The organism is Ralstonia sp. 110700041-2 (genome assembly GCF_056280165.1).
Window position 1 is genome coordinate 1 of the sequence record NZ_JBSFAI010000005.1, and the last position, 332055, is coordinate 332055.

301 protein-coding genes, 11 tRNA genes and 4 pseudogenes are annotated in these 332055 nt (G+C 63.3%); 127 read left to right on the forward strand and 189 right to left on the reverse strand.

What is annotated here, in order from left to right; all coding sequences use genetic code 11:
- A pseudogene (locus ACUXH0_RS08410) lies at window positions 1-508 on the forward strand (hypothetical protein); the annotation flags it as partial.
- Between the two features lie 69 nt (window positions 509-577).
- On the opposite strand, the gene ACUXH0_RS08415 reads toward ACUXH0_RS08410, so the two are convergent.
- From ACUXH0_RS08415 to ACUXH0_RS08440, 6 genes are all read right to left on the reverse strand, one after another.
- Window positions 578-1297 carry an ABC transporter ATP-binding protein gene (locus ACUXH0_RS08415; RefSeq protein WP_182593889.1) on the reverse strand — a complete coding sequence of 240 codons (720 nt, stop codon included), beginning with the start codon at window positions 1295-1297 and terminating at the stop codon, window positions 578-580.
- On the reverse strand, window positions 1297-2097 hold the full coding sequence (locus tag ACUXH0_RS08420; protein ID WP_004626953.1) for an ABC transporter ATP-binding protein: 801 nt from the start codon (window positions 2095-2097) through the stop codon (window positions 1297-1299). The genes ACUXH0_RS08415 and ACUXH0_RS08420 overlap by 1 nt, the downstream gene beginning before the upstream one ends.
- Window positions 2094-3428 carry a branched-chain amino acid ABC transporter permease gene (locus ACUXH0_RS08425; RefSeq protein ID WP_012435576.1) on the reverse strand — a complete coding sequence of 445 codons (1335 nt, stop codon included), beginning with the start codon at window positions 3426-3428 and terminating at the stop codon, window positions 2094-2096. Before ACUXH0_RS08425 ends, ACUXH0_RS08420 begins: the two co-directional genes overlap by 4 nt.
- Window positions 3429-4376 (reverse strand): branched-chain amino acid ABC transporter permease, encoded by a 948-nt coding sequence (locus tag ACUXH0_RS08430; protein WP_024541690.1) that lies wholly within the window; start codon window positions 4374-4376, stop codon window positions 3429-3431.
- Window positions 4377-4502: 126 nt separating this feature from the next.
- A complete protein-coding gene (locus tag ACUXH0_RS08435; protein WP_004626959.1) occupies window positions 4503-5759 on the reverse strand; it encodes a branched-chain amino acid ABC transporter substrate-binding protein in 1257 nt (418 codons plus the stop codon).
- A 219-nt stretch (window positions 5760-5978) separates the two neighbouring features.
- Window positions 5979-7607 carry a 3-(methylthio)propionyl-CoA ligase gene (locus ACUXH0_RS08440; protein ID WP_004626960.1) on the reverse strand — a complete coding sequence of 543 codons (1629 nt, stop codon included), beginning with the start codon at window positions 7605-7607 and terminating at the stop codon, window positions 5979-5981.
- A gap of 344 nt (window positions 7608-7951) precedes the next feature.
- Between ACUXH0_RS08440 and ACUXH0_RS08445 the strand changes: the two genes are divergently transcribed.
- The 9 genes from ACUXH0_RS08445 (at window position 7952) to ACUXH0_RS08485 (ending at window position 16170) form a co-directional block, all read left to right on the forward strand.
- Window positions 7952-9541, forward strand: coding sequence for a protein adenylyltransferase SelO (locus ACUXH0_RS08445; protein WP_024972677.1), 1590 nt, complete (start codon window positions 7952-7954; stop codon window positions 9539-9541).
- 157 nt (window positions 9542-9698) lie between these two features.
- Entirely contained in the window at window positions 9699-10085 is a 387-nt protein-coding gene (gene msrB, locus ACUXH0_RS08450) for a peptide-methionine (R)-S-oxide reductase MsrB (RefSeq protein WP_004626963.1), read from the forward strand.
- 48 nt (window positions 10086-10133) lie between these two features.
- Window positions 10134-10706, forward strand: coding sequence for a septation protein A (locus ACUXH0_RS08455; RefSeq protein WP_004626965.1), 573 nt, complete (start codon window positions 10134-10136; stop codon window positions 10704-10706).
- On the forward strand, window positions 10706-10978 hold the full coding sequence (locus ACUXH0_RS08460; RefSeq protein ID WP_004626967.1) for a BolA family protein: 273 nt from the start codon (window positions 10706-10708) through the stop codon (window positions 10976-10978). Before ACUXH0_RS08455 ends, ACUXH0_RS08460 begins: the two co-directional genes overlap by 1 nt.
- A 42-nt stretch (window positions 10979-11020) precedes the next feature.
- Window positions 11021-11818, forward strand: coding sequence for a peptidylprolyl isomerase (locus tag ACUXH0_RS08465; protein ID WP_004626968.1), 798 nt, complete (start codon window positions 11021-11023; stop codon window positions 11816-11818).
- A 291-nt stretch (window positions 11819-12109) separates the two neighbouring features.
- Entirely contained in the window at window positions 12110-13090 is a 981-nt protein-coding gene (locus tag ACUXH0_RS08470) for an ABC transporter substrate-binding protein (protein WP_004626970.1), read from the forward strand.
- A 175-nt stretch (window positions 13091-13265) separates the two neighbouring features.
- On the forward strand, window positions 13266-14174 hold the full coding sequence (locus ACUXH0_RS08475; RefSeq protein WP_004626972.1) for an ABC transporter permease: 909 nt from the start codon (window positions 13266-13268) through the stop codon (window positions 14172-14174).
- 1 nt (window position 14175) lies between these two features.
- Entirely contained in the window at window positions 14176-14970 is a 795-nt protein-coding gene (locus tag ACUXH0_RS08480; RefSeq protein WP_012435579.1) for an ABC transporter ATP-binding protein, read from the forward strand.
- 99 nt (window positions 14971-15069) lie between these two features.
- Window positions 15070-16170, forward strand: a complete 1101-nt coding sequence (locus tag ACUXH0_RS08485) for a J domain-containing protein (RefSeq protein ID WP_182593890.1) — start codon at window positions 15070-15072, stop codon at window positions 16168-16170.
- 77 nt (window positions 16171-16247) lie between these two features.
- Here ACUXH0_RS08485 and ACUXH0_RS08490 read toward each other — a convergent pair.
- Window positions 16248-16790 (reverse strand): annotated as a pseudogene (locus ACUXH0_RS08490) (porin); the annotation flags it as partial.
- On the opposite strand from ACUXH0_RS08490, the pseudogene ACUXH0_RS08495 reads away from it, so the two are divergent.
- From ACUXH0_RS08495 to ACUXH0_RS08515, 5 genes and pseudogenes are all read left to right on the forward strand, one after another.
- Window positions 16766-18147 (forward strand): annotated as a pseudogene (locus ACUXH0_RS08495) (sensor histidine kinase). The pseudogenes ACUXH0_RS08490 and ACUXH0_RS08495 overlap by 25 nt on opposite strands.
- Before the next feature lie 521 nt (window positions 18148-18668).
- Complete coding sequence (locus tag ACUXH0_RS08500) at window positions 18669-19757, forward strand: ABC transporter ATP-binding protein (protein ID WP_024972676.1); 1089 nt, start codon at window positions 18669-18671, stop codon at window positions 19755-19757.
- Window positions 19758-19828: 71 nt separating this feature from the next.
- Window positions 19829-20869 (forward strand): ABC transporter substrate-binding protein, encoded by a 1041-nt coding sequence (locus ACUXH0_RS08505; protein ID WP_012435582.1) that lies wholly within the window; start codon window positions 19829-19831, stop codon window positions 20867-20869.
- Between the two features lie 103 nt (window positions 20870-20972).
- Window positions 20973-22241 carry an ABC transporter permease gene (locus ACUXH0_RS08510; protein WP_012435583.1) on the forward strand — a complete coding sequence of 423 codons (1269 nt, stop codon included), beginning with the start codon at window positions 20973-20975 and terminating at the stop codon, window positions 22239-22241.
- Window positions 22242-22257: 16 nt separating this feature from the next.
- Window positions 22258-23094 carry an ABC transporter permease gene (locus ACUXH0_RS08515; RefSeq protein WP_009238074.1) on the forward strand — a complete coding sequence of 279 codons (837 nt, stop codon included), beginning with the start codon at window positions 22258-22260 and terminating at the stop codon, window positions 23092-23094.
- Window positions 23095-23334: 240 nt separating this feature from the next.
- On the opposite strand, the gene ACUXH0_RS08520 is transcribed toward ACUXH0_RS08515, so the two are convergent.
- Window positions 23335-24099: an SDR family NAD(P)-dependent oxidoreductase gene (locus tag ACUXH0_RS08520; protein ID WP_182593891.1), complete on the reverse strand. Its 765-nt coding sequence runs from the start codon at window positions 24097-24099 to the stop codon at window positions 23335-23337.
- Between the two features lie 130 nt (window positions 24100-24229).
- Between ACUXH0_RS08520 and ACUXH0_RS08525 the strand changes: the two genes are divergently transcribed.
- Complete coding sequence (locus ACUXH0_RS08525; RefSeq protein WP_182593892.1) at window positions 24230-25156, forward strand: LysR family transcriptional regulator; 927 nt, start codon at window positions 24230-24232, stop codon at window positions 25154-25156.
- A gap of 9 nt (window positions 25157-25165) precedes the next feature.
- Here the strand turns inward: ACUXH0_RS08525 and ACUXH0_RS08530 are convergent, their stop codons facing one another.
- From ACUXH0_RS08530 to ACUXH0_RS08545, 4 genes and pseudogenes are all read right to left on the reverse strand, one after another.
- The gene (locus ACUXH0_RS08530) at window positions 25166-26059 is read right to left on the reverse strand and encodes a transporter substrate-binding domain-containing protein (RefSeq protein WP_182593893.1); all 894 of its coding nucleotides are present in this window, start codon (window positions 26057-26059) and stop codon (window positions 25166-25168) included.
- A 209-nt stretch (window positions 26060-26268) separates the two neighbouring features.
- A pseudogene (locus ACUXH0_RS08535) lies at window positions 26269-30076 on the reverse strand (autotransporter domain-containing protein).
- 295 nt (window positions 30077-30371) lie between these two features.
- Entirely contained in the window at window positions 30372-34478 is a 4107-nt protein-coding gene (purL, locus tag ACUXH0_RS08540; protein ID WP_182593894.1) for a phosphoribosylformylglycinamidine synthase, read from the reverse strand.
- 147 nt (window positions 34479-34625) lie between these two features.
- Window positions 34626-35195, reverse strand: coding sequence for a winged helix DNA-binding protein (locus ACUXH0_RS08545; protein ID WP_004626997.1), 570 nt, complete (start codon window positions 35193-35195; stop codon window positions 34626-34628).
- 85 nt (window positions 35196-35280) lie between these two features.
- Between ACUXH0_RS08545 and ACUXH0_RS08550 the strand changes: the two genes are divergently transcribed.
- Together ACUXH0_RS08550 and pgi are read left to right on the forward strand one after the other, a co-directional pair.
- Window positions 35281-36876, forward strand: a complete 1596-nt coding sequence (locus ACUXH0_RS08550) for an NAD(P)H-hydrate dehydratase (RefSeq protein WP_182593895.1) — start codon at window positions 35281-35283, stop codon at window positions 36874-36876.
- 71 nt (window positions 36877-36947) lie between these two features.
- Window positions 36948-38567 (forward strand): glucose-6-phosphate isomerase, encoded by a 1620-nt coding sequence (gene pgi, locus ACUXH0_RS08555; RefSeq protein WP_182593896.1) that lies wholly within the window; start codon window positions 36948-36950, stop codon window positions 38565-38567.
- A 9-nt stretch (window positions 38568-38576) separates the two neighbouring features.
- Here pgi and ACUXH0_RS08560 read toward each other — a convergent pair whose 3' ends face one another.
- Window positions 38577-39287 carry an ABC transporter ATP-binding protein gene (locus tag ACUXH0_RS08560; protein ID WP_182593897.1) on the reverse strand — a complete coding sequence of 237 codons (711 nt, stop codon included), beginning with the start codon at window positions 39285-39287 and terminating at the stop codon, window positions 38577-38579.
- Window positions 39288-39351: 64 nt separating this feature from the next.
- Between ACUXH0_RS08560 and ACUXH0_RS08565 the strand changes: the two genes are divergently transcribed.
- Window positions 39352-39969 carry an arylesterase gene (locus tag ACUXH0_RS08565; protein WP_182593898.1) on the forward strand — a complete coding sequence of 206 codons (618 nt, stop codon included), beginning with the start codon at window positions 39352-39354 and terminating at the stop codon, window positions 39967-39969.
- A gap of 84 nt (window positions 39970-40053) precedes the next feature.
- Window positions 40054-40746, forward strand: coding sequence for a signal peptidase I (lepB, locus tag ACUXH0_RS08570; protein WP_182593899.1), 693 nt, complete (start codon window positions 40054-40056; stop codon window positions 40744-40746).
- Between the two features lie 84 nt (window positions 40747-40830).
- Here lepB and ACUXH0_RS08575 read toward each other — a convergent pair whose 3' ends face one another.
- The 15 genes from ACUXH0_RS08575 to cyoA all read right to left on the reverse strand — a co-directional run bounded on the left by ACUXH0_RS08575 (window position 40831) and on the right by cyoA (window position 57359).
- On the reverse strand, window positions 40831-42771 hold the full coding sequence (locus tag ACUXH0_RS08575) for a SurA N-terminal domain-containing protein (protein WP_012435850.1): 1941 nt from the start codon (window positions 42769-42771) through the stop codon (window positions 40831-40833).
- Window positions 42772-42929: 158 nt separating this feature from the next.
- Window positions 42930-43006 (reverse strand) — tRNA-Asp (locus ACUXH0_RS08580).
- 44 nt (window positions 43007-43050) lie between these two features.
- A tRNA-Val gene (locus tag ACUXH0_RS08585) sits at window positions 43051-43126 on the reverse strand.
- A gap of 67 nt (window positions 43127-43193) precedes the next feature.
- Window positions 43194-43553, reverse strand: a complete 360-nt coding sequence (locus ACUXH0_RS08590) for an HU family DNA-binding protein (protein ID WP_404944688.1) — start codon at window positions 43551-43553, stop codon at window positions 43194-43196.
- A 70-nt stretch (window positions 43554-43623) separates the two neighbouring features.
- Window positions 43624-46038, reverse strand: a complete 2415-nt coding sequence (lon, locus tag ACUXH0_RS08595) for an endopeptidase La (RefSeq protein WP_004627012.1) — start codon at window positions 46036-46038, stop codon at window positions 43624-43626.
- Between the two features lie 170 nt (window positions 46039-46208).
- Complete coding sequence (clpX, locus tag ACUXH0_RS08600) at window positions 46209-47483, reverse strand: ATP-dependent Clp protease ATP-binding subunit ClpX (protein ID WP_009238059.1); 1275 nt, start codon at window positions 47481-47483, stop codon at window positions 46209-46211.
- Window positions 47484-47680: 197 nt separating this feature from the next.
- Complete coding sequence (gene clpP / locus ACUXH0_RS08605; protein ID WP_004627017.1) at window positions 47681-48328, reverse strand: ATP-dependent Clp endopeptidase proteolytic subunit ClpP; 648 nt, start codon at window positions 48326-48328, stop codon at window positions 47681-47683.
- Between the two features lie 41 nt (window positions 48329-48369).
- Window positions 48370-49713 carry a trigger factor gene (gene tig, locus ACUXH0_RS08610; protein ID WP_012435852.1) on the reverse strand — a complete coding sequence of 448 codons (1344 nt, stop codon included), beginning with the start codon at window positions 49711-49713 and terminating at the stop codon, window positions 48370-48372.
- Between the two features lie 245 nt (window positions 49714-49958).
- On the reverse strand, window positions 49959-51977 hold the full coding sequence (gene mnmC, locus ACUXH0_RS08615; RefSeq protein WP_182593986.1) for a bifunctional tRNA (5-methylaminomethyl-2-thiouridine)(34)-methyltransferase MnmC2/FAD-dependent 5-carboxymethylaminomethyl-2-thiouridine(34) oxidoreductase MnmC1: 2019 nt from the start codon (window positions 51975-51977) through the stop codon (window positions 49959-49961).
- Between the two features lie 294 nt (window positions 51978-52271).
- Entirely contained in the window at window positions 52272-52466 is a 195-nt protein-coding gene (locus ACUXH0_RS08620; RefSeq protein WP_012435854.1) for a hypothetical protein, read from the reverse strand.
- Between the two features lie 217 nt (window positions 52467-52683).
- Entirely contained in the window at window positions 52684-53109 is a 426-nt protein-coding gene (locus tag ACUXH0_RS08625; protein WP_182593900.1) for a GNAT family N-acetyltransferase, read from the reverse strand.
- Between the two features lie 7 nt (window positions 53110-53116).
- Window positions 53117-53545: a cytochrome o ubiquinol oxidase subunit IV gene (cyoD, locus tag ACUXH0_RS08630; protein ID WP_012435856.1), complete on the reverse strand. Its 429-nt coding sequence runs from the start codon at window positions 53543-53545 to the stop codon at window positions 53117-53119.
- Window positions 53542-54207 carry a cytochrome o ubiquinol oxidase subunit III gene (gene cyoC / locus ACUXH0_RS08635; RefSeq protein ID WP_182593901.1) on the reverse strand — a complete coding sequence of 222 codons (666 nt, stop codon included), beginning with the start codon at window positions 54205-54207 and terminating at the stop codon, window positions 53542-53544. The genes cyoD and cyoC overlap by 4 nt, the downstream gene beginning before the upstream one ends.
- On the reverse strand, window positions 54200-56203 hold the full coding sequence (gene cyoB / locus ACUXH0_RS08640) for a cytochrome o ubiquinol oxidase subunit I (RefSeq protein WP_182593902.1): 2004 nt from the start codon (window positions 56201-56203) through the stop codon (window positions 54200-54202). Before cyoB ends, cyoC begins: the two co-directional genes overlap by 8 nt.
- A 103-nt stretch (window positions 56204-56306) precedes the next feature.
- Window positions 56307-57359, reverse strand: coding sequence for a ubiquinol oxidase subunit II (gene cyoA / locus ACUXH0_RS08645; RefSeq protein WP_012435858.1), 1053 nt, complete (start codon window positions 57357-57359; stop codon window positions 56307-56309).
- Between the two features lie 156 nt (window positions 57360-57515).
- Here cyoA and ACUXH0_RS08650 point away from each other — a divergent pair, with 156 nt between their 5' ends.
- Together ACUXH0_RS08650 and ACUXH0_RS08655 are read left to right on the forward strand one after the other, a co-directional pair.
- Window positions 57516-58835 (forward strand): MFS transporter, encoded by a 1320-nt coding sequence (locus tag ACUXH0_RS08650; RefSeq protein WP_004627026.1) that lies wholly within the window; start codon window positions 57516-57518, stop codon window positions 58833-58835.
- 83 nt (window positions 58836-58918) lie between these two features.
- The gene (locus tag ACUXH0_RS08655; RefSeq protein WP_004627028.1) at window positions 58919-59107 is read left to right on the forward strand and encodes a CsbD family protein; all 189 of its coding nucleotides are present in this window, start codon (window positions 58919-58921) and stop codon (window positions 59105-59107) included.
- A gap of 137 nt (window positions 59108-59244) precedes the next feature.
- Here the strand turns inward: ACUXH0_RS08655 and ACUXH0_RS08660 are convergent, their stop codons facing one another.
- The 3 genes from ACUXH0_RS08660 to ACUXH0_RS08670 all read right to left on the reverse strand — a co-directional run bounded on the left by ACUXH0_RS08660 (window position 59245) and on the right by ACUXH0_RS08670 (window position 62042).
- Window positions 59245-59688: a VOC family protein gene (locus tag ACUXH0_RS08660; protein WP_404944689.1), complete on the reverse strand. Its 444-nt coding sequence runs from the start codon at window positions 59686-59688 to the stop codon at window positions 59245-59247.
- A 255-nt stretch (window positions 59689-59943) separates the two neighbouring features.
- Window positions 59944-60696: a maleate cis-trans isomerase family protein gene (locus tag ACUXH0_RS08665; protein WP_004627030.1), complete on the reverse strand. Its 753-nt coding sequence runs from the start codon at window positions 60694-60696 to the stop codon at window positions 59944-59946.
- 26 nt (window positions 60697-60722) lie between these two features.
- The gene (locus ACUXH0_RS08670) at window positions 60723-62042 is read right to left on the reverse strand and encodes an MFS transporter (protein ID WP_004627032.1); all 1320 of its coding nucleotides are present in this window, start codon (window positions 62040-62042) and stop codon (window positions 60723-60725) included.
- A gap of 213 nt (window positions 62043-62255) precedes the next feature.
- On the opposite strand from ACUXH0_RS08670, the gene ACUXH0_RS08675 reads away from it, so the two are divergent.
- Both ACUXH0_RS08675 and ACUXH0_RS08680 read left to right on the forward strand, forming a co-directional pair.
- Window positions 62256-63185 carry a LysR family transcriptional regulator gene (locus tag ACUXH0_RS08675; RefSeq protein ID WP_182593903.1) on the forward strand — a complete coding sequence of 310 codons (930 nt, stop codon included), beginning with the start codon at window positions 62256-62258 and terminating at the stop codon, window positions 63183-63185.
- A gap of 34 nt (window positions 63186-63219) precedes the next feature.
- On the forward strand, window positions 63220-63534 hold the full coding sequence (locus ACUXH0_RS08680) for a hypothetical protein (RefSeq protein WP_259393675.1): 315 nt from the start codon (window positions 63220-63222) through the stop codon (window positions 63532-63534).
- Between the two features lie 107 nt (window positions 63535-63641).
- On the opposite strand, the gene ACUXH0_RS08685 is transcribed toward ACUXH0_RS08680, so the two are convergent.
- The 6 genes from ACUXH0_RS08685 to ACUXH0_RS08710 form a co-directional block, all read right to left on the reverse strand.
- Entirely contained in the window at window positions 63642-64109 is a 468-nt protein-coding gene (locus ACUXH0_RS08685; RefSeq protein ID WP_182593904.1) for a hypothetical protein, read from the reverse strand.
- A 17-nt stretch (window positions 64110-64126) separates the two neighbouring features.
- Window positions 64127-64876 (reverse strand): FAD:protein FMN transferase, encoded by a 750-nt coding sequence (locus ACUXH0_RS08690; protein WP_259393676.1) that lies wholly within the window; start codon window positions 64874-64876, stop codon window positions 64127-64129.
- 29 nt (window positions 64877-64905) lie between these two features.
- A complete protein-coding gene (locus ACUXH0_RS08695) occupies window positions 64906-65466 on the reverse strand; it encodes an FMN-binding protein (protein WP_012435863.1) in 561 nt (186 codons plus the stop codon).
- A 35-nt stretch (window positions 65467-65501) separates the two neighbouring features.
- Entirely contained in the window at window positions 65502-66878 is a 1377-nt protein-coding gene (locus ACUXH0_RS08700; RefSeq protein ID WP_004627043.1) for a porin, read from the reverse strand.
- 37 nt (window positions 66879-66915) lie between these two features.
- On the reverse strand, window positions 66916-68322 hold the full coding sequence (locus ACUXH0_RS08705; RefSeq protein WP_182593906.1) for a cytochrome-c peroxidase: 1407 nt from the start codon (window positions 68320-68322) through the stop codon (window positions 66916-66918).
- Window positions 68323-68927: 605 nt separating this feature from the next.
- Window positions 68928-69065 carry a hypothetical protein gene (locus ACUXH0_RS08710; protein ID WP_004627049.1) on the reverse strand — a complete coding sequence of 46 codons (138 nt, stop codon included), beginning with the start codon at window positions 69063-69065 and terminating at the stop codon, window positions 68928-68930.
- On the opposite strand from ACUXH0_RS08710, the gene ACUXH0_RS08715 reads away from it, so the two are divergent.
- Window positions 69064-69249, forward strand: coding sequence for an integrase (locus tag ACUXH0_RS08715; RefSeq protein ID WP_257019871.1), 186 nt, complete (start codon window positions 69064-69066; stop codon window positions 69247-69249). The genes ACUXH0_RS08710 and ACUXH0_RS08715 overlap by 2 nt on opposite strands.
- 23 nt (window positions 69250-69272) lie before the next feature.
- On the opposite strand, the gene ACUXH0_RS08720 is transcribed toward ACUXH0_RS08715, so the two are convergent.
- The 3 genes from ACUXH0_RS08720 to ACUXH0_RS08730 form a co-directional block, all read right to left on the reverse strand.
- Window positions 69273-69359 (reverse strand) — tRNA-Leu (locus tag ACUXH0_RS08720).
- A gap of 150 nt (window positions 69360-69509) precedes the next feature.
- Window positions 69510-72629 (reverse strand): efflux RND transporter permease subunit, encoded by a 3120-nt coding sequence (locus ACUXH0_RS08725; RefSeq protein WP_004627051.1) that lies wholly within the window; start codon window positions 72627-72629, stop codon window positions 69510-69512.
- Between the two features lie 42 nt (window positions 72630-72671).
- Window positions 72672-73880 carry an efflux RND transporter periplasmic adaptor subunit gene (locus tag ACUXH0_RS08730; protein ID WP_182593907.1) on the reverse strand — a complete coding sequence of 403 codons (1209 nt, stop codon included), beginning with the start codon at window positions 73878-73880 and terminating at the stop codon, window positions 72672-72674.
- 185 nt (window positions 73881-74065) lie between these two features.
- Here ACUXH0_RS08730 and hpnD point away from each other — a divergent pair, with 185 nt between their 5' ends.
- Window positions 74066-74899: a presqualene diphosphate synthase HpnD gene (gene hpnD / locus ACUXH0_RS08735; protein WP_182593908.1), complete on the forward strand. Its 834-nt coding sequence runs from the start codon at window positions 74066-74068 to the stop codon at window positions 74897-74899.
- On the opposite strand, the gene ACUXH0_RS08740 is transcribed toward hpnD, so the two are convergent.
- The 3 genes from ACUXH0_RS08740 to ACUXH0_RS08750 all read right to left on the reverse strand — a co-directional run bounded on the left by ACUXH0_RS08740 (window position 74900) and on the right by ACUXH0_RS08750 (window position 78252).
- Window positions 74900-76084: a DUF1501 domain-containing protein gene (locus ACUXH0_RS08740; protein WP_004627057.1), complete on the reverse strand. Its 1185-nt coding sequence runs from the start codon at window positions 76082-76084 to the stop codon at window positions 74900-74902.
- 25 nt (window positions 76085-76109) lie between these two features.
- Window positions 76110-77735 (reverse strand): DUF1800 domain-containing protein, encoded by a 1626-nt coding sequence (locus ACUXH0_RS08745; RefSeq protein ID WP_182593909.1) that lies wholly within the window; start codon window positions 77733-77735, stop codon window positions 76110-76112.
- 70 nt (window positions 77736-77805) lie between these two features.
- On the reverse strand, window positions 77806-78252 hold the full coding sequence (locus tag ACUXH0_RS08750) for a hypothetical protein (protein WP_012435871.1): 447 nt from the start codon (window positions 78250-78252) through the stop codon (window positions 77806-77808).
- Between the two features lie 190 nt (window positions 78253-78442).
- On the opposite strand from ACUXH0_RS08750, the gene ompR reads away from it, so the two are divergent.
- The 4 genes from ompR (at window position 78443) to ACUXH0_RS08770 (ending at window position 81994) form a co-directional block, all read left to right on the forward strand.
- Window positions 78443-79165 (forward strand): osmolarity response regulator transcription factor OmpR, encoded by a 723-nt coding sequence (ompR, locus tag ACUXH0_RS08755; RefSeq protein WP_004627064.1) that lies wholly within the window; start codon window positions 78443-78445, stop codon window positions 79163-79165.
- A 33-nt stretch (window positions 79166-79198) separates the two neighbouring features.
- The gene (locus ACUXH0_RS08760) at window positions 79199-80560 is read left to right on the forward strand and encodes an ATP-binding protein (RefSeq protein WP_004627065.1); all 1362 of its coding nucleotides are present in this window, start codon (window positions 79199-79201) and stop codon (window positions 80558-80560) included.
- A gap of 283 nt (window positions 80561-80843) precedes the next feature.
- Complete coding sequence (locus ACUXH0_RS08765; RefSeq protein ID WP_004627068.1) at window positions 80844-81392, forward strand: peroxiredoxin; 549 nt, start codon at window positions 80844-80846, stop codon at window positions 81390-81392.
- Between the two features lie 80 nt (window positions 81393-81472).
- A complete protein-coding gene (locus ACUXH0_RS08770; RefSeq protein ID WP_012435873.1) occupies window positions 81473-81994 on the forward strand; it encodes a carboxymuconolactone decarboxylase family protein in 522 nt (173 codons plus the stop codon).
- An 81-nt stretch (window positions 81995-82075) separates the two neighbouring features.
- Here ACUXH0_RS08770 and ispF read toward each other — a convergent pair whose 3' ends face one another.
- A complete protein-coding gene (gene ispF / locus ACUXH0_RS08775) occupies window positions 82076-82582 on the reverse strand; it encodes a 2-C-methyl-D-erythritol 2,4-cyclodiphosphate synthase (protein WP_182593910.1) in 507 nt (168 codons plus the stop codon).
- Window positions 82579-83337 (reverse strand): 2-C-methyl-D-erythritol 4-phosphate cytidylyltransferase, encoded by a 759-nt coding sequence (ispD, locus tag ACUXH0_RS08780; protein ID WP_182593911.1) that lies wholly within the window; start codon window positions 83335-83337, stop codon window positions 82579-82581. Before ispD ends, ispF begins: the two co-directional genes overlap by 4 nt.
- Before the next feature lie 171 nt (window positions 83338-83508).
- On the opposite strand from ispD, the gene mfd reads away from it, so the two are divergent.
- The 4 genes from mfd (at window position 83509) to ACUXH0_RS08800 (ending at window position 90209) form a co-directional block, all read left to right on the forward strand.
- Window positions 83509-86940 (forward strand): transcription-repair coupling factor, encoded by a 3432-nt coding sequence (gene mfd / locus ACUXH0_RS08785; protein ID WP_024972650.1) that lies wholly within the window; start codon window positions 83509-83511, stop codon window positions 86938-86940.
- A 37-nt stretch (window positions 86941-86977) separates the two neighbouring features.
- A complete protein-coding gene (gene argE / locus ACUXH0_RS08790; protein ID WP_182593912.1) occupies window positions 86978-88171 on the forward strand; it encodes an acetylornithine deacetylase in 1194 nt (397 codons plus the stop codon).
- A 112-nt stretch (window positions 88172-88283) separates the two neighbouring features.
- Complete coding sequence (gene serB, locus ACUXH0_RS08795) at window positions 88284-89141, forward strand: phosphoserine phosphatase SerB (RefSeq protein ID WP_024541694.1); 858 nt, start codon at window positions 88284-88286, stop codon at window positions 89139-89141.
- A gap of 6 nt (window positions 89142-89147) precedes the next feature.
- Window positions 89148-90209 (forward strand): PDDEXK nuclease domain-containing protein, encoded by a 1062-nt coding sequence (locus ACUXH0_RS08800; RefSeq protein WP_182593913.1) that lies wholly within the window; start codon window positions 89148-89150, stop codon window positions 90207-90209.
- Between the two features lie 74 nt (window positions 90210-90283).
- Here the strand turns inward: ACUXH0_RS08800 and ACUXH0_RS08805 are convergent, their stop codons facing one another.
- The 9 genes from ACUXH0_RS08805 to phaC form a co-directional block, all read right to left on the reverse strand.
- Entirely contained in the window at window positions 90284-91495 is a 1212-nt protein-coding gene (locus tag ACUXH0_RS08805) for a cystathionine beta-lyase (protein ID WP_182593914.1), read from the reverse strand.
- A 41-nt stretch (window positions 91496-91536) separates the two neighbouring features.
- Complete coding sequence (locus tag ACUXH0_RS08810; RefSeq protein ID WP_182593915.1) at window positions 91537-92280, reverse strand: hypothetical protein; 744 nt, start codon at window positions 92278-92280, stop codon at window positions 91537-91539.
- A complete protein-coding gene (gene bktB / locus ACUXH0_RS08815; RefSeq protein WP_012435881.1) occupies window positions 92255-93439 on the reverse strand; it encodes a beta-ketothiolase BktB in 1185 nt (394 codons plus the stop codon). Before bktB ends, ACUXH0_RS08810 begins: the two co-directional genes overlap by 26 nt.
- Window positions 93440-93526: 87 nt before the next feature.
- On the reverse strand, window positions 93527-94888 hold the full coding sequence (rimO, locus tag ACUXH0_RS08820; RefSeq protein WP_004627092.1) for a 30S ribosomal protein S12 methylthiotransferase RimO: 1362 nt from the start codon (window positions 94886-94888) through the stop codon (window positions 93527-93529).
- Between the two features lie 66 nt (window positions 94889-94954).
- Window positions 94955-95935, reverse strand: coding sequence for a tRNA dihydrouridine synthase (locus ACUXH0_RS08825; protein WP_182593916.1), 981 nt, complete (start codon window positions 95933-95935; stop codon window positions 94955-94957).
- A 198-nt stretch (window positions 95936-96133) separates the two neighbouring features.
- Window positions 96134-96688 (reverse strand): polyhydroxyalkanoate synthesis repressor PhaR, encoded by a 555-nt coding sequence (gene phaR / locus ACUXH0_RS08830; RefSeq protein WP_004627096.1) that lies wholly within the window; start codon window positions 96686-96688, stop codon window positions 96134-96136.
- A gap of 405 nt (window positions 96689-97093) precedes the next feature.
- Window positions 97094-97834, reverse strand: coding sequence for a 3-ketoacyl-ACP reductase (locus ACUXH0_RS08835; protein ID WP_004627097.1), 741 nt, complete (start codon window positions 97832-97834; stop codon window positions 97094-97096).
- A gap of 122 nt (window positions 97835-97956) precedes the next feature.
- The gene (locus tag ACUXH0_RS08840; protein WP_004627100.1) at window positions 97957-99138 is read right to left on the reverse strand and encodes an acetyl-CoA C-acetyltransferase; all 1182 of its coding nucleotides are present in this window, start codon (window positions 99136-99138) and stop codon (window positions 97957-97959) included.
- A gap of 89 nt (window positions 99139-99227) precedes the next feature.
- Window positions 99228-101021 (reverse strand): class I poly(R)-hydroxyalkanoic acid synthase, encoded by a 1794-nt coding sequence (gene phaC / locus ACUXH0_RS08845; protein ID WP_012435884.1) that lies wholly within the window; start codon window positions 101019-101021, stop codon window positions 99228-99230.
- A gap of 270 nt (window positions 101022-101291) precedes the next feature.
- Between phaC and ACUXH0_RS08850 the strand changes: the two genes are divergently transcribed.
- Complete coding sequence (locus ACUXH0_RS08850) at window positions 101292-101528, forward strand: hypothetical protein (RefSeq protein ID WP_012435885.1); 237 nt, start codon at window positions 101292-101294, stop codon at window positions 101526-101528.
- Window positions 101529-101532: 4 nt separating this feature from the next.
- Here the strand turns inward: ACUXH0_RS08850 and pgeF are convergent, their stop codons facing one another.
- Together pgeF and ACUXH0_RS08860 are read right to left on the reverse strand one after the other, a co-directional pair.
- Entirely contained in the window at window positions 101533-102342 is an 810-nt protein-coding gene (pgeF, locus tag ACUXH0_RS08855) for a peptidoglycan editing factor PgeF (RefSeq protein ID WP_012435886.1), read from the reverse strand.
- Entirely contained in the window at window positions 102326-103438 is a 1113-nt protein-coding gene (locus ACUXH0_RS08860; protein ID WP_009240763.1) for an RluA family pseudouridine synthase, read from the reverse strand. The genes pgeF and ACUXH0_RS08860 overlap by 17 nt, the downstream gene beginning before the upstream one ends.
- A gap of 15 nt (window positions 103439-103453) precedes the next feature.
- Here ACUXH0_RS08860 and ACUXH0_RS08865 point away from each other — a divergent pair, with 15 nt between their 5' ends.
- Window positions 103454-104311: an outer membrane protein assembly factor BamD gene (locus ACUXH0_RS08865; RefSeq protein ID WP_024541696.1), complete on the forward strand. Its 858-nt coding sequence runs from the start codon at window positions 103454-103456 to the stop codon at window positions 104309-104311.
- Between the two features lie 66 nt (window positions 104312-104377).
- On the opposite strand, the gene ACUXH0_RS08870 is transcribed toward ACUXH0_RS08865, so the two are convergent.
- From ACUXH0_RS08870 to ACUXH0_RS08880, 3 genes are all read right to left on the reverse strand, one after another.
- Complete coding sequence (locus ACUXH0_RS08870) at window positions 104378-106519, reverse strand: DNA repair helicase YoaA (RefSeq protein WP_024541697.1); 2142 nt, start codon at window positions 106517-106519, stop codon at window positions 104378-104380.
- An 84-nt stretch (window positions 106520-106603) separates the two neighbouring features.
- Window positions 106604-106807 (reverse strand): DUF465 domain-containing protein, encoded by a 204-nt coding sequence (locus tag ACUXH0_RS08875; protein WP_004627116.1) that lies wholly within the window; start codon window positions 106805-106807, stop codon window positions 106604-106606.
- A 34-nt stretch (window positions 106808-106841) separates the two neighbouring features.
- On the reverse strand, window positions 106842-107606 hold the full coding sequence (locus ACUXH0_RS08880; RefSeq protein ID WP_012435888.1) for a hypothetical protein: 765 nt from the start codon (window positions 107604-107606) through the stop codon (window positions 106842-106844).
- Here ACUXH0_RS08880 and ACUXH0_RS08885 point away from each other — a divergent pair.
- From ACUXH0_RS08885 to ACUXH0_RS08895, 3 genes are all read left to right on the forward strand, one after another.
- Entirely contained in the window at window positions 107596-107724 is a 129-nt protein-coding gene (locus ACUXH0_RS08885; protein ID WP_259393685.1) for a hypothetical protein, read from the forward strand. The genes ACUXH0_RS08880 and ACUXH0_RS08885 overlap by 11 nt on opposite strands.
- Window positions 107717-110050 (forward strand): Tex family protein, encoded by a 2334-nt coding sequence (locus ACUXH0_RS08890; protein WP_012435889.1) that lies wholly within the window; start codon window positions 107717-107719, stop codon window positions 110048-110050. The genes ACUXH0_RS08885 and ACUXH0_RS08890 overlap by 8 nt, the downstream gene beginning before the upstream one ends.
- A 186-nt stretch (window positions 110051-110236) precedes the next feature.
- On the forward strand, window positions 110237-110677 hold the full coding sequence (locus tag ACUXH0_RS08895; protein WP_012435890.1) for a hypothetical protein: 441 nt from the start codon (window positions 110237-110239) through the stop codon (window positions 110675-110677).
- A gap of 79 nt (window positions 110678-110756) precedes the next feature.
- Here ACUXH0_RS08895 and ACUXH0_RS08900 read toward each other — a convergent pair whose 3' ends face one another.
- Entirely contained in the window at window positions 110757-112658 is a 1902-nt protein-coding gene (locus ACUXH0_RS08900; RefSeq protein WP_012435891.1) for a potassium transporter Kup, read from the reverse strand.
- Window positions 112659-113048: 390 nt separating this feature from the next.
- Between ACUXH0_RS08900 and ACUXH0_RS08905 the strand changes: the two genes are divergently transcribed.
- Complete coding sequence (locus tag ACUXH0_RS08905) at window positions 113049-113288, forward strand: hypothetical protein (RefSeq protein WP_004627127.1); 240 nt, start codon at window positions 113049-113051, stop codon at window positions 113286-113288.
- A gap of 16 nt (window positions 113289-113304) precedes the next feature.
- On the opposite strand, the gene ACUXH0_RS08910 is transcribed toward ACUXH0_RS08905, so the two are convergent.
- Window positions 113305-114339, reverse strand: a complete 1035-nt coding sequence (locus ACUXH0_RS08910) for a quinone-dependent dihydroorotate dehydrogenase (protein ID WP_024541698.1) — start codon at window positions 114337-114339, stop codon at window positions 113305-113307.
- A 230-nt stretch (window positions 114340-114569) separates the two neighbouring features.
- On the opposite strand from ACUXH0_RS08910, the gene ACUXH0_RS08915 reads away from it, so the two are divergent.
- The 5 genes from ACUXH0_RS08915 to ACUXH0_RS08935 all read left to right on the forward strand — a co-directional run bounded on the left by ACUXH0_RS08915 (window position 114570) and on the right by ACUXH0_RS08935 (window position 117057).
- Window positions 114570-114646, forward strand: a tRNA-Met gene (locus ACUXH0_RS08915).
- Between the two features lie 28 nt (window positions 114647-114674).
- Window positions 114675-114751, forward strand: a tRNA-Met gene (locus tag ACUXH0_RS08920).
- A 193-nt stretch (window positions 114752-114944) separates the two neighbouring features.
- Window positions 114945-115532 carry an NUDIX hydrolase gene (locus tag ACUXH0_RS08925; protein ID WP_012435893.1) on the forward strand — a complete coding sequence of 196 codons (588 nt, stop codon included), beginning with the start codon at window positions 114945-114947 and terminating at the stop codon, window positions 115530-115532.
- Between the two features lie 24 nt (window positions 115533-115556).
- Window positions 115557-116303 carry a leucyl/phenylalanyl-tRNA--protein transferase gene (gene aat, locus ACUXH0_RS08930; protein ID WP_004627134.1) on the forward strand — a complete coding sequence of 249 codons (747 nt, stop codon included), beginning with the start codon at window positions 115557-115559 and terminating at the stop codon, window positions 116301-116303.
- Entirely contained in the window at window positions 116290-117057 is a 768-nt protein-coding gene (locus ACUXH0_RS08935; protein WP_012435894.1) for an arginyltransferase, read from the forward strand. Before aat ends, ACUXH0_RS08935 begins: the two co-directional genes overlap by 14 nt.
- On the opposite strand, the gene ACUXH0_RS08940 is transcribed toward ACUXH0_RS08935, so the two are convergent.
- The 5 genes from ACUXH0_RS08940 to ACUXH0_RS08960 form a co-directional block, all read right to left on the reverse strand.
- Window positions 117058-117225, reverse strand: a complete 168-nt coding sequence (locus ACUXH0_RS08940; protein WP_170816385.1) for a hypothetical protein — start codon at window positions 117223-117225, stop codon at window positions 117058-117060. It abuts the gene before it with no gap.
- A gap of 14 nt (window positions 117226-117239) precedes the next feature.
- A complete protein-coding gene (locus tag ACUXH0_RS08945) occupies window positions 117240-117554 on the reverse strand; it encodes a TM2 domain-containing protein (RefSeq protein WP_012435895.1) in 315 nt (104 codons plus the stop codon).
- 69 nt (window positions 117555-117623) lie between these two features.
- The gene (locus ACUXH0_RS08950) at window positions 117624-117905 is read right to left on the reverse strand and encodes a hypothetical protein (RefSeq protein WP_012435896.1); all 282 of its coding nucleotides are present in this window, start codon (window positions 117903-117905) and stop codon (window positions 117624-117626) included.
- Window positions 117902-119311, reverse strand: coding sequence for a LutB/LldF family L-lactate oxidation iron-sulfur protein (locus ACUXH0_RS08955; RefSeq protein WP_004627143.1), 1410 nt, complete (start codon window positions 119309-119311; stop codon window positions 117902-117904). Before ACUXH0_RS08955 ends, ACUXH0_RS08950 begins: the two co-directional genes overlap by 4 nt.
- Before the next feature lie 35 nt (window positions 119312-119346).
- A complete protein-coding gene (locus tag ACUXH0_RS08960; RefSeq protein ID WP_012435897.1) occupies window positions 119347-120072 on the reverse strand; it encodes a (Fe-S)-binding protein in 726 nt (241 codons plus the stop codon).
- 240 nt (window positions 120073-120312) lie between these two features.
- Between ACUXH0_RS08960 and ACUXH0_RS08965 the strand changes: the two genes are divergently transcribed.
- On the forward strand, window positions 120313-121110 hold the full coding sequence (locus ACUXH0_RS08965) for an IclR family transcriptional regulator (RefSeq protein ID WP_004627146.1): 798 nt from the start codon (window positions 120313-120315) through the stop codon (window positions 121108-121110).
- A 67-nt stretch (window positions 121111-121177) separates the two neighbouring features.
- On the opposite strand, the gene pbpG is transcribed toward ACUXH0_RS08965, so the two are convergent.
- From pbpG to ACUXH0_RS08990, 5 genes are all read right to left on the reverse strand, one after another.
- Window positions 121178-122368 carry a D-alanyl-D-alanine endopeptidase gene (gene pbpG, locus ACUXH0_RS08970; protein ID WP_012435898.1) on the reverse strand — a complete coding sequence of 397 codons (1191 nt, stop codon included), beginning with the start codon at window positions 122366-122368 and terminating at the stop codon, window positions 121178-121180.
- A gap of 436 nt (window positions 122369-122804) precedes the next feature.
- Entirely contained in the window at window positions 122805-123512 is a 708-nt protein-coding gene (locus ACUXH0_RS08975) for a nitroreductase (protein WP_012435899.1), read from the reverse strand.
- Window positions 123513-123527: 15 nt separating this feature from the next.
- Window positions 123528-123971: an acyl-CoA thioesterase gene (locus ACUXH0_RS08980; protein ID WP_004635933.1), complete on the reverse strand. Its 444-nt coding sequence runs from the start codon at window positions 123969-123971 to the stop codon at window positions 123528-123530.
- Between the two features lie 58 nt (window positions 123972-124029).
- Window positions 124030-124947: a DMT family transporter gene (locus ACUXH0_RS08985; RefSeq protein ID WP_012435900.1), complete on the reverse strand. Its 918-nt coding sequence runs from the start codon at window positions 124945-124947 to the stop codon at window positions 124030-124032.
- Window positions 124944-125948, reverse strand: coding sequence for a histone deacetylase family protein (locus ACUXH0_RS08990; RefSeq protein WP_004635937.1), 1005 nt, complete (start codon window positions 125946-125948; stop codon window positions 124944-124946). Before ACUXH0_RS08990 ends, ACUXH0_RS08985 begins: the two co-directional genes overlap by 4 nt.
- Before the next feature lie 355 nt (window positions 125949-126303).
- On the opposite strand from ACUXH0_RS08990, the gene ACUXH0_RS08995 reads away from it, so the two are divergent.
- Window positions 126304-126885 (forward strand): phasin family protein, encoded by a 582-nt coding sequence (locus ACUXH0_RS08995; protein ID WP_009240786.1) that lies wholly within the window; start codon window positions 126304-126306, stop codon window positions 126883-126885.
- A 340-nt stretch (window positions 126886-127225) separates the two neighbouring features.
- Window positions 127226-127786, forward strand: a complete 561-nt coding sequence (locus ACUXH0_RS09000) for a hypothetical protein (protein ID WP_024541700.1) — start codon at window positions 127226-127228, stop codon at window positions 127784-127786.
- 104 nt (window positions 127787-127890) lie between these two features.
- Here the strand turns inward: ACUXH0_RS09000 and lpdA are convergent, their stop codons facing one another.
- The 4 genes from lpdA to aceE form a co-directional block, all read right to left on the reverse strand.
- Window positions 127891-129672 (reverse strand): dihydrolipoyl dehydrogenase, encoded by a 1782-nt coding sequence (gene lpdA, locus ACUXH0_RS09005; protein WP_012435902.1) that lies wholly within the window; start codon window positions 129670-129672, stop codon window positions 127891-127893.
- A 58-nt stretch (window positions 129673-129730) separates the two neighbouring features.
- Window positions 129731-130303 (reverse strand): Ntn hydrolase family protein, encoded by a 573-nt coding sequence (locus ACUXH0_RS09010; protein ID WP_004635945.1) that lies wholly within the window; start codon window positions 130301-130303, stop codon window positions 129731-129733.
- Window positions 130304-130408: 105 nt separating this feature from the next.
- Window positions 130409-132082, reverse strand: a complete 1674-nt coding sequence (aceF, locus tag ACUXH0_RS09015) for a dihydrolipoyllysine-residue acetyltransferase (RefSeq protein WP_182593917.1) — start codon at window positions 132080-132082, stop codon at window positions 130409-130411.
- A gap of 152 nt (window positions 132083-132234) precedes the next feature.
- A complete protein-coding gene (gene aceE / locus ACUXH0_RS09020; protein ID WP_004635948.1) occupies window positions 132235-134925 on the reverse strand; it encodes a pyruvate dehydrogenase (acetyl-transferring), homodimeric type in 2691 nt (896 codons plus the stop codon).
- A 313-nt stretch (window positions 134926-135238) separates the two neighbouring features.
- Here aceE and ACUXH0_RS09025 point away from each other — a divergent pair, with 313 nt between their 5' ends.
- The 6 genes from ACUXH0_RS09025 (at window position 135239) to hpaR (ending at window position 143102) form a co-directional block, all read left to right on the forward strand.
- Window positions 135239-137815: a PAS domain-containing sensor histidine kinase gene (locus ACUXH0_RS09025; RefSeq protein WP_012435904.1), complete on the forward strand. Its 2577-nt coding sequence runs from the start codon at window positions 135239-135241 to the stop codon at window positions 137813-137815.
- A 40-nt stretch (window positions 137816-137855) separates the two neighbouring features.
- Window positions 137856-138491 (forward strand): response regulator transcription factor, encoded by a 636-nt coding sequence (locus ACUXH0_RS09030; protein ID WP_004635952.1) that lies wholly within the window; start codon window positions 137856-137858, stop codon window positions 138489-138491.
- A 95-nt stretch (window positions 138492-138586) separates the two neighbouring features.
- Complete coding sequence (gene folD / locus ACUXH0_RS09035; protein ID WP_004635954.1) at window positions 138587-139456, forward strand: bifunctional methylenetetrahydrofolate dehydrogenase/methenyltetrahydrofolate cyclohydrolase FolD; 870 nt, start codon at window positions 138587-138589, stop codon at window positions 139454-139456.
- Window positions 139457-139550: 94 nt separating this feature from the next.
- The gene (locus ACUXH0_RS09040; protein WP_012435905.1) at window positions 139551-141665 is read left to right on the forward strand and encodes a M3 family metallopeptidase; all 2115 of its coding nucleotides are present in this window, start codon (window positions 139551-139553) and stop codon (window positions 141663-141665) included.
- 150 nt (window positions 141666-141815) lie between these two features.
- Window positions 141816-142625 (forward strand): exodeoxyribonuclease III, encoded by an 810-nt coding sequence (gene xth / locus ACUXH0_RS09045; RefSeq protein WP_004635959.1) that lies wholly within the window; start codon window positions 141816-141818, stop codon window positions 142623-142625.
- A 12-nt stretch (window positions 142626-142637) separates the two neighbouring features.
- Window positions 142638-143102, forward strand: coding sequence for a homoprotocatechuate degradation operon regulator HpaR (gene hpaR / locus ACUXH0_RS09050; RefSeq protein ID WP_004635961.1), 465 nt, complete (start codon window positions 142638-142640; stop codon window positions 143100-143102).
- Between the two features lie 6 nt (window positions 143103-143108).
- Here the strand turns inward: hpaR and hpaI are convergent, their stop codons facing one another.
- The 11 genes from hpaI to ACUXH0_RS09105 form a co-directional block, all read right to left on the reverse strand.
- Entirely contained in the window at window positions 143109-143915 is an 807-nt protein-coding gene (gene hpaI / locus ACUXH0_RS09055; RefSeq protein WP_012435906.1) for a 4-hydroxy-2-oxoheptanedioate aldolase, read from the reverse strand.
- Between the two features lie 29 nt (window positions 143916-143944).
- On the reverse strand, window positions 143945-144748 hold the full coding sequence (hpaH, locus tag ACUXH0_RS09060) for a 2-oxo-hept-4-ene-1,7-dioate hydratase (RefSeq protein ID WP_012435907.1): 804 nt from the start codon (window positions 144746-144748) through the stop codon (window positions 143945-143947).
- Between the two features lie 3 nt (window positions 144749-144751).
- Window positions 144752-145141, reverse strand: a complete 390-nt coding sequence (locus tag ACUXH0_RS09065; protein ID WP_012435908.1) for a 5-carboxymethyl-2-hydroxymuconate Delta-isomerase — start codon at window positions 145139-145141, stop codon at window positions 144752-144754.
- A gap of 10 nt (window positions 145142-145151) precedes the next feature.
- The gene (gene hpaD / locus ACUXH0_RS09070) at window positions 145152-146021 is read right to left on the reverse strand and encodes a 3,4-dihydroxyphenylacetate 2,3-dioxygenase (protein ID WP_012435909.1); all 870 of its coding nucleotides are present in this window, start codon (window positions 146019-146021) and stop codon (window positions 145152-145154) included.
- Between the two features lie 41 nt (window positions 146022-146062).
- Window positions 146063-147544, reverse strand: coding sequence for a 5-carboxymethyl-2-hydroxymuconate semialdehyde dehydrogenase (gene hpaE / locus ACUXH0_RS09075; RefSeq protein WP_012435910.1), 1482 nt, complete (start codon window positions 147542-147544; stop codon window positions 146063-146065).
- Entirely contained in the window at window positions 147541-148311 is a 771-nt protein-coding gene (locus ACUXH0_RS09080) for a fumarylacetoacetate hydrolase family protein (RefSeq protein ID WP_012435911.1), read from the reverse strand. The genes hpaE and ACUXH0_RS09080 overlap by 4 nt, the downstream gene beginning before the upstream one ends.
- Window positions 148308-149060 carry a fumarylacetoacetate hydrolase family protein gene (locus ACUXH0_RS09085; protein ID WP_012435912.1) on the reverse strand — a complete coding sequence of 251 codons (753 nt, stop codon included), beginning with the start codon at window positions 149058-149060 and terminating at the stop codon, window positions 148308-148310. Before ACUXH0_RS09085 ends, ACUXH0_RS09080 begins: the two co-directional genes overlap by 4 nt.
- 187 nt (window positions 149061-149247) lie before the next feature.
- Complete coding sequence (locus tag ACUXH0_RS09090; protein ID WP_004635971.1) at window positions 149248-149538, reverse strand: DUF1488 family protein; 291 nt, start codon at window positions 149536-149538, stop codon at window positions 149248-149250.
- A gap of 530 nt (window positions 149539-150068) precedes the next feature.
- Entirely contained in the window at window positions 150069-151499 is a 1431-nt protein-coding gene (locus tag ACUXH0_RS09095) for an amino acid permease (protein ID WP_004635973.1), read from the reverse strand.
- A 189-nt stretch (window positions 151500-151688) separates the two neighbouring features.
- Window positions 151689-152762, reverse strand: a complete 1074-nt coding sequence (gene dinB / locus ACUXH0_RS09100; protein WP_012435913.1) for a DNA polymerase IV — start codon at window positions 152760-152762, stop codon at window positions 151689-151691.
- Window positions 152763-152932: 170 nt separating this feature from the next.
- Window positions 152933-153310 (reverse strand): hypothetical protein, encoded by a 378-nt coding sequence (locus ACUXH0_RS09105; protein ID WP_004635976.1) that lies wholly within the window; start codon window positions 153308-153310, stop codon window positions 152933-152935.
- Between the two features lie 314 nt (window positions 153311-153624).
- Here ACUXH0_RS09105 and ACUXH0_RS09110 point away from each other — a divergent pair, with 314 nt between their 5' ends.
- Entirely contained in the window at window positions 153625-154563 is a 939-nt protein-coding gene (locus ACUXH0_RS09110; RefSeq protein ID WP_012435914.1) for an aldose epimerase family protein, read from the forward strand.
- 9 nt (window positions 154564-154572) lie between these two features.
- Here ACUXH0_RS09110 and ACUXH0_RS09115 read toward each other — a convergent pair whose 3' ends face one another.
- Complete coding sequence (locus tag ACUXH0_RS09115) at window positions 154573-154908, reverse strand: carboxymuconolactone decarboxylase family protein (protein WP_012435915.1); 336 nt, start codon at window positions 154906-154908, stop codon at window positions 154573-154575.
- A gap of 115 nt (window positions 154909-155023) precedes the next feature.
- On the opposite strand from ACUXH0_RS09115, the gene ACUXH0_RS09120 reads away from it, so the two are divergent.
- On the forward strand, window positions 155024-155938 hold the full coding sequence (locus tag ACUXH0_RS09120; RefSeq protein ID WP_012435916.1) for a cupin domain-containing protein: 915 nt from the start codon (window positions 155024-155026) through the stop codon (window positions 155936-155938).
- Window positions 155939-155963: 25 nt separating this feature from the next.
- Here ACUXH0_RS09120 and ACUXH0_RS09125 read toward each other — a convergent pair whose 3' ends face one another.
- Both ACUXH0_RS09125 and ACUXH0_RS09130 read right to left on the reverse strand, forming a co-directional pair.
- Entirely contained in the window at window positions 155964-156419 is a 456-nt protein-coding gene (locus ACUXH0_RS09125) for a MerR family transcriptional regulator (protein ID WP_012435917.1), read from the reverse strand.
- Window positions 156412-156837 (reverse strand): nuclear transport factor 2 family protein, encoded by a 426-nt coding sequence (locus ACUXH0_RS09130; protein WP_012435918.1) that lies wholly within the window; start codon window positions 156835-156837, stop codon window positions 156412-156414. Before ACUXH0_RS09130 ends, ACUXH0_RS09125 begins: the two co-directional genes overlap by 8 nt.
- Before the next feature lie 164 nt (window positions 156838-157001).
- On the opposite strand from ACUXH0_RS09130, the gene ACUXH0_RS09135 reads away from it, so the two are divergent.
- Window positions 157002-157078: transfer RNA gene (locus ACUXH0_RS09135), tRNA-Pro, on the forward strand.
- A gap of 79 nt (window positions 157079-157157) precedes the next feature.
- Here ACUXH0_RS09135 and ACUXH0_RS09140 read toward each other — a convergent pair.
- From ACUXH0_RS09140 to ACUXH0_RS09210, 15 genes are all read right to left on the reverse strand, one after another.
- A complete protein-coding gene (locus ACUXH0_RS09140; RefSeq protein WP_012435919.1) occupies window positions 157158-157589 on the reverse strand; it encodes a MerR family transcriptional regulator in 432 nt (143 codons plus the stop codon).
- A gap of 74 nt (window positions 157590-157663) precedes the next feature.
- Window positions 157664-158080, reverse strand: coding sequence for an integration host factor subunit alpha (locus tag ACUXH0_RS09145; RefSeq protein WP_004635994.1), 417 nt, complete (start codon window positions 158078-158080; stop codon window positions 157664-157666).
- A 78-nt stretch (window positions 158081-158158) separates the two neighbouring features.
- Complete coding sequence (gene pheT, locus ACUXH0_RS09150; protein ID WP_182593918.1) at window positions 158159-160588, reverse strand: phenylalanine--tRNA ligase subunit beta; 2430 nt, start codon at window positions 160586-160588, stop codon at window positions 158159-158161.
- A gap of 63 nt (window positions 160589-160651) precedes the next feature.
- Window positions 160652-161680, reverse strand: a complete 1029-nt coding sequence (gene pheS, locus ACUXH0_RS09155) for a phenylalanine--tRNA ligase subunit alpha (protein WP_024541701.1) — start codon at window positions 161678-161680, stop codon at window positions 160652-160654.
- Window positions 161681-161827: 147 nt separating this feature from the next.
- A complete protein-coding gene (rplT, locus tag ACUXH0_RS09160; protein WP_004636001.1) occupies window positions 161828-162184 on the reverse strand; it encodes a 50S ribosomal protein L20 in 357 nt (118 codons plus the stop codon).
- A gap of 28 nt (window positions 162185-162212) precedes the next feature.
- Window positions 162213-162410 (reverse strand): 50S ribosomal protein L35, encoded by a 198-nt coding sequence (gene rpmI / locus ACUXH0_RS09165; protein WP_004636003.1) that lies wholly within the window; start codon window positions 162408-162410, stop codon window positions 162213-162215.
- A gap of 167 nt (window positions 162411-162577) precedes the next feature.
- Window positions 162578-163099: a translation initiation factor IF-3 gene (gene infC, locus ACUXH0_RS09170; protein WP_012435921.1), complete on the reverse strand. Its 522-nt coding sequence runs from the start codon at window positions 163097-163099 to the stop codon at window positions 162578-162580.
- A gap of 42 nt (window positions 163100-163141) precedes the next feature.
- Window positions 163142-165049: a threonine--tRNA ligase gene (thrS, locus tag ACUXH0_RS09175; protein ID WP_182593919.1), complete on the reverse strand. Its 1908-nt coding sequence runs from the start codon at window positions 165047-165049 to the stop codon at window positions 163142-163144.
- A gap of 382 nt (window positions 165050-165431) precedes the next feature.
- Window positions 165432-165508: transfer RNA gene (locus ACUXH0_RS09180), tRNA-Val, on the reverse strand.
- Window positions 165509-165530: 22 nt separating this feature from the next.
- Window positions 165531-167756 carry a RelA/SpoT family protein gene (locus ACUXH0_RS09185; protein WP_182593920.1) on the reverse strand — a complete coding sequence of 742 codons (2226 nt, stop codon included), beginning with the start codon at window positions 167754-167756 and terminating at the stop codon, window positions 165531-165533.
- A 38-nt stretch (window positions 167757-167794) separates the two neighbouring features.
- The gene (locus ACUXH0_RS09190; protein WP_182593921.1) at window positions 167795-168163 is read right to left on the reverse strand and encodes a RidA family protein; all 369 of its coding nucleotides are present in this window, start codon (window positions 168161-168163) and stop codon (window positions 167795-167797) included.
- A gap of 30 nt (window positions 168164-168193) precedes the next feature.
- Window positions 168194-169063 carry an alpha/beta fold hydrolase gene (locus tag ACUXH0_RS09195; RefSeq protein WP_012435925.1) on the reverse strand — a complete coding sequence of 290 codons (870 nt, stop codon included), beginning with the start codon at window positions 169061-169063 and terminating at the stop codon, window positions 168194-168196.
- A gap of 143 nt (window positions 169064-169206) precedes the next feature.
- Window positions 169207-169986 (reverse strand): 3-hydroxybutyrate dehydrogenase, encoded by a 780-nt coding sequence (locus ACUXH0_RS09200; protein WP_004636015.1) that lies wholly within the window; start codon window positions 169984-169986, stop codon window positions 169207-169209.
- 22 nt (window positions 169987-170008) lie between these two features.
- Window positions 170009-170644, reverse strand: a complete 636-nt coding sequence (locus ACUXH0_RS09205; protein ID WP_004636018.1) for a 3-oxoacid CoA-transferase subunit B — start codon at window positions 170642-170644, stop codon at window positions 170009-170011.
- 10 nt (window positions 170645-170654) lie between these two features.
- On the reverse strand, window positions 170655-171356 hold the full coding sequence (locus ACUXH0_RS09210; protein ID WP_012435926.1) for a CoA transferase subunit A: 702 nt from the start codon (window positions 171354-171356) through the stop codon (window positions 170655-170657).
- 153 nt (window positions 171357-171509) lie between these two features.
- On the opposite strand from ACUXH0_RS09210, the gene ACUXH0_RS09215 reads away from it, so the two are divergent.
- Window positions 171510-172055 (forward strand): LuxR C-terminal-related transcriptional regulator, encoded by a 546-nt coding sequence (locus ACUXH0_RS09215; protein ID WP_004636022.1) that lies wholly within the window; start codon window positions 171510-171512, stop codon window positions 172053-172055.
- A 13-nt stretch (window positions 172056-172068) separates the two neighbouring features.
- Here the strand turns inward: ACUXH0_RS09215 and ACUXH0_RS09220 are convergent, their stop codons facing one another.
- Window positions 172069-172854, reverse strand: coding sequence for an SDR family oxidoreductase (locus tag ACUXH0_RS09220; RefSeq protein ID WP_004636023.1), 786 nt, complete (start codon window positions 172852-172854; stop codon window positions 172069-172071).
- 210 nt (window positions 172855-173064) lie between these two features.
- Between ACUXH0_RS09220 and ACUXH0_RS09225 the strand changes: the two genes are divergently transcribed.
- Window positions 173065-174750 carry an electron transfer flavoprotein-ubiquinone oxidoreductase gene (locus tag ACUXH0_RS09225; RefSeq protein ID WP_004636026.1) on the forward strand — a complete coding sequence of 562 codons (1686 nt, stop codon included), beginning with the start codon at window positions 173065-173067 and terminating at the stop codon, window positions 174748-174750.
- Window positions 174751-174818: 68 nt separating this feature from the next.
- Here ACUXH0_RS09225 and aroC read toward each other — a convergent pair whose 3' ends face one another.
- The 4 genes from aroC to ACUXH0_RS09245 form a co-directional block, all read right to left on the reverse strand.
- Window positions 174819-175919 (reverse strand): chorismate synthase, encoded by a 1101-nt coding sequence (gene aroC, locus ACUXH0_RS09230; protein ID WP_004634170.1) that lies wholly within the window; start codon window positions 175917-175919, stop codon window positions 174819-174821.
- Window positions 175920-176004: 85 nt separating this feature from the next.
- Window positions 176005-176418 carry an FKBP-type peptidyl-prolyl cis-trans isomerase gene (locus tag ACUXH0_RS09235; protein WP_004634173.1) on the reverse strand — a complete coding sequence of 138 codons (414 nt, stop codon included), beginning with the start codon at window positions 176416-176418 and terminating at the stop codon, window positions 176005-176007.
- A gap of 95 nt (window positions 176419-176513) precedes the next feature.
- Window positions 176514-178421 carry an MFS transporter gene (locus tag ACUXH0_RS09240; protein WP_182593922.1) on the reverse strand — a complete coding sequence of 636 codons (1908 nt, stop codon included), beginning with the start codon at window positions 178419-178421 and terminating at the stop codon, window positions 176514-176516.
- Between the two features lie 82 nt (window positions 178422-178503).
- Window positions 178504-178959 carry a CBS domain-containing protein gene (locus ACUXH0_RS09245; protein ID WP_004634176.1) on the reverse strand — a complete coding sequence of 152 codons (456 nt, stop codon included), beginning with the start codon at window positions 178957-178959 and terminating at the stop codon, window positions 178504-178506.
- 239 nt (window positions 178960-179198) lie between these two features.
- On the opposite strand from ACUXH0_RS09245, the gene ACUXH0_RS09250 reads away from it, so the two are divergent.
- The 3 genes from ACUXH0_RS09250 to ACUXH0_RS09260 are packed head-to-tail and all read left to right on the forward strand — an operon-like array spanning window position 179199 to window position 181696.
- Window positions 179199-180533 carry an O-acetylhomoserine aminocarboxypropyltransferase gene (locus tag ACUXH0_RS09250; RefSeq protein WP_037044732.1) on the forward strand — a complete coding sequence of 445 codons (1335 nt, stop codon included), beginning with the start codon at window positions 179199-179201 and terminating at the stop codon, window positions 180531-180533.
- The gene (locus ACUXH0_RS09255; protein WP_182593923.1) at window positions 180533-181357 is read left to right on the forward strand and encodes an alpha/beta fold hydrolase; all 825 of its coding nucleotides are present in this window, start codon (window positions 180533-180535) and stop codon (window positions 181355-181357) included. The genes ACUXH0_RS09250 and ACUXH0_RS09255 overlap by 1 nt, the downstream gene beginning before the upstream one ends.
- A gap of 21 nt (window positions 181358-181378) precedes the next feature.
- Window positions 181379-181696, forward strand: coding sequence for an Mpo1-like protein (locus ACUXH0_RS09260; RefSeq protein ID WP_024972582.1), 318 nt, complete (start codon window positions 181379-181381; stop codon window positions 181694-181696).
- Window positions 181697-181700: 4 nt separating this feature from the next.
- Here the strand turns inward: ACUXH0_RS09260 and ACUXH0_RS09265 are convergent, their stop codons facing one another.
- Window positions 181701-183032, reverse strand: coding sequence for a YihY family inner membrane protein (locus ACUXH0_RS09265; protein WP_024972581.1), 1332 nt, complete (start codon window positions 183030-183032; stop codon window positions 181701-181703).
- Between the two features lie 68 nt (window positions 183033-183100).
- Here ACUXH0_RS09265 and wrbA point away from each other — a divergent pair, with 68 nt between their 5' ends.
- The 3 genes from wrbA to ACUXH0_RS09280 are packed head-to-tail and all read left to right on the forward strand — an operon-like array spanning window position 183101 to window position 185502.
- Entirely contained in the window at window positions 183101-183694 is a 594-nt protein-coding gene (wrbA, locus tag ACUXH0_RS09270; protein ID WP_182593924.1) for an NAD(P)H:quinone oxidoreductase, read from the forward strand.
- Entirely contained in the window at window positions 183691-184083 is a 393-nt protein-coding gene (locus ACUXH0_RS09275) for a DUF2069 domain-containing protein (protein ID WP_004634188.1), read from the forward strand. Before wrbA ends, ACUXH0_RS09275 begins: the two co-directional genes overlap by 4 nt.
- A 6-nt stretch (window positions 184084-184089) precedes the next feature.
- On the forward strand, window positions 184090-185502 hold the full coding sequence (locus tag ACUXH0_RS09280) for an FAD-binding oxidoreductase (RefSeq protein WP_182593925.1): 1413 nt from the start codon (window positions 184090-184092) through the stop codon (window positions 185500-185502).
- A gap of 17 nt (window positions 185503-185519) precedes the next feature.
- Here ACUXH0_RS09280 and ACUXH0_RS09285 read toward each other — a convergent pair whose 3' ends face one another.
- A complete protein-coding gene (locus ACUXH0_RS09285) occupies window positions 185520-185723 on the reverse strand; it encodes a hypothetical protein (RefSeq protein ID WP_004634192.1) in 204 nt (67 codons plus the stop codon).
- 369 nt (window positions 185724-186092) lie between these two features.
- Here ACUXH0_RS09285 and ACUXH0_RS09290 point away from each other — a divergent pair, with 369 nt between their 5' ends.
- Together ACUXH0_RS09290 and ACUXH0_RS09295 are read left to right on the forward strand one after the other, a co-directional pair.
- Window positions 186093-186290, forward strand: coding sequence for a hypothetical protein (locus ACUXH0_RS09290; RefSeq protein WP_081311268.1), 198 nt, complete (start codon window positions 186093-186095; stop codon window positions 186288-186290).
- 96 nt (window positions 186291-186386) lie between these two features.
- A tRNA-Arg gene (locus ACUXH0_RS09295) sits at window positions 186387-186463 on the forward strand.
- 171 nt (window positions 186464-186634) lie between these two features.
- Here ACUXH0_RS09295 and ACUXH0_RS09300 read toward each other — a convergent pair.
- Window positions 186635-187810 (reverse strand): OmpA family protein, encoded by a 1176-nt coding sequence (locus ACUXH0_RS09300; RefSeq protein WP_220668944.1) that lies wholly within the window; start codon window positions 187808-187810, stop codon window positions 186635-186637.
- A gap of 21 nt (window positions 187811-187831) precedes the next feature.
- On the opposite strand from ACUXH0_RS09300, the gene ACUXH0_RS09305 reads away from it, so the two are divergent.
- Both ACUXH0_RS09305 and ACUXH0_RS09310 read left to right on the forward strand, forming a co-directional pair.
- A complete protein-coding gene (locus ACUXH0_RS09305; protein WP_259393677.1) occupies window positions 187832-188773 on the forward strand; it encodes a type VI secretion system accessory protein TagJ in 942 nt (313 codons plus the stop codon).
- The gene (locus ACUXH0_RS09310) at window positions 188655-189437 is read left to right on the forward strand and encodes a type VI secretion system protein TssA (RefSeq protein ID WP_310735957.1); all 783 of its coding nucleotides are present in this window, start codon (window positions 188655-188657) and stop codon (window positions 189435-189437) included. The genes ACUXH0_RS09305 and ACUXH0_RS09310 overlap by 119 nt, the downstream gene beginning before the upstream one ends.
- A 55-nt stretch (window positions 189438-189492) precedes the next feature.
- Here the strand turns inward: ACUXH0_RS09310 and ACUXH0_RS09315 are convergent, their stop codons facing one another.
- On the reverse strand, window positions 189493-189963 hold the full coding sequence (locus ACUXH0_RS09315; protein ID WP_012435937.1) for an Lrp/AsnC family transcriptional regulator: 471 nt from the start codon (window positions 189961-189963) through the stop codon (window positions 189493-189495).
- Between the two features lie 145 nt (window positions 189964-190108).
- Here ACUXH0_RS09315 and ACUXH0_RS09320 point away from each other — a divergent pair, with 145 nt between their 5' ends.
- A complete protein-coding gene (locus ACUXH0_RS09320) occupies window positions 190109-191587 on the forward strand; it encodes an aminotransferase class V-fold PLP-dependent enzyme (RefSeq protein WP_182593927.1) in 1479 nt (492 codons plus the stop codon).
- A gap of 27 nt (window positions 191588-191614) precedes the next feature.
- Here the strand turns inward: ACUXH0_RS09320 and ACUXH0_RS09325 are convergent, their stop codons facing one another.
- On the reverse strand, window positions 191615-192136 hold the full coding sequence (locus ACUXH0_RS09325; protein ID WP_182593928.1) for an Lrp/AsnC family transcriptional regulator: 522 nt from the start codon (window positions 192134-192136) through the stop codon (window positions 191615-191617).
- A gap of 148 nt (window positions 192137-192284) precedes the next feature.
- Here ACUXH0_RS09325 and ACUXH0_RS09330 point away from each other — a divergent pair, with 148 nt between their 5' ends.
- A complete protein-coding gene (locus ACUXH0_RS09330; protein ID WP_182593929.1) occupies window positions 192285-193301 on the forward strand; it encodes a 1-aminocyclopropane-1-carboxylate deaminase in 1017 nt (338 codons plus the stop codon).
- 547 nt (window positions 193302-193848) lie between these two features.
- Entirely contained in the window at window positions 193849-194268 is a 420-nt protein-coding gene (locus tag ACUXH0_RS09335; protein ID WP_004634211.1) for a hypothetical protein, read from the forward strand.
- 4 nt (window positions 194269-194272) lie between these two features.
- Here ACUXH0_RS09335 and ACUXH0_RS09340 read toward each other — a convergent pair whose 3' ends face one another.
- Window positions 194273-195106 carry an aldo/keto reductase gene (locus ACUXH0_RS09340; RefSeq protein WP_024972570.1) on the reverse strand — a complete coding sequence of 278 codons (834 nt, stop codon included), beginning with the start codon at window positions 195104-195106 and terminating at the stop codon, window positions 194273-194275.
- 91 nt (window positions 195107-195197) lie between these two features.
- Entirely contained in the window at window positions 195198-196433 is a 1236-nt protein-coding gene (locus ACUXH0_RS09345; RefSeq protein ID WP_182593930.1) for an NADH:flavin oxidoreductase/NADH oxidase family protein, read from the reverse strand.
- 88 nt (window positions 196434-196521) lie between these two features.
- On the opposite strand from ACUXH0_RS09345, the gene ACUXH0_RS09350 reads away from it, so the two are divergent.
- Together ACUXH0_RS09350 and ACUXH0_RS09355 are read left to right on the forward strand one after the other, a co-directional pair.
- Window positions 196522-196980, forward strand: coding sequence for a MerR family transcriptional regulator (locus ACUXH0_RS09350; RefSeq protein ID WP_012435942.1), 459 nt, complete (start codon window positions 196522-196524; stop codon window positions 196978-196980).
- A gap of 118 nt (window positions 196981-197098) precedes the next feature.
- On the forward strand, window positions 197099-197422 hold the full coding sequence (locus ACUXH0_RS09355) for a hypothetical protein (RefSeq protein ID WP_259393678.1): 324 nt from the start codon (window positions 197099-197101) through the stop codon (window positions 197420-197422).
- On the opposite strand, the gene ACUXH0_RS09360 is transcribed toward ACUXH0_RS09355, so the two are convergent.
- Window positions 197408-198049: a LysE/ArgO family amino acid transporter gene (locus tag ACUXH0_RS09360; RefSeq protein WP_182593931.1), complete on the reverse strand. Its 642-nt coding sequence runs from the start codon at window positions 198047-198049 to the stop codon at window positions 197408-197410. The two genes, ACUXH0_RS09355 and ACUXH0_RS09360, sit on opposite strands and share 15 nt — an antisense overlap.
- 74 nt (window positions 198050-198123) lie before the next feature.
- On the opposite strand from ACUXH0_RS09360, the gene ACUXH0_RS09365 reads away from it, so the two are divergent.
- Window positions 198124-199020 carry a LysR family transcriptional regulator ArgP gene (locus tag ACUXH0_RS09365; protein ID WP_012435945.1) on the forward strand — a complete coding sequence of 299 codons (897 nt, stop codon included), beginning with the start codon at window positions 198124-198126 and terminating at the stop codon, window positions 199018-199020.
- A 4-nt stretch (window positions 199021-199024) separates the two neighbouring features.
- On the opposite strand, the gene ACUXH0_RS09370 is transcribed toward ACUXH0_RS09365, so the two are convergent.
- Window positions 199025-199885, reverse strand: a complete 861-nt coding sequence (locus ACUXH0_RS09370) for an MBL fold metallo-hydrolase (RefSeq protein ID WP_182593932.1) — start codon at window positions 199883-199885, stop codon at window positions 199025-199027.
- A 101-nt stretch (window positions 199886-199986) separates the two neighbouring features.
- Here ACUXH0_RS09370 and ACUXH0_RS09375 point away from each other — a divergent pair, with 101 nt between their 5' ends.
- The 5 genes from ACUXH0_RS09375 (at window position 199987) to ACUXH0_RS09395 (ending at window position 202860) form a co-directional block, all read left to right on the forward strand.
- Window positions 199987-200352 carry an ArsR/SmtB family transcription factor gene (locus ACUXH0_RS09375; protein ID WP_012435947.1) on the forward strand — a complete coding sequence of 122 codons (366 nt, stop codon included), beginning with the start codon at window positions 199987-199989 and terminating at the stop codon, window positions 200350-200352.
- Between the two features lie 2 nt (window positions 200353-200354).
- Window positions 200355-201176 carry a sulfite exporter TauE/SafE family protein gene (locus ACUXH0_RS09380; protein WP_182593933.1) on the forward strand — a complete coding sequence of 274 codons (822 nt, stop codon included), beginning with the start codon at window positions 200355-200357 and terminating at the stop codon, window positions 201174-201176.
- Between the two features lie 35 nt (window positions 201177-201211).
- Window positions 201212-201288: transfer RNA gene (locus ACUXH0_RS09385), tRNA-Pro, on the forward strand.
- A 137-nt stretch (window positions 201289-201425) separates the two neighbouring features.
- Window positions 201426-201899, forward strand: a complete 474-nt coding sequence (gene sixA / locus ACUXH0_RS09390; RefSeq protein ID WP_004634229.1) for a phosphohistidine phosphatase SixA — start codon at window positions 201426-201428, stop codon at window positions 201897-201899.
- Window positions 201900-202026: 127 nt separating this feature from the next.
- Complete coding sequence (locus tag ACUXH0_RS09395; RefSeq protein WP_004634231.1) at window positions 202027-202860, forward strand: GNAT family N-acetyltransferase; 834 nt, start codon at window positions 202027-202029, stop codon at window positions 202858-202860.
- Between the two features lie 80 nt (window positions 202861-202940).
- Here the strand turns inward: ACUXH0_RS09395 and ppx are convergent, their stop codons facing one another.
- Complete coding sequence (gene ppx / locus ACUXH0_RS09400; protein ID WP_004634233.1) at window positions 202941-204479, reverse strand: exopolyphosphatase; 1539 nt, start codon at window positions 204477-204479, stop codon at window positions 202941-202943.
- Window positions 204480-204648: 169 nt separating this feature from the next.
- Here ppx and ppk1 point away from each other — a divergent pair, with 169 nt between their 5' ends.
- Window positions 204649-206820 (forward strand): polyphosphate kinase 1, encoded by a 2172-nt coding sequence (gene ppk1 / locus ACUXH0_RS09405; protein WP_004634234.1) that lies wholly within the window; start codon window positions 204649-204651, stop codon window positions 206818-206820.
- A gap of 82 nt (window positions 206821-206902) precedes the next feature.
- On the opposite strand, the gene phoR is transcribed toward ppk1, so the two are convergent.
- The 11 genes from phoR to ACUXH0_RS09460 form a co-directional block, all read right to left on the reverse strand.
- Complete coding sequence (phoR, locus tag ACUXH0_RS09410; RefSeq protein WP_182593934.1) at window positions 206903-208231, reverse strand: phosphate regulon sensor histidine kinase PhoR; 1329 nt, start codon at window positions 208229-208231, stop codon at window positions 206903-206905.
- A gap of 94 nt (window positions 208232-208325) precedes the next feature.
- Window positions 208326-209039 (reverse strand): phosphate regulon transcriptional regulator PhoB, encoded by a 714-nt coding sequence (phoB, locus tag ACUXH0_RS09415; RefSeq protein ID WP_004634238.1) that lies wholly within the window; start codon window positions 209037-209039, stop codon window positions 208326-208328.
- 24 nt (window positions 209040-209063) lie between these two features.
- Complete coding sequence (gene phoU / locus ACUXH0_RS09420; protein ID WP_004634240.1) at window positions 209064-209777, reverse strand: phosphate signaling complex protein PhoU; 714 nt, start codon at window positions 209775-209777, stop codon at window positions 209064-209066.
- Between the two features lie 40 nt (window positions 209778-209817).
- Window positions 209818-210609, reverse strand: a complete 792-nt coding sequence (pstB, locus tag ACUXH0_RS09425; protein ID WP_004634243.1) for a phosphate ABC transporter ATP-binding protein PstB — start codon at window positions 210607-210609, stop codon at window positions 209818-209820.
- The gene (gene pstA / locus ACUXH0_RS09430) at window positions 210606-211490 is read right to left on the reverse strand and encodes a phosphate ABC transporter permease PstA (protein WP_182593935.1); all 885 of its coding nucleotides are present in this window, start codon (window positions 211488-211490) and stop codon (window positions 210606-210608) included. Before pstA ends, pstB begins: the two co-directional genes overlap by 4 nt.
- A 38-nt stretch (window positions 211491-211528) precedes the next feature.
- On the reverse strand, window positions 211529-212503 hold the full coding sequence (gene pstC, locus ACUXH0_RS09435; protein ID WP_004634247.1) for a phosphate ABC transporter permease PstC: 975 nt from the start codon (window positions 212501-212503) through the stop codon (window positions 211529-211531).
- 120 nt (window positions 212504-212623) lie between these two features.
- Complete coding sequence (gene pstS, locus ACUXH0_RS09440) at window positions 212624-213655, reverse strand: phosphate ABC transporter substrate-binding protein PstS (RefSeq protein ID WP_004634249.1); 1032 nt, start codon at window positions 213653-213655, stop codon at window positions 212624-212626.
- 191 nt (window positions 213656-213846) lie between these two features.
- Window positions 213847-215190, reverse strand: a complete 1344-nt coding sequence (glmM, locus tag ACUXH0_RS09445; RefSeq protein ID WP_004634251.1) for a phosphoglucosamine mutase — start codon at window positions 215188-215190, stop codon at window positions 213847-213849.
- Window positions 215191-215299: 109 nt separating this feature from the next.
- Window positions 215300-216163 (reverse strand): dihydropteroate synthase, encoded by an 864-nt coding sequence (gene folP, locus ACUXH0_RS09450; RefSeq protein ID WP_152545557.1) that lies wholly within the window; start codon window positions 216161-216163, stop codon window positions 215300-215302.
- Window positions 216164-216316: 153 nt separating this feature from the next.
- On the reverse strand, window positions 216317-218203 hold the full coding sequence (gene ftsH, locus ACUXH0_RS09455) for an ATP-dependent zinc metalloprotease FtsH (RefSeq protein WP_004634256.1): 1887 nt from the start codon (window positions 218201-218203) through the stop codon (window positions 216317-216319).
- Between the two features lie 132 nt (window positions 218204-218335).
- Window positions 218336-219001 carry an RlmE family RNA methyltransferase gene (locus ACUXH0_RS09460; RefSeq protein WP_012435950.1) on the reverse strand — a complete coding sequence of 222 codons (666 nt, stop codon included), beginning with the start codon at window positions 218999-219001 and terminating at the stop codon, window positions 218336-218338.
- 108 nt (window positions 219002-219109) lie between these two features.
- On the opposite strand from ACUXH0_RS09460, the gene ACUXH0_RS09465 reads away from it, so the two are divergent.
- Window positions 219110-219610 carry a YhbY family RNA-binding protein gene (locus ACUXH0_RS09465; RefSeq protein ID WP_004634261.1) on the forward strand — a complete coding sequence of 167 codons (501 nt, stop codon included), beginning with the start codon at window positions 219110-219112 and terminating at the stop codon, window positions 219608-219610.
- Window positions 219611-219667: 57 nt separating this feature from the next.
- On the opposite strand, the gene ACUXH0_RS09470 is transcribed toward ACUXH0_RS09465, so the two are convergent.
- The 8 genes from ACUXH0_RS09470 to gloB form a co-directional block, all read right to left on the reverse strand.
- Complete coding sequence (locus ACUXH0_RS09470) at window positions 219668-220135, reverse strand: DUF4149 domain-containing protein (RefSeq protein ID WP_012435951.1); 468 nt, start codon at window positions 220133-220135, stop codon at window positions 219668-219670.
- A 20-nt stretch (window positions 220136-220155) separates the two neighbouring features.
- Window positions 220156-220632, reverse strand: coding sequence for a transcription elongation factor GreA (gene greA / locus ACUXH0_RS09475; protein ID WP_004634264.1), 477 nt, complete (start codon window positions 220630-220632; stop codon window positions 220156-220158).
- A 199-nt stretch (window positions 220633-220831) separates the two neighbouring features.
- A complete protein-coding gene (gene carB / locus ACUXH0_RS09480) occupies window positions 220832-224077 on the reverse strand; it encodes a carbamoyl-phosphate synthase large subunit (protein WP_004634266.1) in 3246 nt (1081 codons plus the stop codon).
- A gap of 16 nt (window positions 224078-224093) precedes the next feature.
- The gene (gene leuE, locus ACUXH0_RS09485; protein ID WP_012435952.1) at window positions 224094-224768 is read right to left on the reverse strand and encodes a leucine efflux protein LeuE; all 675 of its coding nucleotides are present in this window, start codon (window positions 224766-224768) and stop codon (window positions 224094-224096) included.
- A 21-nt stretch (window positions 224769-224789) separates the two neighbouring features.
- Window positions 224790-225926, reverse strand: a complete 1137-nt coding sequence (gene carA, locus ACUXH0_RS09490) for a glutamine-hydrolyzing carbamoyl-phosphate synthase small subunit (RefSeq protein ID WP_012435953.1) — start codon at window positions 225924-225926, stop codon at window positions 224790-224792.
- A 345-nt stretch (window positions 225927-226271) separates the two neighbouring features.
- Window positions 226272-228173 carry a propionate--CoA ligase gene (gene prpE / locus ACUXH0_RS09495; RefSeq protein WP_012435954.1) on the reverse strand — a complete coding sequence of 634 codons (1902 nt, stop codon included), beginning with the start codon at window positions 228171-228173 and terminating at the stop codon, window positions 226272-226274.
- Between the two features lie 144 nt (window positions 228174-228317).
- Window positions 228318-229868 (reverse strand): transglycosylase SLT domain-containing protein, encoded by a 1551-nt coding sequence (locus ACUXH0_RS09500; RefSeq protein ID WP_012435955.1) that lies wholly within the window; start codon window positions 229866-229868, stop codon window positions 228318-228320.
- 138 nt (window positions 229869-230006) lie between these two features.
- The gene (gene gloB, locus ACUXH0_RS09505; RefSeq protein WP_012435956.1) at window positions 230007-230846 is read right to left on the reverse strand and encodes a hydroxyacylglutathione hydrolase; all 840 of its coding nucleotides are present in this window, start codon (window positions 230844-230846) and stop codon (window positions 230007-230009) included.
- Here gloB and ACUXH0_RS09510 point away from each other — a divergent pair.
- Window positions 230845-231750 carry a class I SAM-dependent methyltransferase gene (locus ACUXH0_RS09510; RefSeq protein WP_170816377.1) on the forward strand — a complete coding sequence of 302 codons (906 nt, stop codon included), beginning with the start codon at window positions 230845-230847 and terminating at the stop codon, window positions 231748-231750. The two genes, gloB and ACUXH0_RS09510, sit on opposite strands and share 2 nt — an antisense overlap.
- Before the next feature lie 39 nt (window positions 231751-231789).
- Window positions 231790-232236, forward strand: coding sequence for a ribonuclease HI (gene rnhA / locus ACUXH0_RS09515; protein ID WP_004634278.1), 447 nt, complete (start codon window positions 231790-231792; stop codon window positions 232234-232236).
- A gap of 17 nt (window positions 232237-232253) precedes the next feature.
- Here the strand turns inward: rnhA and ACUXH0_RS09520 are convergent, their stop codons facing one another.
- The 4 genes from ACUXH0_RS09520 to ACUXH0_RS09535 all read right to left on the reverse strand — a co-directional run bounded on the left by ACUXH0_RS09520 (window position 232254) and on the right by ACUXH0_RS09535 (window position 234777).
- On the reverse strand, window positions 232254-232763 hold the full coding sequence (locus ACUXH0_RS09520; protein WP_012435957.1) for a hypothetical protein: 510 nt from the start codon (window positions 232761-232763) through the stop codon (window positions 232254-232256).
- Between the two features lie 41 nt (window positions 232764-232804).
- Complete coding sequence (locus tag ACUXH0_RS09525) at window positions 232805-233257, reverse strand: lysozyme (protein WP_004634281.1); 453 nt, start codon at window positions 233255-233257, stop codon at window positions 232805-232807.
- A complete protein-coding gene (locus ACUXH0_RS09530; RefSeq protein WP_024972555.1) occupies window positions 233247-233999 on the reverse strand; it encodes a DUF2589 domain-containing protein in 753 nt (250 codons plus the stop codon). Before ACUXH0_RS09530 ends, ACUXH0_RS09525 begins: the two co-directional genes overlap by 11 nt.
- A 109-nt stretch (window positions 234000-234108) precedes the next feature.
- Window positions 234109-234777, reverse strand: a complete 669-nt coding sequence (locus ACUXH0_RS09535; protein WP_004634285.1) for a DUF2589 domain-containing protein — start codon at window positions 234775-234777, stop codon at window positions 234109-234111.
- A gap of 248 nt (window positions 234778-235025) precedes the next feature.
- Between ACUXH0_RS09535 and ACUXH0_RS09540 the strand changes: the two genes are divergently transcribed.
- Both ACUXH0_RS09540 and ACUXH0_RS09545 read left to right on the forward strand, forming a co-directional pair.
- Window positions 235026-235685, forward strand: a complete 660-nt coding sequence (locus tag ACUXH0_RS09540; protein ID WP_004634286.1) for a response regulator transcription factor — start codon at window positions 235026-235028, stop codon at window positions 235683-235685.
- Between the two features lie 172 nt (window positions 235686-235857).
- Window positions 235858-236136: a DUF1488 family protein gene (locus ACUXH0_RS09545; RefSeq protein ID WP_012435959.1), complete on the forward strand. Its 279-nt coding sequence runs from the start codon at window positions 235858-235860 to the stop codon at window positions 236134-236136.
- Between the two features lie 90 nt (window positions 236137-236226).
- On the opposite strand, the gene ACUXH0_RS09550 is transcribed toward ACUXH0_RS09545, so the two are convergent.
- The 4 genes from ACUXH0_RS09550 to ACUXH0_RS09565 form a co-directional block, all read right to left on the reverse strand.
- Window positions 236227-237735 carry a SpoVR family protein gene (locus ACUXH0_RS09550; protein ID WP_004634291.1) on the reverse strand — a complete coding sequence of 503 codons (1509 nt, stop codon included), beginning with the start codon at window positions 237733-237735 and terminating at the stop codon, window positions 236227-236229.
- A 117-nt stretch (window positions 237736-237852) separates the two neighbouring features.
- Window positions 237853-239115, reverse strand: coding sequence for a YeaH/YhbH family protein (locus ACUXH0_RS09555; protein ID WP_012435960.1), 1263 nt, complete (start codon window positions 239113-239115; stop codon window positions 237853-237855).
- Between the two features lie 55 nt (window positions 239116-239170).
- The gene (locus ACUXH0_RS09560; RefSeq protein WP_004634293.1) at window positions 239171-241093 is read right to left on the reverse strand and encodes a PrkA family serine protein kinase; all 1923 of its coding nucleotides are present in this window, start codon (window positions 241091-241093) and stop codon (window positions 239171-239173) included.
- 868 nt (window positions 241094-241961) lie between these two features.
- The gene (locus tag ACUXH0_RS09565) at window positions 241962-242864 is read right to left on the reverse strand and encodes a LysR family transcriptional regulator (protein ID WP_004634294.1); all 903 of its coding nucleotides are present in this window, start codon (window positions 242862-242864) and stop codon (window positions 241962-241964) included.
- A gap of 278 nt (window positions 242865-243142) precedes the next feature.
- Here ACUXH0_RS09565 and ACUXH0_RS09570 point away from each other — a divergent pair, with 278 nt between their 5' ends.
- The 6 genes from ACUXH0_RS09570 to ACUXH0_RS09595 all read left to right on the forward strand — a co-directional run bounded on the left by ACUXH0_RS09570 (window position 243143) and on the right by ACUXH0_RS09595 (window position 251401).
- Window positions 243143-246178, forward strand: coding sequence for a xanthine dehydrogenase family protein molybdopterin-binding subunit (locus ACUXH0_RS09570; protein ID WP_182593936.1), 3036 nt, complete (start codon window positions 243143-243145; stop codon window positions 246176-246178).
- On the forward strand, window positions 246175-246990 hold the full coding sequence (locus tag ACUXH0_RS09575; protein WP_182593937.1) for an FAD binding domain-containing protein: 816 nt from the start codon (window positions 246175-246177) through the stop codon (window positions 246988-246990). The genes ACUXH0_RS09570 and ACUXH0_RS09575 overlap by 4 nt, the downstream gene beginning before the upstream one ends.
- A complete protein-coding gene (locus ACUXH0_RS09580) occupies window positions 246987-247562 on the forward strand; it encodes a (2Fe-2S)-binding protein (RefSeq protein ID WP_182593938.1) in 576 nt (191 codons plus the stop codon). The genes ACUXH0_RS09575 and ACUXH0_RS09580 overlap by 4 nt, the downstream gene beginning before the upstream one ends.
- Window positions 247555-249108 carry an AMP-binding protein gene (locus ACUXH0_RS09585; protein ID WP_182593939.1) on the forward strand — a complete coding sequence of 518 codons (1554 nt, stop codon included), beginning with the start codon at window positions 247555-247557 and terminating at the stop codon, window positions 249106-249108. The genes ACUXH0_RS09580 and ACUXH0_RS09585 overlap by 8 nt, the downstream gene beginning before the upstream one ends.
- 10 nt (window positions 249109-249118) lie before the next feature.
- Window positions 249119-249934 (forward strand): enoyl-CoA hydratase/isomerase family protein, encoded by an 816-nt coding sequence (locus tag ACUXH0_RS09590; RefSeq protein ID WP_171013294.1) that lies wholly within the window; start codon window positions 249119-249121, stop codon window positions 249932-249934.
- Window positions 249935-250048: 114 nt separating this feature from the next.
- Window positions 250049-251401 carry an MFS transporter gene (locus ACUXH0_RS09595; RefSeq protein ID WP_024972548.1) on the forward strand — a complete coding sequence of 451 codons (1353 nt, stop codon included), beginning with the start codon at window positions 250049-250051 and terminating at the stop codon, window positions 251399-251401.
- Between the two features lie 770 nt (window positions 251402-252171).
- Here the strand turns inward: ACUXH0_RS09595 and ACUXH0_RS09600 are convergent.
- The 4 genes from ACUXH0_RS09600 to ACUXH0_RS09615 form a co-directional block, all read right to left on the reverse strand.
- Window positions 252172-252246 (reverse strand) — tRNA-Val (locus tag ACUXH0_RS09600).
- 71 nt (window positions 252247-252317) lie between these two features.
- The gene (dnaQ, locus tag ACUXH0_RS09605; RefSeq protein WP_004634302.1) at window positions 252318-253046 is read right to left on the reverse strand and encodes a DNA polymerase III subunit epsilon; all 729 of its coding nucleotides are present in this window, start codon (window positions 253044-253046) and stop codon (window positions 252318-252320) included.
- Window positions 253047-253071: 25 nt separating this feature from the next.
- On the reverse strand, window positions 253072-253938 hold the full coding sequence (gene purU, locus ACUXH0_RS09610; RefSeq protein WP_004634303.1) for a formyltetrahydrofolate deformylase: 867 nt from the start codon (window positions 253936-253938) through the stop codon (window positions 253072-253074).
- An 8-nt stretch (window positions 253939-253946) separates the two neighbouring features.
- Window positions 253947-254801: an NUDIX hydrolase gene (locus ACUXH0_RS09615; RefSeq protein WP_182593940.1), complete on the reverse strand. Its 855-nt coding sequence runs from the start codon at window positions 254799-254801 to the stop codon at window positions 253947-253949.
- Window positions 254802-254905: 104 nt separating this feature from the next.
- Between ACUXH0_RS09615 and ACUXH0_RS09620 the strand changes: the two genes are divergently transcribed.
- Window positions 254906-255301 carry a hypothetical protein gene (locus tag ACUXH0_RS09620; protein WP_004634308.1) on the forward strand — a complete coding sequence of 132 codons (396 nt, stop codon included), beginning with the start codon at window positions 254906-254908 and terminating at the stop codon, window positions 255299-255301.
- 26 nt (window positions 255302-255327) lie between these two features.
- On the opposite strand, the gene ACUXH0_RS09625 is transcribed toward ACUXH0_RS09620, so the two are convergent.
- Window positions 255328-255888 carry a hypothetical protein gene (locus tag ACUXH0_RS09625; RefSeq protein WP_182593941.1) on the reverse strand — a complete coding sequence of 187 codons (561 nt, stop codon included), beginning with the start codon at window positions 255886-255888 and terminating at the stop codon, window positions 255328-255330.
- A 260-nt stretch (window positions 255889-256148) separates the two neighbouring features.
- On the opposite strand from ACUXH0_RS09625, the gene lpxO reads away from it, so the two are divergent.
- The 12 genes from lpxO to ACUXH0_RS09685 all read left to right on the forward strand — a co-directional run bounded on the left by lpxO (window position 256149) and on the right by ACUXH0_RS09685 (window position 269975).
- Window positions 256149-257051 (forward strand): lipid A hydroxylase LpxO, encoded by a 903-nt coding sequence (gene lpxO / locus ACUXH0_RS09630; RefSeq protein ID WP_012435984.1) that lies wholly within the window; start codon window positions 256149-256151, stop codon window positions 257049-257051.
- A 311-nt stretch (window positions 257052-257362) separates the two neighbouring features.
- Complete coding sequence (locus ACUXH0_RS09635; protein ID WP_012435985.1) at window positions 257363-257980, forward strand: BPSL1445 family SYLF domain-containing lipoprotein; 618 nt, start codon at window positions 257363-257365, stop codon at window positions 257978-257980.
- A gap of 213 nt (window positions 257981-258193) precedes the next feature.
- Window positions 258194-259345 (forward strand): ABC transporter substrate-binding protein, encoded by a 1152-nt coding sequence (locus tag ACUXH0_RS09640; protein WP_182593942.1) that lies wholly within the window; start codon window positions 258194-258196, stop codon window positions 259343-259345.
- Window positions 259346-259507: 162 nt separating this feature from the next.
- Window positions 259508-260482 carry a LysR family transcriptional regulator gene (locus tag ACUXH0_RS09645; RefSeq protein WP_004634317.1) on the forward strand — a complete coding sequence of 325 codons (975 nt, stop codon included), beginning with the start codon at window positions 259508-259510 and terminating at the stop codon, window positions 260480-260482.
- A complete protein-coding gene (locus tag ACUXH0_RS09650; protein ID WP_182593943.1) occupies window positions 260479-261978 on the forward strand; it encodes a flavin-containing monooxygenase in 1500 nt (499 codons plus the stop codon). Before ACUXH0_RS09645 ends, ACUXH0_RS09650 begins: the two co-directional genes overlap by 4 nt.
- On the forward strand, window positions 261975-262958 hold the full coding sequence (locus ACUXH0_RS09655) for an ABC transporter permease (protein WP_012435988.1): 984 nt from the start codon (window positions 261975-261977) through the stop codon (window positions 262956-262958). Before ACUXH0_RS09650 ends, ACUXH0_RS09655 begins: the two co-directional genes overlap by 4 nt.
- Window positions 262955-263884 carry an ABC transporter permease gene (locus ACUXH0_RS09660; RefSeq protein ID WP_012435989.1) on the forward strand — a complete coding sequence of 310 codons (930 nt, stop codon included), beginning with the start codon at window positions 262955-262957 and terminating at the stop codon, window positions 263882-263884. The genes ACUXH0_RS09655 and ACUXH0_RS09660 overlap by 4 nt, the downstream gene beginning before the upstream one ends.
- On the forward strand, window positions 263881-264885 hold the full coding sequence (locus ACUXH0_RS09665) for an ABC transporter ATP-binding protein (RefSeq protein WP_012435990.1): 1005 nt from the start codon (window positions 263881-263883) through the stop codon (window positions 264883-264885). The genes ACUXH0_RS09660 and ACUXH0_RS09665 overlap by 4 nt, the downstream gene beginning before the upstream one ends.
- Complete coding sequence (locus ACUXH0_RS09670; RefSeq protein WP_004634326.1) at window positions 264882-265883, forward strand: ABC transporter ATP-binding protein; 1002 nt, start codon at window positions 264882-264884, stop codon at window positions 265881-265883. The genes ACUXH0_RS09665 and ACUXH0_RS09670 overlap by 4 nt, the downstream gene beginning before the upstream one ends.
- 50 nt (window positions 265884-265933) lie before the next feature.
- Window positions 265934-267502, forward strand: coding sequence for an ABC transporter substrate-binding protein (locus ACUXH0_RS09675; protein ID WP_004634329.1), 1569 nt, complete (start codon window positions 265934-265936; stop codon window positions 267500-267502).
- Window positions 267503-267507: 5 nt separating this feature from the next.
- Window positions 267508-269388 (forward strand): bile acid-CoA:amino acid N-acyltransferase, encoded by a 1881-nt coding sequence (locus ACUXH0_RS09680; RefSeq protein ID WP_012435991.1) that lies wholly within the window; start codon window positions 267508-267510, stop codon window positions 269386-269388.
- Window positions 269385-269975: a peroxidase-related enzyme gene (locus tag ACUXH0_RS09685; protein ID WP_012435992.1), complete on the forward strand. Its 591-nt coding sequence runs from the start codon at window positions 269385-269387 to the stop codon at window positions 269973-269975. The genes ACUXH0_RS09680 and ACUXH0_RS09685 overlap by 4 nt, the downstream gene beginning before the upstream one ends.
- A 72-nt stretch (window positions 269976-270047) precedes the next feature.
- On the opposite strand, the gene ACUXH0_RS09690 is transcribed toward ACUXH0_RS09685, so the two are convergent.
- The 4 genes from ACUXH0_RS09690 to ACUXH0_RS09705 form a co-directional block, all read right to left on the reverse strand.
- Window positions 270048-272345, reverse strand: coding sequence for a xanthine dehydrogenase family protein molybdopterin-binding subunit (locus ACUXH0_RS09690; protein ID WP_012435993.1), 2298 nt, complete (start codon window positions 272343-272345; stop codon window positions 270048-270050).
- Complete coding sequence (locus ACUXH0_RS09695) at window positions 272342-272809, reverse strand: (2Fe-2S)-binding protein (RefSeq protein ID WP_012435994.1); 468 nt, start codon at window positions 272807-272809, stop codon at window positions 272342-272344. The genes ACUXH0_RS09690 and ACUXH0_RS09695 overlap by 4 nt, the downstream gene beginning before the upstream one ends.
- A 150-nt stretch (window positions 272810-272959) precedes the next feature.
- A tRNA-Ser gene (locus ACUXH0_RS09700) sits at window positions 272960-273050 on the reverse strand.
- 132 nt (window positions 273051-273182) lie between these two features.
- A complete protein-coding gene (locus ACUXH0_RS09705) occupies window positions 273183-273464 on the reverse strand; it encodes a DUF7696 family protein (RefSeq protein ID WP_004634341.1) in 282 nt (93 codons plus the stop codon).
- 527 nt (window positions 273465-273991) lie between these two features.
- Here ACUXH0_RS09705 and ACUXH0_RS09710 point away from each other — a divergent pair.
- The 5 genes from ACUXH0_RS09710 to ACUXH0_RS09730 all read left to right on the forward strand — a co-directional run bounded on the left by ACUXH0_RS09710 (window position 273992) and on the right by ACUXH0_RS09730 (window position 280239).
- Entirely contained in the window at window positions 273992-275998 is a 2007-nt protein-coding gene (locus ACUXH0_RS09710) for a CocE/NonD family hydrolase (protein ID WP_012435995.1), read from the forward strand.
- 217 nt (window positions 275999-276215) lie between these two features.
- On the forward strand, window positions 276216-276383 hold the full coding sequence (locus ACUXH0_RS09715) for a hypothetical protein (protein WP_012435996.1): 168 nt from the start codon (window positions 276216-276218) through the stop codon (window positions 276381-276383).
- A gap of 140 nt (window positions 276384-276523) precedes the next feature.
- Window positions 276524-278086 carry a methyl-accepting chemotaxis protein gene (locus tag ACUXH0_RS09720; RefSeq protein ID WP_012435997.1) on the forward strand — a complete coding sequence of 521 codons (1563 nt, stop codon included), beginning with the start codon at window positions 276524-276526 and terminating at the stop codon, window positions 278084-278086.
- Between the two features lie 316 nt (window positions 278087-278402).
- Entirely contained in the window at window positions 278403-279431 is a 1029-nt protein-coding gene (locus ACUXH0_RS09725) for a hypothetical protein (protein ID WP_012435998.1), read from the forward strand.
- Window positions 279432-279435: 4 nt separating this feature from the next.
- On the forward strand, window positions 279436-280239 hold the full coding sequence (locus tag ACUXH0_RS09730) for a bestrophin-like domain (RefSeq protein WP_182594923.1): 804 nt from the start codon (window positions 279436-279438) through the stop codon (window positions 280237-280239).
- 121 nt (window positions 280240-280360) lie between these two features.
- On the opposite strand, the gene ACUXH0_RS09735 is transcribed toward ACUXH0_RS09730, so the two are convergent.
- Both ACUXH0_RS09735 and acs read right to left on the reverse strand, forming a co-directional pair.
- Window positions 280361-282424 carry a sodium:solute symporter family protein gene (locus ACUXH0_RS09735; RefSeq protein WP_012436000.1) on the reverse strand — a complete coding sequence of 688 codons (2064 nt, stop codon included), beginning with the start codon at window positions 282422-282424 and terminating at the stop codon, window positions 280361-280363.
- 22 nt (window positions 282425-282446) lie between these two features.
- The gene (gene acs / locus ACUXH0_RS09740) at window positions 282447-284429 is read right to left on the reverse strand and encodes an acetate--CoA ligase (RefSeq protein WP_004634351.1); all 1983 of its coding nucleotides are present in this window, start codon (window positions 284427-284429) and stop codon (window positions 282447-282449) included.
- Between the two features lie 203 nt (window positions 284430-284632).
- On the opposite strand from acs, the gene ACUXH0_RS09745 reads away from it, so the two are divergent.
- The 4 genes from ACUXH0_RS09745 to murI all read left to right on the forward strand — a co-directional run bounded on the left by ACUXH0_RS09745 (window position 284633) and on the right by murI (window position 288815).
- Window positions 284633-285604, forward strand: a complete 972-nt coding sequence (locus ACUXH0_RS09745; protein ID WP_182594922.1) for a DMT family transporter — start codon at window positions 284633-284635, stop codon at window positions 285602-285604.
- Between the two features lie 89 nt (window positions 285605-285693).
- Window positions 285694-286233 carry a TIGR00645 family protein gene (locus tag ACUXH0_RS09750; RefSeq protein ID WP_012436002.1) on the forward strand — a complete coding sequence of 180 codons (540 nt, stop codon included), beginning with the start codon at window positions 285694-285696 and terminating at the stop codon, window positions 286231-286233.
- A 189-nt stretch (window positions 286234-286422) separates the two neighbouring features.
- The gene (locus ACUXH0_RS09755) at window positions 286423-287946 is read left to right on the forward strand and encodes a fumarate hydratase (RefSeq protein WP_004634356.1); all 1524 of its coding nucleotides are present in this window, start codon (window positions 286423-286425) and stop codon (window positions 287944-287946) included.
- A gap of 20 nt (window positions 287947-287966) precedes the next feature.
- Entirely contained in the window at window positions 287967-288815 is an 849-nt protein-coding gene (gene murI / locus ACUXH0_RS09760) for a glutamate racemase (RefSeq protein ID WP_012436003.1), read from the forward strand.
- Between the two features lie 60 nt (window positions 288816-288875).
- Here murI and ACUXH0_RS09765 read toward each other — a convergent pair whose 3' ends face one another.
- The gene (locus ACUXH0_RS09765; protein WP_012436004.1) at window positions 288876-290153 is read right to left on the reverse strand and encodes a dicarboxylate/amino acid:cation symporter; all 1278 of its coding nucleotides are present in this window, start codon (window positions 290151-290153) and stop codon (window positions 288876-288878) included.
- Window positions 290154-290521: 368 nt separating this feature from the next.
- On the opposite strand from ACUXH0_RS09765, the gene ACUXH0_RS09770 reads away from it, so the two are divergent.
- From ACUXH0_RS09770 to ACUXH0_RS09790, 5 genes are all read left to right on the forward strand, one after another.
- Window positions 290522-290863 carry a DHCW motif cupin fold protein gene (locus ACUXH0_RS09770; protein ID WP_012436005.1) on the forward strand — a complete coding sequence of 114 codons (342 nt, stop codon included), beginning with the start codon at window positions 290522-290524 and terminating at the stop codon, window positions 290861-290863.
- Between the two features lie 136 nt (window positions 290864-290999).
- Window positions 291000-293063: a ribonucleoside triphosphate reductase gene (locus ACUXH0_RS09775; RefSeq protein ID WP_012436006.1), complete on the forward strand. Its 2064-nt coding sequence runs from the start codon at window positions 291000-291002 to the stop codon at window positions 293061-293063.
- Complete coding sequence (nrdD, locus tag ACUXH0_RS09780) at window positions 293060-293236, forward strand: anaerobic ribonucleoside-triphosphate reductase (RefSeq protein WP_004634363.1); 177 nt, start codon at window positions 293060-293062, stop codon at window positions 293234-293236. The genes ACUXH0_RS09775 and nrdD overlap by 4 nt, the downstream gene beginning before the upstream one ends.
- The gene (locus tag ACUXH0_RS09785; RefSeq protein WP_012436007.1) at window positions 293199-293912 is read left to right on the forward strand and encodes an anaerobic ribonucleoside-triphosphate reductase activating protein; all 714 of its coding nucleotides are present in this window, start codon (window positions 293199-293201) and stop codon (window positions 293910-293912) included. The genes nrdD and ACUXH0_RS09785 overlap by 38 nt, the downstream gene beginning before the upstream one ends.
- Before the next feature lie 4 nt (window positions 293913-293916).
- Complete coding sequence (locus tag ACUXH0_RS09790; protein WP_012436008.1) at window positions 293917-294594, forward strand: Crp/Fnr family transcriptional regulator; 678 nt, start codon at window positions 293917-293919, stop codon at window positions 294592-294594.
- A 20-nt stretch (window positions 294595-294614) separates the two neighbouring features.
- On the opposite strand, the gene ACUXH0_RS09795 is transcribed toward ACUXH0_RS09790, so the two are convergent.
- The 6 genes from ACUXH0_RS09795 to ACUXH0_RS09820 all read right to left on the reverse strand — a co-directional run bounded on the left by ACUXH0_RS09795 (window position 294615) and on the right by ACUXH0_RS09820 (window position 301074).
- On the reverse strand, window positions 294615-295004 hold the full coding sequence (locus ACUXH0_RS09795; protein WP_004634366.1) for a putative zinc-binding protein: 390 nt from the start codon (window positions 295002-295004) through the stop codon (window positions 294615-294617).
- 13 nt (window positions 295005-295017) lie between these two features.
- The gene (ubiT, locus tag ACUXH0_RS09800) at window positions 295018-295443 is read right to left on the reverse strand and encodes a ubiquinone anaerobic biosynthesis accessory factor UbiT (protein ID WP_004634367.1); all 426 of its coding nucleotides are present in this window, start codon (window positions 295441-295443) and stop codon (window positions 295018-295020) included.
- Window positions 295440-296324, reverse strand: a complete 885-nt coding sequence (locus tag ACUXH0_RS09805) for a U32 family peptidase (protein WP_012436009.1) — start codon at window positions 296322-296324, stop codon at window positions 295440-295442. The genes ubiT and ACUXH0_RS09805 overlap by 4 nt, the downstream gene beginning before the upstream one ends.
- Window positions 296325-296334: 10 nt before the next feature.
- Complete coding sequence (ubiU, locus tag ACUXH0_RS09810; RefSeq protein WP_004634371.1) at window positions 296335-297351, reverse strand: ubiquinone anaerobic biosynthesis protein UbiU; 1017 nt, start codon at window positions 297349-297351, stop codon at window positions 296335-296337.
- 45 nt (window positions 297352-297396) lie between these two features.
- Window positions 297397-298677 carry a hypothetical protein gene (locus ACUXH0_RS09815; RefSeq protein WP_012436010.1) on the reverse strand — a complete coding sequence of 427 codons (1281 nt, stop codon included), beginning with the start codon at window positions 298675-298677 and terminating at the stop codon, window positions 297397-297399.
- Between the two features lie 75 nt (window positions 298678-298752).
- Window positions 298753-301074 carry an AAA family ATPase gene (locus tag ACUXH0_RS09820; protein ID WP_004634374.1) on the reverse strand — a complete coding sequence of 774 codons (2322 nt, stop codon included), beginning with the start codon at window positions 301072-301074 and terminating at the stop codon, window positions 298753-298755.
- Between the two features lie 515 nt (window positions 301075-301589).
- Between ACUXH0_RS09820 and ACUXH0_RS09825 the strand changes: the two genes are divergently transcribed.
- The 4 genes from ACUXH0_RS09825 (at window position 301590) to hemP (ending at window position 303973) form a co-directional block, all read left to right on the forward strand.
- Window positions 301590-302246, forward strand: a complete 657-nt coding sequence (locus tag ACUXH0_RS09825; RefSeq protein ID WP_024972525.1) for an energy transducer TonB — start codon at window positions 301590-301592, stop codon at window positions 302244-302246.
- Between the two features lie 49 nt (window positions 302247-302295).
- Entirely contained in the window at window positions 302296-303024 is a 729-nt protein-coding gene (locus ACUXH0_RS09830; protein WP_004634378.1) for a MotA/TolQ/ExbB proton channel family protein, read from the forward strand.
- Window positions 303025-303033: 9 nt separating this feature from the next.
- Complete coding sequence (locus ACUXH0_RS09835; protein WP_004634380.1) at window positions 303034-303444, forward strand: ExbD/TolR family protein; 411 nt, start codon at window positions 303034-303036, stop codon at window positions 303442-303444.
- Window positions 303445-303691: 247 nt separating this feature from the next.
- A complete protein-coding gene (gene hemP, locus ACUXH0_RS09840; RefSeq protein WP_024542459.1) occupies window positions 303692-303973 on the forward strand; it encodes a hemin uptake protein HemP in 282 nt (93 codons plus the stop codon).
- A gap of 257 nt (window positions 303974-304230) precedes the next feature.
- On the opposite strand, the gene ACUXH0_RS09845 is transcribed toward hemP, so the two are convergent.
- The 5 genes from ACUXH0_RS09845 to ACUXH0_RS09865 form a co-directional block, all read right to left on the reverse strand.
- Window positions 304231-304644: a GlcG/HbpS family heme-binding protein gene (locus ACUXH0_RS09845; RefSeq protein WP_024972523.1), complete on the reverse strand. Its 414-nt coding sequence runs from the start codon at window positions 304642-304644 to the stop codon at window positions 304231-304233.
- Window positions 304645-304953: 309 nt separating this feature from the next.
- Window positions 304954-305205, reverse strand: coding sequence for a hypothetical protein (locus tag ACUXH0_RS09850; protein ID WP_004634389.1), 252 nt, complete (start codon window positions 305203-305205; stop codon window positions 304954-304956).
- A 248-nt stretch (window positions 305206-305453) separates the two neighbouring features.
- Window positions 305454-305789 carry a hypothetical protein gene (locus ACUXH0_RS09855; RefSeq protein ID WP_024542460.1) on the reverse strand — a complete coding sequence of 112 codons (336 nt, stop codon included), beginning with the start codon at window positions 305787-305789 and terminating at the stop codon, window positions 305454-305456.
- Window positions 305790-305935: 146 nt separating this feature from the next.
- Complete coding sequence (locus ACUXH0_RS09860; RefSeq protein ID WP_004634394.1) at window positions 305936-306175, reverse strand: hypothetical protein; 240 nt, start codon at window positions 306173-306175, stop codon at window positions 305936-305938.
- Window positions 306176-306435: 260 nt separating this feature from the next.
- Window positions 306436-306945, reverse strand: coding sequence for a phasin family protein (locus ACUXH0_RS09865; protein ID WP_012436015.1), 510 nt, complete (start codon window positions 306943-306945; stop codon window positions 306436-306438).
- A gap of 189 nt (window positions 306946-307134) precedes the next feature.
- Here ACUXH0_RS09865 and ACUXH0_RS09870 point away from each other — a divergent pair, with 189 nt between their 5' ends.
- From ACUXH0_RS09870 to ACUXH0_RS09885, 4 genes are all read left to right on the forward strand, one after another.
- A complete protein-coding gene (locus tag ACUXH0_RS09870) occupies window positions 307135-307545 on the forward strand; it encodes a PRC-barrel domain-containing protein (protein ID WP_012436016.1) in 411 nt (136 codons plus the stop codon).
- A 139-nt stretch (window positions 307546-307684) separates the two neighbouring features.
- On the forward strand, window positions 307685-307885 hold the full coding sequence (locus ACUXH0_RS09875; protein WP_004634401.1) for a glycine zipper 2TM domain-containing protein: 201 nt from the start codon (window positions 307685-307687) through the stop codon (window positions 307883-307885).
- A gap of 159 nt (window positions 307886-308044) precedes the next feature.
- Window positions 308045-309007: a nodulation factor ABC transporter ATP-binding protein NodI gene (nodI, locus tag ACUXH0_RS09880; RefSeq protein WP_012436017.1), complete on the forward strand. Its 963-nt coding sequence runs from the start codon at window positions 308045-308047 to the stop codon at window positions 309005-309007.
- 11 nt (window positions 309008-309018) lie between these two features.
- The gene (locus tag ACUXH0_RS09885; protein WP_012436018.1) at window positions 309019-309840 is read left to right on the forward strand and encodes an ABC transporter permease; all 822 of its coding nucleotides are present in this window, start codon (window positions 309019-309021) and stop codon (window positions 309838-309840) included.
- 66 nt (window positions 309841-309906) lie between these two features.
- Here ACUXH0_RS09885 and purF read toward each other — a convergent pair whose 3' ends face one another.
- From purF to sdhA, 20 genes are all read right to left on the reverse strand, one after another.
- Window positions 309907-311442, reverse strand: coding sequence for an amidophosphoribosyltransferase (gene purF / locus ACUXH0_RS09890; protein WP_004634404.1), 1536 nt, complete (start codon window positions 311440-311442; stop codon window positions 309907-309909).
- 98 nt (window positions 311443-311540) lie between these two features.
- Window positions 311541-312038 carry a CvpA family protein gene (locus tag ACUXH0_RS09895; protein ID WP_004634405.1) on the reverse strand — a complete coding sequence of 166 codons (498 nt, stop codon included), beginning with the start codon at window positions 312036-312038 and terminating at the stop codon, window positions 311541-311543.
- A 90-nt stretch (window positions 312039-312128) separates the two neighbouring features.
- Window positions 312129-312989, reverse strand: coding sequence for an SPOR domain-containing protein (locus ACUXH0_RS09900; RefSeq protein WP_012436019.1), 861 nt, complete (start codon window positions 312987-312989; stop codon window positions 312129-312131).
- Window positions 312990-313002: 13 nt separating this feature from the next.
- Window positions 313003-314301: a bifunctional tetrahydrofolate synthase/dihydrofolate synthase gene (gene folC / locus ACUXH0_RS09905; protein ID WP_004634409.1), complete on the reverse strand. Its 1299-nt coding sequence runs from the start codon at window positions 314299-314301 to the stop codon at window positions 313003-313005.
- Window positions 314302-314394: 93 nt separating this feature from the next.
- Window positions 314395-315267 carry an acetyl-CoA carboxylase, carboxyltransferase subunit beta gene (gene accD, locus ACUXH0_RS09910; protein WP_004634411.1) on the reverse strand — a complete coding sequence of 291 codons (873 nt, stop codon included), beginning with the start codon at window positions 315265-315267 and terminating at the stop codon, window positions 314395-314397.
- 30 nt (window positions 315268-315297) lie between these two features.
- Window positions 315298-316095 (reverse strand): tryptophan synthase subunit alpha, encoded by a 798-nt coding sequence (gene trpA / locus ACUXH0_RS09915; RefSeq protein ID WP_012436020.1) that lies wholly within the window; start codon window positions 316093-316095, stop codon window positions 315298-315300.
- 14 nt (window positions 316096-316109) lie between these two features.
- Entirely contained in the window at window positions 316110-316931 is an 822-nt protein-coding gene (locus ACUXH0_RS09920) for a DNA-methyltransferase (RefSeq protein WP_004634416.1), read from the reverse strand.
- A 16-nt stretch (window positions 316932-316947) separates the two neighbouring features.
- Window positions 316948-318141, reverse strand: coding sequence for a tryptophan synthase subunit beta (gene trpB / locus ACUXH0_RS09925; RefSeq protein ID WP_004634417.1), 1194 nt, complete (start codon window positions 318139-318141; stop codon window positions 316948-316950).
- A 96-nt stretch (window positions 318142-318237) separates the two neighbouring features.
- Window positions 318238-318939, reverse strand: coding sequence for a phosphoribosylanthranilate isomerase (locus ACUXH0_RS09930; RefSeq protein WP_182594931.1), 702 nt, complete (start codon window positions 318937-318939; stop codon window positions 318238-318240).
- Between the two features lie 14 nt (window positions 318940-318953).
- Window positions 318954-319778: a tRNA pseudouridine(38-40) synthase TruA gene (gene truA, locus ACUXH0_RS09935; protein WP_012436023.1), complete on the reverse strand. Its 825-nt coding sequence runs from the start codon at window positions 319776-319778 to the stop codon at window positions 318954-318956.
- Window positions 319779-319861: 83 nt separating this feature from the next.
- Window positions 319862-322768: a FimV/HubP family polar landmark-like protein TapV gene (gene tapV, locus ACUXH0_RS09940; protein ID WP_182594921.1), complete on the reverse strand. Its 2907-nt coding sequence runs from the start codon at window positions 322766-322768 to the stop codon at window positions 319862-319864.
- 387 nt (window positions 322769-323155) lie between these two features.
- Complete coding sequence (gene asd, locus ACUXH0_RS09945) at window positions 323156-324259, reverse strand: aspartate-semialdehyde dehydrogenase (RefSeq protein ID WP_004634424.1); 1104 nt, start codon at window positions 324257-324259, stop codon at window positions 323156-323158.
- Window positions 324260-324341: 82 nt separating this feature from the next.
- Window positions 324342-324518, reverse strand: a complete 177-nt coding sequence (locus tag ACUXH0_RS09950) for a hypothetical protein (RefSeq protein ID WP_157042471.1) — start codon at window positions 324516-324518, stop codon at window positions 324342-324344.
- Window positions 324519-324599: 81 nt separating this feature from the next.
- A complete protein-coding gene (gene leuB, locus ACUXH0_RS09955) occupies window positions 324600-325670 on the reverse strand; it encodes a 3-isopropylmalate dehydrogenase (RefSeq protein ID WP_004634428.1) in 1071 nt (356 codons plus the stop codon).
- A gap of 29 nt (window positions 325671-325699) precedes the next feature.
- Window positions 325700-326350, reverse strand: a complete 651-nt coding sequence (leuD, locus tag ACUXH0_RS09960; protein WP_004634429.1) for a 3-isopropylmalate dehydratase small subunit — start codon at window positions 326348-326350, stop codon at window positions 325700-325702.
- 23 nt (window positions 326351-326373) lie between these two features.
- Window positions 326374-327783 (reverse strand): 3-isopropylmalate dehydratase large subunit, encoded by a 1410-nt coding sequence (gene leuC / locus ACUXH0_RS09965; protein ID WP_182594920.1) that lies wholly within the window; start codon window positions 327781-327783, stop codon window positions 326374-326376.
- Between the two features lie 224 nt (window positions 327784-328007).
- The gene (gene gltA / locus ACUXH0_RS09970; RefSeq protein WP_004634431.1) at window positions 328008-329309 is read right to left on the reverse strand and encodes a citrate synthase; all 1302 of its coding nucleotides are present in this window, start codon (window positions 329307-329309) and stop codon (window positions 328008-328010) included.
- A 121-nt stretch (window positions 329310-329430) separates the two neighbouring features.
- Entirely contained in the window at window positions 329431-329718 is a 288-nt protein-coding gene (locus ACUXH0_RS09975; protein WP_009241006.1) for an FAD assembly factor SdhE, read from the reverse strand.
- Window positions 329719-329789: 71 nt separating this feature from the next.
- Complete coding sequence (locus ACUXH0_RS09980) at window positions 329790-330491, reverse strand: succinate dehydrogenase iron-sulfur subunit (protein ID WP_009241007.1); 702 nt, start codon at window positions 330489-330491, stop codon at window positions 329790-329792.
- Window positions 330492-330513: 22 nt separating this feature from the next.
- On the reverse strand, window positions 330514-332055 hold a 1542-nt coding region (gene sdhA, locus ACUXH0_RS09985), incomplete at its 5' end, for a succinate dehydrogenase flavoprotein subunit (protein ID WP_476196436.1).

A 332055-nucleotide genomic window follows, 5' to 3' on the forward strand; every position in this document is an offset into this window, starting at 1 on the left:
TAATCTGTTCTTCGGTGAATCGCTTCTTCATGACCGTTCCTCTCTTGGGAACGGACTCTACATCGTCAACGTACTAATCGCGGGGAGCAGGTCACAGGTGGTCTACCTGTGGCTGCTGAATACATCTGCGGTGACATGCTTCATCGCCTGGTTCGGCATTGCGCTGGCGCACTACCGGTTCCGCAAGGGGTTCACGAGCCAGGGCCATTCAGTGGAGCAACTGGCGTATCGGTCGCCGTTCTTCCCATTCGGGCCGATCATGGTGGCGATCCTGTGCGCGGTGATCATCCTTGGGCAGAACACCAAGGCACTGTTTGCACCGGTGGACAACTTCGGCGCCTTCATCGCAACGTACTGCGGTGTGATTCTGTTCGTGGCGATCTGGCTGGCTTACCGCTGGAAATTCAAGACGCGATTCGTGAAGTACACCGAGATGCAGTTCAGCCCGGCGCATCTGCAACAACCCGAACCTACCAACGCCACTGCGACGGGCGTGGTTGCCAACTAGGCAAATCAAAAAAGGCCCGCACAGTTGTCCATGCGGGCCATCTTTTCAGTGTGGTTAAACGTCCGGCCTTTACACCTCCAGCCACTCCTGCCGGACTTTCGCATCGGCCTTCAACTGCTGGGGCGTTCCTTCAAACACGATCTGCCCGTGACCCATCACATACACCCGCTGTGAAATGTCGAGGGCAATGGCGAGTTTCTGCTCCACCAGCAGCACGGAGATCCCCCGCTCCTTGAGCGTCTTCAGATACTCGCCCACGAGCGTCACGACCAGCGGCGCAAGGCCCTCGGTCGGCTCGTCGATGATGATGAAGTCGGGATCGCCCATCAGCGTGCGGCACAGCGTCAGCATCTGCTGCTCGCCACCCGACAGCACACCGGCGGCGGTGTTCTCGCGCTCCTTCAGGCGCGGGAACATCTGGTACATGTCTTCGACCTGCCAGCGCAGCTTGGGCTGACTGGGATTGCGTTTCTCGCCAAGCAACAGGTTCTGCCGCACCGTCAGCGTGGGGAAAATATCCCGGTTCTCGGGCACATAGCCGATGCCTTTGTGCGCGACTTCGAAGGTTCGCAGGCCACTCACGTTCTTGCCGCGCAGCAGGATTTCGCCTTCGTGCCGCACCATGCCCATGATGGACTTGGCCAGGGTCGAACGCCCCACGCCGTTGCGGCCGAGCAGCGCAACGATCTCGCCCTCGCCCACATGCATGTCGACGCCGTGCAGGATGTGGCTCTTGCCGTAGTACGCGTGCAGGTCGCGCACCTCCAACATCGGAGTATTCGTTGCCATCAATGCGCTCCTGCAGATTCGGTTTCATTCGCGTCCAGCGTGGTGCCGAGGTAGGCTTCCTTCACGCGCCGGTTGTTGCGAATGGCTTCGGGTGTGTCGGTGGCGATCACTTCGCCATAGACGAGTACCGAGATGCGGTCGGCGAGGCCAAACACCACGCTCATGTCGTGCTCGACCATCACCAGCGTCTTGCCCACAGTGACCTTGCGGATAAGCTCGACCGCATGGTCGGATTCGGAGCGGCTCATGCCGGCCGTGGGTTCATCCAGCAAAATCACATCGGCGCCGCCCGCGATGGTGATGCCGATTTCCAGCGCCCGTTGCTCGGCGTACGTCAGCAGGCCTGCGGCGGCGTCACGCCGATGTGTCATGCCGATCTGCTCGAGCACTTCTTCCGCGCGCTCGCGTGCGTCGCGCAGTTCGGCCAGCTTGTGCCAGAACGAATACTTGTAGCCAAGCGACCAGAGCACCGCGCAGCGCAGGTTCTCGAACACCGACAAGCGATGAAAGATGTTGGTGATCTGGAAGCTGCGCGACAGGCCCTTGCGGTTGATCTCGAAGGGCGCCAGGCCGCTGATCTCTTCGCCGTTCAGGCGCACGCTGCCCGAGCTGGCCGGGAAGCGGCCCGAGATCAGGTTGAACGTGGTCGATTTGCCGGCGCCGTTCGGGCCGATGAGCGCATGGCGCTCGCCCTTGCCGATGGTGAGGTTGACCCCTCGAATGATTTCGGTCGCGCCAAAGCGCTTGCGAACGTCGCGCAACTCGAGCGCGGCGGTCGGCCCGGATGTCAGTTGGCTCATGGTTGCGGCTCCTGCAATGCGTTGTCCCAAGCGGCGCGCAGCTTGCCCGCTGCAGCACGCAGGCCGAAGGCGCCCACCAGCCACAGCGCGGCGGTGACAATCCATGGCTTGAGGGTATTCGGTTCGACAGACAGGCCGAACAGCGTGGCCACGCCACCCGAGGCGTCGTCCTGCACGGCGTAGATCATTTCCACGGTGGAAATCAACGCGACCAGCAGGATGACCGCCGGCACAATCGCCAAACCGTAAGCTGGCAGGAGCGTCTTCAGCTTGCCGCGTCGCAGGATCGGCAGATGTATGACCAAGAGGCTGGCGATGCCACCCGGCGCGTACATGACCATCAGCACAAAGAACAACCCCAGGTACAGCAGCCACGCCTTGGTGATGCCCGACAGCGCCACGGTGAAGAACACCGTGAGCACCGCGCCGATGATCGGCCCGAAGAAGCTGCCCATGCCGCCAATGAACGCCGCCAGCAGCACGGAGCCCGAGCGCACTGCCGACACGTTCTCGGCCGTCACGATCTCAAAGTTGATGCACGACAGCGCGCCGGCAATGCCAGCGAAGAACGCCGACAGAATTACTACCAGGAAGCGCACGCGCTGCGTGTTGTAGCCGATGAACTCCACGCGCTCAGGGTTGTCGCGCACCGCGTTGGCGATGCGGCCCAGCGGCGTCTGCGTCCAGGCGTACATCAGCGCCATTGAAATCAGGCACCACGCGGCGATCAGGTAATACACCTGGCGTGCCGGGCCGAAGGTGATGCCGGCCAGGGCATCGCCGATGCTGCGGTTCGTGGAGACACCGCCCTCGCCGCCAAAGAAGTCCGGAAACATCAACGCGCTGGCAAACACCATCTCGCCGATACCCAGCGTGATCATGGCGAACGTCGTGCCGGACTTCTTGGTGGTGACGTAGCCGAAGATCACGCCGAATAGCGCACCGCCCAGGCCGCCGGCAATCGGCAACAGCGCAACGGCGAGCGGCCCGCCGATGCCCAGCGCCTGCACGGCGCCGATCTTGTTGAGCAGGTGCACGGCCATGAAGGCGCCCAGGCCGGCATACACCGCGTGCCCGAACGACAGCATGCCGGACTGCCCCAGCAGCATGTTGTACGACAGCGCGAAGATGATCATGATGCCCATCTGCGAAAGCAGCGTGATGGCAAAACCCTGCGGCCAGATGAGCGGCAGCACGATCATCACCAGCGCAGTGGTGCCCCAGAGCATCCAGCGGGCAAGATTGACAGGCTTGAACTTCATCGTCCGCGCTCGATCGTTGGCCGGCAGCGCGGCTTGTTGTTGCGCTTGTTGGTGCATGGTGCGTTCCATTTAGCTCTCCCGCGTACCCATCAGCCCACGCGGGCGGAAGATCAGCATCAGCACCAGCAGCAGATACGGCAGCACCGGTGCGACTTGCGCAATCGTCAGGTTCCAGACCGAGATGAGCGGCACGTCGGGGTTGAGCGTGACACCGATCTTCCCGAGCACGCTGGTCACCGAAATATCAAGCGTGACGGCAAAGGTCTGGATGCAACCGATCAGCAGCGACGCAACGAACGCGCCCACAAGAGACCCCATGCCGCCCACGACCGCCACCACGAAGACGATGGAGCCGACCGCTGCCGCCATCGATGGCTCGGTCACGAACGCGTTGCCGCCAATCACGCCCGCCAACCCGGCCAGCGCGCAGCCGCCGCCGAACACCAGCATGAACACGCGCGGTACGTTGTGACCCAGCGCTTCGACCATGTCCGGATGCGTAAGCGCAGCTTGAATGACGAGCCCGATACGCGTGCGCGTGAGCAGCAGAAAAATGCCAACCAGCATCAGCAGCGACACCAGCATCATGAAGGCGCGGTACTTGGGAAACGACGACGTGAACAGCGTGAACAACGGGCCATCCAGCGCGTCCGGCACGCGGTACGGCACGGCGGGCAGGCCCCACACCAGCTTCACGCCTTCTTCAATCAGATAGGCCAGTCCGAAGGTAAACAGCAGTTCGGCCACGTGGCCATAGCGGTGCACCGTGCGCAGGCCGAAGCGCTCGACAACTGCGCCCAGCGCGCCCACCAGCAGCGGCGCCACGATCAACGCGGTCCAGAAGCCCAGATAGCCGCTGACGACATAGGCGAAATACGCGCCCAGCATGTAGAAGCTGGCGTGTGCAAAATTGAGCACGCCCATCATGCTGAAGATCAGCGTCAGGCCCGAAGACAACATGAACAGCAGCAGCCCGTAGCTGATGCCGTTCAAGAGATTGATGACTAGAAATTCCACGCTGCAGCCCTTCCAGCAGATTCGGCGGAGCACGGGCGAGCGCATCAATGCGCTGGCCCATGGACTCCGTTTAAAACATCGCCGCACGATAGCATCGGACGGCCCTTCGGCACACCACCCGCCGCCTTACTGTGGACGCTTCATCTGGCAGGAAGTCGGCTGCGACGCGACGTACTGGTCGAGCACCGCATCGGTCTTCCAGCCGTAGCCGGTGTTTTCCTGGTCGAACTTGACGTTCTTGCCGTTGGTTTTTTCCCAGGTGGCGATGTAGAGCGGCTGCTGGCCCTGGTGGTCAGACGCGCGCATCTCGAAAGTGCCGTTCAGGCTGTCGACCTTCATGCCTTCGAAGGCCTTGGCCACCTTGGCAGGCTCGGCCGACTTCGTCTGCTTGATGGCCTTGGCCAGCATGGCGATGCCGGTGTACGACGCCATGAGGTAGTAATCGTCGTTGTACTTCTTCTTGTAGCCCTCGACGATATCGGCGCCCTTGTAGCCGTCGTTGTTGACGTTCCAGTAGCCCACGTATTTCACATGATCTGCCCCTGCGGAGCCCATCGCTGTCGGAACGCCCGTGGTCGAGGCGTAGTACGTATAGAAGTTCGCGTTCAGGCCTGCATCCTTGCCGGCTTTGATGAGCAGTGCCAGGTCGCTGCCCCAGTTGCCGGTGATGACGGTGTCGGCACCCGACGACTTGATCTTCGAGACGTACGGCGAGAAGTCCTTCACCTGCGCCAGCGGGTGCAGGTCTTCACCCACGATCTCGATGTCTGGACGCTTGCGCTTGAGGTATTCCTTGGCCGCACGCGCGACCTGATGGCCGAACGAATAGTTCTGGTTGATCAGGTAGACCTTCTTGACCTTCGGATCTTTCGCCAGGAAGCTGGTCAGCGCTTCCATCTTCATGTCGGAGTTGGCGTCCAGGCGGAAGTGCCAGTAATTGCACTTGCTGTTCGTCATGTCCGGATCCACCGCAGCGTAGTTCAGGTAGACGATTTCCTTACCCGGATTACGCTCGTTGTACTTGGCCACGGCGTCTTCCAGCGCCATGCCCACGCTCGAGCCGTTGCCCTGCACGATGTAGTGGATGCCCTGATCAGCCACCTGCTTGAGCGCCGTCAGGCTTTCCTGCGGCGAGAGCTTGTTGTCGAAGCCCACCACTTCGAACTTCGTGCCGTCGCCGGCCCAGTTCTTCTGCGTGGCGAGATCGGCAATGTACTGCCAGCTGCGCAACTGGTTCTGACCCAGCGCGCCCATCAGGCCGGACAACGGATCGATCCAGGCGATCTTCACGGTTTCGGCGGCGGACGCTGCAGTGGGCAGAGCTGCCCCACCGATTGCCGCAACACATGCAACAGCCACAACCAACGGACGGAACTTCGTCATGCGTGTCTCCTTCATGTGGTGGAGCCGCCGGCGAGTCACTCTCCGCATGCCTCTGGTGGGCGTGCGGCTGCTTGCGTCTCCAGGTTGCAACGCGCCCGGGCTTCATCCCGCTGCGTCGACGTGTCCGTCGCGCGGCGGCCGGCCCTGATCCGGTTGTCTTACGTCCGCCGTCCTCGTGCCGGGGTGACCCCGTGCACGGGCGGCGGTTTCTATATGTAGCTAAGCCTGTACAGCGGGGAACTGATAATCCTTGAACTGCTCGCGCAGCTTCAGCTTCTGCATCTTGCCGGTGGCCGTGAGCGGAATTTCGGTGACAAACACCACGTCATCCGGAATCCACCATTTGGCAACCTTGCCTTCGAAGAACTTGAGCATCTCCTCACGCGTGAGTTCCACACCTGGCTTCTTCATCACCACCAGCAACGGGCGCTCGTCCCACTTCGGGTGGTGGCACGAGATGCATGCGGCCATGTGCACGCCGGGGTGCGCAGCGGCCACGTTTTCCACATCGATGGACGAAATCCACTCACCGCCCGACTTGATCACGTCCTTGCTCCGATCTGTGATCTGCATGTAGCCATCGGCATCGATATTGGCCACGTCCCCCGTCGGGAACCAGCCATCAACCAGCGGCGACACTTCGTTGCGGTAATAGCTCTGAATGGTCCAAGGCCCGCGCACGTAGAGATCGCCGAAAGCCTTGCCGTCCCACGGCAGTTCGTGGCCCTCGGCATCGACGATCTTCATCTCGACGCCGTAGATGGCGCGGCCCTGACGTTCGAGCACATGCTGCTTGGCCTCGTCCGGCAGGTCGGCATGCTTGCCCATCAGCTTGCACGTGGTGCCCAGCGGGGACATTTCCGTCATGCCCCACGCGTGGATGACTTCGACGTCCAGTTCTTTGAGCGTACGGATCATGGCCGGCGGCGCAGCCGAGCCGCCAATCACGGTCTTGCGGAACGTCGAGAATTTCAGCTTGTTGGCCTGCACGTGTTGCAGCAGGCCCAGCCATACCGTCGGCACGCCGGCGGAGAACGTGACCTTCTCCTGCTCGAACAGTTCGAACAGCGAAGCGCCATCCAGTTTCGGCCCCGGGAAGACGAGCTTGGCGCCCACCAGCGGCACCGAATACGGCAGCCCCCACGCGTTGACGTGGAACATCGGCACCACCGGCAGAATCACGTCCTGCGCCGAGCACCCGAGCGCATCGGGCAATGCAGACGCATACGAATGCAGCACTGTGGATCGATGCGAGTACAACGCGCCCTTCGGGTTGCCCGTAGTGCCCGACGTGTAGCACAGGCCTGCTGCGGTGTTCTCGTCGAACTGCGGCCAGGTGTAGTCGGCGCTCTGCGCGTCCAGCAGCTCTTCGTAGCAGAGCATCGGCACGCTGGAAGTGGGCATGTGCGCGCGATCGGTCATCGCCACCCAGCCCTTCACGTTCGGGCAGTGCGGGGCGATGCCCTCGATGAGCGGCACGAACGTCAGGTCGAAGAAAACGTACTGATCGTCTGCGTGATTGACGATGTAGGCGATCTGGTCAGGAAACAGCCGCGGGTTGATGGTGTGGCACACCGAGCCCGAACCGGAGACGCCGTAATAGATTTCAAGATGGCGATAGCCGTTCCAGGCCAGCGTACCGACGCGTTCGCCGGGCTGCACGCCCAGTGCGGCCAGCGCATTCGCCAGTTGCTTGGAACGGTCTCGCACGTGCCGGTACGTGGTGCGATGGATATCGCCCTCGACACGGCGCGACACGACTTCAGTCGAACCGGAATTGCGCGCTGCATGTTCGATGATGGTCGAGATGAGCAACGGAGCGCTCATCATTTGTCCCATCAGGGCCATGGTGTCTCCTAGAAAAAACTGAACAACCGTTCTATTTTTTGGCCGATTGTTCCCGTGATCGTCAAGCACGTCAACGGGATATTGTTGTGCGCTGCCACATCGGCCCCCATGTTTACCCGGCCATCTGAAAAATCCTGCGAATCGTTGTGGTGCAAGGGTTCGCAGGCTGCAGCTTTTTTTACTCGCAAGTACAATACGCGATAGCGTTGCTGCGTCTCAACATGGCGTTTTCCCCTACGCAGAGCGCATTTTGCTGCGCTGCAAAGCGCACAACATTTGAGGATTCGGCACTGTTTTTGCGCCGTTTCCTGTGTTATCCGCCCCCTGCCCGGCCGCCCCATCCCATGACTGCCTCCCCCGCCGCCTTGCCTGACGATTCCCTTGCGAGCCCCTTCGACTGGCCTGGCCGCCCCGCAGCAGCCCCCGGTTTCTCGGCACTGGGCGAACGCTTTCTTACACGCCTGCCCCCGATGCCCATGCCTTCGGGAGCGATTGGCGAACCGTATCTGGTCGGGTTCTCGCCAGATGCCGCAGCGTCGCTCGGCATCACGCGCGCCGAACTCGACACCGCTGCGGGGCTGGCCGTATTCACCGGTAACGCCGTCGCCACCTGGAGCGACCCGCTCGCCACTGTCTACTCAGGCCACCAGTTCGGCGTGTGGGCAGGCCAGTTGGGCGATGGCCGTGCGCTGCTGCTGGCGGAATTCCAGACCGCCGACGGCCCCTACGAAGTCCAGCTCAAAGGTGCCGGCCGTACGCCGTATTCGCGCATGGGCGACGGGCGCGCCGTGCTGCGATCGTCCATTCGGGAATTCCTCTGCTCGGAAGCCATGGCAGGCCTCGGCATTCCGACCACGCGCGCCCTGTGCGTGACCGGCGCTGACGCCCCCGTGCGCCGCGAAGAGATCGAAACCGCTGCCGTCGTTACGCGCCTCGCGCCGTCGTTCGTGCGCTTCGGTCATTTCGAACACTTTGCGGCCAGCGAACAGCTGCCCCAGCTTCGTGCACTCGCCGATTACGTCATCGACCGCTTCTACCCCGCCAGCCGCAGCGAGCCGCAACCGTATCTCGCGCTGCTGCGCGAACTCGCCCGCCGCACCGCTGAACTGATGGCCGACTGGCAAGCCGTTGGCTTCTGCCACGGCGTGATGAACACAGACAACATGTCGATTCTTGGCCTCACGCTCGACTACGGCCCGTTCGGCTTCCTGGACGGCTTTGACGCCAACCACATCTGCAACCACTCGGACACCGGCGGCCGTTACGCCTATGCGCAGCAGCCGCAGATCGGCTACTGGAACCTGTTCTGCCTCGCGCAGGCGTTGCTGCCGTTGTTCGGCGAAGATCCCGACGTTTTCGTCAATTTGAGCGACGAAGCGCAGGCTCAACCCGCCATCGATGCCGCGCAAAACGTATTACTGACCTACCGCGACGTCTACGGCGCGGCGTTCTACGCACGTTATCGCGCCAAGCTCGGCCTCTCCACCGCACAGGACGCAGACGAGGCGCTCTTCGGCGATCTGTTCAAGCTCCTGCACAACCAGCGTGCCGATTACACGTTGTTCTTCCGCCACCTCGCCGACGTACGCCGCGACGACACGCCGGCTGCGGCAGAAGCGCGCACCGTGCGCGATTTCTTCTTCGACCGTGCAGCCGCAGACGTATGGCTTGCCGCTTATCGGCAGCGCTTGCAGGCCGAACCGCAATCCGACGACGAACGCGCAGCCGCCATGCAGCGCGTCAACCCGAAATACGTGCTGCGTAACCACCTGGCTGAAATCGCCATCCGCCGCGCCAAGGAAAAGGATTTCTCCGAAGTCGAAAACCTGCGCGCCGTGCTGGCCCGCCCGTTTGACGACCACCCCGGCTTCGAGCACTACGCGCAGCCCGCGCCGGACTGGGCATCGTCATTGGAAGTGAGCTGCTCGTCGTGAGCCGGCATGCCGACATGCGGGGCGCGTGATGCACCGGAACTGACGCCGTGCTCTAATCCGCGCCTGTCAGGATTGCCGCTGCCGCACGACAAAACAACGTCAGCCGCTCGATCGCTCCATCCCGCGGTTGCCGAATCCAACAAGGAGTCTCATCACCATGACCGTCAAGAAATCCGACGCCGAATGGCGCGACCAACTCTCCGACATCGAATACCGTGTCACCCGGGAAGCGGCCACTGAGCGCCCCTTCACCGGCAAGTACTGGGACCACTGGGATCGCGGCGTCTACAACTGCGTCTGCTGCGGCACGCCGCTGTTTGAATCGTCGACCAAGTTCGATGCGGGCTGCGGCTGGCCGAGCTATTTCCAGCCCATCAACGGCGAGGTGATCGACGAGAAGACGGACCGCTCGCACGGCATGCTGCGCATCGAAGTGCAGTGCAAGAATTGTGGCGCGCACCTCGGCCACGTGTTCGAGGATGGCCCCGCGCCCACTGGCCTGCGGTATTGCATCAACTCGGCTGCGCTAAAATTCGGCGATTGATCTTTCCCTAATCATCGTCCGTATAGGCCCGCACAAGCGCGTTCCCGCATGAAATTCCTGTTCGATCTGTTCCCGGTCATCCTGTTCTTTGCTGCCTTCAAGGTCGCCGGTATTTATGTGGCGACCACCGTCGCGATGGTCGCCACCGTGCTGCAGATCGCCTGGGTGTGGTTCAAGCACCGCAAGGTCGACGCCATGCAGTGGCTGTCGCTGCTCATCATCGGGGTGTTTGGCGGCGCAACGCTTATCTTCCACAACGAAACCTTCATCAAGTGGAAGCCGACGGTGCTCTATTGGCTGTTTGGCGTTGTGCTGTTGGGCAGCGTGGTGGTCGTTCGCAAGAACCTCATCCGCGCCATGATGGAGCAGCAGGTATCGCTGCCCGAAACGATGTGGGGCCGCCTGAACCTGGTGTGGGCGCTGTTCTTCCTGGTCATGGGCTGCCTGAACCTTTATGTGGCCTACAACTTCGACACCGACGTGTGGGTCAACTTCAAGCTGTTCGGATCGATGGGCCTGATGGTGGTATTCATCCTTGCGCAGAGTGTCTGGCTGGCGCGCCACATGCAGGAGCGCCCGGCCAACGCGGCCAACGATGCCAACATCGGAGACGACCGCTGATGGCCGCAGATCCGCAAGAAATTGAACGCCTCCTGCGCGAGGCCTTCCAGCCTGTCCAACTGGTCGTTGAAGACGACAGCGCCAAGCACGCCGGGCACGCCGGCGCAGCCTCCGGCGGCGGGCATTACAACGTCGAAATCGTTAGCGCGGCCTTTGCCGGCAAGAACCGTTTGGCCCGTCATCGCATGGTGTATGATGCGCTGCACACGCTGTGGCCGGCGGCAATCCATGCGCTGGCGATCCGCGCGGTCACTCCCGAAGAAAACACGTAAGCGCATTCCACGCTCACTCGTCCTTCCCTCGAACGCAATCCCATGAAGATTTCCAGCCTCACTGCCAGCCTGCTGGCTGCTGCCCTTGCTGCGACCGTTGCTCCCGCGATGGCGCAAAACGCCGCGGTGGTCAACGGCAAAGCCATCCCGAGCGCCAAGGTGGACGCGCTGATCAAGAAGTCGGGCCAGCCCGAATCGCCCGAGCTGCGCGCCAGGGCCCGCGACATGCTGGTCGACCGTGAACTGATCGAGCAGGACGCGGCCAAACGCGGTCTGCTGGAGCGTGACGACATTCAGGAACAACTCGCTGCTGCGCGCCTGAATGTGCTCGTGGCCGCCGAGTTCGAAGACTACGTCAAGAACAGCCCTGCCACCGAAGACGAACTGCACAAGCAGTACGACAAGATCAAGGCGCAGTTCGGCAACGGCAAGGAATACCACGCCCACCACATCCTGGTGGACAAGGAAGCCGACGCGAAGGCCATCATCGCCAAGCTCAAGGCCGGCGCCAAGTTTGAAGACATCGCCAAGGCGCAATCGAAGGACAAGGGATCGGGCGCCAACGGCGGCGATCTGGACTGGGCGAACCCGGGCACCTACGTGCCGGAATTCTCGGCCGCTCTCACCGGCCTGAAGAAGGGGCAGATCACCCAGACGCCGGTCAAGACGCAATTCGGCTGGCACGTGATCCGCCTGGACGACACGCGCGACGCCAAGATCCCGTCGTACGAAGAGGTCAAGCCGCAACTGCTCGAGATGATGATGGGCGACCAGAACTGGCAACGCAGCAAGTTCCAGGCGATGCTGAAAGACCTGCGCGAAAAAGCGAAGATCCAGTAAGCAGAGCAGCCCGTTGGGGCAGTGAAAAAAGGGGCCGCGTGCCCCTTTTTGATTTGATGGCGACGTTGCATCGCACGCAATCGGAATCCCCTCCCTGCCCCAGGTTTTCTTTTGAAGTGTTTGCTGAAAAGCATTGCGATTTGGCCGATAATGTGCGCCCACGCGCGCCGGCATTGCACTGCTTCGGTGCGCTCAAGAATCAAGACAGTCTTACAAAACCAACCACGCCGGCACGGGCATATCCCGCCCGCCGCCAGAGCGAAACCACCCAAAAGGAAACAGGAGATCCTTATGTCCACGTTCAAGCACGCCTTCCGCATTGCCGCGCTTGCCGCCATTCCGATGGCACTGCTGCAAGCCGCACCGGCACTGGCCCAGGCCACCAAGTCGGTCGAAGTGCTGGCCATCGTTGAGCACCCGGCGCTCGACGCCATCCGCGATGGCGCCAAGGAACAACTCAAGGCCGAAGGCTTTGACGCAGGCAAGAACCTGAAGTGGGAATACCAGAGCGCACAAGGCAGCACGGCCACCGCCGCGCAGATTGCCCGCAAGTTCATCGGCGACAAGCCGGACGCCATCGTCGCCATCGCTACCCCGTCGGCGCAGGCCGTTGTGGCTGCCACCAAGTCGATCCCCGTCGTGTATTCGGGCGTGACCGATCCGGTTGCCGCACAACTGGTCAAGAGCTGGGCGCCGACCGGCACCAACGTGACCGGCGTGTCTGACAAGCTGCCGCTGGACAAGCAGATCGCCCTGATCAAGCGTGTGGTGCCCAATGCCAAGCGCGTGGGCATGGTCTACAACCCGGGCGAAGCCAACTCGGTCGTGGTCGTCACCGAGCTGAAGAAGCTGCTGTCGGCGCAAGGCATGACGCTCGTCGAGTCGGCAGCTCCGCGTACGGTGGATATCGCGCCGGCCGCCAAGAACCTGATCGGCAAGGTCGACGTGATCTACACGAACACCGACAACAACGTGGTGTCGGCGTACGAATCGCTGGTGAAGGTGGCCAACGAAGCGAAGATCCCGCTGGTGGCCGGCGATACCGACAGCGTCAAGCGTGGCGCCATCGCTGCACTGGGCATCAACTACTACAAGCTGGGCCAGCAGACCGGCAAGGTCGTCGCCCGCATCCTGAAGGGTGAGAAGCCGGGCGCGATTGCGTCGGCCGGCAGCTCCGACCTGGAGCTGTTCGTGAACGAAGGCGCAGCCAAGAAGCAAGGCGCCACCCTGTCGGCGGACCTGCTGAAGGACGCCAAGGAAGTCATCAAGTAACTCGCAAGGCGCCGGGCCGGCCTCCGCCCGACGGAGCCGGCCCGGCGCGGGTCTGCCTGCCCGAGCCCCAACGCGGCTATCCGCCGCATAATGGCCGGGCGCTTACGCTCCTACCCATAAGCGTCCCCGTTCATTGCACACAGGCCGGTGCCCAATCACCGTGCCCTACTCTGTCATGTCACTGTTTTCATTGCTCGGCGCCCTGGAGATCGGTCTGATCTTCAGCCTCGTGGCGCTCGGGGTGCTGATCTCCTTCCGCATCCTCAACTTCCCTGACCTCACTGTCGACGGCAGCTTCCCGATGGGCGGCGCTGTGGCGGCCACGCTCATCGCTGGCGGACACGATCCGTTCATGTCGACGCTGGGTGGCACGCTGGCCGGCGCAGTTGCCGGCTTCATTACGGGCTGGCTCAACGTACGCCTGAAAATCATGGACCTGCTCGCCAGTATCCTGATGATGATCGCGCTGTACTCGGTCAACCTGCGCATCATGGGCAAGCCGAACGTGCCGCTCATCTCGGAGCCGACGATCTTCTCGCTGCTGCAGCCGGAGTGGATGCCCGACTACGTGTTCCGACCCGTACTGCTGGGTGTTGTCGTGGTCGTCGTCAAGCTGCTGGTGGACTGGTTCTTCTCGACGCAGATCGGCCTGTCGCTGCGCGCGACCGGTGCCAACCCGCGCATGGCACGCGCGCAGGGCGTCGCCACCGGCGCGGCCACGTTGGCCGGCATGGCGCTGTCCAACGCACTGGTGGCGCTTGCTGGTGCGCTCTACGCGCAAACGCAGGGCGGCGCCGACGTGTCGATGGGTATCGGCACCATCGTCATCGGCCTGGCTGCCGTCATCATCGGCGAGACCGTGCTGCCGGCACGCCGCCTGGTGCTGACCACGCTGGCCGTGGTGGTGGGCGCGATCCTGTATCGCTTCTTCATCGCCCTGGCGCTCAACAGCGATTTCATCGGCCTGCAGGCGCAGGATCTGAACATGGTGACCGCCGCGCTAGTGGTGATCGCGCTCGTGCTTCCCGGTGTGCGCCGCAAGGTGTTCGGCAAGCTCGCCAAGAACGGTACCAAGGGGAACTGACATGCTGAGCGCACAAGGACTCACCCTCACCTTCAACCCGGGCACGCCGATTGAGACGCGCGCGCTGCGCGGCCTGTCGCTGGAGATCCCGTCGGGCCAGTTCGTGTCCGTGATCGGCTCGAACGGGGCCGGCAAATCGACGTTCCTGAACTCCATCAGCGGCGACCAGCTGGTCGACTCGGGCCGCATCACCATCGACGGTGAAGACGTCACGCGCAAGACCGCGTGGCAACGCGCCGACAAGGTCGCCCGCGTGTTCCAGGACCCGATGGCCGGCACCTGCGAAAACCTGACCATCGAAGAGAACATGTCGCTGGCCATGTGCCGCGGGCAGCGTCGCGGTTTCAAGTTCGCGACCAACCGCAAGTGGCGCGAGATCTTCCGCGAGCAACTGCGCCGGCTCGACCTAGGCCTGGAAAACCGCCTGACCGATCGCATCGGCCTGCTCTCCGGCGGGCAGCGCCAGGCCGTGAGCCTGCTGATGGCCTCGCTGCAGTCGTCGCGCATCCTGCTGCTGGATGAGCACACCGCCGCGCTCGACCCGAAAACGGCCGCCTTCGTGCTGGAGCTGACCGCCAAGATCGTCTCGGAGAGCAAGCTGACGACGATGATGGTGACGCACTCCATGCGCCAGGCGCTCGACTACGGCGACCGCACGGTGATGCTGCACCAGGGCAACGTGATCCTCGACGTGCAAGGCGAGGAACGCCGTGGCCTGGACGTGCCGCACCTGCTGCAGAAGTTCGAGGAAACGCGCGGTGCCAAGGTGGACGACGACGCGCTGTTGCTGGGCTGATCCCGCTCCTGGGCGTCAAGACGACGCTCAGGGCCGGCACCGCCGCCACATCACACACAGATCGGGCTCCCTTAGCGGAGCCCGCGACATTTCCGCTCCATGACCAAGGCCCGCCGCCCTGCCATCAGCATCGCGCCCAATCAGCACGCGGACGACTCGCCAACGCTGTCAAAAGGCCAGCGAGCATTCAACGCGCTGATCAAGCAGATCGAGAATCGGCGCAAGCGGCTGGCGGATTGGGAGGCGGTCACCGTTCAGTTCCAGCGCCGATATGCCGGCGAGTTCTTGCCGCTGGAGCGCAGCCGCATCGCATTGCAGATCCGCTTTGTGCGCAGCCTGGACCAGGTCTACGAGCACGATGCCTTCACCAAGGCAGAGCGCCGCAAGATCTGCGCGCTCATCATCGATCTTGCACGAGACCTGATCGATGAAGACGCGAGCCTGAAGGCGCTCTACAACAAGTACAGCGGCACAGACTTTGACCGGGAAGCCGCGATGCAAGCCGCGGAGATGAAGGCAAGGCTGGAGGCCGCACTCGGCGTCGGCCTGGGCGACGACGCGGATGTGCATTCGGAAGAGGCGCTACTGCAACGCGCCCGCGAGCACCTCGCACAACGGGCTGAGAAAAAGGCCGCCGCCACAACCAAGCGTGAAGCCCGCCGGGCCGCGCGGAAGAAATCTTCGAAGCAACTTGCGGCAGAAGCACAGGAGGCAGACGAACAGGCGCAGATCAGCCTGTCCATCCGCGAGGTCTATCGCAAGCTCGCCAGCGCCCTGCACCCCGACCGTGAAACCGATCCGCAGGAGCGGGACCGCAAGACCGGCCTCATGCAGCGCGTCAACGAGGCGTATGACAAGAACAACCTCCTGCAACTGCTGGAATTGCAGCTGGAGCTTGAGCACATCGACCAGCACTCGATCAACCGGATCAGCGAAGCGCGGCTGACGCACTACAACCAGATCCTGAAAGACCAGGTGCGGGAGCTTGACCGGCAAATCCATCGCGTCGAGACGACGTTTCGATACACGTACGGGTATCAGCGGTTCGAAGCGCTGCCGCCGGACGCCGTCTTGCAAAAACTCGACCTCGACATCGCAGCGCTGCGCCAACAGGTGTGCAATATCGAGCAGGACCTTGCCGCCTTCGACGATTTCCGCGACGTGCGGCGCATGCTGAAATCCCGCTCGACGCTCGACTGACGGCCTGCTGGGCCGCACGCCGATCCAGCAAAAACGGGCACCCGAAGGTGCCCGTGTCCGATACAGCGATCGGTCGATCAGAAGCGGTGCTGCAGGCCTACCGTCACGCCAACCTGGTTGTTGCCATAACCCGCCACGTCGCGCGACAGGCTCACGTTCTGGCCGTTCTTGGCCTTGGCGTAACCGGCAGACAGGTACGCCGTGGTGCGCTTGGACAGCGCGTACTGGCCGCGCACGGAGAACAGGATCGGATCGGCATCCGTACCGTCCTTGATGTTCTGCTTGTACACCGCGCCATACAGCGTGAAGGCCGGCGTCACGTCGTAGCTGGCGCCCGCCCAATACATATCGCTGCGCTGGCTTGCGGCAGCCGTCGTGAACGCGCGCTTGTAGTTGCGATAGCCTGCGAAGAGCTTCAGTGCACCAAAGTCGTAGCTGGCACCGGCGTGAATGCTCTGGATGTAATCGGTCGTGTCTGCCGGCGTGGTGCTCGTGCCTGCGCCGTTCTGGCGATCCCACGTGAGGGCTGCCGAGAAGCCGCCCACGCTGTAGCCGACGCCCAGGTCGTACTTGGAGCTGCTCTTGAAGTTGCCGGCTGCCTCGCCAAAGCCCACGGTGGCTGCTCGCGCTCGATGCGTGGCTGACGTATTCGCGCGCCATGACTGCGGCCAACGCCGCGTTTGACCGCACGCTCGAAGCGTCGCTCAAAGCCATGCGCGAAGGCGTGCGACTGCGCAACAAGCAATTCGCCATCGACCTGCCCTACCTCGCGCTGGAAATTCTGGAGTCGGAAACGGGCAGCAGCATCTTCTACCGGATTGTCGATACCGGGGGCGGCACACTCACTGGCTACGACGATCTACCCATGCCGAGCGGTCGGCACCCCACGGCATATCGCACCGTCTTCTACGACACGCTCTTTCGCGGCAGGCAGGTACGGATTGCCGCGCAGCTGTTGCCGGTGCGCGATGCCCTGTCGGCCGAAACGCATGTCATCTGGCTGCTGGCGGGAGAAACGTTGGAGCCGCGCGAGGCGCTAGCCCACGAAATCTTGGCGGGCCCATTGCAGCAGGAGGTGCTGCTCGTGGTGCTGGCCGTCTGCATCGTCTGGTGGGGCGTGCGGCGCGGCCTTCGACCGCTGCGGCAGTTGAGCGAAACCGTGGCCGGTCGCGGCACCGATGAGCTTGCCCGCTGCCGCAGCAGGGCCTGCCGGCAGAAGTCACCCCGCTGGTCGAGGCCATCAATCAGTATGTGGCGCGCCTGCTGCGCATGGTGCAGGCCCGCAAGCGCTTCTTTGCCGATGCCGCACATCAATTGAAGACGCCGCTGGCCGTGATCCAGGCGCAATCCGAACTCGCCCTGCGCGAGCCCGACGGTGACCGCATCCGCCGCCACCTTGAGCCGCTGCACGGCACCGTGCGCCAGGCCGCGAGGGGCGTGCAGCAACTGCTCTCGCTCTCGCGCCTGGAAACCGACAGCGGCTACGCACCGCAACTCCAGCCGCTGCGCCTCGACACACTGGCCGGCGATGTCGCGCTGGAACTGGCATCCGTTGCACGCAGATCCGGCGTCGACCTCGGTTTTGAAGGCGAACCGGTGACAGTGGCCGGCGAGTCGCAGTGGCTGCGGGAGCTGATCGGCAACCTGCTCGACAACGCCATCCTCTATGCCGGAAACGGGGCGCGCGTCACGCTGCGGGTCAAGCGGCAGGCGATGGCGATGCTGGGCGAGGGGGCGGTGCTGCAAGTGGAAGACGATGGCCCCGGCATTGCCGTGCCCGAGCGCGACGCGGTATTCGGCCGTTTCTATCGCGGCGCGGCATCGGAAGGCCACGACGGCAGCGGGCTGGGTCTGGCGATCGTGCGTGAGATCGCCCGCCTGCATGGCGGCACGGTCGCGCTGTCGGAAACACCCGGCGGAGGCTTGACCGTAAGCGTCTGCCTGGCGCTTGCATTGGCCGAAGAGCATCCTGCCTGAACGCCGGTTGCTGCACGACAACATTGTTTTCGTAGCGCTCGCGCGTTCCACCGAACACCGTGCACTGTTTGTGTACCGACGCGGCGCACCATTTTCACGCCGATTGAGCGGCCCTCTGTTCCGGCCAAATTGGTTCCATCCGCGCTCTGTTATGCCCGCCGCACGTGTGCTGGCATACGACCTAAACTCAGACACATCGGCACCACCACACGATCGACCGCCGAGCTTGCTCGGGCAAGGCATCCGGGGTTTTCCCTATTGTGGTGCCACGGGCCCGCGCGCCCGTGGGACGTGCCTGAGCGGCTGCCAAAAATGGCTCCATCAAATAACCGGGATTGGGTCCACTTGGCAGAACAATGAGCCGCTATAGTCCATCAACAATTCGTCACAAAACAGCATGTGGACCGAGGCAGATGGATCGGGAAACAGCACAACGGGCTGCATGAGCGCAAGCCAGCGAATGCAGTCTGCAGCCGACAGGGCTCAGGCTGGATGACCGACATGGTATGGAGGAAGCAGCAATGAAGACCGACGACGTGATCGTCAGCTTTCGCGGTGTACGCAAGACGTATGACGGCGAGACCCTCGTGGTCAAGCACCTGGACCTGGACATCTACCAGGGCGAGTTCCTCACCCTGCTCGGCCCCTCCGGCTCGGGCAAGACCACGTGCCTGATGATGCTGGCCGGGTTCGAATTCCCGACCGGCGGCGAAATCCGCCTCGAAGGTGCGCTGCTCAACAACGTGCCGCCGCACAAGCGCAACATCGGCATGGTGTTCCAGAACTACGCGCTGTTCCCGCACCTGACGGTGGCGCAGAACGTGGAATACCCGCTGACGGTGCGCAAGATCCCCGCCAGCGAGCGTGCAGACCGCGTGCACAAGGCCCTGCAGATGGTCCGCATGGAAGGCTTTGCCAAGCGCTACCCCGCCCAGCTCTCCGGCGGCCAGCAGCAGCGCATTGCCCTGGCCCGCGCGCTGGTGTTCGAGCCCAAGCTCGTGCTGATGGACGAGCCGCTCGGCGCGCTCGACAAGCAACTGCGCGAACACATGCAGTACGAGCTGAAGTCGCTGCACGAAAAGCTCGGCGTGACCTTCGTCTACGTGACGCACGACCAGGGCGAGGCGCTCACCATGTCCGACCGCGTGGCCGTGTTCGACAAGGGCATCGTGCAGCAGCTCGACACGGTGGACAGCCTCTACGAACGCCCCTGCAACGAGTTCGTCGCCAACTTCATCGGCGACAGCAACACGCTGCGCGGCACCGTCACCCGTGTCGACGGCGACTACTGCGAACTGCAACTGAACGACGGCGCCCGCATCATGGGCCGCAATATCGCCGGCGCCAATGTGGGGGCCGCCGCCACCGGCTGCATCCGCCCGGAGCGCATGCGCCTGGCCGAAGGCGCCTCCGCCGCCGGCAATGCGCTGATGGGCCAGACGCGCGGCCTCGTCTACTTTGGCGACCACGTGCGCATGCGCTGCGCCCTGCCCGATCAGCCCGAATGTTTTGTGAAGGTGCCGCTGGGCACGCGCGCGCTCGAAGGCTTCGCGCCGGGCGCGCCCATCCAGCTTGAGTTCGCGCCTGAACATCTGCGCGTTTTTGCATGACGCACGCGGGCAGCCCTGCCCGCATGCCTCGACCACACGTTGTACCCACACGCCAATAAGAGGAGCCAGGAATGAAACACATCACAAAGACGCGTCTGTCCGTGCTTGCCGGCGCATTCGCCATTGCATTCGGCGCGCACGCTGCGGAAATCACCGTTGTGAACTTCGGCGGCGCCAATGGTGACGCGCAGAAGGCCGCCTTCAACAAGCCGTTCGAGGCGCAGACCGGTAACAAGGTCACCGTGGTCGAGTACAACGGCGAGCAGGCCAAGATCAAGGCCATGGTGGAAGCCAAGCACGTCAACTGGGACGTAGTGGAAGTCGAATCGGGCGACATCGGCCGCGGGTGTGACGAAGGCCTGTTCGAGAAGCTCGACTGGAGCAAGATCGCCAAGAAGAGCGATCTGATCCCAGAGTCGCCGAGCACTTGCGGCGTGGGCTTCTTCGTGTGGTCGACCGCGATGGCGTACAACGCCGACAAGCTCAAGACTGCCCCGACCGGCTGGGCCGATTTCTGGGACGTGAAGAAATTCCCGGGCAAGCGCGGCATGCGCAAGGGTGCGCGCGGCAACCTGGAATTCGCGTTGATGGCCGACGGCGTGCCGGTCAAGGACGTCTACAAGGTGCTCGCCACCAAGGACGGCCAGAACCGCGCGTTCAAGAAGCTCGATCAGCTCAAGCCGAACATCCAGTGGTGGGAAGCCGGCGCACAGCCGCCGCAGTTCCTGGTGGCGGGTGACGTGGTGATGTCCACCGCGTTCAACGGCCGCATCGACGCCGCGCAGCGCGAAGGCAAGAACCTGAAGGTGGTCTGGAACGGCAGCATCTACGACCTGGACTACTGGGCCATCCCCAAGGGCACGCCCAACAAGGCGCTGGCCGAGCAGTACATCGCCTACACGCTGTCGCAGAAGCCGCAGCAGGAATACGCCAAGCACATCGCGTACGGCCCGGCCAACGTGGCGGCGATCAAGGCGCTCGACGCCAAGACGCAGGCCAACATGCCGAACTCCCCGGAGAACGCCAAGAACGCCGTGCTGCAGAACCTGCAGTTCTGGACCGACCACGGCGACGAGCTGGAACAGCGCTTCGCCTCGTGGGCGTCGAAGTAACCGCATAGCGGTGTAACGCAGTGACCGCGCGGATGCCTTGCAGGTTTGGCAAGGCATCCGCCGGACGAATTCCCGTAGCGATGGCGAGGCAGCATTGAACACCATGACGATCGCGGCTGAATCGGTTCCGGAATCGACGGCCAAACTCAAACGCGAATTGAAGAGCGCTGAGGCGCGCAGGCGTGCGATGGCGCTGGCGCTGGTGGCGCCGCTCGCCATCTTCCTGCTGCTGATCTTTGTCGTGCCGATCGGCGCCCTGCTCACGCGCGCCGTGCAAAACCCCGAGGTGGCCGACGCGCTGCCCAAGACAGTCATCGCCCTGAAAGACTGGGACCGCAAGAGCCCGCCGGCCGACGCCGCCTACGCCGCGCTCGCCGCAGACCTCACCATCGTGAGCGAAGGCGAAGCGATGGGCGCACTGGCCCGCCGCCTCAACACCGAAATCCCGGGCTTCCGCTCGCTGGTTGCAAAGACCGCGCGCGCCATGCCGCTGGCCGATGATCAGGGCAAGGCATTGACGCTGACACCCGGCCATATCCGCGCCAAACTCCTCGAAGTCGACGAGCGCTGGGGCGATGTCACGTATTGGCAGGCCATCGCCAAGAACAGCAGCCGCACGTCGCCGTTCTATCTGCTGGCCGCGCTGGACCACCGGCAGGATGCCTTCGGCCAGATCGAAGCGACCGACCCCGACGAGCAGATCTACGTGACGGTGTTCATCCGCACCTTCGTCATCAGCGCGATGGTGACGTTGTTCGCGCTGCTGCTGGGTTATCCGCTCTCGTACTGGATTGCCTCGCTGCCGGAGCGCCGCGCCAATCTCGTCATGGTGATGGTGCTGATCCCGTTCTGGACGTCCATCCTCGTGCGCGTGGCGGCGTGGATCGTGCTGCTGCAGACCGAGGGCCTGATCAACCACGGCCTGATGGACCTCGGCATCATCAAGGAGCCGCTGGCGCTGCTGTTCAACCGCGTGGGCGTGTACATCTCGATGACGCACATCCTGCTGCCGTTCATGATCCTGCCGCTGTACAGCGTGATGAAGTCGATCCCGCCCACGTACCAGCGCGCGGCAGTGTCGCTGGGCAGCCATCCGTTTGCCGCCTTCTGGCGCGTGTATGTGCCGCAGACGTATCCGGGCATCGGCGCCGGCGCGCTGCTGGTGTTCATTCTCGCGCTGGGCTACTACATCACCCCCGCACTGCTGGGCGGGCCGAACGACCAGATGGTCAGCTACTACGTGGCCTACTTCACCAACGTCACGATCAACTGGGGCATGGCCTGCGCGCTGGGTGCGCTGCTGTTGCTGGCGACGCTGGTGCTGTATGCCGTGTATGGACGCTTCACGCGGCCCAAGGTTCGCGTTGGTTGAACGGAGCCCATCGAAAATGAAACTCACCAAACCGATGTTCGCCCCGCACACCTCGCTCATCGAGCGCATTTGGTACTTCGCGCTGCGCGGCCTGGCCGTGCTGACGCTGCTCTACCTTGTGCTGCCGGTGCTGGTGATCGTGCCGCTGTCGTTCTCGTCGAGCACGTTCCTCTCGTACCCGATTCCGAGCTATTCGCTGCGCTGGTATCAGAACCTCGTCACGTCGGACGAATGGCGCATGGCCGCCAAGAACAGCTTCATCGTCGCGCCTGCCGCCACGATCGTGGCAACGGTACTGGGCACGCTGGCCGCCATCGGGCTGAACAAGGCCGACTTCCGTGGCAAGGGCCTGCTGATGGCGGTGCTGGTGTCGCCGATGATCGTGCCGGTGGTGGTCGTGGGCGTTGGCATGTATCTGTTCTTTGCCCCGCTGGGCCTGGCGAATACGTATATCGGGCTGATCCTCGCGCATGCGGCGCTGGGCGTGCCGTTTGTGGTGACGACCGTGCTGGCGACGCTGCAGGGCTTCAATCACAACCTCGTGCGGGCAAGCCTTTCGCTGGGTGCCAACCCGGTCGTGACGTTCTTCCGCATCACCCTGCCCGTGATCGCACCGGGCGTGATTTCCGGCGCGCTGTTTGCGTTTGCCACCTCATTTGATGAGGTGGTGGTGACGCTCTTCCTGGCGGGTGCCGATCAGGTGACGCTGCCACGCCAGATGTTCACAGGCATTCGCGAGAACATTTCGCCGACGATTGCGGCGCTGGCGACGATCTTGATTGTGTTTTCGACTTGCCTGCTGCTGACGTTTGAGTGGCTGCGGGGGCGGGCTGCGGCTAAGGCGGTGGCGTAAGCGGTTTGGGTTTTGGTTGTTTTCTGTGGTTCATTCCCTGTTTCAGCCCCGGCAGGGGGTGAAACAGGGAATGCGCTGCTGTCCCAAGCATCAAGCCCCAAGTTCCCACACCTCGGAACTCAACACGCGGGGCTTTTTGCTGGGCACTTCCAGTTCAGAACTCGACACGCGAAGCTCTTCGCACGGCGCTCAGAGCTCGGCAGTTGGCGTTCTGAACGCCATGCCCTTGGACGGGCGTGCTTAGAGGAACATCCCGCCCGAAGCTTCAATACGCTGCGCATTGATCCACCGGTTGTCCGGCGACAGCAGCGAGGCCACCACGCCGCCAATATCGTCCGGCACACCAGCGCGTCCCAGCGCCGTATTGGCCGCCACCATGGCATTGAGGCCCGCGTTGTCGCGCACCGCACCGCCACCAAAGTCCGTCTCGATGGCGCCCGGCGCCACCACGTTCACGGCAATGCCGCGCGGGCCGAGTTCCTTCGCCAGATACCGCGTCAGCACCTCCACCGCGCCCTTCATTGCCGCATACGCGCCGTAGCCCGGCAGCGCAAAACGCGCCAGCCCCGACGAGATATTGACGATGCGCCCGCCGTCAGCCATGAGCGGCAGCAGGATCTGCGTGAGGAAGAACACGCCCTTGAAGTGCACGTTCATCAGTTCGTCGAACTGGGCTTCGGTGGTTTCGGCTACAGCGGCATGCACGCCTACGCCGGCGTTGTTGACGAGGTAATCGAAGCGCTCGGCCTGCCACTGCGCCAGCACACTGCGCACGGCATCGGCAAAAGCAGGGAACGTGGCGATCTTGCCGGTGTCGAGCTGCAAGGCGGCGGCACGGCGGCCCTGGGCTGTCAGTTCGGCGACGAGGGCATCGGCTTCAGCGCGGTTAGTGCGGTAGGTGAAAATCACGTCGGTGCCGCGCTGGGCCAGCTTCTGCACCATGTTCTTGCCAAGGCCGCGGCTGCCGCCGGTGATGATCGCGATGGGGGTATGGGTCTGCGTCATGGTTGCTCTCCGGTTGGGTTTGGGATGGGTGTTGAACACCGTGAGAGCATGGTATTGAGCGATAAATAAAGAATAAATCTCGCTTATCCTATCTCTGTGTTTGCTCACAGATAACAATCAACGGCCCGCCATGTCCACCAACCGACTCGAAGCCATGCAGATCTTTGTGCGCGTGGCCGAACTTGCCAGCTTCACGCGTGCGGCAGAAGCGCTGAGCATTCCCAAACCGGCCGCCTCGGTGGCGGTGCAGCAGCTGGAAACGATGCTCGGCACGCGCCTGCTGCACCGGACCACCCGCAAGGTGCAGCTTACGCAGGACGGCCAGACGTTCTATGAGCGCTGCCAGGATCTGCTGGCCGACATGGACGAGCTGCAAACGATGTTCCGCCAGAGCCCGCAAGCCCTGCGCGGCCGCCTGCGTGTCGACATGCCGGTGGGCGTTGCGCGCCGCATCGTCATCCCCGCCCTGCCCGCGCTGCTCGATGCGCATCCCGAGCTGGAAATCGAACTCTCCAGCACCGACCGCCGCGTTGACCCTGTACGCGAAGGCTTCGACTGCGTATTGCGCTTCGGCGCGCTGACCGACAGCAGCCTGATCGCCCGCCCGCTCGGTCAACTGCATCAGGTCAACTGCGCGAGCCCCGCCTACATCGCGCGCTATGGCATGCCGAGAACGCTCGACGACCTCGACCGCCATCGCATCGTCCACTACGTGCAGACGCTGGGGACGAAATCGCCTGGATGGGAATACACGGTGGACGGCCGCTCCGCATTCCGGCCGATGAAAGGCGCGGTGACAGTCAGCTCGGCCGAGAGCTACGACGCTGCGTGCCGCGCGGGGCTGGGGATGATCCAGGCGCCGGTGTACGCGGGGCTGTCGTCGGCGATTGCGGACGGCACGCTCATCGACGTCATGCCCGACTTCCGGCCCCCGCCGATGCCGGTGTCGCTGGTGTACCCGAACCGGCGGAATCTGCCGGTTCGGGTGCAAGTATTCATGAACTGGATGGCAAACCTGTTGGCGACGCACCTGGAGACGGCATCGAGCGGGCGATAGTGAGCGAGGTCACTGCGCCGGCTTATCGCTGCGCTTTTTCAGGTTGGCGCGCAGTGCATCGCTCATCGGCATGTCGAGGTTTGCACCGGCCGGCGGGATGGGCGACTCGAACCATTTCTTGTACAGCGCGGTGAATTCGCCGGATTTCATGAGCCGTGTGATGGTCGCATCCACGAGCCGCTTGAAGGCGGGGTCGTCCTTGCGAACCATGCAGGCGTACGGCTCGACCTGCAGGGTTTCCGCCACGACTTCCAGCGCAGCGGAATTTGCAGAATTGGCACGCAGGCCGTACAGCAGTACGTCATCGAGCGCCAATGCCGTCGCTCGGCCGGTTTCGACGAGCTTCAACGCGTCTGCGTAGTCCTTGCCGGAAATGATCTGGACGTCGATGTTGTGTTCTACAGCAAACTTCTTGAGCACCTTTTCGTTCGTGCTGCCTGCCGTGCTCGCGACGGTCTTGCCGGCCAGGTCCGGGTAGTTTTTGATGCCCGAATCGCGCTTGGTCAAGAGGCGCGTTCCCGCGTAGAAGAAATTGATCGAGAAGGCCACGTCCTTGCCGCGCGCGCTGGTGTTGGTGGTCGATCCGCATTCGAGGTCGTAGGTGCCGTTCACCAGCAGCGGGATCCGATTCGTGCCGGTCACCGGAATCGCGTCGACCTGCAGAGACGGCTTCTTCAGCCGGGCGCGCACATCGTCGACGATGGCTTGCGTCAGGTCGACGGAAAATCCGACCGCCTTGTTCGGGGCCAGCAAGTAGCTGAACGGAACCGCCGCTTCACGGTAACCAACCGTGATCTTGCCTGCCGCAGCGACCTTTTCCAGCGTCTGGGCGTGGATGCCCTGCGCCGCCACCGTTAGACCCGCCACGACAAGCGTGGAAGCGAGTGTGTGTCTCGTGTTCATTTGCGTCTCCATGGATGCGTCCCGCACTCTGTAGGCTTTTGGCAGCTACAGCGCCCTCCCTACGGAATCTAGGCGCAACCCCGTTCTTGCCATTGATGCAGGTCAACATGCCGGACCCGTGTGGCTCAGCATGAAAAAAAAAGCGCCGAGTTGCCCCGGCGCGTTGTTCATCGTTCTGTCCAGCGTGCGCATTGGCACGCCCTATTCCGTCAGAACCTGTGATTGACCCGCACATACGCGGACTGCGTAGACACGTGGCTCGTGTTGAGGGTCGCATCCACGCCCAACGACACCGTGGTTGCCTTGGTTGCCTGAAGCGTGACGCTGGCACCGGTCGTCAGGAACGAACGCGGCAGATCGGTGCCCGGGGCGGTGAACGCGGTGCCGTCCTGGCTCTGGACCTGGACGACGCGCCCCGCGTTCATCAGCTCGTGCGCATAGCCCGCGCGAAGCTGCACGTTGAGCGGGCGCACATCACCGAAGGCCTTGTCGAGCGTGACGCCCACATACGGCTGGAGACTGCGCGCGCTGTTCGGACCGACTTGCAGGTTCTGGCCGTTTGCGCCGTTCTCGCCGAAGCCGCTGCCGCGCACATAGGCATAACGCATGCCGACGTGTGGCGCGAGCCGGATGCCGCCCATCTCCAGGGGCAAGCTGGCCTGCGTGGCGGCGGTGAATTCGTGCGCCAGATGGTCGCCCTCAGCGGTACCCACACTGCCAAACGGCCGCTTCTGCGAGAGGAAATCGAGCCCATAGCCCACGGTTGCCGATAGATCGACGGCGCCCATCGGCTGCGCGCCGTAAAGCGCCACGCGCAACGTGTCGATGGTGCCCGATGCGCCGGTGGTGTCTTCGCCGAGCGTGGTGTGCGTGTAGCCGCCCGCTACGCCAACGGTGGCGGCACCCACGCGGCCCTCCGCGCCCGCGAGGAACCCATAGGCATGCGTGAGGAAGCCCGGCGCATTGCCCGACCCACCCACCTTCGTGCTGGAGCCGCTGGCCGTGACCCACACATCTTTGGAACCAGCCAGGGCATCCTGCGGCCCCGACACCCGACCGAGCAGCGCCGCGTTGGCGCCCTGTGCCTGCAGCAGCGCTGTCGTGCCCTGCGCCGTGTAGATGGTGGTCTTTGTCGGCGCCACGACGGTCGGACTGCCTGGGTTGCCGGGCGCTGTTGCTTCAGCAAGCAGCACGTCGACCGCATTCCTTCCGTAGTCCACCGATGTCTGTAACGTGCCGAGGTTGGCTCCGGCCGTTGCTGTGTTGACGTTTGCGAAGCGCCCCGTCACGCCACTGGCTGCGCTCAGCACGGTGTAGCGGCGGGCGGTATAGGTGCCTGGATCGAACACGATGGCCAGCGAGCCGCCGAGCGCTGCCGCACCGCCCACGCGCAGTTGCGCTGCGTCCGTGGGGCTGACTTCGATGGCGAGCATCCCCGTCGAGCCTTGCGTGTAATTGCCGCCCACGGAAAGCGTTCCGATGGAGCCGCCCGGCGCGACCACCCCGCTGCTGCTCACATCGCCGGAAACCGTGCCATGGCCGCGCAGGGTGCCCAGCGCGTTCACCAGGACATTGCCGCCAAGCACAGCACCGGCGTTCGCTGCATCGCCAACGGCCAGGGTGCCGCCCGCTACCGTGGTCGACCCCGAGAAGCCGCTGCTGACACCGTTGAGCGTGAGCGTGCCCGTGCCCTGCTTGATCAACGCGCCGTTGCCGCTCAGGCTGCCGCTGAAGGTTTGGGAGGAATCGTCGGCCAGCGTAAGCGCGCTGCCGTTCAGCACCACGCGGCTACCAGCTACGCCGGAGAGATACGCCACCGTCTGGTTGCCGCCAGCAGACAGATCGAGTGACGAACTGGCCCCCGTGAGCGTGACGCGCGTAGCCGAAGCCAGGCGGCCGGCACCCGACAGCGCCAGCGTGCCGGCGTTGATGGTCGTTGCCCCGCTATAGGTGTTCACGCCGGACAGTGTTTGCATGCCGCCATTCAGCGTGAGGCCACCCGTACCGCCGATCGCGCCGCTAAACGCGCCGCCTGCATTGGCCAGCGTGAGTGTCCGGCTGCCCAGGGCGACCGCGCCCGAGCCGCTCAACGCGTTGATGGTGGCGCCGGCGGTCGTCCCGGAAATATCGAACGAGCCGTTGTTGACCACGCCGCTCGAGGCCGCAATGCTGCCTCCCCCGGTCAACGCCAGTGTGCCGGCGTTGATCGTCGTCGCGCCGGTAAAGCCGTTCGCACCCGACAGCGTTTGCGCGCCATTGGCGACCGTGAGGCCGCCCGTACCGCCAATCGCGCCGCTGAACGTGCCGGCTGCGTTGGCCAGCGTGAGTGTCCGGCTGCCCAGGGCAACTGCGCCCGTGCCGGTCAATGCGTTGATGGTGGCGCCGGAGGTCGTCCCCGAAATATCGAACGTGCCGTTGTTCACCACACCGCTCGAAGCGGCGATACTGCCCGCGCCGGACAACGCGAGCGTGCCCGCATTGATGGTCGTGCTGCCGGCATAGCCCGCCGTGCCCGAGATGGTCAACGTGCCAGCCCCCGTTTGCACCACATTGCCCGACCCGCTGATGGTGCCTGCGTACGTCACTGCATCGCTGCGGTTGAAAGCCAGCGTGCCGTTGTTGACGATATTGCCCGCCACCGAGCCGGTGGTCGCACCGTTGCCGATCTGCAGCGTGCCGGTGGTGATGGTAGTCGCGCCCGTGTAGGTGTTGCCGCCCGTCAGCGTGATCGTTCGACTGCCGGTGACGCCCACGCTGCCCGCGCCCGATATGACGCCTGAAACAACGAGATTCGTCGTGGTCGAATCGAGCGTGACACGCGACGTGGCGTCGCCCAGCGTGACGTTGTTGGACAGCGAGAGGCCTGCACTGCCGGCCGTGATCTTGGCGGCTGCGCCCGCCGCCACGTCGAGGTTGCCGATGATGTTGGAACCCGTCAGCAGTTGCAGCGTGTTGTTCGTCCCATTGAACTGGATGGCAGCCGCCCGCGTGACACCGTCGCTGTACAGGCCGCCGCTAATGGTGCCGCCATTGACGATGACGTCACCGTTGGTAATGACACCCACGCCCGCGGCACCGCCATTGCCCGCACCGCCGGTGATCGTGCCAACGTTGGAAAGCACGTTGAACCCGGCAGCCAGATTGACGCCCGCGCCGCTGGCGCCGGCCGTGCTGCCGCCGCCACCACTGGCACCGCCTACACCGCCCACGATCGACCCAATGTTGGTCACCTGGGTACCGGAGCCCAAGGTCAGCAACCCGTCGCCGCCACCGCCGCCGCCGCCCGGGTTCCCGGCAGTACCTCCGTTGCCGCCGTTGCCGCCGATCAGCGTGCCCTGGTTGTTCACGTCGGCTGCCGGCGTCACCATGACGAACGCTGCGCCGCCACCGCCGCCGCCACCGCCGTTGGAGGCCGGCCCCGCCATTTCCGCCCGCGCCGCCCTGCACGGTCACCCCGCCGTTGACTGTGACGCTGGTGCCAGTGGAATACACGCCCGCACCGCCGCCGCCCGCGCCGCCTGCAAAAGTGAATCCGTCGAACGCTTGGCCAGACCCGCCCTGCGCGTTTGCATTGACCACGGCATCGCCAGCGAGCACGACTGCGGGCGCGCCGCCCGGGCCGCCCTGCCCGCTGTCGTTCGTGGCACCGGTGCCGCCCGTCCCGCCGGAAGTCGGCCCGCCCGGGACCTGAACGGTGGCCGAGCCTCCGCCCAGCGTCGACGAACCACCGCCCCCGCCATTGCCGCTGCCGCCATTACCGCTGCGGTTCGGGATGCCATTGCCGCCAGCAGCGCTGCAGGCTGCGATCGTGCTCGACGAGCAGGTCGCGGCCCAGCTCGGGAGTGCCGCGCCGGCCAGACCGAGTGATACGCCAATCGAAAGGATGGATGCGCGCCGACGCGCATGGGTCGTGTCGCCGCTGGCGTCAACGCCCCCGCGCGATGCCTTTGTCAGTTCCGATACCACTTGCGGAGCACGCAAGGTGCGGCTCCAGACCAGCCGATAGACCCGGTTCATGTTGATCCCCTCATCGCGTAGTCCCATGGGTCGGGCGCTGATCATTGAGAGGCTGGACCGTGGCGCGAGTGACCCGCTTTTTTGTCTTGTCGTTCTCTGGCGCGCCGGCTGCGGGAACTGCGTTTTCGGCTCATCGGCCGGGGCGCATGCGCGCGAAATATAACATTTGCCTAGGAAACATTGCCCGGGCTGTCGGTAAGGGTTGATGTCCAGCCTCGTCGTCCCAACGGAGGGCGAAAAAAAAACGCGCCGAGTCGCCCCGGCGCGTTCTTCGTTTTGCTGCTGAGCGGACTGCTTACGCCATCCACTTCCGCGCGTTGCGGAACATCCGCATCCACGGGCTGCTGCCGTCGCCGGCGGCTTCCCACTCCTTCGGATGCCAGCTCATCTGCACGGCGCGGAACACGCGTTCCGGGTGCGGCATCAGTGCGGTGAAGCGGCCGTCGTGCGTCGTCACCGAGGCAATGCCCTTAGGCGAGCCGTTCGGGTTCAGCGGGTACGTCTGCGTGACTTCGCCGCGGTTGTCGACGTAGCGCAGGCCAACAGCCACCTTGTCGATGTCGCCTTGCTGCGAGAAGTCGGCATAGCCTTCGCCGTGCGCTACGACGATGGGAATGCGGCTGCCTTCCATGCCCGCGTAGAAGATCGACGGCGATGCTTCGACCTGCACGGTCACCAGACGCCCTTCGTACTGCTCCGACTGGTTGCGCGTGAACTTCGGCCATGCACCGGCGCCCGGGATGATCGGGGCGAGGTTCGCCATCATCTGGCAGCCGTTGCACACGCCCAGCGCGATCGAATCGGTGCGGTTGAAGAAAGCCGCGAACTGCTCGGCGAGCATGCTGTTGAAGAGGATCGTCTTCGCCCAGCCTTCGCCCGCGCCCAGCACGTCGCCGTAGCTGAAACCGCCGCAGGCGACGAAGCCCTTGAAGCTGGCGAGGTTCGTGCGGCCCGCCAGCAGGTCGCTCATGTGCACGTCGTAGGTATCGAAGCCGGCCTTGTCCATCGCGTAAGCCATTTCGATCTGCGAGTTCACGCCCTGCTCGCGCAGGATCGCCATGCGCGGGCGGGCACCCGTGGCGATGAACGGTGCAGCCACGTCATCAGCCAAGTCGAACGTGAGCTTGGGTGAGATGCCCGGGTCTTCAGCGTCGAGGATGCGGTCGTATTCGCTCTGCGTGCACTCGGGGTTGTCGCGCAGGCTGGCGATGCGCCAGGAGACATCCGTCCAGGTGCGTTGCAGTTCGATGCGCGACGCGCTGAACACCTTCTTGGCGTCGCGCCAGACTTCAATGTGGTCGTTGGCGTTGGGCGCGCCGATCACGTGGCTGCAACCGGCCAGGCCGTGCTCGCGCAGCACCGCAAAGACGGCGTCGCGCTGGGCCAGCGGCACCTGGATGACGGCACCGAGTTCTTCGGCAAACAGCGCACGCAGCGTCAGATCGGCGCGGCGACCGGAGACTTGCTGCGCCCAGTTCTTGGCGTCGCCGTAGTCGGATTCATGCGCGCCGTCGAGCGTGAGCATGTCGACGTTGATCGACACGCCGCAGTGGCCGGCGAAGGCCATTTCGCAGACGGTCGCCCACAAGCCACCGTCGGAGCGGTCGTGATAGGCCAGCAGCGAGCCGCTGGCATTCAGTTGCTGGATGGCGGCGAAGAAGCGCTTGAGGTCTTCGGCGTCATCTACGTCCGGCACGCTGTTGCCGATCTGCTCCGTGACTTGCGCCAGGATGCTGCCGCCCATGCGGTTCTTGCCGCGGCCCAGGTCAATCAGGATCAGCGTGCTGTCCGCCGGCGCGTTGGCTGATTCGACTTGCTTGAGCTGCGGCGTGAGCGTCTTGCGCACGTCCGTCACCGGCGCAAACGCCGAGACGATGAGCGAGACCGGCGCGACCACTTCCTTCGCCGCGCCTTCGTCTTCCCACTTCGTGCGCATCGACAGCGAATCCTTGCCCACCGGAATGCTGATGCCCAGTGCCGGGCACAGCTCCATGCCGACCGCTTTGACGGTGTCGTACAGGCGCGCGTCTTCACCATTCACGCCGCAGGCGGCCATCCAGTTGGCCGACAGCTTCAGTTGAGTGAGGGAGTCGATCGGGGCGGCGGCGATGTTGGTGATGGACTCGCCGATAGCCATGCGGCCCGAAGCCGGTGCGTTGATGACGGCCAGCGGCGTGCGCTCGCCCATCGTCATCGCTTCACCGGCGTAGCCCTTGTAGTCCAGCGTGGTGACGGCCACGTCGGCCACCGGCACCTGCCAAGGGCCGACCATCTGGTCGCGCGTGTTCAAGCCGCCAACGGTGCGGTCCCCAATGGTGATGAGGAACGACTTGCTGGCCACCGTCGGATGACGCAGCACGTCGCGTGCGACGACTTCCAGGTCCAGACCGGTGACATCGACTTCCGGCAGTTCCTGCGCGACGCGGCGCACGTCACGGTGCATGCGCGGCGGCTTGCCGAGCAGCACGTCCATCGGCATGTTGACCGGGAAGTGTTCGGGCAGGTCGGCTGCGGTGTCGCTGTCGACCACTTGCAGTTGCTGTTCATCCGTGGCGAAGCCGACCACCGAGAACGGGGCGCGCTCGCGCTCGCACATGGCCTGGAAGCGCGGGAAATCGCCGGGGGCAATCGCGAGCGTGTAACGCTCTTGCGATTCGTTGCACCAGATTTCTGCAGGGCTCAAGCCCGACTCTTCCAGATGCACCTGACGCAGATCGAAGCGCGCGCCCTTTCCGGCGCCGTCCACGATTTCCGGGAAGGCGTTGGAGATGCCGCCCGCGCCCACGTCGTGGATCGACAGGATCGGGTTGTCTTCGCCCAGCGCCCAGCACGCGTTGATGACTTCCTGCGCGCGGCGCTGCATTTCGGGGTTGCCGCGCTGGACGGAATCGAAGTCCAGGTCGGCGGTATTGGTGCCGGTAGCCATCGAGCTGGCAGCACCGCCGCCCATGCCGATGCGCATGCCGGGTCCGCCCAGCTGGATCAGCAGCGTACCGGCCGGCAGGCCGTGCTTGTGCGTATGACCTGCGTCGATATTGCCGATACCGCCCGCGATCATGATCGGTTTGTGATAACCGCGCACAGTGCCGCCGACGTTCTGCTCGTAGACGCGGAAGTAGCCGCCGAGGTTGGGCCGGCCAAATTCGTTGTTGAACGCAGCGCCGCCGATCGGGCCTTCGATCATGATCTGCAGCGGCGAGGCGATGCGGTCCGGCTTGCCGACCGGGCCCGGTGCAGCTTCATCCGGGTTGCGGTGCGCCACCGGCTGGGCGGTATCGCGCGCGTTTTCCCACGATTGCACGGCTTCCGGCAGCAGCAGGTTCGACACGGTAAAGCCAGTCAGGCCCGCCTTGGGCTTGGCGCCGCGGCCGGTTGCGCCTTCGTCTCGGATTTCACCGCCGGCGCCGGTCGACGCACCCGGGAACGGCGAAATGGCCGTCGGGTGGTTGTGCGTCTCCACCTTCATCAGCGTGTGCGTGAGGGCTTCGCGGCGGCCATATTGCGGCACGCCTGTCTCGCCTTCCGTGCCAGCGTGCGCAAACCAGCGCTCGGCCATGCCGCCTTCCATCACGGCGGCGTTGTCGGAATACGCGACGATCGTGCCCTGCGGCGCCAACTGGTGCGTGTTGCGGATCATCGCGAAGAGCGACTTGTCTTGCGTCTGGCCGTCGATGGTCCAGTCTGCGTTGAAGATCTTGTGCCGGCAGTGCTCGCTGTTGGCCTGCGCAAACATCATCAGCTCGACGTCGGTCGGGTTGCGTTCGAGCTTGCGGTAGGCGTCGACCAGGTAGTCGATTTCATCGTCAGACAGGGCGAGGCCCATCTCGACGTTGGCGGCTTCCAAGGCACGACGACCAGCATCCTGGCCACCGGCGATATCGACAAAGCGCAGTGCCTTGGCGGGCAGCACGTCGAACAGGCCATAGCCGGCTTCGCGCGAGTCGATGACGGTTTCGGTCATGCGGTCGTGCAGATGCTCGGCGACGGCGGCGCGGGTGGCGTCGTCCAGGTGCTTGGCAGCACCGGTCAGGCTGCGAATGAGGCCCTTCTTGCATGTGACGGTGAATTCCACGCCGCGCTCGATGCGATGGATTTGCGGCAGTGCGCAGTGGCGGGCGATTTCCGTCGCCTTGCTGGCCCATGGCGAGATCGTGCCGAAGCGCGGGATGACCACAAAACGGTCGCCCTCGACATCGGCCGGCGCGGGCGAACCGTAGGTCAGCAGCGCTTGCACACGGGCGGCTTCATCGGCCGACAGGGGCGTGTCGGCGGCCACGAAATGCAGATATTGGGCACTGACGCCATCGATGTCCGGATCGATGCGCTTGAGGGTGGAAAGCAGGCGTTGCTGGCGGAAGGCGGACAGCGCGAGAGCGCCGGGAAAGCACGAGAAATGCGCCATGGTGGGCAAGGCAGGCAGTAGCTGGAAGAGGAGGTTCCCGGCGTGCGCGGGGAAACCGCCATTGTACCTTGCCCCGTCCTTGTTACCGACCCTCAAATCGGCCCGAAATGCGCCTGCCTCGGCCGGAACGGGTCAAAAACGCCCGTTTTACAGCGACGTAGCGGACCGTGCCGCCTGCTCGTAAAGACCCGTCAGCACGCGCAGCAGGCGCGCCAGTTCGCCAATTTCGGCATTTTCCTCGCCGCTGGGCGAAATATTGCTGGTCAGGCACTGCTCGCGGATCTCGCGGTAGCGGGCGCAGGCCTTTTCGCCGGCTTCGGTGGTGGTGTAGGTGACTTCCTTGCCGTTGCGCGTGCCCTCCACCAGGTCCATCCCCTGCAGTTTCTTGAGGGAATACGTGACAAGGTGGGTGTCTTCCACGTTCAGCACGAAACAGATGTCGGCCAGGCGCTTGGCGCGGCCGCGGTGGTTGACGTGATGCACCACCAGCACATCGAGGAAGGTCAGGTCGCGCACGCCGGCGGCGGCCATGCAGCGCACGCACCAGCGGTTGTAGGCGTTGTAGGCGGTGTTGAGCGCGAACTCGAACTCCGACAACTCGGGGCTGCGCGCCGACACCAGGTGTGACGAAGACACGATCGGCCCGCCCTTGCCTGCGTCCTCATTGGCTGCGGATTGCGGCAGATCAGCTTTCGGGGTGGTCGGCGATTTGGACATTGCAACAGGCTGGGAAAGGACCGTAAACGCGGGCTATTGTAAGAGAATAGATCGTCATGTCTGCACTGTTGAAAGCGTAGTTGCCATGTCCTCACACCCTAGCTGGCGCGAAATCCTGATCGACGGCGCACTGGCCGCACACCACGGCGCCGACCTCCTCTTCGGCACAGCGGGCATCCGCGCGCTGGAAGCAGCTGCGTACCGAACCCTCGAACCATTCACCTTGATGGCCAGGGCGGGCGAAGCCGCCGCCGACTGGCTGCAGACGCGCGCGCCACACGGGCATGTCCTGCTCGTTGCCGGCCCAGGCAACAACGGTGGCGATGCGCTCGTTGCGGCGACGGTGCTGCATCTGGCAGGGCGCGCCGTCACGGTGTGGCTTGCCGCAGACCCGGCCAAGCTGCCTGATGACGCGCGCCGCGCCTGGACGGAGGCTTGTGCCGCGAATGTCCCCATTGAACCTCTGCACACGGCCGTTTCGGTGCCGGCGGCTGCCTCCGTCATCGTCGACGGCCTCTTTGGTATCGGACTCGCCCGGCCGCTGACGGGGTTGCATGCCGCACTGGTCGACACCATCAACGCCAGCGGCTTGCCGGTGTTTGCGCTGGACATTCCCTCGGGGCTGAACGGCGATACGGGCCAGCCGCCCGCCCCAGATTCGCCCGTCATTCAGGCACGCGCCACTATCACGTTTCTCGCCGTCAAACCGGGGGTGCTGACCGGCGATGGCCGCGACGCCACCGGCGACATCGCGCTGGCCGACTTGCAGGCTGCGCAAGCGGCTTATGACGGCGTGATTGAAGCGGACGCCTTTGTCAACACGCCGTCACGCTGGCTTGCGCACGTGCCGCGCCGGCGGCATAACGGCCACAAGGGCACATATGGCAGTGCGGCAATCGTGGGCGGTGCGGCAGGCATGGTCGGAGCGCCGCTGCTGTCGGCGCGCGGAGCGCTCTATCTGGGCGCGGGCAAGGTGCACGTGGTCTCGCTTGCCGCCGATGCACCGCGCGTCGACCCCGCGCAACCTGAATTGATGCTGCACAGCTGGAGCACCCTTGATCTGGGTGGCATGCAGGCGCTGGCCGTGGGGCCCGGCATGGGCACCGGCAAGGAGTCGGAAATCGCGCTCGAGCATCTGCTGGACCGCATGCTGGCAGCGCACACGCCCGCCGTGTTCGACGCCGATGCACTGAACCTCCTTGCGAAAACGCCGGCGCTGCTCGCACGGCTCACGCAGTTGGCCGGAAGCGGTGTGCCGTTGGTGCTGACGCCGCATCCGCTGGAAGCCGCGCGACTGCTGCATACCGATGCGCTCGCCGTGCAGCACGATCGGCTGTCCGCCGCCAAGGCGCTTGTCAATCGGACGGGCGCGGTGGTCGTGCTCAAAGGCTCGGGCACAGTCATCGCGGCGCCTGGCATCCCGCCGGCCATCAACCCAACCGGCAACGGCGGGCTCGCCACCGGCGGCACGGGCGATGTACTGACCGGCATGATCGGCGCACTGCTTGCGCAAGGCATGGGCGCGCGCGAAGCTGCACTTGCGGCTGTCTGGCTGCATGGTCGTGCGGCCGACGACCTTGTCCACGCGGGTATCGGCCCCATCGGGATGCACGCAAGCGAGCTTTGCGTGCCGGCACGACGTGCGCTGAACGCCCTGCTGGCGTCGGACGTTCGCCGATAGAAAGCCGTCATACAGCGCCGTTATACTGCGCATTCGCTTTCCCGCCCCAACCTCACGCCACATCACGCCGTATGCCTACAGCCCTACCCGCCTGGCAGTCCCTGACGCAACATGCAGAATCGATCCGCGCGACACATATGCGCGACTGGTTTGCCGCGCCGGACGCCGAAGAACGGGTACGTGCCTTCACGCTGGAGGCCGCTGGCCTGACGGTCGATTACTCAAAAAACCGCATCACCCCCGACACGCTTTCCCAACTGCTGCAACTTGCTGAGGAAGCCGGCGTGCTCACCCTGCGCGACGCCATGCTGCGTGGCGAACGCATCAACAACACCGAGCACCGCGCCGTTTTGCACGTGGCCCTGCGTGGCCGCGCTGAAGACGACTATCGTGCCGACGGCGAGCCCGTCATGCCCGAAGTGCTGCGCGTGCGCGCGCAGATGCGCGACTTTGCCAACCGTGTGCACAGCGGTGCATGGACAGGCCACTCCGGCCAGCGCATCACGGACGTGGTGAACATTGGCATCGGCGGATCGGACCTCGGCCCGCGCATGGTATGCCGCGCGCTCGACCACCTTGCCGTGCCGCAGGTGCGCGTGCATTTCGTCTCCAACGTCGACGGCACGGACCTGGCGGAAACGCTCGACCATCTGAACCCCGACACCACGCTCGCCATCGTCTGTTCCAAGACGTTCACCACGCTGGAAACGATGGCCAACGCGCACAGCATGCGCCGGTGGTTTGTCGACCACGGCGTCGCGGAAAGCCAGCTCAAGCACCACTTCGTCGCTGTCTCCACCAACCGCGAGGCCGTCGTGCAGTTCGGCATCGACCCGGACAACATGTTCACGTTCTGGGATTGGGTTGGCGGGCGGTTCTCGCTGTGGTCGGCCGTGGGCCTGTCGATCGTGCTGGCGATCGGGCCGCAGCAGTTTGAAGCGATGCTCGACGGCGCGCGTGCGATGGACCGCCACTTTGCGACGGCCGCGCCGCGCGAGAACCTCCCGCTCATTCTCGGGATGCTGTCGGTCTGGTATCGCGGCTTCTTCGATGCGGCGAGCGCATGCACCGTGCCCTACTGCGCGCCGCTGGAACTGCTGACCGACTTCATGCAACAGCTGGAGATGGAGAGCAACGGCAAATCGGTCCAGCGCAACGGCGCGGCCATCGATACCGACACCGGCCCCATCGTCTGGGGCACGGCCGGCACCAACGGGCAGCATGCGTATTTCCAGTTGATCCACCAGGGCTCGCAGATCGTGCCGGTGGATTTCATCACCACGCTCGAGCCGGTGCGCAACCTGCCTGGCCACCATGCCAAGCTGCTCGCCAACTGCTTCGCGCAGGGCGAGGCACTGCTGCTGGGGCGCACCGCCGAGGAGGTCCGCGCGGGCGGCGTCACCGACGAAGCGCTGGTGCCGCATATGGTGTTCGAAGGCAATCGCCCGAGCACGACCATCCTGATGGAGCGGCTGGACGCTGCCTCACTCGGCGCGCTCATCGCCTGCGCCGAGCACCGCACCTTCGTGCAGGGCGCGGTCTGGAACATCAACTCGTTCGATCAGTGGGGCGTGGAGCTTGGCAAGAAACTCGCCAAGCCAATCCAGGCGGAACTGGAAGGTGCGCCGGCCTCTGTGGCGCATGATGCGTCGACGGTGGCGTTGATTCGCCGCGCCAAAGCCGCGCTCTGACGCAAACGTTCAGAGTTCGGTGACAGCCTCGTCACCGACGAGATGCCCTGCTTCGATGGTAAGAATGCGGCCGCAACGTGCCGCAACGGAGCGGTCGTGCGTCACCAGCACCAGCGTGGAGCCGGCACTGCGGTTGAGTTCAAACATCAGTGCGATCACGGCTTCGCCGGTGGCGGTGTCGAGACTGCCGGTGGGTTCATCAGCAAAGAGAATGTCGGGCTCGGTCACGAACGCACGTGCCAGGGCTACGCGCTGCTGCTCGCCGCCCGACAGTGTCTTCGGATAGTGCGACAGCCGCGCACCCAGGCCGACGCGCTCCAGCAGGACCGTTGCGCGCCGACGCATTTCGGCGGCGCTCACATCGCCCTGCAACTCCAGCGGCAGCATCACGTTCTCAAGCGCCGTCAGGTGGGGCAACAGCTGGAACGATTGGAAGACAAAGCCCACGTGGCTGCCGCGCACGGCCGCACGGCCATCCTCGTCCAACCGGAACAGGTCGTTGCCGAGCAACTTGACGGACCCCGATGTCGGCAAATCCAGGCCTGCGAGCAACCCAAGCAGCGTCGATTTGCCCGAGCCGGAAGCGCCAACAATGGCCAGTGTCTCGCCCCTTTCCACACGGAAGGCAACATCGCTCAGAATAGGCAACTCACCGGTGGCATCGCGCACGGTCTTGTGCAGCGAATCGACTTCAATCACCCAGGTAGCGGAAGACGACATGATTGGACTGGTAGGTAGTAGAAGGCGCAGTGTGAAGTCACTAGCAGCGGCACTAGGCTTCGCCATGTTCAGCATGCTGCCGCTCGCACAGGCCGCTGCAGCAGAAGGCGCGCCGGCATCGCATCGTGTGGTGGTGCTGGGTGACAGCCTGTCGGCGGGATACGGCCTGGCGCAAGGCACAGGCTGGGTCGCGTTGCTCGACAGGCGCCTCAAAGAACGGAAGCCCGATTATAGCGTCGCCAATGCAAGCATCAGCGGCGACACCACGGCCGGCGGCCGCTCGCGCTTGCCCGCCGTGCTGGCCCGCGAAAAGCCCTCTGTCGTGATTCTCGAACTGGGCGGTAACGACGCGCTGCGCGGCCTGTCGCTCGCCTCCAGCGAGGGCAACATGAAGGCGATGATCGAAGCATCGCAAGCGGCTGGCGCGAAGGTGCTGCTGGTGGGCATGCGCATCCCGCCGAACTACGGCCCGGATTACAGCGAGCGCTTCTTCGCCATGTTCGGCAAGCTGGCGCAGCAGTACAAGCTGCCGCTGGTGCCGTTCCTGCTCGAAGGCGTTGCGCAACGGCCAGACTGGTTCCAGGAAGATCGCATCCACCCCATTGCCGCAGCGCAGCCGACGATGCTCGATAACGTGTGGCCCAAACTGGAACCTCTTCTCAAAGCGCGGGTCCGTAGATGACGGCTCCACCACGCCGATCTGCACCGTCAGACGCATCGACGTCCACAGTCGGGCGAGGTGGCCACATCTCATCGGGCTAAAACCATGAAGCTTCTGGCAAGCGGGTTGCGCGCAGCGCGCGATAACAAACGGTTCCTGGTCGGCATGTCGTTGCTCTTTGCCTTCCGCGCCTGCATTGCCGACTGGGCGGTCGTGCCCAGCGGCTCAATGAACCCCACTCTCATCGAGGGCGACTACATTCTGATGAACCGGTTGGCTTACGGTGTGCGCATTCCGGCCACCACCGTCTGGCTCAAACGCGGCAGCGAACCGCGACGTGGCGATGTCGTTGTCTTCTCCTCGCCCGAAGACGGCACGAAGCTGGTCAAGCGACTGATCGGTCTGCCTGGCGATGTGCTTGAAATGCGCGGCGAGGCGCTGTACATCAATCACCGGCGCATCACCTATACCCCGCTGCCCGACGTCGCGCCCGGCGCGTTGCCCCAAGCGACGGCAACGCTGCCGCACGAACTCTGGTCGGAAGCGCTACCGGGCCGGGAGCACACCGTGATGGTCTTGCCGGAGGTGCGTGCCCTGCGCAGTTTCGGTCCCATCACCGTCCCGCAAGACCACTACCTCATGCTGGGTGACAACCGCGACAACAGCCGCGACTCCCGCTACTTCGGCCTCGTACCGCGCAAGAATCTGATCGCCCGCGCTTCCCATGTGGCCCTATCGTTCGATCCAGACCACTTGTACATGCCGCGCCTCGCACGCATGGGCAAGCCGCTGGACTAGCGCAACGCCAAAAAGTACGCAAAGAAAAAGCCCCCTCGTTATTGAGGGGGCTTTTTCGTCAGGCTACGTGCTCTGCACGCCGTATCAGTCCTCTGCCGTATTGGCTGGCTTGCTGCTGTCGACCGCGCTGCTGTTGATCTTCACCTTCGAGCGCGCCTTCAGTGCTTCATAGTAGGCGTTGAACTCGGTCTGACCAGCGGCCTGAGCCAGTTGTTGTGCATCGGCAGCACGGCGCGTCTCGTCCACATTGGCCGGCGGCAGCACCTTGTTGATGCGATACAGCGCGTAGCCCTGGGGACCCAGGTCGACACCAATGGTGGTCGGCAGCTTGGTCGCATCCGCGCGCAGGATGGCTGTCAGTGCAGCCGGCGGCGTGCCCTGCGCCTGCTGGCGCGAGACCGTCTGTGCAGCACCGAAGCCATCGGCGCTGTTGCTCTGCTTCACGGCGGCAAGCTTCTCTTCGCCAGCCTTCTTGGCCAGCGCAGCCGCTTGCTCGGCGATCACCTTGGCCTTGACCTGTTCACGCACGTCGGCCAGCTTCTTCACCGTGGCCGGGCGGTACTCCGCCGCGCGCGCTGCAACCAGCGTGGTCGGGCCCACTTGGATGGCGGCCGTATTGCGGTGATTCTTGATCACGTCGTCAGCGAACAGCGCCTTGAGCACCTTGTCGTTGCCGATGGGGCTGCCGGACTGCGCCGGGCTCGGGGTGCGGGTTACGTTGTCGGTCGTCTGGATCTGCAGCTTGAGCTTGTCAGCCACCGGCTTCAGGCTGTCGGACTGATCTTCCACCGTGTTGGAGAACGCATCGGCCAGCTCCGAGTACTTCTTGTTCGCGAGTTGCGTACGCAGTTCGCGTTCAAGCTCAGGCTTCACGGCTTCCAAGGGCTGCACGCCGCCGCCCTTCACTTCTTCCAGCTTGATGATGTGGAAACCAAAATCGCTTTGGACCACGTCACTGATGTCGCCCGGCTGCTTGAGCGCAAACAGCGCGTTCTCGAACGGCGGCACAGTCGCGCCCTTGCCGAGGAAGCCCAGCTCGCCACCCTGCGCGGCCGAGCCTGGATCACCCGAGTACTTCTTGGCAAGCTCGGCAAAGCTCGCGGGATTCTTGCGCACCTCGGCCAAGACTTCTTCGGCCTTCTTCTTGGCGGCTTCCTTGTCAGCAGGCTTGGCGTTATCCGGCAGCTTGATCAGGATGTGAGCGGCGCGGCGTTCTTCCTGTGTCTTGAAGCGCGCAGCGTTCTGATCGTAGTACTCCTTGATCTGCTCGGGCGTGACCGGAATCTGCTTCATCATCTCTTCGCCCGAGAACACGACATACTCGGCCTTGACTTGCTCCGGCACGGAGAATTCCTGCTGGTGGGCGTCGTAGTAAGCCTGGATGGCCTTGTCGTCCGCATTGACCTTTGCAGCGTAGTCGGCCGGCTTGAACAGCAGCGTCTGAACTTCGCGTTGCTGATCGCGTACCTGGATGAGGCGCTCCACCAGCGACTTCGGCACAAACGCCGACGACACGATCGATTGCGGAATCTGTTGCTGCGAGAGCTCGAAGCGCAGATTGCCTTCCAACTGCTCGGGCGTCATGTTCTGCGCAGACAGCAGCCTTACGTAGGCTTCCTGATCGAAGGAGCCATCCGGCTTGCGCAGCGCCGCCACGGCCGGAATCTGCAGGATCGTGTCGCGAATCTTCTCGTTCGAGATGGTCAGGTTCGCACGCACGACTTCATTGGCCAGCACGCGTTGCTGGATGATGCCGTCGAGCACGTCGCGGCGCATCTGTGGACCTTCGAACTGGCGCGGATCATATTGCGCGCCAAGCATCTGGCGCAGGCGCTCGGTCTGCTCGCGCACGCGCGCGTCGACTTCGTTGGTTGAGATGACCTTGCCGTCGACCTTGGCGGCGTCATGCGAGCTGTCCATGAAGCTCGAATAGCTCTGCACGCCGAAGAACACGAACGACGGGAACACCAGAATCAGCAGCACCAGAAACATCAAGCGCCGATGCGTACGTACGAAATCAAGCATGCTGGACCGGAGGTGAATGGAAGATGGAAAATCCGGCGATTCTATCAGGTGCCGCCGACATTCCGGACAATCGCGGCACAGCGTCCCGGCATGACCTGCAAAGCATTCGCCGCTGAAAAGACAAAGGCCCGAACGAATCGGGCCTTTGTACAGAAATCTGGCGGAGCGGACGGGACTCGAACCCGCGACCCCCGGCGTGACAGGCCGGTATTCTAACCGACTGAACTACCGCTCCAGATTGGGTCGGACCACCCGACACGTGAGCGGCAATACGAACGATGGTGGGTGCTGAGAGGCTCGAACTCCCGACCCGCGCCTTGTAAGGGCGCTGCTCTACCAACTGAGCTAAGCACCCGTTCGTACTGCCGGCGTGAGCCGGACTGTCCGGCGCCCGCGTCGTCACCCACGAGCACCAAAGCCCGTTAGTTTAGCGCATCTTTCAGCGCTTTGCCAGGTTTGAATTTCGCAACCTTACCGCCTTCGATTGTGATGGCGGCCCCCGTGCGCGGGTTGCGTCCATTACGCGAAGATCGCTTGCCGACCAAGAATGTCCCGAAGCCGACCAGCGTGACCGACCCGCCCTCGCACAACGCATCCTTGATGCCGTCGATCAGTGCGTCGATGGCGCGACCCGCTGCGGCTTTTGACATGTCAGTTTGCGTCGCCACATGGTCGATGAGATCTGTTTTGTTCATCGTGCCACCTCCCCGAACACCCGCTAGTGTGGATTCATTAAAGTGGCCGTCAATCGACGTGTCAAGGCGAAGAACTGTGTGCCACATGTCGCAGCCAGCGCAAAGAAAAAGGGCCCGAACATGTCGGGCCCTTCTTCAACCTCGGCAGGCTACGGTGTCAGTGATGCACCATTTCCTGCGACTTGCCGTCATCGCCCTGGGCGGGCGCCGGCTTGGCTTCTTCCTCCGGAAGAGGCTCCGGCTTGCGCACCAGCGCGAGTTCCAGCACCTTGTCGATCCAGCGCACCGGCTGAATCTCGATGCTGTTCTTCACGTTGTCCGGAATGTCCGCCAAGTCCTTGACGTTCTCCTCCGGAATCAGCGCCAGCTTGATGCCGCCGCGGTGTGCAGCCAGTAGCTTTTCCTTCAAGCCGCCGATCGGCAGCACTTCGCCGCGCAGGGTGATTTCGCCGGTCATCGCCACGTCAGCGCGCACCGGAATACCGGTCAGCACCGACACCAGCGCCGTCGTCATCGCAATACCTGCCGACGGGCCGTCCTTGGGCGTCGCACCTTCGGGCACGTGGATGTGGATGTCGCGCTTCTCGAACATCTCATCCTTGATACCCAGCCGTGCCGAACGCGAACGCACCACCGACCGCGCAGCCTCAACCGACTCCTTCATCACGTCGCCCAACGAACCGGTGCGGGTGATGTTGCCCTTGCCCGGCATCAGCGCTGCCTCGATGGTCAGCAGATCGCCGCCCACTTCGGTCCATGCCAAACCAGTCACCTGGCCCACCTGGTCTTCCTTGCCGGCCAGACCGAAGTCGAAACGACGCACGCCAAGGAATTTGTCCAGGTTCTCCGAATCGACCTTCACGGACGTATTGGCTTCCTTCTTCAGCAGCAGTTGCTTGACGACCTTGCGGCAGATCTTCGAGACCTCGCGTTCCAGGGAACGCACACCAGCTTCCCGCGTGTAGTAGCGGATGATGTCGCGCAGCGCGGCTTCGGTCACCTCGATCTCGCCCTCTTTCAGACCATTGTTCTTGATCTGCTTGGGCAGCAAGTAGCGACGGGCGATGTTGACCTTTTCGTCTTCCGTGTAGCCCGACAGACGAATCACTTCCATCCGGTCCAGCAGCGGCGCCGGAATGTTCAGCGAGTTCGACGTCGCTACGAACATCACATCCGACAGGTCGAAGTCCACTTCGATGTAGTGGTCCTGGAACGTGTGGTTCTGTTCCGGGTCCAGCACTTCGAGCAGGGCCGACGAGGGATCGCCGCGGAAATCCGCACCCATCTTGTCGATCTCGTCCAGCAGGAACAACGGATTGCGCACGCCGACCTTCGTCAGGCTCTGCAGGATCTTGCCCGGCATCGACCCGATGTACGTACGGCGGTGACCGCGAATCTCGGCCTCGTCACGCACGCCGCCAAGCGCCATGCGCACGAACTTGCGGTTCGTTGCACGCGCCACCGACTGCCCGAGCGACGTCTTGCCAACCCCCGGCGGCCCCACGAGGCACAGGATCGGCGCCTTCAGTTTGTCGACGCGCTGTTGCACCGCGAGGTATTCAAGGATGCGTTCCTTGACCTTCTCCAAACCATAGTGGTCCTGATCCAGCACCTGCTCGGCGTTCGACAGATCGTTGTTGACCTTGCTCTTCTTGCGCCACGGCAGACCAACCAACGTGTCGATGTAGTTGCGCACGACCGTCGCCTCGGCCGACATCGGCGACATCAGCTTGAGCTTCTTGAACTCGGACTCGGCCTTCTTCTTGGCCTCCTTCGGCATGCGGGCGGCCTTGATCTTCTTGTCCAGCTCTTCGAGATCGGCGCCTTCCTCGCCTTCGCCCAGCTCCTTCTGGATGGCCTTGACCTGCTCGTTCAGGTAGTACTCGCGCTGGCTCTTCTCCATCTGGCGCTTGACGCGGCCACGGATGCGCTTTTCCACCTGCAGGATGTCGATCTCGCCTTCCAACTGCGAAAGCAGGCTCTCCAGACGTTCGGTTACATTGAACATCTCGAGAATCTTCTGCTTCTGCTCGAGCTTAATCGGCAGATGCGCAGCAATGGTGTCGGCCAGACGACCCGGCTCGTCGATGCCCGACAACGAAGTCAGGATTTCAGGCGGGATCTTCTTGTTCAGCTTCACGTACTGATCGAACTGCGACACGATGGCGCGACGCAGCGCCTCGGTCTCAGCCGATTCAGTGGGTTCCGGGCCGACGGGCACAGCTTCGCAGAAGAAGTGCGATTCGTCGTCGGTGACGGACAGGATATTGGCGCGCTGCGTGCCCTCGACCAGCACCTTCACGGTGCCGTCCGGCAGCTTCAGCATCTGCAGAATGTTGGCGATACAGCCGACCTCATACAGATCCTTATCGGTCGGCTCGTCCTTGGCGGCAGTCTTTTGCGCCACGAGCATGATGCTCTTGCCCGCCTCCATCGCGGCTTCCAGCGCCTTGATGGATTTGGGGCGCCCCACGAACAGCGGAATCACCATGTGCGGAAACACCACGACGTCACGCAGCGGCAACAGCGGCAGGCGAATCTGCTCAGCGGGTAAAAGTTGGGTTCCGGACATTATTTTCCCCAGAAAGTCATGTAAGGGCTAAATTGGGCACAGCGGCGGTTTTACAAGACCGCTGCCGCAAGTCGCATGCCGACCCGGTTTCCCGAAGCAAAAAAAGCCGCTCGCGAGCGAACGGCTTCCTGCAGGGGATGCATACGGCGCATCCCGGCCGGGCATTCGCGTCAGTTGGAACCTGCAACCTTGGGTTGCTCTTCGTAAATCAGCAAGGGCTTGCCTTCGTCGGAGATCGTACTTTCATCGATCACCACCTTTTGCACACCCTTGTGGTTGGGGAGGTCATACATCACATCCATCAAAGCGTGCTCAACGATGGAACGCAGACCGCGCGCTCCCGTCTTGCGCTTGATCGCCTTGCGGGCAATTGCCGTCAGCGCGCTCGGACGAATCTCCAGCTCCACCCCTTCCATTGCCAGCAGCTTCTGGTACTGCTTGACGATTGCGTTCTTGGGTTCGACCAGGATTTCCATCAAGGCAGCCTCGTCGAGCTTGGCCAGCGTCGCCACCACGGGCAGACGGCCGATCAACTCGGGAATCAGACCGAACTTGATGAGATCTTCCGGCTCCACTTGCGGCAGAACTTCGCTGACGTCGCGCTCTTCCTTGCTCTGCACCTCCGCGCCGAAGCCGATACCGGTCTTGTCGGAGCGCTGCATGATGATCTTTTCCAGACCATCGAACGCGCCGCCGCAGATGAACAAGATGTTGGTCGTATCAACTTGCAGGAAGTCCTGGTTTGGATGCTTGCGGCCACCTTGCGGCGGCACCGACGCCATCGTCCCTTCCACCAGCTTCAGCAGCGCCTGCTGCACGCCTTCGCCAGAAACGTCCCGGGTGATGGAAGGGTTGTCAGACTTGCGCGAAATCTTGTCGATCTCGTCGATGTAGACGATGCCGCGTTGGGCTTTGTCCACCTCGTAATTGCAGTTCTGCAGCAACTTCTGAATGATGTTTTCGACATCCTCGCCCACATAGCCTGCTTCGGTCAGCGTGGTAGCGTCGGCGATGACAAACGGCACGTTCAACAGACGCGCCAGCGTTTGAGCAAGCAGGGTCTTGCCCGAGCCAGTTGGCCCGATGAGCAGGATATTGCTCTTCGACAGCTCGACATCGTCCTTCTTGCCGAGGTGCTTCAAACGCTTGTAATGGTTGTAGACCGCGACCGCCAGGATCTTCTTGGCCTGCTCCTGACCGATCACATATTGGTCCAGGCTTTGGCGGATTTCATGCGGTGTGGGCAGATCGGACTTGACCGCCAGACCACCTTCCTTTTCGGAGATAGCGGCTTCGTCCCGGATGATCTCGTTGCACAGGTCGATACATTCATCGCAGATGAAGACCGAGGGGCCGGCAATCAGTTTTTTGACCTCATGCTGGCTCTTGCCGCAAAACGAGCAGTACAGCAGCTTTTCGCCAGTCGAGCCTTTCTTGTCCGCCATAACGATTACCAGTAGTTCTTGGCAGCATCATACGCCAAATTATCTGGCGACGATCCGCAGGTGTTGTTCGAAGCAAAAACGAGGCGCGAGGCCTCGTTTTTGACACCGCTTGACATGTTTCGTGCGGTTAACCGGGGTGCCGTAGAATGCACCGGCAACCTAGCCTACCGCGCACATCGGCGCACGACTTCGACACTTCAACGCTTGGCGATGACCTGGTCGATCAGGCCGTACTCCTTGGCCTGCTCGCTACTCATGAAGTTGTCGCGATCCGTATCGCGGGCGATCTTGTCGACGGGCTGACCCGTTACCTCCGAAAGCACCGTGTTCAGGCGCTCGCGCAGATACAGAATCTCGCGCGCCTGGATCTCGATATCCGAGGCCTGGCCCCGAGCACCGCCCAGCGGCTGGTGAATCATGATGCGCGAGTTCGGCAGCGCCAGACGCTTGCCCTTGGCACCGGCCGCGAGCAGGAACGCGCCCATGCTGGCCGCCATGCCCATGCACAGCGTCGACACGTCGGGCTTGATGAACTGCATCGTGTCGTACATCGCCAGGCCGGACGAAACCGAACCACCCGGGGAATTGATGTACAGCGAGATGTCCTTGTCCGGATTCTCGCTTTCCAAAAACAGCAACTGTGCCACCACGAGGTTGGCAGTCTGGTCGTTGACCTCGCCCACCATGAAGATCACCCGCTCCTTGAGCAGGCGCGAGTAGATATCGTAGGCGCGCTCGCCGCGGCCCGACTGCTCGACCACCATCGGCACCAGACCGAGCCCCTGCGTTTCTAACGCGGAAGCCTGGGTACGGGCAAGTTGGTCGATCAGTTCATTGCGGATCATGCGGTTCTCCGGTGCTTATTTCGGGAGCTATATCGATCGAATTAGCCTTGCGCCGGCGTGGCAGTCAGCTCTTCGAACGACACGGCCTTGTCAGTGACTTTGGCCTTGTCGCACACAAAATTTACCACGTTGTTTTCGAGCACGTAGGCTTCCATCTCGGCCAGGCGCTGTTGGTCGCCGTAGTACCAGCGGATGACTTCCTTCGGATCTTCGTAGCTCTTGGCGAACTCTTCGATCTCGGCCTTGATCTGCTCCGGCTTGGCTTCCAGGCCGTTGGCCTTCACGACTTCGGCCAGCACCAGGCCCAGCTTCACGCGGCGCTCAGCTTGCTGCGTGAACATCTCGGCCGGGATCGGCATGTTCTTGGCGTTCGGCATGCCGCGCGATTCGAGGTCACGGCGAGCCATTTCAACCAGGCGCTCTTGGTCTTGCTCGACCAGCGACTTCGGCACATCCAGCTCTGCCACCTTCAGCAGCGCTTCCATGACCTGGTCCTTGAGCAGCGCGTGCGTGCGGCGCTTGACTTCACGCTCGAGGTTCTCGCGGATATCGGCGCGCATCTTGTCCAGGTTGCCGTCGGCGATGCCCAGCGATTGGGCAAACGCTTCGTTGACTTCCGGCAGGTGCGCCCACTCGACTTGCTTGAGCGTGACGGTGAATTCAGCCGTCTTACCCGCGACATCCTTGCCGTGGTAGTCCTCGGGGAATGCCAGCGGGAATTTCTTCGACTCGCCTTGCTTCAGGCCCAGCGTGGCTTGCTCGAACTCGGGCAACATGCGGCCTTCGCCCAGCACGAAGCTGAAACCTTCAGCCTTGCCACCGGCAAATTCCACACCGTCAATCGTGCCGACGAAATCGACCGTCACGCGGTCGCCGTCCTGGGCAACGGCTGCACCGCCGTCACCATGCTCGCCGGCTTCGCCGCGCGGGTGGTAGTGCACGCGTTGCTTGCGCAGGATGTCGAGGGTCTTGTCGATCTCGGCATCGGTGATTTCGGTCTTGGTGCGGGTCAGTTCCGCGCTGGCCAGATCGCCGAGCTTGACTTCCGGATACACCTCGAAGGTGGCGTCGAACGCGACCTGGTCATCGGCCACGCCTTCGGTCTTCAGCTCGAAGCGCGGTTGGCCGGCAACCTTCACGCCTTGTTCGTTGGTGATGTCAAAGAACTGACGGGCGGCCTTGTCGTAGCGCACCTCGAATTCGACCTGTTGGCCGTATTGCTTCTCGACCATCTTCATCGGGACCTTGCCCGGGCGGAAGCCGGACATCTTGACGGTCTTGGACAGACGCGCCAGACGGCTTTGCTTCTCTTGCTCCACTTCGGCCTTCGGGACAGCCAGGGTCACTTTGCGATCAAGCTTGCCGAGGTTTTCGATAGTCGACATGGTCGTAATTCCAGATTCAGAAGATGGTTGCGTCGAACGGCGCAGCGCCAGCAGCAGCCGTGGTTCAAAGTTCTTGGTCTTGCCGGGCTTGCAGGAATGCGGCGCGAAGGCTGCACTGATTGCACAATGCACGGCACAACGGACGCGTTCAGGCTGGCAAACGCAAAACGCATATTATGGCATGGAACGTTCGCCGGCCCTGTTTTTTTGGGTCGGAACGCTTGGAAAACCCTTCAAACGGCGCGTTAATCCAGAGGTTCCGCAGCTTCGCTTTCCGCGGGTGCGGCGCCCTGCTCCTGCGTGCGTCGATGCTGCAATGCGCGCAGGATGAAGCGGCCGGGATCAAGCGCTGCAGCCAGGTCCGATTCAAGCGGCAGCGGACCACCGTCGATCTGGGCCGCCAGCAACTCCGCACCCAGTACCGACCAGGTGAGGCCCCGCGAGCCATACGCAAGTGCGGCATACAGCCCGGCGAGGCGAGGCAGCTGCGCATGCGGACCGCGCAAACGAAAGCCCGGCGCAAAGGCCGCCGCCTCATCCACCAGCGGGCCGATCAACGGCAGCCGATTGGCTGACACGCACCGCACACCGACGTAGCCCTGCAGTTGCGCAGGGTCCAGCTTCGCCAGTGCGCCCGATTGCTGAGGCTGCAACCCAGACAGTCGCCGGAGATTGCCGGCGTGATCGGCCACGCGCTCGGTCAGATCGGCTTCACCGGGCTGGAACGACGAGCCCGTGCGCACCGTTTTCGCGCCCGGCTCGGTGGGCAGCAAGTAGCCATCGCCGCAGACGACGGCCTTCGGCCACGCGGCGCCCGCTTCCAAACTGGTGATGGGCACGTCGGTGAGTTGACCGCGAACGGGCTTGAGCGACGCGGATGTCAGCGCAGCCAGGCGCGTAGCGCCAAGACCGTTGGCGAGGATGACGACCGGCGCGCTCGCGATCACATCGCCCTGCGCATCGAGGACCTGCCATTGATCCCCGTCTTGGCTCAGCGATTCGACGTGCGTACCCCAACGTGTGTCGATTGCAGCGCCTGCAGCGGCCAGATTGGCACGGCAAACATCAGGCGGCGCAACCCAGCCCGCTTGCGCAAACCACCAGCCGCCCTGCGGCACGCTGGCACCGACGCGCTGGGCGGCGGCGTCCACATTGAGCCAATCGATGTAGTCAACCGGGTAGCCGAGCGCCCGCACGATGCGTTGCTGTTCAGTGGCGTCGCCCACGTTTTCGGCGAGTTGGAGCACGCCGGTGGGCTGGAAACCTGTGGCGAAGCCGGCGCGATCGAGAGCATCCCAATGGCGGCGTGCGAGCAGGTTGCCGGCGCGCGATAGGCGCGAGAGCACGCTGTCGTCGATGGATACATGCGGATGCATGGCCGCAGCACGGTGCGCCGACGTGCCGTGTGCGGGGCCATCGTTTGCGTCGATGAGCGTGATGCGCCAGCCGCGCGACGCGAGCCGTTCCGCAACGGAGCAGCCCGCGAGCCCGGCGCCGAGCACGATGGCGTGACGCTGGCTCCAGACAGGCGCTTCAGCCGGCCCACGCCGTGTGCGCCAATGGGTCGGAAATTGCGCGACGGTCATGTCGCGCTTGGTTCCGAAACCGGGCGCCTTGTGCGCCTCGAAGCCGGCCTCCTGCAAGCCGCGCCGCACGAATCCTGCGGCGGTGTACGTGGCCAATGTCGCGCCGGCGCGAGCGACCCGCGCGAGCTGCCTGAACACGCGCGGCTGCCACAGATCGGGGTTCTTGGCGGGAGAAAAACCGTCGAGATAGAACGCGTCGGCAGCGCACGACAGTCGCGGCAGCATCTCCATCGCATCACCGAAAAACAGCGTCAGCGTAACGCGGCCGCCGTCGAACGCCAGTCGATGCACGCCGGGCACCGGCAACGGCCATGATTGACGGAGCGTCTCGGCCAGCGGAGCCAGCGCACCGATTGTCGGATGCACGATCGACAAGCCTGCGCGATCGAACGGATGCTTCTCGATCGAGACGAAATCGAGCCGTGCACAACGCTGTGGATCGTCGCGCCATGCAGCCCAGGTGGCCAGGAAATTCAAGCCCTGGCCGAAGCCGGTTTCGACAATGGTGAAGGTGCGTTTGCCTTGCCACGCGCCCGGCAAGCGGTTACCGCCCAGGAAAACGTGAATCGCCTGGGCCAGACCGCCTTCGGAGCTGTGATAGACGTCGTCGTATTGCGCGGAGAACGGCGTGCCGTCCGACGTGAGCTGAGGCGTGGCGAGAACGAGGCCGCGTGGCATGGAACACCCTGGGAAGAAGCGGCGAATTGTAACGCCGCCCTTCCCCTGCGCTTTGATCTGAAGCAGTCCGCCTGCCGTCTTCAGGCTGGATGCCGGACCGACCCGACTGTCCATGCGCACGGTCATCGAATGCTCGGTAATCGTGGCCGGATAACCGCGCGGCTCGTCCAATCCATCCCGTCTTTACGGCGTCGCGGTACACGCGTGAGGGTGTCGGTCAACACCACTGCCGCATCTTATGAATGGGAATTCAGAATGGAGCGCCAAGAATGGGCGGGGCGCAGCCAGACGGCCTCAAGCCACATCATCTGCAGACCGGCGCCGCCAAGCCATGAGTGCAACCGCCAGCGCCGCCACTGACAGGCCGATTGCCAGCCCAGTCAGCCGCCCCGCGCGACGGGCCTCATCAGCTTGCTGGCGCGCCTCGATGGCCTGGCGCACGGTTTCCCAGAAGGCCTCGCGGTGCTCGTTTTCGTCGAAGATGGACATGGCATGCCTCCCCGTTATGCATGACTTGTCTTGCCATCGTAGGGAACGTGCGCCAGATGTGCCACCGCGCGTTGCGCGTAGGACACGGGGTTCCATACGCTGAAGAAGGCTCGTGCTGTCATTACGACGCACGGGCGATACAGAGGCGGTCGCCAGCCGCTTTCTGGAATACCTCGAAGCCGCTGCGCAGGAGAACGTGAAACCTTGACGGCTTAACTCACAGCGCTTTACTGAGGAAGATCCGGCTCGTACCGGGCGGATCGCAGGGTACCTCTCCGAACCGCACCCAGCCGTTGCGTTCGTAAAACCATGGCGCCTGAAAGCTGATCGTATAGACCACCGCCGAGCGACAACCGCGTCGGCGCCCTTCTTCTTCAAACCTGCGCAACACCTCGGTGCCAATACCCATGCCGCGTAACGTCTTGGGCAGATGGAACAGATCAAGAAACAGCAGCCCCAGCGATGTTCGTCCGCTTGCGCCGCCAACCACGTCGCCGCTCTGCGGATCGCGGGCCAGCACCGCAAGCGGTTGCCGGTCGCGGTAGCCGACGTGCTGATCGTTAAAGTGATTCAGTCCGTTGCCGATGATCTGGACCGATTCGTCATCCGCTTCGTCGGTGACGATGATTTCTGGGGCTTCCATGCAGGCCCTACTGTGTTCGGGCCGGCAGGATGGCGGGAGCGGACTGCGGGGGCGGCCGCATGTGCGGCATCATGTTCGTATTCAGGTGGTACATCACCCAGAGCGAACCGCTGAGCGTGATGACCACCAGCACCAGTGTGAACATCAACGACAGCATGTTCCAGCCGCCTTCGGATTTGGCGTTCATGTGCAGGAAGTAAATCATGTGCACTACGATCTGCACCGCGCCGATGAGCAGGATCGTCACCGCCGTGGTCGATGATCTGTCGAAGACGTTCGCCATCACCAGCCAGAACGGAATCGCCGTCAGGAAGACGGACAGCACGAAACCCGTCAGGTAACCGCCCAGCGTGGCGTGCGGTCCGATCTCTTCTTCGTGGTGATGCCCATCGTGGGCATCGCCGTGGCCGGCCATCGTTTGATCTTGCGCGCTCATGGCAGCGTTCCCATCAGGTAGACGAAGGTAAAGACGCCGATCCAGACAACGTCCAGAAAGTGCCAGAACATCGACAGGCACATCAGGCGACGCTTGTTGGCCGTAATCAAACCGTGCTTCGACACCTGCACCATCAGCACGATCAGCCAGATCAGGCCAAACGTCACGTGCAGCCCGTGCGTGCCGACCAGTGAGAAGAACGAAGTCAGGAATGCACTCCGTGTGGGCCCGGCACCCTCGTGGATCAGATGCGCGAATTCATAGAGTTCCACCGCCAGGAATGCGGCACCGAAGACCCACGTGATGGCCAGCCAGATCTGCATGGCCGAGACCTTGTTCTGCTGCAACTGCAGCATCGCAAAGCCGTATGTGATGGACGACAGCAGCAGGAACGATGTGTTCAACGCCACCAGCGGCAGCTCGAAGAGTTCCGCCCCCGTGGGGCCGCCTGCGTATTCGCGGCCCAGCACGCCATAGGCGGCAAACAGGCACGCGAAGATCAGGCAATCGCTCATCAGGTACAGCCAGAACCCGAGCAGCGTGCCGTTTGGCACGTGCGGTTCTTCGGTGACGTGGAACTGGTAGCCGCCCGGCGGTACGTCATCCGCCGAGGTAGTACCCGTGGGGCCGGTCACATGCAGGGATGCGGTCGTTTCAGCCATGGCCTGCCATCAGTTGCGTGCGCGATGCTTCGGTGCGGATCACCTCTTCCGCCGGAATGTAGTAGTCGCGCTTGTAGTTGAAGGTATGAATGATCGCCGAGAGGATCGTGGCCGCGAACGACACGATGGCCAGCCACCAGATATGCCAGATCAGCGCAAAGCCGCACAGCGTCGAGAGCCCCGCCAGCACGATGCCGGCAGCGGTGCCCTTGGGCATGTGAATCGGCTTGAAGCCTTCCTGCGGCCGCCGGTAGCCGTACTGCTTCATCTGCCACCAGGCGTCGGCGTCATGTACGAGCGGCGTCATTGCGAAGTTGTACTGCGGCGGCGGCGACGAAGTGGACCATTCCAACGTGCGGCCGTTCCACGGGTCGCCGGTCGTGTCGCGCAGTTCTTCCCGACGGAGGAAGCTGACCACCAGCTGGATCAGGAAGCAGGCAATGCCGATGGCGATCAGCAAGGCGCCCAATGCGGCAATCTGGAACCAGATCTGCAAGGACGGATCGTCGAAATGGTTCATGCGGCGTGTGACCCCAAGCATGCCCAGCCAGTACAACGGCATGAACGCGATGTAGAAGCCGACAAACCAGAACCAGAACGACGCCTTGCCCCACGACGACACGAGGCGGTAGCCAAACGCCTTGGGGAACCAGTACGTAATGCCGGCCATGAGGCCAAACAACACGCCGCCGATGATCACGTTATGAAAATGCGCGATCAGGAACAGGCTGTTGTGCAGCGAGAAATCCGCCGGCGGCACCGCCAACAACACGCCTGTCATGCCGCCAATGACAAAAGTCACCATGAACCCGATCGTCCACAGCATGGGCGGCTCGAAGCGGATCTTGCCGTGGTACATCGTGAACAGCCAATTGAAGATCTTGGCGCCTGTCGGGATCGAGATGATCATCGTCGTGATCCCGAAGAACGAGTTGACGCTGGCGCCGGAGCCCATGGTGAAGAAGTGGTGGAGCCAGACGAGGTACGACAGCACGGTAATCACGACCGTGGCGTACACCATCGATGCGTAGCCGAACAGGCGCTTGCGTGAATACGTGGCCACCACTTCCGAGAAGATGCCGAACGCGGGCAGCACCAGGATGTAGACCTCGGGGTGGCCCCAGATCCAGATCAGGTTCACATACATCATCGCGCTACCGCCCTGCTCGACCGTAAAGAAATGGGTGCCAAGGTAACGGTCCAGGGCAAGCAGCGTCACTGCGGCCGTCAACACCGGAAAGGCGGCAACGATCAGCGTGTTCGTGCACAACGCTGTCCAGGTGAAGATCGGCATGCGCATCAACGTCATGCCGGGCGCGCGCATCTTGACGATGGTGACCAGCAGGTTGATGCCCGATAGCACGGTCCCGACACCCGCTATCTGTAGCGCCCAAATGTAGTAATCGACACCCACATCGGGGCTGGCAAGAATGCCTGACAGCGGCGGATAGGCCAGCCAACCGGTGCGTGCGAATTCGCCCACGAACAGAGACATCATCACCAGGACGGCGCCGCCGGTGGTCATCCAGAAGCTGAAGTTGTTGAGGAAGGGGAACGCCACGTCGCGGGCGCCAATCTGCAGCGGCATGACAAAGTTCATGAGCCCCGTCACCAGCGGCATGGCGACGAAGAAGATCATGATCACGCCGTGCGCGGTGAAGATCTGGTCGTAGTGGTGCGGCGGCAGGTAGCCCAGGTTGTCGCCAAAGGCCACCGCCTGCTGTATCCGCATCATGACGGCATCGGCAAAGCCGCGCAGCAACATCACGATGCCCAGCACGACGTACATGATGCCGATCTTCTTGTGGTCGATGCTGGTGAACCATTCACGCCAGAGGTAGCCCCAGAGGCGGAAGTACGTCAGCGCACCGACCAGCACGAGGCCGACCAGCGCGACGACCGCAAAGGTGGCGAGCAGGATCGGCTCGTGATAAGGAATGGCCTCCCACGTCAGGCGGCCAAAAATCATGTTGGCGAGTTCAGAACGCTCGGGCATGGATGTCACCTGTGCCTGTATTGACCAATTCTGGCCGATCAATGTTGGCGAACAACATCAACGGGGCGGAAAGAGCTGAAAAGCCGAACGGGCAAGGCCCGGCCTACCGCAACAACCTTCGACCGTCGTTGATGGCCGCATCCGGCGCAAACATGGGCATGGCATCGGCCGTATTGCTGGCGGTACAGATTTCCGCCGACGGGTCGAAGCGCCTCACGTTGCGGTTGCTCGCCATGGTGTCGGCCAGGCATGCCTGGCCATCCACACAGCGGTTCAGGATGCGGTCATAGAGGTCCGGCGCCACGCTGGCGTAACGCTGCACCGGTTCGCTCTCGCTGGGCTTGGCCAGCTTCAGATAGGTGTCCTTCGACAGCGACGTGCCCGACGACTTGACCTGCTGGACCCACCGGTCGAACTCGTCGTTCGACAGTCCGTGGAATTTGAACCGCATGTGCGAGAAGCCCGCGCCGCTGTAGTTGGAAGAGAGCCCGTCATAGACGCCAGGCCGGTTGATCACCGCATGAAGCTTGGTTTCCATGCCCGGCATGGCATAGACCATGCCCGCCAGAGAAGGCACGAAGAACGCGTTCATGACCGTGGTCGCTGTGATCCGGAACGCGATGGGCCGGTCGACCGGGGCGGCCAGCTCGTTGACGGTGGCAATGCCCTGCTCGGGATAGACGAACAGCCACTTCCAGTCCATTGCCACCACCTCAACGGTAAGCGGCTTGGTCTCGGCGGGCACCGGACGGTCCTGATCCAGCCGCGTCAGCGGCCGATACGGATCGAGTTGATGGGTGCTGACCCAGGTGACGGCGCCCAGCGTGATGATGATCAGGAGCGGCGCGGCCCAGATGGCCAGCTCCAGCACGGTGGAATGATCCCAATCGGGGTTGTAGTGCGCGTTCTCAGCGCTCTCCCGATACCGCCATGCAAACAACAGGGTCAGAACGATCACCGGGACGATGATCAGCAACATCAGACATGTCGCGATGATGATCAAGTCCCGCTGTCGCACCGCCATGTCGCCAGCCGGCGACAGCAGCACGGCATTGCTACAGCCTGCAAGGGTCACCAACAAGGCAATTGCTGCACCTCGCCAAAGCGACCTTCCCGTAATTCCAAGGGGTGTCACTACTGCATTGAAGCGTGGCATGGGTCTCGGAAGTGGCGTTTGGTTAACGTCGCGCTGGGATGGCCCAACGATCTTTCAACTTGTCGTTGCAGTTTAGGCGCTATTCTGGTCTTGTGATGACGGACTTTTGATCGCCGTACGACATCCCCTCCCCCGAATCCCGATGGAGACTCAACGATGGCAAGTCTGACCCACCAGCATCGCGCGTCGCCTACTGCACCTCCCGCACCAGGTCACCATGAAGTTGCCCCGGCAGAGATTGCCATAGGCGTCGTGATCGGGCGCGCGTCGGAGTACTTCGATTTTTTCGTCTACGGCATCGCGTCGGTGCTGGTGTTCCCTTCGGTCTACTTTCCGTTTGCCAGTGAATTGGCCGGTCTGCTGTTCAGCTTCACGGTCTTCTCGTTCGCCTTTATCGGGCGCCCGTTCGGCACGGCGCTGTTCATGCGCATCCAGCGCCGATGGGGGCGCAGTACCAAGCTGACGGCATCGTTGTTCCTGCTCGGCACAGCTACGGTGGGCATTGCGTTCTTACCGTCGTACGCATCGATCGGCCATTCGGCAATCTATCTGCTGGCGCTCTTCCGCTTCATGCAGGGCATCGCGTTTGGCGGCTCGTGGGATGGCCTGCCGTCGCTGCTGGCCTTGAACGCGCCCGAAAACAAGCGCGGCTGGTACGCCATGGTGGGGCAACTGGGCGCGCCCACCGGCTTCATCATTGCCGGAGCGCTGTTCCTCTTCCTCTATACCAGCCTGACGTTTCAGGAATTCATCGAATGGGGCTGGCGCTATCCGTTCTACGTCGCCTTTGCCATCAACGTGGTGGCGCTGTTTGCGCGGCTGCGGCTGGTGGTCACGCACGAATACACGCAACTGCTTGAGGAAGAAGAGCTGGAACCGATCAGCACCCTGCAGATGGTCAACGCGCAGGGGTTCAACATCTTCCTGGGGGCCTTTGCCGCGCTGGCCAGCTATGCGCTGTTCCACCTGGTCACCGTGTTTCCGCTGTCATGGGTGTCGCTGCGCAAGACACAGAGCGTGCCTGCCGTGCTGACCGTCCAGATCATCGGCGCTGCGATTGCGTTCGTGGGTACGCTGGTTTCCGGCCTGATTGCAGACCGGTTTGGTCGGCGCACCACCTTGGCGGCCATGGCCGTGCTGATTGGCATCTTCAGCCTGGCCGCACCTTGGCTGCTCGATGGCGGTGTTGCGGGCCAGGACATTTTCATCCTGGTCGGCTTCGGTCTGCTGGGGCTGTCCTATGGCCAGGCGGCCGGCGTGGTGACGTCCAACTTTGAGAGCCGATTCCGCTATACCGGTGCCGCCCTGACGACCGATTTCGGCTGGCTGTTCGGTGCGGCATTCGCACCGCTCGTGGCGCTAGGCTTGTCGTCGCTGTTCGGACTTGGCGCGGTCAGCCTGTACCTCCTCTCAGGGGTGGTTGGGACGCTGGTGGCGCTGCGGATCAATAAGGCGCTTGGGACACCGGATTCCTAATACCGTTGCCCGGGAAGCTCCGTAGGCACGCGAACTGCTAGGAACCCGCAGTGCGCAAGAGCGCTTTTTCAAAGGAGCAGACCATGAACAAGGATCAAGTGAAAGGTACTGTCGAGAAGATGAAGGGCAAGGTCAACGAGGCCCTGGGCAAAGCGACCAATAATCCTGCACGCGAGCTGAAGGGCGACCTCCAGCAGGCCGGCGGCCAAGCGCGCAAGGACGCGGGAGACGTCAAGGAAGCAGCGAAGGACATTGCAAAGAAGTCCCGCTGATTGGCGCGCGCATGGCTTCGGCACCGCGGTGCTGACGCGCATGGCTAGAAGGGGGGCGACCGGGCGGTCGCCCTTTTTTTCGCCCATAGCGGAGCAGGCATGCTGCCTTCGCAACGTGCAGCGGCCCAGAGTCGCGCTCAAGAAACGGTTTGCCCGATGGCCAGAAGATTGCCTTCATTGTCTCGGAACCACGCCCCCTTTTCCGCCGCCCCAGCCTTGGACGGGTAATTTCCTTCAATGCATGCAACGCTGTTGACGGTCTTCAGCCCAGGAAGGTCGTATTCCTCAAACGTCACCCCGCGCTGCCGCAGCTCGCGAACCCGCCTCGATGTCAGAGGCTTCCCTGCCCATTTGCGTATGGGCCCGGAGGCACCTCCGGCGGACTGGAACAGCGTGAAATAGCCATTCCCGCATTTGTAATGCAGACCGCCGGGCCGCTCCTCAACCAGCTCAAGACCGAGCTTCGACTGTCGCGCGCGTGCGAGATCCTGCGCCAGAATCCGGGTGGTACGTCGCCGGCGAGCGGGGGTGATAGCCGCCGTTGGTTTTCCATTCGCGTCGACAACTCTGCTCGATGACACCGATGGCCTCGTTACGTCAAGTTGCGCAGGAAGGACGTGCGCTCGCACATCGCGCGAATCACATCAATCGCGCAGTCGCTCGACGGTGAAGTCTTCATCGTCGACGTGGTCGCCAAAGACGACGATCTCCGCCCTCCCCTTCACGGGCGACTAGTCGGCCACCGTGCGGGCGGTGCCCTGGCGGTCATCCAGGATGGCAACCATTTTTACAGAGGTCGTCGTCATGGCATCTTCAATCAGTCCGGTTTGCTCGATTCAGAATGCTCCGGACAGCAGATAACCTGCATTCGGAACCTTCGCCTTCAGCCCAAGCGTCTTCAGCATCTGGTAGACCGTAGAAGTCGCCGCCGAGAACACAGGCCGATCAAGCCGGTCTTCGACCACCTGAATTGATGGCAGCGACGGCATCTGCACGCACGCCGACAGCACGACCGCATCGGCGCCGCTGATGTTGAGGCGATCCGCATGGCCGACAAGGTTTGCCGGATCGAGCCGACCCACGGCAAGATTGTCCGACACTTCCAGGCTGATTGAATCGGTGACTTCGATACCGGAATCCTCGATGTAGTCGATCACCGTTTGCGTGAGCGGCTTCATGTATGGCGTGATGATTGCTACCTTCTTGTAGCCCTGTACATGGATGGCGTCTATCAGGGCACCGGCGGAACTGAGTACAGGCGTAGGGGCATTGTTCTGCTCGGTAATCCTGGCCAGACGTTCCTGCGAAACACGGTGATAGCCACGGCCCTGGCTCATGATGGCGACCAGGCAAGCATATGCCATGACATCGCAGCGGGCATCACTCAATTCAAGCGCGCAGCGGTCGCTTGCTACGTCCATGTTTTTCAGTTCCTCTGGCGTGACATGCATCATGCGCATGCGGGCTGAGTGGAACGTGAAACGTTCATCGGGAAACTCGGCGTAGCGGGAGGTCAGCATCGCCGGGATTTCGGTCTCCATCGTGGTATTGGAGCTGGGGACAATTTGCCCAATGCGGAAATTCTTCATGATCAGAGGCTTCCTTCGAGAAGAGATTAGTTGTCGCTGGTGAGACGCACGCCCTTGGTTTCCTGAAGCAGGAACACCATGGCCGAAGCAATGAGGTAGGACACCGATGCCAGCGAAATCGTCGCAGTGAATCCGATCAGCGGTATCAGGATCGGCACCAGCTTGATACCGAGGATGGCGCCCACGCGGCCAAAGTTGAAACAGAAGCCCGCCGCCGTGGAACGAATGCTGGTGGGGAACAGCTCGGAATACCAGGCGCCGAAGCCGCTGAAGTAGCCGGTAAAGAAACCGAGCAGTGCCGCAAGGACGCCAATGGCGACGATGTTGCGGGTTGTGAATGCTAGTTTTCCGTCCGTCAGTGGCATCAATGTCGCGCCGTATGCGAACACCGGCACCATGATCGCCATGCCCAGGAAGAACAGCGCAAACGACTTGCGGCGACCAATCAATTCGGCAAGCTGGCCGTAGACGAGATAGCCTATCGTGGCACCGATGCCGGTCCAAATCAGGAACACCGGAGCCTGGTCCACACGCACATGCAGGATGCTCTGCAGATAGGTCGGGGTAAAGGTCGTGATGATCCAGTACCCGTACATGCCGAAGATCGAAATCGACAGGCCCAGCAGGGTCATCTTCAGGTAGGCGGGGCGGAATATCTCGAACAGGCTCGACTTCTTCGCGTGTTTCGCCTTGTAGGTTCGGTTAGCAAGCCAGACCGGCGACTCCTTCACGAACAGCAGGATGAATACAAACGTGACGTATGCAGGAATCGATGCGTAGATGAAGAGCTTGCGCCAGGAATCGGGGTTCGAGGGGTCGAGTAGCGTCCATGCGAAGCATGCCGCCAGGAGTCCGCCGCCTGACCAACCGGTTTGCATGAACGCGATGGCCTTGGCGCGGCCCTCCGGGGCCCAGATCTCAGACACCAGTGCCGATGCAGCGGACCACAGGCCACCCACGGCCACACCGACGCAGAATCGGTAGACATTCAGCTCGAGCACGCTCGATGCGAAGCCACACAGCAGCGTTCCGGTGCCATAGATGAACACGGACGCGAGAATGGTCTTCTTGCGTCCGATCCGGTCCGCGATATTGCCGAGAAACAGCCCACCGATCCCTGTTGCGAGCAGAAACCATGCGACAGTGGAGACGACATCCCTCAGGCCAACGGAAAAGGTATTCGCAATCGCAAGCATCACGAAACCGAAGATGGTCGCGTCCAGCGCATCGAACAGCCATGCAGCCCAGGAACCACCGAGCGTCACATAGCGCTGTACGGTAGACGAAAGAGCAGGCTGCCGGAACGCCCCGGTGCTTGCCGCGTCTGGCGATGAGTTGATAGTCAATTTGGTCTCCGTTCGTTATTGCCAGGTCTTGTCCGCTTGTGGGAAGAGGCCGACAGATCTTCGAGCTTGCGGCTACACTTGCGTCACGCGACTAACTCTGGGCGGATGAATGTTAGAAGCCCAACCAATGTTGGTACATCAATCATTCGCGAGCTCACCATCGCAGATTGCGATGGTGCTTCAGCAGCCAGGGCCACTGGATCACGCACGCCAATGAAACTGGATCCGCAATCACTTCGCCTGTTTATCAGCGTGCTTGAGGAAGGCACCATTGCGGCTGCCTCGCAGCGCGAACACATTGCCGCGGCCGCCGTGAGTCGCCGGCTCAGCGAGCTGGAGTCGCTTCTGGGATCGCAACTCCTGATTCGCAGCAATAAGGGCATCGAACCTACGGAAGCCGGAACGGCGCTGATGTACATGGCGCGCGGTGTCCTGAACGACCTCAGCGGCATCGTCTCGGAGATGCGGGAGTACTCGCATGGCAAGCGGGGATCGGTTCGCCTGCTCGCCAATATTTCCGCGATTACCCAGTTTTTGCCCGCACTCCTGAAATCGTTCATGGAAAAGCACCCGAATATCCGGGTGACCCTTGAACAGATGGAGAGCCTCGCGATCACGCGGAGCGTCGCCGAAAGCCGTGCCGATATTGGGCTCTTTACGCGCATGCCGCATGAGGCCAGCGTCGAGATCCACCCCTTTCGCACCGACGAACTCGTGGTCTTGCTTCAAGCGGATCACCCGCTTGCGGACCGCGCCAGCGTTTGCTTCGATGAAGTACTTGATTTCGACGTTGTGTCCCTGCACGGCGGGACACACCTGCACTACCAGATGCTGCAGGCCGCAAACGAATCCGGCCGCACATTCTCGCCGCGGATGGAGGTATCCAGTTACGATGCGCTCTGTTTAATGGTGCAGACCGGCATGGGCATCGGCATATTGCCAAAGGGCAGTACCAGCGCGTATAGCATGCCGGAAATGAAGATCGTGCGCCTGGATGAACCGTGGGCCCAGCGAGAACTATCGATGTGCGTGCGCAACGTGGAAACACTGACACCGGCGGCACGGCTCCTGTTCGATCACCTTCAGCGCGAGCAATCTGCTGAAATACCGGCAGTGAATGGCACCGCGGCGACGTCCTCCTAGATGAAGCCGCCGTGCAAGCTGTCCGGTCAATGGCGTGCGCGCCTTTCAAAGACCCGAAGACCGGTCAACCAATGCACACACCCTTCTCCAGACTGTTCGCATTCGGCCTAGACCGCACCGTGCCGCCGCCCGCACACCCGCCGACGTCGAGCGCGCGCTGCAACTGCTCAACAAACACCTCTACCAGGCAGACCGCTACACCGGCATGCTCATCGTCCTGCAGCACGACGACGCCAAAGAGCCCGCTGTCATCTCCGCCGACACCTATCGGCACGAGCGCGCCCGCGCGCTGACTGATTTTGCGCGGGCGTCGGTGCAGATTTCGGAGTTGATTGAGGCGGGGGTGTAGACGCCAAACTGCGGGACGCATCGCTGGAGGCTTCGGCCATGCGATGCGGCGGCCAGAGTGGGACTTAAAGCAGGCGAGCGCGTGTGCTAAAGACAGCCAGCCAAGCTTTACATGGCCACCTTGCGTTTGCGGCGTCCGACCGCGATGTGTACCCACAGGGCGACACACGACAAAAGACCCGCAGACCAGTGAAGATATTCTGCACTTTGGCGCAACAACTGGCCATTCACGTAGTACAGCGCATAGCCCGTGACGACCAGCATCAATGCGAGGGAGCCGAGCAACGCTCCGGCTGCGCGATTACGTTTTCGCATCCATGCGTTACGGATATGCGGCCCCCACAGCATTCCAAACAGGTAAAGCACTGCCATGGCGGCCGCGCCGTGCAGCTTCATGCTCCAAGCGAGTACCAGGGTTCCGCCTTCGCTGCCGTCGTCTAGAAAATGCAGGACCAGCCAGGCGAGCCCCGTAACCAGCAGGGCAGCAAATACCCCATAGACCAGCCAGCGCCGTCGCGGACTAAGGCGAAAAGCGCTTTCGCGCAGATGGAGGGAGAAGCGTGGTGGAACGGACATGGAGTACTGTCGGCCGGCTAAGCTGGCGAGTATACGACCACAGCCCCGCCGTACCGTCTCAACAGCGGATGCGCTGCATCGCCAGTGGCAAGCACGACTTTGGTCAGCGCGTCGGCCAGCATGCAGGTGGGTGCCTGCACCGTTGCACCGGCAAGCGGTGGCAGCAACCTGCCGCGAGCATCGCGGATGCGGGATGCACTTTCGGCGACTGCGCCAAAACCGGCAGCCGTCGAACTCGCCAGTGCCGCGTTGTCGAGCAGCACAGACGTTGCAACACGGGCAGCGTTTTGCGGGTCACGCACCTGCACCGACATCGGCCAGGCGCCGTGGTGGCGCAAGTCGCCGCCGGCATTCACGATCGCGCGCTCGACCGCGAAGGTGCGCAACACCTCGATCGCACAATCCACCGCAAAACCCTTGGCGATGCCTCCAAGATCCATGTATGCGCAGGTTTCTTTGACGACGATGTCACCGTCGAAGGAAATGGGAAACCGCCTGTCTGCGAGCAAGTCGAGGGGGCCGACACGGCAATCGAATGCGCGCTCCGACACGATATGCAGTTCAGCCGCAAGGCGCAGAACGGCAAGGGTCCGAGGATCTGCAATGAGCCTCTCACCCGGCGCCGCGCGATTGATGGCCTGCAGTTCACTGTCCTTCGCATGAAAAGTGAGCAATGCGTGCACAGCGGCCATCTCGTCGAACGCGGCCGCCACGGCGGCTTCCGCCTCCGGCCCTTCAGCCTGCACGTCGACCAGGGTGCCGAGCAACGGGCGCGCGCGCCGGCAAGTCGCGCGCATCAGCGCTGGACGAGCGCCAACTGCGCCATCACCGCAATGCGCCGGATGCCATCGGTGAGATGCGTGCACGACAACGTTGCTCCGCTGATGTTGTTGATGTCATCGCCCACACGCAGCGCCGACTTGGCCGACTTGCCCAGAAACTGTGCGCGCCACGGCTTGTTGCGGACTTCGTAGCCGTGGCTTTCTCGGTAGGTAAGGATTTCCACGCCACTGATCTCGCCGGCGGTGTTCAGGGCCACGGCGTAGTTGATGAGCTCGAATTTGCCGATGACGGCGTCGGTCACGAAGTAGCCGAGCGTCTTATCACCTTGCTTGGCTTGCCATGCGCGCCACGCACCCGGCTTGGCCGGGCCGCCCGCACGCTCGGCCAACTGCTTGAGCTGGTCGGCTGAGAGCGTGAGCGACACCGGCTCAAAGCCTGTGGCGCCGGGAAACATTGCCTTCTGGGCCTCGGCAGCGGACAGGTAGTCCGCCGCAAACGCCTTGGTGACAATCATGCCCGGCGCCCCCACGGCGGCGGCACAGACAAGAACAATGGGCACTGGCTGGTAACGCATGGCTTGCACCTCCTTGGATTTGCCGCTCCCGCGGCTTAGAACGACACGCCCAGGCCCAGATCCACACGCGAGAAATCGCGGTTCTGCTTGAAGCGCTGGTAGTCCACCTTGAAGACCACGTTCGGGTTCAGATAGAAGTTCGCGCCGATGGTGTACACGGTGTCCGACAGCGAGGGCCAACCGGCAGGCATCGTGAAGCCCGGAGCCAGACCTTCGTACTTCTCGGCCATGTTGTAGCGTTCATAGCGGACGAACGGCGCGAAGCGGTAGTCGCCCTTCTGCCACAGGTTGTAGGCCGCCTGTGCATACCAGCCGTAGAACGCCGCCGGCATCGGGTTGGCGGCACCCGGGTTCAGCTGATTGGCGGCAGCGGTGTTGCTGAACGTACCGCGTGCATACAGGGCAGACAGATCCCACTTGCCCGGTGTCCAGCGCGCGTGCGCTTCGTACAGCGTGGCGCGCTGTTCAGGCAGTACGGCTTCCGTGCTCGACCGGCTGCTCTTGCCCGTGAAGACCGAGCCGCCCAGCGTTACGCCCGAAATACCGGTGTAGTTCAGCGCCACATACTGCGACAGGTTCTTGGCGTTGGCCAGCCCCAGTTCCTGGTGCGAGGTCTGCATCGGGGCGATGGCGTTGTTCTGCATCTCCAGCGCGGACTTAAACAGCGGGTTCTCCGGGTTGAAGTTCCACTTGGCCAGGTCCAGCCCGGTAGTCAGACCCACATTCCAGTTCAGGCCGAAATCGGTATCGCCGTACAGCGAGAGACCGCCCTCACGCCACGTGCTCGGGATGATCAGCGTCTCGACAAAGTTGCGATGCACGCCGTAGTAGTTGGTCGGCTCATGGTTGCGGTTGATGAACCCCGCTGGGATCAGGAACAGGCCTGCATTCAGGCCGATCTTGTCGGTCAGCTTGTGGTCGATGTAGAACTGCTCGACTTCGAATTCACCCGAGTCGGTGGCCGACGTGATGGCGTGCTCGATCTCGAATTCGGAGTTGAAGCGCGTCTTGTCGTCGAACTTGTAGCCGATACCGAACACTGCGCGCGCGAGATCGAACTTGGTGTCTTCGGAACGGCGCGTCGGGCGGCTGTAGTTGGCTTCGCCGTAGCCCCACAGCGTGAGGTTGTCCAGCGGCGACGGCCTGGTCGAGGCGAGCTGTGCCGTCTGCACGGTCTGCTGCACGTCTTGCAGGGCCGCGGTTTGCTGTGCCTGTGCCTTCGCCTGCGTCTGCTGCTGCGTGGCGAGCGTCGCGTTCTGCGCCTTCACCTCTTTCAGTTCGGCCTTGAGCGCTTCAATCTGCGCGGCCATGGCGTCGAGTTTCTGTTCGAGTTGCGCGGTGGTGGCGGCATTGGCTGCGCCGGCCCCCATCAGCGCAATGGCGGCGGCTACCGACAAGGCGGTTCGTTTCATGCTGTGACGCTCCCTGGTCTTGAAATTTTGAATTGGCTTACTTGCTTGTTGCCGTCTTGCTCTGCGTGGCTCCGCTGGCAGAGACGGTCTGGATACGGGCGGCACCCACGCTGGCTGCGGTGGAACTGCATTGCGCTGGCACGCGATAGGCCGACGGGTTGGCCGGATCAAATCCGTCGGTGAGCGTGCACAGGAAATGCACGAGATCGCTCATCTCCTGGTTCGTCAGCGACGGCGCGGTGCCGGGGTTGTATGGCACTTCGGCCACGTTCACGTTGGCATCGAAGGCGGCCGGCAGATCGTTGTATGGCACATCGGGTGTGCCGTCGGCCTTGACGTACCAGCGGCCGGGGTCGGTATCGCGCGTGATGTACCACGCCACCACCTGATCCAGCGTCTGGAACACGCCGTTGTGGAAATACGGTGGCGTCAGCGCGATGTTACGTAGCGTCGGCACTTTGAACTTGCCGCATGTCGAGCCACCTACGCGGAAGTCGGTACGCAGCGGCCCGCAGATGCCGAGGTCGTAATAGCTGTAGTTCGGATTGCCCAGCGCCAGGCCGTTCTTCGGCACGTACGGCAGCGTGGTGCCTTCCTGGTTGGCGGCGATGCTCCAGTTGCGCGGGATACCGACGTTGTCGTACGTGAAATCGGTAAACAACGCCGGCGTGCTGCCCTTGCCTGTGGAGATATGGCAAGCGTTGCAGTTGCCCTTGGTCGGGTTGTTGAACAGCAGCAGGCCGCGCGTCTCGGCATCCGTCAGGTTTGTCTTGCCGGCGAGGTAGGCGTCGAACTTGCTGTCGAAGGTGTGGAAGCTCGGGTCTTCAGATTGGAAGGCCGCCAGCGCACGGCCAATGCTCTGCATCGCGTTCGCGCTGTCCTGGATGCCGGCGGGGGTGAACACGGCCTTGAACTGTTCTAGGTAAGGGCGCGTCAACAGCGTTTTGAAAACATCGTCGGCCGAGGGGTTGGCCATCTCAAACGCGTTGGTGAACGGCTGCTGCGCCTGATCCGCCAAGGATGCCGAACGACCATCGCGGAAGAAACCGCCGGAAGCCTTGCCGGTACTGTCGATCTTGAAGTTCGGCGTGAACGAAGCGTAATTTAGCGACGGGGTGTTTCGCAGGCCGGGCAAATCGGAATTCGGCCCGCCGATCGATACGGCCAGATTGTTCGGATCAGTGAAACCGCGCGCCGGGTCATGGCACGACGCGCAAGACTGTTTGCCCGAGGCCGAGAGCGTCTGATCGAAAAAGATTTGCTTGCCGACCTGCGCCATGGGCGACAGGCCATCTGTTGCCGCGGGGGATGACGTGCTAGCGCTATCTCCACCACCGCCGCATCCCGACACCAGCGCGGCGGACGCCGCAGCCGACAGCACCAAGCGAGCCGCACGCCACAGTCGGGCTTGTGCGCTGCTTCCTCCACATTTCTCTGCTTTCATTTCCCTGACGCGGCAAGCTCTTTAGCCTACTAAGGCGGCTCAATTAATGGTAATAGGAACAATTCGCGTTCGCATTCTATGCGAATGTCCAAAGGAAATCACCTGCATTTTTTTCGAGAGGTCGCCCGAGCGCGGCCCACGCACGTTCGTTTCGTGGGCGCCGCCCACCTTGCACCCACAATTTGCGCCTCACTGGCACCTGTGGAACGCAAACTCCGGCTGCAGCAAGCGCCCCTCCCTCCCCTGCAGATACCTCAGTTTCTCCACATCCCGCTGGCCACAAGCGCCACGATGTCAATGGCTGTGAGCACGTCGTTTTGGCTGATCGTCATTCTTTGCGGCCTCCCATCCAGCGTTGGGCCGCCTGCTGCAACCACGCGCAGCAGTGCGCCCCAACCCGTTTGCTCTGCCATTCATGCGCCCACTGCTTGTTTGGCGACTGCCCAGCGCGCGGGGTGGCTCTGCGCCCTCCATGGACAGGCGAGCGCAGGCGGCGAGGCTGCAGCCTTGCTGAAGGATTGTTGGTTCATGGCGTGGAAATGAAAAAACCCGCTGGGTGGCGGGCTGTTTGGATGCGGCCGCAATTGCGAACGCGCGGGGTCTCGTTACTTGGGCTGCGCCGGAATGACCAGGTTGGTCGCCTTGGCCGCCTTCTTGGCTTTGCTCTGCCCGGCTTTGGCCTTGCCACTGTCAGGCAGGCACACCCATGCGTTGACGATGCTCTCTGCCGGCGAACACCCCATGTGGGTCGCAAAGCAGATGGGCCACGCGGACTGGACGATGATCGCGCGCGTCTACGGCCGGTGGATGCCATCAGCGGATGCCGAGGCCGGTTCCAGGGCGGTGGAAAAGTTCGCCGGAAATGCTGGCAAATCGGACGCCAAACTGGCAAAAAGCGGCTGGATTTTCGCCAACCCGAAAAATTAAACCGTTGATTTTAAAGGGATTTTTGGTGCGAGGGAGGGGACTCGAACCCCTACACCATTGCTGGCGTCAGGACCTAAACCTGGTGCGTCTACCAATTTCGCCACCCTCGCCGGATGGATCGCGGCGCCCCTGAGCAGGGGCGCCGGAAAGGAAGCCCGCGATTATATCGCAGTCGTTCGGGGGTTTCCATCCCTACCCGATTTGACGTGGTGTAGGGGGTCGACTCCCCCTCCCTCGCACCGGCTGCCGGGGCGCAAACGTCAGACCGTCGGGGCGACCGCTTGCGCATCGGGCCGCTTAACGCGGAACCACGCCGCATACAGCGCCGGCAGGAACAGCAACGTCAAGACCGTGGCGATGATCAGGCCACCCATGATGGCGGCGGCCATCGGGCCCCAGAACACGCTGCGAGACAGCGGAATCATTGCCAGCACCGCCGCCGCCGCAGTCAGGATGATCGGCCGGAAACGACGCACGGCCGCCTCGACGATGGCATTCCACGTCGGCACGCCGGCCGCCACATCCTGCTCGATCTGGTCCACCAGAATGACCGAGTTGCGGATGATCATCCCGATCAGCGCAGTAATGCCAAGTTGCGCGACAAAGCCCATCGGGGCGCGCAGCAGCAGCAACGTGGCTGCCGCGCCAATCAACCCCAGCGGCCCGGTCAGGAACACCATCACCGAGCGCGAGAAGCTGTGCAGCTGCAGCATCAGCAGCGTGAAGATGATGAAAATGCACAGCGGCATCTGCGCAGCGATGGACGCACCCGCGTTGGCACTCTCCTCTTCCGCACCGGCAATCTTGATCTGATAGTCCGGCGGCAAGTCCGCGCGAATCTTGTCGAGCAACGGGTTGATCTGCGCGGTCACGGTCGGGCCCTGCACGCCGTCCACCACGTCGGATTGCACGGTGATGCCGTAGTCGCGGTTCTCACGCCAGATCACGCCGGGTTCCCACGCAAAACCAACTCGCGCCACCTGCGTCAGGGGCACCGTACGGCCACTGCTGGTCGGGACTTGCACGCGCTGCAGCGCGTCGAGCGTGTTGCGCTCGTCTTCCTGCGGACGCATCACGATGTCGAGCAGCTTGTCGCCGTCGCGGTATTGGGCGATGGGCGCGCCGGACATCACCGTCTGCGTCACCTGCGAGATGGAACCGGTCGACACACCCAGCGCACGCGCCTTGTCCTGGTCGATGTCCAGGCGCAGCACCTTGACGTTCTCGTTCCAGTTGTCGTTCACGCCGACGGTGTTCGGATTGGCGCTCATGATGGCCTTGACCTGATCGGCAATCTTGCGCACCCCGCCAATGTCCGGGCCCATCACGCGGAACTGCACCGGATACGGCACTGGCGGCCCGTTCGGCAGCAGTTTCACGCGGCCGCGCAACTGCGGGAATTGCGACTTGAGCAACCCGATGACGTGTTGCCGAACTCCCTCGCGCGCCTCCAGCGAAGTGGGCATCACGATGGCCTGCGCCACGTTGGTCTGCGGAAGGATCTGGTCCAGCGGCAGGTAGAAGCGCGGCGCGCCGGAGCCGATGAACAGCGTCACGCTGTCGACGTTCTGCTCCTTGCGCATCAGGGCTTCAAAGCGTTTGGCTTCGGTTTCGGTCTGGTTGAAGCTGGAGCCTTCGGGCAACCACAGCTCGACCATCAGCTCTGGGCGGCTGGAATCGGGGAAGAACTGCTTCTCGACATACTTGAAGCCGAACACGCCAAGCCCAAACGCCACCAGCGTGATGACGATCACCGTCTTGCGGTACTCCACGCACCAGTTCACCCAGCCGCGGAATCGGTTGTAGAACGGCGTGTCGAACAGCTCGTGGTGCACACCGCCATCCACATGTGATTGGGTCCGCAGCAGCAGGAAGCCCAGATACGGCACAAACACCACCGCTGCAAACCACGACAGCACCAGCGCCAATGCCGTCACCGCAAAGATGCCGAACGTGTATTCGCCCACCGTCGAACGCGCCAGCCCCACGGGCAGGAACCCCGTGGCAGTGATGAGCGTGCCGGTCAGCATCGGCATGGCGGTCGAGGTGTATGCGAAGGTGGCGGCCTCCATCTTGGAGAAGCCCTCTTCCAGCTTGCGCACCATCATTTCGACCGCGATGATCGCGTCGTCCACCAGCAGACCCAGCGCGATGATCAGCGCACCGAGCGAAATCTTGTGCAGGCCGATGTCGAAGATGTTCATGAACAGGAACGTCACCGCCAGCACCAGCGGGATCGTCAGGCCCACCACCAGCCCCGGCCACACATCAATGCGCAGCTTGGGCTTGGTGTGCAAGCCGAGCGAGAGAAAGCTCACGCCCAGCACAATCACCACCGCCTCGATCAGCACGTGCACGAACTCGCCCACCGAACTCTGCACCGATTTCGGCTGGTTCTGCACCTGCTGCATCTCGATGCCCATCGGCAGCTTGGCGCGGATCTTGTCAACCGTGGCACGCAAGTCCTTGCCGAGCTGGATGATGTCGCCGCCCTTGGTCATCGAGATGCCCAGGCCGATCACCTCCTTGCCGTTGAAGCGCATCTTGGCGTGCGGCGGGTCCACGTAGCCGTGCTTGACCGTGGCGATGTCGCCGAGGCGGATATTGGTCGTGCCGCCGGGGCCGCGCAGCGTCAGGTTCTCCAGATCGCGGATGTCCGAGAACTGGCCTGACAGGCGAATCTGCACGTTGTCGGTCGGCGTCACCAGCACGCCGCTGGGGCCGATGTTGTTCTGCTGGCCGATCTGCGTGGCGATGCTGTTGATGTCGAGCCCCATCTGCGACAGCTTCGCCTGCTGGAACTCGATGTAGATCTTTTCGTCCTGGTCGCCGAGCAATTCGACCTTGGCGACGTTGCGCACGCGCAGCAATTGCTGGCGGATCGCATCGGCGTAGTCGTTGAGCTGGCGGTAGGTGAAGCCATCGGCGGACAGCGCATAGATGGAGCCATACACGTCGCCGAAATCATCATTGAAGTACGGCCCGCGCACGCCTTGCGGCAACGTCGGCGCGATATCGCCCACCTTCTTGCGCACGGTGTACCAAAGCTGCTGCGTTTCCTTGGCGGGCGACGTGTCGGCCAGTTGGAAGGTGACGAGCGTTTCGCCGGGCTTGGAGTAGCTGCGGATCTTCCAGGCGTACGGCACTTCCTGCAGCGCCTTCTCGATCTTGTCGGTCACCTGGCGCGACATCTGCTCGGCCGTGGCGCCGGGCCAGAAGGCCTGCACGACCATCGCCCGGAAGGTGAAGGGCGGATCTTCATCCTGCCCCAGCTTGGAATACGCAAAGATGCCGCCGAGTAACAGCGCCACCAGCAAGAAGCGCGTGAGCGGTTGATGTTCAAGCGCCCAGCGTGACAGGTTGAAACGGGAATGTTCCATACGCGCGAAGGTTGGCGTGTTGGGGCGGGAGCCGGATGCGGCTTACCGGCGCGGCGTGATGGCGGACTGCGCCGACGGCTGATCGGCCGGCGCCATCGGCATCACCTTCTGGCCTGCCTTGAGCAAGTGCACGCCAGCGGTCACGATCGTCTGGCCGGGCTGCAGGCCGCTCGTCACCAGTAGCACGTTGTCGCGCGGCGCGCCCACCGTCACCGGCACGGGCTTCACCGTTTGCGATGCGGCGTCGTACAGCCAGACCACGTTTTTGCCTTGATCCTGGAGCAGCGCGCTCATCGGCACCCGCACGCCCATGCCGCCGCTATCGCCACCGCCGCCGGGCCGCACAAAGGTGGCCGCTGCGGTCATGCCAAGCTTGAGTTCCGGCGGTGGATTCGGTACCGAAATCTTGACGGTGTACGTGCGTGTGACCGGGTCGGCTGCCGGCGCAATCTCGCGCACCTTGGCCGGAATGCTGCGCGACTGATCGGCCCACAGCTTCACGCTCACCTCGGGCGATTTGCGCAGCGTGTCCACCTGATCCTCAGGAATGCCGACCACGACTTCCTTCTCTGCCGTTTGCGCCACGCGCACCACCGGTTGGCCTGCGGACACCACCTGTCCGACTTCGGCGTCGACGCCCGTCACCACGCCATCGGCGTCGGCTTCGAGCGTGGCATAGCCGGCTTGATTCACCTGGTTGCGATAGCCAGCTCCGGCCTGCTCGTAGCGGGCTTGTGCGGCGTCATAGTTGGCTTGATGGCGTTGCTGCTCCGCCGCGCTGATAAAGCCCTTGGCGAACAGTTCGGAGTAGCGCTTGAGATCGGCGGCGGCCAGATCGCGGTCGGTCTTGGCCGCCGATAACTGCGCCTGGGCCGATTGCTGGGCGAGGGCCAGATCCGTGGGGTCCAACCTCGCCAGCACCTGGCCTTTCTTGACCGTGGCACCGACGTCCACCAGCCGGGCAACGATCTTGCCGGGCACGCGGAAGCCCAGGCGAGATTCAATGCGTGGGCGGACGTCGCCGGAGAACTCCGCCGTGCCGGCACCCTGCTCGCTGCTCACCGTCATGGTGCGCACGGGGCGTACGTCGACCGCCTTGGGCGGCTCCTTGCTGCAGCCGGCCAGCAGCGCCGCGCCGATCAGCAAGGCCGCCGATGCCGCCATCGGCAATGAACGCCAGCGCGGCCGAGATCGCGTGTCGGAGAAACCGGTGAAGTCGGAATGCGGGTACGGCAAACGCAACGCTGGCATGACACGCTCTCAGTAAATAACTGACCGGTCAGTAATATACCCACGGCAATGCGCAGGGTCAACGACACGGCCGCGTCTGATTGACTTTTCTTGGCAGATGCCCAGGCAAGGCTTCACGGCATGCTGCACCGCAACGCGCTGTAGAATGGCCGCCCTGCTTCAAACCTCACCAGAACGGCCTCCCCGTGACCCCCGACGATTACTGCGCCGACAAAGCGGCACCGCCCGGCAGCGACGTGTACTACAGCGTATTGTTTCTGGCGCCCGAACGCCGCCGCGCGACCATCGCGCTGGAAGCCGTGCGCCGTGAGCTGGAAGACGCCGTACGCGACGCGAGCGATCCGGCGGTCGTGCAATCGAAGCTGCAGTGGTGGCGGCAGGAGCTTGCGCGGCTGTTCGAGGGCGGCCCTGAGCACCCCGCGGCGAAGGCATTGCAGCCGCATCTGGCCCGCTACGATATCGGCGCCGTGCATCTGGGCGAATTATTGGCCGGCGTCGAGGCTGACGCCATGCAAAACCGCTATCTGGATTGGCCCAACCTGCGCCGCCACGGCGATCAGGTGGCGGGCGTGGCAGGCCGGCTGACGGCTCGCATTGCCGGACAGACGCATGCGCGCACGCTGGAATTCGCGCGGCTGATGGCACTCGCCGAGCAGCTCGTTCATTTCGTCAGGAACCTGGGCGAAGACGTGCGCCATAACCGCGTCTACATCCCCGTGGACGAGCTGCAGCGGTTCAACGTACCCGCCGCCGATCTGTTCAATCGCCGGTATGCAGAGGGCTTTAAGCCGTTGATGGCATTTCAGGCCGAGCGTGCCCGCGCGACCTACAAGGAAGCACTTGCCGCGCTGCCGGCAGAAGATCGCCGCGCGCAGCGTTCAGCGCTGATTCGCGGCGTGCTGGCCATGCGCCTGCTCGACGAGGTGGAAGCCGACGGCTTCCAGGTGCTCACGCAGCGTACGGACCTGACGCCGCTGCGCAAGCTCTGGCTGGCCTGGAAGACGCAGATCCGCGGTTGATCAGGCTTTGATCAGATCCAGCGGCGCAAACCGCCCTGCCAGCACCGGCTGCGAATCCATCCCCCACCAGCGCTCCAGCACCGTGGCATAAAGCGAGCGGAAATCGACCGACGGGTCGAGATTGCCGCCGCCGTCCAGGCGTTCCAGCACCGGCCCCTGCCCGGCCAGCCCGCCCTTGACGCGGCCACCGGCCACGAAATGCGCGGCAGCCGTGCCGTGATCCGTACCGTTGTTCATGTTTTCGCGCGGGCGGCGGCCAAACTCCGAATACGTGACGATCAGCGTGTCGTTCCAGCGGCCCAACTCGGTCAACGCGCTCTTGAGCGAAGCGATGCCCTCGCCCAACTGCCGCAGCAGGTTCGCCTGCGTGCCTTGCTGATTGGTATGCGTATCAAAGCTACCGAGCGACAGGCACACCACGGCGACGTCTGCGCCGCCATGGCCCGGTGCTGCCACCACCTGCATCGCCGCCTTGATCGAGTTACCGAACCCGCCGTCCGGAAAATGCGTCTGGAACGCGAACTTGCCGGACTTCGGACGCAGTCCGTCGGCCGCCTTGACGATATCAGCCTCGACCTTCAGCACGTGCGCGAGTGTGGCGTTGCCCATCGCGTGCGAAGGCATCGCCAGCTTGGCTTCGTTGAGGAACGCATCGGGATTGGCGAGCGCTACGGCACGTGCGCCGCCGTCGAGCGGGCCAAGATCGGCGCTGCCAATGATTACGCCATCTGCACCGAACGATGGCGGCACCGGCTGTGCGGCAAACGCACGCGTCAACCAGCCTTCGCGCAGGTATTGGTCGGAGCGCGACGCCGTGTCCCAGATCTCGATCGAGCGGAAGTGCGAAAGATTCGGCTGCGGATATGACAGCCCCTGCACCACCGACAATTCCCCCGCCTGCCACAGCGGCATCATCGCCTGCAAAGACGGATGCAGACCGTAGCGGTCATCCAGTTGCAGCACCTGCTCCCGCTTGATGGCGATGCGCGGGCGCAGCGCATAGTACTGTGCGCTCGTGTAGGGCACCACGGTGTTCAGCCCGTCATTGCCGCCCTTGAGTTCGATGAGGATGAGCAGGTTGCCGTAGCCCTTGCGCTTGTCTTGCCCTTGCGCAAAGACAATCCCCGGGACCGCGCCACCCATGCCGAGCATGGCGCCGGCCTTCAGAAAATTGCGACGTTCCATGATGTGTGCTCCTGCGGCGGTGGCGTTACTTCAACTGGTAAGCCGGGTCCATCATCAGCGTGCGCAGGTACGCCGTACCGGCCAGCTTGACGGGAATCGGCGCAGTCGGCTCGATGGGCAACACGGCACGCTGGATCGAAATGCGCGGCGCCAGTTGCGGCGGATCATCGCCATCCGCTCCGAACTGCGCCAGCCACTTGGCCGAGTTGAACGACACCATCGTCTGCGACTGCGCAAGCTTGAAGCGCCCCTCCTGCCCCATGCCCTTGAGCGCCTGGCCCAGGCCCTGCACGGTGCCACCCTGCTTCAGATCTTCGCGCATGGCAGCCATCATCACGCCGGCCTTTTGTTGCTGGGCCTGCTGTTGCGCTGACGGTGCCTTCATCTCCGTCGAGCGGAAGAGTTGATCGAGAAACTGCTTGCGCCCCAGCAGCGTGGTTGAGTTGATCCACGCATCGCCGCCGGGCCAGCCCTTCACGTTGGGCGGGGCCAGCAGGTTCTGCCCCAGCTGCGCAGACTTGATCGCAAATGGCGTCGGGTCGGTGTACTGCACGTTGAACTGCTTGAGCGTGCCGACAATCATTTCCACCGGGGACTTCACGAGCGTCGCGTGCGATTGCGGCGCCCAGAACGCCGGCGTCAGGAACACCCCGCGCAACGCCACCTTGATGTCATAGCCACTTGCCCGGAACGCATCGGCCACGCGCAGCGCCTGGGCCGCGTCCACGTCAGGCGAAACAAACTCGCGCCAGAGCTTGGTGACGATGAAGTTTGCCGTCTCTGGGCGAGACAGCAGGATGTCGAGCATCTGGTCGCCGTCGTAATCGCCGCTCTGGCCGAATACCGTCTTCACGCCCGTGTCGTGAATCTGCGGCCGCCAGACGTAGGCGAAATCGTGCTCGCGATCGATGCTCCAGCCCGTGTAGGTGCGCGCAGCTTCCTTGATGTCCTGCTCGGTGTAATGCCCCTCGCCGAGCGTGAACAGCTCCATCACCTCGCGTGCGAAATTCTCATTCGGCTTGCCCTTGCGGCTCTCGGCGCCATCCAGATAGATCAGCATCGCCGGGTCTTTGCCGATGGCGTGCAGCATCGTGCCGAAGTTGCCCACCGCGTTCTGGCGCAGCAGCACGTTCTGCCGATACATCAATTGCGCGAACGGCACCTTCTGCGAACTGGAAACGAAATGGTTGTGCCAGAACAGCGTCATGCGCTCTGTCAGCGGCGACGGCGTCTTGATCATCTCGCCCATCCACCAGGCACGCAATTCCAGCTCGTGCGCGGCATTCTTCTGGCGCGCCGCCTTGCGGGCGTCTTCGTCGGGTAGCTTGTTGTAGGGGACGATCGGCTCGTTCACCCACGCTGGGGGCGCTTGCGTGGCAACGGTGCCCGTCTGGGCAAGGACGCGGTCGACGGCTTCGCGGTGTGTGAGTCCGGCGTAGGCGTCGAGTTCGCTCTCGGAAGGCGCAAAGCCGATGCGGGTGAGGAAATAGCGTGCATCGTCGCGGTCCAGGCGCTGCTCGTCGGCGGCTGGCGCCTTGGCTTGCGCGGTGTGGCGATGCGGCTTGTCCTGCGTTGCCGCATGCGCGGTCTGCAGTGAAAGCGCGCCGGCGGCTGCCAGCGCCAAGAAGATCGTGGTGCTACGGATTCGCATGTCGGCCCCCCGAAACGACCCTACTGCTTTGCCGGGGCAGCGACTCGTGCGCCGTTCCTCGGCCCCCTACCTAGCCGCCACGGTGGTAGATATCCCGCGTGACGTCATAGATGTTCTGACGCAATTGCTTGCGTTCCTCGGGAGACAGCTTGCGTTGCGCAGACCCACGATCGGCATTCTCTCCACGGCGGTTCTCCATCGCTGCGGCGCGGCGGCTGCGTTCCTCGCCACCTCGGCCGTGCGCCGAACCCTGCCCGCCCTTTTTCTCCTGCGCGCCGGTCTGCATTGCATGTCCGCCGCCGAAAAAACCGCCGAATCCGCCAAAGCCACCGCGTTCACTGCGCGCGTGCGCCTGCGAGCCGGCCGCACAGAGGGCAAGAACACAGGTCAACAGCGCCGCGCGCCGCCGAAACATCACCGAGCGATTCGAAAAAGGAAGTTGAGAAGCCACGTCTTTGTTGCTGGAAACCGATGCGCCATGCATCATTGCGCGACAATCGATAACAGGCAACCGCATTGCACGCCAGTCCCCTCCGCAGGGGGAAACAGACCCCAAACCGTTGCGAGGAACTGCCAAGGCAGTGTAGCTGCGCGTCCTACAGACTGTTCGCGCGACTCGGTAAATAATGTAACCGTCTGTTTCAATTGGGCTTTTACTGCCTCCTGTTGTCGATTGGGCCCATGTTTTTGTCGTTACCATAAGCGCCATGGAAAATTCCGGTCAAAAGATTCTCGTCGTCGACGACGACCCCCGCCTGCGCGACCTGCTGCGCCGCTACCTGGGGGAACAGGGCTTCACCGTGCTGGTGGCGGAAAACGCCACGGCCATGAACAAACTCTGGCTGCGCGAGCGCTTCGACCTGCTGGTGCTCGACCTGATGATGCCCGGTGAAGACGGCCTGTCGATCTGCCGTCGCCTGCGCGGCGCGAACGATCAGACGCCGATCATCATGCTCACCGCCAAGGGCGAAGACGTCGACCGCATTGTCGGCCTTGAAATGGGCGCGGACGATTACCTCCCCAAACCGTTCAACCCCCGCGAACTGATTGCGCGCATCCACGCCGTGCTGCGCCGCCGCGGCCCCGCCGAAATCCCGGGTGCGCCGTCCGAGACGCCGGAAACGTTCGCTTTTGGCGATTTCGTTCTCAACCTGGCCACGCGCACGCTCAAGAAAAACGACGAAGAGATCACGCTCACGACGGGTGAATTCTCGGTGCTCAAGGTGTTTGCACGCCATCCGCGCCAACCCCTATCGCGCGAAAAGCTCATGGAAATGGCGCGCGGCCGCGAATACGAAGTGTTCGATCGCAGCCTTGATGTGCAGATTTCGCGTCTGCGCAAGCTGATTGAACCTGACGCCAGCAACCCGCGCTTCATTCAGACCGTGTGGGGCCTGGGCTACGTGTTCATTCCCGACGGCGCCAAGTAAGCACCCGAGCAACCTTTCTCTTCCGCATCCGACTTGCGCATCCCGCGTCCGGCCGCGTTGCGGCATCTGCTGATCAGTGTGTTTGGTTCGCTGTTCTGGCGAACCTTCATGCTGATCGCATTGCTCATCGCGATTTCTCTGGGCGTGTGGTTCCAGAGCTTCCGTATTTTCGAGCGTGAACCGCGCGCGCAGCAGATCGCCATGCAGGTGGTCAGCGTGGTCAAGCTCACGCGGGCGGCGCTGCTGTATTCGGATCCGTCGAGACGCCGCTTCCTGCTGCTCGATCTCGTGCAGAACGAGGGCATCAAGGTCTACCCGCGCGAGAAGGAAGACGAATACCGGGAGCCGCACACCAACCCTTACCTGACGCAGCTTGTCCAGCAGGAGATCCGCAACCGGCTCGGGGCCGACGCGGTGATCGCCACGGCCGTCAACGACATCCCGGGCGTGTGGGTGAGCTTCCAGATCGAGGGCGACGACTACTGGGTCGCCATCAGCCCGGACCGTTTCGAGCACGTGCCGGGGTTGCAATGGCTGTGGTGGTCGATGGCGGCGTTGGTGCTGTCGGTGCTGGGCGCGGCGTTCATTACGTCACGCGTGAACCAGCCGCTCAAGCGCCTGGCCGATACAGCGCGCGCCATCAGCGCCGGGGAGGACCCGAAGGCATTGCCCGAAGGCGGCGGCACCGAAGTGGCGCAGGCGAATCACAGCTTCAACCAGATGGTGCGCGACCTCAAGCAGCTCGAGGCCGATCGCGCCGTCATGCTGGCCGGCATCTCGCACGACCTGCGCACGCCCCTTACGCGCCTGCGCCTGGAAACCGAGATGAGCCCCGTAGACGAGCAGACACGCGAACTGATGGTGGCCGACATCGAACAGATGGACGCGATCATCGGCCAGTTCCTGGACTACGCGCGCCCCAGCGGGGAGATGCTCGAGGACGTGGACCTGACCGAACTCGTGCGCGACACGGCGCCCGTCTACTCTGCGCATGACGATATCGACCTGACACTCAAGCTCGCGCCCGAGGCCATCGCCCGCTGCAACCGCATGGAAACGCAGCGCATTCTCGACAACCTGATCGAAAACGCACGCCGCTACGGCAAGACCCCCGGCACGAACCGCGCAGAGATCACCGTCAGCACGTTCCTGCAAGGCAACGAGGTTGTATTGTGCGTGGCCGATCGCGGTACAGGTGTGCCGGCCAACCAGCTTGCATTGCTCACCCGGCCGTTCTACCGCCTTGAATCGGCACGCAGCGAAGCCAAGGGCGCCGGGCTGGGCATGTCGATCGTCAATCGCATCCTGCAGCGCAGCGGCGGCCGCCTCGTGCTTGAGAACCGCACACCGCCCGAAACGGGACTGCTCGTCAGCGCCTGCTACGCGCGCGCCTGATCCGGCACACTGCGCCGCCTCTCCCGGGCATATCCCCTGCTTCCCACGACTGTCATGCGTCGCCGATAAGGTGCGGCGGCGGGCAGCGCTATGGCTGGCGTTGAGAATATCAATTGGCCGGTTTTGAATTCATCGCCAATACTCCAGCCGCGAGGCTGTGCGCCTGCGCGTTCTTCGTCTCCGTCCGAACATCCTCCAGTCGGACCGGACGGCCGGTGAGCGTGTGTCTGCAAGTCCCCGTTTGGGTTTCGTACCCATTGCCACACAACTCCAGGAGAAGCTCATGAAGACCATTGGCGACAAGCTCGAACCGTTCAAGGTCGTCGGCGTCAAGCCCGGGTTCAACAATCACGAAGAGAACGGCGAGTCGGCGTTCGAGGACATCACCGAGACCTCGTTCCCGGGCAAATGGAAGGTCATCTTTTTCTATCCGAAGGACTTCACGTTCGTCTGCCCGACCGAGATCGTTGCCTTCGCCAAACTGAACGATGACTTTGCCGACCGCGACACCATCGTGCTCGGCGGCTCGACCGACAATGAATTCGTCAAGCTCGCATGGCGCCGCGAGCACAAAGACCTGAACAAGCTCAACCAATGGTCGTTTGCCGACTCGACGGGTGCCCTGGTCGACCAGCTTGGCGTACGCGAGCATGAGGCCGGCGTTGCGTTGCGCGCCACCTTCATCGTCGACCCGGACAACGTCATCCAGCACGTGTCGGTCAACAACCTGAACGTGGGTCGCAACCCGGACGAAGTGCTGCGCATTCTCGACGGCCTGCAGACGGACGAGTTGTGCCCGTGCAACCGCGCAGTCGGCGGTGCGACGCTGTAACGGCCACGCGGCGCCCTCCGAAGCCGAAGCCCGCCCCTGCGCGGGCTTTCTTTTTCAGCCGCCGCTGACAGGAGACATCGATGGAATTTCTGCAGACGATCAAGGGTCGGATTCCCGACTACGCCAAGGACATCCGCCTGAACCTGGATGGCACGATCGCGCGCTCCTCGCTGGAGGGCAATGACGCGGTGGGCGTCGCGCTGGCGGCCGCTTTTGCCACGAAGAGCAAGGTGCTGACCGACGCCATCCGCAATGCCGGTGTGCTGTCGCCCGAGGAGGTGAACGGCGCGCTGACCGCGGCTGCCCTGATGGGCATGAACAACGTCTGGTATCCGTACGTCGAGATGGCCGACGATTCCGACCTGGCGCAGCAGAAAGCGGAGTTGCGCATGAACGCCTACGCCAACAATGGCGGCGTCGACAAGCGCCGGTTTGAGATGTACGCCCTGGCCGCGTCCATCATCGGCAAATGCCATTTCTGCATCAAATCGCACTACGACTTGCTGAAGAATCACCAGGGCATGAGCGCGCAGCAATTGCGCGACGTTGGTCGCATCGCGGCCGTCATCAACGCGGCAGCGCAAGTCATCGCGGCCGAATAGCCGCACCAGTTCAGCAAACGAAAACGGCAGCCCGGATCGCCCCGGTGCTGCCGCTTGCCTCCGCGTGATGGCGACGCGGACTTAGTCCTGCTCGGCGGCTTCTGCGCGATAGATCAACACCACCGCCTGCGCGACGATGCCTTCCTCCTTGCCTTCGAAGCCGAGCTTCTCGTTCGTTTTGGCCTTGACGTTGCACCGCTCGGGCGCAATGCCGAGGTCTTCCGCTAAGTTGGCAACCATGCCAGGCACATGTGGTGCGAGTTTGGGCTTCTGCGCGATGACGGTGGCGTCGACATTGCCGACCGCATAACCGGCCTTGTGCACGCGGCGCACGGCTTCGCGCAGCAGCGCGCGGCTGTCGGCGCCGGCAAAGGCCGGGTCGGTGTCTGGAAAGTGCCGACCGATGTCGCCCAGGCCGGCGGCGCCGAACAGCGCATCGGTAATCGCATGCAGCAGCGCATCGGCGTCGGAGTGGCCGAGCAGACCGCGTGTGTGCGGAATCTCCACGCCACCCAGGATCAGCTTGCGCCCCTCTACCAATGCATGCACGTCGTAGCCCTGGCCAATGCGGATGTCCATCCAGTTCATGCTTGCGATGCCTCGTTGGGTTGTGCGCGCTGCGCGAGGATGGCCTCGGCGAGTGCGAAATCGTCGGGATACGTCACCTTGAAGTTGCGCAGCGCCCCCGGCACAAGCAGCGGCGGGTGACCGGCGGCTTCAATGGCGCTGGCTTCGTCGGTGACGATGCGCTGTTGCAACAGCGCCTCCCGCAAGGCGCGCTCCAGCAGGCCAAGCGGAAACATCTGCGGCGTCTGCGCTTGCCACAGGCCATCGCGCGGCACGGTGGCGTTGATGTGCTGAGCCGCATCGGCACGTTTGAGCGTATCTGCCACGGGTAGCGCAAGGATGCCTCCCGCAGCTTGCGTGCCTCCGGCCTCCACGGCCGCAACCAAACGCGCGACCAGTGCGGGCGTCAGGCCCGGACGCGCCGCATCATGCACGAGCACCCAGTCGTCATCGTGCGCACCGAGACCACGCAACGCCGCCAGCCCATGCGTGACGGATGCGTGGCGCGAATCGCCACCACAATCGACCTCCACCAGCTTGGGCGCGTCGAAACCGCCCTCGGGAAAGCGCTGCACGAGCGGCTGTGCGCCGGGCGTTGTCACGACCAGCACGGTGTCGATTTCGGGGCTGGCCAGGAATGCCTGCGCCGTGTGCCACAACATCGGCCGCCCGGCAATCACCTGATATTGCTTGGGCAGATCGCCGCCGGCGCGGGAGCCGGTGCCGGCCGAGGGAATCAGCGCAAAACGGCGTCGGCCAGGGTGTGAAATCGACATGAGAGGCGGGAAAGTGAACGTGGGCGCAGCATTTGCGTGGTTTTGGCCCGCCCAAGCGCGCGGCTGGCGCGGATTTTATAATAGCGCTCTGCGTCGCGACACCCCGCCTGCACATGCCGGCGGGGTGTCGTGCTTTGTCTTGCAGTCGTGCCCCACACAACCTCACGCCTCATGTCCGATTTTTCGCTCTCCGCCCTGCCCGCCGTCAAACCGGGCGCGCGCTTCGTCTTCAGCGGCCTGCAGGGCGCGGCAGATGCCCTGCTGCTGGCACGCTACCTGGAGCAGCATCGCGCCGCGGCGCCGATGCTGGCGGTGGTCTGCGCCAATGCCGTCGATGCCCAGCGCCTGGCGGAGGAGCTACGCTGGTTTGCCCCGCAGGCGCGCGTGAAGCTGCTGCCGGACTGGGAAACGCTGCCGTACGACAATTTCTCGCCGCACCAGGATTTGATCTCCGAGCGGCTGGCGACGCTGCATGACCTGCAGAACGGTGCGTGCGACATCCTGCTCGTGCCTGCCTCCACGGCGCTGCAGCGCGTGGCGCCGCCATCATTCCTCGCCGCTTACACGTTCTTCTTCAAAAAGGGCGAAAAGCTGGACGAGGCGGCGCTGAAAGCGCAATTCACGCTGGCCGGCTACGAGCACGTCAGCGCCGTGATGCGGCCAGGCGAATACTCCGTGCGGGGCGGCCTGATCGACTTGTTCCCGATGGGCTCTCCGCTGCCGTATCGGCTGGACCTGTTTGGCGACGAAATCGAGACGATCCGCTCGTTCGACCCAGACACGCAGCGCAGCCTCTACCCGGTGAACGAAGTCCGCCTGCTGCCGGGCCGCGAATTTCCGATGGACGAGGCCTCGCGCACTGCCTTCCGCGGACGCTGGCGCGAGGTGTTCGAGGGGGACCCGACGCGCTCGCCCATCTATAAGGACATCGGCAACGGCGTGCCGAGCGCCGGCATCGAGTACTACCTGCCGCTGTTCTTCGACGAGACCGCGACGCTGTTCGACTACCTGCCGGGCACCACGCATCTTGCCTTCGTGGGCGACATCGAAGGCGCGGTGCGCCGCTTCTGGGCCGACACCACGCAGCGCTACAACTTCATGCGCCACGACCGCGAGCGCCCGCTGCTACAGCCGTCGGCGCTGTATCTGGATGAAGAGGCGTTCTTCGTCGCCGCCAAGCCGCACGCACGTCTGGTGTTGCGCGCCGAGCCCGGCGATGCACCGCTTTCGCTGCCGTTGCCGAACGTTGCCGTCAACCGCCGCGCGGAAGACCCGCTGGTCAATCTCGAATCGTTCCTGATGCGCAGCAACTGCCGCGTGATGATCTGCGCCGAATCCGCAGGCCGCCGCGAAACGCTTGCGCAAATGCTTGCCGCCAGCGGCCTGCACCCCGAAGGCGTCGCGGACTTTGCCGACCTGATGAGCGGCGATGCCAAGTTCGTGCTGGGCGTGGCACCTCTGTACCAGGGCTTCATCCTCGGCGACGAACGCATCGCGCTCATCACCGAGACCGAGCTGTATGCGCAGACCGTGCGCCGCGCAGGTCGCCGCAAGCAGGAACAGGCCACCGCCGTCGATTCAATGGTGCGCGATCTGGCCGAGCTGAAGATCGGCGACCCGGTGGTGCACAGCGAGCACGGCATCGGGCGCTACCAGGGGCTGGTGTCCATCGACATGGGTAACGGCGAGGAAGAATTCCTGCACCTCGACTACGACAAGGGCAGCAAGCTCTACGTGCCGGTGCATCAGTTGCACGTGATCTCGCGCTACTCGGGCGCCGATCCGGAAACCGCGCCGCTGCATTCGCTCGGCTCCGGCCAATGGGAAAAGGCCAAGCGCAAGGCGGCGCAGCAGATTCGCGATACGGCGGCTGAACTGCTGAACCTGTACGCGCGGCGCGCATTGCGCCAGGGCTTTGCATTCCCGCTCACGCCCGAGGACTACGCGACGTTCGCCGAGAGCTTCGGCTTTGAGGAAACTCCCGATCAGGCCGCCGCCATCGCGGCGGTGATCGCCGACATGACGTCGGGCAAGCCGATGGACCGGCTCGTCTGCGGCGACGTCGGCTTCGGCAAGACGGAAGTCGCGCTGCGTGCCGCGTTTGTGGCGGTCATGGGTGGCAAGCAGGTGGCCATCCTGGCCCCGACCACGCTGCTGGCCGAACAGCATTACCAGACGCTGGTCGACCGCTTTGCCGACTGGCCGGTGCGCATTGCCGAGATTTCGCGCTTCAAGAACAAAAAAGAAATCGACGGTGCGATCGCAGCCATCAACGCCGGCACGATCGACATCGTGATCGGCACACACAAGCTGCTCTCGCCGGACGTGAAGTTTGACCGCCTGGGGCTCGTCATCATCGACGAGGAACATCGCTTTGGCGTGCGCCAGAAGGAAGCGCTCAAAACGCTGCGCGCCGAGGTGGATGTTCTTACGCTCACCGCCACGCCGATCCCCCGCACGCTGGGCATGGCGCTGGAAGGCCTGCGCGATTTCTCCGTGATCGCCACCGCGCCGCAAAAGCGGCTGGCCATCAAGACGTTCCTGCGCCGCGAGGAAGATGGCGTGCTGCGTGAGGCCATCCTGCGCGAGCTGAAACGTGGCGGCCAGGTCTATTTCCTGCACAACGAGGTCGAGACCATCGAGAACAAGCGCGCCAAGCTCGAAGAGCTGATTCCGGAAGCGCGCGTGGTCGTCGCCCATGGCCAGATGCACGAACGCGAACTGGAACGCGTGATGCGTGATTTCGTGGCCCAGCGCGCCAACATCCTGCTGTGTACGACGATCATCGAAACCGGCATCGACGTGCCGACCGCAAACACGATCCTCATCCACCGTGCCGACAAGTTCGGCCTGGCGCAACTGCATCAATTGCGCGGTCGCGTCGGGCGCTCGCACCACCAGGCATATGCGTATCTGCTGGTGCATGACGTAGACGGCCTGACCAAGCAGGCACAGCGCCGGCTTGAAGCCATTCAGCAAATGGAAGAACTCGGTGCGGGCTTCTATCTCGCAATGCACGATCTCGAAATTCGTGGCGCCGGCGAGGTACTGGGCGACAAGCAATCGGGCGAGATTTCCGAGATCGGCTTCCAGCTCTACACCGACATGCTCAACCAGGCAGTGAAGTCACTGAAGGCCGGCAAGGAACCCGATCTGATGGCGCCGCTTGCGGCCACGACCGAGATCAACCTCGGCACGCCGGCCTTGCTGCCGCAGGACTATTGCGGCGATGTGCAGGAGCGCCTGTCGCTGTACAAACGCCTGGCCAACTGCGAAAGCAGCGAGACGATCGACAATATCCAGGAGGAGCTGATCGACCGTTTCGGCAAGCTGCCGCCGCAGGCGCAATCGCTCATCGAAACGCACCGACTGCGCATTGCCGCCGCGCCGCTGGGCATCCGCAAGATCGACACCGGCGCGAACGCCGTCACGCTGCAGTTCATCCCGAACCCGCCCGTTGACGCCATCAAGATCATCGATCTCGTGCAGAAGAACCGGCAGATCAAGCTGGCGGGGCAAGATCGGCTGCGTATCGAGAACATTCCGGTCGAATTCGCCGCGCTGGCGCAGACCATTCGCCACGCCATGCGGCAATTGACGTGATCCAGTAGGATCAGCCCGTCAGAACAAGGAAACCATCATGAGCACCGCCCTCACCCCGTTCTCCACCCTCGACTGGACAACCAAGCTCGTCAGCTTCGACACCACGAGCCGCGGCTCCAACCTGGCGCTGATCGAGACCGTGTGCGACTACCTGCGCGGCGTCGGCCTCGAGTCGCATCTGTCGCATAACGACGATGGCAACAAGGCCAACCTGTTCGCCACCATTCCGGCAGCGGACGGCAGCGTGCAAGGCGGCATCGTACTGTCGGGCCATACCGATGTCGTGCCGGTGGATGGCCAGAAATGGGACAGCAACCCGTTTGCGCCGGAAGTGCGCGACGGCAAGCTCTACGGACGCGGCACGTGCGACATGAAGGGCTTCATCGCGTCCTCGCTGGCGCTGGTGCCGTCGCTGCTCCAGGCCAGACTGCGCGAGCCTGTGCACTTTGCGCTGTCATACGACGAGGAAGTCGGCTGCGTGGGCGCGCCGCGCATGATTGAAGACCTGATCGCCCGCGGCATCAAGCCTGCCGGCTGCATCGTCGGCGAACCCACCTCCATGCGCCCCATCGTCGCCCACAAAGGCATCAACGCGTACCGCTGCCGTGTGCACGGCCGCGCCGCGCATTCGTCGCTCACGCCGCAGGGCGTGAACGCCATCGAATACGCCGCGCGCATCATCTGCTTCGTGCGTGACCTGGCCGATGAATTCCGCGCCAAGGGCCCATTCGACGACGCGTTTGATGTGCCCTTCACCACGGCGTCGACCGGTCTCATCAACGGCGGTATCGCACTCAACACGATCCCGGCGTTGTGCGAGCTGGTGTTTGAATTCCGCAACCTGCCGGGCGTGGATGCGCCGGCCATCCGCGCACGCGTCGAGCGCTACGTGCGCGAGACCATCGAGCCCGCCATGCAGCGGGAGCATCCTGACGCCCACATCGAACTCGACGAGATTGCCGCCGCGCCGTCGCTGGACGCCTCCGAGCAAGCCGCCATCACGCAGCTTGTGCGTGTGCTGACCGAAGACAACGACAAGCGCAAGGTCGCCTACGGCACGGAAGCCGGCCTCTTCCAGCGTGCCGGCATTCCAGCCGTGCTGTGCGGTCCGGGCAACATCGAACAGGCGCACAAGGCCAACGAATACGTCGAACTGGCCCAGCTCGACGCCTGCGACCGCTTCCTCGCCAAGGTGGCGCGCAGCCTGATGGTCGAGACCGCGTCCGCCTAACGCTTACACAGCAACGCCTCACCTTTTGGTGGGGCGCATGCCGCCCGGGGCGTTCGCTACAATAGCGGGCTTCCCCGGCGCCGAACCGCCCGCTCCCCGCTCCTTTCACCCCATGCCCGTCATTCTGCAAAGCCCGTCGCCGCTGTCCACCGGTGACATTGAATCCGTCCGAAGCCTGTTCGGCAGCGCCACCTATGAGATGCGCGCGCCCAACGTCGCGGCCATCGAATGGGTGCACGAACTGCCCAGCGAATTACGCGTCCAGCTTGATGCCATCTGCGCCAACCTGAAGATGGACTACGCGTGGATTCCCGACGAATGGACGTTCGGCGATTTCCGCGTGCTGGCGATGGACATGGATTCCACGCTCATCACCATCGAGTGCATCGACGAAATTGCGGATTTCTGCGGACTCAAGCCGCAAGTGGCGGCCATCACCGAAGCGTCGATGCGGGGCGAGATCAAGGATTTCAACGAGAGCCTGACGCGCCGCGTCGAACTGCTCAAGGGCCTGGATGCAAGCGTGCTGGAGCGCGTCTACGCCGAGCGCCTGCAGCTCTCCCTGGGCGCCGAAAAGATGCTCAAGGCCGTGCAGGCGCTGGGCATTCGCACGCTACTGGTGTCGGGCGGCTTCGAATTTTTTACCTCACGCCTGCAGGAGCGCCTGGGCCTCGACCGTACGCGCGCCAACACGCTGGAGATCGTCGATGGCAAGCTGACCGGCCGCGTGCTCGGCGAGATCGTCAATGCGGATGTGAAGGCGCAGACGCTCAAGGCGTTCTGCCAGGATCTGGGCGTGTCGCCGCACAACGCCATTGCCATGGGCGACGGCTCGAACGATCTGAAGATGATGGGCGTGGCGGGCCTGTCGGTCGCGTTCCGCGCCAAGCCCATCGTGCAGGCACAGGCCGACGTGGCGTTCAACGTTGTCGGCCTGGATGGCTTGTTGAATCTGTTTCCGCAGCAATAAGCCGCGATGGCGACCCGCCCGCCTGCCCGCAGAAAACTCGCACCGGTGGTGCGAGAAACGGTAGATGCGCAGGATTACGCCGCCTTGCTCACCGAGATCAGGGCGCGCATCCAGGCTGCGCAATATGCGGCCCTACGGGCGGTCAACAAAGAGCTGGTGGGACTGTATTGGGACATCGGCCAACTGATCGTGGCGCGGCAGCAAACCGAGGGTTGGGGCAAAGCGGTCGTGCAGCAACTCGCCACAGACCTGCAGGCGAGCTTTCCTGGCACGGGCGGTTTTTCGGCATCCAACCTCTGGCGGATGAAGGGTTTCTTTGAGACCTACCGCGACGCAACAAAACTCGCACCACTGGTGCGAGAAATCGGGTGGAGCCATAACCTGCTCATTCTTGAGCGTTGCAAAGACGCTCAAGAGCGCGAGTTCTACCTGCGCATGACGCGCAAATTCGGTTGGTCGAAAAGCGTTCTGGCACACCAGATCGACAACCAGAGCTACGAAAAGTCACTCCTGGGCCAGACCAATTTCGACAAGGCGCTGACGCCGGCCCTGCGCGCGCAAGCCAAGCTGGCGGTCAGAGACGAATACGCCTTCGATTTTCTCGAACTCGGCAACCAGCACAGCGAACGCGAGTTGGAGCGCGCGCTGATCACCCGCATCGAAGATTTTCTGCGCGCAATGGGCGGCATGTTTGCCTTCCTGGGTAGCCAATACCGGCTTGAAGTGGATGGCGACGAGTATTTCATCGATCTGCTTCTATTCCACCGCCGCTTGCGCTCGCTGGTGGCCATCGAACTGAAAATCGGCAAATTCGAACCCGAGTTTGTCGGGAAGATGCAGTTCTACCTGGCCGCTCTGGACGAGCAGGTTCGCCAGAACGACGAGAACCCGTCCATCGGCATCATCCTGTGCAAAGAAAAGAAGCGCACCATCGTCGAATACGCACTTCGCGACGCAAGGAAGCCGATTGGCGTAGCGACTTACGCCATCACCAAGAGTCTGCCCAAGGAGTTACAGGGCCAGTTGCCTTCGCCTGAAACCATTGCGCGCCTGCTTGAAACGCTGTAGCCACGACGATTGAAAACGGGGCGCCACGATCAACTCGCACGCCCCGCCATCACCGCCGCCTGAAGCTTGAAAGGTCAAGCCCGCAGGTGCGCCTCCATCGCCTGCTTCAAATCCGCAATCAAATCACGCGGATCTTCCAGCCCGATATACAGACGCACGAAACCGCCCGCGTTTTCCCAATCGGCCGGCGGCCAGGCGGTCGCCGTGCGCATCGACGGAATGTTGTACGGCAACGCCAGGCTGTGGGCCCCGCCCCACGAAAAACCGATCGCGAAGTAGCGCAACCCTTCGATAAAGGCGTCGATCTGCGCCTGCGAATAGCGCTCGTGCAGCACGATCGAGAACAAGCCGCTCGCGCCGGTAAAGTCGCGCTTCCAGTTTTCGTGGCCCGGACAATCAGGCAGTGCCGGGTGCAGAACGCGCACGACTTCGGGCCGATCCGCCAGCCATTCGGCCACTTCGCGGGCGTGTGCATCGTGTGCAGCCAGGCGCGTTGGCAGGCTCGGCAGGCCACGCAACACGAAATAGCAATCGTCCGCCGAAACGCCCCAACCCATGCGCATGCGTGTGGCAAGCAGCTTATAGTGCAGCGCTTCGTCGTTGGTGATGGCGGCGCCCATGAGCACGTCGCTGCCACCCGATTGGTACTTGGTCAGCGCCTGCACAGAGATGTCGATGCCGTGCTCGAACGGCTGGTAATACACGCCACCGCTCCAGGTGTTGTCGATTGCCGTCATGGCGCCGGCCTTGCGCGCCACCTCGGCGATGGCCGTGCAATCGGGCACCTCCATCGTCACCGAACCCGGCGCTTCGAGCCACACGAGTTTGGTGTTGTGACGGATCAGGTCGGCAATGCCGGCGCCGATCATCGGATCGTAATAGCGCACGGTGATGCCGAACTGGCGTGCCATCCACTCGCCATGGTCGCGGTTCGGACCGTAGGCGTTGTCCGGAATCAACACGTCGTCGCCGGATTTGACGAGCGTGAAGTACACCAGCGAAATCGCCGCCAGCCCTGATGGGAGCAGCAGCGTGTGTGAGCCGCCCTCGATCTGCGCCAGCGCCTGGCACAGCGTGTCGGATGTCGGCGTGGCATGCAGGCCGTAGCGCCAGTGCACCACACTACCGCTACCGAAGGCACGCATGTCTGCGAGATTCTTGAACACCACCGTCGACGCACGATACGTGGCATGCGAGAACGCCGTGAAGCCCGGTGGGATATGCAATTCCGGATGCACAGCCTGGGTCGCGGGAAACATGGGCGGGAGCTTGGTGTCGTCGTTCACGTGGTTTCCTGTTTGATGGCGTATGAGCGTTTTGCGGCCGCTTACCAGTGCGCGCTTGATCGTGTTGGACTGCCGGCCGGTGGTGCAATCTGACCAGGCCCCGCTGGGACCAGCGGCGTCATTGGCGTGGCTGGCGAGGCCGCATTGCTGTTTGCTGCGGCATCGTACGGCGGAATCACGACCACGGCGACGGGCCGCAGCACAAACGGCAGCGTATGACCGTCGTGGGCGACGTCCGTCCACGTGCCGCGCACAATGCCGTGGCCGTCGATAGCGCCTTCCCAGGTGCCTGTGACGTGCGTACCGTCATCGGACTCCTCCATGAGGAAGCCGCCGTTTTCGTATTCGCCGGCCACCAAGCGAACGCCCGCCGCGTTGCCCGCGACGTATTCGCCGTGGACACTGTCGATCTCACCGGCCTTGCGGCCAAGACGCATGCGGATCGGCATGTCGCCAATTGCGCCTGTGTAGACAGGGTATTTCGCGTAGTCGGGCTGCGGTTGCAACACACGCGGCGACGCGGTCTGTGCGGAGAAGCCGTTGTCGCCCCTCCTGGCCTGAGCGCGACGCTTGTCGCCATCGGCAACGGCGCGGTTCAGGCCCAGGTCACCTGGCTGCACGTTGGTGCTGCCGGTCGACACCTCGTAGCCGTTGTTGGCGGCCGGCGTCTGGGCAGACACCGGCGCCACGCCTGCGGCCAGCACCAGCGCAAGCAACGCGCCGGTTGGCCGAATCAGGCGTTCAATCGAGAAAATGCGTTCAGATGCGCTCGAACACCGCCGCAATGCCCTGTCCTCCACCAATACACATGGTCACCAGCGCGTAGCGACCACCGATGCGCTGCAGCTCGTGCAACGCCTTGACCGTGATAAGCGCACCCGTTGCGCCGATCGGGTGGCCGAGCGAAATGCCCGAACCGTTTGGGTTGACCTTGGCCGGGTCCAGGCCGAGTTCCTTCGTCACCGCACAAGCCTGGGCGGCAAATGCCTCGTTGGCTTCGATCACATCCAGATCCTTGACCGACAGGCCTGCCCGCTCCAGCGCCTTGCGCGTGGCCGGCACCGGGCCGATACCCATGATCTTCGGATCCACGCCCGCATGGCCGTATGACACCAGCCGGGCCAGTGGCTTGAGGCCGCGCTTTTCGGCCACCGAACGCTCCATCAGCACCAGCGCCGCGCCTGCATCGTTGAGGCCCGAAGCGTTGCCCGCCGTCACCGTACCGTTTTCTTTCGTGAAGACCGGCTTGAGCTTGGTCATGTCGTCGATGGTCGCGTCGTGGCGGACGTGCTCATCGGTATCGAACTGGATATCGCCCTTGCGCGACTTGATCGTCACCGGAACGATCTGGTCCTTGAAGTAGCCGGCCTGGATGGCACGCGATGCACGCTGGTGGGACTCCAGCGCGGTCTGATCTTGCTGCTCGCGGCTGATGCCGAATTCGCGGGCGACGTTTTCCGCCGTCACACCCATGTGGATCGTGTGGAACGGGTCGTGCAGCGCGCCGAGCATCATGTCGACCATCTTGGCGTCGCCCATGCGCGAACCCCAACGGGCGGCAGGCGCCAGGTACGGCGCGCGGCTCATGCTTTCCGCGCCACCGGCAATGGCGATATCGGCATCGCCCAGCAGCACGGTTTGCGCTGCGCTCACCACGGCCTGGAGGCCAGAGCCGCACAGGCGGTTGACGTTGAATGCGGGCGTTTCGGCAGACACCCCGCCGTTGACTGCGGCCACACGCGAGAGATACATGTCGCGCGGCTCGGTGTTGATCACGTGGCCAAACACCACGTGGCCGACGTCCTCGCCCTTCACGCCGGCGCGGGCCAGCGCCTCGCGCACGACGAGCGCGCCCAGTTCGCACGGCGCCACATCCTTCAAGCTGCCGCCAAACGTCCCGATTGCGGTACGAACGCCGCTGACCACCACCACTTCACGTGCCATTGCTGTCTCCTGTGCCATCGAAATTGAATGGCGGCCAGTATAAACGCACGACCGTTCGCAAAATTTAGGTACGACTACCTAAGTGGGTCAGACCTCGCCCCACAGGTCGTGGCCATCCGCGCCGGTAATCTTGACCGACACGAAATCGCCCGCCTTATAGCGCTTGTACGGCTTCGACGGCGGCGCGATATAGACGAGGCCGTCAATCTCCGGGGCATCCGCCGATGAACGGCCGATGCCGCCGTCCTGATTCACTTCGTCCACAAGCACGCGCAGCGACTTGCCAACCTTGCGCTGCAGACGGCGCGCAGACACGCGCTCGGCGACTTCCATGAAGCGCGCGCGGCGCTCCTCGCGCACCTCATCGGGCAATGCGCCCGGCAGGTCGTTCGCGGTCGCGCCCTCGACCGGCGAATACGCGAAGCAGCCCACGCGGTCCAGTTCGGCCTCGGCAATGAAGTCGAGCAGCGTTTGGAACTCTTCCTCCGTTTCACCCGGGAAACCCGCGATGAACGTGCTGCGGATGGTCAGCTCCGGGCACACCTCGCGCCAGGCGCGGATGCGGTCCAGCGTCTTCTCGGCGTTGGCGGGGCGCTTCATGCGCTTGAGCACGTCCGGGTGGGCGTGCTGCAGCGGCACGTCCAGATAGGGAAGGACCTTGCCCTCAGCCATCAGGGGCATCACCTCATCCACGCTCGGATAGGGGTAGACGTAGTGCAGGCGCACCCAGGCGCCGTACTGCGACGCCAATTCGCCGAGCGCGCCCACCAGCTCGGTCATGCGCGTCTTCAGCGGGCGGCCGTTCCAGAAGCCCATGCGGAATTTGACATCGACGCCATAAGCGCTGGTGTCCTGCGAGATGACGAGCAGTTCCTTCACGCCGGCCTTCAGCAGGTTTTCCGCCTCCAGCATCACTTCGGCCACCGGGCGCGAAACAAGATCGCCGCGCATCGACGGGATGATGCAGAAGCTGCACCGGTGGTTGCAGCCCTCGGAAATCTTCAGATACGCGTAGTGCTTCGGCGTGAGCTTGATGCCCTGCGGCGGCACCAGGTCAATGAACGGGTCGTGCGGCTTGGGCAGGTGCGTGTGCACCGCTTCCATCACCTCGCCCAGCGCATGGGGGCCCGTCACAGCCAGCACCTTCGGGTGCACGCTGGTGATGATGTCCTGGCCCGAAGCGTCCTTCTTGGCACCCAGGCAGCCGGTCACGATCACCTTGCCGTTCTCGGCCAGCGCCTCGCCAATCGCATCCAGGCTTTCCTGCACAGCCTCGTCGATGAAGCCGCAGGTGTTGACGACCACCAGGTCCGCCCCGCCGTACGTGCCGGAAATCTCATACCCCTCCGCGCGCAGTTGGGTGATGATCTGCTCGGAATCGACCAAGGCCTTGGGACAACCGAGACTGACGAACCCCACCTTGGGGCTCTGGGTACTGACGTCGGACATGGGAACAACCTGATGTGGGAGAGGCTTTGCGCTGCGCACGTGGGGTGTGCCGCGCGGTTGCGTATTTTAACCGTTCGCCGCGCCTGGGCGGCCAAGCCGAAGCTGCATCTGCTCAATCACGCGCTCGATTTCCAGCGCGTCCTGCAACCTGCGAATGGCGTCGTGCAGCTCGGCGGCCTGGGGCCACGTCCGCTTCAGATAGCTCAGCCACAGTTTGACGCGGCCATGCTCGTGCTTGGCAGAGATGCGCGCATGGAGCTTTTTCAAGTAGTCGGCGAGATAGCCCAGCACGATCGGCCATTCCGCCGCGGACGGCGCCTGGTCCATCTGCCCGCGAATGCGCTGGGCCAGGAATGGGTCGGACACGGCGCCACGTCCGATCATCACGTCACTGCAGCCACTGACGGCGCGGCAGCGCTCCCAGTCAGCCACGGTCCAGACTTCGCCGTTGGCGGTCACGGGGATGCTCACGGCATCGGCGATGCGTGCAATCCAGTCCCAGTGGGCGGGCGGACGGTAGCCGTGATCGCGCGTGCGGGCATGCACGACGAGCGATTCCGCACCGCCTTCCGCCAGGGCCGTCGCACAGTCAATCGCACGGGAAGTATCGGAAACGCCAAGCCGCATCTTCGCCGTCACCGAAATGTTGGCCGGCACCGCGGCCCGCACGGCGCGCACGATGTCGTGCAGCACTTCCGGCGTGGCAAGCAGCATGGCGCCGCCGCCATGCCGGTTCACGACCTTGGCGGGGCAGCCAAAGTTGAGGTCGATGCCATGTGGCGTGAGGGTTGCCGCGTATGCCGCATTGCGGGCCAGCCATTCCGGATCGCTACCGAGGAGTTGGATGGTCATCGGCGTGCCGCTGGCGGTATAGCCGCCGTTGCGGATCTCGGGCGTCTCACGCTCATAAGTCCGCGCGGGGAGCAACGAGCCCGTCACCCGGACAAACTCCGAGACGCATCCGTCGTAGCCGCCGGCTTGCGTCAGCACGTCACGCATGACGTAATCCGCGACCCCTTCCATCGGGGCAAGCAAAAGGCAGCTCATGCGAAAACGGAAGACAGCCGGCGCACACGCCGGGGGCGGACATCAAACATGGGAGACCGGGGAGGGAATCGTGATCGACGGAGAGGCGTACACCTCACCTGAAGGCCCGGTATTTTACCTTGCTGCCCTCTCCGGCGTGCGCCCAACAAAAAAGGCGAACCGCCATGCGATTCGCCTCGTTTTTCCAGGCCGCCGAACTTACTTTTTCTCGGGCGGCTGGTTGAACGGGAAGGTCCCGAACATGTTCTTGGCCTGGCTCTGCATCTGCTCCTGCATCTGCACGAACAGGTTTTTGCTCTGCTCGATGTAGTTGCTCATCATGCCTTGCATCATCGGGCCCTGCATGTTCATGAACTGCGACCACATGTCAGGGTTGAACGTGTTGCCGCTGTAGAGGTCCTTCGAGTTCTCGGCCAGCTTGCTCTGGATGTCGACAAATGCCTGGATGTTCTTTTCCAGGTACGTGCCCATCATGCCCTGCATGGCGTTTCCATAGAAACGGATGATCTGCGCGAGCATCGCGCCGGAGAACATCGGCACGCCGCCGGTTTCCTCTTCCAGAATGATCTGCAGCAGGATGCTGCGGGTCAGGTCTTCACCGGATTTCGCATCGACGACGCGAAACTCTTCGGTTTCCATGACGAGCTGCTTGACGTCTGCCAGCGTGATGTAGGTGCTGGTCTGGGTATCGTAGAGCCGGCGGTTGGGATATTTCTTGATCAGCCGTTCGGTGCCCTTCTTGCTGGTGGCCATCGTGCCTTTCCGTGTTGGCGATGCTGCTGCGGTGCAGCCGATGCACTGCGAAATGACTGCACCGAGCGATGCAGCAAAATACGCGGTTGCCCGGCTGTTCCGATCTGCGCGCGAATGCTGCATTCAAGAGCAGCGCAGATGCATCCGTTTATGATCGGACGCCCCGTGTCTCCCTGCGGAGCGCCTCCGTGATTGGATTCTATGCGGATCGCTCTGCAAAGAAAAGGCGACCTCCCCCGGTAAAAACCCGCAGCATTTTGATGCGGCTCACGCACTCGGACAGTTGTACAGAGAGGACGCAAAAGGCCTGCTGCAATGCACTCAAGCATCGCAGCATGCAGGCAAATCAGGGGAAAAATTGCTGCGCCTGTGCTGCAGCATCGCCGCAGCACAGGCGTGGGAGCGTCAGCCCATGTGCAGGCCGCCGTTGAGGGAGAAGTCCGCACCGGTGGAGAAGCCGGACTCTTCCGATGCAAGCCATGCGCAGATCGAGGCAATCTCGGTCGGCTCGCCCAACCGCTTGACCGGGATCGTGCCAATAATCTTGTCGAGCACATCCTGACGAATCGCTTTCACCATGTCGGTGGCGATATAGCCCGGCGACACGGTGTTGACCGTCACGCCCTTGGTAGCGACTTCCTGCGCCAGCGCCATGGTGAAACCATGCAAGCCAGCCTTGGCGGTCGAGTAGTTGGTCTGGCCAAACTGCCCCTTCTGGCCGTTCACCGACGAGATGTTGATGATTCGACCCCAGCCGCGATCCGCCATGCCGTCGATGACCTGCTTCGTCACGTTGAACAGCGACGTCAGGTTGGTATCGATCACCGCATCCCAGTCGGCGCGGGTCATCTTGCGGAACACCACGTCGCGCGTAATGCCGGCGTTGTTGATCAGGACATCCACCTCGCCCACTTCGGCCTTGACCTTGTCGAACGCGGCCTTGGTCGACTCCCAGTCACCGACGTTCCCTTCGGACGGCACGAAATCGAAACCGAGCGCCTTTTGTTGTTCGAGCCATTTCGCCTTACGCGGCGAGTTCGGGCCGCAGCCTGCGACAACAGTGAAGCCGTCGCGCGCCAAGCGCTGGCAAATCGCCGTTCCGATACCGCCCATGCCGCCGGTGACGTATGCGATGCGTTTGGTCATGTCCACTCCTAGTCCTTGTTGTTAGAATCGCCCGGCCTCTTGCCGGGCGGCAAATGCTCAGGTGTCTCGGATTGGCGCGTCAGGCATTCGTTCCGATTCACGCCAATCCCACTGCAAAAAACTTACGGGCGCTCAACGGCCAGCGCCACGCCCATGCCACCGCCGATACACAGCGAAGCCAGGCCCTTCTTCGCATCGCGCTTCTGCATTTCGTGCAGCAGCGTGACCAGGATGCGGCAGCCCGACGCGCCGATCGGGTGACCGATCGCAATCGCACCGCCGTTGACGTTGATCTTGGACGTGTCCCAGCCCATCTGCTGATGCACGGCCAGCGCCTGAGCGGCGAACGCCTCGTTGATCTCCATCAGGTCCAGGTCGCCCACCGACCAGCCGGCGCGCGACAGGCAGCGTTTGGATGCCGGCACCGGCCCCATGCCCATGACCTTCGGGTCCAGGCCGGCGCTCGCGTAAGCACGGATGGTGGCCAGTGGCGTCAGGCCCAGTTCCTTGGCCTTGGCGGCCGACATCACCACGACTGCGGCGGCGCCATCGTTCAGGCCCGAGGCGTTGGCCGCCGTCACCGTACCTGCCTTGTCGAAGGCGGGCTTCAGGCCAGCCATCGACTCGAGCGTGGCACCATGGCGAACGAACTCGTCCTGCGAGAAGGCAATCGGATCGCCCTTGCGCTGCGGGATCAGGATCGGAACGATTTCGTCATTGAAGCGGCCCGACTTCTGCGCAGCTTCCGCCTTGTTCTGCGAAGCCACGGCAAACTCGTCCTGCGCTTCACGCGTGATGCCGTATTCCTTGGCGACGTTCTCGGCCGTGATGCCCATGTGGTACTGGTTGTAGACGTCCCATAGCCCATCCACAATCATCGAATCGATCAGCTTGGCGTCGCCCATGCGGAAACCGTCGCGCGAGCCTGGCAGGACGTGCGGCGCGGCGGACATGTTTTCCTGGCCGCCAGCCACGACGATCTCGGCATCGCCCGCGATGATGGCGTTGGCGGCCAGCATCACGGCCTTCAGGCCCGAGCCGCACACCTTGTTGATGGTCAGGCCAGGCACCATGTTCGGCAGCCCAGCCTTGATGACGGCCTGGCGCGCCGGGTTCTGACCCGAGCCTGCCGTCAGCACCTGGCCCATGATGACTTCGCTCACCTGGTCCGGCGCCACCTTGGCGCGCGCCAGCGCTTCACGGATAACGGCCGCGCCAAGCTCAGGCGCAGCGATCTTCGCCAGCGAGCCACCAAACTTGCCCACGGCGGTGCGTACCGCCGATACGATCACAACATCGGTCATTTGCTTACCTTCCACTGTCGAAAGAGAGGGTCGTTGGATACCGTCAGCGGCCGAAGCCGCGACGGCAACGGGGGTTCATGCGCGCGATCTTACGCTTTCTGTTTGACGTAGCGGCCGGGCGCCGGCTCGATGGCCGGGTAGTCCGCATTGCCGTAGCCCTTGGGCGCAGCTTTCTGCGCACCGGCGTGGGATGCGAGCCAAGTTGACCAATCCGGCCACCAGCTGCCGGGATGCTCCTTGGCACCCTCGAACCACGCATCGGCGGACTCGGGCAGCTTGGCATTGATCCAGTGCGAACGCTTGTTGGCCGCAGGCGGGTTGATGACGCCTGCGATATGTCCCGAAGCGCCCAGGACGAAACGCCGCTTGCCCTTGAGCAGCGGCACCGAGCCATAGGCCGACTTCCACGGAACGATGTGGTCTTCACGCGAGCCGTAGATGTAGACCGGCGCCTCGATCTTGCCGAGATCCACTGGCGTGCCGTTCACCTTCAGCTTGCCCGGCGTCTTGAGGTCGTTCTGCAGATACGTATGGCGCAGGTACCAGCAGTACCACGGGCCCGGCAGATTGGTGGAATCGCCATTCCAGTACAACAGGTCGAACGGCGCGGGCGTCTTGCCCTTCAGATAGTTCTCGACAACGTAGTTCCAGACGAGATCGTTCGGGCGCAGGAACGAGAACGTGTTTGCCAGCTCCACGCCACGCAGCAGGCCCGGGCCGGTCGGCGCATTGCTGCCGATGGTCTTTTCACGCATTTCCACCTGGGCCTGGTCGACAAACACGTCGAGAATGCCGGTGTCCGTAAAGTCGAGCAGCGTGGTCAGCAGCGTCAGGCTCGCGGCCGGGTGCTCGCCGCGCTCCGCGAGCACGGCCAGGGCTGTCGAGAGGATCGTACCGCCTACACAAAAGCCCAGCACGTTGATCTGGTCCTGCGCGGAGATCTCGCGTGCAACGCGAATGGCCTCGATCGCACCACCTTCGATGTAGTCGTCCCACGTGCGGGAGGCCATGCTCGCGTCCGGATTGCGCCACGACACCAGGAATACGGTATTGCCCTGCTCCACCGCATAGCGGACGAGCGAATTGGCCGGCTGCAGATCGAGGATGTAGTACTTGTTGATGCAGGGCGGCACCAGCAGCAGCGGGCGCGCATGCACCTTGGCTGTCAGCGGCTTGTACTGGATGAGCTGGAAGTAGTCGTTCTCGAAAACGACCGCGCCTTCGCTGTTGGCGACGTTGCGGCCGATCTCGAACGCAGTTTCGTCTGTCTGCGAGATCTTGCCGCGCTCCATGTCCTGCAGCATGTTCAGGATGCCGGTGCGCAGGGATTCGCCACGCGACTCAATCAGTTGTTTCTGCGCTTCCGGGTTGGTCGCAAGGAAGTTGGACGGCGACATGGCCGCTGTCCATTGCGAAACGGCAAAGCGCACGCGCTCGCGGGTCTTGACGTCCGCCTGGACTGCATCGGCCATTTCCATCAACGTGCGGGCGTTGAGCACGTAGAACGCAGCCGCGTAGCCGTAGAGCGGGCTCTTGCGCCACGCATCGTTCGAGAAACGGCGATCCGACGGCGCCACGGCTTCGGCGCTTTCGCCGGTGCTCATGTGGCGCCAGATCTGAAGCCATTCTTCAAGATACTTCTGCTGGATTTCGGCCAGCCGCTCGTGCGGAATCAGTGCGAACGGAGCCGCACCCTCACCCATCGCTGCGCCGTTGAACTGGCCAAGACCAGGCGCCGCCGCACCGGGTTGCGCGAAGGCGCCCGCAAAGGCTTGCCATTGCTTGAACTGCTCTGCCCACTGCGTAGGGTCCGACAAGCCCGGCCAGGGAGCTTGAGTGTGGGCGCTAGATGCTTTGGATGATGTCGATTGACGCGATGCCATAGTGCCCTCGATCCGACGATATGCGCCGCTCCGGTTGGAACGGCGGCGCAACTCGTAGTATTGCGAGGCATTGTTGCCTTGCCGTTTCAAGGCTGTCAATCGTAGTTACCTGACGATCGAACAGAAACGCCGGCCCAGCGCGGGTCTTGCGGCATTCAACGAAAACGGCGGCCACCAAATGGCTAAGCGCGGCGCCAGGGCTATGATCCAATTTGCGCAGTTTCGTGCGAGACTGCCCCATTGCGCCAACGCCGGGCACCGCTTCTTCCCATGTATATCGTCGCCATCGCGTGGCTCTATGTCGTGCTGATGATGTCCTTGACTGAGCAATCTTGGATTGCCGGCATCGGCACATTTGTCTTCTACGGCGTGGCGCCGCTATCGCTCTTCCTGTGGATTGTCAGCACGCCGGCGCGCAGGCGGCGCCGGAAAGCCCAGGAAGCTGCGCAGGACGAGGCGGACACCACCGCCACATTGAGCAGCGACACAGGCGACGGCGCCGCCTGAACGCTTACTCGGCGCGCCAGATCAGCGTGGCCATACGGCCTGTGATGCGCTCCCGTCGGTATGAATAGAAGCGCTCGACGTCCATCATCGTGCACAGGCCGCCGCCGTACACGTCGGTACAACCAACCCGCGCCAGCCGCAGCCGGGCCAGCGCATACAGGTCGGCAAAGACCTTGCCAGCCGATACGCCCTCCCGGAACGCCGCTTCCGTGGCAGGCAGTTCGCCGGGCCTGACGGCGTCGATAAAGGCTTGACGCACTTCCTCACCCACTTCAAAGCATGATGGTCCGATGGCGGGCCCCAGCCATGCCAGCCACGTGGGATCGGCCTCCTGCCCGCTGGCACGCAGCCGCTGCATCATGGCGTCGAGCGTGCGCTCGATCACGCCGCCACAGAGACCACGCCAGCCCGCATGCGCGGCGCCCACAGTGACGCCGCGGGCGTCGCTCAGCAAGACAGGCAGGCAATCGGCCGTCATGACTACGCAGACGCGATCCCGCCAGGACGCCACCGCCGCATCGGCGACCACAGGCGCTGACGTACCAACGAGTTGATCAAGATCAGCCACATCGGTGCCGTGCACCTGTTCCATCCATGTTGGATCGGCGGGTAGCGCTGCACGCAAGATGCGGCGATTCTGATCAACGGCTTCGGGCGCGTCACCGACGTGCTGGCCGAGGTTCAGGCCACCCGGCAAACCGCCGGCCAAACCGTAAGGTCCTGTACTGACGCCACCCAGGCGCGTCGTGGCCAGCGCCTTGACGCGAGGATGCGCAGGCCAGTCGGGGACGATCCAGTCAGTTGACATCGGCATCGGGGTCCAGGTCGAGAGCTTCCAGCAGATCGGCAAAATCGTCGGGCACGCCGGCTTCCCAGTGCACCGATTTGCCCGATGCTGGGTGCACGAGCCCCAGGCGCACTGCATGCAGCGCCTGCCGCGTAAAAGGCACCGGCAACTGCGCCTTGATCGTCTGCGGCTGGCCACGTCGGAAGTTGCGCGTGTAGACCGGATCGCCAAGCAACGGATGCCCCTCCGATTCAAAGTGCACACGAATCTGGTGTGTACGGCCGGTCTCGAGCTGGCAACGCACCAGCGACACCTGTGCGCGCCCGAGGTCCACCACGTCAAGCGTCTTGAAATGCGTGCGCGCCGGCTTGCCGCTGGCTGTCTCGATGATGGCCATGCGCGTGCGGTCACGCGGATCGCGGCCGATCGGAGCATCGATCGTGGCTTCTTCCGGCGTTTCGCCCCACACCAGCGCGAGATAAGTCCGCTTGACGGTACGTGCCTGCAATTGGCGCACGAGGTCGGTCTGCGCAGGCAGCGTACGGGCGACCACCATCAGGCCGGAAGTGTCTTTATCGAGGCGGTGAACGATGCCGGCACGCGGCAACTCTACGGCGTCGGGATAGCGGTGCAGCAGGCCGTTGAGTACGGTGCCGCTCCAGTTGCCCGCGGCGGGATGCACCACCAGCCCGGCAGGCTTGTTGATGACGAGCAGCGTGTCGTCTTCGTACACCACATCCAGGTCGATGGGCTCGGCGACGAAGGCGTTTTCGTCGGCCGCGCGTTGCGGGACGACTTCGATGCGGTCACCGCCGGAGATCGCCGCACGCGGGCGCACCACCTCACCACGCAGGCGCACCGCGCCGGCATCAATCCATTGCTGGAGGCGGCTGCGCGAATAGTCGGGCAGCAGCTTGGCAAGCGCCTTGTCCAGGCGTTCGCCGTGCATGGTTTCCGGAATCTCTATGATGATCGGCTCGGCTGCCTGGCCCGCACCGGCGGCAGGCAAATCGAGCGCCTCATCATCGAGGGCGTCTTCCGTCTCCGGCGCAGTGAGGGAAACGTCAGCCAGTGCGTCGTCTGACACAGGGCTTGGGCTATAATGCTTGATGCGATTTTTCATTCAGAAAAGGTGCCCATGTCGGTCACGAGCGTAAAGCAGGCGCGTATTGTTAGTCGAATTGGCAATCGAATCCGCGCGCAAATCGGAGCAGTGTTGATGGCAGGCGTTGCATGCCTGGCTATCTCGGCCTGCGGCATCCTGCCGGAACAGCAAGACGAAACGGCTGGCTGGTCAGCCAACAAATTATATTCCGAAGCGAAGGACTCGCTCGACGGCGGCGACTACGCCAAGGCGGTCAAGTACTACGAAAAGCTCGAAAGCCGCTATCCGTTCGGCCAATACGCCCAACAGGCCCAGATCGAGACCGCCTACGCCAACTACAAGGATGGCGAGACGGCTGCCGCACTGGCCGCCGTGGACCGCTTCATCCAGTTGCACCCCAATCACCCCAGCGTCGATTACGCCTATTACCTCAAAGGCCTGATCAACTTCAACGACAACCTGGGCTGGCTCGGCCGCTTCTCGAACCAGGACTTGAGCGAGCGCGACCCGAAGGCCGCACGCGCCGCGTACGATGCGTTCAAGACGCTGATCACGCGTTTCCCGAACAGCAAGTACACGCCGGACGCCACCCAGCGCATGCAGTACATCGTGAACGCGATGGCCGAGCATGAAGTGGGCGCCGCACGCTACTACTACCGCCGCGGAGCCTACCTGGCCGCCGTCAACCGCGCGCAGGACGCCATCAAGGATTACGACCGCGCCCCGGCTGTGGAAGAAGCGCTGTACATCATGATGAAGTCGTACGAAGCACTGGGCATGAAAGACATGCGCGACGACACCGAACGCATCATCAAGCAGAACTACCCGAAGAGTGATTTCCTCGCCTACGGCCAGCGCAAGAAAGACAAGCCCTGGTACCAATGGTGGTGAGCAAGGTTCGCACAGCACAGCAAAAAGCCCGGTCGATTGGCCGGGCTTTTTGTTTGTGCGTGCGGGTCAGTCTTCAGAGCCGCCCGTGGGCTGCTCATCCGAATCCGCCCGCAGGGAACGAAGGAATTCGGCAGCCGTCTCGGCCTCGCGCGTACGCTTGAAGGGTGGCAGGCTTTGCCAGATCTGGCGACCGTAGTTTTTCTCAACCAGCCGCGGGTCGCAGATCATCAGCACGCCGCGATCGGTCTCCGAGCGAATCAACCGCCCCGCCCCCTGCTTGAGCGTGATGACCGCGTGCGGCAACTGGTGGACGGCAAACGGGCTCAGCCCCTTTTTCTCCAGCGCCTCCATGCGGGCACTCAGCACCGGATCATCGGGCGGGGCAAACGGCAATTTGTCGATCACGACCAGCGAGAGCGCCTCGCCGCGTACGTCCACACCCTCCCAGAAACTCTGGCTACCGACCAGCACGGCGTTGCCGAGCGTGCGGAAACGGTCCAGCAGTTCCGTCCGGCTGGCCTGACCTTGCACGAGCAGCGGGAAATCCCAACCGCGTTGCGCGAATTCATCCGTCAATCGTTCGGCCGCACGGTTGACGGCGCGCAGCGTCGTGCATAGCAAGAACGTCTTGCCACCCGCTGCTTCAATGAGCGGCAAGGTAGCGTCGAGCACCGCATCGGTAAAGCGCGGATCGCTCGGCTGCGGCAGATCGCGCGGCACATAGAGCAAGCCTTGCGATGCATAGTCGAACGGGCTGTCGAGCGTCATTGATCGATCACGATCCAGGCCCAACTGCGCGGCATAGTGCGTGAAGTTCCCGCGCACCGACAGCGTAGCCGAGGTGAAGACCCACGCGCGCGGCTGGCCGGCACGCTGGCGGGAAAAAATCGGCGCGATCGACAATGGCGTCAGATGCAATTGCACGGAGTTGGCGAATACCTCGACCCAGCGCACACGTTCGTCGACAGCCGCCGCGCTTCCGCCCTCCTTGCCCTCGTCGTCACCTTCCTTCTTTGGCGCCTTTGGAGGCTTGGGATCGACCCACGCCTCAAGCTTCTCGCACAGCGCCACGGCGCGGCGATGGCATTGCTCGATGGTCTCCGCGCGTTCCGCCTGGGCCTCCAGCGCGCCGGTAAAGTCGGAGAGCGCCTGCTCCAGCTTCGGCAGTACCTCGTAGAACGGCTTGGCGAGGGCTGCATCATTGTCGATCTGCTTGATCGACAGGCGGGAGCCATCCTGGCGGAAGACCAGGCGCAGATCACGCGCGGCACGCTCCAGCGGCGCGGCAATCGCGACCCAATCCACCGCATCGCGTGCGTGCGAAAGGCCTTCGGCCACGCTGTCGCGTGCGAGTTCGAGAATCTGGTTCGTGGAGATGGTCTCGCCAAAGAACAACGTGGCGGTTTCTGGCAGCTGGTGCGCTTCGTCGAAGATGATCGTGTTGGCGGCGGGCAGCAACTCCGCCATGCCGGTGTCCTTCAACATCACGTCTGCAAAGAACAGGTGATGGTTCACCACCACCACGTCGGCCTGCTGCGCCTCCTTGCGGGCGCGCATGACGAAGCAGTCTTTGTAATACGCGCAGTCCGAACCCAGGCAATTGTCGCGCGTGGAGGTGACGAGATTCCACACCGGTGCGTTCTCGGGCACGCTGGCAAGTTCGGCTTTGTCGCCCGTTTTCGTCGTCTTCAGGAACAGGTTGATCTGGCGCAGCCACGCGGCGTCCTGGCGCGAAAAGAGACGTCCGTTCTGCGACGCGCGCTCCACGTGGTAATGGCAGACATAGTTGGCGCGCCCCTTGAGCAACGCCACCGACACCGGTGCATTGAGCGCCTTGCGCACCGTCGGGATGTCGCGCAGGAAAAGCTGGTCCTGCAGGTTCTTCGTCCCGGTGGAGACGATCACCTTGCCGCCCCAAAGCATCGCGGGAACAAGGTAGGCGTACGTTTTGCCCGTGCCGGTCCCGGCCTCGACGATGATCGAATCGGCGGCTTCGATGGCGTTGGCCACGGCCTGCGCCATCGTCAGCTGCGCACTGCGGGGCCGGTACCCCTCGATACCCTTGGCGAGCGTACCGTCGTCGGCGAACAGCGTCGACAGTTCGGCATGATGGGCATCGGCGGGTACAGAGGCAGCGGGAGCCGAAGCGTCGCCGGCATCGGCGTCGGAGTCAGCCGACGGCTCGGCCAGCGGGGAAAGCGAAGTCAACGCGGAATCCGTGGGGTCAAATGACGGAGGCCGCACGTGATTGCGGCCTCTCGGGATGAAAATCGAACCAAGTTCGGGCGGGCGCTAGGCCGGCACGTCCGGCTCAAGCTGCAACTGTAGCAGGGTGATGGTGTCCTTGAGTTTCAGGCGGCGCTTCTTGAGACGGCGCAACTGCAACTCGTCGTGATTGGCAGTCGTCGCCAGCCGGTCGATCAGGAAATCCAGATCGCGGTGCTCGATCTGCAATTCAATGATGCGACGCGAGATCGTATTCAGATCGCTGTCCATCGCTCTCCTCCGGAAACCCGGCCTTGGCTGAAGTTTAGAACCCCAGCGGACTGGTGTTGTTCTGGTTTTGCTGGTTTCGGCGCTTGGCTTGTTCGCGGCGCTCTTCCAATTCCTTCTGGCGCTTGGCGGCGTCTTGCTGCTTTTCCTGGAATTGCTTGGCGCTTTCCGCACGCTTGGCGGCATTGGCTGCGCCCTGCTCCTGCGCGGCTTTCAGCTTAGCGTCGTAATCGGTCTGCTTTTTGGCAGCGGCCTGCGCGTTGGCAGCGCGCTGCGGCGCTGCGGCCTGGCGCTGCGCCTCATTCAGCCGCTGCTGCTCCTGCTTGCTCGCAAAATCGGTGCGATTCTTCTGCTCGGCAGCTTCGCGCTGGGGCCGTTCGGCGTTGTACTGGGCCTCGCGGATGGCACGCTCCTGGTCGCGACGGGCAGCGCGGTCGGCGCGCTCGGCTTCGTCTAATGCCAACTCGCGTTCGCGGATGGAGTGGAGTTCCGTGCGACGCACATCCTTGGCCTTGTCGATGCAGCGCGTGACGAGGAATTTGTCGTAGCAGGCCCGCTCGGCCTGGGCGTACCGGTATTCGGCCCAGGATTTGGCGCTGGCGATGCGATCGTGCTCGGCGCCGAAATCGGGCTGCGTGGCGGGCACCGCCGCAGTCGGCGCAGAGGCGGGCTGAGACTGACTCCATGCGGGCGCGGCAAGCAGCGCGACACTGAGCACGGACGCCGGCAGAACCAGCTGGGAAGCGCGGCGCGCAGCAGCGCGGCGACGGGCAGAAAACAGGAGCGTAGGCATGACGCGCATTTTATCACCGCGCCTGTGCGGCAAACGCCGCGCGGCCACGGATTTCAGCTCAGGAACAGGGTTCGCGTTGTGGCAAAATGCGCGGCTTTCCATCGCACTCTCTGGAAGCAATGACTGATTCCGTGTTGCAGAAGATCGTCTCCCGCATCGCCATTGAACTGGCGGTCCGGCCCCAGCAGGTTGCCGCCGCCGTGCAACTGCTGGACGAAGGCGCCACAGTGCCCTTCATCGCACGTTACCGCAAGGAAGTGACGGACAACCTGGACGACACGCAACTGCGCAACCTGGAAGAGCGCCTGCTGTACCTGCGCGAACTGGAAGACCGCCGCGCGGCCATCCTGGCTTCCATTGAAGAGCAAGGCAAGCTGACCGATGCCCTGCGCACCGCCATCGAGGCGGCCGAGACCAAGCAGGTGCTGGAAGATCTCTACCTGCCCTACAAGCCCAAGCGCCGCACACGCGCTCAGATCGCCCGCGAATGCGGCCTGGAGCCGCTGGCCCAGGCGCTGCTGGCCGACCCCACGCTCGATCCTCAAACCGAAGCCGCCAAGTTCGTCAACGGCAATCCGACCGCCGATGGTGGCGTGCCGGACGTGAAGGCCGCACTGGACGGCGCACGCGACATCCTCTCCGAGCAATTTGGCGAGACAGCCGAGCTGCTTGGCAAGGTGCGCGACCATCTTTGGAATCAAGGCCAGGTTTCGTCGACCGTGGTGGAAGGCAAGGAAACCGCCGAAGAAGAAAAATTCCGCGATTACTACGCGTATAGCGAGCCGATCCGCAACGTGCCGTCGCACCGCGCGCTGGCCCTGTTCCGCGGCCGCAATGCGGGCGTGCTGTTCGTCAAACTCGGACTCGGCGAAGAACAGGACGCGCTGAACCCGCACCCGTGCGAAATCATGATCGCGCGCCATGTCGGCATCGAAAACAGGGGCCGCGCAGCTGACAAGTGGCTGTCGGACGTGTGCCGCTGGTGCTGGCGCGTGAAGGTTCAGCCGCATATCGAAACCGAACTGCTCACGCAACTCCGGGAATCGGCCGAAGCCGAGGCCATCAAGATCTTCGGCCGCAATCTGCACGATCTGCTGCTGGCCGCGCCGGCCGGCCCGAAAGCGGTGATGGGCGTCGACCCGGGCATCCGCACGGGCTGCAAGATCGCGGTGGTTGACCACACTGGCAAGCTGCTCGAAACCGCTACGATCTATCCGCACGAGCCGCGCCGCGACTGGAACGGTTCGCTCGCGACGATGGCCCGCCTGGCCAAGCAGCACGGCGTGGCCCTGGTTTCCATCGGCAACGGCACAGCAAGCCGCGAGACCGACAAGTTGGTGCAGGACCTGATGCGTAACGCACCGGAGCTGAAGCTGACCAAGATCGTGGTGAGCGAGGCCGGCGCGTCTGTGTATTCGGCGTCGGAGCTGGCGGCCAAGGAGTTCCCCGAACTGGACGTGTCGCTACGTGGCGCGGTGTCGATCGCGCGCCGCCTGCAAGACCCGCTGGCCGAACTCGTGAAGATCGACCCGAAGTCGATCGGCGTCGGCCAGTATCAGCACGACGTGAACCAGCGCGAGCTGGCACGCGCGCTGGACGCCATCGTCGAGGATTGCGTGAACGCGGTCGGCGTGGATGTGAACACAGCCTCTGCCCCGCTGCTGGCGCGTGTATCGGGCCTGAACTCCATCCTCGCCAAGAACATCGTCGAGTATCGCGATGCCAACGGCGCGTTCGCCAACCGCGACGCGCTCAAGAAAGTCCCGCGCCTGGGCGACAAGACGTTCGAGCAGGCCGCAGGCTTCCTGCGCATCAACGACGGCGACAATCCGCTGGATCGTTCCTCGGTGCACCCGGAAGCGTATCCGGTGGTCAAGCGCATCCTCGACAGCATCAAGAAGGGCATCGGCGACGTGCTCGGCAACCGCGAGGCACTGCGTGGCCTGACCGCCCGTGACTTCACCGACGAGAAATTCGGCCTGCCGACCGTGGTCGACATCCTGTCTGAACTGGAAAAACCCGGCCGCGACCCGCGCCCCGAGTTCAAGACGGCGACGTTCCAGGACGGCGTGGAAGACATCAAGGACCTGCAGCCCGGCATGGTGCTCGAAGGCGTGGTGACGAACGTGGCGGCGTTTGGCGCCTTCATCGACATCGGCGTGCATCAGGACGGCCTGGTACACGTGTCGGCGCTGTCGACCAAGTTCGTGCGCGACCCGCACGAGGTGGTCAAGCCTGGCCAGATCGTCAAGGTCAAGGTGATGGAGGTGGACGTGAAGCGCAACCGCATCGGCCTGACGATGCGCCTCTCGGATGAGCCCGGTCAGACGGCCGCGCGCACGGGCGGCAGCGATCGCCCGAGCAGCGGCGGCGGTCGCCACGGCGGTCAGCAACGTCGTGCGCCGGAACCGTCCGGCGCCATGGCAGAAGCGTTCGCCAAGCTCAAGCGCTAACGCGCATTCTATTGAGCGGAACCCGCCCGGTTTTCGGACTCGGCGGGTTTTTTCATGGCCGCGTGCGGGCCGTTACAAGTCCTTACGCGCATGGATCTTTGCTAACACTCATGCGTCGTCGGCCAGTCTTTTCGGCCCGTTAAGGTGACACAGGCGCACCGCCTGGGACCCACGAGGAGAAACGCCATGAAGACGAGCCACACCCTGATTGCCGCCCTGCTTGCTGTTGCCGGTACCGCCGCTTTCGCGCAGACCACGCCCGTCCAGCAAGTTCAGCAAGACAATCAGCAGATTCGCCAGGACAACCGTGACATCCGCCACGACAACCGCGATGTCCGCCGTGATCGCGCGGACATCGGCGCCGACAAGGCCGCATTGAACGCCGACCGCGCCGCCCGCAACGCCGATCAACGCCGCGAAGACCGCGACCTGGCCAAGGGCAACGTCGGGGGTGCCGAATACTGGAACAAGAAGCGCGCCGAAGAGCAGCATGAAGTCAACGCCGAGCGCCGCGACCTGCACCGCGATCGCAAAGACCTGCGACACGACGTCAAGGACCGCAACCACGACGTCCACGCCCGCAACGACGAAGTCCGCGAGCGCAATCACGCCGCTGCGAAGATGTAATTGCGGCCCCGCCCCAACAAACAAAACGGCCCGTGCGTCTCTCTCGCACGGGCCGTTTTGTTATGCAGCGGAAGGTTGATCAGATTTCGACCTTGGTACCCAGTTCCACCACGCGGTTGGCGGGGATGTGGAAGAAGTCCGACGGCTTGGCGCCGTTTTGATGCATCCATGCAAACAGCCGCTCACGCCACATCGACATACCCGGCAGCTTGGACGGCACCACCGACTCACGCGCGATGAAGAACGATGTATCCATCAATTCACAGCGCGTGCCGATCTGCGGCTGCCCCAGTTCGAGCACGCGGTACACATCCGGCGTTTCCTTGAAGCCATAATCCGCCTTGACGATGTAGATGCCGCTGCCGAGATCGCGCACGGACACGCGGTGCTTGTCGTCCACGTAGGGAATATCGCGTGTGACGAAGCTGATGAAGATCACGCGCTCGTGGAGCACGCGGTTGTGCTTGAGGTTATGCAGCAACGACACCGGCACGAATTCGGTATTGCCTGTGAGGAAAACGGCCGTGCCCTCGACCCGATGCGGCGGATGGGCCAGCAACCCAGCCAGGAACGGCTCGAGTGGGATGCCATCCTCCAGGCTGCGCGCACGCAGAAGCTTCTTGCCCTTGTACCAGGTCATCAGGAGGAAGAACACACCGGCGCCCAGCGTCAACGGGAACCAACCGCCATCGCGGATCTTCAAGAGGTTCGCGGCGAAGAACGCCAAGTCCACCACCAGGAAACAGACACTCACGAGCGTCACCAGCGCCGGATGCCAACGCCAGACCGAGCGCATCACCACCGCAGCCAGCACCGTGGTAATGACCATCGTGGTCGTCACGGCGATGCCGTAGGCGGCAGCCAGGTTGTCGGACTTCTTGAACGCCAGCACCACGCCCACCACCAGGATCAGCAGCATCCAGTTGACCATCGGCACGTAGATTTGGCCGATCTCGGCTTCCGACGTGTAGCGAATGCGCATGCGCGGCACAAAGCCAAGCTGAATCGCCTGACTCGTCAGCGAGAACGCTCCCGAAATCACGGCCTGCGAGGCAATGACGGTAGCCGCCGCCGCAAGCATCACCATCGGGAGTTGCAGCGCTTCCGGCACGGAACGGTAAAACGGGTTTTCGATGGTGCTTGGGTCGGTCAGCAGCATGGCGCCTTGGCCGAAGTAGTTCACCAACAAGCTCGGCGCTACGATGAAGAACCACGCCCAGCGGATGGGCCGGGCGCCGAAGTGGCCCATGTCAGCGTACAGCGCTTCAGCGCCGGTCAGCACCAGAAACACCGAACCCAGCACGATGAACGCCTGCAGCGCATGGTCGTGCAGGAACGAAATCGCATACATCGGGTTGACGGCCACCAGAATCTGCGGCGCCTTCACCAGATTCATCATGCCCAGCGCGGCTAGCGCGGCAAACCACAGCAGCATCACCGGACCGAACAGCTTGCCGACCACCGACGTGCCGCTCCGTTGGATGAGGAACAGGACTGCCAGAATCACGATCGTGATCGGCAGCACAAACGGCGACAGCGCGGGCGCGGCGATCTCCAGGCCCTCCATGGCCGACAGGACGGAGATGGCCGGCGTGATCACGGCGTCGCCGTAGAACATGCACGCGCCGAAGACGCCCAGCATCATCAGCAGCGACATGCGCCGGGAATCGGTATTGGCCGTACGCAGCGACAGCGCCATCAGCGCGAGAATGCCGCCCTCGCCGTTGTTGTCGGCGCGCATGACGAACAGCACATACTTGAGCGACACCACGATCACCATCGCCCAAAACAGCATGGAGATGATGCCGAGCACCGCACCGCTGGAGAAGGGAATGCCGTGATCAGGGCTGAAGCATTCCTTGAGCGAATACAGCGGGCTGGTGCCGATGTCTCCGAACACCACACCCACGGCGCCGATCACCATGGCGCGCAGGTTCACGTTGGTCTGGGGCGACCCGGTTGCTGTGAGAGCTTGACTCATTAACTTGGAAATCGGCCGAACTTCTGGCCGCTCAAAAAATCGTGCATTGCACAATGAGGGCGGATTGTACTCCCCGCCTTCGTCACGCCAACCCCTCGAACGGGCATTCGTTGCCGCAGTGCATCACGATGCTCTGCCCTACAGGGAAAACGTTCCCCAGCGCCGAAATAAAATTGCCCAGGCATATAAAACCCGAATGGAGCACATTGTGCAACGCCAATCCGGCTCCCTAGCGTGCGGGCAACACATTGTGCGTGCGGCACTGCACATAGCCGAAAGTAGGACTGCAGCCGACAGAACTTTGTAGGAAAATGCCTGACAAACCTTTATTGCAAACTACGTTGAGCGACTTGCAACCAGCCGCCCGACGCATCCAAAACGGGGACGGCCTTGCCCCACTCATCCATCCGCATCCTGGGGCGTTCCAAGCCTTCGCTGACCGCACTGATCGTGCTGCTGGTTGTGGCCGCCCTATTGTTTACGATCCCGCGCATGATCCTGCCATGGGCGCAATCGGCCTTCATGCAGCGGCTCGACCCGTCTGTTTGGGCCGATTACGCCGGCCCGTACGATCTGGCAGCCGCCGTGGTGGCCGCCAGCGCGCTCATCATCTTCTTGCTGCGCCGCTAGGCGCGACCAGCCAGCATCAACGCGCCAGTGCGCGCGCGCATTCCGCCACCAGACCTGGGCCGCGATAGATCAATCCCGTATACAGCTGCACCAGCTGCGCGCCAGCGTCGATCTTCTCGCGCGCGTGCTCGCCCGCGAGAATGCCGCCCACGCCAATGATGGGCACAGCATCGCCCAGCAAACCATGCAAGGCGCGAATCACCCGCGTCGAGCCCTCGCGCACCGGCTGGCCCGACAATCCGCCCGCCTCTTCCGCGTGCGCCAGACCGGCGACGGCCTCACGGCTGATCGTCGTGTTGGTCGCAATCACGCCGTCCATCTTATGGCGCAGGAGCGCGTCGGCAACGTTGGCAATCTGGTCATCGTCCAGGTCTGGCGCGATCTTCAGTGCCACCGGTACGTAGCGCTTGTGCTGATCTGCCAGGCGCTGCTGTGCCCCGCGTAGCGTCCCGAGCAGACTGTCCAGTTCGCTCGCGCCTTGCAGTTGACGCAGGTTCTTCGTGTTCGGCGACGAAATGTTGACCGTCACATAGCTTGCATGCGGATACACACGCTCCAGGCAATGCAGGTAATCGTCGACGGCGCGCTCGATCGGGGTGTCGGCGTTCTTGCCGATGTTCAGGCCGAGCACGCCGCCGGCCTCACGCCACTTCGATGCCTTCACGTTATTGATGAACGCATCGACACCGCCGTTGTTGAATCCCATACGGTTGATGAGCGCATTGGCAGCCGGCAGCCGGAACATGCGCGGGCGCGGGTTGCCCGGCTGCGCACGCGGCGTGACCGTGCCAACTTCAATAAAGCCGAAGCCGAGCGCGCCGAGCGCATCGATATACGCGCCATCCTTGTCCAGGCCGGCAGCCAGCCCCACCGGGTTGGGAAACTTTACGCCCATCACCGTGCGCGGCCGCGGGGCTACGCGGCCACCGATGCAGCCCGAAAGGCCCATCGCGTGCGCCCGCTTGAGCTGATTCAGCGTGAAGTGATGTGCGTCTTCTGGGTCCATCGAAAACAGCAGCGGGCGGGCAAGCGGGTACAGGGCGTTGAGCACGGTCGGAATCAAGAGAAGAACGCGAAAGGCGGCATTGTAAACGGCCGGCACGCCGCAATGCATCGTGCGCACCGCTTTCGAACATGACTGCGCACGATGTGTCTAAGAACCCGTCGGCGCGTGGCATCGCGGGCCCTCTCCACGGGTAACATGCACCATCAATATGCATGCCGCGCGAAATAAGTGTTGCGTTGCCGCACAGGTTTCCCTATACTCTTTTATTCGACGGACGCGGGGTGGAGCAGTCTGGCAGCTCGTCGGGCTCATAACCCGAAGGTCGCAGGTTCAAATCCTGCCCCCGCAACCAGCCAGAAAGTCGAATGCGTTTCTACGGACGCGGGGTGGAGCAGTCTGGCAGCTCGTCGGGCTCATAACCCGAAGGTCGCAGGTTCAAATCCTGCCCCCGCAACCAGCCAAAGTAGAACGGCTCGCTCCAAGACCTGAGCCGAATCATCAAGCCCGCACACAGCGGGCTTTTTGTTTTCCGACGCCTCTGTGTGCACCGTTTCGCGTGCAACTCCGTGGATACTCCCGCCCCAACTGCGTCACGCGGGGCCACATCGCCGCGGTGATACACTGAGGCATTCCACCCGCGACGATTCCCCATGAAATTCTGTTCCAACTGCGGCCAGTCAGTCGTCTCGCGCATTCCCGCCGGTGACAACCGACTGCGCGACGTTTGCGACCATTGCAATACGATTCACTATGTGAATCCGCGCAACGTGGTTGGCACCGTGCCGGTTTGGAATGATCAGATCCTCCTGTGCAAGCGCGCCATTGAACCGCGCTACGGCTTCTGGACGCTGCCCGCAGGCTTCATGGAAATCGGGGAAACCACCGCGCAGGCCGCCAACCGCGAAACGCAGGAAGAAGCCGGCGCCAACGTCGAAATCGGCGAGCTGTATTCGGTGCTCAACGTGCCGCACGTGCACCAGGTGCACCTGTTCTATCTGGCCAAGCTGAACGATCTGGATTTCGCCCCGGGCGAAGAAAGCCTGGAAGTCGCACTCTTCCATGAAGCCGACATCCCTTGGGATGACTTGGCCTTCCCGACTGTCATCCACACGCTGCGTTGCTTCTTTGCAGACCGCGCAGCCGGCAGGCTAGCTGACGGCAGCTTCCGCCTCCACACGCTCGACATCTACAAGCCGATGCGCTCGGCTGCAATCGACACGCCGGCCACGACGCCGTAACACACAACCAACGTTGTCCGCATCATGATTGCCTGGCTGGATCCGCACGATCCCTTCCCGCCGGTCGATCGCGCGCTCGGGCCGGAGTCCGAAGCGCCCGGCCTGCTGGCCGCCAGCGCTGAGCTATCGCCGCAACGGCTGCTGATTGCGTATCGACAAGGCATTTTTCCGTGGTATGCCCAGGGCCAGCCGGTGTTGTGGTGGAGCACCGATCCACGCATGGTGCTCCGCCCCGAAGACTTTCGCGTATCAACCACGTTTCGCAAGACGCTGCGCCGCGTGCTTGACGACCCGGCCTGGGAAATCCGCATCGACCACGCCTTCCGCGAAACGATGGTCGCGTGCGCCACCACAGCGCGCCCTGGACAGCACGGCACGTGGATCACCGAAGACGTCATCCAGGCGTACACAGCCCTGCACCGCCGCGGCTACGCGCACAGCGTGGAGACGTGGCACGCCGGGCAACGTGTGGGTGGCCTGTACGGCGTGGCGCTTGGCCGCATGTTCTACGGTGAATCGATGTTTGCGCATCGCACCGATGCCTCGAAAATCGCGCTGGCAGCGCTCTGCGCCTTCCTCGGCGGTCAGGGCGTCGCGATGATAGACTGCCAGCAGGAAACCGAGCATCTGGCGTCGCTGGGCGGTGCCCCGGTGCCGCGCGCGGCGTTTCTCGCACATGTGCGCGAAGCGGCCAGCGCGCCGGCCATTGTGCCGTGGCACTTCGACAAATCGGTGCTCCGCCGGTGGACCGTACGCAATGAGCAAGCTTAAGGAACTCCCCCTCTCGGCATTGCAGTTCTATGCCACCGCGCCTTACGCATGCAGCTACCTCGATGGCCGCCTGGCGCGCTCGCAGGTCGCCACCCCGGCGCACCTGATCAACGCAGACGTCTATTCCAAGCTCGTGCGCGCTGGCTTCCGGCGCAGCGGGATCTTCACCTATCGCCCTCACTGCGACGATTGCCATGCGTGCACGCCATGTCGCGTCGTCGTTGATCAATATTCACCATCGCGGGCGCAACGCCGCGCCGCCGAGCGGCATCAAGGGCTTGAGGCGCTGGTTGCACCGCTCACCTATGTCGAAGAGCACTATCAGCTCTATCTGCTGTACCAGTCTGTCCGCCATGCGGGCGGCGGCATGGACCACGACAGCCGCGATCAGTACGAGCAGTTCCTGCTACAGAGCCGCGTGAATTCGCGTTTGGTGGAGTTTCGTGAGCCGCCCGAATCGCCATCGGCGGGCAAGCTGCGCATGGTGAGCATGATCGACGTGCTGGAAGATGGGCTGTCGTCCGTCTACACGTTCTACGACCCGATCGAGCAGAAGGCGAGTTATGGGACGTACAACGTCCTGTGGCAGATCGCTCAGGCGCAGGCGCTGGACCTGCCCTATGTCTATCTAGGCTACTGGATCGAACAGAGCCGAAAGATGGCTTATAAGGCGCTGTTCCAGCCACTGGAACTACTTGTCAATGGCGAGTGGCGGCGGTTTGAAGACGTGGTGCCGCGGACCACGGAAGAATGATCAGCGCGACGTGCGCTCGATCCCGACGTCGACTACACCGTACGTACTGATGCTGGAACTTTGGTTGTATTGATCGCGGGAAGTCGTACAACCTGCCAACGCACCGCCCACGCAAGCCAAGCCTGTCGCCCACAGTGTGGCGCGCTTCCACCAAGTCATTTTGCTCATGAGGTCGATTCCTTTCAGGGCGCGGTCGAAAGCCGCTCGGCGAGCGCCGTGTTGTTTGCGCGGACCATACCCGGAATCAGGAACATGTCCACCAGCACCCACAGCCCGCCGATGACGGCCAGCACCCAGCCCGCGGTGTTACCCATGTCACGAAACGCCAGCCATGTGCCGCCGATGTTGGCAATGGCCTGCGCGATACCGCTGCCTGGCCGCTTCAGGTAGAAGCGATGCGCCCCCAGGAAGCCCAGCAGAAACCACCAGAGGTAGGCAACGCCCGGACTCTTCTTCTGGGCGTCGTACAGCATGATTTCGCGGGCGGTCTGATTCATGGCATTGGCTGACACGGGAATAAGCTGTCAGACACTAGCACGCATCCTGCGTTCCATGTCGCCCCGCGATTACATGCTGGCGAGCTTCGCCTCAGCCTTGTCCGTCCACAAACGCATTTCGGCCAGCAACGACGACGGCGAGAACGAACAGCTTTCTTCGCCAAACGACACCGCCATATCCAGCCGCTGCAGCAAGGAGCGCCGCACCTGGTCATACGCCGGCGGCAAGATTGCCAACGGCGCGAGCACTGCGTCGTCGCGCCACTGCTTGAGCAAGTGCGGCAGGTCGGGCGACTTTGCGTGACGGTCGAGCGCGTCGCGCAGCGTTTGGAGGGATTCAGCGCTGGTCATGCTCGGGCCTTCTTCTCACGATACAGCTCGCGGAACGTCTTGCCTGCTGGGGCCGGCATGTCACGTGTGTCGGTCCAGCCTTTTCCGACGGGCAGCGAGTGGATCAGCTTCTTGTCACCGCCCATCCAACGCAGCACGCGCGCTGCAACCCAGGTACCGGCCGAGTACAACGCCGGTCGCCGTGCCATGAAGCCCCACACGCGCAAGCCAAAGCGCTCCGCTTGCGGGCGCAATTCGCGCTCCATTTGCTTCTCGCGCAGCGTACGCAACAGATCCGACAACGGGATGGACGCAGGACACACGCGATTGCATTCACCGCACAGCGTGGCCGCTTGCGGAAGGTCCAGTGCGTTCGACAGCCCCACGTAGCTCGGCGTCAGCACGCTGCCCATCGGGCCCGGATACACCCAGCCGTACGCATGGCCGCCGATCTTCTGATAGACCGGGCAGTGGTTCATGCACGCGCCGCACCGGATACAGCGCAGCATCTCCTGGAATTCGCCGCCGATCAGGCCACTGCGGCCGCCGTCGACGATGACGAAGTACATATGCTCTGGGCCATCCTTCTCGCCGGGCGCGCGCGGGCCCGTCAGCAGCGAGAAATAGTTCGAGATCGCTTGTCCGGTCGCCGAACGCGGCAACAAGCGCATGACGGTCGCCAGATCCTCGAGCGTCGGCAGCACCTTCTCGATGCCCGTCACGGCAACGTGCACGCGCGGCATGATCGTGCACATGCCTTCGTTGCCCTCATTGGTGACGATCGCCACGGAACCCGTCTCGGCAATGATGAAGTTGCCGCCCGTCACGCCCATGTCAGCGGACAGAAACTCGGGCCGCAGCACTTCGCGCGCCTCACGCGTCATCTCGGGAATGTCGGTCAGACGCGGCTTCTTGTGCGTCTTGGCGAAGAGATCAGCAATCTCCTCCTTATCCTTGTGCACTACCGGCGCAATAATGTGCGACGGCGGCTCGCTATCGTTGATCTGCAGGATGTACTCACCCAGATCGGTCTCGATGCTCTGCACGCCCATCTCGCCGAGCACCTGGTTCAGGCGCATCTCTTCGGTCACCATCGACTTGCTCTTGATGACCTTCTTGACCTCGTGCTGGCGGGCGATCTCTGCGACCAGGCGAGCGGCATCGGCCGTGGTTTCGGCAAACAGCACCTTGGCGCCACGGCGCGTCGCTTCCGCCTCGAAGGTGGCGAGCCAGACGTCGAGGTTTTCCAACGCGCGGTTGCGGCGCTCCTTCAGCGCTTCACGCGTAGCCGGAAAATCGATGTCCTGGATGGCTGCCGCGCGTGCGGTGACGAATTTGGTCGAGAGCTTGGTAAGGTTCTGCTGCAGGCGCTTGTCGGCGAGCTTCTGCCCGGCGCGTGCTTTGAATTCCATGCTGCGGACTTGCATGTGATGGCGTCTCCGTCGTGTTCTTGGCGTCGCGATTACGCGTCGCCCGCAAGGACTTGAGCGATGTGCAGCACGCGCGTGTGCGTGTCGCCCATACGGCGTAGCCGGCCTTCGATGTTGAGCATGCAGCCGACATCGCCGAGCACCACGGTATCGGCGCCACTGGCCTTGATGTTGGCGCATTTCTCATCTGCAATGGCGGTGGAGATATCGCCGTACTTGATCGAGAACGTACCGCCGAAACCGCAGCACGCTTCGCATGCGGGCATCTCGGTCAACTGCACGCCCGGCAGTTTGCCAAGCAGCTCGCGCGGCTGCGCTTTCACGCCCAACTCGCGCAGACCGGAGCACGAATCGTGGTACGTCACGTGACCGTGAAATTCGGAGTCGAGCGATTCGACGCGTGCCACGTTGACGAGAAAATCCGTCAATTCGTACACACGCGGCGCCAGGCGCTCATAGCGGCCCGCGAGTTCCGGATCGTCGCGAAAGAGATCGGCGTAGCCCTTGCGGATCATGCCGCCACAAGAACCGGACGGGACGACAACGTAGTCGAACTGCTCGAATTCCTTGAGCGTTTTCTCGGCCAGGTCGCGCGCCAAAGGGCGATCGCCGGAGTTGTAGGCGGGCTGCCCGCAGCAGGTCTGCGCGGGCGGCACCACGACGTCGTAACCGGCCTTTTCCAGCAGCTTGAGCACTGAAAACCCGATCTCGGGCCGCATCAGATCAATGAGGCAAGTGACGAACAAACCTACGCGCATGGGAGTCTCGTGTGTTCTGCTGGAAGCCGCCATTATGCGCCTGCTGCCTCGCCTGGCGCGGGTCTGCGGGCACAGAACTTCTTCATGTCGATGGTGAGAGCGCTTCACGAGGTGGCGCTAAGCACAGTTGCTGGCCGACCGAGAAAGCCTTCGAAAATACACGGAATCATGCGTCGGGATGGTGCGCATTTTCACATCGTGGGATAGAATTTTGCATCGCATCCGCAACCCACTGCACCCATGGCAGAAGCAGACAAGGACCCCGGCAAGACGTCTATCCAGGTCATCGAACGCATGATGATGCTGCTCGACGCGCTTGCCGATCACGCCGATCCGGTCAGCCTGAAGGCGCTGTCGGCCAGCACCGGCCTGCACCCGTCCACCGCGCATCGCATCCTGAACGACATGGTGGCTTGCCGCTTCGTCGATCGCTCCGACCCGGGCAGCTACCGTCTCGGCATGCGTTTGCTCGAACTCGGCAACCTGGTCAAGGCGCGCCTCTCGGTACGAGAAGCGGCGCTCGCGCCGATGCGCGCCCTGCACCGCCTGACGGGCCAGACCGTCAACCTCTCGGTGCGTCAGGGCGACGAGATCGTCTACATCGAGCGCGCCTATTCCGAGCGCTCTGGCATGCAAGTGGTGCGCGCCATCGGTGGCCGCGCACCGCTGCATCTGACTTCGGTTGGCAAGTTGTTCCTGGCTGCTGACGAACTCGGCCGTGTGCGCGCCTATGCGACACGCACGGGCTTGTCTGGCCACACCCGCACCTCCATCACGGATTTGCCCAAGCTTGAACGCGAACTCAACTGGGTGCGCACCAACGGCTACGCGCGTGACAACGAAGAACTGGAACTCGGCGTGCGCTGCATCGCTGCCGGCATCTATGATGATTCGCGCCGGCTGGTAGCAGGTCTGTCGCTGTCTGCACCGGCAGACCGGTTGCAGGACAGCTGGCTCGACAATCTCAAGGACACCGCGCTACAGATCTCCAAAGGCATGGGCTACACGTATGAAGAGGACGCCGTGCGCGCGGAGTGAGCCGCCGGTTTTGCTCAACAAAAAAGCGCGTCATCGAACGCGCTTTTTTGTTGGGTGATGCGGTGGCTCAGGCGCCGTGCTGCTCCGACGCCAGCACGGTGGCGGGCTGCGTCGACACCGGTACATTCCGCAGCGGCGCAGCCGCTTGCGTGGCCGGCTCGATGTGCGGATTGCGCTCCAGCCAATTGCGCACACGCGTGGCGTCCGCAAAGCGCGTGAGGTTGCCGGCCGAATCCAGGAACACCATCACGACATTGCGGCCATGCACGTTGGCCTGCATGACGAGGCAGCGGCCGGCTTCGTTGATGAAGCCGGTCTTCTGCAGGCCGATATCCCATTCGCCGCCGCGCACCAGACGGTTGGTGTTGACGTAGTGCAGCGTGCGGCCGTTGGCGCTGACCGTATGTTCGGGGGTGGTTGTGAATTGACGAATGAGCGGCACCTTGTAGGCAGCTATCACGATCTTGGCGAGATCCTGCGCGCTCGACACGTTGCTGCTAGACAGGCCGTTCGAATCTACATAGTGCGTATCGTTCATGCCGAGTTCATGCGCCTTGCGGTTCATGGCGGCAACAAATGCCGGACGACCGCCCGGATAGTTGCGGCCCAGCGCGGAGGCTGCACGGTTTTCCGACGACATCAGCGCCAGCAGCAGCAGGTCTTCGCGCGTGAGCATCGTGCCGAAGCGCAGGCGCGAGCCCGTGTTGCGCTCGTAGTCGCGATCCTCATCGGTAATTTCAAGCAGCTCGTCCATCGGCTGATGTGCATCGGTCACGACCAGTGCGGTCATCAGCTTGGTGATCGAGGCAATCGGCAGCACGGCCGACGAATTCTTCTGGAACAGCACTTCGCCGTTGTTCTGGTCCATCACCAGCGCAACGGAGGAACGCAGCGCCAACGCATCGGGCGTCGAACGCAGTCCCATCGCTTCACCAAGTGTCGGGGACGCCGGCACGAACGCCGCACGCACCGGACGTGCACCGCGCTCGACCATGATCACGCGACGCTTGCCTTTGACGGTGACGACCTTGCGGACTTTGGTGGAGGCGACTTCATCGCCGCTCGTAGCCGCGACTTTGGCGCTGGCCTTGCGATTGGCGACGGTCTTGCCTTTGGATTTGGCTTTCTTGCTAGCGGCGGGTTTTTTGTCGGTCGTGGCAGCGTTGGCCACGGTAGTGACAGAGACGGCAGCGAGCGCGACGGTCATCAGCGAAACGAAGCCGAGACGTCGAAAAAATGAGGAAACAGACCGTGACATGGTTCGATCACCCGCGCGTGAGATGGCGCAAGTGTAGGCAAAAACAAAATTCTTAGCAAGATGAAGGACTTAGCTCACGGCCTTAAAGTTTGACCTGTGGAGCCTTATCATTCGGTCATCATTTCGACGCAATTGTCTGCCGGAGCAGGAGCCTAATCACGAAGAAAGTTGCACAAGACGCACATTTCTCCCCGTGTAGATCGGAAGTGGGACCGGAAAATACCCCGTGATTCGATCGCAAGTGACGACAATCACGGTTTACAACCGTCCCCAACATTCCCTCACAACACACGCGCCGCGTACGTCGAGTCGCAGATGGAAGTCTAACGACGGATCGGTCGTATCTGTTGACATAATTCGGCGACTTTTCACCGCCAATTCTCGCTTTGCACGAAGATGTGCGCTGTAGCGTGCAGGCAGCGCCGTGATAACGACGTCAGTCCAGGAACCGGGTGAAGTCGGAGACAGGCGCCCGCTCGGTGACAAGCGTATTTTCGATGGCGGCAGGATTCGCGTAACCCATCGACATGCCGCAGACGACCATCTCGTCATCCGTCAGCCCGAGATGCTCTGCGATGACCCGATGGAACTGCGTGAACGCGGCCTGTGGGCATGTATCGATGCCCCGAGCACGCGCGGCCACCATCACGGCTTCCAGGAACATGCCGTAATCGAGCCAACTGCCCTGCTCCATCACGCGGTCGATTGTGAAGATGATGCCGACCGGCGCATCGAAGAATCGGAAGTTGCGCGCGTGCTGTGCGTGCATGCGTTCCTTGTCGGAGCGTCCAATGCCGAGCAGGCCATAAAGATCCCAGCCGACCTTGCGGCGCCGACTCTGGTACGGATCGACCCACGTGCGCGGGTAGTACGGATACTCCTCGCGATGCAGCGTGTCCACCTCCGGGTGGTCGTACGCCACCAACACGGATTCGGACAAGCGCGCCTTCGACTCGCCCGTCAGCACATAGACCTTCCACGGCTGCGTATTGCTGCCTGACGGCGCACGGCGCGCTACATCGAGGATCGCCTCGATGTCTTCCCGGGCGACGGGCGTCGGCAAGAATGCGCGAACGGAGCGGCGCGAAGTGATTGCCTGATCGACGCGTTCGACTTCTGTGGAGGTGGGGCGTCGGTCGGTCATGGCGATGCGCAAAATTCAGGCGGTGATATTGGACGCGAGCGGTTCGAGCACAGCACGCAGCGCATCGGGCAGTGGCACCGGGCGACGTGTTTCGCGGTCGACGTAGACGTGCACGAAATGGCCCTGAGCGGCGGCCTCCTGGGCGTCGCAGCGGAACAGACCCACCTCATAGCGCACGCTCGTGTTGCCAAGGCGTGCAACGCGCAGCCCTGCCACCACGGGATCGGGAAACGACAGCGGCGCGAAGTAGTTGCATTGTGTCTCGATGACGAGGCCGATGGTGTCGCTGTGTTCAGGGTTCAGCACGCCCTGCTCGATCAGATACGCGTTCACCACGGTATCGAAGTAGCTGTAATAGACGACGTTGTTGACGTGACCGTAGACGTCGTTGTCCATCCAGCGCGTGGTGATGGTGTGGAAGTGGCGGTAGTCGTCGCGCGTCTGACGGGGCGTGCTCATAGGCGGCTGGCCGGTGGCAGTGGAAAGTGATCAGGATACGCCAGGCACTCAAACGCGGTCACTTGCGGATGACGAGCGCCACACCGCAGGCGGCAATCACCATGCCCAGCGCCGCAAGCGGCGGAAAACGTTCGCCGAACAGCGCCCACGCCATCACGGCGGTCGTAGGCGGCGTCAGATACAGGAGCGACGTCACCTTGGTGGCCGCGCCCCTGCGGATCAGCACAAAGAGCAGCGAGATCGCGCCGATCGACAGCGCCAGCACCGACCACACCAGCGAGCCGATCATCGGCAGCGTCCAATGCACCTCGCGCGTCTCAAACAGAAACATGAACGGCAGGCACAGCAGCGCCGATGCCCCGAACTGGATGCACGCGCCCATCCGCAGGTCGAACACCGGGCAATGGCGCTTTTGATAGAGCGTACCCACGGTGATCGACAGCAGCGCGCTCACGCACAGCGCAAGCGTCGTCGCGCCCACGCCCGCCAGATGCAACTTGTTGGCCACCACCAGGCCCACGCCCGCGATGCCGCATAGCAATCCCAACCATTGGCGGCCCGACACACGCTCCCCACGCATCGAGACATACAGCGCAGTCAAAATCGGCTGCATGCCGACGATCAGCGCAGTCATCCCTGCCGGCATGCCCAGCTTAACCGCTGCCCACACGCCCGCAAGGTACCCCCACTGCATCAGCAAACCGGCCACCGCGATGTGGCCGACTGTCGCCCAGTCGGTTTCGCCCGTGCCGGAGCGGCGCGGCAGCGGCACTCGCGCCATCCACACCAGCGGTAGCAGGCATACCAGCACGCCCACAAAGCGGAAAAACAGAAAGGTCATCGGCTCCGCATACGGCATCCCGTACTTGGCCACGATAAAGCCCGTGCTCCAGATCAACACGAACAGCCACGGCATGGCGACGACAAACAGGGAGTCGCGCGCCAAGTTTGGCGCGACGGAAGACGCTTGGGTCATGCGGAAAGCGGAAGAGAGTGCGAGGCGGCGGCCTCGTCGCGGGCCGCCCAGCGCTGTGCGTGCCGCGCAGCCAGCGCGATGGTCTGCGCGTGGACGGCCACGGTATCGTCGATATTGTTGCCGTAGCCGCCCGCCATGGTAACGGCAATCGGTATGCGCCGTTGATATGCGAAATCGAAGACTTCCTGGTCGCGCCGGGCCAGACCCTGGAGAGTCAGTTTGAGCCGGCCGAGGCGATCGCCCTCGTGCGGGTCCGCGCCGGCCAGATAGATGATCAACTGTGGCTTGAAGCGCCCGGCCAGGATATCGAGAGCGCCAGTCAGCGCCTGCAGATAGTCCTCGTCGCCGCAGCCATCGTGCAGGCCGATGTCCAGATCCGAGGCTTCTTTGCGGAACGGGTAGTTCTTCTCTCCATGCAAGGACAAGGTGAAAACAGCCGCGTCATCGCGCAGGATCGACGCCGTGCCGTTGCCCTGATGTACGTCGAGATCGACGATGGCGACCGGAAAATTCGCCGGCGTCCTGCCCGGCCGGCGCTGAATCCAGCGCGAGGCGATGGCAGCGTCGTTGAATACACAGAAACCGCCGCCCTTGTCCGCATAGGCATGGTGCGTGCCGCCCGCCAAATTGACGGCAATGCCATCCGCCAGCGCAGCCTCGCACGCGGCCATCGTGGCCCCCGCCGAACGGCGGCTGCGCTCGACCATTTCCGGCGACCAGGGAAACCCGATCTCCCGCTGACGCGCGGGGTCAAGCCGCCCGGCGCTTACCGCCTCAACATATTCAGACGTGTGCGCCAGCAGCAACGCGTCGTCATCGGCCCGCGGCGCCTCATGCATGGATAGCCCCGGCACGTCGGCCAGAACCCGTGCGCGCAGGTCGCTGTACTTGCGCATTGGAAACCGATGGCCCGGCGGCAGCGGCAAGACAAAGTGGTCGGTATAGAACGCCCGCATGTGAATAACAAATCGCAACGCAACAAAAATAGCACTCGGGCGCATCGTAACCTACGCTGCACTCGTATGTTTTTTGAGACGGATTTGCGGCCAGAGTTGGTCAAATGCATTTCGCATGCACCACGGACGCGCATTTTCCTGCCACAAAAAATTATGCCAAACGGTTGGTCACGCAATTCCTGTGCACGGAAAATCAACGAATTCTGTTTTTTGTGCGATGCACAAAGGACGCTTGACACTGGTTTGACATTCAACAACAATGAAATTGTTGCGATGCACCATCCCTAATTCATCGCGATGTCGCCTGGAAGGCCCGACGCAGACCGTCATGCTTTGTACATCTGGGCGATCTAAATTTTCATTTTGATTCCCCACCCACCTTTGTATTTGGAGAGACAACATGCTGACTCAGGAACAGATCGCTGCGGCGCATAAGGCCAACCTGGAAACGTTCTTCGGCCTGACCAACAAGGCATTTGAAGGCGTCGAAAAGCTGGTCGAACTGAACCTGCAGGTCGTCAAGGCTACCCTGGCCGAGAACGTCGAACACGCCAAGAAGGCACTGACCGCCAAGGACGCCCAAGAGCTGCTGTCGGTGCAAACCGCCGCAGTGCAGCCGCTGGCTGAAAAGGTTCTGGCTTACAGCCGTCACCTGTACGAAATCGCTTCGGACACGCAAACTGAATTCAGCAAGGCTGCTGAAGCGCAAATCGCTGAAAACAGCCGCAAGCTGCAAGCGCTGGTCGACAACGTGTCGAAGAACGCTCCGGCCGGTTCGGAATCGGCAGTTGCCCTGGTGAAGTCGGCTCTGTCGGCCGCCAACAACGCTTACGACTCGGTGCAGAAGGCCACCAAGCAAGCTGTGGAACTGGCTGAAAGCAACTTCCACGCTGCTGCCAACGCTGCCAGCAAGGCAACCGCTCAAGCATCGGCCCAAGCGCGCGCTGCCACCGGCAAGAAGTCGGCAACGACCGCTGCGTAAGCGCTAAGCTGCTTTCTTTAGTCCTCTGATTGTTGAAGCGGGCCTCCTTCGGGAGGCCCGTTTTGTTTTGGCCGTCGAGCCATCCTCCAAACACATCGTTTGCGTGCATTTACGCGGAACCCAAACGCGCGGCCGCTGGTCCATCCCACCGTGTTCGTTGGATTGTCTCCTCGGTCCCGCTACCGAAACCTGTCCTCAGTGGTGATCAGTGGGTACCTTTGCCCGGCTTCGGCCGGGTTTTTTGTGTGCATGGGAAACGTCTCCTCTTCAAATTGCGAACTTTTACACGCAGCCGACGCTCCATTCTGTATTGCGGTTCGCCGCCCTCTTCTCCTTCCCAATGTCTCGCGAATCCATGGCCAAGCGAAGTCTGATCGTCGCGGCTGCGCTTATCCTGCTGTTAGAAGAGTGGATCTGGAACGTCATGCGACAGGTAACCGCCCGTCTGGCGGCGCATCCCTGGGTCCAAGCGGCGGAGCGGAAGTTGGCGCAACTGGAGCCCATCGAAGCCCTCTGTGCCTTTGCCCTGCCAATGCTCGCATTGCTGCCGTTCAAGCTGGCGGCCGTCTACGTGCTGGCGCGGGGCCACCTCATTGCAGGCGCCATCGTTCTGGTCGCAGCGAAAATCGTCAGTACGGGGCTGGGCGTGCGCATCTATTCCGCCGTGCGCCCACAGTTGCACACGATCGCCTGGTATGCCCGCTGGGAATCCGCGTTCCTGGCATGGAAGCAGCGCATGCTGGCCACCCTGCAAGCAACATCGACCTGGCAAGCCTTCCAGGTACGAATTGCCGTCTGGCGCGCCCGTCGACATGGGACGATGCAGCAGATATGGCGCCGCCTGATCGCGGCAGTGCGCGTGCTACGTCGGCATCGGCGCCCAGCCGAGCCTCGGCACTGACCTGCCGCCGATCATCCCAAACAAAAGGGCCGCCCATTCGAGCGGCCCTTTTGTTTGCCAGCCAGATCCGGAGTTGCCTCCACACTCTGGCGGTTAATTGCAGTTCATCGCTTACGAGCCGGGGGCACGTCCGTGCAAACACCCTCGTAGATTTCCGCAGCCATGCCCACCGACTCACCCAGCGTCGGGTGCGGGTGGATGGTCTTGCCGATGTCCACGGCGTCCGCGCCCATCTCGATGGCCAGGCAGATTTCGCCGATCAAGTCGCCGGCGTGCGTGCCAACGATGCCGCCACCGATGATGCGGTGCGTTTCCTCGTCGAAGATCAACTTCGTGAAGCCTTCGTCGCGGCCGTTGGCAATCGCGCGGCCCGAAGCGGCCCACGGGAACACGCCCTTGCCGTACTTGATGCCCTGCGCCTTGCACTGGTCTTCGGTCAGACCTGCCCAGGCCACTTCCGGATCGGTATAGGCGACCGACGGAATCTGCTTGGCATCGAAATACGCCTTCTCGCCGTGCGCGGCTTCTGCCGCCACGTGACCTTCATGCACGGCCTTGTGTGCCAGCATCGGCTGCCCCACGAGGTCGCCGATCGCGAAGATGTGCGGCACATTCGTGCGCTGTTGCTTATCCACGTCGATGAAGCCACGGTCGGTCACCGCCACGCCGGCCTTCTCGGCGCCAATGCGCTTGCCGTTCGGGGTGCGGCCCACGGCCACCAGCACCATGTCATAGCGTTGCGGCTCGGCAGGTGCGGCTTCGCCCTCGAACTTGACGTAAATGCCGTCCGGCTTGGCCTCGACCCCGACCGTCTTGGTCTTGAGCATGACCTTGTCGAAGCGGCTCTTGTTCATCTTGTCCCACACCTTGACGAGGTCGCGGTCAGCGCCCTGCATCAGGCCATCGAGCATTTCCACCACGTCGATGCGGGCGCCCAGCGTGCTGTACACGGTCGCCATTTCCAGGCCGATGATGCCGCCCCCGATGACCAGCATCCTGCCCGGCACTTCGCGCAGCTCCAGCGCGCCGGTCGAATCGACGATGCGCGGATCTTCCGGAATGAACGGCAGCTTCACGGCCTCGCTGCCTGCAGCGATGATCGCCTTGGCAAAACGGATGACCTTCTTCTCGCCCGTCGTTGCCTTGCCGTCGCCGTCCGTCAGTTGCACTTCGAGGTGATTCGGATCCAGGAACGTGCCAACACCGCGCACGACCTGCACCTTGCGTGCCTTGGCCATGCCGGCCAGCCCGCCGGTCAGCTTGCCGATGACGGACTCCTTGTGCTTGCGCAGTTGGTTGATATCAACCGTCGGCTCGCTGTAGACAATGCCGTGTGCGGCCATCGCCTTGACTTCGTCCATGACGGCCGCCGTGTGCAGCAACGCCTTCGACGGGATACACCCCACGTTCAGGCAAACGCCGCCCAGCGTTGAGAAACGCTCCACCAGCACAGTGTTCATGCCCAGATCCGCACTGCGGAATGCGGCCGAATAACCGCCCGGGCCGGAGCCCAGGACGAGCATCTCGCACTCGATGTCGGCGCCGCCGGCGTGCTTGGCCGCTTGCGGTGCCGGGGCTGATGCTGCCGGTGCGGCAGCCGGTGCTGGGGCCGGAGCCGGCGCTTGTGCAGGTCCTGGAGCAGCAGCCGCGCCAGCTTCCGCCGTCGCGATCACCGTGCCCTTGCTGACCTTGTCGCCCACCTTGACTTTTACGTCGACGATCTTGCCAGCCACCTCCGACGGCACTTCCATGCTGGCCTTGTCGGATTCCAGCACGATCAGCGACTGCTCGGGCGCCACGGTATCGCCCGCCTTGATCAGCACTTCGATGACTTCCACCGCATCGAAATCGCCGATGTCCGGCACCTTGATTTCCACCACGCTCATTCCTGACTCCTTGTTCTTGTCGTCGGCACCCGGCATCGCCCGGGCCCGCTGACGCTTTTCAATCCTGCAGACGTACTGTGTGCACTTCGATCGGACCGCCCGAGCTCTTGTCGAATTCCACGCCTGCGGACACGCCCACCTGTGCAACGTCCGCCGCCGACTTGCCCGGCATGTCAAACACCGCCGACATGGCTCCCAGCGCAAAATTGCGCCCCGAGCCAATGCCCCAGAAGCGGTCGAACGAAAACACCTCGCGGTACGAATAGACGCCGTAGATGCCGGTGGCGTTGGCGATCAGGCAGGTGATCTGCGACGACTCGTACGGGTCGTCGTCGTCCTCCTTGGTGTTGACGAAATACTCGTCCTTGAGCTTTTCGTGCACCTTGAGGAAGGTCCGGAAGACGTCGTCACGCGTGCCGAGGCGACACTCATCGGCCAGACCCGCTAACAGACTCCGCATGACCGGGAAGTGGGCCGTCGTGCCCGCCAGCGCGATCAGCGAATCGCCCACCTGGAAGATCTTCTGGTTCTGCTCGTAGCCACGCGCCAGGCGCGTATCGCCGAACGTCACCAGCGAATCGGCCGCAATCGCCACTTCGCCGTCTTTCTTGACCACCACGCACGTCGTCATGTCGTCCTCGCCATCAATCCACTGACCAGTCCGCCGACCGCTGCAAACCCAACCGGGCCGGCACGCACAGGCCCGAAGCCAGATGCGTGCCGCGCCCGCGTGGGCTTACAGGCTGACGCGGCGGAAGTCCGCCAGCACGCTGGCCAGATACGCGTTGAAGCGTGCAGCCTCGGCGCCGTCGATCACGCGGTGATCGTACGACAGCGACAGCGGCAGCGTCAGGCGCGGCACGAACTGCTTGCCGTCCCAAACGGGCTTCTGATAACCACGCGACAAGCCAAGGATGGCCACTTCCGGTGCGTTGATGATCGGCGTGAAATGCGTGCCGCCGATGCCGCCCAGTGACGAGATCGAGAAGCAGCCCCCCTGCATCTGGTCCGGCTTGAGCTTGCCTTCGCGGGCAGCCTTCGACAGGTCCGCCATCTCCTTGGCGATGTCGATCAGACCCTTCTTGTCCGCATCGCGGATCACCGGCACCACGAGCCCGTTGGGCGTATCGGCCGCGAAGCCGACGTGGAAGTACTGCTTGAAGACCAGGTTGTCGCCGTCCAGGCTCGCGTTGAAGGTCGGGAATTTCTTCAGCGCGCCCACGACTGCCTTGATCACGAATGCCAGCATCGTGAACTTCACGCCGGCCTTTTCGTGGTCCTTGTTCATCTGCACGCGGAAGGCTCCCAGTTCGGTGATGTCCGCCTCGTCGTTGTTGGTGACGTGCGGAATCATGACCCAGTTGCGGTGCAGGTTCGCGCCGGAAATCTTCTTGATACGCGACAGCGGCTTCGGATCGACCGGACCGAACTTGGTGAAGTCCACCTTCGGCCACGGCAGCAGATTCAACTCACCGCCACCGGCCGGTGCACCCGCGGCAGCCTTGCCCGGCGCCGCAGCCTGGCCGCTCATCACGCCCTTGACGTAGCGCTGCACGTCTTCCTGCGTGATGCGGTTCTTCGGACCCGTGCCCCCGACCAGATTCACGTTGACGCCCAGCTCGCGCGCGTACTTGCGCACCGAGGGGCTGGCGTGAGCAGCCTTGCCAACCGTACCGACCGTGTCAGCGGTGTAGGTAGCGGGCGCTGCGGTCGACGCAACTGCGGGCGCAGCCGCAGGGGCCGGGCTCGGCGCAGCGGCAGCCGGTGCGGACACCGGCGCTTGTGCGGGTGCTGGCGCAGCAGCAGCGCCGCCAGCACCTTCCAGGACGACGATCAGCGTGCCTTGCGACACGGCATCGCCCACCTTCACGCGGATTTCCTTGACCGTGCCGGCAGCCGGCGACGGCACGTCCATCGTGGCCTTGTCCGATTCCAGCGTGATCAGCGACTGCTCGGCTTCCACCCTGTCGCCCACCTTCACGCTGATTTCGATGACGGGCACGTCGGTGTAGTCGCCGATGTCCGGCACCTTCACTTCAACCGTGCCGCCGCCAGCGGCAGCCGGCGCAGGGGCCGGAGCTTGCGCGGCGGGTGCGGGCGCCGGTGCAGCAGCGGCCGGAGCCGGTGCGGGCGCAGCTTGAGGTGCCGGGGCCGGTGCGGCAGCAGCGCCCTGCTCTTCGAGCAACAGCACCAGCGAGCCTTCCGACACGGTGTCACCCACCTTGATCTTCACTTCCTTGACGACGCCGCTCTTGGGCGAGGGCACGTCCATGGTCGCCTTGTCCGATTCCAGCGTAACCAGCGAATCTTCGGCGTTGACGGTATCGCCCGCCTTGACCAGCACTTCGATCACCGGGACGTCTTTGTAGTCGCCGATGTCCGGCACCTTGATTTCTACGACTTGACTCATTCTTCTGTCTCCAGAGGGTCTGGCGGCGAGAGCATCCGGCGGCGGACACGCGGTGCCCGCAGGCTACCGCATCGTGCAGGCAAATGCACGTTGCGGAAAGTCTGTCAGGGCGGTGCCCAGCCGGAACGCAACCCGCGCGCCCGGCGGCTCCGTTATACGGTCATCGGGTTGGGCTTGTTCGGATCGAGGTTGTACTTCTTCAGTGCCTCGGCCACCTTCTCGCGCGGCAGCACGCCTTCATCGGCGAGCGCCTTGAGCGACGCAACCGTCACCCAGTAGCGATCCACCTCGAAGAAGTGACGCAGCTTCTCGCGGGTATCCGAGCGGCCGAAGCCGTCGGTGCCCAGCACCACATAGCGACGCGGCACGAAGGCGCGGATCTGCTCGGCGAAAGTACGGACGTAGTCGGTCGAAGCGATGACCGGACCGCGTGCGTTCTTGAGGAGCTTCTCGACGTGCGACTCGCGTTGCGGTGCCGTCGGGTTGAGCAGGTTCCAGCGCGCGATGGCGTTGCCTTCACGGGCCAGCTCGGTAAAGCTCGGGCAGCCCCACAGGTCGGATTCCACGCCCCAGTCCTTCTTGAGCAGCTCGGCGGCGGCGATCACCTCGCGGAAGATCGTGCCCGAACCCAGCAGTTGCACGCGCGGTGCGTTGCTGTTTTCGACGCCCTTCTTGAACTGGTACATCCCCTTGATGATGTCCGCCTCGACACCCGCCGGCATTTCCGGGTGCTCGTAGTTTTCGTTCATCACCGTCAGGTAGTAATAGACGTCTTCCTGCTCGACATACATGCGACGCAGGCCGTCTTGCATCACCACCGCCAGTTCGTACTGGAAGGTCGGGTCATACGAGATGCAGTTCGGGATGGCAGCGTGGTACACGTGCGAGTGGCCGTCTTCGTGCTGCAGGCCTTCGCCGTTCAGCGTGGTACGGCCAGCTGTGCCGCCCAGCAGGAAGCCGCGCGAGCGCATGTCGCCGGCGGCCCAGCAGAGGTCGCCGATACGCTGGATGCCGAACATCGAGTAGTAGATGTAGAACGGGATCATCGCCACGCCATGCGTCGAATACGACGTAGCGGCCGCGATCCAGTCGCACATGGCACCGGCTTCGTTGATGCCTTCCTGCAGCACCTGACCCGTCTGCGATTCCTTGTAGAACATCAGTTGGTCGTGATCCTGCGGCACGTACTTCTGGCCTTCCTGGTTCCAGATACCCACCTGGCGGAACAGACCTTCCATGCCGAACGTACGCGACTCATCGGGCACGATGGGCACAACATGCTTACCGATGTTCTTGTCCTTCAGCAGGATGTTCAGAATGCGCACAAAGGCCATCGTCGTGGACACTTCGCGGCCTTCACCGGTGGCTTTGAGCAACGCGTCGAACGCAGCCAGCGCGGGAATCTGCAGCGCGTCGGCCTTCTGGCGACGGGCCGGCAGGTAGCCGCCCAGGTCCATACGGGCCTTGCGCATGTATTCGAGTTCCTTCGAGCCTTCTTCGAACTTGACGTACGGCACGTGCTCGAGCTGGTCGTCGGCAACCGGAATGTTGAAGCGATCACGCAGCTTGCGGATGGCGTCCACCGGCATCTTCTTCTGCTGGTGGGCGATGTTCATCGCTTCGCCGGCCTCACCCATGCCATAGCCCTTGATGGTCTTGGCGAGAATGACGGTCGGCTGACCCTTGTGGTTGGTCGCCGACTGGAATGCCGCGTAGATCTTGTGCGGATCATGGCCGCCACGGTTCAGCGCCCAGATGTCGTCGTCGGACCAATCGGCCACCATGGCCTTGAGTTCCGGCGTGTTGAAGAAGAACTCGCGCACATAAGCGCCGCTCTTCGATTTGAAGGTCTGGTACTCGCCGTCGACGCATTCCATCATGCGGCTCATCAGCAGGCCCTTCGTGTCGCGGGCAAGCAGCTGATCCCAGCGGCTGCCCCAGATGACCTTGATGACGTTCCAGCCTGCGCCGCGGAATTCCGATTCCAGCTCCTGGATGATCTTGCCGTTGCCGCGCACCGGACCATCCAGGCGCTGCAGGTTGCAGTTGATCACGAAGACGAGGTTGTCCAGCTTTTCACGGCCGGCCATGCCAATCGCTCCCAGCGATTCCGGCTCGTCGGTTTCGCCGTCGCCCAGGAACGCCCAGACCTTGCGGTTTTCCCAGTTCTGGATCAGGCCGCGGCTGGCCAGGTACTTGGTAAAGCGCGCCTGGTAGATCGCCATGATCGGGCCCAGGCCCATCGACACGGTCGGGAATTGCCAGAAATCCGGCATCAGCCACGGGTGCGGGTACGACGAGATGCCCTTGCCGTCGACTTCCTGGCGGAAGCTGTCGAGTTGCTCCTCGCTTAGACGGCCCAGCAGGAATGCGCGCGAGTACACGCCCGGCGCCGAGTGCCCCTGCACGAAAACCATGTCGCCGCCGTGCTTGTCCGACGGGGCGTGCCAGAAGTGGTTGTAGCCGACGTCATACAGCGTGGCCGCCGAAGCGAACGACGAGATATGCCCGCCGACGTTGGTGTCCTTGTTCGCGCGCAGCACCATCGCCATGGCGTTCCAGCGCGTATACGAACGGATGCGATGCTCGATTTCCTGGTTGCCAGGAATGCGGTCCTGGTTCTCGACCGGGATCGTATTGATATAGGGGGTTTCTGCGTGCAGCGGAGACGTCACGCCGTTGATGCGCGCGTACTCGATCTGCTTGTCGAGGAGGAATGCCGCGCGCTGCGGGCCTTCCGCGCCGATGACGCCTTGCAGCGCCTCCAGCCATTCCTTGGTTTCCTGGGGATCAACGTCGCTGGCGCTCGTGGCACCCAGGACTTGTTCTGGTACGGCCGACATGGCGGTCTCCTTGGTAGCAGTAACGGTAGTTGCGTCTCTTGTGAGGCGCCCACTGGCACGCGCGTTCACACGCACGCAAGGGCCACCCCGACTTTTGCGCTGATTCTATGGGCACCCGCAAACGCAGCACAAGCGGAATTTTCAAATTGCGATATGGTTTTTTATAATGTGGAATATTGCCGCGACGCAAAACAAATCACCTTTGACATTGCAGCGCAGCATTTTCCGAGCGAACAAGACACCTCACCAAGCGGTTTCCCCAAGCGACCCGCAGGTTGATTGCCGTTACACTTAGTTTTGCGCAGTTGCACAGATGTCCACTCCTTTACCTCCGCAGAATTCCGGCGTTCGTCCGCCCATCATGCTTGCCCCCTCCCACGCTTCGCAGGACCCGGCCGCCAAGTCCGAGCCGTCAACGCCTGCGGCGCCTGCGCCCATTTCCGTGAACGCGTCCGAACAGCCGTCGGACGAGGCCGTTCGCCCGAACATGCCCCGCCGCCTGTGGCTGACCCGCCTGGGCCGGCTGTGGACGACCAACTGGTTCATGTTCATCCCGCTGGTGGCAATCGTCCTGTTTGCTGGCGCGATGATTTTCATCCTGTATCAATTGCACGCCACGGAGGTGCAGCAGCAGCGCGACGCCCTCTACCGCGATGCCGCCTGGGCCGAGCAGAAGGTTCGCCTGTCCCTGCAGAGCAACCAGGATCAGGTGGCCGCCCTGGCACGCGACATCGGTGCTGCGCAGCTTGACCCGAGCGCCTATCGCGATGCCGCCCGCCAGCTCCTGCGCGAGAACCCGGAGCTTGTCTTCATCAACTGGCTGGATGCCACGCGCCGCCCGCGCTGGGCGTTCCCGTCCACCTCCGAATTCACGGCGCGCGTGCGCGAAACACGCGACCATCCGCTCGAACCCGAAATCCAATCTGCCTACGATGCCGCGCGTGAAACGCAGCGTGCCGTCTATTCGCGCCCCATCCAGAACGAGCGCGGCGAGAGCTTCATGCTGATGGAAGTCCCGATCGTGCGCGACAACGAATTCCTCGGCACGGTGGGCGCCATGTATTCGGTCACGGGCATCCTCACGCAACTGCTGCCGGGCGAGTTGACAGACCGCTACCGCTTCTCGCTGGTCGACAAGAACAACGTGGTCCGCGCAAGCACGTCGTTGCGGCCGGTGCCCAAGGCGGCGGCGTCGTACGAGGTGCTGCTCGACCCACCGGGACATTCGCTCTCGCTGCGGGCCGAGGCGTATCCCGCTCCGTCCAACCTGCCCAACAACATGCTGATGTGGCTGGTGGCCGGCCTGTCGTGCTTCGTGATCTGGAGCCTCTGGAGCGTGTGGCGCCACACCAGCCGCCGCTCTGAAGCGCAGCGCGCGTTGCTGGCGGAAACGTCGTTCCGCCGCGCTATGGAAAACTCCATGGTGATCGGCATGCGTTCGCTCGACCTCAACGGCCGCATCACCTACGTGAACCCGGCGTTCTGCCGCATGATCGGCTGGACGGAAGCCGAGCTGGTCGGGCGCATGCCGCCCTTCCCGTATTGGCCGCCCAATGAGATCGGCGAGATGCAGAAGCACATCGAGCTGACCTTGCGTGGCAAGGCGCCCGCCAACGGCATGGAATTGCGCATGATGCGCCGCGACGGTACGAGCTTCTATGCGCGGATGTACGTCTCGCCGCTGATCGATGCGCGCGGCCGGCACACGGGGTGGATGAGTTCCATCACGGACATTACTGAGCCCAAACGCGCCCGTGAAGACTTGGCCGCCGCGCACGACCGCTTCACCACGGTGCTGGAGAGCCTGGATGCGGCCGTGTCCGTGCTCTCGACCGACAAGGCGGAGCTGCTGTTCGCCAACCGCTACTACCGCCAGCTTTTCGGCTGGGAGGCGTTCGGCCACCTGCAGCTCTCCGGCAACGACGTCAACACGGAAGACGTTTCCAGCGATGCACTCGACCTGGTGGACGCCTACGCCGGCCTGCCCGCGTCCGAGTTGACACCGCACGCGGCAGATGCGCGCGAAATCTATGTGCCATCGATGCAGAAGTGGTTTGAAGTGCGGCGCCGCTACATCCAGTGGGTCGACGGCCACCTCGCACAGATGCAGATCGCCACCGACATCACCGTGCGCAAGGCCGCCGAAGAGATGACGCGCCAGCACGAAGAGCGCCTGCAGTTCACCAGCCGCCTGACGACGATGGGCGAGATGGCCTCATCGCTGGCGCACGAGCTGAACCAGCCGCTGGCTGCCATCAACAACTACTGCATGGGCGCCGTCGGCCGCCTGAAGAGCGGACGCAGCACGCCGGAAGAGCTGATCCCGGTGCTTGAGAAGACCTCCGCCCAGGCCGTGCGTGCCGGCACCATCATCCAGCGCATCCGCGGCTTCGTGAAACGCAGCCAGCCGCAGCGGCGCGAATCCGACCTGCGCGAGATCGTTGCCGACGCCGTGGGTCTGGCCGAACTCGAAGCCACGCGGCGCGGCATCACCATTCTCACGCGCCTGCCAGGCGACTTGCCGCATCTGTATGTCGATCCGGTGCTCATCGAGCAGGTGCTCGTCAATCTGCTCAAGAACGCCGCCGAAGCCATGGCCGCCCACCCGCGCCTGCGCGCCGCCAGCGTGCTGCGCCTGCACGCCAACCTGATCAACGACCCGGAAAATTCCGTGCTGATCGAGGTGATCGACCAGGGCCCGGGCGTGGACGACAGCACTAAGGAGCGGCTGTTCGAGCCGTTCTTCAGTACAAAATCCGACGGCATGGGTATGGGACTGAATATCTGCCGCTCCATCATAGAATCCCACCTCGGCAGGCTCTGGGTAGAAAACAACGCCGATGGCATCGGCTGTACGTTTAAAATCATCTTGCCGCTGAATCCGCTGTAAATCGTTTTTAAAACATAGAACGTAGACCGAGGACTCCTCCATGAGCACAACGCCCGCCGCAGTTGCGCCGCGCAACGAAACCGTGTTCGTCGTCGATGACGATGAAGCCATGCGTGACTCGTTGACGTGGCTGCTCGAAGGCAACGGCTACACCGTCCGCACCTACCGCAGCGCAGAAGAATTCCTGGTCGACGACAAGCGCGGCGAAGGCGTCGGCTGCCTGATCCTTGACGTGCGCATGCAAGGCATGAGCGGCCCCGAGCTGCAAGACCGCCTGTTGGCAGAGAACAACCGCATGCCGATCGTCTTCGTCACGGGCCACGGCGACGTGCCGTTGGCCGTGTCGACCATGAAGAAAGGCGCGGTCGACTTCATTGAAAAGCCGTTCGACGAATCCGAACTGCGCGAGCTGGTGGAACGCATGCTCAGCAAGGCGCGCAGCGAAGACTCGGTCGCCCGCGAGCAAAAGGCCGCCAAGGACCTGCTCGGCCGCCTGACCACACGCGAGCAGCAAGTGCTGGAGCGCATCGTCGCCGGCCGCCTGAACAAGCAGATCGCCGACGATCTGGGCATTTCCATCAAGACGGTGGAAGCACACCGCGCCAACATCATGGAAAAGCTCAACGTGAATACGGTGGCAGACCTGCTGCGCCTGGCCCTGTCGCGCAACGCCTGATTCGGCTGCAGGAAAAACCAAGCGATCATCCGGGCGGCCGGAAGGGAGGCGGCGATTTATAATCGCGGTTTGCCCTCTCCCTCCTCCGCCCAGCCATGACCGCCCAACTCATTGACGGCAACGCGCTTGCCAAACAACTCCGCGCCGAGGCCGCACAGCGCGCCGCCGCCCTGACCGCGCGCGGCCACCAGCCCGGCCTCGCCGTCATCCTCGTCGGCGAAGACCCGGCCAGCCAGGTCTACGTGCGCAACAAGATCAAGGCCTGCGAAGACAACGGCTTTCTGTCCAGCTTCGACCGCTACCCCGCCGACCTGTCCGAAGCCGACTTGCTCGGCCGCATCGACGCCCTGAACCGCGACCCGCGCATCCACGGCATCCTGGTCCAGCTGCCGCTGCCCAAGCACATCGACAGCCACAAGGTGCTCGAAGCCATCGCGCCCGAGAAAGACGTGGACGGTTTCCACGTGGCCAATGCCGGCGCCCTGATGACCGGCGCCCCGCTGTTCCGCCCGTGCACGCCGTACGGCTGCATGAAGATGCTGGAATCGATCAACTACCCGGTGCGCGGCGCCAATGCGGTGGTGGTCGGCGCCTCGAACATCGTCGGCAAACCGATGGCGATGCTGCTGCTGCAATCCGGCGCCACCATCACGATCTGCAACAGCAAGACGCGTGACCTTGCCGCCCACACGCGTGAGGCCGACATCATCGTGGCCGCCGTCGGGCGCCGCAACATCATTACCGCCGACATGGTCAAGCCGGGCGCGGTCGTCATCGACGTGGGCATGAACCGCGACGACGCCGGCAAGCTGTGCGGCGACGTCGACTTTGCCGGCGTCAAGGAAGTCGCCGGCTACATCACGCCGGTGCCGGGCGGTGTCGGCCCGATGACGATCACCATGCTGCTGATCAACACCCTGGAAGCCGCCGAGCGCGCTGCTGAAGGAGCCGCGCTGGCGGCGTAAGCTTCACCCTGATCCAGTTGGAAACGGAAAAAGCGTCCCCACCTGTTGGATCGGACGCTTTTTTTGTCCCCCGAGTTTCTCTACCGAGCCCGCCATGACCGACATTTCGCCCAAGGTTGCCACTCCGGCCAACAATCCGCTGCTCGATTTTTCTGGTCTGCCGCGCTTCGCGGACATCCGCCCGGAACACATCACGCCGGCCGTCGACGTGCTGCTCGAGCGTGCCGCATCCGCGGTGGCGCAGGTCAAGGACCCCGCCACGCCTGTCAGCTGGAACACCGTCGTGACCGCACTGGAAGAGGCCACCGAGCCACTGGGCCGCGCCTGGGGCATCGTCAGCCACCTGAGCGCCGTCGCCGACACGCCAGAGCTGCGCGAAGCCCATGCCGCCAATCTGCCGCGCGTGACCGAATTCTGGTCGGGCCTCGGCCAGGATCTGGAGCTGTTCGAGAAGTACAAGGCGATTGCCGACAGCGCGGAATACGCCACGCTGTCGCCCGCGCGCAAGAAGCTGCTTGAGAACGAACTGCGCGGTTTCCGCCTGGGCGGCGCGGAGCTGCCCGAAGACCAGAAGCCGCGCTTTGCCGCCATTCAGGAACAGCAGGCGCAACTGACCAAGGCCTTCAGCGATCACGTCCTGGATGCGACCAACGCCTACGCTCTCGTCATCGACGACGAAGCCCGCCTCGCCGGCTTGCCCGACGACGCCAAGCAGGCTGCGCAGGAAGCTGCACGCCGCGACAACCCTGATGCGACGGGCTGGAAGTTCTCGCTGCACTTCCCGTCGTATTTCCCGGTGCTGCAATACGCGGATGACCGCGCGCTGCGCCGCACGCTGTACGAAGCCAACGTCACGCGTGCGTCCGAACTGGGCGCGCAGTACGGCGGCGGCAAGGCCGAGTGGGACAACACCGCCAACATGGCCGAGCAGCTCACGCTGCGCACCGAAGAAGCGCACATGCTGGGCTATCGCAATTTTGGCGAAGTGTCCCTCGTGCCCAAGATGGCCGATTCGCCCGAAGACGTGCTGCGCTTCCTAGGTGAACTGGCCGACCGCGCCCGTCCGTTTGCCGAGAAGGATTGGGAAGAGCTCCAGGCCTTCGCCAAGACCACGCTCGGCATCGACAAGCTCGAACCGTGGGACATGGCCTACGCGTCGGAAAAGCTGCGCGAGGCACGCTACGCATTCTCCGAGCAGGAGGTGAAGCAGTACTTCCCGGAACCGGCCGTGCTGGATGGCCTGTTCAATGTCGTGCAGACGCTGTTCTCGGTGAAGATCCGGCCAGAGGCAGCGGCGGTGTGGCACCCCGACGTACGCTTCTTCCGGGTCGAATCGCCCCAGGGTGAGCTGCTCGCACAGTTCTACGTCGACCTGTACGCGCGCGAAGGCAAGCGTGGCGGTGCATGGATGGACGACGCGCGCGGCCGCAAGCTGCTGGGCGATGCGGGTGTGCAAACCCCCGTGGCTTACCTCACCTGCAACTTCTCCGGCCCGGTCGGCAACAAGCCCGCGCTGTTCACCCACGACGAGGTCATCACGCTCTTCCACGAGTTCGGCCACGGCCTGCACCACATGCTCACGCAGGTGGATGAGCTGGGCGTATCGGGCATCAACGGCGTTGAATGGGATGCGGTGGAGCTGCCGTCGCAGTTCATGGAGAACTTCTGCTGGGAATGGGAAGTGCTCTCGCGCATGACCCGCCATGTGAATTCCGGCGAACCGCTGCCGCGCAAGCTGTACGACAGCATGCTGGCCGCGAAGAACTTCCAGAACGGCATGGCGACGCTGCGCCAGATCGTGTTCTCGACGTTCGACATGCACCTGCACACGGACTTCGACCCGAAGGGCGCGACGTCGGTGCTGGAGCTATCGCGCCAGATCAACAATCGCTTCCACGTGGTACCGCAGGCCGAGTTGTCGCGCTGGCCGAACACGTTCAGCCACATCTTTGCGGGCGGCTATGCGGCGGGCTACTACAGCTACAAGTGGGCCGAGGTGCTGTCCGCCGATGCCTATGCGGCGTTCGAAGAGGCCAGTAAGCTGGGCGGCTCGGTGCTCGATGCGGAAACCGGGGCACGCTATCGCCGTGAAGTACTGGCCGTTGGTGGCAGCCGCCCGGCCATCGAATCGTTCACGGCTTTCCGCGGCCGCGCTCCCAGCATCGACGCACTGCTGCGCCATGGCGGCATGATGGCGGAAGCCGCGTAACGGCCTGCTCGGCCAGCCGTGACAACGCCGCTTCGCGCCTCGTACCGAAGCGGCGTTTTCATTCGGGCCCGCAGCGCTTGATGGCACAATATCGCACCCCTGGACGGCGCCAAAGTGCGCGCCGTCGCCATTTGCAAGGACCGAGCCCTCATGCGTGTCGCCACCTGGAACGTCAACTCTTTGAAGGTCCGCCTACCGCACGTGCTGCAGTGGCTGGCTGAGCGCGAAGCCGACGCCACGCCCATCGACCTGCTCTGCCTCCAAGAGCTCAAGCTGCCCGATGACCGCTATCCGCTCGCCGAACTGGACGCAGCGGGCTATACGTCGTTGTTCACAGGCCAGAAGACCTACAACGGCGTTGCCATCCTCTCGCGCAAGGCCTCTGTGCCAGAAGGCCGCGATGTGGTGAAGAACATCCCGGGCTTTGCCGACGAGCAGCAGCGCATCGTAGCCGCCACGTATGACGTGGACGGTGGCCCGGTCCGCGTGATTTCTGCCTACATCCCAAATGGACAAGCACTCGATTCCGACAAATTCGTCTACAAGCTGCGCTGGCTGGAGGCACTGCAGGCATGGCTGACGAGCGAGTTGGCGGCAAACCCACGCCTGATGCTGCTGGGCGATTTCAACATCGCTCCCGAAGATCGCGACGTGCACGACCCGAAAAAGTGGGAAGGCCAGAACCTGGTGTCTCCGGAGGAGCGGGCGGCGTTTCGAGCGATGCAAGGCGCCGGGCTGGTCGATGCCTTCCGCATGTTCGAGCAGGAAGACAAGCTGTTCTCGTGGTGGGATTACCGCATGTTCGGCTTCAAGCGCAACGCCGGCCTGCGGATCGACCACATCATGCTGTCGCCTGAACTCGCCAAGCTGTGCGAGTCGTGCCATATCGACCGCGTGCCACGCACGTGGGAGCAGCCTTCGGACCACACACCCGTGGTCGCCGCCCTGCGCCGCGCATAAGGAGTGCCCGGCATGGCTTCCGCCTTCAAGCACCGCAATCTTCCGCATCTCCTGCTGCGCGCGCGTGAGACCTTCATGGCGCGCTTTCGGCCGATCCTGCGCGAGCATGGCATCACCGAACAGCAATGGCGCGTGTTGCGTACGCTCAACGATACCGGCGACATGGAGCCCAACCAACTCGCCGATGCATGCCTGATCCTGAGCCCAAGCCTGACGCGCATGCTGGCGGCGATGGAACAATCCGAGATGATCGTGCGGACGAAGTCGTCGGTGGACCAGCGCCGGCAGGTGATTTCACTCACGCCTAAGAGCCGCCAGTTCCTGGCCGACGTGGAACCGCAGGTGGATGCCGAGTACGCGCGCATTGAGGCGCAGCTGGGCCGCGCGCGGCTGGACGCGCTCTACGCCGCCATCGATGAGTCGATCCACGTCATGGAAACGCGCACGCCGATGGGGCGCTTCACTGGCGACGCGTAACACCCGTCAATACACGCTGCCGGCCGGCTGCGGCTTGGCACCGCCCTCTTCCTTGAATGCCTGCGCCAGCTGTTCGGCGCTGCGCGCCAGCAGGGTGACATCCGTCCCTACCGCAACAAAGGTCGCACCGAGCGACAGGTAGTGCTTCGCTTGCGCCTGATTCGCCGACAGAATGCCCGCCGCCTTGCCCGACGCGACGATGCGTTGAATCGCGCCGTCGATCGCCTGGCTGACTTCCGGATGCCCCGGCGCGCCGAGGTGCCCCATGGACGCCGCGAGATCGCCCGGGCCGATGAAGACGCCGTCCACGCCTTGCACAGCAAGAATCGCGTCGAGATGCTCCAGGCTCTCTGCAGTTTCGACCTGGACGAGCGTGCACATCTGCGCATCGGCCTGGTGGAGGTAATCGCCCACGCGGTTCCAGCGCGATGCGCGAGCCAACGCGCTGCCAACGCCGCGAACACCGTTGGGCGGATAGCGCATCGCTTCCACGGCGGCACGCGCTTCGTCGGCGTTCTGGACCATCGGCACCAGCAGGGTCTGCGCGCCGATATCCAGCAGGCGCTTGATCTCGACCGAATCGTTCCAGGCAGGCCGCACGATGGGATGCGAAGCATACGGCGCAACCGCCTGCAATTGCGCGAGCGTCGATTGCAGTTGGTTTGGCGCGTGCTCGTTGTCGATCAGCAGCCAGTCAAAGCCGGCGCCCGCGACGATCTCCGCCGGGTACGGATGCGTCATTGCCAGCCACAGGCCGATCTGCGGCCGGCGTTCGGCCAGCGCGCGCTTGAAGTTGTTCACCGGAAGTTGCATGGCGAGGCCATCCTTTGAGCGTTAGACGGTTAGGCGAAATGACAGGCGATGCTGCCAAGCGGACCGTAGTCGCAATGGAATGTATCACCGGGCCGAGCGGCCACCGGCCGCGTGAACGAGCCGCCAAGGATGACCTGCCCGGGCTCCAGCGCCACGCCGTGCGGCGCCAGCTTGTTGGCCAGCCAGACGACACCGTTGGCCGGGTGATTCAGCACGCCGGCCGCCACACCCGTCTCTTCGATGACGGCGTTGCGTGAAAAGATGGCGCTGACCCAGCGCAGATCCACATCGCGCATGCGGATGGGCCGGCCGCCCATCACGACGCCGGCATTGGCGGCGTTGTCGGCGATCGTGTCAAACACCTTGCGTGGACGCCCGCTGTCGGGATCGATCGATTGCGAGCGCGCGTCGATGATCTCCAGCGCGGGAATCACGTGATCCACCGCGTCATACACGTCGAACAGCGTCACCTCCGGCCCCTCCAGCTGCTTACCGAGCACGAAGGCGAGTTCCACTTCCACACGCGGCACGATGAAACGGCTGGCGGGGATCTCACTGCGCTCGGCAAAGAACATGTCGTCGAGCAGCGCACCGTAGTCCGGCTCGTCGATCTGTGACGACTGCTGCATCGCACGTGAGGTCAGTCCGATCTTGTGCCCCTTCAGGCGTCGCCCCTCTGCCTGCTTCATCGCGACCCATTCGCGCTGGATGGCGTAGGCGTCTTCGATGGTGATCTCGGGGTGGTCAAGCGAAACCTGGCGGATCTGCTTGCGATCGATCTCGGCCTGGTGCAAGCGGCGCGCGATGGTTTGGATGGTCGTGGTGTCGAGCATGCGTCAAGCCTTGCGAAAACGCGCGTGGATGTTGTTGTGCTTGTAGCTGCCGCCCTCGTCAAACTCGGTCAACTCCATCGACAGCGCCAGATAACGGCGCGCAAAGGCCTCGGCAAAATGTGCCTTGACTGCCTCGAACAGCGCGTCGCACGCGGCTTTCTTGACCTCGGGCGTACGGCCCGCTGCGATCTTGAGCGTGACATGGACGAAGGCGTCGTCCTCTTTTCCGTCGGCCACGCGGTAGTCGGTCAGCTTGATGGCGCGCGAACGGATCCCGCCGGTCGGAAACACACCGTTCTGCGCCATCAGCGTCTCGTTCATCGCCTGCAGCAATTGCGGGATGCGGGCGTCATCGCCCAGGTTGTCGGTGTATTCGACGATGACATGCGGCATGTCGATCTCCTCAGGCTTGAACTTGATCACGTCCGGGCAACGGAAAGATCGCGTTGATCTGGCCCGTGCCGGAACTGGCGAAATATTCGGTGACGATCTCGACCCCTTTGTCGTAGGCATCCCAACCAAGCAGGCCGAGCAGCATGGCGGTGTCGTGCATGCCGCCCTCGCCTTCACACAGCGATGCGTACTCGGGCAGCATCGCGCAGAAGGTCTTCCAGTCACCCTGCTTCCATAGCTCGACCACGCGCAAATCGACCTGCCTGAAGAACTCGCGGCTGATCTGGTGAATGGATTCTTCGGGGCTGCCGTTGTCGTTGAAACGGTGCGAGAGCGATCCGCTGGCGAGAAATGCGACGGTGCTGTCGCTGGCCTCGATGGCCTCGAGCAGCGCTGCGCCGAAGCGGTGGCTTTCTTCCAGTGTGTGCCACGCACACCACCCGGCAATCGACACGACCTTGAAGTGCTGTTCGCTGTTCATGTACCGCATCGGCACAAGCGTGCCGTATTCGAGTTCGAGGCTGTTGATCTCGTGCGCACGGGTGAACACGCCGCGCGCCGTTGCCGTCTCTGCAATCAATCGGCCCAGCGCCGGATTGCCGGGATACGCATATCGCATGTCCTTGATGAAATGCGGCAGCTCGTTGCTCGTATAGACGCCTTCGAAGCGCGCGTTGCAATTGACGTGGTAACCGGCGTTGACGAGCCAGTGCACGTCGGACACGACGATGGTGTCCACGCCCATATCGCGGCAACGCTGTCCGATGATGCGGTGGCCCTCGATGGCCGCCTCGCGGCAGCCATGATGCTTGCCCGGCAGCTCCGACAGGTACATCGACGGCACGTGGGTGATCTTCGCAGCCAAGGCCAGCTTGCCCATGGTGTCTCCTTCCGCCCTTGTTGTGGTGTGTCGGCCGCGCGTCAAACGCCCCAGCGCGGGATAGGGTGACTGCCCATTGAGATGCAGACGTTCTTGATTTCGGCAAACACCTCCAGACTGTACTCGCCGCCCTCACGCCCCGTGCCGGACGCTTTGACACCGCCGAAAGGCTGACGCAGGTCGCGCACGTTCTGGCTATTGACGAATACCATGCCGGCCTCGATACCGCGCGCCACGCGGTGCACCTTGCCGACGTCCTGCGTCCAGATGTACGAGGCCAGACCGTATTCCACGTCATTGGCCAGTTTCAGGCCATCGGCCTCATCCTTGAACGGGATCAGGCAAGCCACGGGGCCAAAGATTTCTTCCTGCGCCACCCGCATGCGGTTGTCGACGTTGGCCAGCACCGTGGGCGCCACGAAGTTGCCGTTCTGCAGGTGGCCGGGCAGGCCAGCGGGCTTCTCCGCGCCGCCGGCCAGAACCTTCGCGCCCTCCTGTTCGCCCAGACGGATGTAGCCCGTGACCTTCTCCCAATGTGCGCGCGTGATCATCGAGCCGACATGGGTTGTCTCATCCGCCGGGTCGCCCACCACAAGCCGCTTGGCACGTTCGGCAAACTTGCGTACGAAATCATCGTAGACGCTCTCTTGCACGAAGATGCGCGAGCCGGCCGTACATCGCTCACCGTTGATCGAGAAGATGGTGAACAGCGACGCATCCAGCGCGCGATCCAGGTCCGCATCGTCGAAGACCAGCACGGGCGATTTACCGCCCAGCTCCATCGAGAATTTCTTCAGGCCCGCACGCTCCATGATGCGCTTGCCGGTCGTCGTACCGCCGGTGAAGGACACCACCCGCACATCCGGATGACGCACCAGCGCATCGCCAGCCGTCGCGCCATAGCCTTGCACCACGTTCAGCACGCCCGGCGGAATGCCGGCTTCCAGCGCCAGACGGCCGAGTTGGTCCGCTGTCAGCGGCGACAACTCCGACATCTTGAGCACGGCCGTATTGCCCAGCGCCAGGCACGGTGCGACCTTCCACGTGGCGGTCATGAACGGCACGTTCCACGGCGAGATCAACGCGCAAACGCCCACCGGCTGATACAGCGTGTAGTTCAGCATCTGGTCATCGACCGGATACGTGTGACCGTTAACTTGCGTGCACACCTCGGCGAAGAAATGGAAGTTCTCGGAAGCGCGCGGAATGAGCTGCTTGCTCGTCTGCGCGATCGGCAGCCCGGTGTCCATCGTCTCTAGCGCGGCCAGGTGCGGCACGTTCTGCTCGATCAGCTCGCCCAGTCGGCGCATCAGCTTGGCGCGCTGCTTGGCTGGCGTGTTGGCCCAGGCCGGAAATGCCGCCTTGGCCGCCGCAACCGCCGCGTTGATCTCCGCCTCACCGCCCGATGCCACCTCGGTAATGGCCTCGCCCGTGGCCGGATTGGTCGTGACGAAACGCTCGACGCTGTCGACCTGGCGACCGTTGATCCAATGCTTGACAGGGTCCATGTTGACGCGACTCATGCGGGCTCCTTGTTCGATTCTTCGGCAACGATGGTGCTCACCAGCCTGCCGATGCCTTCAATTTCGGTGATGACTTCGTCGCCGGGTTGCGTGTCCGCCAAACCCTCGGGCGTGCCGGTCAGGATCATGTCGCCGGGGCTGAGCGTCATGAAACTCGAGAACCACGCGATCAACGCGGGAATGTCGAAGATCATGTCGCGCGTGCTGCCTTCTTGCGTGACACGGCCGTTGACGGTGGTGCGCAGCGCGAGGTGCATCGGATCGGGCACATCGTCACGGTCAACGAGCCATGGCCCGATGGGCGTACAGGTGTCGCGGCTTTTCACCCGCAGGTTCGGGCGGTAGTAGTTCTCGAGGTAGTCGCGGATAGCGTAATCGTTGGCCACCGTATATCCGGCCACGTAGTCATAGGCATGCTCGCGCGGCACATTGCGCGCGGTCTTGCCAATCACCATGACCAGCTCGCATTCGTAGTGCATGAACGTCACGCCATCCGGGCGTACGGTGCGGGCGCGATGGCCGATCAGCGTATTCGGCCCTTTCAGGAACGCGAGCGGCTCCTCGGGCGCCTTGAAGGCCAGTTCCTTGGCGTGGTCGGCATAGTTCAGGCCCAGTGCGAAAACCGTGCGCGGCTCGATCGGCGGCAACCAGACGACTTCGCTTTCATGCAAGACGCGGCCGTCGGCCAGTCGCAGGTGAGCGTCGTCGCCGGGCATGGCCGTGGCGTGATGGATCGCGCCGTCATAGGCAATACGCGCGTGTTTCATCGCGAAGCTTCCTGCGCGTGGCGAATCAACGCCGTCGTCAGCGTGCCAATGTGGGCGATGTCGATATCGATGCGATCACCGGCCCGCGCCAGCGGTGGATTCTCCGGCATGCCAACGAGCAGCACATCGCCAGATTCAAGCGTCATGAATGCCGTCACGTCGGCAAGCAGCTGCGCGATTGGCCGCACCAGCGTCGACGTATTTGCGCGCTGCTTGACCTCGCCGTTGATGCGCACGGTGATATCGAGTGCATCGGCGTTAGGAACATCGTCGCGGTCGACCATCCAGGGCCCCATCGGGCAAAAACCATCGCGGCACTTGTGGCGGATCGCCGGTCGGTAGTAGCTCGCATGCGGCACGGTCAGGTCGTTGACGATGGTGTAGCCGGCGATGAAATCCGCGGCGTGCTGCGCAGGCACACGCGTGGCAGTACAACTGATCGCCACGCCCAGGCAAGCTCCAGCCCAAACGCCATCGACGTCTGCCGGCAGCGCAACCTCGTGACCATGGCCGATACGCGTGTTGGCCGGCTTCAGATACAGGATGGGCGCCTTGGGCGGCGCTTGGTATGGCGGCGCAGACAGCGTGTCACTCAGCGCATCGAGTTCTCCGCGGTAGTTGAGCAAGGCCCCGACGACCGTGCCTTCGACTGGCGGCAGCCAGCGCCAAGAATCTGCGGGTTCCGTGGCAGACGCAAACAGGGTTTCCCGTACCCGGCCGTCCGGCAATGTCACTCTGGCTCGCCGCATTGCGCCTCCTCCTCTCTCATGTAATTAACATGTTAATAATCAAATCGGATTGCGTCCATGTCAAGTCAGGAAACTTCGGCGCAATGAAAAAGCCGGCCACGCGGACCGGCTTTTCAGGCGGCGGACGAAGTGTCCGCCATGCACAGGCATCGGACACGCCGATGTCTACACGAGCAATCGATCAGACTCAAGCCACGGCAATATGCGCGCGCTTGACCACGATCGGTTGCGGCAAATCTTCTAATCCATGAGATCGCTGCACGCCGTCAGCAATCAGCACGCGCGCGGCATCCTGGATCCGCTCTTGGCCAGCCTCGAAGGCTGCCTGAAGCGACAACACCTGGTCACCTTCCAGGCCTTCCCAAAGCGCCTCGCGCGTTGCCACGCAAGTCACCTTTTCACCGTCGACGAGTGCGTCGAACAGCAGGCCTTCGTTGTTGATGTCGTACGCCTCTTTCTTTTCGAACTTGATTTCCATCGTCAAAGCCCTCCGATTGCAATGGACAACAACGCACACGCTGTTGCGTGGAAACCGTGCGGGGGGGCCGGCAAGGTTTCGTCAGACATGTGTCTGACTGCACAGATCATTTTAACCACAGCTTGCAATGCACGTGCGAGCGTCATATGCGGCATCGCAGCCGTTAAGCCGTGGCTCGATGCCGCCATCCCAGGCGGCATCAGGCCTCGCGCGCCCCTCGTCGTAGCTATGCTTTTTTGTCAGGGTCGCGCATTGGCTCGTTTGAGCAAAGCGAGAGCCACATGCAAGGCGCGTGCCGGACGCGCAGCCACGGTGTGCTTGCTAATGCAACCACATAGTTTGCGACACGTTGATGTCAGCGCCAGATGCGTTGGAACCATCGCCCCAAAAAGCGCGGCGGTTGAACGCAATACATCGGCGTTGTAATAGTTGCGCGCCGACTGAGGGAAAAACCGCTCAGCCGGCGCCCTGAACGACAGTGTTCAGCCGCGTGGCAACCATGTCGTCAGGGAATGGACGCGCCTTCCTGATCAGTGCACCGTTTCGGAAACGGGTGCAGCGCCATGCTCCGACGTGTGCAGCAGCGAGCGGCGGCGCGCGTAGCCGAAGTACACCAGCAAGCCGATCGCGACCCACACCAAAAAGGCGATCCAGGTGACGGCCTGCAGGTGGCTCATCAGGAACAGGCACATGCCGATGGCCAGCAGCGGCACCACCGGCACGCCTGGGCAACGGAAGCCGCGATGAAGGTCTGGACGGGTACGGCGCAGCACCAGCACGGCAACGGCAATCAGCGAGAACGCTGCCAGCGTTCCGATGTTGATCAGCTCAGCCAACACGTTCAGCGGCACGAATGCGGCGATCACCGCGAAGACGATGCCGACCACCCAGGTGTTCAGGAACGGCGTCGCGTAGCGCGGATGAATGTGCGACAGGCGCTTGGGCAGCAGACCGTCGCGCGACATCGCGAAGATGATGCGAGTCTGGCCATACGCCATCACCAGGATCACCGTGGTCATGCCAATGATGGCGCCCAGATCAACAAAGCCTGCCACCCAGCTTTCGCCGGCCACTTGCAGCGCCAGCGACACGGGGTGATCCACGCCTGCAAACTTCGCGAACGGCACGATGCCCGTCATGATGGCGGCCACCAGTACATAGAGAATCGTGCAGACCGCCAGTGAACCGATGATGCCGATCGGCAAGTCGCGCTTGGGATTGCGCACCTCTTCGGCCGCGGACGTCACCGCATCGAAGCCGATGAAAGCGAAGAACACGATGGCCGCCGCGCCAAACACGCCTTCCATGCCGAACGGCATGAACGGCTGCCAGTTGGCCGGCTGCACATGGCGCACACCCACGACGATGAACAGCACCACCACCGTTACCTTGATCGCCACCATGATGTTGTTGGCACGCGCCGATTCGCGAATGCCAAACGACAGCAGCGTCGTGATCAGCAGCATGATCACCAGCGCCGGAAGGTTGAACAGTGTCTGCACGCCCGGGATTGCGCCCGGAGCGGCAGTGAGCGCCACCGGCAGATGAAGGCCGAAGCCCGACAGCAGCGACTGGAAATAGCCGGACCAACCCACCGAAACAGCAGATGTGGCCAAGCCATATTCGAGCATCAGATCCCAGCCGATGATCCAGGCGACCAGCTCGCCCATCGTGGCGTAGGCATACGTATAGATGGAGCCCGACACGGGAATGGTCGAGGCGAATTCGGCGTAGCACAGCGCGGCAAACCCGCATGCAAGCGCTGCGATGATGAAGGACAGCGTGAGCGCCGGCCCTGCCGTCAGCGCGCCGGTGCCGGTCAGCACGAAGATGCCGGTTCCGATGATGGCGCCGACACCCAGGAAGGTCAGGTCGAGGGGCCCGAGGACTTTCTTCAGGCCGGTGTCGCTGTGGCCCGTGCGGATCATGTGATCCACGTTTTTGGTACGAAACAAACTCATTACTGCGTCTCCTGTCTGCGTGCGGCCGAATGTGACGGCATGCACTGTCGCGCACGTTTGATGCGCGGCGGCGGATTATGCAAAAAAGCGAGCATTTTACCCGCAGGCGACATTCCGCCCTTCTATCGCCGTCGTGCAGACAGGAAAATAGGACAATTCGCACCCGATTGCCGGGTCGAGGGGGCAACCTCAGCTGGTGGCGGCCGGGTCTTCGGCAAACAGCGGTTGCTGGCGCGCGTGCGCGTCGGACTCGTACAAGCGCACGCCCACGCCGAGCAACCGCACGGGAATGCCGCGGCGCTCAAACCCCTGCGCCAGCAACTTGGAGAACACCGGCAAGGACACCTGGGGCGAGATGCACTCCACCGTCGTGCCACGAAAATCGGCAAAACGCAGCTTGACGTAGGTTTTGTGGATCATGTTGCCTGCGCGCGCACGCTCGACGCGGGCGGCAAGCTGCTCGACGAGGATGATCAGCTCACGCTGGCAGTCGTCGAGCGTGCGCAGATCGGTGGCGTACGTTTCTTCCACACTGACCGACTTGCGGATCTGCGAAGGTTGCACCTGCCGATGGTCGATGCCTCGGCAAAGGTCGTGGAGCCGGAAACCGAACACGCCGAAATGCTGCTGCAAGCGGTCGGTGCCCCAGGCGCGCAAGTCACCACAGGTTTCTGCGCCCAGGCGACGCAGCTTCGCAGCGGTCACCTTGCCCACCCCGAACAGGCGGTCCACCGGCAACTCCGCAACAAACGCGTCGATCTGCTCCGGCCGCACGACGAACAGGCCATCGGGCTTGTTCCAGTCGCTGGCAATCTTGGCGATGAACTTGTTGGGCGCAACGCCCGCCGATACGGTAATGCCGATCTCTTCGCGCACGCGGCGGCGGATGTCTTCTGCGATGCGGGTGCCGCTGCCGGCGAGCATCGGGCTGTCGGTCACATCCAGATATGCCTCGTCCAGCGAGAGCGGCTCCACCAGCGGCGTGTAGCTGTGATAGATGGCGAAGATCTGGCGCGCAACCTGGCGGTACTTCTCCATGGACGGCGGCACGATCAGCAAGTCCGGGCAGCGCTTGACGGCCTGCGCCATGGGCATCGCCGAATGAATGCCGAACTTGCGCGCTTCGTAGTTGCAAGTCGCGACCACGCCGCGCCGCTCCGGCCGTCCACCGACAGCCAGCGGCTTGCCAACGAGGCGCGGATCGTCGCGCATTTCGATGGCAGCGTAAAAACAGTCGCAGTCGCAGTGGATGATCTTTCGCACGGCACAAGGCCAGAACCGGCTGCAGGAAGCTGCGTCGGTGTCGGGCTTGCTCGTTCAGGAGGACCGCAAGCGTATCAGCTTCCGCCGGCTGCGCACGCAACGCGGCGCAACAATGCATTTCGCCGATATTGCGACGCAGCATCGGCGAATGCAGGAATCGGAAAAGCGGCTTAGCGGCCGATATCGTGCGCGACGGCGCCGAGTTCGTCGTTCAGGGCGCGCTGCTCGTCGCCAGACAAGCCGCCGCGATGCTGGCTGGCCATGTCGTTGGCTTCCTGGCGGATGCGGCGCAGGCGGTCGCGCAGGCCATCCGCGCGGTACGGATCGATGTAGCCCTCCGATTGGCGAACGTCGATACGGTGGAATTCTTCTGCGAGGCGGCCCTGCACCTGATCAAAGCGCGCGCGCGGGTCCACGGGTGCAGGCGCCGCGACCGGAACCGGCTCACGCACCACCACCGTTCGCGTGGGCTGCGGCGGCGCCACGACACAGCCGGTCATGGAGGCCGCCAGTACAGCACACAGGGTCACACGCGGAAGAATCGACATGATTGGGCTCGTATTGTCGTTGTAGAAGCGCGCAGTCGCGCGGGAACTGGCGCTATCTTACGAACCGCTTCACGCAAAGCTGTGACGATTGGTAACAGCAGATTACTTCCGCGACACCTCCGGTGGCTCGACGGGCGGCGGTGGCTCATCGGGCGATGGCAGATCGGGAGGAATCCCCGGCGGCGAAGGCTCGTCGGGTGGGGGAACGGTATGTGCGGGCAGCACGCAATTGACGGACATGGTTTCCCTCCGGGCAAAACGCATTGACAATCTAGTACGCGATTCCCATGCCAACAAGTCACTCCACCCCAGCCATGCACGACCTGCCCACCGCCTGCTTCCAGGACCGCACGCTCATCCGCATCGGCGAGCCGCACACCGATGGCTCCATGCTGCTGCTCGCGCCTGAAGCCGGCGGCCGGCTGGTGCGCTGGCGCCATCGCGGCGAAGACATCCTCTTCTGGCCCGAGCCGGCCGATTGGTCCAATCCGGCCAAGGTCCGTGGCGGCAATCCGCTGCTGTTTCCCTTCATCGGCCGGCATTTCGTGGAGGGCGAAGTCGGCCGCTGGCGCGATGCGCGCGGTCGACTTTACACACTGCCGCAGCACGGCTTCGCCCGCGACTTGCCGTTCGAGGTGGAAGACGCAAGCGATGCGCACATCGTCCTGTTGCTGCGCGACAGCCCCCACACGCGCCAAGGCTATCCGTTCGCCTTTGAATTTCGCGTGACGTACCAACTGATCCACGATGGGCTGGAAGCAACCCTCTCCGTCAAGCATCTGGACGAAAGCGACGCGCATGCCCCGATGCCCTTCTACGCCGGTCATCATTTCTACCTGGCGCTCCCGCATGCATTGCGTGGCGCCACCGAGCTGCTGATGCCGCCGGCTCGGCTGTCGCGCCAACTGCCCGATGGCAGTCTAGACAGACCCGAGCCAGGGCGCCGGACCTACCAGCTCGACGACCCGGCGCTGCAAGACCGCTATCACCTGCTCGACGACACCGGCGTGGCCACGCTCGTCATCCCGCCGCATGCGCAAGCGCCGCTCGGCCGGCGCATTCGTATCGAGGTAGACGGCGCACCGGTGCCCTGGCACGCCATCACCACCTGGACAGAAAACGCCACGTCGGACTTCTACTGCGTCGAACCATGGATGGGCCTGCCGAATGCGATCCACCACGGCGAGGGCTTGCACCTGCTCGCGCCCGGTGAGACCCGACAGGCAACCTGTCGCATGCGGATCGCACGGTAGCCGACGCGGTCAGGCCTTCTCGTAGGCCTGCACGGCGTCCATCACGCGCGCCGAGTACACCAACGCTGCCCCGGCATTGAGCGAGATCGCCACGCTCAGCGCGTCGGCAATCTCCTCATGCGTTGCGCCATGCTTGATCGCCTCGGCCGTGTGCACAGTGATACAGCCATCGCAACGCGTGGTCACCGCCACGGCCAGCGCGATCAGCTCACGCGTCTTCGCGTCGAGACTGCCCGTCGTGGCAGCCGACAGCGTCTTATAGCCCTTGACGGTATCCGGCGTGATCTGACCGATCTCGCCAATGCGACCCAGCAATTCCTTCCGATACTCGACCCAGTTCAGCATGATGTGCTCCGGTGGTGTGGCGCTGGCCTGATGTCGGCGCCGTTGGAAAGAGTATTGTCTTTAAGGGCGATCCACTGAATACTTCTTTCACGCAATTTCTGTCGAAATCGTCTCAATGGACGCGCTCAGTCAATTCATACAGCTCACCCGGCCGCAGGCCAGCCTCGATTTGCGCTGCCTGTTCCAGGGACCGTTCTCGATCCCACATGATCCGGAGCCGAATGGTCAGGTGCCGTTCCACCTGGTGCTCTCGGGCAGATGCCTCGTCGACACCGGCGGCCGCACGCTCTCACTGCACGAAGGCGATTTCATCCTGTTCCCGCACGGCGAGGCACACACGATTCACGACCCCGGCGCTGCCGACGCACCCACGCGAAAACCCCGCGCATCGCACGATGGCATGCTGCCGGTTCGCCAAACTGGCCGCGGTGCCGCGGAGGTCGATCTGCTGTGCGGCCGCTTCGTCCACGAACACGGCTCGACCACGCTGCTGGTGCGTACGCTGCCCGACCCACTGCACGTGTCATTGAGTGATAGCGCGTCGTTTCCGGCGCTGCAAGCACTCATTGGGCTGATGCGCGACGAAGCCGAAACGCGCGCGCCCGGCGCGCTGGCGATCGTTACCTCACTGAGCCAGGCGTTGCTCACAATGGCACTGCGCGTCTACGGCCAGCGGGAAAACGCGAGCCCCGGCACGCTGACGCTGCTATCAGACGCGCGCCTCGGCCCATCCGTACAAGCCATGCTCGGTGCGCCCGAACGCGCATGGACCATCGACAGCCTCGCCGATCTGGCGGCCATGTCCCGCGCCACCTACGCGCGACACTTCAAGGCGCGCGCCGATATGACGGTGTGGGACTTTCTCACGCGCGTGCGCATGACGCTCGCGTGCGACGCGTTGATCCATACGCGGCTCAGCGCAGGCGAAATCGGCGCGCGTGTCGGCTATCAATCGGAGGCGGCGTTCGGCAAGGCGTTCAAGCAACAACTGGGAATGACGCCAGCGCGGTATCGGCGGGCGACGAGTTGATCATCCTCCCGCGTCGCCACCTTCGCTAGCGCTCTGGCTTGCGGCGAATGCCCGTTTTCGCGGTGCCTTGCGGCAGGTTGGACTCGCGTGCAGGGCGCGTTCCGGTCGCCACCCATTCGCCGTAGAAATCGATCTTGCTGTCGATCAACGCGAGCGAGCGCGTCCACTCGGCAATCGTCTGCGTCACCTGCGCGCGGTGTGCAACCAGCAGCGCATGCCGAGCTTTCAGGGCGCTGCGGCCCTCGCACACCAGCGCCGTATATTCGCGCATCTGCGCGACCGACATCCCCGAACTGCGCAGGCGCTCCATCAACTCGAGCCAGTTGACGTGCTGCTCGGTATACACACGTCGGACCGCCGCATCGCGCGCAACGCCAGGAATCAACCCCTGCGTCTCGTACCAACGAATCGTATGAATGCTGCGGCCCGTGCGTTCAGCCAGGGCACCGATCAGCAATCGAGCCGGGTCGCGCTCAGCCATGGGACTCGATGCAGACGACCGCCGGATCGCCGAGTGCCCGGTTGACGAGATCGGTGTCGAAGTATTCGATCAGTTCGCGCATCTTGCCCTCCGGCATGTGGATGACGAAACAGTACTGATTGTTATAGGCAACACCATCGCGCGTCGTGTTGCGACCTTGCGCTTCGACGACCACGGTCTCGCCATCGGCAGTGAAGCGGCTGGCAACCGTAGTGATGCGCCCGAGCTTCGCGCGTAGCGGAGCGAACAGTTCGCCCGGCACCGCCTGCTTGCCAGCATAGCGTCGCGACCACAGCGTCGTACCGGTGCAAACCCAACAGAAATCATCCGTCATGAGATCAACGAAGGGCTTGGCGTAGCTGGTAGCGAGCTCGGCAAAAGCGGCCTGCAATATCGGCTTGTTCTCGAGCGCGTTCATGGGAGTCTCCTGGTGTGAACGCTTCGATTACAGGTGCTAGAGCGCACTCTAGCGCAAGGACTTTCTCCGTCGCTGCCATGAGCAACCCGCCCCCACGGTGCTTGCTCAAACTGCGAGCGAACTACTAGTCATCGGCGCCACGCCTCTGTTATACTTGCAGGCTTCGGGGCGTAGCGCAGCCTGGTAGCGTACCTGCATGGGGTGCAGGTGGTCGGAGGTTCAAATCCTCTCGCCCCGACCAAAACAAAAGCCCGCGTAACGGATCACGTTACGCGGGCTTTTTCGTTTCTATCTGCGCGCTTCTTGTCTGCAATATCGGCTTATGGCTTGTCGGTACGCAGCAATTCCAACACGGCCGACAACGCACGCCGCAAGCTCTGAACGTCAACCGAACCGCTTGCAGCAGCGGGCGTCGATGCCGCAACATCCATCTCCGGCTCATCGGCCTCGACCGGCGACGCAGCCGCCGTACCATGCCGCAACTCATCCAGCCGATTCCGCGCGCCATTGATCGTGAAGCCCTGCTCGTACAGCAGCTCGCGAATACGCCGGATCAGCAGCACCTCATGATGCTGGTAGTAGCGCCGATTGCCGCGCCGCTTGACGGGCTTGAGCTGAGTGAACTCCTGCTCCCAGTAGCGCAGCACGTGCGGCTTGACAGCGCACAAGTCACTGACCTCACCAATGGTGAAGTAGCGTTTGGCAGGAATCGGCGGCAGGTTGACCCGCTCCGTGTGTTTATCGGCGGCCATACAGGGCTGAGCTACAGGGCTGGCGAAAGAGGCGGATTGAACAGACGGCGGCTGAACGAAATCACGTAGCAGAATTACCCGATGTCGACCGGCAGCGGCTCGACGCGCTCTTCAACGAGCGCCTTGAGCTTTTGGCTCGCGTGGAACGTAACGACGCGACGCGCGGTGATGGGAATGATCTCGCCCGTCTTCGGATTTCGGCCCGGGCGCTGCGGCTTGTCGCGCAACTGGAAGTTGCCGAAGCCAGACAGCTTGACGCTGTCACCCTGCTCGAGCGCCTCGCGAATCACGTCGAAAAACGCTTCGACCATGTCCTTCGATTCACGCTTGTTCAAGCCGACCTGCTCGAACAGCATCTCGGCAAGCTCGGCCTTGGTAAGCGTCGGCACATCCTGACCGCGCGCATCACGCGCGTCGGCCAGAGCAGACGAAGAGGAACCGAGCGAGTCGTCCAAGGAGGCTGCCAATGCAGGCGCGTGTTGATCGTTCATAGGATTCGCTTGGCGTATTCGATCCGAATGCGGAGGTTCGTTCGAGCTGTCTCTAGCGCAGTGCGGACGTCTGCGACGTCAGCCGCGCAGGCGCGCGCCGAATGCATCGCCGGCCGCTCGAATCAGTTGCTGTGTGGCGGCCTCGACAATGTCGTCCTGAAGGGTGCTGTCAGTATCTTGCAACGTAATTCTGAAGGCAAGGCTTTTCTCCTGCGCCCCAATGGCAGCCGTGGCGGCCTTCGGACGGAATTCATCGAACAGCACAACGCCCTGCAGATAACGCTGCCACGGCGCGCCGACAGCCGCTTTCTCAAACGTGTCGACCAGATCCTGCACCGCCACATCCTGCCGCACGACCAGCGCGATGTCGCGCGTCACAGCCGGCACACGCGGCACTTCCCGATACTTCGGCAGACCCACCGCGGTGATGGCGTCGAGCTCCACTTCCCACACCACCGGCGCAGTCGGCAAATCGTACTTCTGCAGCCAACGCGGATGCAGCTCACCAATCCAACCGACGGCGCGGCCATTCAGCACCACGCGCGCGGAGCGTCCCGGATGCAGCGCGGGATGCTCAGCGCGCTCGAAGCGCGCCTCCAGCGGCCACAGCAGTGACTCGACATCGCCTTTCACATCGAAGAAATCAACCGGGCGTGTCTGCACGCCCCACTGCTCTTCCTTGGACGGACCATACGCAATGCCGCCCGCCATCATCGGCTGTGCGTAGCCGGCGATCGACAGACCACCGTCGGCGACGGCTGCATCACGGTGGAACACACGTCCCACCTCGAACAAGCGCACGCGCGAAGCCTTGCGGTTCACGTTGTAGCGCACCTTGTCGAGCAAGCCGCCGATGAGCGTGCTGCGCAACACCGAGTACTGGCTGGCAATCGGGTTCAACAGCGGAATCGGATTGGTGTTGCCGGCAAAGTCGGCTTCCCATTCCGCCTCGACAAAGGCGAAATTGACGACCTCGTGGTAATCGCGCGCGGCAACGGCGTGACGCACGTCGTGCATCGTCCGGCGTGCCTCGTCGGTCGGGCGCATCGCGCTCTCGGCCACGGGCGGCTTGGCGGGAATCCGCTCGAAACCATAGATACGGGCGACCTCTTCGATCAGGTCTTCCTCGATTTCCAAGTCGAAGCGGTACGACGGCGGCTCGACGATGAACACATCGCCGTCCACGCTGAACGTAAGGCCGAGGCGCTCGAACACGTCCGCCACGACGTCGTGCGACAGCGGAATACCGAGCACGCGCGCAGCACGTGCAACGCGCATGCGCACCGGCTCGCGCTTCGGCAAGTTGACGATCTGATCGTCGATCGGGCCAGCCTGGCCGCCGCAGATTTCGAGGATCAGCGCGCTGATGCGCTCGATGTGTTCAACGGTGGTCGCATAGTCAACGCCGCGCTCGAAGCGATGGCCCGCATCGGTCGAGAAGTTGTAGCGGCGCGCGCGGCCCTGGATGGCTTCCGGCCACCAGAATGCGGCTTCGACGTAGATGTTCTGCGTATCGAGCGTGACGGCCGTCTTGTCGCCGCCCATGATACCGGCGAGGCTTTCAATGGCCTGCTCGTCCGAGATCACGCCGACCTTTTCGTCGACGGTGATGGTGTCGCCGTTGAGCAGCTTCAGCTGTTCGCCAGCCTTGCCCCAGCGCACCGTCAGGCCGCCGTGGATCTTGTCCAGGTCGAACACGTGCGACGGACGGCCCAGCTCCAGCATCACGTAATTCGAAATATCGACCAGCGCCGACACGCTGCGCATGCCTGCGCGCTCGATGCGCGACACCATCCAGGCCGGCGTCTTTGCGTGTGCATTCACGCCGCGGATGATGCGACCCGAAAAGCGGCCGCACAGGTCCGGCGCCACAACCTTGACGGGCAGCCTGTCAGCCAGCGTCACCGCCACGGGCGCCATCGACGGCATCGTGATCGGCGCGCCCGTCAGCGCGGACACTTCACGCGCCACACCATGGATCGACAGGCAGTCGGCCTTGTTCGGCGTGAGCTTGATGATGAAGACCTGGTCGTCCAGATCGAGCACCTTGCGGATGTCCTCGCCCACCGGCGTGTCTTCCGGCAGGATCAGCAGTCCGCCGTGGTCTTCCGACAGCTTCAGCTCGCGCGCCGAACACAGCATGCCGTAGCTCTCCACGCCACGCAGTTTGCCGATCTTGATCTTGAACGGCTTGCCATCTTCGCCGGGCGGCAACTCGGCGCCGACCATCGCGCACGGCACCTTGATGCCCACCGACACGTTCGGCGCGCCGCAGACGATCTGCAGCAGTTCGCCCGTGCCGGCATCGACCTTACACACGTTGAGGCGATCGGCGTCCGGATGCTTGTTCACCTCGACCACATGGCCGACAACGATCTGCGAGAACGGCGGCGCAACGGGGTCGACCTCTTCCACCTCGAGGCCAGCCATCGTCAGGCGATGGGAGAGTTCATCCGTGGTGATCGACGGATTGACGAAACTGCGAAGCCAGGATTCCGGAAATTGCATGGCGCGACAGGAAAGAGAATTCGATTAACGGGGCGATGAAGTACCAGTGCGAGCGCTTGGCGCTTACGCGAACTGACGCAGGAAACGCACATCGCCCTCGAAGAACAGGCGCAGATCGTTGATGCCATAGCGCAGCATCGTCAGACGCTCCAGGCCGGAGCCGAATGCAAAGCCGATATAGCGCTCAGGGTCCAGGCCCATGTTGCGCACCACGGTCGGGTGCACCTGGCCGGAGCCGGAAATCTCCAGCCATTTACCGTTGCCGAATGCCATGTCGATCTCGGCCGACGGCTCGGTGAACGGGAAATACGATGGGCGGAAACGCACCTGGATGTCGTCGCGCTCGAAGAAGTTCCGCAGGAAATCGGTGTACACGCCCTTCAGATCGGCAAAGCTGATGTTGTCGGCAATCCAGAGGCCTTCGACCTGATGGAACATCGGCGAGTGCGTAGCATCGCTGTCGACACGGTATGTGCGGCCCGGCGCGATGACCTTGATGGGGGGGATACGGTCGAGATGCTTGTACTTCTCGACGTGCATGCGGGCATAGCGCACCTGCATCGGGCTGGTGTGCGTGCGCAGCAGCAGGAGCTTGTCTTCGCTGTCGCGACCGTCGATGTAGAACGTGTCCTGCATCGAGCGCGCCGGATGGTTGTCCGGGTTGTTCAGCGCCGTGAAGTTCATCCAGTCGGATTCGATTTCGGGGCCGTCAGCCACATCGAAACCGATCGAGCCGAAGATCTTGGCGACGCGCTCCCAGGTGTTCATCACCGGGTGCAAGCTGCCCTCGGCCACGTCGCGGCCGGGCAGCGTTACGTCGATCGCCTCGGCTGCGAGGCGTGCGTTCATCAGCGCGTCGGCCAACGCCTGGCGGCGGGCCGTCAATGCCTCTTCAACGCGGCTCTTGGCCTGGTTGATACGCGCGCCTTCGGTCTTGCGTGTCTCCGGATCGAGCTTGCCCAAGCCTTTGAGCAAGTCGGTCAGCACGCCGGACTTACCGAGAAAGCGTGCCTTCTCATTTTCCAGCGAGGCGTTGTCCTCCACCGAGGCAAACGCGTTTTGGGCATCGACGACGACTTGATCCAGATCCAGTGACATGGGAAGGCGAGCGAAAAAATTCGGGTGATTCGGGTCCGCGAAATGCGCGGAATAAAAAACGGGGCTCGGTGAGAGCCCCGTCAGGGTGATCAGCCGGCAAAGTTACTGGGCAACTCCAGCAGCCCGCCCGGCCAATCCAATTCAGGCGACGTTGGCTTTCACCTGGTTCACGATGGCAGCAAAAGCCACCTTGTCGTGAATGGCCATGTCCGACAGCACCTTGCGGTCCAGTTCGATGGACGCCTTCTTCAGGCCGTTCATGAACTTGCTGTAGGTCAGACCATGCTCGCGTGCGCCAGCGTTGATACGTGCAATCCAGAGCGCACGGAACACGCGCTTCTTGTTGCGACGATCGCGGTAGGCGTACTGGCCAGCACGCATGACCGCCTGCTTGGCGATGCGATAAACGTTATTGCGGCGGCCGCGGAAACCCTTGGCTGCGCTGATAACCTTCTTATGACGGGCCCGCGCTGTGACCCCACGTTTTACTCGAGGCATGAAATGCTCCTTTCGTAGTTAGTTAGGGTTAGGCGTACGGCATCATTGCGCGAACGGACTTCAGGTTCGTCTCATGGACGCCCTCGGTACCGCGCAGGTGACGCTTGTTCTTGGTGGTCTTCTTGGTCAGGATGTGACGCTTGAAGGCTTGGCCACGTTTGATCGTGCCACCAGGACGGGCAGTAAAGCGCTTGGACGCGCTTTTCTTCGTCTTCATCTTCGGCATGGAACAACTCCGTTTTTGACATGAAGCCAGGTGGACGGCTGGCGCCGACACTTGCAAGACCCGGGCTCACTTGTTGTATCGCGGCAAGCTTTGACACCTGCCGCGTTTTCCGACGTTTCCGTCTGGAACCTGCTCAGCGCGGCCGGAATCGCCCGGCCGCCACTGCATTACTTTTTCTTCTTGGGCGCCAACATCATCACTGCCTGGCGACCTTCCATCTTCGGCATCTGCTCAACCTGACCGAATTCCTCCAGGTCAGACTTGATACGCTCCAGCACGCGCATGCCGAGTTCCTGGTGAGCCATTTCGCGGCCGCGGAAACGCAAGGTCACCTTTACCCTGTCGCCATCCTCCAGGAAGCGCGTCGCGTTGCGCAGCTTGACGCCGTAGTCGTTGTCGTCGGTGCCAGGGCGGAACTTGACTTCCTTCACCTGGATCACCTTCTGCTTCAGCTTGGCGTCATGTGCCTTTTTCTGCTCCTGATACTTGAACTTGCCATAGTCCATCAGGCGGCAGACGGGCGGCTGCGCGGTCGGCGCGATCTCGACCAGGTCGACGTCTTTCTCTTCTGCCAGACGCAGGGCGTCGAACAGCTTGACGATGCCGAGCGCTTCTCCCTCAACCCCGGTCAGCCGGACTTCCGGTGCGCTGATCTCGCGGTTGATGCGGTGAGATTTCTCAGTAGCGATGTTGATGTCCTCAAAGAATCAAAAAAACAGGCCGTGCCCAGCTCATGACTTGTTGGCGAGATCGTTCTTCAGTCGCTCAACGAACGCCGACAACGGCATGGAGCCTAGATCGACGTTGCCACGGGCACGCACGGCCACCTGATTTTCATCCCGTTCTTTATCGCCAACCACAACCTGGTATGGGACCTTCTGCACGGAATGCTCGCGGATTTTATACCCAATCTTCTCATTCCGCAAATCGACGACCGCCCTAAATCCTTGTTTTTGCAGGGATTGCGCAACGGATTGTGCGTATTCGGCGTGCGAATCGGTGATGCTGAGCACCACGACCTGCACCGGGGAAAGCCACGTCGGCAGCGCTCCGGCATATTGCTCGATCAAGATACCGATAAAGCGCTCGAGGCTGCCAACGATGGCTCGGTGCAGCATGATCGGGCGATGGCGCGCGCCATCTTCGCCGACAAATTCAGCATCCAGGCGCTCCGGCAGGTTCGGGTCGACTTGGATCGTGCCGCACTGCCACTGGCGACCAAGTGCATCTTTAAGCACATACTCGATCTTGGGACCGTAGAACGCCCCCTCGCCCGGCAGGTACTCAAATTCGCAACCCGACGCACGCAAGCCCTCGGCCAATGCCGCTTCGGCGCGATCCCAGCTTTCTTCCGTGCCGATGCGCTTGTCCGGACGCGTCGACAGCTTGTAAAGAATTTCGGTGAAGCCGAAATCCTTGTAGACCTTCTGCAGCAACGTCGTAAACGCCGTCACCTCGGCCTGGATCATGTCTTCCGTACAGAAGATGTGGCCGTCGTCCTGCGTGAAGCCGCGCACGCGCATGATGCCGTGCAAGCCACCCGAAGGCTCGTTGCGGTGGCACGCGCCGAATTCGCCGAAGCGAAGCGGCAGGTCGCGGTAACTCTTGATGCCTTGCTTGTAGATGAGGATGTGGCCGGGGCAGTTCATCGGCTTCAGCGCGTATTCGCGCTTTTCCGATTCCGTAATGAACATGTTCTCGCGGTACTTGTCCCAGTGGCCGGTCTTCTCCCACAGGGTCTTGTCGAGAATCTGCGGCCCCTTCACTTCCTGGTAGCCGTTCTCGCGATAAACGCGGCGCATGTACTGCTCGATCTCCTGCCACAGCGTCCAGCCCTTGGGGTGCCAGAACACAGTGCCGGGCGAGTACTCGTCGATGTGGAACAGGTCGAGCTCACGGCCGAGCTTGCGGTGGTCACGCTTTTCGGCCTCTTCCAGCATGTGCAGGTAGGCGTCCTGGTCTTCCCTCTTGGCCCAGGCCGTGCCGTAGATGCGCTGGAGCATCTCGTTGTTGTGGTCGCCACGCCAGTAGGCACCGGCCACCTTCATCAGCTTGAAGACCTTGAGCTTGCCCGTGGACGGCACGTGCGGGCCACGGCAGAGGTCGACGAAATTGCCCTCGCGGTACAGGCCAATCTCCTGGTCCTCCGGAATGGAGGCGATGATCTCGGCCTTGTACTTCTCGCCCATGCCCTGGAACAGCTTGACGGCGTCGTCGCGGCTCAGCACTTCCCGCGTGACCTTCTCGTCTTTCTTGGCGAGTTCGCCCATCTTCTTTTCAATGGCAACAAGATCTTCGGGCGTGAAGGGGCGCTTGTAGGCGAAATCGTAGTAAAAGCCGTTCTCGATGACCGGACCGATGGTGACCTGCGCATCCGGATACAGCTCCTTGACGGCGTAGGCCAGCAAGTGCGCCGTAGAGTGACGGATCACGTCGACGCCTTCGGCGTCCTTGTCGGTGATGATGGCGAGCTTGGCATCATGATCGATCGTGTAGCTCGTGTCGACCATCTGGCCGTCCACGCGGCCCGCCAGGGCTGCCTTGGCCAGGCCTGCACCGATGCTTTGCGCCACTTCTGCGACAGTCACCGGGCCGGGAAACTCACGCCGGGAACCATCCGGCAACGTGATTGCGATCATGCTTGCTCCTGTGGAGTCACCGTCGCGCATTTCAGGTTTCAGAGATGCACAGCGGTCGTTATTCTGTCGTGCGCCGCGCCAAGTCAGCGCAGCAGGTTGTCGAATCGAATGCTTCGAAGCGCTTTCAGCTTGATCGCCACGCGTGACACGAAACTGCGGACGAAAAAAAACGCGGCCAAGGCCGCGTTTTCATTTGCGCTATCCACTGCTTGGGTGGACCGCAAAGGGCGAAAAACGCACCTTGACTACTGTCGCTCCGAAGCGGTTGTAGTTCGCGGTGCCTGAATCATATTTCGCCTTGTGTTCTGTTGTACGGGACAAACCCGGGAATTGCGAGGATGACGGCTTGGACACCCTACCCGACGCGTCCTGCCAAATGCGTTGGTAGGCTCGATTGGACTCGAACCAACGACCCCCACCATGTCAAGGTGGTGCTCTAACCAGCTGAGCTACGAGCCTGCCGAAGAACGAAACTATACCGTCACTTCCTTCGAGCTGTCAACACCCCCTGCACCTCTTCGATCAAAGTCAGCGCGCGCTGCAGCTGTGTCGCCTCTGCCACCTCCGCGGTGAACTGCATTTTTGCGACGCCTTTGCTCGACAGCGTGCGCACGCCGGTCACGTTGATCTTCTCGCGCGAGAGGATTTCCGAGATGTCACGCAACAATCCCTGCCGGTCCAGCGCCTCGACCTGGATGTCGATCGGATAGACCGAATCGCTGCGCTGGCCCCATTCCGTCTGGATTACACGGCCGGGCGCCCGGGCAGCCAGTTGCTGAAAGGTCGCGCAGCTCTGACGGTGGATCGATACGCCGCGCCCACGCGTGACAAAACCAACGATGGGGTCCGGCGGTGCCGGCTTGCAGCAACGCGACATCTGCGTGAGGAGCGAATCGACGCCCACCACGAGCACGCCGCTCTTGGCGCCACGAGCCACGCTGGTGGCGCGGCTCTTCTTGGTGATGGCCGCTTCGTCGTCGACGGGCGCGGGCGGCGGCGCCCCATCCGAGCGCAAAACGGCCTCGATGCGGCGCAGGCTCAGTTCGTCCTTGGCGACCACGGCATAGAGATCGTCCGACGTCTTGTAGCCGAGCTTGGCGGCCAGTTCTTCCAGGTTGACGGCGGTCTTGCCCTCACGCTGCAGCGTCTTGTCGATAAGCGCCCGGCCCTGCGCGAGCGTCTCTTCCAGTTCCATCGCGTTGAACCACGCGCGCACTTTCGTGCGGGCGCGCGGGCTGACAAGATAGTGCAGCTCGGTGTTCAGCCAATCACGTGACGGCCCGCCGTGCTTGACGGTAACAATCTCGACGGTCTGGCCGTTCTTGAGCGGCGTGTTCAGCGGCACCATCGTGCCGTCGACGCGCGCGCCGCGGCAGCGGTGGCCGAGATCGCTATGCAGGTAATACGCAAAATCGACGGGCGTCGCACCTTGCGGCAACGCGATCACGCGCGCCTGCGGCGTCAGCACGTAAATGTGGTCATCCAGCTCGGTGTGCTTGAGCTGCTCCCACGGCGAATCCTCGTGCGCGACGGTGTGCTCGGCGTCATCTTTCCAGGCGAGCAACTGGCGCAGCCACGCGATCTTCTCGTCGTAGCGCTCGCTGGCAGAGAACTGGCCGGCGTAGCCCTTGTTGCCCGCCTCCTTGTAGCGCCAGTGCGCAGCCACGCCGTACTCGGCAAAGTGGTGCATCTCGCGCGTGCGAATCTGCACCTCGAGCGCACGGCCGTCGTCGCCGATCACCACCGTGTGCAGCGACATGTAGCCGTTGGCCTTTGGGCGTGAGATGTAGTCGTCGAACTCTTTCGGGATCGGCTGCCACATGTGGTGCACGAAACCGAGCACCGTGTAGCAATCCTTGATGTCGTCGACGATGACACGGAAGGCGCGCACGTCGTACAGATCGGCAAAGTCCAGTTCCTTGCCTCGCATCTTCTTCCAGATGCTGTAGATGTGCTTGGGCCGACCGCTGACCTCAGCCTGAATGCCGGCATCGTGCAATGTCTTTTGGAGTTGCTCGATGGCCTGGCCGATGAACTTCTCGCGCTCGATGCGCTTTTCGTCCAGCAGGCGCGCGATGCGCTTATAGGTATCGGGATCCTCAAAGCGGAAGCCGAGGTCTTCAAGCTCCCACTTCAGCTGCCAGATGCCCAGGCGGTTTGCGAGCGGCGCGTAGATATCCAGCGTCTCGCGCGCCATGCCTTCCGGCGCCGACCGCTTCGTCTGGGCCAGCCAGCGAAGCGACTGCAACCGCGACGCCAGGCGGATCATCACCACGCGAATGTCTTGCGCGAACGCGAGCAACATCTTGCGCAACGCCTCGACTTGCGCGCGGCGTGCTTCGGCTTCGTTCTTGCGCGTAATGCTGGTATCGGTCGGGCTGACGAGGCCCGCAATCGCGCCAATGCGCAGCAGTTGCCGCACGTCGTGCACGAGCTTGACGACCTCGGCACCGAATGCAGGCTCGAGCGCCTTTTCGCTGTCCATTGCCAGCGTGGGCAACAGAAACAGCGCGGCCGCCTGCAACGACGGCGTGTCGACACGCAACCCTTCAAGGATGGCGATCGTGCCGCGCGCATGCGACTCCAGCGGCTCGCCGGTCAGCGTGACGCTGTCTGCGGCATTGGCCGCGAGGTATTCGATCGCCCGAGCGACCTGCTCTGCCGTCGATCCGGGCAACTCGGCCGGCCGTTCGGTCTTGTTCTCCATGATGCGTCCTGCTTGCGTCCTGCTGTGACGCGACGGGCTCAGCTTTTCTGCGCGGCCGTCACGACGATTTCGATACGGTACTTCGGATTGGCCAGCGCGGCCTCAACGGTGGCGCGCGGCGGCGAGTTCTTGGAATCGGCGGCGACCCACTGGTCCCACACCTTGTTCATCTCACCAATCTCGCCGATGTCTTTGAGGAAGATCTGGCACATCAGGATGCGCGTCTTGTCGCTGCCGTTGGCGGCCAGCACGCGATCGATGATGGCGAGCACTTCCGCCGTCTGCTCGGCAATGCCGGCGTCCAGCGTGATCTCGGGCACCTGGCCGGCCACGTAGACGACGCCGTTGTAGACGGCCGCGTCGGAATAGCGATGTTCGACGTTGTAACGCTTCAGTTCAGTGCTCATCTTGCAAATCGAATGGGGTCAGACAAACGGTCATTGACCGAGGAAGAACTTGCGGGCGATCGCCACCTGATCTGGCTGGATGAAGGTCGGCGCGTGGCCCACATCTGGAATTTCCACCGTGTTCACATGTTGGCCGCGCTGCATCATGGCCTCGACGGTCTCGCGCGTGAGCAAATCTGAATGCGCGCCGCGTACGACCAGGACCTCGCCGGGAATCGCCTCGAACAGCTTCCAGAGCGTCGCTTCGCCGGCAGCAATCATCTCGGGCGTGGTGTTCTTGAACGGCTCGGCCAGGCGCGGATCGTAATGCAGAATCCACTCGCCGCCCTGCGGTTTCAGGATCGCGGTATTCAACTCACGCCATTGCTCCGGCGTGTGGGGGCCGAATGAAGCGCTGATCGTCTTGAGGTATGTCAGCCCTTCATCAAACGTCTTGAAGCGGACGTTCAGTCCGAGATACGCGCCGATGCGCGTCAACGACGATTCCGTCACGCGCGGGCCCACATCGTTGAGCAGCAGCTTGCGAATCGGCGATTTCGGCAAGCCTGCCAAGCCAATGCCGATCAGGCCACCCATCGAGGTACCGAACCAGTCGACGGACTCGGCATTCAGGCGCGCGAGTAGCGTGACCATGTCGGAGGCGTACTGCGGCAGCACATAGCCCTTCGGATCGGCCAGCCAATCGGAGCGCCCACGGCCCACCACATCGGGGCAGACGACGCGATAGTCATTGCACAGCGCCTGCGCCAGCACGTCGAAATCGCGCCCCGTGCGCGAGAGGCCGTGCACGCAAACCAGCACACGCGGATTCTGCGAATCGCCCCACTCGTGATAAGCCATCCGGTGCAAGCCGGACGGACTCAGGCACTGCACGAAGGCAAGGCGCGGCGAAACTGGCATGAACAACTCCTACATGTGAATGACGGAGACAGCGAAGCCTGATTGTACGCGGGCCCGCAGGCATGCGGCGGCGCAGCAAACATTCACGCCGGCCAAAACAAAAAAGCCTCGCCGCAGCGAGGCTTCTTCAGAAGCAGATCGGCTTACTGCGCCACCCAGCCACCATCCATGTTCCACGCCACGCCGCGCACCTGCTCCGCCGCGTCGCTGCACAGAAACACCGCCAGCGCGCCAAGCTGATCGGGCGTCACGAACTCACGCGAAGGCTGCTTTTCCATCAGCAGATCTGTCTTGGCTTCGAGCGCGGACAGGCCATCCTTCTCGGCGCGCGCATCGATCTGCTTCTGCACCAGCGGCGTCAGCACCCAGCCCGGGCAGATCGCGTTGGACGTGATGCCCGTCTGTGCGGTCTCCAGCGCCACCGATTTGGTGAAGCCGACGATACCGTGTTTGGCCGCCACGTACGCCGATTTCTGCGCCGATGCCACCAACCCATGCACCGATGCGACGTTGATGATGCGGCCCCAGTTCTTGCGCTTCATGCCCGGCACAGCAAGCCGCGTCGTGTGGAAAGCCGAGGTGAGGTTGATGGCGATGATGGCGTCCCAGCGTTCGGTCGGGAAATCCTCGACATTGGCCACATACTGGATGCCGGCGTTGTTGACGAGGATGTCCACGCCGCCAAACTCTGCGTCGGCATAGGCGAACATCGCTTCGATCTCGGCTGGCTTGCTCATGTCGGCGCCGTGATATCCGATGCGGATGGCATTTTTGCCCGCGGCCGCGATCTGCGCCTTGGGTGCTTCCACATCGCCAAAGCCATTCATGATGATGTTGGCGCCCTGCGCGGCCAGCGAACAGGCAATACCCAGACCAATCCCGCTGGTCGAGCCCGTGACGAGGGCGGTTTTTCCTTGCAGCATGCGTATCTCCGGAGGTCAGCGATTACAACAGGTTGACGCCAGTCTTGGCCTGGATCTCTTCGCGGGAAACGCCCGGCGCGGTTTCGATCAGCTTCAGTCCCTGCTCGGTCACGTCGATCACGCCGAGGTCCGTAATGATGCGATCCACCACGCCCACACCCGTCAGCGGCAACGTGCACTTGGGCAGGATCTTCATGTCTTCGGTGCCGTCCTTTTTCTTGGCGGTGTGTTCCATCAGAACGATCACCCGCTTGACGCCGGCCACGAGGTCCATCGCGCCACCCATGCCCTTGACCATCTTGCCGGGGATCATCCAGTTGGCCAGGTCGCCCGTCTCGCTCACCTGCATCGCACCGAGAATCGACAGGTTGATCTTGCCGCCGCGAATCATCGCAAAGCTCTGATCGCTGCCGAAGATGGCGCTGCCGGGCAGCGTGGTCACGGTCTGCTTGCCTGCGTTGATCAGGTCGGCATCCACTTCGTCTTCCATGGGAAACGGACCGATGCCCAGCATGCCGTTTTCGCTTTGCAGCCAGACTTCCTTGTCGCCGGTGTGGTTGGCAACCAGCGTCGGGATACCGATGCCGAGGTTGACGTAGAAACCGTCTTGCAACTCCTGGGCAGCGCGCGCCGCCATTTGGTCTTGTGTCCAGGCCATGTCGGTCTCCTTAGTTGGCTACTCGGATGGTGCGCTTCTCGATGCGCTTCTCGGGCGTGGCATTGAGCACGATGCGGTGCACATAGATGCCGGGCAGATGGATGTCGTCGGGTGCAAGCTCGCCCACCTCGACGATCTCTTCGACCTCAACGATGCAGATCTTGCCGGCCGTTGCCGCAGCCGGATTGAAGTTGCGTGCGGTCAGGTTGAAACGCAGGTTGCCGGACTTGTCAGCCACCTGGGCTTTCACCAGCGCCACGTCGGGCACCAGCGAGCGCTCCATGACGTACGTCTCGCCGTCAAACTCGCGCAGCTCCTTGCCTTCGGCGACAAGCGTGCCGACACCGGTCTTGGTGAAGAACGCCGGGATGCCGGCGCCGCCAGCGCGCAGCTTTTCGGCCAGCGTGCCTTGCGGGGTGAATTCCAACTCGAGTTCACCGGCCAGATACTGGCGCTCGAACTCCTTGTTTTCGCCCACGTAGGACGAAATCATCTTTTTGATCTGGCGGGTTTCCAGCAGCAAGCCCAGGCCGAAACCATCGACGCCGGCATTGTTGGAAATGCAAGTGAGATTCTTGACGCCCGAATCGCGCAGCGCGGCAATCAGCGCTTCCGGAATACCGCACAGGCCGAAGCCGCCCACGGCGATGGTCTGGCCGTCCCTGACGACGCCCGCGAGCGCCTCGCTGGCGCTGGCGAAGATTTTGTTCATGCGTGCTCCTTCCTTGGTGGTCCAACGAATCCGGCTCGGTTTTGACCGCACGCACACTTGGGGTTTGTGCGGTGCAGCGCCGGAAAATAGTAACGATACAATCTGGCGAGAATACGCAAGCGTCGCGCGACGCAGCAATACGTACGAATACATATGCCCGCCCTCGACTATCAGACTGCGTTCCAGCTTGCCCCTGTCGGCATGGTGATGTCCCGCGAGCGGGTGATGCTCGACGTCAATGACGAAGCCGCTCGCATCTTCGGCCACGCGCGTACCACCATGATCGGCCAATCGTTTGAACTGCTGTATCCAACGCACGACGAATACGAGCGCACCGGCGCGCGCATCATCCCCGTCATGAATGCGCGCGGCAGCTATTCTGACGAACGCATCATGAAGCGCGCCAACGGTGAACTGTTCTGGTGCCACGTCACAGGCCGCGCGCTGGACCGTGCCAAACCGCTGGGCGAAGGCATCTGGACGTTCGAGGATCTGTCAGCGCATCGCCCCGTTACAGCAGCGCTCACGCCGCGCGAACGCGACATCGCCGCGCAGCTTGTTGAAGGCAAGACCAGCAAGCAGATCGGCAAGCAGTTGGAGATCAGCCCGCGCACGGTTGAAATCTATCGCGCGCGGCTGATGAAGAAGTACGCCGCCAACACCTCGCTCGAACTTGTGCAGCGGCTGATGGGGCATTGAGGCCGCCGAAGCGTTACACCATGCCGTCGTCGGCGTTGATGACGGCACCGTTGATGAAGTCGGACTGATCCGACGCCAACAGCAGAATCAGCCCATCGAGGTCTTCCGGCTTGCCGACGCGCTTGCGCGGCAGCATCTGCACCAGCTTCTGGCCAGGTTCGGTTTCCCAATGGTGATGATTGATTTCGGTGTCGATATAGCCCGGGCAGATCGCGTTGGTATTGATGCCGTAACGGCCCCACTCCAGCGCCATGGCCTTGGTCATGTGCACCACAGCTGCCTTGCTCATGCAATACACGCCAATCTGCGACAGCACCTTCAGCCCCGCCACAGATGCAATGTTGACGATGCGCGATTGCGGCAGCGGCGAGCCGTTCTTCTCCGCGCCCTTGGCCCGCGCAATCATGCGCTTGGCCGTTTCCTGCGCCACAAAGAAGGCGCCACGCGTGTTGGTATCAAATACGAAATCGAAGTCATCGGGCGTGACGTCCACCATGCGCTGCGTGGTCGAAACGCCAGAGTTGTTGACCAGGATGTCGATCGTGCCGGCTTCGGTTTCAGCGTGGGCGATGGCCGATCGGATGCTGTCCGGATCCGTCACGTCCAGACGTACGACGTGGGCGCTGCCGCCCTTCGATTCGATGTCGGCGCGCAGTTCTTTCAGCCGTTCGACACGGCGCGAGGCCAGCACGACTTTCGCGCCGGCGGCCGCCAGCGTGTGCGCGAAACGCGCGCCCAGGCCGCTCGACGCGCCCGTGATCAGCGCGACCTTGCCTTCCAGATTGATCGACAAACCCATGATGCGTGATCCCCGTAGATTGGTTTGGCATGCGCCGGGCTGCTCGGAAGCAACATCGGCATGTGATTTGAGCGCAGCTTAGCAAAAAATCGAACGATCGTTCAGAAAATTCCCTTGCCGCATCCGGGCGTGTCCCGGACAATGCGGAAAATTCTAATGCAGCAATCCGTCATACCAATAAGCAAACGCCCTACAAGCGAAGAGACACTTATGAACCAGCAGCAGCTCCTCGAACAATACGGCCCGCGAGAGTCCATGGAGTATGACGTCGTTATCGTCGGCGGCGGCCCCGCCGGCCTGGCGACTGCGATTCGCGTCAAGCAACTGGCTGCCGAGACGGGCAAGGACGTGTCCGTCGTCGTGCTGGAAAAGGGTTCCGAGCCGGGTGCACACATTCTTTCGGGCGCTGTGATGGACCCGCGCGCCATCAACGAACTCCTCCCGAACTGGAAGGCCGACGGCGCCCCGCTCAACCAGGCGGTCACCGGCGACGATGTGCTCTTCCTGAGCGAAACCGGCTCCAAGCGTACGCCCGACTGGCTCGTGCCGCGCAACTTCCATAACCACGGCTGCTACGTGATCTCGCTGTCGAACGTGGTCAAGTGGATGGCCACGCAGGCCGAAGCGCTGGGCGTCGAGATTTTCCCGGGCTTTGCGGCAGCCGAAGTGCTGTATGACGACAATGGTGCCGTGCGCGGCGTTGCCACCGGCAACATGGGCATCGGCAAGGACGGTGAGCCGACCGAGAACTTCCAGCTCGGCATGGAGCTGCTCGGCAAGTACACCATCTTCGCGGAAGGCGCGCGCGGGCATCTCGGCCGCCAGTTGCTGGAGAAGTTCAAGCTCAACGCCGGCAAGGACCCGCAGACCTTCGCCATCGGTATCAAGGAACTCTGGGAAATCGATCCGGCCAAGGCCAAGCCCGGCCTCGTGGTGCACACCGCGGGCTGGCCGATGGAAGATGACACCTTCGGCGGCGGCTTCCTGTATCACCTGGAAGACAACAAGATCACGCTCGGCTTCGTGATTGGGCTGGACTACAAGAACCCTTGGATGAGCCCGTTCGAAGAGATGCAGCGCTGGAAGGCCCACCCCGCCATCCGCGCGCACATCGAAGGCGGGAAGCGCATCGGCTACGGTGCACGCGCCATCAACAACGGCACGCCGCAGGCGCTGCCGAAAACGGTGTTCCCAGGCGGCGCCCTGGTCGGTTGCGATGCAGGCTACCTGAACGCGGCGCGTATCAAGGGCAGCCACGCGGCCATTAAGAGCGGCATGATGTGCGGTGAAGCCGTGTTCGAAGCCGTGACCGCTGGCCGCTGCGCAGACGAGTTGTCGGCCTACCCCGCCGCCTTCGAACAGAGCTGGCTGAAGGAAGAACTGGACCAGTCGCGCAACTTCAAGCTGTGGTTCAAGAAGAGCCCGACACTGGGCAAGATCATGACCGGCATCGAACAGTGGCTGCTGCCCAAGATTGGCGTCAGCAACCCACCTTGGACGCTGCACGGCACGAAGTCGGACAACCAGTCGCTCAAGCCGGCATCGGAATGCCCGAAGATCGAGTATCCGAAGCCGGACGGCAAGGTCACGTTCGATCGCCTGTCGTCGGTGTTCATCTCGAACACGAACCACGAAGAGAACCAGCCGGCTCACCTGACGCTGAAGGATCCGACCGTTCCGACGCGCATCAACCTGACGCAGTTTGCCGGCCCCGAGCAGCGCTACTGCCCGGCTGGCGTGTATGAGTTCGTCAAGAACGATGAGGGCACTGAGCGCCTGCAGATCAACGCGCAGAACTGCGTGCACTGCAAGACCTGCGACATCAAGGACCCGACGCAGAACATTGTGTGGGTCACCCCGGAAGGCGGTGGCGGGCCGAACTACGTCGGCATGTAAGCACCGGGCGGTCGCCCAACAAAAAAGACGGCTTGAAGCCGTCTTTTTTGTTGTCTGCGCAAATCGATTCAGGAAGCTTTTGCCGGAATGGCCGGCGTCTCCACGGACACATCGCCACATTGCGCACGATGACGCAGCGCGTGGTCGATCAGCACCAGCGCCAGCAGCGCCTCGGCGATCGGCGTGGCACGAATGCCCACGCATGGATCATGGCGGCCGAACGTTTCCACCACCGCCGGGTCACCCGCCTTGTCGATCGAACGGCGCGGCGTGCGGATGCTCGACGTCGGCTTGATCGCCAGCGACACAGAGATATCCTGCCCCGTCGAAATCCCACCCAGGATACCGCCGGCGTTGTTGCCGACGAAGCCCTCCGGCGTCAGCTCATCACCATGCTCGGAACCGCGCTGGCTGACCGCGTGGAAGCCTGCACCGATCTCAACGCCCTTGACTGCGTTCAGACCCATCATGGCGTGGGCAATGTCTGCATCCAGGCGATCGAACAGCGGCTCGCCCCAACCGACGGGCACGCCCGTGGCCACCACTTCAATGCGCGCGCCGACGGAATCGCCATCTTTGCGCAGTGCATCCATGTAGGTTTCCAGCTCGGGAACGATCTCGGCATTGGGCGCGAAGAACGGGTTGTTCGGCACCTCGTTCCAGTCCATGAACGGAATGTGGATATCGCCCAGTTGCGACATGAAGCCGTGGATTTCGATGCCGAACTTCTCACGCAGCCACTTCTTGGCGACAGCACCTGCGGCCACCGTCGGCGCCGTCAATCGTGCGGAAGAACGGCCACCACCACGCGGGTCACGGATGCCGTATTTGTGCCAGTACGTGTAATCGGCATGGCCGGGACGGAATGTCTCGGCGATGTTGCTGTAGTCCTTGCTGCGCTGATCTGTGTTGCGGATCAGCAGACAAATCGGGGTGCCCGTGGTCTTGCCTTCGTACACGCCGGAGAGGATCTCAACAAGGTCTTCCTCCTTGCGCTGCGTCACGTGCCGCGAGGTGCCGGGCTTGCGGCGATCCAGATCGGGCTGGATGTCTTCTGCCGATAGCGTCATGCCGGGTGGGCAGCCGTCGATGACAGCGCCGATGGCCGGGCCATGCGACTCGCCGAAAGTGGTGACGGAAAACAGCAGGCCCAAGGTATTGCCAGACATGATCGTGCTCAGGAAGGCGCCGCGACGGCCGCGGCGCGAAACATCAGGAAAACGCTATTGTAAGGCCGATCCACCGGCCTCCAGATCAGCCACCGATACCCAGCAGCTCGACGTCAAAGTTCAGCGTGGAGTTGGGCGGAATCGTGCCCGGCACGCCGCGCTCGCCGTAAGCAGTGGCTGCCGGGCACGTCAGCTTGGCTTTGCCGCCCACCTGGATCTTCTGCACGCCTTCGGTCCAGCACGGAATCACGCGATTCAGCGGGAAGGAGATCGGCTGGCCGCGCTTGTAGGAGCTGTCGAACTCGGTACCGTTGGTGAGCGTGCCGCGGTAGTGCACCTTGACCGTGTCGCTGGCCTTGGGCGACGGGCCGGTGCCTTTGGTCAGCGTCTGGACGATCACACCGGAAGGCAGCGTCTCGGATGCGGGCGATGCGGCTTGCGCGCTAACGGCAGCCAGGGCAAGCAACGAAGCACACAGCAGCGGGGAAACGTGTTTCATGGCAGGTAACGGGAAAGTTGGAGGTCAGAAAAAACGCATGAAGGCCGATTGCAGGCCGACCGGCAGTGTATCGAAGTCCGCAGGCGCGCCAGGCGCTAGAGCCGCTCGCCGCGCAACGCCAGCACGGCGGCCTGCATCGTTTCCGGCGACACGGCCTGCGCCGGCACCGGCGTGCCGATGCACAGTTCCAGCTTGTTGAGGAAGCCGCGACGGAACGGGCGCGACATCGCCGCCCCGCCCTTGCGCGAGAAAAAGCTGCCCCAGAGGCCGCGCAGCGCCATCGGTACCACCGGCACGGGTGTGCGTTCGATGATGCGGCGCATGCCTTCCTTGAACGGGTTCATCTCGCCCGTGCCGGTGATCTTGCCTTCGGGGAAGATGCAGACGACCTCGCCCTCCGCCAGCGCGGCGGCAATGGTGTCGTAGGCGCGGCTGAGCATCTCCGGGTCTTCGTGCATCGGCGCAATCGGAATCGCCTTGACCGTGCGGAAGAACCACGACAGCACCGGCACCTTGAAGATGCGGTGATCCATCACGAAACGCACGGGGCGGCGCACGAACGCGCCCACCACCACGGCATCGACGAAGCTCACGTGGTTGCAGACCAGCAGGCAGGGGCCTTCATCGGGAATCTGCTCCGAGCCCTCCACCTTCACGCGGTAGACGGTATGGATCAGCAGCCACATCACGAACCGGATCAGGAATTCCGGCACCAGCGTGTAAATGTAGATCGCCACCACGGCGTTGAGGATGCCTGTGACCAGAAACAACTGCGGGATCGTGAACCCGGCACGCGTGAGCACCATCGCCAGCACGGCAGAAGCGATCATGAACAGCGCGTTGAGGATGTTGTTGGCGGCAATGATGCGCGCACGATGCGTCGGTTCGCAGCGGCTCTGGATCAGCGCGTACAAGGGCACGCTGTAGAAGCCGCCGAACATCGCCAGCAGGAACAGATCGGCCAGCACGCGCCAATGGCGATGGTTCTGCAGGAACCCGGAAATGCCCGTCAGCACGTCGTGCGCGACCAATGCCTCGGCATGCGAAGCAAAGTACAGGTCCACCGCGAAGACCGTCATGCCGATCGAGCCAAACGGCACCAGGCCGATCTCCACCGTGCGGCCCGAGAGCTTTTCGCACAGCACCGAGCCCAAGCCGATGCCCACCGAAAACACGGCCAGCAGTAGCGTCACGACATTCTGGTCGCCGCCGAGCACATTGCGCGCGTAGGCAAAGAACGACGTCAGGAACGTCGCGCCCACGAACCAGAGCCACGAGATGCCCAGCAGGCTGAGAAACACCGCGCGCTGGTTGCTCGCCAGCTTCAGGTTGCGCCAGGTCTCGGAGATCGGGTTCCAATTGATGCGCAGGTCCGGCTGCGACGCCGGCGACACCGGCACACCGCGCGCCGTCAGCCAGCCGGCCACGGCAATGACAATGCACGCAATACCGGTAAACAGCGGGCCGACCAGCTCGCCGTTGCGCGTGTAATTGGCCAGCTCGCCGCCGCCAATGGTGCCGATCAGGATGGCGACGAAGGTGCCCATTTCCACCAGCCCGTTACCGCCGACGAGTTCCGCCGATTGCAGGTGCTGAGGCAGATAGGCGTACTTCACGGGCCCAAACAGCGTCGAGTGCACGCCCATCAAGAACGTGCAGAGGTACAGCAGTTCAACGTGGCGCAGCGCGAAACCCGTACAGCCGATCGCCATGATGGCGATTTCCAATGTCTTCACCAGACGGATCAGGCGCGCCTTGTCCATGCGGTCGGCAATCTGCCCGCTGGTGGCAGACAGCAGCACAAACGGCGCGATGAAGATCGCTGAAATCAGGAACGCTGCGGACGCCGGGTCCGCATTGCCGAACAGCGCAGCGTGGTACGTGACCAACGAGGAAAACGCCACCTTGAAAACGTTATCGTTCATCGCGCCCAGGAACTGGGTCCAGAAGAACGGTGCAAAGCGAAGCTGCTTCAGCAGGGAAAACTGGCTCGATTGGCTCATCGGCAGGCGGTTCTGGGTTCAACAAAAAACCCGCTCGCAACGGCGGGCGGGTTTCAGGGATGCGGTGAGGAGATCGCGCAGGTCAGTCTTCGTTGGCCTTTTCTTCGGGCCAGTCGCGAATGTACGCCTTGAGCATCTTGTTCTCAAAACTTTGGTCTTCGAGCACGGCTTTGGCGACGTCGTAGAACGAAATCACGCCCATCAACGTGCGGCTGTCGAGCACCGGCAGGTAGCGCACATGGTGCTCCAGCATGATACGGCGTACTTCGTTGACCTCGGTTTCGGGGGTGCAGGTGACGGGATGATCGTCCATCACCTTGCGGATGGTCGTGCCCTCGCCCACGGAACCGTGATTCTTGGCAACAACCTTGATGATTTCTCGAAAGGTCAGCATGCCGACCAGTTCGCCGTACTCCATGACCACGAGCGAGCCGATGTCTTTCTCCGCCATCGTCTGCACGGCCACCTGGAGCTTGGTTTCAGGTGCCACGGTGTAGAGCGTGTTGCCCTTCACGTGGAGGATATCGCTGACTTTCATATTGCGTCTCCCAGAGTTCGGGGTGCCGGTCTGCCGGGGAGCGACCGCGCGCGGGTTGTGGTTATGGTTATGTTTCGATCCTAGCCCAAACCGGATCGCTTCGACAAGCATGCAGCGCAGAAAAAACCTGTCAAAAACGGCGCCCGCTCGGCGTTTGCCCGGAATGCGCTGCAACAGGGAGCAGTGCTAGCATGCCCCGTCCAAACCTGTTCCCGCGCCCTCTCCGGGTGCTTGAATCCATGTCCAAAGCCCGCTTCGACACGCTGGCCCTGCATGCCGGCGCCGCGCCCGACCCGGCTACCGGCGCGCGCGCCACGCCGATCCACCTGAGCACGTCCTTCGTGTTCCGCGACAGCGAACATGCGGCGTCATTGTTCAATATGGAACGCGCGGGCCACGTGTATTCGCGCATCTCCAACCCGACCGTCGCCGTATTCGAGGAGCGCATGGCCGCGCTGGAAAACGGCGTAGGCGCCATCGCCACAGCTTCGGGCCAGGCGGCGCTGCATCTGGCCATCGTCACGCTGATGGGCGCCGGCTCGCATATCGTCGCGTCTTCGGCGCTGTATGGCGGCTCGCACAACTTGCTGCACTACACGCTGCGCCGCTTCGGTATCGAGACAACCTTCGTCAAACCCGGCGACATCGATGGTTGGCGCGCTGCTATCCGCCCGAACACGCGGCTGCTGTTTGGCGAGACGCTCGGCAACCCGGGGCTGGATGTGCTGGACATCCCGACCATCGCGTCGATTGCGCACGATGCGGGCGTGCCGCTCTTGGTCGATTCGACCTTCACTACGCCTTGGCTGCTGCAGCCGTTCCCACATGGTGCAGATCTGGTCTACCACTCGGCTACCAAGTTCCTGGGCGGGCACGGCACGACCATCGGCGGCGTGCTGGTGGACGGCGGCACATTCGACTACGTGGCCGCGGGCAAGCACCCCGAGCTGACCGAGCCGTACGCGGGTTTCCACGACATGGTGTTTGCCGAGGAGAGCACCGTCGCGCCCTTCCTGCTGCGAGCGCGCCGCGAAGGCCTGCGCGACTTCGGCGCCTGCATGAACCCGATGGCCGCATGGCAACTGCTGCAAGGCATCGAGACACTGCCGCTGCGCATGGCCCGACATGTGGACAACGCCCGCCGCATCGTCGCCTTCCTGGCAAGTCACCCGATGGTGGCGTCGGTCGCCTACCCGGAGCTGGAATCGCACCCCGATCACGCACTGGCCAAGCGCCTGCTGCCGCGGGGCTGCGGGGCGGTGTTCAGCTTCGATCTGCGCGGCGACCGGCGTGCAGGCCAGCAGTTCATCGAATCGCTCGGACTGTTCTCGCACCTTGCCAACGTGGGCGATGCGCGCTCGCTGGTCATCCACCCCGCGTCGACAACGCACTTCCGCATGGACGCCGACGCGCTGGCCGCAGCCGGCATCAGCGAAGGCACGATCCGCCTCTCCATCGGCCTGGAAGACGCCGACGACCTGATCGACGATCTCAAGCGCGGCCTGAAAGCTGCCGAGCGCGCGATGTCCGCCGCGCCCGGCAAAGCCGACGCCAACGCAACGGGAGCCCGCTGATGGAATGGACCGTACAGGGCGAGCGCGCCTACGCCTACACCGGCGGCAAGCCGTTCAACGCCGAATTGCCGTGCGTCGTATTTGTGCATGGCGCGCAGAACGATCATTCCGTCTGGGGCCTGCAGACGCGATGGTTCGCGCACCACGGCTTCAGCGTGCTGGCGGTCGATCTGCCGGGCCACGGTCGCAGCGCCGGCGCCCCTCTGCAGACCGTGGAAGCCATGGCCGACTGGGTGATGGCGCTCGTGCACGCAGCCGGCGTCACCCAGCCAGTGGTTGTGGTCGGCCACAGCATGGGCTCGCTGATTGCGCTGGAGTGCGCGTCACGGTACGCCAGTCGCGTGCGCCGCATCGCGCTGGTAGCGACGGCCTGGCCGATGAAGGTGTCGGATGCGCTGCTTGACGCCGCGCTCAACAACACGCCGGCCGCCATCGATATGGTGAATACCTGGTCGCATTTCAGCCTGGCGAACAAGCCGTCAGCGCCGGGGCCGGGCTTCTGGATGCATGGCGGCAGCCAGCGGCTGATGGAACGGATAGCGCGCGGCACGGACGCGCCCGTCTTCCACACAGATTTTGCTGCCTGCAATGCCTATGCGCGCGGCGCCGAAGCCATGGCCGCCGCGAAGTGCCCGTCACTCGTGATTGTGGGAGAAAAAGATCAGATGACGCCAGCAAAAGCCGGCCGTCAGGTTGCGGCAGGACTGGCCGGCAGCCGCGTTGTGGGGCTGCCTGGCGGGCACGCGATCATGGGAGAATGCCCCGACGGCACACTCGACGCGCTGATCGCCTTTGCACGCGAACGAGACACGGTCGCCGCATAAGTCGCCTCCTGGAGACGCATCATGGGCACCACCGACACCCACAGCTTCGGCAGCTTCGCCGAGTTCTATCCGTACTACCTGAGTGAGCACCGGGATCGCACCTGCCGGCGCCTGCACTTTGTCGGCTCGACGGTGGCGCTGGTGTGTTTGATCCTCCTGGTGTTCACGGGCAACCTGTGGTGGTTGCTGGGGGCGGCCGTGAGCGGTTACGCGTTCGCGTGGGTCGGACATTTCGGGTTCGAGAAGAACCGGCCCGCCACCTTCCGCCACCCCTTCTACAGCTTGCTGGGTGACTGGGTGATGTATCGCGACATCTGGACGGGCAAGATCCCGTTCTGAAACGTCAGGCGCTCGCGTTGGCAGCGGCGGGCACTGCTGAAGCCGGCGCCGGTGCCATAGCAGCCTGCGCAGCCGCCGCCACCCCGCGTTCGCCAGTCGTGAAAATGCTCTCGAGCGTGGCGTCGAGCGCGGGATTCTGCAGTTGGCTGACCAGCGCGCGCGTGTCACCCAGATGGCGCGCCAAGGCAGTGCGCGGCAAGCGCGGCAGATTCAACACCAGCCTTTCATAGAGCGGCCGCAGCGTGGTCGTGTGCACATCGCACAGCAGCGCCCAGTGGGTCTCACCGCGATCCTGCTGCAGCTTGCCGATCAGGTGCAGTGCCTTCAGCTTGGTCAGCAGGTCAACCAGGTAATCGGCTTCCAACTGCAGGCGCCGGCCAATATCGCGCTCGGCGACCGTACGCGGCGCCTGTTCTCGCGCGCGATACAGCAGCAACAGAACACCCAGCGCATCAAAGAACTCGCTGCCCGGAAATGTGCGCCGCTGCCAGTAGCCCTGCCGGATGATCGGCAGCGTCGAGGCGATGGTCGCACCGAGCAGCGTCACCAGCCAGCTCACATAGATCCACGTCAGGAAGATCGGCAGCGTGGCAAACGCGCCGTAGACGGCCGTGTAGGTGGGGATATGCGCGACGTAAGCGCCAAAGACGCGCTTGGCGATTTCAAATGCCCCGGCGGCAATCAGGCCGGCAATGAACGCATCGCGCCGTTCCACGTTGGTATTCGGCACGAATACGTAGAGCATCGCAAATGCAATCGCCGACAGCAGGATCGGGACTAGGCTGACGATCACGCCCAGACCAAACGGCAGCTTGTGCACATAGCCCGCCGAGATCGACACGAGATACGAACTGACCGACAGGCTCGCGCCAATCAGCACCGGCGCAAATGTCATCAGCGCCCAGAACACCAGGACGCGCTGCGCCAGCGGCCGACGATGACGCACGCGCCAGATGGCGTTCAATGCGTTCTCGACGGTGAGCAATGTCATTACCGACGTCACGACCAGGCCGATCAGGCCCGCTGCCGTCAGCCCCTTGGCGTTGGTGGAAAACTGATTCAGATACGTCAGGATCGGCCGACTGATGCTGCCCGGCACGAGGTTGCTGAACATGTAGCCTTCGATGTCCGCCCGGAAGCTCTTGAACATCGGGAATGCCGTGAACAGCGCAAACGCCACCGTCAAAATCGGAACCAACGACAGCACCGTCGTGAATGTCAGGCTACCAGCCACTTGCGGCAGGTGGTCTTCACCGGCGCGGCGCAAGGCGTAACGCGCCAGCGCACGCAGCTTGGCGGCATTCCATTTGCGAAGCGCACGGGTGTCAAAAAGCATGAAAAATGAGGCGGGAGGCGGGGTTGGGGGGCGCAACTATAATACCGCGACGCTCTCCACGCTTTGTTATGAAAGATATCCTGGTCCTGTACTACAGCCGTCACGGCAGCACGCGCGCATTGGCCGAAGCCATTGCGCAAGGCATTGAAAGCGTCGACGGCGCCCAGGCGCGGGTGCGCACGGTGCCGGCCGTCTCCACTGTCTGCGAAGCCACGCAGTCCGACGTGCCCGACGGCGGCCCGCCCTACGTGGAAGTACGCGATCTTGAAGAATGCGTGGGCCTGGCGCTGGGCTCGCCCACACGCTTTGGCAACATGGCTGCGCCGCTCAAGTACTTCCTGGATGGCACCACGCCGCAATGGCTAGCGGGCGCACTGGCCGGCAAGCCGGCATGTGTGTTCACCTCCACGGGGAGCATGCACGGCGGGCAGGAAACCACCCTGCTCTCGATGATGCTGCCGCTGCTGCACCACGGTATGGTCGTCCTTGGCCTGCCGTATCAGCACAGCGAACTGCTTTCGACTGAAGCCGGCGGCACGCCATACGGGCCGTCTCACGTTGCACATCGCGGCGATACTGCACCGCTGACCGCCCACGAACGCACGCTCGCCACAGCCATGGGCCGGCGGCTGGCGCAGACCGCTCTCAAGCTCGCCGCATGACCTCCCCCAACAACGTCGTCACCGAATCCCGGGCACTGGCTCTGCTCAGTGCAGCCAGCCTCATCGCGTTGATCCTCCTGTGTGCGGCGTGGGAGTTGTGGCTCGCCCCCGTGCGCCCGGGCGGCTCCTGGCTGGCGCTCAAGGCGCTGCTGCTGGCATGGCCGCTGCCCGGCGTGCTGCGCAAGAACCGCTACACGATGCAATGGGCGTCCATGTTCATCCTGCTGTTCTTTACCGAAGGCATCGTGCGGGCGACATCGGACGTCGGGCTTTCGCGCTCGCTCGCATGGGGCGAGGTGGTGCTCAGCGTGGTGTTCTTCACCGCAACCATCCTCTACCTGCGACCATTCAAGCGCGCGGCCAAAGCACGCGCCGGCCACAGATCCTGATCCGCCATGATTCACAATGCCTTTCTTCAAGCCTGCGTTGAAGCTATCGGTGCAACGCACGTCCTGACCGCGCCGGAAGACCAGGCGCCCTACCTCACCGATTGGCGCAAGCGTTTCTCGGGCCGCGCACGCGCAGTATTGCGCCCCGCCAGCGCTGAAGAGGTGGCTACGCTCGTGCGTCTGTGCGGCGAACATGGCGTGCCGGTCGTCCCACAAGGCGGCAACACCGGCCTGTGCGGCGGCGCCACGCCCGACATGAAAGGCGACGCGGTGGTGATCTCGTTGCAGCGCATGCAGCGCGTGCGCGCCGTCGACCCGATCAACAACACCATCACCGTGGATGCCGGCTGCATCCTGGCCAACGTGCAGCAGGCCGCCGCCGATGCGGACCGCCTCTTCCCGCTGAGCCTTGCTGCAGAAGGCAGTTGCACGATCGGCGGCAACCTTGCAACCAACGCCGGCGGCACCGCCGTCCTGCGCTACGGCAATGCGCGCGAGCTGTGTCTAGGCATCGAAGCAGTCTTGCCTAACGGCGCACTGTGGAATGGCCTGCGCGGGCTGCGCAAGGACAACACGGGCTACGACCTGCGCGACCTGCTGATCGGCGCGGAAGGCACGCTCGGCATCATCACTGGGGCGATGCTGAAGCTGTTTCCGCAACCGCGCGCCAAGGTGACTGCGCTGGCGGCCCTGCAATCGCCGCGTCAGGCGCTGGCGTTTCTATCGCTGGCGCAAGGCCATGCAGGAACGCTGCTGACGGGCTTCGAGCTGATGTCGGCGTTTTGCCTGGACCTCGTGCGCAAGCATTACCCGCAGTTGCGCGTGCCGTTCACGCAGGCGTATCCGCAATACGTGCTGCTGGAATTGTCCGATCTGGAAAGCGAAGACCACGCGCGCGCGCTGTTCGAATCGCTCATGGAAGACGCGCTCGCTCGCGGCGTGATCGACAATGCGGCGGTGGCGGAATCAGTGGCCCAGTCGCGCGACTTCTGGAACCTGCGCGAGCACATTCCGCTGGCGCAGGCCGATGAAGGCAAGAACATCAAGCACGATATTGGCGTGCCCATTTCGCGCATTGCCGACTTCATTGACGTGACCGACCGCGCGCTGGCCGCGGCCTACCCCAACATCCGCATGGTGACGTTCGGCCATCTCGGCGATGGCAATCTGCACTACAACGTGTCGCCGCCGGAAGGCCATGCGCACGATGCTTTCCTGGCCAACCAGGACGGCATCAACCGCATCGTGCACGACAGCGTGCATGCGCACGGCGGCTCCATCTCAGCCGAGCACGGCATCGGCCAGCTCAAGCGCGAAGACAACGCGCGCTACAAGAGCCCCGTTGAACTGGCCGCCATGCGCGCGATCAAGCAGGCGCTGGACCCGCGCGGCCTGATGAATCCAGGGAAGGTGTTGTAAGGCGATCCGGCCTTGCTTCAGCCGAACAGCTTCAGCGTGTAGTTCGCCACCGCGAAGAGGACTGTCGCGGCCAGCAGCCACAACAGCATGCGCGGTACGCCGCTGGGCGGCAGACGATGATCGCTCGGGCTGGAACGATCGCCGATGCGCCCACTCTGGGCGCTACGGATGTAAGTGGTGCGTGACGACCCTGCCGGGCGTCGTGCATGACGCGTGCTCATTGTTTCCTCCCTGCCCCATGGCTAGCGCCTCGCCCGGCCCCCTGCAGCCATGGCGAAACACAGCAGCCTCATGGATCGCTCCATGGCTGCCCAAACAAGACTCCCTGATTTCCCGTCTGGTCGGAACCGAAAAGGCTTCGTCACGCCCGTTTGGCGTGCGTAGGCACGATGATCCGCGTCATTGCGCGGAATTTCGAATGGGACGTTATTGTTGTGTGGCACTACCCGACGCCACGAAATGTATCAAAAATCCCCCCAATTGGGGGGTACGCATTTTGGGTATGTGTCCTTTCGGATGATGCGCAGGAACGACGCTTGCGGGACAGGTCAGGGCAAACCCGGAATTCGACTCACATACGGAGGCAGCCCATGCCAGCTTCGCCCGATCTGACCAAGCGCGCCCACATCACGCCGCCGCAACCGCCCGAACAGCCCCCGCACCCGCCACCGGAAATGCCGCCCCCCGACGAACCGGCGCATGACCCAGTGCATGACCCCGAACCCCAAACGCCCCCAATCGAACTGCCACCCGGCGAGCTACCGCCGGAAATCCCGCCCCAGCATTAGCGCGGCGCAACATCCCATCTGTTAGAATCGCGGCCTCCCAGGCAACCGGAGGCCGCGCGTTTTTGGTATGCCTGGGCAGCCTGCACCTCTGCATTTCTGCCCATAGCTCAGTTGGATAGAGCATCGGCCTTCTAAGCCGACGGTCGGGGGTTCGAATCCCTCTGGGCAGGCCAAAGATCCTTATAGATCAAGCACTTACGTTAAGCGCCACTGCGACGGTTGAACGAGTGAGCACGGGAAAGTGTGCTCAGATCTTATCCTTGGCACGTATCCCACAATCTCGACTGACCCTCAACGCCACTTTTTCCCCATCACTCGCCACACAGATTAGCCTCGTGCCCCCCCTATTGCTGAGGGCTTGTTGGCTGCGAAGTTGGCACGCTTTCAAGAATGATCTCCACGCGTCGGTTCAACGCCCTGCCCGCGGCGGTACGGTTGTCTCCAACGGGATCTTTCACGCCACGACCAATGATGGACAAGCGATCCGAAGCGATCCCGCGCTCTTGAAGATGTCGCGCGACCGCCGTGGCGCGTGCGGTTGACAGCGCGAGGTTCGACTCCATGCGATCGCGCGGGCCGGGGGCATCGTCGGTGTGCCCGAGGACGGTCACCTTGCCACGCGTGTCGGCAAGCACGGGGGCGAGCCGGTCGAGTTGGCGCGCGAGCATCAGCATAAGGTCTGCTCGGCCGGAGGCGAAATCTTGGTCGCTATTGAAGGAGATATAGATTCGATCGTCTTTTGTGCTGATGCCGACCGGGGCCGCCCCGGCTTCGGGAGCCAGCACGCGCGCAATGCGTTCCGACAACGACTCACGCTGCTTGGCTAATTGCGCGGACAGTGCCTCCACCTTCGCAACCAGCGCTTGATTGCCTTGGTGCTGGCGGCGGAGCATGAAAGTCAGGCCCAGTACGACCCCAGTCAAGATGAGCCCAGTAACGACAACGATGGGCAGCCAAGACCGTTCCGGAGGCGCTTCTCGCAGGAGTAGCACTTCGGGTGGAGGTTTGTTGACGGGCCCCGGCCACTCCGGTATCCAACGTTCATCGGAGATGTAGGGAATGTCCGCCGTCTTGGATGCGGGCTGCTGGCGCGCTGGCAGTGCGATGTTCGGCAATGGCAAACCACGCTCATCACGAAGGCCGCGCTCGCTCAGTTCGGCGATAACCTCCAGCGCGTTTGCGCTGGCGTTCGGTGTTTGCTGGAGTTTTTCGATCCATCCACGGCAGCGTTGACCGCAGGCGTTTTCGTTGTAGAACTCTGCTAGCAATCCATGTTGGAGCCAGACGCCACGCAGGCTGTTCGCGCGGCCGCGCACCTGGCTCCCCGCCTGGTCGATGGCGGCGCAGAAGCAGTAATGCACGGCTTCGATGCTGCCGGCATTGAGTACCGCTGCCAGGCTGGCCTTCTTGAAGGTTGTCAGCCGTGTGCGGGCCTCGGATCGCAGGGCATCCAGCCGGGCCGCCGACTCCAGCTCAGGCGACAACTCATCCAGCAACCAGAACAGCGGTTGCCCCGGCACAACCGCAGGACCTGTATTCCCATGACGACTGATACCTCGCTCTTGCAGCCTGCCTCTACATCTGGTCTGGCCGCAGCTTTACGGCACAGCGGTTCGGTTGCCCAGGCGCTGCAGAATGCTGAGGTGCGCGTGCGCCAGCAGCCTGGCACGTTTGCGGAGCGTTGGCAGCTATTTCAATGGCTGTGCGTGATGGAAGATTGGCCGCGTGCGCTCAAGCAATTGCAGTTGGCGACACAGTTGACGCCCGATTTTGCGCAGACGGCACACGTTTACCGGGACTTGATCCGGGCCGAGGTGTTTCGAGCCGATGTCATCAAGGGTGCGCGTGAGCCTGGGGCGCTGTTGTCATCGCCAAACTGGATGACGCCGCTGCGCAATGCGCTGGCGCTCGCGGAGGCGGGTGATACGGACGGCGCAGATCACTACCGGCAGCAGGCGCTGTCCGAGGTACCGGACAGCAGTGGCGCGGTCGATGAATCGCGGTTTGACTGGATCGCGGACAGTGACACGCGCTTCGGCCCAACCTGCGAGATCATCTCCGGCGGCCGGTATGCCTGGCTACCGTTTGCTCAACTACGCAAGCTGGAGATGCGGCCGGTGGCTGGCTTGCTGGATCTGATTTGGCGCTCTGTCACGGTGACGCTGGTGGACGGCACAGTGTCCCATGGCTTTACACCGGTGCGCTATCCGGGTTCCGAGCGGGAGAGCGATGCGCTTCAACTAGCCCGTGAGACGCATTGGTCAGAGGTCGGCGAGACCGGCATCGTAGCGCTTGGTCAGAAGACGTGGATGACCAGCGCGGGTGCTGCAGCGCACTCGGGATATTCGTATCCTAGTGTCGCTGGTGCGCTGCCGGGTCCGGTTGGACGAGGCGTTCGGGTTGCGGGACGGGCTGTGCATTCTGTCTCGATTGCTAGAGACATGGCCGGAGACCATCTACCCGCAAGTGGTGGTGGACGGTGAGCCGGACCCGGCCGTGCGTGCTAACGCGCTGGCCGCCTTGGCCGACCCGCAAGGGCTGATGCAGGACGTGCGGGATCTAGTGATCTCAACCAACGGCGCACTGCGCCTGCGAGTGCGCGACGTCGAGCGATCATTGAGCATTCCACGCGCGGCAGATGCGTTGGCGCCGGAGGCAGTGCAGCGCCAGATCCGCGAACTGCGCAACCAAACCGACGCGGTACTGTCCGCGCTGGACGAGGCCCAAGCCTTTGCGTCATCGGTCGACTCCTGGGCTCGACATCACCTTCCAGACGACCACCCTGACCTGGGAACCTTGCTGCGCCTGCTGGATACGGTGACTGGCGCGTCACCACCGGCAGCACCTGCTGTGATTGCACTTCCGGTCTCGGAACACTCGCCGGCCGCCCCACAAGGCTTGATGGGCACCACCATCGAGGGCCCGGTAGTGACGCCGCTTGATAGCACCTCAACTGAGCCCGCCATGGACCGTAATACCGCCCTTGCCTACATTCGAACCGCCCGGATTTGGTTTGAGGCGCACGAGCCGAGCAGCCCTGTGGCGCTTCTGCTCAAGCAAGCCGAACGACTGACCGGCAAGCGCTTTGATGAGGTGTTTCAGGCGATTCCGGCGGAGCTTGTTGAACGCTGGGCGGGGGAGCTCTGAAGAGCCCCACGTTCAGCCGCGATACATCCACCTGTTTGGCGCGCCACCCAAGCCCTCAATCCCCCTGCCCCCCATCCCGCACCGGCAGCGCGGTCGAATACTTGATCTGCTCCATCGAAAACGATGAGCTCACATCCGACAGCGGAACGGACTTGATGAGGTGCTTGTACACGCGGTCGTAATCTTCAATGCCCGCCACCGCCACACGCAGCAGATAGTCCATCTCGCCGCTCATCCGGTAGACCTCCACCACCTCGGGCATATCGCGCACCACCTGCGTGAAACGCTGCGCCCATTTCTCGGTGTGTTGATCGGTGCGCACTGCCACGAATACCGTGGTGCCGACGCCCAGCTTGCGTGCGTCGCACAGCGCCACCTGGGCGCGGATGACGCCCGTGTCCTTGAGCCGCTGCACCCGCTTCCAGCACGGCGTTTGCGAGAGGTTCACACGCTGCGCAAGCTCTGCGATGGGCAGCGTCGCATCGGCCTGCAACAGCCTCAGTAGTTCGCGGTCAATGGCGTCCATTTCGGTGTAAAAATTATCTTCTATAGATTCTTAATTTTAGGAAATATTTTTTGCCACATCGAGCAACTAACAGGAAACTTTGAATTATTTTTCTGGGCTGTCCGCCGTATCATTTTCCCTGCCTCCGCCGCAGCACAGAAACGAAATGAGCGACAGCAACACCCTCCACTACCTCGACTACGCAGCCACCACGCCGGCCGACCCACGCGTGATTGCGGCCATGACCGCCTGCCTTGGCATGGAAGGCGCCTTCGGCAACCCTGCGTCGAGTTCACATGCGACCGGCCGCGTCGCGCGGAACAAGGTCGAGCAAGCGCGCGAGCAAGTCGCCGCGCTCATTGGCGCTGATGCCGACGAGATCATCTGGACGTCGGGCGCCACCGAATCCAACAACCTCGCGCTGAAGGGCTATGCAGACGCCGCCACAGGCAAGCGCCACCTCATCACCAGCCGCATCGAACACAAGGCCATTCTCGACACGATGGCGAACCTGTCGGCGCGCGGCCGTTCGGTGACGTATCTCACACCAACACGCGACGGCGAAATTACGCCTGAAGCCGTGGCCGTTGCGATGACGCCCGACACCGGTCTCGTATCGCTGATGCTGGTGAACAACGAGCTGGGCACGCTGACCGACGTTGGCGCGATCGCGCAGATCGTGCATGCCGCCGGCGCGCTGTTCCACGTCGACGCCGCACAGGCACTCGGCAAGACGCCGATCGATGTGCGAGCGCTCGGCATCGATATGCTGTCGATGTCCGCCCACAAGGTGTATGGCCCCAAGGGGATCGGGGCACTGTATGTCCGCCGCGACATTGCTTCGCAAATTGCGCCGCAAATCCACGGTGGCGGACACGAGCGCGGTCTGCGCTCGGGCACGCTGGCGACGCATCAGATTGTCGGCATGGGCGTGGCGTGCGCATTGGCTGCGGAAGAACTGGAACACGAAACCGCCCGCATTGCTGCGCTGAGCCAGCGGCTGAAGACAGCGGTGCTGGCCCTCGGTGACGTGGTGCACAACGCCGATGTGGCCCGACGCATTCCCCACACCCTGAGCCTGACGGTCAACGCGCCCGGCTTCATGCCGATGATGCTGGGCGACGATCTTGCCGTGTCGTCAACGTCCGCTTGCAACTCCGCCGCAGGCACGCCGTCGCACGTGCTGACTGCCATCGGCCTGGATGCCGATGCCGCAGGCCGCACCGTGCGGATCAGCCTGGGCCGCTTTGCGACCGAGCACGACGTCGATTTTGCCGCTGTCTGTTTCCAGCGCGCGATCGAGCAATGCCGCGCCACGGCATCGAGCGGGTTGACCGCTTCGCGACAGATCATGCCGGCGGATCTCAAGGCCATCCGCAATGCAGGTTTCCGCTCGGTGATCTGCAACCGCCCAGATGGCGAGAGCAGCGACCAGCCCTCCTTTGAGGTCATTGCCGCTGCCGCCCGCGAACTCGGCCTGGAAGCGCGCTACCTGCCTGTCGAGCCAAACGGCATTGGCGATGCAGACGTCGCGGCATTCGGCGTATTGGTCGATACGCTGCCCAAGCCCATCCTCGCGTATTGCAGGAGCGGCAACCGGGCCGGCATGCTCTGGAACCGCCTGATGGACCAGCGCAAGGGCTGAACCTCCGCCCCGCCCGGCCAAGCGACGCTACGCCACTGGCAGCTCCGTCGTCGACAGCACCTGCTTGAGCACCATGAACGTCCGGATCTGCCGCACGCCCGGCAGATACAGCAGCTGTTCGGCGTGGAGCCGGTTGTAGCCTTCGTTGTCTTTCGTGCGCACGAGCATGAAGTAATCGAATTCGCCCGTCACGACGTGGCATTCCAGGCAACCGGGCACCTTCTGCACCGCTTTCTCAAATGCCGTGAACGATTCCGGCGTCGAGCGATCCAGCACGACGCCAATCATCACCAGCGACCCCAGATCCAGCGCACGCGGATCGAGCAGCGCAACAATCCCCTTGATCAGCCCCAGCTCCTTGAGCCGTTCCACGCGGCGCAGGCAGGCCGGCGGGCTGAGGTTTACCTTGGCCGCGAGGGCCACGTTCGAGATAGACGCATCGCGCTGGAGCGCCCTGAGAATCGCGCGATCAGTGCGATCCAAGGCGTGGCGCGCAGAAGCCGCCGACGCGTCAGGGCGATCCTGCAATTTTGTTTCGCTCTTTTTCATTTTTAAGAAATAAAGAGATTATTAATCCGATCTACGATCAGCTAAGTTCTGGATAGTAGACGATCTTTGCAACCTCATTTCGTAGCACTCTGCGTACCATTGGTTTCCGACATCCCGCCATTCGCGGCACTGAAGGAGCCCCCCCCTCATGAACCTGCAGCGATTTCCCCGTTATCCCCTGACGTTCGGCCCGACGCCCATCCAGCCGCTGAAACGATTGAGCGCGCACCTGGGCGGCAAGGTGGAGTTGTTTGCCAAGCGCGAAGACTGCAACAGCGGCCTGGCCTTCGGCGGCAATAAAACGCGCAAGCTGGAATACCTGATCCCGGAAGCGCTGGAAGGCGGGTACGACACGCTGGTGTCCATTGGCGGCATTCAGTCGAACCAGACGCGCCAGGTGGCCGCCGTGGCGGCGCACCTCGGTCTGAAGTGCGTGCTGGTGCAGGAAAACTGGGTGAACTACTCCGACGCCGTGTACGACCGCGTCGGCAATATCGAGATGTCGCGGATCATGGGCGCCGATGTGCGCCTCGATTCTGCGGGCTTCGACATCGGCATCCGGCCCAGTTGGGAACAGGCCATGGAAGACGTGCGCAAGCGCGGTGGCAAGCCCTTCCCGATTCCGGCCGGCTGCTCCGAACACCCGCTTGGCGGACTGGGCTTTGTGGGCTTTGCTGAGGAAGTGCGCCAGCAGGAAGCGGAGCTGGGCTTCAAGTTCGACTACATCGTGGTGTGCTCGGTCACGGGCAGCACGCAGGCCGGCATGGTCGTCGGCTTTGCGGCGGATGGCCGGGCCGATAAGGTGATCGGCATCGATGCCTCGGCCAAGCCGGAACAGACGCGCGCGCAGATTCTCCGCATTGCGCAGCACACCGCCGAGCTGGTCGACCTCGGCCGCAACATCACCGAAAGGGACGTGGTGCTCGACACGCGCTACGGCGGCCCGGAATACGGCCTGCCCAACGAAGGCACGCTTGAAGCGATTCGCCTGTGCGCGCGCCAGGAAGCCATGCTGACCGACCCGGTGTACGAGGGGAAATCCATGCACGGCATGATCGACATGGTGCGCAACGGTGAATTTCCTGCGGGCTCGCGCGTGCTCTACGCACATTTAGGCGGTGTGCCGGCACTCAACGCGTACAGCTTCATCTTCCGCAACGGTTGATGCGGCGCATCCAGGCGTTGCGCGAGTTCTTCGAGGTGGAGCGCGCCTCCATCGTCATCGCCGCACTGAAGACGCTGGCCGACGGCGGTGAACTGGAGTGCCCCAGATGCGCTGAGAAACCCTCAGTCACGAGGCATTTAGCTCGACGCGCGGAGATCGGAACTCGAGGTTTGAGGCTTTTTGCTCCGCGCCTCGAGCTTTTTACTCGGCGAGTCGAGCTTTTTACTCGGCGTGCCGAGCTTTTTGCTCCGCGTGTCGAGCTTTTTGCTCGGCGCTTGAGGAGCAGAGCTCGGCCCACGGGGCTTTTTGCTCGACTGTCCGACCTTTTTGCCTCGCACGTCGCGGTTTGCCGTTGGCGCGTGGCGCACTGAACCTCGGCCGGGCGCGCGGTCGATGCATCGGCGCAGCGAAATGTGAAATCGGTCGTGCGGCGGATTCAGCCCAGAGCGTTTCGTCAGCCCGCTTTTTCGTTTCCAAATGTTACGGCGTGCATCGAGGTCGACTTGGCCTAGCGCAAGCAGCGAGGCCGTGCAGTACAGTCCATGCCATGAAAAACGCCCTCACCTGTACGTCTCTCGTCCTGCTGGTCTTGCTCGGTGCTTGCGCTTCGCACCCGCAACAGCAGCCCGTCGACTCGACCAGCGCCGCCGCCGCGGCCACTGCTGCCAGCGCAGACAACGGCTGGCAGACGCTGCGTGCCAACTACATGGCGTGCGTCCAGCGCCAGGCCGATAGCGGCGTGCCGGGCACCACGCAGACGAAGGCCGTGGTCGCCTCCGCGCTCGACGCCTGCGAAGGCGACCTGCGCACCATGCACGACGGTTTCCGCGATCACCTCAGCGCGTCGATGTCGTCGTCCGGCGCGCGCAAGGCAGCCGACCGCGTCACCAAAGACACACGCGACAAAGCCCGCGTCTACCTGATGGGCTACGTCGATCACGCGCGCTACCTGGCGAAGTCGCGCTGAGCGGTTACAGCATCTCCAGCGCGCGCGGCCCCTTGGGCGGCGGGAAGATGCTGTCCAGCATCGCAAGCTGCTCAGCCGTGAGCGTGTGCGATAACGCGCCGATGTTTTCGCGCAGCCGGTCACGATGGCCGGTCTTGGGAATCGCGATGATGTCGTCGCGCGCCAGCAGCCACGCCAGCGCCACCTGTGCCGGCGTCATGCCGCACGCCTGCGCGAAGCGCACCAGCTTCGGATGCCGAACGAGCCGCGCCTGCTCGATGGGCGAATAGGCCATCACCGGCACACGGCGCTCGCGCAGCCAGGGCAACACATCCCATTCGATGCCGCGCCGGCTGAGGTTGTAGAGCAGTTGGTTGACGGCAACCTGATCGCCGCCGGGCACGTCCCACCATTCCTGCATGTCGGAGAGGTCGAGATTGCTCACGCCGTACTGGCGGATCTTGCCCTCGCGCTGCAGGGCCTGCAGGCCTTCCAGCGTGTCGTCGAACGGCACATCGCCGCGCCAGTGCAGCAGGTACAGATCGAGGCGGTCGGTGCCGAGACGGCGCAGGCTGCGCTCGCACGCCGCAGCAATGCCGCGCCGACTGGCGTTGTGCGGATAGACCTTGCTCACCAGAAAGACTTCATCGCGCCGCCCGGCAATGGCCTCGCCAATCAGCGATTCAGAGAGGCCTTCGCCGTACATCTCGGCGGTGTCGATCAGGCGCAAACCCAGGTCGAGGCCCAGGCGCAGCGTGGCGATTTCTTCGGCGCGCGTGGCGCGGTCGTCGCCCATGTTCCAGGTGCCCATGCCGAGTGCAGGGACGCGTTCGCCGTTGGGCAGAGTGACGTGTTTCATGTCGTGCTTTCCGATCGGGGAGGCAAAACATGAATCTACAAGAGACGCAGCGCATCGGTAAGGCTGCGCCGGTCCGGTCAGAAAATACGCGCTAGCGCGCCTGGCGTTGCGCCGTCCATCGACGATAGCGCCGCGACTGGCACGCTGCGGCCAGTTGCTGCTGAATCAGCGCGCGCAGCGGCGACACGCGCGGGGCCGTCGTGCGCCCCTCGCTCAGCCGGTTGAGCTGAAACTTGACGACCGCCATGTTGGCCAGTGCGCCCAGCGCCTTGTTCTTCCACGTGATGGGCTGCAGCGCGGGCGCGTTGTTCTTGCCGCCAGCCCAGTCGCGCGGCAGGTTTGGATCGATGGACAGCGCAGTCGCAATGCCCACCATATCGACACCGCTGTCGACCACCTGCTCCGCCACCGCCCGACGCCGGATGCCGCCCGTGACCATCAGCGGCATGCGTGCGATGGCGGCAATGTCGCGCGCAAATTCCAGGAAATACGCTTCGCGGGCAAGCGTGCGGCCGTCGCGCGCGTGCCCTTGCATGGCAGGCACTTCATAGCTGCCGCCGGACAGTTCGACCAGATCGACGCCCAGCGGGTTGAGCAGCTCGACCACCTGCTTCGCATCGTCAGGGCTGAAGCCGCCGCGCTGGAAATCGGCCGAGTTCAGCTTGACCGCCACCACGAACTGCGGCGACACGGCGGCACGCACGCTGCGCACGATATCGAGCAGCAGGCGCGCACGGTTTTCGATCGGGCCGCCCCACTGATCCTGCCGCCGGTTGGAAATGGGCGACAGAAACTGGCTCAGCAGATAGCCATGGGCGGCGTGGATCTGCACGCCGGTAAAGCCGCTCTGCTCGGCCAGTTGCGCGCTGCGCTCGAAGCGCTGCTGGACTTCGCCGATATCCGCCTCGGTCATCTCGCGCGGCACCGGAAACTGCTTGGACAGCGCGCCCAACGCCAGCGGAACTGCCGACGGCGCCAGCGTCGGCTGCCCGAGCGATGCCGGCATCTGGCGCCCCGGATGGTTGATCTGCACCCACGCATGCGCGCCGTGCGCACGCGCCACCTGGGCCCAGCGGCGGAAGCGCTCGAGATGCGCGCCGTCTTCGAGGACGACGCCGTTCGGGCCGGTCATGGCGCGGTGGTCGATCATCACGTTGCCGGTCAGGATCAAGCCCGCGCCACCTGCCGCCCACGCCTCATACAGGCGCAGCAACGCGTCGGAAGGCGCGTGATCGGCATCGGCCATGTTTTCTTCCATGGCGGCTTTGGCAAGGCGATTTGGGATCACCGCGCCGTTGGGCAGAACGAGGGGCGTGAAGAGCTTCATGGTGGCATCCGCGTGGGATTTGACATTTGACGAGACCTCAACCCTAAGCTTAAAGTCAACTTGAATGTCAAGTCTGCGGAGCACGCACATGAAGATTGGTGAACTGGCGCGCCTGAGCGGCGTGGCCGCCTCGCGCATCCGGTTCTATGAAGCCAGCGGCCTGTTGCAGCCGGCTGAGCGGCAGTCCAATGGCTATCGGGAGTACGCGCCGGAATCCGTCACGCGGCTGCAGATCATCCTGCGCGCGCAAAGCGCGGGGTTCTCGCTGGAAGAGATTCGCGCCCTCTTGCCCGGACACCAGGGCGCGTGGCCACGCGAAGAACTTCTGCAGGCGCTGCACAGCAAGGTCGCGGAAATCGGCGTGCTTGAGCAGCGCCTGGCGCAAAACAAGCGCGACTTGCTTGCACTCATCCGCGAAGTCGACCACGAGCCCGACGGCGAAGACTGCACCGACCGCGCCCGCCGCATGTTCGACAAGATGAACCTCCGGCCGCTCGCGCAACCTGCCGCCGAACCGCAGATGCGCCATGCACGAAAGCGCGGCTGAGGCGCCAGCCTGGTCCGAGACACTATTCCGAGACACGCTCGAACGTGTCGGCGTTGATCATCACCGCGTGCGGCCACGCCCGCTTGCTCTCGCCATCTGTGGACTGGTCCAACACCACGTGCCAGACCGTCTCCAATCGGCCTTCACGCAACACGCCGGCAACCGCGCACACCATGTCGCCCTTCGGCGTCGCCCCGGCGAACGCGAAGCACTGGTTCTGGTCAGCGGCGCCCCGCAGCCACGCGATCTGGATCCGCTGGATGTTGAAACGCTGCTGGCGCTCCAGCTCATTGCGCTCGAACGCCTAAGCCCCGGCGTGAGCGAGCCGCGCATTACGCTGCAAGGGCATGCGCTGTTGAAGGCGCTGGGTGTGCTCCGCGCGCGCAAGGCGTGCTGGCAGCGCTGGCATAGCGGGCACGGAATCGACTCAAAATCCGCGTAGGGCGTGACGCAGCAGCAAGGCAGACAGCACCAGCATCGTCACGCCAATCAACCCATCCAATACCTGCCACGCCTTGGGCCGGGCAAACCACGGTGCGAGCCAACGCGCGCCAAACCCCAGCGATACAAACCAGAACAGGCTGGCCGACCCTGCCCCCGCTACAAACCAGCCACGCAATGCCGAGGCTTGCTGCGCGCCAATGCTGCCCACGAGCAGCACCGTGTCCAGATACACATGCGGATTGAGCAGCGTAAAAGCTGCCGCCTGCGCCAACGCTGCGCGCCGGCTGAGGCCATCTCCGCCCGCGACGGCCCGTAACTGGTTGGAATGCCGGGCCCGCCGCAGCGCCTGCACGCCATACAGCAACAGGAATGCGGCGCCCGCCAACCCGAGGAATCGCGCGAGACTGGGCCGCTCGCCCAGGGCCTGCGCCATACCAAGCACGCCCGCCAAAATCAGCACCGCATCGGCCATCGCACAGAACAGCACGACGCTGCCCACATGCTCACGGCGCAGGCCCTGACGTAGCACGAACGCGTTCTGCGCGCCGATGGCCACGATCAGGCCCAGGCTCAGGGCCAGGCCCTGCAGGAAGACGGAAGAGGAAGTCGCTATCGAGGTCGTCATGCGCGCAGCTTGCCGGCCCGATTGAATGAAGACAAACTATCTTTTCTTCATTTGATTCAGTTTTCCTAACTCACGTGCTGGATTATTCCGCCCTGGCGGCGTTGGCTGCCGTCATCCGAGAAGGCAGTTTCGAGCGGGCAGCCCGCGCACTGCATGTCACGCCGTCGGCCATTTCGCAGCGCATCCGGTTGCTGGAAGAACGCGTCGGCTGCGCGCTGGTCGTGCGCGACCAGCCGTGCCGCCCCACCGAGACCGGCCGGCGGCTTTGCCAGCACGTCGACCGCGTGCGCCTGCTCGAACAGGAACTGCAAGGCACGTTGCCGACGCTGGCGCCAGAGGACGCGGCGCGTGTTGCGCTGCCCATTGCCGTGAACGCCGACAGCCTGGCGACGTGGCTCGCGCCAGCGATCGCCACATTCGCAGCAGCCCACCCGGTGCTGATGGAGGTGGCGGTGGATGATCAGGATCACACCGGTGAATGGCTGCGCAGCGGCGCCGTGCTGGCAGCCGTTACCGCCACCGCGCGGCCGGCCACAGGGTGCAACAGCCGTCCTCTTGGAGCCATGCGTTATCTGGCTGCGGCCAGCCCCGCTTTCGTACAGCAACATTTCGCAGACGGCGTCCGCGCAGGAGAACTGGCGCAAGCGCCCTGCCTCGTGTTCAACACCAAGGATGCGTTGCAGGCCACCTGGGCCAGACGCCTGTGCCATCGACATGTGGAACTGCCGCGCCATCTGCTGCCGTCGTCGCAGGCGTTTGTGACCGCGGCCGTGGCCGGCATGGGCTGGGGGCTGCATCCGCATGCGCTGATTGCGCAGCATCTTGAAGACGGCTCGCTGGTCGAGCTGGTGCCGGATACGCCGTTGGACGTTCCGCTGTATTGGCAGCATGCGCGGGCGGCCTCGGCGCTGCTCGATGAACTCAGCCGTCAAGTGCTGACTGCCGCGCGTGCCGCGCTGCTCGCTCCCTGAGCCGTTACAGCGCGTTCAACGGAATCTTGAGGTACTGCACGCCGTTCGGCTCGGCCGGGGGCAACATACCCGCGCGAATGTTCACCTGAATGGCCGGCAGCATCAGCGTCGGCATGCCGAGCGTGGCATCGCGCTTCGTGCGCATCTGCACGAACTCGGCCTCGGTCACGCCATCGCGTACATGGATGTTGGCGCGGCGCTGCTCGGCCACCGTTGTGTGGCACACGGCTTCGCGCCCACCGGGCGGATAGTCGTGGCACATGTAGAGGCGCGTGTCCGGCGGCAGATCCAGCAAGCGGCGGATCGACTGGTACAGCGTGCCCGCATTCCCTCCCGGAAAATCGCAACGCGCGGTGCCCACGTCCGGCATGAACAGCGTGTCGCCCACAAATACCGCATCGCCTACCTGATACGCCATGTCTGCCGGCGTGTGGCCCGGCACGGCCAGTGCCTTTGCTTCCAGATTGCCGATATGGAACACCTCGTCCGGCGCAAACAGATGGTCAAACTGGGAGCCATCGAGTTGGAACGCGGGCTCGAGGTTGAAGATCGGCTTGAACACGCCCTGCACGACGCGAATGCGCTCACCGATGGCGATACGCCCGCCGTAACGCCCACGCAGATACGGCGCAGCCGACAGGTGATCGGCATGCGCGTGGGTCTCCAGTAGCCATTCGATGCGCAAGTCCTGCGCTTTGATGAACGCCGCAACGCGGTCGGCCGAGCGGGTCGTCGTGCGGCCCGATTTGGGGTCGTAGTCGAGTACCGAATCGATCACGGCACAGGGCGTGCCGGGCCCCGCGTGCACGACGTAGGTCATGGTGCAGGTATCGGGGTCGAAGAAGGATTCGATCTGGGCGTGCATGGTGGACTTTCCCGAACAATCTATATTTTTATAGAATATCGTCTGACATTCTGTCTGCCAATAGCGCAAACAGCATGAATAAACCCTCGCACCACGCCCCGATGAGCCATTCCACTGCCAGTCCCGATGTTGTGCCGCTGCCTGAGGCGGCCATTTCCATGCTGCGCGCCTCTGCGTCGCAGGCGTGTGCCGTGCTCAAGGCCATGGCCCACGAAGACCGCCTGCTGCTGCTCTGCCAGCTCACGCAGGGCGAGCGCAATGTCGGCGAGTTGGAGGCGCTGGTCGGTCTGCATCAACCCAGCCTGTCGCAGCAATTGGGCGTGTTGCGCGACGAGGGCCTTGTCGCCACGCGGCGCGAAGGCAAATACATCTACTACCGGCTCGCCAGCTTCGAGGTCATCCAGATCATGCAGACGCTGTCCGAGCTTTACTGCGGCAAGGTCATGAAGAAGATGGCGGGACGCTAACCATGTCGCCGATGGAAGCGGGTTGGATCATCAGTGCGGGGCTGGGCTCCGTGGTTGGCCTGATCCTGGCGCTGACGGGCGCAGGCGGCGCCATTGTCGCGGTGCCGCTGCTGATTTTTGGGTTGCATCTGTCGGTGCCGGAAGCTGCGCCCATTGCACTGCTGGCGGTGGGACTGTCCGCCGGGCTGGGTGCGACGCTCGGCTTGCGCGAACGCAAGGTCCGCTACAAGGCCGCTGGGCTGATGGCGCTGTGCGGCGTAGTGATCTCGCCGTTCGGCATCTGGGTTGCGCACCGCGTGCCGAACACGCCGCTCACGCTGCTGTTTGCAGTGGTGCTCGCCTACGTGGCGGTACGCATGTTCCGGCAAGCGCGCGCAGCACCGTCCACCGAGCCGCGCCCGAGGCGGACAGCACCGCCCTGCCACCTTGACAGCACCACGGCCAAGCTCGTCTGGACGCTGCCGTGCGCGCGCGCATTGGCTGCGTCGGGCGTGGGCGCAGGCTTCCTGTCCGGGTTGCTGGGCGTGGGCGGCGGCTTTGTCATCGTGCCCGCATTGCGCCGCGCGACCGATCTGCCGATGCAAACCATCGTCGCCACCTCGTTGGCGGTGATTGCGCTGGTGTCCGGTGGCGGTGTGGTCGCCTCGGCCATCGGCGGGCATGTCGATTGGCATATTGCGCTGCCGTTTGCCGCCGGCGCCTTGACCGGCATGCTAGTGGGCAGACGCTTTGCGCGGCATCTTGCAGGGCCGGCGCTCCAGCAAGGATTTGCCGCGTTTGCGGGCTTCGTGGCGCTTGGGATGATTGTCCGAACACTCATTTGACCGGCTTGTTGCGAAAGCGGTACAATCGCGGTCTTCGGGGCGTAGCGTAGTCTGGTAACGCGTCCGGTTTGGGACCGGAAGACCGCGGGTTCAAATCCTGCCGCCCCGACCAGAATTGAGCAGCAAACAAAACGGCTTACGTTCACCACGTAAGCCGTTTTGCTTTGGAGCGACGCATTGCGGCGCATGGTGTCATCTGACGATGCTATAAAGACAGCATCCGCATCATGCAATGCCGCTCCCTTTTCCATGAACCTCATCCTGTGGCGCCACGCTGAAGCCGAAGACGTGGCCGCATCCTTGCGCATCCAGCGCAACACCGATCTCCAGCGAGAACTCACCAAGCGCGGTCACAAGCAGGCCGAGAAGATGGCCAATTGGCTGCGCCCTCGCCTGCCGGCAGACACGCTCGTGCTCGCGAGCCCCGCGGTCCGCACACAGCAGACCGCACGCGCCCTCACCGAACATTTCCAGACGCTGCCCGCGCTCGCGCCTGGCGCAGATGTGAGCGCGATCCTCGATGCATTGGACTGGCCGTCGAATACGAACCTGCTGCTGGTCGGCCATCAGCCGTGGCTCGGGCGCCTTGCCAGCCTGCTCATTGCGGGCACCGAAATGGACTGGAGCGTAAAGAAAGCCGGCGTGTGGTGGCTCTGCCGCCGCATGCGCGAAGACGAAGCACAGACCGTGCTGCGCGCGGTGGTGAACCCCGATCTCGCGTGACACATCACGTTGGTCACAGCATCGCCACGCAAAATTCACGCAACGGTCACGGTTGACACGCTTTTGTCGCGGATCTGTCACGCAGCGTCTCTAGAATCGCTTCGAAATCCACCCTTGGGATGCACGAATGCGAGACCTGCCGACGCCCACCCAGCCATTGATCGACGCACTGCCGAGCCTGAACCTGGGCAACGCTCGGAGGGGCCTTCCTCGCTCGCCCGACGCTGTTCCGGCGCGTGACAAGCCTGTTCTGGCCGTTTCGTGGGCGCGCCATCAGGATGAAGTGACCGAAGCGCAGCGCCTGCGCTACAAGGTGTTTGCCGAAGAAATGGGCGCCCGCCTGCCCTCGGCCCACACGGAACTGGACGTCGACATGTTCGACGCCGTGTGCGACCACCTGATCGTGCGCGACCAGAAGACGCTCCGCGTGGTCGGCACCTACCGCGTGCTGCGCCCGGACGCCGCCAAGCAGATCGGTTGCCTGTATTCCGAATCCGAATTCGACCTCGTGCGCTTGGCGCACTTGCGTCCGAAGATGGTCGAGCTTGGCCGCTCGTGCGTGCACCGCGACTACCGCTCGGGCAGCGTCATCATGGCGCTGTGGGCCGGCCTGGGCGAATACATGCAGCGCTACGGTTTCGAATCGATGCTGGGCTGCGCAAGCGTGTCGATGGGCGATGGCGGTCACTTTGCAGCCAGCCTGTATCGCAGCTTCGTTGACGATGGCTCGCTCGCACCGATCGAGTATCACGCCTTCCCGCGCGTGGCACTGCCGGTGGACGAACTGAACCAGGATCTCGAAGTCGAGCCGCCTGCGCTCGTGAAGGGCTATCTGCGCCTGGGCGCACGCATCTGCGGTGCACCGGCCTGGGACCCTGACTTCAACGTCGCCGACTTCCTCACGCTGCTGCGCCTGTCGGACATCAACCCGCGCTACGCACGCCACTTCCTGCGCGGCTGATATCGCTTAGAACAGCGCCACACCAAATAAAACGGCCCGGGTCACTCCGGGCCGTTTTGCTTGGGATGCTGCGCGACGCTTTACACGTACACCACCTTGTAGCGGCGGCCGATGCGCTGCCACTCATCGGCTTCCTTCGTCAGGCTGTATTCCACCAGCGGATTCTGCTCGATCCAGTTCTTGGGCAGCTCGACTTCGAAACCGCCTTCGTTCAGTTCGCCCTCGCTATGGCGCACGCGCAAGCCCGGCAACTGGATCGCTCCGCGCCTGCGGCACAGCACAAACGCCAGACGCAGGCTGAACAGCATCCGCCAATCCAGGAACTTGCCGCCGCCCGAAAGCTTGCCCAGCTTGCCGGCGTGGCCCAGCAGCAGCGTTGCCAGGCGCGCTTGGTCTGTCCTGGAAAAACCCGGCATATCGGCATGGCTGGCGATGTACGCCGAGTGCTTGTGGTACCCGCTGTGCGAGATGCTCATGCCGATCTCGTGCAGGTTTGCCGCCCAACCGAGCAGCGCGAGATTGTCTTCGCGGCGCTCATCTGGCGGATCGGGAAACTGCGACAACAGCGCCGTCGCCGCATCGCGTACCCGGCTTGCCTGCGCACGGTCGACGTTGTAACGGCGCATGAACTGTTCGATCGTCACCGTGCGCATGTCTTCATGATGCGTACGGCCGAGCAGGTCATACAGCACGCCCAGGCGCAAGGCGCCATCGGTCACGTCCATACGGTCGACGTCGAGTTCCGCAAACACGCCCAGCATGATCGACAGGCCGCCCGGCAGCACCGGAATCCGGTCCGCCTTCAGGCCGTTGAGCTTCAGGCGGTTGGTGTTCTCTGACTTGACGAGCGCGCGCTTCAGGCGCTCCAGCCCTTCACGCGTAATACCGTGTTCGTTGCTCTTGTCATTGAAGCCGTTCAGCTCGATCAGCTCGGCCAGCGCACGCGCCGTCCCCGATGACCCGACGGCCTGCGTCCAGCCAGCCGTGCGGTACTGCTGCACGAGCACCTGGATCTCGCGACGCGCGGCCAGCTCGGCCTGCTTCATCGCGTACTCATCAACGTTGCCGTTCGGAAAGAAATGCCGGCTGTGCGAAACGCAACCGATGTACAGCGACTCCATCAGCTTGGGCTTGTAGCCGTTGCCGATAATGAACTCGGTGGAGCCGCCGCCGATGTCGACGACGAGCCGGTTGCCCTGGCACGCCGGTGCGTCATGCGATGCACCGAGATAGATCAGGCGTGCCTCTTCGCGGCCCGCAATCACCTCGATGGGAAACCCTAGCGCGGCTTCCGCCTCGATCAGGAATTCCTGCGCGTTCTTGGCCACGCGCAAGGTGTTAGTGGCCACGGCCCGGATATGCTCGGGGGAAAAATCACGCAAGCGATCGCCAAAGCGGCGCAAGGCGTCGACGCCGCGCCGGCGCGCGGGCTGATCCAGGTATTTATCTTGCGTAAGCCCGGCAGCCAAACGCACCGGTTCGCGCAACGCATCGACCTGGAAGATCTGGGTACTGCTGGCACCGTTGGCACCAAGGGTTTCGTCGACGCGGCCGATCATCAGCCGGAAGCTGTTGGAGCCCATGTCGACAGCAGCCAGCAGACGGGGGGTGGGACTCATGAATGAAAACGGGTGAGAAGCAGAATCAGGGGCGCGGGGTATTGTCGTTCGAAACAATGCGCAACAAAATATGTCTTTATTGTGTCCCGAACGTGACAAATCCAATGTGTCACAAATTTGACACTGAACTATGAAAAAGTGGCCAGATCGTCATCCGTCAGAACACAACATGTCGACATTGCCCGCGGGCGATCTGCTCAATCGCGAACTGGGCATCCTGGAGTTCAATGCCCGTGTGCTCGCCCAGGCCGCCGACCCGGGTGTGCCGCTGATGGAGCGGCTGAAATTCATCTGCATCGTCTCGAGCAATCTCGATGAGTTCTTTGAAATCCGCATTGCCGGATTGAAGGAGCAGATGCGCGACAACCCTTCGTCGGTCACGCCCGACGGGCTGTCGGTGCAGCAGGCATTTGGCGTGGTCTCGGAGCGGGTGAGGCAACTGGTCGCGCAACAGTATGCCATGTTGCAGGAGGAGATCCTGCCCTTGCTGGAGAAGGAAGGCGTCTTCTTCCACATGACCACCAATTGGAATGAAGCCCAGCGCGCCTGGTGTCGCAGTTTCTTCCAGCGCGAGCTGGTGCCCATCCTGACGCCAATGGCTCTTGACCCAGCGCACCCGTTCCCACGCGTGCTCAACAAGAGCCTGAACTTCATCATCGAGCTGTCGGGCAAGGATGCATTCGGCCGTGAGGCTGAACTGGCCATCGTGCAGGCCCCGCGTGCCCTGCCCCGGCTTGTGCAGATGCCGCCGGAACTGTCGGGCTACCCGTATGGGTTCGTGCTGCTGTCGTCGTTCATGCAGGGCTTTGTGCATGAGCTGTTCCCGCAGATCGACGTACATGGCTGCTACCAATTCCGCGTGACGCGCAACTCCGACCTGTTTGTGTCGGAAGATGAAATCACGGACTTGCGCGAAGCGCTGCAGGGTGAACTGTCCACGCGCCACTTCGGCGACGCAGTGCGCCTGGAAATCGCACACGACACGTCGCCCGCGCTGGTGGTGCGACTGCTGCAGGAGTTCGGCCTGACCGACGCGGACTGCTACCGCGTCAAAGGGCCTGTGAACCTGGTGCGCCTGCTGCAGGTGCCCGACATGGTCGACAAACCGGTGCTGAAATACCCGCCGCACGTGCCGGCAACGGTCAGGCAGGTGGCCAACAGTTCCAACGTGTTTGACGCCATCCGCCAGGGCGACATCCTGCTGCACCATCCATACGAAAGCTTCACGCCAGTGCTGGAGCTGCTGCAGCAGGCAGCGCGCGACCCCGACGTAGTCGCAATCAAGCAGACCGTCTACCGCACCGGCAACGAATCCACGGTGATGGAAGCGCTCATCAAAGCTGCGCACAACGGTAAGGAGGTGACCGTCGTCGTCGAACTGCTCGCGCGCTTTGACGAAGAGACGAACATCAACTGGGCGGACCAGCTTGAATCGGCCGGCGCTCATGTCGTGTATGGCGTGGTCGGTCACAAGTGCCACGCGAAGATGCTGCTGGTGGTGCGCCGCGAAGTGTCCGGCAAGGGCAAGGCCGTCAGGCTGCGCCGCTACGCGCATCTGGGCACGGGCAACTACCACCCCAAGACCGCCCGCCTCTACACCGACTTCGGCCTGATGACGGCGAACGAGCAGATCTGCGAAGACGTGCATCACGTGTTCCAGTTGCTCACGGGCACGGGCGCACAGGTCAAGCTGCATCATCTGTGGCACTCGCCATTCACCATGCACGACAACCTGATCGAGCACATTCGAGCTGAAGCGCGTGCCGCTCGCGCAGGCAAACGTGCGCGCATCATCGGCAAAATGAATGCACTGCTGGAGCCGGCCATCATCGACGAGCTGTACAAGGCGTCGCGGGCGGGCGTGAAGGTCGACTTGATCGTGCGCGGTGTGTGCGCTCTCAAGCCGGGCGTGCCGGGGCTGTCGGAGAACATCAGCGTGCGCTCCATCGTCGGGCGTTTCCTGGAGCACCACCGCGTCTACTACTTCCATGCCGGCGGCGAGGAAGTCGTCTACCTCTCCAGCGCCGACTGGATGGACCGCAACCTGTTCCGTCGTGTGGAAGTAGCCTTCCCCGTGCTCGATCGCAAGCTTAAGGCACGTGTCATCAAGGAAAGCCTGCAGGTGCATCTGCGCGACAACGCATCGGCGTGGGTCATGCAGCAGGATGGACGCTACGTCCAGCGCCAGACGCGCGGCAAGCACGTGCGCGTCAGCCAGTTGGAACTCCTGAACCTCTTCTCGCCGCAGGCTGCTGCGGCGGCGGAGACGGCTGCCGCAGTGGCGGCGGCAACGGCCGCTGAGGCGCCGGTGCGCGCTCCGGTGGAGATCTCCGCAGGCTGATCCACCGGCCTGCCGGCAAACAAAAACGCACGCTCACCAGCGTGCGTTTTTCATCGGATCAATGGATCGAAAGTACGGGCGATCAGGCGACGCGCTCATCAGCAACGGAGGCGCTGCGCACGATCGTGCGCTCTGGCGGGAAGACGGCGCGGAAGGTGCTGCCCTTGCCGTGCTCGCTGGTCACCTGCAACTCTCCACCGTGGCGCGACAGCACGTGCTTGACGATAGCCAAGCCTAGGCCGGTACCCCCGGTGTCGCGTGAACGGCTGCGGTCCACGCGATAGAAACGCTCGGTCAGCCGCGGGATATGCTCGGGTGCAATGCCAATCCCCGTGTCGGCGACGGAGTACACCGCGTGCCCGTCGCGCACGCCCCAATCGAGACGGATCGTGCCGCCATCCGGCGTATAGCGCACCGCGTTGGATGCCAGGTTGCTGAACGCGGAAAGCAATTCAAGCTCGGCGCCGCACACGCTCACGGCCGGATCGCATGTCATGCTGACGGTGTGCCGGCCCGCAGACAGCGCTTCGATATCGTGCTGGAGCTGCAGCATCATGCGCTGCATCGGCACCGGCGCCAGAGACGGCGGCTCGGGATTGCCTTCGAGCGTGGCGAGCGCCAGCAAGTCTTCCACCAGATGCTGCATGCGCATGGCCTGCGTGTGCATCATGTCCAGGTAGCGCCGCTTGTCTTCTTCCGGCAGCGGGATATCGCGCACCGTCTCGAGAAAGCCCGAGAGCACGGTCAGCGGTGTCTTCAGCTCGTGCGAGACGTTGGCCACGAAATCGCGGCGCATCGCTTCGGTGTTCTCCAGCTTGGTGATGTCCTGAGACACCAGCAGCTTGCGGTCTTCGCCATACGGCAAGATCTGGGCGGAGATGATGCTTTGCTTGTGCGGGCCCACGTCATGCATGGTGAGCGGCTCCTCGAACTCGCCGCGCGCCAGGTAGCGCACGAACTCCGGTCGGCGGATCAGGTGGGTAATGCGTTGGCGCAAGTCACGCTTGGCAGAGAGCCCGAAGTGCTCTTCGGCTACCGCGTTGCACCATTCGATCTGGTCTTCACCGTCAAGCATCAGCACGCCGTTGGGCGATGCCTGAATGGCCTGGATGAAGCGGCTGTGCTGTTGTTCGACTTGCAGCACCTGGGTGCGCCAGCCCTTCATCAAACGGTGCAGGCGGTAGTAGACCTCGCCCCACAGGCCGAGCGCGCTGGGGATCTCGCCATAGGCCGGCGAGTCCAGCACGCGCCACAGGCGCTGGATCTGGTAGATGTAATACAGGAGCATCGCCAACAGCATGGCGCTGAGCACTGCCAGCGCAGCGACGTGGTCGACGAAGATATACAGGCATGCCGTGACGATGCCCATGAGGGCGGCAAAGACGGCAAAGCGGGTCCAGAAGACGTTCATGAAGGCATTCTAAGCGCTGGACCGCGACGGGCGTGTGAACGCGCGATGGAAAAAGAACCGGCTCGCGCGTTCGCCTGACGGATGCGTTATTGCGTTACTGCCCTGGATTGCGCGCGAGGCGATAGCCGCTGCCGCGCACGGTTTCGATCATGTTGCTGTAGCCGCCCGGAGCGAGCGCTGCGCGAAGGCGCTTGATGTGCACGTCCACCGTGCGCTCTTCCACGAAGACGTGGTCGCCCCACACCTGGTCGAGCAACTGCGAGCGGCTGTGCACGCGCTCCGGATGCGTCATCAGGAAATGCAGCAGGCGGAACTCCGTCGGTCCGAGGTCCAGCTTGATCGGGTTTTCCGCCTCGACGTTCGTGGCCGTCACGCGGTGCGTGGCCGGGTCCAGCTTCAAGCCGTTGATCGCCACCACGTCGTCGGTCAGCTGCGGCGCGCGGCGGCGCAGCACCGCTTTGATGCGTGCGAGCAATTCCTTGGGCGAGAACGGCTTGGTGACGTAATCGTCCGCGCCGCTGTCCAGACCCATGATCTTGTCCTGCTCTTCGCTGCGGGCCGTCAGCATGATGATCGGGATCTGCCGCGTGCGCTCGTTGGCACGCAGCTCCTTGGCGAACATCACGCCCGATTTGCCCGGCAGCATCCAATCGAGCAGGACGAGGTCGGGCAACACGTCGCTCATCAGCGACAGCGCCTGCTCGGCGTTATACGCGCGGATCGGGTAGTGCCCTGCGTGCTGCAGGTTCACGGCGATCAGCTCGGCGATCGCCGGTTCGTCTTCTACGACGAGAATACTGCTCGGCATGCTCACGTCTCCAGTCCTGCCTTCTTATTCGCCTTCGCCCAGGATCTCGCGCTCCAGCGCCTCGCGCCCGGCATGCCGGACGTCGGTTCCCTTGACGATGTAGATAATAAACTCGGCGATGTTCTTGGCATGATCGCCGATACGTTCGATGGCCTTGGCAATGAACAGCAGATCCAGCGCCACCGAAATCGTGCGCGGGTTCTCCATCATGTACGTGATGAGTTCGCGCATGAAGCCGCGGAATTCCTCATCGATGGCCTTGTCTTCCTGCAGGATCGATACGGCGGCAGTGATGTCCAGGCGCGCGAAGGCGTCGAGCGCGTGGCGCAGGATGGTTGCGGCCATCTCGCCCGAGCGTTCGACGCCAGCGTAGTTCAGCGCGTGTGCGGACGGGTCCTGCATGAGGCGTTTGGTGCGCTTCGCAATCTTCGCGGCCTCGTCGCCGGCGCGCTCCAGATTGGTGATGGTCTTCGAGATAGCCATGACCAGACGCAAGTCGCGGGCGGTCGGCTGGCGGCGCGCAATGATGTTGTTGCAGTCGCCGTCGATCTCGATCTCGAGCGCATTGATCTCCTGCTCCACCGCGAGCACCTGATCACACATCGCGGTGTCGAAGTTGGCCAGCGCGCGCATCGCGCGGGCAATCTGCGCTTCCACCAGACCGCCCATCTGCAGCACCTTGGTGCTGATCGAGGTCAGGTCGGTGTCAAACTGCGATGACAGATGTTTTTCAGACATCGGTTTCTCCTTGTCGCTTCAGCTTCAGCGTTGTTGCAGGTCAGCCGAAGCGGCCGGTAATGTAGTCTTCCGTTTCTTTGCGTTGCGGCTTGATGAAGATCTTTTCGGTATCACCGAACTCGATCAGCTCGCCCAGGTACATGTACGCCGTGTAGTCGGAGCAACGCGCCGCCTGTTGCATGTTATGCGTGACGATGACGACGGTGTAGTCGTCCTTCAGCTCGGCGATCAGCTCTTCGATCTTGCCCGTGGAGATCGGGTCCAGCGCCGAGCACGGCTCGTCCAGCAACAGCACTTCGGGGCGGATGGCAATACCGCGCGCGATGCACAGACGCTGCTGCTGACCGCCCGACAGTCCGTAGCCCGACTGGTTTAGCTTGTCCTTCACTTCGTTCCACAGTGCGGCCTTGGTCAGCGCCCATTCGACGCGGTCGTCCATCTCGGAGCGCGACAGACGCTCGAACAGCTTCACGCCGAAAGCAATGTTGTCGTAGATCGACATCGGAAACGGCGTCGGCTTCTGGAACACCATGCCGACCTTGGCGCGCAGCAGGGCGATATCCATGCGCGAGGTCAGCAGGTTCTCGCCGTCCATGTTGATCTGGCCTTCGGCACGCTGCTCCGGATACAGCGCGTACATCTTGTTGAACGTACGCAGCAGTGTCGACTTGCCGCAGCCCGACGGGCCGATGAAGGCCGTCACCTGCTTCTCCGGAATCTGCAGCGAGATGTTCTTCAGGGCGTGGAACTTGCCGTAGTAGAAGTTAAGGTCGCGAACATCGATCTTCGGGCTTTGCGTGCGCACTTCGAGGGACGTAGCGGTCATGGTCATTTCTTGGTGAACAAGGCACGCGCGAGGACGTTCAGCCCCAGCACACCCAGCGTAATCAGGAACACCCCGGCCCAGGCCAATTGCTGCCATTCGGGGAACGGGCTCATCGCAAACTTGAAGATGACGGTCGGCAGCGTGGCCACCGGCTGATTCAGATCCAGGCTCCAGAACTGGTTGTTCAGCGCGGTGAAGAGCAGCGGCGCGGTTTCGCCGGCAATGCGGGCCACAGCCAGCAGCACACCGGTAATCACGCCGGCGTACGACGCCTTGAGCGTAATCGACAGGATCATCTTCCACTTGGGCGTGCCGAGCGCCATGGCGGCTTCACGCATCGCGTTGGGCACCAGGTTGAGCATGTTCTCGGTCGTGCGAACCACGATCGGAATCTGCAGCAGCGCCAGCGCGATCACACCGGCAATGCCCGAGAAGTGCTGCACGCGCGCCACCACGACGGCGTACACGAACAGGCCGATCACGATGGACGGCGCCGACAGCAGAATGTCGTTGATGAAACGCGTGGCGCTCGCCAGCATCGACGTCTTGCCGTACTCGGCCAGATAGATGCCGGCCAGGATGCCCAGCGGCGTGCCGATCAGGGTGGCCATGCCCACCAGCAACAACGAACCTCCGATGGCGTTGGCGAGGCCGCCTCCCGGCGTGTCGGGCGCCGGCGTCATCTCCGTGAAGAGCGACATCGACAGGCCGCCCACACCCAGCGAGAGCGTGGTCCACAGAATCCAAGCCAGCCACACCAGGCCGAAAGCCATGGCGGCAAGCGACAGTGCCAGCGCAATCCCGTTGACGTTGCGGCGGCGCGCCTGCAGGCGGGCCTTGATCTTTTCAGAGTCGGCGCGGACGGCAGGGATGGAAGGCATACGCATGGTATTGGGTCTCATAGCGTCAGGCAGATCGTGTTGGTTCACTTCTGACCCTCGCTCTTCTGCAGGCGCAGAAGGAGCAGCTTGGAGGCCGCCAGCACGATGAACGTGATGACAAACAGGATCAAGCCCAGCTCCATGAGCGCCGCGGTATGCAGGCCCTGGCCCGCTTCCGCAAATTCATTGGCCAGCGCCGAGGTAATGCTGTTACCCGGCGAGAACAACGAGACATCGGACAGCAGGTTGGTGTTGCCGATCACGAACGTCACGGCCATGGTCTCGCCGAGGGCGCGGCCCAGGCCCAGCATCACACCACCGATCACGCCCGCCTTGGTGTACGGCAGCACCACGTTCCACATGACTTCCCACGTCGTGCAGCCCACCCCGTAGGCGGATTCCTTGAGCAGCGTCGGCGTGACCTCGAACACGTCGCGCATCACCGCCGAGATGTACGGGATGATCATGATCGCCAGGATCACCCCGGCACACAGGAGGCCGATGCCGATCGGCGCGCCCTGAAACAGCGCCCCGACGACAGGGATCTTGCCGACGGTCGCGGCCAGCGGCTTTTGAAAGTATTCGCCAAAAATCGGCGCAAACACGAGCAGCCCCCACATGCCGTACACGATGGATGGCACTGCGGCGAGCAGCTCAATGGCGGTACCCAGCGGTCGGCGCAGCCAGGCCGGCGACAGCTCGGTCAAGAACAGGGCAATGCCGAAGCTCACAGGCACGGCAATGATGAGCGCGATCAGCGATGTGACCAGGGTGCCGTAGATGGGCACCAGCGCGCCATAGATGTCGGAGGGCGGATCCCACTCCGAATTCCACAGGAACGACAGGCCGAATTTCTGAATCGTGGGCCAGGAGCTGATGATGAGCGAGATGATGATACCGCCCAGCAGCAGCAGCGTAACGATTGCGGCAAGGCGGGTCATACCGCCGAACACCAGGTCGCCGAGGCGGCTGGGTGCTCGCATACGGGAAGCGCCGGAGGAATCAGAGAGCGTGGCCATGAGGGAAACCGGTCAGCCGTGAAAGAAGCTTTTGAAATGATGCGGGCGGCCGATTCGTACCGACCTCCCGCACCTAGTGCTGCATCTAGTTACGAGCCGTTATGCAGCAGGCAGCGGTCACTAGTTGTAGACAACCTTGCCCGATGCATCCTTCACGCTCGACTTCCACGTTGCGCGGATCTGGTTCTTCACAGCGTCCGGCAGCGGCACGTAGTCCAGGCTCTTGGCGGCGTCATCGCCACCCTTGTAGGCCCAGTCGAAGAACTTCATGACTTCAGCGCCCTGCTCCGGCTTGGCTTGCGTCTTGTGCAGCAGGATGAACGTGGCACCAGCGATCGGCCATGCGTCCTTACCCGGTTCGTCCGTCAGGATCTGGTAGTACGACTTGCTCCACTCGGCGCCGGCGGCTGCGGCCTTGAAGGCTTCTGCGGTCGGTTTCACCACGGCGCCCGCCTTGTTCTGCAGGTTCACGTACGTCATCTTGTTCTGCTTGGCGTAGGCGTACTCAACGTAGCCCACTGCGCCACCCAGACGCTGCACGAAAGCGGCCACGCCTTCGTTGCCCTTGCCACCCGTACCCGTCGGCCAGTTCACGGTCGTGCCTTCGCCGACCTTGCTCTTCCACTCGGCATTCACCTTCGACAGGTAGTTCGTGAAGATGAACGAAGTGCCCGAACCGTCAGCACGGCGCACCACCAGGATGTCCTGGTCCGGCAGCTTGGCCTTCGGGTTCAGCTTGGCGATGGCCGGATCGTTCCACTTCTTGATCTTGCCCAGGTAGATGTCACCCAGCAATTGGCCGTTCAGCGTCAGCTCGCCCGGCTTCACGCCCGGCAGGTTGATCACGGGCACCACGCCGCCGATCACAGTCGGGAACTGGATCAGGCCATCCTTGTTCAACTCTTCGTCCTTCAGCGGCATATCCGAAGCGCCGAAGTCGACGGTCTTGGCGGTGATCTGCTTGATGCCGCCCGACGAACCGATACCTTGGTAGTTCACCTTGGTTTGGGTCGCCTTGTTGTAGTCGGCCGCCCACTTGTTGTAGACGGGTGCCGGGAACGTTGCGCCTGCGCCAGTGATGTCAACAGCAAATGCGGCACCAGCGAAAGCCAGCGCAGCCACGCCAGCGATTGCGGTTTTGACCAGTTTCATGAGTTCTCCAGAGGAGCGGTTGAGCGATGACAGATTTTTGACATCCGAACTTTAGGCCGCTCAAATGACAGTTCTGTGACAACACGAAAACTTCTCATAGCCGGCCTGCACGGCAGGAAAGTCGACCCCCACGCATAAAAAAAGCGGCCCGGAGGCCGCTTTTCGACATGTTTGCTTGATCTGGCAACAACTTACTGCAACGTCGCGGCAAGACGCTCCGCATGTTGGTTGGCCAGCTCAGCGTCCTGCGCTTCCACCATGACGCGCACGACCGGCTCCGTACCCGACGGACGAATCAGCACACGCCCCTTGCCATCCAACTCGGCCTCGCTCGTCTTGAGAGCCGCCTGCAAGCCCGCGTGCGATTTCCAGTCGAAACCCTTTTCGACCCGCACGTTGATAAGCTTTTGCGGGAACAGGCGCACGCCGTCGAGCATCTCGTCCAGCGTCTGGCCGCTGCGACGCAATGCTGCAAGCACCTGCAGCGCCGAAATGATGCCGTCGCCCGTGCTGTGCTTGTCCAGGCAGAGCAAGTGGCCCGAACCTTCGCCGCCGAGCAGCCAACCATTCTTCTTCAGTTCTTCCAGCACATAACGATCGCCCACCTTGGCGCGCACGAACTCGACTCCCTGCGCCTTGAGTGCGAGTTCCACGGCAAGATTGGTCATGAGCGTACCGACCGCGCCCGGCACCGTCTGGCCCGCCGCACGGCGCGCCTGCACCATCACGTAGAGCAGCTCGTCGCCGTTGTAGAGGCGCCCATTGCGGTCCACCACCTGCAGGCGGTCGGCATCGCCATCAAAGGCCAGGCCAATGTCAGCCCCATGCTCGCGCGTAGCCTCAACCAACTTACCCGGCGCCGTCGCGCCATAGCCGTCGTTGATGTTGCGGCCATTCGGCTGGTTGCCGATCGATACCACGTCCGCACCCAGCTCGTGGAAGACGTGCGGTGCAATGTGATAGGCCGCGCCATGCGCGCTGTCCAGCACGACCTTCATACCGAACAGGTTCAGGTCGCTCGGGAATGTGCTCTTGCAGAATTCGATGTAGCGTCCAGCGGCATCCTCGATACGACGGGCACGGCCCAGCGCATCAGAGGCCGCGTACGCCATCGGCTTTTCCAGTTCGGCTTCGATCTGCAGCTCGGTTTCATCCGGCAGCTTGTCGCCGGTGGCCGAGAAGAACTTGATACCGTTGTCGTAATACGGGTTATGTGAAGCGGAAATCACCACACCCGCCGACAACCGCAGCGCACGCGTGAGATACGCCACGCCAGGCGTTGGCAGCGGCCCGCTCATCAGCACGTCCACGCCGGCTGCTGTGAAGCCTGCTTCCAACGCGGCTTCCAGCATGTAGCCCGACAGGCGCGTGTCCTTGCCGATCAGCACGGTGGGACGGCCGTGACCATGCGCTTCCCCACCATGGGCCAACACACGGCCGGCTGCATAACCAAGGCGCAACACAAAATCCGGCGTGATCGGGCTTTCACCGACACGCCCACGGATGCCGTCGGTGCCGAAATACTTCCTGGACATTGGGAGTCTCTCCTGGAGAAATGTTTCTTTCTTTGTTTGTAAGGCGCTGGCCATCGCCGGGCAATCCTCTGTTCGCTTGACCCCCAGCCGCGTGAGGCTTGGGCGGCTATCAGGCCATTGGCGGATTTACGCGTTCATGACGCATGGCCCACCAGAGTTGAATTGCCTCCACGGTCGGCTGCACGTCGTGCACACGCACGATGAACGCGCCCCGCTCCGCCGCCAGTAGCGCTGCCGCCACACTGACGGTCACACGTTCGGCTGGCGGTTTGCCGCCCAACACCGCGCCCAGCGTCGATTTGCGCGACAAACCGGCGAGCAGCGGCAAACCGATGCGCTGAAACTCCGCCAAGCGATTGAGCATGGTGAGGTTGTGATCCGGCGTCTTGCCAAAACCAAACCCCGGATCAAGGGAGACACGCTCGGCCGCCACGCCGGCAGCCATCAGCGCCTCCGTCTGCGTGCACAGGAAGGCCTCCACCTCGCCCATCAGGTCTACATAGCTGGGCGCTTCCTGCATCGTTTCGGGATCGCGCTGCATATGCATGACACAAAGGCCCGCGTTGCCCTTTGCCACCGCCTCGATCGCGCCAGGCCGGCGAAAACCCCAGATATCGTTGATCAAATCGGCGCCCGCATCCAGCGTGGCCCGCATCACCTCGGGCTTGTAGGTATCGATCGACAGCGGCTTGCCGCATTCGCGTAGCGCCTCGACGATGGGCATCACCCGGTCCAACTCGGCTTGCAGGCTCAACGGCTCGGCGCCCGGCCGGCTCGACTCTCCACCGATGTCGATCATGTCGACGCCTTCGGTGATCAGCTGCTCGGCGTGGCGCAACGCTGCATCACGCGTGGCGTGCCGCCCGCCATCGGAGAACGAATCGGGCGTGACGTTGAGAATGCCCATGACGAGCGGACGGCGATCGCGTGGGTAACGGAAGCGTCCGCACTGGAAGTGCGTTGTGGTGGGAATGGAAGCGGACAAGATAGATCGATGGAAATGCTGTGCAGGACCGGAATGCTACGCCAGGCATGCCAGAATGCGCCAACAAAAAAAGAGCCGGTGCGCTTGCACCGGCTCTTTTGCGTCGCCGCCCGGGCGACAAACTAACGGACCATCAACACATTACGCCGTGGCAGGCACGTTGCCCGGGTTCACCCCAGCCGGCGTGCCGCCACCCGGCGGGGTGCTGCCACCGCCGGTCGAGCCGTAGCGCGGCGGGCGCGGTGGCTTGCCGTCCATGATGTCATTGACCTGATCGGCGTCGATGGTTTCCCACTCGAGCAGCGCCGCAGTCATGGCTTCCACCTTCTCGCGATTCGCTTCCAGCAGCCCCTTGGCCAGGGCATACTGCTCGTCCACGATGCGGCGGATTTCCGAATCCACCTTCTGCTGCGTCGCCTCGGACACCGTCTTCGATGCCATGCGGCCGAAGAAGCCATCCTGTTCCGTATCGACGTAGACCATGGTGCCGAGCGCGTCGCTCATGCCATAGCGCGTCACCATATCGCGGGCCATCTTGGTGGCGCGCTCGAAGTCGTTGGAGGCGCCGGTACTCATCGCACCCAGGAACACCTCTTCTGCAGCACGGCCACCGAACAGAATCGCGACCTCTTCAAGCATCGTATCCTTGTAGGCGTAGTGCTTGTCGTGCTCCGGCAGCTGCCAGGTCAGGCCGCCAGCCCAGCCGCGCGGCATGATCGTGACCTTGTGCACCGGGTCAGCCTTCGGCAGCAGCTTGGCAACCACCGCATGGCCCGACTCGTGGTACGCCGTAGCGCGGCGCTCCTCTTCGCGAATCACAGCCGACTTGCGCTCCGGACCCATGTAGATCTTGTCCTTCGCGTCTTCGAAGTCCTGCATGTCCACTACGCGCTTGTTACGGCGCGCAGCAAACAGCGCAGCTTCGTTGACCAGGTTGGCCAGATCGGCGCCCGAGAAGCCCGGCGTGCCACGCGCCAGCACCGATGCATCGACGTCGTTGCCGATCGGCACCTTGCGCATGTGCACCTTGAGAATCTGCTCGCGACCACGGATATCCGGCAGACCCACGTAGACCTGACGGTCGAAGCGGCCCGGACGCAGCAGCGCTTTGTCGAGCACGTCTGCACGGTTGGTTGCCGCGATCACGATGACGCCCGAGTTGGCCTCGAAGCCGTCCATCTCGACCAGCATCTGGTTCAGGGTCTGCTCGCGCTCGTCGTTGCCGCCGCCCATGCCGGCGCCACGATGGCGGCCAACCGCATCAATTTCATCGATGAACACGATGCACGGCGCCTGCTTCTTGGCGTTTTCGAACATGTCGCGCACGCGGGCCGCGCCCACGCCGACGAACATTTCAACGAAGTCCGAACCGGAAATGCTAAAGAACGGCACCTTGGCTTCACCAGCAATGGCGCGTGCGAGCAGCGTCTTGCCAGTACCCGGAGGGCCAACAAGCAGCACGCCGCGCGGGATGCGCCCGCCGAGCTTCTGGAATTTCTGCGGATCTTTCAGGAAGTCGACCAGTTCGACGACTTCTTCTTTCGATTCGTCACAGCCTGCCACGTCAGCAAACGTGACGCTGTTGTTGTTCTCATCAATCAACCGCGCCCGCGACTTGCCGAACGAGAAGGCACCACCTTTCCCACCACCCTGCATCTGCCGCATCATGTAGAACCAGAACACGATGATCAGCAGCGTCGGACCGAGGTAGTAAAGGGCGGTAAGGAGCACACCTTGCTCTTCTTCCGCCTTACCGGTCACCTGCACGCCGTACTTCATCAGGTCGCCGACCATCCAGATGTCGCCCGGCGAGATGATCGAATACTTGTTGCCCTCGTTGGGCGTGACCAACAGCGTACGGCCTTGGACCTCGACGCGCTTGACCTTGCCGGCCTTCGCATCGTCCATGAATTGCGAGTACGTCACACCCTCCTGGGTGCGCGGCTTGTCGAACTGCTTGAAGACGGTGAACAGCACCAAGGCAATCACCAGCCAGATGGCCGCCTTCTGAAACCAGTTGTTATTCAAGGCGAGACTCCTTTAGAAATGCCTTGACGGGATGCTTGGCATTGTAATGCACGGACACCGCCGCGGGTTGATTGCCCGCAAGACCAACGAACCACCGTGCCAGCCGAGGGGCCCCTTTTTGAGTATCGTCCGTCAGCCCGGATGCTTGAGCTGGCGGCCCAACAAGAATGTCTCGGACGATTTGTCACGGGAGGCTTTCGGCTTGCGCGGCGCCACGATCTTGAAATGACGCTTGAACATCTCGACGATCTGACTATAGCCGCTGCCGTGGAAACATTTGATCAGCAGCGCGCCTTCAGGTTTCAGGTGCGCCATGGCAAATTCCACTGCCAGCTCGGCGATGTGCTCCATGCGCGCGGCGTCTGCCGACGCCACACCTGAGAGATTGGGGGCCATATCGGACAAAACAAGGTCCACTTTGCCGCCACCGCTGACTTCCAGCACGATTTCTTCCAGTTGCCGGAATACCTCGTCCTCGCGGAAGTCACCCTGGATGAAGGTAACGTCGGCGATGGCTTCCATCGGCAGGATGTCGATGGCGACGATCGCGCCGTCGATACGTCCATCCTTGGCGCGCGGCGAGGCCGCCAGCTTGTTGCGCACGTACTGGCTCCAACTGCCCGGCGCGGCACCCAGGTCAACGATGACCTGGCCCGGCTTGATCAACTTGTCCTGCTCGTCGATCTCTTTGAGCTTGTAGGCGGCACGTGCGCGATAGCCTTCGCGCTGCGCCAGCTTGACGTACGGATCGTTGATATGGTCGTGCAGCCACGACTGGTTAAACTTGTTCTTTGCCATCGAATTGGTTGCAATTTCGCCCGAATGTAGCGCCAAACATGGCGGCCAGGACTGGTTTTGGCGGATAATACGCGCCGTTTGTCTCTTTGCGCGATCCCGCGCTTATTTATGCCCGCCCTTATCCTCACCCCTGCCCAACGATCGGAACTGCGCTCCGAAGCGCACGCGTTGAACCCGGTCGTCATCATCGGTGCGGAGGGTCTGACCAAGGCCGTTCTGGCCGAAATCGACCGCTCGCTGGCGGCACACGGGCTGATCAAGATTCGCGTCTTCGGCGATGACCGCGAAGCACGCATCGAACTCTACGACACCATCTGCGCCCGCCTGCAAGCCGCCCCCGTACAGCACATCGGCAAGCTGCTGGTGATCTGGCGCGAAGGCCCGGCGTACCTGAAGGAAAACCAGCCGCGCGATCTCAAGCCGCCGCGCAAGACGACCGTGGGCGCCGGTCCGCGCTCGGTCACCGTGCGCAAGCCGAACCCGAACAGCGCACGCCGCCCGAAGCCCGTCCGCCTGAGCGTGCTCGGCAACGAACGTGTCACGGCCGGCGGCAACGTCAAGCGCGCCAAGCCGCGTCAAACCAGCCAGAAAAAGAAGGCGCTGTCCTGATCCAATTCGGGGCTGCACACAAAACGACCGGCTTTTCAGCCGGTCTTTTTTTGGCCTTCAGGCGGCTTGTCGAACATCGGCTGCCTTCCAGATCAGCGCCAACCCCAACAGACTCTGCAGCAGATAGAACACGCTCGATACACCGTGCAGCATGCCGAACTGTGCGCGGTAAGGCGAATCTCCCACCGCCATGCCGAGTGCATCGGCCTGTTCGCGCAGTGAAGCCATGAACGGCTGCAGGCCGAAATAACCCACCAGCACGCACAGCAGCATCGCCAGCACAAGCCAGCGCAGCCGGCGGTACCCGGCCTGACCGCGACGCACCAGCGCCGTGGCAGCGAGCAAAAGGAGACACCCTGTCGCCAGGCCGATCCACGCCTCCGCATGAAACAACCGGCCGGCAATCGAGCCGGCCAACTGGCGATCATCCAGCATCGCAAACAACGTCGGCGCGACGATGTAACCGATGGTCCAGAGCGAACCGCACCATACCGTGGCAAGCAACTGGAAGAAGCGCTGCGGCATGGCGGCTGTCTCGGATCGGGTTAGAGGTACTTGACGGCCAGGACTTCGTACTCGCGCTCGCCGCCCGGGGCGACCACGGTGGCGACGTCGCCTTCCAACTTGCCGATCAACGCACGGGCGATCGGCGAGCTGATCGAGATCTTGCCGATCTCGATATCGGCTTCGTCATCGCCGACGATCTGGTACGTAACAGGCTTGCCCGAATCCAGGTCTTCCAGGTCGATGGTGGCGCCAAAGACCACACGGCCTTCAGCATCGAGCGAAGCCGGATCGATGATCTGTGCAGCCGACAACTTGCTTTCGATTTCCTGGATGCGGCCTTCGATGAAGCCCTGGCGCTCCTTGGCGGCATCATAGTCGGCGTTTTCGGACAGATCGCCCTGGGCACGCGCCTCGGCGATAGCGTTGACGACGGCCGGACGCTCCTTGGTCTTCAGACGTTGGAGTTCGTCTTTCAGCATCTCGGCACCGCGCTTGGTAATCGGAATGGTGCTCATCGTAAGTCTTTCAGAATCACAAAAAAATCAGCCGCTGCGAAGCGGGAGGGCGCGTAGCGCACACCCGCCTGACGGCGGCTGTCGTTGTTTTGACACGGACGCTCTAGTTTAGGCGAACCGTCCGGAGGCGGCAACTGCCCCCTCTCCGGGCGGTCGCCGCGACGCTATGCCGCGTCGCGGGCCCTGACGATGGGCTTACTTACAGGGTCGCGTGCAGGCCCTGCAGGTCATACACATCGAGGTGCTGCATGTGCTTCAGACCTTCCACCGCGGCACGCGCACCGGCGATGGTCGTGTAGTACGTGACACGCTGCGCCAATGCAGCCTGGCGGATCGAGCGCGAGTCAGCGATTGCGGCACGCGTCTCGTCGACGGTCGTGAAGACGAGCGCGATCTCGCTGTTCTTGATCATGTCGACAATGTGCGGACGGCCGTCCTTCACCTTGTTCACCACGCGCACCGGAATGCCCGCAGCTTCAATGGCCGAGGCCGTACCGCGCGTTGCCACGATCGGGTAGCCCAGCGTATGCAGCGCACGGGCCACTTCCACGGCTTGCGGCTTGTCGCTGTCCTTGACCGTCATCAGCACGGTACCCTTCTCGGGCAGGCGCGAACCGGCAGCCAGCTGGCTCTTGAAGAGCGCCTCGCCAAAGGTCTTGCCAACGCCCATCACTTCGCCGGTGGAGCGCATTTCCGGTCCGAGCACCGGGTCGACCCCCGGGAACTTGTTGAACGGGAACACAGCCTCCTTGACGCTGTAGTACGCCGGCACGACTTCCGTCTCGACGCCTTGCGAATCCAGCGACTGGCCAGCCATGCAGCGAGCCGCAACCTTCGCCAGCGGAATACCGGTCGCCTTCGAAACGTACGGCACCGTACGCGAAGCACGCGGGTTCACTTCCAGCACGTAGACGATGTCTTCGCCGCCCTTCTGCTGGATCGCAAACTGCACGTTCATCAGGCCGACCACGTTCAGCGCCTTGGCCATCGCGGCGGTCTGGCGCTTGAGCTCGTCGACGGTCGCCTGCGACAGCGAGTACGGCGGCAGCGAACAAGCCGAGTCGCCCGAGTGCACGCCGGCCTGTTCGATGTGCTCCATCACGCCGCCGATGAACACGCGCTTGCCGTCGGAAAGGCAATCCACGTCGCATTCAATGGCATCGTTCAGGAATCGGTCGAGCAGCACGGGGCTGTCGTTCGACACCTTCACGGCTTCGCGCATGTAGCGCTCGAGGTCGCGCGGCTCGTGCACGATTTCCATCGCGCGGCCACCCAGCACGTACGACGGACGCACCACCAGCGGGTAGCCGATTTCTTCGGCCAGCTTGAGGGCTTCGTCTTCGGCACGCGCGGTGCGGTTGGGCGGCTGGCGCAGTCCCAGCGCGTGCAGCAGCTTCTGGAAGCGCTCACGGTCTTCGGCCGCGTCGATCATGTCCGGCGACGTGCCGATGATGGGCACGCCGTTGGCTTCCAGATCCAGCGCGAGCTTCAGCGGCGTCTGGCCGCCGTATTGCACGATCACGCCGACCGGCTTTTCCTTGTCAACGATTTCGAGCACGTCTTCCAGCGTCACCGGCTCGAAGTACAGGCGGTCGGACGTGTCGTAGTCCGTCGAGACGGTTTCCGGGTTGCAGTTGACCATGATGGTCTCGTACCCGTCTTCGCGCAGTGCCAGCGCGGCGTGCACGCAGCAGTAGTCGAACTCGATACCTTGGCCGATCCGGTTCGGGCCGCCGCCCAGGACCATGATCTTCTTGTTGCTGGTCGGCTCGGCTTCGCACTCGCCGTGCTCGGCTTCGTACGTGGAGTACAGGTATGCCGTGTTTGTCGCGAATTCAGCGGCGCACGTGTCGACACGTTTGTAGACCGGACGCACCTTCTCGGCGATACGCTTCTCGCGCACGGCCTTGGCTGTCGTCTTGGTGAGCTTGGCAAGGCGGCGGTCGGAGAAACCCTTCTGCTTGAGCAGACGCAGCTCGGCAGCCGACAGGCTTTCCAGCGTGCGGGACTTCACCAGTGCTTCCGTCTTGACGATGTCTTCGATCTGCGCCAGGAACCACGGATCAACGGACGTCTCGGCATAAACCTCGTCGATCGACAGGCCCAGGCGGAATGCGTCGCCCAGATACCAGATGCGATCCGGACCGGCTTCGCCGATCTCTTCGATGATCTCGTCGCGGTCGGTGGACTTTTCGTCCAGGCCGTCCACGCCGACTTCCAGGCCACGCAGCGCCTTCTGGAACGACTCCTGGAACGTCCGGCCCATGGCCATCACCTCACCGACCGACTTCATCTGCGTGGTCAGGTGGCTGTCGGCCTGCGGGAATTTCTCGAACGCGAAACGCGGCACCTTGGTGACCACGTAGTCGATCGACGGCTCGAACGACGCCGGCGTCGCGCCGCCGGTGATCTCGTTCTTCAGCTCGTCCAGCGTGTAGCCCACGGCCAGCTTGGCCGCGACCTTGGCGATCGGGAAACCGGTGGCCTTCGACGCCAGCGCCGACGAACGCGACACACGCGGGTTCATCTCGATCACGATCATCCGGCCATCCTGCGGATTGATCGAGAACTGCACGTTCGAGCCGCCGGTATCCACGCCGATCTCGCGCAACACAGCCAGCGAGGCGTTACGCAGGATCTGGTATTCCTTGTCGGTCAGGGTCTGCGCCGGGGCCACAGTGATGGAGTCACCGGTGTGGATGCCCATCGGGTCCAGGTTCTCGATCGAGCAGACGATGATGCAGTTGTCGGCCTTGTCGCGCACGACTTCCATCTCGTACTCCTTCCAGCCGAGCAGCGATTCTTCGATCAGCAGCTCGTTGGTCGGCGAGAGGTCGAGACCGCGCTTGCAGATCTCTTCGAATTCTTCGCGGTTGTAGGCGATGCCGCCGCCCGTGCCGCCCAGCGTGAACGACGGACGGATCACGATCGGGTAGCCGCTCGTGCCGGTTTCCTTGGCGATCTGCGACTGCACAGCCACGGCTTCGTCCATCGAATGCGCGATGCCCGATTTGGCCGAACCCAGACCGATCTTGGTCATCGCGTCCTTGAACTTCTGGCGGTCTTCCGCCTTGTCGATGGCCTCGGGCGATGCGCCGATCAGCTCGACGTTGTACTTCTTCAGCACGCCGTGGCGATGCAGGTCCAGCGCGCAGTTGAGCGCGGTCTGGCCGCCCATCGTCGGCAGGATCGCGTCGGGGCGCTCCTTGGCGATGATGCGCTCGACGACTTCCCAAGTGATCGGCTCGATGTAGGTCACGTCGGCCGTGTTGGGGTCGGTCATGATCGTGGCCGGGTTGCTGTTGACCAGGACCACCTTGAAGCCTTCTTCACGGAGCGCCTTGCAAGCCTGCGCGCCGGAGTAATCGAATTCACACGCCTGGCCGATGATGATCGGACCCGCGCCGATGATCAGGATGGTTTTGATATCTGTACGTTTTGGCATAACCCGCTCGATTCGATTAATTCAGTGTGGCCGTCGCCAGCTTGGCGGAAAAGCCGATAAACATGGCGCCGACGCCGCTGCTCATACCGGCAGACAAACGTCGTCGCGCGCGGAACGCCGCGGCCAGCCGCGCGCCCACGAAGATGATGGTGGTCAGGTACAGGAAGCTGCAGATCTGGCAGACCAGCCCCAGCACGACGAACGACACCGCCGGCAGCGCGTAGTGCGGATCGACGAACTGGATGAAGAACGAGATGAAGAACAGGATCGCCTTCGGGTTCAGCAGACTGATGATCAGCGCCTTCTTGAACGGGTGCGATTCATCGGCCGGAGCCGCGTCTTGTGCGACGGACTCGCCGGCCTTGCGCACACGCCAGTTGCGAACCGCGCCACGCAGCATCTGCAGGCCGATCCACGCCAGATACGCCGCGCCGATGTACTTCACGACGTAGAACAGCGCCGGACTCGCCTTCAACAGCGAAGCCACGCCCGCTGCCGACAACACCATCAGGATGGCATCACCCAGAAACACGCCGCACGCGCCCTGGTAGCCCGCGCGCACACCGCGGCGGGCCGCCACCGACAGCACGTACATCGAATTCGGCCCCGGCAGCAGCACGATGAAAATCGTGCCGAGCAGAAAGGTCCAGAACTCGGTGATGCCGAAGTGGGCGAGCATGAAGGCGTTCATGGCAGATGCGCTCTCGTTGCTTTACTGTTTGGCTGCGTCCATCGCCGCGGTGAAGCGGTCAAACAGATACGCGATGTCATGCGGACCGGGCGACGCTTCCGGGTGGCCCTGGAAGCAGAACGCCGGACGGTCGGTCAGCTCGAAGCCCTGCAGCGTGCCGTCGAACAGCGAGACGTGCGTCACGCGCGCGTTGGCCGGCAGCGATTCCGGGTCCACTGCAAAACCGTGGTTCTGCGAGGTGATGACCACGCGGCCGTCCTGCAGATCCTTGACCGGGTGATTCGCGCCGTGGTGGCCGGTCTTCATCTTGAGCGTCTTGGCACCGACAGCCAGGCCCATGATCTGGTGGCCCAGACAGATGCCGAACGTCGGCAGGCGACGCTCCAGGAACTCCCTGGTGGCGGCGATAGCGTAGTCGCACGGCTCCGGATCGCCGGGGCCGTTGGAAAGGAAGACGCCATCCGGGTTATGCGCCAGCACGTCGGCTGCGCTGGTTTGTGCCGGCACCACCGTCACGCGGCAGCCACGCTCGGCGAGCATGCGCAGGATGTTGAACTTGACGCCAAAGTCGTACGCGACCACGTGATACTTCGGGGCGTCCTGCTTGCCGTAGCCGCGGCCCAGCGCCCATTCGGTCTGGGTCCACTCGTACGGCTGGGTCACGGACACGACTTTCGCCAGATCCATGCCCGACAGGCCCGGGAACGAGCGCGCGAGGTCGATGGCCTTCTGCACGTTGTCTTCGCCCGCGAGAATGCAACCGTTCTGGGCGCCCTTCTCGCGCAGGATTCGGGTCAGCTTGCGCGTATCGATCCCGGCAATGGCGACAACTTTCTCGCCCTTGAGGTAATGCGAGAGCGTGTGCTCCTTGCGGAAGTTCGACGCCAGGATCGGGAGATCCTTGATGATGAGACCGGCGGCATGGACTTTCGTAGCTTCGACATCCTCACGGTTCACGCCAACGTTACCGATATGCGGATACGTGAGCGTGACGATCTGGCGCGAGTAGCTCGGATCGGTAAGGATTTCCTGATAGCCGGTGATTGCGGTGTTGAACACCACTTCGCCGATCGTATGACCGGCCGCACCGATGGAATAGCCACGAAAGACCGTGCCGTCTGCAAGCGCGAGAATGGCGGGCGGGAAAGACGGCAACACGGGTAGCTCCTGCTGGATTCACCCTGTGCCGACCTGATCACCTTGGCGCCGAAGCGGAATTCCGGCTATGCGGAATCCGGGCCGTTTGCGCGCCGAGAGTCGGGGCTGGGACAGAACTCACCAGAAATCACCGAGAAACGAGGCAGACGGGGCGGTAGGCGGGAGGTAGGAAGCGGTTGGCGCTAGGGTGATGGGTTTCTGAACTCAAACCCAACAAGTATACCCGGACACCGCAAAAAACTCAATGAAAGGAAGGACTTAACGGCGCGTGCCGCCCAATTTGTGACGTCCCGCCGTGCCCACGAGCCCGTGATCGAGCTGGCGAGAACGTCACTTTCTCATCATCTAGTCACCTCGCACGGCAGCCTGCACCTGAGCCAGCGCCGTGGGGTCTTCAATGGTCGTCAGATCTCCCGGGTCACGCCCTTCCGCTACGGCCTGCATCGCCCGGCGCAGCAGCTTTCCGGAGCGCGTCTTGGGCAGCGCCCCGACAAAGAACACGCGCGAGGGCCGTGCCACTGCCCCGAGCTGCACCTCGACTGTGCGCATCAACTCACCTTCGAGGGCCAGGCGCCCCGTCGGCTCGGCAATGCGCGAAGCGTCACGCACGATGGCAAACCCCATCGCCACCTGCCCTTTGAGCTGATCGGCCACGCCCACCACCGCCACCTCGGCGATGGCGGGATGCGACGACAGGCTTTCTTCGATCTCGCGGGTGCCCAGACGGTGGCCCGCCACGTTGATGACGTCGTCGGTGCGGCCGAGGATGGTCACGTAACCCTCCTCGTCGCGCACACCCCAGTCGAAGCTCGAATAGATGTGCCGGCCCGGGAACGCAGACCAGTATGTCTGCAGAAAGCGGGCATCGTCGCCCCAGACGGTCGTCATGCAGCCCGGCGGCAGCGGCGCGGCAACGGCGAGGAGCCCCTTCTCGCCGGGGGCGCAGGGTTCGCCGGTGGCCTCGTCCAGGATGTCGAGCTTGTAGCCATAGACCGGGAAACCCGGCGAGCCGAGCTTTTGCATGGAAGGCTCAACCCCTTGCGGAATGGCCAGCATCGGCCAGCCGGTCTCTGTCTGCCAGTAGTTGTCGACGATGGGCTTGTGCAGTGCCTCGCCGATCCAGCTTGCGGTGGGCTCGTCCAGCGGCTCGCCGGCAAGGAAGAGGCGGCGCAGGCTCGACAGATCATGTCGCTGCAGCAGCGCCGGATCCTGCTTTTTGAGTACGCGAATGGCGGTCGGTGCGGTAAACATCACGTTCACCCGATATTGCTCGACGATGCGCCACCAGACCGCACCGTCGGGACGGATTGGCGTGCCTTCGTACATGACCGTCGTCAGGCCCGCGAGCAGCGGCGCGTAGACGATGTAGCTGTGTCCCACCACCCAGCCCACGTCCGAAGCGGTGAACATCGTGTCGCCGGGCTGCGTACCGAAAATGAGCGGCATCGACGCCGCGAGCGCCACCGCATAGCCGCCAGTGTCGCGCTGGACACCTTTCGGTTTGCCCGTCGTACCGGAGGTGTAGAGGATGTACGAGGGCTCGCTGGATTCCATCCACTCGCACGGCACATCGGCATTCGCGTGCTGGGCGGCGAGCGTTGCGTAGTCGACATCGCGCGGGTTGTGCTGCATGGGCGCGAGTTGGCGATTGACGAGCAGCACGCGCTCGGGCTTGTGGGCCGCCAGCGCAATCGCGGCATCGAGCAACGGTTTGTACTCGACCACCTTGCCCGCTCGCGAGCCCGCATCGGCACTGACGATCACGCGCGGCGTAGCGTCGTCGATGCGCGTGGCGAGACTGTTGGACGCGAAACCGCCGAACACCACCGAATGGATCGCGCCGATGCGCGCACAGGCCAGCATCGCAAACGCGGCTTCAGGAATCATCGGCAGGTAAATCAGCACGCGGTCGCCCCGCCTCACGCCCAGGGCCTGCAGGCTCGCCGCCATGCGGTTGACCTCGCGATGGAGCTGGCGATACGTGTACGTGGCCTCCAGACCGGTTTCAGTGGAGACATACACGAGCGCCGCCTGCTCGCCACGCGTGGCGAGATGCCGGTCGACGGCGTTGTGGCACAGGTTGGTGCGTCCGCCCACGAACCACTTTGCGAATGGCAAGCGCGAATCGTCCAGGACGGCAGAATACGGCCCCTGCCATTCGATGCGCTGGGCCTGTTCGCCCCAGAAGCCAGCGGGGTCATCAATGGAGCGCTGATACAGCGCGCGGTACGCGGCGGACATGGGCATGATGTTGTCTCCTGGCCATCGTACGCGATGGCTCAATCTTGGTTGTGCTTGATGCACCTACTTTGCGATCGCCAACTTACGCGGGTCTTACCGCCGCCCCAAAACAAAACGGCGCCCCGCAGGACGCCGTTTCTGTTGCCAGTCTCAGCGCTTCTTGCGCTTGACCGAACTGGATGAAGTTGCCACCGGCTTCGCCTTGACCACCGGCTTGCCGGCCACCTTCGCAGTTGGCACGCGCGTGGTTGCCGCTGTGGCACGCGACGTTGTGGCCGATACGCGCATCACGCGCACATGCCCGCCACGACCGCCACCGTGCGCTTGCGGCAGCATCAGCACAACGCTGTGCCCCTTGGGAATGGCGTCGCCGGGGAGCTGGTTCCACGCACGAATCTGGGCAACCGACACGCCGTAGCGTCGCGACAGACCCGCAACCGTATCGCGCTTGCCTGCGCGCACGACCACCTTTCTCAGATCCGGCATGTCGGGTTCGACCGCCATGGTGGCGTTCTCGGCCAACTCCGGGCTGATGTCGGGAGCGTTTTCCTGGGCGCCGTCGGCACGCGGCACAACCACGGTGGAGCCGGCCTTCAGCCGCATGCCCTTCGGAATGCGGTTGATCTCGCGAATGGTGTCGGGGTCAACCTTCAGCCGGGCCGCCAATGCTTCGACGCGCTCGCGGTTGCCGACCGTCACGGCCGTCCAGCTGGAGAGGCCGCCTCGATAGGTGTTCAGGTTGTACTGGAAAGTTTCCGCGTTGTCGTACGGCAGCAGGATCTGCGGGTTCGACGCGCCCAGGATCACCGGCCGGTTGAACGACGGGTTCAGCGCCTTGAACTCATCCATTGGCAGATTGGCCAGCTTGGCAGCCAGCGTCACATCAATATCGCGTGAAGTCGTGACGGTGACGAAGTACGGATGGTTGGGAATTTCCGGCAGCGTGACGCCGTAGCGCTCCGGGTTGGCGATGATGTTCTTCACCGCCTGGAGCTTGGGCACGTACATGCGCGTCTCGGCGGGCATGTTTAGGTTGACGTAATCGGTCGACAGCCCCGCGGCCTGGTTGCGTGCAATCGCCCGCGCCACCGCGCCTTCACCCCAGTTGTAGGCGGCCAGCGCGAGTTGCCAGTCGCCAAACTGGTCGTGCAGCTTGGAAAGATAGTCGAGCGCGGCGTCGGTCGAGGCAAGCACATCGCGGCGCTCGTCCTGGAAGACGTTCTGCTTGAGGTTGTAGGTTCGGCCAGTGCTCGGGATGAACTGCCACATCCCGGCAGCCTTGGCAGTCGATACTGCCTGCGGGTTGAACGCACTTTCCACGAACGGCAGGAGCGCCAGCTCGGTGGGCATGTTGCGCCGCTCCAGCTCTTCGACGATGTGGTACAGGTAGCGGTTCGAGCGATCCACCATCCGGCGGAAGGCATCCGGGCGCTGCGCATACCAGTCAGTGCGGTCGTCCACAGCCGAGCTTTGCAGGTCGGGCATGGAGAAACCTTGGCGAATGCGCGCCCAGAGATCCTTGGCAGGCCCTTTCAGGGATGCCACGGGCTGCTGATCGACATTGACGACCGGCGCGGGGGCCTGGCCGGTGGCGGTGGAGGCGCTGGTGCTGGCTGTGTCGGCGTTCGGCCCGGGGGCCGTTGCACAGGCCGCAAGGAGCAGACTGAGCACAGTTGCCGCAAGAAGTCGCACGGATCGCATCAAGTTCTATGGGGTTAGGGCTAAAAATTGCCCCAGATAGTAAGAAACGCATCCGACCGCGTCAACCCGCGTTCACCCGGCGTGCCGCTTGCCCAATGCATCACATCTGGCCGCGTTATCGCCGCGCGCCGAGCGTTCTCAACGGAAATCGTTCTTCCACTGGCGCAACGCGGCGAATACGGCAACGGGGTCATCCGCGTCGATACCTGCATGGCGTGCCACGGCCTGCGTCACATTGGCGTCATCCGACCGCATGAAGGGATTGGTCGCCCGCTCATGTCCAACGGTCGTGGGTACAGTCGAGCGGCCCTCGGCCCGCAACGCCGCTACCTCATCCTCCCAGGCTGCCAAGTCGGCGTTGCCAGGTTCGACTGCACGCGCAAAACGCACATTCGATGCCGTGTATTCATGCGCGCAATAGACACGCGTATCGGGCGCCAGTGCCGCCAGCTTGGCCAGCGACGCGCGCATCTGCGCGGGCGTCCCTTCAAAAAGCCGGCCGCAACCGGTGGCGAAGAGTGTATCGCCACAAAACAGGCTCGCCGATGCGGCATTACCCTGAAGGCGCCCTACATAGGCAACGTGACCGCTGGTATGACCCGGCACATCGATCACCCGGAATGTGGCGGCTGGCTGCGTGAGCGTCACGACGTCGCCTTCGCGCACGGCCTGCGTGCGGCACGGGATCGATTCGTCCGCTGGGCCGATGACCTGCAGCGGCGCACCCTCGGGATTCTCCGGATACGCCGCGAGCAGTTCGCGCACCCCGCCGACGTGATCGCCATGATGATGTGTGATTACAATGGCACCGAGCGCGAGCCCGCGTTCCTTCAAGAAGCGCAGCACCGGTTGCGCGTCGCCCGGGTCGACGACAGCAGCCACACGGCCATCGTGCAGTGCCCAAATATAATTGTCGGTAAACGCAGCGATCGCCTCGACCTCAAGCGCTACAACGCGCGGCACACCACCCTGGACCATGTCCGACTCCTCTAACGATCGTCGCATTATAGATTGGCACCACTGGCTCGCTTCGCCGCCCGGGCAATATGTCCTGCGGTGGGAGCAGGCCCAGTTCGATCGCACGGTGGCCGACATGTTCGGCTATCACGCGCTGCAGCTAGGCCATCCTGGCTTTGGGGCGCTGCGCGAGAACCGCATCCCGCTGATTGCCCGCGTGGTGGACGACATCGACCCGACGGCCCCCACCGAAACGCTCGACCCGATGGATGGCGACCCCGCTGAATCCGCCGATGCGGCCGACGGAGAACCCGACACCAGCACGCCACCACGCCAAGCCACGCCCCGCGTGATCTGCCGCTATGACGAACTGCCCTTCGCTTCGCAGAGCATCGACCTCGTCGCCTTGCCCCACGTGCTGGAGTTCACTGACGATCCGCACGAAGTGCTGCGCGAAGTGGCGCGCGTGCTGATGCCCGAGGGGCGCCTGATCATCACCGGCTTCAACCCGCTGAGCCTGTGGGGCATGCGCCAGGGCATGCGGCGCCTGGGCACGGAATCGTTTCTCCCTGCACAGAGCCAGATGATTGCGTTCACGCGTCTGAAAGACTGGCTCAAGCTGCTCGGATTTGATATCGTGCGCGGCCGTTTCGGCTGCTACTGCCCGCCTAATCGCTCGGACAAATGGCTGCAGCGCACCGCCTTCATGGAAAAGGCCGGCGACCGTTGGTGGCCGATCTTCGGTGCGGTTTACATGCTGCAGGCGGTCAAGCGCGTGCGCTCCATGCGACTGGTCGGTCCGGCATGGAAGACGCGCAAATCGCCGGCGCTGGTGCCGGCCGGAACGCCGGTCGCGACGCCTTCGGGATCACATTCGACCAAGGCGCCATCGGCCACGGCGCGTGACGGCAAATCGGGCGCGTGAGCGCGACCCTTCCACTCACTGATCACCCATCGTTTCTCAATGCAGGAAGTCACCGTTTATTCCGATGGCGCGTGCAAGGGCAACCCCGGCCTTGGTGGCTGGGGCACCGTGCTCGTCTCGGGCAGCCACGAAAAAGAACTCTTTGGCGGCGAAACGCTAACCACCAACAACCGCATGGAGCTGATGGCCGTGATCGAAGCATTCCGCGCGCTGAAAAGGCCATGCCGGGTGCAGGTTTATACCGATTCGCAGTACGTCCAGAAAGGCATCAGCGAATGGTTGGCCGGCTGGAAGGCGCGCGGGTGGAAGACGGCCGACAAGAAGCCGGTCAAGAACGACGACCTCTGGCGCACGCTCGACGAACTGGTCGCCGGACATGAGGTGAGCTGGCATTGGGTCAAGGGCCATGCCGGCCACCCCGGCAACGAGCGCGCCGATGCGCTGGCCAACAAAGGCGTCGAGATGGCGCGCCAGGCGAAAGCCTGACGCAGCCGGGCGCACGCTCACCTGCCCGCGCAGCGCTGCGTCGGGATCTGCGGCGCATTCGCGGCGGTGGTCGTGACGTACTGCGGCTTGCCATCCTGCGCATAGATCAGCCGCAGCGGGCCGCGCTTGGAAAGGCCATCGTCGATATCCGCCTGCAGCAGACCGGTCTGCGCCCATGCATCACCACCGATGCTGCGCTTTTGCATCATGACGGGGCGATTCGCGCCCGGCTCCCAGTTGGCTTGGCGCTCCGGCACGTAACGGTTGGGCAATGTGCCGTAGGCGTAGAGCTGATTCAGCGTGTCGGCCAGGTAGCCCCCGGCTTGCTCGTTGAACGTCGGAAGATCCTGCTTGCCGAGTTCGCTGCGGATGCGCTCCGCTTCGACGGCGCATGTTGGCGCGGCATTGTCGGCCGCGCGGGCGTAGGACATGCCGATCGCAACGGCAGCGGCGACAAGCCACGTCAATACGCGATACAGGCGGCGTGGGCGGGTGGTGGGAATCACGGACATCGGTTCGGTATGCATGCGAGCTTCTCCGTTGAACGTTGAAGTAACCTGGTGGTGAATCAGGACAGGAACAGCTTGCGTTCGGCCTGACGACGCTTCGTCAGCCCTTTGAGCGGCTTGCCGCCGGCCTTGTCCCAGAGCAGGAACTGGTTGGCTGCGCCGACGTAGTCCCCGGCGTTGAGCTTGCGCAGCAGCGTCGACGAGCGCAGCCGCCCCGCTCCCAGGTTGAAGACGAAGGACGCCAGCGCGTCGAACTGCCCTTGCGTGATCGACACACGCACTGCCTTCGCAATGCCCTGCTCGGTGTCGGCCAGGTCTTTGCGCAGCAGCGCTTCGGCATGCTGCTGCGAGATCGGCCCGTTGAAGGTCTCGCCAGGCCGGATCAAATGGCCGTAGCCGATGGTCGGCTTACCGACCGCATCTAGATACGTCGACAGACGCAGCCCTTCCGATTCCTTGATCAGCGCGAGGCCTCGCTCGCCGGTGGTGCGTGGGTTGTGCTCAGTGCTCATCGCTCTTCTCCCGCGGCGTGCTGGTTGTGCCGGAGCCATCGGAGGCGGCGGCATTTGACTGCACGGGCCTTGGCACCAGCCGATTTGTGTATTCGTCGATCAGCCGCATGACGGCCTCTGGCGGCTGCAACGCGGTGAACTTCATCTCGATGTCGATGTGCTCGCTGTCGCGGCCGGTGTCACGCTTGGAATGCGGCGCGAGCGAGACGTAGAACCGGCCAACACCGCCGGTGGCAGCGCCGTGCACGGGCAAGGTCTCGGCAATGTCGCTGCGTACGGTCATGTTCACCGTCATTTCATCGAGCGCGAGGCCACGCGGCATCGCCAGCGACACCAGAGGCAGCGCCAGCCGGTGCTGACTGTCGAGCGCAAGTTCGACCTCCCGTGCCACCAGCGTGCCGGTCTCGTCGGCATCGAAAAACTGATCGAGCAGCGCGGTGTACTGCTGCGCAAGCATCTGGTTGGCGGACGCGGCGGCGTGCTGCATGCCACGCGTAATGTCGTCCAGCGTCAGGCCATTCAAGCCCGGATGACCGTGGCTGTTACTGCCGCCACCGCCGCCAGGGGGCGATGAACCCGGAGGCGACGGCGGAGGCGCATCGGACGCAGCCTCGGAAAACGGCTCGGCACCGGAAGACCCAGGTGGCGCCGACGGCGAACTGGTGGGCGGTGCCGACGGTGTGGCGGGCGCTGACGATGCACGGTCATCGTCACGCCCGCGGCGGCTGAAGAGTTTGAACATGGTGTCGGGTCGGTCGGATCGATCAGATCAATGGGCGGCGCGCGGCAGGCGCGCACCGATCAGGACGCCGACCGTGGGGAGGCCGGCCGGCGTCCATCGCCGGGGCGGCTTACGGAGTTGCCGGAGCCGGGGCCGGCGCGTTACCGCCAGCCGGCACCTTTTCGCCGATCATCGTGCCGTCGGTCGGCGTGGCGGGCAGCGGCTTGACGTCGTTCTCCTTGCCCTTGACGACCACCGGCTTGGTTGCCGCGTCAGTCAAGAACTCCATCACGCGCATCAACGCTTCCGGCGGGTTCTGACGCTTGACCTGGGTGTGGAAGGAGTACTTGGCACGCGTGTCGGTGCTACGCGTCTGCTCGGACTTGTGCGAGGCGCGGCCCGAAACCGACACGCTGAACGGGCCCCAGCCGAGCTTGGCCTGGAACGACCCTTCCGCCTCGGTGCTGGACGACGATTTCTCCGACTGCGAAATCTCCAGCTCGAAGTCGATCGTGCCTTCCTCGATGGCGATCACCGGATGCACGACCGCGCACAGCAACGGAATGCGCATCGTCTTCTGGATCGTGCCTTGCGACACCCCCTTCTCGTCGACGATGGTTTCGTCGTAGTCAAATTGCACGGCAACGGCTTTGCCGTTCTGAATACAGACCTGCAGCAGAAAATCCGCATAGGATTTTGCCGCCGAGGTTTGCGCTGCGATCATTGCCTGCAGCGGCGCAGAGATCATCTTGTCGATTGGCAGCGCATTGATAACCGACCCGATAAGTCCGTTGTCCATTTAAAACTCCTCACATTGAATTATTTGGGCGCACAGGTTTGTGTGCCCGAATCCAAAGTAAGCGTTTTTCCTGCGGGGCTCGATGCCTCGAAAGTCCCAGCCAAGGCCACGGAACAGCGGCCCAGTACGTATCGACTTGCTGCCCGTGACTTTCGGCACTGAACTTCCGTTTCAATGCAACCGGATCGATCCCGCCCTACAAAACAATCGGTTTCGCCGAAAATAATTAACTGAAGTACGAGGGGTCGATGAATATTCTGGTAATCGATAGCTTGCCGCTTTTTGCGGCAGGTGTGTCTAATGTATTGAATGCACTCGACGCACAGGGTGTGTTTATCGATACGCACTACACGGCGCAAATCGGACCGGCTTGCAGGCAAGCCGAGCCCAGCGCCGTGGTGATGGAATGGAGCGCACAGGACGACGACGCACGGCAGCGCCTGTCGGAGTTGAAAGCGGTGTTGCCGGAAGTGCCTGTGTTGCTGACGGTACAAGCTGTGGGCCGCCACGTGGTCGGCGACGCGCTGCGCTTTGGCGCGGCCGGCGTGGTTGACCGGCAGGCAACGGCCGATGTTCTGCTCGAAGCCCTGCAGCGCATTACCTCGGGCGCGGTCTACTTGCCGCCCATCAGCAATCTCTATCCCGACGATCCGCGCCAGAGCCCGGGAGAAAGCCCAGCCGAACTCTGGCGCCGGCTCACGCCGCGGCAGCATGAGGTGCTGCAACTGCTTGCAGAAGGCAAATCCAACAAGCAGATCTGTCGCGTGCTCAACGTGGCTGAGGGCACGATCAAGAACCATCTGTACGCGCTGTTCCGGCAGATTGGCGTCAACAACCGGACCGAGGCCGCGCTCTGGCTCTCGCGCTGCAAGGCAAGCCTCGTCCGCTTGCAGATGTGTGCGATGTAGCACCGCACGCCACCACTCGCCCGTAGCCTCCGGCAGCCTTGCCGGACGTTACGGGCCAGCGAGGTCGCCACCCATGAAAACACTGAGCCGGTCATTGCATTCACGCAACCACGCCATACACTGGTTGCAAGGCGGCGCACGGTGCATCGCCGTTTTTTCATGGAGGCCGCCCATGGAAAGCATCGAATTCCACACCAGCCCGCCACGCTACTGCGCCGCGGATCTCACCCTCACGTGCACCGCCAGCGTCGACGGCATCCCGGCCTGCTATGCGGTGACGGCTGAAGCGCTCGAAGAGCATTTCGGCGCCCGCTCGTGGCGGCAGGAAGATCTGCTCCAAGCCATGGAATCGCACCGCGGCACCATTGAAGACATGGCGCGCTCACTCTTCAAGCTGACGGACTCGCACAACATCGTGCTGCGTAGCGGCCATTTCCGCTTCGGCATGTAGCTGCGCCGTGAGCAGCATGGTCGACATCCGCGCCTGCCGTGGATAAGAAGAAAGCCAGCGCGAGGCTGGCCTTGTGGAAACGGACGGGTGCTAGTCAGGCCTGCACTCGTGCTTCATCTCGCGGCGCCCATCTTCGTAGACCACCTCCAGCCGGCACGTGAAGCCCCACAGGCGTACGACGTGGCGCAGCATCTCTTCGTAGTTCGACCCGAGCGGGCGACGGCTGCTCTGCAAGTGGCGCAGCGTCAATGAGCGATCTCCACCCACGTCGACGTTGGTCACCTGGATGTTGGGCTCGATGTTCGACAAGTCATACTGCCCTGCCAACAACTCTCGGATCTTGCGATAGCCATCCTCGTCGTGGATGGCGGTGACGCGCAGCTTGGCATCGCGGTCGTCATCGAGCACGGAGAACAGCTTCAACTCACGGATCACGCGCGGCGAGAGGAATTGCAAGAGGAAGCTCTCGTCCTTGAAGTTGCGCATGGCGAAGTCGAGCGTCTTCTGCCAATCGCTGCCCGCGATTTCGGGCGCCCAGCGGTAGTCTTCCTCTTCCGGCGATTCACAGATGCGCCGAATGTCCTGGAACATCAGAAAGCCCAGCGTGTACGGGTTCAGGCCGCTGTAATACGGGCTGTTGAATGGCGGCTGATAGATCACGTTGGTGTGGGCCTGCAGCAGCTCGAGCATGAAGGCGTCGTTGACGAGTTTTTCGTCGTACAGCTTGTGCAGGATGGTGTAGTGCCAGAACGTCGCCCAGCCTTCATTCATCACCTTGGTCTGCCGCTGCGGATAGAAGTACTGCGCGATCTTGCGCACGATGCGCACGATTTCTCGTTGCCATGGCTGCAACTTGGGCGCGTTCTTCTCGATGAAGTACAGCAGGTTCTCTTCCGGTTCCGGCGGGAATTGCGGATCGGGTTCCGGTATGTCGTCGGCCGTTGCGAGCGCGCGAGCGCGGTGCGTCGGCAGCGTGCGCCACAGGTCGTTCACCTGCGCTTCCAGGTATTTCTCCCGCTCCGCCTGGCGCGCCTGCTCTTCGTTGATCGACAGCTTCTTCGGCCGCCGATAACGATCGACCCCGTAGTTCTGCAATGCGTGGCAGGAGTCGAGCAGCAGTTCCACCTCCTGCTCGCCGTAGCGCTGCTCGCATTCGGCCACGTAGTTCTTGGCGAAAAGCAGGTAATCGACGATCGCGTCGGCGTTCGTCCACGTGCGGAACAGGTAATTGCCCTTGAAGAAGGAGTTGTGGCCATAGCAGGCATGTGCGATCGTCAGCGCCTGCATCGGCATCGTGTTCTCCTCCATCAGGTAGGCGATGCAGGGGTTCGAATTGATGACGATCTCGTAAGCCAGCCCCATGAGGCCGCGCTGGTAGCCGCGTTCGGACGCCAGGAAGTGCTTGCCGTATGACCAATGGTTGTAGCCCAGCGGCAAGCCGGACGACGCGTAGGCATCGAGCATCTGCTCGGCGGTAATGATTTCGATCTGGTTCGGATAGGTGTCCAGGCCGAAGTCTGCGGCAATCTGGGCGATGCTTTGGTCGTAGCGCCTGATCAGCTCGAAGGTCCACTCCGAGCCCGTAGATAGATAGGCCATGCTCGTTCCCGTTTGTCGATCACTCAGGGTCACAGGTGGCGTGCTCACCATGGCACCCGCTGCCACTGGACGGCGGCAGCGCCCGGCTGGGAGCAACCTGTTGCTGCAGATCAGCGATCAGGCGGCGCGCTTCTGAAACAGCTCGTGCAACACCGGATAGATTTCGTCCGCTTTGAGAATGCGCTGCATCGCGAAGTTGTCGTGCCCAGCCTTCAACGTAAGATACTCCTCCCACAGGTTCTGGGGCTCCGTCGAGACCACCTCAACATAGGCGTAATACTGCGTCAACGGCAGGATCGTTTCACGCAGCAGCTTCGCGCACAGCTCAGAATCGCCCGCCCAGTTGTCACCATCCGAAGCCTGCGCACAATAGATGTTCCATTGGCTTGGCGAATAGCGCTCCTGCATCACTTCCGCCATCAGCTTGAGTGCGCTCGACACAACAGTGCCACCCGACTCGCGTGAGTGGAAGAAGTCCTCTTCGTCCACCTCCTTGGCCACGGTGTGGTGACGGATGAAGACGACGTCGATGCGTTCGTAGTTCCGCTTCAGGAACAGGTAGAGCAGCATGAAGAAGCGCTTGGCCAAGTCCTTGCGCGATTCGTCCATCGAGCCGGACACGTCCATCACGCAAAACATCACCGCCTGCGCCTGCGGGCGCTTGCGCAATACGCGGTTGTTGTAGCGCAGGTCGAGCTTCTCGATGAACGGCACGCGATCCAGGCAGGAGCGCAGATGGCGCATCTCCTTCATCAGCTCTTGCGCGCGCACGCTGTAAGGGCCGTCGTTTTCCAGTTCTTCGTTGTACTCGCGTTCCAACTCGTGCAGACGACGCTGATACGGGCTGGACAACGCGATACGGCGACCGAGCGAGCTGCGCATCGTACGCAGAATCGACAGGTTGGACGGCGTGCCATCGAGCGAGAAACCCGCGCGCACCTTGCGCACCTCCGCGATCTTGGCCAGGCTGCGCTTGGCAAGATCGGGCAACGCCATGTCTTCGAAGAAGAAGTTGAGAAAGTCCTCGCGCGAGAGCGTGAAGATGAAATCGTCTTCGCCCTCGCCCGAGTCGCTGGCCTGGGAGCCGGAACCGCCGCTGCCCTGCTGCGGGCGGTCGAAGCTGTCGCCGCGAATGAACTCCTTGTTACCCGGGTGGACGCCTTCGCGGCGTCCGCCCGAGCCGTGGTGGAACATGGGCTCCGAGATGTCCTTGACGGGAATGGACACCTGCCCGCTCTGCTCGATGTCCATGATCTTGCGGCCCGTCACGGCCTTGGCCACCGCGCGGCGGATCTGGTCTCGGTAACGCTTGATGAAGCGTTGCTTGTTGACGGTGCTCTTGCCGCCACCGTTCTCCCGCCGATCAATGATCGTGCCCATGTAACTGCCCTCGATTGGAAGTTCGCTGGGGTGTCCTTGCCCTCTCCTGACCTCCTTAAGATGATTTCCTGACGCGCAGGTACCACTCCACCAGCAAGCGGACCTGCTTCTGGGTATAGCCCTTCTCCACCATGCGGTTGACGAAGTTTTCGTGCTTCTCCTTGTCGTCATGCGACGACTTGGCATTGAACGAAATGACCGGCAGGAGGTCCTCCGTGGTCGAGAACATCCGCTTCTCGATCACCGCACGCAACTTCTCGTAGCTGGTCCAGACCGGGTTCTTGCCTCCGTTCTTGGCCCGCGCACGCAGCACGAAATTGACGATCTCGTTGCGGAAGTCCTTCGGATTGGAAATGCCCGCGGGTTTTTCCACCTTCTCCAACTCGTCATTCAACGCGCTGCGATCGAGAATTTCGCCCGTGTTCGGATCGCGATATTCCTGATCCTGGATCCAGAGGTCGGCGAACACCACGTAGCGGTCGAAGATGTTTTGCCCGTACTCCGAATACGACTCCAGATACGAGGTCTGAATCTCCTTGCCGATGAACTCCACGTACGGCGACGTGAGGTATTCCTTGATGTAAGACATCAGCTTGGACTCTGTCTCCGGCGGGAACTGCTCGCGCTCGATCTGCTGCTCGAGCACGTACAGCAGATGCACCGGGTTAGCCGCCACCTCCGTCCCATCGAAGTTGAAGACCTTCGAGAGCACCTTGAAGGCAAAGCGCGTCGACAAGCCAGTCATGCCCTCGTCGATGCCGGCAAAGTCGCGGTACTCCTGGTACGACTTTGCCTTCGGGTCGACGTCCTTCAGGCTCTCGCCGTCATACACGCGCATCTTCGAGAAGATGTTGGAATTCTCGGGCTCCTTGATGCGCGTGAGCACCGCGAACTGCGCCATCATCTTTAGCGTGTTTGGCGCACAGGGCGCTGCGGCCAGCGAGCTGTTACGCAGTAGCTTGTCGTAGATCTTCACCTCATCCGACACGCGCAGGCAGTACGGCACCTTGACGATGTAGATGCGATCCAGGAAGGCCTCGTTGTTGCGGTCGGACTTGAAGCTTTGCCACTCCGCCTCGTTCGAGTGCGCCAGGATGACACCATCGAAGGGGATCGCACCAAACCCTTCCGTGCCCTTGTAGTTGCCTTCCTGCGTGGCCGTCAGCAGCGGGTGCAAGACCTTGATCGGCGCCTTGAACATCTCGACGAACTCGAGCAAGCCACGGTTGGCCAGGCACAGCCCGCCCGAATACGAATACGCATCCGGATCGTCCTGCGGATAGTCCTCCAGCTTGCGGATGTCGACCTTGCCGACCAGCGACGAAATATCCTGATTGTTTTCGTCGCCCGGCTCTGTCTTGGAGATCGCAATCTGCGACAGCACCGACGGGTGAAGCTTCACCACCCGGAAACGCGTGATATCGCCATTGAACTCGTGCAGCCGCTTGACGGCCCACGGCGAAGCGATCGAGTTCAGATAGCGCCTCGGGATACCGTAGTCTTCCTCCAGAATCTTGCCGTCTTCCTCAGGCGAGAACAGCCCGAGCGGGGACTCGTGAATCGGCGAGCCCTTCAGGGCGTAGATGGGGATCTGCTCCATCAACGACTTCAACTTCTCGGCAAGCGAGGATTTGCCGCCGCCCGGAGGTCCGAGCAGGTAAAGGATCTGTTTGCGTTCCTCAAGGCCCTGCGCGGCATGTTTGAAGAAGGAGACGATCTGCTCGATCGTGTCCTCCATGCCATAGAACTCCCGGAAGGCCGGGTAGATCTTGATGACCTTGTTGAAAAACAATCGCGACAGCCGAGGATCGTGGTGGGTGTCCACCAGTTCGGGTTGACCGATTGCGGTGAGCATGCGCTCAGCGGCGGTCGCATAGGCGGTCGAGTCTTTCTTACAGATGTCCAGGTACTCCTGGATGCTGTACTCGTCCTCTTTGCGAGCTTCAAAACGCGTTGCGTAGTGGCGGAAAATATCCATATCTCCCCCGTAGATTTCTTCCCTACTCCACACCAACAAGCGAGAGCCAGGCTAGTTCTTGCGTGCGTTGCTGATTCCACTGTAGACGAATCACCGATGATCACAAGAACGGTTGATGGCCCCGAACGGTGCACAACCAATCGCGATTGCGTTAGCGCTCGGCAGCATCAAGTGCTAAATGGACCTTGCTCGATGCATCAGCACACGCACCCCACGACGATCGGCTACCCCGAGCGCAGCAGAAAGCGTACCCATGCCGCCTTCCCGCGCTCGCAGGTTGGTACGTAACCGATCTGCGCGAGTTCCCGCGCGCACGCTGAATACAGGAGGGGGATATCCCTGCATTTCAGTGCGCCGCCAACTGTGATACCGCCGTACTGCGCATGGCGCGCACCCGCGGCGCTACGTTTGTAGCGGCAGCCTTTCTTGCGGTGACGCAACAACCCAGTGTGCAAAGCACGGGACGATATGCGTTTTATCGCCGGGCAGGCGCCCACAGCTCCTGGAGGAACGACCAAACAGATCGACCGAAGGTGTCTCTTTTTTACGCCAGAGGGAAGTTTTGCCGGACGCGATGAAGACGCTGTCCGAAAAGCCCGCACGGATGACGCGGACAAAGAAGCGACTTCTCGTCAGTTTGGTGCGTGGTGCAGGGATCGAACCCTGTAACTCAGTCGTGTGAAACGAAAATCAGCCCTTCCTAACGCCGCCTCGCCTAGACGGCGCCTCGATCCTATCTCTCAGTCGCGAGTACCGATCCCGCCACTTTTCCGCCGACGGAAGCGACCGAACACATGGCTCACGACACATCATTTCTGCCGGAGCACGCCCCCGTAGCCGAATGCGCCGCGCATCGGCCCCCACTGCGCTACGCCATCCCCGAAACGCGCTTGATTTCTTCGGTCACGATTGCAATCAACGCCTCGGTTGCCGTGCTTAACGGCCGCTGAGGATGGCTGACGCAGACCAGATGCCGCACGATGCGCGGCGCAACAATGGTATGCATGCGCAGCCGTCCCTCTTCCACGGCACGCTGCACCACGATGCGCGGCAACACAGTGGCGAAACGCGTAGCTTCAACGAACTGCACGATGGTCCCAAGGATGTCAATTTCGAACTTTGGCGCCAGCGTGACGTCGTGCGCCTGCGTGGCAGTATCCAATACCACGCGTAGGCCGTGCGACTTCGTCGGTAACACAAGCTCCAGTCCAGGCAGCTTCGCCATTTCCACCGATTCCGGCAATTCAGGGCCATTTGCGACGCTCGTCACTAGCACCATCTCTTCGTCATGCAGCGACTGCACCTGCAGCGCCAGCCGACCACGTTGGCGATGGACCACCGCTGCATCAAGCTGGCCAGCGGAAACAAGGTTGATCAGTGCCGTGCTGAAGCCATCTGCCACAGACACCTCTACATTCGGATAGCTCGCGTTAAAGCGTGCCAGGGCTCCGACCAGCACGCTCTCTGTCTCGGAAGCCACCATGCCGATCGTGATGCGGCCGGCCATATGCTCCTCGCGCTGCATCATCTGCTGCCGGGCACTCGCGAGATCGCGCACGATCGGCAGAAACAGTCGGTGCATCATCCGGCCAGCGGCAGTTGGCGCCATACCGTGCGGGATGCGTTCAAAAAGCTTCTGTCCGAACTCATCCTCGAGCTTGGCTATCTGCATGCTCAGGGCCGGCTGCACGATATTCAACCGCTTGGCTGCCCGCGTGACAGAGCCTTCTTCGAAAAGCGCGATGAAGTACTGAATTTGCTTGAGATCCATATTCGGATGGGTATGAACGGTACCGTGTGGCGGCATCAATCTTTGCGGTCCCTGCGACGATGGTCATGGCACCCCATGCCATCAATTATGAGACACAGCGGTTCCATCCCCGTCGGCGCCCGTGCTGGAAGTGCGCGAAAGCAGGTATCAGAATAAATTATTTTGTTGATCACAAAATAGTATTAGAACTTATATCTTGCTCTCACTAATCTGCGATGCACGTTACGCGGTCGCGCCGATCCTCCGGCGCAATCCCGACGCGTACAACGGAGTCGCAAATGAAGAGATTCGATGCTGGCGAGACGACCGGCACGGCGCAGGAGACACAGCAGACAACGGGGCAGCCCTACGTCGGCCGCCCGATGCAGCGCGTCGAAGATGCAGCCATCCTTACGGGCCGCGGTCGCTATGCCGACGACCTCGGCGTAAAGCCCGGCACCCTCCACGCCGCCATACTTCGCTCGCCACACGCGCACGCCGAACTCGGTGTGATTGACTTCGCCGCCGCGCTGAAGGCGCCGGGGGTTCGCGCGGTGCTGACCGGGGCCGACCTGCCAGCCTGGTCCAAGCCCTTCGTGGTGGGCGTCAAAGCGCCGATGGAGCAATGGGCACTGGCAATGGACCGCGTGCGATACGTCGGTGAGCCAGTCGCCGTGGTCGTGGCTGAGAGCCGTGCCTTGGCCGAGGACGCACTCGACCTTGTGCGGGTGGATTACCGTGTGCTGCCACCCGTGGTGTCAATCGAAGCCGCAATAGCCGACGCCGCGCCCCAACTGCACAGCGGCCTGGGTAGCAACGTCGCCAGCGATCGTCATTTCCGCTACGGTGACCCGGAGGCGGCGTTTGCCACCGCACCGCATCGCGTTTCGCTGACTGCGCACTACCCGCGCAACACATGTACGCCCATCGAGTGCGGCGTGGTCATTGCCGAGCATCTGCCGGGTAACGAGGGCTACCAGGTCACCTCGAACTTCATGGGGCCGTTCTCGCTGCACGCCGTGATGGCGATGGCCCTGCAGGTGTCGGCCAACCATCTCCGCCACATCGCTCCCCGCGATTCCGGGGGCAGCTTCGGCGTGAAGCAGGCCGTATTCCCCTACGTGGTCTTGATGTGCCTCGCCTCGCGCAAGGCCGGCGCGCCAGTGAAATGGGTGGAGGACAGACTCGAACACCTGAGTGCATCGACCTCGGCCACCGCGCGGCTGTCCACCATCGAAGCTGCCGTCGAAGCGGATGGCCGGATCGTCGCTCTTGATTACGATCAGCTCGAAGACTGCGGTGGCTACCTGCGCGCGCCGGAGCCCGCGACCTTCTACCGGATGCACGGTGTACTGACGGGCGCTTACGCGATTCCCAACCTGCGCGTGCGCAACCGCGTTGTGCTAACCAACAAGACGCCCACCGGCCTCGTACGCGGCTTCGGCGGACCGCAGGTGTATTTCGCGCTTGAGCGGCTCGTGCAGCGGATCTCGATCGAACTCAACCTCGATCCGCTCGACGTCTACCGCCGTAACTTCGTTCCGACCAACGCCTTTCCCTATCGCGCTGCAGCCGGCGCGCTGCTCGATTCCGGCAACTACCAACTGGCGATGTCTCGCGCGCTGGAAACAGGCGCCTACGACGAACTGAAGCGCCGCCGTGACATCGCGCGGGCCGAAGGGCGGCTCTACGGCATCGGCTTTGCGGCGATTGTCGAGCCCTCGGTATCGAACATGGGCTACATCACGACGGCCACGCCGGCCGAGGCACGCCGCAAGGCCGGTCCGAAGAACGGCGCCATTGCAAGCGCCACGGTCAGTGTCGACCTGCTAGGCGGTGTGGTGGTGACGATTGCGTCCACGCCCGCCGGGCAGGGCCATATGACTGTCTGTGCGCAGGTCGTGGCCGACGTGCTTGGCATCGACCCGGCCGAGGTCATCGTCAATGTCGAATTCGATACCCACAAAGACGCATGGTCGGTGGCCGCCGGCAATTATTCCAGCCGGTTTGCGGGAGCCGTGGCAGGCACCGTCCATCTGGCCGCAACACGCGTTCGCGACAAGCTGGCGCGCATCGTGGCCTCGCATCTCGACTGCGATCCAGCCGAACTGATCTTCGCCGAGGGGCGCATCACGCGCAGAGATGCCCCCGAGACTGCCATGGTGTTTGCCCGCGCTGCGAGCAATGCGCCGCACTGGTCGCCGCAATTGCTGCCTGCCGGTGAGGAACCGGGCCTGCGCGAAACCGTGTTCTGGTCACCGCCCAACCTTGACGCACCGGACGAGCAGGACCGTATCAACACGTCCGCATGCTATGGCTTCGCGTTCGACCTGTGCGGCCTGGAAATCGACCGTGCCACCGGGCGCGTGCGCATTGACCGCTACGTGACAGCGCACGACGCCGGCAAGCTGCTCAACCCTGCGCTCGCCGACGGCCAGATTCGCGGCGCGTTCGCACAAGGGCTGGGCGCAGCGCTGATGGAGGAGTTCCGCTACGGCCCCGATGGCAGCTTCCAGTCCGGCACGTTGGCGGACTACCTGTTGCCCACAACGTGCGAGGTGCCCGATCCGATCATCGTGCATCTGGAGACACCGAGTCCGTTCACGCCGCTCGGGGCCAAGGGGCTCGGCGAAGGCAACAACATGAGCACGCCGCCATGTATCGCCAACGCTGTAGCCGACGCCCTCGGAGTGCGGGATATCCGGTTGCCTCTGACGCCAGCCAAGGTCATGGCGATGATCGGTCTCGAAGACCCCCCGCCATCGCGCCTCGAACTGGCGGAAACGGCAACGGCTGCCGCCACCGGAGGCAAAGAAAGGTCCAAGGGCGCAAAGGCTCTGAGTGCACGCGGAACGGTTGATTTGGATGCACCGCCCGAGGCCGTATTCGCTGTCCTACTCGACCCGCAAGCCCTGGCCCAGGTCGTACCTGGTTGCCACGTGTTGGAGCCGATCGGAGACAACCGCTACCGCGCCGACGTGACCGTAGGGGTGGGCATGATCAAAGCGCGCTACGAAGCCGAGATTGCGCTGTCCGACCTGGAACCCCCGCACCGGCTGCGACTGTCGGGGGCCGGCCTGTCGTCGCTTGGCAGCGCACGTGGCTCGGGCATGGTCGAGCTGGCGCCGCACGAGGGTGGCACTCGTCTCACGTACGACTATGAGGCCGAGGTATCCGGCAAGGTCGCAGCGGTCGGCGGCCGCATGCTTGAAGGCGCGGCCAAGGTGGTGCTGCGCCAGTTGTTTGAATCCCTGGGCCGGCAAGCGGGCGGCAAGCCAGTACGCAAACCAGGTTGGATCGCGCGGCTGCTCGCGCTTTTTGGAGCACGACGATGAAACCCCCCGCCTTTGACTATCTGCGCGCAGAGTCCACGCAGCACGCGCTGGAAGCGCTCGCCCATGCAGGTGAAGACGCCCGTGTACTCGCCGGAGGCCAGTCGCTGATGGCCGTGCTGAACATGCGCCTCGCGCAGCCACAACTGCTGGTCGATATCTCTCGCACGCATGATCTGAACGCCGTGCGAGTCGAAGACGGCCACCTGGAAGTAAGCGCTGCGGCCACACAGGGCATCGTGGAGTGGCGTCCGTCGCTCGCCAACGAGGTGCCGCTGCTGGCGCTGGCTTTCCCGCACATCTCGCATTTCCAGATTCGCAACCGCGGCACGGTGTGCGGCTCCATTGCCCACGCCGACCCGAGCGCCGAGCTGCCACTGGTGCTCACTGCGCTCGACGGACAAGTGGTGCTGCGTTCGCTGCGCCGCCGCCGCGTGATGCAGGCCACCGATTTCTTTCAGGGAATGCTGATGACCGCGCGCGAGCCTGACGAGCTGGTGGAAGCCGTGCGCTTCCCGTTGCGGCAGCCCGGTGCGCGCTACGGCTTCACTGAGTTCTCGGCCCGCCATGGCGACTTTGCCCTGGTGGCGTGCGCGGCCATCGTCACCGACGATGCCATCGCCCTTGCCGTGGGCGGAGTAGCAGACCGGCCGGTGCTCGAGCGTTGGCCGCGCCTGCAAGGCAAGGCACTTACGGAGGCCATCAACGATTTCAGTTGGAAATTGGGCGCGCAAGACGACGCCCATGTCAGCGCGCAGTACCGCCGCCACCTCGTGCGGCAACTGGGCATGCGCGCAATCGAGGAGGCAAGATGAGTAAAACCAAGAAAGGCGGCGCGCCATCCAGTGCGCTTTCTGTGATGCGGCGACAGGAGCACCACCGCATCGCCCTGACATTGAACGGCAGCGCGCGTACCGGCCTGTGTGCGCCGCGCGAGTTGCTATCCGACTTCCTGCGCCATGAGCTCGGCGCCACCGGCACCCACGTTGGTTGTGAGCATGGCGTATGCGGTGCGTGCACGGTGCGTGTGGACGGCGTGGCTTCCCGCTCCTGCCTGATGCTGGCCGTGCAGGCGGACGGTCGTGCAGTCGACACCGTCGAAGGCCTCGCCACGCACGAAGGTTTGAGCGATTTACAGGAGGCTTTCCGCCGCCATCACGCCCTGCAATGCGGCTTCTGCACGGCAGGCATCCTGATGTCGTGCGCAGACTATCTGGAGCGCGTGCCCGAGCCGACTGAGGCGCAAGTGCGCGAGATGTTGTCCGGCCATCTGTGCCGCTGTACCGGCTACACACCGATCGTTGCCGCCGTCCTTGACGTCGCCTCCAGCCGCGCAGGGGCACGCCCGATTTCAGCGCCGGTTTCCGAGGAGACCAGCAATGCTTGATCTCGGCCGCACATTCCTGCAGAGCGTGGAGCGCAGCCCCCACGCTCTCGCCATAGTCGACGGGGACCTGAAACTATCCTATGCGCAATGGCTGACGCGCATCCAGAGCGTGGCCGCAGGCCTGCTTGACCTTGGCCTGCGCCCTGGCGAACGCCTGCTTGCCATCCTGCAGAACCGCTGGGAGATGGCGACCCTTCACTGGGCTTGCCAGTTCACCGGGATCGTCATCGTCCCGCTGAATTGGCGCGCCAAGCCAGACGAGCTCGACTATTGCGTACGTGACGCAGACGCAAAAGCACTGATCTTCGAGCCAGTCAGTGCAGACGCCGTTCTCGGCAGTCCCGCCGCGATGAAAATCCTCCGCATCGCACTGGACGGCGCACCACACTCTTCGCTGTCATTTGACACCCTGATGGGCGCCGCGCCGCGGCCAGACAGCGTCCTGCCCGAAGCTGATGACGTCTCGCTCATGTTGTACACCTCGGGCACAACTGGACGGCCAAAGGGCGTGCCCCGCCGCCACAGGCAGGAGCGCGCTGCTGCGTTGGCGCACGTCGCTCAGAACCTGTACCGGCGAGGCGAGCGTACGCTCGGGGTGATGCCGCTGTATCACACGATGGGCGTGCGCTCCTTGCTGGCGATGGCACTGGTGGACGGTCTTTTCGTCTGCGTGCGGCGCTGGAGTCCGTCTCAGACGCTGCAAGCTATCGCTGATCATCGCGTGAGCTGTCTCTACCTCGTCCCCACGCTCTACCACGACCTGCTGGCCGATCCGGGCTTTGACGCGTTACGCGTGCGCTCAGTCACCAAGCTCGGCTTCGCCGGTGCCGCCATGAATGATGGTCTGCTGAAGCGGCTGGAGCAGGCGTTCCACCCAGAGCTGTTCGTTAACCACTACGGCTCGTCCGAGGTCTACACGTTCAGTGTCGAACAGCGCGCGGCGGGCAAGCCTGGCAGCGCGGGTCGCGCTGGGTTCAATACACGACTGCGCCTAGTCCGCTTGGACACCAACTCGCCGGATGCGGTGGTGGCCCCTGGCGAAGAAGGGCAGATCATCGTCGAACTGCGCGGCGACGAAGCCTTTGAGGGGTACTGGAATCGCGACGATGCCAACGCGAAGTCCCTGCGCCAGGGCTGGTACTTCACCGGTGACACCGGCTACTTCGACGCAGAGGGGGATCTATTCGTCAGTGGCCGCGTGGACGACATGATCATCAGCGGAGGCGAGAACATCTCGCCTGCTGATATCGAGTCGGTCCTCTCCCTGCACCCTGCCGTGGATGAGGTCGCCGTAGCCGGTTTGCCGGACCCGCGCTGGGGCCAAAAAGTCGTCGCTTTCGTCAAGCCGCACGACGACGTAGATGCCAACACACTGGATGCCTATTGCCGCGACTCCGAACTGGCCAATTTCAAGCGCCCGCGCGACTACGTATTCGTAGCCGATATCCCAAAGTCACCGGTCGGCAAGATCCTGCGCCGCAAGCTGTCGGAGGGTGAATACACCGCTCTCCCCAGCCCTTCTTCCCACGATCTGAACAAGGAGTAACCACATGGATATGACCCAGGCCTTTGCATTGGCCCATCCCGATCAGCAACGACTTCAGGATCTTGACGGCTTTTTCGTTGAGATCGACCCGACACGCGAACGCGCGGACATCGTGTTGCACCGCCCGCCATACAACGTGATTTCAATGGCCGCCCGCGACCAGCTGCGCGCAGTGTTTGAGGCACTGGACGCCGACGACCGCGTGCGCGTCATCGTTGTGCGTGCATTGGGCGCGCATTTTTCCAGCGGCGGCGATATCAAGGGCTTCCTGGAAGCCTCGCCCGAGCATGTTTCCAAGCTGGCGTGGAACGTGGCCGCACCGGCACGCTGCAGCAAACCCGTCATCGCAGCAAACCAAGGTTACTGCTTTGGCGTGGGCTTTGAACTGTCGCTGGCGTGCGACTTCCGCATCGCCACCCATACGACGGAATACGCGCTACCGGAGCAAAAGCTCGGGCAGATTCCGGGCTCTGGTGGCTCAGCGCGGCTGCAAAAGATGGTGGGCGTGGGCCGCACCAAAGACATCGTAATGCGCTCGCGCCGCATTCCTGGCCTCCAAGCGTACGACTGGGGTATCGCCGTGGACTGCGTCGCCGACAGCGACCTGACAGCCGCTACTGACGCGCTGGTCGACGAGTTGCGCGCCTTCTCCCCTCTGGCTCAGCGCACCGCGAAAAAGCTGCTGAACGACACAGAGGACGCTCCTCTGTCGATCGCTATCGAGCTGGAGGGGCACTGCTATAGCCGCCTTCGCAGCTCAGACGATTTCCGCGAGGGCGTAGAGGCATTCCATGGAAAGCGTAAGCCCGTATTTCGCGGCAGCTGACCGGATGGGCGGGCGGATCTGAACCGTCTGCCAAGCAAAGTGAGAAGAACGGATCGCGATGCTCATCGTGGCTTCTAAGGGCACCGTAGGTTCAGAAAACAATAGGAGACGACAATGGAAATGCTAGCTAACGATAAAGCGCCGCCCGATGGCGTGGGGAGCATCGCACCACCGGCTATGAGCAACCGGCAGGTGCTGGGGGCAGTCACGGCTTCATGCATGGGATGGGCACTCGATCTGTTCGACTTGTTCATCCTGCTGTTCGTAGCGCCGGTGATTGGAAAACTTTTCTTCCCGTCCGAGCATGCCATGCTGTCGCTGGCAGCGGTGTATGCATCGTTTGCGGTAACGTTACTGATGCGACCGCTAGGGTCGGCAATCTTCGGTTCCTATGCGGACCAGCGAGGGCGCAAGGGCGCGATGGTGGTGGCCGTAACCGGCGTCGGCATGTCGACGGCTGCCTTTGGGCTACTGCCGACGGTCGGCCAGGTCGGCCTTTTTGCTCCGGCACTGTTTATCTTGCTACGGCTGGTACAGGGGATCTTCGTCGGCGGCGTGGTGGCGTCGACGCACACCATTGGCACGGAGTCTGTCCCGCCTTCGTGGCGCGGCGCAGTGTCGGGGCTGGTGGGCGGTGGCGGTGCAGGCATCGGCGCACTGCTGGCATCAATCACGTATTTGACTGTCACAATGCTGTTTCCTGGCGACGCTTTTGAGACCTGGGGGTGGCGCTGCATGTTCTTTGCCGGCATCGTCAGCTCTGTGCTCGGGCTAGTCATTTTCAACTCGCTGGAAGAGTCTCCACTGTGGAAACAACTCCAGGCCACCAAGACACACGCGAAACTAGAGGCACATCCGATACGGACGCTCTTCTCACGGGAGTATCGCGGAATCCTGCTGGTCAACATACTGCTGACCATAGGCGGCGGCAGTGCTTACTATTTGACGTCCGGCTATCTACCGACATTCCTGAAGGTAGTGATGAAAGTCCCGGCCGGAGAGTCCGCCGCATTGCTAATGGTCAGCAGTCTGGCCGTGATCGTTGCCTCGGTAGCGGCCGGCCACCTCAGCTCGCTGGTAGGGCGCAAGCGCTCGTTCCTGCTGATTGGAGCGACCGCACTGGTACTGATGCCTCTGCTCTACCAATGGTTACCCGCCGCCTCGACCATGACGGCGAGGTTCGTTTATACCGCCTCGCTCAGCATGCTGGGATGCGCGGGATTTGCTCCGATTCTAATCTTCCTGAACGAGCGATTTCCCACAAGCATTCGTGCCTCTGGAACAGGACTCTCGTGGAATATCGGTTTCGCAATCGGCGGCATGATGCCGACACTGGCATCGCTGATCGCGCGCACACCAGCAGATCTTCCGCATGTTCTTGGCGTCACCATCGGCGCAGTGACATTGCTGTATCTGGCCGGCGCACTCATCGTGCCAGAGACCACCGGTCGGCTCGGTGATAGCTAGCAGTAGTCTCGGCCGCATTCAGCATGCGGCATGGCTGTCAGCGGGTTTTTCTTCGCATCGCCAGCCAAATGGCGATCTCGATATAGAGCAATGCTCCGACCACTCAGCGCGAAGACTTTCAGCGCAGCGTTCAGGTCGGAGCGCAGCCTCCAAATAAGGAGGACATCGAGCACAGCGCCCTTCTTGCGAGGAGAGGCCTTATCGTTGTAACGGAGGAGCGAATCGACGAAGGCGTTGCGTTCGGCCTCGCTCCAGTTCGCTTAGAGAGAGGAGCATCTCGCCCCTCTCCGTTTTTGGTGTCGTGCAACTGGACAATTCCGTCGGCAAGATGAACATCGGGCCACCGCAGGGAAAGCAGCTTGCCACGGCGCATTGCGGTTTCGATGACGAAGACGTCGAGCGGGCGGACGTGCTCATTGCGCCAGTCCCCTCCCACGAAGAACCCCTCGGCCACCCCGGTCCATTTCGGACTCAACTTACCGCGCCCAAGCTTCGGCATCGGCATCGGCTTTGGTGTCAAAGGTTCGACTTTGGTTTGGGTAACCCGCTGGACGGATCTCGCCCCGTCAGTAGCGACCGTGCTTCCAGATTTCGGCCATTCCTGCTGCAGACGATTTTTGGTTCTCGTGACGTCTGGGTTGAGTTTCGACTCCGCCTGTTCTCCGCCAAATGGCGAAGTTCGAGGAAATGACGAAGTTCGAGGAATTCCGCAAAAAGAAAAAGGCCCTCGGCATTTGCCTGAGGGCCTTTTAAGCGATTTCTCGCCAGTTTGGTGGGTGGTACAGGGATTGAACCTGTGACCCCTGCCGTGTGAAGGCAGTGCTCTACCGCTGAGCTAACCACCCGAATGCGGTGAAAACGAGATTATGGCGAAAAGGTGCAGCCGTGTAAATACCCTGACCGCACATTTTTTTGATCAGGCAGCCGGCTGCGCAGATTCCACGGGTTCACGCGTCCAAACGGTCTTGCCGCCGCTGGCCTTGTCGATCTCCTTGAGCACGCCGGCGTGCGCTTCGGCCTCCGCTTCGGTCGCCAGCAGCACCGGCAGTTGCAACGCGCTCAGGTCGACGGCAACGGCTTCGGCCGACGCGCCCTCGCCCGACTCCAGCATGTCGATCACCAGCGTGTTCTGGCCGCGCGTCATGGCGAGGTAGACCTCGGCCAGCAGTTCCGCATCCAGCAGTGCGCCGTGCAGCGTACGGTGCGCGTTGCTCACGCCCAGACGGTCGCACAGCGCATCCAGCGAGTTGCGCTTGCCAGGGAACATCTGGCGCGCCTCGCGCAGCGTGTCGATGTGGCCCGAGAGGTGCTCACGGAAGGCTGGCAGGCCCAGGCGCTGGAATTCCATGTCCAGGAAGCCCAAGTCGAACGCGGCGTTGTGGATGATCGCTTCGGCGCCCTGCACGTAGTCGCGGATCTCGTTGACGATCTCGGCGAACTTCGGCTTGTCAGCCACGAACTCGTTGGTGATGCCGTGCACGGCCATCGCGCCCGCGTCGATCTCACGCTCCGGGTTGATGTAGAAGTGCAGGTTCCGGCCGGTCAGGCGGCGGTTGACCATCTCCACGCAACCGATTTCGATCACGCGGTCGCCGGTGGCGGCATTCAGGCCGGTGGTTTCGGTATCGAGAATGATCTGTCGCATCGGGCGCTCCCCTACTCTGACTGGATTACTTGAAGACGACGGTCTTGTGGCCGTTGAGCAGGATGCGGTGTTCCGCATGCCACTTCACGGCGCGGGCCAGCGCCACGCACTCCACGTCGCGGCCGACGGCGGTGAGCTGCTCCGGGTCCATGCTGTGGTCCACGCGCTCGATTTCCTGTTCGATGATCGGGCCTTCGTCCAGGTCGGCCGTCACGTAATGGGCCGTTGCGCCGATCAGCTTCACACCGCGCTCGTGCGCCTGGTAATACGGCTTGGCGCCCTTAAAGCTCGGCAGGAACGAGTGGTGGATGTTGATGGCGCGGCCTTCGAGCTTGCGGCACAGATTGTCGGAAAGAATCTGCATATAGCGCGCGAGCACCACCAGGTCGATCTGCTGCTCCTGCGCGATTTCCCAGATGCGGGCTTCCTGCTGGGCCTTCTGCGCGTCCGTCGCCTGCAGCAAGGGCAGGTGCATGAACGGCACGTCGTACGACGCAGCCAGTTGGTAGAAATCGCGGTGGTTCGAGACGATGGCCGCAATCTCGATCGGAAGTTGGCCGGCGCGGGCACGGAACAGCAGGTCGTTCAGGCAGTGGCCGATCTTCGAGACGAGAATCATCACGCGCGGCTTGGCTGCGGCGTCGAACATGCCCCACTGCATGGAGAAACGTTCGCCGATGGGCGCAAAGCAGTCGCGCAGCGTAGCGAGATCAAGCGGTTGCCCCTGCGGCACAAAATGCACGCGCATGAAGAAACGGCCGGTGAATTCGTCGCCGAACTGGTCCGAATCGAGAATGTTGCAGCCTTGCTCAAACAGCAGGCCCGACACCGCGTGGACGATGCCAGGCTGGTCCGGGCACGACAGGGTAAGAATGAAACCGGAGTGACTCATGAAGCGTTTTATATAGTGTTGCCGGGCGCAAACCCCTGTGGCGCAAGGGCCGAACTCAGGCGCGCAAGGGCGTCGAGTGTAACGAGCGTGGCGTCGACCGTCATCGCGAAGTCCGCCATGATATCAAGCGCAGTGTCGGGACTGGCGCGCAGGTGACCGGCGACCTCCCCGTCCTGATTGACGGGGATGAAGCTGTCCGGCAGCGTCAGGTCGAAGGCGAACAGCGTTTCGCACTGGATGCCTTCGGGCACTTCCCGCAGCACATCCAGCGTGCCGCATGGCACCAGTTGGGCTGCCAGGTCGGCGCCGATGCCCGCCTCTTCCCAGCATTCCTTCTCCAGCGCGCCGCGTGCGTCGAAGCCATGGCCGATGCCGCCGGCGACGAGGTTGTCCCACATGCCGGGGTCGATCGGCTTGGTTTCGGCGCGGCGGGCCAGCCAGAGCGCCGGCGCGCCGCGATCTGCGCCGTCGATCAGGCCGTTCATGTGGACAGCATAGGTGCGGATGCCGAAGAAGCGCGCAGCGGCACGTTCGATCAGCGCCAGCGTGGGCGTGCCCCAGCCGGTGTTGACGGCGAAACGCTCGTCGCGCCAGCCGCGCACGTGGCCGTCTTCAGCCAGGCGCGCAATGACTTCGGCCAGCGCCCCGGTGCGCTCGGCGTCGCTGGCAAGCGTATTCCGCAGATCGACCCGCAGCGTCGACACGTCGAACCAGTGCGGCCAGCGCGCAAGCAGCGACGCGCGCTCACGGCTCAGCCAGCCGACGCGTTGTCCGGCAACCATCCATGGAACGAGCGCCTCAGCATCGAACGCTAGCCGGGCGGCCAGGCCATCCCGTATGCGCTGCATGCGCGGGTCGGTCATGTTGGCGCCCCACCATGCCGGGCGTGCATTGTGCTTTCCGTGCAGCACGGGTCGCGCGATAATGCATCGTCAATACAAGCCGTCATCAGACTGGAGAAACAAGGATGGATGAAATCGACGAGTTGTCGGATCTGCCGACCCCACGCTTTATCTGGGGCTTCGCCATTGCCGTCACACCGTCCGGCGAAGTGTCGCACGATGAATTCGAATATCTGACGCACACCCGCGTGCCGCGCTTCACCTGCCGCGTGGTCGAACTCGAAGACGCGCCTGCCGAGCCCGAAGACGAAGGCGACATCGACGGCCGCATTGTCCACTTCGACAACCCGAAGCGGATGTTTTACATCACGGATCTGGGCTTGGCCCTGATGAACTTCACGCTGTTCGACAAGGTGGATAACAAGACCAAGCTGAAAAACGCCTGCGATCAGGCCATCGCCGACTGGCTCACCCGCCGCGAGTTTCTCGACTCCGAACCAGACGACGACGAGGACGATTGAGCCTAATCGCTTGATCGCCTAATCATTCAGCCCTGACCGGCGGCACCGCCATCCTCGACAAAGCGCAGGTCGGTCAGGCGCACATCGGCGTAGGAACGCCCGGCATCGAGCAAGGCCGAAATCTGCGCCTTCACCCGCTCCTTCTGCGCGCGCATCGCGCGCGGCGGCACGGTCGAATCCTGACCGGTGTGGTGCAGATACAGCATCTTGTAGGTGAGTTGGCTCACCATCCACTGCCGCAGCACGCGGCGCCGGCCGGCATGGTCGGCTTCCAGCCCATCGATCCGTCCCAACAACGCGGAAAACGCGCGCGCCAGGCTTGCCGGCTCCGCGGCCTCGCCGGCGATGCAACGCTCGGCCAAGGCGCGCGCTTCCGCCAGTGACATGGTGTCGTCCGTTTCGACGAAGCGCTCGGTGGCAGGGTCTGGCCGTGGCATCGGTGGCCGGTTTGCCAGCCGCGCCGAGACCGCAGACAGCGCTTCCTGCGCACGGCGCATGGACGCTTCCAGCGATTGCGCATTGCCCGGCACGATGCCAATGGTGGTCGGCATATCGCTGGATTCTTCGTCGCGTTTTTTGACGTCCATCGCTCCCTCCGGTGATCGTCCGTGACCAGCGTACTTGGCGGACGAGAACAGAATTGTAGAACGCGACGCACATTTCGCGACAAATCGACACAGACGTTCCTTATCGCAAAGACAGCGCAAACGATAACGTGGCATCACAAACCACGGTGCACTGTTGGCGGCTGTCCACGCGGCGCGGCTCCGCCACGGGTAAAATGCTCGATTGCGCTGACAACGCATGCACTCAATTGCTGACCGCCCTGTGCGGCAAGGAAATCGCCTTGATCAAGTGGATTATCGTGGCCCTGTATCTGGGCTCCATTCTGTACGTGCACTTTCGCGGCAAGGTGCGCCTGAAATTCTGGCGCCAGATGTTCGACCACTCGGCCGTGGTCGCGCCGGTCAACTGCTTCATGTACGCCTTTTCGGGCGTGCCGCAGACGCCGTATGTGCCGGTCGAGCGCTTTCCGGATCTGGAAAAACTGCAAGCCGCGTGGCCACAGATTCGCGACGAAGGCCTTGCGCTCATCAACCTGCGCAAGATCAAGGCCGCCGAGAAGAACGACGACGCCGGCTTCAACTCGTTCTTCAAGAATGGCTGGAAGCGCTTCTACCTGAAATGGTACGAGGCGCATCACCCCTCAGCCGAACAGCTTTGCCCGCAGACCGTCGCGCTGCTGCGCGATCTGCCCAGCGTGAAGGCGGCGATGTTTGCCGAACTGCCGCCGGGCGGCAAGCTGAATCCGCACCGTGATCCGTTTGCCGGCTCGCTGCGCTATCACCTGGGCCTGTCCACGCCCAACGACGACCGATGCTTCATCGAAGTCGACGGCCAGCGCCACAGCTGGCGTGACGGCCAGGGCGTGGTCTTTGACGAGACCTATCTGCACTGGGCCGAAAACGCCTCCGACAAGGATCGTCTGATTCTTTTCTGCGATATCGAACGCCCGATGAAATTCGGCTGGGCGCAGCGCATCAACAAATGGCTCGGCCGCAAGGTCATGACTGCTGCCAGCTCGCCCAACGATGAGGGTGACCAGACCGGCGGCATCAACAAGCTGTTCCGCTATGTGTGGGTGATGGGCCAGTACCGCCGCCGCTTCAAGGCGTGGAACCGCAAGGTCTACTACGTGGTGAAGTTCGGCCTGATCATTGGCGTGGCAGCGTTGATCATCTGGATCTGACCTCCAACCCTCCCCTCTCCTGCTCTACACAAAGAACCGGCCTGAAGCGCCGGTTTTTTGTTGCGCATGAAAAAGCTACTCGCATTGCAGTCGGCTTGCGTTTTTACAAAGCAGTGAAGCAAAAGCGCCACATGGGGCACAAATCTCGCCTAATGTCAGGAATTGAGCGCTCCGGCGCTTATGCGATATGGCGGGCACGCCGCTTGCTTTTCCTTGGCTGACACCCATGCTCATTGCACGGGACCGAGTCAGAGCGGGGACGCGTGTGCCTGTGTCCCTCGTCAACAACAAAGACAGTGAGATCGATCGCCATGAAAAAGAACCTCATTAGCCGCCAGACCATCGTCACCCGCGCCGCCGCGCTTGCTGCTGTCGCACTGCTCGGTACCCAGATCGCGGCCTGTACCACGACCAGCCCCAATGCACAGGGCTCAGATGTGATGTCGTCCACCAACAAGCACGCCACCACCAACTCGCAGGCAGATTCCGTGCTCTCGCGCCTGTACACCACGGCCAGCGGCTCGCGTGAGCTGGTGGGACGCGCCAAGGGCGTGCTGGTGTTCCCGTCGGTGCTGAACGCCGGCTTTGTGGTGGGAGGCCAATACGGTGAAGGCGTGCTGCGTACCGGCGGTGGCCGTCCGCTGGGCTACTACAACATCGCCTCGGCGTCGGTAGGCTTCCAGGCTGGCGCGCAGTCGCGTGCGCTCATTATCCTGTTCATGACGGACGAAGCGCTGCAGAAATTCCAGAACAGCCAAGGCTGGACAGCCGGCGTGGATGCCACCGTGGCCCTGGCAAAGATCGGCGTGAACGGCGCGGTCGATACCAACACCGCGCAGCAACCGATCATCGGCTTCAACCTGACCAACGCAGGTCTGATGGCCGGCGCGTCGATCGAAGGCACGAAGATCACGAAGCAGAACAACTGATCTGCACTTCGCGCAACGCGCCAATGCCGCCGTCTCGTACGGCGGTTTTTTTTGCACGGAACCCGCGCGCAGCGTTGCGGCAATGCTGCAGCCCTAGGGAAATCCGGAGGCGGCGCCGCGGGGCTTCTCCGCTAGCATCGTCCCGCCGATGTTGCGATGGGTTTCGCCGTCTCGGCACACAAAAAACAATCACCCAGAAAAAAGGGGGGAGACATGACAGGTTGCAATGCCGCCTTGCAGCGCGCCATCGCGTGCGCATGGCTGTCGGGGCTGTTGCTGGCGTCGGGTCCGGCGATGGCCGAGCCAGGCATCACCGATGGCAAGATCGTCATCGGACAGACCGCGGGCTTCACCGGGCCCGCCGGCGAGCAAGTCCAGGAGATGACGCAAGGAGCCAGGCTCTACCTCGATGCGGTGAACCGCGCTGGCGGCGTGAATGGACGCAAGATCGAACTGATCTCGGAAGACGACGGCTTTGATGCGGCCGCCTCCAAAAAACACGCACATTCGCTGCTGGTCGACAAACAGGTCTTCGCCCTCTTCCTGCCGCGCGGCACGCCAAACACCGAAGCGATCATGACCGAGGCTCGTCCGCTTGGCGCGCCGGTGGTGGCGCCGTCCACCGGTGCTTCAACCTTCTTCGATCAGCCCGACCCGCTGCTGTTCGTGGTGCGCGCGAAATACCAGGCCGAGATTGCCGAGCTGGTGCATTACTTCGACACGCTCGGCTTGCGCCGCCTGGCGCTCGTCAACGTGAATGACACCTTCGGCAAGGACACCGAGATCGGCTTCAGCAACGCCACGAAAAAGCTGCCGCCCGACGCGCACAGCATCTTCACTGTCGACCGCCTGAAACCGGATATCGCCAAGGCCACGGCAGACGTGGGCAAGTTCGCCCCGCAAGCGGTCATCCTGGCCTGCCCAGCCACGACCGCGCGCGCCATGATCGAGGCGCTCAACAAGCAAGGCACGGTGACGCAGATTGCCGCGCTGTCCAACAACGCCGGCCTGGCGTTTGCGAAATCGCTCGGGGCGCTGGGGCGCGGTGTCGTGATCTCGCAGGTGATGCCGTCGCCGGTGCGTTCGACTTCGTTGCTGGGACGGGAGCTGGCGTCCAGCGCGAAGTCTGCCGGGGTGACGCCGTCGTACGCCGTGATGGAAGGCTACGCAGCTGCGCGCGTGCTGGTCGAAGGGCTCAAGCGCGCGGGCAAGTCACCCACGCGGGCCAGCTTTGTCTCGGGGCTGGAATCAGCCGGCATCATCGACCTTGGCGGGCTGGAAGTCCGCTACGGCCCGAACGTTCGCAAGGGATCGGACTATGTCGAGCTGACGGTGATCGGGCCAAACGGCACCTTCGTCAAATAGATCCGCGCGGCGGTGTACCCTGCCTCGGCAATGGTTGCACCGCAGGACATAGCGGTTGCCAGCGCAAAACGCATGAGTACATAAGAAAATACTATTTGGAATTCGCATAGTGCCTCTACCAGAATGCACAAACCACATGCATGACTGGGATCAAACAGGCGGATGGAACTCCGACAACTCGAAGCCTTTGCCGCGGTCATGTCGACCGGCAGTGTCACTGCGGCGGGCAAGCTGCTGGGACGCTCGCAGCCCGCCATCAGCCGGCTCATCCAGGATCTCGAAGCCGAAATCGGCTACGCCCTGTTCACACGCGCGGGGCCGCGCGTCTCGCCAACGGAGCAGGGTTTCCTGCTGTACGAAGACGTCGAGCACACGCTGATCAGCTTACGTCAGATCCGAACCCGTGCCGAAGAAATCGCGCGCGGCGAGGCACGCCCGCTGCGCCTGGCAGCGACGTCCGCATTGGCGGCCGGCTTGCTGCCCGCTGCGTTGGCCGATGAGCCGGAACTCGCGCAACACATCCAGATTCGCAGCGCCTCGCCGGAACAGGTTGTGCACGCCGTGCTGACCGGCGCTGCCGACCTTGGCCTCAGCAGCCTGCCGCTGGAGCATCGCGGCGTAACCGTGCATTGGATCGGCGAAGCCGCGTGCGTGGCTGCTGTGCAGACACACGACCCGCTGGCGGCCGGCAAGCGCGTGGTATTGGGCGATTGCGCGGGACAGCCCATCATCACGATGCACAACCCATATCGATTGCGCCGCCGTCTGGACCAGGCGCTGGCGAGGGCCGGCGTGGAGCCAACCTCCCTCATCGAGACCAACGCATCGCTCAATGCACTGACCGCCGTGCGAGCGGGCCTGGGCGTCGCGTTGCTGGAGCCGGTGACGGCCTACGGCGTGCCGATCGACGGCGTGACCGTGCGCCCGATCGACGCCGACATTCCCTTCTTCTTTGGCGTGATCACCCCCGAGGCCAAGCGGCCGTCGGCGGCGGTGACCTCATTGACCGACGCCCTCGCGCGCGCGGCACAGCGCCTGCTGCCGGACTGCAAGCTGCACGCTCCGGCACGCCATGCCAGCATGCTGCAGGTGCTGTATGGCGAATCCATCAACGAAACCGAAGGCGCGTCCGCATGACCGCTGCACAGCAAGACAACGCGCTGCAAGTGACCGGGCTCGCAGCGCTCGAAGCCCGTTTGCACCAGGACCTGTCGTGGTTGGAGCTGCCCGCGAAGCACTGGACGCTGCCGCACACGTTGGAGGGCCGATCCGTGCTGGATGTGGCCGTCATCGGTGGCGGCATGGCAGGCCTGGCGGCCGCGGCATCGCTCAAGCATCTCGGTATCGGCGTGATGGTGTTCGACCGCTCGCCCGCCGGCTTCGAAGGCCCATGGGCGACGACGGCGCGCATGGAAACGTTGCGCTCGCCAAAGCAGTTGACCGGCCCTGCGCTCGGGCTGCCGGCGTTGACGTTTCGCGCATGGTTTGAAGCGCAGTTCGGCACCGATGCGTGGGAGGTGCTCGACAAGATCCCACGCTTGCAATGGATGGACTACCTGCGCTGGTACCGCCGCGTGCTGCAGCTCGACGTTCGCAACGAACACCACGTAAAGGCCATCCACCCGCGCGTGGATGGAGCCGTTGAATTGCTGATCGACGCGCCTGACCAACCGACGCAGCGCGTGTTTGCGCGCCGCGTGGTGCTGGCCACCGGCCGTGACGGGCTTGGCGGCGCATCCGTGCCGGACTTTGCGCGCCGGCTGCCGCGCCGCTGGTGGGCGCATTCGTCTGACGAGATGGATTACGGCACGCTGGCCGGCAAGCGCGTGGGCGTGATCGGCGCCGGAGCATCCGCCATGGATTCGGCAGCAACGGCACTGGAAGCCGGTGCCGCCAGCGTCGACATGCTGATCCGACGCCCCGACCTGCCGCGCGTGAACAAGGGCAAGGGTGCAGGCAGCCCAGGGCTGGTGCATGGCCACCTATATCTGCCCGACGCCTGGAAATGGCGCATCCGTCATTACATCAATGTCGAGCAGGTTCCCCCGCCGCGCGGCAGCACGCTGCGTGTGTCGCGGCATCCGAATGCGCGCTTCAATTTCGGCTGCGGCATCCTGGGCGTGGACGAGCACGACGGCGTGCTGCACGTGGCCACGACCAAGGGCGCATTCCAGTTGGACTTCCTGATCTTCTCGACGGGCTTTCGCACCGATTGGGCCGCACGCCCCGAATTCAGCGCTCTGGCACCGCATATCCGCCAATGGCGCGACCGCTACACGCCGCGCCCCGACGAGGAAGACGCGGAACTCGCCGATTCACCCGACCTCGGGCACGCGTTCGAATTTCGCGAGAAAACGCCCGGCACGCTGCCTGGCCTGTCGCGCGTGCATTGCTTCTGCTATCCCGCGTCCGTCACGCACGGCAGCGTCTCGGGCGACATCCCGGCCATCAGCGAAGGTGCGAAGCGGCTGGCGCAGGGCATCGCCGGGTTGCTGTACCAGGAAGACATCGACGCGCACTACGCCGCCATCCATGCCTACGCCGAGCCGGAAATCTTTGGCGATGAATGGACCCCAGCCCCACCGCCCGGCGTGGAAGCGAATGCCACTTCCAGCCAGGAGGCTGCCCGATGACAGGTTGGCTCATCCGCCGCATCGGCCAGGCGCTGCTGGTCGTGCTGGTGATGACGGTAATCGTCTTCATCGGCCTGCACGCCATCGGCAACCCGGTCGACATCCTGATCGGCCAGGACGTCGACCAGATCGACCGCGCGCGCATCATTGCCGAACTGGGCCTCGACAAACCGCTGTGGGAGCAGTACCTCGCCTTCCTGAACGGCGCGCTGCATGGCAATCTCGGCAAGAGCTTCGTCTACAACGAACCGGCCATCCAGCTGATCCTGCAACGCCTGCCGGCCACGCTGGAGCTGGCGTTTTCGGCGCTGATCATCGCGGTGGTGATCGGCGTGCCGCTTGGGCTGTTCGCGGGGCTGTATCCGCGCCATCCGGTATCGCGCCTGCTCATGACGGGCAGCGTGGTGGGATTCTCATTGCCGACGTTCTGGGTGGGCCTGATGCTGATCATGGCGTTCAGCGTGAGCCTCGGCTGGCTGCCCGCCAGCGGGCGCGGCGAAACCGCACGCCTGTTCGGCGTCGAATGGTCGTGGCTGACGGTCGATGGGCTGCGGCACCTCGTGCTGCCGGCGGTCAACCTGTCGCTGTTCAAGCTCTCGCTGGTGCTGCGGCTGACTTCTGCCGGCGTGCGCGAGGTGGTGCCGCTGGATTTCGTGAAGTTCGCGCGTGCCAAGGGCCTGTCGCCGCTGCGCGTGGTGCTGGCGCACGTGCTGCGCAACACGCTGATCCCGCTGGTGACGGTGCTGGGCCTGGAGCTGGGCTCGACCATCGCCTTTGCGGTGGTGACGGAAAGCATCTTTGCGTGGCCCGGCGCGGGCAAGCTCATTCTCGATAGCATCAACTCGCTGGACCGGCCGGTCATCGTGTCGTACCTCATCGTTGTGGTGTGCCTGTTCGTGTCGCTCAACCTGATCGTCGACATCCTGTATCGGCTGCTGGACCCGCGCGTGCGTGCGGCGGACAGCGCGGAGGCTGCATGATGAATACAACTCCGCAACCCACCACCGCAGCCGCGGTTGCCGCCCCGCGCAAGCAATCGCCGTGGCGCCGCGTGGTGTCCGATTTTCTGGCATCCCAGACCGCCGTCTTTGGGCTCGCCGTGGTCGTGATCCTGATGCTGGCCGCGCTGGCCGCACCGTGGATCACGCCGCAGAACCCATACGACCTGATGCAGCTCGACGTGCTCGACTCGCGTCTGCCGCCAGGTTCGCCGAATGGCTTGGGGACGTTCACGTACTGGCTCGGCACCGATGGCCAGGGGCGTGACCTGTACTCCGGCATCCTCTATGGCTTGCGCATCAGCCTGGGCGTGGGGATCGGTTCGGCAGCCGTGGCGGCGGTGATCGGCACGCTGCTCGGCCTCATTGCGGCGTATGCCGGTGGCCGCGTCGACAGCATCATCATGCGCACGGTCGATCTGCTGCTGTCGTTCCCGTCGGTGCTGGTGGCCATGATGATCCTCGCCTATCTGGGCAAGAGCATCACCAATGTCGTGCTGACGCTGGTGGTGCTGGAGTGGGCGTATTACGCGCGGACGGTGCGCGGGCAAGCGCTGGTCGAGCGTCGCCGCGAATACGTGGAAGCCGCCCGCTCGCTCGCCCTGCCCGGCTGGCGCATCGCGCTCAAGCACATCCTGCCGAACTGCCTGCCGCCGCTGATCGTCGTGGGCACGCTGCAGGTGGCGCGCGCGATCACGCTGGAAGCCACGCTGTCGTTCCTGGGCCTGGGCGTGCCGATTACCGAGCCGTCTCTGGGCCTGCTGATTTCCAACGGATACCAATACATGCTGTCTGGCCAGTACTGGATCAGTTTCTATCCGGGCATCGCGCTGTTGCTGGCGCTGGTGGCCATCAACCTGGTGGGCGACCGCCTGCGCGAAGTGCTGAACCCGAGGGCGCAACGATGACGGCGTCCACCAACGCGACCACACTCGAAGTCCGCAACCTGCGCACGCATTTCTTCACGCGTGAAGGCGTGCTGCCGGCGGTGGACGATGTGTCGTTCTCGCTCGCGCGCGGGCGCATCCTCGGGCTGGTCGGCGAGTCCGGCTCAGGCAAGTCCGTCACCGGTTTCTCCATCATGGGTCTGGTGGACCCGCCCGGCCGCGTGGTCGGCGGCGAGATCCTCTACCAGGGCCGCGACCTCACCAAGCTCGCCCCGCGCGAACTGCGCAAGCTGCAGGGCAATCGCATCGCCATGGTCTTCCAGGACCCGATGATGACGCTCAACCCCGTGCTGCGCATCGATGCCCAGATGATCGAGGCCGTGCGCGCGCACAGCAGCATGAGCCACAAGCAGGCGTGGGACCATGCACGCGACACGCTCGGCCTGATGGGCATTCCGAGTCCCGAAGAGCGGCTGCGGGCGTATCCGCATCAGCTTTCCGGCGGTATGCGCCAACGCGTGGCGATTGCCATTGCGATGCTGCATCGGCCCGACCTGATCATTGCCGACGAACCGACCACGGCGCTGGACGTGACCATCCAGGCGCAGATCCTGTCCGAAGTGCAAAAGCTCGCGCACATGCACGGCACGGCGCTGATCTGGATCACGCATGACCTGTCTGTCGTGGCCGGGCTGGCCGACGAGGTGGCCGTGATGTACGCCGGGCGCATCGTCGAACACGGTCCGGTTGATGCCGTGCTCGATGCCCCGCTGCACCCCTACACCATGGGCCTGATCGACAGCCTGCCCAGCGAGAACCGGCGCGGTCAGCGCCTGCGCCAGATTCCCGGGATGACACCGAACCTGCTGTCGCTACCGGCAGGCTGCGCGTTTGCAGCACGCTGCCCGCGCGCCTCCGATGTCTGCGGCGTCGCGCCGGAAATCACGCAACCGCTGCCGGGGCGCCTCGTCCGCTGCTTCCATCCCGGCGCGCAGCGCGCGTCCTCGCGGGAGGTCGCATGAGCACGCCGCTCGTCGAACTCAAGCAGGTCAGCAAACGCTTTGGCGATCGCAAAGTCGGCGCCGCTGATCGCGTTCTGCAGCGCTTCGGCCTGGCGCATCCGCCTGCAATCGTTCGTGCTGTCGATGGTGTCGACCTCGCGATCCAGCCCGGTGAAGTCGTCGGCCTCGTCGGTGAATCGGGCTGCGGCAAATCCACGCTCGGCCGCATTGCTGCGGGCCTGATGCCGCCCTCGGCCGGCGAGGTTCGCGTGGACGGCAAGGCTATCGACATGCTCACGGCAGACGAAGCCCGCGCGGCCCGCCTGAAGATCCAGATGATCTTCCAGGACCCATACGCCAGCCTCAACCCCCGCCTGCGCGTGGAAGAAATCGTTGGCGAAGCGGCGCGCGTGCATGGCCTGACCGACCGCGCCGACTTTGCCGATTATGTGGCCGCGCAGATGCAACGCGCCGGCCTGGACCCCGCCCTGCGCGACCGCTACCCGCATCAGTTCAGCGGCGGCCAGCGCCAGCGCATCGGCATTGCGCGTGCGCTGGCCGTGCAGCCCTCGATGCTGGTTTGCGACGAAGCGGTGGCAGCGTTGGACGTGTCGATCCAGGCGCAGATCCTGAACCTGTTCATGGACCTGCGCGAGCAGCTCAACCTGACCTACCTGTTCATCAGCCACGACCTGGGCGTGGTGGAGCACCTGTCCGACCGGGTGGTGATCATGTACCTCGGCCGCGTGGTGGAATCCGCCCCTGCGGAGGAAGTCTTCCGCCGCCCGAACCATCCTTACACGCAGACCTTGCTGGCGGAGATTCCGCGCCTGTCGGCCCGTCACAAGACGTTCACCGCCATTCAGGGCGAGATGCCGAGTCCGCTGCATCCGCCCACGGGCTGCCATTTCCACCCACGCTGCCCGCACGCCATGCCCCGCTGCAAGACCGAGACGCCGACGCTGCGCGGCATTGCGGTCAACCACATCAGCGCGTGCCACCTGAACGACGCGACCTGAACGACATTCAATAAGCCAACGATTCCAAAAACAGGAAAAAGGGAACCCACGTGAAACGCCTCCTAGCCTCGTCGCTTGCCGTCGCGCTGTTTGCCGCTGCCGGCGCTGCCGGCGCGCAGACGCTGAACATTGCCTTTGCCGATCCGCTGTCGTCGCTCGACCCGCAGTTGAACAATCACGCAGGCGACCGCTCCGTCGACGTGCACTTCTGGGATCTGCTGGTCGAGAACAAGTGGAACCAGCTGCAGCCCGGCCTGGCGCTGTCGTGGAGGACGCTGGACCCGAAGACGTGGGAATTCAAGCTGCGCCCGAACGTGAAATGGCACGACGGCCAGCCGTTCACGGCGGATGACGTCATCTTCTCGTACCAGCGCGCGCGCAGCGTGCCGGGCAGCGTGGCAACGTTCGCGGGCTATCTGCGCACGGTGGAGTCCGTCACGGCCAAAGACCCGCTGACGCTGATCATCAAGACGAACATCCCGAACCCGGACTTGCCGCTGAACCTCGCGTCCGTGCACATCGTCAGCAAGCATGTGGGTGAGAAGTCGTCGACTGAGGACTACAACGCGGGCCGCGCCGTGGTGGGCACCGGCCCCTACAAGTTCGTCTCGTATGTGCCGGGCGATCGCGTGGTGATGGCGCGCAACGACAACTACTGGGGCGGCAAACAGCTCTGGGAGAAGGTCAACTACCGCTACATCAACAATGCTGCCGCGCGCACGGCCAACCTGCTCTCAGGCGAGGTGGATGTCATCGACAAGGTGTCGGTGTCTGACCTGGCGCGCCTGCGCCAGTCGCCCAACGTGAAGGTGTTTTCCTATCCGGGCTTGCGTGTGATGCTGTTGCAACCGAGCTTCCGCAAGGGGCCGAACGATTACGTCACCGGCAACGACGGCAAGCCGCTGCCGAACAATCCGCTGCTGGATGTGCGCGTGCGCCGTGCGCTGTCGCTGGCCATCGACCGCAAGGCCATTGTCGACCGCATCCTGCAAGGCGCCGCCACTGTCGCCAACCAGTGGATGCCGTCGAACACGTACGGCTACAACCCCGACGTGAAGGATATCGCCTACGACCCGGCGCAGGCCAAGAAGCTGCTGGCCGATGCGGGCTTTCCGCAGGGCTTCAACCTCGTGATGCACGTGCCGAATGATCGCTACCCGCAAGGCCCCGAAACGGCGCAGGCGGTGGCGCAGTTCTGGACGCGCATCGGCGTGAAGGCGCGCGTGGAAGTGGTGCCCTGGTCGGTCTACTCGGGCCGCGCCAACAAGAATGAATATGCGATGAGCATGCTGGCGTGGGGCAACGGCACGGGCGAAGCAAGCTACGCGCTTGTCAACGTGCTGGCCACCGTCGATACCAAGAAGGGTCTGGGCGCATCCAACTGGGGCCACTACAGCAACGCGGCTGTCGACAACGCGTTGAACGCCTCCACCGAGGAATTCAACGTGGAAAAGCGCGCGGCCATTCTTCGCCACTCCGTCAAGCTGGTCTCGGATGACGTGGGCGTGATGCCGCTGTACCACTACCAGAACGTGTGGGCCGCCAAAAAAGGCCTGAAGGTGACGCCGATGACGAGCGATCGCACCGCGGCCCAGATGGTCACCAAGGACGGCAAGTAAGCGCCATGGGAACCTTCGCGCTCAGCGTGACGCCGGCGGATGACCTGATCGACGTATCGCGCGGCATCGTCGTGACGGGGCTCGCGCCTGGCACACAAGTCGGCATCGTCGCGCAAACGCGTCGCGGCAATGATGTGCTGTGGCACAGCCGCGCCGCGTTCGTCGCCGATGCGCAAGGCACCGTGGACCTGACGCGCGACGCGCCCGTCTCCGGCGACTACGCCGGCGTCAGCGCGATGGGCATCGTCTGGAGCCAGCGCCCGGAAGACGGCAAGGCACGCGAGGTGTTTCCACAGCCAGTCGCAGAGCCGTTGACGACCACGCTGACGGCCACGGCCAACGGCGAGTCGGTCCACGCGAGCTTCGTGCAACGGCTGGCCGCGCCGGGGGTGACGCGCCACGATGTGCGCGACGATGGTCTGGTCGGTACGCTATACCTGCCCGATCCGTATGCGCACCCGGGCCCGCGCCCGGCCGTGCTCATCCTCAACGGCTCGGGCGGCGGCATCAACGAGCCGCGCGCGGCGCTGTATGCCTCGCACGGTTATGCCGCCTTTGCGCTGGCGTACTTCAAGGCGCCGGGGCTGCCGGACTACATCTCGAATACGCCGCTGGAATATTTCGAGCGCGCGCTTGCCTGGCTGCGCAAACGCGTGGAGCCGCTGCACGACTTCGTTGCCGTGAGCGGCCAGTCGCGCGGGGGTGAACTGGCATTGCTGCTGGGCGCGACATTCCCTGAGGCGGTATCTGCGGTCATCGGTTACGTGCCGGGCGCCGTCGTGCACAGCGGGCAGAACGCCGCCGACCCTGCTGTGGGCCGCGAAGGCCCGACGTGGCTGTATCGCGGTCAGCCGCTGCCGCATCTGTGGGAAGGCAACCGCACCGCGAGCTGGGCACCGTTTGACGAAGGCCCTGCGCCGCATCGGCATGAACGCGCCATCCGCACCGCGCTGCAGGATACCGATGCCGTGGCACGCGCGCGCATCCGCATCGAACGCGCGCGGGGGCCGGTGCTGCTGCTCTCCGCCACCGATGACGGCTCGTGGCCCTCGAGCGACTACTCGCGCATGGTGACGACCAAATTGGCCGAGGTACGCCACCCCTACCCCGTCCAACATTTCGATTACGAAGGCGCGGGTCACGCCATCGTCTTCCCATACGTGCCGACCACGCAGCTCGTCTATGCGCACCCGGTGTCGGGCCGCATCAGCACCGGGGGCGGCGAGCCGCGCGCCAACGCCCGCGCCGACGCCCAGTCATGGGCAGCAGTGCTTCGCTTCCTCGCCAGCGCGGTAGCCGCGCGCGGCGCGTCCGTACCCGATTCCCGGAGCCTTTCATCAATGGATTTCACGCCCGCACACGATGTGGCCGACCAGGTTGCCGGCCTGGACGACGGCAGCCCCACGCATGCGCTGCGCCATGCCCGCGAAAAGGTGGCAACGGCCACGCAGGGCAGCTACAACGCATTGTTCGACGCAGGCCTGCCCGGCCTGACGTTGGGCGAACGCCTGCTCGTCGCGCTCTATGCCTGCCGCCTCACCCCGGCGCCCGAACTGGCCGAACACTACCGCGCGCGCCTCGCGAGCACGCCGGTCGACGCAGATGCGTTGCAAGCCGTCGACCACGGCGATATCGACACGCTGACCGACGCACGCCTGCGCGCCATCCTCACCTTCACGCGCACGCTCGTCGAGCGCCCCATCGAGGGCGACCGCGATGCGCTGTTGCGCCTGCCCGCCGCGGGCCTCGCCACGGCCGACGTCGTGACGCTCGCGCAGCTCATCGCTTTCCTGTCGTATCAGACGCGGCTCGTCGCCGGCTTGCGCGCCCTCCGCGAAGCCGCCGGCAGCGGCAGCGCCACCGCTTCCACGGAGACCGCAGCATGACCGAGATCATCCGCGCACACGGCTTCACCAACGAATCGCTTGAATGGCAAGCGTGGCTGGATGTGGTCGACCTCGACCGCGCCACGCCCGAGCAGATCGCCGTGCTGGAAGAAAGCCATCCGAAGGCGAAAACGTCGGACTACTACCGGTTTCTCGTTCACCAGCCCGAGATCCTGCGTCAGCGGTCGGCGGCATTCAACGCGATCATGTATGCGCCGGGCGGCCTGTCGCGTGCGGACCGCGAACTCGCCAGCGCGGTGGTGTCGCGCGTCAACGGCTGCGTGTATTGCGCATCCGTCCATGCACAGCGCTTTGAGCAATTGGCCAAGCGCAACGACGTGATCAAGCAGGTCCTTGAAGACCCGCACATCGCAGGCACGAACGCGCGTGAACGTGCCATCGTCCTGTTCTCGATCGACCTGACATTGCACCCAGGGCACTTGCGCGGCGAAGACCTGAAGCCCCTCAAGGCCGCTGGCCTGACCGACGCGGAGATTCTCGACCTGATACACGCCGTGGCCATCTTTGCGTGGGCGAATCGACTGATGCTGAATCTGGGCGAACCCGTGTTTCCGGACGCGGCCTGAGCCAGGCGGCATCGCTCCAAAGAAAAAGCCGCAGGCGCACACCTGCGGCTTTTTCATTTCAGCGCAGCGGCGTCACGCCATTGGCAACTGCCTCACCGGTTTGCCCGTCAACTGCGCCACGGCATGGGCCACGGCCGGCCCGATTGGCGGCACACCCACCTCGCCCATGCCGCTGGGTTCTGCCGTGCTGGGTACGATGTGCGTTTCGATGACGGGCGTCTCTGCCATCTTGAGCGCCGGGTAATCGGGGAAGTTCGACTGCACGACCTGGCCGTCCTTGATGTCGATCCGGCCATACAGCGCCGCCGTCAGGCCAAAGATGACCGCGCTTTCCATCTGCTGCGCAACGATGCCCGGGTTGACCACCGTGCCGCAATCGACTGCGCACACAACGCGATGCACGCGTGGCTTGCCGTCTTTCATCGACACCTCCACCACCTGCGCGACCACGGAGCCGAAGCTCGGGTGCAGCGCAATGCCGCGCGCACGCGGTGCGCCGTCAGCGGCTGGTGCCAGCGGCTGCCCCCAGCCGGCGGCCTGCGCTGCCGTGTCCAGCACCTTCAGCTCGCGCGGATGGTCCTTCAGCAAGTCACGCCGCATCGCCAACGGGTCAAGCTTGGCCGCGGCCGCCACCTCGTTGAGAAAGCCCTCCATGAAGAACCCGTTGTACGAATGCCCCACGCTGCGCCAGAAGCCTACGGGAACCGGCAGATCGACTGCCAGGTGCGCGATGTGCTCGTGCTCGATTTCGTACGGCAGGTCGAACAGGCCTTCAGCGGTGTAGCGATCGATGCCCACTGACGGCGCACCGAACAGACGGTCCAGTTCGCCCGCGAGAATCGATTGGCCGGCGCTGCGCGAGGCAATCGCGGTGACCTTGCCGTTCTCGACACGCGCCTTGAGCCGGGCGATGGCGTGCGGGCGATAGAAGTCGTGGCGGACGTCTTCTTCGCGCGACCAGATGACCTGCACGGGCTTGCCGTCGGTCTTGGTGGCGATGGTGACGGCCTGACCGATGAAATCCGATTCCAGCCGCCGCCCGAAACCGCCGCCGATGAGCGGGATATCGATCTGCACCTTGTCGCCGCTGACACCTGCCGCACGCGCCGCCACAAGCTGCGCCAGCGTGGCGACCTGCGTGGGCGCCCAGAGATGCACGCCTTCCGGCGTCACCTGCGCGGTGCAGTTAATCGGTTCCATCGTGGCGTGCGCGAGATACGGCGCGCTGTATTCGGCCTCGACGAGGGTGGCGCCATCAGCCTTGTCGAAGGCTTTCAGGCCGTCGCCCATCGATCGATACGTGAAGCCGCCCTTGTCACTGTCGAGGGCGCTGACAAGCTGCTGCCGAATGCCCGCGGAGTCGAGCTTGGCATGCGGGCCGTTGTCCCACACGGGCTCAAGCGTTGCCAGCGCCTGCCGGGCCTGCCAGTAATGGTCTGCCACCACGGCCACGCCCGGCGCACCACCGCCCGTGCCCTCGAACGGCACCACGTAACGCACGCCCGGCATGCCAAGCGCCGCTTTCGACTGGAACGTCTTGAGCTTGCCGCCAAACGCCGGACACATCACGACAGCGGCATACAACATGCCGGGCAGGCGCGTGTCGATGGAGAAGCGCGCGCTGCCATCCGTCTTCGCGGCGAGATCGTTGCGCGGCGCCGGTTTGCCGATCAACTGGAATTGCGAGGCCGGCTTGAGCGTCACGTTGGACGGCGCAGAGAGACCACGCGCCGATTTGGCCATCTCGCCAAACGTGGACTGCTTGCCGCCGGGGCCGATCAACTGGCCTTCACGGATGCTGACTTGCGCAACTGGCGCATTCCATTCGCGCGCCGCGGCTTCCACCAGCGCCGCACGCGCCGTGGCGGCGGCCTCGCGCACGGGCTGCCAGCCATCGGCGGTGCTGCTGCTGCCGCCGGTAATGATGAGGCCGATCTCGCGCGCGCTCTTGGCCATGATCCAGTGCAGTGCGCGTGCCCAGGTCTTGTCTGCGCTATCGGGATGCAGCGGCAGCGAGCTGTCGCCCATGGCGACGACGTTGCCGTAGATGCGCTCCACGGGCGCGCTTTCGATGCGCACGCGCGCGAGCGGAATGTCCAGCTCTTCGGCTGCCAGCATCGACAGCGCAGTGTGGATGCCCTGGCCCATCTCCACGCGCGGCATGGCAAGCACGACGTTGCCTTCGGGCGTGATCTTGATCCAGCCGTTGAGGGCAATCTCGCCGTTGTGCTCGGGGAAGATGCCCGGATCGCCCACGCGGCTGCGCGGCGGCATCACACCCCAACCGACTACCAGTGCGCCACCAATGCCGAGTGCGCCGAGCAGGAAACGGCGGCGTCCGCTGCGCGGTTTTGTAGTCTTCGCGTTCATGCGCGGCCCTCCCGCAACGCCTTGGCAGCGCGCTTGATAGCGGCGCGCATGCGCGGATATGTGCCACAACGGCAGATGTTGGTCATGGCCGCGTCGATGTCGGCATCCGTCGGGTCAGGGTGTTGGGCCAGCAAGTCCGCCGCGGCCATGAGCATGCCGGACTGGCAGTAGCCGCACTGGGGCACCTGCTCGTCAATCCAGGCTTGCTGCAGCGCGTGGCGTTTGCCCCCGCCGCCGGCAAGTCCTTCGATGGTGGTGATGTGCTTGCCGGCCACAGCCGCCACCGGCAGCACGCACGACCGCACGGCCGCGCCGTCCACGTGTACGGTGCATGCGCCGCACGCCGCGACGCCGCAGCCGAACTTCGTACCGGTCAGGTTCAGGTGATCACGCAGCACCCACAGTAGCGGCGTGGCCGGGTCGCAATCAACGCTGACCGGCTTGTGGTTGACGTCCAGTTCCATGGGGCGGTGGTCTCCTTGTGTTGTGATTCTTTTTTGCTGGCCAAGCGTACGTTCAAACGGCTGAGGTCAGCAATAGTGGTCCACCTCGACATGGCAACATCGGCGAATGCAAAAAGGCCCGAGCACTTGCGCACTCGGGCCTTGGATTCCTGGCGGAGAGAGGGGGATTCGAACCCCCGATAGGTTATTAACCTATACACGCTTTCCAGGCGTGCGACTTAAACCACTCATCCATCTCTCCGAAGCCCGCGATTGTAGCACACTGCACGGTCTCGCCAAGTTTCCCTCACGAACAAAAGGCCCGGTCTCCCGACAAGGCCTTTTGCATCCCACCGCCGACTCAACTTACCTGGTCGGCATCCCCTCTCGTAACTCAATGCAGCGTGGCTTGTGTCTCATTCGTCATCAGCGTCTGCGCAACCTGATCGCGAATCGACTGCGCTTTCAGCAGCAGGCGCAGGGCGATATCGGCACCACGGCTATTGGCAACGTGCTCGATAAACGCGTTGCGTGCGCGTTCATTCAATGTGGCAACGTGCGCGGCCTCCGACCAGACCCGCCACGCGGCGGGCTGACCGGCAAACTGCTCGCGGCGGCGGAGCAGGTCCGAGTCGATGGCAGCGGCAATCTCGACGTCTTGAATGTTGCGATTCATGATGGCCCCCTTGCGGTCTGTGCTGTTGTTGCGCTCTTCGTATGGCGCCCTGCGCCGGGCGTGCAGCCTGAATATGCAACGTCCATGCCAACACCCATGAGCCGCTCAATTCGCGCGTGTTGCATGCGTGCGTTGTTGTTTTGATCTGTTTGAAACACCCTGTTGGCGGCGCTTTGCGGGGAGCATCCCTACGTCGGTGGGGTGCGAAATTCTCATCTGAAAACCGCTGCGTCAGGCGGCTCGTTACGCGGAACGTTACGTAACGCGGGCGGTGTTCCGGGCCCCAACACACGTGCCATATCGCCGTACAACGCCATCTGCGTGGTGACGGGCGGTGGGCATGCTTGGTGCTTTATCCGTGCGCCCAAGCCCGCTGGCGCGCGGTCGGTCGTGTCACCCACCCCTCTTCTGCGCCGGCCTCTTCGCTTGCTTCGCTTCTGAACCGGAAGCGATCGGCCGCATGCCGCCACCCTCGGCGCGCTGGCCATTCCCCCCACACAACAAAAGCATTCAAGAGGAGACACCCCATGCAAATGGGCACCCCACGTGTGCGGCGCGGCCGCATGCTGATGTCGGCACTGCTGTGCGCGGCGCTTTCGCTCTCGGGCTGCGGCGGCAATGATGGCTCGACTGTCGCCAACAGCATCCGCGCAGATTCAAACACCACCACGCAGCCAACACCGCCGGTACAGCCGGCCGCAGTCAACTGGACCACGCTCGGTACGCGCGCCACGCCCGCGCAGCCGGGCACGTCCATCACGAGCAACGCTGGCGCCAAGTGGGTCGACTACAACCCGCCCGTGCTCTACGCGGGCGTCGCCCGGCAAGCCACGCAATACATCTCGATGCCCGACGGCACGAAGCTCGCCGCATATGTGACGCTGCCCGCCGACGCATCCGGCAACGCCGCAACGGGCTCCTTTCCGACGGTGCTCGTGCAAACCTCGTACAACGGCGGCAACGCGCAATACGAAGCCTCGATCGGTGCTGCGCTGGGCGCGGCCGATCCGTACATCGTCCAGCACGGCTACGCGACGGTGGTGGTGGACGTGCGCGGCACCGGCCAGTCGCAAGGCACATGGGACGCCTTCGGCGCCGATGAGCAAAGCGACTATGGCCACGTGGTCGACTGGGTGACGCAACAAGCGTGGAGCAACGGCGCCATCGGCCTGTACGGCGTGTCGTACCTCGGCATCACGACGGTCATCACGGCGGCGCAGAACCATCCGGCGGTCAAGGCGGCCTTCCCCATCGTGCCGATTGGCGATGGCTACCGCGACATCGTCTTCACCGGCGGGCAGACCAATCTGACGTTCATCCCGGCGTGGTTCGGGCTGGTGTCGGTGCTGAGCCTGACCGATCCGACGCTGGTGACAGACCCGTCCATCGGTCTGCCAGCCGTGCTGCAACATCTGGTGTCTGCGGTCACGACGTTCCAGCTGCCGACCATGTTGCAGGCACTGCTTGGCACACCGGCCACCGCCTATGACGGCGCGTTCTGGGCGACGCGCTCGCCACTGGAAAACGACGACAGGATCAGGGTGCCGACCTTCGTGGTGGGCGGCTTGCACGATCTCTTCCAGCGCAGCGAGCCGCTCACGTACGAGAGCATCAAGACGCAGGCGCCGGCCAAGTTGCTGATCGGCCCGTGGACGCATCTGCAGGCCGCGTTGGGCAGCGGTTTGCCGGTCGATGGCGTGCCGCCGCTGAACCACATTCAGTTGCAATGGTTCGACCAGTACGTCAAAGGCATGAACGTGGGCGCCGATGCGCTGCCCAACGTCACGCAATACGTGACCGGCCTCGGCCACTACGCTACCGCCACAGACTGGCCGCATCCGCAGGTGCAGGCGCAGCAGCTCTTCCTGCGCGGCGACAAAAGTCTGTCGACCACCGCGCCGGCCGCCAACGAAGCGTCGAACAAGGTCGCACAGCAGCCGCTGAATGGCGCGTGCTCCATCAGCCTGTCGCAATGGACGGCCGGTTTGACGGGCTTCATCCCGCTACCGTGCCAGACCGACGACACCCTTGCCGAAGCCGCCGATGTGAAGTTCGAAACGCCGCCCATGCCGGCCGATGTCTACCTCAACGGGCCGATTGAAGCGGATATGTGGATCTCCACCACCGCGCTGGACGCCGGCGTCTCGGTACGCATTGACGACGTGGACGCGGCAGGCAACGTCACGCCACTCACCGATGGCCTCCAGACGGCCTCGCTGCGCGCGGTGGACGCCAGCCGTTCGCGCACGATGAACGGCCTGTCGATCCAGCCATGGCATCCGTTCACCCCAGGCTCCGTTCAGGCGCTCATGCCGGGCCAGGCCGTGATGGTGCCGGTCGAGGTGTTCCCGACCAGCGCGCTCATCGCCAAGGGCCACAAGCTGCGGGTGGCCGTGGGCGCGAGCAACCTGCCGCAAGGTGTGCCGCCACTACCTACGCTGCTCAACTCGCTCGTCGGCGTCCTGACGGTCTATAGCGATGCGGCGCATCCGTCCACGGTGGTCCTGCCCGTGGTACCAGCCACCGCGCTGTAGCGACACCCCGCTTCGTGGCAATCGTACGGCCCGCTTCGGCGGGCCGTTTTCTTTAGACACCCGACACCACAAAAATAGGTAGCCAGCTAAATACATAGGTAAAACCACGCATGGCAAACGATGCAGAGAAAATAGCGATAGCTGACTCCAGGTAACGCGAATAGGGTAGGAAAACCTTGGCGCCACACATTTTGCATAACCGCCCACGCCATTCGGAATGATGGCGGCCCAACCCTTTCCAGATAAGGTTTCACTGGCAAAACAAGGCCCCTCAATTGCATTAAGTGAAAACGCGCATAAGAAAGTTATTCAGGATTATCTTTTTAATGCCGATAACCCTGTGGAGACCGGAAAATTCAACGAAGACAAATCGGTCACGCCATGACATAACCTGCATCTTTCTCAAGTAAGCAGCACCTTGCATATAACAAACGTGGTCGTCGACCGTCTTTCTCAAGCCGCTCCGGTGCGCGACCACATCTCAAGTCATTCAGCAAACCGGAGAACGCTGTGAACCTTTCTCAGATGACCATCAAAGCCAAGCTGACCACGGGTTTTGGCGTGCTGGCAGCCATTGTTGTCGTCGTGTCGGGCATGTCGCTGCGGGCGCTGTCCGAATCGACCGAAGGATTCTCGAACTACGTGCACGGCATCAGCGCCCGCGCAGACGTCGCGAACGACGTGCGCACGGCGGTGGATCGCCGCGCCATTGCCGCACGCAACCTGGTACTCGTGGTCACCCAAAAAGACCTGGATCTGGAGAAGGCTGACGTCTTCCGTGCGCACGACGATGTGAAGAACAAGCTCAAGCAGCTCAACGACATGATTGCGGGCGCCAAGGACGTAACCGACCGCGCCCGTACGCTGGTGGAAGACATCAACCGCGTGGAAGCACAGTACGGCCCTGTGGCGACCGACATCGTCGGGCTGGCACTGGCCGGCAAACGCGACGAAGCCGTCCAGAAGATGGACAACGAGTGCCGCCCGCTGCTGGCAGCGCTCATCAAGACCACCGACGCGTACGCCACCTACACGCACGAGCGCCAGGAACAGCTCGTGCAGGCATATGAGGCGCAGTACGTCATGCAGCGCAACCTGCTGGCCGGCCTGTCGATCGGCGCGGTGCTGCTGGCAGTGATCGCCGGCATGGTCATCACGCGCTCGATCACGCAGCCGATCCGCACCGCCGTGAACGTCGCCCAGACGGTGGCACGCGGCGATCTGAGCAGCCGCATCGAGGTGCGCGGCAAGGATGAGACGAGCCGCCTGCTCTCCGCCCTGCGTGACATGAATGACCGCCTGACCGAGATCGTGGACAAGGTGCGCGACAGCAGCAGCAGCGTTGCCGGTGCAGCCAAGCAGATTGCCGCCGGCAATGCCGACCTGAGCCAGCGCACGGAAGCCCAGGCGTCGTCGCTGCAGGAAACAGCCGCCAGCATGGAAGAGCTGACGTCCACCGTGAAGCAGAACGCCGAGAACGCCCAGCACGCCACCGCGCTCGCCTCCACCGCGTCGGAGGTGGCGCTCAAGGGCAGCACGGTCGTCAGCCAGGTCGTGTCCACCATGCAGGACATCAGCGACCGTTCGAGCAAGATCGCCGACATCACGGGCATCATCGAAGGCATTGCGTTTCAGACCAACATCCTCGCGTTGAACGCCGCCGTGGAAGCCGCACGTGCAGGCGAGCAGGGCCGCGGCTTTGCGGTGGTCGCCAGCGAAGTGCGCAGCCTGGCGCAGCGTTCGTCAACGGCCGCCAAGGAGATCAAGGAACTGATCGCCTCGTCGGTGGAGCGCATTCACGACGGCTCCACGCTGGCCGGAGAAGCCGGCGAGACGATGACGGAGGTCACGCAAGCCGTGGCCCGCGTCACGCACATCATGGAAGAGATTGCCGCTGCATCGGTCGAGCAGAAGCGCGGCATCGAACAGGTCAATCAGGCGATCTCGCAAATGGATGAAGTCACGCAGCGCAATGCAGCGCTGGTGGAAGAGGCCGCCGCCGCATCGCAATCGCTGCAGGACCAGGGGCAGGAGCTGAACGCCACGATGTCGTTCTTCCGAGTCGATCCGCACGCCGTACACGCCTGATCGCAGCACAGTCACCGTAGCAACCGCCATCTCCAAGCTGTCATTGCGCCCGCTGCCGAAAGGCCGCGGGCGTTTTCTCTTTTATTTCCTGTGTCTTTCGTTAGGCCGTCGTTCGTGACTTCCGCTGCATTGGCGGACCTGCACGCGCGACGCAAAGTGAACTTGCCCCGTTCAACACCCGCGACGGAGCAAGCCGGGGCCGCGCACGGCCCGCCCTGCCGACGAAGGTCACCATGCAAGCAAAGACCTCAGACTTGCGGCGCAGCCTGTTCGGCGCCGCCATGCCACACAAGCCAGTCAGTAGCGGAAGGCCCGCATGATCCCGCTCGCCCTCTCTCACTGGCTGCGGCCGCGCGCGGTGCCGCAACCGCAAGCGCAGCCGCAACCCGCTCCGGCCCTCGCTGAACAACTGCGTGAAGAGTGCGAGGCCATGGCGCGCTATGCCCTGCACCACGGCCTGCCGGTCGCGCCGGAACTCATCGCTCAGCTCGGCGCGCTCATCGACGGCCAGATGCCGGCGCATGCTGCGCCGCACCACGCGTTGGCGGCCATCCACCGCAAGCTTGCAGCCGCCATTGCACCGGCCACGCCGCAGGCCGTCACGCTGCTCGACGCGCAGCATCGCAGCGCTCATCCATTCGCGTGGCTTGGTCCTGTACCGTTGATCCGGCTGCTGACCGGCGCCGCGATCGTCTTCCTGGTCGCAGTGATTGCCACCGGCATGTCGCCCGACGTGTCGAGCGCGAACATCGACCGGGGCTTCCTGGATTCGGACGGCGCGCCCCTGCTATGGAACACGCTGTTCCTGCTGTTCTGCGCGGGGTTGGGCGCGTCGTTTGCCACGCTGTTTCAGGCGCATCGCTATGTGGCCGCGTCCACGTACGACCCGAAGTACGACGCCTCTTACGGCGCACGGTTGATCCTCGGCGTGATTGCCGGGCTGATCCTCGTCGAAATGCTGCCGGCGCAGTTGTTCGACCAGGGCAGCATGCACAGCTTCGGCAAACCGGCGCTTGCCATGCTGGGCGGCTTCTCTGCCACCGCTGTGCACCGGCTGCTTCAGCGGCTGGTGGACGCGCTCGAAACACTCGTACGCGGCGATCGATCGGCCGATGCCGACGCCGCCATGCAGGCCTACCGCGCCCGCGCCGCCAGCGAGCGCACGCAGTGGCAAAGCGAACTCGCCGCCAACCTGATCGATCTGCAGCAATCGCTCGACGGCACTGCCTCTCCCGAGGCGATGCGCAAACGCCTGGCCGACTTCACGCGCGCCATGCTCGCCGCCAGCGACCCCGCGGCCGCCCCGCCGCCCTCTCTCTCGGCCGGCGGCACTTCCAAGGAGTGACCTCATGCTGTTCCTCTACAACATCCCCGCATGGGCAATGGGCACAGTCATCGTGTTCGCGACGCTCCTCGTGGCGTTGGCCGGCTACGCGCTGTTCCGCCGCATTTTTCCGGTCACGCTCGACGCCGAACAACGCAACATGACCATCGCCATGATGACGGCCGTCACCACCATCAACTCGTTGCTGGTCGCGTTCTCGGCCATCTCGGTGTGGGGCGCCTATCAAGCCGCCGCGGACATCGTGGCCGCCGAAGCTGCGTGCGCCACGGAACTTGCCCGCGACCTTTCGGCGTTCTCGCACCCGAGCGCTGCTGCCGCGCGGCGCGAGTTGATCATGTATCTGGACCGCGTCGTCCACGACGAATGGCCGAGCATGCAGCAGCAAGCGCGCCCGGATGCCGGTACGGAAGTCGCATTCAACAGCATGTTCGCCACGGCCAACCGCATCACGCCGCGTGACGACCGCGAGCGCGTGTTGCTGATCGAAGTGCTCGCCCGCGTCAACGAGATGGTGAAGTACCGCGAGAAACGCCTGCAGAACCTGGAAGCCGCCATGCCCGGCACGCTGTGGGGCGTGATGTTGATCGCCAGCGGCTTGTCGCTGGTGCTGCTCTATGCGCTGCCGGCCACGCGCTTTCACATGGCGCTGGTGGTGGTGTGGGCGGCCACGCTGGGCCTGGCGTTCTTTTTTGTGCTGGCCGTGGACCGGCCCTTTGCAGGCGAAGTCAGCGTCAGTGCGGCGCCGCTTGAGCGGGCCATCCAGACGCTATCGAACGACAAGCCGCAAATGAATCCGTTACCGGACTGAGGCGCGCCACTTCGCCGCGCTGCCTCCACTCGCGATGTGGGCTGGCGGGAGAGGCCAGCCCCGGGGCCGAAGCCCCACACTTCGGCCCTGCCCTTTGCCGGCTCGTCGGGAGCCGGTTTTTTTACAGCGGATCGCGAAGGTAGCCGACGAGTTTGTCGACCACCGGCCGGTTCGGCTTGGTCAGCAGGCTCACGACAATCGCCGCGACAAACCCCGCCGGCACGCCGAACGCACCCGAGGCAATGGGGTCGACACCAAACCACGGCTGGCCAAGCAGGCCCGTCATGCGCGTGAAGAACGGGTAATTGGCGATGATGTAGTAAACGCTCACGGCCAGCCCCGTCAGCATGCCCGCGATGGCCCCGGCACGATTGGTGCGCTTCCAGAACACGCCCAGCACCAATACCGGAAAGAAGCACGACGCCGCCAGCGAGAAGGCCGCCCCTACCAGGAAGAGGATGTTGCCCGGCTTCAATGACGTCACATAGGCGGCCAGCAAAGCCACGCCCAGCAACACTACCTTGGCGCTCGTCACGCGCCGCTGGTGGCTGGCCGTGTTGTCGATCATGTGGAAGTACACATCGTGCGAGAGCGCATTGGCGATGGTCAGCAGCAGGCCATCGGCAGTCGACAGCGCCGCCGCCAGCGCACCGGCCGCGATCAGGCCCGACAACACGTACGGCAACCCGGCAATCTCGGGCGCGGCCAGCACGATCATGTCCGGCTGCATCATCACCTCGGCCCACTGCACGATGCCGTCGCCGTTGATGTCATGCAGCGCAAACACGGGCGGGTCGACCTTGCGCCAAGGCACAATCCATTGCGGCAGATCCGCAAACGGCGCACCCACGAGGTGCTGCAGCAGATCGAGCTTGACGAGCGCCGCCAGCGCCGGTGCCGACACATACAGCAGCACCACGAAGACGAGTGTCCAGCTCACCGAGTTGCGCGTCTCACGCACCGACGGCGTGGTGTGAAAGCGCGTGAGGATGTGCGGCAGGCTCGCCGTGCCAACCATCAGGCAAAACACCAGCAGCACGAAGTTCAGCCGCTCGGTGCCGCGCTCGTTTTCCGACGCCGACGGGAATGGCTCGGTGGATGGCGGCCCTATACGGCTGCGCGCCAGCGCGTCTTCGCGCTGCTCGTTCCAGAGGATCGACGCGGTGGCCGCATCGGGCGGAAACTCTTCGCGCTGGCGCTCCAGCGCCTTGATCTCGCGCAGTGGCGCATTGCGTTCGCGTGCAAGCTTGAGCTGCGCATTCAGCGCTTCGCGGGCATGGTCAAACGACTGCGGCAGCTGCGAGATACGCTCCTGCAGCCCCTGAGCTTCGTTCAGGAAGTGGTCACGCACGTGCTGCTCGGCAGGGTCATGCGCGATGCGCCGCTCCTCTTTCTCGATCTGCACCAGCAGGCGACCCGTCGATAACTGCGGCACCGGATCGTGATACCGATGCCAGCCGATGATCGACACCACGCCCAGGAACGACACGATCATGATGATGTACTGCGCCACCTGGGTCCAGGTCACGGCGCGCATGCCCCCCAGGAACGAGCACACCAGTATGCCCGCCAGCCCGAAGAACACGCCCACCGAAAACTCCACGCCGATAAAGCGCGTGACCACCAGCCCCACACCCTGGATCTGCGCGACGAGGTAGACGAACGAACACAGCGTCGCCCCCAGCACCGCAATGCCACGCACGACAGAACTGCCGCCCCGCTCCCCGTTGCCGTAGCGGTTGGCGAGAAAATCCGGCACCGTGTAGCCGCCAAACTTGCGCAGGTACGGCGCCAGCAGGAAAGCGACGAGGCAGTAGCCGCCCGTCCAGCCCATCACATAGGCGAGGCCTTCATAGCCCGAGGCGAACACGATGCCCGCCAGGCCGATGAAGGATGCCGCGCTCATCCAGTCAGCCGCGGTGGCCATGCCGTTGAAGAACGCCGGCACACGGCGCCCTGCCACGTAGTACTCGGTCAGATCGGCCGTGCGGCAGATCAGCCCGATGCACGCATAGATGGCAATCGTGACGAACAGAAACACGTAGCCGAGCCACACGCCCGGCCCGCGCACGTGCTCGATCGCGCCCATCATCACGATGAAGAGCAGCAGCCCTACGGTATAGAGCCCGTAATACAGAAACAGCCGCTTGCGAAAGCGGCTGTCTTGTTGGGAGTCGGTGGCCAAGGTTGGCGGCCAGCGCTGGCGGTTAGCGCGTTTCCTTCAGTTGATCGAGGATGGCCGGGTTCTCAAGCGTGGACGTGTCCTGCGTGATGTCCTCGCCCTTGGCCAGCGAGCGCAACAGGCGGCGCATGATCTTGCCCGAGCGCGTCTTGGGCAGGTTGTCGCCAAAGCGGATGTCCTTCGGCTTGGCGATCGGCCCGATCTCCTTGCCGACCCAGTTGCGCAGCTCGTTGGCGATCTGCTTGGCTTCGTCGCCATCGGGGCGCGAGCGCTTGAGCACCACGAACGCGCAGATGGCTTCGCCCGTCATGTCGTCGGGGCGGCCCACCACGGCGGCTTCGGCCACGATCGGGTTCGCCACCAGCGCCGACTCGATCTCCATCGTGCCCATGCGGTGGCCCGAGACGTTCAGCACGTCATCGATGCGGCCCATGATGGTGAAGTAGCCGGTGTCCTTGTCGCGGATGGAGCCATCGCCCGCCAGATACAGCTTGCCGCCCAGCTCTTCCGGGAAGTAGCTCTTCTTGAAGCGCTCCGGGTCACCCCAGATCGTGCGGATCATCGACGGCCACGGACGCTTGACGACCAGGATGCCGCCCTGCCCGTTCGGCACGTCGTGCCCGGTTTCATCGACGACGGCAGCCATGATGCCCGGCAGCGGCAGCGTGCACGAGCCCGGCACCAGCGGCGTGGCACCCGGCAGCGGCGTCATCATGTGACCGCCGGTCTCGGTCTGCCAGAAGGTGTCGACGATCGGGCAACGGCCCCCGCCAATATTCGTGTGGTACCACATCCAGGCTTCCGGGTTGATCGGCTCGCCCACGGTGCCGAGCAGGCGCAGGCTGGAGAGGTCGTACTGCTTGGGGTGGACCTTCTCGTCCGCTTCGGCGGCCTTGATCAACGAGCGGATCGCGGTCGGTGCGGTGTAGAAAGTGTTGACCTTGTGGCGCTGGATCATGTCCCAGAAGCGGCCGGCATTGGGATACGTCGGCACACCTTCGAAGACGACCTGCGTGGCGCCGGCCGCGAGCGGGCCGTACGCAATGTAGCTGTGCCCCGTCACCCAGCCGATGTCGGCCGTGCACCAAAAGATGTCGTCAGGTTTCAGGTCGAACGTCCACTGCATGGTGAGCAATGCCCACAGCAGGTAGCCGCCCGTGCTGTGCTGCACGCCCTTTGGCTTGCCGGTCGAACCTGAGGTGTAGAGGATGAACAGCGGGTGCTCCGCGCTCACCGGCGTCACTTCGCAGGTGTCGGGCTGGCCGGCTTCGACCTCGTCCATCGCGCGGTCGCGGCCTTCCACCCAGTTCACATTGCCGTTGGTGCGGCGATAGACGATCACGTGCTTGACAGCGTCCGTGCCTTCCATGGCGAGCGCTTCATCGGCGATGGCCTTGAGCGGCAGCGCCTTGCCGCCGCGCATCTGTTCGTCCGCCGTGATGAGCGCCACGGCGCCCACGTCGACGATGCGTTCCTGCAGCGACTTGGCCGAGAACCCGCCGAACACCACCGAGTGCGTCGCACCGATACGCGCACACGCCTGCATGGCGACGATGCCTTCCACCGACATCGGCATGTAGATCACCACGCGATCGCCCTTCTTGATGCCCAGCGCCTTCAGGCCGTTGGCGAAGCGGCAGACGCGTGCGTGGAGTTCGCGATACGTGGTGCGCGAGACCTTGCCGTCATCGGTTTCGAAAATGATGGCGACCTTGTCGGCGTTGCCGTTCTCAAGGTTGCGCTCGAGGCAGTTGTACGAGGCGTTGAGCTCGCCGTCTTCAAACCACTTGTAGAACGGTGCGTTGGACTCGTCCAACACCTTGCTGAAGGGCTTGTGCCACAGCAGGTGCTCGTGTGCGAGGCGCGCCCAGAAGCCTTCGTAATCATGCTCGGCTTCGGCACACAGCGCACGGTACGCATCCATGCCGGCGATGTTTGCCTGTTTGACAAAGGATTCGGGCGGGTTGAACACGCGCGTTTCCTGCAGGACAGATTCAATGCCAGCCATGGTGTCTCCTGATAGCGATGTCTGTAGTCGTTTTGCGGCGAATCTAAGGGGCTGACCTGACTCCAGCCTTACGCATTTCTGCGCCGCAAGCCGACGCGAAGGGCACTACTATAATGCGTCACTTCCTGTTACGGCACGCATCGCAGCGCAACATGGCCGGCAAGAGAGCCGCGTCCCGTGCCGGTTTCCACTGATTCCTCATTGTGCCCATCCACGCCCTTTTCCTGATTGCTGCCATGGCATTGGTCGGCAGCAACGTCGGTTTCGGCAAGTCGATCGTCGCCGTCATGCCGGTGATGCTGTTTGCGTTGCTGCGCTTTCTGATTGCCATCGTCTGCATGGCGCCGTGGTACAAGCCGGCGCGCATGCGCCGCGTGACGCGCGGCGAGTGGACTAACCTGTTCCTCCAGGCCTTCTTTGGTACGTTCGGTTTTACGCTGCTGATGCTGAACGGCGTACGACTGACCTCGGCGCTGGCCGCGGGCATCATCACCAGTACGATTCCAGCCGCGGTGGCACTGCTGTCGTGGCTGGTGCTGCGCGAAAAGCCTTCGGGGCGGACGCTGGCGTCGGTGGTGCTGGCGGTGGCCGGCGTCGCCATTCTCAATGCCTACCGTGGGGGCGAATCCTCGGGCGCTGCCCCTGCCGATGCGGCGCAGGCGCTGCTGGGCAATGCGCTGGTGATGGGCGCGGTGCTATGCGAATCGATCTACGTGATCCTGTCGCGGCGGCTGACGCAAACCTTGCCCGCTATCGAGATCTGCGCGTACACGCACCTGATCGGCGGCCTGCTGATGCTGCCACTGGGGCTGATGCCGCTGCTCACCTTCGATGTCTCGAGTGTGCCCCTGCCCATCTGGGGCCTGGTGCTTTGGTATGCGCTGTCGGCCAGCATCTTCTCGTTCTGGCTATGGATGAAGGGCATTCGGCACGTGCCGGCGCACCTTGCAGGCGTGTTCACCTCGGTGCTGCCGATAGCGGCGGCCACCTACGGCGTCGTCGCGCTGGGCGAGACGCCGGGCTGGCCGCATGGCGTGGCGCTGGCTTGCGTGGTGGCGGGCATTCTCGTGGCCAGTCGGCCGGCCCGGCCACGCCAGCCGATACAGCGGGGGCGACAGCGCGGCCGTGTGGCCGATCCGCTGGACCCGCTCGATCCGTCGTTGGATCGGGAATGAAGCGCGTCACTCGCGTTTTCCAGTAAGCGATTCCGCAATCACGGACCGTTACAATCGCGCGGTTTTTCGACCACTCGCCCGTCCTACCCATGAAGTCGCCCATCGCCCCGCTGCGCCCGATTCCGCGCCTGATTTTCTTTTCCCGCTGGCTGCAACTGCCGCTTTACCTGGGGCTGATCATCGCCCAGGCAGCGTATGTGTACCTCTTCGTCGTCGAGGTGTGGCACCTGGTTTCGCACCTGGGCGACCTGGACGAAACCAAGATCATGCTGGCCGTGCTGGGCCTGATCGACGTGGTCATGATCTCCAACCTGCTGATCATGGTGATCATCGGGGGGTACGACATCTTCGTTTCCAAGCTCGGCATCGAGGGCCATGAAGACGAGCCCGAGTGGCTGGACCACGTCAACGCGGGGGTGCTGAAGGTGAAGCTGTCGATGGCGCTGATCAGCATCTCGTCGATCCACCTGCTCAAGACGTTCATCGACGCTGCCCAGAAAGATACGCACACGATCCTGTGGCAGGTGGTGATCCACGTAGCGTTCCTGGTGTCTGCGCTGGTGATGGCCTGGGTGGACCGCATCGTTTCGCACGCGCATCCGCACGGCGAGGCTGCCGACGCACATTGACGCTGTGCCCTTGTTGGCGCAGCGATTCCGACGAACGCGCTCGGACAATCCGCGCCCGACATTGGGTGTATGATCTTAGGCTGTTTTGAGCCTGCGGCGCCCGCCGTCCAGGTCACAGGCAGGGAGTGAAGGTCACCGACCACTGCCCTGCCGCACCGGCTTTTCATTCCTATACGTTGGTCCCCCACCATGACCGTCATTCGTCAAGAAGACCTCATCCAGAGCGTCGCCGACGCGCTGCAGTACATCAGCTACTACCACCCGATGGACTACATCACTGCTCTGGGCCGCGCCTATGAGCAGGAGCAGAGCCCGGCGGCCAAGGATGCCATCGCGCAGATCCTGACCAACAGCCGCATGTGCGCCGAAGGCAAGCGCCCGATCTGTCAGGACACCGGCATCGTCACCGTGTTCCTGAAGGTCGGCATGAACGTGCGCTGGGACGGCGCCACGATGAGCCTGGAAGACATGGTCAACGAAGGCGTGCGCCGCGCGTACAACGACGTCGACAACAAGCTGCGTGCAAGCGTGCTGGCTGATCCCGCTGGCAAACGCACCAACACGAAGGACAACACCCCGGCCGTGATCAACATGTCGATCGTGCCGGGCGACACAGTGGACGTGATCGTCGCGGCCAAGGGCGGCGGCTCCGAAGCCAAGTCGAAGTTCGTGATGCTGAATCCGTCGGATTCGATCGTCGACTGGGTGCTCAAGACCGTGCCGACCATGGGCGCCGGCTGGTGCCCGCCGGGCATGCTGGGCATCGGCATTGGCGGCACGGCTGAAAAGGCCATGCTGCTGGCCAAGGAAGCCCTGATGGAGCCGATCGACATTCAAGACCTGATCGCCCGCGGCCCCAGCAACCGCGCAGAAGAACTGCGCATCGAGCTGTATGAGAAGGTCAACGCGCTGGGCATTGGCGCGCAAGGCCTGGGCGGCCTGGCCACCGTGCTCGACGTGAAGATCCTGGACTACCCGACGCACGCAGCCAACCTGCCGGTTGCCATGATCCCGAACTGCGCCGCCACGCGCCACGCGCACTTCACCCTGGACGGCAGCGGCGTTGCCAAACTGGAAGCGCCGGACCTGTCGCAATGGCCGAAGGTCGAGTGGGCACCGAACACGGAAACGTCGAAGCGCGTCGACCTGAATACGCTCACGCCGGAAGAAGTTGCCTCGTGGAAGCCCGGCCAGACGCTGCTGCTGAACGGCAAGATGCTGACGGGTCGCGACGCCGCACACAAGCGCATCGCCGACATGCTCGCCAAGGGCGAAAAGCTGCCGATCGACTTCACCAACCGCGTGATCTATTACGTCGGCCCGGTCGACCCGGTGCGCGATGAGGTTGTCGGCCCGGCAGGCCCGACCACGGCCACGCGCATGGACAAGTTCACCGAGACGATGCTCGCCCAGACGGGTCTGATCGCCATGGTGGGCAAGGCCGAGCGCGGCCCGGTCGCCATCGAGTCCATCAAGAAGCACAAGTCGGCTTACTTGATGGCCGTGGGCGGCGCGGCGTACCTGGTGTCGAAGGCCATCCGCGGCTCGAAGGTGCTGGCGTTCGAAGACCTTGGCATGGAAGCCATCTATGAGTTTGACGTGAAGGACATGCCTGTCACCGTGGCCGTGGACAGCTCGGGCACGTCGGTCCACAAGACCGGCCCGGCGGAATGGCAAGCGAAGATCGGCAAGATTCCGGTCGCAGCGGGCTGATCCGTTCATTCACATTCAATATGACGACACGCGCGCAGGCACCGGTCGGGGTCTTTGATTCCGGCCTCGGAGGGCTCTCCGTCCTGCGCGCGATTCGCGCCGAACTGCCGGCCGAATCGCTTCTCTACCTGGCGGATTCCCGCCATGCCCCGTACGGGGAAAAATCTCCCGAGTACATTGCCGATCGCACGCTGCGTGTGTGCGAATGGCTGGTCGACCAGGGCTGCAAGGCACTGGTGATCGCGTGCAACACCGCCACAGCGCAGGCCGTGCACGTGCTGCGCGAAAAGCTCGCGGTGCCGGTGATTGGCGTCGAGCCGGGCTTAAAGCCGGCAGTTGCGACGTCGAAGAGCCGTGTGGTCGGCGTGCTCGCGACCGAAAGCACGCTGCGTAGCGAGAAATTTGCGCGCCTGCTGGCGGGTGCCTCTGGCGATTGCAAGGTGCTGAGCCAGCCCGGCTACGGCCTCGTCCCTCTGATCGAACGCGGCGATACCCACTCGCCCGCGGTGCTGGAACTGCTGCGCGCCTATCTGCAACCGATGCTCGATGCGAATGCCGACACGTTGGTGCTCGGCTGCACGCACTACCCCTTCCTGGAAGATGCCATCCATGAGATTGCGGGCGACCGGTTGACATTGATCGACACCGGACACGCCGTCGCGCGCCATCTGGGCCGCACGCTCGCGGCAGCGGGATTGCAGGCATCGGGCCAAGCCGCAACGCCATGCTTCATGAGCACCGGCGATGTGCTTCCGCTGCAAGCCATGGTGGCTGCGTTGCTCGGAGAGGCGCCAATGGCCCAGCGGGTCGACATTGGCGACGCGCCCCTGAGCCCCGTCGCGGTGTCGCTCGCTTCCCAGCCCGAATAACGCCGCCCGAATAGGACAACGCCGCCCTGAAAGGCGGCGCATTGTCATCTTGGCTGAATGTCAGCCAACCGTCGGTTGCACTGCCGGTTCGGCAACGTCCGCCGCCACTTCGTCTTCTGCCGGCTCGTACTTTGCCACCACGGCCGTGGCCAGGCTGTTGCCGATCACGTTGGTTGCCGTGCGGCCCATGTCGAAGAACTGGTCGATCCCGATGATCAGCAGCAGACCGGCTTCGGGCAGATGGAACATCGGCAGCGTGGCCGCCACCACCACCAGCGATGCACGCGCCACGCCGGCCATCCCCTTGCTCGTGAGCATCAGCACCAGCAGCAGCGTGACCTGTTGCGTGAAGCTCATCTCGATGTTGTAGGCCTGCGCGATAAACAGCACCGCAAACGCCTGGTACATCATCGAGCCATCCAGGTTGAACGAGTAGCCCAGCGGCAGGACGAAGCTGGAGATGCGCTTGGGCACGCCAAACCGGTCCAGCGCCTCGATCGTCTTCGGGTAAGCGGATTCGCTGCTTGCGGTGGCGAACGCCAGCAGCGTCGGCTCGCGAATCAGCCCAAGCAGACGGCCCAGCGAGCGGCCCAGCAACACATAGCCCACCAGGAACAGGATCGCCCACAGCAGTGCCAGGCCCAGGTAGAACTCGCCGATCAGCTTGCCGTAGGTCCACAGCACGCCCACGCCTTCCACCGTGATCGCAGCGGCCATGGCGGCAAATACGCCCAGCGGTGCAAAGCGCATCACGTAGTCGGTAATGCGGAACATCAGCTTGGTCAGTTCTTCCAGGCCACGGCCGATCACACTGTCCATCGGATTCTTCATCGTCGACAGCGCGGCGCCGAAGAACAGCGAAAACACCAAGATCTGCAGGATTTCGTTGGTGGCCATGGCCTCCACGATGCTGCGCGGAAACACGTGCGTGATGAAGGCCTTGAGGGTGAAGTCACCCGTCTTCAGGCCCGACGTGGCCGACACATCCGGCAGCGCCAGGTTCATGTGCATGCCGGGTTGGAAGAAGTTGACCAGCAGCATGCCCAGCGCCAGCGACGTGGCCGACGCGCACACAAACCAGATCATCGCGCGCAGGCCCACGCGGCCCACCGAACGGCCGCCACTCATGCTTGCCAGGCCCGTCACCAGGGTCGAGAACACCAGCGGCGCAATGATCATCTTGATCATGCGCAGGAAGATGTCGGTGATGATGCTGAAGTACGAAGCGATGTCCTTGGCCGCCGCAGCGTCCTTGGCGTATTCGTGGCAACCCCAGCCGACGGCAATGCCCAGCAGCATTGCCAGCCCAATGTGGGAGGTCAGACGTTTGGTGTTCAAGACTTTCTCCAAGGAATACCGTGGCCGGAAGGCGGCGCGCGACAGACGCGGATCTCATGGGGCCAAGGGCTGGCCCAAGTTCATCACGCTTTGTAAAAAGCGACGATATTAGAGAAGCGCATGGCGATCGTTATGTCGATGTTGCATAGCACCATGCAATTTCTGCATACATCGATATGGCGCCGTTGACACCCTGCTGCGACGCCGCATGAGCATTGGAATTGGGCAGTGCGAAGCGGATTATTGAGCGACACGCAATGCCGTCGGGGCATACCAACAAGCGCTGTTTCGAGCACATGAAAAGCGACGCCTGTACCACGTATGCCGCTGATAGCATCATGGGCTTATGTCACCACCGGAGCCCTGCAATGAAAATGGCGCTCTTCGCCTTCGGCACAACCGACTGGTCTGCCGTTGAACCTACCGAACATGCCGGCGAAACCGGCATGGCGATCTGGCGCACGCGCTACTTTGGCGACGAGTCGGACCGCATCCGCGTGCGCATGGTGGAGTACACGCCTGGCTACCTGGCCGACCATTGGTGCAAGAAGGGCCACATCCTGTTCTGCCTTGACGGCGAACTGGAAACCACACTGGAAGACGGCCGCACGTTCACGCTCACGCCCGGTATGAGCTATCAGGTGGGCGACGATGCCGAAGCCCATCAGTCGACCACCAAAAAGGGCGCTCGACTATTCATCGTTGACTGACCGGGACACCCGGCTAGTGCATCGGCCCCGGCCCCGGTTGACCGGGGTCAAGCGATTCAAAGATCCAGGTCTTTAAGGCTCACAGACCACAATATGTAGTGCTAGTCTGACTCCATACCACTATATGGAGTACCTCATGACGGGCACACAGGTCACTGGGCAAGTCACCAAGCGCGACGGTTCATTGGCGCCGTTCGATGCGCAGAAGATCCGACAGGCCATCGCCGCAGCCGGCCAGGCCACCGGCGAATTCGACACCATCGAGGCGCAGCACCTGACCTCAGGCGTGGTTGCACATCTTGCGCCGCTCCCCTGCCCAGGTATCGAAATCATCCAGAACTGCGTGGAAGAGGTGCTGGTGGACGCCGGCTATTGGCGCACCGCGCGCGCCTACATCGTCTACCGCGAACAGCACGCCCGGCTGCGTTCGCTCAAGCACACGCTGGTCGATGTCGAAAGCACGATGGAGGAGTACCTCGAGCAGCGCGACTGGCGCGTCAACGCCAACGCCAATCAGGGCTATAGCCTGGGCGGCCTGATCCTGAACGTGGCGGGCAAGGTCACGGCCAACTACTGGCTTTCGCACGTCTACAGCCCCGAAGCGGGCACGGCGCACCGCGAGGGCGACCTCCACATCCACGATCTCGACATGCTCTCGGGCTACTGCGCAGGCTGGTCGTTGCGGCAGTTGCTGACGGAGGGATTCAACGGCGTGCCGGGCAAGGTGGAGGCAACGCCGCCGCGGCATATGTCCGCAGCCATCGGGCAGATCGTCAACTTTCTGGGCACGCTGCAGAACGAGTGGGCCGGCGCGCAGGCGTTCAGTTCGTTCGATACCTACATGGCGCCGTTCATCCGCCGCGACGCGATGTCGTATGCCGCGGTCAAGCAGTCCATGCAGGAACTGATCTACAACCTGAACGTACCCAGCCGCTGGGGCACGCAAACGCCGTTCACCAACCTCACGTTCGACTGGACTTGCCCGGCCGACCTGCGCGAACAGGTTCCTTACATCGGCGGCGAAGAGATGCCCTTCACCTATGGCGATCTCCAGCCCGAGATGGACATGATCAACCGCGCGTATATCGAGGTCATGATGGCCGGCGATGCGAAAGACCGCGCGTTCACGTTCCCGATACCGACCTACAACATCACGTCGGACTTCGATTGGGAGCACCCAAACACAACGTTGCTGTTCGAGATGACGGCGCGCTACGGGCTGCCCTACTTCCAGAACTTCCTCAACTCCGATCTGGAGCCGCACATGGTGCGCTCGATGTGCTGCCGCCTGCAGCTTGACCTGCGCGAACTGCTCAAGCGCGGCAACGGGTTGTTTGGCTCGGCTGAGCAGACCGGGTCCATCGGCGTCGTGACCGTCAACTGCGCACGACTGGGGTATCTCTACGCGGGCGATGAGGCAGCGCTGCTGGCGCGGCTGGACACGCTGCTCGCCCTCGGCCGCGATGTGCTGGAGGTCAAGCGCAAGTTCGTGCAGCGGCTGATCGATCAGGGGCTGTATCCATACACGCGCCGCTACCTGGGCACGCTGCGCAACCACTTCAGTACGCTGGGCGTGAACGGCATCAACGAAATGGTGCGCAACTTCACACACGATGCCGACGACATCACCACGCCATTCGGCCATGCCATGGCGGTGCGCCTGCTCGACCACGTACGTCAGCGCATGACGGAATTCCAGGAGGCGACGGGGCACCTGTACAACCTTGAAGCCACACCCGCAGAGGGCACTACCTACCGCTTCGCCCGCGAAGACCGCAAGCGCTGGCCTGGCATCCTGCAGGCCGGCACGGCAGCGCAGCCGTATTACACCAACTCAAGCCAGTTGCCCGTCGGCTACACCGACGATCCGTTTGAAGCGCTGGCGCGCCAGGAAGCACTGCAGAGCAAGTACACGGGCGGCACGGTCCTGCACCTGTACATGAACGAAGCGATCTCATCGCCGCAGGCATGCAAGGAACTCGTGCGCCGCGCGCTGGCCAACTTCCGCCTGCCGTACATCACCATCACCCCGACGTTTTCGATCTGCCCGAAGCACGGCTATCTGTCCGGCCATCACACGTTCTGTCCGAAATGCGATGCAGATCTGCTGGCCCAGCAGCCCCACGGCAAGTGCGGCTGCACAGGGGCCGGCACCCCAGGTTCTTCCACCCACCTCCATCACGAAGGAGCCTCCGTATGACCACCGTTGCACAAACCACCAACCGCACCGTTGCACTCGACGACAGCCAGCGCACGCGCTGCGAAGTCTGGACCCGCGTGATGGGCTATCACCGGCCCGTCAGCTCATTCAATATCGGCAAGCAAGGGGAATTCCGTGAACGCCGCTTCTTCGTTGAAGACCGCGCCCGCTGAGCAACCGCACTGCCCGCCGCCGGCCATCGGCGGCCTGGCACCTTTTTCCAGCGTCGACTGGCCCGGGCAGCTTGCGGCGGTGGTGTTCGTGGCCGGCTGCCCGTGGCGCTGTCATTACTGCCACAACCCGCACTTACAGACCCGGACACGCACGCTGGATTGGGACGACGTCTTCGCCTTTCTGCAGCGTCGCAAGGGCCTGCTCGATGCGGTGGTCTTCTCGGGCGGTGAACCGCTGAGCGAGCCGCACCTGCCGCAACTGATACGCGACGTGCGGGCGCTCGGCTACAAGATTGGCCTGCACACCGGCGGTATCTATCCGGCGCGCCTGGCCGACGTACTGCCGCAGGTGGACTGGGTGGGGCTCGACATCAAGACCAGCGCACCGCACTACGACGCGCTCACGGGCCGCCGCGGCAGCGCAGCGCCGGTCGATGCGTGCCTGGATCTTCTGCTGCAGAACGGCGGCGCATTCGAATGCCGCACGACATGGCACCCCGACTGGTTGCCGGAACCGCAACTTCTTGCGCTGGCGCAAAACCTCAGCCGGCGCGGCGTGAAACACTACGCACTACAAGCCTACCGAAGTGCCCCCGGAACCCCGGCCATCACGCTGCCCAGCGAGAGCACTCAGCGCGCATTGGCTGCCAGCTTTTCTTCTTTCTGTTGCCGGTGACACCATGCAAGACCCCCTCAATGTGGGCGATCTGCTCAAGCACAGCCCACTGTTCCTGGACTTCGACAACGATGACATTGCCTTGCTCGCGCGCGACAGCCACGCAGTGCGCGTGTCGCGGCACGACTTCGCGTTTCGCCGTGGCGACCACGCCGATGGCTTCTATGTCGTGGTGGTCGGTGCGATCAAACTCGTATTGCCGGGGGCGCACGGCCAATGCAAGGTCATCGAGTTCTTCGGGCCCGGCGAGTGGTTTGGTGAGCCCTTCATGTTTCTGAACCGCCCCCACGCGGCAGATGCGCAAGCCATGGAAGACAGCCTGCTTGTCTGGATCGGTAAGCGCGGCGTCGACGATGCACTCCACGTGCATCCGCGCCTGGCGCGGCAGATGTTGACGGGGCTGTCCACCCGCCTGCACACGCTGATGTGCGACATCGAAACCGTGAACCTGCAAAGCGCCAATGAACGGCTGATCGGGTATTTGCTCTCGCTGCCGCGCAAGTTTGATCGCACGCGGTTTCCATGCAGCAAGAGTCTGGTCGCGTCCAAGCTTGGGCTGGCACCGGCCACGCTTTCCCGCACGCTGCGACAGTTGATTCGCGACGGGTTGATCCGCGTGGAAGGCCGCGAGGTCGTGATCCAAAACACCACGGCGTTGCAGCGTCAGCTCATCGCGGGATAACAGTAGAAGCTCGACGCAGGTCAATCGCCTGCGGTGTCGAGCCGATGCTTGAGCGTGTTGACGGCATCATCCACCAGCGCGGCGGCAGCACTCAATTCATCGTCGCTGCAATCAGCGTGATAACGCTTCTTGGCGCCGCACTGGTTGAGCACGAGGTGAACGTCCGGTGCCACGCCCGCCGTTGCCAGACAGGCCTTGACGCACGCCAGTGCACAACCGTCGAGCGCGAGAATAGGCCGCCCGCTGCGTGCTGTCTTGACGAGCGCGCGAACCCCGCCGCCGACACCGCTGATGCAAGACATCTCTGCCCTGCCTGCACGGTCCAAATCCACGGCCAGGCGGTTTGCCGCTTGCGCCACGCTCGAACAACCCGAGCAGGCATAGACGAGGGGCAACGCGCGTGATGACATGGCGCCCCTCTCCCTACCGCGATTGCCAGCGTGCAAGCCACGCCGGGCGTGCGGCCGCATCGAGCCAGTTCTTGACGATCAGCCCAAGCTCCGTGTCGCCCGCAATCTTGAGGCGGCGCTGGAAGAACAGCGTGTCCGCGTCGGCAGTGCCGCGAATGAGCGCAACGAAATCGCCCATGCCTGCACGCAACTCCAACTCAGGTTCGGAGCTTGACGCAGAAAACATGTGGAACGCTCCACCGCGGCAGCAAAAACAGGCGCGCAAGCCCAGGTCCTCCACGGTGATGGCAAAGCGCCGCCCGTCCAACTCCGGTGGCGGCGTCAGCCAAGACAGGCGGCGGGCCAGATCGAGCCCCATCACAAAGGGGAACGATGTGAGCGGCACCGGTAGGCTGCGCGCCATGCGAACGAAGACTTCGGGTGGGCGCAGGCGCGTCATTGCGGCATCTCCAGCCATTCAATACCGGACTGCCCATGCCAGTAGCCATTGCAGCGCCCAATGCCCTCCGGCGGCTGCACGTCCCGCACAGGCAGGCCCAGGCGCAGGGCATCCAGTGCTGCCACGGCGTCCAGCGTGCCTCGCGATTGCGGGCTGACACGCAACACCTTCACACCCAGCGCAGACAGCGCGGGCGCCTGATCGAGAATGTCGAGGCATTGCCCTGATTGCGTCTGGATACCGTTGATGGCGAGAAACTCCTGCCCTTCGCGCGTGCGCACCGCCAGGCCATCGGGATGCTCGATGCAGCGGAATCCGCAGTCGTCCTTGTTGAGGCGAAAGTGCCGCGCCGTAAAGCAGCGTGCGGAAAATGCCAGCGGCAAGCGTCCCCACACCATCGCTTCGATCCCCAACTCGGCCGGCTTCTCGCGCATCAGATCGGCCAGAGTGGCCTGGCTCATCTCCAGCGGCATGACCGCACGCACCGCGCCCAGCCCAGCCAGCCACGCCAGGGTCGCGCCGTGATACGCGTTGCAATGCGGCCCGGCAACGAATGGCCGACCGTTCAGCAACCGCACGGCGCCAAGCTCGCCGGCTTCGACCATCCAGACGTCCTGCTGACACTGCTTGCGCAACGCCTGCGCCTCGGCACTGGTTTCGATGAGCGTGCGCGTCGACAGCACAACCGACTTGCCAGCCTCGCGCAGCATGGCGGCGATATCGAGCCAGTCGTCCGCGCGCAATTCGTGGCGGCGGCTGCAAACCGTCTCGCCCACATAGACGATGTCGACAGGGCTAGCGGCCACTTCTGCGTAAAAGTCGAACGTCTGTAGCCGCGGCCAGTAGTACAGCAGCGGACCAAGCGAAATTTCGTAGGACATGATGTGCCTTCTATTTCCAGGGCCGATCAAACGCACCTTGCGTGACGTGCGCGCCTTCTGCGTGGCGCACGAGTGCGGCCTGCCAATCGGGCTTGACCGAGAAGCGCGCCGGGTCCGCCTGTGCAGCATCCAATGCGGCGCGCAATGTGGCCACCACCTGCGCAACGTACGCCGGACTGCGCTGGCGCCCCTCGATCTTGATCGCCGACACACCCATGGCGAGCAGCCTGGGCAACAGACTGAGCGCATTGAGGCTCGTGGGTTCTTCGAGCGCGTGATCGACCTCACCGTCGACGAGAAAGCGCCCCTTGCACAGCGTCGGATATCCAGCCGGTTCGCCGGGTGCGTATTGGTCGATCATGATGTTGTTCAGGCGTGCATCCAGGTTGCCGTCGCGCTCCACCCAGCGCACCGCATGCGCGGGCGAACACACGCCCTTGTTATTGGGAGAATCGCCCGTGGCATACGACGACAGCAGGCAACGCCCTTCAGCCATCACGCACAGGCTGCCAAAGCCGAACACCTCAATCTGCGCCGAGGTCTGCTGGATTACACGTTCGACTTCGGTCAAGGTCAGCACGCGTGGCAGGACGGCGCGGTGGATGCCGAACTGCTCACGCATCAGCTCGATGGCATCGGCATGCGTTGCCGAACCCTGCACGGATAGATGCAGCCGAAGGTTGGGATAGCGCTCGCATGCATAGGCCATCAGCCCGGGGTCGGCCAGGATCACGGCATCGGCGCCCAGCATGTAGGCAGCATCGATTGCCATGCGCCACTCGATGGCACGGCCAGGCTGCGGAAACGTGTTGATGGCAAACAGCACCTGGCGCCCTTTCCGATGCGCAAATTCGACGCCGGCGCGGATGTCGCTCTCGGTAAAGTTCAGGCCGGCGAAGTTGCGCGCGTTGGTCGCATTCTTCAAGCCGAGGTAGACGGAGTCGGCCCCGGCTTCCACCGCGGCCTTGAGCGCGGCCAGGCTGCCGGCGGGCGCCACGAGTTCAATGGGGGAAGCGTTCTGTGTCATGGCGGCCAGTCTGCGACTTGTCAGCCAATGTGGTTTTGCGTTCCGTCAAGCGGGCGCAAACGCTCGCGAGACACGGCGAAACGTCAGCAGCGCCCGGCACAGCATCGCACCCAGCCACACGTGCGACAGCGCGAACAGCAGGCCCGCGACCACCGCCATCCGCTCAGGATGCAGCGGCACCAGCAACAACGCCAACAATACGAGCAGCAGCAGGCGTGCATGCCAATGCTGTTGCCGCTCACCGATCAACGTTTGCATGGCCGGCAGCCGCACATGCCGCGGCACCCGCCTGCGCAGGTGCATCCAGATCATGAACGGGATGATCTTGCCAAGCATCGCATTGACAGGCAGCACCCCACCGCCCACGACGGCCAGCGCGCCGATCTCCCACGTGATGGGCCAGTCTGACGGCAGCCAGGATGCGGTCAGCCCCAGCATGGCAACGACCAGCCAGGCGACGGCAGCGGCCAGCCACAACCGCCAGCCCGGATCGTGCCGGCGACGCGCGCTGCACACTGCACGCACGCCCACCAGCGCCAGCGCTGCCAGGGCGAGCCATCCCCATGTCTGCCAGAACACCGCGCCACCCACACCGCTGCATAGACTGCCAACGGTCAGTGGCGCCCACAGCCACCACGGCATCAGCCGATGCCAAGGCTCAGGTAGACGCCGCGTCTGCCAGAACATCGGCAACACCGTCGACGCCACGCCCGCGACCAACGTTGCCAGCCAGCCGCCGAGGCCCCAACCGACATGCAGGTTCAACAGCACGGGCGATGGCGCAAACCATCCGCTAGCCAATGCCGTGCCAAGCGTTGCGCCGCTCGCCAGCGTGACCAACAAGGGCCAACCGATGCGGCGCAGTGTCCGCACCGTCGCATGCGTTGCGCGTGTCTGCCCCACGCGCATGCCAGCAAGGATGATCAACGCAGCAGGGACCGCCAACAGCGGCGCACCCAACCAAGCAGCCAGCACGAACGCACGATGGTCCGCGCCCAGGAAACCCGTTGCAAGCGCAGATGCCGTTGCCACGCATGAGAGCGCAACCCAAGGCGACGCCCATTTCGCGCCGCGCACAGGCACACCGGCCACCACGGGAAGCAATTGAAATAGCGCACCAAGCATCGCCGGCAATAACATGCCGACGACCAAGGCGTGAACCAGCGCGAGCGACAGCGGAGCAAATCGGTCAGGCAAACCCGCAGACGGGCCCAGCGCCAGCAGAAGACCGGCCGCCGCGCCCACCCACGGCACTGGCAGCAGGCAGCCGAACACCACGCCGGCAGGCGGCATGCGTTCGTAGAACAGCGTGGGGGCGGTTGGCATCGGGTCGGCTGAAGATCTGTCCAGCCGACCACGTTAGCGCAGCGGCCTCTGCATGCGCTTGATGTGCGTTAAGCGTCAGCGCGGTGTGAATCCAATGGAGCGCCGCTCGCGCAGTTCCGGCTTGATGGAATGCTCCTGCCGCAATTGTGCGAGGAAGGCCTCGGGTTCAAGCGTCTCGCCCAGCAGCACAGACTGCTGCTTGACCACCGCAAAATCACCCGGCGTGAGCATGTCGAGAGACGCCAACATCTCGCGCCAGACAGGCTTGAGTGCCTCCGCCTTGCCCCCCAGCGCCTCGGCAATGAACATCTGCTCGCGCTGCGCACGCACCAGCGGCTTGAAGCGGATCTTGAATGCAAACCGCCGCAGCGCCGCCTCGTCAATCCGATCAAACAAATTGGTCGTGCAGATGAAGATGCCGTCAAAGCGCTCCATGCCCTGCAGCATCTCGTTGACTTCCGACACCTCGTAATTGCGCACCGCGCCCTGGCGGCTCTGCATGAAGCTGTCCGCCTCGTCGAGCAAGAGCAGTGCGCGTTCCTCTTCGGCACGCGAGAACATCGCCGCGATCTGCTGCTCGGTTTCGCCGACGTACTTGCTCATCAAGTCGGACGCGCGGCGAATCAGCAACGGCATGTCGAGCTGCGCCGCGATATGCTCGGCCAGCACCGTCTTGCCCGTACCCGGCGGCCCATAGAAACACAATGTGCCGCGTCGCCGCGCGCGCAGCGCCTCGATGATGCGCTCGACGGAAAACCGTGTCTCAAGGTTCAGATAGTCCAGCTTGTATTCGGTCACGACGCGGTGCGCTTGCACCTCCGGTCGCAAGCCCATCGCCTGATCGGCGTGGTCGAGCTGACGCTCGATCAGGGATTCGGCAGGCTCTTCCATTGCCGGCTGCGTCAGGCGCGCAAAGCGTGCGGCAGAATCGATCTGCGCAGGCGTGAGGGTCTTACGCGCCGCCAGCTTGGCCATGAAAGCGTCCGACACCTCCAGCCCTTCCAGATGCTTGCGGATGATGCTCTCGCGCACCGTGGGCGGAGGCACCTTCAGCTCAAGGTGGAACTGGAAGCGGCGCAGATACGCCGGGTCAATCTGACGAATGGAATTCGACACCCAGATCACCGGCACCGGGTTCTGCTCCAGCGTCTGGTTCACCCACGCCTTGCCGTTGACGGAGCCACGCGGCTCCTCATGGCCGAAGAGGCTCATCAGCTCGCGCGTCGGGCCGGGGAAGACGTCCTCCACCTCGTCGAACAGCAGCACCGCGCCGGGCCGCCCGCGCAGGAACGCCTGCGACACCTGCAGCGAGCGATAGCGGTCTTTGCCCGTGAGGCTGTTGCCGTCCTTGTCGAGGCAATCCACCTCGTACAGTTCGCAACCAGCGTCGCGCGCCAGCACGCGGGCCAGTTCCGTCTTACCAGTGCCAGGCGCGCCATACAGCAGGATGTTCACGCCGGCCGCGCGCTGCTGCGAGGCGTTCTCCAACAGCGCCGTGAGGTAGCGCGCATCGGTTTCCACATGCGGATAGTCGGACTGCGACAGCGTGGTCGACGGCGCGGGGCGCGTGAAGACGGCCATCATGTCGGCCTCGCAGGCGTAGTCGCCCAGCAGCACGTGCAGGAGGCGGTCGGAGATACGCATCAGATCGCCCAGGTCGGTGACGCTGTTTTCGGGCAGCGGCGGCTCGATCAGCCCCAGCGTCTCCAGCCGCGAACCTGGCCGCAATGACGCAGCAACTTCGGCCGTGCTGGCTCCCGCCAGGCTCGCGAGCAACTGGAACGCTTCCTGGCTGTGCGCGACCTTGCAGTCGACCATCACCGCGCGCAGGTCGCGCTTGTACTTCACCAGGGAAGCAAACAGCAGCAGCGCGCGTTCGTGTGGTGGCAGGCCGAGCACGCGGGCCAGCATGTCGATGTTGCCGACCAGCAGGACACGCTCGCTGGCGAGCCGCTCGCCCAGCGCATCGCACGACGCGCCGAACACCGTGAACATGTCCTTGGCGTGATGCTTGACGTACTCGTCCAGGTAATAGAACAGCGAGCTTTCATCGAAGGCGCTGCTCCACTGGCCGTGGCGGTCCATGAAGGTGGGCAGGTCAAGCTTGCCGACCGCGCGCCAGCCCGGCATGTCGGCGCAGCGCGCAGACAAAAAGCGCTGCAGGCGCTGGATGACCGTGACGGGCCAGATCAGCTCCGGCGCGCAAACGGTGAGGATGTCGTTGATATTGGTGCGCAGGTTGAAGCGCAGTCCCATCGTGCAGACCGTGCGCAACGCAAACTGTGCGCACATGGAATCGAGCGAGGACAACAGCAGCGCCTGCGGCTGCCTGCCGCCCGTGGGGACGAACGTGCCATCGTCGTCAGCGTCGTCCATGTTGAGGTTGGCTTCATCCATGGTCGCCCCCTTCTTCCCCGTTTCACGGTTGGCCGGCCGGTCACCGTGTTTGAATGCTTTTCATCCTAGCGCGTTTGCGCACACAGCGTACCCCGGGAGGACCCGTGTCTTTGCAAGTTGCGAGCCAACCGCGCCCGGAATCGCCAACCGCCTGCACAGGCAGTTTCATGCCATCAGTCGTCTGGACGTGATTTGTACCCCACGAAAGACAGGCAATTTTCATGCAAATAGGAATCATTATCGTTTATACTTCACCTATCGACACAATAGGCTGAACGCTAACCGTGCTCGGTTGTCGCAACACTGTTGCAGTTGCGGGCCTACAATACCTATCACGCTGGCGGCGACCCCGCCGGCTTCAACGCTAGGCGCCATGGAATTGCTCCTGAGTCTGCTCATCAGCATTGGGATTTCACTGATCGTCTTCGGCAAGCGCTGACGCTGCGCCGCTTTCGTTGGTCATCCCACCACCATCGCATCGCATTCCTTTTTCTGCTTTCGATTCCCGGTCGTTGATGATTCACCCTCGTACTCTCAAGATTCTCGTGGTCGTGCTGTTGATGCACGCGGGCGTGCTGATGCTGATTCACCTTGGCCTGATCGCACCGCGCCCGACTGTCGAAGAACCGCTGGAAATCCAGGCGCACATCATTCCGGCCGCGCCTGAGCCGATCAGGCAGCCGGAGCCGCCCAAGCAGCAGCCGGTCAAGCAAGAGGCGCCCAAGCCTGTCAACATCGTCAGGCCGGTCGCGCAACCCAAGCCCACGCCGATGCCGACGCCCACGCTCCCGCCATCGGACAACGCCCCCGTGGTGCCCGCCGCACCGCCCGCGCCGCCGGCACCGGCCCCTGAACAAGCGCCCGCGCCGGCCCCCGTTTCGTCCGGTCCGATCAGCGTCGGCATCAACGACATCCAGTGCAGCGAGCCGCCGCTCGTCTATCCCAGCATGTCGCAGAAAATGGGCGAGGAAGGCCGCGCCATGGTCAAGATTTCCATCGGCACGGCCGGTGAGGTCACCAATGTTGCGGTCACGTCGTCGTCCGGCTCGCCTCGCCTGGACCGCGCCGCCACCGATGCCGCGCGTGCCATCAAGTGCAGCCCCTACAAGCAGAACGGCCGCGCCGTGCCCGTGGTGGCCAGCAAGCCGTTCGTCTTCAAGCTCGATAACTAATTCGATTCCGCCTCTCGCTTAGCCTCTCGCTCAATTCAGGACATTCATCATGCAGGAACTCGGCCTTTCCCACCTCTGGACCCAAGGCGATATCGTCACCCGCGCCACGGCGATTCTGCTGCTCATCATGTCGCTCGCCTCGTGGATCGTCATCTTCACCAAGGCGTGGGACATCGTGCGTCTGAAGTCGATGGCACAAGGCGCTGAAAAGCGTTTCTGGCACTCGGACGATTTCGATCACGCCATACAGACGCTCGGCTCGCCCAAGGACAACCCGTTCCACGCGCTCGCGCAAACGGGCCGGGAAGCCGCGCAGCACCACCGCGCCAGCCAGCCGCAGTTGCATGATGTGATGGACATCTCCGACTGGATCACGCGCTCGCTCAAGAGCGCCATCGATGAGGCCGTGGGGCAAATGCAATCGGGCCTAGCCGTGCTGGCATCGGTCGGCTCGACCGCACCGTTCGTCGGTCTGTTCGGCACGGTGTGGGGCATCTATCACGCCCTGCTCGGGATCGGCGCCGTCGGCGTGCCCACCATCGACAAAGTCGCCGGCCCCGTGGGTGAGTCGCTCATCATGACGGCCTTCGGTCTGGCCGTGGCCATTCCGGCGGTGCTGGGCTACAACGCGCTCACGCGCGGCAACAAGGCCATCATCGCCAAGCTCAACCGGTTCGCGCACGACCTGCACGCCTATTTCGTGACGGGCGCGCGTCTGCGCCCAGGCGCCTCGCGTGATGACGCCGGCGTGCGCCTAACTGCGGTCAAGCAGCAGTAAGGAGAGACCATGTCCTTCGGATCTTTCGACAACGATGACGAGGTGATGAGCGAAATCAACATGACGCCGCTGGTCGACGTCATGCTGGTGCTGCTGATCATCTTCATCATCACCATTCCGGTGATCAACCACGCGGTCAAGATTGACCTGCCGCGCGCGTCCAACAAACCCGACGACGCCAAGCCGCAAAGCGTGAACGTCGAGATCAACGCGGACGGCCAGGTGTTCTGGAACAACCAGCCGGTCGACGAGGCCACGCTGCAAGCCGACATCGCCCAGGCCGCGCAGCAGCAGCCGCAACCGGAAATGCATCTGCGCGCTGACCGCAACGTGCGCTACGAGCGTGTGGCGCAGGTGATGGCTTCCATCCAGCGCGGTGGCCTCTCGCGCATCGGCTTTGTCACGGAGCCACAGCACTAACGCCCCACACACCTCGTAGCCCTGGTCGCCCGTTCTCGTACGGTTTTTTTCGCACCAGCGCATCCAGACTCACAGCACCTCCACGCAACCGGGCTACGCGCCCGGTTTTGTTTTTCGGGCCGAACCTGCACGTCGTCAGATCACACTTGTAATGATAACGATTCTCATTTAATCTACCTGGCATTCGCTGGAGGCACTCTGCCAGCCAACACCTCAGCCCATGTTTCCCGCCCGCCAGGACATCGCCATGAATGCTGCCGAACACCAAGACGCAGGACGTACTGTGACCCGTCGCCGCCACGTCATCGTGGCGCGCAAGCGCCCCGCCGGCCTGGATGCCGCGCCCGCAACGTCGTCTGCGTCGACAGCATCCGACGCCGCTTCGGATGCCGCCGCCACCATCAGCGACACGCGCGTGATGGCGTCCGAACAACTCTTTGCCGGTCAGAACGCCGTAGCCATCCGCCACAACGGCGCGATCTACACGCTGCGCGTGACGCGCTTCGGCAAGCTGATCCTGACCAAGTAACACTGCAGCACGCACCGGCTTTTGTGGGGACGGCTCTCTCAGGAGACTTTCGGCCGTAGCCAGCCATCGTCATTTCGCATTAGCAAACGAGGGCTTGCTACCCGATGAAACGCGCGCGTTCATTGGTGAGCGGCGGCTTCCGTCTGCCAGACAACAGCCAGCCAAGTCGCTCTTTTCTTCGACCGTGTGCCCAAAGCAAAAAGGGCGCGACCTCCGCCGCGCCCTCCCTGTTTTGATTCTTTTTGCGTGACTGCGTATCAGCAGATCACGTTCACCGCGGCAATACCCGCCTTGGCGATCACGACATCTTCCGTCGACTTCACGCCAGACACACCCACCGCGCCGGCACAGACGCCCTCTACCATCACCGGCACGCCGCCCTCAAGCATCCCTTGCAGATGCGGCGCCGACAGGAACGAGATGCGACCGTTGTTGATGATGTCTTCGTAGATCTTCGACTCGCGACGGCCCAGCGCTGCCGTACGCGCCTTTTCCGGGGCGATGTACGCCGAGATGGTGGCGCAGCCGTCCATGCGGCGCAGACCCATCAGATGGCCGCCATCGTCCACCACGGCAATCGTCACGTTCCATTGGTGCGCGCGCGCTTCTTTCTCGGCAGCGTCCAGGATTTTGGTGACATCGTCCTGGCACAGGCACGGTTTCGTTTTCATGGTGTTCTCCTTGGTGGTTGTAATGAAAAGGCGCAAGGGCTGCGTAAAGCCCGTATCAGGCAAAAGTATGCCATCGGTAACGACCGCTTCCATCGCATGATCCTGCACCAAAGACGCAAAAGAGCCGATACATTCCTGCTTTGCAGTATCGTTGAGTATCGTTCCGCCTGCGTGGTACGCCAGCGTTGGCTGCGCCCCAGCGCAGCCAACCTTAACCCGCGGCGTGCGTCAGAAAGATGCGCAAAGAAAAAGCCCGGGTATCGCCCGGGCTTGATGTTGCGATGCGGCAGCGATTCTGCCGCCGACCCTTTACGGTTGACGGTCCGAGCAGGCGCCGTCCGTATATGGATCGGCACGCCCCATCTTGGCGCCGTCGGTATAGGGGTCTGTGCGGCTTACCTTGGCACCGTCGGTATAGGGATCGGCGCGGCTCACCTTGTGGGCGGGCTGATACGGATCGATCGAGCCGGCGTGCGCGACCGCCGCGCTCAGCGCCAGCGTCAAGCCGCTTGCGGCTGCAACCAGGGTGCGCGTTGCAAAGCGTTGCGTGGTGATTTGCATGAGGACTCCTTCGGTCATGACACTGCGAACATGACGTGCACCGCTGCGGCACACGTGTCCACGTTGTTCACGCGGACGTCATAGCGACCAGGTGAGCGAGCCACCAGTTCTGCACCGCGGTGCTTTGTCACGGGGCTGGTTGCGCGCGTACCCGTCATCCAGACAGACGCAGATGCCGTGCCACGGCGTATACGTACCGCCAAAGAAAAAAGCTCCCGAAGGAGCCTTTCTCTTGGCCGGCATGCCGCTTACCGCCAGTGGCCCCAGTGACGGCCGTCGTACCAGCGATAGCGCGGTCCCCAACGGTACCAGCCAGCGCCCACCACAATCGGCGCCGGGCCATAAGCGGGCGGACCGTAATACACGGGCGCCGGGGCGTAGTACACCGGGGGCGGGGGCGGCGCGTAATAAACCGGCGGCGGCGGTGGGTAATACACCGGCGCGGGTGCCACATACACAGGCGCCACCGGCACGCCAAACCCAATGCCGACGCTCACGTGCGCCGACGCCATCTGCGGCACGGCCAGCACTGCCAGTGCGGCTGCACCTGCAATCCACAGCACATTGCGTCGAATCATCGTCATCACCTGCTGCATGAGCGCCGGGCGAGTCCATAGCCGGCGCGGAATACGGTATCTGTATTGTATTCAGAGCCACTGACACAGGTGATACGGCGCTGGCGATTTCGTAACAGAACGTAACGCCACATCGCACGCAAGCGTCCCCGCCTCTAGCCCACGGCGGAACTGCAGTCGAACTGGCCCGAGGCGATCATCGCTTCGGCATACGCTCGCGCGGCTTCCAGAGCGCTGGCGGCACTCCGATATGTGTTCGCCGATTCGCGCACCGTTGTACGGGCTAACAGGGTCTCACCGTTGCTGGCGCGAAGGATGCTCACTTCGGCGCGCCACGCTTGCGGCGAGAGTTCATAGGCAGATACCTCGATTTTGCAGTCGTCTCGGAACGTCATATGTCCTCCGGGTCGTATTGGATAGGCCCAGCCCCGTGTCAATGCACGAAGAGCCAGATCACCAGCAACACAAGCGCGGGAACACCCAAGAGCCACGCAACGAGATAGGACATGACAACCTCCCACATGTTGATAGGCATGCAGGAAGTGTAGAAAAGCGCGCACGGACGGAGTATCGACCTCCGTCCGTGCCGTTTTGTAGGACTGTGCCGAAATGACTGTCGGCCCACGCCGACGCATCTCACCCGTATAGAGGAGCCTCAGCGTGCGGTGCCGTTCCTGGCGGCAACGTCACTTGGGGTCAGGATTCGGCCCGCGCCCGCATCCTCGGCCGCCTCTGCAGCAGCGACTTCCAGACCGACCGATGCCTTGAAGAAGTTCACGGCAGCCTCGGCGCCAGGAGGCGCGGCGTCCACAAGGTTTTCTGCGACGAAGCCCCATTGGCGGCGCACTTCGTCACCGTGGCGCTGCAATGCGCGAGCAATCCCGTTCTGCGTCTCGACGCCGATTTCAACAAAATTGCGCGTGTAGCCGGAGACGCGTTCGCCGGACGGTTGCAGATAGCGGGCTTGTGCGTTCCACCATTCGCCTGCGTCCTGCGCACCGGTGGCGTCGTGCAGGCAGTGTTCAGTCTCGTCAAGGCCGGCCTTGATGGCCTGCAAATTGAGCCCGATCAGGCGGTTGACGCCGTTCACCGCCTCTTCGGTGACAGCCATCCAGGTTTCAAGCTGTGATCGTTGCAGAACGCCAAGTTGCTCCAGAGTCATCATGTCGGTTACTCCCTCTGAGATCGGTGAACACGTCCAGCATATGCCGGGCGTTTCAGTGTAGCCGGGCGCGATGCCGATTTCCCTGGCATCACCCGTTTGTCCTACAGGCGTTTCGGACACCCTCGCCTGCGGCACCAGCCATGTGCGCGTTAGAGTGAACCGCATCCTTCACCAGACCACGGAGTCACGATGAAACGTCTCACCGCTGCCTTGATCGCTACCGCATCCATTGCCACCGCGCCGCTGGCCTTCGCGCAAGTCGCTGGCCATGCCGCGCTAGGTGTATCCGTTACCGAACTCGATGCCGTCATCAAGGGCGTGAGTGTGAAGAAGCAGGTGCTCGGCAAGGCTGTCTATAACGAGGCCAACGAGAAGATCGGCAATGTGCAGGACTTGATCGTGGCACCGGAGAACGCCGTCTCGTTCGCTATCGTCGGCGCGGGCGGCTTTGTTGGCGTGGGCCGTCATGACGTGGCCATTCCTGTGAATCAGTTCCACTATGATCAGGGGAGGATCGTGCTGCCCAGCGCTACCAAGGACGCCATCAAGGCACTACCGGAGTTCAAGTACGAGCGTCAGCCAAAGCCTGCCAAGGCCTGATCACCGGCGGGAACTTTGTCTTCCCAAGGCGCGCTGAAGGTGTGGGAATCGGCTGACAAACCTTTCAGGCAACCTGACCTGCACATACCGGCATGCGTGACCTTGAATGCAGGTACACAGACGACAAAAGGAGTTTGTTATGCGTGCCTTCGTATCCTTGATTCTGGCGGCCGCATTGGCATCCGTCAGCGGATGCGCGGACATGACGCCAAAGCAGCGCAATACCGCGCTAGGCGCAGCCGCAGGTGGTGTCGCCGGGGCGGCCATCTGGGGCGGGCCGGGCGCCACGCTGGGTGGTGCCGCACTGGGTGGCGTGGTCGGTAACGCCGTCACCAAGTAACCCCCAAGCGCGCAGCGATGCGCGTGCTGCAAGCTCGGGCCAGGCCATTGTTTGCCTGGCCCTTTTTGTTGCCTGAGAGCGGCGCTATACGACTGCACATTCCCCTCATACGCATATGCGAATGCCGGCGCATAATCGGCGTTTTGCAACGGAGGCAATGTGCGATACGAGCAAGAGGGTTTTGGCGTGGGCAGCACACCGATCCTGAGCGTCGAAGGCCTGCGCAAACGTTACGGCGAACAGACTGTCGTCGACAACCTCAGCTTCAGCGTTCGGCGCGGCCAGTGCTTCGGCCTGCTGGGCCCCAACGGCGCCGGCAAGACCACCACGCTGCGCATGCTGCTCGGCATGACGATGCCCGATGCGGGTAGCCTGAGACTGTGCGACGAGCCTGTCCCGGAAGCCGCACATCGTGCACGCATGCGCGTGGGCGTGGTGCCGCAGTTCGACAATCTCGATCCAGACTTCTCCGTCTCCGAAAACCTGCGCATCTTCGGTCGCTACTTTGGCCTGTCTTCCGCGACCATCCGCGAGCGCATCCCCACCTTGCTGGAGTTCGCGCGTCTCGAACAGAAAGCCGATGCTCCTGTACGCGCCCTCTCGGGCGGCATGAAACGGCGGCTGACGGTAGCGCGCGCCCTGATCAACGATCCCGACATCCTCGTCATGGACGAGCCCACCACGGGGCTCGACCCGCAGGCTCGACACCTGATCTGGGAACGCCTGCGCTCACTGCTCGCCGCCGGCAAGACCATCCTGCTGACCACGCATTTCATGGAAGAAGCCGAGCGCCTGTGCGATGAACTTTGCGTGATCGACAACGGCCGCAAGATCGCGCAAGGCAAGCCGCAAGACCTCATCGCACGCGAAATCGGCTGCGACGTTGTTGAGGTCTACGGCGACGATCTCAACGCCCTTCGCACGCTGCTCACGCCGCTGGCCGACCGCGTGGAAATCAGCGGCGAGACGCTCTTCTGCTACGCACGCGATCCGCAGCCGCTGGTGGCTGCGCTGCGCGCACAGGCAGAAACGCACACCATGCCCGGCCTGCGCTATCTGCACCGCCCGGCCAATCTCGAAGATGTGTTCCTGCGCCTGACTGGCCGCGAAATGCGCGACTGAGAGAACCATCCATGTCCACTGAAACCGCACTCACTCCAACGCTGCAGCGGGCCTTTCCGCAGCCGCTGCTGCCGCTCAACTTCCGCAACTGGCAGTACGTCTGGCTCCGCAACTTCATGGTGTGGCGCAAGCTGGCCATTCCGTCGATGGCCGGCAACCTCGCCGACCCGATGATCTATCTGTTCGGGCTCGGGCTCGGCCTTGGCCTGCTGGTCGGGCGCGTCGACGGCGTGTCGTACATCGCATTCCTGGCGGCCGGCACGGTGGCGTCCAGCACAATGATGTCGGCGAGCTTCGAAGCGATGTATTCCGCGTTCTCGCGCATGCACGTGCAACGTACATGGGAGGCGATCCTGTACGCACCGCTCAGCCTGGGCGACGTGGTCCTTGGTGAGCTGTTCTGGGCCGCCAGCAAGTCGGTGCTCTCGGGCCTGGCGATCATGCTGGTCGCGGGCGCACTCGGCTATGCGTCGATGCCGCAGGCACTGCTGGCCCTGCCCGTCATCGTCTTGACCGGCTTCACCTTTGCCTGCCTGGCGATGAACATGACGGCGCTTGCGCCCAACTACGACTTCTTCATGTTCTACCAGACGCTGGTGATCACGCCGATGATGCTGCTCTCGGGCGTGTTCTTCCCGCTATCGCAACTGCCGGCGCCCGTGCGCGCGGCGACGAGCGTACTGCCATTGCCGCACGCGGTGGATCTGATCCGCCCGCTCATGCTGGGCCGCACGCCCGAGAACATCCTGCTGCACCTGGGCGTACTGCTGCTGTACGCCGTTGCCGCGCTGCTCTCGTGTCTCTGGCTGCTGCGCCGTCGCATGCTCAAGTAGCGCGATCCCGACGTCCAACAAAAAAGCCCGTCGCGATGACGGGCTTTCTTTTACGGCGCTCGAGAATTACTCGTTCACGGCGGAGCGCTGCAGATGCAGTTGCGTGCGCGGATCATCGTTCTGCGCGTTCTCACGATCCGCCTTGGCCGAATTGTTACGCGCGGCCTCCAGGCGATCGAGGTACGCCTCGTCAATGTCGCCCGTCACGTACTTGCCGTCAAAGCATGACGCATCGAAATCCTTCAGTGCCGGATTGACATCGCGCACCGCGCGCTTCATGTCCTCCACATCCTGGTACACAAGCTGGTCTGCGCCGATGATCTTGGCAATCTCCTCGTGCGTGCGGCCATAAGCCACCAGTTCGCCGCGCGTCGGCATGTCGATACCGTACACGTTGGGGAACTTCACCGGCGGCGCGGCCGAAGCGAAGATCACCTTCTTGGCACCGGCATCGCGTGCCATCTGCACGATCTCCGACGACGTCGTGCCGCGCACGATGGAGTCATCGACGATCAGCACGTTCTTGTCCTTGAACTCGATTGCCATGGCGTTGAGCTTCTGGCGCACAGATTTCTTGCGTACCGCCTGACCCGGCATGATGAAGGTACGGCCCACGTATCGGTTCTTGAAGAAACCTTCGCGATACGGCACGCCCAGGTGGTTAGCCACCTGCATGGCAGCTGGGCGGGACGAATCCGGAATCGGCATCACCACGTCGATCCTGTCGGTCACCTCGCGCTTGATCTTCTCAGCCAGGTAGTCGCCCATGCGCAGTCGCGCGTCGTACACCGACACACCATCCATGCGGGAGTCCGGACGGGCGAGGTACACGTATTCGAAAATGCATGGCGAAAGTACCGGGTTCGCAGCGCATTGCTTGGTGTGCAGCTTGCCCTCAAGGTCAATGAAGATGGCTTCGCCGGGGGCCACATCGCGCTCGAACTTGAAGCCGATGCCTTCCAGCGCCACCGACTCCGAAGCAACCATATATTCGATGCCGCCATCCGGCGTTTCCTGGGTGCCCAGCGCGAGCGGGCGGATGCCGAACGGATCGCGCACAGCCAGCACGCCGTAGCCCGAGATCTCGGCAGCGATGGCATACGAACCACGCACGCGGCGATGCAGGCCTTCTACCGCGGTGAAGATGGAATCGCGATTCAGCGGAATGTCGTTGCTGGCGCGTTGCAGCTCGTCGGCCAGCACATTGAGCAGCACTTCGGAATCAGACTGCGTGTTGATGTGGCGGCGATCGCGCCGGAACATCTCGTCGCGCAGTTGATCCGAGTTCGTCAGGTTGCCGTTGTGTGCCAACACGATGCCGAACGGCGCGTTGACATAGAACGGTTGGGCCTCCTCTTCGCTGGAGGAACCTGCAGTCGGATAGCGCACCTGACCGATACCGCTCGTACCCGGCAGGCCGCGCATATTGCGCGTGCGGAACACGTCACGCACCATGCCGTTGGCCTTGTGCATGTGGAACGTGCTGCCTGATGCGGTGGCAATGCCCGCAGCGTCTTGCCCGCGGTGTTGCAGGAGCAACAGACTGTCGTAGATCAGCTGATTGACGGGCGTGGCTGAGACCACCCCAACGATACCGCACATGTCGAACTCCAGCGAGAACGTATTTGGTGGCGCCCACACCCGTTGCGGGCGCCGAAAAAGCTTCCCGGATCGCCTAGCTTGTGGCCAGGCGCTCCAGATCAATAGTGAACATACTTAGCGACATCTGGGGGCAACAAGGGCTTGGCCGCCTGTGCTGCCTGCTCCGCATAGGGTCGCGTAATCGCATCGTGCCAGAACGGTTGCTCAGGCAGGCTGGTAAAGCCGGCCACCGTCATCAACACGAGGATGATCACGCCTCCGCGCGCCAACCCGAACACCATACCCAGACCGCGATCCGCCGGCTTGAGCCCCGCGCTCGCCAGCGCCGCCGAAAGCAGTGCCCCCACCAGCGAAGTCGCAATCACCGTCACGATAAACAGTAGGACGAAACCGAGAATGGTGCGTGCGACCGGTCCACCGGGCAGCGATTCCGGCATCCAGCCCGCCGCCACACCGGAAAACGTGTACGCCACCCATGCGGCAAACAGCCACCCGAGCAGCGCCAGCACCTCACGGATCAGCCCGCGAAACAACCCAATCAGCGCCGACGTGACGATGATGAACAGCACACCGTAGTCAAAGAACGTCGGTTGCATCGGGCTGCGGCTTGGATTGACTGTGGCGGAATGCAGCGTGAACCGTCAGCAAATCCGACGAGCGCGCTGGGTACACGGTCGGCCGCATCGTCATTGCTGCACGAGTTTAGGCGTCAGGCCAATCTGCTCGGCACGCTTCTGCGCCGCTTCCGCCGATGCACGATCGTTGAACGGGCCTGCACGCAGCAAGGCGAGATCGCCCTTTTCAGGCACCTTCTTGTGTTCGATGTAACCCGGAATCTTCTCGCTCTTGAGCTTGCCCAGCCAATTTCGGGCACGGTCTTCGGAAGCGAAGGCGCCGATCAGCAGGATGAACTTGCCGCCATTGGCATCGGTGCTCGTTGCAGCCGCTTGCTGTGCAGGCTGGGCAGCCGGTTGCGCAGGTTTCGTTGCGGGCTTGGATTCAGCGGGTGGCGTCAGACTGGCGACAGGCTTGGGCGGTGTCGCCGGCTTGACTGCGGCCGGCGCGTTCTGAGCTGCTGGCGGCGCATCGTTGCTCGCGACCACCTCTTCGCCCTGGTCAAGCGCCTGCGCCTGATCCGTCGACGAAACCGCAGGACGCGACGCAGAACGCCGGCTGGCGACCTTCGGCTCATCGGTGGAGGCCTTGGCGCCACGATCGACCGGCTGATCCTGGATCTGCACGGCCACGGCATCGGTCACGGGGCGCGGCTTGGCGTCAAACACGAGGGGCAGCACGATCACAGCGGCGCCAACCAGCACCACCGCGCCGATCAGGCGGCGGCGAGCGCGTTGTTTTTGCGGGAGTTCGGGGTCAAGGCCGTCGTCATCATCGTCGGTTCGACGGGAGGCGCGGCTGCGAGCATTCGACGATGCGCGCGAACCACGCACCGCATCGCGAGCCACATCGGCAGCGCTGCCGGCGGCTGCGCTGCGTGTGCGTTCGCCTTCAGCGTTCTTGCGGGAGGAAAAGATGGAAAACAGTCCCATGAGGGCCCCGGTTTTAGTGCGCGCGACTCTTGCGCTCCGCCAGCACGCCGGCAACGGTGTAGAACGATCCGAAGACCACGATTCTATCATCCTCGGTCGCCCGCTCCATGGCGTTGCGATAGGCTGTGGCGGGATCGCTGAATGTGCTCATGCTCGATTCCTTGCCTGCCCGGAAACCGGCTTCGGTGAGCGCCTGCGCCAAGCTGGAAGCGCTCGCGGCACGCGGCGTCGGCAAATCGGTCAGGCACCAGTGGTCGACCTTGTCGAGCATGTGCGCGAGCACACCGGCGATATCTTTGTCCTGCATCGCACCGAACACCGCGTAGGTGTAACGGTAGAAGCCCATGTTCTCGAGATTCTGGCCCAGCGCCGCCGACGCGTGCGGGTTGTGTGCGACGTCCAGGATGACGGACGGACGGCCCGGCAGAACCTGGAAGCGCCCCGGCAGTACCACCTGCGACAGGCCCAGACGCACGTCCTGCGCCGAGATCGGCAACCGATCGCGCACCGATTCCAGCGCAGCCAGCGCGGCCGATGCGTTCAGCAGTTGGTTCGCCCCGCGCAATGCGGGATAGCCCAGGCTCGGCCAACGGCGGCCGCGGCCGCTAAAGCCCCACTGCTGCTTGTCGCCCTGGAAGTTGAAATCGCGGCCGATCAGCCAGAGATCTGCGCCAATGGCTTCAGCGTGCTTCACCAGCGAGATTGGCGGCACCGGGTCAGAGCAGATCGCCGGCTTGCCTGCGCGGAAGATGCCGGCCTTCTCGAAGCCGATCGCCTCGCGGGTATCGCCCAGGTAAGCCATGTGATCGAGATCGACGCTGGTGATGATGGCGCAATCGGTATCGACGATGTTGACCGCATCCAGCCGGCCGCCGAGCCCGACCTCCAGGATCACAGCATCAAGGCCTGCATTGGCGAACAGATGCATGATCGCCAATGTGGTGAATTCGAAGTACGTCAGGCTGACGGGTTCGGGAAAGCTGCAGCGCGCACGCTCCACTGCCTCGAAGTGCGGCAGCAACATGGCGTCGGTGGCGATCTCGCCATTCACGCGAGCACGCTCGTTGAAGTCGATCAGGTGCGGTGATGTATGGCAGCCAACCTTATAGCCCGCGGCCAGCAGGATCGCCTCCAGCATCGCGCAGGTCGAGCCCTTGCCATTGGTGCCGCCCACCGTGAAGACGACGGACTTGAATTCCAGCCCGAGCGCATCGCGCACGCGACTGATGCGGGCCAAGCCCATGTCGATGCCGACCGGGTGTGCGGTTTCCAGGTGTGCCAGCCAGTTGGGCAGCGTGTCGAATGTAGGCATGCGAAGTATGTGGCGCGGCTTCAGGGAAACGGGCCGCGCAAAAACAAGAAGCGCGGACTCTCGCCCGCGCTTCGGTTCAACAGATGTGCCGCATCAGGCCAGTGCGTCTGCCGGCTGCTTCTGCAGGAGCGCCAGAAGCTCGGCGATCTCGCGGCGCATGTTGCGGCGGTCGACAATCATGTCGATGGCCCCCTTCTGCAGCAGGAACTCGGCGCGCTGGAAGCCTTCCGGCAGCTTCTCGCGCACGGTCTGCTCAATCACACGCGGGCCAGCAAAGCCAATCAGGGCCTTCGGCTCGGCAATCACCACGTCGCCCATGAAGGCGAAGCTGGCGGACACGCCGCCCATGGTTGGATCGGTCAGCACGCTGATGAACGGCAGCTTGGCTTCCGCCAGCTTCTGGATCATCGACGTCGTCTTGGCCATCTGCATGAGCGACAGCAGGCTTTCCTGCATGCGCGCACCGCCAGTGGCCGACACGCAGATGAACGGCACCTTTTGCTCCAGGGCCATCTGCGCGCCGCGCGTGAAGCGCTCGCCCACCACGGAGCCCATCGAGCCACCCATGAATTCGAACTCGAAGCAGGCCACGACCACGGGCAGCGCGTGAATGGCGCCGCCCATCACAACCATGGCGTCGGTTTCACCCGTGTCGTCCATCGCCGCCTTGATGCGGTCGGGGTATTTCTTCGTGTCCTTGAACTTCAGCGCATCGACCGGGACGATCTCCTGGCCCAGTTCATATCGGCCTTCGGCGTCCAGCAGCGCGTCCAGACGGGCACGCGCGCCAATGCGCATGTGATGATCGCACTTCGGGCAGACGTGCAGATTGGCTTCGACGTCGGTCCGATACAGCACCGACTCGCAAGCCGGGCATTTGACCCACAGGCCTTCGGGAATGCCCTTGCGCTGCGACGGGTCGGTCTGTTGGATCTTGGGCGGCAGCAGTTTGTCCAGCCAGCTCATGCGTGCTCCTTGAATGCAGTTTCGCCGAGATCAGGCGTCGAGCGCCTGGCGAATCTCCGCGATGAAATCAGTCAAGTATTGTACCGCTTGTTCGCGAGGTGCTTCTTCAAGCAATTGCACAATGCGGGATCCGATCACCACCGCATCCGCCACACCGCTGATCGCACGTGCCGTTGCCGCATCACGGATACCGAAACCGACACCTACCGGCAGCCGCGCGTGCTGGCGGATTTGCGGGATCCGTGCAGCCACCGCATCCAGGTCGATGGTGGCCGCGCCAGTCACGCCTTTGAGCGACACGTAGTAGATGTAGCCGCTCGCCACACGGGCGATCTGCGCGATGCGTGCTTCGGTGGACGTGGGCGCCAGCAGGAAGATCGGATCGATACCGGCGGCGCGCATGGTCTTGGCAAAGGCCTCGCATTCTTCGGGCGGGTAGTCGACCACGAGCACGCCGTCCACGCCCGCTTCGGATGCAGCCTTGGCAAAGGCATCAACGCCCATGCGCTCGATCGGATTGGCGTAACCCATGAGCACCACGGGCGTCGTCAAATCGGTGGCGCGGAATGCGCGCACATATTCGAGCACCGTGCGCAGGCCCACCTTCTTGGCCAATGCACGCTCGGACGCACGTTGGATCACCGGGCCATCGGCCATCGGGTCCGAGAACGGCACGCCGAGTTCGATGACGTTGGAGCCGCCCTTGACCAGCGCGTGCATCAGGTCGACCGTCATCTCGGGGTACGGATCGCCGGCCGTGATGAACGGAATCAGGCCCTTGCGGCCCTGCGCAGACAGTTGTGAGAAGGTTTGAGCGATGCGGGACATAGGAGGATCAGGTTTCAGGCGACCTTGATGGTCTCAGGCGCCTGCGATTCAATCGGTTGGGCGTTGGCGGCAGCGGCGGCATGCACAGCGGCCACGCGTTCACGTGCCACGCGGCAATAGTCGGCGTTGATCTCGAAGCCGGCGAAGCGGCGGCCAAGCCTTGCACACGCGGCCGCCGTGGTGCCGCTGCCCAGAAACGGGTCCAGCACGAGGCCGCCCGGCGGGCAGCTTGCCAGGATCATGCGTTCGACCAGCTCCAGCGGTTTCTGCGTCGGATGCTCGGCGCGCTCCGGGTCTTGCCGGTGCAGGCGCGACACGCTCCACACGTCCTTCGGGTTGTAGCCGACTTCCAGCCACTTCTTGCCCTCGAAACGCTTGCGGCTGCGCGCCTTCTTTGTTTCGGCGTCGTACGGAATGCGCACGGCGTCGACATCGAAGTAGTAATCGCGTGAAGCGGCAAAAAAACCGATGTTGTCGTGCACCGACGAGAACTTGCGCGTGCTGCCGCCCATGCTGGGGACGCGGCGGTCCCAGATGATCTCGTTGACCATCGTGAGGCGTCGCTTGAGCATCACGAACAGTTCCGGCGCGTATTGCCACGTGCAGAACAGGTAGAGCGATCCGTTGCGCGCCAGCTTCGGCCGCACCGCATCGATCCAGCGTTCGGACCAGGCGAGGTAGGCATCGCCCGACAGCTTGTCGGAGTCGTTGCCGTAATCCTTGCCCAGCCCGTACGGCGGATCGGCGATGACGAGGTCCACACTGCCGTCGGCCAGATGCTCGACCCCGGTAATGCAGTCCTCGTTGAAGATGCCGTCGATGGCGCGCTCGGTCATGCGGGTGCCAGTGCCGTTAGAGTTGGATGCCGGAGAGTTCAGCGACAGTATGCATATCCTTGTCGCCTCGGCCCGAGAGGTTCACCAGCAGGATCTTGTCCTTGGGCAGTGTCGGCGCCAGCTTGCACGCATACGCCAGTGCGTGGCTCGATTCCAGCGCCGGGATGATGCCCTCCATGCGGCACAGGTCATGGAAAGACTGCAGCGCCTCCTTGTCGGTAATGCCGACGTATTCCGCGCGCTGCACATCCTTCAACCAGGCGTGTTCTGGACCGACGCCCGGATAGTCCAGCCCCGCCGAAATCGAATGCGTCTCGATGATCTGGCCGTCCTCATCCTGCAGCAGATAGGTGCGGTTACCGTGCAGCACGCCCGGTGAGCCCCCCATGAGCGACGCGGCGTGGCGGCCGGTCTCGATGCCCTCGCCCGCTGCTTCCACGCCGATCAGCTTGACGTCGGCATGATCGATGTACGGATAGAAGATGCCCATGGCGTTGGAGCCGCCGCCCACGCAGGCGATCACGGCGTCCGGCTGGCGTCCGGTCATCTCGGGCATCTGCACCTTGCATTCCTCGCCGATCACGGCCTGGAAGTCGCGCACCATCATCGGATACGGGTGCGGGCCCGCCACCGTGCCGATGATGTAGAAGGTGTCGGCCACGTTGGTCACCCAGTCGCGCATCGCTTCGTTCAGCGCGTCCTTGAGCGTGCGCGAGCCCGACTCCACGGGCACCACGGTCGCGCCCAGCAGCTTCATGCGGTAGACGTTGGCGGCCTGGCGGCGCACGTCTTCGCTGCCCATGTAGACGACGCACTCCATGCCGTAACGCGCCGCGATCGTGGCGGTGGCCACGCCGTGCTGGCCGGCCCCCGTTTCCGCAATCACGCGTGGCTTGCCCATGCGGCGTGCCAGCAGCGCCTGGCCAATCACGTTGTTCACCTTGTGCGCGCCGGTGTGGTTCAGGTCTTCGCGCTTGAGGTAGATCTGCGCGCCGCCGCAGTGTTCGGTCAGGCGGCGTGCGTGATAGATGGGCGACGGACGGCCGACGAAGTGCTTCAGCTCGTATTCGTATTCCTTGATGAACTCGGGATCGTGCTGGTAGCGCGCATAGGCGTCGCGCAATTCATCCAGCGCGTGGGACAGCGTTTCCGCAACGAAGGTGCCGCCGTAGGGGCCAAAATGGCCGTGGGCGTCGGGCAGGTTGTACATGGCAGTCTCTCGAGGCGTCCGCCGAGGTCAGGATGGAAGACCCGTCAGCGGAGATATTCAGGAAGGCGTGCGTCGCGAGAGACCAGCCAGATCGGCTCAGGCTTGAACCGATGCGCCCAGGGCAGCATCGGCCTCGCGGACCGCACGCACAAATGCGGTCATCCGGGCGTGGTCTTTCACGCCCCGTGCAGCCTCGATCCCGCTGCTGACATCAACAGCGTATGGCCGCACGCGTTCAATCGCGCCAGCGACGTTTTGCGCGCTCAACCCACCACTCAAAACGAGCCGAGGAGCGGCGCTTGTGGTTGGCAAGGATGGCGATTGCGGGAGCCATTGCGGAGGAATGAGGGTCCAGTCGAAAACATGGCCGCCGCCGCCATAACCCTCGACAAATGCGTCGAGCAGCAGGCCTTGGGCAGCGGCAAACCGATCCGCGAATTCTACCAAATCGGCCCCGGGCTGAACACGCAGGGCGCGCAACCAGGGCAGCCCTACCTTTCCGGCGATCTCGGCGCACAGCTCTGCCGGCTCATCACCGTGGAACTGAAGCAACGTCAGCGGCACTTGGTCGAGCACGCGCGCCACATCATCGGCGCTGGCGTTGACGAACAGGCCCGTTACGGTGACGAACGGACCGGCGCGGTGCGCCAGCTCTGCCGCACGTTCGATCGCGACGTAACGCGGGCTGGGTGGATAGAAAACAAGCCCGATCGCATCGGCGCCGATTGCGACGGCGTGATCGACATCGGCAGGCTGGGTCAGGCCACACAGCTTGATACGGGTACGGTGCAACGGCATGGCGGAAGCGGGATTCACAGGCCGGCGTGCTCGTCGAACACGCCGCGAAACAGGCTGGACGATGCCGGAGACGCCGGCAACGAGAAAGCATCAGGATAGCCGACCTCGGCGAGATACAGGCCGTCGGGCATGAAAGTTGGCGCGGCGGCCACGCGGCTGCGGGCGGCCAGCACATCGCCCATCCAGGACACCGGCTGGCGGCCGCGCCCGATCGCCACGAGGCAGCCCATGATGTTGCGCACCATGTGGTGCAGGAACGCGCTGCCGCGAATGCGCACGAACACCCATTCGCCCTCGCCTCGCACCTCGATCGAATACATCGTTTTGACGGGCGACTTGGCTTGGCATTCGGCCGCGCGGAACGACGAGAAATCGTGCTCGCCTACCAGAACCTGGGCCGCCTCGTTCATGGCTGCCACGTCAAGGGATTGGCCGGGCGGCAGCATCACGTAGCCGGCCTTGTCCTCCAGCAGCGGCGCGCGCGTCGGCCCGAAGGTCAGCGCGTAGTAATACGTGCGGCGATGCGCGGAGAAACGCGCATGAAAATCCTCCGGCATCTCCTGCGCCCATCGCACGGCCACCGTCGGCGGCAGAAAGGCATTGGTGCCGCGCACCCACGAAAACGGCTCGCGCACGAGGTCGGTATCCAGGTGGACCACCTGGCCCAGCGCATGCACACCAGCATCGGTTCGCCCGGCCACCGTGGTCGGCAGCGCCACGCCGGCAAACTGCCGCAGCGCCGACTCCAGCGCGTCCTGAACGGTATTGCCGTGCGGCTGCGATTGCCACCCTGAAAACGCGGCACCGTCGTACTGGATGCCGAGCGCGATGCGCGTCATGCCTTGTGAGTCCCCATGCGGAAAGAAAAACGCCGGCAGGATACCACCCTGCCGGCGCTGTCGATGGCGTAGAGCCCAGTGCGTCAGCCGATCTGGCGCATCAAGGCCTGGGCCTCGGCGTGGAAAGACGGATCGCCCAGGTCCAGCACTTCCTGCAGCAGTTCGCGAGCGCCTTCCTTGTCCCCGATCTCGATATAGGCCTTGGCCAGATCGAACTTGATCTGCAGATCGCGCACACCGTCGGCACCATGCTCGCCGGACAGCGTGTGCGGCAGGTTAGTGTCCAGGCGGATGGCCGATTGCGGCTCGTCGTTCGCGACCTCGGCGTGCTCTGGGTGATGCGGCTCGGATTCGAAGTGCATCGGGGCCTGTGACAGGTCGGTCGGCTGGGCCCAGCTCGGCAGGCCTTCCTCCGCTGCAACCGAGGCTGCAGGAGCAACCGTTTCTGCGGCAGGCGGCGTCGGGTTCAGATCCAGCGACAAGTCCGAAAGATCCATATGCAGCGGGGGCGCGGCAACGGGCTGATAGGCCTCGCCAGCGTGCGCGTTGAACTGCGGCAGATCCGCTTCAGGTTCGGCATGCACCTTGAAGATGTCCGATGCCTCTTCCGGCGCGGTGATCGGCTCGCCTGCCGCCGGCGCGGGGAATGACTCCAGCGGCAGATCGAAATCGGCCAGTTGCGGTGCCTTGGTCGACGGCGCGGACGGGTCCAGATCCGGAGACAGCGTAGTCCAGTCGTCCCCACGACGGGTGGTCTGGCCCGTCACCGTCGGGCTGAAGGCCTCGGCGGCCACCGCGGCACCCACACCTGCCAGCGCAGCTGCACCTGCGACTGCGGCACCTGAGTGGCTCGGTTCAGCATGCGCTTCGGCGCCGGGATGGTGTCCATCACCCTGCACCGTCAGATACAGCGGGTTGGCCGGATCGAACTTGCGGCCCATCGCCGCAGCGTCTGCCCATTCCGGCGACGCAGCGCCAACTTGCGCCAGCATCTCTTCAGCAATGGTCTGGAAGCCATGGGCGTCCTGACGATTGGCGTAAATTTCCATCAACTTCAGTCGAATGGCTTGGCGCTCCGGATGTTGCTCCAGTGCCTCGCGCAGGATTTCTTCGGCTTGCACGTCGGGACCGTAGGCGATGTAGACATCGGCCTCTGCGATCGGGTCGACTTCATTGCTCTCGTTGCCGCCGCCAATGCGGAAATCCGCACCGAACACGCTGTGCTGCGAGGTGTCGACGCTTTGACCGCCGGCCGCACCGAACAGAGAGTTGGCACCCGCCATCACAGTGCTTTCCTGTGACAACAGGCTGTCCTGGAAGCCATGTGCCTGCTCAGGTTTCTGCTGGCGACGGCGATACACCACCAGACCACCCAGCAGCGCGACCACCAAGCCGCCCAGGCCCAGGGCCATCGGGTTGCCCAGCAGCGACGAGAGGAACGATTCTTCTTGAATCGGGGGAGGCGGGGCCACAACCACCGGCGCCTTCTTCGGCGCGGCAGCCGGAGCCGACGCAGCAGCAACCGGTGCACTGGCAGCCGCTTGCGGAGCCGAGGCTGCAGCCACAGTCGCCGATGCGGCCTCCGGTGCGGAAGCCGCCGCAGCAGCCGTCGCCGACGAAGCCGGGGCAGCAGCAGCCGTTTCCGCCGGAACTGCTGCAACAGGAGCCGGGGCAGACGCAGCCGCCGGTGCCGGCGCATTGGCCGCGGCCACTGCCGGCGCGGCCGTCGACGGCGCAGCACCAGCGGCCGGCTTGGCACCACTGGCTGCCTTGGCCAGTTCAGCGTTCTTCAATTCAACCAGGCGCTGCATGTCGGAGAGATTCTTCTCCAACTGTGCAACGCGTGATTCCATTTCCTTGAGCGCACGCTCCTTGGCGACGAGTTCCTCATCGCGAGCCGCGGCCGCACCGGCCTTGCCTGCGCGGTCGGCCTTGGAGAGACGCAGTTCGTCACGGCCGCTGGCAGCCGGCGTGGCTTGATCTTGCACGCGGGCCGACACACTGCCGCTCTGTTGGCGGGCGGAGTCGGTATCCGTCGCTGCGTTGGCCTCAGCCGCCGTTGCGAGGCGGTTGCGGTAGCCGGCAAAGCCGGACGTCTGCGCGATGACTTCGCGGCGGGCTTCGCGCGCAGGCGTTTTCTGCGCCTCCACCTGTGACGGTACTTTCAGCACCGAGCCAGTACGCAGCCGGTTGATGTTGCCGCCAATGAAAGCATTGGGATTGTTGCGATACAGCGCCAGCAGCATCTGGTCGAGCGACACGGCGTCCTGACCTTGCGCGGCCGTCGACGCTACGTCGTACAGGCTATCGCCGCGTTGCACGGTGTATGAGCCACCGGGTGTAGCGTCCGGCGCAGCGGCAGCAGGAGCAGCTTGCTGGGCACGCGCGGTTTGGCGAGCGGCGCGAGGCTGGCGCGACGGTGCCGGCGCGGCAGCGGCCGGAGCAGCCGCTTGCGGTTGGGCAGCCGAAGCAACCGGCGCCGACTCAACGGCGCCCGGCGTCGTCGCCTGCACAACCGGCGTCGGCGCGAAATTCTGTGCGGTATTGCTGGAGCCCACCGGGTCCAGCAGGAACGTATAGGCACGCGAAACGTGACCGCTCGCCCAGTTCAGGTCAACCAGAACATCAACGAACGGCTCGGCGACGGGCTGGGTCGAGCGCAGACGCACCACGTAGTTGCCATTCGACTGGCGCTCAAGCGAGGCACGCAGCGAGGAGACGATCGGGTTGTAGGTCAGCCCGGCACGCGAATAGGCTTCCGGCGCAGCCAATTTGGCGACCAGATTTTGCGCCTCTTCGGGCGTCACGCCCGCCAGATCGATTTCGGCCTGCAGCGGCTGGCCGAGGCTGGAACGCACGTGCAGCGCGCCGAAACCGGCCGCGTGCACAGCGGGCTGAATCAGCAGCAGGCTCGCCGCAGCAAACGCGACGGCCGACCAGCGAGGACTGCGATGGGACGATTCTCTCCGGCGGTATTGGCTCACCCTCACCTTCGACTCCGTTATCTTTTAATGTGCAAACGAACTTAACATCAACGAGTTAGCGCAGCAAGTTCACCCAGAAAGTGAACTGCTGGATAAGAATCACCGTCAATCTTTATGAAAACGACACAATTGGCGAGATTCTGAAGCACCCGACGTACCCCCCGGAATGCGCGTGCTTCATGTGGCGCTAACCCTTCCCCGTGCCCCGTCCACCCCACGAATGGGCGGACAGCGTTCCGGCCGCTATTGTGTACCAACGTTACAGACCGTGGGCGCCCAGATGGCACAACGCCGCGCAGGCCGCGCGGCGTTGGTTGAAAAAGCACACTTTCTGTTGTCAGACCGCAACGACACCGTCGGATGCGCGGCCCGAAAACGAAAGCAAAGCCTTGATCACTTGCCCAGCAGGATACGGAGCGTGCGGCGCAGCGGCTCAGCGGCACCCCACAGAAGCTGGTCGCCGATCACAAAGGCGCTCACATATTCCGGCCCCATATTGAGCTTGCGCACGCGACCCACGCCAATTTCCAGGCCACCCGTGATGGATGCCGGCGTCAGTTCCTTCTCGGTGATGCTGCGATCGTTCGGGACCCACTTCACCCAGGGGTTGCCCGAGCGGATGATCTGCTCGATTTCGTCCAGCGGCAGGTCGCGCTTGAGCTTGAGCGTCAGGCCCAGGCTGTGGCAGCGCATTGCGCCAATCCGCACACACAGGCCATCGACTGGAATCGTCTGCGCCGTGCCCAGGATCTTGTTCACTTCGGCCTGGCCCTTCCACTCTTCCTTCGACTGGCCGTTGTCGAGCTGCTTGTCGATCCAGGGGATCAGGCCACCCGCCAGTGGCGCCGGGAAGAACTCAGTCGGCACATCTTCGCGGATGGTCTTGGCAACCTTGCGGTCGATGTCCAGGATGGCGGATGCCGGGTTGGCCAACTCATCGGCCACGGCACCGTGAATCACGCCCATGCCCTTGAGCAGTTCGCGCATGTGGTTCGCACCACCGCCCGAAGCCGCCTGATAGGTCATCGAGCTGACCCATTCGACCAGGCCTTCGCGGAACAGGCCACCCACGCCCATCAGCAGGATGGAGTTGGTGCAGTTGCCGCCGATGAAGTTCTTGGTGCCAGCCGCCACCGCATTCTTGATAAGCGACAGGTTGACCGGGTCCAGCACGATCACGGCATCGTCTTCCATGCGCAGCGTCGAGGCGGCGTCGATCCAGTAGCCGTTCCAGCCGGCAGCGCGCAGCTTCGGGAAGACTTCGGTCGTGTAGTCACCGCCCTGGCACGTGATGATCGTGTCGCAGGCCTTCAGTGCTTCGATGTCGTTGGCGTCGGCCAGCGGCGCATCCGTCTTGGCGAATGCGGGTGCCTTGCCGCCGGCGTTGCTGGTGCTGAAAAACACGGTGTCGATCAGGTCGAAATCCTTTTCTTCCTGCATGCGCTGCATCAGCACGCTGCCGACCATGCCGCGCCAACCGACGAGACCTACCTTCATGATTGTGAACCTCTAGTGATTTTCCCCGCCTCGGTCGCCCGGCGTGACCGCGCGGGGAAGGCGAACGGACACGACGGACGATCTACGAGATCGTTTTTTTGGTAATGATTTTGGTGGTCGTGCGAATCTCGACAGGCGTCATGCGAGCGCGCGCGGCGGTGCCCTTGGCGACGATAGCCAGGGTGCCCAGAAAGCCCAGTACGAGGACGGGGAGCGCGATCGAGATCATCTGCAAAAATATACACGATTTGGCGGTCACACAATGCACTGCAGCATGTGTCCACCGAAAAAACGACGATTGCTGCACCGGATGTGACGGCACCGCAACGCGCGTTTTGAGTTACAAGACAGCGACCACCGCGTCGCCCATCTCCACAGTGCCCACCTGTTTGCAGCCCGGCGTCAGGATGTCGCCGGTCCGGTAGCCCTGCGCCAGTACCTTCTTGACAGCCGTTTCGATGCGATCAGCCTGCTCGGCCTTGTTCAGCGAATAGCGCAGCATCATCGCCGCCGACAGGATCGTCGCCAGCGGGTTGGCAACGCCCTTGCCCGCGATGTCCGGCGCGGAGCCGTGCGACGGCTCATACAGGCCCTTGTTATTCGCATCGAGCGACGCCGACGGCAGCATGCCGATCGAGCCCGTCAGCATGGCGGCCTCGTCCGAGAGGATGTCGCCGAACATGTTGCCGGTGACGATCACGTCGAAGTTCTTCGGCGCCTTCACGAGCTGCATGGCCGCGTTGTCCACGTACATGTGCGACAACTCGACTTCCGGATATTCCTTGTGCACGTCGGTGACGATGTCCTTCCAGAACTGGAACGTCTCGAGCACGTTGGCCTTGTCGACGCTGCAGAGCTTCTTGCCGCGCTTGGCGGCGGCCTGGAAGGCGACGTGCGCGATGCGGCGGATTTCCGGCTCGGCGTAGCGCATGGTGTCGAAACCTTCGCGCGCGCCGGCGAACAGCCCGTCGGGCGCCGCGCGCACGCCGCGCGGTTGGCCGAAGTAAATGTCGCCATTCAACTCACGCACGATCAGGATATCCAGACCGGCAACGATTTCCGGCTTGAGGCTCGATGCGCCGGTCAACTCGGGATAGCAGATCGCCGGACGGAAATTGGCGAACAGCTGCAGGTGCTTGCGCAGGCCCAGAATGGCCTGCTCCGGGCGCAGTTCGCGCGCCAGCGTGTCGTACTTCCAGTCGCCCACGGCGCCAAACAGGATCGCGTCAGCTTCCTTGGCGAGCTTGAGCGTGTCTTCCGGCAGCGGATGGCCCTTGGCCTCGTAGCCCGCGCCGCCCACCGGGGCGAATTCCATCTCGAACGACTCGCCCAGCACCTTGAGCACCTTCACGGCCTCGGCGACGATTTCCTTACCAATGCCGTCACCCGGCAACACTGCAATCTTGGTCATGTGGTTATCCTTGTTGTTCTGGTGTCCGCTCAGCCGACGAGCTTGTGGGCGAGCCACGGCATCCTGGCCAGGCGCTGCGCTTCGTAAGCCTTGATCTGGTCGGCGTAGCGCAAGGTCAGACCGATGTCGTCGAAACCGTTGAGCAGGCAGTATTTGCGGAACGCGGTGATGTCGAACGGATACGCCGTACCGCCCGGCGTGACGACGACCTGCTTGTCCAGATCGACGGTCAGCTGGTAGCCGGTAAAGGCTTGGGTCTCGTTGAACAGGTGGTCGACCTGCGACTCCGTCAGCACGATCGGCAGCAGGCCGTTCTTGAAGCAGTTGTTGAAGAAGATGTCGGCAAAGCTCGGCGCGATGATGGCGCGGAAGCCGTACTGCTGCAGTGCCCACGGTGCGTGCTCACGCGAGCTGCCGCAGCCGAAGTTCTTGCGCGCCAGCAACACCGAGGCGCCCTTGTAACGCGGCTGGTTCAGCACGAAATCCGGGTTCAGCGGACGCTTGCTGTTGTCCTGGCCGGGCTCGCCCACGTCCTTGTAGCGCCACTCGTCGAACAGGTTCGGGCCAAAGCCGGTGCGCTTGATCGACTTGAGGAACTGCTTCGGGATGATGGCGTCGGTGTCGACATTCTCGCGGTCGAGCGGCGCCACGAGGCCGGTGTGGATGGTGAATTGTTCCATGATTGCTCTCTCTATCCTGCCGCTCAAGCGAGCTTGCGCACGTCGACGAAGTGGCCTTCCAGCGCGGCCGCAGCGGCCATCGCCGGGCTTACCAGGTGGGTGCGTCCGCCCGCGCCCTGACGGCCTTCGAAGTTGCGGTTGGACGTGGACGCGCAGCGTTCGCCCGGCTCGAGGCGGTCAGCGTTCATGGCGAGACACATCGAGCAACCCGGCTCGCGCCACTCAAAGCCCGCCGCCTTGAAGATCTTGTCGAGCCCTTCGCGCTCGGCCTGCTCCTTCACGAGGCCCGAGCCCGGCACGACCATCGCCAGCTTCACGTTCGACGCAATGCGCTTGCCCAGCTTCTGCACGACCCACGCCGCGGCGCGCATGTCTTCGATGCGGCTGTTGGTGCACGAGCCGATGAACACCTTGTCGATGTTGATGTCGCTGATGGCGACGTTCGGCTGCAGGCCCATGTACTCGAGCGCGCGCTCCATGGCGTTGCGCTTGTTCGGGTCTTTCTCTTTGTCGGGATCCGGCACGCGGTCTTCAATGCTGACCACCATTTCCGGCGATGTCCCCCAGCTCACCTGCGGGCGAATGTCTTCAGCACGCAGTTCGATCACCTGGTCGAAGTGCGCACCCTCGTCGGAATGCAGCGTGCGCCAGTAGGCGACGGCCTGCTCCCACTCCACGCCTTGCGGCGCGAACGGACGGCCCTTGATGTACTCCAGCGTGACATCGTCCACGGCGACGATGCCGGCGCGGGCGCCTGCCTCGATTGCCATGTTGCACACCGTCATGCGGCCTTCCATCGACAGCGCGCGGATGGCCGAGCCGCCGAATTCCATGGCGTAGCCCGTGCCACCGGCCGTACCGATCTTGCCGATGATGGCGAGCACGATGTCCTTGGCCGTGCAGCCGCAAGGCAGCGTACCTTCCACCTTCACCAGCATGTTCTTGCTCTTCTTGGTGAGCAGCGTTTGCGTGGCCAGCACGTGCTCGACTTCCGAGGTGCCGATGCCGTGCGCGAGCGCGCCGAACGCACCGTGCGTGCTGGTGTGCGAATCACCGCAGACCACCGTCATGCCCGGCAGCGTCGCGCCCTGCTCCGGCCCGATCACGTGCACGATGCCCTGGCGCTTGTCGTTCATCTTGAATTGCGTGATGCCGTAGCTGTCGCAGTTGGCATCAAGCGTATCGACTTGCAGCTTCGAAACCGGATCGGCAATGCCGTGCGAACGATCGGTGGTCGGCACGTTGTGATCCGACACGGCCAGGTTTGCGCTGATGCGCCACACCGGACGCTCGGCTAACTTCAGGCCCTCGAATGCCTGCGGGCTCGTCACTTCATGCAGCAGTTGACGATCGATGTAGAGGACGGTCGTGCCGTCTTCTTCGGTATGAACGACGTGATCGTCCCAAAGTTTGTCGTAGAGCGTCTTGGCCATGATGCGATCCGTACACAACGCGCCATCTGAAATCAGGGCCGTTGCGCGAGCAGTTTCGTGGGGGAGTGATCGATTATGCCACCCGGTGCATCGGGCACCGGACGTGACTGACGAAAGGGGGTTTCGCCATTTCGCGAAGGCCCTTTCCGGGCACCTCCGGCGACGTGCAACAAAAAACCCCGCCGGTTTCCCGAGCGGGGTTTCTTCAAGGCGAACAGCGTGGCTTAGCGCTTGTCGATCGACGGCACTTCGCGGGTGGCTGCACCGTTGAACAGCTGGCGCGGACGGCCGATCTTGTATTCCGGATCGGTGATCATCTCTTCCCATTGCGAGATCCAGCCCACCGAGCGGGCCAGCGCGAAGATACAGGTGAACATCGAAGTCGGGATGCCCAGCGCGCGTTGCACGATACCCGAGTAGAAATCGACGTTCGGATACAGCTTGCGGCTGACGAAGTACTCGTCTTCCAGGGCAATCTTTTCCAGCTCCATCGCCAGCTTGAACAGCGGGTCGTTATGCAGACCCAGCTCATTCAGCACTTCGTGGCAGGTTTCCCGCATCAGCTTGGCGCGCGGATCGTAGTTCTTGTACACGCGGTGACCAAAGCCCATCAGGCGCACGCCGCTGTTCTTGTCCTTCACCTGCTTGATGAACTCGGGCACCTTGTCCACGGTACCGATTTCTTCCAGCATGTTCAGCGCAGCTTCGTTCGCGCCACCGTGCGCCGGGCCCCACAGGCAGGCGATACCGGCAGCGATGGCTGCGATCGGGTTGGTGCCCGACGAGCCCGCCAGACGCACCGTCGACGTCGAGGCGTTCTGCTCGTGGTCTGCGTGCAGGATGAAGATGCGGTCCAGTGCCTTCTCCAGCACCGGGTTCACCTTGTAGTCCTCGCACGGCGTGGCAAACATCATGCGCATGAAATTGCCCGTGTACGACAGGTTGTTCTGCGGGTAGATGAGCGGCTGGCCGATGTTGTACTTGTATGCCATGGCCACCAGCGTCGGCAGCTTGGCGATCAAGCGGATCTGCGAGATTTCACGCTCGCGCGGATCATTGATGTTGGCAGCGTCCGGATAGAACGCGCTCATGGCACCAACCAAACCCGTCAGCACGGCCATCGGGTGGGCGTCACGACGGAAACCGCGCAGGAAGAACTGCATCTGCTCGTGGACCATGGTGTGATTCGTCACCACATGGTTGAACTCTTCCTTCTGCTTGGCGTTGGGCAGCTCGCCCTTCAGCAGCAGATAGCAGATTTCCATGAAATCGCACTTGCTGGCCAAATCGTCGATGGCGTAGCCGCGGTACAGCAGCTCACCTTTGTCACCATCGATGTAGGTGATCTTGGAATTGCACGACGCAGTCGACATGAAGCCGGGGTCGTACGTGAACTTGCCCGTCTGACCGTACAGCTTGCGGATGTCGATCACGTCCGGGCCAACCGTGCCCTTGTAGATCGGCAGCTCGACGCTGGGCGAGCCATCGGAAAACGATAGGGTGGCTTTCACTTCGGACGGCGTCATGTCGGTTTCCTTCTCTGCTGTTTATAAAAATGAAGTCGGGAGACTCCCGCCAGACGGATCGAGGTCGCCGGCCGGGGGCGGCTGGACCGATTCGTCTTGCGGCAACCTCTCGCGCGCCGGTTCAGACCGAGCGCAGCAAGGTCAGGACGTGCTGAATGTGGGGCACGTCGAGTTCGCCCTCCGGCTCCTTGCGTGCAAGCAGGAGATCCATCAGGTCGTTGTCGGGTAGCTCGAACAACTGCGAGAGTGCGGCAACGTCGTCATCCGACAGTTCCGTCTCGTAGCGATTGAAAAAGCGCTCGACGATGATGTCGTTCTCAAGCAGGCCGCGTCGGGCACGCCAGCGCAAACGGGCACGCTTGTGCGGATCGGACTGATGGGAGAACGTCGGAGTGTTCACAGCAACCATACTTTCTAGAAATGTGTCGCCGGAGAAACCGCTCCGGCGACACACAATGCCAAAGTGCCCTGACTCGCGCCTTACACCGCGCGGCGCACCATCAATTCCTTGATCTTGCCGATAGCCTTGGTGGGGTTCAGCCCCTTCGGGCACACATCGACGCAATTCATGATGGTGTGGCAGCGGAACAAGCGGTACGGGTCTTCCAGATTGTCCAGACGTTCGCTGGTGGCCTGGTCGCGGCTGTCGGCGATGAAACGATATGCCTGCAGCAGACCGGCCGGGCCGACGAACTTGTCCGGGTTCCACCAGAACGACGGGCACGACGTCGAGCAGCTCGCGCACAGAATGCACTCGTACAGGCCGTCAAGCTCTTCGCGCTCTTCCGGCGACTGCAGACGCTCCTTCTCGGGCGGCGGCTCGTCGTTGATCAGGTACGGCTTGATCGAGTGGTACTGGTTGAAGAACTGCGTCATGTCGACGATCAGGTCGCGCACCACCGGCAGCCCCGGCAGCGGGCGCAGCACGATCTTCTCGGGCAGCTCACGCATGTTGGTCAGGCACGCCAGACCATTCTTGCCGTTGATGTTCATGGCGTCGGAGCCGCACACGCCTTCGCGGCACGAACGACGGAACGCGATCGACTCGTCGAGCTTCTTCAGCTTGACCAGTGCGTCGAGCAGCATGCGCTCGTGACCGTCGAGTTCTACCTCGTAGGTCTGCATGCGGGGCGCTGCGTCCTTGTCCGGATCGTAGCGATAGACTTCAAAAATACGCTTCATTTTTGCGGGTCCTTCTTATCCGTTAGAACGTACGCGCCTTGGGCGGCACCGATTCCACCGACAGCGGCTTCAACTGCACGGGCTTGTAGTCCAGGCGGTTGCCTTCGGAATACCACAGCGAGTGCTTCATCCAGTTTTCATCGTCGCGGTTCGGGAAGTCGCTGTGGGCGTGTGCGCCGCGCGATTCCTTGCGGGCAGCGGCCGACACCATCGTTGCCTTCGCCACTTCCACCAGGTTGGCCACTTCCAGCGCTTCGACGCGCGCGGTGTTGAACACCTTGGACTTATCCTTCAGGTGGATGTCGGCAGCACGCTCGGCCACTTCCAGGATGCGCTCGACGCCTTCATCCATGAGCTTCTGCGTACGGAACACGCCAGCGTGCGACTGCATGTTGCGGCGGATGTCGTTGGCGACGTCCTGCGCGTACTCGCCCGAGCTCGACGAATCGAGCTTGGCCAGGCGCGACAGCGCGCGGTCGGCGGCGTCGGCCGGCAGCGGCTTGTGCTCGCGGTTCTTCAGGTTCTGCGCAATGATGTGGTTGCCCGCCGAACGGCCGAACACCACCAGGTCGAGCAGCGAGTTCGTGCCCAGGCGGTTCGCGCCGTGCACCGACACGCACGAGCATTCGCCGATCGCGTAGAAGCCGTTGATGACCTCGTTCGGGTTGCCGTTCTTCGGCACCACCACCTGGCCGTGATAGTTCGTCGGAATGCCACCCATCTGGTAGTGGATGGTCGGCACCACGGGAATCGGCTCCTTGATGGCGTCGACGTTGGCGAACTTCAGGCCAATTTCGCGAATCGACGGCAGACGCTTCATGATGGTCTCGGCGCCGACGTGGGTCAGGTCGAGCAGCACGTAGTCGCCGTTCGGACCGCAGCCGCGGCCTTCCTTGATTTCCTGGTCCATCGAGCGCGACACAAAGTCACGCGGCGCCAGATCCTTCAGCGTCGGGGCATAGCGCTCCATGAAGCGCTCGCCATCCTTGTTACGCAGGATGCCGCCTTCGCCGCGCACGCCTTCCGTGATCAGCACGCCCGCGCCGGCCACGCCAGTCGGGTGGAACTGCCAGAACTCCATGTCTTCCAGCGGCACGCCTGCGCGTGCCGCCATGCCCAGACCATCACCCGTGTTGATGAAGGCGTTGGTGGAAGCCGCGTAGATCCGGCCTGCACCGCCCGTGGCGAACAGCGTCGTCTTGGCTTCGAGGATGTAGACCTCGCCGGTTTCCATCTCCAGCGCGGTCACGCCCAGCACGTCGCCGTCCTGATCGCGGATCAGATCCAGCGCCATCCATTCGACGAAGAAGTGGGTCTTGGCCTTGACGTTGCGCTGATACAGCGTGTGCAGCAACGCGTGACCGGTACGGTCGGCGGCGGCGCAAGCGCGTTGCACCGGCTTCTCGCCGTAGTTCGACGTATGGCCGCCAAACGGACGCTGGTAGATGGTGCCGTCGGCGTTGCGGTCGAACGGCATGCCGAAGTGTTCCAGTTCATAGACCACGTTCGGCGCCTGGCGGCACATGAATTCGATCGCGTCCTGGTCGCCGAGCCAGTCGGAACC

What these genes read in the sequence shown, in the direction of transcription:
- ACUXH0_RS08415 (WP_182593889.1), bottom strand. Translation starts at nt 1,297, where the DNA reads ATGGCAACGAATACTCCGATGTTGGAGGTGCGCGACCTGCACGCGTAC.
- ACUXH0_RS08420 (WP_004626953.1), bottom strand. Translation starts at nt 2,097, where the DNA reads ATGAGCCAACTGACATCCGGGCCGACCGCCGCGCTCGAGTTGCGCGAC.
- ACUXH0_RS08425 (WP_012435576.1), bottom strand. Translation starts at nt 3,428, where the DNA reads ATGGAACGCACCATGCACCAACAAGCGCAACAACAAGCCGCGCTGCCG.
- ACUXH0_RS08435 (WP_004626959.1), bottom strand. Translation starts at nt 5,759, where the DNA reads ATGACGAAGTTCCGTCCGTTGGTTGTGGCTGTTGCATGTGTTGCGGCA.
- ACUXH0_RS08440 (WP_004626960.1), bottom strand. Translation starts at nt 7,607, where the DNA reads ATGGCCCTGATGGGACAAATGATGAGCGCTCCGTTGCTCATCTCGACC.
- ACUXH0_RS08445 (WP_024972677.1), top strand. Translation starts at nt 7,952, where the DNA reads ATGACTGCCTCCCCCGCCGCCTTGCCTGACGATTCCCTTGCGAGCCCC.
- msrB (WP_004626963.1), top strand. Translation starts at nt 9,699, where the DNA reads ATGACCGTCAAGAAATCCGACGCCGAATGGCGCGACCAACTCTCCGAC.
- ACUXH0_RS08455 (WP_004626965.1), top strand. Translation starts at nt 10,134, where the DNA reads ATGAAATTCCTGTTCGATCTGTTCCCGGTCATCCTGTTCTTTGCTGCC.
- ACUXH0_RS08460 (WP_004626967.1), top strand. Translation starts at nt 10,706, where the DNA reads ATGGCCGCAGATCCGCAAGAAATTGAACGCCTCCTGCGCGAGGCCTTC.
- ACUXH0_RS08465 (WP_004626968.1), top strand. Translation starts at nt 11,021, where the DNA reads ATGAAGATTTCCAGCCTCACTGCCAGCCTGCTGGCTGCTGCCCTTGCT.
- ACUXH0_RS08470 (WP_004626970.1), top strand. Translation starts at nt 12,110, where the DNA reads ATGTCCACGTTCAAGCACGCCTTCCGCATTGCCGCGCTTGCCGCCATT.
- ACUXH0_RS08475 (WP_004626972.1), top strand. Translation starts at nt 13,266, where the DNA reads ATGTCACTGTTTTCATTGCTCGGCGCCCTGGAGATCGGTCTGATCTTC.
- ACUXH0_RS08480 (WP_012435579.1), top strand. Translation starts at nt 14,176, where the DNA reads ATGCTGAGCGCACAAGGACTCACCCTCACCTTCAACCCGGGCACGCCG.
- ACUXH0_RS08485 (WP_182593890.1), top strand. Translation starts at nt 15,070, where the DNA reads ATGACCAAGGCCCGCCGCCCTGCCATCAGCATCGCGCCCAATCAGCAC.
- ACUXH0_RS08500 (WP_024972676.1), top strand. Translation starts at nt 18,669, where the DNA reads ATGAAGACCGACGACGTGATCGTCAGCTTTCGCGGTGTACGCAAGACG.
- ACUXH0_RS08505 (WP_012435582.1), top strand. Translation starts at nt 19,829, where the DNA reads ATGAAACACATCACAAAGACGCGTCTGTCCGTGCTTGCCGGCGCATTC.
- ACUXH0_RS08510 (WP_012435583.1), top strand. Translation starts at nt 20,973, where the DNA reads ATGACGATCGCGGCTGAATCGGTTCCGGAATCGACGGCCAAACTCAAA.
- ACUXH0_RS08515 (WP_009238074.1), top strand. Translation starts at nt 22,258, where the DNA reads ATGAAACTCACCAAACCGATGTTCGCCCCGCACACCTCGCTCATCGAG.
- ACUXH0_RS08520 (WP_182593891.1), bottom strand. Translation starts at nt 24,099, where the DNA reads ATGACGCAGACCCATACCCCCATCGCGATCATCACCGGCGGCAGCCGC.
- ACUXH0_RS08525 (WP_182593892.1), top strand. Translation starts at nt 24,230, where the DNA reads ATGTCCACCAACCGACTCGAAGCCATGCAGATCTTTGTGCGCGTGGCC.
- ACUXH0_RS08530 (WP_182593893.1), bottom strand. Translation starts at nt 26,059, where the DNA reads ATGAACACGAGACACACACTCGCTTCCACGCTTGTCGTGGCGGGTCTA.
- purL (WP_182593894.1), bottom strand. Translation starts at nt 34,478, where the DNA reads ATGGCGCATTTCTCGTGCTTTCCCGGCGCTCTCGCGCTGTCCGCCTTC.
- ACUXH0_RS08545 (WP_004626997.1), bottom strand. Translation starts at nt 35,195, where the DNA reads ATGTCCAAATCGCCGACCACCCCGAAAGCTGATCTGCCGCAATCCGCA.
- ACUXH0_RS08550 (WP_182593895.1), top strand. Translation starts at nt 35,281, where the DNA reads ATGTCCTCACACCCTAGCTGGCGCGAAATCCTGATCGACGGCGCACTG.
- pgi (WP_182593896.1), top strand. Translation starts at nt 36,948, where the DNA reads ATGCCTACAGCCCTACCCGCCTGGCAGTCCCTGACGCAACATGCAGAA.
- ACUXH0_RS08560 (WP_182593897.1), bottom strand. Translation starts at nt 39,287, where the DNA reads ATGTCGTCTTCCGCTACCTGGGTGATTGAAGTCGATTCGCTGCACAAG.
- ACUXH0_RS08565 (WP_182593898.1), top strand. Translation starts at nt 39,352, where the DNA reads ATGTTCAGCATGCTGCCGCTCGCACAGGCCGCTGCAGCAGAAGGCGCG.
- lepB (WP_182593899.1), top strand. Translation starts at nt 40,054, where the DNA reads ATGAAGCTTCTGGCAAGCGGGTTGCGCGCAGCGCGCGATAACAAACGG.
- ACUXH0_RS08575 (WP_012435850.1), bottom strand. Translation starts at nt 42,771, where the DNA reads ATGCTTGATTTCGTACGTACGCATCGGCGCTTGATGTTTCTGGTGCTG.
- ACUXH0_RS08590 (WP_404944688.1), bottom strand. Translation starts at nt 43,553, where the DNA reads ATGTGGCACACAGTTCTTCGCCTTGACACGTCGATTGACGGCCACTTT.
- lon (WP_004627012.1), bottom strand. Translation starts at nt 46,038, where the DNA reads ATGTCCGGAACCCAACTTTTACCCGCTGAGCAGATTCGCCTGCCGCTG.
- clpX (WP_009238059.1), bottom strand. Translation starts at nt 47,483, where the DNA reads ATGGCGGACAAGAAAGGCTCGACTGGCGAAAAGCTGCTGTACTGCTCG.
- clpP (WP_004627017.1), bottom strand. Translation starts at nt 48,328, where the DNA reads ATGATCCGCAATGAACTGATCGACCAACTTGCCCGTACCCAGGCTTCC.
- tig (WP_012435852.1), bottom strand. Translation starts at nt 49,713, where the DNA reads ATGTCGACTATCGAAAACCTCGGCAAGCTTGATCGCAAAGTGACCCTG.
- mnmC (WP_182593986.1), bottom strand. Translation starts at nt 51,977, where the DNA reads ATGCCACGCGGCCTCGTTCTCGCCACGCCTCAGCTCACGTCGGACGGC.
- ACUXH0_RS08620 (WP_012435854.1), bottom strand. Translation starts at nt 52,466, where the DNA reads ATGTCCATCTTCGACGAAAACGAGCACCGCGAGGCCTTCTGGGAAACC.
- ACUXH0_RS08625 (WP_182593900.1), bottom strand. Translation starts at nt 53,109, where the DNA reads ATGGAAGCCCCAGAAATCATCGTCACCGACGAAGCGGATGACGAATCG.
- cyoD (WP_012435856.1), bottom strand. Translation starts at nt 53,545, where the DNA reads ATGAGCGCGCAAGATCAAACGATGGCCGGCCACGGCGATGCCCACGAT.
- cyoC (WP_182593901.1), bottom strand. Translation starts at nt 54,207, where the DNA reads ATGGCTGAAACGACCGCATCCCTGCATGTGACCGGCCCCACGGGTACT.
- cyoB (WP_182593902.1), bottom strand. Translation starts at nt 56,203, where the DNA reads ATGCCCGAGCGTTCTGAACTCGCCAACATGATTTTTGGCCGCCTGACG.
- cyoA (WP_012435858.1), bottom strand. Translation starts at nt 57,359, where the DNA reads ATGCCACGCTTCAATGCAGTAGTGACACCCCTTGGAATTACGGGAAGG.
- ACUXH0_RS08650 (WP_004627026.1), top strand. Translation starts at nt 57,516, where the DNA reads ATGGCAAGTCTGACCCACCAGCATCGCGCGTCGCCTACTGCACCTCCC.
- ACUXH0_RS08655 (WP_004627028.1), top strand. Translation starts at nt 58,919, where the DNA reads ATGAACAAGGATCAAGTGAAAGGTACTGTCGAGAAGATGAAGGGCAAG.
- ACUXH0_RS08665 (WP_004627030.1), bottom strand. Translation starts at nt 60,696, where the DNA reads ATGAAGAATTTCCGCATTGGGCAAATTGTCCCCAGCTCCAATACCACG.
- ACUXH0_RS08675 (WP_182593903.1), top strand. Translation starts at nt 62,256, where the DNA reads ATGAAACTGGATCCGCAATCACTTCGCCTGTTTATCAGCGTGCTTGAG.
- ACUXH0_RS08685 (WP_182593904.1), bottom strand. Translation starts at nt 64,109, where the DNA reads ATGTCCGTTCCACCACGCTTCTCCCTCCATCTGCGCGAAAGCGCTTTT.
- ACUXH0_RS08695 (WP_012435863.1), bottom strand. Translation starts at nt 65,466, where the DNA reads ATGCGTTACCAGCCAGTGCCCATTGTTCTTGTCTGTGCCGCCGCCGTG.
- ACUXH0_RS08700 (WP_004627043.1), bottom strand. Translation starts at nt 66,878, where the DNA reads ATGAAACGAACCGCCTTGTCGGTAGCCGCCGCCATTGCGCTGATGGGG.
- ACUXH0_RS08705 (WP_182593906.1), bottom strand. Translation starts at nt 68,322, where the DNA reads ATGAAAGCAGAGAAATGTGGAGGAAGCAGCGCACAAGCCCGACTGTGG.
- ACUXH0_RS08715 (WP_257019871.1), top strand. Translation starts at nt 69,064, where the DNA reads ATGTGGGTCGCAAAGCAGATGGGCCACGCGGACTGGACGATGATCGCG.
- ACUXH0_RS08710 (WP_004627049.1), bottom strand. Translation starts at nt 69,065, where the DNA reads ATGGGGTGTTCGCCGGCAGAGAGCATCGTCAACGCATGGGTGTGCCTG.
- ACUXH0_RS08725 (WP_004627051.1), bottom strand. Translation starts at nt 72,629, where the DNA reads ATGGAACATTCCCGTTTCAACCTGTCACGCTGGGCGCTTGAACATCAA.
- ACUXH0_RS08730 (WP_182593907.1), bottom strand. Translation starts at nt 73,880, where the DNA reads ATGCCAGCGTTGCGTTTGCCGTACCCGCATTCCGACTTCACCGGTTTC.
- ACUXH0_RS08740 (WP_004627057.1), bottom strand. Translation starts at nt 76,084, where the DNA reads ATGGAACGTCGCAATTTTCTGAAGGCCGGCGCCATGCTCGGCATGGGT.
- ACUXH0_RS08745 (WP_182593909.1), bottom strand. Translation starts at nt 77,735, where the DNA reads ATGCGAATCCGTAGCACCACGATCTTCTTGGCGCTGGCAGCCGCCGGC.
- ACUXH0_RS08750 (WP_012435871.1), bottom strand. Translation starts at nt 78,252, where the DNA reads ATGCGGTTGCCTGTTATCGATTGTCGCGCAATGATGCATGGCGCATCG.
- ompR (WP_004627064.1), top strand. Translation starts at nt 78,443, where the DNA reads ATGGAAAATTCCGGTCAAAAGATTCTCGTCGTCGACGACGACCCCCGC.
- ACUXH0_RS08765 (WP_004627068.1), top strand. Translation starts at nt 80,844, where the DNA reads ATGAAGACCATTGGCGACAAGCTCGAACCGTTCAAGGTCGTCGGCGTC.
- ACUXH0_RS08770 (WP_012435873.1), top strand. Translation starts at nt 81,473, where the DNA reads ATGGAATTTCTGCAGACGATCAAGGGTCGGATTCCCGACTACGCCAAG.
- ispF (WP_182593910.1), bottom strand. Translation starts at nt 82,582, where the DNA reads ATGAACTGGATGGACATCCGCATTGGCCAGGGCTACGACGTGCATGCA.
- ispD (WP_182593911.1), bottom strand. Translation starts at nt 83,337, where the DNA reads ATGTCGATTTCACACCCTGGCCGACGCCGTTTTGCGCTGATTCCCTCG.
- mfd (WP_024972650.1), top strand. Translation starts at nt 83,509, where the DNA reads ATGTCCGATTTTTCGCTCTCCGCCCTGCCCGCCGTCAAACCGGGCGCG.
- argE (WP_182593912.1), top strand. Translation starts at nt 86,978, where the DNA reads ATGAGCACCGCCCTCACCCCGTTCTCCACCCTCGACTGGACAACCAAG.
- serB (WP_024541694.1), top strand. Translation starts at nt 88,284, where the DNA reads ATGCCCGTCATTCTGCAAAGCCCGTCGCCGCTGTCCACCGGTGACATT.
- ACUXH0_RS08800 (WP_182593913.1), top strand. Translation starts at nt 89,148, where the DNA reads ATGGCGACCCGCCCGCCTGCCCGCAGAAAACTCGCACCGGTGGTGCGA.
- bktB (WP_012435881.1), bottom strand. Translation starts at nt 93,439, where the DNA reads ATGGCACGTGAAGTGGTGGTGGTCAGCGGCGTTCGTACCGCAATCGGG.
- rimO (WP_004627092.1), bottom strand. Translation starts at nt 94,888, where the DNA reads ATGTCCGACGTCAGTACCCAGAGCCCCAAGGTGGGGTTCGTCAGTCTC.
- ACUXH0_RS08825 (WP_182593916.1), bottom strand. Translation starts at nt 95,935, where the DNA reads ATGAGCTGCCTTTTGCTTGCCCCGATGGAAGGGGTCGCGGATTACGTC.
- phaR (WP_004627096.1), bottom strand. Translation starts at nt 96,688, where the DNA reads ATGGCCACCAGCAAGAAGGGCACCGAACGGCTGATCAAGAAATATCCC.
- ACUXH0_RS08835 (WP_004627097.1), bottom strand. Translation starts at nt 97,834, where the DNA reads ATGACCAAACGCATCGCATACGTCACCGGCGGCATGGGCGGTATCGGA.
- ACUXH0_RS08840 (WP_004627100.1), bottom strand. Translation starts at nt 99,138, where the DNA reads ATGACCGATGTTGTGATCGTATCGGCGGTACGCACCGCCGTGGGCAAG.
- phaC (WP_012435884.1), bottom strand. Translation starts at nt 101,021, where the DNA reads ATGGCATCGCGTCAATCGACATCATCCAAAGCATCTAGCGCCCACACT.
- ACUXH0_RS08850 (WP_012435885.1), top strand. Translation starts at nt 101,292, where the DNA reads ATGTATATCGTCGCCATCGCGTGGCTCTATGTCGTGCTGATGATGTCC.
- pgeF (WP_012435886.1), bottom strand. Translation starts at nt 102,342, where the DNA reads ATGCCGATGTCAACTGACTGGATCGTCCCCGACTGGCCTGCGCATCCT.
- ACUXH0_RS08860 (WP_009240763.1), bottom strand. Translation starts at nt 103,438, where the DNA reads ATGAAAAATCGCATCAAGCATTATAGCCCAAGCCCTGTGTCAGACGAC.
- ACUXH0_RS08865 (WP_024541696.1), top strand. Translation starts at nt 103,454, where the DNA reads ATGTCGGTCACGAGCGTAAAGCAGGCGCGTATTGTTAGTCGAATTGGC.
- ACUXH0_RS08875 (WP_004627116.1), bottom strand. Translation starts at nt 106,807, where the DNA reads ATGGACAGCGATCTGAATACGATCTCGCGTCGCATCATTGAATTGCAG.
- ACUXH0_RS08885 (WP_259393685.1), top strand. Translation starts at nt 107,596, where the DNA reads ATGACGCGCATTTTATCACCGCGCCTGTGCGGCAAACGCCGCGCGGCC.
- ACUXH0_RS08880 (WP_012435888.1), bottom strand. Translation starts at nt 107,606, where the DNA reads ATGCGCGTCATGCCTACGCTCCTGTTTTCTGCCCGTCGCCGCGCTGCT.
- ACUXH0_RS08890 (WP_012435889.1), top strand. Translation starts at nt 107,717, where the DNA reads ATGACTGATTCCGTGTTGCAGAAGATCGTCTCCCGCATCGCCATTGAA.
- ACUXH0_RS08895 (WP_012435890.1), top strand. Translation starts at nt 110,237, where the DNA reads ATGAAGACGAGCCACACCCTGATTGCCGCCCTGCTTGCTGTTGCCGGT.
- ACUXH0_RS08900 (WP_012435891.1), bottom strand. Translation starts at nt 112,658, where the DNA reads ATGAGTCAAGCTCTCACAGCAACCGGGTCGCCCCAGACCAACGTGAAC.
- ACUXH0_RS08925 (WP_012435893.1), top strand. Translation starts at nt 114,945, where the DNA reads ATGAAATTCTGTTCCAACTGCGGCCAGTCAGTCGTCTCGCGCATTCCC.
- aat (WP_004627134.1), top strand. Translation starts at nt 115,557, where the DNA reads ATGATTGCCTGGCTGGATCCGCACGATCCCTTCCCGCCGGTCGATCGC.
- ACUXH0_RS08935 (WP_012435894.1), top strand. Translation starts at nt 116,290, where the DNA reads ATGAGCAAGCTTAAGGAACTCCCCCTCTCGGCATTGCAGTTCTATGCC.
- ACUXH0_RS08940 (WP_170816385.1), bottom strand. Translation starts at nt 117,225, where the DNA reads ATGAGCAAAATGACTTGGTGGAAGCGCGCCACACTGTGGGCGACAGGC.
- ACUXH0_RS08945 (WP_012435895.1), bottom strand. Translation starts at nt 117,554, where the DNA reads ATGAATCAGACCGCCCGCGAAATCATGCTGTACGACGCCCAGAAGAAG.
- ACUXH0_RS08950 (WP_012435896.1), bottom strand. Translation starts at nt 117,905, where the DNA reads ATGACCAGCGCTGAATCCCTCCAAACGCTGCGCGACGCGCTCGACCGT.
- ACUXH0_RS08955 (WP_004627143.1), bottom strand. Translation starts at nt 119,311, where the DNA reads ATGCAAGTCCGCAGCATGGAATTCAAAGCACGCGCCGGGCAGAAGCTC.
- ACUXH0_RS08960 (WP_012435897.1), bottom strand. Translation starts at nt 120,072, where the DNA reads ATGCGCGTAGGTTTGTTCGTCACTTGCCTCATTGATCTGATGCGGCCC.
- ACUXH0_RS08965 (WP_004627146.1), top strand. Translation starts at nt 120,313, where the DNA reads ATGGCAGAAGCAGACAAGGACCCCGGCAAGACGTCTATCCAGGTCATC.
- pbpG (WP_012435898.1), bottom strand. Translation starts at nt 122,368, where the DNA reads ATGTCACGGTCTGTTTCCTCATTTTTTCGACGTCTCGGCTTCGTTTCG.
- ACUXH0_RS08975 (WP_012435899.1), bottom strand. Translation starts at nt 123,512, where the DNA reads ATGACCGACCGACGCCCCACCTCCACAGAAGTCGAACGCGTCGATCAG.
- ACUXH0_RS08980 (WP_004635933.1), bottom strand. Translation starts at nt 123,971, where the DNA reads ATGAGCACGCCCCGTCAGACGCGCGACGACTACCGCCACTTCCACACC.
- ACUXH0_RS08985 (WP_012435900.1), bottom strand. Translation starts at nt 124,947, where the DNA reads ATGACCCAAGCGTCTTCCGTCGCGCCAAACTTGGCGCGCGACTCCCTG.
- ACUXH0_RS08990 (WP_004635937.1), bottom strand. Translation starts at nt 125,948, where the DNA reads ATGCGCCCGAGTGCTATTTTTGTTGCGTTGCGATTTGTTATTCACATG.
- ACUXH0_RS08995 (WP_009240786.1), top strand. Translation starts at nt 126,304, where the DNA reads ATGCTGACTCAGGAACAGATCGCTGCGGCGCATAAGGCCAACCTGGAA.
- ACUXH0_RS09000 (WP_024541700.1), top strand. Translation starts at nt 127,226, where the DNA reads ATGTCTCGCGAATCCATGGCCAAGCGAAGTCTGATCGTCGCGGCTGCG.
- lpdA (WP_012435902.1), bottom strand. Translation starts at nt 129,672, where the DNA reads ATGAGCGTGGTGGAAATCAAGGTGCCGGACATCGGCGATTTCGATGCG.
- ACUXH0_RS09010 (WP_004635945.1), bottom strand. Translation starts at nt 130,303, where the DNA reads ATGACGACGTGCGTGGTGGTCAAGAAAGACGGCGAAGTGGCGATTGCG.
- aceF (WP_182593917.1), bottom strand. Translation starts at nt 132,082, where the DNA reads ATGAGTCAAGTCGTAGAAATCAAGGTGCCGGACATCGGCGACTACAAA.
- aceE (WP_004635948.1), bottom strand. Translation starts at nt 134,925, where the DNA reads ATGTCGGCCGTACCAGAACAAGTCCTGGGTGCCACGAGCGCCAGCGAC.
- ACUXH0_RS09025 (WP_012435904.1), top strand. Translation starts at nt 135,239, where the DNA reads ATGTCCACTCCTTTACCTCCGCAGAATTCCGGCGTTCGTCCGCCCATC.
- ACUXH0_RS09030 (WP_004635952.1), top strand. Translation starts at nt 137,856, where the DNA reads ATGAGCACAACGCCCGCCGCAGTTGCGCCGCGCAACGAAACCGTGTTC.
- folD (WP_004635954.1), top strand. Translation starts at nt 138,587, where the DNA reads ATGACCGCCCAACTCATTGACGGCAACGCGCTTGCCAAACAACTCCGC.
- ACUXH0_RS09040 (WP_012435905.1), top strand. Translation starts at nt 139,551, where the DNA reads ATGACCGACATTTCGCCCAAGGTTGCCACTCCGGCCAACAATCCGCTG.
- xth (WP_004635959.1), top strand. Translation starts at nt 141,816, where the DNA reads ATGCGTGTCGCCACCTGGAACGTCAACTCTTTGAAGGTCCGCCTACCG.
- hpaR (WP_004635961.1), top strand. Translation starts at nt 142,638, where the DNA reads ATGGCTTCCGCCTTCAAGCACCGCAATCTTCCGCATCTCCTGCTGCGC.
- hpaI (WP_012435906.1), bottom strand. Translation starts at nt 143,915, where the DNA reads ATGCAACTTCCGGTGAACAACTTCAAGCGCGCGCTGGCCGAACGCCGG.
- hpaH (WP_012435907.1), bottom strand. Translation starts at nt 144,748, where the DNA reads ATGCTCGACACCACGACCATCCAAACCATCGCGCGCCGCTTGCACCAG.
- ACUXH0_RS09065 (WP_012435908.1), bottom strand. Translation starts at nt 145,141, where the DNA reads ATGCCGCATGTCATCGTCGAATACACCGACAACCTGGGCGATGACGCC.
- hpaD (WP_012435909.1), bottom strand. Translation starts at nt 146,021, where the DNA reads ATGGGCAAGCTGGCCTTGGCTGCGAAGATCACCCACGTGCCGTCGATG.
- hpaE (WP_012435910.1), bottom strand. Translation starts at nt 147,544, where the DNA reads ATGAGTCGCGTCAACATGGACCCTGTCAAGCATTGGATCAACGGTCGC.
- ACUXH0_RS09080 (WP_012435911.1), bottom strand. Translation starts at nt 148,311, where the DNA reads ATGAAACACGCGCGTATTGCCTATGACGGCGCGATCCATCACGCCACG.
- ACUXH0_RS09085 (WP_012435912.1), bottom strand. Translation starts at nt 149,060, where the DNA reads ATGCGGCGAGCCAGAGTGACATTGCCGGACGGCCGGGTACGGGAAACC.
- ACUXH0_RS09090 (WP_004635971.1), bottom strand. Translation starts at nt 149,538, where the DNA reads ATGGAAATCAAGTTCGAAAAGAAAGAGGCGTACGACATCAACAACGAA.
- ACUXH0_RS09095 (WP_004635973.1), bottom strand. Translation starts at nt 151,499, where the DNA reads ATGAGTTTGTTTCGTACCAAAAACGTGGATCACATGATCCGCACGGGC.
- ACUXH0_RS09105 (WP_004635976.1), bottom strand. Translation starts at nt 153,310, where the DNA reads ATGTCGATTCTTCCGCGTGTGACCCTGTGTGCTGTACTGGCGGCCTCC.
- ACUXH0_RS09110 (WP_012435914.1), top strand. Translation starts at nt 153,625, where the DNA reads ATGCACGACCTGCCCACCGCCTGCTTCCAGGACCGCACGCTCATCCGC.
- ACUXH0_RS09115 (WP_012435915.1), bottom strand. Translation starts at nt 154,908, where the DNA reads ATGCTGAACTGGGTCGAGTATCGGAAGGAATTGCTGGGTCGCATTGGC.
- ACUXH0_RS09120 (WP_012435916.1), top strand. Translation starts at nt 155,024, where the DNA reads ATGGACGCGCTCAGTCAATTCATACAGCTCACCCGGCCGCAGGCCAGC.
- ACUXH0_RS09125 (WP_012435917.1), bottom strand. Translation starts at nt 156,419, where the DNA reads ATGGCTGAGCGCGACCCGGCTCGATTGCTGATCGGTGCCCTGGCTGAA.
- ACUXH0_RS09130 (WP_012435918.1), bottom strand. Translation starts at nt 156,837, where the DNA reads ATGAACGCGCTCGAGAACAAGCCGATATTGCAGGCCGCTTTTGCCGAG.
- ACUXH0_RS09140 (WP_012435919.1), bottom strand. Translation starts at nt 157,589, where the DNA reads ATGGCCGCCGATAAACACACGGAGCGGGTCAACCTGCCGCCGATTCCT.
- ACUXH0_RS09145 (WP_004635994.1), bottom strand. Translation starts at nt 158,080, where the DNA reads ATGAACGATCAACACGCGCCTGCATTGGCAGCCTCCTTGGACGACTCG.
- pheT (WP_182593918.1), bottom strand. Translation starts at nt 160,588, where the DNA reads ATGCAATTTCCGGAATCCTGGCTTCGCAGTTTCGTCAATCCGTCGATC.
- rplT (WP_004636001.1), bottom strand. Translation starts at nt 162,184, where the DNA reads ATGCCTCGAGTAAAACGTGGGGTCACAGCGCGGGCCCGTCATAAGAAG.
- rpmI (WP_004636003.1), bottom strand. Translation starts at nt 162,410, where the DNA reads ATGCCGAAGATGAAGACGAAGAAAAGCGCGTCCAAGCGCTTTACTGCC.
- thrS (WP_182593919.1), bottom strand. Translation starts at nt 165,049, where the DNA reads ATGATCGCAATCACGTTGCCGGATGGTTCCCGGCGTGAGTTTCCCGGC.
- ACUXH0_RS09185 (WP_182593920.1), bottom strand. Translation starts at nt 167,756, where the DNA reads ATGGAGAACAAGACCGAACGGCCGGCCGAGTTGCCCGGATCGACGGCA.
- ACUXH0_RS09190 (WP_182593921.1), bottom strand. Translation starts at nt 168,163, where the DNA reads ATGAGCACTGAACTGAAGCGTTACAACGTCGAACATCGCTATTCCGAC.
- ACUXH0_RS09195 (WP_012435925.1), bottom strand. Translation starts at nt 169,063, where the DNA reads ATGCCAGTTTCGCCGCGCCTTGCCTTCGTGCAGTGCCTGAGTCCGTCC.
- ACUXH0_RS09200 (WP_004636015.1), bottom strand. Translation starts at nt 169,986, where the DNA reads ATGCTGCAAGGAAAAACCGCCCTCGTCACGGGCTCGACCAGCGGGATT.
- ACUXH0_RS09205 (WP_004636018.1), bottom strand. Translation starts at nt 170,644, where the DNA reads ATGGCCTGGACACAAGACCAAATGGCGGCGCGCGCTGCCCAGGAGTTG.
- ACUXH0_RS09210 (WP_012435926.1), bottom strand. Translation starts at nt 171,356, where the DNA reads ATGAACAAAATCTTCGCCAGCGCCAGCGAGGCGCTCGCGGGCGTCGTC.
- ACUXH0_RS09215 (WP_004636022.1), top strand. Translation starts at nt 171,510, where the DNA reads ATGCCCGCCCTCGACTATCAGACTGCGTTCCAGCTTGCCCCTGTCGGC.
- ACUXH0_RS09220 (WP_004636023.1), bottom strand. Translation starts at nt 172,854, where the DNA reads ATGGGTTTGTCGATCAATCTGGAAGGCAAGGTCGCGCTGATCACGGGC.
- ACUXH0_RS09225 (WP_004636026.1), top strand. Translation starts at nt 173,065, where the DNA reads ATGAACCAGCAGCAGCTCCTCGAACAATACGGCCCGCGAGAGTCCATG.
- aroC (WP_004634170.1), bottom strand. Translation starts at nt 175,919, where the DNA reads ATGTCTGGCAATACCTTGGGCCTGCTGTTTTCCGTCACCACTTTCGGC.
- ACUXH0_RS09235 (WP_004634173.1), bottom strand. Translation starts at nt 176,418, where the DNA reads ATGAAACACGTTTCCCCGCTGCTGTGTGCTTCGTTGCTTGCCCTGGCT.
- ACUXH0_RS09240 (WP_182593922.1), bottom strand. Translation starts at nt 178,421, where the DNA reads ATGAGCCAATCGAGCCAGTTTTCCCTGCTGAAGCAGCTTCGCTTTGCA.
- ACUXH0_RS09245 (WP_004634176.1), bottom strand. Translation starts at nt 178,959, where the DNA reads ATGAAAGTCAGCGATATCCTCCACGTGAAGGGCAACACGCTCTACACC.
- ACUXH0_RS09250 (WP_037044732.1), top strand. Translation starts at nt 179,199, where the DNA reads ATGTCCAAAGCCCGCTTCGACACGCTGGCCCTGCATGCCGGCGCCGCG.
- ACUXH0_RS09255 (WP_182593923.1), top strand. Translation starts at nt 180,533, where the DNA reads ATGGAATGGACCGTACAGGGCGAGCGCGCCTACGCCTACACCGGCGGC.
- ACUXH0_RS09260 (WP_024972582.1), top strand. Translation starts at nt 181,379, where the DNA reads ATGGGCACCACCGACACCCACAGCTTCGGCAGCTTCGCCGAGTTCTAT.
- ACUXH0_RS09265 (WP_024972581.1), bottom strand. Translation starts at nt 183,032, where the DNA reads ATGCTTTTTGACACCCGTGCGCTTCGCAAATGGAATGCCGCCAAGCTG.
- wrbA (WP_182593924.1), top strand. Translation starts at nt 183,101, where the DNA reads ATGAAAGATATCCTGGTCCTGTACTACAGCCGTCACGGCAGCACGCGC.
- ACUXH0_RS09275 (WP_004634188.1), top strand. Translation starts at nt 183,691, where the DNA reads ATGACCTCCCCCAACAACGTCGTCACCGAATCCCGGGCACTGGCTCTG.
- ACUXH0_RS09280 (WP_182593925.1), top strand. Translation starts at nt 184,090, where the DNA reads ATGATTCACAATGCCTTTCTTCAAGCCTGCGTTGAAGCTATCGGTGCA.
- ACUXH0_RS09285 (WP_004634192.1), bottom strand. Translation starts at nt 185,723, where the DNA reads ATGAGCACGCGTCATGCACGACGCCCGGCAGGGTCGTCACGCACCACT.
- ACUXH0_RS09290 (WP_081311268.1), top strand. Translation starts at nt 186,093, where the DNA reads ATGCCAGCTTCGCCCGATCTGACCAAGCGCGCCCACATCACGCCGCCG.
- ACUXH0_RS09305 (WP_259393677.1), top strand. Translation starts at nt 187,832, where the DNA reads ATGACGACTGATACCTCGCTCTTGCAGCCTGCCTCTACATCTGGTCTG.
- ACUXH0_RS09315 (WP_012435937.1), bottom strand. Translation starts at nt 189,963, where the DNA reads ATGGACGCCATTGACCGCGAACTACTGAGGCTGTTGCAGGCCGATGCG.
- ACUXH0_RS09320 (WP_182593927.1), top strand. Translation starts at nt 190,109, where the DNA reads ATGAGCGACAGCAACACCCTCCACTACCTCGACTACGCAGCCACCACG.
- ACUXH0_RS09325 (WP_182593928.1), bottom strand. Translation starts at nt 192,136, where the DNA reads ATGAAAAAGAGCGAAACAAAATTGCAGGATCGCCCTGACGCGTCGGCG.
- ACUXH0_RS09330 (WP_182593929.1), top strand. Translation starts at nt 192,285, where the DNA reads ATGAACCTGCAGCGATTTCCCCGTTATCCCCTGACGTTCGGCCCGACG.
- ACUXH0_RS09335 (WP_004634211.1), top strand. Translation starts at nt 193,849, where the DNA reads ATGAAAAACGCCCTCACCTGTACGTCTCTCGTCCTGCTGGTCTTGCTC.
- ACUXH0_RS09340 (WP_024972570.1), bottom strand. Translation starts at nt 195,106, where the DNA reads ATGAAACACGTCACTCTGCCCAACGGCGAACGCGTCCCTGCACTCGGC.
- ACUXH0_RS09345 (WP_182593930.1), bottom strand. Translation starts at nt 196,433, where the DNA reads ATGAAGCTCTTCACGCCCCTCGTTCTGCCCAACGGCGCGGTGATCCCA.
- ACUXH0_RS09350 (WP_012435942.1), top strand. Translation starts at nt 196,522, where the DNA reads ATGAAGATTGGTGAACTGGCGCGCCTGAGCGGCGTGGCCGCCTCGCGC.
- ACUXH0_RS09360 (WP_182593931.1), bottom strand. Translation starts at nt 198,049, where the DNA reads ATGACGACCTCGATAGCGACTTCCTCTTCCGTCTTCCTGCAGGGCCTG.
- ACUXH0_RS09370 (WP_182593932.1), bottom strand. Translation starts at nt 199,885, where the DNA reads ATGCACGCCCAGATCGAATCCTTCTTCGACCCCGATACCTGCACCATG.
- ACUXH0_RS09375 (WP_012435947.1), top strand. Translation starts at nt 199,987, where the DNA reads ATGAGCCATTCCACTGCCAGTCCCGATGTTGTGCCGCTGCCTGAGGCG.
- ACUXH0_RS09380 (WP_182593933.1), top strand. Translation starts at nt 200,355, where the DNA reads ATGTCGCCGATGGAAGCGGGTTGGATCATCAGTGCGGGGCTGGGCTCC.
- sixA (WP_004634229.1), top strand. Translation starts at nt 201,426, where the DNA reads ATGAACCTCATCCTGTGGCGCCACGCTGAAGCCGAAGACGTGGCCGCA.
- ACUXH0_RS09395 (WP_004634231.1), top strand. Translation starts at nt 202,027, where the DNA reads ATGCGAGACCTGCCGACGCCCACCCAGCCATTGATCGACGCACTGCCG.
- ppx (WP_004634233.1), bottom strand. Translation starts at nt 204,479, where the DNA reads ATGAGTCCCACCCCCCGTCTGCTGGCTGCTGTCGACATGGGCTCCAAC.
- ppk1 (WP_004634234.1), top strand. Translation starts at nt 204,649, where the DNA reads ATGTCGACATTGCCCGCGGGCGATCTGCTCAATCGCGAACTGGGCATC.
- phoR (WP_182593934.1), bottom strand. Translation starts at nt 208,231, where the DNA reads ATGAACGTCTTCTGGACCCGCTTTGCCGTCTTTGCCGCCCTCATGGGC.
- phoB (WP_004634238.1), bottom strand. Translation starts at nt 209,039, where the DNA reads ATGCCGAGCAGTATTCTCGTCGTAGAAGACGAACCGGCGATCGCCGAG.
- phoU (WP_004634240.1), bottom strand. Translation starts at nt 209,777, where the DNA reads ATGTCTGAAAAACATCTGTCATCGCAGTTTGACACCGACCTGACCTCG.
- pstB (WP_004634243.1), bottom strand. Translation starts at nt 210,609, where the DNA reads ATGACCATGACCGCTACGTCCCTCGAAGTGCGCACGCAAAGCCCGAAG.
- pstA (WP_182593935.1), bottom strand. Translation starts at nt 211,490, where the DNA reads ATGCGTATGCCTTCCATCCCTGCCGTCCGCGCCGACTCTGAAAAGATC.
- pstC (WP_004634247.1), bottom strand. Translation starts at nt 212,503, where the DNA reads ATGGCCACGCTCTCTGATTCCTCCGGCGCTTCCCGTATGCGAGCACCC.
- pstS (WP_004634249.1), bottom strand. Translation starts at nt 213,655, where the DNA reads ATGAAACTGGTCAAAACCGCAATCGCTGGCGTGGCTGCGCTGGCTTTC.
- glmM (WP_004634251.1), bottom strand. Translation starts at nt 215,190, where the DNA reads ATGTCCAGGAAGTATTTCGGCACCGACGGCATCCGTGGGCGTGTCGGT.
- ACUXH0_RS09460 (WP_012435950.1), bottom strand. Translation starts at nt 219,001, where the DNA reads ATGGCAAAGAACAAGTTTAACCAGTCGTGGCTGCACGACCATATCAAC.
- ACUXH0_RS09465 (WP_004634261.1), top strand. Translation starts at nt 219,110, where the DNA reads ATGCCCGCCCTTATCCTCACCCCTGCCCAACGATCGGAACTGCGCTCC.
- ACUXH0_RS09470 (WP_012435951.1), bottom strand. Translation starts at nt 220,135, where the DNA reads ATGCCGCAGCGCTTCTTCCAGTTGCTTGCCACGGTATGGTGCGGTTCG.
- greA (WP_004634264.1), bottom strand. Translation starts at nt 220,632, where the DNA reads ATGAGCACCATTCCGATTACCAAGCGCGGTGCCGAGATGCTGAAAGAC.
- carB (WP_004634266.1), bottom strand. Translation starts at nt 224,077, where the DNA reads ATGCCAAAACGTACAGATATCAAAACCATCCTGATCATCGGCGCGGGT.
- leuE (WP_012435952.1), bottom strand. Translation starts at nt 224,768, where the DNA reads ATGAACGCCTTCATGCTCGCCCACTTCGGCATCACCGAGTTCTGGACC.
- prpE (WP_012435954.1), bottom strand. Translation starts at nt 228,173, where the DNA reads ATGCCCATGTCCGCCGCGTACCGCGCGCTGTATCAGCGCTCCATTGAT.
- ACUXH0_RS09500 (WP_012435955.1), bottom strand. Translation starts at nt 229,868, where the DNA reads ATGCGATCCGTGCGACTTCTTGCGGCAACTGTGCTCAGTCTGCTCCTT.
- ACUXH0_RS09510 (WP_170816377.1), top strand. Translation starts at nt 230,845, where the DNA reads ATGTCCGACTCCTCTAACGATCGTCGCATTATAGATTGGCACCACTGG.
- gloB (WP_012435956.1), bottom strand. Translation starts at nt 230,846, where the DNA reads ATGGTCCAGGGTGGTGTGCCGCGCGTTGTAGCGCTTGAGGTCGAGGCG.
- rnhA (WP_004634278.1), top strand. Translation starts at nt 231,790, where the DNA reads ATGCAGGAAGTCACCGTTTATTCCGATGGCGCGTGCAAGGGCAACCCC.
- ACUXH0_RS09520 (WP_012435957.1), bottom strand. Translation starts at nt 232,763, where the DNA reads ATGCATACCGAACCGATGTCCGTGATTCCCACCACCCGCCCACGCCGC.
- ACUXH0_RS09525 (WP_004634281.1), bottom strand. Translation starts at nt 233,257, where the DNA reads ATGAGCACTGAGCACAACCCACGCACCACCGGCGAGCGAGGCCTCGCG.
- ACUXH0_RS09530 (WP_024972555.1), bottom strand. Translation starts at nt 233,999, where the DNA reads ATGTTCAAACTCTTCAGCCGCCGCGGGCGTGACGATGACCGTGCATCG.
- ACUXH0_RS09535 (WP_004634285.1), bottom strand. Translation starts at nt 234,777, where the DNA reads ATGGACAACGGACTTATCGGGTCGGTTATCAATGCGCTGCCAATCGAC.
- ACUXH0_RS09540 (WP_004634286.1), top strand. Translation starts at nt 235,026, where the DNA reads ATGAATATTCTGGTAATCGATAGCTTGCCGCTTTTTGCGGCAGGTGTG.
- ACUXH0_RS09545 (WP_012435959.1), top strand. Translation starts at nt 235,858, where the DNA reads ATGGAAAGCATCGAATTCCACACCAGCCCGCCACGCTACTGCGCCGCG.
- ACUXH0_RS09550 (WP_004634291.1), bottom strand. Translation starts at nt 237,735, where the DNA reads ATGGCCTATCTATCTACGGGCTCGGAGTGGACCTTCGAGCTGATCAGG.
- ACUXH0_RS09555 (WP_012435960.1), bottom strand. Translation starts at nt 239,115, where the DNA reads ATGGGCACGATCATTGATCGGCGGGAGAACGGTGGCGGCAAGAGCACC.
- ACUXH0_RS09560 (WP_004634293.1), bottom strand. Translation starts at nt 241,093, where the DNA reads ATGGATATTTTCCGCCACTACGCAACGCGTTTTGAAGCTCGCAAAGAG.
- ACUXH0_RS09565 (WP_004634294.1), bottom strand. Translation starts at nt 242,864, where the DNA reads ATGGATCTCAAGCAAATTCAGTACTTCATCGCGCTTTTCGAAGAAGGC.
- ACUXH0_RS09570 (WP_182593936.1), top strand. Translation starts at nt 243,143, where the DNA reads ATGAAGAGATTCGATGCTGGCGAGACGACCGGCACGGCGCAGGAGACA.
- ACUXH0_RS09575 (WP_182593937.1), top strand. Translation starts at nt 246,175, where the DNA reads ATGAAACCCCCCGCCTTTGACTATCTGCGCGCAGAGTCCACGCAGCAC.
- ACUXH0_RS09580 (WP_182593938.1), top strand. Translation starts at nt 246,987, where the DNA reads ATGAGTAAAACCAAGAAAGGCGGCGCGCCATCCAGTGCGCTTTCTGTG.
- ACUXH0_RS09585 (WP_182593939.1), top strand. Translation starts at nt 247,555, where the DNA reads ATGCTTGATCTCGGCCGCACATTCCTGCAGAGCGTGGAGCGCAGCCCC.
- ACUXH0_RS09590 (WP_171013294.1), top strand. Translation starts at nt 249,119, where the DNA reads ATGACCCAGGCCTTTGCATTGGCCCATCCCGATCAGCAACGACTTCAG.
- ACUXH0_RS09595 (WP_024972548.1), top strand. Translation starts at nt 250,049, where the DNA reads ATGGAAATGCTAGCTAACGATAAAGCGCCGCCCGATGGCGTGGGGAGC.
- dnaQ (WP_004634302.1), bottom strand. Translation starts at nt 253,046, where the DNA reads ATGCGACAGATCATTCTCGATACCGAAACCACCGGCCTGAATGCCGCC.
- purU (WP_004634303.1), bottom strand. Translation starts at nt 253,938, where the DNA reads ATGAGTCACTCCGGTTTCATTCTTACCCTGTCGTGCCCGGACCAGCCT.
- ACUXH0_RS09615 (WP_182593940.1), bottom strand. Translation starts at nt 254,801, where the DNA reads ATGACCGACCCGCGCATGCAGCGCATACGGGATGGCCTGGCCGCCCGG.
- ACUXH0_RS09620 (WP_004634308.1), top strand. Translation starts at nt 254,906, where the DNA reads ATGGATGAAATCGACGAGTTGTCGGATCTGCCGACCCCACGCTTTATC.
- ACUXH0_RS09625 (WP_182593941.1), bottom strand. Translation starts at nt 255,888, where the DNA reads ATGGACGTCAAAAAACGCGACGAAGAATCCAGCGATATGCCGACCACC.
- ACUXH0_RS09635 (WP_012435985.1), top strand. Translation starts at nt 257,363, where the DNA reads ATGAAAAAGAACCTCATTAGCCGCCAGACCATCGTCACCCGCGCCGCC.
- ACUXH0_RS09640 (WP_182593942.1), top strand. Translation starts at nt 258,194, where the DNA reads ATGACAGGTTGCAATGCCGCCTTGCAGCGCGCCATCGCGTGCGCATGG.
- ACUXH0_RS09645 (WP_004634317.1), top strand. Translation starts at nt 259,508, where the DNA reads ATGGAACTCCGACAACTCGAAGCCTTTGCCGCGGTCATGTCGACCGGC.
- ACUXH0_RS09650 (WP_182593943.1), top strand. Translation starts at nt 260,479, where the DNA reads ATGACCGCTGCACAGCAAGACAACGCGCTGCAAGTGACCGGGCTCGCA.
- ACUXH0_RS09655 (WP_012435988.1), top strand. Translation starts at nt 261,975, where the DNA reads ATGACAGGTTGGCTCATCCGCCGCATCGGCCAGGCGCTGCTGGTCGTG.
- ACUXH0_RS09660 (WP_012435989.1), top strand. Translation starts at nt 262,955, where the DNA reads ATGATGAATACAACTCCGCAACCCACCACCGCAGCCGCGGTTGCCGCC.
- ACUXH0_RS09665 (WP_012435990.1), top strand. Translation starts at nt 263,881, where the DNA reads ATGACGGCGTCCACCAACGCGACCACACTCGAAGTCCGCAACCTGCGC.
- ACUXH0_RS09670 (WP_004634326.1), top strand. Translation starts at nt 264,882, where the DNA reads ATGAGCACGCCGCTCGTCGAACTCAAGCAGGTCAGCAAACGCTTTGGC.
- ACUXH0_RS09680 (WP_012435991.1), top strand. Translation starts at nt 267,508, where the DNA reads ATGGGAACCTTCGCGCTCAGCGTGACGCCGGCGGATGACCTGATCGAC.
- ACUXH0_RS09685 (WP_012435992.1), top strand. Translation starts at nt 269,385, where the DNA reads ATGACCGAGATCATCCGCGCACACGGCTTCACCAACGAATCGCTTGAA.
- ACUXH0_RS09690 (WP_012435993.1), bottom strand. Translation starts at nt 272,345, where the DNA reads ATGAACGCGAAGACTACAAAACCGCGCAGCGGACGCCGCCGTTTCCTG.
- ACUXH0_RS09695 (WP_012435994.1), bottom strand. Translation starts at nt 272,809, where the DNA reads ATGGAACTGGACGTCAACCACAAGCCGGTCAGCGTTGATTGCGACCCG.
- ACUXH0_RS09705 (WP_004634341.1), bottom strand. Translation starts at nt 273,464, where the DNA reads ATGAATCGCAACATTCAAGACGTCGAGATTGCCGCTGCCATCGACTCG.
- ACUXH0_RS09710 (WP_012435995.1), top strand. Translation starts at nt 273,992, where the DNA reads ATGCAAATGGGCACCCCACGTGTGCGGCGCGGCCGCATGCTGATGTCG.
- ACUXH0_RS09715 (WP_012435996.1), top strand. Translation starts at nt 276,216, where the DNA reads ATGATGGCGGCCCAACCCTTTCCAGATAAGGTTTCACTGGCAAAACAA.
- ACUXH0_RS09720 (WP_012435997.1), top strand. Translation starts at nt 276,524, where the DNA reads ATGACCATCAAAGCCAAGCTGACCACGGGTTTTGGCGTGCTGGCAGCC.
- ACUXH0_RS09725 (WP_012435998.1), top strand. Translation starts at nt 278,403, where the DNA reads ATGATCCCGCTCGCCCTCTCTCACTGGCTGCGGCCGCGCGCGGTGCCG.
- ACUXH0_RS09730 (WP_182594923.1), top strand. Translation starts at nt 279,436, where the DNA reads ATGCTGTTCCTCTACAACATCCCCGCATGGGCAATGGGCACAGTCATC.
- acs (WP_004634351.1), bottom strand. Translation starts at nt 284,429, where the DNA reads ATGGCTGGCATTGAATCTGTCCTGCAGGAAACGCGCGTGTTCAACCCG.
- ACUXH0_RS09750 (WP_012436002.1), top strand. Translation starts at nt 285,694, where the DNA reads ATGAAGTCGCCCATCGCCCCGCTGCGCCCGATTCCGCGCCTGATTTTC.
- ACUXH0_RS09755 (WP_004634356.1), top strand. Translation starts at nt 286,423, where the DNA reads ATGACCGTCATTCGTCAAGAAGACCTCATCCAGAGCGTCGCCGACGCG.
- murI (WP_012436003.1), top strand. Translation starts at nt 287,967, where the DNA reads ATGACGACACGCGCGCAGGCACCGGTCGGGGTCTTTGATTCCGGCCTC.
- ACUXH0_RS09770 (WP_012436005.1), top strand. Translation starts at nt 290,522, where the DNA reads ATGAAAATGGCGCTCTTCGCCTTCGGCACAACCGACTGGTCTGCCGTT.
- ACUXH0_RS09775 (WP_012436006.1), top strand. Translation starts at nt 291,000, where the DNA reads ATGACGGGCACACAGGTCACTGGGCAAGTCACCAAGCGCGACGGTTCA.
- nrdD (WP_004634363.1), top strand. Translation starts at nt 293,060, where the DNA reads ATGACCACCGTTGCACAAACCACCAACCGCACCGTTGCACTCGACGAC.
- ACUXH0_RS09790 (WP_012436008.1), top strand. Translation starts at nt 293,917, where the DNA reads ATGCAAGACCCCCTCAATGTGGGCGATCTGCTCAAGCACAGCCCACTG.
- ACUXH0_RS09795 (WP_004634366.1), bottom strand. Translation starts at nt 295,004, where the DNA reads ATGTCATCACGCGCGTTGCCCCTCGTCTATGCCTGCTCGGGTTGTTCG.
- ubiT (WP_004634367.1), bottom strand. Translation starts at nt 295,443, where the DNA reads ATGACGCGCCTGCGCCCACCCGAAGTCTTCGTTCGCATGGCGCGCAGC.
- ACUXH0_RS09805 (WP_012436009.1), bottom strand. Translation starts at nt 296,324, where the DNA reads ATGTCCTACGAAATTTCGCTTGGTCCGCTGCTGTACTACTGGCCGCGG.
- ubiU (WP_004634371.1), bottom strand. Translation starts at nt 297,351, where the DNA reads ATGACACAGAACGCTTCCCCCATTGAACTCGTGGCGCCCGCCGGCAGC.
- ACUXH0_RS09815 (WP_012436010.1), bottom strand. Translation starts at nt 298,677, where the DNA reads ATGCCAACCGCCCCCACGCTGTTCTACGAACGCATGCCGCCTGCCGGC.
- ACUXH0_RS09820 (WP_004634374.1), bottom strand. Translation starts at nt 301,074, where the DNA reads ATGGATGAAGCCAACCTCAACATGGACGACGCTGACGACGATGGCACG.
- ACUXH0_RS09825 (WP_024972525.1), top strand. Translation starts at nt 301,590, where the DNA reads ATGATTCACCCTCGTACTCTCAAGATTCTCGTGGTCGTGCTGTTGATG.
- ACUXH0_RS09830 (WP_004634378.1), top strand. Translation starts at nt 302,296, where the DNA reads ATGCAGGAACTCGGCCTTTCCCACCTCTGGACCCAAGGCGATATCGTC.
- ACUXH0_RS09835 (WP_004634380.1), top strand. Translation starts at nt 303,034, where the DNA reads ATGTCCTTCGGATCTTTCGACAACGATGACGAGGTGATGAGCGAAATC.
- hemP (WP_024542459.1), top strand. Translation starts at nt 303,692, where the DNA reads ATGAATGCTGCCGAACACCAAGACGCAGGACGTACTGTGACCCGTCGC.
- ACUXH0_RS09845 (WP_024972523.1), bottom strand. Translation starts at nt 304,644, where the DNA reads ATGAAAACGAAACCGTGCCTGTGCCAGGACGATGTCACCAAAATCCTG.
- ACUXH0_RS09850 (WP_004634389.1), bottom strand. Translation starts at nt 305,205, where the DNA reads ATGCAAATCACCACGCAACGCTTTGCAACGCGCACCCTGGTTGCAGCC.
- ACUXH0_RS09855 (WP_024542460.1), bottom strand. Translation starts at nt 305,789, where the DNA reads ATGACGATGATTCGACGCAATGTGCTGTGGATTGCAGGTGCAGCCGCA.
- ACUXH0_RS09860 (WP_004634394.1), bottom strand. Translation starts at nt 306,175, where the DNA reads ATGACGTTCCGAGACGACTGCAAAATCGAGGTATCTGCCTATGAACTC.
- ACUXH0_RS09865 (WP_012436015.1), bottom strand. Translation starts at nt 306,945, where the DNA reads ATGATGACTCTGGAGCAACTTGGCGTTCTGCAACGATCACAGCTTGAA.
- ACUXH0_RS09870 (WP_012436016.1), top strand. Translation starts at nt 307,135, where the DNA reads ATGAAACGTCTCACCGCTGCCTTGATCGCTACCGCATCCATTGCCACC.
- ACUXH0_RS09875 (WP_004634401.1), top strand. Translation starts at nt 307,685, where the DNA reads ATGCGTGCCTTCGTATCCTTGATTCTGGCGGCCGCATTGGCATCCGTC.
- ACUXH0_RS09885 (WP_012436018.1), top strand. Translation starts at nt 309,019, where the DNA reads ATGTCCACTGAAACCGCACTCACTCCAACGCTGCAGCGGGCCTTTCCG.
- purF (WP_004634404.1), bottom strand. Translation starts at nt 311,442, where the DNA reads ATGTGCGGTATCGTTGGGGTGGTCTCAGCCACGCCCGTCAATCAGCTG.
- ACUXH0_RS09895 (WP_004634405.1), bottom strand. Translation starts at nt 312,038, where the DNA reads ATGCAACCGACGTTCTTTGACTACGGTGTGCTGTTCATCATCGTCACG.
- ACUXH0_RS09900 (WP_012436019.1), bottom strand. Translation starts at nt 312,989, where the DNA reads ATGGGACTGTTTTCCATCTTTTCCTCCCGCAAGAACGCTGAAGGCGAA.
- folC (WP_004634409.1), bottom strand. Translation starts at nt 314,301, where the DNA reads ATGCCTACATTCGACACGCTGCCCAACTGGCTGGCACACCTGGAAACC.
- accD (WP_004634411.1), bottom strand. Translation starts at nt 315,267, where the DNA reads ATGAGCTGGCTGGACAAACTGCTGCCGCCCAAGATCCAACAGACCGAC.
- trpA (WP_012436020.1), bottom strand. Translation starts at nt 316,095, where the DNA reads ATGTCCCGCATCGCTCAAACCTTCTCACAACTGTCTGCGCAGGGCCGC.
- ACUXH0_RS09920 (WP_004634416.1), bottom strand. Translation starts at nt 316,931, where the DNA reads ATGACCGAGCGCGCCATCGACGGCATCTTCAACGAGGACTGCATTACC.
- trpB (WP_004634417.1), bottom strand. Translation starts at nt 318,141, where the DNA reads ATGTACAACCTGCCCGACGCCCACGGCCATTTTGGCCCCTACGGCGGC.
- ACUXH0_RS09930 (WP_182594931.1), bottom strand. Translation starts at nt 318,939, where the DNA reads ATGCCGTTGCACCGTACCCGTATCAAGCTGTGTGGCCTGACCCAGCCT.
- truA (WP_012436023.1), bottom strand. Translation starts at nt 319,778, where the DNA reads ATGACGCGCATCGCGCTCGGCATCCAGTACGACGGTGCCGCGTTTTCA.
- asd (WP_004634424.1), bottom strand. Translation starts at nt 324,259, where the DNA reads ATGAAGGTAGGTCTCGTCGGTTGGCGCGGCATGGTCGGCAGCGTGCTG.
- leuB (WP_004634428.1), bottom strand. Translation starts at nt 325,670, where the DNA reads ATGACCAAGATTGCAGTGTTGCCGGGTGACGGCATTGGTAAGGAAATC.
- leuD (WP_004634429.1), bottom strand. Translation starts at nt 326,350, where the DNA reads ATGGAACAATTCACCATCCACACCGGCCTCGTGGCGCCGCTCGACCGC.
- leuC (WP_182594920.1), bottom strand. Translation starts at nt 327,783, where the DNA reads ATGGCCAAGACGCTCTACGACAAACTTTGGGACGATCACGTCGTTCAT.
- gltA (WP_004634431.1), bottom strand. Translation starts at nt 329,309, where the DNA reads ATGACGCCGTCCGAAGTGAAAGCCACCCTATCGTTTTCCGATGGCTCG.
- ACUXH0_RS09975 (WP_009241006.1), bottom strand. Translation starts at nt 329,718, where the DNA reads ATGGTTGCTGTGAACACTCCGACGTTCTCCCATCAGTCCGATCCGCAC.
- ACUXH0_RS09980 (WP_009241007.1), bottom strand. Translation starts at nt 330,491, where the DNA reads ATGAAGCGTATTTTTGAAGTCTATCGCTACGATCCGGACAAGGACGCA.